Raw genomic sequence first — 455,274 nt, forward strand, 5'->3', positions numbered from 1 at the left:
GCGTTTCCTGGACTTCGCCGAGTTGTCGGGTGGGAGGACGGGCCGTTTGATTCCCCAGCAGATGCTGGTGCGGCGGTTGATCGGGTCGTTCGAGGAGGGGGGTGGGGATCTGCGGTTCGACGCGGCGGAGGTGGCGTTGCACGGGTTGGACGGGGATGCGCCGTGGGTGTCGTACCGGGACGCCGAGGGGGTGGTGCGGGAGATCGGGTGCGTGTATGTGGCGGGGTGTGATGGTCATCATGGGGTGAGCCGGGCGAGTGTGCCGGCGGGGGCGCTGACGACGTATTCGCATGATCATGGGATCGGCTGGTTGACGGTGCTGGCGGATGTGCCGCCGCCGCGTCGTCCGTTGATGGCGGTGGCGTCGGAGGGGTTCGCGGCGCATTTCCCGCGGGGGCCGATGGCGAGCCGGTTCTATTTGCAGTGTGCGCCGGAGGATGGGGTGGGGGATTGGGGTGAGGAGCGGATCTGGGCGCAGTTGCGGGCGCGTCTGGGGGATTCGGGGTTGCCGGCGGGGCGGATCACGGAGATGGCCGTGGTGGAGATGCGGAGTTTCGTGGTGGATCCGATGCGGTTCGGCAGGCTTTTTCTGGTGGGGGATGCGGCGCATATCGTCACGCCGATGGGGGGTAAGGGGATGAATCTCGCGATCGGTGACGCGGATGTGCTGGCGCGTGCGTTGCGGGCGGCGGTGCGTGAGGGGGATGGCGAGGGGTTGGCGGCGTATTCGGCGGTGTGTCTGCGGCGGGTGTGGAATTACCAGGAGTTCTCGCGGTGGTTGACGGAGATGACGCACGACGCGGGGGATGTGCGGGTGGCGGGTGAGTTCCGCCGTCAGTTGGCGAGGGCGCGCCTGGATCGGTTGTTCAGTTCGGGTGTGGCGGCGCGGGCGTTCGCCGACCTGGTGGCGGGCGGGTGAGGGAACGGCTCAGCGGTTGACGGCTTGGGCGGTGCCGGAGGTCGGCCGGGTGCGGCGGCGTCGTGGTCGGCGGTGACGCCGCGGGTGGGCTTGGCCAGGGACTGGACAGTGAATGGACTGGGGGGTGGATAGGCGGAGAGTCGACACTCGGTGGGTTGGTTCTGCGGGGAGCGAATGCCGCGTGGTTGGCGGTGTTGTCTTCGTGCCACTGAGGAAGGCTGATTTGTCGTGGCTGAACGTGTGCGGGTGGCTGTGTTGGGGGGTGGGCCGTCCGCTGAGCATGAGGTGTCGTTGCAGTCGGCGCGGGCTGTGGTCGACGCTCTGCCGAAGGATTTGTACGAGCCTGTGGCCGTCGTCATCGATCGGCGGGGCAGGTGGCCGGTGGAGCTGCGACGGGATTGGGCGGACGTGGTGTTCCCTGTGTTGCATGGGCCGTTCGGTGAGGACGGCGTCGTGCAGGGGTATCTGGAGACGCTGGGTATTCCGTACGTGGGCTGCGGTGTTCTGGCCTCTGCGGTGGCGATGAACAAGGTCGCGATGCGGCGTGCCTTTCTGGCGGAGGATCTTCCGGTCACGCCGCAGGTGTGGTTCACCGAGCATGAATGGCGCATTGCCATCGATCAGTGGGGTTTGGTGAAGTCGCTCGACTGGCCGATGTACGTAAAACCGGCCAATATGGGCTCCTCTATCGGCATCTCCCGTGTCACCTCCATGGAGGAGTTGCGCGCGGGTGTTGATCTGGCGCTGGCCTACGACCGGGTGGTCGTCGTGGAGCAGGGCGTGTCGGCGCGTGAGGTCATCTGTGGCGTGCTCGGCGGCTATGACGCTCCGGATGCTTCGGTGCCCGGTGAGCTGATCGTGCCGGGTGACTGGCTGGACTATGAGGCCAAGTACCTCAGTCAGGCTGAGATCGCCGTCATCCCCGCGGTGCTGCCGGAGCGGGTGGTCGAGGAGGTGCGCGAGCTGTCTCTGCGCGCTTTCCGGGCGGTCGGCGGCTACGGCTTGTCCCGTGTCGACTTCCTCTATGAGGAGGAGGCGGGACGGCTGTACGTGCTGGAGATCAACACCATGCCCGGGTTCACGTCCCGTTCCGTCTATGCCAGGGCCTGGGCCGCGAGCGGTGTCCCGTACCCGGTCCTGTTGCGCCGTTTGATCGACCTCGCGTTCGCCAGGAGTGGTTCATGATCTCTATGACGCTGGATGAGATCGCGCAGGTCGTCGGCGCGAGCCTGTATGGCGTGCGTGACCCGCGGGTGCTGGTGACGGCGCCGGCGGCGGTCGACTCGCGTGAGGTGGTGCCTGGTGGGCTGTTCGCCGCGACGGTGGGCGCCCGGGTCGACGGTCACGACTACGCGGCGGGTGCCGTCGCGGGTGGCGCCGTGGCCGTGCTGGCCTCGCGGCCGGTCGGGGTGCCCGCCCTGGTGGTCGGGGATGTTCAGCTCGCGCTCGGCCGGTTGGCCAGGCATGTGCTCGAACGCCTCAGCCCGACGGTGGTCGGCTTGACCGGTTCGGTGGGGAAGACCACGACCAAGGATCTGCTGGCGCAGGTGCTGGAGCGGCACGCCGCGACGGTGGCCACCGACAAGTCGTTCAACAACGAGCTGGGGTTGCCGCTCACCGTGCTGCGTGCCGATGCCGCCACCCGGTACCTGGTGCTGGAGATGGGTGCGGGCCGGAAGGGGGACCTGACGTACCTGACGGGGCTGGCGCCGCCCCAGGTCGGGCTGGTGCTCAATGTCGGCACCGCGCATGTGGAGCGTATGGGGGGCGGGCCGGCCGATGTGGCCGAGGCCAAGGGCGAGCTGGTCGCGGCACTCGGGGCGGATGGGTTCGCGGTGCTGAACGCCGATGATCCGTATGTCAGGGGCATGGCCGGTCGTACCAGGGCGCGGGTCGTGTTGTTCGGTGGGTCGGCGGAGGCGCAGGTGCGGGCCGAGGATGTGCGGGTGGACGGCCGGGCGCGGCCCGGGTTCGTGTTGGTGACGCCCTCCGGGCGGGCTCCGGTGGAGCTCGACCTCATCGGCGAGCATCAGGTGGGCAACGCCCTGGCCGCCGCGGCCGTCGCCGCCGTGCTCGGTCTGGGCGTCGCCGAGATCGCCGACGGGCTGAACGCCGCTCGGCGGCGCTCGGGGGGCCGGTTGGAGGTCGTTGAGCGGTCTGACGGCGTCACTGTCGTCGATGACGCCTACAACGCCAGTCCTGAATCGATGCGGGCCGGGTTGCGGGCGGTGAAGGCGCTGGCCGGTGCCCGTCGTACCGTCGCGGTGCTCGGCGCGATGGGGCAGCAGGCGGACGCTTCCCGCGCCCGGCACGCGGAGGTGGGCCGGCTCGTCGCCGGCCTCGGCTTCGACGTGCTGATCGCGGTGGGGGCGGGGGATCCGCTCGCGATGGTGGAGGCGGCGGAGTCCTCGAACGCGGGCGTGGCCGTCCACGTGGCCGAGGATGTGGCCGGGGCCGTCAGGCTGGCCGGCGCGCTTGTCGAACCGGGAGACGTGGTGTTCGTCAAGGCCTCCAGCGAGGTCGGGCTCGGCGCCTGTGCCCGTGCGCTGGCAGCGCCGCCGAGCTGAGCGAAGCGGAGGGCCCGCGCCGAACGGGGTTGCGGAGCCGTCGCGGAGCCGGTTTCACCGGCCGGCCGCCGGAGGGCCGGGACGGCTGGACGGCTTTTGGTCTGCTGAATGAGCAGGCGCTGCGTCTCGCCTGCCGGCACGAGCTGGGGAAACGGAGTTCCATGCGTACTATCGGTCTCATCGGCGGGTTGAGCTGGGAATCGACGGTGATCTACTACCAGATCATCAATCAGCGGGTCCGTGAGCGACTCGGCGGCAGCCATTCGGCCAACAGCCTCATCTGGTCGGTCGACTACACGACCGTCGAGGAGCTCATCTTCGCCGACCGCTGGGAGGAGGTGAGTAGGTTGCTGGCCGGTGCGGGCAGGAGACTGGAGGATCTCGGCGCCGATCTTCTGCTCATCTGCAGCAACACCTTCAACCGGGTCAGCGGCGATGTGGAGCGGGCGGTGAGCGTGCCCGTGTTGCACATCGCCGACGCTTTGGGCGCCGCGATCAAGGCCAGGGGGATGCGCAAGGTCGGTCTGCTGGGTACTCGCTTCACCATGGAGCAGCCGTTCTACCGGGAGCGGCTGGCCGCTCACGGGTTGGAGGTGGTCGTTCCGCGGCGTGAGCAGCGGGAACTGGTGCATCGTGTGATCTTCGATGAGCTGGTGCGCGGGGTGCTGCGGGAGTCGTCCAGGGACGCGTACGCGCGGATCATCGATGATCTGGCGGCCGAGGGCGCCGAGGGCGTCGTTCTCGGGTGTACGGAGATCGAGCTGTTGATCAGTGGGAAGGACAGCGCCGTCCCGGTGCTGCCGAGCGCTCGGCTGCACGCGGAGGCGGCGGCCGGCTTCGCGCTCGCCGACTGACGCGCCTTCGGTCGTGTTCGCCGCCGCCGCGCCGGCACGGGGTGGCGGGTCAGGTGGATCGGTGGGCCGGTGTGTTGGCGCCGTACAGCTCCCGGTGCCACAGGTCGGCGCAGACCCGTTCGATGCCGGCCGTCAGGTGGCGGCGGTAGGTGGTGAAAGGGAGGTCGAGTCGTTGCGCGGCCAGTTCCTGGGTGGGTGTGCCGTGGAGGAAGGTGATCGACAGCGCGCGGTGGAACTTGACCGAGCGTGGATCCTCGCGCAGGTCGTCGATCGCCTGGCGGAGCAGGTCGGCCAGTGCCGTGGCCGGGTTCTGCCCGGCCCGTTCGGCGATCAGCCTGGTGCGCGTCAGGGGGGAGGCGGCCAGCGCGTCGGGCCGCGGCATCTGGCGTAGCGCCTTGCGTACCGCTTCGGCGAATTTCGCCTGGGGCAGTACAGCGAGTTTCGCCGTCGCGGCACTCGGGCCGCCGGCGGGCGGCTGGTTCATCCGCTCCAGCCATGCCTGCGCCGGGACCGCGCGCCAGTCGTGAACGGCCAGGGTGTAGGCGTCGTCTCCCGGCTGCGGCTGTTCGGAGATGTCACGCATCCCGTGATGCCGTAAACGGTCGGTCCATGGGTGGTTCGGGTGCGGTATCTCGATGTATGACCATGCGATCCGCTCGGACCGTAGGCAGTTGGCGATCGCTCGCCACTGGATCAGGTCCATCACCGGCGCGTTTCCGCGATACGGCGGCGGTGCCCACAGCCGGCTGACGGCCAGGTGTTCGCCGGCGCGCAACGGTGTGGTGGCACGCGCGTGTGCCCACGCCTTGGCCACGAGGGGATCGGCCGTCAGCTCCTCCTCGTCGAGTTCCGCCAACCGTAACCACGCGGAGAAGGCCACGGGCTCGCCGGTTCCGGTCCGCCGGTACAGCCGGAACGCCTGCGGCCGGCGTTCCGCCCAGAAGGCGGCGCAGGCGGCGCCCTTCGTGCCCCCTGCCGCCGTCGCCATCCGCAGCAGCGTTCCGAGGTGCTCCTCCCGTAGCGGCTCCTCCTGGAACTGGTCCTGGCCGTGGATGTCGGCGGGCGCGTCGCGGTCGCGGTGCAGGTAGAGCAGTGCCGCCACCGCGCCGGGCACGTCCGTGTCGCTCGCCGTGCGCGCCTTCTCTACCAGGTGGGTGTGGATGTGGTCGTGCATCGCCGCGTACCGCTCGGGGTCCCGCCATCGCAGGTCCGCTTCCAGCACCTGCCGCACCAGGTCATGCGGAGACAGCCCGAGACTGCTCGGCTTCACGAACGGCAGCCGCCGCAACCACTGGAACAGGCTCCCGGCGTCCTCGGGCACGGTCGCGCGCAGCAGGTCTTCCGTCGTCCTGTACGCGTGCGCGCAGATCTCCAGCGCATGTCGATGCGCCGCCGTCGGCGGCTCGCCGACCAGTTGGTCCAGCAACGTGGCCACCACGTCCTGGTTCGGCGTCCACCGGCGGCCGGTCGCGCCGTCCTTCGCCGCCGCGGCCGCTCCCAGCAGCAGTGCCAGCGGATGACCGCCGGCGAAGGCCAGCAGCGGCTCGCGTGACTCGGCCGGCACCCCGCGGGAGTCCAGCAGGGCCCGCGCGTCCGCGGCCCGTAGGTCGTGCAGCGGCAGCACCTCCAGGACTCCCGCCCATCCCGGATCGGCGCGCCACCGCATGTCCGGCGGGTTTCGCCCCGCGATCACCACCAGCGCCCCCAGGGGTGCCCGCGGGAGGAACCGCTCGCGAAGCCAGTCCTCCGAGCTCTGCTCGAAGTTGTCGACCAGCAGCACCGCGTCCGCGTCGCGCAGCACCGGCTCGGCTTCGTACGCCGCCGGCGAGGGCTGCCACGTGCGCCCGTCGAGCATCGACGCCGGCCGCCCCGCCGCCGCGGCCGCGTGAGCGAACCGCCGTAGCAGGGTCGTCTTGCCGATGCCGCCGGGACCGTGCACGTACAGCACGCTGCGGCCGTCGCCGTATAACGCGGCGTTGAACACCGCGAGCTCTTCCTCCCGCCCCACGAAGGCCGTTTCGCGTGCTGCTCGCAGGCACCGTTCCAGCGATCCGGAATTGTCGTCGATCCTCGGTGACATACCCCTGGCCTCTCTCCGCGTCCGGTCGATTCCGCTCAGGCTGCGCCGGGGTGGGGTCGTCGTCGTGGTGGCCTGCCGCCGCTGTCCGGGCGGTGTTCGAAGTGCCACCACTCGTTGTCGTAGATGCGGTAGAGGTCGTAGCGGGCGCCGTGTTGTTCGAGCCAGCGCGCGCCTTCGTGGGGGCGTACGTCCAGTGCGATGCCTTTGACGTGGGGGGATTCCGTCGGCGGTAGCACGAGCATGCGTGCCAGGGCCGGGGAGCCGCGGCGGCGTACCTCCTGGTCGAACATCTGTTGCTGGACGATGGGGGCGCGGTATCCCGAGGTGAGGCCGATGAGCTGGCGGTGGCGCCAGAGCGCCTCGGTGCGTGCCGCGGTGAACGCCGCCAGGGCGCCGTCGGTGAGGCCGGTGAGATCTTCGGCGGGGAATCGGATGCGTAACGCCCAGCGGCAGGCCAGTTCGCGGGCGTGGCCGGGTCGGCGGGCGAGTGCCGCGGGCAGCAGGAGCACGGCGAGTACGAGGGTGGCCGCGGCGTACAGCCGGTCTCGGGGCCGCGGTGGGATGGTGCGTGGTTCGTTCATGCCGAACTACGATTGGCGCCGAATGTGCGCGCGTTGTCCGCCGTATGTCACCGTTCGTCGACGGCGGCCGCGGCCGGGGCGACCGTGACACAACCATGACATGGCGCGGACGGGGCGGGGACATGGCCGGTCGACAGTGGGTGGGGTTGACCGGTGGGCGAGTTACGGAGCGTGCTGTGAAGCTCGGCAGCGTGTCGCGGGTGTTGTTGATCGAGGATGATGCGGCCGTGCGGGAGGGGCTTGAGCTGGCGTTGACCATGCATGGGCATCGGGTGCGCGCGGTGGAGTCCGGTGAGCAGGGGCTGGAGCGGCTGCGCGTGGACCTTCCCGACGTCGTCGTGCTCGATCTGATGTTGCCTGGTATGGATGGGTTCGAGGTGTGCCGCCGTATCCGGGCCGCCCGGGAGGTGCCGATCATCATGCTGACCGCGCGCGGTGACGACATCGACGTGGTGGCGGGGTTGGAGGCGGGTGCCGACGACTACGTGGTCAAGCCGGTGCAGCCCCGGGTGCTTGAGGCGCGTATTCGCGCGGTGCTGCGGCGGATCGGGCGGGATCAGGCGGAGCTGGAGGGGCACGGGGATCTGACCATCGATCGGGCGGGGTTGGTGGTCGTCAAGCGCGGCGTGCCGGTCGGTCTCACCCCGACCGAGTTGCGCCTGCTGCTGGAGTTGTCCGGGACGCCGGGCCGGGTGCACAGCCGCCAGCAGTTGCTGGAGTCGGTGTGGGAGCACGGGTATTTCGGCGATTCGCGTCTGGTGGACGCGTGCGTGCAGCGGTTGCGCGCGAAGATCGAGGACGATTCGGCGGCGCCGGTCTACGTGCAGACGGTGCGTGGGTTCGGGTACCGGTTCGGGCCGGTGTGAGCCGCCGGTGACACCCCGGCCGAGCCTGGGGCTGCGTGCCCGGCTGTTGTTCGCGTTCGCGCTGCTGTGTGTGGTCACGGCGGCGGCGGTGGCCGGTTGGAGCTATACCCAGGCCCGTACCGCCATCCTGCAGCGGACCCAGGATGCCGCGGTGGAGGCGATGAGGAGCCGCTTGCAGGGGCTCTACCCCTTGCGGAATCCGGCGCCGGGCCCGGCCGAGCTTGAGGACATCGCCCGCGTGGTGGCCGACCAGTACAGTTCCGCGGTCGCCGTGTACCGTGAGGCGCACTCGCCGGTCAGGCGGGCGCCGGGGCATTGGCGGCCGGGCGGGGGCGCGCCGTATCTGCAACCCGGGATGATTCCCGAGGAGTTGCGGCGGAAGGTGGCCGGCGGCGGGATGGCCTGGCAGCGCGTGGTGTGGCAGGGCGAGCCCATCCTGGTCATCGGTACGCCGTTGCTGATCGTCGAGGGGGATCGGCCGGTGCGGGTGTCCGGTATCGAGGTCTACGTCGCGCGCGACCTGAGCCCCGAGCAGCACAGCATCGACGAGCTCGCCGTGTCCGCCTGGCTCATCGGCGGCGCGGCCCTGATGTTCGCGGTCGTCCTGGCGTCGCTGGCCACCCAAGGGGTGCTGCGCCCGGTGCGCGAGCTCGGGCGGGCGGCACGCCTGCTGGGCGAGGGTGAGATGCGGACCAGGGTCGCGGTCCGCGGCTCCGATGAGCTGGCCGAGGTGGCGCACACGTTCAACAACACCGCCGCGGAGCTGGAGCGGCACGTCGCGCAGCTGCGCGAGATGGAGGCCGACGCCCGCCGGTTCGTGGCCGATGTGTCGCATGAGCTGCGCACCCCGCTGGCCGCGCTCGCCGCGGTCGCCGACGTCCTGGACGAGGAGGCGGCCCGGCTGCCCGAGCCCGCCGGCAGGGCCGCCAGGCTGGTGAGCCAGGAGACGCTCAACCTCACCGGGCTGGTGAACGACCTCATCGAGATCAGCAGGTTCGACTCCGGCGTCGCGGCCCTGGCGCTGAACGACGTCGACGTGGCCGAGCTGGTGCGCGCGACCCTGCGTACGCGGGGCTGGTCGGAGCGGGTGCACACCGAGCTCGCGTCCGCGGTGACGGCACGGCTGGACCCGCGCCGCGTGGACGTCATCCTGGCGAACCTGGTCGGCAACGCCCTGCGGCACGGCGAGCCTCCGGTGTCGGTGCGGCTGGACGCCGACCCGCGGTGGATCGCCGTGGAGGTCCGCGACCACGGGCCGGGGCTGGAGGAGGCGGTGCTGCCGCACGTGTTCGACCGGTTCTACAAGGCCAGCGCGGCCAGGGCCAGGTCCGAGGGCAGCGGCCTCGGCCTGGCCATCGCGCGGGAGAACGCGCGCCTGCACCAAGGCGACCTCACCGTCACCAACGCCCCGGACGGCGGCGCCGTGTTCACGCTGCGCCTGCCACGCCGGGCACCTGATTCAGAGGGAGGTCCTGAGTGAGGATGGGGTTCGCCCGCCGGGTGCTGGCCGCGGGCCTTGTGTCGCTCGCCGCCGTGGCCGGCTGCGGCGTGCAGCCCAGCGGCGCCATCGAGGCCGGCGACCCGCCGAGCGGAGCCGTCGCGCTGGACATGGGCATCACCCTCTACCTGGTGAAGAGGGGCCGGGTCGGCGTGGTGACGCGGCCCAGTGGCCGGCCGGTGTTCCGGGAGGACATGCTCGCGCTGCTGGCGGCGGGGCCCTCGGTGATGGAACGGGAGCAGGGGTTCACCACCGAAGTGCCGTCCGAGGCCGGCCCGTTCTCGGTGACCGTCATGCCGGCCGGCCGCTTGGTGGTGACCGTGTCCCTTCCGGCCGGTGAGTTGTCCCCACTGGCCGTCGAGCAGATCGTGTGCACGGCCGCCGCCACCGCGCCGGAAGGCCCTGCCCAGGTCACCCTCGTCGGCGCCGGGCAGAGCCTCACCCCCCGGAAATGCCCAGGTCAGCGGCGTACGGCCCGCTGACAGGTTCCTGACGCTCATCCGCCTGGGCATAGGTTTGGGCGGCATGGCGCTGCGGCTCTTTTCAGGTGAATCTCGAGGCTCGGGACGACTCGGCCCTCGGGCGAGCGTAGGGTCGTCCGGGCGCGCGAGAAGGGGGCGGGTGGAGACCCGCCCCCTTCGTCACCGTGGTGTCACGGTGTCATGGTGTCGCAGTGGTGCCCGGCGGTCAGAAGCCGGCGGTGATCCGGGTGAACTCCCACTCGGCCTGCGGCACGCCGCCACCGTTGACCCGGTCGCGGTTGGTGGCCCAGAAGGAGAACCGGGTGAGGCCCTTGGCCTTGGCCCAGTCGCGGATCTGGGTCCACTGGGCCGGGGTGGTGGTCTCGCCCTGGTCGGACTTGCCGTTCATGCCCGAGATGCCCATGTGGGCGTAGGCCTCGGCGTCGCTCCAGCCGAACGCGCTCTTCAGGGAGCTCTTCAGGCCCTCGGAGGCGTTGACGGTGTCCTGGTACATGTCGGTGCCGCTGAAGTTGAACGGCATGATCGTGTAGTTGTCGATCGGCGTGCCCAGGGCCTTGGCCTGGTTGACCAGGCGGATGCCCGCGGCGCTCAGGCCGGACTTGAACGTCGGGATGGTGACGACGATCTTGACGTTCGGGTTGTTCTGGCGCACGATCTTCAGGCCGTTGAGGATGCGGTCCTGGACGGTGTAGTTCTCGAACTCGTCGGTGTTCTCGATGTCGAAGTCGACCACGGTCGGGCCGTGGGCGTTGATGACCTGCTGCACCGCCTGGGCGAAGGCCTGCGGGGTGGAGCAGTTCGGGCCGAGCTTGTTACCGCTCCAGCCACCGAAGGAGATCTCGACGCTGCCGCCCTTGGACTTGATCGTGTTGATCGCCGAGGCGTCGGTGCCGCCGGTCAGCGGGCGCTGGCCGTCCCAAGCCGGGGTGCAGCCGCCCTGCGCCAGGATGAAGGCCATCGTGAAGGACTTCACGCCGGTCGCGTCCATGACGGTGCCCGGGTTCGGCGGGTTGCCCCAGCCCATGTACAGGTACGGGGCGCCGGGGAGCTTGCTCGGGTTGGGGTTGGTGCAGCCGGTGGTGGTGGCGCTGACGTCGCGGCCCGCCGACTCGCCGACGGAGTTGTAGGCCTTGATCGTGTAGTTGTGGGCCTCGCAGGTGCCGAGGCCGGAGATGGTGGTGGTGGTCGTGGTGACCTGGGCGCGCTGGGTGGCGCCCTCGTAGACGCGGTAGCCGGTCACGGTGCCGCTGGCGGCGCCCCAGGTCAGCGTGATGCTGGTGTTGGTCGTGGTGGCGGAGGCGGCGCCGGGCTGGCCGGGGGCGCCGTTGCCGCCGCCGGTGGTGGCGGTGACCGGGGAACTGGCGGCCGAGCGGTTGCCGGCGGCGTCACGGGCGCGCACGGTGTAGGTGTAGCTGGTGGAGGCGGTCAGGCCCGAGTCGGTGTAGCTGGTGCCGGTCGCGGTGGTGACCAGGGTCGTGCCGCGGTAGACCTCGTAGCCGGTGACGCCGACGTTGTCGGTGGAGGCGTCCCACGCCAGCGAGACGCTGTTGGCGGTGGTGCCGGTGGCGCGCAGGTTGGCCGGGACCGAGGGCGGCGTGGTGTCGCCGGGGGTGCCGGTGGAGACCTTCCACAGAGCCGGCACGTTGGACGGCTCCCAGCCGGGCAGCGAGGTGTGGCTCTGCAGGCACTGGTAGTCGACGCCGTTGTAGCTGACGACGGTGCCGGCGGTGTAGGCGGTGTAGGGAGCCCATGCGGCCGCGGCGGCCTGGACGTTCGCCTGCCGTGCGGCGCCGGCCTGGGCCAGCGCCGGCACGCTCACGCCCGTCATGAAGACGGCGAGGAGCGCGAGGATGAGTACACGGAATCTCACGTGACACTTCCAGGGGGTGGGGGGTGGAGTGTGCCTATGGCTCGCCCGCGACCGTCCTGCTCGCAGGCGAGAGGGGGCCACGGGCCGGGTTGCATGCACCGTCGGGCGTTGCCGTGCCGTGTTCGGCACCGCGCGGCCTGCCGGTCGCACCGCGAGGCCGCCTCAGCGCGGGTGAGCGTGGTGGAGCGGCCTCACATAGGGTGAAGAGGCAGGGTGGCGCCCCTGTACCCAGCTTAATCTTTAGTAAACTTTACTAATAGTTTCGGATTGTAGCCTCCCCTGTCAGACGCTGCAAGGGCCCAAGTCGACATGCGCCCCGCGCGTCCGGCGCGCCGCGCCGGGGACCGGCCGTGCGGGGAGAACGGCTCTAGGATGTCCTGAATGGTGGTTCCTGTCGTTCCTGTTACTGATGAGATCGAGTTGCGTTCGCTGACGCAGGGCGACGCCGAGGCGTTGCGGCAGGCGTATGTGCGTAACCGGGAGCATCTGCGGCCCTGGGAGCCGCGGCGCGGCGAGGACTTCTTCACCCTGGAGGGCCAGCAGGCGTTCGTGGCGGACCGGCTGGCGCAGCGGGCCGCCGGCCGGGCGCTGCCGCTGGTGCTGGCCCGGGGCGAGCGGATCGTCGGCACCATGACCCTGGCCACCATCGTGCTCGGCCCCTTCCGCAGCGCCAGCCTGGGCTACTGGATCGACGCCGAGCACAACGGCCGCGGCCTGGCCACCACGGCGGTCCGCCTGGTGTGCCGGACCGCCGATGAATACCTGGGCCTGCACCGGCTGGAGGCCAGCACGCTGGTGGACAACGCCGCCTCCCAGCGCGTGCTCGGCAAGTGCGGCTTCTCGCGGATCGGCGCCGCCCCCGACTACCTGCACATCGACGGCGCCTGGCGTGACTGCCTGCTGTTCCAGCGCATCTTGAACCGGCGCCCCCCGATGCCGTAGCCGGGCCGCCCCTCAGGCGTCGCGCCGGCGCAGCAGCAGATAGGCCACCAGCAGGGCCGCGCCGCTCCAGCAGGCCAGCACGCCGAGCCCCGCCCAGGGGCCGAGCGGCAGGGTGTCCAGCCCCCGGGTGGCCTGGACGGCGAGCCCGGCGTTCATCGGGGTGAGGCTCCACAGCGTGCGCCGCAGGTCCTGGTCGGAGACCAGCGTGGCCGCCAGCGGCAGCAGGTAGAGCAGGCCGAGCACGACCCCGGCGGACAGGGCCGCCTCCCGCACCGCGGCGCCGACGCCGAGGGCGAGCAGCGCCACCAGCACCAGGTACAGCACCGTCCCGGCGGCCGCGCGCAGGGTGGCCCCGTCGGCCAGGGACAGGGCCGGGTACCCGCGTCCCGGCAGAAGCAGCCGCCCGGCCAGCGCGCAGCCGAGCACCGCGGCGGTCCCGGCGGCGAGCGTCAGCCCGGCCACCGGCAGGGCCTTGGCCGCCAGCAGGACGCCGCGGCGCGGCGTCGCGGCCAGCGTGGCGCGGATCATGCCGGTGCCGTACTCGCCGCAGACGGCCCCGACGGCGAGCAGGACGGCGAACACCTGGCCCGCCTGGACCCCGCCGAAAGTCAGCTTGACCGCGTCCTCGCCGCAGCGGCCGTAGGAACAGGTCACCGTCGCGGCCAGCACCGCGCCCACGGCGACGGTGAGCAGGGCCGCGGCGGCCGACAGCCACGCCGGGCCGGCCAGGGTGCGCAGCTTGGTCCACTCGCCGTGCAGGGCGCCCCTCACACGTCCCTCCGCCGCAGCGTAATGATCGCCAAGGCCAGCGCGAGCGCGGCGTACCCGCAGGTCACCGCGAGACCCGCCCACGGGGGCAGCGGGAAGTAGCCGCTCTGCGGCGCGTAGTAGCCGGTCACCTGCGCGTACTCGGGAATGCTCTGCTGGACGGCGAACCCTGCCGCGGGGGTCAGGCACAGCAGCCACCGCGCCAGGCCGAGCGGCAGCACCGAGGCGGTGGCCAGCACGTACGGCAGCACCAGCACGCCGATCACGGTGATGACGGCCGCGGCGCCGCGCCGCAGCAGGGCGCCCAGCGCCACGGCGAGCACCGCCGCGGCGGCGGCCAGCGCCGCCAGCCCGGCCGCCACGCGCAGCCCGGTGAGCGCCGGGACCGGCAGCACGAAGGTGCCGCCCGCCTCCAGCAGCCGCGCGGCCACCGGCAGCGTCACCGCGGCGGCGGCCAGCGTGACGGCGAAGGTCGCCGCGGCGGCCACCACGGCCTTGGCCGCCAGCACACGTCCCCGCCGCGGGTTCGCGGTCAGCGTGGTGCGGATCAGCCCGCGCCGGTACTCGGCGGTGACGAACAGCACCGCGACCACGATGGCCGGGACCAGCGCGGGCAGCGCGCCGGCCAGCGTCCGCTCGACCGGCAGGCCCTCGTCGCCGCCGAGCGGCGCGATGTCGCCGTTGCCGGTCACCGTGAACACCCCGCCGGTCTCGCGGGCCTCGCCCGGGTGATGGATGCCGCCGGGTCCCTCGCCGGGAGAGGCGCCGATGTCGGCACGCCGCCAGGCGCCGGGCGCCCCGGAGTGGGTGACGTGGTCGAACACGGCGGTGGCCGTGGCCAGCCGCGCCTGGGTGACCAGCCCGCCGAGCTCGCCGCGCTCCACCGTCAGGTCGCTGGGGGAGGTGACGAAGAACCCGGCCTGGACGGTGGCCGGCAGGCCCGGCAGGCGCGCGGTGCCCACGGTGGTCCAGGCGCGGCCGTCGGGCGACTCCTGGCCGGTGAGCGTGTCGCCCGAGCGGGTCAGCCGCAGCCAGCGCGGCGCGGCGGGGGAGACGCCGCCCGGCCGTCCGGCCACGTCGTGGAGGAAGTCGTACTGCATGCGGGTGCCATGGGCAGCGGTGACCATGACGGCGGCGTAGGAGGAGCCCGGCCGGGTGCCGTCCTTGACGATCACGCCGGCCTTGGCCCACGGCACCAGGCCGGGGACGATCTCGTCGTGGTCGGGCGGGGGGTAGGTGATGAGGCCGCTCATCGCGGTGACGCGGGCGGTGACGGAACCGTCGCCGGTCAGCGGGCGGTGCACCAGGTACAGCTTGTCGCGCACCGCTTCCCCGCCGGGTCCGCGCGGGGGGATGGGGCACGGCACCTCGACCGGCCCCTGGCTGCAGGAACTGCGGCTGCCCGCGGCGAACGTCAGGCCGAGCAGCGGGATGAGCACCGCCATGACGGCCAGGCCGAGCATCCAGCCGCGCACGGTGCGCAGCTTGGTGAACTCGGCGCGCAACAGGCGGCTGAAACGGTCGGCACGCGGACCGGCCGGTACGGGGACGGCCGGGCGCGCGGCAGAGGCCGCAGAAGGGGACGGAGGAGACGGAGGAGACGCAGAAGGGGGAACCACGGATGGAACGGAAGGGGGTGGGCCCAGGGGAGCGGAAGAGGGCGAGGCCGGGGTGTCAGAAGGGGACTGGGTAGGGGCGCCAGGGTTCGGAGGGACGGAAGGGGACGGGTTTGGGGGACCAGAAGGGGACTGGCTCGATGGACCAGGGCTCGGGGGGACGGAAGGGGTCATCGGGTCGGCTCCGGGTGGGGGGCGGCGCGGAACTCCACCGCGTCGCGGGTCAGCTCCATGTACGCCTCCTCCAGCGTCGCCCGGTGCGCGGCGACCTCCGAGAACGGCACCGCCGCCGTGCCGAGCAGCTCCACGACCCGCTCGGCCGCAAGGCCCGAGACGGTCAGGGCGTCGGGGCCGGTGGCGGCCACGGTGGCGCCCGCGGCGGCCAGCGCGGCCATCGCCTCCGGCCGTGCCGTGGTGCGCACGCCGACCCGGCCGCCGGAGGCCGCCGCGATGAGCTCGGCCACCCCGGCGTCGGCGACCACCCGGCCCGCGCCGGCCACCACCAGGTGCCCGGCGGTGTCCTCCAGTTCGCTCATCAGGTGGCTGGACACCAGCACCGCGCGGCCTTCGGCGGCCAGCGAGCGCAGCAGGCCGCGCATCCACACGATGCCCTCGGGGTCCAGGCCGTTGAACGGCTCGTCCAGCATGAGCACCGGCGGGTCGCCCAGCAGCGCGGCGGCGATGCCGAGCCGCTGCCGCATGCCCAGGGAGTAGCCGCCCGCCTTGCGCCGGGCCGCGGCGCCGAGCCCGACCAGTTCGATCACCTGGTCCACCCGGCCGGCGCCGAGCCCCTGGGAGTGCGCCAGCCACAGCAGGTGGTTGCGGCCGGTGCGGCCGGGCTGCAGCGCGTCGGCGTCCAGCAGCGCGCCGACGTGCGCGAGCGGGGTGGACAAGGTGGCGTAGGGGCGTCCGCCCACCAGCGCGGTGCCCTCGTCGGCGGCGTCCAGGCCGAGGATCACCCGCATCGTGGTGGACTTTCCCGCGCCGTTGGGGCCGACGAAGCCGGTGACCCGCCCGGGGGCCACGGTGAAGGTCATCCCGTCCAGCGCGAGGGTACGACCGAACCGCTTGCGCAGCCCGGTGACTTCGATGCTCGCTTCCATGCCCGGCAGGCTAGGCCGCGGCGGCACGCGGGGGCGTCACGGCGCCGAGCGATCTTCGCCGTCACGGGCCCGAGGGAGGGGCATCCCTCCCACGAGGGATGCCGGACGGCTGCGCGGTCCGGGACAATGACCTGCGTGGATCGACCGCACGCCCAGCCCACCGGACACCACGCGCCCCGCCCGCGCGCCGCGATGACCGCCCTGCGGCCGGCCCTCCGCATGCGCCACAGCCTTCGGCCGGATGCCCGCCCGCTCGCCGCGAAAGCCGCCCCACGACGGATGCCCGCGGGCCCGCCGCGATGACCGGCGCGAACGGCGGACGGCGCGCCGGACGGGTGCGGGCCGCCCTGGCACGGGTGCGGGCCGCCCTGGCACGGGTGCGGGCCGCCCTGGCACGGGTGCGGGTGGCCCCAGGACGGGTTCGGGTCCTGGCACGGGTCACGGCGGGGACGCCCGCGGTGGTCGCGGCCGGGGTGGTGTCGGCCGTACTCGCGCTCGCCGAGGCGGTCTTCCGCGCCCGTGGCGGGCTGCCGCGCTTCCACCACACCGTCAGCGTGCCCGCCGGCGGGCCGGTCCCGGTGATCGCGCCGCCGGCCGAGCCGCGTGATGTGTCGCTCCTGGTGGTGCTCTGCCTGCTCGCGCTGGCCACCACGCTGCCGGTCGCACTGCTGTGGGCGCAGCGGGCCGCGGCGGGCGTGGTGGTCACGGTGGCGGTCGTGCTGTCCTTGACCGCTTTCCACACGTTGACGGTGGCCGGCCTGGCCGCGCAGCTCGTGGCCGGGTACCGGCTCGGGTACGGCAGCCCGGACGGGCACGGCGGCCGAGGTAGACAAAGCGGCCGAGCCGGCCAGGGCGGCCGAGCCGGCCAGGGCGGCCGAGCCGGCCAGGGCGGCCGAGCCGGCCAGGGCGGCCGAGCCGGAAACGGCAGCCCGGGCGGGCGCGCCGGCCGGGGTAGGTGCGCCGGCCGGGGTGGGTACGGCCGAGGTGGGTACGGCGGCCGGGGTGGGCTCGCCCTGGCGCTGGCGGCGCCGTTCCCGCTGCTGGCCCTCGTGGGCACGCCGGACGGTGAGGCCGGCGTGCTGACGGTGCTGCTGGCCTCGCTGGCCCCGGCCGCGGCGCTGGCCGGGATCGCCCGGCGTGCGCACGGCCAGGCGCGGCGCGACACCGCCGCCCGGCAGGTCGCCGCCGAGAGTCTGCTGGAGCACACCGCACGCGGCGAGCGCGCCCGCATCGCCCGCGAGCTGCACGACGTGGTGGCCCACCACATCTCCATGGTGGCCGTACAGGCCGAGACCGCCCGGCTGACCACCCCTGGCATGCCCGCGGCCGGGGCCGAGCGGCTGTCGGCCATCGGCGACACGGCCCGGGCGGCGCTGACCGAGATGCGGCGCCTGCTCGGCGTGCTGCGCGAGGACGCCAAGGGCGACGCCGGCGGGGCTGAGCGGCGCCCTCAGCCGGGGCTTCGGCTGGGCGAACTCAACGAGCTCGTCGATAGCGCCCGCGCGGCGTCGGGGTCGGCGACGCGGCTCATCCTGCGCGGCCCGGCCATCCCGCTGGACCCCGGGGTCGAACTGGCGGCCTACCGCATCGTCCAGGAGGCCCTGACCAACGCCCGGCGACACGCGCCCGGCGCCGCCGTCGACGTCGACGTCGAACTGCACTACACCGCCCAAGACCTGCGGCTACGCGTCCGCGACAATGGCCCCGGCCCTTCGACGCCCGGGCCAGGGCACGGCCTTGCGGGCATGCGCGAACGCGCAGCGGCCGTAGGCGGCGACCTGCACGCCGGCCCCGCCACCGGCGGCGGCTTCCTGATCGAGGCCCGCCTCCCCGCGGACGGGGAGAACTGACCGATGAACGTCGAGTCCGCCGCGCGGAGCGGCGGAAGGATCCGGTGGACCTCCCGCACCCCGTCACAACACAGATGGACGGCCGATGGACGTGCCACTTGCCGCGCGGACCCCGGAAGGCCGCCGGTGAACGTCCACAGGCGCAGAACCCAGATGAACCTCATGAGCCTCCCGCACCTCGCCACACCAGGAGGGGTGACGGACGTCGCCTCCGCAGTGCGGATTCGGGACAGGGAGCCGGTGAACCTCTCACAGGGACTCCAAGCCTGGGAGGTGGGCCGATGAACGACGTCGGGTTCGCTGCGCCGATCCTGGGGGTGGGGGGATGAGCGTGTCGCGTGTCGTGCGGGTCGTGGTGGCCGATGACCATGCGGTGGTGCGTAGCGGGTTCGCTGGGCTGCTGGGCACCCAGGCGGACTTCGAGGTGGCGGGGACCGCTGCCGACGGCGCCGAGGCGGTGCGGGTGTGCGAGGAGGTGGCGCCGGACGTGGTGCTCATGGACGTGCGCATGCCGGTGATGGACGGCATCGAGGCCACCCGCCGTCTGGCCGCCGCGGGCGACGGCGGGCCGCGCGTGCTGATTCTGACCACCTTCGACCTGGACGAGTACGTCTACGACGCGCTGCGCGCCGGAGCCAGCGGCTTCCTGCTCAAGGACGTCACCGCCGAGCGGCTGTTCGACGCCGTGCGCGTCATCGCGGCAGGGGAGGCGCTGCTGGCCCCGGCGGTCACGCGCCGCCTGATCGGCGAGTTCGCCCGCCTGCGCCCCGGTACGGGTCCCTCGTCCCCGGGGGCGCTGTCGGCGCTGACCCCACGCGAGACCGAGGTGCTGCGACTGGTCGCCGAGGGCCTGTCCAACCCGGAGGTCGCCGCCCGGCTGACCGTCACCGAGGAGACCGTCAAGACGCACGTCAGCCGCGTCCTGGCCAAACTGGGCCTGCGCGACAGGACCCAGGCGGTGGTGGCCGCCTACGAGACCGGGCTGGTGGTGCCCCGCTCACGCGGCGACTGACCCCCGGCCTCACGTAACCGGCCGGGGCGTACCGCTCAGGCAGGGTGATCCGGGCGGCGTACCGGTCAGTGGCCGCGTACCGGATAGGCGGAGACATCCGGTCAGGCAGGGAGATATGGGCGGCGTACCGGTCAGGCGGGTATGTCCCACAGGTTGGTGGTGTGGGTGCCGACGAGCCGGGCGATGCGGGCGAGCATCTCCTCGCACGGCCGGGCGGGCAGGCGGCGGCCGTCGCGCAGGCGCAGGGCCACCTCCTCGCCCGCGGCCTCCCGCGGTCCGATCACCGCCTGGTAGGGCACCAGCCGCTCGCGCCGTACCCGTGCCGCGAGCCCGCCCCGATCCGGGCCGGAGATCCGCGCGCGCAGTCCCTGGTCCAGGCAGCGTTCCAGCAGCCGCCCGGCGGCTTCCCGTTCGGCGTCCGAGATGGGCAGCACGACGACCTGGGTGGGGGCGAGCCAGGCGGGGAAGGCGCCGCCGTGTGCCTCCAGCAGGTGGGCGACGGCACGCTCCAGGCTGCCGATGACGCTGCGGTGGACCATCACGGGCCGGTGCCGGGCGCCGTCGGGGCCGGTGTAGCGCAGGTCGAAGCGTTCGGGCTGGTGGAAGTCGGCCTGGACGGTGGACAGGGTGGCCTCGCGTCCGGCCGGGTCGGCGATCTGGACGTCGATCTTGGGGCCGTAGAAGGCGGCCTCCCCTTCGACGGCGTCGTAGGCCAGGCCGAGGCCGTCGAGCACCTCGGTCAGCACGGCCGCCGCCCGCCGCCACATCCCGGCCCCGGCCACGTACTTGCCGCCGGGCCCGGGAAGCGACAGCCGGTAGCGGGCGGGGCGGATGCCCATCGCGGCGTGGGCGTGGCCGATCAGCTCCAGTGCTCCGGCGGTCTCGGCGGCGACCTGGCCGGGGGTGCAGAAGATGTGCGCGTCGTTGAGCTGGATCGCCCGCACGCGGGTGAGCCCGCCGAGCACCCCCGACGGTTCGGCGCGGTACATGCCGCCCAGTTCGGCGATGCGCAGGGGCAGCTCGCGGTGGCCGCGGGCGCGTGAGCGGTAGATCAGGGCGTGGTGGGGGCACAGGCTCGGGCGCAGCACGACCTGTTCGCCGCCCATCGCCATCGGGGGGAACATGTCCTCGCCGTAGTGCGCCCAGTGGCCGGAGATCTCGTAAAGCTCGCGTTTGGCGAGGACGGGGGAGTACACGTGCCGGTATCCGGCGCGGCGTTCCAGGTCGCGGACGTACTCCTCCAGGGTGTGGCGGACGATGGCGCCGTCGGGCAGCCAGTACGGCAGCCCGGCGCCCATGAGCGGGTCGGTGTCGAACAGCTCCAGCTCGCGGCCGAGCCGGCGGTGGTCGTGCATGGCGGTCTCCTCGCGGACGGCGGGGCGAGCGACCGGACGCCAAAGCCCCGGGGCGCTCGCCCCGGGGCTTGGAAAGAACAGTGGTCAGCGCGCCGGGACACTCCTCGGCGTCGTCGTCACACAGGCACGCTTCATACCGCGGACGCTAGCAAAACGCCCCCCGCCCGCGCGCGCCCCTTTCCCGGCGGCCCGCGGTCCGTACCGGAACCGACGTGACCCCGCCGGGGACCGTCTCAGCCGGTGACGCAGGCGCGTACCGCCGCGACCAGGCGGGTGGCGCGGGGGTCGCCGTAGCCGATCATGCGGTTGGTGACGTAGGCGAAGCCGAGGCCGAACTCGTCGTCGCCGAAGGCGTACTGGCCGCCGGCGCCGTCGTTGCCGAAGCCGCGCGCGCCCGGCAGGGGGCGGAAGGCGCAGTCGAGCAGGAAGCCCGAGCCCCAGCGCTGGCCGGCGTCCATGCCCGACCAGGTCGTCCCGGAGGAGAGTTCGCGGAGCGCGCCGGTGAGGGTGTCGCGGGTGAGCAGCGGCGCCGTGCCATCGATGCCGGTGACGGCCGCGGCGTACACCCCGGCCAGGCCGGTCGCCGAGGCCACCGCGCCCGCCCCGGGAACCTCGGCGCCGAGCAGCGCCGGGTCGTTCCACCCGTGCGGCTCCTCAAGGCCGGGGAAGGCGAAGGCGCCGTTCATCGTCACCATGCGCATGATCAGCGACTCGGCGGGCGGCATCGGGGGGCGTCCCTCGGCCTCGGACAGCCGGGCCAGGTGTGCCGACTCCTCCGCCGGCAGGCCGATCCACGCCCGCAGCCCGAGCGCGTCGCCGAACGCCTGGCGGAAATAGGCGCCGGGGGTGAGCCCGGTGATCCGGCGGATCACCTCGCCGACCAGGAAGCCGAAGACGTGCGCGTGGTACTCGTAGGCCGTGCCCGGCTCCCACAGCGGGCGCTGCTCCTCGATGGCGCGCACCACGGGCGTCCAGGCCGGCACCTCCTCGAAGGACAGCGTGCGGTCCAGCACGGGCAGTCCGGCGCGGTGGCCGAGCACCATGCGCGTGGTGATCGCCTCCTTGCCCGCGGCGGCGAACTCCGGCCAGTAGCGGGCCACGGGGGCGTCCAGGTCCAGCCGTCCCTGCTGGGCGAGCAGGTGGGCGCAGACGCTCACGATGCCCTTGGCGCAGGAGAAGACCGGGACGATCGTGTCCTGCTCCCACGGGCGGCCGGTGCGCGCGTCGGCGACGCCGCCCCACAGCTCCACGACCTTGCGCCCGCCGGCGTAGACGGTGACGGCCGCGCCCAGCTCACCGGGGTCGGCGAAGCCGGCGGCGAACGCCTCCGCGACCGCTCCGAAGCCCTCGTCCACCCAGCCGTTGTGCTCCACGTCCCGATCTCCCTGCTCATGCCCGCGGCGGACCCCGCGCGGCACCTGACCGGCACTGCCACCGGCGTCACGACCCGCGACAGGCTACGCGGCGCGCGGTGACCCGCTCCAGCGATTTACCGGGCGGGGCCCCTTGCGGGACCGGCGCGTGCGGCCGCCCGGACGGGCCGTGGTCAGGCCGCCGACCGCGCGAGATCTCCCTCGGGGCAGGTGACGAGGATCTCGCCGGTGTCGCGGTCCGGGACGGCCGCGTAGCCGGCGCCGGTGAGGACGGTCAGCAGCGCCAGGTGGACCGCTTCCCGTACCAGCCGGTGGGCGGCGGGGTTGCGGGCGCGCAGGCGAGCGGCGGTCTGCCAGCTCACCACCACCCCGCGGACCGGGTCGTCATGGAGGCGTACGTCGCACTCGATCGCGCCGGTGGCCGCGCCGACGAGGTAGCCGGCGCGGGTGAGCTCGAGACGGATCGCGTCGATCGACGGGGCAGGTGCGGCCGGGCAGGGCATCACGACAGACTCCGCTTTGGCTGATCAGGCGGCCGGCACGTCCAGGCCGGGCAGACGGGCGGTGCGGGAGAAGAACGCGTTGATGTGCTGGACGGCGGCGGTCAGGCCGGTGAAGTCGACCGGTTTGGTGACGTAGGCGTTGGCGTGCAGCCGGTAGGAGGTGGCGATGTCCTCCTCCAAGCCGGAGGTGGTGAGGACGACCACGGGAATCGAGCGCAGGGAGGGGTCGGATTTCATGTGCCCGAGCACCGTGCGCCCGTCGCATTTGGGCAGGTTCAGATCGAGCAGGACCAGGTCGGGACGCGAGGCGTCGGCGTAGGCCGCGTTCCGATGCAGGTAGTCCAAGGCCTGCTCGCCGTCCGCCACCACGACGACCTGGATGGCGGCGGTCAGGGCGTGCTGGTCCAAGGCCTCGCGGATCAGCAGCTGATCGCCGGGGTCGTCCTCCACGACCAGCAGTACCAACGCCCGCCGGGACTGGTTCATCGGCTCAGGCCTTTCCGCGGTGGTGCGACGGGACGGAGTCCGTCGAGCGGACCTGGTCGTGGCTGGCGAACATCGCCAGAAGCCCGGCGACGCGATGGTCGGCCTCCGCCGGGTGGCGGAACGGACGGCTGGGGTCGACGCTGTAGTGGTTGCGCCGTCCGACCCGGGTGCGCGTCAGGTAGCCGGCCTCTTCCAGGTCGGTCACGATGGCCTGGGCGGCACGCTCGGTGATACCGATCCCGGCGGCGATGTCGCGCAGCCGCGCGTCCGGGGAGCGGGCGATCTCCACCAGCACCCGGGCGTGGTTGGTGAGGAAGGTCCAGCTCTTGTGCTCCGCTCCGTTCTCCGTCCCGTTGCGGATCATGTCCCCGGAAAGCTCCACGGCCTCCTCCTTCGCCCACGACTCGGTCGCCTGTGACCCGAACAGTAATGCACGAGACGCGACTACCGAATCATACTTCCTGAATCAGATCTCGTCACTACCTGTTCCTGTGACAGGGTCGCCGCTGAGCGACGACCCTCGGGGACGTCCGAACCGAACGGGTGCGCCACCCGGCTGGCGGGTGGCGCACCCTTCGGCTGTGCGGTCGCGGGGCTAGTCGAACGGGGCGTACCTGTTCCAGAAGCCGCAGTTGTGCTGCTTGGCGATCTCGGTGGTCATGACGCTGTCGCCCGCGGGCGCCAGGGACATCACGGCCGGGTTGGAACGGGTGTACTTCGACCAGTACGGCGTGCCGTCCACCGTCGGGTCGCCCGTGCGCGCGAACCCGGTCCACTGCGCGACGAGCTGGTTGCCGAGCGTCTGCTGGTTGGCGCTGGCGTTGGTCATGGCGGACTGCAGGAACTGGTTCTCGTTGACGTGGAAGGCGCCGTTGGGCTTGCTCTGGTCCACGAACGACGCCGGCGGCGCGTCGGCGTTGGCGTTGACGAACCCGAACACCGTGATGTGCCGGGACAGGCGCTCGTTGTTCAGCAGGGAGGGGCAGACGGAGTTGGAGTCGGCCAGGATGGTGCGGAAGGCCACGTACGGCGCCGGGGCGGGGAAGCGCTTGAGCGGGTAGCGTTCGAACACCTCACGCGCCAGCGGGCCGTACTGCTCCTTGACCAGCGCCTCGTACTCCTCGGGGGTCTCGGCCACCCGCATCTGGGTCTCGTCGCGGTCCACGCCGTGGATGAGGGTCACCTTGTTGACGCGTCCCTTCTCGAACGCCTCGGCGGGGGACATGGTGAGGATCTCGCCGTCGACGATCGGGCCGAGCGTGCCCTGGTCGGGGGCCATGCCGTTGCCGGCCTTGTCCAGCAGGGTCTTGGCGGGTATCCGCCGCAGGCACGCCGCCACCTGCCGGTCGGCGTCCCGGCCCTGCGCCTCGCAGCCGAGGGCCGCGGCGAAGCGCTCGCCGGCCTTGCCGGCCTCCTGCAGGGTGGGCAGCCTGGACTTGCAGTCCTGGGCCTGCCAGGTGGTGTTGACGCCGCGCAGCGAGTTGTACTCGCCGCTCATCGCGATGCCCTTCTGGAACAGGCCCTTGGCGACCGGGGATGCCGTCTGGGCGCACACGCTGGACCCGCCGGCCGAGGCGCCGTAGATGGTGATGTCGCCCGGGTCGCCGCCGAAGTGCCGGGGCGATCACCGGACCCGCGTCGGCGGCGAACGGTCGAATCGTCTCGACCGGCGGCCCGCTGTTCCGCCCACGCCCAGGCGTGCTCAGGCGTGCTCAGTCCGGCGGGTGTCCCGCGACGACGGCCCGGCCCGGCCGCCGCGGGGCGGGCGTCATGGCTCGATCAGGCCGGCGCGGATGGCGTGGCGGGTGAGCTCCAGACGGTCGCGCAGGCCGAGCTTGGCCAGGATGTTGGCGCGGTGCCGCTCCACCGTCTTGACGCTGATCACCAGCATGTCGGCGATCTGCTTGCTGGAGTGACCCTCGGCGATGAGCTTGACGATCTCCTCCTCGCGCGGGGTCAGCACGGTGTCGGGCGCCGGCTCGCCCTGCCGGTGGCGCAGCAGGTAGTCGCGGATCAGCGCGGTGACCGCGCCCGGGTAGAGGAACGGCTCGCCGCGCATGGCGGCCCGGCAGGCCTCCAGCAGGTCGCGGTCGGCGACCGACTTGAGCACGTATCCGCAGGCGCCCGCCTTGAGCGACTCGAACAGGTACTGCTCGTTGTCGTACATCGACAGCATGAGCAGGCGGATGCCGGGCGCCCGGCGGGAGATCTCGCGGGCGGCCTGGATGCCGGTCATGCGGGGCATGGCGATGTCCAGGATGGCCAGGTCGACGCCGGGGTCGGCGCCGGAGCGGGTGGCCAGCTCGACGGCCTCGGCGCCGTCGCCCGCCTCGGCCACCACGGTCAGGTCGGGCTCGGCGTCCAGGATCATCCGCAGCCCGTGCCGGACCAGCGCGTGGTCGTCGGCGAGCAGGATCCGGGTCGGGTGGCCGGGGGTCATGTCGCCTCCTGGACGGGCGGGGGGACGGCGTGCGGGGGGCCGCCGCCGGGCGGGGCGGGCACGGTGAGCCGCACCTCGGTGCCGCCGCGGGGCCGCTCGCCGATGGACAGGCCGGCGCCGATGAGCAGCGCGCGCTCGCGCATGCCGCGGATGCCGGTGCCCTCGCGGATCGGCCCGCCGCGCCCGTCGTCGGCGATGCGCAGCACCACCGCGCCCTCCTGTTCGGCCCGCAGGGAGACCTCCACGTGCGAGGCGCCGGCGTGGCGTGCCACGTTGGTCAGGCCCTCCTGGGCGATGCGGTAGATCACCAGCTCGGCCTCCCCGCCCATCCCGGGCAGCCGCGGGTCCAGCAGCCGGGTGACCGGCACACCGCTGACCTCGGAGAACTCGCTCATCAACGCGTTCATCGCGGCGGGAAGGCCGAGATCGTCCAGCACGCCGGGCCGCAGCCGGCGGGCGATGCGGCGCACCTCGTCCAGGCTCGCGCGGACGGTCTCCTGCACCGTGCGCAGGTCCTCGCGCAGGTCCTCCGGCGCGCGGTCCACGCCGCGCTTGAGGCCGAGCAGGACCACGGTCAGGCTCTGGCCGATCTCGTCGTGCAGCTCGCGGGCGATGCGCTGGCGTTCGGCCTCCTGGGCGGCCAGGGCGTGGGCGCTGCTGGCGCTGCGCTCGGCCTCCAGCCGGTCCAGCATGGCGTTGAACGTCCCGACCAGGGCGCCGAGCTCGCCACCGCCGCCGGGGCACCGCGCGGAGGGGCGCAGCAGGTCCACCCGTTCCATCAGCGCGGTCAGCGCGGCGAGCGGCGCCAGGCCGCGGCGCAGCAGCAGCGCGTTGGCGCCCAGCATCAGCGCGAGCCCGGCCGCCAGGACGGGCACCTCGGTGAGCAGCACGGGCGAGGAGATCGTCGCCGGTGACAGGGCCAGCACCGTCAGCCCGGCGGCGAACACCAGCCCGTTGATGAGCATGATCCGTCCGAGCAGCGCCGAGGCCATCGGGCGGGCGCGCCCGCGGGCGTCCCGGCCCGGCCCGGCGTGGCGGCTGGCTGCAGCGGTCATGCCTCCAGCCTGCCGGACCCGGGCGCGGGGCGTCCATCGGCGTCACCCCTCATCGGCGCGGCACGCCACCCGCGCGGACCGTCCCGGTCTACAGGGTCGCCACCAGGGAAAATGGGTGCCGGTACCGATGGCGGGGTCCCGGCGGCGGGCGAAAGACTGAACGACGGGGATCCCCACCAACGTGAAGCCGCCTGCGACGTCCCGGCGAGATGGGACGGCGCCGGCGGCGCGACGACCGGCCGTGACAGGACGGCGGGCCCGGACCGGCGGGCCGGCCTTCTAGTTACCAGGCACCATATATCGGCATATCGACGGAGGTTCTTTGGTGAACGCCCCACCGGCCGCCACGGTCACCGGCTCACCGCTGGCGACGGTCGCCAGAATCGTGCCCATCGTGGCCGTGGGCGTGCTGATCGGGGTGTGGGGACGCACGCTGCCCGTCGCCGTCGAGGTGGTCGTGGTCGCGCTGCTGGCCGCCTCGGTGCTGGCCGCGGTGCACCACGCCGAGGTGGTCGCGCACCGGGTGGGGGAGCCGTTCGGCTCGCTGATCCTGGCCGTGGCCGTCACCGTCATCGAGGTCGGCCTCATCATCACCCTGATGATCAGCGGCGGCCCGGCCACCGCGTCCCTGGCCAGGGACACCGTCTTCGCCGCCGTCATGATCACCTGTAACGGCATCGTGGGCCTGTCGCTGCTGCTCGCCGCCCTGCGCACCCGCACCGCCCGCTTCAACGCCGAGGGCACGGGCGCGGCGCTCACCACGGTCATCACGCTGGCGACGCTGAGCCTGGTGCTGCCCACCTTCACCACCAGCGCCCCGGGCCCGGAGTTCTCCCCTCCGCAGCTCGCCTTCGCCGCCTTCGCCTCCCTCATCCTGTACGCGCTGTTCGTCTTCGTGCAGAGCGTGCGCCACCGCTCCTACTTCCTCACCCCCGGCGCCGGCGAGGTCCGTGACGGGGAGGACGACGACGCCCACGCGGCCGGCCCGTCCAACCGCACCGCCCTGATCAGCCTCGCGCTGCTGCTGGCGGCCCTGGTCGCGGTCGTCGGCCTGGCCAAGGTCGAGTCCGGCACGATCGAGCACAGCGTCGCCGCGGCCGGGCTGCCGCAGTCGGTGGTCGGCGTGGTCATCGCCCTGCTGATCCTGCTGCCGGAGACCCTGGCCGCCGCGCGCAACGCCCGCCGCAACCGCACCCAGATCAGCCTCAACCTGGCACTCGGCTCGGCCATGGCCAGCATCGGCCTGACCATCCCCGCCATCGCCGTGGCCTCGATCTGGCTGTCGGGCCCGCTCGTGCTCGGCCTCGGGGCCCTGCAGATCGTGCTGCTGGCCCTCACCGCCGGGGTCGGCATCCTCACCGTCATGCCCGGCCGCTCCACCCTGCTCCAGGCCGCCGTCCACCTCGTGCTGTGCGCCGCCTACCTGTTCCTCGCCGCCAACCCGTGACCCCGCGCCACCGGAGGTATGCTCGGCCTCACCCGGGCGACCGCCTGTGACCGCTCCGAGGGAAGGGCCGCGAGGACACGCCATGGCCACCGCTCCGCCCGTGTCGTTCGACGACGTCCGCGCGGCCGCCGCCCGCCTGGAGGGCGTCGCGCACCGCACCCCCGTCCTCACCTCCCGCACCCTGAACGCCCTGGTCGGCGCCGAGGTGTTCATCAAGTGCGAGAACTTCCAGCGCGTCGGCGCCTTCAAGTTCCGCGGCGCCTACAACGCCGCCGCCCGGCTCGCGCACGAGCGGCCGGCCAAGGGCGTCGCCGCCTACTCCTCCGGCAACCACGCCCAGGCCGTCGCGCTGGCCGCCCGCGAGCTGGACGCCCGCGCCGTCATCCTGATGCCCGCCGACGCCCCCCGCTCCAAGGTGGCGGCCACCGCCGCCTACGGCGCCGAGATCGTCACCTACGACCGCTACACCGAGGACCGCGCCGCGCTCGGCCGAGCCCTGGCCGAGGAACGCGGCCTGGCCCTCATCCCGCCCTACGACCACTCCGACGTCATCGCCGGGCAGGGCACCGCCGCCCTGGAACTGCTCCAGGAGACCGGGGAACTCGGCGCCCTCGTCGTGCCGGTCGGCGGCGGCGGCCTCATGGCCGGCAGCGCCATCACGGCCACGGCGCTGCACCCGGCGATCCGGCTCATCGGCGTGGAACCGGAGAACGGCGACGACACCAAACGCTCCCTGGAGAGCGGCCGGCGCGTCACCATCCCCGTCCCCCGCACCATCGCCGACGGCCAGGCCCTGGCCACCCCCGGTGAGATCACCTTCGCCGTCAACCGGCGCCTGGTCGAGGCCATCGCCCTGGTCGGCGACGAGGAGATCGTCCACGCCATGCGCTTCGCCTTCGAACGCCTGAAGATCGTCCTAGAACCCAGCGGCGCCACCGCACTGGCCGCCCTCATGGCCGGCCACCTCACCCCCCTCCCACCCCGAATCGGCGTCATCGCCTCCGGCGGCAACATCGACACCCGCAGATTCCGCGAACTCGTCGGCGACTGACCCCGTCGTGACACATGGCGGCCGGGACACCTATCGTTGTGGATCACGGCCGGTGGGCAGGCGGCCGTGCCATCGGCCGGTGGTCCGGCGGTGGCCCGCGCGGGCAGCGTTCCAGAAGTCTGGAGTTCGAGGATGCCGACGCACTCCACGGCCGGCCGGGCCGGCCGGTGGGGCATGTCAGCCCGGTCCCACGCCACCATCGACGCGCTGGAACACCTCGTCGCCGGGGTGGCCACCGCCACCCTGGCGCTGGTCGCGCTGCTCGGGCTGGTGATGATCGCGCTGCTGTGCCTGGCCGGGGTGGGACTGCTCCTGGCGCCCGCCACGCTGGGCGTGCTGCACGCCGCCGCCGACCGGGAGCGCGGCCGGCTGACGCGCTGGGGGCCGGAGCTCATCGGCCCCGAACCCCCGCCGCGCGAACTGCGCGCCGCGCTGGCGAGCCCGACCGTGCGCAGGGAGGTGGGCTGGGCCGCCTGCCACGCGACCGCCGGCCTGGTGCTCGGCGTGATCGGCATGACGTTGCCGTTCGGCGCGGTGGTCGGGCTGACCTTCCCGCTGTGGTGGTGGGTGCTGCCGGACCAGGGCGGCATCGTCATCGGGCTGTGGACGTTGAGCGCCCAGGGCCTGCCGGACACGCTGGGCGTGGGCGCGACCGGCATGCTGTGGGTCGTGCTGTGCCTGCTCCTGGCCCCCGGCCTGGCCCGGCTGCAGGCCTGGCCGGGACGCCGGCTGCTGCCCGCCGCCCCCGGCACCGACCTGGCGCTGCGGGTCGCCCACCTCACCGCGACGCGGGCGGCGGCGCTGGACGCGCACGCCGCCGAGCTGCGGCGCATCGAACGCTCGCTGCACGACGGCACCCAGAACCGGCTCGTGGCGGTCACCGTCCTGCTCGGCGCCCTCCGCCGCGCCATGACCCGTGACCCCGCCACCGCAGAAGAGATCCTCGACCGCGCCCAAGGGGCGGCGGAACAGGCCCTGGCGGAACTGCGCGCGGTGGTGCGCACGATCCTGCCCCCGGTGCTGGAGAACCGGAGCCTGGCCGACGCGCTCACCGGGCTGGCCGCCGCCTGCCCGATCCCCTGCACGGTCACCGCCGACCTGCCGGGCAGGTGCGCCGTCTCGGTGGAGGCCACCGCCTACTTCGTGGCGGCCGAAGCCCTCACCAACATCGCCCGGCACAGCCGGGCCGCGCACGCCACCGTCACCGTCCACCGGGACGAGGACCGCCTGCGCCTGCGGGTCACCGACGACGGCCACGGCGGCGCCGACGAGCGCGCCGGGTCCGGCCTCTGTGGGATCCGCCGCCGGGCCGAGGCGCACGACGGCACCTTCACCCTGACCAGCCCGCCCGGAGGACCGACCGTCCTGACGGTGAGCCTGCCCTGCGGAGCGTGACCGCCGCCCGCGCGGCGGCGTGACCGGGCGGGGGCCCATAACACCCGGATATGAGAACTTGTTGCTATCCGTAACGGAGATCCGGTGTCAGCGTGAGGGGAGGCGGTGTGCGGCCCGGTCGCGCCGCGGAGGTGGGAGGGAGGCACATGACGTGAAGCGCTTGGTCCGCCTTTGCGCGGTGGTGCTGGCGGCGGTGATGGCCGGGAGCCTCGCCGACCCCGCCCTCGCCATCCCGCCCGAGCCCGACTACACCGTCGCGCTGACCGAGACCTCGGGCACCACCGACCAGGGGGGCGTGGCGAGCACCACGTTCACCAGCACGGTCATCACCGGAGGGACGAGCATCGCCCTGTCGGCGAGCGGCGTGCCCGAGGGGGTGACCGTGACCTTCGCCCCCGAGTACACTTACAGCGGCGGCGGCTCGGCCGTCGCGATCACCACCTCGCGTTCCACGCCGCCGGGCACCTACCCGATCGGCATCGACGCGCGGGCCGGCAAGAGCCACTCGGTGACGTACACGCTGACCGTCGTCCCGGCCGACCCGGCGAACGACTTCACCGTGGCGCTGAGCGACCCGGCGCCCACCGTGGACCGCGGGACCTCCGGCACCGTCACCCTGACCAGCGCCGCGGGCGGCGCGGCGCCGCAGAGCGTCGCGCTGTCGGCCGTGGTCGCCCACCAGGGCATCGGGGTGTCCATCGCGCCCGCGACGATCACCAGCGGCGAGAGCGGCGTGATCACGCTGTCCCCGGCGAACCTGCCGTTCGGCTCCTACAACGTCATCGTCTACGCGTCCGGCGCCGTCAGGCGGGCCGCGGCGCTGCGGCTGACCGTACGCGACGGGCGTCCCGACGACTTCTCCGTCCGGCTGCTGCCCGCCGCCGCGACGGTCGACGCCGGGCAGGGGTCGAGCACGACGGCGCTGCTGCAGACCACCCAGGGCCGCAGGCAGCGGGTCACCTTCTCCTCCTCCGGCGCGCCGGAGGGCGTGACCGTCACCGGGTGGCCCAGCCCCGCCGACAGCGACGCCTACGTCGCGGTGCGCGTGGTGGTGGGCCAGAAGGTGCCCGGGGGCACCTATCCGATCACCCTGGCCTTCACCGGCAGCGTCACCCACACCGCCACCTACACCCTGACGGTGCGGCCGCGGGTCATCCCGGCCTGGAAGCCCAACTACGTCTACTTCATCGGCGACCTGGCGGGCTACGACGGCGTGGTCTACCGGTGCACCTACCAGCACACCTCCATGCCCGGCTGGGAGCCGCCGCGCATGCCGAGCCTGTGGACCGTCTGGTGACAGGCGGGAAGGGGCGCGGCCCTCGGCCGGGTCCGCCCGGCGGCGGCTCGTGCCACCGGGGTACCCGGCGCGGCAGGTGGTGACCAGGGCGCCGGTCTCGGCGTAGCCGGCCGAGGACACCCCGGCCCGGCGGAGGACGCGGGTACCGGCCGCTGTCGTGGTGGTTCAGGCTCCCCTGCCGCCGCGGGGGCCGCTGGTGGTGAAGCCGGTGGTCGCGGCGGTGCCCGCCGTGATGCGCGTGCCCGCCCGGGCGGGCACGGCCAGGCCGGTCGGACGGGTGTGAATCCCCACCGTGGTCATGACCGCGGGGTTCCTTGTGGAGGCCATTTTCGGTTTCCTTTCGCGTGGGCCGGAATGCGCGGCCGGTCGGCGCCCCGGCGGCCGTCCCGTCTTTTCGGGAAAGCGGCGTGCGGCCGTTTTCCGAGCGGTCGGGCCGCCGTGGGCCTTTGACGGTTCCGAGCGTGCCGCCGGCCGCGCGAGTACGGCTTTCATGGCGCCTTAGTGGCTGGTCGGAAAGGTTCGGCGCCGATCGTTCCGCTCGTCTTCTTCTCGCGGGCTACCGTAGGTTCAGGGGCGGGGGTCCGAGGAGGTTGCGTGGGGGAGGCCCTGGGGACGATTCGGTTTTCGTTACTGGGTCCGCTGAAAGCGTGGCGGGACGAGGAGGAACTCGATCTGGGCTGGGCCCGGCAGCAGGCGGTTCTGGCGGTGCTGCTGCTGGAGATGAACAGGCCCGTATCCGTCACCGCGCTGGTCGACGCGGTCTGGGGTCACGATCCGCCGCGCAACGCGCGCAGCACCGTGCAGACGTACGTCAGCCGATTACGGCGCGTCCTGCAACCGGGTCTGCCCTCGAACGCGCCGGGGGCCGTCCTGGTCTCCACCGACGCCGGCTACCAGGTGCGCGGCGATCCGTCGGAGCTGGACGTCGCGGTCTTCGAGCGGCATCTGGCGGCGGCCCAGGACCATCGCGAGCGGGGCGACGCCGAGGCGGCGGTCCGGCGGGCGGCGGCGGCGCTGGCCCTGTGGCGGGGTGAGCCCTTGGGCGGTTTGCAGGGCCCCCGGATGGAGGCCGAGCGCAGCCGGCTGTCGGAGCGGCACGGCCTGGCCAGGGAACTGCGGGCGGCGGTCCGCGTGGAGCTCGGCCAGAGCACCGAGGCCATCGCCGAGCTGACCCGGCTGATCGGCGACTTCCCGCTGCAGGAGCGCCCGCGGGCGCTGCTGATGCTCGCGCTGTACCGCGCGGGCCGCCAGGCGGACGCCCTGGCGGCGTTCCAGGACGTCCGCCGGCTGCTCGCCGAGGAACTCGGGATCGACCCAGGACCGGAACTGCGCGACCTGCACGAGCGGATCCTGCGCGGCGAGGACGACCTGGCCGGACCCGCGCCGCGCCCCGCCGCCGCGCCGGACGACGGCGCGGAGGGCGGCGCCGCCCCCGGTCCCCACCATCGCCTCGACCGGGCGGCACGGGAACTGGCGCTGGCCGTCACCCAGCAGTGGACGGCCGAGGCCGCGCGGTCCCTGTACCGGCCGAAGCCGGTCCGCGTGCGCTGGTCCAGCACGGGGCGGCCCATCACCGCCACCGCCTCCGCGGTGCTGGGCGAGGCGCGGGCGGGGCGGGCCGAGCGCGTGGAGCTGCGCGGCGATCTGGAGGAGCTGGTCGCCGCCTTCCGGCGGCTCCCGGCGCGTCAGCTCGTGATCCTCGGCGAGCCCGGCGCGGGCAAGACGGTGCTGGCGACCCTGCTCACCCTCGGCCTGCTCGACGCCCCCGAGCCGGGCGAGCCGACGCCGGTGCTGGTGCCGCTGTCGTCCTGGAACCCCCGCCGCGATCACCTGCACACCTGGCTCGCCCGCAAGCTGGTCGAGGACTATCCGGGCCTGGCCAACCGGACGGCCTACGGCCCGGACGCCGCGGCGCGCCTGGTGAGCACCGGACGGGTCATGCCGGTCCTGGACGGCCTCGACGAGACCCCGCCGGGCCTGCACGCGCTGGCGATCGACGCGCTCGACCAGGCGATCGCCGGCGGCCGTCCGCTCGTGGTCACCTGCCGCAGCACCGAGTACGAGAAGGCGGTGCAGCACGGCGGCGCCATCCTGGCCAGGGCGGCCGTCGTCGAGATCGAACCGGTGGACGTCGACGACGCGATCACCTACCTCACCGCGCGCCGCCGCCTCGGCGACGACCGCTGGAACCCCGTCGCCGAGCATCTGCGGGCCCACCCGGAGGGGCCGCTGGCCGCCGCGCTGTCCACCTCTCTCATGGTGGACCTGACCCGCGGCGCCTACGCCGATCCCACCGGCGACCCCGCCGACCTGCTGGACGACGTCCGCTTCCCCGGCCAGGCCGAGATCGAGGAGCACCTTCTCGACGCGTTCCTGCCCGCCGCCTACCGGCCGCGTCCGCCCGCGCCGGGCGCCCCGCCGCAGCCTCCCTCGCGGTACCGGCCCGAGCAGGCCGAGCGGTGGCTGACCTTCCTGGCCGGTCACCTGCGGCGCCGGCACACACACGATCTCGCCTGGTGGGAGCTGGCCGACGGCCTTCCGCGCCGCACCAGGGGGCTGGTACTCGGACTGCCGCCCGCCCTGCTGTCCGCGCTCACCGGGTACCTGGCGGCGGGACCGGGGGCCGGGCTGGTCTACGGGGCCTCGTTCGCGCTGGCCGGCGTCATCGCCAACGGGCGGGGCAGGCGGGCGGGGCCGGTCCGGGTCGAGACCCGGTTTCGCGGCACCACGGGCCGTTTCCTCACCCGGTTCGCGATCGGCCTCACGGTCGGCGTCGGCCTCGGGCTCGGCTGGTCGCTTCCGCTGTCGGTGACGCTCATGCTGTGCGCGGTGTTCGGGCTCGCGACCGGCTCGCACGTCTGGCTGGACACCCCGGCCGACGCGACGCGGGCCTCCAGCCCTTCGGCCGTCCTGCGGCAGGACCGCGTCGCCACCCTGTCGCTCACGCTGTCCACCGTGCTGGCACTGGGCCTGTTCTACGCGACGGCCTACACCTTCAGCGGGGACGTGCGGCTGATCCCCGTGCTCGGCGGCGTCTTCGACCTCGAACTGGCCGTGCCCGCGGGCGTGGCGGCGGCCCTGCTCGGCCGTTCCCTGTTCGGCAGGGTCGGCGCGGTCACCTACGGGCTCGCGGGCGCCGCCGTCGGCGGCCAGGTGATGGCCACCACGAGCACCTTCGCCTTCGGACTCGTCGTCGGCCATCTTTTCGGGCTCGCGGTCGCTCTCGGCGTCACCTCGTCCCGGGCGTGGGGCGCGTTCACGGTCACCCGGGTCTGGCTGGCCCTGACGGGACGCGCGCCGCTGCGCCTGATCCGGTTCCTCGACGACGCCCACCGGCGCGGCGTGCTGCGCCAGACCGGCGGGGTGTACCAGTTCCGCCACGCCCGCCTGCAGGACCACCTCGCCAACGGCCGGTAGCCTCGCCGCTCGTCACGATCCCCGCGCGAGCGGGGGCCCGCCCGGTCAGGGGGAGAGCAGGTGGGTGCGCCGGCCGTCGTGGTCGAGGATGGCCAGGACCTCCGCGGGGCCGTCGTGGGAGCCGAACGCGTGGGGGATCATGGTGGAGAACTCCGCCGCCTCGCCGGCCTGGACGCGGATGGTGCGCTCGCCGAGCAGCAGCACCAGCGTTCCCGACAGGACGGTGAACCAGTCCCTGCCGGGGTGCACCTTCATCTCGTCCACGCCGCGCCGCACGGGTTTGGTGAAGCGGATCCTCGCCACGGTGAAGCCGTCGGGGCCGGACCTGCTGCTCAGCGTCCAGGACGTCCGGCCCCGCGCCTCGTCGTATCGCGGCTTGATCACCACGTCCTCGTCGCCGACCGGTTCGACGAGCTGGTCCAAGGTGGTGCCCAGGGCGCGGGCGATGGAGGTGAGCTGGTCCAGGCCGATGCGCCGGTGGCCGGTCTCGATGCGGCTCAGCGTGGAGGGGCTCATGTAGCAGCGCCCGGCCAGCTCGTCGAGCGACCAGCCCAGGGCCACCCGCATGCCCCTGATCCGCTGCCGCACCAGGACGTCCACGGAATCCTCTTGCGTCATACGCAAGATGGTATGCCGCACGAGCAAGCGGCTCGTAGGGTCGGACCATGACGAACCACACGCACCATCATGGCCACGCCGGCCATGCCGGTCACGGCCACCACCACGGCGCCGCGCACGACGACGCGGCCCTGGCGGAGATGCTGGACCTGGACGCCGAGATCCTGCACCCGATGGTGTCGGAGATGACCGCCTGGCTCGCGGAACTGGCCGGCGAGCCGGCTCCCCGGCGCATCCTCGACCTCGGCAGCGGGACCGGAAGCGGCGCCTTCGCGCTGCTGCGCCGGTTCGACGACGCCGAGGTGACCGCCGTGGACGCCTCGGACACCATGCGGGAGCGCCTGCTGCGCAACGCCCGCGAGCAGGGGCTCGCCGGCCGGATCCACGCCGTCCGTGCCGACCTGGACGAGGGATGGCCCGCCGTGGGCGCCGCCGACCTGGTGTGGGCGTCGGCGTCCCTGCACCACCTGGCCGACCCCGGCCGGGTGTTCGGCGAGGTGCTGGCCGCGCTGCGCCCCGGCGGGCTGTTCGCCGTGCTGGAGATGGAGTCCTTCCCGCGGATCCTGCCCGACGACCTCGGCGTGGGCCGTCCCGGGTTGGAGGCGCGCTGCCACGCCGCCCTGAAGGAGCGCCGCCGCCATGACATGCCGCTCATGGGCGCCGACTGGGGCGAGCTGCTGTCGGAGGCCGGCTTCGCCGTCGAGGCCCGGCGCGATCTCACCCTCACCCTGACCACCCCGCCGCCCGATCTCGCCGACCGCTACGCCCAGGTCATGCTGGAGCGCCTGCGCACCCACCTGCGCGACGACCTGGACGCCGAGGACCTGGCCACCCTGGACGCCCTCCTGGAGGCCGGCGGGCCCCACGACGTCCGGCACAGGACCGACCTGACGGTCCGCGCCACCAGACCGGCGTGGGTGGCCCGCCGGCCCTGAGCCGGCCTCGGCGGGTCACATCGCCATTCCCCCGTCCACGGGCAGCACCGCCCCGGTGATGTACCCGGCCTCCCGGGAGGCCAGGAACCCCACGGCCGCGCACATCTCCGCGGGGTCGGCGAACCGGCCCATGGGGATGGCGGCCGTCATCTCCTCCCGCTTGGCCTGCGGTATGGAGGCGATCATGCGGGTCTCGGCGTTCGGCGACACCGCGTTGACCGTGATCCCGAAGCGGGCCAGCTCCTTGGCCGCGGTCTTGGTGAACCCGACGATGCCCGCCTTGGCCGTGGAGTAGTTGGCCTGGCCGACGTTGCCGCGCAGGCCGGAGTAGGAGGTGACGTTGACGATCCGGCCGTAGCCGCGGGCCCGCAGGTGCGGCACGACGGCCCGGGTCATGCGGAAGGTGCCGCCGGCGTGGACGGCCATCACCCGCTCCCAGTCGTCGTCGGTGAGCTTCCACAGCACCGTGTCCCTGAGGATCCCCGCGTTGTTGACCAGCACGTCCAGCCGCCCGTGCCGGTCCACGACCGACGCGACGGCGGCGTCGGCCGAGGCGGTGTCGCTCACGTCGCAGCGCGACCATCGCGCGCCGATCTCGGCCGCCGTCGCGGCCACGCCGTCCCCGTCGAAGTCCAGCAGGTGGACCTCCGCCCCGGCGCCGGCGAAGAACCGGCCGACCGCGCGGCCGATTCCCCGGGCCCCGCCGGTGACCAGGACCACCTGCCCGGAGTAGTCGAACGACAGCGTGCTCACGACAGGCGCTCCAGGATCATCGCCATTCCCTGGCCGCCGCCCACGCACATGGTCTCCAGGCCGATCTGGCGGTCTCGCGCGCGCAGCGCGTTGATGAGCGTGGCGGTGATCCGGGCCCCCGTCATGCCGAACGGGTGCCCGAGGGCTATGGCCCCGCCGTTGACGTTGAGCTTGTCCTCGCCGACGCCGAGCGCCCGCGCCGAGGGGATCACCTGGGCGGCGAACGCCTCGTTGATCTCGACCAGGTCGACGTCGCCGATCGTCATGCCGGCGCGGGCGAGCGCCCGCCGGGAGGCGTCCACCGGGCCGAGGCCCATGATCTCCGGGGACAGGGCCGACACCGCGGTGGCGACGATCCGGGCCAGCGGGGTCAGGCCCAGCTCGGCGGCCTTGACGTCGCTCATGACGACCAGGGCCGCGGCGCCGTCGTTGAGCGGGCAGCAGTTGCCCGCCGTGACGGTGCCGCCGGGGCGGAAGACCGGCTTGAGCGCGCTCACCGCCTCCAGGGTGACGCCCGGGCGCGGGCCGTCGTCGGCGGTGACCACGGTGCCGCCGGGCAGCGTGACCGGGCTGATCTCGCGGGCGAAGAACCCGTCGGCGACGGCCTTCTCGGCGAGGTTCTGGCTGCGCACGGCGAAGGCGTCCTGGTCGCGCCGCGACACCTCGGCGTACTGGGCGACGTTCTCGGCGGTCTGGCCCATGGTGATGTAGAGGTCGGGCGCCGCGCCCGCCTCGCGGGGGTCGGTCCAGGGGTCCGCGGCGTCGACGCGGTCCCGGGTGCGGTGTTCGGCGGCGGCCAGGCGCGGGTTGTGCGTGCCGGGCAGGTCGTCGGCCACGCCCTGCCCGTAGCGGCTGACCGTCTCCACTCCCGCCGAGACGAACACCTCGCCTTCGCCGGCCTTGATGGCGTGGAAGGCCATACGGGTGGTCTGCAGGCTGGAGGAGCAGTAGCGGTTGACCGTCACGCCGGGCAGGTGGTCCATGCCGGCCAGCACCGCCACCGCGCGCGCCAGATTGTGGCCCGACTCGCCGGCCGGCTGGGCGCATCCCAGGATCAGGTCGTCGAGGTCGTGCCGGTCCAGCCCGGGCACCTTGGCCAGCGCCGCCTCGACCATCTGCGCGGCGAGGTCGTCGGGCCGCATCGCGGCCAGCGACCCCTTACGCGCGCGTCCGATCGGCGACCGCGCGGCCGCGACGATCACTGCTTCTGGCATGCGTGTTCTCCTCTGTGTGCCGCCGGACGGTGTCGCCCGGCTCGTGTCACGGGCTCCTGGCACCGTCCCGCTCATGGCGCCGGCCGCTCGATCGCCTGCCAGCGCGGGACCGGTGTCCTGCCGTTCGGGACGCGCAGCAGCCGGGGATAGCCGTACTCGCGCAGCGTCTCCAGGGTGTGCTCCCTGCCGTAGCCGCTGGCCTTCACGCCGCCGAAGGGGCTCCCGGTCAGCATGCGGTTGTAGTTGTTGACCAAGGTCATGCCGGTCTCCAGGCGGCCGCAGATCCCGATCGCCCGGGAGACGTCCGCGGAGAACACGCCCGCGATGAGGCCGTACTCGGTGTCGTTGGCGATCGCGACGGCCTCGTCGTCGCCGGCGAAGGTCATGACCGCCGTCACCGGCCCGAAGATCTCCTCGCGGGCGACGCGCATGTCGCGGGTCACCCCGTCGAAGACGGTGGGGGCGACGTAGTACCCGCCGGCGAGATCGGGGTCGGCGGGCAGGGGCGCCCGCGCGCGGACCGTCGCGCCCTCGGACGTGCCGATGCGGATGTGGTCCAGGATCCGGTCGCGCTGGGCGGCGGTGACCACCGGGCCGACGTGCGTGCCCGGGCCGGGCGCCCGGGCCGACGACCAGGCGCTCGGTCGCCTGCGCGAACAGGGACACGAACTCCTCGCGCACGGACTCCTGGACCAGGATCCGCGACGCGGCGGTGCAGGCCTCACCCTGGTTGAAGAAGGCTCCCTCGACGGCCCAGGCCACCGCCGAGGGCAGGTCGGCGTCCTCGCAGACGATCAGGCAGTTCTTTCCGCCGAGCTCCATCAGGGTCGGGGTGTGGTTGACCGCCGCCGCCTGGATGACGGCCCGGCCGGCGCCCGGCGAGCCGGTGAAGGCGACCTTCCTGACGCCGGGGTGGGTCACCAGGATCCGGCCCTGCTCCGGCCCGCCGTGCACCACCGACACCACCTCGTCGGGGAGCACCTCGGCGACGAGCTCGCAGATACGGGTCGGCGTCATCGGGGTCTGCTCGCCGGGCTTGAGCACGACGGCGTTGCCGGCCGCGAGGGCCGGCGCCAGCTTGCCGCCGGTGTGGATCGGCGGCCAGTTGAAGGGGATGATCGCGCCGACCACCCCGTACGGCACCAGCTCGGTGGTGTCGAGCGAGAACGGCGTGTGCCGTGCCTGGCCGTGCTCGGCGACGATGGCCCCGGCGAAGAAGTCGAACAGGCCGATGCAGGCGAACACGTCGCCGCGCGCCTGGTCCAGCGGCTTGCCGTTCTCCCGGGTCTCCATCCGGGCGATCTCCTCGGCGTGGGCCCGGAGGGTGTCGGCGACGGCGTTCAGCGCCCTGGCACGCTCGGCGGCAGGCCGGGCCGCCCAGACCGGCTGGGCCGCGGCCACGCGCGCGACCGCCGCGCCGATCTCCTCGCCGCTGTGCGGGCGAACCCAGGTGATCTCAGAGCCGTCGGCGGGATCGTTGACCACGAACGGGTCGAGATCGCTCTGGCCGGCCCATCGGTGCTGGTAGAGCTCCACTGGTCGCGTATCCGTTTCTGCTCGTCGGTGTTCGGGCGCGGGCGGGTTCACAGGCCCAGCACACGGCGGGCGTTGCCGTGGGCGACCTTCTCCTTGACCTCGTCGGACAGGCCGGCCTTCTCGACCGACGCCACCGCCGCCGCGGTGTCCTCGTAGGGGTAGTCGATGGAGAACATCACCGCGTCGGCGCCGGCGGTGAGCACCGCCGCCTCGACCGCCTCGGGGGCGAGCACGCCGCTGGTGGTCAGCAGGATGTTGGTGCCGATGTACTGCGACGGCATGCGGTTCAGCGGCGTGTCCACGCGCAGGGTCCGGTACCGGGAGTCCAGGCGGGAACGCTGGAAGGGCAGGAACTCGCCCAGGTGGCCGAGGATGAGCGTCGCCCGCGGATGCCGGTCGAACACCCCCGCGTAGATCAGGCGCATCGCGTGGCCGCCCGTCTCGGCCTGCCAGCTCCAGCTCGCCCCGTACATCTCGGGGCGGCCGCGCATGACGTGCCAGTCGTCGGCGGGCACCGAGCCCGGGTGCAGGTAGAGCGGCACCCCGAGCTCCTCCAGCGCGCTCCACACCTGCTCGTACGCCGGGTCGTCCAGGTACCGCCCCTGGGTGTGGTCGTTGACCAGGGCGCCCACGAAGCCGAGGTCGCGCACGCAGCGCTCCAGTTCGGCCACCGCGGCCGCGGGATCCTGCAGCGGCAGCGCGGCGAACCCGCGGAACCGGGAGGGGTGCCGGGCGACGGCCTCGGCGAGGAAGTCGTTGGCGAACGCGGCGTTGTCCACGGCCGTACGGGGATCGGTGTCGGCCTGGACGCCGGGCACCGTCAGCGACAGCACCTGGACGTCGATGCCGTGGGCGTCCATGTCGGGCAGGCGGTACTCCTCGAAGTCGGGGAGCAGCCGCCCGCACAGCTCGGCGTACTCGCCGGTCACGCGGATGCGCATCGGGGTGGCGGGCTGGCGCGCGGCCAGCTCGGGGATCGCGAACGCCTCTTCCAGGGCGATGTAACGCATGCCGTCCTCTCAGGTCGACGCCGTGCGGCGGCGGACGATGGTGGCCACGGAGACGGCGATGATGAGCGCGGTCCCGTAGAAGACGTTCTCGATCCACCCGGTGTAGCCGAGCATCTGGAGCCCGAGGATGCCGGTGGCGAGGAAGTAGATCGCCACCATCGTGCCGATCGGGTTGTGGCGGCCGGGCCGCACGACGGCGGTGCCGAGGAAGGTCGCCGCGAACGCCGGCAGCAGGTAGGTGGGGGAGACGGTGGAGTCGTAGCCGCCGACCGAGGCGACCAGCAGCACCCCGCCGATGCCCGCGAGCGTGCTGCCGACGACGAAGGAGCCGAGGCGGATGCGGTTCACCGCGACCCCGGCCAGCCGGGCGACCTCGCGGTTGGCGCCGACGAAGGTCATGTGCCGGCCGAGCGGGGTGAAGGTGAGCACGTAGCCGATCACCAGGGCCAGGGCCAGCCCGTAGAAGAAGCTGATCGGAAGCCCGGCCACCTCGTACAACGCGATGTCGGCGAAACCGGACGACAGGCCGGACACCGTGGTCTGGTGCGAGACCAGCGAGGCGATGCCGAGCATCAGCGTGGAGCTGCCCAGGGTCACGATCAGCGCGGGAACGCCGACCTTCACGACCAGGAACCCGTTGAGCAGCCCGCCGAGGGCCGCGGCGAGCACGGCGACCACGCAGGCCAGCGCCAGGTTCCAGCCGTGCAGGATGGCCAGCACCGGCACCAGCGTGGCCGACAGGCCGAGCGCCGAGGCGATCGACAGGTCGAACTCGCCGACGACGAACGTCATCATCGCGGCCATCGCCAGGAACACCAGCGCCTGCTGGGAGGCGAAGATGCTGCGGAACGTCGAGCCCTGCAGGAACGTGTCCGGCATCAGCACGGCGTAGAAGGCGCACATCAGGATCCAGATCCCGACGATGGCGTAGCGGCTGGTGAACTGCTGCCAGTCCGGGCCGCCCTCGCGCGGGCGGCGGCGGTCCGGCCGGGCGCCGGCCTCGCCGGGGGCCGGCCCGGGGGCCGGCGCGGCGACCCCGCCCTGGTGCTTCATCTGGGACATGGGTCGGCCTCCGAGTGCGGAGATGGTGAGGTGGCCGCGTACACCGCCTCGACGACGGCGTTCTCGGTGGGCGCGGTGATCTCGCCGTCCACGCGGCCCTCACGGAAGACCAGCACCCGGTCGCAGACCGCGGCCAGGTCGGTCGGCTGGATGGAGGCCACGACGACGGCCACGCCGCGCCGGGCGGTCTCGGAGATGGCCCGCAGGATGTCCTCGCGGGCGCCGACGTCGACGGCCTGGGTGGGCTCGTGCAGCACCAGCAGCTCCGGGCTGCCCGCGAGCCACTTGCCGAGCATCACCTTCTGCTGGTTGCCGCCGCTGAGCTGCCCGACGGGGATCTCGGCGCGGCGCGGCCGCACGTCCAGGGATCGCAGGATCGCGTCGATCTCCGAGCGCTGCCATCCGCGGCCGATGGTCCAGGGGCGGCCCCGCTGCCGGACGCGGGGCAGGGTGATGTTCTCGCCCACCGACATCGTCAGCGCCAGGCCGTCGTCTATGCGGTGCTCGGGCAGCAGGGCGATGCCGGCGGCGATGCAGTCGGCGCTGCGGGCGCGGGCCAGATCGAGGGTGGCGGCGCCGGTCGTGACCGAGCCGCGTGCCGGGCGGCGCGCCCCGGTCAGCAGGTACGGCACCTCGTCCCAGCCGGCCCCGGCGACGCCCGTGAGGCCGAGGACCTCGCCGGGCCGGACCTCGATCGTCACCTCGTCCACGACGCGGCCGGTGAGCCCGCGCACGACGATCGGGGGCGCCGGGCTCGGCGCCCGGCCGCGGGTGTGGACGCGCTGCTCCACGACGTGGCCCAGCATGCGGCGCGCGATGTCCTGCTCGGAGGTGGCCGCCGTCTCCAGGGTGCCGTCGACGACGGCGCCGTCCCGCAGCACGGTGACCCGGCCGGTGACCTCCCTGATCTCCTCCAGGTTGTGGGAGACCATCAGGGCGGCGCCGCCCTGGCCGGCCACGCTGCGCAGGACCCGGTAGAAGTCCTCCAGGCCGTCCTTCGGCAGCGCCCGCGTCGACTCGTCCAGCACGATCAGCCCTCGCCCGGCCGTTGCAGGCGCAGGGCGCGGGCGATCGCGACGATCGAGCGGTCGGCGGGGCCGAGCGCGCCCACCGGCCGTGCGGGGTCGATCCAGGTGACGTCGAGACGCTCCAGGATCTCGGCCGCGCGGCGCTGCTCGGCCCGCCAGTCCACCCGGCGTGTCCACCGGGTGGTGATGAAGGACCCGACGGCGATGTTCTCGGCGACCGACTTCTCCCGCACCAGGCCGAAGTCCTGGTGCACGATGGCGATCCCGGCCGCGCGCAGGTCCCGCGGTCTGATCGGCGTGGCCAGGTCCCGGCCGTCGACCAGGATCCTGCCGCCGCGGTCCGGCGGGTGGTAGCCGGCGAGGATCTTGATCAGCGTGGACTTGCCCGAGCCGTTCTGGCCGACCAGGCCGTGGATCTCACCCGGTCCGACCGTCAGGCCGACCTCGCGCAGGGCGCGGACCGTGCCGAAGGACTTGGACAGCCCGGCGAGCTCCAGGCGAGGCGGCGCGGAGGTCACCGCGCGCTCCACAGGCCTGTGAAGGCCTTCTGGAAGACCGACGGGTCGCCGAACCACTCGCCGCTGACCTCGGCCTGCGGGGTCAGCTTCATCTGGCCGATGTTGCCCTTGGTGATGGCCCGGGCCATCGAGGGGTACTCCGCCGGCGGGGCCTGGCCGGCCAGCATGCGCAGCGCCGAGTCGGCGATGGTCCAGGCCAGGTACGGCGGGTTGACGCCGACCACCGCGATGAGCCGGTCGTTGGTCTTCACCTGCTGCACCGCCGCCAGCGTCGCCCCGCTGGTGGCGATCTTCACGCTGCGGGCCTTGCCGCTGGACTGCAGGCCGGTGGTGACCGCCGCCAGATAGGTGTCGTACTGGGGGACCACGTAGCCGATGGACGGGTCGGTGATCAGCGCGCTGCTGACCAGCGACGGCACGTCCTTCATCCGGCTGAGGTTCACCTGCTTCTCGGTGATCTTGCACCCGGGGCAGGCCTGCTTGAGGTGTTCCAGGGCGCGCACGCCCGAGCGGCGGGTGCTGGAGCTGTCGGTCACCGACAGGAACAGGATGTTCGCCTTGGCGTCGGAGTCGGCGATGACCGCGTCGCCGAGGCCGTCCATCAGCACGAACCCCTGCGGGTCGGGGTCGCCGAACGCGAACGTCGCCGACTGCGGCGTCCCCTCGGGGGCGGCCGCGCCCGCGACGTACAGGGGGATGCCGCTCTTACGGACCCGCTCCAGGGCGGTGGGCACCATCTCGTAGGGGACGTAGTCGGTGATCACGGCCGCGGGCTTGGCGGCGATCGCCTGGTCGAGGCAGGCGCTGATCCCCGACGGGTTGCCCTGCCCGTCGCAGGGGTGGACCTTGACCCCGGCGCGGCCGAGCGCGTCGGTCAGGTTCTTCTCGATCAGCGGGAAGTGGCCCACCTTGAGCGCGATCGGCACGTAGTAGACCGTCTTGCCGGCCAGTGCGGAGGTGTCGATGGGCTTGCCCGGCTCGGCGATCTCGTCGGCGGGCTCGGCCCGCTTGGCGAGTGCCGCCTGGGCGGTCTTGCCGGCGTCCGACGCCGGTCCGGACGCGGCGGAGCCGCCGTTCCCGGAGGTCGCGGACGGGCTGTCGTTACCGTTGCCGCACGCGGCCAGGGTGACCGCGAGCGCAGCGGCCAGGCCGGCGGCCGCAAGGCGGGCCGCGGTGACGGAGAGGGCCGTTCGGGTGGGGACGGTGGTGTTCATGGCGGACTTCCAGAGGTTCAGCGGTGGGGCGAGGGGGCCAGCAGGACGGCCGTGGTGGCGACCGCCTTGCGGGCGAGCGCGGCGAACAGGGGCTCGCCGCCGGTGTCCGCGACGGTGGCCAGCAGGCGGCCGTGGTCGTCGAGGCAGCAGGCGATGGGAAAGCCGGGGGAGGTGTCGATCGACTCGGCGAGCTCGCCGTCGCGGACCCGGGCGACCACCTGCCCGGTGGTGGTGGCCACCCAGACGCCGTCGCCGGCGGGCCAGATGCCGTCCGGCCTGGCGTCGGGGCCGACCAGGCGCGCGATGTCGGCGTAGGTGCGCCGGTCGCGCAGGGTGCCGTCGGCGGCGACGCGGAAGGCGGTGAGCCGTTGCCGCGAGGTCTCGGCGACGACGAGGGTGGCACCGCCGTCGAGGAAGGCCAGCCCGTTGGGGAACTCGACGTCCTCGGCGGCGACCGCGGTGGTCCCGTCCGCGCGGACCAGGATGATCCGCCCGGGGCGCGGCGACTCGCCGCGGGCGGCGGCGAAGGCGACGTCGTCCACGTACAGGTTGCCCGCCGCGTCGCCGACGAGGTCGCCGAGCGGGCCGACCCCGAGCGGGGCCAGGTCGGCGTAGGTCTCCCAGCGGCCCCCGTCCCACACGCCGATCCGCTTCTCGTCCATCATCGCGCCGGTCAGGCGGCCGTCCGGCAGGAACCACAGGCCGTTGGACACCGACTCCAGCGGCGTCGCGGTCCAGGCGCCCCCGGCGTCGGTCCACAGCCGGCTCCCCTGGGTGTCGGACAGCCACAGCGCGCCGTCGTGCCAGCGTGGCCCTTCTCCCCAGGTCATCCCGGTCGCGTAGGTCCTCATGCCGCCGCCCGGGCGGGCAGGAGGCGCTCGCTCAGCGCGCGGGTGGCCTCGTCCAGCGCCGCGGCGCCGGCGAGGGCGGCCTGGGTGTACCGGTCCGGCCGGACGATCACCGCGTCGGCGCCGTGGGAGGCCAGCCAGGCGGCCAGCGCCGGGGGCGGCTCGTCGAGGACGACCGCGCCCAGCCGTCGCCACGCCGCACGGGTCTCCTCCGACACCCCGCCGATCGTCGCGCGGTCGCCGGCGACCAGGAAGCGGTAGCCGACCAGGTCGTCGAGCAGGACGCCCTCGGCGGTGCGCGGCTGCGGGCTGAGCTGCCCGACGATCCCGCCCGGCGCGGCGACCAGGCCGGGGCCGAGCAGCGGGCGGTAGCGCTCCAGCACCTGGGCCGGGCCGGGTTCGGGGCGCGCCGCGGGGTCGGCGAACGCCTCGATCATGTTGGACTGCCGCGCCGACTCCACGATGTAGGGGCGCACGTGGGGGGCGCGTTCGCTCTCGTAGGTGTCCAGCAGCGCGGCGTCCGCGCCGGACAGCACGGCGCTGAGCTTCCAGGCCAGGTTCATCGCGTCGCGAAGACCCGAGCACATGCCCTGGCCGAGCATCGGCGGCATCTCGTGGGCGGCGTCGCCGGCCAGCAGCACCCGTCCCTGGCGCCAGCCGCGCACCAGGCGGGCGTGCCACTCGTAGACGTCGGTGCGCAGGATCCGGTACGAGCCGGGGGCCAGCCACCGCGACAGCAGGTCGTAGGCGCGGGCGGGCCGCTCCAGGGCGTGGGCGTCGTCGCCGTCCTTCAGCATGAACTCGAACCGCAGCTTCGGCGGGAAGATCGGCACGTAGGTGACGGGCCGCTCGTCCTCGCAGTTGATGAAGCCGCTGGTGACGGGAAGGGCCGGCGGGTGCTCGAAGGGGTGGACGTCGATGATCAGCGAGCGCTGGGTGCCCTGGAGGTCCTCGACCTCGGCGCCGGTCCCGCGGCGGACGAAGGAGTTGGCGCCGTCGGCGCCGACCAGGTAGGCGGCCCGCAGGACGCGCTCCTCGCCGCCGCGCCGGTCGAGCACCCGCACGCTCACGGCGTCGCCGGTCTGGGTGAAGCCGGTCACCTCGGCGCCGAGCAGCAGATCCACGTGCCCGTCGACCAGCAGGCCCCGCAGCCGGGACTCGAAGTCGGGCTGGTGGAACTGGTAGTCGGTGAACCAGCCCTGGTCGGACTCCTGGGCGGGCATCTCGAAGGTCAGGAACACCGAGCCGTCGGCGCCGCGGAGCTGCCAGCCCTCCTGGCGCAGGAAGCGGGGTTCCAGGTCGGCGGCGCCGAGCGTCTGCAGGGTGCGCATCGTCTCGTCGTCCAGGTGGGTGGCACGCGGATGGTGGCAGACGACGCGGTTGGGGTCGACGAGGGCGACGCGGTGGCCGCGCATCGCCAGCAGCCGGGTGAGGGCCAGGCCGACGGGACCGGCGCCGGCCACGATGACGTCGTGGGTCGCGGTGGTGGGGTGGGTCATGGGGGTTCCTCCCGGCCGCTCAGGGCGCTCGGTGGGCGCCGGCCATCAACGCGGCGAGGTCGTCGGGTTCGATGAAGGACGGGGGAGGCGGCGGCCCCCAGCTGTAGAGGCTGTGCGCGGCGTCCCAGACCTCGGGCTTCCAGAGCGCGTCGTCCACGACGCAGTCCAGGTCGGAGTAGTACTCCGAGAAGGTGCCCGCGGGGTCCTTGAGGTACCAGAAGAAGTTGGAGCCGATGTGGTGCCTGCCCAGCCCCCACACGTGGCGTCCGGGGTTCTCGCGGAGCATCGCGGTGGCGCCGCGGCCGATCTCGTCGACGTCCTCCACCTGCCAGGAGGTGTGGTGCAGGAAGTTGACCGGCGCCTGGGAGACCAGGACGTTGTGGTGGTCGGTCGAGCAGCGCATGAACGCCGCCATGCCGGGCACCACGTCGCTGACCTTCAGGCCCACGCCCTCGGTGAAGAACCGCTCGGTGGCGGGCTGGTCGATCGAACCGATGACGACGTGGCCGAGCTTGCGGGGACGGACCGGCGTCTCGCGCAGGATCGCCGGGGCGCGGGTCGCTCCCCGGGCCGGGTCGCCGGGCGCGTTGTACGGCGGGGCGGGGAGGCTGGGCTGGTCCAGCCGGTCGGCGACCCGCGCCACCACCCGCACGCCGCTGATCGGCTCCCGCACCGACAGCCGGTCCTCTGCCGCGCTGACCTCCAGGTCCAGGGCCCGCAGGCTCCGGCTCATGCGGGCGACGTCGTCGGGGTCGTCCACTCCGATCTCCAGTTCGACCAGCCGGCGCGTCGGCGTCGTGACCAGGCGGAGCTGGCGGCCGCCGTCGGCGGTGGACAGCCAGCCGTCCGCCTCGGGGCGCAGGCCGAAGTCGCGGTAGTAGGCGATCGCCGGGGCGAGGTCGGGGACTCCCATGGTGAGGGAGGCGAGTCGGTGCAGTGCCATGGCTACTCCTGGGCGGAGACGAAGGTCTGGGTGAGCCGGCCGACGTTCTCCACGAAGGACACGAGGGTGTCCCCGGGTGCGAGGAATCGCGGCGGGTTCTGGGCGCCTCCGACTCCGGAGGGCGTGCCACTGAAGATGACGTCGCCGGGCAGCAGGGGGGCGACGGCCGACAGCTTGGCCAGGAGCACCGGCACCGAGAAGATCATGTGACGGGTGCGCGACTTCTGAACCGTCTCGCTGTTGACCGCGCAGCCGATGGCGAGGTCGTCCGGGTTGTCAAGCTCGTCGACGGTGACCAGGAACGGTCCGGTCGGGCCGAACCCAGGATAGGACTTCGCCAGACTGAACTGCGGCAACGGGCCGACATGCTGAAGCCTGCGCTCGGAGAGGTCCTGGCCGGCGGTCACGCCCGCGACGTGGTCCCAGGCCTGCTCCGGCGAGATGTTGCGGGCCTCGCGGCCGATGACGACCACGAGCTCGACCTCCCAGTCCACGTTGCCGTCGGGCAGGGTGACCTCGGTCACCGGCCCGGTCAGCGAGGTGGGGAACTTGGTGAACACCGCGGGCTCCTCGGGCACTCCGACGCCCGACTCGCCGGCGTGCTCGGCGTAGTTGAGCCCGATCGCGAAGACCTGCCGCGGTGAGGGCGCCGGGGCGCCGATCTGTTGCTCGGTGAAGTGGCGGACGCCGGCGTCCAGCGGCGCCCGCGCGGCCCAGGCGCGGAAGTCCGTCCAGCGGTCGTAGAGCGACTGCATGGACGGGCCGAAGGCGCCTTCGCTGGCGGTGGCGATGTCGATCCCGGTGTCGTCACCGGTGATGAGAAGCGCCCGTCCCCCGACGTTTCCGATGCGCATCGATGCTTCCTCTCTCAGGTGGGCAGGTCACACAAGATGCGGCACGACTTTCGCATGTGTCCAGAGAGTTTCGAATGTTGCCGGTAAGTTTCGTATCCGGCTAGGCTGCGCTGCATGCCCAAGCAGCAGCCCGCCCCGAAGAAGACGCGGACCGACCGGGTCTACGAGCAGATCCGGGCCGACATCTTCGCGGCGCGCCTCAAGCCCGGCGCCCGCCTGAAGTTCCCCGACCTCTGCGCGGCCTACGACACCAGCGTCGGCGTCGCCCGTGAGGCGCTCACCCGGCTCGCCGCCGAACGCCTGGTACGGCCACAGCCCCACCAGGGCTACACCGTCGCCGAGCTCTCGCAGGACCAGCTCACCGACCTCACCATGGCGCGGGTCGAGATCGAGGCGATGACCTTCCGCCAGGCCGTCGTGCACGGCGACATGGCCTGGGAGGGCGAGATCGTCGCCGCCCACCACGTCCTGTCCCGCATCGACCCCCACGTGTTCGCCGAGGCCGCCACCGACGCGCTGGAGGAGTGGTACGCCGCCCACGAGGTGTTCCACCGCGCGCTCCTGCGCGCCTGCCCCAGCCGGCGCATGGTCGACATCGCGCTCGCCCTGCGCGACGAGGCCGAGCTCTACCGCCGCTGGGCCGGGCCGCTCGGCAACGAGAAGGACCGGGACGTCGCCGGCGAGCACCGCGCCATCCTGGAGGCCGCCCTGGCCCGCGACGCCGACCTGGCCGCCCGGCTGCTGCGCGACCACATCGCCCACACCACGCAGGTACTGATCTCCGGCGTCGAGTCCGTCGACGCGCTCGCCCCCGAGTGACCGCCCCACCCGCCCGGGAAGGAGCCCTCGCCATGCCCCACGTCCTTCCGGACTGGACCCCGTCCGCGGACGCCGTCGCCGGCGCCCGCGTCACCGGCTTCGCCGCGTACGCCTCCGAACTGACCGGCCGCGACCTCACCACCGGCTACCCCGACCTGTGGCGGTGGTCGGTGGAGGACCTCGACGGCTTCTGGTCCGCCCTGTGGGACCACCTCGGGCTGCCGCCCCGCCCCGCCGGCGTCCCGGCCCTGGCCAGGGACGAGATGCCGGGGGCGGTGTGGTTCCCCGGCGCCGCGCTCAACTACACCCGCGAGGTGTTCCGCGACCGCCCCGATCACGAGGTCGCCGTCATCGCCGTCGAGGAGTCCGGGCGGACCCGGGAGGTCACCTGGACGGAGCTGCGCGCCCAGGTCGCCTCCCTCGCCGCCACCCTCACCGGCCTCGGCGTCCGCCCGGGGGACCGGGTCGCCGGCTACCTGCCCAACGGCGTCGAGGCGGTGGTCGCCTTCCTCGCCACGGCGAGCCTCGGCGCCGTGTGGGCCATGTGCGGGCTCGACTACGGCGTGTCGGCGGCCGTCGCGCGCCTGGCGCAGCTCCGGCCGGTCGTGCTGGTGGCCGCGGCCTCCTGCGTGTCGGCGGGACGGCGCGTCGACCGTGGCCGCGAGCTCGGCGAGCTGCGCGCCGGCCTGCCCGGCCTCGCCGCGACGGTGTTCGTGGGCGACACGCCGCCCCCCGGCACCCTGCCCTGGGCCGAGGCCGCCGGCCGGACCGGCGTCCCGCTCACCCCGCTCGACGTGCCGTTCGACCACCCCTTGTGGGTGCTGTTCTCCTCCGGCACCACCGGACGGCCCAAGGGCATCGTGCACGGCCACGGCGGCGTCGTGCTGGAGCACCTCAAGACCACCGCGCTACACTTCGACCTGCGCCCCGGCGACCGGATGTTCTGGTACACCAGCCCGAGCTGGATGATGTGGAACTACCTGGTCGGCGCGCTGCTGGCCGGCGTCTCCATCGTCTGCTACGACGGCAGCCCGGCCCACCCCGCGCCCGACCGGCTCTGGGACATCGCCGCGCGCACCGGTGTCCAGGTGCTCGGCACGAGCCCCGGCTACCTGGCGGCGTGCCAGAAGGCCGGGGTCGACCCCGGCGCCCACGACCTGGAGGCTCTGCGCTGCCTGGCGGTCACCGGCTCTACCTTCCCGGCCGACCTGCACCGCTGGGCCATCCGCGGCCTGGGCTCCCGGGTGCCGGTGGTCAGCACCAGCGGCGGCACCGACGTGGTCACCGCCTTCGCGGGCGGCGTGCCCACCGTGCCGGTGTGGGCCGGCGAGCTGTCCGCGCCGTGCCTCGGCGTGGCCCTGGCCGCCTACGACGCGCTCGGCGCGCCGATGGAGGACACCGTGGGGGAGCTGGTCGTCCGGCGGCCGATGCCGTCCATGCCGCTGCGATTCTGGGACGACCCCGGGGACGCGCGGCTGCGCGAGGCCTACTTCGAGACCTTTCCCGGCGTCTGGCGGCACGGCGACTGGGTCACGATCACCGGCCGCGGGTCGGTCGTCGTCCACGGGCGCTCCGACGCCACCTTGAACCGGCGCGGCGTCCGCATGGGCAGCGGTGACATCTACGCGCCCGTGGAGGACCTTCCCCAGGTCGCCGAAGCCCTGGTCATCGGCCTGGAAGAACCCGGCGGAGGTTACTGGATGCCGCTGTTCGTCACCACGGTCCCCGGCGTCGAGCTGGACGAGCCCCTGCGCGACGCGATCAGGGCCGCCATCAGGACCCACGCCTCGCCCCGGCACGTGCCCGACGACATCATCGCCGCGCCCGGCATCCCGCACACCCGCACGGGCAAGAAGCTGGAGGTTCCCGTCAAACGGATCCTGCGCGGCGACGACCTCACGAGCGTGGTGGACCCCGCCGGCATCGACCGGCCCGACCTTCTCACCTGGTACCAGCGAATCGGCGCCCACCGCCGCGCGACCATCGCCTAACCGTGGAGTCAGCATGGGCATTCTCGACAAGTTCCGCCTCGACGATCGCGTCGTCCTGGTGACCGGCGCCTCCTCCGGGCTGGGCGTCGGGTTCGCCCGCGCCTTCGCCGAGGCGGGCGCCGACGTCGCCCTGGCCGGACGGCGCGCCGACCGCCTGGAGCGGACGGCGGAGCTGGTGCGCGAGACCGGACGCCGCGCGCTGCCGGTCACCGCCGACGTGTCCGACCCCGATCAGGCGTACGCGCTCGTCGACACGGTCATGGCCGGGTTCGGCCGCGTCGACGTGCTGGTGAACAACGCCGGCGTCGCCAGCGCCCACCCGGCGCTCCGGGAGACCCCCGAGCAGTTCCGCCAGGTCATCGACACCAACCTCAACGGCTGCTACTGGGTCGCCCAGGGGTGCGGGCGGGTCATGCGGCCCGGCTCGTCCATCATCAACGTCTCCAGCGTCCTCGGCGTCGCCACCGCCGGGCTGCCGCAGGCGGCGTACTCGGCCAGCAAGGCCGCGCTGATCGGCCTGACCCGCGACCTGGCCCAGCAGTGGACCGGACGCAGGGGCATCCGGGTCAACGCCGTCGCGCCCGGCTTCTTCGCCTCGGAGATGACCGACCAGTACACCCCCGGCTACCTCGAACGCATGATGCCCCGGGTGCTGCTCGGCCGCATGGGCGACGTGGAGGAACTGGCCGCCACCCTCGTGTGGATGGCCTCCGACGCGGGCGGCTACCTGACCGGCCAGACCGTGATCGTGGACGGCGGCTACACCGTCACCTGACCCGCGCCGCCCGGCCGCGCGCCGTCAGCGGCGGCGCAGCGACGGGTCGAGCAGGGCGGGCGGGGTGTCGTGCTTCTCGTCCGGGGCGAGGTCGAGGCCAGGGGGAACGATCTCGTCGATGGCGTCGAGGACGTCGGCGGACAGCACGGTGTCGGCGGCGGCGAGCTGGGCGCGCAGGTGCTCCAGGGTGCGGGGGCCAAGGATCGCGCTGGTCACGGCCCGGTGCGCGGTCACGAAACCGAGCGCGAGCTGGATCATCGTCAGGCCGGCCTCGTCGGCGACCTTCGCCAGCCGCTCCACCGCGTCGAGCCGGGCGCGGTTGGCCGGGATCGTGGTGTCGAACCGCTGCGGCATGACCGCCGAGCGGTGGGTGGCGATCTCGCGGCCGGCGCGGACCGCGCCCGACAGCCAGCCCGAGGCCAGCGGGCTCCACGCCAGCACACCGAGCCCGTACTGCTCGGTCACGGGCAGGACGTGGGTCTCGATCCCGCGCTGCAGGATCGAGTAGCTGGGCTGCTCGGTGACGTAGCGACCCAGGTGGTTCTCGCGGGCGGCCCACTGGGCCTGCACGATGCGGTACGCCGGGAAGGTCGAGGAGCCGAAGTAGCGGATCTTCCCCGCGCGCTGCAGGTCGGTGAGAGCCGACAGCGTCTCCTCGTCGCCGGTCGCCGGGTCCCACCGGTGGATCTGGTACAGATCCACGTGGTCGACGCCGAGGCGGCGCAGGCTGTTGTCCAGCTCGGTGACCAGCCAGCGGCGTGAGGCGCCCCGGTGGTCGCGCCGGTCGCCCATCGGCATGCCCGCCTTCGTGGCCAGCACGATCTCGTCGCGGCGGCCGGCGATGGCCTTGCCGACGATGACCTCCGACTCGCCGTCGCTGTACCTGTCGGCGGTGTCGATGAGGGTGATCCCGGCGTCGAGGGCGGCGCCGACGATGGCGGTGGCCTCGTCCGGGGTGGTGCGTCCGATCGCGCCGAAGTTCATCGCGCCGAGCACGAGGGAGCTCACGGGCACGCCGGTGCGGCCCAAGGTGCGGTACTGCATGACTCCTCCATCTGCGGGTGAGGCGTGGGGGGACGCCTGGCTTGGTCTGCCGGCCGCCGCTCTGGCATCATGAGCAAGCGGAACCAGGTTCCGGTAACGATACGGAACCGTGTTCCGTTTGGCAAGCCCGGTAGCGGAGGGACGGCACGGTGAAGGACGGCGACGGACGGCCGGTGGGCCCGCGCAAGCGGGCCGACGCCCGGCGCAACGAGAGGACGCTGCTCGACGCCGCCGCGGCGGTCTTCGTGACCTCGGGCGTCGACGCGCCGGTGCGCGACATCGCCGCCAGGGCGGGCGTCGGAGTGGCCACGATCTACCGGCACTTCCCGACGCGGGCCGACCTCATCATCGCCGTCTACCGGCACCAGGTGGACGCGTGCGCCGAAGCCGGTCCGGCCCTGCTGGCGAGCGGCGCGAGCCCGCACGCCGCCCTCGGGCGATGGATCAACCTGTTCGTCGACTTCCTCGCCACCAAGCACGGGCTCGCCGCCGCGCTGCGATCCGACGACGCCGGCTTCGACGCGTTGCACGCCTACTTCATCGACCGGCTCGTGCCGGTATGCGCCCACCTGCTGCGGGCAGCAGCCGCCGAGGGGGAGGTCCGCTCCGACGTCGGCGCCTACGAACTCATGCGCGGCGTCGGCAACCTCTGCATCGGCGCGGACACCGACCCCCGCTACGACGCGCGCCGACTGGTAGAACTCCTCATCACGGGCCTGCGCCTCCCGCGCTGACCTCCCTCGCCGAGATGGGTGGCAGCGCTGTGACGCAGCGGGTGCAGGTCAAGCCCGGCGTACTTTTCGAGGTCCGAGGTAGGCCGGTCCCACGTCTCGCACCACGGATGCTCGGCCGCAAGGCCGCCGTCCTTCGCGACGGTCGAACGGCCCCCAGCGGTGCTGGGGGCCGTTCGACGCGTTCGAAGACCGGGAGGTCAGACGCCGAACGCCGCCGGGTAGCGGATGACGCCGCTCGGGACCGGCTGTTCAGGGTCGAGAGCGAGCGCCATCATGTACTTGTCCTCGACGTCGAAGGGCGGGCGGATGCCGAATCCGGAGGCCGGGGTGAAGCCGAAGCGCGGGTAGTACTCGGCGTGGCCGAGCACGAGCACCAGGTTCTCGCCCTGCTCGCGGGCGGCTTGCAGAGCGGCGCGGATGGCGGCGGAACCCGCGCCTCGCCGCTGATGGTCGGGCTTGACGGCGCACGGCCCCAAGGTGAGGGCGGGTGAGTCGCCGACGTGGCAGCGGGTGAGCAGCGCGTATCCGGCGAGCTCGCCGCCGGGGGCCTCGGCCAGCCAGGACAGGCCGGCCAGCCACGCCTGCGGATCGGCCCGCAGCGCCTCGACGAGGTCGGCCTCGAGCGGGGTGGGGAAGGCGGCAAGGTTGATGTCGCGGATGATGGCGACATCGCCGGCGCTCTCGGGACGGGTGGTGAGGGAAGAGGTCACGATCGGGTTCGTCTCCTTGTCCTTCTGCGGATGCAGGACATAGCCGGTGTACTGGTAGTCCGCGCCGTGCTCGCGGCGCATGGTGATCTCTTGCAGGGTGGCCGCGACCGCCTCGCGCATCCCGGGTACGGCCAGGTCGGCCGCGTGGGCGCGCTGTGACAGCGGCGTGTAGTACTCCTCGAACCAGTCGCGGTCGGGGAGTGTATGCAGTGCGGCGACGGCGTACCCTGCGGCGTGCGCCGTGGCGATGTTGTGCTCTCGTGTGCGTAACGGATACGCCTGATCCCAGAACGCGCGGGCTTCGGCGGATGGGGAGTCGGTGCTCCATTCGCATTCGGTGACGACCAGCCGGCCGCCTGGGGCGAGCAGCCGCCGCCAGGAGCGCAGCGCGGTGTCGAAGCCGATGAAGTACGCGGATCCTTCGGCCCAGATCAGGTCAAAGCTCTCGTCTGGGAAGGGCAGATCCGCCATCGACACTCGTACGGTGTGGACGGCGAGGCCGCGGTCGGCGGCGGTTCGTGCCAGTTCGTCGAGGTACGGCTGATGCAGGTCGACCGCGGTGACCTCGGCGCCGGCCTGGGCCAGCACCAGCGAGGAGCGGCCCGGCCCGCAGCCGATGTCCAGCACGCGCGGGCGCGGCGCCGGCGGTCCGGCCAGGGACAGCAGGTGGCGGGTGGTCGCGTCGGAGCCGGGGCCTTGACGTGCCAGGTTGTCGTGCAGGGTGAAGAACGCCGCCACTGTGGGGTCGCTGATCAGGTCGTGCGGGCTTTCGGGCATGGTGGTGCGGGCTTCTGGTGGATGATGAGCGGTCGGGGAGGTCGGTGGGATGCGGCCGGTCATGGCTGCTGGTCCCGGAACCTGTAGGTGGCGCGCAGGTGACTGGTGATGGCCTTCTGCTGGTTGACGCGCTCTTCGCGCAGCCGGGCATCGGTACGTGAGGCCGCCCAGGCGTTCTCCCGTTGCAGCTTGTGGTAGCTGCGCAGGCGACGTTCGGGCAGTTCACCCGCCTGGATGGCGGCCTGCACCGCACATCCTGGCTCGGTGTCGTGGGCGCAATCGCCGAAGCGGCAATGCGCGGCGAGTTCTTCGATCTCGGCGAAGACCTGCTCCAGGCCGTCGGCGGCGTCGTGCAGGCTGATCCCGCGCAGGCCGGGCGTGTCGATGAGGACCCCGCCGCCGGGCAGGGGAAGCAGCTCGCGGCGGACGGTGGTGTGGCGGCCCTTGCCGTCCTGCTCTCGTACCGTGCCGGTGGCCAGCAGTTCCTCGCCGAGCAGCGTGTTGCCGAGGGTGGACTTGCCCGCGCCCGAGGGGCCGAGCAGCACGGTGGTGCCGTGTATCAGCGCGGCCAGCACGTCGATGTTGTGACCGGTGGCGACGCTGGTGACCAGGATGTCCACGCCGGGTGCCAGCGCTTCGGCCTCGGCGTGGACGGCCTCGGGATCATCGGCCAGGTCCGCCTTGGTCAAGACGATCACCGGCTGTGCCCCGCTCTCCCAGGCCAGGGCGAGCAGCCGCTCCAGTTTGGCCGCGTCCAGGGGCGTGGCCAGGGACAGGGCGATGACGACCGTGTCGACGTTGGCGGCGAGCACCTGTCCGTGGGAGGACCTGGACGCCGACGAGCGCATGATCGCGCTGTGCCGCGGCAGGAGCGCCACCAGGTGCGGTTCGGCGCCCGGGCGCAGCGCGGCCCAGTCGCCGGTGCAGGGCGTCAGGAGCGGGTCGGGCGGGTGCGGCGCGGCGAACGTGGCCCGCGTCGGGCCCGACGTGGTGATCGCCGTGCACAGGCCGCGATCGACCCGGGAGATCCGGGCCGGTACGAGGCCCGCTTCGTAGTGCTCGGTGAAGGTTTGGTCGAGTGCGCCGGTCCACCCATACCGGGACAGGCCGGATGGATCGGTGTACGTGTATGGCAACGTGAGAGACCCTTGCGGAGAAGGGGCCCCGACGAGACGCGGACATCACCCCGCCTGGCGAGCCCGATGGCTCAAGGCTGGGGGAAGAAGTAGGTCAGACCGGGGCCCGGGACGTGAGGTTGGTCCGGGCGCTGCGCATAGCAGCGGTCTTCACCGCGGTCATCAAACCTCACCTCCCTCCCACGCCGATCCAATACTGAACGAACGGCAGCCTAGCACCCCCGACCAGGGTCAGTTGTACCGCTGCCGTTACCGCTCTTAGTAGCGGGCAGGCCATGAAGAGGGCGCACCCAGAGTCGGCCCCTGCGCGGATGAAGGCGTGGCGGCGCAGAAAGATGAGGTGGTGCCAGAACCGCTGTACCGGCCCGCTGGAGGTCCGCTCACGCCGCAGTGAGGTTGAGCCGGGTGTCCATGTCCAGCCGGAACCGGCCGTAGGGGTTTACATGAGCCCAGAACAGCGGGCTGAGCGCGCGCGATCCCTCTGGCCGGGTCATTCCTGCGATGTAGTCACCGCGACCGACGCCGTGCTTATGGGGCGTAAATGAGAATGCCTGGGTGGTGTCAACGTGGCTGGATCTCCTGTGCCCCGATCAGCGGCGTGCTCGCCCGTCCCGGCGGGCGCTCGTCGCCGACCTGCTGGTCGCCCTCGTCCTGGCCGGCCTCGCGGTGGCGGCTGCCGCCTCCATCGCGGACGATCCGTATCGGATCTCCCTGGCCGGGTCCTTGCGGCTGCCGCCCGTGGTCGAGCCGTCGGCCGAGGGGGCGTACCCGGTCGTGGCCACCTGGGAAACGCCGCAGGGCCCGTCCGCGCTACTGGTGATCGCGACCGCCCTGCCGCTGGCGGTGCGGCGGCTGAGCCCGCTCGGCGCCTTCTGGGTGGTGCTGCTCGCCGCGCTGGCCACGCACGACGACGCGACCTGGATCACCGTGGCGACCTGCGCCCTCGCCGCCTACAGCGCGATGGCCTACAGCCGGTACCGGGTCCTGGCGACGGGCGGGCTCGCGGTGGCGGCCGTGCTGGCGGGCGTGGCCTTCCAGAACTCCGTCGGCAGCCTGCCCGGCTGGCTGGGGCCGTTCACCGTCCTGCTGACCGCCGGGGTCGTGGCCGGCTCGGTCCGCCTGTGGCGCCGGCGGTCGGACGAGGCGAGCCGCGCGCAGGAGGAGGCCACGCGCCGGGCTGTGGAACTGGAGCGGTCGCGGATCGCGCGTGAGTTGCACGACGTCGTCACGCACAACGTGAACGTGATGCTGATCCAGGCGGGAGCGGCGCGCAAGGTGATGGACGCGGCACCGGAACGGTCGAAGCAGGCCATGCTCGCGGTCGAGGCCAGCGGCCGCGCGGCCATGGCCGAACTGCGCCACGTCATGGGCCTGCTCGCCGGCCCGGGCGACGAGGAGGCCGGCCTCCCGGCCGACGGCCTGGAGCCGCAACCCGGGCTCGACCAGCTGGAAGCGCTCATCGCGCGGATACGGGCGGCCGGCGTGACGGTCAGCGCCGACGTGGCGCGACCGCCCGGCCCGCTGCCGCCAGGGGTGGAGCTGGCCGCCTACCGGGTGGTGCAGGAGGCGCTGACCAACACCATGAAGCACGCCGACGGCGCGGCGGCGTCGGTCGCGATCCGGTACCACGGGGAGTGGATGGAGATCGAGGTCGCCGACACCGGCGGATCACACGTGGCACGGGCGGGGGACGGGCAGGGCCGGGGGCTGGCCGGACTGCGGGAACGGCTGGCGATCTACGGCGGTAGCCTGCGCGCGGGGCCTGCCGGCGCCGGTTACCGGGTCGAGGCGCGTCTGCCGTGGAGCACGGCGTGAGCGGGCCCCTGCGGGTGGTGGTCGCCGACGACCAGGCGCTGGTGCGCAGCGGATTCGGGATGATTCTCACCGCCGACGGCATCGAGGTCGTGGCCGAGGCGGCCAACGGCATGGAGGCCGTCGCCGCCGTCCGGCGGACCGCCCCCGACGTGGTCTTGATGGACATCCGCATGCCGGAAATGGGCGGGATCGAGGCCACCCGACGGATCGTCGCGGGCTCCGTCGGCGGCACCCGCGTCCTCATCCTGACCACCTACGATCTCGACCAGTACGTCTACGCCGCGCTGACCGCGGGAGCCAGCGGCTTCCTGCTCAAGGACGTCACCCCCGAGCACCTGGTGGCCGCGGTGCGGCTGGTGCGTTCCGGTGACGCCCTGCTCGCCCCGTCCATCACCCGCCGCCTGGTCGAGCGCTTCACCCGCCGCGACCAAGCGATCCACCGCGACCTTTCGGCCCTGACGCCCCGCGAACTGGAGGTGCTACGCCTGATGGCCACCGGATTGAGCAACGCCGAACTGGCCGACCGACTGATCCTCAGCCCCGCCACGGTGAAGACCCACGTAGCCCACATCCTGGCGAAACTTGCCCTCCGCGACCGCGTACAGGCGGTGGTACTCGCCTACGAAATCGGACTGGTCACTCCCGGCTCCTCCGCACACCCGACGACCGACCACACACTCGACCAGAACTGAGCCCGAGCGCCGACCGCCCGATCCGATTTCCTGCTACTAAGAGGCGCCGTATTGCTGACAGGAGCCCTCATATGGATCCACTTGGGAGATGCGCGCCACGGTAGACGGAATTACCGGACTTGGAAAACGTCTCTCCGGCGGGTCTCATCGGTGACCGAGCGCTGCTCCGTTATCTCACGGGAGACCCGTGGACGCCTTATGACGAGAATACGGTCGTAGTCGTTACAGCTCAGGACGTGGACATCGACACTGTGACGGTCATCTACGACTCCGGATCGCCCCCCAAGGAGGGGCCGCTCTCGCGGACGAGCATTCCCGCGACCGTCGCCAAGCCCGCCGGTCCCGACGTGGAAAGGGTGTTCATCCCGGCGAAGGTGGCGCGAGACCTGGGCCTTGACCTGGAGCCTGAGCAACTGATCATCGACCCTTCCCTCCATCGGACATCGGCGATCGAGCGGGCCCGGCTCGACCACCGGTTGGGTGACACCGCGACCACCTACGTCGAACGGGGATTCCAGGAACCGACCGGCTGGCGGCGGTTCGTCCTGGCGGCGGTTCGTCCTGGCGGCGCTCGTCGTCGCCCTCGGCTGCGCGCTCGCCGGGGCCGGGCGGTCCGGCGGCTCCCGATCGCGGCGTGTCCTGCTACGGGTCGCAGGCTCGACCACGATCCTGCGGTTGTTCGCCGCGTGCCGTATGGGGCTCGGCACGGCCTGCGGCACCGTTATCGGTGCGGCCGCCGGGTCTACCATCGGCCTTCTTCTGGCGTGGCCGATGACGACCTCGGTCGAATGGGAACCGGTGCCCTCCCGAGTCGGCTTCGATACCCCGTGGCCGTCGATCGCCGCCCTGGCCATCGGCTTGCCCGTTCTCACCGCCGCCCTCGCCGGTCTGTTCCCCGTGAGAACCACAGGGGTGCCGCCGAGCGGGTCCGTGGGAAAGGGGTAGAACGGTGGCCGCGTGGTACGAAGGCCGGCGGAGTCGGTGTGGGCGATGGGAGAACGTCGTGCCGCTGCCCCAGGTCCCGAGCGGCGGCCCGCGTGCGGTGGCGGTGTCGCACGCCGATCGCTAGCGGGGCGTTTCGTCGCGGTCGTTTCTTTGGGTGAGGCGTTGGAGTTGTCCTTCGTGTACGTCGCTCACCCATTCCCAGCCGGGCTTGGCCGATGGGCCGAGTCGTGGGTCGGCGGGGGCTTGGCCGTTCCGCAACGCGAGTACGTACGCCCGGTCCTGTTCGATCCGTGCCTGTACCTGGTCGGATGCGCCGACGGAACCGTGGCCCGGGACGACGACGTCAACGCCGCCCGCTACGCCCTCCAGCAGTCGCAGCGCGGTGAGGTAGTCCTCGATCGGGTTCGCGGTGCCGTCCAGGTCGAGCATCGGGATCAGGACGTCAGAAAGCATGTCGCCGGCGACGAGAACCCCGCGTTCCTCGATCAACAGTGCCGCGTGGCCCGGGGCATGCGCTTGGTGCTCGATGATCCGGACCCCGGGGCCGTCCCAGGGAATCTGCGCGGTTTCGGCGGGCAGGCCGGTAATGAGGCCGAGGAGGTCCAGCGGTACCTGCCCGGCGATCTCCGTCTCGAGCAGGTGGGCGGCGATGCGATCCTTCGTACCGGCGTCCGACAGTAGATCTCGGATAGTGGCCGCGCAGCGCGCCGTGCCGTAACGGGGCGCCTCGCCGAGCCGGGCGTGCCAGAGCAGGTGATCCCAGTCCGGATGCGTAGAAAACCCTGCCACGACGGGCTGACCCAACTCGCGGAGGTCGTTCGCGAGGCAGTCGATCTCGGAGCCGGTCACCCCGGGGTCGATGAGCAACACACCGGCCCGGCCCTGCACCGCAATGGCGTTGCTCTGCACGAACTCGCTTGCGTGGACCCACACACCCTCCGCGACCTGCCTCAGCACGAGGTCGCCTCCTTCGCGTCCCGGATGGCGTAGCGATGCATGGTGACGCCCTGCTCGAACGATCGCTGCTCCAGCAGGTCGAGATCGATCGGCAGGTCGTAGTCGTCGAACACGGGCCTGCCGAAGCCGAGGATCGCGGGATGGGTGAAGAGCAGCAACTCGTCAAGAAGCCCGGCCCGGAGCAGCTGCGTGGCGAGCGCCGCGCCGCCCACGCTGATGCTGCCGTCGGTCGCGGCCCGCAGGGCGGCGAGCTGCTCGATCGCGTCGTCTCCGCCGATGATCCGGGTGTTGTGATCGGCGCTGCGGCGCGTACGGGAGACGAGCACCTTGGGCTTGGCGGTCCAGATGTCGCCGTACTCGCGCATGACATCCGGCAGCGACGCGTCCTCGCGCGCCCGTGGCCAGTGCTCCTCCATGACCTCGTAGTAGACCCGGCCGTGGACCATGAGCGCGAGCGCCCGCGCCCACGCGTTGGCCTCGCGGTGCAGTTCCTCGCCGATGCGCAGCCACTCGCCGGCGCCGTTGTCCCCTGGAACTTGCTCGATGCGCAGGTCGAGGGATACCTGCATCGAGTAGACGAAGCGGCCCATCGGCTCCTCTTCCCCAAGTGCTTGCAATGTGCAACTACTATATTGAGGGCGAAATACCTGTCAAGGAGGCATCGTGGAACCACGGTCCGGGTGTCCGATCAACGCCGCCGTCGAGGTGCTCGGAGATCGCTGGTCGTTGCTCGTGCTGCGCGACGTCATCTTCGGCGACCGCCGCTACTTTCGGGCGCTGCTCACCGGGTCGATCGAGGGCATCGCCTCGAACATCCTCGCCGACCGCCTCGTGCGGCTCGTCGAGGCGGGGATCCTCACCCGCGGCACCGCCGCGCGGGGGCAGCGCGCTCGCTACAGCCTCACCGAAGCCGGCATCCAGACTCTTCCGATCATCTACGCTCTCGGAAACTGGGGCCTCGACTGGCGCACGGGCAGCGATGAGCTCCGCAGCCGGCAGCAGCTCATGCGCGATGAGGGTCCGGCGTTCGTCGAGGAGCTCATGGACGAGCTCCGCGTCCGCCACCTCGGCGCCCCGCCGAAGCCGCACGACGGTCCAGGCCCGCTCGAGCGCCTCGACGCCGCCTACGCCGCGGCCGCCGAGCGAGAACACGCCGATCAACGGTGACGGAACGTCCCCCGCCCTGACCTTCTCCCGCAGGGGCGCTCAGGGCCTGCGGCCGTGGAAGGTGCGGCGCAGGTCGTTCACCCAGGCGTCGGGGTTCTCCCAGGGGATGAAGTGGCCGCCGTGGTCGTGGGCGTTGACGTTGACGTGGTTGAACCAGTCGCCCTGCGGGCCGTTCTTGAACGCCTGGACGCGCTCGGTGGCGGTGTGGATGCCGGGCGGGTTCTCGTAGGTGACAAAGGTGAGGCCGACCGGGGCCTGCACGACCGGGGTGCGGTCGTGGGCGGGGGACCAGGGGTAGCGGTTGGCGTTGGCGTAGTAGCGCATCGACGTGGCGATGGAGTTGTTCACCCAGTAGATCGTGGCGTGGGTGAGCAGTTCGTCCCTGGTGAAGACGGACTCGACGTCACCGCCGTTGTCACTCCAGGCGTTCCAGCGCTCCAGCAGCCAGGCGAGCAGTCCGGCGGGCGAGTCGCTCAGCCCGTGGGCCAGGGTGGCGCCGTCGAGCATGTGCACGGCGAGGTGGCACGCCGAGCGGTGGTCCATCTCGATGATGCGGGCGCGGACGTCGGCGGGCTGGTCGTCGGTGAGGGGCCGATTCCGGGCGAAGTCCCAGGCGCGGGGGCCGGTGAAGAAGTCGAGCGGCAGCCCGGAGCCGATGTGGATGCCGTACAGCTCGTCGGCGTACTTGTGGCCGAGCTGGCTGGAGACGATCCCGCCGATGTCACAGCCCCCGGCGGCGTACTTCTCATACCCCAGGGTCTCGGTCATCAGGATGTGCCAGAGGTCGGAGACCTTCCAGAAGTTGACGTCAGGAAAGCCCCTGAGCGGGCCGGGGAAACCGAAGCCGGGCAGGGACGGCACGATGACGTCGAACGCGTCGGCGGGGTCACCGCCGGACGCGGCCGGGTCGGCGAGCGGGTCGATCACCTTCGACCAGTGCCAGAACGTCCACGGCCAGCCGTGGGTGAGGATCAACGGGATCGGACAGGGGCCACGGCCGGGCTTGCGCATGAAGTGCACCGGGACACCGGCGACGCTCACCTGGTAGTGCTCGTAGACGTTGATGGCGGCCTCGGCCTTGCGCCAGTCGTAGCCGTCCCGCCAGTAGGCGGCCAGCTCACGGAGATAGCCGTCCGGGACGCCGTAGGACCAGTCCCCATTCCCCTCGTCCAGCGGCGGACGGGTCAATGCGAGACGGGCGCGCAGGTCATCGAGGACCTCGTCGGACACGCGGATCGGGGTGGGCTCCAGGGGGAAGGCGTGCGGGGTGCTCATCGCATGGTTCCTTACTGGGGTGTGCCGTCGGCCTGTCGGGCGGCGAGCCGTGATGGCCTTCCGTCAGGAGTTCTCCGGCCGCCCGGCCCGTCGGCGAACGATCGAATGACGACAAGCACCGGAAGCGCCCAACGAGCCAGCCATTCCAGCGCGAAGGTGCGTCGCCAATCCAATCACGGCCGAGGGGATCACCGGTACAGCGATCAACGCCAAGCCTGCGTGCTGGAGCAGCCGGACCGCGCACTTCAGCGGCGGGACATCCGTGCGGGAGGTGCTTCAGTTAGCCGCCGGGGCTGTGCTGCGGCGAGTCATGGCGAGGGCGTTGCTCCAGGGGGCGCCCAGGACCGAATGATCGCGAGCTTCTTTCCACCTGGATGTGGCTGAGGGAGGGGTGGCGTCAGGGCGGCCGTCACTGGGCTGCCGGGCCGGAGGTGAAGAACGCGGTCATCTGCTCCAGGCCCCGCTCGCCGAACATCGTGTCCAGGGTGGCGGCGGACTTGGCGGCGGACGCCTCGCCGCGCGAGAAGAGGGCCTCCTCGTACGCGGCCAGGGCGGCCTCGGTGTCGCCGGGGTGGGCGGCGATGGCCAGGGCGAGTTCGGCGCCGTCGAACATGGCGAGGTTGGCGCCCTCCCCGGCGAAGGGGGACATCACGTGGGCGGCGTCACCGAGCAGCGTCATGCCCGGCACGCGGTCCCAGCGGTGCCCGACGGGCAGGGCGTGGATACGGCGCGGGATGATCGTCTCCGCGTCGGCGACCAGGCCGCGCAGGTCCTCGTCCCAGCCCTCGAAGTGGGCGAGGACCGCGGCCTTGGCGGCGGCTTGGTCGGTGAAGTCGATCGTGTCCAGCCAGCCTTCGTCGATCTTGAGTGCCGTGTAGACGTGGAGGCTACCGTCGGCCTCCCGGTGCGCGAGAACACCGCGTTCGTGCCCCAAGGCGATGAAGAACCCGCCGCCGATGACCGCGGCGCTGCGTGGGTGGCGGGTGTCGGCGTCGAACAGGTCGGTCTCGACGAAGGAGATGCCGGTGTAGGTGGGCTCGGCGTCCGAGGCCAGCGGCCTGATCCGGGACCAGGCGCCGTCCGCGCCGATCAGGAGATCGGTGGTGATGGTGGAGCCGTCGGCGAACGTCACCTCGTGGCGCCCGTCGCCCAGCGCCCGGGCACCGGTGGCCTTTCGGCCCCAGTGGATCGTGCCGTTGGGCAGAGAGTCGAGCAGCAGATCGCGCAGGTGGCCGCGGTCCACCTCCGGCCGGCCGCCGGTGCCGTCGTCCTCCTCGGCCACGTGCACCGTGCCGTCGGAGCCGAGCAGGCGCATGGCCTGCCCGCCCTCGTGGACGATCTTGAGGAAGTCGTCGTGGAGGCCGGCGGCGTGCAGCGCCTTCTGCCCGTTGTCCTCGTGGATGTCGAGCATCCCGCCCTGGGTACGGGCCGCCGCCGACGCATCCCGCTCGAAGATCGCCGACTCGATGCCCTTGACGTGCAGGACACGGGCGGCGGTCAGGCCGCCGAGGCCTCCGCCGATGATCGCGACAGGAAGATGACTGGTGCTCATGAGGCCTCCGGAAGAAGTAGGGACCACCTCTGTCCGCCGAGTGATCGCCGCCGGCGCCGCACGGCCCCTTCGGAGGGCGGTGTCCGCGACGGGGCGGCAAGCGATGCCTCGGCCACTCCCGTCATCGTAACGAACATGTTCGTGGCGAACAAGTTCGTCCAACGGAGCGCCAGTAGCGAGCGGCGAGAGATCTCCGCTCCCTACGCCCCTCCCGTCGGCAGGGCGGCCCGCCCCGCCCGAAGATCAGTCGACGGTGCCCGGGACCGGTGTGTGCGTGATGCCGTTGACGAGGACGTCGAAGCTCCAGCGGATCCTGTCCCGCGCCGAGCCACCGATCAGGGCGGGCATATGCGCGGTGATCGCCGGATGCGTGGTGGCGTCCAGGGCGTGCAGCGCACGCACGGTGGCGTTCCACTCGTCCTCGGAGGCGGGCTCGTGCTCGCGCGTCGAGTGCTCGGCGGCGGTGGCCGTCGCATCCTGGAGCAGTTTGTCCACCCCCCAGGCGACCTGCTCGCGGCCGGCGCCACTGCACGAAAGGAGAGCGAGGATGCGCTCCAGCAGGCGCAGGTAGTTCTCGCCGCTCGGGCGGGTGACGAGCGCGGCCCGCGCGAGCTGCGGGTGCTCGAACAGCACCAGGGTGTACGACGTCATGACGGCACGGAGCTGCTCGCGCCAGTCATCACCGCCGTCCCGTCCGGTCAGGTCGACCTCGCCGAGCAGAGAATCCAAAACGGCCGCGTGCAGCTCGGCGGTGTTGGCGACGTAGACGTACAGTGACGCCGGGCCGGTGTCCAACTCCTGCGCCAGGCGGCGCATCGTGACCTTCCCCAGCCCCTCCGCACGCATGATCCGCACGGCGGTGTCCACGATCCCGCGCCGGGACAGGGCAGGCTTCGCCGGACGCTCCCGGCGGCTGATCGGCTCTTTTCTCGCAGTCACAAGCCGATCGTAACGAACATGTTCGTAATACAGGATCCCTCGATTGGGGCGCCCCGAGTACGGGAGCCGCTCACCTGTGCGCGGCACTTCCGGCCACGACCGGACCATGATCAATCTCAGCGTTGACCGCTGTACCGCTGCTGCTCAAGCCCGGTGGACGCGGCGGCTGGATGCCCAGACCACGAAGGCGCAGGTTGCGAAGGCCGCGCCGAGGATGGCGGAGCCTGTCCATCCGGCGCCGGTGAACACCGTGGTCGTGGTGGTGGCGCCGAGGGCGGAGCCGAGGGAGTAGAAGATCATGTAGGTTCCGATGACGCTGCTGGTGCGGTGCGGGTGGGCCGTGGTGAGCAGGTGCTGGTTGCTCACATGCACGGCTTGGACGGCGAAATCGAGCACGACCACGCCGATGACGACGAGCCACAGCGACCACGACGCCTGCCCGATGGCCGGCCATGAGGCGGTGAGGAGGACGAGCGCTCCGCCGGTGACGGGGCTCGTGAACCCGGCGTCGGCCCAGCGTCCCGCCCGGGCTGCGCCGAGAGCGCCGGCCAGGCCGGCGATGCCGAACAGCCCGATCTGCGCCGTGCTCAGATGCCACGGGGCGGCCGCGAGGGGGAGTGCCAGGCCGCTCCACAGCGTGCCGAAGGAGGCGAACAGGAAGAACGCGATCAGCCCGCGCGAGATGAACAGGCGCTCGCTGAACAGGTCGCCGAGCGACGTCAGCACCTGTCGATACGTGGTGTGGCCGGCGCGCGTGTCCGGCGGCAGTGTTCTCAGGACGAGGCACGCCAGCGTCGCCAGCAGCATGGCGAGCGCGACGTACACACCGCGCCAGCCCCACACCGCGGCCAGCACGCCGGCCGCGACGCGTGCGCCGAGGATGCCGATGACGACACCGGAGGTCACCACGCCGAGGTCGCGGCCGCGTTCCTCGGGGGAGGACAGGGCGGCGGCGTAGGCGACCGTCGTCTGCACGACGACCGCGAACAGTCCCGCGACCACCAGTCCGACGAGCAGCACCCAGGTCCGGGTGGCCGTCGCGGCAAGGGCCGTGCCCGCCGCGGTCAGCAGAAGGTGCCCCGCCATGAGCTTGCGCCGGTCCATCATGTCGCCCAGCGGGACGAGAACGGCAAGTCCTGCCAGGTAGCCGAGCTGCCCGGCAGCGACGATCCATCCCAGGCGAGCCTGCGGGACGCCGAGATCGCTGCCGATCTGGGCGAGTACCGGTTGCGCGGCGTAGATGCTCGCGACGGCGACCGCGCAGACCGCGGCGAACAGCGTCCTTCGGCCAACGGTCAGGCCCATCCATGCCCCCGCATTTAGTAGCAGATTGCAACTGTTTCAAGGTAGGGCAGAATGGTTTCAATCAGCAACTCTTCGGGAGGCGCGATGGCTCAGGACGCGGTCAACGCCGAAAATGTGACCTGGACCGACCCGGCCTGCCCGGTGGCGCGGACCCTCGACCTGATCGGTGACCGCTGGAGCCTGGTCATCGTCCGCGACGCCATGGACGGCGCGCGCGCGTTCACCGACTTCCAGCAGCGCACCGGCATCGCCCGCAACATCCTCACCGACCGGCTCCGCCGGCTGGTCGAGCGCGGCGTCCTCGACCGGCAGACCGCGCCCTCGGGCAAACGGCGTCTCTACACGCTGACCTCCGCCGGGCGCGACCTGTTCACCGTCATCGTGGCCCTGCGCCAGTGGGGCGAACGCCACGCCTTCGCCCCCAGCGAGCCCCACTCCGTCCTCGTCGACGAACACGGCCTCCCACTTCCGGAGCTCCGCCCGGTCGGCTCAAACGGTGAACCCGCCGACGTCGACACGACCTCCGTGCGAAAGCACCGCTGACGGCAGTGTCGCGACGGCCGGACGGCCCGCGTCACGTCGGTGCGTGTGGTCGTCGTCGCTGTGGATTACTTGCGGGAACTCACGTTCCCGTTGGTTATCGTCTGCGAAGCGACACGCAACGGATCTTATTTTTCGGATTCGAATTTCTGGAAAATAGAAAATGCTAGGGTGCTCGGCATGACGGTGAAGGCGGGGGAGGACCCGGCGGGGGCGCACGACGGAGAGGTCGAGGCGGACGCGGCGGTTGGGGCGGCGGTGCGGCCGTGCCGGCACTGTGGGGCCGTGGTGGAGCAGCGCGGCGGGCGGGGGAGGCCGCGGGAGTACTGCGCGCAGGGCGACTGCCAGGCCGCCGCCAAGCGGGAACGTGAGCTGCGCCGGGCCACCCCCGGGCTGGAGGGCTCGCTGGCGCGGGCCGAAGAGCTGTACGAACGCATGGAGAAGGGGCTGGCCGCCGCGATCGCCCCGCTGGCCCAGGTCCTGGCCGACGAGCTCAGCCCGGCGGGCGTCGAAGCCAAGATCAGCGCGGTTCAGGCCGAGGCGCACACCCGCGTGGCCATCGCCCGCACCGAGCGCGAGCAGGCATTCGAGCAGGTACGGCTGGCACGCGAGGCCACCGAGCACGCCCGCAGGGAACGCGACGCGATGCGCCGCCAGACCGAGGAGGCCCTGGCCGAGCGCGACACCGCGCTCGCCGACGCCGAGACCGCGCGCGAGCAGGCCCTGGCCGCCCTGCGGGAGGCCGCCACCACCGAGCGGGTGGCAAAACAGGCGGCCGAGCAGGCCGCCCGGCGCGCCACCCGCGCCGAGGCCGCCCGCGACCAGGCGGTCCGCGAGATGCACGAGCGCGTCGAGGCCGCCACCAGCGAGACCGACCAGGCCCGCGCCGACGCCGAGCAGGCCCGCACCGCGGCGGCCCGTTCGGCACGGCAAGCGGAGAAGGCCCGCGCCGACCGCGACGCCGCACGTGCCGAGGCCGACCAGGCGCGCACCGCACGCGCCCAGGCCGAGCACTCCGCCGCGGCGGCCACCGCCCGCGCCGAGGCCGCCGAGGCCGAACGCGACCGCGCGCAATCCCGTGCCGACACCGCCGAACGCGCCCGTGCCAAGGCGACCGCCCAGGCCGCCCGTGCCGAGGCCGACGCCGACCTGGCGCGCCGGGACGCCTCCGAACGCATCGAGCAGGCCCGGCGGCAGGCCGAGACGGCCGAACGCGAGGCGACGGCCCGCGCCCGGGCCGCCGAGCAGGCGGCGACCACGGCCCGCGACCAGGAAGGCGCGGCCACCACCGAACGGGACCGGCTCGCCGCTCTGCTGGAGATCGAACGCGCCCGCGTGGAGGACCTCCGCGCCCAGGCCGAGTCCTTGCGCACCGAGGCGGCCCACCTGCGCGAACGCGCCGTGACCGCCGAACTCCACGCCACCCTCGGCACCAGGCCCCCTACCCGCGGCGGCACGGCCCCGGCCGGCGACTGACGGGGAACCCCTGAAGCGTCAGTGGTTACGCGTCCCAGGTGACCGGGAGGCTCTTCACCCCGTAGATGTCCGCGGTCTCCGGACGCAGGCTGACCTCCTCGGCGGGGACGGCGAGGCGCAGCGTGGGGAAGCGGTTGAACAGGGCGGGGAAGGCGACCCGCATCTCGACGCGGGCGAGCTGCTGGCCCAGGCACTGGTGGATGCCGTGGCCGAAGGCCAGGTGGCCGCCGTCCTGCCGGCGCAGGTCGAGCCTGTGGGGGTCGGGGAAACGTTCGGGGTCACGGTCGGCGGTGTTGAGGGACAGGATGACCGTCGTGCCGGCCTCGATGGTGTGGCCGCCCAGCTCGACGTCCTCCAGCGCGACCCGGTGGAACTGCTTGGCGATGCTCAGATAACGCAGCAGCTCCTCCACGGCCTGGTCGGCGAGCGCGGGGTCGGCGCGCAGCGCGGCCAGCTGCTCGGGGTTCCGCAGAAGGGCGAAGGTGCCCAGCGCCAGCATGTTCGCGGTGGTGTCGAACCCGGCCGACAGCAGGATCAGGGCCATGCCCTTCAGCTCCTCATCGGTCAGGTCGCTGTCGAGCAGGTCGCTGAGCACGTCGTCGGTGGGCTCGGCGCGCTTGGCGGCCACCAGCTCGGCGAGGTACTGCTGGGTCGCCAGGTAGGCCGCGAGCAGTTCCTCGTCGCCGGTTTCTCCGCCGAGGAACTTGTCGATGTTCTCCTGGAAGCGGCCCCGGTCCTCGTAGGGGACGCCCAGCAGCTCGCAGATCACGATGGCGGGGATGGGCTTGGCGAAAGCGGTGACCAGGTCGGCCGCCGGGCCGGCCTTCTCCATGGCGTCCAGGTGGTCGGCGGTGATCCGCTCGACGCGCTCGGTGAGCAGCCGCATCCGCCGGACGGTGAACCTGCCCACCAGGGGTTTGCGGTAGCGGCTGTGCCGCGGCTCGTCCATCAGCAGGAACTCGCCGGGCGGCGCGGGAGGGACCTCGATGTCGCCGTAGTCGATCAGCGGGTGGTGGCGCATGAGCTCCTTGCGGGAGCTGAAGCGCGAGTCGGCCAGGACCGACCTGACCAGGTCGTACCCGGTGACCAGCCAGCCCTGGTGGCCGCCGGGGAAGGGGAAGCGGCTGATCGGGCCGTGCTCGCGGGCCTGGATCAGCTCCGTGGGCGGGTCGAAGGGACAGCCGGGCTGACGCGCCGTCGGCATGGCCGTGAGGGTGTGGACGAAGTCGTTCATGACCCTTCCTTTCGATGGGCGGGCACGCGGCCCGCCTAGGAGATCCTGCGGCGGTAGGTCCTCATGGCGACGGCGTAGGCGACGACGAGGATGCCGACACACCAGGCGAGGGCGACCCAGATGTCGTTGCCGACCGGCAGCCCGGTGAACAGGGCGCGGATGGCGTTGACGATGGAGGTCACCGGCTGGTTCTCGGCGAAGGCGCGCACCGGGCCGGGCATGGTGGCGGTCGGCACGAACGCCGAGCTGAGGAAGGGCAGGAAGATGAGCGGGTAGGAGAACGCGCTCGCGCCTTCCATGGTCTTGGCCGACAGGCCGGGGATGACGGCGATCCAGGTCAACGCCAGGGTGAAGAGGACCAGGATGCCCGCCACCGACAGCCACGCCGACACTCCCGCCTCCGAGCGGAAGCCCATGAGCAGGGCCACGACCATCACGACCCCGAGCGAGACCAGGTTGGCGACCAGCGAGGTCAGCACGTGCGCCCACAGCACCGACGACCGCGCGGTCGGCATCGACTGGAATCGCTCGAAGATGCCGCCCTTCATGTCCATGAACAGCCGGTACGCGGTGTAGGCGATGCCCGAGGCGACCGTGATGAGCAGGATGCCGGGCAGCATGTAGTTCACATACGAGCCCGACCCTGTTCTGATCGCGCCGCCGAACACGTAGACGAACATCAGCATCATGGCGATCGGCATGATCGCGGTCGTGATGATGGTGTCCGGGCTGCGCGTTATGTGGCGCAGGGACCGTCCCAGCAGGACGGTGGTGTCGCCGAAGAAATGCTTGCTCATCGTTGTTCCTTATGACTTCGTGCCGACGAGGGTGAGGAAGACGTCCTCAAGGGTCGGCTGCTTCTCGACGTATTCGACCTTGGCGGGCGGGAGCAGTCGCTTGAGCTCGGCCAGGGTGCCGTTGACGATGATCCGGCCCTCGTGGAGGATCGCGATCCGGTCGGCGAGTTGTTCGGCCTCGTCCAGGTACTGCGTGGTGAGCAGCACCGTCGTGCCGTGCTCGGCGAGTTCCCTGACGGCCTGCCACACCTCGATGCGGGCCTGGGGGTCGAGCCCGGTCGTCGGCTCGTCGAGGAAGATGATCGGCGGACGGCCGATCAGGCTCATCGCGATATCGAGGCGGCGGCGCATGCCTCCCGAGTACGTCGCCGCCTTCCGCGCGCCCGCCTCGGTCAGCGAGAACCGCTCCAGCAGGTCGTCGGCGATCTTGCCTGGGTTCTTGAGGTGCCGCAGCCGGGCGACCAGCACCAGGTTCTCCCGCCCGCTGAGGATCTCGTCCACGGCGGCGAACTGCCCGGTGAGGCTGATCGACTCGCGCACGTTCGCGGCCTGCGTGGCGACGTCGAAGCCGTTCACGCGGGCCGTGCCCGCGTCGGCCCTGAGCAGCGTGGACAGGATCTTCACGGCGGTGGTCTTGCCCGCTCCGTTGGAGCCGAGCAGGGCGAAGATGCTGCCCTGCGCCACCTCGAAGTTCACGCCGCGCAGCACGCGCAGTTCCTTGTACGACTTCTCCAGGCCGTTCACCTGGATCGCCGGGGCTTGCTGGGTCGTCATCACGCGGTCCTGTCCTGTGGCGGGGTGGTGTCGCCGGCGGCGCGGGCGATGGCGCTGGTGAAGCGGTGGCGTTCGCGGGCCCGGTACTGGCCGAGGGGGTAGTTGGCCATGAACGCCTCGACGAACTCGATTGGGTCGTCGCCGAAGAGGTCGCGGATGGGGGTGGCGTCGGCCGCGCTCTGCTCGAACAGGTCGGCCAGGTCCTCGTACATCGACATCGCGCCGGCGCCGTCGGCCGGCCCGAAGTGCATCAGGTAGCGCTCCAAGGCTTCGACCGCGATGCGGTAGTTCTCGGGCAGCCGCTTGATGCGTGCCTTGTACTGCCGGTAGCGCTTCTTCTCCTCCAGCGACCCGGTGACGATCTCCAGGTACTGCAGGTAGCGGCTCTTCGGCTCGTTCGATCCTGTGGTCATGTCTACTTGCCTTCCTTGCGGAGCTGTTCGAGCCGGTCGGCCAGGAAGATCCAGGTCCGCCAGAACTCTTCGAGGTACTCCCGTCCCTGGTCGTTGAGGGAGTACACCTTGCGCGGGGGCCCCTTCTCCGACGGGACCTTCTGCACGTCGACCAGGCCGCGTTGCTCGATCCTGACCAGCAGCGCGTAGACGGTGCCCTCGGCGATGTCGGAGAAGCCCTGGTCCCGTAGCTGCGCCGTGATCTCGTAGCCGTACGCGGGCCGGCCGGACAGGATCGCCAGGACGATGCCCTCCAGCGTTCCCTTGAGCATCTCCGTCACGAGCTTGCCCATGGAGCGCCTCCCCTGTTTCAGCTACTCGGTGTCGCTGACTACCGGTACAAAGTAACACTGACTACTAGTACCTAGCAACACCGAATAGCTGAGGCGTAAGGCGAAAGCTTGAGCGTGTGGGTGCGGGGGGCGAGATGCCATTAGAGACGCGTCCGGAGACGATCGCGCCCGAGGTCTTACCGCTGGCCGGCCGCTGGACGTGCGGGCGGGTATCCGCCGGCCGAGCACCGCGGGCGACCACGGCGGCGGCTCCGGCGGAGAGGATCGGCGCGACTCGGGGCTTGAGCAGCAACCCTGCGGCCAGTGGCGTTAGCGAGCCGATGGGGCAGGGCTTACCGCCACTGACCGGTCCGATGCGGGTGCTGGTTCCGGATGCGGGCCTGCGTGGGATGGACCGGGCCGCTCAATCCCCAGGGTTCGGGAAGTCCTCGGGGTGGTGTTCCGTAAGGGGATCCCCCAACGGAACACCACCCCGCCTGGATCGCGACCCAGGTAGGGGTGTTCCGTAAAGGTGTTCCGGACTTTGTCCCGGTGATGGGGGGGGCTTACGGAACACTTGGGGCGTGGCCGAGACCCGTCGCGTCGGATACGCCCGCTGCAGCACCGATGAGCAAGACGTCCAGATTCAGGCCGAGCAACTCCGCGCGCTCGGCGTCCCAGAAGACCGCATCTACATCGACCGCGGCTTCTCCGGCACCACCCGCCGTAACCGGAACGGCCTCGACCAGGCCCTCGCTGCCGTCTGGGACAGCAGCGTGTTCACCGGGACGAAGTTCGACCGGTCCGCCCGCAACATGGCCGAGGCCAACGACATCCTGACGGGCCTGTCTGGCCGGGGCGTCCTGTTCGGCGTCGGCATGACCATCCACGACTGGAGCGACCCGTTCGGCCGACTGTTCCTTCAGACCCTCGCCATGGTCGCCGAGTTCGAGGCGAACATCGGGCACCAGCGCACCCGCGAAGGAATGGCGTTGGCGAAGAAAAACGGCAAGCTCAAGGGCAAACAGCCCAAACTCCCCGCACTGCCGGTAGTGAGCCCGGAACCCTCAGTGGCCAGGCGTTTTCGCAGGCTGGGATCACGAGACGTTAGGCGTCATCCCGCTTGTCCAGCCATTTGAGAATGGCCTGGTTTGTTTCTTCGGGTTTTTCCTGCTGGATCCAGTGGCCGCAGTCCAGACAGACCACTTCCACGTTGGGCACGAACTCTGCCAGGTTTTCCGACCTCGCGACCGGGTCCCGGTCGCCGTAGATCATGAGGGCGGGCTGGTGGATGATCGAGTCCACGTTCGCCAGGAGGCGCCAGTTGCGGTCGAGGTTCCTGTACCAGTTGATGCCGCCGGTGAATCCGGATGTTTCGAAGGCGGAGACGAGGACGGCCAGTTCGCTGTCGCTCATGATGGGTTCGCCGAGGGGTGTTCGCGCTCTGGCGAGGTTGATCAGTGCCATGCCCGGCTGAGGCTCCGGCGGCGGCTGGTTCTTCCGGTACAGGTTGCGGAGGAACCGGGCGGTGTTGTCTTCGAATACGGCGTCGGCGACGCCCGGCTGCCGGTTGAAGTGGACGAAGTAGAAGTCGCCGCCGAGCACGTCTTCCATGAACTCGATCCACGGCTTTTCCCCGCGCTCCTGGTAGGGCAAGCTCAGGTTGATCACCTTGTTCACACGGGTGGGGTGCAGCAGGGTCAGGCCCCAGACGACGAACGCGCCCCAGTCGTGGCCGATGAAGGTGGCGTCTTGGTATCCGTAGTGGTCCAGAAGCGCGACGAGGTCACCCGACAGGTGTTCGATGTCGTAGTCCGTCACCTCGGCCGGGCGGGAGGAGTTACCGTAACCGCGCTGGTTCGGGGCGATGACGTGGTAGCCGGCCGCGGCGAGGGCGGGCATCTGGTGGCGCCAGGTGAAGGCGTGCTCCGGCCAGCCGTGGCAGAGCACGATGGGCCTTCCCGCGTTCTCTCGGCCCGCTTCGAAGACTTCGAGTTCTACACCGTTGACCGGAATGAGGGTGGGCTTGGGGAAATCGGTTGAGGTCATGGCACCATCCTGACGCCGAAACCGGTCACCTTATGACCGGTTTGTGTGGGAGTCTTGTGGGCGTGCGAACCGACCGGCTGGTGGCCGTCCTCCTCATGCTGCAACGGCGCGAGCAGGTGACAGCGGCAGAGGTCGCCCGGGAGCTGGAGGTCTCCGAGCGCACCGCCCGCCGCGACCTCGACGCCCTGGCCATGGCCGGGGTGCCCGTGTACTCCACGCAAGGACGGGGCGGCGGCTGGCGCCTGATGGGCGGCGCCCGTACCGACCTGTCCGGGTTGACCGCGGGTGAGGCCCGCGCCCTGTTCCTGGTCGCCGGCCCGGCCTCGGCCGCGACCCCGGCCGTGAAAGCAGCCCTGCGCAAACTCGTCCAAGCCCTGCCGGAACCCTTCCGCGCCCAAGCCGAAGCAGCAGCATCATCCTTGGTCATGGACCCGCGACGATGGGGGGCGAGCCGGGTCGAGCACCGACCACCTCGCTTCCTCGACGACCTCCAGGACGCGGTGATCCGCGGCGTCCAGGTGCGGCTCGGCTATGTCGACAGCAAAGGCGCCGAGACCGAGAGGACCGTCCACCCGCTGGGCATCGTCGCCAAAGGCCCGGCGTGGTATCTCGTCTCCCACACCGAGACCGGCCGACGGACCTTCCGGATCGACCGCGTGACATCCGCCGACCCGACCGGCGATCACGTGCACCGGCCCGAGGACTTCGACCTCGCCGAGAGCTGGCGCGAGATCGCCGACGAGATCGACCGCAAACGAACACCTCTGGAGGTCCAGGCCGTCTGCGCGCCCCACGCCATAGGCATTCTCCGGATCGGGTTCGGCGACCGACTCGAAGTCGGAGGCACCACGACCAACGGACGCATCGACGTCGTGATCCGCGGCCACGACGACTACACCCTCGCCGGCGAACTCGCCGGGCTGGTCGAATGGCTCGACGTGACCGGCCCCCCGGGTGTGCGAGACCACCTGGCCTCGATCGGCAACGCGCTCGTCGAGCGATACAGCTGACGCCGGCACGGGCGCTCAGCCCACGTGCTGAGCATGCTCGACGAGCATGATTCGATCGCGGGAAGGTACCGCCGATCGCCTTTCCGTCATCTTCCTGCGATGCCTACGGTTCAGCGAAGCGCAGGTACGCCGACGCGACCTGCAGCTGTCGCACTCCTCGGACCGTGCACCAGCGGAGATCTTCACGCTTCTTGAAGCGGACAAGACGGAGTTTCGAGAGCACAGTTCTGGTGAACAACGTGGGTTCGTCTGTTCTGGCAGACATCCGGTCACGACGTCGGCGGGTCCGTCGGCCTGGCTCGCTGAGGGTGGATCGTCTCGTGCCGGGCCAGCATCGTCACGTACTCGGCGATCTTCCGGGTACGCGTCTCGGCCCGCTTGACGGCATTGACCCGGCTGATGAGAGCGAAGCGGTTGGTCTTGGTGAGCACCTCGAACATCGCCTGCGCCGCTGGGTCGGCGGCGATCGCGGCTCGCAGGTCGGCCGGGAGCTCCGCTTCCGACGGCGGTGCATAGGCGGCCGTCCACCGCCCGTCGGCCTTCGCGGCTTCCACCGCGGCACGGCCAGCGGGCAGCATCAGGCCGGCAGCCTCCAACCGGGCCACGTTGGCGACGTTGCGCTGGGACCAGACACTGCGGGACCGGCGCGGGGTGAACCGCCTCCAGGAACTCTCCTCGTCGCGCTTGCGGGCCTGCCCGTCGATCCAGCCGAAGCACAGTGCCTCATCGACCGCCTGCTGCCAGGTCAGCGTGGTGACGGAGCCGCCCTTCCTGGTCAGGGCGAGCCACACGCCAGGAGAGGCAGTGTGGTTGCCCAGCAGCCACGCGCGCAGCGCCGCGCTGTCAGCCACGATCAACTCGTCCAGTTCGGTTCCGGTCACCACCGCAGGCTAGTACCGCGACCCGGTGTTGCGACTGGTCCGAGTGGCTCGTTGAGCTGGCGCCGGCCTCGGCGATCGAGACCCCTTCACTCAGATCTCGTCATCATCCTCGGTGCCGTCGGGGTCCCGCAGGTCGCGAATGGCGCCGGGGGCGAGGCCGGGCAGGGCGAAGGTGTAGGTGCCGTGAACGCCTAGGTGGGAGTGGACGAACGGCGACAGGCGGGCCATGTCCTCGTCCTGGACGGGGTAGCTCTCGGGCTTTCAGCTGGGGGTCCTCCAGGAACGTACCGAGCCAGCGGACCGTCACCAGCTGAAGGGCGAACCCGAGCCGACCCACATCGGACCGGTCAGTGGCGGTAAGCCCTGCCCCATCGGCTCGCTAACGCCATTGGCCGCAGGGTTGCTGCTCAAGCCCCGACTCGGCGCGCGCGGCGGCAAGCAGGTCGTCGGCGGTCAGGGGCCGGATGTTCTCCTTCGGCTCACCCGTCGAAGAACGGCGCCGCCACCGGTCGACGGGCGTTACTTCCCGGCCGTGCCGGGGTTTTCGCTGATGGACTCCTGATAGATGTCCGCGTAGGTGCGCGAGTCCTTGAGCAGATCGTCGCAGAAGGCGGCGACGTCATCGCCGATGAGTCCCAGGACTCCCTTGCCGGCCGCGACGCCCTCCTCGAAGAAGTCGAGGATCCCTGAGAGCGGGTGCCCGTCAAGCAGATCGATCGGTCCGACCTTGAAGATGTACCTCTGAATCTCCTTGTAGACGATCTGATAGTCCGGCGGCAGCGCCTTGACCCGCGCCGTGTGCGCCCGCCACTGCTTCTTGCCCTCGATGATGTCCCGGACGCCCACGTCAGCCTCCTAGCCGGCCCAGTTTCCTCGCGACGTTCCTGTTCAACTGCTCGCGCCACCGGTCGCGATGGCTCCGGGCACCTTCTCCGCCGGCCAGCGCCGCGCAGAAGCCCGCGATGTCGTCGCCCAGCACCTCGTGAATGCTCTGCCCGTCGGACGCCGTCTCTTCGAGCAGTCCGAGAGCGTTGTCGAGAATCGGCATCAGGTTGCGACCCGTGAAGTCCCCGTAGGAAAAGAGATGAGCCTTGATCTGTTCCCACGCCGCCCGGTAGTCGGCCGGCAACGCCTCGGCCCGGGCTTCGAAGGCCTTCCAGTCCCTGGTGAGGTCGCTGCCTGTCATGGCCTCCCAGAACTTCATCTCCCGCCCTCCTTGAGCTTGTCGATCCGCGATGTGATGTACTCCCATTTCGCCCAGAACGTTGCGAGCTGTTCGCGCCCCGCGTCGTTGAGCGCATAGAACTTGCGCGGCGGGCCCATCCCGGACGGCCGCTTCGTCACCTGGACGAGCCCGTTCTTCTCCAGCCGCAGCAGGATGGTGTAAACCGTCCCCTCGACGACGTCGGCGAAGCCGAGTTCGTTCAGCCGCCGCGTGATGGCGTACCCGTAGGTCTCCTCGCTGCCGATGATCTCGAGCACGCACCCCTCAAGCGTGCCCTTCAACATCTCCGTCAGGTCGTCCATCGTGGCTCTCTTCACTCCTGGTACCTTGTAGTACCGAGTACCACTACATAGTAGCACAGAGTACTGAGCGGATACCCGGTGGGCGCAGTGACAGCGGCGAGCTCCGACGATTTCTGGAAATCGGCATGCCGCCGGTGTCGAGAACGCGGGGCCGGCTCCGTCCCAGGGGCACGAACGGCCACGACGGGCCGCGAGACGAAGGAGAACTACCATGAAGTACCTGCTGCTGAAGCACTACCGAGGCGGCCCGACCCCCACCGTCGCCTTCGAGCCGATGGACCGCTGGACGCCGGAGGAGGTCGACGCGCACGTGCAGTACATGCACGACTTCGCGGCACGCCTGGAGGAGACCGGCGAGTTCGTCGACGGGCAGGCGCTGGCCCCCGAGGGCACGTTCGTGCGGTATGACGGCGAGGGGCGCCCTCCGGTCACCGACGGCCCGTTCGCCGAGACCAAGGACCTCATCGCCGGCTGGATGGTCATCGACGTGGAGTCCTGGGATCGCGCGGTCCAGCTCGCCGGGGAGCTGTCCGCCGCGCCCGGCCCCGGCGGCAAGCCGATCTACGAGTGGCTCGAGGTGCGGCCGTTCCTCTCCGGGGCGCACACGGGCACCGAGTGAACGAGTCGCTGCTGCGGGAGCTCGTGCCCGCGGTGATCGGTGTCCTCGTCCGACGCGGCGCCGACTTCGCGTCGGCCGAGGACGCCGTGCAGGAGGCCCTGATCCGGGCGCTGCAGACCTGGCAGGAGGACCCGCCGCGCGATCCGAAGGCATGGCTGGTCACGGTCGCGTGGCACAGGTTCCTCGACGCCGCCCGCGCCGAGACGTCGCGGCGGGGCCGGGAACTGGCCGTGGAGGTCGAGCCTCCGGCCGGTCCTGCGACCGCCACGGACGACACGCTGCGGCTCTACTTCCTGTGCGCGCACCCCGCCCTGCCGCCGAGCTCGGCCGTCGCCTTGACGCTGCGCGCGGTCGGCGGTCTGACCACGCGGCAGATCGCGACCGCCTGCCTCGTCCCCGAGGCGACCATGGCGCAGCGGATCAGCCGGGCCAAGCGGCGGATCGCGGGGCTGCCGCTCGATCGGCCGGGCGATCTCGGGACGGTGCTGCGCGTGCTCTACCTCGTCTTCAACGAGGGGTACGGCGGGAACCTCGACCTGGCGGCCGAGGCCATCCGCCTCACCCGCCAGCTCGCCGCCTTGACCGACGAACCCGAGGTCGCCGGGCTGCTCGCGCTCATGCTCCTTCACCATGCGCGCCGCGCGTCCCGCACCGGCCCGGGAGGTCGCCTGGTGCCCCTCGCCGCGCAGGACCGATCCCGCTGGGACACCGCCCTGATCGCCGAAGGGGTGGCCATTCTGCAGGCCGCGCTCGCCCGCGACCGCCTGGGCGAATACCAGGCGCAGGCCGCCGTCGCCGCCCTGCACGCGGACGCCCGGAGCGCCTCCGAGACCGACTGGGTGCAGATCGTGGAGTGGTACGACGAACTGCTGCTCCTCACCGGCAGCCCGGTGGTGCGGCTCAACCGCGCGGTGGCGGTCGGCGAGGCCGACGGACCGCAGGCCGGTCTGGCGGCGCTGGCCGGCGTCCCCGCGGACCTGCCCCGTTACACCGCGGTGACGGCATACCTGCACGAACGCGCCGGCGACCTCACCCGCGCCGCCGACCTGTACGCCGAGGCGTCCCGCGCCGCCACCAGCGTGCCGGAACGCGACCACCTCACCCGGGAGGCCGCACGCGTACGGCAACTGCCGCGTCCGTGAGCCACGACATCGCGGTCTCCTGATCGGCGGCAGGCGGCGTCAGCCGAGGTGCCGGGCGAAGAACCGTAGCGTGCTGTCCAGCTCGAATGCCGGGACCTCCCCGTGCTCGCCCGGGTTGGCGTGCAGCGTCTTCTCCTTGGAGGCGAAGGCGTCGAACAGCGCCAAGCCCGCGGCCCGCGGCACCCGCTCGTCGTCCCATTGCAGCAGGAACTCCACCGGGACCGTGATCCTCGCGGCGGCCTCCGCCGATGGCGCCCCGCCGCCCAGGCCCAGCACCGCCGCGCGAACCCGGGGTTCTGCGGCGACGAACGGCACCCCGAGCCCGCACCCCAACGACACGCCCCAGTAGCCCACCGGACCGGCCCCGACGTGCTCCAGCCCCTGGAGCGCGTCCAGGACCGCCCGCCATTCCGGGACGGTCTGGCGGGCCACGAGCGCCTGGAAACCCGCGATGAGTGGGGCCGGCTCCTCCCCGGCCTCCACGCGGGCCTGGTTCTCGGTCGCGATCCGGTTGTACTCCTCTTCCATCGGCCGGTCCCCATGGCCGGGCACGTCGACCGCCACGACCGCGAACGCGCACTCGGCCACGAAGCGGCGCGCACGGGTCACGATGTCGGGGGCCTTCTTGTGCTGACCGCCGCCATGTCCCATGACGACAAGGGGACGAGTACCGGTGGCGGCTTCCGGCGTCCACAGCACGCCGGAAATCTCACCCAGCGTGAAGAGCCGTTCGGAGACACCGCCGGATGTGGTCTCAGAGGTGAAGCGCATGGCGTTCCAGCCTTTCGGGATGCCTGGGCGGGCAGGTCGACGGATCCGCCCGCCCCGGTCGGGGAGCTGTTCTCCACCATCCTGGCCGGTTTCGCCGGCAGGACATCTGGGTTCATCCCACTGCACATACGCCATGAGTTATTTGCGCAGGCAACTACTCCGCGATCCCCGCCCGTAGCGGCACCTGGCGCCGCTACGCTGCCATGTCATGCAAGGGACGCGGCTCGACACCGCTCGCATCCGGGCGGCTCGCCGGGTGATCGACCCGATGTTCCTCGACACTCCGCTGTACCGCTGCGAGGCGCTGGAGCCCGACCTCGGGTGCGCGGTGAGCATCAAGCTCGAAACGGCGAACCCGGTCCGCAGCTTCAAGGGACGCGGCACCGAGCTGGTCGCGAGCCTGCTCGCCGGCAACGGCTCGCGGGCCGTGGTGTGCGCCAGCGCGGGCAACCTCGGCCAAGCCCTCGCCTGGTCCGGCCGCGGCCGGGGGCTCGACGTCACCGTCGTGGCGTCCCGTTTCGCGCCCGCGGCCAAGCTCGACCGCATCCGCGCGTTGGACGCCAGGCTGGAGCTGGTGGACGGCGACTTCGACATGGCTCGCGAGCGGGCGGCGGCCCTCGCGCGGCGCGACGGCATCCGGCTGGTCGAGGACAGCCTGGACATCGAGACCTGCGAGGGCGCGGCGACCATCGGCCTGGAACTGGTGGACGCCGTGCCGTCGTTCGACACGGTCCTCATCGCCCTCGGCGGCGGGGCGCTGGCCACCGGTGTGGGTCATGTGCTGAAGGCGTTGGCGCCCGAAGTCGAGGTCATCTGCGTCCAGCCGCTGGGCGCGCCGGCGATGACACGCTCCTGGCGTCAACGGCGCGTCGTCACCACCGACACGACCGACACCATCGCCGACGGCGTCGCCGGCCGGTGCCCCATCCCGGCCGTCCTGGACGACCTCCTCCTGGTCGCCGACGACGCCGTCCTGGTCCAGGAGGCGTCGATCATGGCCGGTATGCGAATGCTCCTCCACCACGCCGGCCTCGTCGTCGAACCGTCGGCGGCGCTCGGCGTCGCGGCGATCCTCGAAGACCGTGACCGCTTCGCCGGCCGGCACGTGGCCACCATCGTGTGCGGCAGCAACGTCGACGTGGACGCCTATCACCGCTGGGTCGGCGCGGCTCCCGTCCGCGGATCCTGACGGTCGCGCCACGCCGCGGCCGGAGGGACGACCAGGCCGTCCGCGTCATCTTTCACAACAGGACACGACAGGCTTCGCGAATCACTCCGGTTCGACCGCGAGCCGGTCCCAGATGTGAGGTTCGCGGGCGCGCAGGTAGGCGTCCAGGTCGGCGGCGCCCTTGAGCATGGCGCGGCCACGGGCGGACAGGCGGCTCTGCCAGTCGCGCAGGGTCGACTCCAGCGGGGCGACGCCTCCGGCGGAGCGGACCTGGGCGATCAGCGGGGCGATCTGCTCCAGCAGGTAGCCGCCCCGCCTGAGCTGGTGGGCCAGCCGGACGTCCCGTACGTCGGCCGCGCCGTAGATCCGGTAGCCCGTCCGCGGATCACGGCGCGGCCGGACCAGCCCGGCGCTCTCCCATTTGCGCAGGGTGGCGGGGCGGAGGCCGAGCCGCCGGGCCAGCGGGCCGATGAACGTGTCGCCGCGTTCCTGCGGCACGGGCGCCAGGTCGCGGAGCGCGGCTTCGACGGCCTGGAGGGTGCGGCGGTCGCCGAGGAGCTGGCCGTGGCTCTCGTCGATGAGCCGCAGCGCATCCTCGGTGGCACCCCGGTTGACCGCCTGCATGATCGACGTGGCCGTCCGGTGGCCGTGCCCGGGCACGAGGGCGAGGAACGCGCGCAGGGCCTGCGCGTGCAGCGGCGTATAGGTGCGGTAGCCGTGGACGGTACGTCCGGCGGCGGGCAGGATGCCGGCGTCCTCGTAGTTCCTGATCGCCTGGGTGGACAGGCCGTGCTCGCGCGCCAGGTCCACTGGCCTCATGGATGCATCACCGATTGAAGGTCCGTCGCGACGAGATCTGGGATTTGTCTGCAAAAGTTTCCATCGAAGGTTCAACGATACCGTTGAAGGCATGGATCTCAAGGACACCGCCCGGCCGCTCGACGGTGCGGGGATCTCGGCCTTCGTCCGGTCGCTTCCCGCCAAGCCCCTGCTGCTCGGCCTGGGCGAGGCGAGGCACTTCGTGGGGGAGCTGGGTGACGTGCGCAACGAGGTCTTCCGGCATCTGGTCGAACACGAGGGTTACCGGTCGTTCGCCGTCGAGAGCGACTGTCTCATGGGTCTGGTGGTGGACGACTACATCACGACGGGCGCGGGCACGCTCGACGACGTCATGGAACGCGGCTTCAGCCACGGTTTCGGCGCCTCACCGGCCAGCCGCGAGCTCGTGCGCTGGATGCGGGCGTACAACGAGGAACATGAGGAGAAGCTCCGGTTCTTCGGGTTCGACGGCCCGCTGGAGTACTGGGCGGCGAGCCCGCGCCAGGCCCTCACCGCTCTCCACGACCTCCTCGACGGCCCGCTCCCTTGTACCAGGGAAACCCTCGGCACGCTGCTGGGCCCGGACGAGCGGTGGTCGAACGAGGCCGCGGCCATGGACCCGTCCCAGTCGATCGGCCGGTCGGCCGAGGCCCAGCGGCTGCGGCTGATCGCCGACGACCTGGTGGCGCTGCTCGACACGCAGGTGCCGCGGCTGAGCGCGGAGGACAGGGAGCGGGCGGCACTGTACGGGCGCACCGCCGTCGGCCTGCTCCGCTACCACCACGGGATGGCCGACGCGTCCCCGGCGCGGTGGGCCCGGCTGTCGGCCCTGCGGGACGCGATGATGGCCGCAAACCTCCGTGCCGTCGCCGGGCACGGCCCGGCCCTGGTCTTCGCGCACAACCTTCACCTGCAGCGGAACAGGACCCTCATGCCGTTCGGTGACCAACAGCTGGAGTGGTGGAGCGCGGGGGCGATCACCGCGGCGCACCTCGGCGACCGGTACGCCTTCCTCGCCTCGGCCCTCGGCACCGTCGGCGACGACACCCCGCCGCCGGACACCGTCGAGGGCATCCTGTCCACGCTCCCGTGGGACCGCTCTCTCGTCGACGCCCGCCACCTGGCCGAGGCCGTCACGAAGCCCGCCCCGCGCGTCTCCGACGACTTCCGCTACTTCCCCCTGGACCCGGCCCAGCTCGACATGATCGACGGCATCGTCTTCCTCAAACAGGCCGTCAGGCTGGATTGACAGGCACGTGCGTATCAGGCGGGCGTTCCGTGTCGCTGATCAGATCCGGTGGGGCGGCGAGAGTCGCCTCGTTGCCGAGTACGGGTGACCATTGACCTTGCGGGGGCACGGGCGACGCCCACGAACGGGCGCGTGCCCTTACCGGCGTCGTCCAGGCGCGGCCGTTCGGCCCGCCGTCTCGCCTGCCGGGCACGCGTATGACCGGGAACGGCGTCGCCTGAAGGGACGTTGCGATCAGGTCACGTTGAGCTGGCGTGCCGCCGCCTGGACCGTCTGGGCGAGCAGCACGGCGATGGTCATGGGGCCCACGCCACCGGGGACAGGGGTGATCAGGCTCGCCCGGTCCTTGGCCGTCTCGAAGTCGACGTCCCCGACGTTGCCCGGGTTGTAACCCGCGTCGATCACCACGGCGCCGGGCTTGATGTCCCGGCCGCCGATGAACCGCGGCCGGCCCACCGCGGCCAGCAGGACATCGGCCTGTCGCACGATCGACGGCAGGTCGGCGGTGCGCGAGTGGCAGTAGGTCACCGTGGCGTCCCGGCCGAGCAGGAGCATGCCCGCCGGCTTGCCGAGAATGGCGCTGCGGCCCACCACCACCGCGTGCTTGCCGGCCAGGTCGACCCCGTACTCGTCCAGCAGGCGCATGATCCCTGCCGGTGTGCAGGACGCGAAGCCCGGCAGGCCGAACCCCATCGCGGCGAAGGAGTGCATGGTGACGCCGTCGACGTCCTTCTCCGGGGCGATGGCTTCGAAGGCGGCGCGTTCGTCGATGTGCGGTCCCACCGGGTGTTGGAGCAGGATGCCGTGCACGCCCGGGTCCTGCGACAACTCGGTGATGGCCTGGACCAGATCACCGGTGCCGACCGAGGCGGGCAAGGCCACATGCCGGGACCGGATGCCCGCCTTCTCGCACCGGGCGCGCTTCATCCGGACGTATGTCACCGAAGCGGGGTCTTCTCCGACCAGCACGGTCGCCAGGCACGGGGCGGTTCCCGTGCGCCGCCGCACGTCCTCGGCGGCCGCGGAACTGGTCTCGATGATGCGGGCGGCGAGGCGGGTGCCGTCCATCAGGCGGGCTGTGCGCGTCTGGGCCATGTGCGACTCCTGAGGTCCGCGGTGGGTCGCCCAGGCGCACGGCATCGACGATTCGCCGGGCCGCTCCCCGGTGGTACTCCACCTCAGCGCCAGTCACGGCCCAACCCCACCCTAGCCAACCCCTACAGGGGTTGCCGCAGCATCCGCCGAACATCCAACAGATTGGACCCACCAGCACGTATAACAGTCCGATAACTGTCATCACACACCGTTTGTACACCCTGGCGTGGTCCATGCAGCCGGAGCGGGCTGCATGGCTTCAAGGGGGTTGAACTGGGCGGGTGAGGCGAGGTCCGCGACGAGTGCGCCCATCAGGTGGGTGCGTGTGCGCGGCCCCGGCGCGCGTGCCGGGAGGTGGTATTACGGCTCGGTCAGGCCCGGCGTGTAGGCGCCGGCGCCCGCGTAGGCGTGGACACGGTAGCGGTAGGTACCGGCAGGCCCCGCCTCCGCTGGCGTTCACGTGGAACGTTCACGGAAGCGGAGCCCGCAGGGGATCGGTTCAGGCGGTCGCCCACAGAGCGGGAGTGTTCGGCGGCTCCCAGCCCTGGAGGGCGGTGTGCGGCTGCACGCAGCGGTAGCGCGCGCCGTTGTAGGTCACGATGTCACCGGCCTTGTACGCCGTACCGGCCGCCCACGACCCACTGGGCGGGTCGGTGGGGCCGGAGGTGGGGCTGGGGCTGGGGCCGCTACCGGTGGTCTTCAGCGTCAGGCCGTAGACCGAGAGGATCTCGTTGACGGGCTGGAAGTAGGTCGTGCCGCCCGAGGAGCAGTTGCCCGACCCGCCGGAGGTCACGCCCTGCGCCTGGTTGCCGGAGATGAACGAACCACCGGAGTCACCGGGCTCGGCGCACACGTTGGTACGGGTGACCTCGTACACGGTGCCCTGGGAGTAGGTGACGCTGCTGTTGCGCTGCTGGACGCTGCCGCAGTGCCAGCCGGTGGTGGAGCCGGAGCGGCAGATCGAGGCGCCCTCGACCGCCACCGTCGAGCCGGCGACCTGCAGGTTGCCGCCGTTCTGGTTCACCCACGGCTGCGGGGTCCAGTTGCTGTTCGTCGCGATCCACGAGTAGTCGTTGGTCGGGAAGGACGAACCCTGGAAGGTGCCCTGGGCGACGCGGTTGGAGCCGGTGGTCGTGGCGCCGGTCGAGCCGCAGTGGCCGGCGCTGACGAAGCCGCCCTGGGTGCCGCGGGTGGCCGGGAAGCCGATCGAGCAGCGGCTGCCGCTGCCGATGTAGTAGGCGTCGCCGCCGCGCAGGTCGTAGTACGTCTGCGGAGTCTCGTTCGACACCTCGACGCGCACGGCGCTCCGGTCGGCGCCACTGGCCGCGATGAAGGCCTCGGCGTCGGCGGGCTTGGAGGTCTGCACGACGACGCTGTTGGTCCGCACGTCGACGTACCACACCGGCGCCGACCTCGTGGCGGTCTTGGCGCTGGCCCTGTCGAGGGCGTCCTTGGCGGCGTTCAGGGAGGCCAGGCTGTGCCTGACCACCTTGGCCTGGACGCCGGCGCCGCTCACCTGCGACGTCGCCGAAGCGTCGCTGGTGGCGACCGTGAGGGTGGAGGAGGTCGGGCCACTCAGCCAGGAGCCCGCGAAGTCCTCGCCGAGCTGCTTGCGGATCTTGGCCTCGACGTTCGTCAGGCGGGACTCGTTGAGCAGGCGCGACTCGGCCTGTGCGGCGGTGAGTCCGAGGTCCCGCTGGAGAGCCTGGACCATACCCGGAGGGGGCTTGATTGAGGAGTTTGCGGACTGGCCCGAAATTTCGGGTTCTGCACCGGCCGGAGAGACCAGCAGGGCCAGCGCGCCGACGGCGAGAGCGCATGCGGCGGTGACCGCGCGGCTTCGGAGCATGGGTACTCCTAGAAGGTTGGGGGATGCGCCGCCACCGTAGCCCGCTGACCCGTTGCAAGCGGAACTATCGTTTCGGTCCTATCGCGACATTATGGAACCGTCCCAAAATGGGGACTTCGGACTAGCCGTTCCGCGTAGGCCCGGCCGACGCGCCAGGGGCGCGCGCTGTAGTCGCGGTCTTCGCGTTCGCACCGCTGGGGGAACGCTTCTGCGGAGCAGCTGAAGAATTCCCCATCGCCGCTCCGGATGATCCAGTCGCCTACGCCGGCCGGCTGCGAACCCTCAAGCCTCGTAGAAGCCAGGGTTTCGGCTGTGGATGGCGCCGCCCGGCGTAGGGCCGGATTGGCTCCCGTAGCGGCCCCACCGCGCTGAGCCGGCCAGACGCCGTTCCAGGTGCCGGACCGGATCAGGATTCTGTCCGGCCAGCGCCCCGGCGCGGCCCGCCCGGTCAGCGGCAGGTTCGTTGGATTTTCCGCGACTACTACTGGGACCCCCTACAGGGGGGAGAGGCGAAGATCTTTGAGTTCGTCGAAAACCGACACGACCTGCGCTGCCTGGGCGGGTGATCAGGAGGCCGAATCGCGGGGGCGCAGGCCGCTGAGGGCGGTGGTGACGACGCTGTCGGCGTAGTCGGTGGTGAGAGGGGCGCTGCGCTGCAGCCAGCGGTTGAGCACCGGGCCCCACACCATGTCCACGGCCACGTCGAGGTCGAGGTCCCCGGCGAGCTGGCCGGCCTGCTGCGCGCTGCGCAGCCGCTGCTTCTTGACCTCCTTCATCGGGCCGTCCAGCCGTTCGGCGTAGGCGGCGGCCAGGACGGAGTCCTGCGCGATCGCCGTGTTGAGCGCCCGCATCGGCTCGTCGTAGCGCGGGTCGTTCAGTTCCTCGACCGTCGCGCGCAGGACCGTCTTCAGATCCGCTTCCAGATCGCCGGTGTCGGGCAGCGCCGCGGGCTCTCCGTCCTCACCCTCGTTGAGCATGAGGAACGCCTCGAAGAGCACCGTGCCCTTCGACGGCCACCAGCGGTAGATCGTCTGCTTGCCGACGCCGGCGCGCGCGGCGATCCCCTCGATGCTGAGCTTGGCGTAGCCGACCTCGTTCACCAGCTCAAGGGCCGCGGTGAGGATGGCCCGCCGGGAGGACTCGCTGCGCCGGGAGGCATTGTGGTGCGTCACCATGGCGTCATTCTAGACGAACCGGACCGTCTTGACTTGCGCGCGGAGAGGGATTACCGTCATCGCATGGCAAGACGAACCGTCTCGGTCCGTCTCTGCTCTTATGAATGTCCGATGCCGACGAACGGAGTTCTCTCGTGCGTACTTCCTCCGCTTCCTTCCGCACCTGGTTCATCACCGGCGCCAGCCGCGGCCTCGGACGTGCTTTCGCCCAAGCGGCGCTGGAGCGGGGCGACCGGGTGGTCGCCGCCGCCCGCAGTGTCACCCCGGCCGATTTCGATGAGCGGCACGCCGACCGGCTGCTCGCACTGCCGTTGGACGTGACCGATCGTGCGGCGGTGTTCGCCGCGGTCGCCCGCGCCGCCGAGCATTTCGGAGAGATGGACATCGTGGTCAACAACGCCGGGACCATGTCGTCCGGCATGGTCGAGGAGTTCACCGAGGCCGAGGCCCGCGCCCAGTTCGAGGTCAACTTCTTCGGCGCCTTGTGGGTCTCCCAGGCCGTCCTGCCCCATCTGCGCGCCCGCGGTGCCGGGCATATCGTGCAGATCTCCAGCATCGCGGCCCTGGGCGGCTTCCCGTCCACCGGGATGTACAGCGCGAGCAAGTTCGCGCTGGAGGGCATGAGCGAGGCGCTGGCCATGGAGGCGGCGACCTTCGGCGTCAAGCTCAGCATCGTCCAGCCCGGCGGCTACTGGACGGACCTCTACTCCCATATCTCCGCCACCGAGCCCATGGAGCCTTACGCACCGCTGCGCGTCGAACTGGAGAAGCAGTGGGCGGAGGGCTCCGTCGACAGTGAACCCCGCCTGGCCGCCGAAGCTCTCCTCAAGCTCGTCGACAGCGACGACCCGCCACTGCGCCTCCTGCTCGGCAGCATGGTCTACGACCTGGCCGCCGACATCTCCCGCCGACGCCTGGACACCTGGGCGGCCTGGGAAGAGGTCAGCCGCGCCGCCGAACACGCCGTTCCCGCTCCCGGCTCTCCGGCGTGAGCCACGGGCGGCCTGGCCGAGAGAACAGGATCAGCGGCGCAGGGTGGTCTCCCGCTCGACACGTGACAGCTTCTCGGGGTTGCGCACGGCGTACAGGCCGGTGATGAGGCCGGCGTCGATGCGCACCGCGATGACGGTGTCGATCTCGCCGTCGAGCCGGAGGATCAGTGCGGGATAGCCATTGACCTGTGCGGGCTGCAGCAATGCCGCGGCGCCGAACCTGCGCAGGCCAACGGCCAGGGGCGCCACTCGGCCGGCTCCCACGATGGGCGCCGGCGCGGCCTCCTTGATTCCGCCGCCGTCACCGAGGGCCCACATGGCCAACTGACCGGCAGGCCGATCCCGGCCCGGCCCAGGATCACCCGATCTGGGCCGGGGCCCGCGCATACGGCGCCGTCCGGTGCGTCGGCGTGTGTCTGGCCGGAAGTCAGGCGGACTCTTCGCCCGGCTCCTTGGCGAGGGACACGCCACGCAGGCTGAGCAGCACCAGGGCGGCGCATCCGCAGGTGAGGGCGATGTCGGCGACGTTGCCCACGAACACGCCGTAGTCGATGAAGTCCACGACGTGCCCGCGGGCGAAGCCGGGCTCGCGGAAGAGCCGGTCGCCCAGGTGGGACACCGCGCCGCCGAGGAGCAGGCCCAGCACCAGCGCCCAGCCGCGTGAGGCCAGCCGGCGTGCGGTGTAGAGGATGCCGACCACCGCGCCCGCCGCCGCAAGGGCGAACACCCATGTCGTGCCGGTGCCTATGGAGAACGCGGCACCGGGGTTGTACAGCAGCCGGAAATGGATCAGAGGGGGGATCACGGCGACGCGTTCACCGTCGGACAACGCGGAGACCGCCCAGAACTTGGTGAACTGGTCCAGGAGCACGACCACCGCGGTCAGCATGAGCATCATGCCGTACAGCCGGCTCGAACCCCGCTCCGATCGCATCATTCATGGCCTCCGTGCCGCAGTAATGTCCGAACGAAAATTTGCCTGAGACTACCGGGCGCCCTGTGAGGCATCCGTCAGTACCAGAGGCCGCGGCCGGAGTTGGGGCTTGGCTAGGCGCCCATATGAAGGTAGGGCACCCAGACGGAGGGGGAGTGCGGGTAGCGCGCGCGGAGGACCGGCCCGGGTCGTCGTCGCACACCTCGGCCAAGGCGCGTTCCGCGAGCTCGACCGCCTCGGGGATCGCCGTGCGCTCCCCGGCGAACAGCCGGAGCCGGGTCAGTCCGTACGCGAGCGCCGCGATCGTCTCCGGGGGACCGTCCTGCCGCCGATCGGCCGCCTGCAGCCGTCGCAGCGCCGACTCGTCCCGCACCGCGTCATATTCGTGGCGGGACGCCGGCAGGAGGTTCGCGACACGGTCGACACGGAAACGGTGCTCGCCCGGCGTGAGGGCGACGCCCCTGCGTCCGACGCGGAGGCAGGGGAAAGGAGCCCTCGTCGTTCAGGTAGAGGGGGAAGAGCAACGTCATGGCGTCCGACTGGTCCGCCGGGTTTCCGGTGGCGTTGTGCCGGGCGAGATGGAGATCACCGAGAACGAGCAGCGCACTCGGATGCGGTCAGGCCCCGCGATCTGCCGGGGGCGCGGGTCGGCAGTGTCTTACGCCACGAGGGCCGCTCCGCCGCGCGCGTGCTCGACGGCCGCCTCGTTGAACGCCCGGATTGCCGCGGTCTCCGCCGCCTTCACCCAGGCCAGGCCGAGCATGGAGGGAGGCAACCCCACGACGGGGACGAAAGTGATGTCCGGGCGCCTGTGGTGAAGCGCCGTGGGGGTGCAGAAGAGCATGCCGCCCCGGTTGAGCGCCACCTGGGTCAGTCCCTCTTGGGAGGTGGCCACCGTGCCGCCGCGGGGGACGGGGCGGCCGGACGGAGTGACGGACGGTGCGACGTACTCCCGCCACGCGCGCGGAGCGGGGTCGTCCAGGCCGATCAGGGACACGCCGGCCAGTTCCTCCGCGCTGATGCTCGAACGCGTGGCCAGCGGGTGGCGCGAGGAGACACCGAGCCGGTACGAGACCCGGTTCAGCGCTTCACCCGTCGCCAGATCGGACTCCTCCACCGGTAGCAGCGTGAACGTGATGTCCACCTGCCCGGCCCGCAACTTGCCGAAGGGGTCGGAGAGCGGGATCTCCACGAGCTCCGTCTCGCACCCCGGGTACCGGCGCTCGAAGGCGCGGACGCTGCCGGTGACGACGTCCGTGGGCGTGGCCAGGAAGCCGAGCCTGATCACGCCTGTCACCTCGCGGGCGGCGGCCTTGGCCCGGCGGATCGCGTTCGCGAGACCGTCGTAGGAGGGGCGCAGGTCGGCCAGGAATCGTTCGCCCAACGGCGTGAGGCTCACGTGCCTGCTGGTCCGGTGGAAGAGCCGGCCGCCGACCCTGGTCTCCAGCGAACGCATGAGCTGGCTCACCCGGCCGGGTGAGAGGTAGAGGCGCTCGGCCGTGCGGGCGAAGTGCAGTTCCTCGCTGAGCACGACGAAGCACTCCAGTTCCCTGAACTCCATCGCCGCCTCCAGGTGATCGCTTAATCCTCCTAAACCAAGCCTTCGAGCTTGGCGATTGTTCCCGCCCGTGGTCCGCAGAAGGCTGACGGGCATGACCATGACGGACGTTTCCCCCGTTACCCGGGCACGCTGGCTCGCCGTGTTCTCGGTCTCGGTGGGCACCTTCACCATCGTGACCAGCGAGATGCTGCCCGTCGGCCTGCTGACCTCGATCGCCGCCACCCTCGGCGTCTCCGACGGGACCGCCGGGCTGATGATGTCGGCGCCCGGGCTGGTCGCCGCCGCCTCCGCGCCCGTGCTGGCGTTCACCACCCGGCGGCTCGACCGGCGGGTCACGCTGATGGGGTTGATGGCGCTGCTGGCGGTGGCGGATCTGATGGGCGCGTTCGCGCCGAACTACCCTGTCATGCTCGCCGCCCGCGTGCTGACCGGGGTGAGCATCGGCGGGTTCTGGGCCTTCGCCGCCGGGCTCGGCGTGCGCCTGGTTCCCGAAGGGGCCGTCGGGCGGGCCACGTCGATCATCCTGGCCGGGGTGTCGGTGGCGTCGGTCCTGGGCGTGCCCGTGGGAGCGTTCATCTCGTCGTTCGCGGGGTGGCGGACCGCGTTCGTCGCCATGGGCGTGCTGGCCTTGGCCCTGGTCGGGCTGCTGGCCACCGCCCTGCCGCCCCTGCCCGGCGAACCTCGGGCCCGCGTGCCCGAGCCGTCGCCCCGGGCGACGCCCGTCCGCGGGCCGGCGTGGCTCTCCGGCCCGCTCAAGGTCGTCCTCGTCCTGACCGTCCTGATCGTGTCCGGCCACTTCGCGGCCTACACCTACGTCCGGCCGTTCCTGGAGCAGATCTCGCAGGCGGGTCCGGCGTTCGTCAGCGCCGCCCTGCTGCTGTACGGCGCGGCGGGCGTGGCCGGCAACTTCGCGGCGGGCGCGTGGGCGGCCAGGAACCCCAGGCCGGTCCTGGTCGTGCTGGCCGTGCTGATGGCGCTCGCCACGGCGGCGCTGCCCCTGATCGGCCTGCCCTTGGTCGTGCTGGTGGTGTGGGGCCTGGGCTACGGCGGGGTGGGGGTGACGTTGCAACTGTGGATCATGCGGTCGGGCGGCGGGGAGATGGGTACGGCGCTGTTCGTCGGCGCCTTCAACGTCTCCATCGCGCTCGGCTCGTTCGCCGGCGGCCGCGTCGTGGACGGCGCGTCGCTCTCCGCGGTGATGTGGGCGGGCGCCGTGCTCGCCGCGGTCGGCGCGGCCGTCGCCGCCTTCTCGGGCCGCACCTTCGGGAACGGCCGAAGGGGCCGCGCTCGCCGTTGACGCACGGCATTGCATTCTCATTATCGATAATGATAACGTCCGAAGGTGGGCATTTCGACTGAGCGGTGGGCCGAGCTGGCGCTTCATCCCGTGCGCATCCGGATCCTGGCCGCCGTGGCCGGGGATCGCCGCACGGCGTCCGAGCTGGCCGGCCTGCTGCCCGACGTGCCGCAAGCCACCCTCTACCGGCACATCGCCACGCTGGCCAAGGCCGGAATGCTGGAGGTGGTGGAGGAGCGGAAGGTCGGCGGCGCGACGGAACGGGTCCACGCCTTGCCCAAGGAGGGCCTGACGCCGTCCGCCGAGGCGCTGGCCTCGGCGTCGCCGGAGGAGCACGCGCGGTACTTCACCGCGTTCGTCTCCACCCTCCTGTCGGAGTTCTCGCGCTACCTGACCAAGGAGCACATCGACCTGGTGGCCGACGGCGTCGGCTACCACCAACTGGTGCTGCACCTGGACGAGGAGGAGCTCGCGCGCTTCGCGCAGGGCTTCGCCGAACTCGTGCGGCCCCTGCTCGCGAACGAACCGGGAGGGAACCGGACGCCTCGACTGCTGGCGACGATCCTCCTCCCGTTGACGAAAGGCTGAGACCCATGGCCACGGTCATGATCGCAGACGGTTCGATCACCATCGAGTTCGGCCCGTGGGAGCGGATCTTCACGGGCCGGTCCCGGCACACCATTCCCCTGCGTGCGGTACGACGGGCGGCCGTCGCCGACCGGCCGCTGCGCGTCGCACGCGGCGCGCGACGGGGACTCGCCGTGTCCGGGCACACCAAGATCGGCGTTTGGGGTCTGTTCGGCGGCCCTCGTCAGCTGGTCGCGGCCGGCCGTCACCGGCCCGGTGTGCACCTCATCCTGGATCGCGCGAGATCCGGCGGCGAGTTCGACGAGGTCGTCGTGTCGGTCCCCGACGCCGCCCGGCTCGTCGAGACCATCAGGCGCGTGGCCGCGTGACCGGCGTCGAGGTGCGCGACCTGACCAAGACCTTCGGCCGGGTCACCGCCGTGGACCACCTGACCTTCACCGTACGGCCGGGCGCCGTCACCGCGTTCCTCGGCCCCAACGGCGCCGGCAAGACCACCACGATGCGCATGATGATCGACCACGTGGCGCCCACCTCGGGCGGCGTGGCCATCGGCGGGCGCCGCTACCGGGAACTGCCGCAGCCGACCGCCGTGGTCGGAGCGGCCTTCGACACCGCCTCCTTTCACCCGCGCCACACGGCATGGGACCACTTGCGGATCTACGCCACGATGGGCGGACACCCCGTCGACCGGGTCCCGCGACTGCTCGATCTGGTCGGCCTGGCCGGAGTCGCCAGACGCAGGACGGGCGCCTTCTCCACCGGCATGCGCCAGCGGCTCAACCTGGCCACCGCCCTGCTGGGCGACCCCACCGTCCTGTTGCTGGACGAACCGGGCAACGGCCTGGACCCCGAAGGCATGACGTGGCTGCGTTCGTTCCTGCGCGGGCTGGCCGACGAGGGACGGACCGTCCTGGTCTCCAGCCACGCGCTCGGCGAGATGCAGCAGATCGCCGACGACGTGGTGGTCATCCGGCAGGGACGGCTGCTCGGCGCCGGACCTCTCCGCGAGCTGTCCGGCGCGGCGCCGGCCGTACTGGTGCGGACGCCGGACGGCGCGGCGCTGAGCCGGATCCTCGCACGGCAGGCGCGGGCGGTGGAGGCCGACGGGCCGGACGACCTGCGGGTCCACGGGCTGGAGGCCGCGGCCATCGCCGACCTCGCGGCCGCGCACGGCCTGCGCGTCCACGGCCTGACCAGCCACCGGCCCAGCCTCGAACAGCTCTTCCTCGACCTGACCGGCGAACGGACGAACGCATGACACCCCTGATCCACGCGGAGGTGCGCCGGCTGCTCGCGACCCGGATGTGGCTGGGCGCCCTGCTGGTGGCAGCCCTGCTCGGCGGCGGCCTGATCGGCCTGCTGACCGTCGTCGGGCCGGAGAACTTCCAGCCCCCGATGCCCGGACTGGACACCGAGGCCGGGGTCCGAGCCGTCCTGGGTTTCCTCGGCTTCACCGCCTTCGTCCCCGCCGCGATCGGCACCCTGGCCGTGACCTCCGAATACCGGCATCGGACCGTGAACTTCACGTTCCTGTTCGCGCCGGGCCGCTGGCGGGTGCTGGCCGCCAAGCTGGTCACGTACGGCGTCGCGGGCATGGTCTACGGGCTCGTCCTGTCGGGCACGGCCGCGCTGGCCCTGTTCGGCGCCGCCGCGGCCCGCGGCGTGAATCTGGGCCTGCCCGCCGGGACCGTCGTGGAACTGCTGGCCCGGCTGGCGGTCGCGATGGTCGCCTACACGGTGCTCGGCGTGGGCATGGGAGCCCTGATCCGTCACCAGGTCGCCGCCCTGTGCGTGGTGATCGGATACCTGTACGGCGCGGAGCTGCTCCTGATGACGATCCCGGGCGTCCGCCACCTGTATCCGTGGCTCCCCGGCGGCGCCACCTCGGCGCTGACCGACTTCACCGCCGTGGCCGACGCCCTGTCCCAGCAGCTGTCCAGCGAACCGGTCCGGCTGCTCTCCCCGCAGGCCGGCGCGCTGCTGCTGGTCGGATACACGGTGCTCGCGAGCGCCTTCGCGCTCCTCAAGCCGATGCGCCGCGACGTGACCTGACCACCCCGGCCGCTCGCCGGGGTCCGAGGCGCGGCCGGCTGTCGTGCTCATCCGGTGGATCGGCGTGCCCGTCGTACTTCGCGGTCGATCGCCCAGGCGTCCGCTACCGGGCCCACGTGCCGGAGCTTGTCGGGGTTGATCACCGAGCGGATCGTCTGGATCCGCCCGTCGAGCACATCGAGCGCCATGGTCTGCAGCACCTTGCCGTCCCGGTCACGGAAGATGGCGCCCGGCTGGCCGTTGACGTGGTGCGGCTCGACCAGCACGCCGATCCTGACCAGCCTGGAGTGGACCGAGGAGAGCAGCCGGGCCACTTTCGCGGCGCCGATGACGGCCCGGGCGAGCTGCGGGGCCTTGCCGCCGCCGTCGCCGACCATCGAGACGTCGGCGGCGAGCAGCTCCCGCAGGCCGGCGACGTCGCCTTCGCGCAGCGCGTCGAAGAACCGCGAGGCCAGTTCCTCCTGCTCCTGGCGGAGCGCTTCGAAGCGCGGCCGGCCGGCCGCCACGTGCCGCCGCGCCCGTACCAGCAACTGCCGGCACGCCGCCTCCGAGCGCCCCACCGTCGCGGCGATCTCGTCGAACCCGAAGCCGAAGACCTCGCGCAGCACGAACACGGCCCGTTCCAGCGGGCTGAGCCGCTCCAGCAGCAGCAGCGCCGCCATCGACACCGAGTCGGCCAGCTCCGCCGCCCGCGCCGGATCCTGGTACGGATCGCTCAGCAGCGGCTCGGGAAACCACGGGCCCACGTACTCCTCCCGCCGGGACCGCGCGGAGCGCAGCACGTCGATCGCGATGCGCGTCACCGTGGTCGCCAGGAACGCCTTGGTCGAGGCGGGCCGGGTCGCCGAGCCGGCGAAGCGCAGCCACGTCTCCTGCACCGCGTCCTCGGCCTCGCCCACACTGCCCAGGATTCGATAGGCGATGGAGAACAGCAGCGGCCGCAGCTCCTCGAACTCCTCGACCTCGCTCACGCCGGATCCCCTTCTTTGAAGCCCTCCCGCCTGGCCGTGCTCGCTGGAGCAGGCGCCATCTGGTGAACAGGCAGGCCAGGGTAGCGGCCCCGCACCCGCCGGCCCGCAGGCGGACCCGCGGGCCGGCGGCGGACGCCGTTCAGTGGAACCGGCCGGGCTCGTAGTCGCCGGCCGGCTGCCGGGTGATGATGTTCAGCCGGTTCGCCATGTTCATGAAGGAGATCAGCATCACCAGGGCGGTGAGCTGTTCGTCGTCGTAGTGCGCGGCGGCGCGCGCCCACACCTCGTCGCCGACGCCACCGGCCGCGTCCGCGACCCGGGTCCCTTCCTCCGCCAGTTCCAGCGCGGCGCGTTCGGCCTCGGTGAAGACGGTGGCCTCCCGCCACGCCGCGACCAGGTTCAGCCGCACGGAGGTCTCGCCGCCGGCGGCGGCGTCCTTGGTGTGCATGTCGACGCAGACGGCGCAGCCGTTGATCTGGCTGACGCGAAGTGCCACCAGCTCCTGGGCGGCGGCCGGCAGCGAGGATTCCTTGAGGGCCTTACCCGCCGGCATGAGGTGCTTGAGCGCCTTGCCGGCGGCCGGCGAGGCCAAGTAGTCCAGTCGCGCGTCCATGGAGTGCTCCTCTGTGGTCGTCCGTTGCTTCACCCGTTGAGACGAGGTGGCCCGGCGCCCTGTGACATGGACGAATGTGACGTGTCTCACCGGTCCTGCGGAGCAGCGCCCGCGGATGTGCGGTGATGCGCCGACCTGACATTTCACCCCGCTGTCTTGTCGAACCGGGTGAGAGCAGACGCTCTCACCCGATCACAGGATGGATGGGCAGATGACGACGCCACCGCTGAAGTTGCCGCTGCACATGCGGCGGAACGGGTTGGACCCGGTCGAGGAACTGGCCCGGGCCCGCGAGGACGAGGGTGTGGTGCCGATGGAGACGCCGTGCGGTCCACCCGAGTATCTGATCTGCCGCCATGAGGATGTCCGCCAGGTGCTGGCCGATCCGGGCCGGTTCAGCAGTGCCCTGGCGCCGTTACCGGGATTCGAATACGTGGACGCCGAAGAACTGGAGCGACTGCGGGCCGGGCAGTTGTTCAGGTCGGATCCGCCCGAGCACACGCGGCTGCGCCGGATGCTCACGCCCGAGTTCACGATGCGGCGGATGCGCGAGCTGGAGCCGCGGATCACGCAGATCGTCCACACGGCCCTGGACGATCTGGAGCGGGCCGGGAAGCCGGCCGATCTGGTGGAGCACTTCGCGCTGCCGGTGCCCTCACTGGTGATCTGCGAGCTGCTGGGCGTGCCCTACGCCGATCACGCCCGGTTCCAGCAGTGTGCCGTGCGCCTGCTGGACACCTCCTTGCCGATGGAGCAGCGCGTCGAGGCACAGCGGGAGAACCGCGCCTACATGGCCGGTCTGGTCGCCCGCGCCCAGGCCGGCCCGGGCCAGGACATGCTCGGCATGCTGGTACGCGAGCACGGCGACGACCTCAGCACCGACGAGCTGATCGGCATCGCGGAACTGCTGCTGCTCGCCGGGCACGAGACCACCTCCAACATGCTCGCCCTGGGCGCCCTGGCCCTGCTGCGGCACCCGGACCAGCTCGCCATGATCCGCCAGGACTTGGCCCAGGCCGAGCCCGCCGTCGAAGAGCTGTTGCGCTGGCTGTCCGTCGTGCACGCGGTGCCACCGCGCATGACCACGACGGAGGTGGAGATCGCCGGGCACGCCATTCCCTCGGGCTCGCTCGTGACCTGCTCCCTTCCCGCCGCCAACCGCGACCCCGCCCTGGTCCACGATCCCGAGACCCTCGACGTCACCCGCGCGGCGACCGGCCACCTCGCCTTCGGCCACGGGGTGCACCACTGCCTCGGGGCGCCGCTGGCGCGGATGGAGATGCGCATCGCCTTCCCGGCCCTGCTGCGGCGCTTCCCCGGTCTGGCCCTGGCGGATCCGAACGAACAGGCGGACTTCCGGGTCTCCACCCTCGTGTACGGCGTGAACGCCCTGCGAGTGACCTGGTGAACGGACGGCCGCCCCGCGTGGAACGGGCTCTCGGCTCCTGACGAGCCGAGAAATCCTTTGCGCGGAAGCGCGAAGCGTGGGCACAGTGACCGGATGAGCGACCGCATCGAACTCTTCTCACGCTCTTGGGCGGCGTTGCGCGCGGCGGTGGCCGAGACCCCGGACGAGGACTTCGGGCTCCCGTCCGGGTGTGCCGGCTGGCTCGTGCGGGACCTGGTGTGCCACCTGGTCATCGACGCCCAGGACGTGCTGATCACCCTGGTCACGCCCGCCGCGGCCGAGCCGACCGTGGACGCGGTCACCTACTGGAACCTCGTCGAGCCCCCCACCGGAGAGGACCCGCTCGACGCGCTGATTCCCCGGCTGGCCGCCGCGTACGGCGAGCCGGGGCTGCTCAAGTTCCACCTGGACGACGTAGGCTCCGCCGCGGGCCGTGCCGCCGGGCTCGCCGATCCTGCGGCCCGCGTCGGCACCCGCGACCAGGTGCTCACCGCCGGCGACTACCTGTCCGCGTACGTGCTCGAATGGGCCTTGCACCACCTCGACCTGATCGCGTACCGGCCGTCGGCCGCCGAGCCGCCCGCCGAGACCCTCGCGGCGGCACGCGGCTCCCTGGAGAAGATCGCCGGTGCCTCGTTCCCCGCGTCGTTCTCGGACAAGGACGCGCTGCTGGTCGGCACCGGGCGTCGTGCGCCGAGCGACAGGGAGACGGCCGCGCTGGGCGATCTGGCGGCGCGGCTCCCGTTCGTCCTCGGCTGAGCGGCGGGCTCGGCGGTGCGGGGCGGCCTCCCGTCCGGCACGACGAAGGGTCAGGGACGCAAGCGGTCAGGAATGGAGAAGCGCCGGTCAGCGGAGCGTGGCTAGCGTTGCCGACATACCGCGGCGACGTCCTCAAGCTGCGCCAGGACCGGTGGTCGCCGCGCGAAGAACCGGACTTATTCGTCTAATCTGGTCAGCCCCGGCCAGGCGATGTCGACAAGAGCCCGCCAACGCGGCCCGCCCGAAGAACAGATGGAGACACGATGAGCATGGCCCCGAGGACGGACACGCGCTCGCCTGCGCCGCACGTCGCCGACAGCCACGATCTGATCCGCGTGCACGGTGCGCGCGAGAACAACCTCAAGGACGTCAGCATCGAGATCCCCAAGCGTCGGCTGACGGTGTTCACCGGGGTCTCGGGCTCGGGCAAGAGCTCGCTGGTGTTCCGCACCATCGCGGCGGAGTCACAGCGGATGATCAACGAGACCTACAGCGCCTTCGTGCAGGGCTTCATGCCGACGCTGGCGCGGCCCGAGGTGGACGTCCTCGAAGGGCTGACGACCGCGATCATCGTCGACCAGCAGCGCATGGGCACCGACCCCCGCTCCACGGTCGGCACCGCCACCGACGCCAACGCGATGCTGCGCATCCTGTTCAGCCGGCTCGGGCAGCCGCACATCGGCTCGCCCAACGCGTTCGCCTTCAACGTCCCCTCGGTGCGGGCGAGCGGCGCCATCACGGTCGAGCGCGGCAACAAGAAGACGGTGCGGCAGACCTTCACCCTCACCGGCGGCATGTGCCAGCGCTGCGAGGGCCGGGGCACGGTGTCCGACATCGACCTCACCCAGCTCTACGACGACTCCAAGTCGATCGCCGAGGGCGCGTTCACGATCCCCGGCTGGAAGTCCGACAGCTTCTGGACGGTGCGGGTCTACGCCGAGTCGGGCCTTCTCGACCCGAACAAGCCGATCCGCAAGTTCACCAAGAAGGAGATGCAGGACTTCCTCTACGGGGAGCCGACCAAGGTGAAGGTCGAGGGCGTGAACCTCACCTACGAGGGGCTGATCCCGAAGATCCAGAAGTCCTTCCTGTCCAAGGACCGGGAGTCGCTGCAGCCGCACATCCGCGAGTTCGTGGACCGGGCGGTCACCTTCACCACCTGCCCCGAGTGCGGCGGCACCCGGCTCAGCGAGGCGGCCCGGTCGTCGCGGATCAAGGGCGTCAACATCGCCGAGGCGTGCGCGATGCAGATCAGCGACCTGGCCCGATGGATCGGTGGCCTCGACGAGCCGTCGGTGGCGCCGCTGCTCGCCACGCTGCGCCGCACCCTCGACTCGTTCGTGGAGATCGGGCTGGGCTACCTGTCCCTGGAGCGGCCCTCGGGCACCCTGTCGGGCGGCGAGGCGCAGCGCGTCAAGATGATCCGCCACCTCGGCTCCTCGCTCACCGACACCACCTACGTCTTCGACGAGCCCACCATCGGCCTGCACCCCCATGACATCCAGCGGATGAACGACCTGCTGCTGCGGCTGCGGGACAAGGGCAACACGGTGCTCGTCGTGGAGCACAAGCCGGAGACGATCGCGATCGCCGACCACGTCGTCGACCTCGGCCCCGGCGCCGGCACGGCGGGCGGCTCGGTCTGCTACGAGGGCACCGTCGAGGGGCTGCGGGGGAGCGGCACCATCACCGGCCGCCACCTCGGCGACCGGACCTCCCTGAAGGAGAAGGCGCGCACGCCCACCAGCGCGCTGGAGATCCGCGGCGCTACGGCGAACAACCTGCGCGACGTCGACGTGGACATCCCGCTCGGGGTGCTCACCGTCATCACCGGCGTCGCCGGCTCCGGTAAGAGCTCGCTGGTGCACGGGTCGATCCCCGCCGGCGCGGGCGTGGTGTCGATCGACCAGGGCGCGATCCGCGGCTCGCGCCGGAGCAACCCGGCGACCTACACCGGGCTGCTCGACCCGATCCGCAAGGCGTTCGCGAAGGCCAACGGCGTGAAACCGGCGCTGTTCAGCGCCAACTCCGAGGGCGCCTGCCCCACCTGTAACGGCGCCGGCGTCATCTACACCGACCTGGCGATGATGGCGGGCGTCGCCACCACCTGCGAGGAGTGCGACGGCAAGCGGTTCCAGGCCGCGGTGCTGGAACACCACCTCGGCGGGCGCGACATCAGCGAGGTGCTCGCGATGCCGGTGACCGAGGCCCGCGAGTTCTTCGGCGACGGCGAGGCGCGCACGCCGGCCGCGCACGCCATCCTCGGCCGGCTCGCCGACGTCGGGCTCGGCTACCTCAGCCTCGGCCAGCCGCTCACCACGCTGTCGGGCGGCGAGCGGCAGCGGCTGAAGCTGGCCACCCACATGGGCGACAAGGGCGGCGTCTACGTCCTGGACGAGCCGACCACCGGCCTGCACTTGGCCGACGTCGAGCAACTGCTCGGCCTGCTCGACCGGCTCGTCGACGCCGGCAAGTCCGTCATCGTCATCGAGCACCACCAGGCGGTCATGGCGCACGCCGACTGGATCATCGACCTCGGTCCCGGCGCCGGCCACGACGGCGGCCGGATCGTCTTCGAAGGCACCCCCGCCGACCTCGTCGCCGCCCGCTCCACCCTCACCGGCGAGCACCTCGCGACCTACGTCGGCGCCTGACGGAAGCCACCGGAGTCAGGGACCACCTGCCCCGCCGAATGAGCACCACGGCACCCGGGCGCCGCCGCGCGGTCACGTGCCGGCCGTCGCGGGGGGGCCTGGCCAGTTGCGCAGGGCGACGTCGAGGGCGTCGAGCATGCGCTCCCAGGACGGGTCGGCGCCGCGCGGGTGGTGGCGGAAGCCGCCCGCCCGTTCCAGGGTCACGAAGCCGTGGAAGGCGCTGCCCAGCAGCCGGACGGCGTCGGTCTGGTCCGGCTCGCCGAGGGCGTAGCCGCGCAGGATCGCGCGCATCATGTCCGAGTGCCGCCGCGCCGCGCTCGCCTCCGCCGTCTCGAGGTCGAGTTCGACCTGCGCGGCGGCGTACCTGCCCGGATGCTCCCTGGCGTAGTCGCGGTAGGCGGCGGCGAAGGCGACGAGCGCGTCCTTGCCCGCCCGCCCCGCCAGCGCGCCCGCCGCCCGGTCGGCCAGCTCGGCCAGGGCGAGCACGGCGACCCGCACCCGCAGCTCGTGAACGTTCCTGATGTGGGAGTACAGGCTGGCATCCTTCACGCCGAACCTGCGCGCGAGCGCCGCGAGCGTCACGTTCTCCAGCCCCACCTCGTCGGCGAGTTCCGCCGCCGCCTCCGCCAGCCGTTCGGCCGTCACCCCGGCACGTGCCATGCACCACGCTCCTTCCCTAGGGGTCCTAGGCTAGTGACTATTCAGTTGCGGCGCACGCTTACGGTGGATAGCTTCGTGGCTATGAGACCGCTCGCCGAGCCGGAGATCCGCGCCTCTTTCGTCAACTGCACCAAGGGCGAGGCCAAACGCCTGGCCGTGCCCAGGGACCTGAACACCCGGCCGTGGGACGACCTGGACTTCCTCGGCTGGCAGGACCTGGCGTCACCGGGCCGTGCCTACCTGGTCGCCGAGCACGGCGGGCGGCTGGTCGGGGTGGCGTTGCGCCGGGCCGCGCCGCATGCCGGGCACCTGCGGCGCAGCATGTGCTCGCTGTGCCTGACCACGCACACCGGGGACGGCGTCGCGCTGCTGACGGCGCGTCGTCCCGGCGGCGGCGGCGACTCCGTGGGCGCCTACATCTGCACCGACCTGGCCTGCTCGCTCTACTTGCGAGGGAAGAAGGACGTCGGCCCCGGCGGGCGCATGCACGAGTCGCTCACGCTCGACGAGAAGATCGGCAGAACCGCGGCGAACGTGGCCGACTTCCTGGAGAAGGTCACCCAGTGATCAGGTCCGGCCGGACGTGCCGCGGCCCTTGCGGTGCCGGCCGATCAGGGCGGCGGCGCAGCCCAGCGCGACCAGCCCGAACCCGGCTCCGATGAACCCGCTGAGGTCCGCCAGGTGGGCCACCATGCCGCCGACCGCGCTGAGCAGCAGCACCAGCCACAGCACCACGCGCGCCAGGCCGGGCTGGGCGCCGTCCGGTGGGGAGGAGTGAGGGTCGGCCATGGTGGGCTCCCGGTGCCGTGCGGAGTTCCGCGATGGGTGGACGAGGCACCAAGCTAGGCGCCGCCACCGCCGCCGCCGATCCCGTAGACGCGACCTGAACGGTAGAGCAGCCTGTACCACGCGGCTCCGGTGATCGAGCCACCTCCTGACGGTGCCGTACATCCGGTCACCGCCCGGCGGGGCGCGGGCGGTGCACGTCGATCCAGCGCGGGACGCCTCTCGGTCAGCGAGGCGACGTCGTGAGTTCCCGCCGGGCGAGTTCTCGCAGTTCGGCGGTGCACATCATGAATCTGCCCGTGGGGAGGTGCGCCACGTAGTGGTCCAGGTCGGCGCCGAGGGCGAAGACGTGGACCGGGGTGCCGGTGCCGGCGCCCGATTCGACCGCCTGGCGCAGGCCGGCCAGGACGGCGGGATGCCGGGTCTGGTAGGAGGGGGCGACCAGGTGGTTACCCCGGTCGGCGGCCAGGTAGAACTGGGTCAGATCCTTGGTCCCGACGAAAAGCTCGCTGGCTCCGGCGGCGCAGAACTCGGCCGCGGAATGGACCGCGGCGGGGGTCTCGACGAAGACCGAGAGAGGAAGGTCGCCGGGCAGGTCGAGGTGCAGGCGCAGGCGCAGGAACTCGTCCTGGTCGTTGATGAAGGGCACCGCGAAGCTCACCCGCGCCGCCGCGAGCCCGAGCCGTTCCCGCACGTGGGCGCGAAGCGCCCGGAACGCCCGCGGGTAGTGCTCCTCGTTGAGCAGTCCGCGCGCGCCGTGCAGGCCGAGTTCGGGGTTGGGTTCGTGGTCGACCTCGACCTCGGTGGTGATCCGCGCGGCGTCGTCGGAGCGGAGGTCGAGCAGTCGCATGACGATTCGCTGGCCGGGGAGCAGTTCCCTGACCAGCGCGCACAACTCCGCGGCGACCGCGGTTCCGTAGCGTTCGGCCTCGGCGGCGCCTGCCCGGAGCGCGTCCAGCGGGCTCAACCCCGCCGAAAGGCAGAGGAACTCCTCACGGATGAAGAAACTGTCCACCTGCTCGACGCGGGGGACGAGCGTGTTGATCGTCCGGATGTCGGTCGCGGCGGCGACGACCACGCAGATCGACCCGAGGTCGCCCGGAGTGACGACCGGGGACTCGGGAGCGTGCACGGAGGGCTCGGTATCGCCGAGCACGACGGACTGGCGGTCGGTCGAGACGGTGACGTAACCGCTGACCCGCGCCAGGTCGGACGGCGCGACGCGCAGGACCGGGATCCCCCGGGTGCGGCACAGGGACTGCATGTGGCCGGTCCGGCCGCCGCGGGAGCAGATCACGGCGGACGCGGCGATGACGGCCTTGTACAGTTCCGGGCCGAGCGTCTCGACGACCAGCACAGAGCCCTCGATCGGCTTCCCGGTGCGATTGCAGACGCCCCCAACGGTCGTCGACGGCGTACCGGCGAGCAGAACCCCTGGTATCTCGCGAGAACTCACGGTCGTCTCCCATGGCCACAGGTCGGTGACGACGACGAGAACGCCGGCGGGCGGGCGCCTCGGCGTCGTCATGGCTCCGCCGGAATCCGATGGAGCCATGACACGAGCCTCGCAGCCGTCCGTCCGGCCACGCGTCTTCTCGAATGCTGATCAGCCGTGCGGAGGGTCTGTGGTCTCGCCGGGAGCGGCGGTACTTCGGTGTCAGGTAGCCGGTTCCGCCGGTTCCGCGAGCCCGAGAAGGGAGCGGAGGTCCCGGGGCGTCACGGAGAGGTCCGTCATCTTCACCGTCGCGGCGGCGTTGACCGCGAAGCGCAGCGCGGGAGTCGTCGCGGGGGTGCCGCCGTTCCGCGTCGTGATCTCGCGGATCCTCTGGATGCTCTGTTCGAGGTGGCCCTCCAGTGCCTGGCGGTCGGCGCGCCGCCGGGTCGCCATCCGGCGCACGTCGAGCATGACCGCACGCCCGGCCGCTTCGCCGCCCTCCCGGTCGGTGGCGCCGGTCAGCGTCACGGCGTCGTCGCCGGCGCGTTCGTCGTAGCAGGATTCGAGCCGGTGCAGCACGGTGGCCGCGACCTGCACCGAGTGGTTCTTGATCGCGGCGAGGTTGAAGGCGAACGCCCCCGTCCGCCCGTAGCGCACGATCTCGTCGCCCTCGCGCGGGCCGCCCACCACGGAGATCGGGCCCGACGGGACGCCGTCCCGTCCCAGGAGGACGCCGCGCTCGTCCACCTCGACGCCCCGCCCGGTACGCCCGTGCGGCAGTGCGAGCCCCTTCCGCAGGAGGCTCGCCCAAAGCGCGGACTCGACGCGCTCGTAGTCGGACTCCCGCCCGAAGTTCGAGATCACCAGGTCGGCCTCGACGGTGCGGGTCGAAAGCCGTCCCGCGACCGACAGTACGAGTCCGCCCGCCTCGGTCTCGCCGATGTCCACGATTCTTCCGGTGGTGATGATGATCTGCCCGCCGGCGGCCATCGCGGCGTCGACCACTTCCGTCGTATACGCCACGGCGCCCACGCGCAGCACGGCCAGCAGGCTTCCGTAACCGTCAAGAAGCGCGCGGAGATCGGCGGACGGGACGCGCCGCAGAATCCGCGGCATATAAGGTTCCCAGGATTTGGCGACCCTTTCCGTTATCACCTCCGGCGGCACGTCGGGATACTCGCGGGCGACGGCGGCGCAGGCCCGTTCCCATTCTTCGGTGAGGCACCGGACGAATTCGTCGAGTCCTTCGTAGGCGTCGCGGTGCAGCCGGGGCGGGGGCAGGCGTAGCACCTGGTGCCGGTGGTCGGGGGGATATGTTCGCAGCGTCAGGCCGGAGCGGGAGATCATGTGAATCGTCCCCGTGTGGCCGCGGCGCAGCAGGAGCGCCGCCGAGTCGTAGGCGCTGAGCAGCGTGCCCACGATGGCCACGACGGCGTCCCGCCTGACGTCGAGGATCCGCGCGATCCCCGCCTCCGAGTACGGGTGCCGCACGAGCGCGGGATGGTCCATCACGCGGGCCGCGAAAGCCGGCCGTTTCCTTTCGAGGCCGGTGGCCAGCACGACGTGGTCGGCTTCGAGCACCGTGCGGCCGGATCCGCCGGCGTTCCCTGGCGCGGGGAAACCGTCGAGACCGTCGATGACGACGTGCACGTGGTCGCCGACGACGTCGAGGTCGACCACCTCGCCTCCCGCCTCGGTCAGGGTCACGCCCGTGGACGCCTCGCGCGCGGCTTCGGCCAGGCGGCTGGCGAGGTAGTCGGGGTAGATGCGCCGGGGCGCCGGGCCGGACTCGGTGAACTCGGTGTCCCGCCATTCCGCGGGCCAGCCGGTCCGGTCGGCCTCATGGTTGGCCCACAGCACGAAATCGTCGACGTCCTCGCGGAACATCGACATGCGGCCGGCCTGGATGTTGAAAACGTGGTGCCAGTGATTGCCGGCCCGGTGATACGCCACCCCGGCGCCCCGATATTCGGCGCGTCGTTCGAGTAACACGACCTGCAATGGTTCTCTGGCGAAACGAAGAATACGGATGGCGGTGGCGGTACCTGCCAGGCCCGCCCCGACAATGACGACCCTGCGAGTCCGGCCGGCGCGCGTCACCCTGCTTCTCTGTCCTTTCCGGCACGGCCGGTGAGAACCGGAGGACTCGACCGGGGTCGCGTCGTTCCCGTGCGTCGAATCGAGCTGCCAGTGGGCACGCTACCGTCGCCCCGCGCCGGGAAATAGCGGACCCCATAAAGGCCCCCAGAAGGATAGGGGTGGTTATGGGGTCAGTCGCTTTCAGGGCCGCTCCTATATCGGCGCGGCGCTCGCTTTCAACGGGGCCGAGCACCATTCCCGCCGCCCGGTCTCGCGGCGGAAGCAGAGCACGCAGCCGGCCTCGGACCGGCGGGTGTCGGCGCGACCGTCCCGCCGGCGGCCGTGCGGTTCCTCATCGAGCCCGCCACCCGCAGGCGGATGCGCGTCAACGGCCGGGCGCGCCGGCACGGCGGCGTCCCCCAGCGCTGGTCCTTCGGCGGCTACTTCCGCTTCAACCCCGCCTGACCACCTCCGGAGACGAGAGAGCCATGGTGTCCTAGGGCAGTTCGGCGAAACGCTCGACCCGGTCCGTAGGGCCGGAGACGATGACGACGTCGCCGTAGCGGAGTTCGGTCTCGGCGGTGGCGTAGGTGAATTCCTCTCCCGGGCTCTTGACGGCGACGATCGTGACGCCGTGCTTGCGGCGCAGGTTGGATCGGCCGAGCGGGACGCCGACGTAGTCCTTCGGCGGAAGCGTCTTGACCAACGCGAAGTTCTCGTCCACCTGCATGTAGTCGAGCATCCGGCCGCTGACCAGGTGGGCGACGCGCTCGCCCATGTCGTGCTCGGGGAACACCACATGATGGACGCCGATCCGGTCCAGGATCCGTCCGTGCTGCTTGCTGACCGCCTTGGCCCAGATGTGGTCGATCTCCAGCTCCACGAGCAGGGACGCGGTCAGGATGCTCGCTTCGATGTCGCTCCCGATCGCGACGACGGCACGGTAGAAGTCAGGCACGCCGAGCTGACGCAGGGTCGCCATGTCGGTGGCGTCCGCGGTGGCGATGTGGGTGATCTCTCCCGCCAGCCGCTGCACGTGTCTGGGGTCGTTGTCCAGGGCCAGTACCTCGGTGCCGCGCCGGGCCAGTTCGAGGGCCAGCGCGCTGCCGAACCGTCCCAGCCCGATCACCACGACCGGGTCGTTGTTCCTGTCAGCCAACGATGACATTCTCCTCGGGGAGTTGGTAGCGGCGGATGCGGTCCTTCAGCGCCAGAGCGGAGCCCAGGGTGAGCGGACCGGTCCTGCCGATGAACATGAGCAGCGTCAGCAGCACCTGCCCGGCGGGCGTGGTGTCGGCGGTGATGCCGGTGGACAGGCCGACGGTGGCGAAGGCCGAGACGACCTCGAACAGCACGTGGTCCAGGCCGTGCGATGTCAGAGCCAGCAGCAGGTACGTCGACACCGCGACCAGCGCCACGCTGATGAGGCCGATCGAGACGGCCTGACGCTGGGCCGCGTCCGTGAGCCGGCGATGGCCGATGTTGACCTCCCGCTCGCCGCGCAACTCGGCCCAGATCACGAAGGCCAGCAGGCCGAAGGTGGTGACCTTGATGCCGCCCGCGGTGCCGGCGCTGCCGCCGCCGATGAACATCAGCAGGTCGGTGGCCAGCCAGCTGGTGGGGTACATGCCGGAGAGGTCGAGGCTGTTGAATCCCCCGCTGCGGGGCATGACGGCGGTGAAGAACGCCGCCAGCAGCTTGCCGGAGCCGTCGAGCGCGCCGAGCGTCTTCGGGTTGCGCCATTCGGTGGCCAGGAACACCAGCGTGCCCCCGACCAACAGGACCGCGGTGACCCCGACGGTGATCCTGGTGAGGACCGACCAGCGGCTGGGCCGGCGCCAGCCGCGCGACAGCTCGAACATCACCGGGAAGCCGAGCCCGCCCACGATCACCGCGATCGCGATGGTCAGGCAGATCCACGGGTCGGTGACGTAGCGCGTCAAGCTGTCGGGCCACAGCGCGAACCCCGCGTTGTTGAACGCCGAGATCGCGTGAAAGACGCCCTGGTAGAGGGCGCGGCCGAACGGCTCCCCGTAGCCGAGCAGGAACCGGCCGGTCAGGACCAGCGCGGTGACGGCCTCGCAGGCCAGGCTGAAGACCACCACCTTGCGGACCACACGCCGGACGTCGGTCATGTTCAGGGTCTTGGTCTCGGCCTGCGCGAAGATCCTGGCGCGCAGACCGAGACGCCCGGCCACCAGGACGGTGAACAGCGTCGCCAGGGTCATGATCCCGATGCCGCCGACCTGGACCAGCCCGGCGACCACCCACTCGCCGAACATCGACCAGTGGGTGGCGGTGTCCACGACCACCAGCCCGGTGACGCACACCGCGGACGTCGCGGTGAACAGGGCCGTCAGCCAGCCCGCCGACTCGCCCGACTCGGTGGCGATCGGCAGCGCCAGCAAGGCGCTGCCGATCAGGGCCACCGCGGCGAACCCGGTGACGATCACCTGGGCCGGGTGCTGGAAACGGCCGAGGATTCCGGGGGGTCGTCTCATGGCGTCCGCTCGCGTCCGCGGAGGCGGCCGAACCAGGTGGGGACGTCGTGTTCATCGCCGAAGCCGCGGGCCACCACGATGTCGGTGGAGGAGTGCGGCAGGGATGGGGTGATGAGCGCGCCGAAATGCTCGAACGATGCGCGACGCCGAGGCCCGAAGGTCGCCACGGTGATCCCGGCGGCGAACGCGGCCGGGAACAGGTCGCCGTGCGTGGCCTTGCCCACGGCCAGGACGAGCAGGCCCGCGAAGGCGGTCAGCAGGCTGCCCATCACGCGGGCGGGGGAAAGGTGATCACGCGAGGCGGGTCTCCGGTCCGGTCGCCGTCGAATTCGTCGCCGACCAGACTTCCCGGCGCACCGGCGATTACCTTAACAGCGCCGTTGGCGGCACGCACCGAGAGGTTCTCGACCGCGGCCCATGGAGCGGGCGGCTGTCGCGATCTCGTCATGGGCGCCCTCGGAATGATGCCGTCTCGAAGCGAGAAGTATGGATGCCGACCCTGCCAGTAAACCGGCCGGGCGGGGCTGGGCAGTCACCTGCCGTGTACGGGCCTGCCGAGACCTTGACGGGTCCTGGTACGTTTTGTCCAGGTGCGCCGGGAAGTCTGGTCGGCAGGTCCTTGTCCCGTTGACGTAAGGATGTGCTGGTGCGCGCCCGAGACCTGCTCGCCGACTTCCCCGTGGTGGGGCTCGATTCCCCGGTGATCGACGTGGCCCGGCTGCTCGCCGACCAGGATCTGCCCGGCCTCATCGTCATCGGAGACGACGGCACGCCGTTCACGATCCTGCCCGGCACCCAGGTGCTGCGCCTGGCGGTGCCCGGCTACTGCGTTGACGATCCCGCGCTGGCCCGGGTGGTGGACGAGGCACATGCCGACGCCTTCCTGCGCGCACTGGACGGCCGCACCGTGCGCGACGCGCTGCCGGAGCAACCGCGCGAACTGCCGGTCACCGACCCCGGCGCCACCGTGCTGGAGCTCGCCGCGCTGATGGCACGCACCCGCAGCCCGCTGGTCGCCGTGGTGGACGACGGGCGATTGCTGGGCGCGGTGACGTTGCAGGCGCTGCTGGACCGGATGCTCGCCGCGTGAGCGTGCTCCCCTGGGCGAGCGTCGCGGTGTTCGTGGCCGCCTACGTGCTGATCGCCACCGAGAAGGTTCACCGGGTCGCGGCGGCGCTGGGCGGGGCGGGGCTCATGCTCCTCATCCATGCCACCGGCGCCAAGGCCGCGTTCTTCTCCGAGCACACCGGCATCGACTGGAACGTCATCTTCCTGCTGCTCGGCATGATGGTCATCGTCGGGGTGCTCAAGGAGACCGGCGTCTTCGAGTACCTGGCGATCTGGGCCGCCAAGCGCGCCCGGGGGCGGCCGTTCCGGTTGATGGTGCTGCTGGTGCTGATCACCGCCTCGGCCTCGGCGCTGCTGGACAACGTCACCACGGTGCTGCTGATCGCGCCCGTGACGTTCCTGGTGTGCGAGCGCCTGGCGGTGAGCCCGGTGCCGTTCCTGATCGCCGAGGCGATGGCCTCCAACATCGGCGGCGCCGCCACCCTGGTCGGCGACCCGCCCAACATCATCATCGCCAGCCGCGGCGCCTTGACCTTCAACGACTTCCTCGTCCACATGGCACCGATGATCATCATCCTCATGGCGGTGTTCGTCGCCCTGTGCTGGCTGCTGTTCGGCCGGTCGTTCCGCTACGACCCCGAGCGGGCAGAGCACATCATGGCGCTGGACGAGCGGGAGGCGATCGCCGACCGGTGGCTGCTGTGGCAGTCGCTGGCCGTACTGGCCCTGGTGATGGCCGGGTTCGTGCTGCACCCGGTGCTGCACTACGAGCCGTCGGTGGTCGCGCTGCTGGGCGCCGGCGTGCTGGTGGCCGCCACCAAGGTGCGCACCGAGCAGGCCATCGCCGAGGTGGAGTGGCCCACGCTGGTGTTCTTCGCCGGGCTGTTCGTCATGGTCGGCGCCCTCGTCGAGACCGGCGTCATCGGCCGGCTGTCCCAGGCCGCGGTCACGGCGACCGCCGGCCAGCCCGAGTTGACCGCCATGGGGCTGCTGGGCGGCTCGGCGGTGGTGTCGGCCATTGTGGACAACATCCCCTACGTCGCGACGATGAGCCCGATCGTGGAACAACTGGTGCAGGCCGAAGGCGGCAACGGGCCCGGCCAGGTGCTGTGGTGGGCGCTGGCCTTCGGCGCCGACCTCGGCGGCAACGCCACCGCCGTCGGCGCCGCCGCCAACGTCGTCGTGCTCGGCATCGCCGCCCGCAACGGCACTCCGATCAGTTTCTGGCAGTTCACCCGGTACGGCTTGATCGTCACCGCGGTGACCGTCACCCTGGTGGCCCCCTACTTGTGGCTGCGCTACCTGATGTGAGCGCACGGCCACACCCTGGGCGGGGTGGCGGCGCGGGGGCGGTCGAAGAGGTGGAAGGCGGCCCAGCACACCAGCAGGGCCAGGGCGAACGCCGGAAGCCAGGCCAGGCGGGCGGCCACCCAGGCGGGCGAGTCGGGCACGGTGTGCAGGCCGGGCAGGGCGGCGCCGGTGAGCATGCCCAGCGCGGTGATGGTGATCATGGCGGTCTGGTGCCACAGGAACAGCGTCATCGCCGACAGGTTGAGCAGCGCCACGGCCGCCCAGGCGGCGGGACGCCGTCCCAGCAGCCGCCGCAGCGGGCCGAGCAGCAGCGAGGCCGCCCCGCACTGGGCGAGACCGAAGGCGACCGCCGCCAAGGTGGGCGGGGCCTGGTTGGAGACGGGCGCGCCCGGCACGCCGACCATGGCCGCCGGATAGCCGCCCCACACGACCAGCGCGGCGGTCGCGGCGGCCCCGCCCGCCAGCAGCGCCCACCCGGTCGCCCGGCCGCGCGCCCGGCCGCGTGCCCAGGCCGCGCCGAGGCAGTACGGGACCATCCAGCCGGCCACCACGTTGACCCACGCGGGCCACTCGGGGCCGCCGACGCCGAACCTCACCAGGTCGGTGAGCGCGACGAGGGCCAGCGGCCACGCCGGGTTCAGCCGGGCGGCCAGCGGGGTGACCGCCGTCAACACCGCGAACACCGGCAGGAACCACAGCGGCCCCCACACCAGTTTGGCCAGCGCCCGCACGGTTTCCGGGTCGGCCCCCGCGGCGAGCGACCCGGCCGCCACCGCGATCCACACCGCGGCCACGGCCACCACCGGCCGTACCAGCCGCGCCGTGCGGACGCGCAGCCACCGGCCGTAAGTGGTGCCCGCGGCCCGGGCGCGGGCGTGACTCTGGGCGGCCATCTGCCCGCCCACCAGGAAGAACACCGCCATGGTCTGCAGCAGCCACGACGCGGGGGCCAGGCCGGGCATGTACTTGAGCGGGCTGGTGGTCCGCAGGGTGCCGCTGTCGGCGACCAGGGCCGTGACCAGCCAGTGGCCGAGCACCACGCCCAGGATGGCCAGCGCGCGCAGGGCGTCGGCGGCGCGGTCGCGGCCGGGCGGTGTCCGCGCGCCGATCCGGCTGACGAGGTCACCCATCGCGTCCCCCCGTGGACGGCGCCGGTGTGAGGGGCACGGGGGAGAGGGCGGATGGAGCCCTGAACCCCCAGCTCAAGCCTCTGCCACCACCTCCGACGATACCCGTCATGCCGTCCTGCGGCCCCGGCGGCACGGCGGCGCTGAAGGCGGTCACCGGGCAGGCCCCGGACTCCACGGCCGGGCCGCGGACGGGCCCGCGCATCGGAGAGGTGGCCGTGCCGCCGACCCGGCCGAGCGCGCCTGGTGACGCGTGATCGCACGCGGTGCGGACGGCCACAAGGGTGGGGGGCGCGGCGCGGGGATGACCGTGGGGGGACGGCCGGACTGCTGTTCGGATCACGGGGTAAGGGTGGCGGGTCACGGGGTGGAGCGGCATCGGACCGCCGGCCACTTCCGCGCGGGGCCGGGTCACCCGGAGGAGTACGTCCGCGGGCCGATGCCCGCTCGCGCGGGCGCTGGCTACGATCGACGCATGTCCGCCGCACCGCTCGCTCCTTCGCGCCACGTTAAGGTGGCGCGGTCGGCGCCGGCCTGGTGCGGGGCACTGGCGTTCCTGGCGGTGGTCGCCGCCGAGGCGAGGAACTGGCCCCGCGACCCACTGGCCCTGAGCCTGCTGCTCACGATGCTGGTCACGGTGATGCCGGCCTGGCTGCTGCGGCGCAGGCCACTGCCCGCCCTGGCGATCATCCTGGCCGGGACGTTCATCGCCGCGACGACCGACCACTCCTGGCTGATCACCTACCCGCTGGTCGCGGCGGGGGACGCCGCCGTCGCGTACATCGCGGCCACCCGCAGGCGTCCCGTCGCCATCTGCGGAGCGCTGATGGCGCTGGCCGCGCAGATCGCCTGCGCCCTCTACTTCACCAGCGGCGGGGACGTCTTCACCGCGACCGTCGCGCTGCTGGTCCTTGGGGTCTCCACGAGCTGGCTGGTCGGCCACTCGGTACGCGAGCGGCGCGAGCACGCCGTCGCGCTGCGCGAGCGGGCCACGGTCCAGGCGGTGACCGCCGAGCGGCTGCGCCTCGCCCGCGAGCTGCACGACATGATCGCCCACAGCATCGGCCTCATCGCCATCCAGGCCGGGGTGGGCAGCCGGGTCATGCACACCCAGCCCGCCGAGGCGCGCAACGCGCTCATGACCATCGAGGCCACCAGCCGCGAGACCCTGGCGGGGCTGCGGCGCACGCTGGTGGCGCTGCGGCACGGCGACCCCGGCCGCGGGTCCGGCGAGCCCGCACCGGGGCTGGGCGACGTCGAGCGGCTGGCCGCGGCCACCACCGACGCGGGGGTCCGCGTCCGGCTGGTGTGGCGCGGGCGGCGGCGCGCGCTTCCCCCGGACATCGAACTGGCCGCCTTCCGCATCGTCCAGGAATCCCTGACCAACGTCGTACGCCACTCCGGCGCCCGCGACGCCCAGGTGACCGTCGACTTCGGCGAGGGTCAGCTCACCATCGAGATCCTCGACAACGGCCGCGGCGACGGCGGCCGCGACGGGCACGCCGTCGGCTTCGGCCTCGTCGGCATGCGCGAACGAGTAGCCCTCCTGAACGGCCACCTCACCGCGACCCCGCGCCCCGAGGGCGGCTTCCGCGTGCGGGCCCGGCTACCCGTGCCCGCGGACATGGCGGAGGGCGCGGAAACGGCCGCACCGGCGGAGGTGACGGTGGGCGCGGGGAGCGAACGCGGTGACGGACACACGGACGGGCACGCCGGCAGGCCGAAGCTGGGCGCGGGGGCGGCGGGCGCGGAAGCAGAGGAGGGGTGGTGAGGGTCCGGGTCCTGTTGGCTGATGATCAGCCATTGGTGCGCGCGGGGTTGCGTGTGCTCATCACCGATACGCCGGACATCGAGGTGGCCGGCGAGGCCGGGACCGGGGCGGAGGCCGTACGGCTCGCCCGGGAGCTCGCGCCGGACGTGGTGCTGATGGACGTCCGCATGCCGGGCATGGACGGCATCGAGGCCACCCGCCGGATCATGACCGGCCCCGGGCACACCCACGTGCTGGTACTGACGACCTTCGACGACGACGAGTACGTCTACGGCGCCCTCCGCGCGGGCGCGAGCGGGTTCCTGGTCAAGGACATGGCGCTGGACGACATTCTGGCGGCCGTCCGCGTGGTCGCCGCCGGCGACGCCCTGATCGCCCCGAGCGTCACCCGCCGCCTGATCGCCCAGTTCACCGGCCGTTCGGACCCGGCGCCGCCCCGGCGCCTGCCCGCGGGCGTCACCGACCGGGAACGCGAGGTGCTGACGCTGGTCGCGCGGGGCCTGACCAACGGCGAGATCGCCACGCGGCTGTTCATCAGCGTGGCCACGGTCAAGGCGCACGTGGCACGCCTGCTGGCCAAGCTCGGCGCCCGCGACCGCGTCCAGCTCGTCATCGCCGCCTACGAAGCCGGCCTGGTGTCCCCTTCGGCGTGAGCGTCCCCGCCTTGGCGTGGTCCGCCGGCGCGTCAGGAAGGGCGGGCGGGCCGGTGGCCGGGGTGCTCGGTCCGGCGCGGACGTCGCAGGGGGCCGCGGCGGCCATCGTGCTGCCGGGCCTGGCCGCCGCGGGGGTTCTGCTGGTCAGGCGCGGTCGACGTACTCGCGCAGGTGGAGGGCGGTGAGAGAGGTGCCGGTGTCGACCAGGTCGGCCGGGGGGCCGGAGAAGACGACCTGGCCGCCGTCGTGGCCGGCGCCCGGGCCCAGGTCGATGATCCAGTCGGCGTGCGCCATCACGGCCTGGTGGTGCTCGATGACGATGACGGTGTTGCCGTCGTCGACGAGACGGTCGAGCAGTTCCAGCAACTGGTCGACGTCGGCCAGGTGCAGCCCGGTGGTCGGCTCGTCCAGGACGTAGGTCGTGCCGTTCTTGGCCATGTGGATGGCCAGCTTCAGGCGCTGGCGCTCGCCGCCGGACAGCGTGGTGAGCGGCTGGCCGAGGCCGAGGTAGCCGAGCCCCACGGCGGCCAGGCGGTCCAGGATCACGTGGGCCTGGCCGGTCGGGAAGAACTCGCGCGCCTCGGCGACCGGCATGGCCAGGACCTCGCTGATGTTCTTGCCGCGCAGCGTGTACGCCAGCACCTCGGGGGTGAAGCGCTTGCCTTCGCACTTCTCGCACACCGTGGCGACCCCGGCCATCATCACCAGGTCGGTGTAGATGACGCCCGCGCCCTTGCAGGCCGGGCAGGCGCCCTCGGAGTTGGCGCTGAACAGGCCGGCCTTGACGCCGTTGGCCTTGGCGAACGCGGTGCGGATCGGGTCCAGCACCCCGGTGTAGGTGGCGGGGTTGCTGCGGCGCGAGCCGCGGATCGGCGACTGGTCGGCCACCACCACGCCCTCGCGCCCGGCGACGTATCCGTGGATCAGCGAGCTCTTGCCCGACCCGGCCACGCCGGTGACGACGGTGAGCACGCCGAGGGGGATGTCGACGGCGACGTCCTTGAGGTTGTGCAGGGTGGCGCCGGTGATGGACAGGTGGCCGCTCGGCTGCCGCGGCTTCTCGCGCAGGCGGACGCGGTGGTCGAGGTAGCGGCCGGTCAGGGTGCCCGAGGCGCGCAGGCCCTCCAGGTCGCCGGCGTAGCACAGCCGCCCGCCGGCCGTGCCCGCGCCGGGGCCGAGGTCGACGACGTGGTCGGCGATGGCGATCGTCTCCGGCTTGTGCTCCACGACCAGGACGGTGTTGCCCGCGTCGCGCAGTTGCAGCAGCAGCCCGTTCATCCGCCGGATGTCGTGCGGGTGCAGCCCGGCGGTGGGCTCGTCGAAGACGTAGGTGACGTCGGAGAGGCTGGAGTTGAGGTGGCGGACCATCTTCACCCGCTGGGCCTCGCCGCCCGACAGCGTCGCCGACTCCCGGTCCAGGCTGAGGTAGCCGAGGCCGATGCCGACCAGGGAGTCCAGGGTGTCGCGCAGGTTGTCCAGCATCGGCCCGACCGAGGCGTCCTCGATCCCGCGCACGAACGCGGCCAGGTCGTCGATCTGCATGGCCGCGCATTCGGCGATGTTGCGGCCGCCGATCCTGGCCGACAGGGCGGCCTGGTTGAGCCGGGTGCCCTGGCAGGCCGGGCACCGGGAGAGCTTGAGGGCGCGGTCGGCGAAGGCGCGGGCCGCGGGCTGCATCGACTCGCGGTCCTTGGCCAGGTAGATCCGGCGGACCTTGACGGCCAGGCCCTCGTAGGTGAGGTTGTTGGACCCGACCTTGACCTTGGTGGCGGGCTTGTGGAGGAAGTCCTCCCACTGGGCGGGGGTGTAGTCCTTGAGCTTGACGGCGGGGTCGAAGAACCCGGAGTGGGCCATCACCTGCCAGTACCAGGTGTCCACGCCGAACCCGGGCACCTTGATGGCGCCCTCGTCCAGCGACAGGTCCCGGTCGACGAGCGCGTCGACGTCCATGTCGGAGACCTTGCCGAGCCCCTCGCATTCCGGGCACATGCCTTCGGCCAGGTTGAAGCTGAACGCGCCGGCCGAGCCGACGTAGGGGGTGGCGATCCGGCTGAACACGATGCGCAGCATGGTGTAGGCGTCGGTGGCGGTGCCCACGGTGGAGCGGGCGTTGGCGCCCATGCGCTCCTGGTCGACGATGATCGCCGCGCTCAGGTTGCGCAGCGCGTCGACGTCGGGGCGGCTGAGGCTCGGCATGAAGCCCTGGACGAACGCGGTGTAGGTCTCGTTGATCAGCCGCCGGGACTCGGCGGCGATGGTGTCGAAGACCAGGGAGGACTTGCCTGACCCCGAGACCCCGGTGAAGACGCTGAGGCGCCGTTTGGGGATGTCGAGGGAGACCCCGGTGAGGTTGTTCTCCCGGGCGCCACGGACCTCGATCGCGTCGTGGCCGTCGGCGGCCGCGTGGTCGGATCGGCGGCCGGTGTCGTATCCGGCGGTGTTACAGCCGGCGGTGTCATATCTGGCGGTGCTTGGCTGGTCGCTGGAGACCACGGAACCCTTCCATCGTCGATGGTCGATTCGAACGGCGACCACGGCCGCGGCCGTGGTCGCCGGGGGGAACCGCCCGCGCTCGCGGGCGTTGCGAAGGTGCTGCCGGCGTGGGGGAGGGGGATAGCCTACATCGGGCTACATCGGGCTACATCGGGCTACATCGGGCGCTGCATGGCCTTTTCCCGTTTCGCCGCCACGCTGGAACCGGACTCGCGGCGCGCCATCCGGCGCAGCACGATGGGCGCGAGCAGCAGCCCGGCCACGGCCCAGGCGCCGAGGACGCCGGCCGTCTCCAGGTGCCGCCAGGAGGCGCCGATCTCGGCCGCGGCCATCGCGTCCGGCAGCAGCGCCGAGCGCAGCCCGAGCCCCATCCAGTACAGGGGGAAGACCTGCGCGATGACCTGCACCCAGCCGGGCAGGGCGGTGATCGGGTAGAACACTCCCGAGACGGCCAGCAGCACCATGATGGGCAGGCTGACCACGCTCAGGCTCTGCGTGCTCGCCGTCAGCGAGCCGATGACCGCGCCGAGCGGCAGGACGGCGGCCAGGCCGAGGGCCAGCACCCACGCCACGGTCAGCCAGGACGACACCGAGGCCAGGTCCAGGCCGTCGAACAGCAGCGCGGCCGGGACCAGGGGGACCAGCACGCTCACCACGACCATGCCCGACCTGCCGGTCACCTTGCCGACCAGGTAGCCGAGCATGCCGCCCGGGATGGCCTTGGCGCGCAGCAACGTGCCGTCCTCGCGGTCCATGGTGAGCACCACCGCGACGGCGGTCAGCCCGTTGAACACGACGTTCATCGCCAGGATGCCGGGCACCGAGTGCGAGCCGACCGAGAAGCCGGTGCCCGGCACGGTGTTGCCCCGCAGCAGGAACATCACGACCAGCGCGATGAGGGGGAAGAACGCCGCGCCCCACAGGTCCTGGGCGCTGGTGACGCTCTGGCGGAACTCGATGCGCCCGCGCTCCAGCCCGGCGCGGACGGCGACGCCGGTGGGGTTCACGCGCCCACCCCCGTCAGCTCGCCGGGCGCCGTGGCGGGCCGTCCGGACTCGAACTCGCGCACCATGGCCAGGTAGACCTCCGCCAGGCTCGGCCGGCGTACCTCCAGGTCGCCGATCGCCGTGCCGTGCCGGGCGAACAGTTCGCGCACGTACCCGGTGGCGTCCTCGACCGAGACGCTGTGGTGCTCGCCGTCCTTGCTGAAGCGGACCTCGGCCTTGGCCGAGACCCGCGCGGCCAGCTCCGCCGCGCTTCCCTCGGCGACGATCCGGCCGCCGGCCAGCAGCGCGATGCGGTCGGCGAGCCGTTCGGCCTCGTCCAGGTCGTGGGTGGTGAGCAGGATCGTGGTGTCCTCCAGGTCCGACAGCCGGCGCACCAGGTCGTGGAAGTCCTGCCGGGCCACCGGGTCGAAGCCGACGGTGGGCTCGTCCAGGAACAGCAGGTCGGGCCGGCCGACCAGGCCGACGGCCACGTCGAGCCTGCGCCGCTGCCCGCCCGACAGCCGGGCGACCATCGTCTCGGCCTGCTCGGTCAGCCCGACCAGGCCCAGCAGCTCGCCGGTGTCGTAGGGGCGGGGACGGCCGGGCGTGCCGTAGGGGGTGTAGTAGCGGCCGAGGTGGGCCAGCAGCTCGCGCACGCGCCAGCGTCCGTGGTCTCGCCACGACTGCAGGACGATGCCCAGGCGGGCGCGCCACGCCTCGTCGCCGTGGTCGGGGTCGGCGCCGAGGACGCGCACCTCCCCGGCCGAGCGCCTGCGGAAGCCTTCGAGGATCTCGATGGTGGTCGTCTTGCCGGCCCCGTTCGGCCCGAGCAGGGCCAGCACCTCGCCGCGGTGGGCGCGCAGGTCCACCCCGTGCAGCACGTCGGTGGTGCCGTAGCGCATCCGCAGGCCGCGGATCTCGATGACGGGCTCCCCGGCGTGCTCGCCGTCCCTCTGGTCAGGGCGCGGGCCCGGTGATATGTGACGGAGGGGATCCGTCGTCGCGACGTCTGGTTCGCGGGAATCCATGCGTTCAAGTCTCTCATTGAAGCGCCCGTGGAGACTTTTTCCGGATAACCGCCTCTTGACGTGGCAATGCACCTTCATAACCTTCAACCGGCTTACGAACGCCTGCTATGAAGCGTCGCGGTGACCACAGGCGGACCGACGACGGCACGGGCGGGCATCAGGGCTGGACGTTCTCCAAGTCTTCAAGGAGGCCGGAGTACGTCGGCTGCCATCCGAGGGCGTTGCGGGTGCGGGCACTGGACGCCGGTCGGTCCATGGCGAAGATCGCACCGAACGGGCCGAAGCGCTCTGGGCCGGCTCGCTCGGGTGGTCTCGGCGGATCCGGCGGATTCTCCGCAGTGCGCCTGCTCAACGGCCTACGACCCGTCCGTCGAAACCCCGTGGCCGCAGACGCCATCGACGGATACCGCCACGCCGCCGCACCGCGACTCGAGCCACGTGGCTCAAGATGCGAGCTGGACGCGTTTTGACACTTCCTGCAGATAACCGCTATCTATTGGCTAACCGTTAGGGGATGCCGTGCAAGACGCAGTACTGGCGATGCTCGCCAAGGAGCCGTCACACGGGTACGGCCTGCGCGCCCGGCTGCGCCAGAGCCTGGGCCCGCTGGGCGAGTCGATGAACCCCGGCCAGATCTACGTGACCCTGTCCCGGTTGGAGAAGCTTGGGCTCGTCGTCTGCGAGCGGGAGGACGGACTGCCCGAGCGGCCCGACCGCAAGGTCTACGCGCTGACACCGGCCGGTCAGCAACGGGTGGCCGCGTGGCTGACCGAGGTGGGCTGGCCCAAGCCGGACCAGGCGGAGTTCCACCTCAAGCTCGTCGCGGCGGCCGCGGCCCGGCTCGCCGACCCGATCGAGCTGGTGGCGGCGCAGCGCCGCGAGCTGCTGCGCCGCCTGCGCGAGGCACAGCACACGATCATGGCCGAGCCGGTGGGCTCGAAGGCCGTGCTGCTGCTGGAGGGGGTCGTGCTGCGGCTGCAGGCGGACCTGCGGTGGCTGGAAGCCTGCGAGCGGACCTGGTCCAGGGCCGATGACAGAGTTGAGGGTGGCGCGTGAACGAGTCGGGTGCCGTGGTCCGGGTCCGTGACCTGGTGAAGGAGCACGGTCAAGGGGAGAGCCGGGTCCGGGCGGTCGACGAGGTCGGCCTGGAGGTGCCCGAGGGGCAGATGCTGGCGGTGATGGGGCCGAGCGGCTGCGGCAAGTCGACCCTGCTGCACATGCTCGGCGGCCTGGAGCGGCCCACCCGCGGGGAGGTGTGGCTGGCCGGGCAGCGCATCGACACCTTGAGCGAGCGTGCTCTGGCGCGTATGCGGCGCCGCTCGGTGGGGTTCGTCTTCCAGGCCTTCCACCTGGTGGAGGAGCTGTCGGCGACGGAGAACGTGGAGTTGCCCGCGCTGCTGGCCGGCCGTTCGCCGCGGCAGGCCAGGCGGTGCGCGAGCGCCCTGCTCGAACGGGTCGGGCTCACGGCGCGCGCCCGGCACCTGCCGTCCGAGCTGTCGGGCGGGCAGCGTCAGCGGGTCGCCATCGCCCGGGCGCTGGCCAACCAGCCGCTTGTCGTCCTGGCCGACGAGCCGACCGGCAACCTCGACAGCGCGGCCACCCTCGACATACTGCGGATCTTCGAGGAACTGCGTTCGGCGGGACAGACGCTGGTGATCGTCACGCATGACGAGCGCGTCGCCGCCAACGCGGACCGGCTGATCTCGATGCGCGACGGGATGTTCGTCGACGACACCAGCTTGGCCGGCTCCCACCCGCGCGGGCTCGGCGGCCTGATCGGGCTGGAGGGCTGAACGGCATGGGCTCCCTCGTGCTCGTCGTGCGCCTGGTGCTCGCCGACGTTCGCCGGCACCCGTCCCAGGTCGCGATGCTCTTGTTCGCGGTGACCGCCGCCAGCGCCACTCTGGCTCTGGGCCTGTCCCTGGGCGGGACGAGCCAGACGCTGTACGAGCAGACCCGCGCGGCCACCGCCGGGCCGGATGTGGTGGCGCTCTCCGGCGACACGGGCCCCGCCGTGACCTCGGCCCTGGCCGAGCTGGCGGACGCTCCCGACGTGGTCGGCCACCACGGCCCCTATCGCATCGTCTACGCCGACCTCACCACGCGCGACGCCACGGCGTCCCCGGTGGTGGTGCACGGCTTCGCCGAGAAGCTCGGCGCGCTCAACCGGCCGCTGGTGACTTCCGGGCGGTGGGTGCGTTCCGGCGGCACCGTCCTTGAGCGCGGCTTCGCCGCCGCGCTGGGCGTCGGCGTCGGCGACCGCGTGACCATCGCCGGCCGGTCGTACCCCGTCGTCGGGATCGCCGTCACCGCGGCCACCTCCATCTACCCCTGGGCGGCGCAGATCGGCCCGGGCGGCGGCCCGACCGACTACACCGGCCTGGCCTGGATGACCCGCTCCGACGCCCGCTCCCTGGCCTCCTCCCACGGTCTGCCGGTGACGACGGCCATGGACCTCAAGCTGCGCGACCCAGCCGCCACCGAGGCCTTCCGTCACGCCCACCGCGGCTCCGACGTCAGGATCAACTTCCACTCCTGGCAGCGCGAGGCCGACCAGGACGCCGTCATTCTCCGGGGCACCCAGCCGATCCTGGTCCTCGGAAGCTGGCTGCTCAGCTTCGTGGCCGTCACCGGGGTGGCGGCGCTGGCCGCGGGCCGCGTCGTCCGGCAGACCCGGCGGGCCGGGTTGCTCAAGGCCGTCGGCGCCACCCCCGGTCTGATCGCCGCCGTCCTGCTCACGGAGTATCTGGCCGTGGCGCTGCTGGCCGACGTGCTGGGGCTGGTGATCGCACGCCTGACCGTGCCCGTCATCGCCAGCCCCACCGCCAGCAGAATCGGCGACCTCGGCGGCCCGACCGGCTCCGTCATCGCCGCGACGACCGTCCTGGCCGTGGCGGTGGCGGTACTGTCGGCGCTGCGTCCCACGCTGCGGGCCCTGCGCACCGCGACCATCGCCGCTCTGGCCGACACCGTTCACCGGACCCGCCGCCGTCCCCTGCTGACCGCGCTATCCGCGCTGCTGCCCACGCCGTTCCTGCTCGGGCTGCGGCTGACCGCCCGCCGGCCGGGCCGGGTGATGCTGCAGGCGTGCTCGACCGCCACCACGCTGATCGCGCTCACCGGCCTGCTGTCCCTGTCCGTCGATTCGTCGAGGGGCTACGGCCTGAACGGCTCCACCGCCCTGCCGAACCTGCGGGCCGAGAACGCCGGCCACCTGCTGATCGCGGTCTCCGCCCTGCTGATCGCGCTGGCCGTGGTGAACACCATCGCGTTCACCTGGACCATGGCGATGGAAGCCCGGCCGAGCCTGGCCATCGCCCGTGCGCTCGGCGCCACCCCCGGACAGGTCTCCGCGGGGTTGTCCATCGCTCAGCTCCTGCCCTGCCTGCCCGGCGCCGTCATCGGCATCCCTCTGGGCATCGGCGTGTTCTCCGCCTTCAGCCCCAGGAACGCGATCCTCGCACCGGTCTCCTGGATGCTCATCGCCGCGCTCGCGACCCTCCTGGTGACGGTGACGCTCACCGCCCTGCCCGCCCGCTTGGCGGCCCGCCGTCCCGTGGTACCGGCCCTCAGCGCCGACACAGCGTGATCGACCGGCCGCGGCGGCCGCGAGCGCGCCGTCGGCCTCTTCCCGGCACCCCTACGCGCCTGCGCGCCCGCGCCCGCGGGGGCCCGAGTAGCAGGGTTTCACCGGTTTCGCCAGTCATCCCACGCACGGGCGCGAGGCCCCCACCTGCGACGATGGCCCGGAGTCACCATCTGGTCTTCATCGGGGGGGAATTGTGGCGTGGCTCCAGAACAAAGTAGTGATCATTACCGGTGCCGGGAGCGGCATCGGAAAGGCGGCGGCCGAGTTGATGAGCCGGGAGGCGGCGAGCGTCCTCGTGGCCGACCTCGACTCCGCCGCCGCGCGGGACGTGGCCGAAGGCATCGTGGCCGCGGGTGGTCGTGCCATATCGTGCGAGGTCGACGTGACCGTCGAGGCTTCCATCGCGGCCATGGTGGAGACGGCCGTGGCCGAGTTCGGACGGCTCGACGTCCTGTGCAACCACGTAGGGGGAACGGATCCGCGCCGGGATCTGGACCTGCTCCGGCTGGACATGGACGAGTTCGACAGGGCCGTGGTGCTCAACGTCCGCAGCGCCCTGCTCGCGACCAGGCACGCCCTGCCGCACCTGATCGAGGCCGGTGGCGGTTCCGTGGTCAACACCGTCTCGATCGGGGGCCTGCTGGGCGACTCCTTGCAGATCGCCTACGGCGCGGTGAAGGCGGCGTTGATCAACGTCACCAGATACATCGCCGTCCAGTACGGGCGGCAGCGGGTCCGCTGCAACGCCGTCGCCCCGGGGGCGGTGATGACTCCGGCACTGCGCGACAACATGCCGGTCGAGGCGATCGAGCGGCTCCAGAGTCACAACGCGCTGCCGTATCTGGGGGCTCCCGAAGACATCGGCAACACGATGCTCTTCCTCGCCTCCGACGAGTCGCGCTACATGACAGGGCAGACGCTCGTGGTGGACGGAGGCTGTACCAGCCAGTCCCCGGTCGCGCCGGATCGCAGGGCACTGCTTCCCGAGTGAAGCCCTGCCCGGCCGCCCCCCTTCGCTTCACGCCCGCCCCGGCCGGCGAGCTCCCCAGCGCACGATCGGCGGCGTGACGGCCGGGAGAACCGCCGCAGATGGGTCATGGAGACCGGCCCGGTGCGGCCAGGACATGAAGGACGGCCATACGGGCATCGGCCCTGCCGCCTCCCGGCGGCCTTTGTGCAACTCGGCTGCCCGTGCTCCCGATGAGGTCTGGCATGCCCGCCCGGCCGGTGCGTCGCACCGGGGGCAGGACACCCGGCGGCCCCAGTCCCGTTCGCGGGAGCGTTCGACATCCCCGCGCTCGCACTCTTCTTCGGATGCCTTCACGTGTGCGTGCCGGAACTCGCGGCCGATCCGCTCGGCCATCGTCCACCTGCTTCCCGGCCTCGTCCATCTGGCCGAGAACCTGTCTGTGACCATGCGGCGTTCTGACCACGTCAGTCAGTTCAGTATCAGAGGCCTGAACTGCCACTAAAGCGCCATGAATGCGCTGCTAACCCACCCGCCCACATGCTCGGCGAACGAGCCGCCAAGCCTGTCGCACGCGGAGGCGGCGGCAACAGCGTGACACGGGTGGAGCCAACGGTGACGTAGTCCGCCGTGAGCGCCCACCCCGAGACGACCGGTAGTGAACTACGACTCGCAAAGGACAGCGATGCAGCGATTAACCGCAGTACTCGCCCTCGCGGCCCTGACCGCGCTGAGCGTGCCGCCACCACCCGCCACCGCAGACACGGGCACGGGCACGACCGCCGGCCCGGCCACTAGCCCGGCCCCGGTACGGTCCGGCCCCGCACCGGCGCCCACGACCATCACCCTCATCACCGGCGACCGGGTCACCGTGCCGGGCACCTCCGGCGACCCGCAGGGATATCGCGTGACGCCCGGCGCCGGGCGCAAGGTCACCTTTTCCATCCAGACGGTCGCCGGGCACACCTACGTGCTGCCCTCCGACGCCAAGCCGCTCATCGACAGCGGCCTGATCGATCGGCGCCTGTTCAACGTGACCCAGCTGGTGGAGTGGGGCTACGACGACGCCCACACCACCGGCATCCCGGTCCTGACCAAGGGCGGCGGCACACCACGGCCCGCCCTGGCCGGACGCACGCTGGCCTCCATCGGCCTGAAGGCGGCCAAGGTGCCCAAAAGCCAGGCCGCCACCGTCTGGCAGCGGTTACGTCCCACCGCGGGCGCCAGGACGCTCGCGGCAGGGGTGTCCAAGCTGTGGCTGGACGGCGGCGTCTTCCCCACTCTGGACAGGAGCGTCCCGCAGGTCGGCGCCCCCGTGGCCTGGCAGAAGGGCCTGACCGGCAAGGGCGTCACGGTGGCCGTCGTCGACTCCGGTTACGACCCGAACCATCCCGACCTCAAGGGCGTGGTCACCCAGGCCGTCAACTTCACCGACGCGCCCGACACCATGGACGAGCTCAACCACGGCACCGGTGTGGCCTCCGCCGTCGCGGGCTCGGGCGCCGTCTCCGGCGGCAAGTACCGGGGTGTCGCCCCGGACGTCAAGATCGCCGTCGGCAAGGTGCTCAAGGGCAGAGGCAACAACCTGGTGTCCGACGTGGTCGCCGGCATGGAGTGGGCGGCCAGAGTGATCAAGGCGCCGGTGATCAATGTGAGCCTCGGCATGGCCGACGCGCCGGGCCTGGACCCGATGGAGGAGGCGGTGAACAGGCTCAGCGAGGAGACGGGAAGCCTGTTCGTCGTCGGGGCCGGCAACGAAATGTTCCCCGAGACCATCTACAGCCCTGGCAGCGCCGACGCCGCGCTGACGGTCGGCATGGTGGACCACGACGACAACGTGGCCAACAACTCCAGTCAGGGCCCGCGCGTCATCGACAAAGCCGTGAAACCGGACATCACCGCACCAGGCGTGGAGATCGTCGTGGCACGCAGCAACGCGGACGGCGCCGGCCTGGCGTACGAGGCGAGGATCGGCACCTCGCTGGCGGCTCCGCACGTGTCCGGCGCCGCCGCCATCCTCGCCCAGCAACACCCCGGCTGGAACCGCCACCAGCTCAAGGCCGCGCTGATCGGCACGGCCAAGCCGGCCACCGGCATGAGCCAGTACCGGCAGGGCGCCGGTCGCCTCGACGTGGCCCGCGCGGTCAGCCAGGGCGTGACAGCGGACACCGGCAACCTCTGGACCTACCTCTCCTGGCCCCACCACAACGAGGAGGTCACCGAGAAGGTCACCTACACCAACGCCACCCAGGAGCCGGTGACCCTCACCCTGACCGAGGACGGCCCCTACACGCTGTCCGCCGACCACCTCACCGTCCCAGCGGGCGGCGACGCCTCGGTGACGCTCACCTTCGACCGGAACCGGCAACCGGGCGTCTACACCGGGACACTCACCGCCACCGCGGGCGACCTCACCATCCGCAGCCTGACCGGCGCCTACATCGAACCCGAGGCCCACACCCTGGCGTTGACGATCATCGGCAGGGACGGCCTGCCCGCGACGGAGTTCGCCTTCCCCTCACTGATCAACCTCACGACCGGTGAGCGCGCCCCCGCGAGGTTCGTCGACGGTGTCCTCGAGCGGCGGCTGGCACCCGGCGAATGGAACTTCTACGCCGAAGTGCTCGGGAAGGACGGCGATTCGACCTTCATCGAGCGTGTGATCCGGATCGACTCCGGGGATCTGAGCCTGAGACTCGACGCCCGCCTGGCCCAGCGGATCAGCCTCACGGTGGACGACCCCGCGGCCAAGCCCTTCGGCAACCTCTCGGTCACTCTGGGCACCACGAGGGGCCAGGGCTTCGAGGCGACCCGTGCGATGTCTTCGGGGAAGGCCGCGTACGTGCTGCCCGACCGCCTGCCGGGCCTGAAATACGTGGCTTACCAGGCGCTGGCGGCGGGCGGCGCGACACCCAGCCGGTACGACCTGGTGGACCAGCGCACCGGCGAGATCCCCTTCGTCCCGGCCAAGCAGTTCAAGAAGGCCGACCTGGCCAAGGTCAGCATGACCTTCCGCGCGCAGAACGTGGACACCGAAGGCCGGTTCCACAGGTCCGTCCGCGTGGGCGACTCGAACTCCATCGGCGGCGACCCCATCCCCGTGACGGTTCCCGGCACGATCGACAACTACCTGACACCGGGACAGGACATGCGCTGGTCCGGCGCGTTCACGCAGCCCGGCTACTCCCTCGCCGACATCGGTGAACGCACCGTGCAGCGCGGGCAGTCCACCGAGGTGTGGAACACGGCGGTGACCGGGCCCGCCGCGCCGCGCATCACGCGCTACGGCGACGACCTCGACTACTCCATGGTGGGCCTGTTCAGCGACGGCGACCCCGGCCGCACCGGCTGGGACGGCAACCTCACCGGCACCGCGGCACTGCTGAAGGACGGCACCGTCCTTCAGCAGACCGATCTGCAGGACTGCGACAGCCCCGATGACTGCTCCCTGTCCGCGCAGGTCCCGGCCGCCGAGGGCGCCTACACCGTGAACGTCTCCGCCCGTCGCGACGTCGACTACGCCGCGCTCTCCACGGCGATCGACACCTCCTGGACGTTCACCTCGGCCCACACCGACGGGTCCACCCAACTCGCGGTGCCGTCCATCCGCTACGCCCCCCAGGGCCTGGACGTCCACAACCGGGCCAAGCCCGGTTCAGTGACCGAGATCCCGATCACGGCCCACGGAGGCAAGCTCACCACCCTCCGCCTTGAGGCCTCCTTCGACGACGGCACCACCTGGCAGGATCTCCAGGTCCGCCCGAACGGCGAGAGCTGGACCACCTCGGTCACCAACCCCACCACCGCCGGACACGTCACCCTGCGCGCCACGGCCACCGGCCCCGGCGGGGTGCAGGTGAAGCAGACCATCACCCGCGCCTACGCCGTCCAGAACTGACCACCTGACCCTGCGAGACGGCAGGACTGATCGAGCAGCCCTGCCGCGGGACGCCCGCCATCCGCCGATGGCGGGCGTCCTGGCATCCACGCGGCCGCGGCAAGGAACCGCGGCGGTGCCGTGCTGCTCGTGCTCTCGGTGTTCGCGGTCAGGAGGGCTGGACTTCGTCGAAGAGGGTGAGGGCTTCGGCGGGGTCCGGGCTTACGAGGCGTTCCAGGCCGGCCGCGGTGATCTTCGCCCATCTGCCGGCTCGTGCCCACATCTGTTCCTCGAAGGCGCGGACGGCCTCGTCCAGATCGTCAGGGCCGGGGGCGGCGGCGACGGACTCGGCGAGTTCGGCGCCTTCCAGCATCGCGAGGTTCGCGCCCAGCCCCAGTGGGGGCATCAGGTGGGCGGCGTCGCCCAGGAGCGTCACCCCGGGGACGTGGGCCCAGGTGTGCGACACGGGCAGGACGTGCAGGGGGCGGTGGACGAAAGCGGTGCCGTGGCGCAGGAGGTCGAGGACGGGAGGCGCCCAGCCGTCGAACAGGGCCAGCAGGCTTGATCGGACGGCCTCGGCGTCGGCCGGGTCCAGGCTCGCGCCGAGGCCGGTGCGCCGGTCCAGGTTCGTGTGCCAGTCCAGCGGTGCGCGGAACTGGGCGTAGACCTTGACGTGGCCGCCGCTGTTGCGCTGGGCGACCAGGGCGCGGTTCACGCCGTACACGGCCAGGGAGCCGTCGCCGATCAGCCGGGCGAGGCCGGGGTGGCGGGTGTCGACGTCGTCCAGGGAGGTCTCGACGAAGGTGACGCCGGTGTAGTGCGGCGTCGCGGACGAGACCGCCGGGCGGACGCGGGACCAGGCGCCGTCGGCGCCGACCACGAGGTCGAACGTCTCCTGCCGCCCGTCCGCGAAACGGACCAGCACGCCGTCTCGGGTCCCCGGCACCACCTCCGTCACGCCCCGGCCCCACTGGACGTCCAGGGATCCGAGCAGCAGGTCGCGGAGTTGCCCGCGGTCGATCTCGGGATTGGCTCGCTCGCCCGGACGGGGTCGCCAGTCGCGCAGGACGGTTCCGTCCGTGGCCAGGATGCGCATGGCCTGCCCTTCGGGACGGGACAGCGCCTGGAACCGCGCCAGCAGCCCCGCCTTGTCCAGCGCGAGCTGGCCCATCCCTTCGTGCAGGTCGAGCGTGCCGCCCGGGGGCCGGGCGTCGGGGGAGGGGTCGCGTTCGAGGACGGTGACGGGGTGATCGTGGCGGTGCAGGACGCGGGCGAAGGTGAGGCCGGCGGGGCCGCCCCCGATCACGGCGATACGACGTCTCATGTCGATACACTGTATTTAGGCAATACGGCGTATCGCAACAGTACGATGTAACCCATGACCGTGTGGGACCGGCCGGAGCCGCCGACTCGCCCAGCCCCGCTCGACCGCGAGCGAATCGTCGCCGCCGCCATCGCACTGGCCGACGAGGGCGGGCTGGAGGCGGTGTCATTGCGCAAGGTCGCCGCCCGGCTCGACGCCGGCCCGATGCGGCTGTACCGATACATCTCCACCAAGGAAGAGCTGTTCGATCTCATGGTGGACGAGGTCTACGCCGAGATCCTCCCCAAGGAGCGGCCCGGCGACTGGCGGGAGGCGCTGCGCGGCCACGCCCACCGCACCAGGCGAGCCGCCCTCCGTCACGAATGGCTGGCCGACCTGCTCGGCGGCCGCCCGAGCCTGGGCCCGAACGCTATGGCCGTGGCAGAGGGCACGCTGTCCGCCCTCGACGGCCTCGCCGACCTCGACACCGTCATGCGCGCCGTGGAGACCGTCAGCGCCTACATCACCGGCGCGATCAGGCGCGAGATCGCGAACCTGCGAGCCGAACGCGCCACGGGCCTGTCCAAGCTCGACTGGCAGCGCGCCTACGGCCCGCACGTGAGCAGGATGCTGGCCACGGGCCGCTTCCCCGCGCTGGCCAAGGCCGTGCACGACGGCACGGAGGTGGACGCCGAGACGTCCTTCACGACCGGCCTGGACTGGATCCTCGACGCCGTGGCCGCCAAACTCACCCGGCCGCCGACGTGAGGACACCTGTGACCAGCCGCTAAAGCGCCAGGTTCTCATGCCTGCTCCCTTATCGAGGCGTGAAATGGGCGGGATCCGGCTTCGGAGTGCCTACGCTCCGGAGCCGGACCGCGCGCGCACGCGGTCTATGACTCGTCCGGTTCCGTAAGGCCGCGCCTCGGCGCAGCGCCTCGATCCGTCAGCCCGCCCAAATGACCGAGTGCACGCGCGACCTCGGCCGTGGAGCGATCCATGTGCCGGGGTCGTGGAAAGCTGCGAGTATCGCCGGACCGATCGGGAGGGGAGTCGCGTGAGTGAGCCCGTGGTCCGGCCGAACGAGACGACGGTGCCGTTGATGCCGTGCGCGTCGGCGGAGGACACTCTGGCGTTCTACAAGGGGCTGGGGTTCGAGGTGGCCTACGAACAGCGCAGGCCTTATGTGTACCTGGCGCTGCGGTGGAGCGGATTCCAGTTGCACTTCGGGCCGGCGCCCAAGGATCTGGACCCGGCGCGGGAGCAGTCCGGCGCCTGCCTGGTCATGGTCGACGCCGTGGCGCCGTACCACGCGGCGTTCGTGGCGGCGATGCGCCGGGCCTATGGGAAGGTGCTGAGCTCCGGCCTCCCGCGGATCACCCGCTACCGGCCGGGCGCCTCTCGGTTCACCCTGATCGACCCGTCCGGCAACTCGATCGTTTTCATCCAGCGCGACGAGCCGGCCGAGCTGGAGTACGGCGGCTCCAAGCGGCTGGCGGGCCTGGCCAAGGCGCTGGACAACGCCCGGATCCTGCGCGAGTTCAGGAACGACGACCTGCAGGCGTTCCGCGCGCTGAAGTCCGCGATGCGCAGGCACGGCGCGGACGCCTCACCCGTCGAGCGGGCCATCGCCCTGGGCCACCTGGCCGACCTGGCCACGGTCCTGGGCGAGCCGGCCGAGCCGTGGGTCGCCGAACTGCGCGCCCTGGAACTCACCGCCGCCGACAGAGAGCGTGTGGAGTCGGAGCTCAGCCACCTGCCCGGTGTGGGGGAGTGGCTCAGCTGAGAAGGGTGGTACCCGTCGCCGCCGGGCGCGGCGGGACGGGGCTCCGCCGGCGCATGGCGCATGGGAGGGCGCGGCGCGGGTACAGGGTTATAAAAGTGCAAATCCCCTCAAACCATGACAGATGGGGGTGTAGACGTGCAGGTGCCCTCGCCGCGCGGTCCTCTCACCTGCCGCCTCGTGGATGAACTGGTCCGCGCCCCCCACGACCTGAGCCCCGGCCCGGTGCCGCATGAGACCTGCGCGCTGACCGACGAGGACCTCCAGCTCGCCTTGTACGTCTGCTACGAACTGCACTACGGCGGTTTCGACGAGGTCGACGACCGGTGGGAGTGGAACCCCTCGCTGCTGGCACTGCGGGCACGGCTGGAGGAACGGCACGCGGCGGACCTGGCCGCGGCCGTACCCGAAGCGCCGCGCGTGGCCGCCGAGGACATCGCCCAGGCGCTGGCCGAGCTCATCGCCTCCCAGGAGGAGGGCGCCGCCATGGCGATCTTCCTGCACCGCGCCGCGGACCCCGGCCAGTTCCGCGAGTTCCTGATCCACCGGTCGCTGTACCACCTCAAGGAGGCCGACCCGCACACCTGGGCGATCCCCCGGCTGCGCGGCCCGGCCAAGGCGGCGCTGGTGGAGATCCAGGCCGACGAGTACGGGGGCGGCCGCCCGCACCGGATGCACTCGGAGCTGTTCCGCGCCACCATGCGCGCGATGGGCCTGGACGACTCCTACGGCGCCTACGCCGACCGGGTGCCCGCGATCACGCTGGCGATCGGCAACACCATGTCGATGTTCGGCCTGCACCGGCGGCACCGGGGCGCGCTGCTGGGCCACCTGGCGGCCCTGGAGATGACCTCCTCGCTGCCCAACCACCGCTACAGCCAGGGCCTGCGCAGGCTCCGCGCAGGCGCGGCGGCGCGGCGCTTCTTCGACGAGCACGTCCAGGCCGACGCCGTCCACGAGCAGATCGCCGCCAACGACATGTGCGGCGCGTTCGTGGCCGAGCATCCCGGCCTGGCCGGGGACGTGCTGTACGGCGCGGCCTGCGCGGTGACGCTGGACCGGCTCTTCGGCGAGCACGTCATGCGCCACTGGTGCGCCGGAAGGACGTCCCTGCGCGACCACGCCACGGCACACCCGTGATCGACCTGGACTACGTGCTGCCGCTGCGCTGGGACGACGACGCCGATCCGGCGGAGCTGACCGGCTACCTGCGCCGCCTGGCCGGGCAGGTCCGCGTCATCGTGGTGGACGGCTCGCCGCCGCGGCAGTACCGGCGGCACGCCCGGGCGTGGCAGGGCATCGTTCGCCACGTGCCGCCGCGGGAGACGACCGCCAACGGCAAGGTCGGCGGGGTGCTCACCGGCGTGCGGCTGGCACGCTCGGACTACGTGGTCATCGCCGACGACGACGTCCGCTACGACGCGGCCGGGCTGGCGGCGCTGCGGGCCCTGCTGGAGAAGGCCGAGGTGGTCCGGCCGCAGAACTACTTCGACCCGCTGCCCTGGCACGCCCGCTGGGACACCGCCCGCACGCTGATCAACCGCGCGTTCGGCGCCGACCACCCCGGGACGCTCGGCGTGCGCAGGTCGTTCTTCCAACGCATGGGCGGCTATGACGGCGAGGTGCTGTTCGAGAACCTGGAACTGGTCCGCACGGTCCTGGCGCACGGCGGCCGCGCGCGCCACGCGCCCGGCCTGTACGTGCGCCGCCTGCCGCCCGGCGCGCGGCGGTTCTGGGCGCAGCGCGTCCGGCAGGCCTACGACGATCTCGCGCAGCCCGCGCGGATGGCGGTCTTCCTGGCGGTCGTCCCCGGACTGGTCTGCCTGCTGGCGCGCCGGCGCCTGGCGGGCGTGCTCGGGTACGCCGTGCTCACCGCCGGACTGGCCGAGGCCGGGCGGCGCAGGGCAGGCGGACGCGGGGTGTTCCCGGCGTCCTGCGTGCTGTTCGCCCCGGTCTGGGTGCTGGAACGCGGCGTGTGCAGCTGGCTGGCCCTGTACCGGCGCGGGCGCGGCGGCGTCCGCTACGCGGGCCGGACGATCCGGGTGGCGGCGCACTCGGCCCGCCGGCTCAGGGCCCGCCGTCAGGGCGGCGTCTCGGGCTCGCTGGACGCCCGGAAGCCGACGACCTTGTGGGAGCCGTCGCAGAACGGCTTGGTCGCCGACCGGCCGCAGCGGCACAGCGCCACCGTCGCCCGCCCGGGGTCGATGACGCGGCCGTCCTGAGTCGTGATGGTGAAACGGCCCCGGACCAGCAGGGGCCCGTCCCGGCACGGCGTCACGGTCACCCCGTCGTCCTGCTCCTCCATGCCGGCCCCTCCCCGTCGCGCCCCCCGTCAGGACCGATTGCCCTTCCGGCACCCCGCAAACCTGCGGCCTCCGCTTGCCGTCCTCGGCACTCAAGGACGGTTCGGCTGCCGCGCGAACCGCACGGTGATGGACAAGCCGCCTTGTGGGCGTGCGCCGGCGGTGAGGGTGGCGTGGTGGGCGCGCGCGACGGCATCGACGATGGCCAGGCCGAGGCCGTGGCCGCCGTGACGATCGGGCGCCAGTCTCTGGAAGGGGTGGAAGAGGCGCTGGATCTGATCGCCGGGGACGACCGGCCCGCTGTTGGTGACGGTGAGGACGGCCTGAGCACCGCAGGTCCGCGTGGTGATCTCTACGTGCCCGTCCGGGTGGTTGTGGCGGATGGCGTTGTCGAGGAGGTTGGCGACCAGGCTTTCGACCAGTCTCGCGTCTCCGGCCGTCACCACGGACGTTAAGCGCTCGGCCAGACCGATGCCTTTCCGCGTCGCCTGATCGCGGCGGGAGGCGAGCACCGTTTCGGCGACGTGGGCGAGGTCGAGGGCGTCCCATCGGGTCACGCCGCGCTCGCTGGTGGCCAGGGTGAGCAGCGCGTGGACGAGCCGCTCCTGATACCCGCCGAGAGCCAGGGCCTCCTGGCAGACCGAGCGCAGGGTGCCGGCGTCGGCGTCGGGATCGGCGAGGGCCACTTCGAGGAGGGTGCGCAGGCCGGCCAGCGGGGTGCGCAGTTCGTGGGAGGCGTTGGCGACGAAGTGGCGGTGGGCGTCGAAGGAGCCTTGAAGGCGGGCGAACAGGTCGTCGAGGGTGTGGCCGAGCGCGGTCAGCTCGTCGGTGGGCTCGCCGAGGTCCAGGCGCCGGTGCAGGTTCCCGGCGGAGATGTCCTGGGCGGTGGCGGTGATGGCGCGCAGCGGATGCAGGAACCGGCCGGCGACGAACCAGCCCAGAGCCAGGGCGACGGGAATCAGCAGGACCAGCGCGACGGCGGACCCGGTGAGGAGCTGGGGCAGGCCGACCCCGGTCCCGGTGATCGCACGCGAGGAGGGCCGGTCTACGGGGGTGGCCGCGTTGACACCGGCGAGCGGGACGGCGACGAACAGCAGCACCAGGACCCCGGCGGCGTAGATGCCCGCCGCGTAGGCGAGCGCGAGCCGCGTCCGCAGGGACCTTCTGGCGAGCTTCCGGGGGGTCATGGCGGTCCGATGCGGTAGCCGCCTTCGCGGATGGTCTCGATCACCGGCGGGTCGCCCAGCTTGGCCCGTAACCGGTGCATGGTGTGCTTGACGGCGCTGCTGAAGGGGTCGGCGGCCTCGTCCCAGACGCGTTCGAGCAGTTCCTCGGCGGAGATGACCAGGCCGGGCACGGCGAGCAGGCATTCGAGCAGCGCGAACTCCCTGGGGCTCAGGTCGAGGCGCCGGCCGGCCCGGGCCGCGGTACGGCGGGCCGGATCGAGGCTGATGTCGCCGCACGCCAGGGTGGGCGGCAGGGGTGGGGTGGCGCGGCGGGCCAGGGCACGGACGCGGGCGACCAGTTCGGCGAACGCGAACGGCTTGGGCAGGTAGTCGTCGGCGCCGAGGCCGAGCCCGTCGACCCGGTCCTCGATCGTGCCGGAGGCGGTGAGCATCAGGACGCGGGTCTCACAGCGGCCGTGCGCCAGTCGCCGGCAGATCTCGTCCCCGTGGACGCCGGGCAGGTCGCGGTCGAGGATCACCACGTCGTAGCGGGTGGCGGCCAGCCGGTCCAGGGCGGCGGTCCCGTCCATGACGACGTCGACGGCCATGCCCTCACGGCGCAGCCCGGTTCCGAGGGAGCGGGCGAGGATCTCGAAGTCCTCGACGACGAGGACCCTCACCGCCGCTCACCGCCGGTCGTCGTGCGGGCGCGGCGGCCGAACCGGCCGCCGGGTCGAGGTGCCATGGGTGAACGATGCCAGATTCCCGGTCGCAGCCGGGTCGCAGCCGCCGCGACCCGGCTGCGACCGGGTGCCGCGTACAACCGTCGGCATGAGTTCATCCACACCTCGCCCCTGCGGGCAGGATCGTTTCGCTCAGGTGGTGCGCGCGGAGTGGAGCAGGTTCCGCACCGCGCGCGGCCTGGTGCTCGCCATGGCGGCCTCCGTGCTGGTCACCGTGTCGCTCGGACTGCTGGTCGCCGGGGGCGCCCGCACCAGCTGCGTCACCGGGCGGGGGGAGGGCCCCTGCCCCGCGCCGCTGGTGGGACCCGAGGGCACGGCGGTGAAGGACAAGTACTACTTCGTGCACCAGCCGCTCACGGGGAACGGCACCATCACCGCCCGCGTGTCGGACATGACCGGGCAGATCCGGCTGCCGGACGTCGTACCCGGGGTGCGCAACGTCGCGAAGGGGGTGGTGCCGTGGGGGAAGGCCGGGCTGCTCGTCCGGCAGAGCCTCAAGCAGGGCACACCCTATGCCGCCGTCATGCTCACCGGCGCGCACGGCGTGCGGATGCAGTACAACTACATCCACGATGTGGCCGGCGGCCCTCACAACGGCCCCCAGTGGCTGCGGCTGAGCAGGTCGGGCGACACCATCACCGGCTACGAGTCGGACGACGGCGACAGGTGGGCCGAGGTCGGCACGGTGCGGCTGGCCGGGCTGCCGCAGACGGTCGAGATCGGGCTGTTCGCCACCTCACCAGGCGCGGTATGGGACATGGCGAAGGCGTTCGCCCAGGCCACCGCCACCTTCGACCAGATCACGCTGCAGGGCGCGAACGGCTCGTGGCGCCGCGACGACGTGGGCGTCTCGATGCTCTCCGACGGCAAGACCCCGCATCACCCCGGCGGGGTCGTCGAGTCCGGCGACAAGCTCATCGTGACCGGGGGCGGTGACATCGGGCCCGCCACGATGGAGGGCGGCATGCGCGCCGACCTCATGCTGATCGGCGGGGCCGTGGGGCTGATCCCGGTGCTCGTGGCGGCGGTCACGTTCTTCACGGCCGGACAGCGGCGCGGGCCGATCAGGACCGGCCCGCCGGTCGCGCCGCGTCCGGCGCCGGTGGCGGCCACGGCCATGGTGGCCGGCGCGGCCGCGTTCGCGGCGGGGCTGGTGACCTCGGGGATCGTGGTTCCCGCCGGCCTGGCGATGTTGCGCGCCAATCAGAACCCGGTTCAGCCGATCACGCCGGCGACCGAGGTGCGGGTGATCGTCGGCTACGCGGCGCTGACCGCGGCCGCCGCCGTGCTGGCCGTGGGCCTGGCCGCGCTGGTCAAGCGGGGCGTCGTCGCCATCGGGCTGGCCGTCGCGCTGGTCGTCGTGCCCTACCTGTCGGCGACCGCGGGCCTGGCGCCATGGCTGCTGGCGATCACCCCTGCCGCCGGGTTCGCGATCACGCAGAGCGTCCCCACGTTCGCGCACGTGGACGTGGACTCCTCACTGCTCGGCGGCTATTACCCGCTCCCGCCAGGGGCGGGTTTGACCGTGACCTGCGGATACGCCGCCCTCGCCCTCGGCGCGGCGGTGGCCGTCCACCGCGGCAAGGCCGCACGTCAGGCTCCGCTCGCCTGACGGCGCGTAACCCCGGCCGGCACGATCTGCGGTGGCGACCCCGGCGCCGAGACATCGCGTTCTGCCGTGACATCGCGCCGGCCGCACCGGTGCCGCGGTCATCCGGTCACGGCGCCGGCCAGGGCGAAGCCGAACGCTCCCGCGCCCAGGCCGCCCGCCACGCCGGCCGCGACGCTGGCCACGGCGGTGAAGCGGGCGCCGTCCTCGATCAGGCGCAGCGTCTCGTAGCTGAAGGTCGAATACGTGGTCAGCGCGCCGCAGAACCCGAGCCCCGCCCCGGTCATCACCACCTGGTCGGCCGGCAGGGCGGTCAGGAAGCCCAGCAGCGCCGACCCGGCCAGGTTCACCGTGAAGGTGCCCCACGGGAACACGGTGTCGTGGCGTGCCTGGACCAGGCGGTCGGTCAGGTAGCGCAGCGGCGCGCCGATCGCCGCGCCGGCCGCGACCAGCAGCACGGCCAGCGGGCCGGTGAGCGTGCCGCTCATCGCGGGCCGCCGGGGGAGCGGCCGGCGTAGCGGATCACTTCGACCTCGTCCAGGATGACCAGTCCTTCGCCGATCAGCTCGTCCAGTTGCGGGAGGAAGGCCCGGATCGGCGCGGGTTCGTCGATGATGACGATCGCCACCGGCAGGTCCTGCGACAGCGACAGGATGCGGGTGGTGTGGATGAGGCTGGAGGCGCCGTATCCCTCGACGCCGCGGAACACGCTGGCCCCGGCCAGCCCCGCCGCGTGCGCGCGGTGCACGATCTCGTGGTAAAGCGGCCGGTGATGCCACTGATCGGTCTCGCCGACCAGCACCGTCAGCCGCAGCGCGGCGCCGTGCGGCCTCATCGCCCGCGCCCTTCCCCGCGGGCGCCCACCTTCCGGGTGGCCGCGCTGCCGGCCCACACCCCCGCCAGCGCCAGCACCGGCGTGACCAGCAGGTACGCGACCGCCGCGCGGGCCTGCCCGCCGGCCAGCAGACGCCCGGTGTCCACCACGAAGGTGGAGAAGGTGGTGAATCCCCCGAGCACTCCGACGCCCAGCAGCGGCCGCACCCAGCCGGGCGCCGTCCACAGTTCGGTGATCGCGACCATCAGCACCCCGATCAGCAGGCTCCCGGCCGTGTTGATGGTCAGCGTGGTCCACGGGAAAGCCCCCGCCGGTTGCGGGAACGCCACGCCCAGGCCGTAACGGGCCAGGGTGCCGGTCACGCCGCCCGCGGCGATGACCCCCAGAGTGGACCACGGCGCCCGCCGCAGCTCGGCGCGCTGGGCGGGCACGTGAAGATCGACGTCGGAGTCGACGGGACGCCCGGGCTCATGACGCGACATGCGAATCCTCCTACCAGCAGCACGACTTCACCTCTGGTAGGGACCGTTGGCGAGCGACGGTCGCGGTTCCCTGCGCCCCCTTGGCGAGGTGCGAGGACGGCGGGCCCCACCGCCGCGGCCCCGTCCCGCGGGGCGTGCCCTCACCTTACCAACCGCCACCGATCGCCCGCCGCCGGGCCGTCTCGCCTCAGGTCCGCTCGTACACCGAGACGTGCTGCCGGCCGGCCGCGGTGAACGGGGCGCGGTCCCAGCCGGCGTACCGGTCGCGCAGCCGCATCCCGGCCAGCCGGGCCATCAGGTCCAGTTCGCTGGGCCAGCAGTAGCGCAGCCGCAAGGGGCGCAAGGTCGTGCGGCCCGCCGTGAAGGCGACCCGCTGGTAGGTGATGACCTGACGCACCGGGTCGTGCCGCTGGAGGTCCATGTCCACCGAGTCTTCGGTCATGGACCGGGTCGCGACGAGCTGGTCGTTCCGGAACCCGGTCAAATCCGGGACGAAGGCCTCGACGACGAACAGGCCGCCCGGGGCGAGGACCCTGGCCACGTTGCGGAAGCAGTCGACCTGCCGGTCCTGTGCGGTCAGGTTGAACAGCGTGTTGTACACCAGGTAGGCCAACTGGAAGGGGCCCTCCACGGGCACGTCGGCCATGTCGCCGGTGGCCACGGGGATGGCGGCCCCGCCGGGCTTGGCGCGCATCCGCTCGGTCATGGCCTCGGAGGCCTCGACGCCCTCGACGGCGAGGCCGCGCCGGGCGAGCGGCACGGCGACGCGGCCGGTGCCGCTGGCCAGCTCCAGCACCCGGCTCCCGCCGGGGACCAGGCCGGCCAGGAACTCCACGGCCGGGGCCGGGTCCAGGGGATGACGCTCGTCGTACTCGTGGGCGTAGCGCTCGCCGAAGAAGGCCGGGTCGTCGAATCCGCTCATGCGGCCCACCCAACCAAGCCGCCTCCGGGCGGCGCCATCGAATATCAGGGGGCCGGGGCGTCCAGGAGCGGCACCAGGTGTTCCTCCTCGTAGTCCAGGTGGGTCTCCAGCTCCGTGGTGAGCCGCTCGACCTGGTGCGCCAGGCGCGCGGGGTCGGCGTCGCCGGCGGACAGCACGGCCTTGAGCTCCTCCATCAGCGCCGCGATCGCCTCGTGCTCGCGGTTGAGCCGCTCCAGGACCGGGGCCAGGTGGGGGTGGCGCTCGCCGATGCGGGGAAAGAGCATGGTGTCCTCGCCGACGTGGTGGTGGTGCAGGCCCTGGCAGACGGTCAGGCAGTTGACGCGAAGCTGGGCGCCCAGCGCCGGGCCCGAGCGGGCGACGTCCTGGCGGATCAGGGCGAGCTCCCTGCGGAAGATCTGGTGGACCAGCTTGAGCGTCGCGCCGAACGATCCGGCCGCGGGCGGCCCGGCCATGATCTGGTACAGGGCGACCACGGGCAGCGTCCGCCCGGACTTGGCCTCGTAGTCGGCCCAGGCGGGGTCGGCCTCGGCGGCGCGGGCGAACAGGCGGTCGCGCTCCTCGCCCTCCAGGACGGCGGCGCGGGCCTTGACGGTGAACAGGCCGAACTCGACCGTTACCTCGGGGTTGGCGAGCACGTTGCGAAACCAGTCGGGGTGGCGGGGCGAGCCGCCGGCCGAGGCGACGACCAGGGTGCGCTCCAGGCCGTCGGGCAGGTAGGCGAGGGGGGTGGTGTGCGGGCGTCCTGACCGCGCTCCCGTGGTGGTCAGCAACAGCAGCCGTCCGCCTGCGAAAGGCCCGCCGACTTGTCCTTTCGTGGCGCGGAACTCCTCGATGACCTGCTGGTTGAAATCAATGGGCATTGTGGTGGTGTTCTCCGTTTCCTGGGCCGCCGCGAACCGTTCGCGGGCATGGCGAAGAACCGCCCGGCGGGCGGTCGGGATTAGACCACGGCGTCACGGTGTGCCGTAGGCCGGTAAATGCGGTCGCGCGCGGTAATTGCGTCCGGCGCGCGCGGGAATGCGCCTCCGAGCCGCGGCCGTCCCGTCGGCGTCGTGGCGGGGGAACCGCAGGTGGAAGCGGCGCCGACCGGCGACGAGGCGATGGCATACGCGGAGGGAAATGCGCTGATGATGGGGGAGGCGGGGCTCTGGCCCGCCCGGCGCTCACGTGGAGGCCGGGTGACTCTCTCGCTTTTGGCCCATGGCCGACCCGGCAGTCACGAGGAAAAGCCTAGTGCGCCCGCCACGCCGGGGCAACCGGCCTTTTCCGCGAAATGCCATGACTCACGATTAGCCGCCGCCCCGTCACCGTGTGCCGTTTTTCCGGAGGGAATACCGCCGTGGGCGCAATGGCCGTGCCGCCGGGTGGACGCCGGCGCGTCACCGGCTGGTCTGGCCGCCGGGCCGCTCCCGGGGGAGCAGGGCCGGGCCGGCGTCGGTGATGCGGGTGCGCAGCGGGCGGCGGTCCAGGGCGCGCAGGGTCTCCTCGATCAGGCGGCTGAGCGGGTAGGGCAGCTCGGCCTCCAACTCGGCCGCCGCGGCGGCGGTGGCGTCCCATTCGGCGCGCAGCAGGGGCAGCAGCTCCTCGGCCCTGGGGGTCAGGCCGGCGATGCGCTCGCGGGCGTCGGCGCCGGGGGTGAGCGTGACCAGGCCGTCCTTGGCCATCTGGGCGACGGTCTGGCTTGCCGCCGAGTGGGTCACCCCGGCCGCGCGGGCCAGGTCGCGGATGGAGGCGGGACCCGAGGCGGCCAGGGATCGCAGCATGGGGGTGTAGCGCGGGCGGAACCCGGCCAGGCCGAGGCCGGCGTAGACGGCGGCGACCTCGCCGTCCAGCAGGTCGATCAGGTGGCGCAGGCGGGTGCCGAGGAACGCGGGGCCGTGCGGGGCCGGGACGGGAGAGGACACCCCCATAATGTAACAGCGCTGTTGTATCGTGAGGAAGGAAACCCCCGCCATGACCGTGCTGTATCCCCCGGTGGAGCCCTACGCGCAGGGCATGCTCGACACCGGCGACGGCGACCGGATCTACTGGGAGACCTGCGGCGACCCCGGCGGCGGGCCCGCCCTGGTCGTGCACGGCGGCCCCGGCGGCGGCGCCGGGAGCGGCTACCGGCGTTACTTCGACCCCGCCCGCTACCGGACCGTGCTGTTCGACCAGCGCGGCTGCGGGCGCAGCACCCCGCACGTCGCCGACCCCGCCACCTCCCTGCGCCGCAACACCACCGACCACCTGATCGCCGACATGGAACTCCTGCGCGAGCACCTGGGCGTGGAGCGCTGGCTGCTGTTCGGCGGGTCGTGGGGCTCGACGCTGCTCCTGGCCTACGCCGAGCGCCACCCCGAGCGGGTCCGCGGGATCGTCGTCTACGACGTCACCACCACCCGCCGCTCGGAGATCGACTGGCTGTACCGGGGGGTCGGCAGGTTCTTCCCCGAGCAGTGGGAACGGTTCCGGGCAGGCTCCGGCCTGCCCGGGGACGGCGACCTGCTCGCCGCCTACGCCCGCCTGATGGAGGACCCCGACCCCGCGGTGCGGGCCCGCGCGGCGGCCGACTGGTGCGCCTGGGAGGACGCGGTGGTCTCCCTGGAGCCCGGCGCCCCGCCCGCCCCCTACGGCTCGATCCCCTCGGCCGACCGGCAGGCGCTGGCGCGCCTCGCCGCGCACTACTTCTCGCACGGCGCCTGGCTGGAGGAGGGGGTGCTGCTGCGCGAGGCGGGCAGGCTGGCCGGGATCCCCGGCGTGCTGATCCACGGCCGCCTGGACCTGAGCAGCCCCCTGGACACCGCCTGGCACCTGGCACGCGCCTGGCACGGCGCCCGGCTGATCGTCGTCGACGACGCCGGCCACATGGGCAGCGACACCATGCGCCGCGAAATCCGCACCGCCCTGGACGCCTTCGCCACCCCATGAACCCGGCGAGAACGCCCCCGCCCGGGTCAGCCCCGCCGCCGGTCGCCGGCCCTCTTCAGCGCAGGTCCCGGTTGGCCCACGCCAGCCCGGCCAGGACCAGCGGCAGCGCGGCCAGCCACCCGTAGTGGACGGCGTCCCAGGCGGCCTCCTGCGGATACAGCCACGGCCAGTACGTCCCGCGCAGGGCCAGGGTGACCGAGACGAACGCCACCAGGGCGCCGGTGCCGGCCAGGGCGGCGGCCCTGCCCTGGTGGAAGCGCCCGGCCACGGCCACCGCGAGCAGGCCCACCGCGACGCACACGGCGGCCTCCACGGCCATGCCCGGCACGCGCAGCTCCTGGCCCGCCGGCAGCCGGGCCACGGCGACCAGCAGGGCGGCCGTCCACCCCAGCGCCGCGGCCAGGTCGGCGAACGCGCAACGCAGCCATTGGCGCGCCCAGCGCGGCACCGGGGCCGCCGCCGTGCCGGCGTCCATCTCGTCGACCAGGCCGAATCCCGCGGCCGCGGCCAGCAGCACGCCGCCCATCCTGAGCAGCGTGAGGGCCATGCCCGCGCTCAGAGGGGACCCGGCGTCGACCGCCGCGACCATGAGCACGGTGGTCGCCCCGGTGACGGCCGGCGGCGCCCAGCCGAAGGCCCGCGCCAGCGGCCCGACCAGGTGGATCACTCGCACGGCCGTCCCCTGGCCGGTTCGGAGGAGAACTCCGCGCGCAGGCCGAGCAGCGGGAGGGCGCGGCCGAGCGGGGTGGCCGGGTCGACCAGGGTGTCCCAGTGCGCCCAGATCCGCTGTCTCGCCTGGGGCGTGGCGAGCAGCCTGCGCGCGTACCCCAGCTCGGCCGCCCCGTACCGCACGAAGCCCAGCGGGGAGCGGGTCGGTCTCATGGTGGACTGCCCGGTCCTGATCTCCCGGTCGGCGGCGGGCCCGGGCGCGACGACCTGGCCGAGCAGCCACAGCGCCACGAGAGTCCTGCTCCGCCCGCCTCCCTCGCAGCCCTGCGCCCCCGGCGCGCGCACCTTCAGCGCGCGGGAGATCACATCGGAGGCCAGCAGGCCGCGGTAGGCGGCCTCGGCTCCGGCGCGGCCCCACACCATGAAGGTCTCGACGACACGCTCGTCGTACTCCTGCGCCATCCACCAGGTGTCGGGAGACTGCCGGACCGACAGCCCGGCGGGGCGCCGCGCCGGGGGGATCGCCGCCACCACGGGGTCGACCGCGGCGATCCAGGACGGGATCCAGGCGGCGTAGTCGCGCAAAGCGCAGTAGATGACGGGCCCGTGCGCCCGGCACACCCGGGCGCCGGGGCCCAGGTAGAGGTCGCGGACCGCGGGGGGCAGCGCGCGCCTGGCCGCGGCCGGCCCGAGGTGGGCCAGGTCGAAACGGCCGTTCATCTCCTGCCCCGGCGCGGCGGCGCCGGCCGCGAGCGCCGAGGCCACGGCGACCGCCGCCGCGGCCGGCCCCGCGATCACGGAGGTCCGCGTGCGCTCGTGCCGCAGCCGGACCAGGACCGTGAGAAGGACGGTGGCCGCCAGAAGGTAGAGCACGTGCAGCGCCGAGGGACGCGGCGGCCAGTCGGGCGCGTCGAACAGGACGACCGGCAGGAACCAGCCCCCGTACCCGCCGCGCCAGCTGTTGAAGTACACCAGCGCCCCGATCGTCAGGGCCGCCACGGGCACCATGACCGGCCAGGGCGCCCACCGGGCCAGCGCCGCGCCCAGGGCGGCGGCGAACGGCACGACCAGCACGCCGCCCAGCGCCTCCCACGGATCGAACGCCCCCGCGACCGGGCCCATGAGCGTCCTGGCCAGCAGGTAGCCGCCCATCACCGCCAGCGCGATCAGGGTGCCGGCCGCCACGGCGGCCAGGGTCGCCGCCGTGGCGCGGGCGGCGGCCCGCACGGGCAGGGCCGCGAGGGTCTCCGGCATGCCGCCGCGGGTGTCGCGGGCTGCGGCGAGGTTGGCGGCGAGCATCATGGCCGCCGCCAGGACCAGCATGGCGCCGGAGGTGCCGGCCGGGTCCACGCGCATGTCCGGCAGCCACTCCCAGGTGGAGTAGAGCCGCAGCCCGAGGCACAGCGCCGCCCCGCCCCAGGGCAGCGGGCCGCGTACCAGCCTGCGCGTCTCGAAGGCGAACAACGCCGGCGTCGACGGCGGCGCCTGCGGCGGTGCGGGCGCGGGCGGCGTCATGCCGCCGCCCGCGCCGGTTCGCCGAGCAGCAGCAGGTAGCCGTCCTCGATGGTCGGATCGGCGGGTGTGCCGCCCCGCGGCCGGGGGCCCACGGTGCGGTAGCGGCCGTCGGCGGCCCGCCAGAACAGGGCCGACCCCTCCGGAGGGTCCTGGCAGATCCACACCTGCCCGGCGGCGGCGCCGGCGAGCTGCCCGGGAGACCCTTGGAACACCGCGCGCCCCTGGCTCAGCACGATCACGCGCTCGCACAACGCGGCCACGTCCTCGGTCTGGTGGGTGGACAGCAGGACGGTGCGGCTCTCCCCGAGGCGGGAGATCAGCGCGCGAAAGCGCAGCCGCTGCCCGGGGTCCAGGCCGGCCGTCGGCTCGTCCAGGATGAGCAGGTCCGGTTCGCCGATCAGTGCCTGGGCCAGGGCCAGCCGCCGCTTCATCCCGCCCGACAGCTTGCGCACCTTGGTCGTGGCGCGGTCGGACAGGCCGACCTCCTCCAGCACCCGGCGCACCTCCCGGTGCCGGGCCCGCCGGTCGGTCATCTCCTTCAAGATCGCCATGTAGTCGACGAGCTCGACGAGCGTGAAGTGGGGGTAGAAGCCGGGATCCTGCGGCAGGTAGCCCAGGCGGCGGCGCAGCCGGGTGCGCTGCTCGCGGTCGGCGGGGTCCAGCCCAAGGGCGCGCACCCGGCCCCGGTCGAAGGCCAGCGTGGTGGCCAGGCCGCGCAGCAGCGTGGTCTTGCCCGCGCCGTTGGGACCGAGCAGGCCGGTGACCCCGCGGCCGAAGTCCAGGTCCAGTCCGTCGAGCACGACGGTGCGGCCGTAGCGTTTGGTCAGGCCGCGGACGGTCACGCTCGGGTTCATACGGGCTCTCCCGGGTCGAGGCGGGCACGCCGCCGGTAGATGGGCGCGATCAGGATCAGCGCGGCCGCGCCGTAGAAGGTCTGGGCCGCGGGGGAGAAGACGGCCGGGCCGTCCCCGGACAGCCCGGCAGCCGCCACCGCGCCGAGCCAGGCCAGGGTCAGCCCGGTGGCCGCGACCGCGGGCGCGATCCAGGTGGACAGCGCCAGGGTGGCCGCGGCCAGGGCGAGGGCGGGCAGCAGCCACGCCGCCGCGGGCCCCGGCGGGCCGGGCAGCAACGGCGTCGCCGCGCCGGTCAGCGTGATGGCGGCCACCAGCACCGCCGGCGCCCGCCACAACAGGGCCCTGGCGCCGGCCATGGGCGTGGCGGCCTGCATCTCGTGCATAGGGTCGACCCGGGGGCCGTAGGCCAGGGCGATGCCCGCCAGGGGCAGCACGGGCGCCACCGCCAGGAACGGCAGCAGCCGGTCGAAAGAAGCAGGGGCGCCGGGGCCGGCCAGGTGGGCGGCCGCCACGGCGAACGCCGTCACCGCCGCGACCGCCACCAGCCATCCGCGGGCCAGGGCGGGGGTGGCCGCCAGGAACGTGGCCACGTGCTCGGGAACCCCCAGCCGGCACAGCAGCCGTGCCAGGGGCCGCGGCCGGGGGCGCACCACCCGGTCGGCGATCCGCTCCCAGCTCGCCTCCAGCCACCGCGGCGGGCAGGGCACCGCGGCGCGGCAGCGGGCGCACCGGTCCAGGTGGCTTTCCACCGACATCACCTGCACCGGCGCCAGGTCCCCCCGCGCGTAGCGCTCGACCAGCCCGGACGGCAGGTGCCATGGGTCGCTCACGCCAGATACCCCCGGAGACGGGCCTTGGCCCGCATGACGCGGGTCTTGACGGTTCCTTCGGGAACGCCCAGCAGCCGGGCGGCCTCCCGCGTGGTCAGGCCGTCCAGCACGGTGGCCTGGATGGCGGCGCGCAGGTCGGGGGAGAGCCTGGCCAGCGCGTCGCCGAGGTCGCCGTGCTCGACGCCGACCAGGACCGCCTCCTCGGCCGACCGCGTGATCAGGGGCCGCCCGTCGCCGGGCGCGGCCGCCGGCGGGGCTGCGCCGCGGCGGCGCAGCCCCGATATCAGGGTGCGGATCGCGATCGTCCAGATCCACGCCGCCACCTCGCCCCGGCCGGCACGGTAGCGGTGCGCGCCGCGCCACACGGCGACGAAGGTGTCCTGGATCGCGTCGTCGACCAGGTCGGCGTCGGCGCACCGGCGCGACAGCCGGGCCCGCAGCCACGGCGCGTGCCGCTCGTGCAGCAGCCGCAGCGCCTCGCCGCGCCTCTCGGCCACGGCCGCGAGCAGCTCGGCGTCGCCGCTGTCACGCCCGATCGGCGGTGGATCGCGATGGCGGGAGAAGAATGAGCGCACATCCGGTCTATCGCGCCAGGAGGCGCCTCCGGTTCCGTGGCGGGACGGCCTTTCGCCCGCCGCCGCTGGCGTCCCGGCGGGCGCGGTCGCCGGCGCGGTGCGCCGGGTGTTGTCTCAGCGGGTCAGGCGGGCGGCGCGGGAGGTCAGGTAGCGCTGTTCGGGGAGGCTGGTGGTGCGGCGGGCCGCGCTGCGGTAGGCCGCGCGGGCCTGTTCCAGGTCGCCGTTCATCTCCAGCAGGTGGGCGCGTACCGCGTCCAGCCGGTGGGAGGCCGCCATGCGCGCGTCGCCGTCGAGATCGGCCAGCAGGTCGAGCCCGGCCCGTGGGCCCTTGACCATGGCCAGGGCGACCGCGTGGTTGAGGGTGACCACCGGGTTGGGGTCGATCCGGCCCAGCAGCCCGTACAGCTCGACGATCTGCGCCCAGTCGGTCCGCGCGGCGTCGGCCGCCTCGGCGTGCACCGCGGCGATGGCCGCCTGGAGCTGGTAGGGGCCGAGCGGCGCGCGGGACAGCGCCTCGGTGATCAGCGCCACGCCCTCGGCGATGTGGCCGGGGTTCCACAGCGCGCGGTCCTGCTCGGCCAGGGGGACCAGCGCGCCGCCGGGGCCGGTGCGGGCCGGGCGGCGGGCCTCGGTGAGCAGCATCAGCGCCAGCAGCCCGGCGACCTCGCCGTCCTCGGGCAGCAGGCGGCGCACCGCCCGCGTCAGGCGCAGCGCCTCGCCGGTCAGCTCGGCCCGGTGCAGGTCGGGGCCCGAGCTGGCGGTGTACCCCTCGTTGAAGATCAGGTACAGCACGTGCAGGACGACGGCCAGCCGGGCGGCCCGCTCGGCGGCCGGAGGCGGGGCGAAGGGGATGCCGGCGGCCTTGACGCGCTGCTTGGCCCTGCTGATGCGCTGGGCCATGGTCGCCTCGGGCACCAGGAACGCTCCGGCGATCTGGGCGGTGGTCAGGCCGCCGACGGCGCGCAGGGTGAGCGCGATCTGCGAGGCGGGGGTCAGCGCCGGGTGGCAGCACAGGAACAGCAGGGTCAGGGTGTCGTCCTGGTCGGGCGTCCACTCGCCCGGCTCGGGCGTCAGGGCGTCGCGGTCCGGGGTCATGGCCGCCAGGGTGACCTCGCGGGCGCGGCGGGCGTGGTCGCTGCGCCACTGGTCGGTGAGCCTGCGGGAGGCGACGGTGATCAGCCACGCCTTGGGGCTGCCGGGCACGCCCTGGCCGGGCCACTGCAGGGCGGCGGCCAGCAGCGCCTCCTGGACGGCGTCCTCGGCGGTGTCGAAGTGGCCGTGGCGGCGGATCAGCGCGCCCAGGACCTGTGGCGCCAGCTCGCGCAGCAGCTCCTCCACGCCCGCGCCCGCCCGCGAGGTTCCCGCCATGCTCCCGATCGGCCCTTCCCCGCCCCCGCGACGGCCCGTGAGGTCCCCTTTTTCAGGACATCAGAATGTACCCCACGCCCGCGCCGCGGGAGCGCCGATCGGGGGGCGACGGCGGCGCGGTCAGCGCCAGCCGCCCTCCTCCACCCCGCCGGGCACGGGCGCGGAGGGGTCGTAGGGCCGGCGGGTGAAGATGAAGGTGTTGAGGTCCAGGTGGCTCGCCGTGCCGTCGGGGCGGCGCACCACGCGCAGCACCTCGCCGGCGTAGTAGCCGTCCAGGCCCAGCCAGGTGCCGTCGGGGCGGGCGGCGAACCGGGAGGCCCGGCTGTGGGGGCCGAGCGGGGTGAGCTGCAGGTCGCGGCCGGGCAGCAGCCGCAGCAGGTAGGCGGCCGGGCCCCAGTACCAGGGGCCGGTGAGCTCCAGCAGGTCCGGGTCGGCGGTCGCGGGCGACCACTCGGCGGGGATGGCCGGCTCATGGGTGTCCAGGATGTCCAGAAGGTCGGTGGCGACCGAGCCGCGCAGCCCCGAGGTGGTGTTGGCCATGCACACCACGCCGGTGCGGTCGGCGGGGTCGATCCACACCACCGCCAGGAACCCGGGCATCGAGCCGCCGTGCCCGGTCAGGCGCCGCCCCCGGTGACGCAGCAGTTGCACGCCGAGCCCGAAACCGGCGCTCCAGCCGTCGCCGTCCTCCACGACGGCGGCGGGCTCGCGCATCTCGGCGACGGTGGCGGCCGGCAGCACGCGCGCGTCGCCGGCGGCCAGGAACGCCGCCCAGCGGGCCAGGTCGGCCGTGGTGGACCACATCTGGCCCGCGGGGGCCATGGCCCCGGCGTCGTGCTCGGGCTCGGGCAGCAGCACGTCGGCGAAGGGGTGCACGGCGTAGCCGCGGGCGTGCGGTTCGCGCGGGCGGGGGGTGGTGTCGTTCATGCCGAGCGGGCGCAGGACCTCCTCGGTCACCGCCTGCGCCCAGCTCGTGCCGCGGTGGCGGGCGATCAGCTCGCCGAGCAGCGCGAAGCCGACGTTGGAGTAGTGGAACCTGCGGCCGGGGCGGTGGCGGGCGGTCTCGGCGTCCAGCGACCCGGTCAGCGCCTCGGCGGTCACGCCCGGGGTGCGCTCCCACCACGGGCCGGGCGGTTCGGCGGTCAGGCCGCCGGTGTGGGACAGCAGCTGGGCGACGGTGACCTCGCCGACCGGGGTCGCCGGCACGTGCTTGCCGATCGGGTCGTTGAGGTCCACGGCGCCCTCGTCGCGCAGGCGCATCACCATCGTGGCGACCATGGTCTTGGTGATGGAGCCGATGCGGTACTGGGTGCCGGCGGTGGGAGCTGCGCCTTCGACGGTGCCACGGGCGGCGAACCAGACCGGCGCCCCGTCGCGGATCACCGTGACGGCCAGCGAGGGCACGCGCGCCTCGGCCTGCTCGATCGCCACGCGCCGCAGCAGCGCCCGCGCCGTGACCTCCAGAACCGCCGTCATCGGGCCGCCTCCCCGTCATCCTCACGCCGCTCGCCGGCAACCCTGCCACCCTAGCGGGGATCTTCCCCCGCCCGGCCGCCGATCCCTCACCTCAGGCGGTAACCGCCGTGACCGCCGTGACCGACATGCGACCGGGTGCGCCGCCGGTGACCCACCTCATGGAGGCCCCATGTCCGGGGACGCGCCGCCCGTCCTCGACGGAACGCCGCGGCGAGCACGACGACGGCGAGAAGGCGCCGGGTCCGTGGCGCGTATTGAGAAGGGCGTTGTGGTGTGGCCCGGTAACGGTTTCCGGTACGGCTTGGCGGCCCCTCGGCGCCGATATCCGCGTCCACCTGGAGGACACGGACCGTACCCCACCCGCGAGAACGGGCGAGTCCGCTCCTCACCTCCGGCGAAGGCACCCGGTACCCGGCGGAGGGCGCTGTTTCCCCGGCCCGCGAATGCCGCGACGCCGGGACCGGAAATCAGCGGTGCGCCCAGGTCTCCGGAATACCACAGCCATCAACTTTCGCATTTCCGGCATTTCTCCGGCAAAGTCCGTCGAGACGGCATTCCCCGCCCCCTCAGGGACCGCGCTCCCGGCGCGCCGCACCGCCCACCGTCCGCCCACGGCCTGGAGGTTCTCGTGATCGACCTCGACCTGATCGTCATCTACACCGAACGGCTGGAGGAGGTCCGCGCCTTCTACGCCGGGCTGGGCCTGGAGTTCACCGAGGAACGGCACGGCCGGGGTCCCGCGCACCACGCCGCCGTGCTCGGCCCCACCGTCCTGGAGCTGTACCCGGCGGGCGAGCGCCCGCCCACCGGCCGGCTGCGCCTGGGCCTCACCCTCCCCGCGGGCCCGGCCTCCCTGCCCCCGGGACCTCACACGCTGACCGACCCCGACGGGCGGACCGTGGCCGTGACCGTGACGGCGTGAAAGCGGGTAGATCAGTGACCCCTTCCGGGAAGTTGCCGAGCCTCCATTTCACGTCTCTAATCATCGGAGATGGGGTGAACCGCCCCACTATCTCCGTGAAATGTCCATCGGTCACCGGCGCCTCCACATCTCGACAGAGGAGAACTCCCCATGTCAACGGACCCCCTGACCGGACGACAGCCGATCTCCGCACCGCCCGCGCGCGGCAGGCCGCGCAGGGCCGTCTCGGTGCTGGCCGGAACGCTCATCCTCCTGCTCGCCACGGCCGTCCCCGCCCGCGCGGGAATCGCGCGCACCCTTGACTGCCCTGCTCCTTCCTGGGTCAAGGTGGCGCAATCCAACAGCGCCGGACAGGTCAACCACAGCAACGCGGCCTATTCGGTCAGCCCGGGCGGCACCGTCGAGCTTCACTACAGCCAGCCCGCACTTCGTTATGTGAGCCATTTCGGCGACGTGCGCCCCAATACCCGGGCGACTTTCGACTTCTACGAAGTGAATTCGGGCACCCTTATCACCTCGCACACCACCTATCCGGCGCGCGGCAACGGCGTCATCCACCAGGAGCCCGAGGTGACCCCCGTCAGCGTTCCTCCCGGCGTGGTGCTGAGCATCCAGGCCACCTTCACCGATGAGTGCGGCGCCGGACTGGTCAGCCTTCACCTCGGCTACCTCAGCATGCTCGCCTGAACCCCTCCCGCGGGCGCGCGCCGGCCGGAACCGCGCCCGCGCCGGCGGATCGTCGGCGAACCCGGCGATCTCTCGGACGGCGGCCGCCTGCTCTACTCTTGGCGAAAGCGCCGGGGGGAGGGGGTTCCGTGACCACGACCGGATCAGAGGCTCCCCCTGGCGTGACGTTGCAAGGAGTCCTTGAGCGCATCACCTACGCCAACGAGGAGACCGGGTACACCATCGCCCGGGTGGCCCCCGAGCGGGGCGGCCCCGATCTGGTCACGGCGGTGGGCCCGCTGCTCGGCGCGCAGGTGGGCGAGAGCCTGCGGCTGCGTGGCCGGTGGGGCTCCCACCCCAAGTACGGCAAGCAGTTCGAGGTGTGGTCCTACACCACCGTGCTGCCCGCCACCATCCAGGGCATCCAGCGTTACCTGGGGTCGGGGCTGATCAAGGGCATCGGCCCGAAGATGGCCGAGCGCATCGTCGGCCACTTCGGCACCGACACCCTGGAGGTGATCGAGTCCTCGCCCGAGCGGCTGGTGGAGGTGCCGGGCCTGGGGCCCAAGCGCACCAAGATGATCGCGGCGGCCTGGGAGGAACAGAAGATCATCAAAGAGGTGATGATCTTCCTGCAGGGGGTCGGGGTGTCCACCTCGATCGCGGTGCGCATCTTCAAGCAGTACGGCGACTCCTCCATCACCGTGGTCAAGTCCGAGCCCTACCGGCTGGCCGACGACGTGTGGGGCATCGGCTTCAAGACCGCCGACACCATCGCCCAGGCCGTCGGCATCCCGCACGACAGCCCCGAGCGCGTCAAGGCCGGCCTGCGCTACACCCTGTCGCAGGGGGCCGACGCCGGCCACTGCTTCCTTCCGGCGCCCAACCTGGTCGGCGACGCGGTGAAGATCCTGGAGGTGCCCGCCGAGCTGGTGGCGAGCTGCCTTGAGGAGCTGGTGGCGTCCGAGGGCGTGGTGCGCGAGGAGGTCCCCGCCGCCGAGGGCCCGGTGCCGGCGGTCTACCTGCCGCCCTTCCACCGCGCCGAGCAGGCGCTGGCCGGGGGGCTGCGCCGCCTGCTGGACTGCGGGCACGACCGGCTGGCCGCGTTCGCCACGGTGGACTGGGAGGCGGCCTTCGGCTGGCTGCGCGGGCGCACCGGCGCCGACCTGGCCCCCGAGCAGGCCGACGCGGTGCGCCTGGCGCTGACCGCCAAGATGGCCGTGCTGACCGGCGGCCCCGGGTGCGGCAAGAGCTTCACCGTGCGCTCCATCGTCGCCCTGGCCCGCGCCAAGAAGGCCAAGGTGATCCTCGCCGCCCCCACCGGCAGGGCGGCCAAGCGCCTGGCCGAGCTGACCGGGCACGAGGCCACCACCGTGCACCGCCTGCTGCAGCTTCGCCCCGGCGGGGAGGCCACCTTCGACCGCGACAACCCCCTGGACGCCGACCTGCTGGTGGTCGACGAGGCCTCCATGCTGGACCTGCTGCTGGCCAACAAACTCGTCAAGGCCGTGCCCTCCGGGGCGCACCTGCTGTTCGTGGGGGACGTCGACCAGCTTCCCTCGGTCGGCGCCGGGGAGGTGCTGCGCGACCTGCTGGCCGCCGAGGCCGTCCCGAGGGTGCGGCTGACCCAGATCTTCCGCCAGGCCCAGCAGTCCGGCGTCGTGGTCAACGCCCACCGGGTCAACACCGGCCTGGGCCCGGTGCTGGAGGGGATGACCGACTTCTTCCTGTTCCCGTGCGAGGAGCCGGAGGAGATCGCGGCGCTGACCGTCGACGTGGTCGCCCGGCGCATCCCGCGCAGGTTCGGCCTGAACGCGCGCCGCGACGTGCAGGTGCTGGCGCCGATGCACCGGGGCCCGGCCGGGGCGGCCAACCTCAACACCGTCCTGCAGGAGGCGCTCACCCCCGCCCGGGACGGCCTGCCGGAGCGGCGCTCGGGCGGGCGGGTGTTCAGGATCGGCGACAAGGTCACCCAGCTGCGCAACAACTACGACAAGGGCGCGGCCGGGGTGTTCAACGGCACCGTCGGCGTGGTCACCGACCTGCGCCCGGAGGACGGCAAGCTCACCGTCCTGACCGACGAGGACGAGAGCGTGGAGTACGGCTTCGACGAGCTGGACGAGCTGGCCCACGCCTACGCGGTCTCCATCCACCGTTCCCAGGGCAGCGAGTACCCCGCCGTGGTGATCCCCCTGTCGACCAGCGCGTGGATGATGCTGCAGCGCAACCTGCTCTACACCGCCATCACCCGCGCCAAGAAGCTGGTGGTGCTGGTCGGCTCGCGCCGCGCGCTCGGGCAGGCGGTGCGCACGCGCGGCGCCGGGCGCCGTCACACCGGCCTGACCCACCGGCTGCGCCAGGACTGACCCCCGCCGGCGCCCGGCGGCGCCCGCGTAATGATCTTTAATGCCTCGCCGGAGAGGCGTTTCCTGACCGCGCGCGGAGATCTTCTTGACCGTGCGCCGTGGTCTTCAGAGCCGCATTCCCCGCCCACAGTGACCGAAATGTGATCTAACTCGCCCATAAGATGTGCGTCCAGGGATGAATCGCCATTAGGGTTTTTTAAAGGGACTTTGCCGCAATGGGGGAGAGGTCTGTGCGGGACTTTCGTCAGCGTCTGAGGGCTCCGCTCTCCGTGCTCGCCGTGGTGACGGCCGGCCTGCTGACCGCGTCATGTTCGGGCGGGTCACCGGGGCCGGGCTCCGGCTCCTCCGGCGGGGGCGCGTCGGCGACGCCCACACCGCTGCCCGTCATCCAGATCAGCCCCGCCAAGGGCGCCAGCAAGGTCCGGCCCGAGAAGAACGTCGTGGTCACCGCCAGCAACGGGGAGCTGGAGGAGGTCACCGTGCAGGCCGAGGGCGCCGGCGGCAAGGTGCTGGAGGGCGAGTTCGACGCCGGGCGCACCAAGTGGGTCTCCAAGGGCCCGCTCAAGCCCGCCAGCGACTACACCGTCTCCGCCCGCGCCACCGGCGAGGGCGGCCCGGCCACCGCCACCTCCAGCTTCACCACCCTCAAGCCCGCGCAGGAACTGCGCATCGCCGACATCACCCCCAACGTCAAGGGCGAGACCGTCGGCGTCGGCATGCCCATCATGGTGCGCTTCACCCAGCCGGTCGCCGACAAGAAGACCATCGAGAAGGCGCTGCGCGTCACCGCCCAAAAGCCCGTCCAGGGCGCCTGGCGCTGGATCGACGACAAGTTCGCCATCTACCGGCCCGCCAAGTTCTGGCCCGCCCACCAGAAGATCCGCTTCACCGCCGAGCTGGAGGGCGTGCGCGCCGGCAAGAACATGTACGGCGTGAAGAACTACGCCACCACCATGCGGGTGGGCGCCGCGTGGGTCAGCACCGTCGACACCCGCACCCACCAGATGGTGGTCCGCAAGGACGGCAAGGTCGTCCAGAAGATGGCGATCAGCGCGGGCAAGGCCACCACCCGCGAGTACACCACCACCAACGGCGTCCACCTGACCATGGAACGTGGCAGCCCGGTCACCATGATCTCGCCCGGCAAGAAGGAAGGCGACCCCGGCTACTACAAGGAGGTCGTCGACCACGCGGTGCGCATCTCCAACAGCGGCGAGTACGTCCACAGCGCCCCCTGGTCGGTCGGCTCCCAGGGCCGCGCCAACGTCAGCCACGGCTGCATCAACGCCCGCCCCGACCAGGCCAAGTGGTACTACGAGAACTTCCACCGCGGCGACGTCGTCAAGATCGTCGGCACGAACCGGGCGCTGGAGTGGAACAACGGCTGGGGCTACTGGCAGATGTCCTTCAAGCAGTGGCGCAAGGGCAGCGCCCTGAACGGCTGACCGCCTTCCTGAACCGCCTCCCTGACCGGCCCCGCGGGTCTCATGGCCCGGTGTGGACGTAGGAGGCCCACACGCTCGGCGCCGCGGGGTGCGCGGCGCGCAGCGCCCGCACGGCCCGGTGCAGCGCCACCGCCGGCGCCGCCCCCTCGGCCAGCGCCCCGTACACCGCGCGCGTGACCTCCACGCTCGGCAGGTCGTACACGCTCCACAGCGTGGCGATGACGTGCCGGAACCCGGCGATCTGCAGCGCCGAGGCCAGGTGGATGCCCTCGTCGGGCAGGTCGGCCCCGCCCGTGGCGGTCTGGCACGCCGACAGGAACGCCAGCTCCCCGCGCACGTCCAGACCGATCAGATCCCGCACCGCCAGCACCCCGTCGTACAGCACCAGCCCGCCCTTGGACGGCGCGGTCAGCTCCTGGGTGCCGTGCCCGCTGAAGTGCAGCGCCCCGCACCCGGGCAGCGCCGCCGCCAGGGCCGCGCGGGTGGCCTGCGCGCCGTGCAGCCGCACCGGCGGCGGGTCCAGCACGCGCCGCAGGAAGGCCGCGTCCTGGTAGGGGCCGGTCAGCGTGCGGACGCCCGGCGCGGCGGGCACGGTGACCACCAGGGCGGGCGCGCCGGTACGGGGCTCGGCCCGCCGCGCCCGGGCCAGCGCGCCCAGGGTCGGGGTGTAGGAGGACACCACCCGGTCAAGGACGCCGTCCCCGTCCCGGCCGGCGCCGGCGGCGTGCAGCGGCAGCAGGGTGAGGGCTCCGGTCGGGCACCACCACACCCGGGGCCAGGGCGCGCCCTCCGCCGGGGGGCGGGTGTGGCCCAGGTGGGCGAGCACGGGCTCGGCGACCGCCGTCCACAGCCAGGACAGCACGTCCGCCAGGAAGCCCTCGCTGCCCTGCAGCAGGCCCGCGCGCTGCTCGCCCTGCGGCATGGCGATAGGCACGGCCATGGAGCCGAGCACGTCCAGGTACATGGCGGCGCGGAAGGCGGCCTCGCGCGGGGTCAGGCCGGGCAGCGGGACGGTGGTGACGCCGCCGGAGGCGACCACCAGCGCGTCGCAGCGCCGGTCGGACAGGTTGACCACGACGACGGCGCCCTCCCGCGCGGCCTCGCGCAGCCGGGCGAAGGGCACCGGCCGCAGGAAGTCCTCCAACCCGGGCAGCCGCCTGACCTCGGCCAGCAGCCGGTCCCACTCCCGCGCGTCCTCCACGGCCCGCCCCGCCGCGGCGCGGTCCTGTTCACCGGCGGCGGCGTCCAGGCGGGCGCGGGTCTGCTGGAGCGCGCCGGCCAGGCCGGAAGCGGCCCCGGCCAGGGCGTCGAAGTCGCCGCGGCGGTGCAGCAGGCTCGACCACATGACCGCCCGGCCGCGTTCCACCAGCTCCACGGCCGTCTCCGGCTCCCCGGCCTCGATCGCGCACGCGCACGCGTCCACGCCCAGGCTCGTGAGCGACCTGCGGGTCTGGGTCTCCTGGTCGCTCCAGGTCAGCCCGTGCCAGGCGACCGTGGGCACCAGGTCGATCGCCAGCCGGTAGGCCCGCAGGGCCTCGGCGTGGTCGCCGTGATCGGCGGCCAGGTCCGCCCACAGCCGCGCGGCGGGCAGCCGGTGGGCCATCGTCCCGGTCTCGGACAGCGCCGCCTCCCGCGCGGCGGCCAGCGCGTCCCGGTGGTCGCGCTCGTCCCCGCGGTCGCGGTAGCGGGCCTCGGTGACCGAGGCCAGGTTCAGCAGGAACGTCGCGCGCAGGCCGTGCCCGGCCGGCACCGAGGCCAGCGCCGCGCGCAGCCCTGCCACGGCGGCGTCCGGGTCCTGCCCGGGCGCGCCGGCCGCCGCCCGCATCCGCGCGGCGACGGCGAGGTTGGACAGGTGGACGGCCCGGCGGGGATGCCCCTCGGGCGTGGCCCGCACCGCCCGCGTCAGCACCTCGAAGGCGGCGGCCAGGTCGCCGTCGTCCCGGCCGTGCTCGTAGCGGTGGACCAGCGCCATCCCGTAGGCGTTGAGCCGGGAGGCCTGGTCGGGGCCGGGGACCCGCGCGGCGGCGCGCAGCAGCGGCAGGGCCTCGGCGATGTCGCCGGCCGCCCCGCCGGCCCCGTACCGGATGGCCAGCGCCTCGCCCAGGCTGACCTGCGCCCCCTCGGCCTCGCGGTCGGCCGGCATCACCTCAAGGGCGCGGCGCAGCACGACGATCGCCTCGTCGATGTCGGCCGAGGCGCCCTGGAGGTGGTAGCGCAAACGCAGCGCGTTGCCCAGGTTCGCCGGCGCCCGCCACGATTCGCGCCCGGTGTGGCCGTGGGAGGCCGCCTCGCGCAGCACGGCGATGGCGGCGTCCAGGTCGGCCGGGTCGCCGAAGCGTTCGTAGCGCGTCCTGAGGGCGATCCCCTGGTTGGACAGGTAGCGGGGACGGTCGCGATCCCCCGGCGGCACGGCGGCCACGGCCTCGGCGTGCAGGACCAGCGCCGCCGCCAGGTCGGCGTCGTCCTGGGTGCGCTCGAACCGCGACTGGACGATCATGCCGAGGTTGGACAGGCGGGAGGCGCGGGCGGGGTCGGCGGGATCCATCACCTCCACCGCGGCGGTGTGCGCGGCGACCGCCGCGTCCAGGTCGGCCGGGTCCCCGGTCAGGTTGTGGCGGGCGTGCAGGGCGTTGCCCAGGTTGCCGTGCAGATCGGCCAGGTGCGCGCCGCGGCCGGCAGGGCCGGCGGGCGCCCGCGACAGCAGGTCCACCACGGCGGTGAAGCCCTCCGGGGTCCCGGTCAGCTCGGCGCGGGCGTGCAGCGCGGCCGAAAGGTTCACCAGGACGACCAGGTGCTCACGGCTCCCGGGCCGGGCCGTGGACAGGGCGTCCTGGAGCAGCGCGACGGCCCGCTCGACGTCGGCCGGGTCGCCGTCGCGTTCGAACCGGCGCAGCAGCGCGCCCGCCAGATCCTCCGGCGACGGCACGGCGCCCGCCTCCCGCCCCCCGCCGCCGTCCGTGGCGGCCCTGGAAGACTCCTCCAAGGGGGAAGAGTCGTTCGCCAGGGCGTCGGTGTGAGAGTCGTCCTTCGAGGCATCGTCCCGGGTCGTGGCCGGGTGCGGGCCTTCACCGTCCGAGGCCTCGACGCGCCTTCGCCGTCCGGCGGGCTCGGCGCCGCCGAGGACGGTGATGGCCTCGTCCAGGTCACGAGCCGGGCCGCCGTACCGGTAGCGGTCGGTCAGGGCCTGCCCGAGCGCCACCCGCGCCGGCTCACCGGCCTCGCGCAGCACGGCGATGGCCTCCTCCAGGTGCGCGGGCTCGCCGGTGTGCCCGGACCACGCCTGCAGAGTCAGGGCCAGCTCCATCAGCGCGGCCGGGCGGCCGGGGCCGTCCTGGCCGCTCAGGTCTCCCTCGGCCAGCACCTGCCGCCCCAGGGCCAGCGCCTCCTCAAGACCGGCCCCGTCACCGGTCCGCTCGCCGTGGATCCTGAGCATCGCCGCCAGGGCCAGCGCCGTCCCCGCGTCGTCGGCCCAGGCCTCGCGCACCTCGCGCTGCGCCCCGATCGCGGCCTGCAGCCCGGCCAGATCGCCGTCGAGCTCGAAACGCCTGGCCAGCAGCTCGGCCAGGAAGTACAGCACGGCCGTGCGGCCCTCGTCCACCACGACGGGAAAGCCCAGCGTGCGCCGCAGGCCCGCGATCGCGGCGTCCAGGTCGGCGGGGTCGCCGGTGAGCTGGTGGCGCCTGCGCCGCACCAGCGCGGCCCGGCCGATCACCGTGGCCCGCGCCTGCAGATCGCCGGGGTCCTGCAGGGGCAGGGTGTTGTCCAGCAGGTTCAGCGCGGCGTCCACGACCGCCAGGTCGCCGGTCCGCTCGGCCTCCTCGATCAGGGCGTGCGGGTCGTCGCGGACCACCACCCGGGGGTCGGCCTCCAGCATCGGCATGATCTCGTCGCCGACCAGGTGCGGCGCGGTGGAGCGCAACCGGGTGAACAGCGTGACCGCCTGCTCCAGGTCGGCCAGATCCTCGCCGAACGGCAGCACCTGGTAGCGGGCCAGGTGGGCGAACGCCAGCACCGCCAGGCTCTCGCCGGAGGGCTCGTCGCGGGAAAGCGCCTCCCGCATGGCCACGATGTCGGCGAACGCGTCCTGGCCGGACAACGCCGCGTGATCGCCTCCGGAGAATCGCCGCAGGCGTTCCCGGAGCCGTGATTCGGGATCGTTGCCCATCGGTGATTCCTTCCGTGGACGAATTCAACCCGATACTACGAGAATCATCTCCGCGCCGATTACCGGGGAAAGGGAGGCTTATATGGCGGACGAATGGGTGGACGCCGATTCCGGCAAGGCCCGCGGACACGATTCGGCCGCCGATTCGGCCGCCGATTTGATGACCGGCGATTTCGTGACAAAGACGCTGAGCGACCAGCTGCCTGCGGCCGGCTCCGACCCGGTCACGGTCGTGCTCGGCGAGGACGGCGCCGCCCGGTTCGTCATCGGGCCCGAAGGCCCCGGACCGGCGCTGATCGTCCCCGCGGCCACCCCGGTGACCGCGATCGCCGCCACCCCGCGCCTGGTCGCCGCCGCCTACGACGGCCTGCCCCTGCTCGTCCGCGCCCAGGACGGCACGATCGCCGGCATCATCACCCCCGACGCCCTGGCCGCCGTCCTGCTCTACACCGGCACCCGCGGCGGGCCGGACACCACCCTGCACGGCGACCCCGAGCCGGTCGCGGGCGCGATCGAGATCCGCTGCCGGTGCGGGCGCGTCAACCTCTACGACTTCTACCTGCCCGGCGACCAGGTGGCGTGCGCGGCCGGGCATCCCTTCGAGCCCGAGTGGGGCCGGTGATCTGAATGGGCGGGCTCCTGGAGACGGCCACGGGCCTGGTGGACCAGCGGCTGCTGCGCACCACGTGGGCGCCGGTGCTGGCCTTCGCCGGCGCCCTGCTGGCCCTGGCCGCCACCGGGGCGGGCTGGGCCCGGTCGTGGGCGTGGTGGGGCGGCCTGCCGGCCGACGTGCGCGCGCTGTCGGTGGCCGCGCTGGCCGCCGTGACGATCCTGCTCGCCCAGATCCTGGCCTCGGCGCGGGCCCGGCTGATGCGGCTGTACGAGGGGTACTGGGAGGGGCTGCCCTTCGGGGCGGCACTGGCCGGGCGGGGACGGGCCCGGCACGCGCGCCTCCAGGGGGAGCGGCGCGGCGCGGCGGACTACCCGCTGTCGCCGGCCCGCGTGATGCCCACCCGGGTCGGCAACATCCTGCGCGCGGCCGAGGAGCACGCCCGCCGCTACGGCATCGACGCGGTCACCGCCTGGCCCCGCCTGTACGTGGTGCTGCCCGAATCGTTCGTCCAGGCGTTCACCGCGGCGGCGGTGAACGTGGAGACGATGGTCGCCATCAGCGTCCTCGGCGCGGCGTTCGCGCTGGCAGGCGGGGTTCTGGCGCTGGCGTTGCTGCCGTGGTACGCGGTGGCGCTGTGCGTGTGGACGGGGGCGGCGGTCGCCTGGCTCGGCTACCGGGGCCTGGCCCGCACCGCACTGCCCTACGCCGAACTGATCCGCACGGCCTTCGACGTCCACCGCTGGCGTCTACTGGAGGCCATGGGCCTGGAACGCCCCTGCGACTTCGAGGCCGAACTGCGCCAGTGGGGACTGCTGGACAAACTATGGCGCCGCGGCGCCATCGACTCCGGCACCTCCCTGCACATGGGCTACCCCCAGCCATCGACCCCCGCCGAAGACCCCGCCCGGCCCCACCCCGCACACCAGGACCCCCCGCCCGCCCGCCAAGCCTCATCCCGTCCTCCCGCTCCCGCCGGCGTCGCCGGGGAATCTCCCCTCGCTCACCCGGTACGCCACGGGGATGGGCCTGATCCCCAAGGCCCCTCCGGGCCGCCCGCGCCTACCGGCGTCGCGGGGGAACCTCAGCTGGCTCACCCTGCGCGCCGCGATGACCCGTCCGATGTGCGAGACCCTGCTCGGCGGCACGTTGCCGCCGGTGTCACCGAGCAGACCCGTCCCGTTCGCCGGGTGCGCCGCGAGGACGTGCCGGACGCTCGCGGCCTCTCGGGGGCGCCGCCGGTCCCGGTGACGCCCCCTGCCGTGCCGGCGTCCGGCGAACCCCCGGTCGAGACAGCGGCACGGGCCGTGCCGGTGGAAGGGGGCACTCCTCCGGGGCCTTCCCTGGAGCCGTCTCCGGCGGGTTCCGGGGACGGCGCGGTGCGGGGGGCGTCGGTGACCGGGACGGTCACGGTGGCGGGGACGGACCGCGCGCGGGGCGGGGTGCGGGGGTGGTGGCGGGCGGCGTCGGTGCCGGTGGTCGCCGGGAGCGTCGTCGCGGCCACCGGGGTGGTGGCGGCCGTGCTGGCGCTGGCGCGGCCGGACGCGTCCGAGCCGGCGGCCACCCGGACGCTTCCGGCCTACCACGTGCTGACGGCCGCCGACCTGGCGCCCGCCGACGCGGCCCTGACCGGCCGCTACACCCTGCGCCCGCTGAAGGACCGCGAGGCCGCCGACCCCGAAGCCCTCGGCCCCAGGCTGCCCGCCGGGGCCCTGACCGGCCGTGCGGTCACGACGCTTTCCGCCCAGCCGGGCGCGGGCGCGCTGTTCGCGCGGGGCTCCCGCGTCGCGCTGGTGGCCACGCCGGGCAAGGGGGCGCAGGTCACCGCCCGCGACGTGCTCGTGCTCGACCACGGGCCCGGCGACCGGCTGGTGGTGGCCATCCTCCCGGCCGACCTGGCCCGCCTGCTGGCCGCCCGCGCCGCGATCTGGGCCTGGTCGGCCCCGGCCTGACCATCAGGCCACTGCTCTGACGTCAAGAAATCGGTCCGACGCCGGGACGCCCCGTCCGACGCCGGGACGCCCGGCCTGATGTCGAGACGCCCCGTCTGATGTCGAGACGCCCCGTCTGACCGTCCGGATACCTGCCGGCCGAGCAGGTCCCCGCGCCACGGGAGCCGAGCGCGCGAGGCCGGACGAGGTATGCCGACCGCGGGAACCTGCGGTGCGCGCCGGGACGACGGCGCGGTGGCGACATGGGCGAGGGTCCGCCGGTATGACCCGATAGAGCGTCCCGGGGTCACTCGGAGGCGGCGGTCAGACCGTCCAGCAGCCGCAGCGCCTCCTCCGAGGGGCTGCCGGGGCCGCCCCCAGTTGCTGTGCCGGGGCGCTGTTGACGGTCAGCGTCCCCGGCAGGGGTCAGAGCAGGGCGAGCTGGCGGTCGGCCAGGCGGCTGGGGCTCCAGGCGGCGCGGCGGGCGCCGATGCCGTACAGGCGCGCCAGCTCGGCCACCCGGGCGACGACGCGGCGCCGGTAGTCCTCCCCGGCCGGCGGCCCGCCGGCGTACAGCTCCTCGTACCGGGGGACCAGGCGGGGATGCTCCTCGGCCAGCCACCGCAGGTACCACTCGCGGGCGCCGGGCGGCAGGTGCAGCACCATGGGGGTGAGGCTGACGGCGCCCGCCTCGGCCACGCGGCGCACCACGGCCCGCAGCTGATCCTCCGAATCGGTCAGGCACGGCAGGATCGGCCCCATCAGCACCCCGCACGGCACGCCCCGCTCGCCGAGCTCCGCGCACAGCTCCAGCCGCTTTTGCGCGCTGGGGGCGGCGGGTTCGACGGCGCGGCGCAGCCGGTCGTCCACGAAGCCGATCGACACCCGCACCTCGACCTCGGCGACCTGGGCGGCCTCGGCCAGCAGCTCGGCGTCCCGCAGCACCAGCGCGCTCTTGGTCATCACGCGCAAGGGGTTGCCGGCGTCGCGCAGCGCGGCCACGATGCCGGGCATCAGCTGGTAGACCTCCTCGGCCTCCTGGTAGCAGTCGCCGTTGAAGCCGATGCCCACCGGCTCGCCCGCCCAGCGCGGCGCGGCCAGTTCGGCGCGCAGCCGCCGGGCGGCGTCGGTCTTCACCACGATCGCCGAGCCGAAGTCGCGTTCGCCGTCCAGGCCGAGCTGGCGGTGGCCGCCGCGGGCGGCGCAGTACAGGCAGGCGTGGGCGCAGCCGCGGTAGGGGCTGACCGCCCAGGACACTCCGAGGCCGGCGGTCTCGGGCACCCGTTCGATGATCGTGCGCGCCGGCACCTCGTAGAAGGTCGTGGACCCGGCGGCACGGCGCACCGCCCGCCGTTCGATCCGCGGACGCGCCGCGGGGGTGTCCTCGACGAGGGGAAGGGCGTCGAAACGCATGCCCAATAGTGGAACACGCATTCGATACCCGTGGCAAGCGGACCCGCGACCCCGGCCTGCCGCCGTCACATCCCCGCCCCCCTGCCGGGGCGGGCTCTGGCTGGTCCGCCGCCCGCTTGAAAGCGCACCTCATGACCGATGCGCGAACTTCGTGTAGTGGTACGGATGTGCCGGTAGCCGGAGCCGGCCTGACCATGGGAGGCCGGGGCCATGACCTGGGTGCTGCTCGCCGCCGCGATCGTCTCTGAGGTGCTCGCGACCACGGCGCTGAAGCTGAGCGACGGTTTCGCCCACAAGGGCTGGGCGGTCGTGGTGGTGATCGGCTACCTGGCCTCCTTCGCCCTGCTGGGCCGGGCGCTGAAGCTGCAGATGGAGATCGGCGTGGCGTACGCGGTGTGGTCGGGGGCGGGAACGGCGGCCATCGCCGCGATCGGAGCACTGTTCCTCGGCGAGACGCTCACCCTGCCCAAGGTGGGCGGAATCGTACTGATCATCGCCGGCGTCGTCCTGGTGAACCTGACAGGCTCCCATTGACCCCTCCCGCCCCGCCGAACCCCGTCCCTCGCGGCCCCGGCCGTCCCTGAGCTCCCGTTCCGGCGGAATCGCCCATCCCGAGGAAGCCGCCTATCGCCGGGACCCGGGGCCGCGGGCTGTTCGTGCGGACGGGGCCCGGTCCGCCTGTCCGGCACGCCGCCGGTCGGCCTTGGAATGGAACAGGCGGCCGAGGCCTGTCTCCACGCCGCGGGGAGGCCCCACAACCTCCTGCACATCTCCTGCGCCTCTCGCGTACCTCCCCCCGGCCATCGCGCCCAGTCCGCAGAGCGGCCGGGTGCGCGCCCTGGCGGCGCGCGAGCCTGTGGCCGTTCTCACGCTGCCCGGGTGGGGTGTCACCCGGGGACGAAGCAGTCTTTTCATATGCAGACACCCCATACCTGCCTTTTCATTGGCGTCACCCGCGCCGGCCACGGCACTGCATTCCGCGTCAGCTGGTTTCGTTGTTTATGGGACGGCGTCGGTGGCCATTTATTGCCGACCGATTCACCACTTCGTCGTGCCGCTCGTTCATCCCGCTCGGCCTGTCGGAACGTGACGGCCGGCGCGTGTGTTGACGAAGGGGGAATGGCGGCACCTGCAAATTGAAGCGTGCACAAAATATGCGGATGCAAAAGTTGATATATCAACTTCTGTGTGTGATTCTTGGGCGGTGACTCCGTTCCGATCCGTGGTCGCCTACGCCGGGCAGGAGGTCAGCGCCTTCGGCTTGGGTGTGATCAGTAAGGTCTTCGCCGACCGGACCCGCCTCGGCTTACCCTCGTTCTCCTTCCAGGTGTGCACCGACGAGCCGGGTCCGGTACGCACCGATCTCGGGCTGCGGCTGGAGGTTCCGCACGGGCTGGAGCTGATGGCCGGCGCCGACCTGGTGGTGCTGCTGCCCAACGAGCGGCGCCCGCCGGCGCCGTCGCGCCAGGTGGTGGCGGCCGTGCGCGCCGCCCACCGGGCCGGGGCGATCCTGGCGGGCTTCAGCACCGGCTCCTACCTGCTGGCGGCCACCGGCCTGCTGGACGGCCGCCGCGCCACCACGCACTGGAGCCTGGCCGGCGACCTCGCGGCCCGCTACCCGCACGTCACGGTCGTGCCCGAGGCCCTGTACGTCGACGAGGGCCGCCTGGTGACCGGCGCCGGGGACGCCGCGGGGATCGACATGTGCCTGCACCTGCTGCGCCGCGAGCACGGCGGGGCGGTGGCCGACGCGATCGCCCGCGAGACCGTGGCCGCCCCGCACCGCGACGGCGGCCAGGCCCGGTACATCCCCGCGCCGGTGCCGGCGGCGGGCGAGGACGAGCGGCTGACCGAGGTGCTGGAATGGGTGCGCGTCAACCTGAGCAAGCCGCTGTCGGTGAACGAACTGGCGGCCCAGGCGCTGATGAGCCCGCGCACCTTCGCCCGCCGTTTCAAGGCCGCCACCGGCACCACCCCGCAGGCGTGGATACGCGGCCAGCGGCTGCTGGTGGCCGAGGAACTGCTGGAGACCACCGACCTGCGGATCGAGGAGATCGCCCGGGACGTCGGGTTCGGCTCGGTCACCGTGCTGCGCGAGCAGATCGTCAAACGGCGCGGGGTCTCCCCGCGCGCCTACCGCCGCACGTTCAGCCGCCGGTGACCCCCCGCGCCCCCGATTCCCGCGCGCACCGCGGTGACCTACGCTGTCGCCGGTGACGATTCTTCATCTGGCGCTGGCCGATGACTGGACGGCCGCGGTCGAGGCGGGGGAGTACCGCGTGTCCACCCTCGGGCGGACGCTGGCGCAGGAGGGGTTCATCCACGCCTGCGCCGACCTGGAACAGCTTCGCGCAGTGGCCGGGCGCTACTACGGCCAGGTGTCCGGCCCGCTGGTGGTGCTGGCCATCGACGAGGGGCGGCTGGACTGCCCCGTGGTCCTGGAGGTGCCCGCCGGAGCGGGCGAGGCCTTCCCCCACATCTACGGGCCGCTGCCGGTGAGCGCCGTCATCCAGGTGACCCCCTTCACCCGCTGACCCCAGCCCCTCCCGGCCATCAGACCATGAGCGTGCGCTGCAGGCGGCGGGCGGCGAACAGCAGGCCCGCCGCCATCATGACGAGCAGATACAGGACGTGCGGCAGCAGGCCCCAGCCGGCCTCTCCGATGGCCGGGCCGCGCACCAGCTCGACCGCGTGGTACAGCGGGGTGAGCTGAACCAGGACCTGCAACGCGGCGGGGTAGTCGGTGACGGGGGAGAAGGTGCCCGAGAACAGGAACAGGGCGAACTGGCCGGTGGACATCAGGTCGAAGTCCTGCCAGCCGCGCATCAGCGTGCTGACGGCCATGCCGAGCGCGCCGAAGGCCAGCCCCACCAGCACCGTGGCGGGGAAGGCGGCCAGCGCGCCGAGGGGGGAGGTCAGCCCGAGCGCCACCATGACCACCAGGAACAGCGCGGTGTAGACCGAGCCGCGCACCATGGCCCAGCCGAGCTCCCCGAGGGCGACCTCCACGGGCCGCACCGGCGTGGCGAGCACGGCCTCGAAGGTCTTCATGTACTTCATCTTGAAGAAGAAGTTGTAGGTGGTCTCGGCCAGGGCGCCGGACATGGCGGACACCGCGAGCATGGCGGGGGCGACGAAGGTGGCGTAGTCGAGGCTGCGCCCGCCCACGGGCAGCTCGCCCACCAGGGCGCCGACCCCCACCCCGATCGACAGCAGGTACAACAGCGGCTCGAAGAAGCCCGACACCAGCACCAGCCAGTACGCCGGGCCCGAGCGCAGCGCCCCGAGGTTGCGGCCGAGCACCGCGCCGACCCGGCCGGGGGAGATCCGGGCGGCGATCCACGTGGTCACCATGTGTTCTCAGTCCTGGAGTCGTCGGCCGAAGGCGTGCAGGGCCCAGGCCAGGCCCGCCGCGGTGAACGCCAGCAGGTAGCCGAGGTGGGCGGCGACCGGCCAGGGCGGGGCGGCGCCGAGGGTGGCGGCGCGGTTCAGCTCCACGCCGTGCCACAGCGGGGACAGGTAGGCCAGCGGCCGCACCAGGCCGGGAAGCCGGTCGACGGGGAAGAACACCCCGGAGAACAGCGTGGCGGGGATCATCACGAAGCGGAACAGCAGCGCGAAGTAGCTGTCGTGGTCGATGGAGGCGGCGAAGGCCATGGTGGGTGCGGCCGCCGCCAGCGCCACCAGCCCGCACACCAGCGGGGTGACCAGCGCCCACGGCGAGTGCAGCGTGCCGAACAGGGCGGTGACGCCGAGGAAGACCACCACGGCGATCTGGACGCGGATCAGGATGTACAGCAGGTGGCCGCAGACCATGTCGCCGACCTCGACGGGGGTGGCGCGCATGGCGTGGAAGCCGCGCGTCCACTTGAAGTCGCCCAGGATGGGGTAGGTGCACTCGCCGACGGCCATCTGGAAGGCGGTGGAGGCCATGACCCCCGGGACGATCCACGCCAGGTAGGACACCCCGCCGACCTGGCCGATGTGGCCGCCGACCCCGATGCCGATGCTGATGAGGAACAGCACCGGCAGCACGAAGGACCCGAACAGCGAGGCCCGCCACAGCCGGCGGTACAAGGTGAGCCCGCGCTCCAGCACGGCCAACGTGGAGCGGACGCTGAGACCAAGGGCAGGCGCGGCCATCGGTCAGTCCACCAGGGTGCGGCCGGTGAGGTGCAGGAAGACGTCCTCCAGCGTGGAGCGGCGCACCAGCACGCTGGAGGGGGTCAGGCCGCGGCGGTGCACCTCGGCGGTGGCGGCGTCCCCGTCCTGGACGTACACCAGCAGCCGGTCGGGCAGCGGGTCGACGCGGCCGACGCCGACGAGCTTGCCGGCCAGGTCGGCGGGGTGTTCGTCGCCGAAGCGCAGCTCGACCACCTCGGGGGTGGAGTAGGTGGTGATCAGCTCGCGGGGGGAGCCCTCGGCGACGATGCGGCCGCCGTCCATGACCACCAGCCGGTCGCACAGCTGCTCGGCCTCGTCCATGTAGTGGGTGGTGAGCACCAGGGTGGTGCCGCGGCGCTTGAGCTGGAACAGCCGCTCCCACAGCAGGTGACGCGCCTGGGGGTCCAGGCCGGTGGTGGGCTCGTCCAGCAGCACCAGGTCGGGCTCGTTGACCATGGCCCGGGCGATGGTGAGCCGCCGCTTCATGCCACCCGACAGCGGCTCGACCTTGCTGCCGGCGCGGTCGGACAGCTGCACGAACTCCAGCAGCTCGTCGGCGCGGCGGCGCGCCTCGGCGCGCGGGATGCCGAAGTAGCGGGCGTAGGTGAGCAGGTTCTCGCGGACGTTGAGATCGACGTCGAGGTTGTCCAGCTGCGGGCACACCCCGAGCCGGGCCCGGATGCGGGGGCCGTCGCGCACCGGGTCCATGCCGAGGATGCGCAGCTCACCGGCCGTGGGCATGGACACGCAGCCGATCATGCGCATCGTGGAGGACTTACCGGCGCCGTTGGGGCCGAGGAAGCCGAACGCCTCCCCGGGGGCGACCGCCAGGTCGATGCCGTCCACCGCGGTGAAGTCGCCGAAGCGTTTGACCAGGCCACGCGCGTGGATGAGAGGTTGCTCGGACACGGAGGAAAACCCTAGCCAACAGGTCCGACATTTTCCCAGTGGGTTTGCCCCCGGCCCGCCCGCCGCCGGGGTGGCGGCCACGCCCACCCGGGGCCCGCCAGGGGCCGGGCGGACTCTTCGGGGGGCGGGCGGGCCGTCCGGTCTCCTGATTCCCGCACCGCCGCACGGCGTGACAGCGGCGGCCAAGGGGCCCCGCCCGGCCCCGGCTCCGGCCCCGCGGAGCGGCTAGGGGGGATCAGCCTGCTCACCGCCGCGCCGGGTCGTGAAGTGCCGGGCAGGCATAACCGCGCGCGAGTGGGAACGCTCGTAGACATGAGCGAGCTGGAACGCATCGACGCCTACTGGCGTGCGGCCAACTACCTGTCGGCCGGCCAGATCTACCTGCTGGACAACCCGCTGCTGCGCGAGCCTTTGCGCCCGGAGCACATCAAACCGCGGCTGCTCGGCCACTGGGGTACCACGCCGGGCCTGAACTTCTGCCTGGCCCACCTGGACCGGATCATCACCGAACGCGACCAGGACATGATCTTCGTGTGCGGGCCGGGGCACGGCGGCCCCGCGGTGGTGGCCAACGCCTGGCTGGAGGGCACCTACTCGCAGGTGTACCCCGACGTCTCCCAGGACGCCGAGGGCATGCGGCGGCTGTTCCGCCAGTTCTCCTTCCCCGGCGGCATCCCCAGCCACGCCGCCCCCGAGACGCCCGGGTCGATCAACGAGGGCGGCGAGCTCGGCTACTCCCTGGCCCACGCCTTCGGCGCCGCCTTCGACAACCCCGATCTGGTGGTGGCGTGCGTGATCGGGGACGGCGAGGCCGAGACCGGCCCCCTCGCCACAAGCTGGCACTCCAACAAGTTCCTCAACGCGGCGCGGGACGGCGCGGTGCTGCCCATCCTGCACCTCAACGGCTACAAGATCGCCAACCCGACGGTGCTGGCCCGCATCCCGCAACCCGAGCTGCTGCGCCTCATGGAAGGCTACGGCTACCGCCCGCACGTGGTCGCCGGCGAGGACCCCGCCGAGGTCCACGCGCTCATGGCCGCCACCCTGGACACGGTGTTCGACCAGATCGCCGAGGTCAAAGCGGGCTCCTGCGAACGGTGGCCCATGATCGTGCTGCGCACCCCCAAGGGGTGGACCGGGCCGCGCGAGGTGGACGGCCTGCCCGTGGAGGGCACCTGGCGCTCCCACCAGGTCCCGCTGTCGGCCGTCCGCGACAACCCCGAGCACCTGGCCGCCCTGCGGGCCTGGATGCTCTCCTACCGCCCCGAAGAACTGTTCGACGAGCGGGGCCGCCCGGTCCCGCCGGTACGGCAGGTGGCGCCGCGCGGGAACCGCCGCATGAGCGCCAACCCCCACGCCAACGGCGGCGAACTGCTGCGCCCGCTGCGCCTGCCCGACTTCCGCGACTACGCCACCGACGTCAAGGCCCCGGCCGCCGCCACCAGCGAACCCACCCGCGTCCTCGGCGGCTTCCTGCGCGAGGTGGTCGCCGCCAACCCCGAGACCTTCCGCCTGATGGGCCCCGACGAGATCGCCTCCAACCGGCTGTCGGCGGTGTTCGAGGTCACCGGCCGCGCCTGGGACGCCGGCCGCCTGCCCACCGACGAGGCCCTCTCACCCGAGGGCCGCGCCATGGAGGTGCTCAGCGAGCACCTGTGCCAGGGCTGGCTGGAGGGCTACCTGCTCACCGGCCGCCACGGCCTGTTCACCTCCTACGAGGCGTTCATCCACATCGTCGACTCGATGTTCAACCAGCACGCCAAATGGCTGGAGTCCTCCCGCAAGATCCCCTGGCGCCGCCCGGTCGCCTCGCTGAACTACCTGCTGTCCTCCCACGTGTGGCGTCAGGACCACAACGGCTTCAGCCACCAGGACCCCGGCTTCCTGGACGTGGTGGTCAACAAGAAGTCCACCGTGGTGCGGGTCTACCTGCCCCCGGACGCCAACTGCCTGCTGTCGGTGGCCGACCACTGCCTGCGCTCACGCGACTACGTCAACGTCGTCATCGCCGGCAAGCAGCCCGTGCTGGACCTGATGACCATGCCCGAGGCCGTCGCCCACTGCGCCCGGGGCCTCGGCGTGCTGCCGTGGGCCTGCACCGACGACGGCACCGAACCCGACGTGGTGCTGGCCTGCGCCGGCGACGTGCCCACCCTGGAGACCCTGGCCGCCGCCGCCCTGCTGCGCGAGCACCTGCCCGAGCTGAAGGTCCGCCTGATCAACGTGGTGGACCTGATGCGCCTGCAGCCGCCCAGCGAGCACCCCCACGGCATGTCCGACGCCGAGTACGACGCCCTGTTCACCACCACCCGCCCGGTCATCTTCAACTTCCACGGCTACCCGTGGCTCATCCACCGCCTCACCTACCGGCGCACCGGCCACGCCAACCTGCACGTGCGCGGCTACAAGGAGGAGGGCACCACCACCACCCCCTTCGACATGGCCATGCTCAACGACATCGACCGCTACCACCTGGTCATGGACGTCATCGACCGCGTGCCGGGCCTGGGGGAGCGCTGCGCGCTGCTGCGCCAGCGGATGGTGGACGCGCGCCTGGCCGCCCGCGCCCACACCCGCGAGCACGGCGAGGACCCGCCGCGGATCCGCGACTGGACCTGGCCCTACTGAGAACCCGGGCCGCGAGCGGGGCGGGGTCAGCCGCCGCTGCCGTAGGGCCGGGTGATGATCTCCAGGGCGTGCCCGTCGGGGTCGTCGAAGTACACCCCGCGCCCGCCGTCGTTGTGGTTGATCTCCCCGGGGCCGTGATGCAGGGGCCCGGCCCAGTAGGGCAGCCCGGCCGCGCGGACCCGGCCGAAGATCTCGTCGAACTCCCGCTCGCTCACCAGGAACGCGTAATGCTGGGGGACGATCGTGTCGGTGAGGGAGTCGGCGTAGTCCAGCGTCACCGCGTTGGAGGTCTGCACCGGCAGGAACGGCCCGTACGGCGGCCCCACCTCAAGACCCATGATGCGCGCCAGGAACTCCGCCGAGGCGCGCTTGTCGCGTGAGTGGACGATGGTGTGGTTGAGCTGCACGGACACGGCCACGAGCCCCTTCTGCGGCGCGCCCGCGCCCCCGGCGCGGGCCCGGGAACGGCGCGCGCGGGCGCCCCGTCCCCTTCGATGTGCTCTCCCTTCCGACTATAACCGCGCCGCCCGGGGGAGGGGCGGGCTAGATCTCCCGGCGCCCGCCGGCCTCGGCGGGCAGCCGCTGCAGCAGGTTGGCCAGGTCGTCGGCGTGGTCCTCCTCATCGGCCAGCAGCACCTCGAACAGCCGCCGGGTGGTGGGATCGCCGTCGCCCAGCCACTGGGCGATCTCGGTGTAGGAGGCGATGGCCACCCGCTCGGCGACCAGATCCTCCTTGATCATCTCGATGAGGTCCAGCGAGCCGTCGTAGTGGGTGTGCGCCCGGGTGCTCAGCCGCGCCGGGTCGAAGTCCGGCTCGCCGCCGAGCTGGGAGATACGGTCGGCCAGCAGGTCGGCGTGCCGCTGCTCGTCGGCGGCGTGCTCGGCGAACTCCGCCGCGACCGGCTCGGCGTGGATCCCGGTGGCGGTGTAGTAGTGCCGCTTGTAGCGCAGGACGCACACGATCTCGGTGGCCAGCGCCTCGTTGCACACCTGCACCACCCGGGGCAGGTCGGCGCCGTAGGCCTGGGTGACCGGGCCCTTGTCCATCTCGGCCCGGGCACGGTCGCGCAGGGTCTGGATGTCGGTGAGAAACTCCGCCATGCCGTCGGTGTACCCAAGCCGGACGCCGGAAATGCGCGGAATTGTCCGACTTCGGTCAGGCGCGGCGCGCCACCAGCGTGATCAACGGCTGCACCAGCCGCGCCGCCAACGGCCCGAACGCCGCCAGAATCAGCACATACCCCGCCGCCAGCGGCCCCAGATCCGGATGCGCCCCCGCCGCCACCGCCAGCCCCGCGATCACGATGTTGAACTCCCCGCGCGGAATCAACGCGATACCCGCCCGCGCCTGCCCCGCACGCGCCACCCCCGCGCGCCGCGCCGCGTACGCCCCCGTCGCCAGCTTGGTCACCATGCTCACCACCGCCAGCACCGCCGCGATCCCCGCCATCGGCAGGATCGACCCCGGATCGGTCTGCAACCCGAAGAACACGAAGAACACCGCCGCGAACAGATCACGCAGCGGCATCAGCAACGCCCGCGCCTCATGGGCCAGCTCACCCGACAGCGCGATCCCCACCAGGAAGGCCCCCACCGCCGCCGAGACCTGCAACTGCTGGGCCACCCCGGCCACCGCCAGCGCCAGCCCCACCACCTTCAGCAGCAGCACCTCCGAATTCGGGCTGGCCACGAACGCCTCGATGAACCGCCCGAACCGCAACGCCGCCACCAGCACCACGCTGACCGCCCCGAGCGCGATCGCCACCGTCACCGCCCCGCCCGCCAGGCTCACCCCCGCCAGGATCGCCGTCAGGATCGGCAGGTACATCGCCATCGTCAGGTCCTCGAACACCAGCAGCGACAGCACCACCGGCGTCTCCCGGTTGCCGATCCACCCCAGATCCGACAGCACCTTGGCCGTGATCCCCGAGGACGTCGCGTAGGTCACCCCCGCCATCGCCACCGCCGCCACCGGACCCCACCCGAGCAGCAACGCCACCACCGCCCCGGGCGCGGCGTTCAGCACCAGATCCACCAGCCCGCCGCGCGCGTTGCCCCGCAGGCTCGCCACCAGCTCATCGGCGTTGTACTCAAGACCGAGGGTCAAAAGCAGCAGCACCACCCCGAGCTCGGCGCCCACCGCCACGAAATCCTCGCTGGTGGCCAGCGGCAGGATCCCGCCCTTGCCGAACGCCAGCCCCGCCAGCAGGTACAACGGGATGGGGGAGATGCCCGCGCGCAGGGCGAGCGCCCCGAGCACGCCAAGAGCCAGAACGATGCCACCGAGTTCGATGAAGATTGTCGCAGTGTGCACGCCGGCTATCCGCGCACCAGGATGTCGGCGACCGCGGCCGTGCTCTCCGGACTGCCCACCACGACCACCACGTCCCCCGCCGCCAGACCGAAGTCGGGGGAGGGGCTGGCGTGCACCTGACCGGCGCGCACCACCGCCACGATCGAGGCGCCGGTCCTGGTCCGCGCCCGGGCCTGCCCCATCGGCCGCCCCGCGTACGGGGACCCCTCGCCGATCGGCAGCTGCACGCTCACCAGTCCCTCCACCTCACGGTGCAGGTCGTTGAGCCGCTGCACGATGCGCGGCGCGCCGAGCAACTCGGCCAGCGCGTCGGCCTCCTCGTCGTTGAGCTTGACCGTCTCACACGCACGGTCGGGATCGTGCCGGTCGTACACCACCACGTCCCGGCGGCCGGTGCGGTGGGACACCACCGCGATCCTGCGCCCGGACTGGGTGGTGAACTCGTGTTTCAGCCCGATCCCCGGCAGCGCGGTCTGCTCGATCTCCACCGGGACACGCCCCCTGCCGTCCGAATCTGCCCACGACCGCCCCGCATGACGGATAAATGGTCATATTCAGGGCGAATGTTTGTGAGGCTAGCACGTCCCCGCCTACACCACCGCCCCCAACCCCAGGACCAGCACCAGCCCCGCCACCGAGATCACCGACTCCATCACCGACCAGGTCCGCACCGTCTGCCCGACACTCACCCCCAAATACTCCTTCACCAACCAAAACCCCGCATCGTTCACATGAGAGAAGAACAACGACCCCGCACCCACCGCCAGCACCACCAACGACGTCTGCGCCGACCCCAGCCCCACCACCAACGGCGCCACGATCCCCGAAGCCGTCACCGTCGCCACCGTCGCCGACCCCGTCACCAACCGGATCGACACCGCCACCAACCAGGCCAGCACCACCACCGGCACCCCGCCCTCACGCGCCCACCCCGCCACCAGCGTCCCGATCCCGCTGTCCACCAGCGTCTGCTTGAACCCCCCACCCGCCGCCACGATCAACAACACCCCCGCCACCGGCCCCAGCGACCGCTCCAGACACCCCGCGATCCCCGCCCGGTCCAACCCCGCGCCCACCCCCAGCGTGAACACCGCCACCAGCACCGCGACCAGCAACGCCACCAACGGCGTCCCGGCGAAGTCCAGCACCACCCGCGCCGGCGCCCCCTGCGCCAGCGCCAGATCGGCCACCGCCTTACCCATCATCAACACCACCGGCAGCAGCACCGTCGCCAGCGTCACCACCAGCGACGGCCGCCGCACACCCTCCACCGCACCGACCCCGCCCCGCCGCGAAGCCGCCTCGGCCCCTCCGGACCCGGCGTCGCCGTCACGCCCCTGCGGACCACCGCCACCACCCGCGGCCGCGGCACCCGGGCCGTCCGCCCGCGCCCCGGCACCCTGAGCCGACCGCACCCGCGACCGGTCCACCTCAGCGCCCACCTCAGCGTCCACTTCCGGGGCCATCACCGGCACCCACCGCGCCGCGTACCGCGACAGCACCGGACCGGCCAGCACCACCACCGGCACCGCCACCACGACCCCAAGCCCCAGCGTCACCCCCAGATCCGCCTTCAACGCGTCCACCGCCACCAACGGCCCCGGATGCGGCGGCACCAGCCCATGCATCGCCGACAACCCCGCCAGCGCCGGAAGACCCACCCGCACCAGCGGCAGACCCGTCCGCCGCGCCACCAGGAACACCACCGGCATCAGCAGCACTAGGCCGATCTCGAAGAACATCGGCAGCCCGATCAGCGCCCCCACCCCGGCCATCGCCCACGGCAACGACCGCCTCCCCGGACGCGCCACGATCGCCGACACGATCGTCTCGGCCCCACCCGACCCCGCCAGCAACCCCCCGAACATCGCCCCGAGCGCGATCAGCGTCCCCACCCCGGCCGCGGTGTCCCCGAACCCCGAGGAAAAACTCTCGATCACCTTGCCCATCGGCAGCCCCGCCACCGCACCCGCCACCAGCGCCCCCAGCGCCAGGCTCACGAACGCGTGCAACCGCGCCCAGGTGATCGCCACCACGATCAGCACGACCCCGGCCAGCGCCGCCGCCACCAGCCGCCCCCCAGGCCCCGCCACCGGCGCCGCGACGGCCTGCGACACCAGCCCCAACACCCCGGCCTCCTGCCCGCTCACCACGGCCGGCCCGGCCTCCCGCACGAACCCCGCACCGGCGAACACCTCCAGCGGCCCCACGACGCCGCCGCCTCAGCGCTCGCCCCGCCCCGGCCGCCCCCCGCACGGCCCGCCCCGCGCCACCGCCGCCAGATACTCCTCCACCAGCTCCTCCACCCCATGCCCCAGATCCAGCACGACCCCCGGCTCATCGGCCTCCAGCGGCTCCAGCGTCGCCAGCTGCGACTCCACCAGCGACTCCGGCATGAAATGCCCCAGCCGCCCCGCCACCCGGCGCCGCACCTCCCGCGCGTCCCCGTCCAGGTGCACGAAACACACCCCCGGCGCCGCCTCCCGCAACACCTCACGATAGGAACGCTTCAGCGCCGAACAACTGGCCACCGCACCCCCCGCGGCATGCCCGGCCAGCCACGCCCCGATCGCCCGCAGCCACGGCATCCGATCACCGTCATCCAGCGGCACGCCCCGCGACATCTTGGCGATGCCCTCCGCGCTGTGAAAGTCGTCGGCGTCGGCGAACGGCACCCCCAGCCGCCGGCCGAGCGCCACCCCCACCGTCGTCTTCCCCGACCCGCTCACCCCCATGACCACCACCAGCGGCGCAGGACCTCTCCCCGCACCGCCCAGGGGAGCAGCGGACTCACCCCCGGCGGGCCCACCCGACTCCGGCCCGGAACCGCCGGAAGAAACCGAACCCAGGGGAGCGGCGGCGGCATGGCGATCGGCGCGGGTCATCGGCGATCCTCTCCAGCGACGACAAGTTCTCGCACATCATGACCCTGAATCGCCGCATTACTCCCAAATGATCAGGTCTTTCCGCCGGACAGATCACCCCACCGGGAACACCGCCTCCACCACGGTGCCACCCCCCTCCCCACCACGGACCGAACACCTGCCCCCCACCTCGGCCGCCCGCTCCCGCATCGTCGACAACCCCGAACCCGACCCCGACACCACCCCGACCCCCACCCCGTCGTCGGACACCACCACCCGCAGCCCACCCGCCCGCTCCAGCACCACCCTCACGACCCTCGCCCCCGAATGACGCCGGGCATTGGTCAACGCCTCCTGCACGATCCGGTACGCCGCCACCTCCACCACCGGCGGCAACCCCTCCAGACTCCCCACCACCGTGACCGCCACCTCCGGCGCCAGCATCCGGATCGACCGCTCCAGCCCCACCGCCTCCAGCGTGCCCGGCCGCAACCCCTGCACCAGCTCCCGCATCTCCCCGTTCACACTCTCCAACCCCACCCGCAGATCAGAAAGCAGCCGATACGCCACATCAGGGGAGTGCCCCAACGACCGCCGCGCCGCCTCCAGCGCGATCGCCATCCCCGTCAACCGGCTACCCAGCCCATCATGCAGATCCCGATGCAGCCGCCGCCGCTCCTCCTCCCGCGCCACCGCCGCCCGCTCCCACGACCGCCGCAGATCACCGGCCATTCGCAACGCATGCGCCGCATCCGCCACGATCGGCACCAGAACCGCCAGCATCCGCCGCTCATACGCCCGAGGGAAACGCCGCGCCCCCGGCGGCCCCAGAAGCAACGTCCCGGCCGGCTCGCCATGCCACACCAGAGGAATCCCACGCGGATCCTCCCCGAGCTCACCCACCACGACACGCTCCCCGCCCTGAACCGCAGCCCCCCGCACCGCAAGCCCGCCCGCCACCGCCCGCACCGCCGCCTCCAGCGCCTGCGCCGGACCCGCGTACTGGATCTGCCGCCGCAACGCCTCGGCATGCGCCCGCGGATCCCCGCTCCTGCCGTACAACAGCCGATCGAGCAGACGCTGCAGACGCCGCTGCACCGGCAGAAACGACAACCCCGCCACGATCGCCGCCGCCACCCCGAACAACTCCCCGTAATCAGCCAGGAAAAGCCCGGCCAGCGCACCGGCCGCCAGATACGCCGCGGCCACGCACCCCACCAGCGCGCCCCCCACCACCGCCCGGCTCACCAGCGTGTCGATCGCATACAACCGGTAACGCAGCACGGCCACCGCCACCGCCACCGGCACGGCCGCCTCCCCGACGGTGTCCAGCCACAGATACTCCCAGCCGAGGATCTCGGTGAACTCCAGGTTGTCGAACGCGACCACCGGGGCCAGCCAGGCGATCTGCCGCCGCACCTCCGGACCCGCACGCCAGAACCGCAGGCACAGCACCAGCAGGCTCACCCACAGCAATGGCCCGCACACCACCGCCGACACCTGAGAGAAGCCCGCCCACGGCCCCGCCGACTCGTGCGCCCGCGCGATCGCCACCCCCAGCAGCAGCACCTGCCACACGATCACCACCAGATAGACCCACCGCCACCGGGGCCGCAGCAACCCCGCGTCCGGATGCGCCAACGGAAGCATCAACGCCGCACACATGGTGATCGCGCTACGAAAGCACACAAGCCAGTACAACGACGGCGGAAGCGGCACCGCACCCCGCCCGAACACCTCATGCAACGAAATCGCCAGCGCCACCCAGCCATTGGCCGCCCCCACCAGCAACAACAACCACCCGGCGATCAACCACGGCCGGCGCAGCGCGATCAACACACCCAGCGGCGTACTGAGCAGCGCCTGCACCCGCGCGGTGTCACCCACACCCGGCGGCCGGGGATTCACCGCGACCTCGATCACCACATGCGCGCCCAACGCCGCCAGACCGAGCACACCCAGCGACACCGCCACGACCCGCGGCACCCAGCCCGCTTTCCACCTCATTGATCCCCCCAAGAGGGGATTGTGAGGCCAGCTCAGGTCTGTCAGCAAACTCTGACGACCAGGTCAGACCCCCAGTGACGATCCTCCCCACCCGGCACGGCGACGCCCACAGGCCAGGGGAGGGGCCATCGGCCGAAGCACCGCAGGCGGCGACGTGCGTGCTCCCGTCCGCACCGCCGAGCAGACACCCGCGACCGGCGGGCACCGGAGCACGACGGCGTGACGGCGTGAGCATCTCCGGGGGACCCGTGCGGGGGATTCAGCGATTTCCAGCGGCTTTGCGGGCCGACGAACCCCTTTCGCCGAACCTTTCCTATACCTAACAGAATTGAGCTTCTGTCTGGTATGGGACATCGGTACGCATAAGCACCGGCCGGACATCCCCATGAAGCACGTGCCGATCCGGCTACGACCGCTGCACGGCGGACCGCGCGGTCGGCGCGGGACGGACAGACTCGGGGGACGTATCCACAGCGGCTCCCGGCCATGATCGTCGCCCGACGATATGACGATATTCGGACATCCGCAGCGCGCGGGCGTAGCCAGGGGAGAAGTCCGAGGGGCCGCACGAACGGGCGGGGTTACACGGGCGGGGTTACGCCGAACACGTCGCCTGGTACCGCAGGCTGTACGACGCCGACGGCACGCCATTCACATCGGCGTCATCTCGAGGACCTGCCTCATGGAACTCCGGCGAACACACGGTCGTGTGACGCCCGGTGGCACACGCAGGCAGTCATGGCCGGCGCCGAGCTGTCGGCGGGTCGTTGCGTCGTCGTGACGCCCGCGAGCGCCACAGACCGGCCGTACGCAAACGCCACGCGGCCGCGCTGATCCTGTGGCGTGTCCGCCCACGGCCGCGCGGTGGCTCGGTCCGCGTGTGGAGGTCGTCACGATGGCGATCATGGCGTGCGCCAGGCAGATCTCCACAGGCGTGGGTGTTATCGCGGCCGATGGTGGGAGGTGTGCGGCCCCTGTCGGGGCCCCGCTCACCTGCATGTGATGCATAATCGCACTTATGCATCACATGCAGGACGCCTCCCCTCGCCGCTGAGAACCCCCTCGAATCCGGCTGGGGCGACGGCATGCAGGATTGCCGTTTCGCGGCGGACGGATCGCTGGGCCGCTCCATCGTCCGGTGCGGGGACCCGTGCGGCGCCAAACCGCCCGCACGAACGTGACGTTGCCGCGACGCCTACGCTGGCCGAGCCCCTCTCGCGTGCCCGAGCTTGTATGCCGGTCGTCGACCACGCCGGGGCGCGACCGTCGGTGAGGTGTTCGGCTTCTTCCGTCTCGGGGCGGAGTCGAGGCGTGATGCGCCGCATGAGCGCCACCCCGAGGCCGTGCTCTCCGGCGCGTAACGGCGGCGAGCTGCGCCTGCCCGACTTCGGGACCACGTCGCCGTGGTTTCAGGCCCCGGCTGCCACCGGCGGGCCCAGCGGGTGTCCGTATCCCGCGCCCTCCTCCTCTGCGATCTTCTCCTCCTCTCCCCCGGGCTGTCGTTCTGGCTGGCCGGTGTGATGGAGCGTGCCAATCCGGGTGAGGTCAGGGCTGGTGGGGGCCGGTTCGGGTGGGATGGGTTTTAGGCCTTGTAACGGGTCGGGGACAAAAGCTACGATCTCGGCAACTCTTAGGAAACTTTCCTAAAAGAAAGCGTGGCTGACACGCGCGCCCAAATCCCCCCAGGCCGAGGACTCCCATGCGCCCCAAACGAAATCCCATCGTCCTGCTCGCCACCCTCGTGCTCAGCACGGCGGCCGTGTCCCTCACGCCCGGGGCCGCCACCGCGGCCGCCCCCACCGCCATCGTCGCCAAGGCCTCCTCGACGGTGGCCGCCGCTGCCGCCGCCTGGGCGCCGAACACCGCGTACACCGCCGGCACGATCGTGAGTTACAACGGCAAGGACTACCGGTGCGTGCAGGCCCACACGTCGCTGAACGGGTGGGAGCCGCCGAACGTACCGGCGCTGTGGGCCCCGGCGGGCGACAGCGGAACCGACACCACCGCGCCGTCGGTCCCCGGCAACGTGCGCGTCACCGCCACCGGCTCCGACAGCGTGACGCTGGCCTGGAACGCCTCGACCGACAACGTCGGCGTGACCGGTTACGAGGTCTACCGGGGCACCACCCTGGTGACCACCGCGACCGGCACCACCTACACCGACTCCGGTCTCACCGCCCAGACCACCTACAGCTACACGATCCGCGCCCGTGACGCCGCAGGCAACCGCTCGGCCGCCAGCACCGCGGTCTCGGCGACCACCACCGGCGGCAACACCGGAACGCCCGGTCAGCCCGGCACCGTGACCGCGACCCCCGGCGCCTCCTCCATCGCCCTGTCCTGGGGCGCCTCCACGGGCACCGTGACCGGCTACCGCGTCTACGAGGGCACCACCGTACGCGCGACCGTCACCGGCACGACCGCCACCATCAGCTCCCTGGGCACCTGCGAGACCCACACCTACACGGTCAAGGCCTACAACGCCCAGGGCGAGTCCGCGGCCAGCGCCCCGGTGACCGCCTCCACCACCGGCTGCACCACCATCCCCGGCAAGCCCGGCAAGCCGACCGCGACCACCACCGACAACTCGATCACCCTGTCGTGGGGCGCCTCCACCACCGGCACCGTGAGCGGCTACCGCGTCTACGAGGGCAGCACGATCCGCACCTCCACCACCGGCGCCACCACCGCGACCATCAGCTCGCTCGGCACCTGCGAGACCCACACCTACACGGTCAAGGCCTACAACGCCCAGAGCGAGTCCCCCGCCAGCGACGCCGTCACCGCCACCACCACCGGGTGCACCACCGGCGGCCAGCTGCCCAAGCACTTCCTCACCGGCTACTGGCACAACTTCGTCAACCCCGCCGTGGAGATGAAGCTCGGCGCCACCCCCAACGAGTACGACCTGATCGCCGTCGCCTTCGCCGAGGCCACCTCCACCCCCGGCCAGCTGTCCTTCCAGCTCGACCCCGCTCTGGCCACCGCCGTCGGCGGCTACACCGAGGCCGAGTTCAAGGCCGACATCCAGTCCCTGCACGCCCGCGGCAAGAAGGTCATCCTCTCGGTCGGCGGCGAGGCCGGCCGCGTCCAGGTCGGCAGCTCCTCCGCCGCCACCGCCTTCGCCGACAGCGCCTGGGCCCTCATGCAGAGCTACGGCTTCGACGGCGTCGACATCGACCTGGAGAACGGCCTCAACGCCACCTACATGGCCGACGCCCTGCGCAAACTCCGCGCCAAGGCCGGCGCCGACCTGATCATCACGATGGCCCCGCAGACCATCGACATGCAGTCCACCGGGATGACCTACTTCCAGCTCGCCCTGGCCATCAAGGACATCCTCACCGTCGTGCACACCCAGTTCTACAACTCCGGGTCCATGCTCGGCTGTGACCAGGCCCAGGCCTACTCCCAGGGCACCGTCAACTTCATGACCGCCCTGGCCTGCATCCAGCTGGAGAACGGCCTGCGCCCCGACCAGGTCGCCCTCGGCCTGCCCGCCGGACCCGGCGCCGCCGGCGGCGGCATCGTCTCCCCCGCCCTGGTGAACCAGGCCCTGGACTGCCTGGCCAAGAAGACCAACTGCGGCACCTTCGTCCCGCCGCGCACCTACCCCGGCATCCGTGGCGCCATGACCTGGTCGATCAACTGGGACGCCTCCAACAACTGGAACTTCTCCCGCACGATCAAGCCCCACCTGGCGACCCTGCCGTAACCACCTCCTCACCGCACAGACCAGAGGCCGCACCCCAACTCCCCCCGGGGTGCGGCCTCGCCATGTCCGGCGGCCACGCACGTGGCCAGACCGAATACCGTCCGCACTCCCGGGTGCCGCACGTCCGCCCCGCTCTCGGCGGCATCGCCGGCCTCGGGTTCGAGCCCGGCGAACCGGTACGGCGCCGTACCCGACAGCCGCCGGGCCAGCGCCCCCCAGGCGGCCACGGTGCCGTCGTGACAGGTACGCTCGCCACGGCCCCCGCAGTACCGCACGCCGCTGTGACCAGGAGGAACGCCACGCAACGATCCCCTCTGTCACGGCTGGCACTGCCGTCGTGGAGGAGGGCTTTTTTGTCCTTTCTTGTTTGTAGTTCAACAACCCACGTCCTTTACAACGTAGATCTATAAAGCGATTGGGGTGGCGGGGGTTCCGCCCTGGGTTCCGCCCCTTCAAGCGGTGCCGCCGCGCGGCCGCTATCAAAGCGACGTCCTGCGCACGCCTGTCGGCCGATGTGCCCGCGTCGCCGGTGCCCCACAGTGGCGGGCATGCCTCATCCCGCCATCCGCGCATGGACGACGATCCCCGCCCTCCCCCGCCGCGGCATCTGGTTCCCCGGCCGGCTCATCGGCGGCTCGGCTCTGGTTCTCGGTCCTCTGGCCTGGACGGTCGCGCTGCTGCTGCGCCACCTGGCCCTGTACGCCGGTCCCTTCACCTCCACCCAGCTGACCTGGTTCGACCGCCAGGAGTTCGCCGCCCCCTCGCAGCTGGCCGCCTACCAGGCCAATCCCGTCCCGGCTCTGGCCGGGCAGGCCTGCTTCGTCGCCGGAGCCCTGCTGCTGTGCCTGGCCTACATCACCCTGGCCCGGCTCATCGCGCCGCGATGTCCTCACCTGGCCGCCTGGGGTGGCACACTCACCGTCCTTGGCCTGTTCGCCCGCCTGTACTTCGCCGGTGTCGACCAGACCGCCTTCCCGGGTCGTGGTCATATCCGGCCGGAAATTCCCGCTAAGCGGTTGCCGCGCTGGCTTTGAAGAGGCTGGCCTGGTGTAAGACGTGGTCCGTACGCTGACGTTGAGCACCACGCAGCGTCTTCCCAGAACTCAAGGACGGTTCCTGATGGGACAGCGCCTGGCAGACCGCGTCGTCGCCTCGCCCGAGCGTCGTGGCGAGGTGATGTTGCACCGATTGTCGGGGGCGACCGAGTTCGCGTGCCGCCGCTGTGGCGCGCGGCAGAGCAGCCGGTGGGGGGCCGTGCTCGCCGACGATTAGGCCAAGCTGCTGTGCAAGGGCTGTTTCCTGGCGCTGCCCGGGCCAAGCGTGCCGGGCTCGGACGGGACGTGAGTCGCGGGTGGCATCGCCCCGTTCAGCGCGGCGCGTCGCGGACGGTCCAGCCGTGTTTGGTGATGAGTCTGGTCAGAGCGTTTCGGAGCTGGTTGATGCGTTCTTGGGCGCCGGGACCTTGGATGCCGATGGTGAGGGCGGATGCCGCCGTAGTGGGCGTGCAGGACGCGGGCGGTGTCGGCGGCCATCCGGGCGGCTCCCCGTATGGTCGGCGGCAGGCTCTCGTTGTCCGGCAGCGGGGCGAGCGCGTCCTGCAGGACCGCCGCGAGGGTGATCATCGCCGCGGCGATGATGTCGACGTCGTCGGGGCTGGCGCCGAGCAGTTCCGCCTCGCCGCTGCGCGCCAGTGCGGCCAGGTCGGCGCCGCGGGTGCCCTGGGCGTAGCGGCGCCGTAGCTGCTCGCCGAGCACCTCGGTCAGCAGGGTGACGGCGCGCTCACAGTAATCGTCGCCCACGGCGAAGGCATCGCGGCGCGGGATCGCGTACTGGTCGAGCAGGCCGCTGACGAAACCGGCGAGCACGAAGCCGCGGCAGGCGTGCGCGAGGGTGACCGGGGCGAGCCGGTCGCCGGACTGGGTGGCGGCGCTGATGTCGGCGGCGAGCATCGTCAGGCGGGCGGCCAGGGGCTCGGCGCTCGCTGGGTGGCGCCGGGCCAGGAGCGGCGCGCGTCCAGCCAGTCGGTCAGGGGCCGGCGCAGCTGGGGGTGGATGGGCACCTCGCGGATCTTGCCGCCCTTGCCGTAGACGATCAGCAGGGCCTTGCGGGCCGACAGGCGCACGTCGGGCACGTCCAGGGCGACGGCGTCGCCGATGCGCAGCCCGGCGTAGAAGGGCAGCAGGGTCAGGGCGCGGTCGCGGGGGTGCGGCCAGTCCTCGATGGCGCGCAGCCAGCGGATCTGGGCCGGAGCGTTCATCGCCTTGGGCGCTGTCTTGGGGATGTCCTCGCGGCCGACGTCGGCCTTGCCCAGGCCGCGCCGGACGTGGAAGTCGTCCAGGGCGGCCAGGGCGTTGTTGACGTAGCGCACCGAGCGTTTGGGGTCGGCCTCGCGCAGCAGGTAGTGGCGGTAGTCGCGCACCGCCCAGTCGCGGGCGCGGCGGTCGGTGAGCGGATCACCGTTCCTGGTGGCGGGCCGTTCGGCGAGCCAGGCCAGGTACATCCGCACTCGGGAGGCGTAGGTGCGGCGGGTGTCGGCGGCCAGCGGCACCTGCTCCAGCGCGGTGATGTAGTCGGCGAGCGTCTGCTGGTAGGCGGCGGGCAGCGGGGTAGGGCGGGCGCCGTGCCGCTTCGGCTGGGCCGCGCCTGCTGCCGGCTCCGTGTTCTCGGAAGTTGTTCCGGGGGGTTGTGACCTGGGCGGGACCGGATTCTCGGAAGTCACCACCGGAGTGTTCTTCCGAGAAGCGTCGTTCTCAGAAGTTCGTGCGAGCAGGCCGCTCACTGTTCTCGGCGGTGTGCTGGAGCCAGGCGTGGATGGTCTGAACGGACTCGGGGGTCAGGTCTCTGTCGTGCGCGTCGGCCGGGTGGATCCAGCGGCAGGCGGTGTGCTCGCCGGACAGGGTGACGGTGCGGTCGGGTGTGCGGCGAAGCCGGCCTTGACCGGCTCCCCCGTCCGTGCGTATTTTCTTTACGTGCCAGTTCCGTTTCGTAAATGAGGAGTGGGTGTGTCAGGGGCGGGTGAGGCTTCGCCGATGCGGGGCCGGCCACGTGACAGCGGCCGTGACGTCGCCATACTCGACGCGACGCTGTGCTTGCTGGCCGAAGTCGGGTACGACCAGCTGTCCATCGAGGCGGTCGCGACCCGGGCCGGGGTCGGTAAGCCGACGGTCTACCGGCGCTACGCCGGCAAGGCCGCGCTGGTGGCCGCGGCGGTCGAGCGCCGCGCGGTGGACACTCCACCGGTCACCTGGTCAGGTGATCTTCGCGAGGTCTTGCTGGAGCTCGTGGGGTGGTTGGCGCGGCAGATCGGTGAACAGGAGGTCGGGCTGCTCGGCGCCCTGTTCGCGGGCATGCGCAGCGACCCGGAGCTCGCCGCGGCCATGCGGCGGATCCTGCGCCGCGATGGGGCGATGATGACCGAACAGCCGTTTCGCGGCGCGACCGAGAGCGGCGAACACCTGGTGCCCGGAGCGGCCGGGCTGTTCGCCGAGATCGCCCCGGCCCTCATCGTTCACCGGCTCATCTTCGCCGGCGAGCCATGCGACCAGCGATTCCTCGTCCACCTCGTCGACGACATCCTCCTGCCCCTGCTACGGCGCCGGTGAGCCGGCGCATCGCCGTCCTCGCCCCCGCGCGGATGGCCGCAGCCCGACCGGCTGTCCCCGCCCTTCGGCACACGTCCTGACGGCCACCGAACGCTTCGGCGCCCGACCACGGGTCCAGCGCGAACATCGACAGAAAGACGTGATCATGATCGTCGTCACCGGCGCGACCGGCGCCCTCAACGGCGCCACCGTCGAGCACCTGCTCAAGCGCATCCCCGCAGCCGAGATCGGCGTCAGCGTGCGCGACGTCGCCAAGGCACAGCACTTCGCCGACCGGGGCGTGCGCGTACGGCGTGGCTCCTACGACGACCCGGCCGCGTTGCGTGAGTCGTTCGAGGGCGCCGACCAAGTGCTGCTCGTGTCCCAGAACGACCCCCGCGGCGACGGGGTCGGCCTGCACCGCACGGCGGTCGAGGCCGCGGTCGCGGCGGGCGCCCGGCGCATCCTGTACACCAGCCACCAGAACGTGCGCGGCGACAGTCCGTTCGCCCCGGCGCGCGAACACGCCGCCACCGAGACGCTGCTCGCGCACTCGGGAATCGGCTGGACCTCCCTGCGCAACGGCTTCTACGCCCACAGCCTCGACTGGCTGCTCGGCCCCTGGCGGCAGACCGGAGTCATCGCCGCTCCGGCGGACGGCCCCGTCTCGTGGACGGACCGCGCCGACGAGGCCGAAGCCGCCGCGATCATCCTCGCCGGGCGGCGCCCGTTCGACGGTCCCGTCACGCTCACCGCCCGCCGCGCCGTCACCTTCGACGACATCGCCACGATCGCCACGGAAATCACCGGCCGCGACATCAAGCGGGTCGTCGTGGACGACGGGCAGTGGATTGCCGGCCAGGTCGCGGCCGGCATGCCGGAGTCCATGGCCCGCATGCTGCTGCCGTTCTTCGAGGCCGCGCGAAGTGGCCATTTCGCAGAAGCCGACCCGCTTCTGGCCGAACTCCTCGGCCGCGAACCACGGACGGTCGCCGACGTGCTCACCGACAGCGTCACCGCCTGAGTCAGCGCCGCAGGTCCCGACGCCGGCACGCCGGACGCGGCCACGACTCCGACGAGTGCCGCCTGCCCTCGGTGACCACCTCAGTATGCTCGGGGAGCGTGCGGGTCGATCTTGTCACTCTGGTCGTGGACGACTACGACCCGGCCATCGAGTTCTTCGTCGACGTGCTCGGCTTCGAACTGGTCGAGGACTCGCCATCCTCGACCAACGATGGCCGTCCGAAAACGGTGGGTCGTCGTACGGCCACCGGGAGCCGAGACCGGCATCCTGCTCGCGCGTGCGGACGGAGAGCGGCAGGCCACGGTGGTCGGAAACCAGGTCGCCGGCGACGCCGCCGGGATGCGCGAACTCACCGACGAAGCCGCCGCCATCGCCGCCCGCCTCACCACAGGGCCGCTGCTGCTACGCGATCACGGCGGCGGCTTCACCCCGGTCACCGTCCAGCTCCACCGCATCTCCGCCGAATACGTCACCGGTGACCTGGGCGCCGCGCTGGCCGCCGCCCGCAAGATCCGCCCGGCCGGCCTGCCCACCATCGAACGACGCGCCCACTACTACACCGACCTGGCCCGTGCCCACCACCTGGCCGGCGGCCGCGAGCAGTGCCCGGCCGCACTGCTGGCCGCCGAACGCCAGGCGCCGCAGGAAACCCACGCCCGCCCGGCCGTACGCGACCTCGTCCAATCACTGCTGATCTCCAGCCGGACCAGCCCTGCCGCTGCATGGTCCTGCCGTACGCTGCGGCATCACCTGACGGGCCTGCATCGAGCCGAGGTCCTCGCCTCGGGCGGCCCGCCCACCAGCATCATTCCTCCTCATCAGCGGTCGCGTTGGGATCACGCAGCTCGCGCAGGCGGCCGCCCAGTTCCGGGCGGTTGAACGGGTAGAACCCGTGAAAGTTGATGTGCTCGAACAGCAGAGGCGAAAGGCGGGCGCGGATCTCCGGCGTGACCTGGCCGCCCTTGATGCCCAGCTCGCCCCACCGACGCCACCAGCTCGCCGCCCCAGTCGGCGGTGATGTCGATCTCGGCCTGCTTGTCCACCAGCCGCGCCGACGCCGCGGCGATGCCCTCACCGTGGAAGTAGCCCTTCTCCACGCCGATCAGCCGGGCCGCGGTCAGCGCGGGCGCCCCGGCCTTGATCACCGGGATCAGGCCGACGTTGCACGAGCGGGCCACCGTCAGCGCGGCCAGGGTGATGTCGAGGTCGTCGCGGCGCACGTGCGAGCCGGTGATGTGGGTGAAGGAGTCGAACATGCCGGTGCGGGCGTGCACCTCCAGCAGCAGTTCGGGGTAGTCGATGCGGGGCAGCATCGCGGCCACCTTTCCCCCACCGTGACCAGGAGGGTGATCGACGCCTTCGCCGCGCGGGAGGCGGTGGACGTGCGGGCGGCGCGGGCGCGTCTGGCGGTCCTGACCGGGCGGGAGGGCCAGGTCGTCCGGGCCGTGGCCCGTGGGTTGTCCAACGGTGAGATCGCCCGCGAGCTCGTCATGAGCGAGACCACCGTCAAGGCCCACGTCAGCCGTGCCCTGACCAAGCTGGGTCTGACCGACCGGGTCCAGATCGCGCTCCTGGTCCGCGACGCCCGCCACGAAGAGACCGTCCTGCCTGGGCGTGGCATCGCTCCCTTGCCAGGCAGGACGGTCTCTTCGTGGCGGATGGTCTTGCTCTTTTAGGTCCGTTGATTTTTCATCGCTCCCTCCGCCTTTACTTTGTAGATTTACTAAGTGATCGGGGTGGCGCGCATCTGCTCGACCAGGGAGGTGGTGTGCTTGGCGTACCGGAACAGCGGGTGCGCCAGCACCTCGCGCAGGAACGCCACGTTCGTGCGCACCCCCTGCCCCCGGACGGTGCACTCCTCCAGTGCCCGGTCCGCCCGCGCCAGTGCCTGGGCGCGGGTCGGCGCCCACACCGACACCTTGGCCAGCAGCGGGTCGTAGTCGGCGGTGATCCGCGTCCCGGCCGCCGCGTGGGTGTCGACCCGGGTGAACGGGCCGCCCGGCGGGACGAACTCCTCCACCACCCCGGGCGTGGGCAGGAAGCCCCGCGCGGGGTCCTCGGCGTTGACCCGGCACTCGATCGCCGCGCCGCTCGCCGTGACGTCCTCCTGGCGCAGTGACAGCCGCCCGCCGGCCGCGACCAGGAGCTGCTCGCGCACCAGGTCGATGCCGGTGACCATCTCGGTGATCGGATGCTCCACCTGCAGCCGGCAGTTCACCTCGATGAAGTAGCAGGCGCCGTGCTCGTCCACGACGTACTCGAAGGTCCCCGCGCCGGTGTATCCGGCGGCGCGGGCGGCCCGGACGCTCAGCTCGCCCAGCCGTTCGACGGCGGCGGCCGGCAGCCCGGGCGGGGGCGTCTCCTCGATGAGCTTCTGCCGGCGCCGCTGCACCGAGCAGTCGCGCGCGCCCAGGTGCAGGACCTGGCCGTGGGCGTCGGCGAGGATCTGCACCTCCACGTGCCGGGCGGCGTCCAGGTACTTCTCGACGTAGACGCGCGGGTCGCCGAACAGGACCACCGCCTCGCGGCGGGTGGCGGCGTAGGCGCGGGCCAGGTCGCCCGGGTCGTGCACCACCGTCATCGCGCGGCCGCCGCCGCCCGCCGAGGCCTTGAGCACCACCGGGTACCCCACCCCGGCGGCCGTGCGGGCGGCCTCGCTCACCCCGGCGGCCGGGCCGTCGCCGCCGGGCAGCAGCGGCAGCCCCGCCTCGGCGGCGAACTCGCGCGCCGACACCTTGTCGCCCAGGCGGGCGATCACTCCGGGCGGGGGGCCGATGAGGGTGATGCCGTGCGCCTGGCAGATCTCGGCGAACTCCGGGCTCTCGGACAGGAAGCCGTAGCCGGGGTGGATGGCCTCGGCGCCGCTCTGCCGCGCCGCGGCGATGAGGGCGGCCGCGTTGAGGTAGCTGCGCCGGGGGGCGGCCGGGCCGATCTGGATGGACTCGTCCGCCAGGCGCACCGCCGGGGAGTCGCGGTCCACCGTCGAGTGGGCGACCACCGTGCGGACGCCCATCTCGCGGCACGTCCGAAGCACGCGCAGGGCGATCTCGCCCCGGTTGGCGATCAGAACTGTGGTGAACATCGCGCTCCAGCTTCCAAGCGTCCGGGTGTGCCCGGGTGAACGGTCAGTGGCTGTCGCAGGGCACCAGGGCCAGCAGCGGGTCCTCGTACTGCACGGGGGCGCCGTCCTCGGCGACGATCTCGCTGACCCGCCCGGCGCGCTCGGCCTGCACGGCGTTCATCAGCTTCATCGCCTCGATGACGCCGACCTGCTGGCCCGCCTCGACCAGGTCGCCGACCTGGACGAACGGGGGCGCCCCCGGTTCGCGGGCGCGGTAGAAGGTGCCGACCATGGGCGCGGTGACCAGCACCGCGCCCTCCCGGCCCCTGTCCTGCCGCTCGGCGGGGTGGTCCGCGGGGTGCTCCTCCCCCGCCGCGGGCGTCCCCGGCGGGCAGGACCATTGGACGTCGACGGCCAGGGTGGCGGTGGAGACGGTGATCCTGCGCAACGGGGCGCGGCCGGCCGAGCCGAGCCGGGCGGCCTGCCCGACCACCCAGTCCAGGACCTGGGCGCGCTCGTCGGGGGCCGGCGGCGGCGCGGAGGGAGCTGATGGCGTGGTGGTCTCGACGGTCATGGGCGTCCTCCTTCGAGGGTCGGGCGATTACCGGGATGCCGGGAGCGGGCCGGGCATGCCGCCGGAACGGGCGGGCGGGTCAGGCGGGCAGCCCGTAGCGGCGGAAGCGCGCCTTTCGGGCCCGGACCAGGCGTGCGGAGTCCTCGGGGATGAGGTCGTGCAGGGCGGCGGCGACGGCGCGTCCGACCGCGTGGGCGGTGCGCGCCGGGTCGCGGTGGGCGCCGCCCTCGGGTTCGGGGATCACCGCGTCCAGGATCCGGTGGCGCAGCAGGTCGCGGGCGCCCAGGCGCAGCGCGTCCGCAGCGGCGGGCGCGGCCGACGGGTCGCGCCACAGGATTGCCGCGCAGCCTTCGGGGCTGATCACCGAGTAGACGGCGTTGGACAGGGCCAGCACCCGGTCGGCCACCCCCAGCGCCAGGGCCCCGCCGCTGCCGCCCTCGCCGGTCACCACGGTGACGACCGGCACCGGCAGGTGTGACATCAGGCGCAGGCTCGCGGCGATGGCGTGCGCCTGGCCGCCCGCCTCGGCCTCGACCCCGGCGTAGGCGCCGGGGGTGTCGATCAGCGTGACCACCGGCAGGCCGAGCTTGCCCGCCAGCAGCATCGCGCGGGCCGCCTTGCGGAACCCGGCGGGGGTGCCCATGCCGAAGTTGCGGGCCACCAGCTCGCGGGTGTCGTGGCCCTTCTGGTGGCCGATCAGCATGACCGGCACCTGGTCCAGGCGGCCGACCCCGGCCACGATCGCCGGGCAGTCCCCCGAGGCGCGGTCGCCGCGCAGCTCGCAGAAGTCCTCCAGCAGGTGCGCGGCGTAGTCCAGGGTGGTGGGACGGCCGGGGTCGCGGGCCAGCGCCACGGCGGCCCACGCTTCGGGCCGCTCCTCGCCGGGCAGGTCGCCGGGATCGGTCACCAGGGGCGGGGCCTCGGCCCAGGCCTGCGGGACCGGGCGGCCCCGGCGGGTCCAGGACGCCGCCGCCAGCAGCCGGGCCAGGGCGGCCCGCAGCTCGGCGCGGCGCACGACGCCGTCCACCAGGCCACCGGCCAGCAGGGTCTCGGCGGTCTGGAAGCCCTCCGGCAGGGTCTGGCCGAGGGTTCCGGCGATCACGCGGGGGCCGGCGAAGCCCATGTGCGCTCCGGCCTCGGCGAGGATCACGTCGGCCAGGGTGGCGTAGGAGGCGGCCACTCCCCCGTAGGTGGGGTCGGTGACCACCGAGACCGTCAGCAGCCCGGCCTCGTCCAGATCGCCCAGGGCCTGGCTGGTCTTGGCCATCTGCATCAGCGCCAGCGCGCCCTCCTGCATGCGCGCCCCGCCGGAGGCGGTGACCAGTACCAGCGGGACGCCCGCGGCGAGGGCGTGCTCGGCGGCGGCGGTCACCCGCTCCCCCACCGCGCAGCCCAGGCTGCCGCCCATGAACGCGAAGTCCATGACGGCCACGACGGCGCGGTGCCCGCCGATGGCGGCCCGGCCGCACACCACCGCCTCCTCCAGGCCGGTGGCGCTGCGCGCCTGCTCCAGGCGGAGGGGGTAGGGGCGGGTGTCGGTGAAGCCCAGCGGGTCGCCCAGCGTGGGCGCGGCGGCCAGCGGGGTGAAGGATCCGGGGTCGACGAGGTGGTCCAGCCGCTCGGCGGCGCCGAGCCGGTCGTGGTGGGCGCAGGTGGGGCAGACCCGCAGGTCCCGCCGGAAGTGCTCGCCGTACACGGGGGCGGCGCATCCGGGGCACCGCACCCACAGCGGGCGCTCCTCCTGCGGTGACGGCTCGGCGGCCTTCCTCGCGGGTGGGGCGAGGGGTCCAGGAGCGATCACCACCGAAGCAGTCCTCGGAGGGGATGGCGCGGCAGCCGTCGGAAGGGACGTCAAAGCGGACACCGGCGCGGACGCCGGCGTGCGTCGTGAGGCCGGTTCCGCGGCGGGTGTGGCGGTCACGCGGCCCACCCCCGTACCGGCGGCCGCCGTCTCGCCGTAACGGCCTCGGGCACCGGCCCGGCCAGAACCCCGCTCCTCGGCCCGATCCCGGACTCGATCTCGGACATGAGCCCGGACTTCGTTTCAGCGTGGCCGCCGGCCCTGCCGGGGCGGCTTGCGGGGCCGGGTGCGGGGGTGGTCGCAGGCGTGGTCGTGGGTGTGATGCCCGCGTGTGGTCGCATGACTGTCCTCCCGTGACTGCCGCGGGGCGCGCCGGGCGAGCGGCGGGCCTCCTCCCGCACACCATCGCGCGGGACGCTGGTCGGCCGCTTGGGGGGTGATGGAGCCGTCCTGGACCGGGACGGCGGACCGCGGCACTCAGCGGCGGTTCCGGGCGGACCACGGGCAGGGCCGCGGCGGCGCCGTGAGGTCCGGACGACGCCGCGCCGTAGGTCACCTGAGGCCGTGCGCGGAGTCCTCGCCGCGCTCTTCCACGGGCTCGGCCACTTTATACCGGAATTATGCCCTATTTCATATCAAAACAGACGGCGCCGGAGCCGCGTTTCGACGCCGGGAGGTGGTGCGGCATCACCGGATAATCCCGGGCGAGGTCAAGAATAGAGGGGCAGACCAGGACTTTTTCGCAGTTTTTATGCTCATGAGCCATCTTTCCGGAAGTTCCGATAAGCGAGTTCATCTAAATTCGAGAGGTCCACCAGACGCCGGGCGTCCCCGGCGCCGCGGCCGGCACGACGTCGAGGATCATGCGGAGATCACATGGAATTCCGGGTGCTGGGTTCGCTGCAAGTCGTCGACGACGGCGCCGATCTGACGCCGAGCGCGGCCAAGGTGCGGGCGGTGCTGGCGATGCTGGTGCTGCGGCACAACCAGATCGTGTCCACCCGTGAGCTCATCGACGAGCTGTGGGGCGAGCGTCCCCCCGCGACCGCGCTGCCCACCTTGCACACCTACGTCTACAAGCTGCGCAAGATGCTCGGCGCCGGCGGCCCGGCCTCGGTGGTCACCCAGCCCTACGGGTACCTGCTGGCCACCACGCCCGAGACCATCGACGTGTTCCGCTTCGACCGGCTGGTGGCCGAGGGGTGGAACGGCCTGGAGCGGGGCGACCCCCAGCACGCCACCGACACCCTGTCCCAGGCGCTGGCGCTGTGGCGGGGGCCGGCGCTGGCCAACCTGGCCGCGGGAGAGCTGCTGTCGGCGCAGATCACCCGTCTGGAGGAGAGCAGGCTGCGGGCCCTGCAACTGCGCCTGGCGGCCGACCTGGGCCTGGGCAGGCACCGGGAGCTGATCAGCGAGCTGAAGGAGCTGATCGCGACCTACCCCCTCAACGAGGACTTCTACGCCAAGCTCATGACCGCGCTCTACCAGGTGGGGCGGCGCGGCGAGGCCCTTGAGGTGTTCCAGAACCTGCGGCAGGTGCTGGTCGGGCAGCTCGGCCTGGAACCCTCCCCGGCGCTGTGCCGGCTGCAGCAGCGCCTGCTGTCGGCCGATCCCGGCCTGGAGCAGCCGGGGCTGGACCAGCCGGGCCTGATGGACCGGCCGCCCTCCGCCGAGGTGCCCGCGCCGCCGCCCGCGCGCGCCGCGGAGGTCAAACCGGCGCAGCTTCCTCCCGACATCGGCGACTTCGTGGGGCGCGGCCCGGTGGTGGAGCGGATCGCGGCGGCGCTGGCCGGGACGGCGGAGGCGGGAACGGCGGTGCGGGTGATCTGCGTCAGCGGCATGCCGGGGGTGGGGCAGACGGCGCTGGCCGTGCACGCCGCCCACCGGGTGCGCGCCGCGTTCCCCTCCGGCCAGTTGTTCGCCGGGCTCGGCGGGGCGGTCCCGGCCGACCCCGGGGAGGTGCTGGCGGGATTTCTGCGGGCGGCGGGCGTGGCGCCGGGGGACGTGCCGGCCGACCGGGACGAGCGCAGCAAGCTGTTCCGTAGCTGGTGCAGCGACCGGCAGGTGCTGATCGTGCTGGACGACGCCGCCGGGGCCGCGCAGATCCAGCCGCTGCTGCCCGGTTCGCCGGGGTGCGCGGTGATCGTCACCAGCCGGTTCGGGATGCACGGGTTCGCCGGCGCGTGCATGGTGGAGCTGGACCCGCTCAGCCAGGAGGAGGGCCTGGAGCTGCTCGGCAAGATCGTGGGGCCGGCGCGGCTGAGCGCCGAGCGGCACGCGGCCGAGCGGATCGTGCGGCTGTGCGGGCGTCTGCCGCTCGCGCTGCGGTGCGCGGGGGCGCGGCTGGCCGCCGGGCAGGGCCTGACGCTCGGCGGGTTCGCCGACCGTCTTGAGGATCCCCGCACGCGGCTGGCCGACCTGGCGGTGGCCGACCTGGACGTGCGCACCGCCTTCCGCGGCACCTACGACCGGCTGGGCGGCCCGGAGCGCAGCCTGTTCCGCCTGCTCGGCCTGCTGCAGACTCCTGACATCACCACGCGGCAGACCGGCGCGCTGCTGGGCTGCGAGGTCGACCACGCCGAGCGGCTGCTGGCCCGGCTGGCCGACTGCCGGCTGCTGTCGGCCAGGCCCGGGCAGGGCGAGGTCCGCTACGGCGTCCACGAGCTGGTGCGGTTGTTCGCGCGCGAGTGCCTGGAGCGTGAGCTGGACGCCTTCGGCGCCCAGGAGGCCGGGACCCGCGCGGCCGAACCGGTGCCGGCCCCGGCCGAGCCGGGCACGGCGGAGGGATCCGTCCCCGCGCGGGCCGCGGCCGTCCCGGGGAGCCGCGGCGCCGAGCCGGTCGGCGAGCACTCCGCCGAACGGCCCCGGGAGCACGCCGACCGGACCGGGCCGGTCCTGGTGCCGCGCGCCCCGTGGGTCAACGGCGCCCCCGCCCACGTCCTGGGCCCGTGACCGGCGGACCAGGCGGGCTCTAGGCCGGCATCAGCGGCATTCCAGACGCTCCGGAAACCATTGCGGTCGAAGGATGAAAGGAGACGTCTGGTGCATCGGACGCTAATCGTGGCACGGATGGAGCCCTCCGAGACGGAGGCGGTCGCCAAGATCTTCGCCGACTCGGACGCCAGCGACCTGCCCCACCTGATCGGGGTGTCGCGGCGCACGCTCTTCCGTTTCCACGAGCTCTACTTCCACCTCGTCGAGGCCGACCAGGACATCACCCCCGACCTGTACAAGGCGCGCAGCCACCCGCTGTACGCGGAGATCAACCAGCGGCTGAGCGAGCACATCCGGCCCTACGACCCCGACTGGCGCGAGCCCAAGGACGCCATGGCCGAGCCGTTCTACACCTGGGAGGCCGAGGGCCGTGACTGAGATCCGCCTCACCAAGGTCGCCGCCGAGCAGGTCGCGCCCAACCGGCGCCGCGGCGGCGACATCCGCGTCATGCTCTCCCCCAAGACCGCCGGGGCCACCTCCGGCTTCATGGGCGTGGCCCATCTGCGCCCCGGCGAGCACTTCATCGAGCACTACCACCCCTACTCCGAGGAGTTCCTGTACCTGGTGCACGGCAGGGTGACGGTCCTCATCGAACGCGACCAGCAGATCGTGCTGGAGCCCGGCGAAGGACTGATGATCCCCAAGGGCGTACGGCACCGGGTCGCCAACGACGGCGCCGAGGACGCGCGCCTGGTGTTCCACCTGTCGCCGCTGGCGCCGCGCCCCGAGCTCGGGCACGTGGACACCGAGCACAACCCCTACACCGGCGCCCACCCCGACGTGGGAGCCGCGGCGGGCGCCGGGCAGGGCACGGCCGGCGTGCGGGCGGCGGGCGAGGCCCCGGCAGGGAGCCGGCGGTGAACCAGGCCGGGGCCACCACCGCCCGGCGCCGCACCCGCGCCCGCCCCGCGACGCGGCGGCCGCGCCGCCCGGGCGGGGACCGCCGGGTCGTCATCACCGGGATCGGCGTCACCGCGCCCGGCGGCATCGGCACCCGGGCGTTCTGGGACCTGCTCACCTCCGGGCGCACCGCCACCCGCGCCATCACCCTGTTCGACGCCACCGGGTTCCGCTCGCGCATCGCCGCCGAGTGCGACTTCGACCCCGCCGCCCACGGCCTGTCGCCGCAGGAGATCCGCCGCATGGACCGCGCCGCCCAGCTCGGCGTGGTCAGCGCACGCGAGGCGCTGGCCGACAGCGGCCTGACCTGCCAGGACGTGCCGCCCGAACGGCTCGGCGCGGCCGTCGGCAGCGCCGTCGGCTGCACCATGGGCCTGGAGGAGGAGTACGTCGTCCTCAGCGACGGCGGCCGCCAATGGCTGGTCGACCCCGCCTACGGGGTCCCCCAGCTGTACGGCTACATGGTCCCCAGCACCATCGCCACCGAGGTCGCCTGGGCCGGCGCCGCGGAAGGCCCGGTCGCGCTGATCTCCACCGGCTGCACCGCCGGCCTGGACTCGGTCGGCCACGGCTACCAGCTCGTCAGGGAGGGCAGCGCCGACGCCGTGCTGGCCGGAGCCGCCGACGCGCCGATCTCGCCCATCACCGTCGCCTGCTTCGACGCCATCAAGGCCACCACGCCCGACAACGACCGGCCCGCCACCGCCTCGCGCCCCTTCGACCGGGACCGCAACGGCTTCGTCCTCGGCGAGGGCGCCGCCATGTTCGTCCTTGAGGAACGCGCCGCGGCGCTGCGGCGCGGCGCCCGCGTCTACGCCGAGATCGTCGGATTCGCCGGCCGCAGCAACGCCTTCCACATGACCGGCCTCAAACCCGACGGCCGCGAGATGGCCGAGGCCATCCGCACCGCCATGCGCCAGGCGCGCCTGCGCCCCGACCAGATCGACTACATCAACGCCCACGGCTCGGGGACCCGCCAGAACGACCGCCACGAGACCGCCGCGTTCAAGGACGCGCTCGGCGAGCGGGCCTACCAGGTGCCGGTCAGCTCGATCAAGTCCATGATCGGGCACTCGCTCGGCGCGATCGGCTCCATCGAGGTGGCCGCCTGCGCCCTGGCCATCACCCACGACGTCGTCCCGCCCACCGCCAACCTGCGCACCGCCGACCCCGAGTGCGACCTGGACTACGTGCCGCTCACCGCGCGCGAGCACAAGGTCGAGGTGGTGCTCAGCGTGGGCAGCGGGTTCGGCGGATTCCAGACCGCGATGCTGCTGGCCCGCCACCGCGACGGGCTCGCCGGCACGAGAGGCGGCCCCGATGACTGACACCTCCCCGCGGCGCGCCCGCCGCGCCTCCCGCGACACCCGGCCGGTGTTCACCGGCATCGGCGTCGCCGCGCCCAACGGCCTCGGCACCGCCGCCTACTGGGCCGCCACGCTGGACGGCAAGAGCGGCCTCGGCCGCATCACCCGCTTCGACGCCGAGCGCTACCCGGTCCGCGTGGCCGGCGAGGTCTCGGAGTTCGACGACACCGAGCACGTGCCGAGCCGCCTGGCCGTCCAGACCGACCACTGGAGCCACCTGGGGCTGACCGCCGCCGACTGGGCGCTGCGCGACGCCGGCCTGGACCCGGCGACCCTGCCGGAGTACGAGATGGCCGTGGTCACCGCCAGCTCCTCGGGCGGCACCGAGTTCGGCCAGCGCGAGATCGAGAAACTGTGGTCCAAGGGCCCCGGATACGTCGGCGTCTACCAGTCCATCGCCTGGTTCTACGCCGCCACCACCGGCCAGATCTCCATCCGGTACGGCATGCGCGGCCCCTGCGGGGTCATCTGCGCCGAACAGGCCGGCGGCCTGGACGTGCTGGCCCAGGGCAGGCGCCTGCTGCGCGGGCAGGCCCGCGTCGTGGTCACCGGCGGCACCGACGCCTCCCTGTGCCCCTACGGCCTGGTCGCCCAGATCTCCACCGGCCTGCTCAGCACCCGCGACGACCCCGAACGCGCCTACCTGCCCTTCGACGCCGACGCCTGCGGCTACGTGCCCGGCGAGGGCGGCGCCATGCTCGTCATGGAGGACGCCGCCGCCGCGCGCGAACGCGGCGCACGCCCCTACGGCGCGCTGGCGGGCCACGGCGCCACCTTCGACCCGCGCCCGCGGCCCGGCCGGGAGGCGACGTCCAACCTGCGCCGCGCGATCATCTCGGCTCTGGAGGACGCCGGGGTCGAACCCGGCGAGGTGGACGTCGTCTTCGCCGACGCCCTGGGCGTCCCCGAACGCGACCGGCTGGAGGCCCAGGCCATCTCCGCGGTCTTCGGCCCCCACGGCGTGCCGGTGACCGCCCCCAAGACCATGACCGGCCGCCTGTACGCCGGCGGCGCCCCGCTGGACGTGGCCACGGCGCTGCTGGCCGTCCGCGACGGCGTCATCCCGCCCACCGTCGGCGTGCGCGCCGCCGCGCCGTCCTACGAGCTGGACCTGGTGCGCAGCACGGCCCGTGACGGCCCGGTCCGCAACGCCCTGGTGCTGGCCACCGGGCACGGCGGGTTCAACGCGGCGCTGCTGATCACCGCCACCGACCCGTCCTGACCGTCCCCCGCGCCACGCCCGCGGCACGCCGTCCCGGCGCCGCCGCCGTCCCGCACGCGCCCGGCGGCGGCCACGCCGGACCCGTCTCACCCACTCGACTCACCCAGGAGGAACCACCATGCCCGCATTCACCCTCGACGACATGAGGAGCATCATGGGCGGCTGCGCCGGCGTCCCCGAGAGCCTCGACCTCGGCGACGACATCGGCGAGATCTCCTTCGCCGAACTCGGCTACGACTCCCTGGCCGTGCTGGAGATGGCCGCCCGCATCCAGCAGCGGCTCGGCGTCCGCATCCCCGACGACGCCGTCGAGGAGATGCGCACCCCGCAGGCGGCCGTCGACTACGTCAACCGCCGCCTCGCGGCCTGACATCGGAGGGACCACATGGCAGGACACACCGACAACGAGATCATCATCGCCGGGCCGATGAACCTGGTCTGGAACATGACCAACGACGTGGAATCCTGGCCCACGCTGTTCAGCGAGTACGCCGCCACCGAGATCCTCGAACACCGCGGCCCGACCGTCCGCTTCCGGCTCACCATGCACCCCGACGCCGAGGGCAACCAGTGGAGCTGGGTCTCCGAACGCACCCCCGACCCCGCCACCAGGACCGTGCGCGCCCACCGCGTCGAACCGGGCTGGTTCAAGTACATGAACCTGTTCTGGGAGTACACCGAGGTGCCCGACGCGGTGCGCATGCGCTGGGTCCAGGACTTCGAGATGAAACCCGACGCCCCGCTCAGCGACAAGCAGATGACCAAGCGGCTCAACGACAACACCGTGATCCAGATGAACCGGATCCGCCAGCTCGTCGAAGAGGCCGCAGACTCCTCCCCCGCCCGCCTCTGAGACCTCCCGGTCACGGCCCCGACACCCCCATCCACACCAAGTCCGACGGAAAGAAGAGAGTGGGCATGAACGCCAAGGACTCAAGGACCCAGCAGGACGAGCGGCGCGACGGCCGCGTCCGGGCCGGCGCGACCCGCGCCAAGGCCGCGGCACGGCCCGCGGGCGAGGACACCGTGTACCGGGTCATGGTCAAGCTGCGCATCCACCCCGGCATGGAACGGGACTTCGAGAAGACCTGGCGCGAGATCGCCGCCACCATCTCCCGCCAGCCCGCCAACGTCGGCCAGTCGCTGGCCAAGAGCCCCGACGAGGACGGCGTCTACTACATCGTCAGCGACTGGGAGAACGAGGAGAAGTTCCGCCGGTTCGAGCACAGCGCCGAGCACGCCGCCAACCGCATGCGCCTGGACCCCTTCCGCGACCCGGCCGGCACCTCCATGACCCCGATGCTGGTCGCCTCCCGCCTGGGCGCCCAGCCCGCCCCCGGCCGCGTACGGGTCGCCCTCTACCTCAACGAGCCCGAGTCCGACAAGGGCTCGGTCGAGAACGCCTACCACCAGATCAGCACCACCCTGGCCGGCCGCCAGGGCCTGCGCGGCAACGAACTGCTGCGCTCCCTGCGCGACCCGCGCCGCTACGCCGTGCTCAGCGAATGGGACGACGTGCCCACCTACCGCGAGTGGGAGCGCAGCCCCGAGCACCTGCCCACCACCTCGCCGCTGGCCCGCTACCACGACAAGGGCCTGGGCATCTTCGGCTCCTACGAGGTCGTCGCCGCCTACTGACCGGCCACCGGGCCGCCCGCCCGGGCGGGCGACCCTCACCCGGGCGGGCGGCCACCACATCGGGCCGGCGCGCCCGCGCCCCACCACGACCGTCACCCACGACCATGGAGGTATCCCATGCCCTACGCCGCGCTCACCTTCCGCATCAAACCCGGACACGAGAACGAACTGGCCGAGGTCTTCACCAGCGGGCCGGCCCTGGAGTCGCCCGTCGTCACCGACGAGCACGGCCGCGAGACCGCCCGCCTGCTCGGCACCGCCGTCTTCGTCAAGGACGACGTGCTGGTCCGCTTCATCCACTACGAAGGCGACTTCTCCGGCATCGCCCGGCACCTGGCCTCCCAGCGGCACGTCCACACCATCGAGGACCGCGTCGTGCCCTACCTCGCCGACGCCCGCGACACCGCCACCGCCGACGGCTTCGCCGCGTTCTTCCGCGCCGCCTCGATGCGCTGTCTCACCCAGTCCTCGGCCGACACCCAGCCCGCCCGGACCTGACACCGGCCGCGAACCCGCCGCGACACCGGCGGAACGGCGGAGCGGCCACCTGCCGCTCCGCCGCACCCGGGCCCGCACGCCGAACCCGGCGCCGCGCCGCGAAGGGAGTCCACGACATGGCCCGCCACCCCACCCAGCCCCGGCACACCACCGCCACTCCGACCACCACGGGCCCCCGGTCCGCCCCGGACGGCACCCCGGACGGCACGGCGCGGCAGGACGGGGTCGCGCTGCTGGAGGCGGTCGAACGGGAGGCCGCCGGCCTGGCCGTGCAGAGCCGCCGCCTGGTGGAGGCCCTGGCCGCCCGCGTGGGCCTGCGCGCCGCCGACTTCCGCTGCCTGTGCGCCCTCACCCGCCACGGTCCCCTGACCACACGCCGCCTGGCCGCCCTGGCCGGCCTCACCACCGCGGCGGCCGAGCACGCCGTGGACCGGCTGGAGCGGCACGGCTGCGCCCTGCGCTCCGGCGCCCCCGGGCGTGTCCTGGTCCATCCCTGCCACCCCGCCTGCCGTACCCGCGCCGAACCCGCTCTGCGTGAGCTGCGCGAGTCCTGGCACCCCCTCACCCACCACGGAGCCGACGACCTGGCCCTGATCACCGCCCTCCTGGCCGACAGCCGCAGATTGTCGGGGTTGGTGGGCGTGATGCATGCACAATCCACTGCCTTTACAATGTAGATCACAAAGCGGTGAACGCCGCCCCAGGCGGCGCGCGGCCGGCCGCCGGGGGCTGCCCTAAGATCGAGGCGTGGACGTGCCCGCCCTACGCGACCCCGGCGCCGAGGCGATGGTGCGCGAGGGCGACCCCTACCACGCCTACCTGGACTCCCTCAGCGGCGCCGAGTCCCGCCGCACGATGCGCGGCTGCCTGGACCGCGTCGCCCGCCTCATCACCGGCGACGAGGCCGCGACCGGCGCCGGCCAGCCGTGGCACCTGCTGCGCTACGAGCACACCGTGCGCGTCCGGGCGATCCTCTCCGAGCAGGGCTGGTCCCCCGCCTACGTCAACAAGCACCTGGTCGCGCTGCGCCGGGTCATGCGCGAGGCCTGGCGCCTGGGCCGGATGACCGCCGAGGACTACCACCGCGCCGCCGACCTGCCCACCCTGCGCCACACCCGCCTGCCCGCCGGGCAGCACGTCCCCGCCGAGGTCGCCGGCGCCGTCCTGGCCGCCTGCGACGGGGACGACTCCCCCGCCGGGGCCCGCGACGGCGCCCTGCTGGCGGTGCTGTACTCCACCGGCTGCCGCCGCGCCGAGATCGCCGCGCTCTCCCTGGACGACTACGACCCCGCCGCCCGCTCCCTGCGCGTGCGCGGCAAACGCGACAAGGAGCGCCTGGTCTACCTCACCCGCGAGGCCGTGGCCCGCCTCGAGTGCTGGCTGGCGGTGCGGGGGACGGCGCCGGGCGCGCTGTTCACGCCGGTCAACAAGGCCGGGCGGCTGCGCGCCCCCGGCGGGCGGCCCGCCCCGATGAGCGGGCAGGCCATCGCCGGCATCCTGGCCAGGCGGCTCGCCGCCGCCGGAGCGGCCAAGCGCACCCCCCACGACTTCCGCCGCACCTTCATCGGCGAGCTGCTGGACGCCGGGGTGGACCTGGCCACCGCGCAGGCCCTGGTCGGGCACGCCTCCCCCGTCACCACCGCCCGCTACGACCGCCGCCCGGAGAACCGCCGCAGAGACGCCGTCGACCGCCTGGCGATGCCCACCGCCCGTCCCCTCAGGCCCGGCGGCCCCTGACCGTCTCACCCCCCGGGCAGCCACCAGGGCAGCGCGTCCACGAGGTCCTCGGGCGTCCGGCGGGGCGAGGCTGCGGCGCATCCGGCAGGCCTTCGGATATCGGTCAGGCAGGGGTCGTGGCGCGGTGGCGCGTCCAGTCGGCGGCGCGCAGCCGGTACAGGACGTGCGGGTGCAGCGGGCTGCCGGAGGGCACCGCGGGGTGCTCGAAGTCCTCGGCCGGGTCGCGGATCATGCCCAGGCGCCGCATCACCGCCTGGGAGCGCACGTTGGTCCCCGCGGTCATGGAGATCACCTCCGTCAGGCCCGCGGGGCCGAAGCCGTGGTCCAGCGCCGCGCCGGCCGCCTCGGTGGCGTACCCCCGGCCCCAGCACTCGGGGCGCAGCCGCCAGCCGACCTCGACCGCCGGGGTGAACGGCGCCGGGAAGGTCTGCCAGATCAGGCCGGTGAACCCGGCGAACTCGCCGGTCTCGCGCACCTCGACCGCCCACAGGCCGAACCCGTCCTCCTCCAGGCGCGCCCGCGCCCGCCCGGCCAGCGCGTCGCTCTGGTCGCGGGTCAGCGTGGCGGGGAAGTGCTCCATCACCCGGGGGTCGGCGTTCATCACGGCGAAGGGGGCCAGGTCCTCCTCGCGCCACTGGCGCAGGATCAGGCGGGGCGTCTGCAACATGCCCACATTTTCCCGAGAATCTCGGCGCACATGGCGATTGTGCCGTGGACGAGCGGGTTTGCCATGGCGTCCCCCGGTGTGAACCCGGTGGACATCCGGGGATCGCCGTTCCGGGCGGCAGGGGTGGAGGGACGACCCCCGCGGGTGGGCTACAGTCGGTAGTAGCCGATGTGGTTTGTGTCCCCCGGGCCGCAATTACCGCCTTCACGGAATACCGTTCGGCTGGAGCCGTGTTGTGCCTCTCGCCGAGGAGGCGACCGCCACATCGGCCACAACGAAGAGCCCCCGCGGGCGCGTCCCGCGGGGGCTCTTCGTTTCCCGCCACGCCGTCCCTCACCCCGGTCATAGGGGCGGCCTTCGGTCGTCTCACCACGCGTCGTGACAGTTTGTGCACACCCGTAACACTCCGTAACGCATCGTTGCCCTGGCGAGCCGTATGGTGGTCATTGCCGTTCGCACACCGGGAGAGCACGTGCTGTACCACATCATGAAGATCGCCAGCCGCCCCTTCCTTCGGCTGCTGTGGCGCCCCGAGGTCACCGGGGCCGAGCACGTCCCCGCCGCCGGCGCGGCGCTCCTGGCCTCCAACCACCTGTCCATCCTGGACTCGGTGTTCCTCCCCGCGATGCTGCCGCGCCAGGTCACCTTCGTCGCCAAGTCGGAGTACTTCACCGGAAACCGGCTGATGGCGATGGTCATGCGCGGCACCGGGCAGGTCGCCATCGACCGCGAGAGCGCCGCCGCGGCGCAGGCCATGCTGGACACCGCGCTGCGGGTGCTCGACAGCGGCGAGCTGTTCGGCATCTACCCCGAGGGCACCCGCTCCCCCGACGGGCGGCTGTACCGGGGGAAGATCGGCGTGGCGTGGCTGGCGCTGACCGCCGGGGTGCCGGTGATCCCGGTGGCCATGGTCAACACCGACCGCGTCCTGCCGCCGGGGGCCGCACTGCCGCGCATCGCGCGCATCGGCGTGCGCATCGGCGAGCCGCTCACCTTCACCGGCGACCCGGGCCGCGCGCAGGACCGCCGGGCGGTCACCGACGAGGTGATGAAGGCCATCCAGCGGCTGTCGGGCCAGCAGTACGTCCCCGCCTACGCCCGCAGGGAGGCGCCGCGGCGCGCCGCCTGAACGCCGCTCGCCCGCCGCCCGGGCGCGGTCCGTTCGCGGCCGGAGCGCCGCCGCTCACCGGGCGTGCGCGCCCGGCCCCGTGCCGTGCCGGCCGCGCGAAACGGGCCGCCGCCACGTGCGAAGATCCACCGGCGGGGCGGTGACCAGCCTCGATTCCCGGCGGGGGCCGGGCGGCCCGCGCTAAGCTCGGCAGGACGTCGAGACATCGGGGGTAACGTGCGGCGCGGCCGTATCATCGCGATCACGTCCGTCGCGGCCGTCGTGGTCGCGGGCGCCGCCGCCGGAGGCGCCTACTACGTCCTGCGCACCAAGGGAAGCGCGCAGGAGACCGCGCGCCACTTCGCCGCCGCCTGGGAGCGCGGCGACCTGGCCGCCATGAAGGCCGACCTGGCCGCGCCGGCGAGCGGCTTCGACGCCCTGTACGCCGAGGTGGCGAAGAATCTCGGGGTGTCGCGCACCGGCGTGCGCCTCGGCCGGGTCGCCCCGGCCGGGGACGACCGCGCGACCGCCGCCTACACCGCCACCCTGGCGTTGAAGGACACCGGCCGGTGGACCTACACCGGCGCGCTGGACCTGGTGGTGAAGGACCGCCAGTGGAAGGTCGCCTGGACGCCGGCCGCGGTGCACCCCGCGCTCACCGCCGCCACCCACCTGGACCTGAAGACCACCTGGCCCGAGCGCGCGCCGATCGCGGACTCCTCCGGCGCCCGCATCGACGGGCCCTCCGCGGGCGGCTCGGTGCAGCAGCTCGTCGGCTACCTGGACAAGGCCACCGCCAAGGACGTCGCCAAGCTCGGCGCGCCCTACCGGCCGGGCGACGCGATCGGCAGGGCGGGCCTGCAGCAGACCTTCCAGGAGCAGCTCGCCGGGACGCCCGCCACGCAGGTCGTGGTCACCGACGGCGCCAAGAAGGCTTCGCGGACGCTGACCACCATCGAAGGCTCCCCAGGGCGGCCGGTGCGCACCAGCCTGGACCCGCGGGCGCAGCGGGCCGCGGTCGCCGCGGTGCGCGACCTGCCCAAGCCCGCCTCCCTGGTGGCGATCCGGCCCTCCAGCGGCGAGATCCTGGCCGTGGTGAACAACCGCGGGGGCTTCAACCGCGCGCTCGACGGCCGCTACCCTCCCGGGTCGACGTTCAAGACCGTCACCGCGGCGGGGCTGATCGCCGCGGGCGTCACTCCGGGGCAGAAGGTCACCTGCCCCAAGAAGGTCAACGTGGGCGGGCTGGAGATCCGCAACTCCGACCACGAGGCGTTCGGCTCGCTGTCCTTCCTGGACTCCTACGCCCACTCCTGCAACACCACCTTCGCGCCGCTTGCGGCCCGCCACCTGGGCGAGGGCGGGCTGGAGCGCATCGCCGGGCGGCTGGGCTTCAACCAGCCGCTGGACATCGGCGTCCCGGCGACCCGGGGCAGCATGCCCGCGCCGACCGGCCTCGCCGACCTGGCGGCCGAGTCCTTCGGCCAGGGGCGCATCACCGCCAGCCCGCTGGTGATGGCCACCGTGGCCGCCGCGGTGGCCGACGGGTCCTGGCGCCCGCCCACGCTGGTGCCCGCGCTGCCGCAGAAGGCCGCGCCGCAGCCGCTGCCGCCGGGCGTGGCCGGGCATCTGCGCACGATGATGGCCGCGGTGGTCACCAAGGGGACGGCCAAGCGTGCGGGGCTGCCCGCGGGCACCGTCGGCAAGACCGGCACCGCCGAGTTCGGCACCGGGCCCAAGCTGGACTCCCACGCGTGGTTCATCGGTTTCCGCGGCGAGGTGGCCTTCGCGGTGGTGGTGGAGGCCGGAGGGATGGGCGGCGAGGTCGCCGCGCCGGTGGCGGCACGTTTCCTGCGCGGCCTCGGCCGCTGACCGGGGCGCGCCCCGGCGTCACATCGGCAGGGCCGCCGCCTCGTTGCGGAACACCATGATCAGCAACGTCGCGATGAGGGTGGCGATCAGGATCCAGCTCACCAGGATGATGATCGTCGACCTGCTCGGGCCCCTGCGCCGGCGGCCGGCGCCGGCGGCACGGGCGGCGCGGGCGGCGCGCTTGCGGTCGCCGGCCTCCTTGCGCACGACGCGCTCGTTGAACGACTCCAGGCGGGCGGCCAGCCGGGGGTCGTCATCGGTGAGATGACTCTCGATCTGGGCGAGCAAGCGCTCCTCGTCCTGCGACCAGGCCATGCCGAACCTCCCGGCGACGCAAGCGGTGTGAGCACGATCCTCCCCATGATGAAGATCTTTAGCCTTCCCGTGGTCCGCTTTTTGCCCGGCGTTTCGCTGAGTTGCGATCTCGCTCGAATGCCTGTTCTAATCAAGGTCATGCGCTGGGACAACTTGCGCCTGACCGATCCGCCGGAGCAGGCGGCGCCGACCGTGCCGCTGATCCCCCGCGGCGCGGTGGCCACCACCTTCGACACCCCCGAGTTCCGCGGCATGACCTTCTACGAGGTCCAGGCCCGCTCGATCATCAACCGCGTCCCGGCGGCCAGCCACGTCCCCTTCCAGTGGACGATCAACCCCTACCGCGGCTGCAGCCACGCCTGCGTGTACTGCTTCGCCCGCCGCAGCCACGAGTACCTCGAAATGGACTCCGGGCGCGACTTCGACTCCAAGATCGTGGTGAAGGTGAACGCGGCCGAACTGGCCCGCCGCGAGCTGGCCGCGCCGCGCTGGGGCGGCCACCCGATCGCCATGGGCACCAACGTCGACTGCTACCAGCGCGCCGAAGGCCGCTACCGGCTGATGCCGGGCGTCCTCGCCGCGCTGCGCGACTTCCGCAACCCCTTCTCCATCCTCACCAAGGGCGCGCTGATCCTGCGCGACCTGGAATTGCTGGCCGAGGCCGCCGAGGTCACCGACGTCGGCACCGCGGTGTCGGTGGGGTTCACCGACGACGAGCTGTGGCGGGCGGTCGAGCCCGGCACGCCCCGTCCGTCCCGCCGCCTGGAGGTCTGCGCCACCCTGGCGGCCCGGGGGCTGCGGTGCTCGGTGCTGATGGCGCCGATCCTGCCCTACCTGTCGGACTCCCCCGCCCGGCTGGCCCGCACGGTGCGGGCCATCGCCGAGGCCGGGGCCACCGGCGTCACCCCCATCGTGCTGCACCTGCGGCCGGGGGCGCGCGAGTGGTTCATGGCCTGGCTCGCCCGCGAGCATCCCGGCCTGGTGCCGCGCTACCAGGAGTTGTACGGCCGGGGCGCCTATGCGCCGAAGGCCTACCAGCAGCGCGTCGCCGGGCAGGTCCGCGAGCTGGCCGAGGCGTGCGGGCTCGGCGGCCGATCGTCCTCCTCCTCGCGGGGCGCCCCGCCCGGGCCGCCGGCCTCCGCCGGGCCGGAGCAGCTGACCCTGCTCTGACGGCCCGAAAGAAAGCGGCATATGGGTGGTTCACTCCGGCGATGGGTATTTAACGCGGCGATGCTGCCTATATGGCGCATTGTCAGCCAATAGCGACTCAGCCATACGGGGGAAACCATGGCCGGAACGCGGAAGAAGTCCACCAAGGCCACTGGAAAGGCCAAGAAGGCGTCCATCAAGGCCACGCGCGAGACCAGACAGGATAAACGCGAGGACGACGACAAGCGCGAGGTCCGGGCCGACGAGACCCGCTGACCTCCCCGGGCGCCGGCCCCCGGCCGCCACCCGAGGCCGGGACCGCGCGCCCGCCCCCCCCTGCTCGCTGCGGCGCCGGCGCACAGCCGCGGCACAGAAGGGACGGCGCACAACCGGGCCCGAGAGCGGCGCGCGGACGGAACGCGGCCCGGCGCGCGGCGTGACGCGGCGGAGGCGCCGCCCGGGCAGGGCCGTCCCGCGACCGCGCCCGCCCGGCCGGTCGCCCGGGGGTATTACTCTCTGACCTGGAATGACAGGTATTGCGAAGTACGCGGCTTTCTTTGACGGCGAACGGACGCGTTCACGTCTCGACGCGCGCGGCCCGGGTGCCTGATCATGGATACCCCCGTCCCCCCGAACGCGAGGATCGATGTCGGCATACGCGCGCTTCCCCACGATCTTCGGCGATGAGATCGTCTTCGCCGCAGAGGACGATCTGTGGATGGTCCCCGCCACCGGCGGGCGGGCCTTCCGCCTGACCGCCGGGGTCGCCGAGGCCGCCTATCCCCGCTTCTCCCCCGACGGCTCCCAGATCGCCTACGTCGGCCGTGAGGAAGGCCCGGAAGAGGTCTACGTCATGCCCTCCGAGGGCGGCGCCGCCACCCGGCTGACCTACGACGACGCCGTGTGCACGATCGCCGGGTGGGACTCCGGCGGCGCCGTGCTGTACGCCAGCGACGAGGGCCAGCCCATCGGCCGCCGCCGCTGGCTGCACCGCATCCGCCCCGGCGGCCGTGCCGAGCGCCTGCCCTACGGCCCGGCCAACACCATCTCCCACGGTCCCGGCGGCGGCGTGGTCATCGGCCGCAACACCGCCGACCCCGCGCGCTGGAAGCGCTACCGCGGCGGCACCGCCGGCGACCTGTGGGTGGACGCGAACGGCGACGGCGAGTTCGCCCGGCTCATCAGCCTGGCCGGGAACCTGGCCTCCCCTTGCTGGATCGGCGAGCGCGTCTACTTCCTGTCCGATCACGAGGGCGTGGGCAACGTCTACTCCTGCACCCCCGACGGCCGGGACCTGCGCCGCCACACCGACCACGCCGACTACTACGCCCGCAACCTCACCGGCGACGGCCGGCGTCTGGTCTACCACGCCGGCGCCGAGCTGTACGTCCTGGACGCGGCCGACGGCGAGACGCGCCGCGTGGAGGTCCGGCTGGGCAGCCCGCGCACCCAGCGCAACCGCCGGTTCGTCCCCGCCGCCCACTACCTCGACAGCGCCACCCTCTCCCCCGACGGCAGCGGCCTGGCCATCACCACGCGCGGCAAGGCCTACTCCTTCGGCGGCTGGGAGGGCCCGGTCCGCCAGCACGGCGAGGCCGACGGCGTCCGCTACCGCCTGCTGACCTGGTTGCGCGACGCCGAGCGGCTGGTGGCCGCCGCCAGCGACGAGGGCGACCGCGAGGTGCTGGTCGTGCTCGCCGCCGACGGCGCCACCCCCGCCCGGCGGCTGGACCACCTGGACACCGGCCGCGCCATCTCCCTGGCCGTCTGTCCCGGCGCCGACCGCGTCGCGATCGCCAACCACCGCAACGAACTGCTGATCATCGACCTGCCCGCCGACGGCGAGGCCGTCATGACCGTCGCCGACCGCAGCGGCTTCGGCCGCATCGAGGACCCGGTGTGGTCCAGAGACGGAGACTGGCTGGCCTACACCCGCCCGGAGTCCGCGCAGACCACCGCGATCCGGCTGTACGAGATGGCGACCGGCGAGTCGCGCGCGGCGACCCGGCCCGTGCTGCGCGACCGCGGGCCCGCCTTCGACCCCGAGGGCCGCTACCTGTACTTCATCGGCGAACGGGTCTTCAACCCCGTCTTCGACGAGCTGCAGTTCGACCTGGGCTTCCCCCTGGGCACCCGCCCGTACGCGGTGGCGCTGCGCGCCGACGTCGGCTCGCCGTTCGTCTCCGAGCCGCGACCCCTGACCGGCGATGCCGGCACCTCGGCCAAGGACGACCCCAAGGACGACCCCGACGAGGACTCCGGCGCGGACACCAGTGCGGACACCAGTGCGGACACCGCTCCCGACGGCGACACCGGCAGCGGCGACGACCCCGGCGAGCAGGGCGAGGAGGAGACCGGCGGGCTGACCATCGACTTCGACGGCATCGACCGCCGCGTCGTCGCCTTCCCCGTCCCCGAGGGCCGCTACGACCGCGTGGCCGCCACCAAGGACAAGGTCCTGTTCACCTCCTCCCCCGTCCAGGGCAGCCGCGGCGACGACTACGCCGACCCGCCCTCGGCCACCCTGCAGGCCTACGACCTGACCCGGCAGAAGCTGGAGACGCTGGTCTCGGGCGTCGCCGACTTCCAGATCGGCCCCGACGGCGCGACCCTGCTGTACCGCTCGCGCCGCCGCCTGCGCGTGGTCAAGGCCGGCGAGACCCCGCCCGAGGACGACTCGGCCACCCGCTCCGGCGGGTGGATCGACCTGGACCGGGTCAAGGTCTCGGTGAACCCCGCCGCCGAGTGGCGGCAGATGTTCCGCGAGGCCTGGCGGCTGCAGCGCGAGCACTTCTGGGACCAGGACATGGCCGGGGTGGACTGGGACGCCGTCTACGACCGCTACCTGCCCCTGGTCGACCGGGTCGGCACCCGCGGCGAGTTCTCCGACCTGCTGTGGGAGGTCCAGGGCGAGCTCGGCACCTCCCACGCCTACGAGAGCGGCGGGGAGTACCGCCCCCGGCCCCACTACTCCCAGGGCAAGCTCGGCGTCGACTGGTCCTACGCCGACGGCGTGCACACCATCGCCCGCGTCCTGCGCGGCGACCCCTGGGACCCGGAGTCCACCTCGCCGCTCAACCGGCCCGGCCTGGACGTACGGCCCGGCGACGCGGTGGTGGCGATCAACGGCCGTCCCGTCGAAGGCCCCGACGGCCCGGCGCGGCTGCTGGTCAACCAGGCCGACCAGGAGGTCGAGCTGACCATCAGGCGCGGCGACGCCAAGCCCCGCACGATCGTCGTCAAGGCCGCCTCCGACGAGCAGCCCGCCCGCTACCGCGACTGGGTGGAGTCCAACCGGCGGCGCACCCACGAACGCACCGGCGGCAGGATCGGCTACCTCCACATCCCCGACATGGGCGTGGGCGGCTACGCCGAGTTCCACCGCGGCTTCCTGGCCGAGTACGACCGCGAGGGGCTGGTGGTGGACGTCCGCTTCAACGGCGGCGGCTTCGTCTCCGGCCTGCTGATGCAGAAGCTCGCCCGGCGGCGGCTGGGCTACGACTTCCCGCGCTGGAGCGTCCCCGAGCCCTACCCCGCCGAGTCGCCGCGCGGCCCGATGGTGGCCATCACCAACGAGTTCGCCGGCTCCGACGGCGACATCTTCAGCCACACCTTCAAGCTGCTGCGCCTCGGCCCGCTGATCGGCAAGCGGACCTGGGGCGGGGTGATCGGCATCTGGCCGCGCCACCGGCTGGCCGACGGCACGGTCACCACCCAGCCGGAGTTCTCCTTCGCCTTCGACGACGTCGGCTGGCGGGTGGAGAACTACGGCACCGACCCCGACATCGAGGTCGACATCACCCCGCAGGACTACGCGCGCGGCGTGGACACCCAGCTCGAACGCGCCATCGACGTCGCCCTGGAGCAGCTGGCGGAAAACCCGCCCCACACCCCGCGCCCGGCCGACCGCCCCCACCTGGGCGCCCCACCCCTGCCGCCCCGCGCCTGATCACCCGCCCTCAGCCACCGACCGACCCGCCCGCCCTCGGGACGGTCACGGTCTGCGTAGAGCTCGATGGAGCGTGCTCACTTACTGCTGCTTTCGGCCGCCCGGGTGAGGACGATGTCCAGCAGGCCGGGGAAGCGGGACTCCAGTTCGCCGCGGCGCAGGGTGAGGTAGAGCTTGCGGCCCGCGCGGCGCTGGTGGATCACTCCGCTCTCGCGAAGGATCCGCCAGTGGCTGGTCATGCTCGACTTGGGCACGTCAGGAAGGATCTCGCCGCAGAACCGCTCTTCGCCGGAGGCCAGGGCCCGCGCGATGCCCAGCCGGACCGGATGCCCGAGCGCCGCGAGCACATCGACCAGCTCGATCTCCTCAGCGTCGGGATGGTGCAGTTCTGCCATGACTACCACTGTACGGGGTTTTCGTACATTTTCCTCTTTTGGCTTGACACCCCTCATCGGACCGTACGAACATCTCGTACCGTCCATCGTACGCGATTCACGTACAGTCGAGCCCTGAGGACCGCCATGGCCACGTCATCCAACGCCGCCCTGCAGAACGCCGCGCTCGCGGCGTCGCTGGAAGGAACCTTCTCCAGCCGTCACGCCGAGGTGAACGGAGTCCGCCTGCACTACGTCGAGGGCGGCAGCGGTGAGCCGCTGCTCCTGCTCGGCGGGTGGCCACAGACCTGGTGGCAATGGAACAAGGTCATGCCCGCACTGGCCCGCCGCCACCGGGTGATCGCCGTAGACCTGCGCGGCATGGGAGACTCGGGCAAACCCGCCGACGGCTACGACAAGAAGACCATGGCGGCCGACATCCACGCCCTCGTCCGCCACCTGGGCCTGTCGGCGGTCGGCATCGCCGGCCACGACATCGGCGCCATGGTCGCCTACGCCTTCGCGGCCAACCATCCCGAGGCGACCACGAAGATCGCGCTGCTGGACGTCCCCCACCCCGACAAGACGTGGTCGGCGTTCAGCCTGCTTCCCGAGCCCGACCAGCACGCCGACTCGGTCATCGAGGCCGGCGCCCGCTCCTACCTGTGGTGGTTCGCCTTCAACCAGGTTCGCGGCCTGCCCGAGCGACTGCTGGAAGGCCGCAGCCGCCTGCTGGTCGACTGGCTGTTCGACCGTCAGGCCAAGGACCCGGCCTCCATCGACGAGCGATCCCGGCAGGTGTACGCCCACGCCTACTCCACCGCCGACGCCGTACGCGCGGGCAACGGCTGGTACCAGACCCTCACCCGCGACATCGACGACGAGCAGACCTACGGACGGGTGAGCGCACCGGTCCTCGCCCTCGGCGGGGACGAGAGCAACTACGTCTACCTGCGCGAACTCATGCCGTCCAAGGGCACGGACGTCCAGGTGGTCGAGGTCGCCGACTGCGGCCACTACATTCCCGAGGAACAACCCCAGACCGTCATCGACGCCCTGACCGCCTTCCTCTGCTGACCACGCGATCCTCCTGGAACCGAGGGGAGGCCGGGGCCGCCGAACGGCGAGCCGTGGCCGTCCCGGGTGGTCAGCCCGCCGGGGCGGCGGGCTCGCGGGCGGCGTAGGCGCGCAGCCGTGCGGCCAGCGCGGCCACCTCCTGCCGCAGCGCGTCCGGGGCCAGCACCGTGAACGGCACGCCCAGGCTCGCCAGCATCCTGGCCATGCCGTCCAGCCGGTCGGCGCGGGAGGTCACCAGCACCCCGTCCTCGGTCTCGGCCAGTGTGGCCACCGAGCGCGGCAGCAGCCGTCCGGCCTCGGCCAGGGTCGTCTCCAGCACCACGCGCACCTCGTGCCGGTAGGGCACCGAGGACAGCGACTCCATGACCCGTGCCACCGGGTCGAAGTCCCCCGGGTCGGGGAAGACCGTCTCCAGCGGCTCGGCCGCGGCCACCCGGTCCAGCCGGAAGGTGCGCACCTCGCCCTTGAGATGATCAAAGCCGGTGACGTACCACCGGCCCGCGTGGAACACCAGGCCGTAGGAATCCAGCTCGCGCTCACTGGCCTCGCCACGCCAGGAGCGGTAGGCCAGCCGCACCCGCCTGCGCCGCCGGGCCGCCTCGGCCAGGGTGAGCAGCGTGCGCGCGGCCGGGCGCGGCGCCGTCGCCGCCCGCCCGGTGAGGTCCACGGCGCCCGCCACCGCCTCCACACGCTCCCGCGACGCCGCGGGCAGCACTCTGCTGACCTTGGCGAGTGCGCTCTCGGTCGCGCTCTCGCCCACCGCCAGCCCGGTGCGCCGGCCCGCCATCAGCCCCAGCACCACGGCGGCGGCCTCGTCCTCGGAGAACATCAGCGGCGGCAGCTTGTACCCGGGCAGCAGGCGGTACCCGCCGTACCGGCCGCGCCCGCCCTCCACCGGCACGCCGAGCTCGACCAGGCGCAGCACGTACCGGCGCACCGTGCGCTCGTCCACCTCCAGGCGGCGGGCCAGCTCGGCGCCGGTCAGCCCGGGGGCGGCCTGCAGCAACTCCAGCAGCGTCAGCACCCGCGTCACCGGATGGGGCATGTCGGAGAACTCCTGTCGTCATCCGGACGGGTTTCGCCCGGATTCGAGCCTACGGTGAAGCCGTCACCTCGGCATCCCACCGGCAAGGGAGAAATGGATATGAGCACTTTCGTACTGGTCCCCGGGTTCTGGCTCGGCGCGTGGGCCTGGCGGGAGGTCACCGAGCGGCTCCGGGCGGATGGGCACACCGCGTACCCGCTCACCCTCACCGGGCTCGCCGACCGCGAGCACCTGGGCGGCCCGGCCACCGGCCTGGACACCCATATCGACGACATCGTCAACACGATCGTGCACGAGGATCTGCGCGAGGTGGTGCTGGTCGCGCACAGCGGCGCCGGAGGCCCGGTCACCGGCGCGGCCGACCGTGTCCCCGGCCGGATCGCCAAGGTCGTCTACCTCGACAGCGGCCCGCTGGCCGACGGCCAGAGCCAGCTCGACTTCTACCCGCCCAAGGGCAGGGAGTTCGTCAGCTCCCGCCTGACCGACGGCTGGCGGTACGGCCCCCCGTCCTGGCAGGAGCAGGCGGCCCTCGGCGCGAGCCCGGCGGGCATCCCCGAGGACGCCAAACCCGGCATCGCCGCCCGCATGACACCCCAGCCGTACGGAACGCTCACCCAGCCGCTGCGCCTCTCAGGCACGGGCGCCGCGCCGCCCAAGGCCCTGGTGACCTGCTCCTTCCCACTGGACCAGGTCAAGGCCATGATCGCCACCGGCCATCCGCTCTTCGCCGCCCTGGCGGGCCCGGAATGGGAACTACACGCCCTGCCCACCGGCCACTGGCCGATGTTCTCCCGCCCGTCGGACACCGCGTGTCTGCTCGGTTCGTTGTAAGCACCGAACCACGGCCCTTTACATTGTAGATCACGAGGATGGCAGTCCTGGCCGGCCACGATCGGCCGGGGCGCGCGGCTTCCCGGTCGAACGGCCGACCGTGACCCGCCCCGACCGTTCGCGCCGTCCCGCTACCTGCCGGCGGCCGAGGCCTCGGGCGTGAGCGGCCCGGCCGCGTCCCAGGGGAAGCCGGTCTTGAACGTGGCGCGGGCCAGGGCCTTCTGGCCGTCGGCGTTGGGGTGGAAGTAGTCCCATCTGCTGATGTGGTCGAGGGTGAAGGGGTAGTCGAAGACCGCGCCGCCGTCGCTGCGGCAGCCCGGGGCGTAGGCGGCGCACGCGGCGGCCATCTCGGCGTTGTAGTCGCGCACCCGGTCACGGACCCGCTCCCTGCGGGCGCGGTCCTTCTTGGCGTCGGAGGAGGCGCGGGCCAGCATCGAGGGGCAGATGTGCCCGAGCGCCCAGAACGAGCGGGCCACCACCTTGTCCTTGCCCAGCCGCCACAACCGTTTGACGTCGGGGATGCTGGCCGCGAAGACCTTCGCGCCCGTGGGGGCCAGCACCGCCAGCGCCCGCTCCACGCGGGCCCGGTACACCGGCACGGGGGTCATCTTCGCCTCGTCGTCGACGCAGGCGTCCTGCGCGCCGATCAGGATCGTGACGTACCCGGCCTTGGCCGCCGCCGCCTTCTCGGCCTGGGCGGCCAGGTCGGCGCTGGCCGACCCCGGCACCGCGAAGTTCAGGTTGTGTCCCTTGACGCCCGGGGCCAGCGCCAGCAGGCGCAGGTAGTGGCTGTTGACCCCGGCGTCGTCACCGGACGACCAGGAACGCGAACTGCAGGAGACGTACCAGCCGCAGGCGTTGAAACCCGCGCTGATCGAGTCGCCGAGCGCCGCCATCACCGGGGGGACCGGATCGGCCGCCGCCGGGGCCGCCGCCACGGGCGTCCACATCACCGCGGCGGCCACAACGAACACGATCTTCGCGACCATGATCACCTCTATCCGGCACGATCGAGCGGGGCAGAAGAGCGGACACCAACGTAGGGATCACCGGCGGCGCTCTCTATGACCTGCGGGCGAGGCGTTGCTAGCGTTGACCGAGTTCCTATCCTTGCTTGACACGGCCTCCGACCTGTGTAGACGGCGTTGACAGGGGAACACGCGGACGGCATGGGTACGCCCATACCGGCACCCGATGTCGAACGCGTTCAGTTTCCGAATAAGGTGGGCAGAGTGAGTGTCGCGCTCGGGATAACCCGCCCCCCGCTGGTTCGTACCGTCCCCGTCCACCACCCCGAAGACCTGATCGCGCGACTGCCGCAGGCCCCGCCGTACGCCTGGGTCCACCAGGGCGAAGGGCTGGTGGCCTGGGGCGAGGCCGCCCGGGTCGCCGTCCCCCCCGGCGCGGGACGCTTCGACTGGGCGCGCCGCTGGCTGGGCACGGTGTTCGGCGAGGCCCACATCGACGACGACGTCCACGTGCCCGGCTCGGGGCCGGTCGCGTTCGGGTCCTTCACCTTCGACCCCGACGCCGCCGGGTCGGTGCTGGTCGTGCCGCGCGTCGTGCTCGGCCGCAGGAACGGCCGGGCGTGGCTGACCACCGTCGGCGAGGCCCCCATCGACCTCATGGCGCCCGCCACTCCCCCCGGCCGGGTGGTGTACGGCGACGGCACGCTGACCGCGCCGGAGTGGCAGCACGCGGTGGCCCGCGCGGTGAAGGAGATCCGGTCCGGGCGGCTGGAGAAGGTCGTGCTGGCCCGCGACCTGGTGGCCACCGCCGAGCGTGACATCGACCCGCGCGTGCTGCTGGACCGCCTGGCCCGCGCCTACCCCGACTGCTACACCTTCTCCTGCGCCGGGCTGGTCGGCGCCACCCCCGAGCTGCTGGTGCGGCACACCGGTGAGTCGATCGAGTCGCTGGTGCTGGCCGGCACCACCTACCGGGGCGCCACCCCGGCCGGTGACCGCGCCCAGGGGGCGGCGCTGTTCGCCTCGCCCAAGGACCGGCACGAGCACGCCTGCGCGGTCGCCTCGGTGCGCGAGGCGCTGACCCCGTTGTGCGCGACGTTGTCGGTGCCCGACGAGCCCGAGCTGCTGGTGCTGCCCAACGTCCAGCACCTGGCCAGCCGGGTGCGGGGGCGGCTGGCCGACGGCGCCTCGGTGCTGGACGTCGTGGCCGCCATGCATCCGACCGCGGCCGTCGGCGGCACGCCGACGGCGGTCGCGCTGGAGGTGATCCGCGAGCTGGAGGGCATGGACCGCGGCGGGTACGCGGGCCCGGTCGGCTGGATCGACGCCCGCGGCGACGGCGAGTGGGGCATCGCCCTGCGCTGCGCCCAGATCGAGGGCCGCCGGGCCCGGCTGTTCGCCGGCTGCGGCATCATGGGCGGCTCCGACCCCGAGTCCGAACTCACCGAAGCCCAGGCCAAGTTCCGCGTCATGCGCCAAGCCCTGGAGGGCTGACCTCCTCCTTGGGCGCTCCCCTTACGGACTCTTGCCGAGCCAGGAGCTCCCCGGACAACAAGGGGTGCGCATGAGCCCCAACCAGCGGTGCCGGACGACGTGGTCGAGCACGTGGCCAAGCAGGTTCAGGTTCCCGCCTCCGAGCTCGGCTTCTACGAGTGGTCCGGCTCCACGATCGAGTACCACCACAGTCAGATCCGCACGCACCCGCGTTTTTCGCACCCACACGACCGCGGTGGCGCACGTGCGGCCGCTGGTCGCCGAGCGAGACGCCCAGCGTCGGGAACTGCTCAGCGATCTTCAGCGCGGTGAGAGGGCACGGTGCTGCAGCTGTGTGACCAGGCGTTTGCGCGGGTGAAGTCGAGATCCGGTCAGCGGTGCTCCAGCCCGCCGAGTACGCCGTGCTGAGTCCGGAACGCGAGAACTACCTGCGGACGCGGATCGCGCACCGATTAGGTTTCCGCGCCGCGCCCGTCTGTACGTGTGAGATCGACTCACGAGAGGCTGCATGATGCGGAAACTGATCTTCGGCATGAACGTGACCCTGGACGGCTACATCGCCGCGACCGGCGACGACATCGGCTGGAGTGGAGGGGAGGGGCCGGACTCGTCGCTGAGCGCCGAGCTGTTCCAGTGGTGGTACGACCAGATGCGGGCGAGCGAGCTGTCGCTGTACGGGCGCAAGCTGTGGGAGACGATGAGCTCCCACTGGCCGACCGGCGACCAGCTGCCCAACGCCACCCCGGCGGAGATCGAGTTCGCGCGCCTCTGGCGGGACATGCCGAAGGTGGTGTTCTCATCGACGATCGACAAGGTCGACTGGAACACCCGCCTGGTCACCGGCGACGCGGTCGCCGAGATCGCCCGGCTCAGGGCCGAGGACGGCGGCCCGATGGACATCGGCGGCGCGACGCTCGCCGGGGCGGCCATGCGGGCCGGGCTGATCGACGAGTACGCGCTGGTCACCGTGCCGGTCCTGGTGGGCGGCGGCACGCCGTTCTTCACCGCGCTGGACAGCTGGGTGAACCTGAAGCTGGTCGAGACGCGGACATTTCCCGGCGGCGTGGTGCTGACCCGATACGAGAGGAGGCGATGAGCACGGGCCAGATGCTCGGCTCGTAAGGCCAGGCCGAAATCCTTCCTTGCGTGCTCACCGTGCCCCTCGGCGATGAGGGAACCTCTCCCGGCCCTTCCTTGCGTTCCGAGTGAGCTGTTGACCGGCTCGCCGAAGATGAGGACGACGGCGTCGTTGATCGTGACGATGTTCTTCGGGCATAGGAATGCCCCGCCGGCAACGCCGGCGGGGCGGTGGTGTTCGCGTCCCCGCGTTGGTGTTCAGCTGGTCGGGGTGCTCATTCCGCGGTGACTTCGGTGACGCCGGTCCGTGCGCCGGACTCGTCGATGATGGGGACTTGTCGGATCACAGCGTCGCGGGCAGGCTGAGCCATGGCTTGTCGGTGGCGTCGAATCCGGTGAGCTCGGCGATCTTCCCGTCGACGATGCGCAGGACCGCGATGGCGAACAAACGGTATTCCGGGTCGTCGGGAGTGCGGAGGTACAGCGCGGCGGCAGGCATGCGGTTGACCGTCGTGGCGATGCAGCGCCAGTCGTCGTGGCCGCGCTGGAAGAGCCCACCGGAGACCCAGCCGTCCACCGCGTCCTTGGCCGTGACGATCAAGGTGCCCGGATCGGGCAGCATCGCGAAGCGCAGGTCGTCGCGCAGCAGGGCCATCAGCCCGTCGAGGTCGTTGCGCTCATGGGCGTCGATATACGACTTCACCACGTCGCGCTCGTCATCCGACAGCTCGTGCGTGGCAGGGCGCCGCCAGTCGAGGCGGCGGTCGGGCAGCTGCTCGCGCATCGTCACGCGCGCCCGCTGCAGTGCGCTGGTCACCGATGCGACGGTCAGCTCGAGGGCGTCGGCGGCCTTCGGCGCAGGCCAGCCGAGGACGTCGCGCAGGATGAACACCGCCCGCTGCCGCGGCGGCAGGTGCTGGACGGCGACGATGAACGCCAGCTCGATCGTCTCCCGGGCCACCACCGATTCCTGCGGATCCTCCGGGAGCATCCGGTCCGGGTAGGGCTGCAGGTAGTGCACTTCCGAGCCCGCTCCCGGCAGCTCGGCGGGCACGGGAGTGCGGTCGTTGCGCTTCTCCAGGAAGTCGAGGCAGGCGTTCGTCGCGATCCGGTACAGCCAGGTCCGCAGCGCAGCGTGGCCCTTGAACGACTCCCGCTTGTTCCACACCCGCAGGAACGTCTCCTGCGTCATGTCCTGGGCGTCCTCGTAGTTCGCGAGCATCCGGTAGCAGTGCACCTGCAGCTCACGCCGGTAGGGCTCCGTGATGAGCGCGAACTGTGCCGCGTCATTCGAACGGGCCGCCGCGATGAACGCGGCCTTGTCGTCGCCTGGCAGTCTGGCGTCGGTCATGGTCGTCAATCCTTCCGCAGGTGGCGAGGGGCTACCAGAACTGACGACATGGTGGAGTATTTCTGAGCGGTGAAGCCGCTGACACCGGGCCGTTCGTCAGGCCGGATGGGTCGGGCCGGTCCAGGGGACGTGTTCAGGTCGGGCGCGCCTCGATGTCGAGGTGGGGGTCCCCGTGGTACGGGGGAAGGATCGGGCGGATATGGCTGCTCTGGTTGATCGCCCAGTGCAGCGGCCGATCCCTGCCAGCCAGCGGCAAGCCCCACGCGTCTTCGGCGTCCGGGTCACGCAACGGACAGCGACTGCCGCCGAGGTCGGGTAGGTGAAGCTGTAGGGCCCGTCGATGCCGGCGGTGTTTCATAGGTGTTCGCTTATGCAACGCAAGTCCCGCAAGACGATCAAGCTTGTTCGGGGCTCATGACACGTTTCTTACCGGCACCCAGCAAACAGGCCCGGCGAGATCACCTCACCGGGCCGGGGGAAGACCTGGTTTCTCAACTCAGCTTGCGCACGATACGGAGGATCTCGTCCAGCTTCCCACCGTGATCGTCGAGCTTGGCACTGTGCTCGTCCAGCTTCTTGGTGTGCCCATCGACCGTGGCCGTGAGCACGTCAAGCTTGGCACTGTGCTCGTCCAGCTTCCTGGTGTGCCCATCGACCGTGGCCGTGAGCACATCAAGCTTCTTGGTGTGCCCGTCCACCGTGGCCGTGAGCACATCAAGCTTCGCACTGTGCTCGTCCAGCTTCCTGGTGTGCCCATCGACCGTAGCCGTGAGCACATCAAGCTTCTTGGTGTGCCCGTCCACCGTGGCCGTGAGCACATCAAGCTTCGCACTGTGCTCGTCCAGCTTCCTGGTGTGCCCATCGACCGTAGCCGTGAGCACGTCAAGCTTGGCACTGTGCTCGTCCAGCTTCCTGGTGTGCCCATCGACCGTGGCCGTGAGCACGTCGAGCTTGGCACTGTGCTCGTCGAACTTCTTGGAGTGCTCCTCCAGGATTCTGGTGTGTCCGGCGACGGTGGTCGCGACGTGGTCCAGGATCTTGGTCTGGTGCTCGAAGAGCGACGTGTGGACTTTCTGCTGCTCCCGGATGCCCTTGATGTCCTTGACGATGAGCGTGTAGAACTCGCGCGCCGTCTCCGAGGTACGCTTCGCCTCGTCGGCCACATAGGTCATGGCCACGGTCTGGTTGTGCATCTCGTCGAGCCTGCCCTCGATTCGGGTAACGCGCTGTTCAAGATCGGCATATGACATTCTCATCTCCTTCCGCCACGAACACTACCGGTGGATCATGACCCTTCGCTTACGATCGGCGACTCTACGTGAGAATGTTTCATCGTGCGAGGAGGAGGGCGGGTCACAGACCCGTATGCCGTGGTCCGGCGCGGGACGCGTGAGCGGGACCGGATCACCGCAGGGCGGCGATGGCCTTGTCGGTGGTCTCGTAGAAGGAGAACAGGCGGTCCAGGCCCATGATCTGGAAGATGTGGGCGATGTCGGAGTCCAGTGCGGCCAGGCCCAGCGCGGCGCCGGCCTGCTGGGCGCGCTGGTGGGCGGCGATCAGGATCGAGATGCCGGTGGAGTCGCAGAAGGTCAGGGCCGACAGGTCGATGACCAGCGCGTCGCCGGCGGCCAGCGTCAGCTCGTCGAGGGCCGCCCGCAGGCGGCGGGTGGTGTGGTGATCCAGGTCCCCGGCCACTACCAGCACCTGCAGGCGAGGCGAGTACGGCTGAAGGGTGACGGTCAGAGCGTGGTCATGCGGCACCAAGGCTCCTGAGGGGCTGCGGTCGTCGAGCGGACGGGAACGGACAGGGCGAGCACCGCGGTGTCGTCCGAGACGCCCTCGCCCAGGGACCCGATCAGTTTATGCACCGCGGCGAGGAGGTCGTCGGCGTCGGCGGGCGCGGCGGGGGCGAGGTAGGCGGCGAGCCCCTCCTCGTCCAGCCGGGACCCGGCCTCGGTACGGGCCTCGGTGAGACCGTCGGTGTACAGCAGCATCGCGTCTCCGGGGCGGAGGCGCGTGCTCACCTGCACGAATCGGGGCTCGCGCAGGATGCCGATGAGCTGCCCGCCCTCGGTGCGCAGCGCCTCGACGCCGCCGCCGGCGCGTACGACCAGGGCGGGAGGGTGTCCCCCGCCCGCGAGCGTGACGAGGAACCCGTCCGCGGCCGGTTCCAGGACCCCGAAGACGGCGGTGCAGTACGGCGGCGCGGCGCCGCCGGCGTGCTCCTGCTGCAGCACGGCGTCCAGGTTGGCAAGGACCCGGCACGGGTCGGGGTCGTAGACGGCGGCGGCGCGCAGCGTGTACCGGACCAGGGAGGTCAGGACGGCGGCGCCGGCGCCCTTGCCGCAGACGTCCCCGAGGAAGAATCCCCAGCGGTTGCCGTCGAGGGGGAACAGGTCGTAGAAGTCCCCGCCGACCTCGTCGGCGGAGTAGGGGTGGTAGGCGGCGGCCGCGGAGAGGCCCGGCACCTGGGGCAGCGCCGGGGGCAGCAGCGTGCGCTGCAGGATGCGGGCCAGGCGTTCGGCGTCGGCGCGCATCTCGCGTTCGGCGGCGACCACGCGGGCGGCGGCCAGCCGCAGTTCCAGCTCGTTGGTCACCAGGGCGGCCAGATCCCGCAGCGCGCCGAGCTCCTCGGCGTCCGCCTGCCGGGGGCGGACGTCCATGACGTTGACGCTGCCCAGGCGGTGGCCGCCGGGGGTGACCATGGGGGCCGCGGCGTAGAAGCGGACGCCGGGCACGCCGCCGACCATCGGGTCGGCCGCGACGCGCGGGTCGGCGTCGGTGTCGGGGATGACCAGGACGCCGTCGTGGTCGGCGGCCGCGGCGCACAGGCTCACATCGCGTCTGCTCGGGCGGGTCTGCGCCGGGGTGCCGTGGGCGGCGCAGCAGCGGACCCACTGGTCGTCGACGAGGGTGACGGTGGCCATGGGGGCGCGGAATATGCGCGCGGCCAGCGAGGCGACCCGGTCCAGGACGTCGTCGCCGGGGGCGTCGGGGATCGCGTGGCGGCGCACGGCCGGCGACCGGCGGGCTTCGTCGGCGGTGCTGACGTCAGGCTCCCTTCCACCGAGCTCCTTGAGGCGGACACAGGGCCTAGAGCGATTTGCCCTATTCTACGTAACCGTTGAGCTGGTCCTCGCACGACCGGGCCGGGCCGGTCGGGGGCCGGTGCCCGCGGGACGGTGACCAGGTCGGCGACCGCGGCGAGGACCGTGGTGATAAGACCGCCTCGGGGGGCAGGGCTCGGCGTGAGCGAAGGGGTGTCAGGTGACGCACTGTGACGACGCCGAGGACCGGCCGGTGACGATGGACGGGGCCGACATCTTCACCGTCGAGGACGAGGTCGGCCGGGATCTGGCGATGGTGGACTGGGGGGCGACCCCGCTCGGGCCGCCGGACGGGTGGCCGCAGAGCCTGCGGACGGCGGTGAGCATCGTCCTGTCGTCGCGGTTCTCCATGTGGATGGCATGGGGGCCGCGGTTGACGTTCTTCTGCAACGCCGCCTACCGCCGCGACACCCTGGGCCGCAAGTACCCGTGGGCGCTGGGCCGGCCCGCGAGTGAGGTGTGGGCGGAGATCTGGGACGACATCGGCCCGCGCATCGACGCCGTGCTGGCCACGGGGGAGGCGACCTGGGACGAGGCGCTGCTGCTGTTCCTGGAGCGGGCCGGCTACCCCGAGGAGAGCTACCACACCTTCTCCTACAGTCCGCTGCGCGACGACTCCGGCGCGGTGGTCGGCATGCTGTGCGTCGTCAGCGAGGACACCGAGCGGGTGATCGGCGAGCGGCGGATGGCGACGCTGCGGGACCTCGGCTCCGATCCGAGCGTGGTCCGCACCGAGCAGGAGATGCTGTCCTTCGCCTGCCGGCAGCTCGGCCGCAACCTGCAGGACCTGCCGTTCACCCTGACCTACCTGCTCGACGAGGACGGCGGCGCGCGGCTGGCGGGGGCGACGGGGATCGGCGCCGGGCACCCGGCCGCCCCCGTCGCCCTGACGCTCGACGAGCCCGGCGGGGTGTGGCCCGCGGCGGCGCTGGCCCGGGGCGAGTCGGTGCTCGTGCCGCTCGACGGCCCCGCGTTCGCCGGTCTGCCGTCGGGTGACTGGCCGGAGCCGCCCGCGCAGGCGCTGGTGGTGCCGCTGCTGCGGCAGGGCGGCGCGCCGTACGGGTTCCTGGTGGCCGCGCTCAACCGGTACCGGCCGCTGGACGACTCCTACCGCGGGTTCGTCGAGCTGGCCGCCGGGCATGTCGCGGCGGGGGTCGCCAGCGCCCGCGGGTACGAGGCCCAGCAGCGGCGCGCGGAGGAGCTGGCCGAGCTGGACCGCGCCAAGACCGTCTTCTTCTCCAACATCAGCCACGAGTTCCGCACCCCCCTGACCCTGATCATGGGGCCGGTGCGTGAGCTGCGGAACACGCTGGCCGGCGCCGGGGAGGAGGTGCGCCAGGACCTGGAGCTGGTCCACCGCAACGGCCTGCGCCTGGGCAAGCTCGTCAACACCCTGCTCGACTTCTCCCGCATCGAGGCCGGGCGCATGCAGGCGCGCTACGAGCCGGTGGACCTGGCGGCGGTGACCGCCGAGCTGGCCAGCGTCTTCCGCTCCGCGATCGACAAGGCCGGCCTGACCTTCGCGGTGGACTGCCCTCCGATGGCCGAGCCGGTGTACATCGACAGGGGCATGTGGGAGAAGGTGGTGCTCAACCTGCTGAGCAACGCGCTGAAGTTCACCTTCGACGGCTCGGTCGGCGTCACGGTGCGCGAGGAGGACGCCCACGCGGTGGTGACGATCACCGACACCGGCATCGGCATCCCGCCGCAGGAGCTGCCGCGGCTGTTCGAGCGGTTCCACCGCATCGAGAGCGCCCGGTCGCGCTCCAACGAGGGCAGCGGCATCGGCCTGGCCCTCGTCCAGGAGCTGGTCGGCCTGCACGGCGGCACCATCACCGCCGACAGCGCCGAGGGCGAGGGCACGACCTTCACCATCCGGCTGCCGGTCGGGTCCGCCCACCTGCCGGCCGACAGCCTGGTCTCCCCCGGCGCGACGGAGGCGGTCTCGGGCACCGCCGGGCCGTTCGTCGAGGAGGCGTTGCGCTGGCTCCCCGGGGAGCAACCGGGCGCCGAGGACACCGCCGCCCCCGGCGTCTCCCCCGGCGTCCGCCCCGCCGGCGCCGATCCCGGCGCGCAGGTCCGGGTGCTGATCGCCGACGACAACGCCGACATGCGCGAGTACCTGTCCCGCCTTCTCAAGGGCGCCGGGTACCTGGTCGGCGCCGTCGGTGACGGGCTGCTGGCTTTGGACGTCGTGCGCGCGGAGATGCCCGATCTCGTGGTGAGCGACGTGATGATGCCCCGCCTCGACGGCCTGGCCCTGGTCGCGGCGCTGCGGTCCGATCCGCGTACCGCCGGGGTGCCGGTGCTGCTGCTGTCGGCCCGCGCCGGGCAGGAGGCCGCCATCGAGGGCCTGGAGGCGGGCGCGGACGACTACCTGGTCAAGCCGTTCTCCGCCGCGGAGCTCCTGGCGCGGGTCCGTGCCACGGTGGAGTTGTCCCGGATGCGCAACCACCACACCCGCTGGCGCAACGCGATGATCGACTCCCTGCAGGAGGCGTTCTTCGTCGCCGACGACACCGGCGCGGTGATCGAGATCAACGCGGCGTTCACCGACATCCTGGGCTACGGGGCCGACGGGCTGCCCTACACTCCCCTGCACCCCTGGTGGCCGGACGAGGACGACGACCCGCAGGCCTTCGCGATCACCGCCGAGGCGTTCGCCCGGATGGTCGGCGAGGGCCGGGGGAACTGCGTGATCCCCGTCACCCACCGGGACGGGCACCGGATCTGGGTCGCGGTCACCTACAACGACGTCATCGACCCCGACACCGGCCGGCGCCGGGTCGTGGGCACCCTGCGCGACGTCACCTCCGACCGTTACCTGGTGCAGCGGGAGAGCGCGCTGGCCGCGCTCAGCGTGCGCGTCTCCCAGGCCGACGACCTCGGCGACGCCCTGCGCGGGGGGCTGGAGGCGCTGCGGGAGGTCTGGCAGGCCCGGCAGATCCCGGCGGCGGTGTGGAACGACGACGCCCCGCCGGAGGTCTTCTGCGCGCCGCCGGGCGACGGCTGGCAGGACCTGCCGGACACGGTGCGCGAGCGGCTGACGGCCCTGCGCGAGCAGGCGCCACTGCGTCCGGTCGCCGCCGAGGCGGGCGGGGCCGGCATCACCCTGGAGCATCCCGAGGGCCTGCTGACCATCTGGGTCGACCTGGGCAGGAACCGGCCCTTCACCCGGGAGGACCAGACCCTGCTGGCGCTGCTGGCCGGGCACCTCGGCCAGGGCCTGCACCGCGTCCACCAGCTCGACCGGCAGCGCGCGGCGGCCGTGGCCCTCCAGCGCGCCATCCTCGGCCCGTCCCGGCTGCCGGCGGGCTTCGCCGTGCGCTACGAGCCGGCCGGCCGCCCTCTGGAGGTGGGCGGCGACTGGTACGACATCGTGCCGCTGGACGGCGAGCGCGTCGGGATCGTGGTCGGCGACTGCGTGGGGCACGGGCTGGAGGCCGCCGCCGTGATGGGGCAGTTGCGCAGCGCCTGCCGGGCCCTGCTGCTGCAGGACGCCGACCCCGCGCAGGTGTTCACCGCCCTCGACCGGTTCGCCGCCCTGGTCCCCGGCGCCAAGTGCACCACCGTCTTCTGCGGCATCCTGGACACCGCCACCGGCGACCTGGTGTACTCCAGCGCCGGGCATCCCCCGGGCATCCTCGCCCACTCCGACGGGACCACCCTGCTCCTGGAGGGCGGCCGCTCGACCCCGCTGGCCGTGCGGCCGGGCCATCCGCGGCCGGAGGCCCGGTGCACCATGCCGCCCCGGTCCACCCTGCTGCTGTACACCGACGGCCTGGTGGAGCGCCGCCGGCGTCCGCTGACCACCGGCATCGGTCAGGCGGGCCTGGCTCTGCAGGCGGGCCGGACCACGCCCATCGAGGACCTGGCGGCCGACGTGATGAACATTCTCGCGCCGGAGGGCGGCTTCAACGACGACGTCGCCCTGCTGCTGTACCGCCAGCCCGCCCCGCTGGAGGTCGCCTTCCCCGCCGAGTCCGGCCAGCTCGCCCCGGTGCGCACCGCGCTGCGGGACTGGCTGGCCCGCTGCCAGCTCACCCCCTCGATGATCCAGAACGTGCTGGTCGCGGCCGGGGAGGCCTGCGCCAACGCGATCGAGCACGGGCACCGCCACGCCCCCGGCCGCACGATCCGGCTGCGGGCGGTCGCCACCGTCGACGACCTGCATCTGACGGTCGCCGACTCCGGCCTCTGGAAGCCCCCGCGGCTGGAGGCCGACTCCCATCGCGGCCGCGGCGTCGCCCTCATGCGCGCCCTGATGCAGGAGGTCACCATCCACCCCGGCGCCGCCGGGACCACCGTCGACATGCATGCGAGGATCTCCTGATGACCACCCCCCTGACCGTGGTCGCCTCGGAGCGGCCCGACGGCACCCCGGTGCTCGCCGTCACCGGCGAGATCGACATGAGCAACGCCGGCGTCCTGGACGACGCGCTGACCACGTCGGCCGGCGACGACGCGCTGCTGGTCGACCTGAGCGCGGTGGAGTATCTCGACAGCGCGGGCCTGACGGTCCTGTTCTCCCACGCCGCGCGCATCCGGGTCCTCGCCAACCCGGTGATCGCGCCCGTCCTGACGATCTCCGGTTTCACGGAGGTCACCACCGTCGAGTGAGCCGCCCTCGGCGGGAGGGGCATGGCGGGTGACGTGCGATTCCGTTGCCTGATCAGTTCGAGGAGGTTTTTGTCCGGACATCTTTATGTCCGCTACCCTGATCAGTCAGCGATCGCACACGGAGCCGGGAGAAGGCATGGGCACGCCACTCGACATCGATCTCGATCGCTCCAGCCCCGTGCCGCTGTACTTCCAGGTCGCCGAGCAGATCGCCGAGGCCATCCGGCGGGGCGACCTCGCCCCGGGGGCGCGGCTCGACAACGAGATCCTGCTCGCCGACCGCCTGGGACTGTCACGCCCGACGATCCGCCAGGCCATCCAGTACCTCGTGGACAAGGGCCTGCTGGTGCGCAAGCGCGGCGTCGGCACCCAGGTCGTGCACGGGCAGGTCAAGCGCTCGGTGGAGCTGACCAGCCTGTACGACGACCTGCGCCGCGCCGGGCAGGACCCGACCACCCAGGTGCTGTCCCTCGGGCCGGTCGGCGCCGACGAAGAGATCGCCTCGGTCCTCGGCGTCCCGGCGGGCGCCGAGGTGCTGCGCCTGGAGCGGGTGCGCTACGCCGGCGGCGAGCCGCTGGCCCTGCTGCACAACTGGCTGCCCGCCGCGGCCGGGCTGACCTCCGAGGTGCTGTCGCGACGCGGCCTGTACGAGCTGCTACGGGCGGCCGGGGTGCGCATGCGGGTGGCCAACCAGCGCATCGGCGCGCGGGCGGCCACCCCCGCCGAGGCGCGCCTGCTGGACGAGCGCAGGGGCGCCCCGCTGCTGACCATGGTGCGCACCACCTACGACGACCAGGGCAGGGCCGTGGAGCACGGCTCGCACGTCTACCGCGCCTCGCACTACTCGCTGGAGGTCACGCTCATCGAGCGCTGATCGGCCGGCCCGGCCCCGGCGGCGGTCACGCGGGCGGCGCGGCGCTTGAGCAGCAGCGTCGTGCCCAGGCCGAACAGCAGGGCGACGACCAGCGCCACCCAGGAGAAGCCCTTGAGCCACCGGTCGGCCGCCATGCCGAGGTAGTAGATCACGGCGGTGGTGCCGCCCGCCCAGGTGATGCCGCCGAGCACGTTGGCCACCAGGAACCGCCAGTACGGCATGTGCAGGGCGCCCGCCAGCGGCCCGGCCAGGATGCGCAGCAGGGCGATGAAACGCCCGAAGAAGACCGCCCACATGCCCCACCGGTCGAACGCCTGCTGCGCCTTGGCGATGTGGGCGGGCCCGAAGTGCTTGGGGAACCGCCGGGCGAGGCGGTCGAACAGCGGCTGCCCGCCCCGGCGGCCGATGGCGTAGCCGATGGAGTCGCCGATGATGGCGCCCGCGCTGGCGCACACCCCCACCCACAGCGGGTCGACGACGTGCTGCGCGGACAGCAGCGCGGCGCTGACGAGGACGACCTCACCGGGCAAGGGGATGCCCAGGCTCTCCACGCCGATCACGCCGCCGACGATCACGTAGATCCAGATGGCCGGAATCGCCTGGAGCCACTCATCGACATGCATGGCTCACACCCTATGCCGTGCGATGGGCGTTCCCTCCCCTGCGGCGGGCCCCTAGGGGGGTTCCATACGGTGTCCTGCCGATACTGAAGGAAAGCGGGCACGACGGCCGCCTTGGGCGGTATGGCGGGAGGAGGTCACCGGATGGCGGACTGGCGCCGGTCGCGTCTGATCGCGAGGGTCTACGACTTCTGGATCACCCATGAACGGCTGGGCGCGCCCGGGGGCAGGCTCCTGTGGGGCGCCGACATGCGGCGCTTCTACCTCGACCTGCGGGACGCGGCCAGGCCGGGCGCGGGCGAGCGGGTGCTGGACGTGCCGTGCGGCGGAGGCACCGCCTTCACGGCGCTCACGCCGGAGGCGGGCGGCTACGTGGCGGTGGACGTCTCCGCGCTGATGCTGCGCCGGGCCCGCGACCGCGCGCGGCGCCGGGGGCTGCGCCTGGCCGGCCTGCTCCAGGCGGACGTGACCCGGTTGCCGCTGGCGGACGGCGCGTTCGACCGGTGCCTCAGCTCGCTGGGGCTGCACTGCTTCGCCGACCCGGCCGCGGCGCTGGCCGAGATGGCGCGGGTGCTGCGGCCGGGCGGGGCGCTGTGGGGCACGGTGGTCGTGCGCGGGACCGGGTGGCGGCGGGACGCGTTGATCCGCGTGCTGCGCCGCGCGGGCGCGTTCGGCGCCGTGATCACGGCCGAGGACCTGGCGCGCATGCTGGAGGCGGCCGGTTTCCATGACGCCGACGTGCGCCTCAACGGCGCGATCGCCCGCTTCTCGGCGCGCCGGACCTGACTTTCTCGGCCCGCCGGGCCTGACCGCGTTCGACACGCGGGTCCCGGGCCCGGCGCGGCGACCGGATCCGGGCGGGGCCGTGGTCAGGCGAGGGCGCGGACGGCGTGGTGGGCGGCGTCGCGCATGGCGGCGTGGACGCGGGCGTTGTCCTCGCGGCCGGTGCGGGCCTCCACCAGGCGCAGGCCCTCGCCGCGGATGGCCTTGGGCAGGTCGCCGATCGTGGCCAGCGGCGTGTAGGGGGTGCCGGTGGCGGCGGCGACGGCCGACAGGTCCACGCCGTGGGGGGTGCCGAAGACGCGCTCGAAGGAGTCGGGCAGGGCGGCCTGCGGCAGCAGGGAGAAGATGCCGCCGCCGTCGTTGTTGACCACGACCAGGCACAGGTCCGGACGCGGCTCGCGCGGCCCGAGGATCAGCCCGTTCTGGTCGTGCAGCAAGGTCAGGTCGCCGAGCAGGGCGTAGGAGGGCCCGTTGTGCGCCAGGGCCGCGCCGACGGCGGTGGACACCAGCCCGTCGATGCCCGAGGCGCCGCGGTTGGCCATCAGCCGCAGGCCCCTGCGCGGGCGCATCGCCTGGTCCAGGTCTCTGATCGGCATGGAGGAGCCGGTGAACAGCAGCGCGTTGTTGGGCAGCAGCTCGGCCAGGTCCCTGGCCAGGCGCGGCTCGCTGAGCCCGCTGTCGTCGAGCACCGCGTCCACGGCCCGCCGGGCGGCGGCCTCGGCCGTGCGCCAGGAGCGCAGCCAGCCGTCGTCGCCCGAGGCGGCGGCGATCTCGACGGCGGCGGCGACCTGGGTGGCCGAGCGGGTCGGGTCGGGCCAGCGCGTCAGGTCGGGGCTGACGACGATGTGCTCCTGGGCGTGTTTGAGCCACGACATCAGGGGCCGCGACAGGCTCGGACGGCCCAGCGTGACCACGACGTCGGGGCTGTGGGCGTCGGCGAACTCCGGGACGCCCAGCAGGAAGTGGTAGGTCGAGATGGCGTGGTCGCCGTAGCGGGCGCCGCCGCTGGGCTCCGACAGCACCGGCCAGCCGGCCATTCCCGCGGCGGCGACGTGGCGGCGCACGTTGACGGCGCCGTCACCGACCACCAGCACCCCGCGCCGGGTCGGGGTGACGTGCAGCCCGGCCGAGGGGGGCGCCACCCGGGCCCGCACCCAGGGGCCGTCGCCGCCCTCCAGGGGCTCGCACCAGGAGGTGTCGCCGTCGGGGATCAGCGGCTCGCGGAAGGCCAGGTTGAGGTGGACGGGGCCGGGGTCGCCGGGGCCGAGGGCGCGCTGGTAGGCGCGGCAGGCCAGCGAGCGCCAGTAGGCGACCTGGCCGGGACGCTCCTCGGGCACGCCGACCTCGGCGAACCAGCGGACCGACGGCCCGTACAACTTGAGCTGGTCGATGGTCTGGCTGGCGCCGGTGCCGCGCAGCTCGGGCGGGCGGTCGGCCGTCAGCAGCAGGAGCGGGACGCCGGACTCACTCGCCTCGATCACCGCGGGGTGGAAGTTGGCGGCGGCGCTGCCCGAGGTGCAGACGAGCGCGACCGGCCGCTCGGACCTGCGGGCCAGGCCGAGGGCGAGGAAGGAGGCCGACCGCTCGTCGATGCGCACGTGCAGCCGCAGCCGCGGGTCGCCGTGGGCGGCGACGGCGAGCGGCGCCGACCGGGATCCGGGGGCCAGCACGAGGTCGGTGAGCCCGCAGCGCACCAGCTCGTCGAGCAGCACGCCGCTCAGCGCCGTGGCCGGGTTCACCGGGCCTCCCCTACGCGGGCACGGCGACGCCTGACGGGCTGCGGGACGGGGTGGCGTGCCCTCATGGACGCGCGGAGGGACGACCGCAGGAGCGGGAACGGCACGGGGTCACGGCGCCGCGGACCCGATGGACACCGACCCGGCCGACACGGACGGACTCGATGGCGACCTGACCGACGCGAACCGAACAGCCGTAGACAGGCTCGACGCGGACGTGACCCACGCGGACGGGCTTCACGCGGACGATTTCGACGCGGACTTGGGCGACGCGGACCTGACCCACGCGAAGGGGCTCCACCGGAACGGCTTCGACACGGACCTGACCTACGCGGACGGGGTCCGTGCGGCCGGCTTCGACACGAACCCGGCCCACGCGGACAGGGTCCACCAGGACGACTTCGACGGGAGCGTGACCGATGCGGACTGGATTGGCGGGAACGGGATGGTGGTGCTCGACGGGCCGGTCGCAGTCGACGGTGCACACGGTCAGTCTCGCTCCTCACTCGGCCCGGCGCGGCCACGAGGCGCCCCGCGCGAGGGACGCCTCCCATCGGGACTAACCTTACGACCGTGGGTGAGCGTCCGGTGCACGCGGTACTCGGCACTCCCGGCCCGCTGGTTGTGGAGAAGATCCGCGAGGCGCTCCTCGGCGGCGGCCCGGCCGTGCTGCCGCTCGATCCTTCCCTGCCGGGCCCCGCGCTGCGGGCGACGCTGGCGGCCCTGCGCCCCACACACCTGGTCACGGACGAGGGCGTCGAGGCCCTGCCCGGCGGGGTCCCCGCGGACGGCGCGGTCGCGGCGATCATCGCCACCAGCGGGTCCACGGGCACGCCCAAGGGGGTGGAGCTGCCCGCCGCCGCGCTGGTCGCCTCGGCGTCCGCCTCGCTGGAGCGGATCGGCGCCCGCCCGGGCGAGCGCTGGCTGTGCTGCCTGCCCCCTTCGCACGTCTCCGGCCTGCAGGTGCTGGTCCGGGCCCTGCTCGGCGGCACCGAACCGGTGGTCCACGAACGGTTCTCCCCCGGCGCGGTGGCCGCCGCGGGCGCCGACCACGTCTCCCTGGTCCCCACCCAGCTCCGGCGCGTGATCGACGCCGGGGTGCCGCTGACGGGCCTGCGCACGGTCCTGCTCGGCGGCGCCGCGCCCCCGCCCGGCCTTCTGGAGGCCGCCCGGGGCGCGGGCGTGCGCGTGGTGACCACGTACGGCATGAGCGAGACGTGCGGGGGGTGCGTCTACGACGGCGTCCCGCTGGAGGGCGTGCGGGTGGCGGCCGGCGCGGACGGGCGGATCCGCCTCGGCGGGCCGGTGCTGTTCGCCGGGTACCGGCTGCGGCCCGACCTGACGGCGGCGGCCATGGACGGCGGCTGGTACGTGACCTCGGACCTGGGGACGGTCGAGGGGGGCCGGCTGCGGGTGCTGGGCCGCGCGGACGACGTGATCAACACCGGTGGGCGCAAGGTCGTCGCCGGGACGGTGGCCGGGGTGCTGGGCGCGCACCCGGGCGTGCGGGAGGCCGTCGTGCTCGGCCGGCCGCACCCGGAGTGGGGGCAGGAGGTCGTGGCGGTCGTCGTCCCGGCCGACCCCGCCGCTCCCCCGGCGCTGGCGGAGCTGCGCGCGCACGTCAAGACGCGCCTGCCCGGGTACGCGGCGCCGCGCGCGGTGCGGCTGGTGGACCGGCTGCCGCTGCTCCCGAACGGCAAGCATGACCTTGTCGCGATAAGAGAAGAGATTTCTAGGTTTGTTGGCACAAGAGATCTTTCTTGACCACAATGTCCCGGCAAGGGAACCGGAAGCAGTGTCCAGCGCGTCTTAAAGGACAGCTGGACCCAGGAAGGACGCCTTGATGAAGCCAACCCGCAAGATGTGGATCTCCGCCGCGGTGACCGGTGTGGTCCTCGCCGGGGGCATCTCCGTCGCGGCCGCCGCCGCGTCCGGCCGGGTGGAACAGGCCGACAAGGCCGGGTCGAAGACCTCCGAGACCTACGGCCCGGGCGAGGCTCCGGGACAGATCCCCGGCCCCGAGATCCCCCCGAACGCCGAGCCGACCCGCTCGCCGGAGACGTTCGTGGTCACCGACCCCGACGTCAACGGCGACCCCCGCAAGGTGGCGGAGTTCTGGACCGAGAAGCGCCTGGAGGACGCCGAGCCGCTGCCGATCCCGGTCCTCACGCCGGAGAAGACGCCCACCAAGAAGCCGGGCGGCTGACGGCGGGGCCGCGAGCCGGGGAAGGCGGGCGCCGGGACGGCGGCCCGCCTTCTTTCATGCCGGGAGCCCGCCGCGCGCGACGGCCGTGACCGGCCCCGGAGGTAGGGCCCCCACGCCCCCCGCACGGCGGGCGGTGTCGAAGGCCCGATCCGGGGCAGAGGGCATTCCACCAGGGACGACGAAGCCGAGGAACAGGAGTTGATCAACCACGGTCTTGTGGGCGGCGGGAACAAACCACGGCTTCCGGCGTTATTGATACTGGTGCGCCGAACGCGAAACGCCGCGCCATCCCATCGACTGAAACCGACGACTCCGTGACGGAGGAGGTGTGCTCATGCCCAGAACCACCGCGGCGGCCCCGGCCGAGAGCGAGGCGCCCGCGACGACCCTCGCCCGGATCATCGACCAAGGCCGGACGCAGGGTCACCTTTCCCTCGCGGAGCTCCGCGAGGCGTTCTCGTCGGCGGGGATCGGCCCGGCCAAGGGCCGTTCCATCCTGCGCGAGCTCACCGAGGCCGGCGTGAGCCTGGCGACCGAGAACGAAGCCGCCCCGCAGGTGGGCGCCCCGGCCGGGAAGACCCGTAAGAGCACCACAGTGAAGACCACCGTGAAGAGCGCAATGACCAGCACCACCACCTCCAAGCCCGCGCACACCGGCGTCCGGGCGGCCGGCGCGGAGACCGCCGAGGCCCGCCCCCGGCGCGGCCGGGCCGCCCACAAGACCGCCGCCCCTCCCGCCCCCGCGCGGCCCGCCCCCAAGGACGAGCCCGTCTCCGGCCCTGAGGACTCCTGGGAGGAGCCCGACGAGGCCGAACTGCAGAACGAGACCCTCGACCTGGACGACCAGTCCTCGGTCATGGGGGACTCGGTGCACACCTACCTCAAGTCCATCGGCCGCCGCACGCTGCTGACCGCGGCCGAGGAGGTCGAGCTGGCCAAGCGCATCGAGGCGGGCCTGTACGCCGAGCACAAGCTGGAGACCGGCTCTCCCGGCGAGCAGGAGCGCACCGAGCTGGGGTGGGTCGTCGAGGACGGCCGCCGCGCCAAGGACCACATGCTGGAGGCCAACCTCCGCCTGGTGGTGTCGGTCGCCAAGAAGTACACCGACCGCGGCATGGCCCTGCTGGACGTCGTGCAGGAGGGCAACCTCGGGCTGATCCGCGCGGTCGAGAAGTTCGACTACTCCAAGGGCTACAAGTTCTCCACCTACGCCATGTGGTGGATCCGCCAGGCGATCCAGCGCGGTTTCGCCGACTCGGCGCGCACGATCCGCCTGCCGGTGCACGTACTGGAGCTGCTGTCCAAGCTGTCGCGCGTCGAGCGCGACATGCACCAGCGGCTGGGCCGCGAGCCCACTCCCGAGGAGCTGGCGGTCGAGCTGGACAAGACCCCCGACCAGATCGAGGAGCTCCTGCGCACCAGCCGCCAGCCGATCAGCCTCAACGCGACGATCGGCGAGGACGGCGAGACCACGATCGGCGACCTGATCGAGGACGTCGACGCGCCCGAGGCCTCCGAGGTCGTGGACCGTCAGCTTCTCGGCGCCGAGCTGCGCGGCGTGCTGGACAACCTGACCCCGCGCGAGGCCAAGATCATGGCGCTGCGCTTCGGGCTGATCGACGGCAAGCCGCACACGCTGGACGAGATCGGCAAGCACCTGGGCCTGACCCGGGAGCGGATCCGCCAGCTGGAGAAGGAGTCCCTCTCCAAGCTCCGCCACCCGAGCAACACCCGACCCCTGCTCGACTGGGCGAGCTGACCCCCGCCTACCGTTCATCCCGGCCGGCTCGGTCCACCCGAGCCGGCCGGACCGTTTCCGGGGCCGTTCCTCTAGTGCGTGGGGGCGGTGCCGGCGCCGGAGGGGTAGGCGCGCGGGGCGCGGACGATGCCGGTGAGGCGGTTCTCCTCGCGCAGGGTGCGCAGGCGGTCGACCTCGGCGGTCCACTTGGCGCCCTCGGGGGTGGCGACCCCCTTGCGGCGGCGGATGCGGTCGTCGTAGGCGCGCACGCCGAGAGTCGCCCGGCGGGCCGCCTCAGCGGTGCGCAGCGCGTCGGTCAGCGCGCGGTCGAAGGCCAGGCCCGCGGCGCGCAGCTCGGCGGTGCCCGCGCCCTCGGCCTGCGCCCGGCGCAGCTCGCGCTCGGCCTCGCGCGCCTTGTGGAGCACCTGGGCGAAGCCCTTCCCGACCTCCTGGTCGGCGTGGTGCCTGACCTCCGCCTCCCGGCTCACCCTCGGACGGAAAAACGCCATCGCGCTGCCCTTTCTCGGCCTTTTCGCCGGTGATCCGGCGCTTGTCGCACGCCCTAGCGTACGCCGCTCCGGGAGCGGCCGGGTTCGCGGACCGGCGCGGCGGCCTTTACAAAGTAAGTCATATTGTGGATCATGGCGGCATGCCGGCGAAACGACCTCCCGTTCCCCTGTCCCGCGAGCGCATCATCGAGGCGGCGCTCCACATCGCCGACGGCCAGGGCCTGCGGCGGCTGACCATGCGGCGTCTCGGCGACGCGCTGCAGGTGGAGGCGATGGCCATCTACCACCACCTGCCGCGCGGCAAGGAGGCGCTGATGGACGCGCTGGCCGAGCACGTCACCACCGTCGCGGTCGAGCCGTCCGGCGCGGCGAGCTGGCAGGAGGTGGCCCGCGCGTGGGCCCGCGCCGCCAGGACGGCCCTGCTCGACCACCCCGGCGTGCTGGCCCTGGCACTGACCAAGCCTCCCCGGGGCACCGCGCTGACGGCGATCCGCGAGCAGACCCAGCAGCTCGCCGAGGCGGGCCTGGACGACGCGCCGCGCGCCGTGCGCACCCTGCGGGCCTTCGTGATGGGCAGCGTGGCGGTGGAGATCCAGCGCTCCGGCTGGGCCGCGGGCCCCGCGGACGACGACGAGGACGCCCTCCCCCACCCCGGCCCGGGTTCCGGGACGGCGGCCCTCGCGGGGCGGGAGGGCGCCGAACCGGCCGAGGAGGCCGTGGACGCCTTCGAGCGGGGCCTGGAGGCCGTGCTCAGGGGGCTCGCCCCGGCGTAACCATACGTTTATCCGTTCGGCGGCGAGTCGTATTGAGACCGTTATCTTGGCTGGGGCACGCTTGTGCCGCAGGTCACACCGCATGAGACCAGCCCTGCCGGCCCCCTTGACCCCCCTAATCGAAGGATCTAAACCGTCCTAATGGGCTATGTCGCCCGCGTGTGACCCGCAGCACACTTACTCTGTAAGTGTGTGCCAGCACACACATCGACAGCAAAGCGTTCGGCCCCGTCCGACGGGGGCGGGGGAATCGGAGCGGGCGAAGGCGCCCACGCCGAGAACCCCGGCCGGACACCAGACCGAGAGAGAGATCCGGAGGCACGCCGATGTGCCCGCATGAGCCGTCCTGTCCGAGCACCACCGCGCCGGACCGCGAAGCCGCCCGCACGATCGCGGCACACCCTGAGCAGGGGTGGAGCCTGTTGTGCAACGGCATCGTGCTTTTCGAGGACACCGGGGAGCTCCTGCCCGACGGCGCGATCATCGCCCCGCACCGCCCCACCGACCTCGCGATCAGCGCGGCCTGACACCCTCACGCGTAACGGGGGCCGAGCCACTCCGCGACCACCTCGCCCACCCGGGCGGGGTTTTTCTTGAACTCGTGCGCCTCACCCGGCAGCACGACCAGCTTGGCGGCGTCCGCGGCGTCGGGCACGCCGAAGGGATCGCGGTCGCCGTTCACCACGAGCACCTCCACGCCCGCCTCGCGCAGTTCACCGGCCCGTGAGCGGTCGGGCCTGCCCGGCGGGCGCAGCGGGAAGGCCAGCGCCACCACGGCCTCCGCCCCGGCGGCGCGCGCGGTCCTGCAGGCCACCCGTGCCCCGTTGCTCCGCCCTCCCTGCACGAGGGCCAGCCCGGGATACCGGCGCCGCAGCTCGGCCACCAGAGCCGTCCACGCCTCGTCCTGGCGGACGGCCGACCCTGGGGCCCGGGCCCCGGCCACCCGGAACGGCTGCAGCACCCGCGCCACCGTTCCGCCGACGCCGGTGACGGCGTCGCGCACCGCCAGCAGGTCGGGCGACTCCACGCCCCCGGCGGACCCGTGGGTGAGCACGAACAGGAACCGCGAACCGGGGGCCTCGTCGACCTCCACGATCGCCGGGCCGCTCGGCGTCACGATGCGCATGGCCCACACCGTACCTGCGGAGGACGCCGCTACTTCTCGCGGGGGATGTCCTCGGCCGGAGGTGCGTGACAGATTAGGGCGGTGCCGGATAATCCACGCGATGAGCTGCGGGCGACCGTCGAGGCCAGGCGCGATCTCGGGCCCGACTACGAGAACGCGCTGATCGAGTCGTTCCTCGACAAACTGGACACCACGCTCGATACCCGGGTGCGCGCGGCGGTGGCCGCCCAGAACGGGCATCCCGACGGCTACGCCCCGCCCTACGGCGGCCCGCAGCCCGCGCCGGGCAATCCCCCCTCGCAGCGGGTCGACCCCTCGCTGCCGATCGCGCTCGGATCGCTGGGCATCGGCGTCCCGCTCACGGCGATCGCCGCGGCCGGCGCCGGGCCCGGGGGGCTGTTCCTGGCCTGGACGGGCATCGTTCTCGTCAACATCGCCGCCGCCCTGGGCCGCCGCAAGGGCCGCTGACCCGGCGCGAGGGGCCCCCGGGCTGAACTCTGGTCCGGGAAGGGCCTCTGCGGGCGCCTGGGGCCGCTCAGCCGGTGGTGTGCCCGCCGCCCGGGGTCGCGCCGCCGGCCGCCGCGCCGTCCCCGGCCGTGTACCGCTCCCCCGCCTCGTCCTCGCCCTCGTCCGGTAAGTACTCGCCGTCCGGGGCGTCGTCGGCGAAGGCCGCGTCGTCGCGGGCCCGGCGCAGGCGCACCTGGGCCGCGACCTCCTCGTCGGGGTGGCCGAGGCCGTAGTCCCACACCGTGGCGGCGTCGGCGTCCCTGCCGCGCAGCGGGAGCACGCGGGCCAGCAGCTCGATCGCCAGCGCCGTGCCGTCGGGGTCGCCGGCCTCCTCGGCGGCGGAGGCGAACTCGCCGCACGCCAGGTCCAGGTGGGCCATGCCGAGCAGCACGCGCAGCCGCCCCTGCTCGGCGGCGTCCGGCACCTGCAGCGCCTCGGCGGCCACGTCGGCGGCCTCCCCCGCCGCGCCGTCCTCCAGCAGCCGCCCGGCCAGGAGCTGGGCGGCCCGGGAGCCCACCACGGGGTCGCCGGTGGCCAGCGCCGCCCGCAACGCCGCCTCGGCCGCCGATTCGTCGCCCTGCCGCTCGGCGATGCGCGCCAGCGCCATGTGGGCCGCGGGCAGGTAGGCCGGGGTCCCGAGGCCGATCACCGCCTGCCAGGCGGCGCGCGCCTGGTCGCCGAGGTCCTCCTCCTCGAACCCGCGGGCCAGCAGGCAGGCCGCCTGGGCGGCGTACTCCGGGTGGCCGGTGGCCAGGGCCGTGCGGGCCGCGGCCCTGGACCCGGCGACGTCGCCGCGCCGCTCCAGCACCACGGCCAGGCCGACGGCGGCCTGGGCGCGGTCGGCCCCGCCGTCGTCGGCGGCCAGTTCGGCGAAGATCTCGGCCGCCGCGTCCAGCTCGCCGTTCTCGGCGAGCCGCCGCGCGTCGTCGATCCGCCGGCCGGAGTCCACCTCGTGCGCCGCCATCAAGACCTCTTCTCCGCGTGGGGGGAGTGGGGGGAACCGCGGGTCTCGCGACGCGGAAGGCGCCGTCGCGCGCGACATATTATGCCGATCGGGACGGCCTCCGGGGCGGCGTACGTCAGTCCTCGTAGGCCTCCAGCGGGGGGCAGGAGCACACCAGGTTGCGGTCGCCGTAGGCCTGGTCGATGCGGCGGACCGGCGACCAGTACTTGCCCTCGCGCAGCGCCGGGACGGGGTAGGCCGCCTCGGTGCGCGTGTAGGGGTGCTTCCAGTCGTCGGCCACCAGGCAGTCGGCGGTGTGCGGGGCGCCCCGCAGGGGGTTGTCGGCGCGGTCGTAGGCGCCGGAGGCCACCTTGGCGATCTCGCACCTGATCGCGATCATGGCGTCGCAGAAGCGGTCCAGCTCGGCCAGGTCCTCGCTCTCGGTGGGCTCGATCATCAGGGTGCCCGCCACCGGGAAGGACATGGTCGGCGCGTGGAAGCCGTAGTCGATCAGGCGCTTGGCGACGTCGTCGACGGTGACGCCGGTCTCCTTGGTGATCTGGCGCAGGTCCACGATGCACTCGTGCGCCACCAGGCCCTCGCGGCCGGTGTAGAGCACCGGGTAATGGGGAGCGAGCCGGCGCGCCAGGTAGTTGGCCGACAGGATGGCCTGCTCTGTGGCCGCCGTGAGGCCCTCGCCGCCCATCATGCGCACGTAGGCCCACGAGATGGGCAGGATGCCCGCCGAGCCGTACGGCGCCGCCGAGACCGGCCCGACCGGCCCGCCGTCCCGCAGCGGGTGGCCGGGCAGGTAGGCCGCCAGGTGGGCGCGCACCGCGACCGGGCCGACGCCGGGGCCGCCGCCGCCGTGCGGGATGCAGAAGGTCTTGTGCAGGTTCAGGTGGGAGACGTCGGCGCCGAACTCGCCGGGCTTGGCCAGCCCGACCAGGGCGTTGAGGTTGGCCCCGTCGACGTAGACCTGGCCGCCGGCCTCGTGGACGCGCGCGCAGATCGCGGTGATCGTCTCCTCGTACACGCCGTGCGTGGAGGGGTAGGTCACCATGATCGCGGCGAGCCGGTCGCGGTGCTTGCCGATCTTGGCGTCGAGGTCGGCGAGGTCCACGTTGCCCTGGTCGTCGCAGGCCACCACGACCACCCGCATGCCGGCCATGACGGCGCTGGCGGCGTTGGTGCCGTGCGCCGAGGACGGGATGAGGCACACGTCGCGCTCGAGGTCGCCGTTGTCGCGGTGGTAGGCGCGGATGGCCAGCAGGCCGGCGAACTCGCCCTGGGAGCCGGCGTTGGGCTGCAGCGAGACCGCGTCGTAGCCGGTGACCTCGGCCAGCCAGCGCTCCAGGTCGCCGATGAGCGCGAGGTAGCCCTCGGTCTGGTCGGCGGGCGCGTAGGGGTGCAGGCCGGCCAGCTCGGGCCAGGTGATCGGCTCCATCTCGGTGGTGGCGTTGAGCTTCATCGTGCACGAGCCGAGCGGGATCATCGACCGGTCCAGCGCGATGTCCTTGTCCTGGAGCCGGCGCAGGTAGCGCAGCAGCGCGGTCTCGGAGCGGTGCGCGCGGAACACCGGGTGGGCCAGGTACTCGGTGGAGCGCAGCAGCTCGGCGGGCAGCGCGTCGGAGGCGGCGGTGTCCACGTCCTCCAGGACGACGCCCTCCAGGCCGAAGGCCTCCCAGACCGCGGCCAGGTGGCCGCCGGTGGTGGTCTCGTCGCAGGCGACGCCCACGTGGTCGGCGTCCATCTGGCGCAGGTTGATCCCGCGGGCGCGGGCGGCGGCCACTACCTCGCCGGCCCGGCCGGGCACCCGGGCCAGCACCGTGTCGAAGAACGCCTCGTGGACGACCTCGACGCCCGCGCCGCGCAGCCCGGCGGCCAGGACGGCCGCGTGCCGGTGGACGCGCTGGGCGATGCGCCTGAGCCCCTCGGGGCCGTGGTAGACGGCGTACATGCCGGCGATGACGGCGAGCAGGACCTGGGCGGTGCAGATGTTGCTGGTGGCCTTCTCCCGGCGGATGTGCTGCTCGCGGGTCTGCAGGGCCAGGCGGTAGGCGGGGCGGCCGTCGGCGTCCTGGGAGACCCCGACCAGGCGTCCGGGCATCTGCCGCTGCAGGCCCTCGCGGACGGACATGTAGGCGGCGTGCGGGCCGCCGAAGCCGAGCGGGACGCCGAAGCGCTGGGAGGAGCCCACGGCGATGTCGGCGCCGAGGAGGCCGGGCGACTCCACCAGGGTGAGGGCCAGCAGGTCGGCGGCGGCGACCACCAGCGCGCCGCGGGCGTGCGCCTCCGCGGCCAGGGCGCGGAAGTCCTTGAGCCGGCCGCTCGCGCCCGGGTACTGGACCAGGACGCCGAACAGCTCGCCCTCGGGCAGCCCCTCGGACAGGTCGGCCTCGGCCAGCTCGATGCCGAGAGGCTCGGCGCGGGTGGCGAGCACGGCCTTGGTCTGCGGGAGCGCGTCGGCGTCCACGACGAACACCGGGCTCTTGGCGCGGCCCGCGCGGCGGGCCAGCGTCATCGCCTCGGCGGCGGCGGTGGCCTCGTCCAGCAGGGAGGCGCCGGCGACGTCCAGGCCGGTGAGGTCGGCGATCACGGTCTGGAAGTTGAGCAGGGCCTCCAGGCGGCCCTGGGAGATCTCGGGCTGGTAGGGGGTGTAGGCGGTGTACCAGCCGGGGTTCTCCAGCAGGTTGCGCCGGATGACGGCCGGGGTGATCGTGTCGTGGTAGCCCAGGCCGATCATGGTGGTGAGCACGCGGTTGCGGGCGGCCAGGGCGCGCAGCTCGGCGATGGCCTCGGTCTCGCTCGCCGCCAGGGGCAGGTGCAGCGGGCCCTCGGCGCGGATCATGCCGGGCACGGCGACGGCGACCAGGTCGGCGACGGAGGCGTAGCCGACGGCCTGCAGCATGCGCGCCTGCTCGTCGTCGGAGGGGCCGATGTGCCGCGTGGCGAAGGGCGGTGCGGACAGGTCGCGAAGCGGTGACCGATCGGTCATGGGTGCCCTCCTGAAGGGGTAGAGACCGGGCGCGTGGCGCGCTCGTGTGCCGTCTCCCCCTCTGTCAGCGCGGCGGGTGCCACGACCTGAGAGCTTCACCCCCCGCGGGGGGCTTGCACCGTCGGTGAGGCACGCCTGGCGGGCATGCCTGCTTTCCAGAGTCGCCTCGTCCGCGCGGTACGTGGGCCTGAGAGATTCCGGGGAGGTTGCTCCTTCGGCGCCCGGGCCAGCGGGCCGGCGCCGCGGCCGCGGCGCCTGCTCGTGCCCTCGGGTCTCTCCCGCGCGGGGTCGTAAGCCTTGAACCAACTGTACCCGCCCGTCCCGGCCGGGAGGCTACCCCAGTACCGCCCCGCCACGCGGGCGCGCGCGGGCGCCGGGTTCGCCGTACGCGGCCCCACACCGCGACCCCGCGAACCCGGGGACCGTCCCTGCCGGTCGCCGCCGATCCCCCGCCGGTTCCGGCCGGGGGGACGGCAGCCGGTCAGCCCGTCCTGCGGGCCTTCCTGCGCCGAGCCAGCTCGTCACCCGGGTGGTCCTCCGCGGTGGCGGCCGGCTCCACGCGTTCCCCCGGCAGCTCCGCCAGGGTGCCCTCGACCTCGCGCCAGACGCCGCCGAGGGCGATGCCGAACACGCCCTGGCCGCCTTCCAGCAGGTCGATGACCTCGTCGGCCGAGGTGCACTCGTAGACGCTCACGCCGTCGCTCATCAGCGTGATCTGCGCCAGGTCGTTGACCCCGCGCTCGCGCAGGTGGTGGACCGCGGTGCGGATCTGCTGGAGCGACACCCCGGTGTCGAGGAGGCGCTTGACCACCTTGAGCACGAGGATGTCGCGGAAGCTGTAGAGCCGCTGCGAGCCCGAGCCATGGGCCGGCCGCACCGACGGCTCGACGAGCTGGGTCCTGGCCCAGTAGTCGAGCTGCCGGTAGGTGATGCCGGCCGCCGAGCAGGCCGTCGGGCCGCGGTATCCCACGTCGGCGGGCAGCGACGCCGGCCGCTCGTCGAACAGCAGGCCCTGCTCTCCCGCGCGTTCCCGCGCCGACCGGCGCTGGGCCGGATCGTGCTGGCCGGCCGTCTTTCCCTCGCCGCTGCTGACCGCCACTGCGGACCTCCGGCTTTCTCTCATCCCACGGCCTGATCTGGGGGTTCGTGAATTACAACCGTGGTTTCCCTTGCACCGTAGGACCGGTGCGATGCTCAGTCAACGATCCCACCCGGCGCGTCGTGAAGCGTAAATGCCCGATATGGCGCACTGGGCTAACCCGCACGGCCGAAGTCCTCCGGGGTGATCGTGTCCAGGAACTCGCGGAACTTCTCGACCTCGTCCTCCTGGTCGTCGGGGATGATGACGCCGGCCTCGCGCACCACGTCCTCGCTGGCGAAGATGCTCGTGCCGGTGCGCAGCGCGAGCGCGATCGAGTCCGAGGGGCGTGCGCTCACCTCGACCCCGTTGGAGAACACCAGGTCGGCGAAGAAGATCCCGTCGCGCAGCGCCACGATGTTGACCGCCTGCAACCGCACGCCGAGGGCTTCGATCACGTCCTTGAACAAGTCGTGGGTGAGCGGCCGCGGAGGCGGCTCCTCGGCCTGTGCCAACGCGATGGCCGTGGCCTCGGTCATGCCAATCCAGATCGGCAGATATCGCTCACCCTTCGCCTCCTTCAGAAGGACGATGGGCTGGTTGGTGGGCATCTCCACGCGGACCCCCACGACCTCCATCTGCAACACACGCGGCTCCGTCCCATTGGGTCACCGGCCCGCTCCGGGCCTGCTCCCTTACGGCTCTCAGCTCGCGGCGTGACCATCGCCGCAAAATTCAACGTAACATCCTCCCACCCCGAAATGTCCGGGCGGCTCCGTCACCGGCCGAGAATGCCCCGCAGACCGGTCCTCACCAGGGCGGTGCGCAGTTCCTGGAGCAGTCCGGAGATCTCGCGGGCGGTCTCCTCGGCCTGGCCGGCGGCGCCGGGGGCGCGGCGGCGCATGAGGGGCGCGACGGCCTGCTCGACGAGGCCGGCCTCGCGCTCGGCGGCGGCCCGCAGCGCCCGCAGGTGGCGGGGGTGCAGGCCGAAGCGGGCGAGCGCGCCGCAGGCCCTGGCGACGGTCAAAGCCTCGGCGTCGTACCAGCGGGCGACCGGGGTGACCAGCCCGTAGTCCTCCAACTCGGCGAGGGTCTCCTCGTCCAGGCCCGTGGCCTCCAGCAGGTCGGGGCGGGTCAGCCTGACCTCGGGCGCGGGAGGGTCGCCGACGGGGCGCGGGCCGCCGAGCGGCGCGTCCTGCGGGTCGGCGGTCATCAGATGGTCCTTGATGACGCGCAGCGGCAGGTAGCGGTCACGCTGGGCGGTGAGGATGTAGCGCAGGCGCTCGACGTCGGCGTGGGTGAACTTGCGGTACCCCGAGGGCGAGCGCTGGGGCTCGATGAGCCCCTCGCCCTCCAGAAAGCGGATCTTGGAGACGGTGACGTCGGGGAAGTCCGCCCGGAGGATCTCCAGGACCTCCCCGATGCTCATGAACGCCCGGGCGGCCTGCGCGCTCATCACCGTCCCACCTCACCCACGCGTGAGGAACACCAGCCGGAACTTGCCGATCTGGACTTCGTCACCGCCGGTCAGGGGGTGCTCCTCGATGCGCTCCCGGTTGACGTAGGTGCCGTTGAGGCTGCCGACGTCGCGGGCGGTGAAGTAGTCGCCGCGCCGGTAGAACTCGGCGTGACGGCGCGACACCGTCACGTCGTCGAGGAAGATGTCGCTCTCGGGGTGGCGGCCCGCGGTGGTGAGATCGCTGTCGAGGAGGAAGCGGCTCCCGGCGTTCGGCCCGCGCATCACGACCAGCAGCGCCGTGCCCGGAGGCAGCTGGTCGACGGCCGCGCGATCGGGTAGGAGCGTCTGCCCCGTCGTCTCCGAGTCCATCGCCTCGATCCCGCTGAGGGAGATCGTGGAGGTGGTGTCCCCCACCGGCGTGCTCTCGGGACGGCTCAGCGGCGACCCGCAGCGTGAGCAGAAACGGGCGTCCTCAGGGTTGGCATTGCCGCACTGCGTGCAGTAGACGCTCGGCATCGATCGGCTCGGCCTCCTACCGCGAAGTCGCGGCGACGGTGCTCTGGGCGGCGTGCCTCGGGTCTTCGCTTCTCATGGTGTCAGACTGCGAATGCCGCAACATACGCTGATGAGTCGCAAAGGTCAAGATGAGGGCATGCTCGCGGATTCGGACATACTAGTGGGGCTCGCTCGGGCTCTCGCTACGGGGGGCTGGCGGTGCTCCTGACGGCGCTCGCCGTGCGCGCCGCGTCCACGATGTTCCGCTTCGCCCCTTCCTCACTCCTGCCCGGCTCGCCACGCCGGTCCAAAGCTACCGCCCGCGCCGCCCTGTGGTCCATGCGCCGCGCCGTTCGAATGTGACCGGAAACGACGGTTTCGCGGCGGATCGCCCCCCGACCGCGGGGTCAGGTGCCGACCGCGTGCTCGACCACGCGGGCCCAGCGCTCCAGGAGGGCCTGGGCGACGTCCAGGTCGTCTCCCTCGGCCCACAGGTGGGTGACGGCCTCGGAGGGGTCGGGCAGGATGAGCGCCCACCCGCCGTCCTCCTCGATCACCCGCACGCCGTCGGTGGTGTCCAAGCGGTGGCCGTCGGCGGCCTCCACGACCGAGCGCATGACGGCCCCCTTGGCCGCCCACGGGGTCGGGACGGTGCGCTTGAGCATCTTGGCCTGGGGGATGCGCGCGTCGATCTGGCTGAGGGAGAGCCGCGTGCGGGCCACGAGGCCGAGCAGGCGCAGGAACGCGGCCAGGCCGTCCACGGTGGGGGCGAACTCCGGGACGATGAAGCCGCCGCGCCCGTCCGCGGCGAAGATCAGCTCGGGGTCGGCGGCGGCGGAGGTGAGGGCGTCCAGGGCCGTGGAGGTCCACTGCACCTGGGCGCCGTGGAAGCGGCACACCTGCTCGGCGACGCGCGTGGTGGTCACGGGCAGGGCCACCCGGCCGCCGCGCCGCTCGGCCGCCACCAGGTCCAGCACGACGAGCTGGGCGCGCTCCTCGCTGATGAGCTGGCCCATCTCGTCCACCAGGGAGATGCGCTCGCCGACCGGGTCGAAGCGGACCCCGAAGGCGGCCCGCGAGGAGCCGACGAGCTCGGCGAGCCGCTGCAGGTCCCTGCGCCGCTCGGCCAGGGTCTCGGTCGGCGAGAACTCGTCCAGGCGGTTGTTGACCGTGAGGACGTCCACCCCGACCCGGCCGAGCAGGCTGGGCAGCACCAGGGCGGAGGTGCCGCCGGCGCAGTCGACCACGACCTTCATCTCGGCGTCCCTGACGCCCGACATGTCCACCCAGCGCAGCAGTTCGCGGGTGTAGTCCTCCACGGCCCTGGCCGGGAAGCTCAGCTCGGCGATCTCGCCGGGGAAGGCGCGCCGGAACTCCTGGCGGGAGAAGACCCGCTCCAGTTTGCGCTGGGCGTTCTGCGACAGGTCGGCGCCGTTCTCGTCCATGAAGACGATGTCGACGCTCTGCGGGTCGCCCGGGGTGGTGCGCAGGGCGATGCCGCCCGAGGCGCTCTCGTTGGAGGTGTGGAAGCGCGCGACGGGCAGGGGCGCGGCCTCCAGGTCCAGCACGTTGATCGCCCCGGCGTTGAGCGCGCTGATCACGGCGCGCTTGAACGCGCGGGCGGCGCGGGAGGCGTCGCGCGAGGTGATGACCGAGGCGCCCTTCTTCAGGGTGGTGGCGTAGGCGCTGGCCAGGCGCACGCACAGCTCCGGGGTGATCTCGACGTTGACCAGGCCCGAGACCCCGCGCGGGCCGAACAGACTGCGCTGGCCGCGCGACTCCCAGATCACGCTGGTGTTGACGACCGCGCCCGCCTCGATGGTCTTGAACGGGTAGATCTTCACGCCGGAGGAGACGTACGCCTCGGCCTCGATCACGCACTCGTCGCCGACGACGGCGTTCTCCTCGATCCGGGCGCCGGTCATGATGTCGGTGTTCTTGCCGATGACGCAGCCGCGCAGGTGGGCGCTCGGGCCGATGTAGACGTTGTCGTGGACGACGGCGCGGTGCAGGAACGCCCCTTCCTTGACCACCACGTTGTCGCCGAGGACGGTGTACTCGCGCAGCTCGGCGCCGGCCTCCACCTTGGCGTACCCGCCGATGTACAGCGGGCCCTTGAGGATGGCGTCAGGGTCCACCGAGGCGCCCTCGGCCACCCACACGCCCGGCGACATCTCGAAGCCGTCGGCGTCCAGCCGCACCCGCCCGGACAGGGCGTCGGCCTGGGCCTTGAGGTAGCTCTCGTGGGTGCCGACGTCCTCCCAGTACCCGGCCGCGACGTAGCCGTACAGCGGCGCGCCGCGGGCCAGGAGCTTGGGGAAGACGTCGCCCGACCAGTCGACCGGCGTGCCGGCGGCGACCTCGTCCAGGACCTCGGGCTCCATGATGTAGACGCCGGTGTTGACGGTGTCGGAGAAGACCTGGCCCCAGGTGGGCTTCTCCAGGAAGCGCTGCACCCGGCCCTGCTCGTCCACGATGATGATGCCGAACTCCAGCGGGTTCGGCACCCGCTTGAGGCCGATGGTCACCAGGGCGCCGTTGCGCTCGTGGAACCTGATCATGTCGGTGAGGTCGATGTCGGTCAGGGCGTCGCCGGAGATCACCAGGAAGCGCTCGTCGCGCAGCTTGTCGGCGGCGTTCTTGACGCTGCCCGCGGTGCCGAGCGGGATCTCCTCGGTGGCGTAGTGCAGGCTCATGCCGAGCTCGTCGCCGTCGCCGAAGTAGTTGCGGACGAGCGCGGCCAGGAACTGCACGGTCACGACGGTCTCGGTGAACCCGTGCCGCTTGAGCAGGCGCAGCACGTGCTCCATGATCGGCCGGTTCACCACGGGAAGCAGGGGTTTGGGTTGGTTGGCGGTCATCGGCCGCAGCCGAGTCCCCTCTCCGCCCGCCATCACCACGGCCTTCACGAATCACCCTCCGGAGGTAGCGTCACGGTGGGCACGCGGCCGCGCCGACGCGGATGATCGCGGTGAGATGCCGCGCGGGCGGGCCACCCGGTGCGATCATGCCCGGCCCGCCTCCTCGATGAGCCGGCGTCCCTGAACCACGTACAGCGCCCCCGCCCACCAATACAGACCTGTTCCCCAGATGGCGAAGGCCCATCCCATGATCCGGGCGGCGTCGGCGTACCAGCCGGCGTGGGAGGCCAGGAACAGCAGCGGGAAGGCGTACAGCAGGCCGGCCGTCGCCGCCTTGCCGAGGAAGTGGACCGGCAGGGCCGAGCCCAGGCCGTGCCGGCGCAGGACGGGCACGCCGAGCAGCAGCACGAGGTCCCTGCCGAGCAGGAGCGCGGTCAGCCACCACGGGATGACCTCGCGCGCGGTCAGGCCGATCAGCGTGGCCAGGATGTAGAGCCGGTCGGCCAGCGGGTCGAGCAGCCGGCCGAGCCTGCTGGTCTGGTTGAAGGCGCGGGCGAGCTTGCCGTCGAGCCAGTCCGACAGGCCCGCCGCCATGAGCAGCGCCAGGGCCCAGCCGTCGGCCTTCGGCCCGAGCACGAGCCACAGGAACACCGGCACGCCGAGCAGCCGCAGCATGCTCAGCACGTTCGGAACCGTCCAGACGCGGTCCTCGGCCGATCTCACCGGTTAGCTCCCCTCCCGCCGAACCTGCTGCCGACCCTACCCGGGGCCGGGCGCGGGGTGGCGGGGCGGGGACGGCCCCTCCTTCCCAGGGGCGAGGCGGGACCCCCGACGAGATCGGCCGATCGGGGGAAGCGAGCACCCCCCGGGGTTCTCTAGGGTCGGAGGCATGGCCGATGACGTCGAGGACGCCAATGACACCGCCCTGTTCTTCCGGCAGTTCGTGCGCTCACCCACCACGACGGGCGCGGTGGCGCCGAGCTCCCTGCGCCTGGCGCGTGTGGTGTCGGCGCCGGTGCCCGAGCGCGGCGACCCGGTGATCGTCGAGCTCGGCCCGGGCACGGGCGTGTTCACCGGCGAGATCCAGCGCCGCCTGGCGGGACGGGGCCGCCATCTGGCCGTCGAGATCAACCCGTTGCTGGCCGCGCGGCTGGCCCGGCGCCACCCGGGGGCGACGGTCGTGGTCGCCGACGCGGCCGAACTGCCCCGGCTGCTGGCCGAGCACGGCCTGGACCACGCCGACGCGGTGGTCAGCGGGCTGCCGTGGGCGGCCTTCCCCGGCGCGCTGCAGGACCGGCTGCTCGGGGCGATCAGCGACGTGCTGGTGAAGGGCGGGGCGTTCACGACCTTCGCCTACGTGCACGCCCGCGCGCTGCCGCCGGCCGTGCGGTTCCGCCGCCGGCTGCTGGAGACGTTCGAGGAGGTCGTGGCGGGCCGCACGGTGTGGGGCAACCTGCCGCCCGCGTTCGTCTACCACGCCAGGCGGCCGCGCGGCTGACCCCTCGCCCGCGGGGCGGGCGCCGTTCTACCATGGCGCCCCCGACGGGTCCCAGGGGACCAGAGAGTTACGGAGAGATCGCCGTGGACTTCACGCTTCCGGACGGCGCCGAGGCGGTAAGGCGGGGCGTCGCGGCCGTGTGCGCGCGCTACGACATGGACTACTGGCAGCGGTGCGAGGCCGGGAAGCGCTGGCCCGAGGAGGTCTGGGCGGACCTGGCCAAGGGCGGCTGGCTGGGCCTGGCGGTGCCGGAGGAGTACGGCGGCGGCGGGCAGGGACTGCTGGAGCTGGCCGTGGCCACCGAGACGCTCGCGGCCTCGGGGGCGGCGGGCGGGTCGGCGTTCACCTACGTGCTCACCCCGGGGTTCGGCGCGCTGACCGTCGCGCGTCACGGCTCGGCCGCGCAGCGCGCCGCGCTGCTGCCGGGCATGGCGGACGGCGAGGTCGAGACGTGCTTCGCGCTCACCGAGCCCGACGCCGGGTCCAACTCGCTGGCGATCTCGACGTTCGCGCGGCGCGACGGCGGCGAGTTCGTGATCAACGGGCAGAAGGTCTGGATCACCGGGGTCCAGCGGGCCGCCTGGATGCTGCTGGTGGCCAGGACCGTCCCGGCGGCCGAGGCCAGGCCGCGCACCCACGGGCTCACCGTGTTCCTGGTGAACGTGCCCGACGCGGTGGCGCGCGGACACCTGACCTACCGGCCGATCCCGAAGATGGGCGCCAACACCACCCCGTCGAACATGGTCTTCCTCGACGACCTGCGGGTGCCGGAGCGTGACGTGCTCGGGGAGGTGGACCAGGGGGCGGCCGTGCTGTGGGACATCCTCAACCCCGAGCGGATCCTGCTCGGCGCGAGCGCGCTCGGCGGCGCGGAGGTGGCGCTGCGGGTCGCGGTGTCCTACGCCAAGGAGCGGGAGGTCTTCGGCCGCCCGATCGGCGCCAACCAGGCGATCGCCTTCCCGCTGGCGCGGGTGAAGGCCCAGATCGAGCTGGCGCGGCTGATGCTCTACAAGGCGGCCTGGCTGTTCGACCAGGGGCTGCCCTGCGCGACCGAGGCCAACATCGCCAAGCTCGCCGCCTCGCAGGCGGCCTGGGAGGCCGCCGACCACGCCTTCCAGACCCACGGCGGGATGGCGTTCTCGCTGGAGTACCCGGTGGCGCGGCTGCTCGCGGACGCCAGGATCGGCAAGGTGGCGCCGGTCACCGAGGAACTGCTCCTCAACTACCTGGCCACCCAGGTCCTGGGGCTGCCGCGCGGCTTCTGAGCGGCGGACGCCGCCCCGCCGTCAGGCGAGGGCGGCCTCCACCAGCGCGTTCACCAGGCGGTTGTCGTCGCCGCGCTCGGGGTGCCACTGGACGCCGACGCAGAACCGGTGGCCCTGCAGCTCCACGCCCTCGACGATCTGGTCGTCGGCCCAGGCGATGGCGATCAGCCCGGCGCCGAGCCGCCGCACGGCCTGGTGGTGGGGGGTGGCGACCTCGATGTGGTCGCCGATCGCCTTGCCGACCTTGCTGGACACGCTGACCTGGATGACGTGCGGCGCCGTCTGGCCGTGCCGGTCGTGGTGCACGGCCTCGGGCAGCCACCGGATCAGCGAGCCGCCGAGGGCGACGTTCAGCACGTGCATGCCGCGCGCCACGCCGAGGACCGGGACGCCGGCCTCGATGGCGGCGTTGGCCAGGGCCGTCTCGAACCGGTCGCGGCGCGGCTGCGGCTCCTCCACCCGCTCGTCCCACTGCTCGCCGTAGAGCGCGGGGTCGACCTCCACGCCGCCGGCCAGGATCAGCCCCTGCAGGCCGCGCACGTAGCCGTCGACGGCTCCGAGGCTCAGCGGGGGGATCAGCACGGGCGCGCCTCCCGCCTTGTCCACGGCCTTCGCGTAGGCGGGGGGCGAGATCGCGGCCTCGCGGACCCAGGTGCCCCAGCGGGCGGCGTCGAAATATGTGGTGATACCGATAAGCGGTCGGGGCATGCGTTCTCCAGGGGCTCGCGCACGGTAGTGCCGCCCTGCGGCGGCACCCAGCCCAGTAGCGGTGGCAGACCCCATCATGGCGCAGAACATTTCCGGTATGTCGCGTATCCCGGGTATCAGTCCCGTCTCACCGGCCTCAGCAGCCCCACCCGTCACATCACCATCACCGGTCCCCGCGCGCCCGGCGCGGCGCCGCCGCAGGAGCGGACGGACCAGAAACGGATTCACGATTTCTCACGACCGCGACGCGTGGCCGCGTGAATGGCCACGGCGAAGACGAATGCGACTCTCGTTTTCCCGGGCTGTTTTTTCGCCGTCCCGATCCGCCATTACGGAGAATCAATGCCCAATTACGAACAGTTCGCTTTCCCGTCACCTTGTGGTGAAACGGTTGTGACGCTCATGACGGAATGGAAGACTCCATTTCGAGCGATCGGCCGAGCCGGGGCCGCCGGACGCTCACCGACCCGGACCCGTCAGGAGGTGGCACGACAAGACCGGAGCGTGATTCCGGTCTATTAGGGTGGCGTCGATAGATGTCGTTGAATCCGCGTCTCGTCAAGGAAAGCTTCTCGGAGATCGAGCCCGTCATGGGCAAGGCCGTCGCGTACTTCTACGGACGGCTGTTCGCCGAGAGCCCCCATCTGCGGGGGCTCTTCCCGCCCGCCATGGACGTCCAGCGGGACCGCCTGTTCGGCGCGCTCACCCGCGTCGTCTGGAGCCTGGACAGCCTTGACGGCCTGCGCTGCTACCTCGGGCAACTCGGCAGGGACCACCGCAAGTACGGCGTGATCGCCGAACACTACACCGCCGTGGGCAACGCCCTGCTGGCCACGATCCGGCGCTTCGCCGGAGACGGCTTCACCCCCGAGGTCGAGGCCGCCTGGGCCGCCGCCTACACCGCCGCGGCCAACATGATGATCGAGGCCGCCGAGGCCGACGCCGGGACCTCCCCCGCCTGGTGGACGGCCGAGGTCGTCGACCACGAGACCCGCGCCCCCGGCGTGGCCGTCCTCACGCTGCGCCCCGGCGCGCCGTTCCCCTTCACCCCGGGCCAGTACGTCAACGTGCAGACCAGCCGCTGGCCGAGGGTCTGGCGCACCTACTCCATCGCCAACGCCCCCCGCCGCGACAACACCCTGCGGCTGCACGTGCGCGCCGTCCCCGGCGGCTGGGTCAGCACCACCCTGGTCTCGCGCACCCGCGTCGGCGACGCCCTCCTGCTCGGGCCGCCCGTCGGCACGATGGCGCCGCCCGGCGGCGACAACCCCCGTAACGTGCTGTGCGTGGCGGGCGGCACCGGCCTCGCCCCGCTCAAGGCCGTCATCGAGCACGTCATCGCCTCCGGCCGGCGCCCCAACATCCACCTGCTCTTCGGCGCCCGCACCGCCGCCGAGCTGTACGACCTCGGCGACCTCATCCGCATGGAGGCCGAGTACCCCTGGCTGCGGGTCGTGCCCGTGGTGTCGGCCGAGCCCGCCTACGACGGCATGCGCGGCACGCTCCCCGGCGCCGTGCGCCGGTTCCACTCCTGGACCGAGCACGAGGTGTACGTGTGCGGCCCGCCCGCCATGGTCAGCGAGACCGTGCGGCTGCTGGAGGACGACGGCGTGCCCCCCTCGCGCATCCACCGGGATCCGGTCCGCGACCCGTGAGCGCCGCCGGGGGCGGGCAACCAGATATCGGAGGACGATCCGGGCGATCTGCCTACCAAATCGCCGGGAGCCCGGCGGGAGCCCCGGCGACGTGACACGATGATGCCGATCCGCGCGCAGCGGCCGACATATCGGCCGGGCCGCGCCGCGCCGTGACGGGGGACGGCGACGACGCCACGCGGCCCGGCACCGCGAAAGGAAGGGCCATCATGCAGGGCATGCCCGCCGCCGACCCCAGGCGGCCCTCTCCCCCCGCCTTTCAGGCCCCCCTCGCCGCGCCGGCGGCGCGCTGACTCCCATGGCCAAGCCGGTCACGCTCGTGACGTTCGTGCTGCCCAGTGTGCTCGGCCACTGGGGCAGCGGGGCGACCGAGGTGCGCGTGTTCGCCGTGGCGGACTCCGACCAGGGCCACCCGACCCTCGGCGCCGCCCTGCACACCCTGCGCCGCACCCACCCCATGCTGGAGAAACGCCTGTGCGACGAGCACGGCGGCATCCGCCGCCACATCAGCATGTTCGTCTGCGGCGAGAACGCCCGGCGCCTCGGCGGGCTGGCCTGCGCCCTGCCCCCCGGGGCCGAGGTGTACGTGCTGCCGGCGCTGTGATCAGGGGGCGACCCGGCCCGAGGCGTTGAAGGCCGCGTGGGTGAGGGGCATCAGCCCCGCCCAGAGCGCCTCCATCTTCTCGGCGACCATCTCGATCTCGCGCTGCGGGAACGAGGGCACCGTGGCCCGCTCGTCCTTGGTGCGCAGCGACAGGAAGTGCATCAGCGAGCGGGCGTTGCAGGTGGCGTACATGGAGGAGAACAGGCCGACCGGCAGCACCGCGCGGGCCACCTCGCGGGCGACGCCGGCCTTCAGCATCTCCTGGTAGGCCTCGTAGGAGTGGCGGTAGGAGTCCTCCATGGCCTCGGTCACGAGCTTGTACTGCTCGTGGTCCCCCGCCACGAAGTCGTACCGCCCGGGCTTCCCCTGCTGCACGAGCTTCCGCTCCCGCCCCGGCACGTAGAAAACCGGCTGAAGCTCCCGATATCTACCGCTTTCCTCGTTGTAGGAGTTATGGACCACGATGCCGTCGGCGATGAAGTTGTGCCATGGACCGGGCATGGAGATGTCGTACGTCTCTTCCTCTCCGTCCGCCACGACCGACACGATCTTCTCGTCGCGGATGCCCAGCCTGGACGGCCGGCGCTCCACTTCCCACGCCTCCCGGCCGGACTTGACCTCGTGACACGAAGCGCAGATGGGAGCGAGATTGTCCTCGTCGAGCGCCAGCTTGAGCTGTCGGCTCACGGGGACCACATGATCCACCTCAAGGTCGGCGAAATCGAAGACACCACCGCATACGTGGCAGACGTCGATCGCACCAACGATCTGCGGCTTCATCCGTGTGGTCCAGAACTGGATCCCTTCGCGCAATCGGCGCGGCACACCGGTGAACTCGCCCACCGGCACGGTCGCTTGAGCCGAGATCAGATCGCCGGGCGCAAGGTCCTTCGCCTTGACCCACGTCCCTTGGGAGAGAAGCGCATGATCCGGCGAGCACCGCAGGACCTTCCCCTGAGCCGTCGTGAGCTTCAAGATCGGCTTCACCCCGCTCTTGAAGACATCGACCATCCGAGTCCATTCGACGAGACCCGTCTCCAAGTTGACGGTCCGCGTGCTCAGATACCGGCATGAGGGCAGCTTGCGCACACGCCCCACCGAGTCACGGACGCCCTCGTGCCAGTCCGCGTAGATGTCCTTGATCTTCTTGTTCACACCGTTCTTCAGCGTTCCGACGGGAATCCGCGCGTCCCCTGGCAGGCACCAGCCGACGCGGTGGCGGTGGAACTCGCGGAAGACGAGGATCGGGGCGCTGATGAAGAAGGTCATCGAGTTGTGCTCGAAGGGGCTGCCGTGGCGGTCGCGCATGAGGAAGTTGATCAAGCCCTTGGAGCGCTCGGGATCCTGGTGGAGGGCCTCCAGGGACTGCTCCCCCGCGGTGGAGACCCGGGCGGCCCACACCACGTCGGAGTCGGCGGCGCTGTGCCGGACCAGCTCCACGGTCACGTCGCTCACGAATTCCACGCCAAAGGCTCCCCTCGTCCGCCCGTCGATGGCCGCGGCCATCGTACTTGAGCCCGGTAGGGCGCGTTCAGAGGCGGTAGACGCGGCGGGCGTTGTCCGACCCGATCATGCGCGCGACGCGGGCGGCGCCGGCGGCGTCCCACTCCCCCCGCTCCAGCCGGGCGGCGAGCGCACGCGCGAGAGCGCGGCGGAAGTGGAGCGCGCCGAGGTGGCAGGTCTCGGCGAGACCGCGGCCGTGCGAGCCGAACAGCATCTTGTGGTACGGCACCAGGTCCAGCAGCTCGCCGACCGGGCAGGCCGGGCCGGCGGCGGGGCCGGGCGGGGCCAGGTCCAGGTAGACGTGGGGGAACACCGCGGTCAGGTGGGCGGCGTGCCGGTGGTAGGGGTGGCAGTTCAGCAGGACCAGCGGCACCCCGGCCGGGTGCAGCGCCTCGGCCAGGCCCGCCGCGAGCGCGGGGTCGCGTCCGCCGTACCCGGAGTCGCGACCCCGGTCCCCGGGGGCGCCGTAGCCGGTGTGGATCTGCAGGGGCAGGCCGTGCTCGCGGGCGACGGCCGCCGCGGTCCAGAGCAGGTGGCGCAGCAGGACGGGGTCGTCGAGGGGCTCCTTGGGGGCGGCGAGCCGCCTGCCCGCGGCGGCGACGACCGCGGCGCGGGCGGGGCGGGCGGGGTCGACGGCGAGGCCGCGGCGGCCGGGGACGGCGGACTTCAGTGCGACGGCGCCGCCGGCGCGGGCGGCGAGGCGCTCCTCCAGGAGGCGGGCGTACGCGGCGGCGGCCGGGTCCTCGCGGGCGACCTCCTCCTCGACGGTCTCCAGGCGGAGGATCTCGTCGGCGGCGGCCCCGCCGAGGCGTCCCATCTCGGCGGCGCTCAGGGTCTGGTCCGGCGTGTCCGCCCCGTCGGCGTCCACCAGGAACGCCACGACGCCGGCCGCGCGCAGGAGCCGCCTGTTGACCTCCTCGGCGCCGAGCTCGGCGCGGCGGGCGAGGTAGACGGCGGGCGGCGCGTGCGGCTCCAGGCCGAGCACGGGGGCGCACCAGCGGCGGACCGCGGTGCCGGCCGGGGTGTCGAAGTGGGTGGTGCCCGGGGCCGGCGGCGCGCCGGCCCCGGCGATGAGCCTCTCGTACGCCGCGCGGGACAGCGCGCCGCCGCGCACGCCGTGGCAGTGGTGGTCCACCAGGGGGGCCAGCAGGGCCTGCCTGACGGGGTCGGGAAGGGTGGACGGCACCGCGCCGGCCATGCCCGCCGGTTCCATCTGCCCTTCCCCCGTTCCCGGGCGCCCGCCCGCCGCGCGAGGACTCTACGGCCGCGCGGGGCCGCCGGGCGCGCCTTCTTCCCGGGCTTTACTCAACTCCGGGACAGCCGGAGCACGTTGGCGATGATCTTGGCGCCGGCGCCGCCCTCGACGGTGAGGATCGACTCGGGGTGGAACTGGACGGCGAAGCGGCGGGCGGCGGTGTCCTCCAGGGCCATGACGGCGCCGTCGGGGGTCTCGGCGGTGACGGTGAACCCCTTGACGCCGGGGCGCTTGGCGTGCAGGGAGTGGTAGCGGGCGGCGGTGAACTCCTCGGGCAGGCCCTCCAGCAGGACGCTGTCGCCCGTGCGGGCGACCCGGCCGCGCTTGCCGTGCTCGGGGTGGCCGAGCAGGGACAGCTCGCCGCCGGCGTGCTCGACCATGGCCTGCAGGCCGAGGCAGACGCCGAAGACGGGCAGCCGGCGCTCGTAGAGGGCGTCCAGCAGGGCCGTGGTGCCGAAGTCGCTGGGCCAGCCGGGGCCGGGCGAGAGCACGACCAGGCCGGGGCCGATCTCGTCGAGCATGGTGAGCGGGAAGCCGTGGCGCAGGGTGACGACGTCGGCGCCGTGGCGGCGGAAGTAGTCGGCCAGGGTGTTGACGAAGGAGTCCTCGTGGTCGACGAGCAGGACCTTGACGCCCTCGCCCGGACGTTCGGGGGCGGGGGCCGGGGCGGTCTCGTGCCGAGGGTCGCCCACGGCGGCGAGCGCGCCGAGCAGGGCGCTGGCCTTCAGCTCGGTCTCGCGCTCCTCGGCGGTGGGGTCGGAGTCGAACAGCAGGGTGGCGCCGGCCCTGACCACGGCCACGCCGTCGCGGACCTGGGCGGTGCGCAGGGTGAGCCCGGTGTTCATGGAGCCGTCGAAGCCGAGGTAGCCGACGGCGCCGCCGTACCAGCGGCGGGCGGTGGCCTCGTGGTCCTCGATGAACTGCATGGCCCAGGTCTTGGGGGCGCCGGTGACGGTGACGGCCCACATGTGGGTGAGGAAGGCGTCCAGGGCGTCGAAGCCGGGGCGCAGCCGGCCCTCGATGTGGTCGACGGTGTGGATGAGGCGGGAGTACAGCTCGATCTGGCGGCGTCCGATCACCTGCACCGTGCCGGGGACGCAGATCCGCGACTTGTCGTTGCGGTCGACGTCGGTGCACATGGTGAGCTCGGACTCTTCCTTGACCGAGCTGAGCAGGGTGCGGATGGCCTCGGCGTCCTCGACGGGGTCGGCGCCGCGCGCGATGGTGCCGGAGATGGGGCAGGTCTCGACACGGTCGCCCTGGACCCGGACGTACATCTCAGGCGAGGCGCCGACCAGGTGCTCGCCCTCGCCCAGGTTGAACAGGAACTCGTAGGGGGCGGGGTTGCTCTGGCGCAGGTGGCGGTAGAAGCCCGCGGGGTCGGCGCAGGGGGCGTGGAAGACCTGGCCGGGGACGACCTCGAACAGGTCGCCGCGGCGGAACTTCTGCTTGGCGGCCTCGACGACGACGGCGTACTCGCCGGGGACGGGGTCGGCGGGCAGCTCGGCGGGCGGAACGGGCAGCGGGACGGACTCGCCGTCGCGGCCGAGCCCGCGGGTGGAGACGCCGTCGACGGTGAACTCGTAGCGGTACTCGCGGCTGGTCTCGCGCTTGCGGTCGATGACGACGACGCGGTCGGGCAGGTGGAGGACCAGGTCGCGCTGGTCGGGGGCGCGTTCCAGCGACCGGCGGATGGGCTCGAACTGGAAGGCGAGGTCGTAGCCGAAGGCGCCGTACAGGCCGAGGTGCTCGTCCTGCCCGGCGAAGGCGGCGATGACCTCGCGGATGGCGGTGAACACGGTGGGCCTGCGGCTGCGCATCTCTTCGGGGAGGATGTCGGAGCTCTCGGCGATGTGGACCTCGACGTGGTCGGGCCCCGGCTCGGCGGTGGGCTTGCCCGCGGCCAGCAGGCAGGAGGTCACCGCGGGCATGACGACCCGGCCGCGGGCGTTGAGCGCGCGGGCGGAGATGGCGCGCCCGCGGGCGACGATCTCCAGCACGGGGTCGGCGTAGGCGAGGTGCCACCGGCTGTAGCGGCCGGGGTACTCCATGCCGGAGGAGAGCACGCCGCCGCGCCGCTCGCCGAGGGAGGAGACGACCTCCTCCAGCACCGACTCCGGAACGTCGGCGGCCGTCACCTCGACCTCGATGCCCCCGGCGGTGGTATATGCGCTCGTTTCCACCCTTGCCCCGCCCTTCTTGATCTTCGATTGGCCCCGGGCGGGCATGAAGAAGGCCGCCTCCCGGGGCGGCCTGTCCGTGGGTATGCGAAACACGCGCCGCCTATGCGGGGCGCCACCACTGAACGGAAGAGCTGTTTCGCATGGTCGAATGCTAGCGGCACGGGCGGGCCGCGCGCCACTTGTTCCGTGCGGTGCGCCGGGGCGAGCCACCTGCGGGAGTGACCTGCGTCACAGCGTCCAGCGCACAATAGCACTAGCATGTTACCAGCGAGTAACGCACGGCTCACATCGACCGGGGGTATGAATCCGCTAGAACGAGGAGCGCTCATGACTCGGTTCCCGCACAGGGTGGTCCTGCACAAGGACCTGCCGGTTCCCATGCCGGACGGCGTCGTGCTGCTGGCCGACCGCTACATCCCGATCGGCGTGAGCGCTCCCCCGGCCATCCTCATCCGCTCGCCGTACGGACGGCGCGGCCTGTTCGGGCTCGCCTACGGCCGGGCCTTCGCCCGCCACGGCTTCCAGGTGATCCTGCAGAGCTGCCGGGGCGGGTTCGGCTCCGGCGGCGAGCTCACGCCCCTGGACGAGCAGGACGACGGGTTGGCCACCGTCGAATGGATGCGCGCCCAGCCGTGGTACGGCGGAAGCTTCGCCATGCACGGCCCGAGCTACCTCGGCTACGCCCAGTGGGCCATCGCCCCCCACGCCGGCCCCGACCTCAAAGCCATGGCCACCCAGGTCACCGCCTCCCAGTTCCGCGACGCCGCCTACGTGGGCGGCTCGTTCGCGCTGGAGGCCACGCTGAGCTGGAGCACGCTGACCGCGATGATGTCCGGCCCGCTGGCCGGGGCCGCCGTCCTGTTCGCCCCGCGCCGCACCCAGCGGGCGGTGATGTCGGGCCGGCCCGTCGGCGAGTTCGACCTGCTGGCCGCCGGGCGCACGCTGCCGTTCTTCCAGGAGGTGCTCACCCACCACGCCGACCCCGCCGTGCCGTTCTGGAAGAAGCGCGACTTCTCGGCCACCGTCGGCGAGGTCGACGCCGCCGTCACCATGACCGGCGGCTGGTACGACGTGTTCCTGCCCTGGCAGCTCAAGGACTACGCGGCCATGCGGGCCGCCGGGCGGCGGCCCCACCTGACGATCGGGCCCTGGCACCACGCCGACGTGCGCCACGGCCGCCTGGCCAACCTGGACGCGCTGCACTGGTTCCGCGCCCACCTGCTCGGCGACGCCTCGGGCCTGCGCGCCAGCCCCGTGCGGCTGTACGTCACCGGGGCCGGCATGTGGCGCGACTACGAGGACTGGCCGGTGCCGGGGATGACGCGGCGGCGCTGGCACCTGCAGCCGGGCTTCGGCCTGGGCGAGGCCGGGCCCGCGAACTCCCCTCCGGACCGCTACCGTTACCATCCGGCCAGGCCCACCCCCGTCATCGGCGGCCCCACCCTGCTCGGCAACTCCGCGCCCCGCGACAACCGGCGCCTGGAGGCCCGCTCCGACGTGCTGGTCTACACCGGCGAGGCGCTGCGCGAGGACCTGGACCTGATCGGCCCGGTCACCGCCGAGATCTACCTGCGCTCCAGCACCCCCTACACCGACCTGGTCGTGCGCGTCTGCGACGTCCACGCGGACGGGACCTCGCTCAACGTGTGCGAGGGCGTGCGGCGGCTCCTCCCAGGCGTCCCGCCCACCGACGAGGAGGGGGTGCGGCGGGTGGATGTCGACCTGTGGCCGATCGCGCACCGCTTCCGCCGGGGGCACCGGGTGCGCGTCCAGGTGGCCAGCGGGGCCTACCCTCGGCTGGCGCGCAACCTCGGCACCGGCGAGCCCCTGGGCACGGGAAGCACGGCGGTCCCCGCCGACCAGGAGGTCTTCCACGACCCCGCCCGCCCCTCCGCGCTGTACCTCCCCCACGCCCGCGCCTGACGGGCCGCATGCCGGCGACCGACCGCCGTCCGGGCACCCCGGCCGCGGGAAGCCTCCGGCGGCCACGTACCGTAATGCCAGCCGACCTCCGCACCCTCCCCCGGCGGACGACGTCCCGGACCCCATCACAGGGGCTATCCCAGCGTCAGGACCGCTTGTCAATACCCGGACGGCCCATGGTCGCCGACCGGGCCCGGGTCGTCGCCGAGCGTGCGCTCCGGACCACGATGCGCATTCCTCCACACCCCTGACCTGCGACGACGTCCAGGGGACGCGGGTGGGCGCCCGTTCGTCGCGCCGACAGGCCCGCTCACCGATCGCGGCGGCCCCGGGCGCGCACGCGAAACTACGCTTCGGCTCGACCGGATCACCGGTCCCGCCAGGACCGGTGCCGCCTCTCTCTCGCGGAGGAGAGTGAGTTGACCACGCCACCCGGCGGCCGGCCCCCGGCCAAGGGCGACCGCAGCCCGTGGAACTGGCTGCTGCTCGCGCCCATCGTGATCCCCTTGATCACCCCGCTCTACAACGCGGACGAGCCCCGCCTGCTGGGCTTCCCGCTGTTCTACTGGCTGCAGCTCGCGTTCATCGCGCTGGGCGTCGCGGCCACCGCGGTCGTCTACCGCATGGGCGGGCGGAAGGGCCGCCGATGAACGAGAACCTCACCGAGATCATCGTCTTCGCCGTCCTGTTCCTGCTGGTCAGCGGCATGGGCTTCGTCGCGGCCCGCTGGCGTCGCCCCGGCGACCTGGCGAGCCTGGACGAATGGGGCCTCGGCGGGCGCAGGTTCGGCACGTGGATCACCTGGTTCCTCGTCGGCGGCGACCTCTACACCGCCTACACCTTCGTGGCGGTCCCGGCCCTGATGTTCGGCGCGGGGGCGACGGGCTTCTTCGCCCTGCCCTACACGATCGTCACGTACCCGCTGATCTTCCTGGTCGTGATCCGCCTCTGGTCGGTGTCGCACGTACACGGGCTGGTCACGCCCGCCGACTTCGTCCGGGTCCGGTTCGGCTCGCCGACGCTGGCCCTGGCGGTCGCGATCACCGGGCTGGTCGCGACGATGCCGTACATCGCGTTGCAGCTCGTGGGGATCGAGGCGGTGCTGAAGTCGATGGGCATCGGCGGCGAGCTGCCGCTGATCATCGCGTTCGCGATCCTCGCCGCCTACACCTACCAGTCGGGGCTGCGCGCGCCCGCGCTGATCGCCTTCGTCAAGGACACGCTGATCTACGTGGTGATCCTCGTGGCGATCATCTACATCCCGGCCCGGCTCGGCGGGTGGGGGTCGATCTTCGACGCCGCCCGCGCCAAGTTCGAGGCCACCCCCGCGCCCGGTGACGGGTACCTGCTCAACGCCGGCAATCAGCTCCAGTACGTCACACTGGCGCTGGGCTCGGCGATGGCGCTGTTCCTGTACCCGCACAGCGTGACCGGCGTGCTGGCCGCGCGCGACCGGGGCGTGATCAAGCGGAACATGTCGGCCCTGCCCGCCTACAGCCTGCTCCTCGGCCTGATCGCGCTGCTCGGCTACATGGCGATCGCGGCCGGGGTGAAGCCGGTCTCCTCCGGCGGCAAGGCCGACCCGAACACGGTGGTGCCGCAACTGTTCGACGCGATGTTCCCCGACTGGTTCACCGGCGTCGCCTACGCGGCCATCGGCATCGGCGCCCTGGTGCCCGCGGCCATCATGTCGATCGCGGCGGCCAACCTCTTCACCCGCAACATCTACAAGGAGTACATCAGGCGGGACGCCACCGACGCGCAGGAGGCGGCGGTCAGCAAGATCGCCTCGCTGGTGGTGAAGGTCGGCGCGGTGCTGGTGATCCTGCTGATCGACCCGCAGTTCTCCATCGACCTCCAGCTCATCGGCGGCGTGATCATCCTGCAGACGCTGCCCGCCGTCGCGCTCGGCCTGTACACGCGGTGGTTCCACCGCGCCGGGCTGATCGCGGGATGGGCGGCGGGCCTGACGACGGGCATGGTGCTGCTCTACAACATCGCCAACCCGGCCACCGACCACGCGCACTTCGGCGGCTCGGCCTTCCCGCTGGCGAAGCTGGGCCTGGACACCAAGGTCACCGTCTACGCCGGGTTCCTGGCCCTGATCGTCAACCTGGTGGTGGCCGTGGCGGGCACGCTCGTCGCCCGCGCCGCCGGGTCCCCCGAGGGCGAGGACGCCACCCGCCCCGCCGACTACTTCGCCGACGAAGGCGACCCGCGCGTCCACCCCGTCGAACTCACCGGCTCCCACTGATTCCTCTCTCCCGCCCCCGGCACGCCCGGCCTCCCACAAGGAGATCGCCGGGCGTGCCGCTTTCCCGGGGTGAACGCCCCTTCTCCCCCTCCGCGTCCCACCTCCGTCGTCGCGAACAACTGGGGAAATGGGGTCTATGCACTGATAGGGGGAGATCGTTCCGGTAGGGTGCGCTCGCGGGCCGGGAGAGAGGTGGCGGGTGAGCGAGCCTGGGGCGCCGGAGGTGCCGGGATACGAGGTGCTGGGCATTCTCGGGCAGGGCGGGTTCGGCGTGGTGTACCGGGCCCGGCAGCTCGCCGTGCGCCGCGAGGTCGCCCTGAAGATCGACAACCGCGTCCTCGCCTCCGAGCGGGACCGGCGGCGCTTCATCCGCGAGGTCAGCTCGGCGGGGGCGCTGTCGGGCCATCCGCACGTCGCCGACGTGTACGACGCGGGCGTGCTCGGCGACGGACGGCCGTACATGGTGCTGGAGCTGTGCCCCGGCGGGTCGCTCGCCGACCGGCTGCGCGCGCGCGGGCCGCTGAGCCCGGCCGAGGTACGCGACATCGGGGTGCGCATCGCCGACGCGCTCGCCGCCGCCCACGCCGCCGGGGTGCTCCACCGGGACGTGAAGCCGGCCAACATCCTGGTGAACGGGTACGGCATGGTGGCGCTCTCCGACTTCGGGCTCGCGGCGACCGGGCACGCCGACGGCGACATGTCGGTGACCCGCGAGTCGCTGACCCCGGCGTTCGGGCCGCCGGAGGCGTTCGAACTGGCCGAGCCGAGCCCGGCCGGGGACGTCTACTCGCTGTCGGCCACGCTGTACGCCCTGCTGAACGGGCGTCCCCCGCGCTTCCCCGAGAGCGGCGTGGTCAACGTGGCGATGATCATGGCGATGCACCGCAGGCCGATCCCGGAGATCCCCGGGGTCCCGCCGGAGCTGACCGCCGTGCTGCGCGCGGGCATGGCCTCCGACGTCCGCGAGCGGGTCCCGTCGGCCGCCGCGCTGCGCGACGCGCTGGCGGCCGTCCCCGCCGAGGTCCTCTCCGACCACCCGGGCCCGGGGCCCCACTCCGGCCCGCCGGGTCCCTCGGCCTACCCGGGAACAGGCGCGGGGCCGCACGCGGCGTCCGGCCCGGCACCCCACCCGGCGTCGCACGCGGCGTTCCCCTCCGGCCCGCAGGCGGCCCAGCCAGGGTCGTACGCGGGCCAGCCAGGGTCGTACGCGGGCCAATCAGGACCGTACGCCGCCCAGTCAGGGCCGTACGCGGCACCCCGTCCCGCGCCGCACTCCGGACCCCGCTCGGGGGCACGGCCCTCGCAGTCGGCGCAGGGGGCGTACGACGGTCCGCGGCGGCCGGGGCAGTCCGACGGTTCCAGGCCCGTACGCCCCGAGCACGGGCGGGGGCTCCGGGACGCGCCGACCGGGCCCGGGGCGCGCTCGGCGACCACCGTGCGGCCGCCCGCGCCGCGGCAGAACGCGAACGCGGGCGTGTACGTCGCGGTCGCCGGGGTGTTCGCCCTGCTGCTCGTGATCGGCACCGCCCTGGTGATCCACGAGCGCGGGACGCCCGGGACCGTCACCTCGACGGCTGAGGCCGGCGCGCCGTCCGCGACGCCGGCGGCCACGGGCGGGAACGGCGGCACCGGCGGCACGGAGAGCCCTCCCCCCGGGACCGTGCGGACGGTCACGGCCGGGTGCCCCGCGGCGGCGGTGGCCGGGGCCGAGGCCGCGTGCGGCCAGGAGGCGGAGTGCTGGGGCGGAATCGTCTCGATCTCGGGCTCGGTCACGGTCAAGCGGCGCGGCTGCGAGGAGGTCCACTCGTGGGAGACCTTCGCCGTGGCCCCGCTGCCGATGGACGCGATCACCTACGACATGCAGGACCTGGAAGCGCATCCCGTGGTCAAGAAGCTGTGCTCGATGCAGGTGCTGATCAAGTCCCGGTACGGCGCCGCCAAGGAGATCCCCCCGGCCAAGTGGATGGTCTCGGTACTGCCGCCGAGCCCCGAGGCGTTCGAGAAGGGCGTCCGCGTCTACCGCTGCGTCGGCGGAGTAATGGGCCGCGACCGCCCCGGAACCTACTTCCGCCCTTTGACCTGACTCCCGGACCCGGCGGACGGCCATAGGCGCCCAGAAACGAGCCCTGCCACCCGAAACGCGCACCACGACAACCCACGGAAACCAACGCCCCTGCACGACACCCCGTTGATGCCGAACCACAGGTATGCCGAAATCAGAGGCGCACCGAACCAGAGACCCATCGCACCAGAGAAGCGCCGGAATACCTTCTTTCCTAACCCCGGTCGTCCCTAAGCGTGCTCGTCTCGCAGTGCGGTCGTCTCTGACCTGACCGCCGAGGCGGAAGTGCGGTCGTGTCGAAGCGCGGTCGCGATGGAATGCGGTTGTCGCCTGTGCCTGGCGAAGTGGCGGCGCACCTGGGATCGACATGGCGTGGGACGACACGGGTGCGGGTGAATGCTGGAATTGTCTGGAACTTGTGGGAACTATTGATACTCTCCGTGCGTGAGTGAAAGGCTGGACGCGCTGGAGGAGCGGATCACCGTCCTGCGCGCGGAGGTCCGGCGGGCCGTGCGTGCGCGTGACGCCGCGCTGGCCAGGTCCCTGCGCGCGGAGCTGCGCGGGGCCGAGCGCGCCTGGGACCAGGCGCTCGCGGCCGACGGCGCGGCCCATGACGACCTCGGCGCCGATTCCGGCTCTCCCGGGGGCAGCCCCAGCGGCGGTTTCGGACCCGGTGCCGGCGAGGTGGACGCGCCGCTGGTGCCGGTGCGCGAGCAGGTCCACCAGGCCCTGGCGCTGCTGGGCGTCCCTGCCTCGGCGAAGATGATCGTGGCCGTGCACGGGGCGCTACGGGCGGGCTCACTGCGGGGCACGCAGCTCGCCAGCCTGCGCAGGGACGAGGAGCGCTCCTTCCGATCCTCCCCGTTCTCCCGGCCCTACTACCTGTGCGCGGCGCTCACCGACCGATTGTCGGCCTCGCGCGGGCTGCTCACGGTGAGCACCTGGCCGCTGGAACGGCGGGCGATCGGCCCGCTGAGCCCGCGCGTCGACTTCCTGACCACCGCCATCCGTGTCGCCGAGCACGTCGGCCGGCTGGAGGAGGCGGGCGAGCCACCGCTCCCCGCGGCGGGACGGCTGCTGGCGCGGCTCGCGCACAACGTCCCCGGCGTGCCGCCCGCAGGGCCGGGTACCTTCCCGGACCCGGCGCTCGTGGTCAAGGCGGCCCGCGCCGAGCTGGGGTTTCACGCCGAGGCCGACGCCGCGGCCCGCGCCGAGATCGCCGCCCGCGCCCGCGCCCGCCTGGCAGACGCCGAACGCCTCTTCGGCGGCACAACACTGAGGCCAATCCGCGAGCAAGCCTCATGACAACCTCCTCACGCCACGAACCCACCGAACGCGAACCGGAACGTCGCGGCCCAGCACCGCGCGAACCCGCGGAACACAGACCGGTTCCGTACAAACTTGCGCGACACGAACCGGCACAGCGCGGAGCAGCATGGCCTGGACTCACAGCAGGACAGGGACCGGCACGGCACGAACCCTCACGGCGCGGACCGGTACGGCCTGGAGCGGTGTGGCGGAAAGCTGGGCGGGGTGGAGTGGCGGGGTGTGGGTTTGTAGGGCAGAGAGAGGTGTGAGGTGGATCGGATCGATCGGTTGCGGGGGGCTGTGCCGGCGCGGGCGCATGATGCGCGGGGGATCGCGGCGTTGGCCGCGAATCCTGGGTGTGCGCGGCGGGCGGTGCTGGACGCGGCCGGGGTGGACAAGGACGCCACCGCCACGCATCTGGGGTTTCCCGCGCCGTTCGGCCAGTCGCCCTTCGCGATCACGCGGGGGAACGTCTTCGAGTCGCTGGTCAAGGACGCCGGGTGCGCGGAGCTGCTGCGGATGCTGCGCGAGCTGCTCGGCCTGCCGATCCCCCTGGCGTCCTACACCGATCTGGGCGACGTCGGCGGCAACCCGTCGGCGCACCTGCGGCACGCCCACACCCGGGCGCTGATCGACAGGGCGGCCCGCGACGACGACGGCGCGGGCACGCTGTACGACCACCCGCTGCTGCGGCTGGAGATCGCCGGACGGCACTCCTACCTGGAGCCGGACGTGGTGGCCTTCCGGCTGGCCGGCCGGTTCCACATCGTGGAGATCAAGTCGTTCGCCGTCGTGGACGGCCAGGCCGAGCCGGACAAGGTGGCCGCGGCGGCGCGCCAGGCCGCGGTGTACGTGCTGGCGCTGCGCACGATGCTGGAGGAGCTCGGCCACGACCCGGCCCGGGTCTCGCACGACGTCGTGCTGGTGTGCCCGGAGAACTTCGCCAACCGCCCGGTCGCGACGCTGCTGGACGTGCGCAGGGAGCTGGCCGTGCTCACCCGGCAGCTCTCGCGCATGACCAAGGTGGGCGCGCTCGTCGACTCCCTGCCGGACGATCTCACCTTCGACCTCGCGCCCGACGCCGACGGCGCGCCGACCCGCCCGGTGGCCGAGCTGCGCGCCGCGGTGGGCGCGGTGGACGCCCGGTACGCCCCCGAGTGCCTGTCGACGTGCGACCTGTGCTTCTTCTGCAGGGACGAGGCCACCGCCGCGGGCTCGACCGAGCAGCTCGGACGGCAGGTCCGCGACGCGCTCGGCGGGGTGGCGACCGTGGAGGAGGCGCTGGGCCTGGCCGACGGCTCGCTGCCGCCCGGCGAGGGCCAGGAGGAGATCGCCCGGCTGCTGCGCCTGGCCGCGCTCATGTCCGCCGAGATCTACGCGGAGGCGGGATGAGCACGCTCGCCGCGCTGGCCCGCCTGCGGGCCGTCCGCACCGGCACCGCGCAGCGGCTGGCCACCGTGCGGCACTGCCACCTGTCGGAGCGGCCGATGGTGTTCATCCCGCTGCGGCTCGCGGGCGAGGCCGCCGCGCCGCTGGCGGCGATGGCGGGCACCGATCCGGACCACCCGCGGCTGCTCGTGGTGCCGCAGCCCCGTGACCGCGACCTGCGGTTCGCCTTCGCCGCCGAGCTGGCCGAGATCGTGCTGCCGTACGTGGAGAGCCTGCAGAAGGACACCGAGACGGTGGAGCGGCGGGGCGCCGAGCCGTACGAGCGGTGCGCCGACGCGCCCCAGATCCTGGTGCCGAACCGCGGCGGGGTGGCGTTCACGCAGCTTCTCGGCCGCTCGACGCGGTTCCGCCGCGCGGAGGGGCCGCACGCCGTCCACCCCTCGGTGCCGATCCTCGGGCGGTGGCTGACGTTCTTCGCCCAGCGGGCGCGCCACCCGGGGTCGGCGCTGCTGCTGGCGGCCACCGAGGCGCTGTCGCTGCACTGGGCGACGGGGCAGAGCGCCCTGGAGGACGCCAACCTGGCGTCGCTGGCGGCGTGGATCGACCCGCCGCCCGGCATGAGCGGGGCGCGCGCCGCGCGCGAGGCGGAGGATCCTCTGGTGTGGCCGCCCGCCGGGCCCGCGACCGATCCGGGTTTCGACGCCGAGGTGCTGGCGCCGGCGATCCGCGCCTACGAGGAGGCGCCGGGCCCGCGGACGTCCGGGCGGGTGGCCGAGGCGGTGCGCACACAGCTCGAACCGACGTGGCGGCTGATGTGGCGGGCGGTGGAGCTGCTGCGCGCGCTGCCGGAGAGCAGGGGCGCGGTGACGCGCTGGGAGGGCGACCGGGGGGCGTTCACGGCGTTCGCCGAGCAGCTCGCCGAGGACGGCCCGCCGCAGCCGAGGCACGACGGCGCGGTGGCCGCGGCGTCCCGGCTCGCCCGCATGGAGCGCGCCCAGGCGTCCTACGACGCCCAGCGGGCCTACGACGATCCGCTGGTGATGGCGTCCTACCGCCTGACCGGCGAGGCGTTCACGGGGACGGTGACCGAGTCCGACCCGGCGCACGCCGAGGGCGAGGGCAGGGGGCGCAAGCTGCGGCCGCTGATCACGGTGTGGACGCAGGACCCGGTGCGGCTGGCGGCGGGCGCGAAGCTCGGCACGCCGGACCGGCGCGGCCAGCAGGCCGAGGTGGTCGCGGCCGGGGACGGGCTGGTCACGTTGAAGATCGTCAAAGGCATGGGGCGCGGGAAGACCGCGACCCCGGGCGCGGTTCCGGAGGTGGGCGAGAAGGTGTGCTACGCCGCGCTGAGCGAGGAGTTCCAGCCGCCCGCGAGCCTGCCCGCCCCCGAGGACACCCCGTGGACGCACGGCGGCCCGCCGCCGGAGTACGCGCCGAGCGCCGAGGACGACCAGGAGGAGTGGTCGTGAGCCGGCGTCTCGTGGCGGCCGGGCCCGTCACCCCGGGCGCGGAGGCGGCGGCGGTCGTGGACGCCGTGCTGGACGACCTGCCGCGGCACCGCGGCGTGGTGGTCGACTCGCCGCCGGGCGCGGGCAAGTCCACGCTGGTGGTGCGCGCGGCGGGGCACATCGCCGCGACCGGCGAGCCTCTGATGATCATCGCGCAGACCAACGAGCAGGTGGACGACCTGATCGTCCGGCTGGCCGAGGAGCACCCGCGGCTGGCGCTCGGGCGGCTGTCGGCGTCCGACTACGTCGTGCCCGCCCGGGTGATGGGCAAGGCCGCCGTGGGCACCAAGCTGCCCGACCTCGGCGACCCGGATGTGGTGGTCGCCACCGCCGACAAGTGGGCCTGGGCGGGCGACCGCGTCTGGCCGTGGGCGATCGTGGACGAGGCGTACCAGATGCGCTCGGACAAGCTGCTGCGGGTGGCGGGCATGTTCGAGCGGGCCCTGTTCGTGGGCGATCCCGGCCAGCTCGACCCGTTCTCGGTGGTGGACGGCGACCGCTGGGCGGGCCTGTCGTGGGATCCGCTGCAGAGCGCGGTGGCGGTGCTGCTGCGTCACAACCCCGGGCTGCCGGTGCACCGGCTGCCGGTGTCCTGGCGGCTGCCCGCCTCGGCCGCGCCGGTCGTCTCGCGGGCGTTCTACCCGTTCACGGGGTTCCGCGCCGGCACCGGGCCGGGCGAGCGCCGCCTGACGTTCACCGCGGGCGGCATGCGCACGGCCTACGACCGCGCGCTGGAGGAGGCCGCCGCGAGCGGCTGGGCCCTGTACGAGCTGCCGAGCCGTCACACGCTGCGGACCGACGCCGAGGCCGTCCAGGCGGTCGCCGTGCTGGCCACGCGGCTGGTGCAGCGGGCGCCGGTGGCGGCGTCGGAGCGGGGCGAGCGGCCGGTGACGGCCGAGCGGATCGCGATCGGGGCGGCGCACCGCGACCAGGTGGCGGCGATCCTGGCGGCCGGTCCCCCGCCGGGGGTGACCGTGGACACGGCCAACCGGTTGCAGGGCCGCGAGTACGACGTGACGATCGTGCTGCATCCCCTGTCGGGGCGCAGGGACGCGACGGCCTTCCATCTGGAGTCGGGACGGCTGTGCGTGCTCACCTCACGTCACAGGCACGCGTGCGTGGTCGTCGCCCGCGCCGGGATCCCCGAGCTGCTCGACGCCCATCCTTCCGCCGAGCCGGTCCGGTTGAACGTCCCGGTGAAGTTCCCCGACGGGTGGGAGGCCAACCAGGCCGTGCTGGCCCACCTGGCCGATCACCGCGTCGAGGCCGCGCCGCTCCGCTGAGCGGCCCGGCGCGGGCGCACGACCGGCATCACGGGACTCCGGGGTGGCCTTCCCTTCGCATGACGACGGCCCGGCCCCGCGCCATCAGCCCGTGCCCGTTTCCGCGTTCCCGTGGTTCCCTTGCGGGACGGGGACGGGGACGCGGCGCGGGCACGACCGGAGCGGGGGTGGGCGCCGTGGAAGGCTCCCCGCGCCGGGCCGCCGCGCCGAGGTCGGGCTCGGGGCTGGTGGTCGAGGCCATCAGGGCCAGAAGGATCAGCGCCACCACGGCGATCAGTATGAGGGCGAGTCCCGCGAGAATCAGGACGACCAGCACCGTCCAGGCCGTACCGATGATCTCCATCATCGCCCGATCCTCCCTGTTGTGTTGTGATTCGTGGAGACGTGCCCCGGGCGGGCACGCTCACACTTCTCCCCACCCAGGTGAAACTACTGATTCCCCGGGGACGACACGCGGGCGGGGTGCGCGGCGTTACCCAAGCGACGCCGGACGGCTCACGAGCCGGGCATGGCGTCCAGGCGGCGCAGGATCACTCCCTCGCGCAGCGCCCACGGGCAGATCTCCAGCTGGGTGAGCTCGAACAGGTCCATGGTGGCGTCGGCGACGACCGCGCCGGCGAGCAGTTGCGGGGCGCGCCCGGCCGAGACGCCGGGGAGCCCGGCGCGCTGGGCGTCGGTCATGCCGGCCAGCTTCTCGGTCCAGGCGGACAGGCTCTTGTGGGACAGCGTGCGCCGGACGTAGGCGCCCTCGCCGGAGGGCGCGGCGCCGGCGATGCGGGCGAGCTGCTTGAAGGTTTTGGAGGTGGCCACCGCGTGGTCGGCCCTGCCGTACTTGACGACGTCACCGACGATGCTGCCGATCTGCGCGCGGACCTGCCTGCGCATGTCGCGCACCTCGCCGGAGGGCGGGGGGTCGCCGGTGAACCAGCGCCGGGTCATGCGGCCCGCGCCGAGGGGCAGGGAGACCGCGACGTCGGGCGCCTCCTCGGCGCCGGAGGCGATCTCCAGGGAGCCGCCGCCGATGTCGAGCACCAGCAGCCTGCCGGAGGACCAGCCGAACCAGCGCCGCACGGCCAGGAAGGTCAGCGTGGCCTCCTCCTGTCCGGACAGCACCTGCAGGTCCACGCCGGTGGCCTCGCGCAGGCGGCGCAGGACCTCCTCGCCGTTGGACGCCTCGCGCACGGCCGAGGTGGCGAAGGCGATGATCTCCTCGACGCCCTTGTCCTCGGCGATGCGCAGGGACTCGCGGATGAAGCCGCGCAGCTCGCGCTCGCCGTCGGCGGACAGCGTGTCGCCGTTGTGCAGATGCTCGGCCAGCCGCATCTCGGCCTTGTGGGAGTAGGCCGGCAGCGGCTGCGCGCCCCGGTGGGCATCCACCACCAAGAGATGCACCGTGTTGGAACCGATGTCGAGGACGCCTAGTCGCATGAGCCGACGCTACTACCTGGGAGGAATCATGAACGAGATCACCCGGATGGTCAGGAGGCGGTAAGGATCGGAGAGAAGCCGGGCCGGGCGGTGGGGGTCAGGGGCCGAAGGCGGCCACGGCCGCCGAGACCACCAGGAAGACGACGCCGATGACCGCGAACACGACGCCGATGACGTTGCCGCCCGCCCAGAAGCCCTCCAGGCGGACCCGGGTCGGCCGTTCGGGGTCGTACAGCACCGTCACCCGGCCGCCGACCGGTGCCGCGGGCGGGTTGCTGCCGATGCGGGTCTCGGCCTCGACGTACCGGCCGTGCAGGGTGGTGAACCCGACGGTCGGGTAGTAGACGGTCCCGTCGCCGCCGTCGCTCGCGCGCAGCCGTACGACGTGGCCGGGCACGCGGTGGGCGATGCGGCGGAAGTCGCGGGCGGACATGAGCAGGGCGGTTCCGACGCCGCCGAAGATGAGGGCGACCAGGCCGAAGCCGAGCACCATGAGGGCTGTGGGGGACACCGTGGCTCCTTGTCGGGCGCGGAGACGACGCGGGCGTCGCCACGCGGTTTTCTCGCGGGGGCGCGCCCGACGTTAGGAGCACGGGCTTGCATGCTGCTTGCCGGGTGCCTGCGGCCGGCCGTCTCCGGCCGGCGGAGCCGCAGGGGTGTCAGTCGAAGGCGGCGACGGGCGCGGCGTCCTTGACCGCGCCGTCCTTCGGCGTCTCGGCGCCGTCTGCGGCGTCCCGCGCCTTGCCGTCCCCGTCCCCGTCGCCGCCGGAGCTGGCGGCAGGGGTTCCGGGGCCGGAGCGCAGGGGGATCTCCTTGATGAAGGCGGCCAGCAGGGGCACCAGCACCGCGAAGAAGATGGCCCACAGGAACACGCTGGAGATCGAGTCGGCGAGCGAGGTCAGGAAGCCCTCGCGTACCGGGGCGGGCAGCGCGGCCAGCGCGGTCGGGTCGAGGCGTCCGCCGCCTCCCCCCTCGGCCATGGCCGCCGCCTGCGGGCCGAGCCTGTCGGTCAGGTTGGCGCTGAGGTGGTGGTTGAAGACGGCGCCGAAGACCGACACGCCGAACGAGCCGCCGATGGAGCGGAAGAACGTGGAGGCGCTGCTGGCCACGCCGAGGTCCTTCTGCTCGACGCTGTTCTGCGCGATGAGCATCGTGGTCTGCATCAGGCCGCCCATGCCGAGGCCGAGCACGGCGATGAACACGCCGGTCTGCCAGGTGGTGGTGTTCACGTCCTGCAGGGAGAGCAGCCACATGGCGATCGCCATGAAGACGCCGCCGGCGATGGGCCAGATCTTGTACTTGCCGGTCTTGGTGATGGCCTGGCCGACGAACAGCGAGACCACCATCATGGCGGCCATCATCGGCAGGAGCAGCAGGCCGGAGTTGGTCGCCGAGGCGCCCTGGACGGTCTGCTGGAACAGCGGCAGGAAGTTGATCGCCCCGAACATCGCGAAGCCGAGCAGGAAGCCGATCAGGGAGACCAGCGTGAAGTTGCGGTCGCGGAAGACGTGCAGCGGCATGATCGGCTCGGCGACCCGGCGCTGCACCGGGATGAAGATCGCCAGCGTCACCACGGCGACGGCCGCGAGGCCGAGGATCTGCCAGGACGTCCAGTCGTACTCGGTGCCGCCCCAGGTGGTGATGAGGACCAGGGCCGTGATGCCCACGGCGAGCAGGCCGGCGCCCCACCAGTCGATGCGGTGCTCGGTGCGGTACTTCGGCAGGTGCAGGCGCAGCAGCAGCCAGACGAACGCGACGGCGCCGATGGGCAGGTTCACGTAGAAGGCCCAGCGCCAGTCGAGGTTGTCGGTGATGAAGCCGCCGACGAGGGGGCCCGCGACCATGGCCAGCGACATGATCGCGGCCATGATGCCCTGGTAGCGGCCGCGCTCGCGGGGCGGGACCAGGTCGCCGATGATGGCCATGGCGTTGACCATGAGGCCGCCCGCGCCGAGACCCTGGATCGCGCGGAAGCCGATGAGCTCGCCCATGCCGCCGTCGGTGCCGCCGAGCAGCTCCGACCCGGCCATGCCGCACAGCGCCGAGCCGATCATGAAGATGGCGATGGACGCCAGGAAGATGGTCTTGCGTCCGTACAGGTCGCCGATCTTGCCCCAGATCGGCGTCGAGACGGTGGTGCCGAGGACGTACGCCGTGACGACCCAGGAGAGGTGCGCCAGTCCCCCGAGCTCGCCGACGATGCGCGGCATCGCGGTGCCGACGATCATGTTGTCGAGCATGGCGAGCATGATGGCGAGCATCAGCCCTGGCAGGACGACCATGACCTCCCGCCGGCGGCCGGGAACCATCTCGGCCTCGGTCTCCGTCATTACTTTGAGCCCCCTTGGTAGTTGCTTTGTAATCGCATGCTTACTTGCCGACCGGCTAGTGACTATACTGCCAAGGTAGCACTTACTTGCCGGCCGTCAAGTTAATAAATGCGGACAGGAGCGATTCGAGAGTTATGAGGGAACATTCCGATACCCGGGCTCGTATCCAGGAGATCGCCCTCAGGCTCTTCACCGAGCAGGGGTACGAGGGCACCTCGCTGCGCGAGATCGCCGAGCAACTGGGCGTGACCAAGGCGGCGCTGTACTACCACTTCCGCACGAAGGACGACATCGTCGCCAGCCTCAGCGAGGACCGGCACGCCGAGATGGAGAACCTGATCAAGTGGGCCCAGGGCCGGCCGCGCGGCCCCGAGACCCGGCGCGAGTTCGTCCTGCGGTACGCCGACTCGCTCTACGACTCCAACCACCACGCGTTCATGCGGTTCATGGAGCGCAACCAGACGGCGCTGCGCGACAATCCCAAGGTCGCCCGCATGCGCGACCTGATGAAGGGCGTGATGGACATCCTGTGCGACGAGGGCGACTCGACGGCCGAGCGGCTCAGGAGGTCCATGGCGATCTTCACGCTGCACGCCGCCTGGTTCGTCCTCAAGGACGAGGAGGTCTCCGACGAGGAGCGCAAGGACGCGGCCGTCAAGGTGGCCCTCGACTACGTCGAACTGCCTCCCGCCGCCTGACCCGCCCGGTCCCTCAGGTCAGGGCGCCGTGGAGGAACACCTCCACGATCTCGGCGGGGTCGGCGGCGTGGCCGGCGGCCAGCCGGGGGCGGCTGAACAGCATGCCCAGGAAGATCGCGGCCAGGCGTTCGGGGGGCAGGCGCAGCGACGCGCGCTCCGGCTCGAACAGCTCGGCGACCGCCTCCACGGTCCGCGCCATCGACTCCTCACGGCCCGGCGCCGTCCCGGCCTCCGCGCCGCCGTCGCGCGCCTCCGCCCGCGGGTCGTGGCGCGGGTGGGCGCGGCCGCGCCGCAGGCCCGTGGCGTGCAGCGCGCCGAGCACCGCGCCCATGCGCGCGAAGTGGGCGCGCAGCGCCTCGGCGGCCTCGGTGAGCCGCGCGGCCAGGGGCTGGTCCAGCGGCACGGCGGCGATCTCCCCCAGCACGTGACCGGGGTCGAGGGCGGCCAGCACGCAGGCGTCCAGTAACTCCTCTTTGTCGGCGAAGACGCGGAAGATCGTCGCCTCGCCGATCGCGGCGGCCCTCGCCACCTGGGCGGTCGTCACGGCGGCGCCGTGCTCGGCCACCAGCGGCAGCGCCGCCTTCACGATCATGTCGCGGCGCTGCCCGGGGTTCATTCCCGGCGCCCTGCGCCGGCTCTGTGTGTCCGTCATGCCGCAACGGTACGGAGTGAGTACTCACTCCGTCCATTGATTATCTCCGGGCCCGCGCCGAGAACCCCGGGGGCCGGCCGCGAGGGGGCGGCGGTTCGTCCTCACGCCGCCCCCTGCCGCGTGAGCCCCCGCCCCCTGGACGGCGTCCGGGGTCAGGACAGGCCGCGCGCCTCGGCCGCGTGCAGGCGGCGGCGGTGCTCGGCGAACACCTCGTCGTTGGACTGCACCGTGGCGCCGGGCACCGTCGGCGAGACGAACGTCGGGATCTCGACGCCGCGCCGGGCGAGCACGGCGGCGGTGCGGGTCACGATCTCGTGGCTGACGACGCAGGCCACGACCGTGGAGGCGCCGCCGACCGGGCGGTCCCAGCCCTCGACGTCGACGATGGCGTCCTGCACCGGCACCCCGGTGTCCACGGTGACGTCGCAGATCTCGGCGATGCGGCGGCCGCTGGAGTGCTCGGCCGGGCGCTCCAGGTTGGCGACCGAGGTCACCGCGACCGTGAACAGCCCGTGCTTGGCGCCGTACATCGCGGCCTCGACGGGAGCGGCGTTGCGCCCGCCGTGGGAGTAGACGATGAGCACGTCACCGGAGCTCAGCGGCTCGTGGTCGAGGTACTGCTGGACATAGCCCTCGGTGCGCTCCAGCCAGAGCAGCTCGCGGACGCCCCCGGGGCCGAGGACGTTGTGCCACATCAGCCGGGGGTCGGTGAGCGGGTGCAGGCCCGCGAAGCTGCCGTACCGGGGGAAGGCGTCCATGGTCGGGATGACCGAGTGGCCGCTGCCGTACAGGTGGATCAGCCCGCCGTTCTGGACGGCGTCGGCGCACTTCTCGGCCACGGCGTTCAGGTTCTCGCCCTGGGTGGTGTCCAGCCGGTCGAGGATATCGAGGAGTGTGCGCGTGTACGTCACGGATGGTTCCTTTCAGTGGGTTCAGCAGGTGGTCAGTGGGGGTCGCGCAGCGCCAGCCGCACGCGGTAGCGGTCACCGCGCATGACGCTGCGCACGTATTCGAAGGGGCCCGCCGCGTCGAAGGTCAGACGTTCGACGTAGAAGGCGTGGGCGCCGGGGGCGACGCCGAGGGTGGGGGCGTCCTCGCCGAGCACCCCTCCGACGGTGAAGGTCTCGATCGCCTCGCGGGGGATGACGCCGAAGTTCTCGCGGAGGGTCTCGTAGAGGGACCGGTCGGTGAAGTCGACGTCGGCGAGGCCGGGGAAGCGGCCGATGGGGAGCAGGGCGGTCTGCACGCCGACCGGCCGGGAGCCGTCGGTCCTGAGCCTGCGCAGCCGCAGGAGGGGGTCGCGCGGTTCCACGCCCATCTCGGGGGGCAGGTCGGACTCGGCGGCGGTGACGACCACCTGTTCCAGGACGCGGGCCCCGGAGGTGTGGCCGAGGCCCCGCAGTTCGGCGCTGAAGGAGGTGACCCCGCGCGCCCCTGCGGTCAGGCTGGTGTCGCGGACGAAGGTGCCGCGGCCCTGCTCGCGCACGAGCGCGCCGCGGTCGACCAGCCGGGCCAGCGCCTGGCGGACGGTGACGCGGCTGACGCCGTAGACCTTGCCGAGCTCCCCTTCGGTGGGGAGCTTCTCCCCGGCCCGCCACTCCCCCGCGTCGATGCGGCGGCGCAGGCTGCGCTCGACCTGCATGTAGAGGGGGACGCCCGAGCTGGGGTCGAGCGGGGGCACGATCACCACTCCTCCCCGCGGCGCGCGGCCAGCAGGGCGCCGACCACTCCGGCGCGCGACCCGAGGGCCGCGGCGCGCACCGGGACGCGCCGCCCGTCCGGGGAGGCCCAGCGGGCGACGTGCGCGTCCAGCAGCGGCCCGAGGACGTCCATGGCGTCGGCCATGCCTCCGCCGACGAGCACGACGTCGGGGTCGAGCCCGCTGGCCAGCGCGGCGATCCCGCGCCCGAGGTGGCCCGCGTAGTCGTCCAGCATGGCGAGCGCGTCCCCGTCGCCGGACCTGGCGGCGGCGACGAGCGCGGGCCCTCCGGGCAGCGTCGAGCCGGCCGCGACGCGTTCGAACGGGCCCTGGTGCGGGTCCGGGGGCACGGGCGTGGGGAGCCAGCCCCACGAGCCGGCGCTGCCGTGCGCGCCGCGCCAGATGCGGCCGTTGACGAGCAGGGCCCCGCCGACGCCGGTGCCGACGGCGATCAGGACGGCCGAGCGCAGTCCCTTGGCGGCGCCCTCGGCGGCCTCGGCCAGCAGCGTGAGGTGGCCGTCCAGCGCCAGCGTGACCGGCGCGCCGGCCCGCGCGGCGAGGTCGCCGGCGAGCGGGCGGCCGGCCAGCCAGGGCAGGGCGGGCACGAACGCCGGGACGCCCGCGGCGGAGGTGCCGGGCAGGCCGACGGTGACGGCGCGCGGCCCCGCCGGGAGCAGGGCGGCGAGCTGGTCGAGGAACTCCTCGTACCCGGAGGCGACCGGCGCCGCGACCGGCTCGCCGCGGACGCCCGCGGTCTCGGTGAGGACCCGGACGGAGGTGCCGCCGACGTCGACGCCGGCGTAGAGGTGGCTCATCCCTTCACCCCCGTGCGCGAGACGCTCTGCACGAAGGCGCGCTGCGCCAGCAGGAACACCAGGATCGTCGGCACGCTGGCGATCAGGGCGCCCGCCATGACGACGTTCTGGTAGCGGACGCTGGTGCTGTAGGACAGCAGCTGGCTGAGCGCCAGCACCACCGGATACTTCCCGTCGTCCTGAAGGATCGACAGCGGCCACAGGAAGTTGTTCCAGTAGAAGACGAACGCGAACAGCGCCAGGCTGACCAGCGCCGGGCGCAGCAGCGGCGTGATCACCTTCCACAGGATGCGCATCTCGCCCGCGCCGTCGACGCGGGCGGCCTCGATGAGCTCGTCGGGGACGTCGGCGATGAACTGGCGCATCAGGAAGATGCCGAAGGCGTTGGCCAGCCAGGGAAGCATGACGCCGGCGTAGGAGTCGGCCAGGCCCATCGTCGAGACCAGCCAGTACAGGGGCACGAGCGTGACGATGGGGGGCAGGAACATGGTTGCCACGACAGCCCAGAAGATCACATCTCTGCCGCGGAAGCGGTACTTCGCGAAAACGTAGCCCGCCATCACGCTGGTGACCAGCACCGACAGCGTGGACACCCCGGCGATGAGCGCGCTGTTGAGGAAGGCGCGGCCGAACGGCACCACCGAGAAGACCTCGGAGAACGCGCCGAAGGTGATGTCGCCGGGGAACCAGGTGGGCGGCGTGGTGGCCAGCTCCTCGGGTCCCTTGAGGCTGGAGATGAGCATCCAGTACAGCGGGAACAGCGGCGGCAGCATGACCAGGGCGATGAGCAGCGAGACGGCGGCGCGCTTGAGCAGCCGTCCGGGGCGGGCCCGGCGCGCGGGCGCGACCGGCCCACCGGCGGCGTGCGCGGTCATGAGCGCCTCCTCATCGCCGCGAGGACCAGCCCCGCGACGGCCAGCAGCACGATGAGCAGGCTGAACGCCATCGCGCTCGCCTGTCCGGCCATGCCGTACTGGAACGCCTCGCGCTGGATGGAGAACGACACCACCGAGGTGCTCTCGGCCGGGCCGCCCTGGGTGAGGATGTAGACCGGGTCGAAGACCTGGATCGCGTTGATGATCGTGATGAGCGTCATGAAGAGCGTGGTGCGGCGCAGCAGCGGCAGCGTGACGCTGATCGTCTGGCGCCAGAAGCCCGCGCCGTCGATGCGCGCCGCCTCGTACAGGTCCGGCGGGATCTGCGTGAGCCCGGCGATGACGAGGATCGTGTAGTAGCCGATCATCTGCCAGACGTGGAAGATGACGAGCGAGACCAGGGCGGTGGACGGCTCGCTGAGCCAGGACGGCGCGCTCAGGCCGACGGCCTGGAACATCTGGGCGAAGGGCCCGTAGTCCGGGGCGTACAGGGCGCCCCACACGATGGCGGTGGCCACCGTCGGCACGACGTAGGTGGAGAACAGCACCGCGCGGGCCACGCCCTTGGCGGCGGACTTCGGGAAGTAGAGCAGCATTCCGAGGGCGACGGACAGCGGCAGCGTGATCACCACGACGAGCAGCACGTACATCAGGGTGTTGCGCAGGGCGACGAAGAAGTCCTTGTCCGACAGCAGTTCCTGGTAGTTGGCCAGGCCCCGCCACGCCATGTCGCCGAGCGGGGTGAACATCGACCATTCGTGGAGGCTGATCCAGAAGGTGAGGCCGATGGGCACCACCACGAACAGGACGATGACCGCCATGGCCGGGGAGAGGAACACCACCGCCGCGCCGCCCCTGCGCCGGGCGGCCCGCCGCCGGGCGGACGGAGCCCGCCCGGCGGTCGTGGTCGTCATGGACGGAGAGGTCATGCCCCGGCCTTGGACAGGATGCCGGCGACCTCCCGCTGCGCGGCGTCCATGGCGTCCTTGGCCGTCTCCTTGCCGAAGACGACGTTCTCGATGTGCTTCTGGACGGCCTGGCTCATCTCCTCGCCGCCGAGGACGGCGGGGAAGGGTTTGGCCTGCGGGAGCTGGTCGACGTAGGCGGTGAGGAACGGGTCCGACAGGTCGGCCTTGTGGGCGGACAGGTCGCTGGTGCGGCTGGGCAGGATGCCCATGGAGACGAGGATGTCGCCCATGGCCGAGGAGCCGTTCTTGCCACTGTCCGGGCCGTTGAGGAAGGTCAGGAACTTCCACGCGGCGTCCTGCTTGGCCTTGTCGGCCTTGCCGTTGACCATGGTCAGCCAGGAGTACGACACCGGCGCGGACGCCGTGCCGTCCGGGCCGACCGGCACCGGCGCGACGCCGACGTCGGAGTAGCGGTCGCCCATGGCCTCCTTGAGCGCGCTCTGCCACCAGTTGGCCATGATGATCATGCCGGTCTTGCCGTTGACGAAGTTGTCGAGGTAGGGCCCGGTGGTGTTGGCGTTGGCGTTGCTCATGGACGGCTGGGTGACGCCGTCCTTGACCAGCTTGGCGTACAGCTCGGTGGCGGCCTGGACCTTGGGGTCGTCCAGTTTCGGCGTGGAGCCGTCGACCAGGGCGCCGCCGTTGGAGTTCACCAGCGACAGCCACGGGTGGACCACGCCGGCGGCCCAGCTCGTGATGACGCCGAAGCCCTGCCGGGTGACCTTGCCGCCCTCGCGCTTGGTGAGCTTGGCGGCGGCGGAGGCGAGCTCGTCCCAGGTCTTGGGCGGCGCGGCGATCCCGGCCTCGGCGAACAGCTTCTTGTTGTAGTTCAGCGCGTACAGGTCGACCTCGTTGGGGTAGCCGCGCGGCTGCCCCTGCTTGGTGACGCCCTCGACGAGATTGGCGGGCCAGGCGCCGGTCAGGTCCTTGGCCGCGTCGGCGGGGGCAGGGGCGGCGAGCCCGTCGCGCACCAGCTCGGGCAGCCACAGGTCGTAGATGCCGGCCATGGTGGGGCCGTTCGGGCTGGCGCCCTGCGTGCGCAGCGTGGTGAGCAGGTTGGCGAAGGGCACGGCCCGGACGGTGACGGTGATGCCGGGGTTCTTCTTCTGGAACGCGGTGGCGGCGGCCTTCAGCGCCGTGACCTGCTCGGGGCCCCAGTGGGTGAGGAACGAGATGTTCTGCGACCCGCCTCCCCCGCCGGAACCGCCATCGTCCGTGCCGCCGCCGCACCCGGCGGCCGCGAGAGCCAGCGCGGCTCCCAGCGCGACGACCCCGGCCCGGCGGCCCCTGCTCGTGGTGATCCTCAAGACTCCTCCTCCCCGCCCGGCGCCCCCTTCGCGAGCGTCGTTACGTTGATAGGTTGTTATAACGAATTTGGCGTCCCTTGGGAACCCCTTTGACCGGGACTTTCCATAAAGTCCGCTTCGACGGACCGGCGGGGCGGCGAAAGGATCAGCGTGCGGCGGACGGCGAACGCGCTTCAGGGCGAGGTGCCGCACGGGCGCCGAGAGATCGGCGCCCCGCGGGCCCGGGTGCGGCGTCGCCTAGGATCGGAGGTATGTACCGGGGGATCGTGAGAGGCCTTTACCGCTGGCCGGTGAAGTCCATGCGCGGCGAGCGGGTGGAGTCGGCGCGCCTGGACGAGCGCGGCATGGCCGGCGACCGGGCCTACGCCCTGTTCGACGCACGGCCCGAGCGCGAGGGGAACCGGCTCACCGTCCGCCAGATGCCCGCCATGCTGACCTGGGAGGCCGCCTACCCCGCGACCTGCGACGCCTCCCCCGAACCCGCGGGCCCGCCGGTCCTGTACGCGGGCACGGCGGCGTGGGCGTGGGACGATCCCGATCTTCCCGCCGCCCTGGCGGAGTCGTACGGCATCCCCCTGGTCCTGCGCGCGCTGGAGGGGCAGCAGGACCGCGGGCCGACGGTGCACGTCACCTTCGAGGCCTCACGCCGTGCCCTTGAGGCGGAGATGGGGGCCGAGGTGGCGATCGAGCGGTTCCGCCCGAACGTCCACCTCGACCTGGACGCGCCCGCCTACGCCGAGGCGTCCTTCGGCCCGGGCACGACGATCACGGCCGGGGAGGTCACGCTCGCCGTCACGGGCGAGAACGCCGGGCCGTGCGTCCGCTGCGCGGTGCCGAGCTGGGACCCCGCCGGGCGCGAACGCTGGCCGGAGCTGCAGCGCCACCTGATCTCCGCGCGCGGCAACACGTTCGGCCTGATCATGCGGGCGGTGACGCCGGGCGTCACACGCGTGGGCGACGCCGTCACGCTGCTGGAGCACACCCGTCAGGCCGAGGCGTCCCACGCCTAGACCGGCCTCCCTGCCGGGCCGTCCGGCGCGAGACCGCTCGGCCCCGGACGCCGGCTTCAGGGACGTTCAGTCCAGGGACGCGGGCCTGCCGCCCGCGCCGAAGTGGGACTCGTGGTCCCACAGGTACGCGCAGCGCGGGCACTGCACGTGCAGCACGCTGCCGGTGTTGCTCAGCAGGTAGCGCCAGTGGTCGCGGCAGTTGCGGCCCGAGCCGCAGTCGGCGCAGCCGCGCTCGTCGCGGCATCGGGGGCAGGGGATCCAGGCGCGCCGGCCGAGGTCGGCGTGCGGGTCAATCGGCAGCACGGCCCGCCCCGCGCCGCGGGAGGACACCGGCCTCGACCAGCGTCTCGTACGTCCGCAGCTGCTGCTCGTCCAGGCCCGAGTACAGCAGGTCCAGGGCCTCCTCCTCGGCCCGGGCGACCGCGGGCGGGTCCCAGTGCGGGCCGAGGGCGGCGACCACCTCGGCGCGGCGGCGTGCCTCGTGCAGGGTGAGGTCCATCTCGAACACGCCGGGTTCGGCGCTTTCGTGGCTCATGACGCGACTTTCCGTGGTGTGAGTGGGGTGGCGGCGAGGGGGTGGGAGGGCGCCGTTCGGGAGGAACGGGGGTCCCGGCGCGCGCTCCGCCGCCGCAGGCCCGGCCCACGGCGAGAACAGAAGCGCCGGGTTACATCATCAATGTCCGCTTTTAAGCCTATGGATAACCCAACAGGTTGCCAAGAAAAGTGACACGGCTCACGCCAGGGCGAACGCCCCCCGCCACGGGGACACGGCGGACGCGTACACGAAGAGCAGCCGGTGAACGAGGCCGTCCGCCACGAACCCGGCTTCGTCTGTCACCGCCCTGTCCCTGGTGCTGATCGCGCTCGGCATGATCGCCGCCTACTCCTGACCGGCCGGGCGACGGGGCCCGGGCGAGGACACCCCATCGGTCATGCGACTGGCGGCGCGCTGCGGGCGCGGGCGGGGGCGGGGGCGTCCGCCGCCTAGCTCAGGGGTCGGGCATTCCGGCGTCGTGGGCCAGCAGGGCGATCTGCACGCGGTTGTTGAGGCCGAGCCGGGTCAGGATGCGCGAGACGTGCGTCTTGACCGTCGGCACGCTCATGTAGAGCTCGGCGGCGATCTCGGCGTTGGACTTGCCCCGCCCGACGGCCGCGGCGACCTCGCGCTCGCGGTCGTTCAGTTCGCCGAGCAGGGCCAGGGCCCGGGCGCGGCGGTGGCCCGGGGTGTTCGCGGCGACGTGGGCGATGAGCCGCCGGGTGACCGCCGACGACAGCACCGGGTCGCCGGCCGCCACGCGGCGCACCGCGGTCACGATCTCGGCGGGCGGGGTGTCCTTCAGCACGAAACCGGCCGCACCGGCCCGCAGCGCGCGCAGCACGTACTCGTCGGCGTTGAAGGTGGTCAGGATGATGACCTCGGGGGCGCGGGGCCGGCCCCGCAGCGCCTCGGTCGCGGCCAGCCCGTCCATCTCGGGCATCCGGACGTCCATGAGCACGACGTCGGGGGCGTGCCGGTCGGCGAGGGAGACGACCGCGGCGCCGTCGCCCGCCTCGGCGACGATCTCGATGTCGGGGGCGCCGCCGAGCATCAGCGACAGTCCCGCCCGCACCAGCGGGTCATCGTCGACGATCATGACACGGATCGGGGGGCTCATACCGGCCAGGGTAGCCAGGCCAGCACGCGGAACTCGCCGGAGGCGAGCGGGCCGCAGGCCAGGCGGCCCCCGGCCAGCGCGGCACGTTCGGCCAGCCCGATGAGGCCGCGCCCGGCACCGGGGATACCGGTCGCCGCGCCGCCGCGCGCGGGCAGGGGGTTGCGCAGTTCGACGGTGAGCCCGTCCCCGGGGCCGCCGGAGACGCGGACGACGACCTCCGTGCCGGGGGCGTGCTTGCGGGCGTTGGTCAGGCCCTCCTGCGCGACGCGGTAGGCGGTGCGGCCCAGGGCGGCGGGCGCGGCGCCCGGATCGCCGACCTCGTCCAGGAGCGTGACCCGCATGCCTGCCTGCCGGGACTCCTCGACGAGCCGGGGCAGCCCGGCCAGCGTGGGCTGAGGACGGTCCGGTCGCGCGGCGTCAGCGCCGGCGTGGACGCCGGTGGGAGCACTGGCGGGGGCGCCGGTGGAGGCGCCGCTGGGGACATCGGTGAGAGCCCTCGTCAGGACATCGGTGGAGGCGCTGATGGCGGCGTCGTCGGAGACACTGGTGGGGGCGCTGGTGGGAGCGCGCAGTACGCCGATGACCTCGCGTAGCTCTTGCAGGGCCTGGTGGGCGCTTTCGCGGATCACGGCAGCCGCCCGGGCCACCTGCTCGCGCGGGGCCTCGGGATTGAACTCCAGGGCGCCGGCGTGCACGCTGAGCAGCGACAGCCGGTGGCCGAGCACGTCGTGCATCTCACGGGCGATCTGCTCGCGCGCCTCGCGCTGCGCCTGCTCGGCGCGCAGCCGTCCCTGCTCGGCGCGCAGGCGCGCCTCGGTCTCGGCCCGGTCCACCCGTTCGCGCAGCGACAGCATGAGCCGGCGCTGGGCCCGCACGAACATGCCCCAGCCGACGGCGGCCGCGGCGACGGTGACGCCGAAGGCCACGACCACGGAGGCCGGCATGTCCGGCTCGGGCCGCAGGGCGGCGTAGCAGAAGGTCGTCGCCACGGCCAGCACGCCGACTCCGGCGACGACGCGCAGCGGGCGGTGGACGGCCACGGTGAACAGGGCCACGATCGTCGCGCCCGCGACGAACTCCGAGTAGGTCCCGGCCAGTGTCAGGGCCACGGCCAGGCCGACCGGCCACCTGCGGCGCAGCCACAGCGCCACGCAGCCCAGGGCGCCGGTGAGCTGGTCCAGGGCCAGCAGTTCCTCCGGTATCGCCGGCGAGCTCTCGACGCGCGTCGCCACCGTGAAGACGGCGAAGACGATGGCCAGCAGGAACGCCGCCACGTCGACGAGCCAGTCGCGCGTCGTGCGGCGGACGCGCCGCCCGGTGGCGGCCTCGGGTTCCCAGGCGTCGGCGACGGAGCCGGGCAGCAGCCAGCGCTGACGCGGGACGCCGTCCCGCCGCGCGGGCTCCAAGGGGGACATGCGCAGAATCTAACCCGCACGGCCGAGCGCGGCGCCCGCCCGCGCCCATCCGGCGACTTAAGTCGGCGGAACGCAGACCTTCGGCGCCACGGGCTCGCGGTGAGCGCGGAGTGGATGGTGGGGAGCGGGGCAGGGGTGGGAGGCGATCCGGGCTACAGGTTGATACTTGGACGTCCTACAATTTACTAGGACGTCCAAGTAACTTACTGAGGAGCGCCGGTGCACGTACCTGCAAACCCCGTGCGGGTGGTCACCGCGGCCGCCCTGTTCGACGGGCACGACGCCGCGATCAACATCATGCGGCGCATCTTGCAGTCTCAGGGCGCCGAGGTCATCCACCTCGGTCACGACCGCTCGGTGGACGAGGTCGTCACGGCCGCGATCCAGGAGGACGCCCAGGCCGTGGCGATCAGTTCCTACCAGGGCGGTCATGTCGAGTACTTCACCTACCTGGTCGACCTGCTGCGCGAGCGCGGCGCCGGGCACGTCAAGGTGTACGGCGGAGGCGGCGGCGTGATCGTCCCCGACGAGATCGCCGCGCTGGAGCGGCACGGCGTCGCCAAGATCTTCTCCCCCGAGGACGGCCACCGGCTGGGCCTGACGGGGATGATCAACACGATCATCGAGGCGTGCGACGTCGACCTGACCGAGGGCGCCGAGCCCCCGGCCGTCGAGACCGGCGACCAGCGGGCCGTGGCCAGGGCCGTCACCTTCGCCGAGTCCGGGCGGGCCGGCGCCCCGTACCTGGATGCGCTGCGGGCGGCGGCGGACGCGCGCCGCGTGCCCGTGCTCGGCATCACCGGCACGGGCGGCTCGGGCAAGTCCTCGCTCACCGACGAGCTGATCCGCAGGCTGCGCGTCGACTACGAGGACAAGGTGAGGGTCGCGGTCATCGCCGTGGACCCGACCCGGCGCAGGGGCGGCGGCGCGCTGCTCGGCGACCGGATCCGCATGAACAGCCTCGGCGGCGGCCAGGTGTTCTTCCGCTCGCTGGCCACGCGCGGCTCCCACGAGCTGCCCGAGCACCTCGCCGACGTGATCGCCGTGTGCAGGGCCGCCGGCAACGACCTGGTCATCGTCGAGACCCCGGGCATCGGGCAGGGCGACGCCGCGATCGTCCCCTTCAGCGACGTGTCCCTGTACGTCATGACGCCCGAGTTCGGGGCGAGCTCCCAGCTAGAGAAGATCGACATGCTGGACTTCGCCGACGTCGTGGCCATCAACAAGTTCGACCGGCGCGGCGCCGAGGACGCGCTGCGCGACGTGCGGCGCCAGCTCGTGCGCAACCGTGAGGCGTTCGGCACCGCCCCCGACCAGATGCCCGTCTACGGCACCGTGGCCTCCCGCTTCAACGACGACGGCGTCACCGCGCTGTACCACGCGCTGCGCGGCCTGCTGCGGGACAAGGGCCTGGCCGACGGGCCGGGGCTGCTGCCGGCCACCGATGTCAGGACCTCCAGCACCGGCGCCGCGATCGTGCCCCCCGCCCGAGTGCGCTACCTGGCGGAGATCGCCGACACCGTCCGCGGCTACCACCGGCGCACCGCGGAACTGGCCGAGACGGCGCGCCGCCGCCAGCGGCTGGCCGAGACCGGCGCGCTGCTCGCCGCCGAGGGCGCCGACACCGCCGCGGTGGACGCGCTGCGCGAGCGCGCCGAGGGCGACCTGCCCGCCGACGCGCGTGAGCTGCTCGACGCGTGGCCGGAGACCGCCGAGGCGTACGCGGCCGACGAGCTGGTGGTGACCGTCCGGGGCAAGGAGCTGCGCACGCCGCTGTGGCGCACCTCGCTGTCGGGCAGCCGCGTCCCCCGCGTGGCGCTGCCCCGGTTCTCCGACCACGGCGACCTGCTGCGGTTCCTGCGCGCGGAGAACCTGCCCGGCCGGTTCCCCTTCACCGCCGGGGTGTTCCCGTTCAAGCGCGCCGACGAGGACCCGACCCGCATGTTCGCCGGCGAGGGCGACCCGTTCCGCACCAACCGGCGCTTCAAGCTGCTGTCGGAGGGCCAGCCCGCCGTCCGCCTGTCCACCGCCTTCGACTCGGTCACCCTCTACGGCCACGACCCCGCCGAACGGCCCGACGTGTACGGCAAGGTGGGCACCTCGGGCGTGTCGATCGCCACGCTGGAGGACATGAAGGCGCTCTACGACGGCTTCGACCTCACCGCGCCGAGCACCTCGGTGTCGATGACGATCAACGGGCCCGCGCCGACGATCCTCGCCTACTTCCTGCACACCGCGATCGACCAGGCCCTGGACCGCTTCCGCGCCGGCAACGACCGCGAGCCGACCGCGGAGGAGGCGGCGGAGGTGCGCGCCCGCACGCTGGCGACCGTGCGCGGCACCGTGCAGGCCGACATCCTCAAGGAGGACCAGGGCCAGAACACCTGCATCTTCTCGACGGACTTCAGCCTGCGCATGATGGCCGACGTGCAGGAGTGGTTCATCCAGAACGGGGTGCGCAACTTCTACTCGGTGTCCATCTCCGGCTACCACATCGCCGAGGCCGGGGCCAACCCCATCACGCAGCTCGCGTTCACGCTGGCCAACGGCTTCACCTACGTCGAGGCGTACCTGGCGCGGGGCATGGCGATCGACGACTTCGCGCCGAACCTGTCGTTCTTCTTCTCCAACGGCATGGACCCCGAGTACAGCGTGCTCGGCCGGGTGGCCCGGCGGGTCTGGGCCGTCGCCATGCGCGACCGGTACGGCGCGGGCGAGCGGGCGCAGAAGCTGAAGTACCACATCCAGACCTCCGGGCGGTCGCTGCACGCCCAGGAGATGAGCTTCAACGACATCCGCACGACGCTGCAGGCGCTGATCGCCGTCTACGACAACTGCAACAGCCTGCACACCAACGCCTACGACGAGGCGGTCACCACGCCGAGCCCCGAGTCGGTGCGCCGCGCCGTGGCCATCCAGATGATCATCAACCGGGAGTGGGGCCTCGCCTACAACGAGAACCCGCTGCAGGGGTCGTTCGTCATCGACGACCTCACCGACCTGGTCGAGGAGGCGGTGCTCGCGGAGTTCGAGCGGATCTCCGACCGGGGCGGCGTGCTCGGCGCCATGGAGACCGGCTACCAGCGCGGCCGCATCCAGGACGAGTCGCTGCTGTACGAGACCCGCAAGCACGACGGGTCGCTGCCGATCGTCGGCGTGAACACCTTCCGCAACCCGGCGGGCACCACCGAGCACGGCTCGCTGGAGCTGGCCAGGGGCACGGAGGAGGAGAAGCGCGGGCAGCTCACCCGGGTGCGGGACTTCCAGGAGCGGCACGGGGCCGACGCGCCCGAGGCGCTGCGGCGGCTCAGGGAGGTGGCGATGTCCCGCGAGAACGCCTTCGGCGCCCTGATGGACGCGGCCCGCGTCTGCTCCCTCGGCCAGATCACCGACGCCCTGTTCGAAGCGGGAGGCCAGTACCGGCGCAACGTCTGACCCGCGCGCCGCCGGCCGGCACGAATGTCCGGCCGGCGCGGCGCCCGGCGGCGACGTCAAAGCGAGCGGCCCGCGAGGAACGCCATCCTCGCGGGCCGCTCGCCGTCATACGCCGGACCGCGCCCTTCTGGGCCGGGCCGGGTCAGGTGCGGCGCCAGCGGGCCTCGCAGAAGCAGTAGGCGGCGAACAGCACCACGCCGAGGGCGACCACGGCCAGCAGCCACGGGCCGAGCGGCGTGTCGGCGAACGACCGCAGGGTGGCGTCGATGCCCTTGGCCTTGTCGGGGTCGTAGACGATCGCGGCGCGGATGAAGAAGACACCGGCGGCGAGGGCGATCACGCCGCGGGCGCAGTAGCCCACCATGCCGAGCTTCTCCACGATGTTCCGCGTCCGCGGGGACATCTCGCCGGTGCGCAGGTGCTCCAGGAACTTCTTCTTGACGCCCTGGTAGATCCAGTAGGCGCCGAGCGCCATGATGCCGAGGCCGATCGCCCCGACGATGAGCCGGCCGCCCGGCCATTCCATGACGGTCGCCGTGAGGTCCTTGGACTGCTCGTCGGTGGACCGTCCGGCGGAGCCGCGCAGCAGCAAGCTCAGGATGCTGCCGACCACCAGGGCGTACACCACGGTACGGCTCGCGGCCTCGACCCGGTCCTTGGCGTCGAGGGCGGTGCCCATCACCGCCTCCGAGAGCTGCCAGAGGGCGAGCGCGACGAAGCCCACGGCCATCAGCCACAGCAGAGCGGTGCCGAACGGCTGCTCCGCCACGGTCCGCACGGCCCCGGTCTTGTCCGCCTCCTCTCCCCCGCCGCCGAAGGCGATCTGCAGTGCCAGGATGCCGATCAGCGCGTACAGGGCGCCCCGGCACGCCATCCCGAAACGTGCCAGCCGGTCGAATGTCCGGGTGTTCGTCACCTGCCGCGCGGTTCCCCGCGCCTGGTTCCCCGCTGAGGCCACGGAGTTCATGGCGGCTCCTTTCGAGTCGCCCCCTCTCTACACGAAAGCCGCAAAAGTAAACTTCCCTTCAAATTCCCCCACGTCAACGGCCGCGCCGTCATGAGGCGACGACGCCCGGGCGTGACAGCGTGAGGCGGACGATCGCGGGAATCGCGAAGATTCGGCAGCTCCCGGACGAGCGAGAAGCCGCCCCGCAGGGTCCGGAACGCGACCGCGTGTCGACCGGATCGGCGTGGCCGAATCGGATGACGGGGAGGAAAGCCGTCATGAAGGCATCGAGCACCTTCGCCGCGATGGCGGTCCTGCGGGGCAGGCGGCGCAGGCCCGCCGACCGGTCCGCCGGGGGACGCGCGGGCGGATCGGCCGTGCCGCTGCTGCCCGCGGCCCTGGCGCTGACGTTCCTCGCGCTGCCGCTCGCCGCGCTGCTCTCCCAGGCCCCGTGGCCGTCGCTGGCCGAGCCCGGCGTGCTCACGGCGCTGCGGTCGGCGCTGGTCACCGCGCTGCTGGCCACGCTGGTGTGCCTGCCGCTCGGCGTCCCGCTCGCGTGGACGCTCGCCCGCGCCGCCGTGCGGGGCGAGCGGGCCCTGCGCGCCCTGGTCGCCGTGCCGATCGTCATCCCGCCCGCCGTCGCCGTGGTCGCCGTGCCGCTCGCCATGGGGGGCACGGGCGGGCCGCAGGCAACGGGTCCCGGCACGGGGGCGCTGGTGGCGGCGGCGGCGTTCACCGGGTTGCCGTTCCTGGTCGCCGGTGTGGAGCGGGCGCTCAGGGCCGCCGACCCCGGGCTGGAGGAGGCGGCGGCCATGCTCGGTGGGTCCCGCTGGACGGTGTTCCGGCGGGTGACGCTGCCCGCGGCGGCTCCGGGCATCGCGGTGGGCGCCGTGCTGTGCTGGGCGCGGGCCCTCGGCGAGTACGGCGCGGCGGCGGCCCTGGAGGGCAACGCGCTGTGGGGCGCGCGGGTCATGCCACCGGAGGTCGCGCGCGTCCTGCACGCCGACCCGCCCGCCGCCCTGACCTTCAGCCTGGCCCTTCTCACCGCCTCGGCGGCCACCCTCGCCTGCCTCCGCCGCCACTGGACGACCGCCCCGTGATCGAGGCGCGGCTGGTGGGCGAGTGGCCGCGGTCGCGGCTGGACCTCACGGTGGTCCTGGCCGCCGGGGAGGTGGTGGGGCTGCTCGGTCCTGAGGGGGCGGGCAAGACGACGGTGCTGCGGGTGCTCGCGGGTCTCGCCCCCGCGGGCGGCGGATACGTCCTGGTGGACGGGGCCGCCGTGCACGCGAGGCCGCCCGGGCGCAGGTCCGTGGCCATGGCCGGGCGCGACCCGTCGCTGTTCCCGCGGCTGACCGTCCTGGACAACGTCGCCTTCGGGCCGCGCTGCCAGGGCGACTCCAAAGAGCAGGCGCGGCGCGCCGCCGCGGCGTGGCTGGACCGGATGGACCTCGCCGGCCACGCGCGGTCCCTGCCGCGCGAGCTGTCCCCGGGGCAGGCGCGGGCGGTGGCGCTGGCCCGCGCGCTGGCCGTCCGGCCTCGGCTGCTGCTGCTGGACGAGCCGCTCGCCGGGCTGGACACCGCCGAGGCGGACGCCGTGCGGACCCTGCTGCACGACCATCTGGCGGACTTCGCCGGAGCCTGCCTGATGGCGACGGGCGACCCGCTGGACGTCCTGGTCGCGGCCGACCGGCTGCTGGTGATCGAGGACGGCGCCCTGGCGCAGGAAGGGACCCCCGCCGAGGTGGCCCGCCGCCCGGGCACCCACCACGCCGCGCGCCTGGCCGGGCTCAACCTGTGCCGGGGCCACGCCACGGGCCGCTCGGTCGCGGTGGGCGGCGCCGGGCCGTTCACCGTACGGGAGGCGCTGCGGGGCCCGGTGTTCGTGGCGTTCCCGCCCGCGGCGGTCACCCTGTCCCGGTCCCGGCCGGCCGGGCCTCCCGGGAACCTCTGGCAGGGCGGCGTCGAGGGGGTCGAACGGCACGGCGACCGCGTGCGCGTCCGCCTCGGCGGCCCGTTCGCGGCCGTCGCGGAGCTGACGCCCGGCGTTCTCGCCGCGCTGGCGCCGTCCCTCGGCGAGCGGATGTGGGCCACCGTCCCGGCGAGCGAGACCATCGCCTACCCGGCCCCGCGTTCCGAGCCGTCCGGCCGCTCCCCCGCGCGGCGCGGCGTCAGCCCCGCCGTGACCCGCCGCCCGGACGCCGGCGAAGTCGCCCGGGGCTGATGGGAGCGATCGCGCTTGCCCGGCCGCTTCCGGGGCAGAGGTAAGGGATCGGGACCGCGACGGACCGAGGCCCGCGCACCCCCACGCCCGCGCACGGATCACGGAAGGAGCGATCGCCGATGGCGAGGCAGATCGCCGCGTACCAGCCCCCGTCCCCACTGGACCTGGAGGCCCGGGTCCAATCCCTTGAGATGCAGGTGGCCTCGTTGACCGAGGCCGTGCGAACGCTCAGCCGCCGCGTCGGCGACCCCGACGCCACCGGCTCCGACTGACCGCCCGCGCCCCGGTACGGCTCGCGACGGCGGAGCCGTCCCCTTCCGCGCCCCGTCCCCGCGCCGGTTCAGGAGGTGCGGCGAAGGGTCGAGGCGGGGAGGGGGATGGCCGGGAAGGGGTTGTCCGGGAGCAGGATCATGCGGCGGGGCTCGGTGGCGCGGCCGGCGGCGTCCAGGTGGAGCAGGGCCGCGCCGATGCCCGCCGCGCCGATCATGTACCCGGTGTCGGCGGTGACCTCCCAGGGACGCAGCCGCCGGTAGGCCTGGTACCAGCGGTAGCCCGCCTGGTCGTGGCCCGTGGCGCGGCCGATCAGGTTCTCGGCGAGCGTGCGCGCGAAGTCCAGGTGGCGGGTCTCGCCGGTGGCGGCCCACAGGCCGACGAACAGCTCCAGCAGGCCGGCCGCGCCGCAGCACTGGCAGGCGACGTTCCAGAAGCCGGCGGTCTGACGACGGGGCACGCCGCTGCAGACGATGCCGGCGGCGAGGCGTTCCACCCAGTCCAGGTCGCCCGCGTCGCCGGTGACCCGGTGCAGCTCGTAGAACAGGCGGGCGACCCCGGCCGAGCCGGAGCACAGCCCGAGGTAGTGCAGGCCGCGGCCCTGCGGGACGTGGTGCGGCACCAGGACGTGCCGGTCGGTGACGACGCTGACGGTGCGGACGAAGTCGGCGCCGCGGCGGGCGGCCTCCAGGAAGAGTTTGTCGCCGGTCACGCCGTACAGGCGGGCGAGCAGGAAGGCCGTGCCCGCCGTGCCGGACAGGAAGCCGGGGGTGACGGCGTCCACGGGCAGGTCGGGGCAGCCGTCCTCGCCGAACTTGTGCCCGGGGACGGCGCGCCCGGCGACGCTCGCGCCGGCCTCGACCGCGACCTGCTCGTACTCCGAGACGCCGAGGATGCCGGCGGCGTGCAGTAAGCCGAGGATGATGCCGCCGTCGCCGCGCTGGGCGGGGTCGCCGGTCCAGCCGACGCCGTCGCCGGTCCTGCGCAGGCTGCGCACGACGCGGTCGGCGGCGGACCTGGCGGCGGCGGACAGGCTCTCGTCCCCGGTGGCCCACCCGGCCTCGGCGAGCGCGAAGACCATGCCGGTGAGGCCGTGGTAGAGGGTGAGATCGGGTTCGTCCTGCCAGGTGGCGGCGAGGTAGCGGGCGCCGCGCCCGGCGTCGTCGAGGTAGGCCTCGTGCCCGGTGGCCGCGGCGAGCTCCAGGAAGAACAGCACGATGCCGGCCACGCCCGCGTACAGGGAGCCGGGCTGGCCGGAGCGCGCGGACTGGCGGCGGGGGTCGGGGTTGGCGACCCAGTGCCGGCCGCGTTCGTCGTCGACGGCGGCCGAGCGGATCCAGCGGCCTGCCATGATCGCCGTGGTGAGCGGGGTCTCGGCGCGCGGCCACGATGGATGGTGGATCCGCTCCTGGCTCATGTCGCCTCCTCCACGCGGCCAGTCTCCCACGCAACCTATGAATTTGGTAGGAAAACTAGGCAATGGCTCTGCATTCCGGCACAGTTCGTGGCGGGCTCCGTTACCCGCCGCATACCCGCCGTATCAGAACACTCTCACAAACAGCGCCCGCTCGGGGCCTTCCGCCCGCAACGTGACCGGCACAATCCCGTGCGTGACGGCTGCCCGGGCGGCGGGGGCCTCGAAGGCGGCCTCGTGGTGGATGACCTACAGCTTGCCGTGGACTCATGCCGATCGCGAAGTGTTGATCGGCGGCGGATCGTCGGAGCGGCGGCCATGAGCAGCAGCGCACGGGTCAGGACGACACGGGTCCGTTGGAAGAGGTGTTGGACGACGGATGTCAGGCGGTGAACAGGAGAGCCTGCGCGCCGGTCAGGACGACGCGGGGCCTTGGAAATGGTTTGGGACGACGGGCCGCGTGAGGCAGTGAACAGGAGTACCCGCGCGCGGGACAGAATGACGCGGCGTTGGAATCGGGGCGTGGCCATCGTGGCTGAGATGTCCGCGCCCGGTGTTCCGGGGTCGCCGCACGCGCTCGCCGGCCCCCGCGCACGCGCCGGGCCAGACATCCGGAAGCACGTGAAGAGGTTCGCCGGGCCATGGTCTTCTCGCGAGGGTTTGCGATGATTCTTGTGGCGCGCCGGGGACGACGGGCCCCGGCACCGGCGCCGCCGCCCGGGAGGGCGCGGCCGAGACGGAGGGGGTGGCCGGGTGGGCGTCAGCACGCCGGCACTGGCGGACTCTGTACGGATCACCGGCGACGGCGTGGACATCCTGGACCGCCGCGTCTACCCGTTCGCGCGCGAATGGGTGCACTGCGCGACCCTGGAGGACGTCGCCGTGGCCATCGAGCGCATGGTCACCCAGAGCTCGGGCCCGCTGTTCGCCACCACCGCCGGCATGACGCTGGCCGCCCGCGAGATCGCCGGGTACGGCCCCGAGGCCGCCGAGGAGCGGCTGCGCGCCGCCGGGCGGCGGCTCATCGCCACCCGCCCGACCAACAACCACATCCGCGACGCGGTCCACGCGATCCTGGCGGCCACCGTGGACGGCCCGCTCGCCGGGGCGCCCGGCGAGGAGCTGGCGCCCGCGGTGGCCAAGGCGGCTGCCGGGCACGACGCCGCCTACCGCGCGGGCGCCCGGGCACTCGGCCGGCACGCCGCCGCGCTGCTCCCGGACGGCGCGCGGGTGCTGACCCACTGCTGGGGCGACGCCTACCTGGTGGGAGCCGTCCAGGCCGCCCAGGAGTCGGGCAAGCGGCTGGAGTTCGTGTGCACCGAGACCCGCCCCTACCTGCAGGGGGCCCGGCTGACCGCCGCCACCCTGGTCGAGATGGGCTACCGGCCGACGGTGATCACCGACGGCATGGTCCCGTCCGCCCTGGCCGACGGGCTCGCCGACGTCGCGCTCACCGCCTCCGACCGGGTGACCATGGACGGCCACGTCGTCAACAAGGTCGGCACGCTGGCCGTCGCGCTGGCCGCCCAGGCGTTCGGCGCGCCGTTCTACGTGCTCTCCCACGCCCCCGACCCTCTCTCCCCCGGCATCGCGGACGTGGAGATCGAGCACCGCGACGGCGAGGAGGTGCTGCACGTGCTCGGCGCCCGCAGCGCCGCCGAGGGCACGCGCGGCTACTACCCGGCCTTCGACGCCACCCCGCCCCACCTGGTGACCCGCATCGTGACCGAGCGCGGCGCGTTCGAGCCGGCCCGGGTGTCCGACCACTTCGCGGCCGGCCCCGCCCCTGGTGGGCTCGGCGCGCCGTGAGCGGCCCGCGCCGCGTCGTCGTCGACACCGACATGGGGATCGACGACGCCTGCGCGCTGCTCTACCTGGCCGGGCGGCCGGAGGCGGAGGTCGTGGCGGTGACCTCGGTCGCGGGCAACTGCCCCGAGCCGCAGGCCGTGCGCAACATCGGGTACGTCACCCGGCTGCTCGGCCTGGAGGCGCCCGTGGCGCGCGGCGCGCGGGAACCCCTGCCCGGCGCCCCGCCCGCCTCCCGCACGGCGCACGGCGCGGACGGCCTGGGAGACGTCGTCGCGGGGGCGCGGCCCATGCCGGCGGTCACCGGGGAGAGCGCCGCCGCGCTGCTCGTCCGGCTGGCCGCGGAACGGCCGGGCGAGCTGGACCTGCTGGCGCTCGGCCCGCTGACCAACCTCGCGCTCGCCGCGCGCGCCGATCCAGAAGTCCTCACGAGGTTTCGCACGGTCGTGGTGATGGGCGGCTCCGGGCCGCGCGAGCGCCGGGCGTCCGACACCAACGTGGCCGGCGATCCGGCGGCGGCGCGCGCGGTGATGGCGGCGCCGCGCCGCGAGCTGGTGCTGGTGGGGGTGAACGTGACCGGCACGGCCCTGCTGCCGGACGCGGGGCTGGACGCGCTGCGCGCGGCGGGCACACCGGTGGCGGGCTTCGCCGCGGCGATCCTGGCCGCCTACCGCGACCTTCGGGAACGCCGGTCCGGCGCGCGTGACGTGCCGCTGCACGACCCGCTGGCGGCGGCGATCCTGCTGGACCCGGGCCTGACCACCGGCGCCCTGACGGCTCCGGTGGCCGTCCTGCGGGAAGACTCCTCCTGGCGGGCGCGCCCGGCGCACACGGCTCCCGGGCCCGTGGCCCGCGTGGTGACCGGGGTGGACGCGGCCGGGTTCGTCGCCCGCTTCGTCCGGACCCTGACCGGGCTGTGAACGGGAACGCGGGAGCGGGAGAAAAGGGGTGAGGGGATGACCGGGACGAGGCCCGCGTGGATCGTCCTCGACATCGAGGGGACCACGAGCTCGACGCGCTCGGTGCGCACGGGGCTGTACGAGTACGCGCGGCCGCGGCTCGGCCCGTGGATCGACGCCCACCCCGAGGACCCGGAGGTGCGGGACGCGGTCGCCCGGGTGCGGGCCGAGGCGGGGCTGGCCGCGGACGCCGGCACCGCCGACGTCGTCGTGGTGCTGCGCCGCTGGATGGACGGCGACGTCAAGGCCACGCCGCTGAAGACGCTGCAGGGGCAGGTGTGGGCCGCCGGGTTCGCCGGGGGCGAGCTGACGGCGCACTTCTTCCCCGACGTGCCGCCCGCGCTGCGCGCCTGGCACGCGGCGGGCACGCGGCTGGCGGTGTTCTCCTCCGGCTCGGCGCGTGCCCAGGAGTCGTGGTTCCGGCACACCGGGGCCGGGGACCTGGCGAGCCTCGTCGACGGGTTCTTCGACACGGTCAACGCCGGGGCCAAGCGGGAGGCGGCCTCCTACCGGCGCATCGCCGAGGCGCTCGGGGCGCCCGCCGGCGCGGTGCTGTTCCTGTCGGACGTGCCCGCCGAGCTGGACGCCGCGGCGGAGGCCGGGTGGCGCACGACCGGGGTGCGCCGCCCGGGCGAGCCGTTGGAGGAGGCCGGCTTCGGCCGCCACCGCGTGGTCGCCTCCTTCGGCGAGCTGGACTTCGGGGAGGCGGGCTTCAGGGAGCCGGACCTTGGGGAGCCGAGCTTCGGGGAGGTCCGGTGAATGCCAGGCTCACTCCCGGGCGCGTGCTCGCGTCCGGGGAGCGGCTGGCCGCCGAGTCCGCGCGGCTCGCCTCCTACGGCTGGATGCGCGGCACCTCGGGCAACCTGTCGGAGGTGGTGGGCCGGGACCCGCTGCGCCTGGCGGTGACCGCGAGCGGCCTGGACAAGGCCGACCTGGCGCCGTCCGACGTCGCGATCGTGGACGCCGGGGGCGCGCAGGTCGCCGTGGAGGGTGTGCACGCCGTGCGGCCCTCGGCGGAGGCGGGCCTGCACGCGCGGGTGGCCGCCGTGACCGGGGCGGGCGCCGTCGTGCACGTCCACGCGCTGAGCGCCGTCCTCGCGGGCCGCCGCTGGCCGGGCGGGGTGCGGGTGCGCGACGTCGAGATGCTCAAGGGCATCGGCCGCGCCGCCCGCGGCGACGAGGTCGTGTTCCCGGTGATCCCCAGCGGCCAGGACATGGGCGAGATGGGCGATCGCTTCGAGGCCGCGCGCGACCCCCGCGTCCCCGCCCTCCTCGTCGCCGGGCACGGCCTGTACGCCTGGGGCGAGGACCTGGTGCGCGCCCGGCACGTCACCGAGTGCGTGGAATGGCTGCTGGCCTACGCGCTGGCCGTCGCCTGAGAGGGGGTCACCCGGCCGAGCCGGCGGACAGGCGTCCGAACAGCTCCAGGGCGGCCTCCCGCACGCTGGCGGGCGTGATGCCGTCCAGGGCGGCCCGCGCCTCGCGGACGTCGCGGGTGGTCGCGCAGGTGATCGCCACCGATGTGGCGGCGGCGTGGTCCAGCGAGCCGGCCGGGGACCTGTCGGCCATCTCGCGGGCGGTCGTGGCGAGGTCGAGGTTGTCCATGTGCGGCGCGGCGGTCAATGCTTTCTCCTCGCGGTTGCGGATCGGCCCGGCGCGGGGCGCGGCCGTCGCCCCCGGCGGCCGGCCGGCGGGCGCCGGGTCCTGGTCTGGCCATCAATCCTGCTCCTTACGGAACGTTCATGCCACTCCGGGGGGTGGTGTCCGGCAGGACGGCGGGCCGCCCGCGGCGGGGAGGTGGCCGCGGCCCGGGTGCGCCTCACATGGTTTTCCGGCGTTTCCGGAATACCTGGGCGGCCGGCGCGGCTGCCGTTGCACGGGGATCTTTCACGGGGGCACGCCGGACGGCCGCGCCCCGTGGAGGCGTCCGCCGATGTGACAGCACGTGCCGGTACCCGTTCTCACCATACGAGGATGACCATGGAACTCGGTGTAGCGCTCCCGACCTCGGGGCCACTCGCGTCACCCGACGACATCGCCCGTTTCGCCCGTCACGCCGAGGATCTCGGCTACGACTCCTTGTGGACCTACGAGCGGCTGCTGCGGCCACTGGCCGCGATCACGCCGCCGGGCGGCGGCGAGGCGGCCACGCTCCCGGACATCTACCGGGTCACCTACGAGCCGCTGGAGACGCTGAGCTACGTCGCCGCGATCACCGAGCGGATCAAGCTCGGCACCAGCGTGATCGACGCGCTGTTCCACGCGCCGGTCGTGCTGGCGCGCCGGTTCGCCACGCTGGACCGGTTCAGCGGCGGGCGCGTGATCGCCGGGCTCGGCCAGGGGTGGGTCCCGCAGGAGTTCGAGACGGCCAACGTGCCGGTGAAGCGCATGGGCGCGGGCATGGACGAGGCCGTGGCCGCCATACGGGCGTGCTGGGGGCCCGACCCGGTGGAGTACCGGGGCCGCTTCTACACGATCGCGCCCTCGGAGGTGAACCCCAAGCCGGTGCAGGCGCGCATCCCGATCCTGCTGGGCTCGGTGACGCCCAAGGGCATCGAGCGCGCGGGACGCATCGCCGACGGGCTCAACCCGCTCGCGTTCTCGCCGGAGTCGCTGCGGGAGGCGGCGGCGTCGTTCCGGCGCGCCGCGCGGGAGGCGGGCCGCGAGGAGTCCGGGCTCACGGTGGTGGCCCGGGCGAACGTGCCGATCACCCGCGAGCCGATCACCGGGGACGCGCGGCCGTTCCTGGCCGGGTCGCCGTCCCAGATCGCCGAGGACGTCAAGCGGCTGGAGGGGGCGGGCGTGGACCACGTCCTGTTCGCCAACATGGCCTCCACCACCATCGAGGAGGAGCTGACCCTCCTGGAGGAGCTGAAGGCGGCGGTCGCCCTCTGAGCCCGCGACCGGGGTCTCCTTCCGGGGAGACCCCGTTTCCCCGCCGGTAGTGGGGGGTTTGTGGTTTCGGGACGGGCGGCGGACAATCGGAGCATGACCCACCTGACCGTCTACACCGACGGGGAGACGCCGCGGAGGCTGCTGGAGACCGAGGACGCCGGCGTCATCACCGCCACGCTCAAGGAGATCGACGTCCGCCTGCGCCGGTGGGAGGTCGTCGGGGCCCTCACCTCCGGAGGCACGCGGGAGGAGGTGCTCGCCGCCTACCGGCAGGAGGTGGCGCGCGTGGTCGCGGAGGAGGGCTACGCCTTCGTGGACGTGGCCCGGCTCCACCCCTCCGACGACCCCGGCTGGCCGGAACCGGCCCGCGCGGCGCGCGAGAAGTTCCTGGCCGAGCACACCCACGACGACGACGAGGTGCGCTTCTTCGCCGGCGGCACCGGCGTCTTCTACCTTCACGTGGGCGGCAGGGTGCACGCCGTGCTCTGCGAGGCGGGCGACCTGCTGAGCGTCCCCAAGAACACCACGCACTGGTTCGACATGGGCGCCCGGCCCGATTTCACCGCGATCCGGTTCTTCCACGACGACGACGGCTGGGTGGGGAACTTCACCGGCGACCCGGTGTCCACGCGCGTCCCCGGCCACGACGCCATCGTGGCCCGCCGGGCCGCCGGGAAGGCCCGCTAGCCTCCCGGCCCTTCGCTGTCCGAGGATGCGCGCGGCGCCGAACCCGGCGGCCGGCGTCGCGCCCGCGGCGAACCGGCCCGGCCGAAGGCCGCGAGCCGGGGTCGGCGGCCCCTCAGGCGGAGGGGACGTCCATGAGCAGCACCGGGGTGGTGGTCGGCCGCGGCGACCCGCCCGTGGGCTCGACGGTGACGCCGACCTGGGTGGCGTCGCCGGGAGCGCCGAGCACGATCGGCACCGTGCGCCCCGCGGCGTCGGGGACGGTCGTCGCGTCGGGCAGCGCGCCGGCCGGGCCGATCCTCCAGAGCTGGTAGGTGCGGCCGCCGGGCAGCGCGGGGAGGCCGTCGCACAGGAAGACCATCGCCTGCCGCGCGTGCGAGACGACGATCTTGGCGGTGGTCTCCCCGCCGCCGCGGCTCCTGGCCGTCCGGGCGTCGGGGGCGGCCAGCACGTCGGCGACCCTCTGCGCGTCTTCCCGCTGGCGGCCGAGCTCGGCCGCCAGCGCCCGCTCCTCCTGGCGCGCGCGGTCCAGGTCGCCCTGGGCCCGGACGGCGAGTACGCCGAGGGACGCGGCCACGGCCACGGCGGCGGCGGCCAGCGCGGTCGCGGCGTGCGGCCACCGCCCGCGCCGCGCCGCCGTGCGGGACGGCCGCGGGGCGACGGCCGGAGGGAGCTGGCGCACCACGCCGATCTCGGACATCACCCGGGCCCGCAGCGCGGCGGGGGGCGGGGCGGCGACCGCCGCGCCGAGGCGGGCGGTGGTCTCGCGAAGCTCGCGCTCCTCCTCGGCGCACTCCTCGCAGGCGCGCAGGTGCGCCTCGAAGGCGGCCCGCTCCTCCTCGCCGAGGGCGTGCATGGCGTACGCGCCGGCCAGCGTGTGCGGTTCGCGGCTCATTGCCCCACCCCCAGGCAGTCGCGCATGCGGATCAGGCCGTCGCGCATGCGGGTCTTCACCGTGGCCAGCGGCACCTTCAGCAGCTCGGCGACCTCACGGTAGGAGTACCCGCCGTAATAAGCGTAGGTGACCGATTCGCGCTGGAGCTGGGTGAGCATGTTCAGGCAGCGGCGCAGCCGCTCCCATTCGAGGGTGGTCTCCACCGACTCCACCACCGCGTCGTAGGGGCGCCGCACCTCCAGCCGCGCCGCGCGGGTCTCCCGGTCGGTGGCCGCCTGCGCGGTGCGGACCCGGTCCACGGCGCGGTGGTGGGCGATGGTCATGACCCACGACATCCCCGAGCCGCGCGACGCCTCGAAGCGGGCCGCGGCGCGCCACACTTCGACCAGGACCTCCTGGGCGACCTCCTCGGCCTGCGCCGGGTCGCGCAGCACGCGCAGGACCAGCCCGTACACGGCGGGGGCCACCCTGTCGTAGACCTGCTCGAAGGCCGGGCGGTCGCCCCGGGCGACCCGGGCGAGCAGTTGCTCCAGCCCCGGCCCGTCGTGCCGGCCGTCATCGAGTGGCAGGGCCCTTCTCGGCCTCATGCGCTCTCCCAACCGTCGGATCGTACGCGTGCGGACGCGCGTGACGTGTGCGGTGCGGACATGGCTGTTTCGCGCCATGGCGGGCTCCGGATGGCCCGCGGGCCGGGCGATTTTCCGCGCCCCCGCGATGAGGGCCCCGCATTTAGCACTCATCCGGTAGGAATTGCATAATTCATGGCGCGGAGTTATGGTCGGATCCGGGTCACGTGATCGGCGGCGAACCCCCGGCCCCGCCCGGCGACCCGTGGAACCCAAGGGACGCAGGAACCGAGGAACCCGAGGAACCAGCACTCTGAGGAAGGCCCCCGCATGCCGCCCGTTCCCCTCCACCTCAGCGTGGCTCTCGAAGGCGCCGGATGGCATCCGGCGGCGTGGCGCCACCACGACGCCCGCCCCCGCGAGCTGTTCTCCGCCGGCTACTGGACCGCCCTCGCCGCCGAGGCCGAGCGCGGCCTGCTGGACTTCGTGACGATCGAGGACTCCCTGGGACTGCAGTCCTCCCGCCACGAGGAGGCCGACGGCCGCACCGACCAGGTGCGCGGCAGGCTGGACGCCGTGCTGCTCGCCGCGCGGCTCGCCCCGGCCACCTCGCGGATCGGGCTGGTGCCCACCGCGACCGTCACCCACACCGAGCCGTTCCACGTCGCGATCGGCATCGCCACCGTCGACCACGTCAGCCACGGCCGGGCCGGGTGGCGCGCCCAGATCTCGCCGCGGCACGCCGAGGCCGGCCACTTCGGGCGCAGGACGTTCCCGGTGCTCACGGCGGACGGCTACGACGACCCCGCGCTCGCCGGGCACGTCGCCGGCCTGTTCGCCGAGGCCGAGGACGCCGTGGAGGTCGCCCGCCGCCTGTGGGACAGCTGGGAGGACGACGCGGTGATCCGCGACGTCCCCACCGGCCGCTACGTCGACCGCGACAAGCTCCACTCCATCGACTTCCAGGGCCGCTGGTTCGGCGTCAGGGGACCGTCGATCACGCCCAGGCCGCCGCAGGGCCGGCCGATCGTCGCGGCGCTCGCCCACGGCCCCGTCCCCTACGGGTTCGCCGCCCGCGCCGCCGACGTCGTCTTCGTCACCCCGCGCGACAAGGACGACGCCCGGTCCATCGTCGCCCAGGTCCGGGCCGCCGAGGGCGGCAGGGCCGAGGGCCCGCTGCGGATCTTCGCCGACCTGGAGGTCCACCTGGAGACCGGCGCGACGGCGGCGGCCGGCCGCAAGGCGCGGCTGGACGAGCTGGACGGCGCCGAGCACGTCCCGGACGTGACCGTCTTCACCGGCACCCCCGAGGGCCTGGCCGGCCTGCTGCTCGACTGGCGCGAGGCGGGCCTGGACGGCTTCCGGCTGCGCCCGGGCGTGCTGCCGTCCGACCTGGCCGCCGTCACCCGCGGCGTGGTGCCCGCGCTCCAGGCGGCGGGCGCGTTCCGCGGCGCGTACGAGGCGGCGACGCTGCGGGAGCTGCTCGGGCTCCCGCACCCGGCCAACCGCTACGCCGCGGCGCGGGGGTGACCCGCCCGCGGGCCGCCGCGCGGCGGGACGGTCCGAGACCCGACCATCCGAGCACGCGACGGGAGCCCGCATGAGATTCATCGCCATCACGCTGATCGTCCACGGGCCCCACCCCCTCACCGGCGAGGTCAAGACGACCACCGCGCGGCTGCGCGAGGTGGTGGACAACGCCGTCCTGGCCGAGGAGCTGGGCTTCGACGGCTTCGGGGTGGGCGAGCGGCACGAGCGTCCGTTCATCTCCTCCTCCCCGCCGGTGGTGCTGTCGCACATCGCGGCCAAGACCTCCAGGATCCGGCTGTTCACCGCGGTGACGACGCTGAGCCTGCTGGACCCGGTCCGGGCCTTCGAGGACTACTCCACGCTGGACCACCTGTCGGGCGGGCGCCTTGAGCTGATCATCGGCAAGGGGAACGGCGCGGCGCAGGCCAAGCTGTTCCACGTCACCGCCGAGGACCAGTGGGAGCGCAACCGCGAGGGGTATGAGCTGTTCCGGCGGCTGTGGCGCGAGGACTCGGTGACCTGGACGGGCCGGTTCCGCCCCGGGCTGCGCGAGGCCGAGGCGCTGCCGCGCCCGCTGCAGCGGCCGATCCGCGTGTGGCACGGCAGCGCGACGAGCAAGGACTCGGTGGAGCTCGCCGCCAAGTGGGGCGACCCGCTGTTCTCGGCCAACGTGACCAACCCCGTCGAGCCCTACGCCGAGCTGATCGACCACTACCGCGAGCGCTGGGCGTTCCACGGCCACGACCCGGCGGACGCGGTGGTGGGCGCGGGGTCGGCGGGCTACTACGCGGCCAGGACCTCCCAGGAGGCCGTCGAGACCTACCGGCCGATCTACGAGGCGCGGCTGGCGCTGTTCAGGAAGGCCGGGCTCGACCCGGTGTTCCCGACGCTGGAGGACGCCATCGAGCGCGGCTCGATCCTGGTGGGCAGCCCGCGGCAGATCGTCGACAAGGTGCACCGCTACCACGAGCGGTTCGGCCACGAGGTCATGCACATCGCCGCCGACGCCGACGGCCTCACCGACAAACAGCACAGGGCCGCGCTGGAGCTGTTCCAGAGCGAGATCGCCCCGGTGCTGCGCAGGGACATCCCCAGCAGGCCCTTCCCGGGACCGGCCGTCACGGCCTGACCGGTCCCCCGTCGAAAGGCAGAGATGGCCACCACGACGAACGCGGGCGGCGCCCCGCGGCCCCCTGTCCCTCTGTCGGTCCTCGACCTGGCGCCGGTCCGGTCCGGCGGCACCGTGGGCGACGCGCTGCGCGAGACCATCGACCTGGGGCGCCGGGCCGAGGAGTTCGGGTACCACCGGTACTGGCTGGCCGAGCACCACTTCGCCGCCGGGGTGGCGAGCTCGGCGCCGGCCGTGCTGATCGCCCTGGTGGCGGCGGCGACCGGCCGCATCCGGGTGGGCTCGGGCGCGGTGCAGCTCGGCCACCAGACCCCGGCCACGGTGGTGGAGCAGTTCGGCACGATCGACGCGCTGCACCCCGGCAGGATCGACCTCGGGCTCGGCCGGTCGGGGCAGAAGCACGCCGAGGTGCTTACCTCCGGCGCCGCGCCCCCGGCCGCGCCGCCCGTGCCGCCCGCGCCGGAGCCGCCGCGCGGGTCCGTCCCCGACGGCAAGGGCGGCCACCTCGTGGACGGCCTGCTGATCCCGCCGTCGTACTCGTTCGCCGCGCTGGCCCGGCTGCCCCGGTTCCGGCTGTACGCCTCGCTGCTGCGGCAGCCGGGGGCCGAGACGCCGGACTTCGCCGCGCAGGTGGACGAGATCCTCGCCCTGCTGGACGGCACCTACGTGTCGGCCGACGGCATCGACGCGCACGCCGTCCCCGGCGAGGGTGCCGAGCTGGCGGTGTGGGTGCTCGGCAGCAGCGGCGGCCAGAGCGCGCGGGTCGCGGGCGAGCGCGGGCTGCCGTTCGCGGCGAACTACCACGTCAGCCCGTCCAGCGTTCTGGAGGCGGTGGACGCCTACCGCGCGGCGTTCAAGCCCTCGGCGACGCTCGCCGCGCCGTACGTGCTGGTGTCGGCGGACGTGCTGGTGGCCCCCGACGACGGGACGGCCCGCGAGGTGGGCGCGCCGTTCGGCCACTGGGTGCGGTCGATCCGCTCGGGCCGGGGCGCGATGCCGTACCCCTCGCCCGAGGAGGCCGCGGCGGACCCGCTGAGCGAAGAGGACCGCCTGCTGGTGGCCGACCGGCTGGACACGCGGTTCGCCGGGTCGCCGGAGACGGTGGTGGAACGGCTGCGGGTCCTCAGGGACGTCACCGGGGCCGACGAGTTGCTCGTCACGACCATCGCCTACGACCACGCCGACCGGGTGCGCTCCTTGCGGCTGCTCGCCGAGGCGTGGGGCCTGGGTTAGCGCGGCCGGGAACCGCGCCCGGGGGCTCGTTCGTCCCACGGGAGAGCAGGTGCGCGGCCTGGGGCGGCGATGGCAGGATGACTCCCCAGTCACCCCGCGAAAGCGGAGGAAGGGGGAGGATGTCCAGCAATCCCGGTGAGGCGCGCGAGCTCGCGGCACGCTACCAGGAACGCGGCGACCCGCTCGGCTGGTTCGAGCCGCTGTACGCCTCGGCCGAACGCGGCGAAGGCGTGGTCCCCTGGGCGCACCGCGTGCCGAACTCCCTGCTCGTGGGCTGGGCCGAGGCCACGGGCGCGAGCGGCGAGGGCCGTACGGCGCTGGTCCCCGGCTGCGGGCTCGGCGACGACGCCGAGTACCTGGCGGGGCTCGGCTTCACGGTGACCGCCTTCGACATCGCCCCGACGGCCGTCGCGGCCGCCCGCCGCCGCTTCCCCGGCGGCTCCGTGCGCTACGCCACCGCCGACCTGCTGGACCCGCCCGCCGCGTGGCGGGGCGCCTTCGACCTGGTGGCCGAGGCGTACACGCTGCAGGTGCTGCGCGGGCCGCTGCGCGAGCACGCCGTGGCGTCCCTGGCCGGCCTGGTCGCGCCGGGCGGCACCCTGCTGGTCGTGGCCCGCGCCCGTGAGGAGCACGACCCGCCCGGCCACATGCCCTGGCCGCTCACCCGCGCCGAGGTCGGCTCCTTCGAGGCGCACGCGCTGACGGCGGTGCGCGTGGACCTGGTGCCCGGGGCGCCCGGCGGCGACCCTCCGGTGCGGTACTGGCGCGCGGAGTTCCGCGCGGCGTGACCGGCACGCCCACGACGGGGACCCGCGCACGCCGTCCCGTCCCCCAGCACCGACGACCGAGGAGCGGCACGTGACGAAGCGTCCCCTGGTACTTCTGGACGTGGACGGGGTGCTCAACCCGGCCAGGCGCCACTCCCTGCGGCTGCGCCGCCACGAGTGCGTGCTGGACGGCCGCTCCTACCGGATCCTGCTCGACGCCCGGCACGGCGCCAAGCTGGCGGCGCTGGCCCGCGACACCGGCGCCGAGCTGGCCTGGGCCACCACCTGGGAGGAGCACGCCAACGCCGAGATCGCCCCGCGCCTGCGCCTGCCCGCGCTGCCGGTCATCGCGGTGAACGGCGACCCGGGCACGCGCGCGGGCGAGCACTTCAAGACCCGGCACGTCGCCGAGTACGTCGCCAGGCGGCCGTTCGTCTGGTTCGACGACAGCCTCGGCGTCCCCGACTGGCAGTACCTGAAGGACCACCCCGGCGTGGGCGAGTTCCTGCTGGTCGACGTGGATCCCCGCACGGGGCTGACCGACGCGCACCTGGAGCGCGCCCGCGCCTGGCTGTCGGGCCGGGACGCCGAGGCCGTTGATCGTTAACCGTCCCGCCACCCCCGGTACAGGTGCGGCCGTTAGCGTGCCCCGCGGATCACGAGAGTGGGGTGTGCCCGGACATGAAGAAGTCGACGCTGGCGGTGCTCGCGGCCGGGGCGATGGTGGCCATCGCGTTTCCGCGGACCGCGACCGCCGGAGACCGTGACCACCACGGCGGCGAGCCCATCGTCATCGGCCACCGCGGTGCCAGTGCCATCCGGCCTGAGCACACGCTGTTGTCGTACGAGGCCGCGATCAAGCTGGGAGCCGACTACATCGAGCCTGACCTGGTGTCCACCAAGGACCACGTGCTGGTCGCCCGGCACGAGAACGAGATCGGCGGCACCACCGACGTCGAGAACCACCCCGAGTTCGCCGCGCGCAGGGCGACCAAGACCATCGACGGCGTGGCGGTGACCGGCTGGTTCACCGAGGACTTCACGCTGGCGGAGCTGCGCACGCTGCGCGCCGAGGAGCGCGTCCCCGACCTGCGCCCGGACAACACCGCGTTCAACGGGCTGGCGCTGATCCCGACCTTCGACGAGGTGCTCGACCTCGCGCGCGGGAACGGCGTGGGCGTCTACCCCGAGACCAAGCACCCGAGCCACTTCGACGCGATCGGGCTGTCGCTGGAGGAGCCGCTGCTGGCGACGCTGAAGCGCCACGGCCTCGACGGCTCGCGCGCGCCGGTGTTCATCCAGTCGTTCGAGACCGGGAACCTCAAGGCGCTGCGCCGGCTGACCCGCCTGCCGCTGATCCAGCTCGTCAACGGCAGCGGCGCCCCCTACGACTGGGTGGCGGCCGGCGACAGGCGCACCTACGCCGACATGGTGACCCCGGAGGGGCTGCGCGAGGTGGCCGGGTACGCCGACGGCGTGGGGGTGGCCACCACGCGGATCGTCCCGGCGGGCCCCGACGGCAGGCTGCTGCGGCCGACCACGCTGATCAAGGACGCGCACCGCCGTGGCCTGAAGGTGCACACCTGGACGATCCGCCCGGAGAACTCGCAGCTCCCGGTGGACTACCGGCTCGGCGACTCGGCGAGCCCGGCGTTCCCGCGCGCCACCGGCGACGTCACCGGCTGGCTGGAGCGGTTGTACGGCCTGGGCGTGGACGGGGTGTTCTCCGACGACCCGGGCGTCGCGGTGGCCACGCGGGCCCGCCTGTTCTAGGCGGGCCGGGACAAGGGGCGGCCGCCGGCGGGCCCGGTCCGCCGGCGGCCGCGGGGCGCCCCCGCGCGGGGACCGAAGGGAGGGTCCTCGTGCGAGGGCGCGGGAGGGGACGTCTCAGCTCGCGGCGGCGCAGATGGCGTAGACGCTGATGCCCACGTCGGCGTAGCGGTTCTGGCGGCCGAGGCCGATCCAGCCCCTGCCGTCCTCGGTGGGGAAGCTGCCGACGAGGATGGCGTCGTTGCCCTGCGCCTCGGCGCCGCCGCCGACCGCCCGCTTGCCGTTGGGGCAGTACACGGTGCGGCGCTGGAAGTTCGGCACGTTGGCGTTGGGCAGCTTGACGATCTGGTAGCCGGTGAAGTCGGCGGCCGGGCGCGCGGCGGCCGGGGCTGGGGCCGGGACGGTGGCCGCGCCGGAGGCGGGGGCGGCGGCGATCGTGGCGAGCCCCGCGCAGCAGGCGGCGGCGACCGCCCCGAGCGTCCAGAGCTTCTTGGGGTGCATGGCGTCTCTCCTTCGAATGGTTCCCCGCCCCGTCTCGCGCGGCCGGCGACGGGACGCACCGTCGCGTTCCCCGGGGCGTCGGGGGCTGGGGATCTTCGGTTCGTCACCGGAAGTATCCAGATCACCACGCAGCGTGTCCACGCCGCCGCCGAGCCGCCCGGGGCCTGCTGGGCGGCGCCCACTTTTGCCGCCGAAAACGCTTGACGCGGGCACCTCGCGGGCGACCTGCGCGTTCCCCGCACCACCCCGGGGCGAGCGCCATCCGGGGGACGCGCGTGTCGCGGCGCCGTACGGCCACAAGAGGACAGGCCGGAGCTCGACGGGCCGCCCCTTACATCCCCTTTATCAGACAAGATCCCCATATTGGGGAGATCATATGTTTTGCGGCACTAATCCTATTTAGTGCTTCAAATGGTGGAATGCCGGGTACGAGGTGATTAGTCGCCCGCCGGCGTCGCCAACGACCGGACGGACGCCTTGTTTCCACGCATCTGCCCGCCTCCGGCCGCCTTTTCCGACTTCTCCGCGCGTCTTCGGGACCCCTTCGCGACCTGTTCACGCTTTCGCACCGGTGTGCGCGTTTCCGGGGCCGCGCCGCGCCCCGCCCGCCACCCGCTTCCGTCGTTTCCGCCGTTTCCGCCGTTTCCGAAGGAGGTCTCCACGGCTCTGCCGACCGTCCACGCCTCGCCCTAGGAGGTTCCATGATCGGTACGGAGAACAGCGACGCGCGGGTCCGCGGCCTGGCGGACGTGGAGGAGTTCGCCCACAGGTGCTTCCAAGGCTCCCCCGGCGACCGGGTCGGGATCGAGCTGGAGTTCCTGGTCTTCGACCGCGCCGACCCCACGCGGCAGGTCGGCGTGTCCCGGATCATCGACGCCCTTCCCCCGCTGACGCGCGGCAGCGCCCTCAGCTTCGAGCCCGGCGGCCAGCTCGAACTGTCCGGCCCCCCGGCCCCGCTGGCCCGGGCGGTGCGCCAGGTGGCCGCCGACCTGGACACCGCGCGCCGCGCCCTCGGCGACGACGGCCTACTGCTGGCCGGGATCGGCCTGGACCCGATCCGGCCGCCCGTGCGCCAGCTCCGCGCGCCGCGCTACGAGGCGATGGCCGACCTGCTCGGCGTCCCCTACGGCCCGCTGATGATGTGCCTGTCGGCGTCCATCCAGGTCAACGTGGACCTCGGTCCCCGGCCGGTGGTCCGCTGGGAGCGCGCCTGCGCCCTCGGCCCCGTCCTGAACGCCGCCTTCGCCAACTCGCCGCTGACCGGTTCGCGGCCGTGCGGGTGGATGTCGGGACGCCAGGCCGTCTGGCTGCACCTGGACCCCACGCGCACCCGCCCGGTGGTGTGGGAGGACGACCCGGCCGCCGCCTGGGCGCGTTACCTCATGGACGCCCGGCTCATGCTCCTGCGTGAGAAGGGCGCCCGCCGCCCGCCCTCCCCCAGCCGGGCCACGTTCGCCGACTGGACGCGCTCGCCCCACCTCGCCGGGCACCCGCCCACGGCGCGCGACCTCGCCTACCACGCCACCACCGTGTTCCCGCCGGTACGCCCGCGCGGGTGGCTGGAGGTCCGCTACCTCGACGCGCTGCCGACGCGCTGGTGGCCCGTCTGCGTGGCCGTCACCGGCGCCCTGCTGCTGGACGACCGGGCCGCCGACGCGGCCCTGGCCGCCGCCGCGCCCCTGGCCGACCGCTGGTGGCACGCCGCGCGGGTCGGCCTCGGCGACCCGCGCGCGCGGCGCGCCGCCGAGGAGTGCTTCCGCGCCGCCGCCCTGGCCCTCCCCCGGCTCGGGGCCGAGCCGTGGCTGGTCGCCGACGTGGAGTGCTACGCCGAGCGGCACGTCGTCCCCGGGCGGTCCCCCGCCGCCGAGGCGCTGCGCCGCGCCCGCGAGCCGGGCGCGGGCCCGCTGGCCTGGCTGAGCGAGGAGGTCGTGGCGTGACCGCGGCGACGCGGCTGAAGGACCGCATCGCCGCCGGCCTGGAGGAGGGCCGCGGCCGCTCGCTGGCCTACACCGACATCGACGACGACCTGCTGGTGCGCCAGCACTCCCCGCTGATGTCCCCGCTGGTTTGGGACCTGGCGCACGTCGGCAACTACGAGGAGCTGTGGGTGCTGCGCGCGCTGGCCGGCGCCGAGCCGACCCGCCCGGAGATCGACACGCTGTACGACGCCTTCGCCCACCCGCGTAAGGAGCGCCCCCTCCTGCCTCTGCTCGGCCCCGCCGAGGCCCGCACCTACATCGCCGGGGTCCGCGGCCGGGTGCTGGACGTGCTGGACCTGATGCAGGACGGGGACCTGTACGGGCCCGATCCGCTGCGCGCCGGCGGCTTCGCCTTCGGGCTGGTGCTCCAGCACGAGCACCAGCACGACGAGACGATGCTGGCCACGCTGCAGTTGTCGGGCCGTCCCGGGCTCGTGCGCGACGGCGCGCTGCCGCCGGGACGGCCCGGCGGCCCGGACGAGGTGCTCGTCCCCGCCGGCCCGTTCCGCATGGGCGCGGGCGCCGACCCCTGGGCCTACGACAACGAGCGGCCCGCCCACGAGGTGGACCTGCCCGCGTACTGGATCGACCGCCTGCCGGTGACGTGCGGCGCCTTCGCGGCGTTCGCCGAGGACGGCGGGTACGACGACTCCCGCTGGTGGGATCCGCGCGGATGGCGCTGGCGCGTGCGCCAGGGCGTGACGGCCCCGCTGTACTGGACCCGCGAGCCGGGCGGCGCGTGGTGGCGCTCCCGGTTCGGCCGGATGGAGCCGGTGCCGCCGGAGGAGCCCGTGCAGCACGTGAGCTGGTACGAGGCCGACGCCTACGCCCGCTGGGCGGGCAGGAGGCTGCCCACCGAGGCCGAGTGGGAGAAGGCCTGCGCCTGGGATCCCCGCGCCGGCCGCGCCCGCGCCTACCCGTGGGGCGACGCCGTGCCCGGGCCCGGGCACGCCAACCTGGGGCACCGCGCGTCGCGGCCGGCCCCGGCGGGCGCGTTCCCCGCGGGCGCGAGCCGCTACGGGGCCGAGCAGATGATCGGAGACGTCTGGGAGTGGACGGGGTCGTGGTTCCTGCCCTATCCCGGGTTCAGCGCGTTCCCTTACCGGGAGTACAGCGAGGTGTTCTTCGGCCGCGACCACCGGGTGCTGCGCGGCGGCTCGTGGGCCACCCATGCCCTGGCCGTGCGCGCCGCCTTCCGCAACTGGGACCTGCCGATCCGGCGGCAGATCTTCGCGGGGTTCCGCTGCGCGCGCCCGGCCTCGCCCGAGGAGGCGTAGGTGTGCCGGCACGCGGCGTGGCTCGGCGCCCCCCGCGCGCTCGCCTCGCTGCTCCAGGACCCCGCCCACGGGCTGTGCCGGCAGGCGTACGCGCCGCGGATGCAGCGGTGCGGCACGGTGAACGCCGACGGCTTCGGGGTGGGCTGGTACGACCCGGCCGCGGGACCCGAGCCGGTGCGCTACCGGCGCGGCGTCCCGATCTGGGCCGACGCCAACCTGCCCGGCCTGGCCCGGGCCGCGCGCTCAGGCTGCCTGATGGCCGCCGTGCGCTCGGCCAGCCCCGGCATGCCGATCGAGGAGTCGGCCACCGCGCCGTTCGCCGAGGGGCGCTGGCTGCTCAGCCACAACGGGCGGGTGGACCGCGCGGCGGTGCGCCCGCTGGCCGGGGACCGCTCCCCCGAGAGCCCGTGCGACTCGGCATGGCTGGCCGCGGCGGTGTTCGCGCGGCTCGGCGCGGGCGCGCGGCCCGGCGCGGCGGCGGCCGAGGTGGTCGGGCTGGCGGGGCGCGCCGACCCCGCCGCCCGGCTGAACCTGCTGGTCTGCGACGGCGCCACGATCGCGGCCACGGCCTGGAACGAGACCCTGTTCCTGCACCTGGGCCAGGGGGTGCTGCTCGCCAGCGAGCCCTTGGACGACCGGCCGGGCTGGGAGCCCGTGCCCGACCGGCATATCGTCCTCGCCACGCCCGACGGGGCGCGCGTCCAGCCGCTGTGACGCGCCCCGGCCCGGGGCGTCCCGCGGTTCACCGGCCCGTCGCCACCTGTTCACCGGTCACCTCAGGAGGTTCGCGTGTCCGTCACCCAGATTCCGCTGCCGTTCCTGTACACCGTCGACCACATCGGGCCCGGGCACGCCCGCGAGGCCCTCGCGCGGGACGTCCTGGCCGGGCTGACCGCCTGCCCCAAGTGGCTGCCGCCCAAGTGGTTCTACGACGCCACGGGGAGCGCGCTGTTCGAGCGGATCACCCGGCTGCCCGAGTACTACCCCTTCCGCCGGGAGCTCGGCCTGCTGCGCGAGCACGCGCCCGAGATCGCCCGGCTGACCGGGGCCGAGAACCTGGTGGAGCTGGGCTCAGGCACCAGCGAGAAGACCGCGCTGCTGCTGGAGGCCCTGCGCGAGGCGGGCACGCTCAGGACCTACACGCCGGTGGACGTGGACGGCGAGACGCTGGAGGCGGCGGCGCGGCGGGTGTCGGCCGCGCACCCGGGCCTGGCGGTGTGGGCGGTGCGCGCCGACTTCGAACGGCACCTGGCGCTGCTGCCCCGGATCGGCAGGCGCCTGGTGGCCTTCCTGGGCGGGACGCTCGGCAACCTGGAGGAGGAGGCGCGGGCGTCGTTCCTGGCCGCGCTGCGCGAGACGCTCGTCCCCGGCGACTGCCTGCTGCTCGGCGCCGACCTGGTCAAGGACACCGGGCGGCTCGTCGCCGCCTACGACGACGCCGCCGGGGTGACCGCGGCGTTCAACCGCAACGTGCTCGCGGTGCTGAACCGCGAGCTCGGCGCCGACTTCGCGCCCGAGGCGTTCGCGCACGTGGCGTTGTACGACGCGCGGCGGCACCGGATCGAGATGCGCCTGCGCGCGACGCGGACGATGCGGGTGCGCTTCCGCGTGCCGTCCCTGGAGGTGGGGTTCCGGGCGGGCGAGGAGATGCGCACGGAGATCAGCGCCAAGTTCTACCGCTACCTGCTGGAGCGCGAGCTGGCGCGGGCCGGGTACGTGCCGGTGCGCTGGTACACCGACCCCGGGCAGGACTTCGCGCTGGCGCTGGCGGAGGTCCCGGGCGCGCCCGCCGCCCGTCCGGACGGCGACCCGGCCCGGCCGCGCCGGGGCAGGCGTCAGGGCGGCGCCTGAGACGCCCGGGGAAGGGCCTCAGGCGTCCTCCCAGAGGATCTGGCGCGGGGCGCGGGGCAGGCGCACGGCGCCGCTGCGGTCGGCCAGCGCCACCGCCTTGAGGAGCAGGGGATTGCCGTCCCCGAGCGCGGGGCGGCCGTGGGCGAGCGGCTCGCGGTCCAGCAGCGGCGCCAGCAGCTCGTCCAGGCCGTCGAACCGGCCGGTCTCGAAGCGGCGCGCCGCCTCGTCGTAGCGGCCTTCGAGCAGCAGGGGGTGGCGGGGGTCGAGCCCGGCCGACGCCAGGCCCGCGAGGGCCGCGCGGTGCCGGGAGGCGGCCTTGTCGTCGCCGCGCGCGTCCTCGCAGCGCGCCGCGAGCAGCAGCGTCCTGGCCCGCGCCGGCGGGTCGGCCGCGCCGGACTCGACGGCCTGGACGGTCCGCAGCACGCCGAGCGCCTCCTCGGGCTCGCCGCTGCCCAGCAGGGTCTCGGCGAGCGCGCGGCGCACCGACAGCAGCAGGGCGTCGGAGCCGGCGGGGGCGAGCAGGGCGGCCAGCTCGCCGAGCGCGGTCACCGCGGCGCCGCGCTCCTCGCCGAGCGCCCGCGCCCGCGCGTGCAGGACGCGGGCCTGCGCCCACAGCCGGAAGGAGACCTGCGCGGCGAACCAGTCGTCCAGGACGGGCGCGCGCTCCAGCAGCCGCAGCACGGTGCCGGGGTCGCGCAGCACCAGCTCGGCCTGGGCGACGCGGACGATGTCGTGGTTGGGCCAGTACGCCGTCGGCTGGAGCAGGTCGGCGCGCTGCCGCCCGGCCTCCTGGAGCAGGTGGCGCGCCTCGATGGGCTGGCCGGCCTCCAGCAGCGCCTCCCCCAGCGAGACGCGGGCGGCGACCACGTTGATGTCGCCCAGGTCGCCCAGGCGGGCCTGCCGGTCGGTGACCACGGCCTCGGCCTCGCGCAGGCCCTCCACGACCCGTCCCGCTCGCACGGCGGCGAGCGCGGCGGCCTGGGCGGTCAGCGTGAGCCGCCGCCACGCCTGGGACGCGGCGCCCGGCTCCTCGCCTCCGCCGGTCCGGTCGTCCTCGCCCGCCGCGCGGGCCTGCTCGACGCTGGCGGTGCGGGCCTGCTCGATCAGCCGCCGTCCCTCCACCGGGCGCCCGGCCTCGACCAGCGTCTCACCGAGATGGTGGCGGGCGCGGGCGGCGTAGGCGGCGGTCTCCTCGGGGGCCAGGCCCTTCTCCTCCTCGGCGATCTCCAGCGAGTACTCGAAGCCCGCCTGGGCGGCCTCCAGGTCGCCGTACCGCAGCAGCGCGAGGCCCCGCCGGTTCTGCACGTCGCACCGGCTGCGCAGGCCCGCCCCGCCCGCCGGCGCCGGGCCCGCGCCGGGGGCGGGCAGCAGCCCGGACAGCTCCCCGGCCTCGCGGGCCGCGCGTTTCAGCAGGATGCCGGTGTCGAGCAGCGAGCGCAGCACGCCGGCCTGGGCGTCGGCCTCGGCGGGGGTGCCGGGCGCGGACCTGCGGGCCACGTCCCTGGCGCGCTCGGCGACGTCCAGGTCGTTGATCCACGTGCCGGCCAGCGGCACCAGGTGCCGTTCGTACCAGTGCGCGCCGAGCGCCGCGGCCTGCCGGTCGACCGGGCCGTCGGGGTCGTCGGTGAGCGCGTCGAACGCCAGGTCCGACAGCTTCTCCGCGCACGCCCGCGCCCAGCCGGGCGGCGGCAGGCAGACCGCGCGGGCCGCGGCGGCGATCACGGGGGCCAGGTGGTCGGCGTAGGCGACGACCCGGCCCGACCAGCCGGCGGAGGCGGCGCGGCCGAGGGCGCTGTCGGGCCAGCCCGGGGGCTCCTGGGGCGCGGACTGGCGCTTCTCCGAGGTGGCGATGTCGCCGATGCCGAGCTGGACCTGCTGGGTGAGGAACGCCTCGGCCCGGTGGAAGCGCGCCACCAGCAGCAGCGCCTGGGTGAGCAGGTCGCGCGCCTCGACGAGCGCGCAGGGCGTGTCGAGCCGTTCCCGGGGGCCGGCGCGCTCGGCGAACTCCACGAAGGCGTGCCGCAGGGCGAGCGCCACCAGGACGCGCCTGCTCTTGACCTCGTTGTAGAGCCAGACGGCGCTGCGCCGCCCGCTGTGCCCCTCCCGCGAGAGCCGCACGGCCGCCGCGACGTCCTCGGCCCTGACCAGGTGGTAGTCGGTGTGGCGGAGGACCTCTGCCGCGGCCTCCCCGATCGCCGAGAGCCGTCTTTCCTGCGCCGACACCCTTGAAGCCCTCCTTGGTCGGTGGTGCGGTTGGCGTGTGGCAGTGGATATCAACGGCCAAAAGCCATATTGATCTCCAAAGCATATACTTCGGGCAAGTCCAAGGCTCCATGGGTTCGCCAGAGAGGTCCGCCTTCTGACGCGGGGGAATCGGTTCTCATCTTTCCAACGTTGCCTGGAAAGTGTCGATCGCGCGACCGGCAAACGGCCGGAAGAATAGGCTTGAACGGTAATAACCGGATATATCGCTCCGATAACTGGGCTCCGCGGCCCCGCCAGGGGTCACTCCCGGCCGGACAGGGTCTCCCTGAGGCCGCACACGGCGCGGTTCACCCGTTCCAGCGGCCCCTCGGTGGCCGGGCCGGGGCCGTGCACCGGCCTGCCCTCCCGCACCGCGCCGGCGATCCCCTCCAGGGACCGCGCCGCCTCCCGCACCGACTCCGGCGACGGCGGCGGCGCGCCGTGCTCGGTGCGCGCGACCGTGGCGGCGGTGGCGTCCGCGACCTGCTCCAGCGCGGTCATCGGGGCCATCCACGTGGTCACGCGCCGGCTCACCACGGGCGGTTCCGTCACCGCCCGCTGGAAGACCGTGCGCAGGTCGGCCAGCGCGTCGAACGCCTCCCGCCGCAGCGTGGCACGGCCCGGGTGGGCGGGGTCGAAGGCGTGGCGCACGTAGCGGGCGATCGCCGCGACCGCGTCGGCGAACCGGGGCCGCACGGGCGCGTGCCAGCTCGCCGGCCAGGGCAGGTAGCCGAGCAGCAGCACGATGCCGCACCCGGCCAGCGTGTCCACCAGCCGGATCTCCGCCAGCCGCGGCCCCCCTCCGGTCAGCAGGTCGACCAGCAGCACCACCAGCGGCACCTGGAACGTCGACATCAGCCCCCAGTTGCGCTGCCGTCCGTACGGCAGCAGCGCGGCGAAGACGGCGATCGGGGCCAGGATGGCCGGGCCGTAGGGGACGGCCCACAGGATCACGGTGCCGATGACGGCCCCGGCGACCGTGCCGAGCCCCCGCTGTACCGCCCGCGCGAACACCGAGCCGAAGTCGGGCTTGAGCACCAGCGCGACGGTCAGCGTGGTCCAGTACGACCGCTCCAGCCAGTGCAGCTCGTTGAGCGCCGCCGCCGCGCCCATGCACAGCGTGAGGCGGGCGGTGTAGACGCGGGTGAGGGGGCCCGACCACACCCGCCGCCAGATCGCCGCCAGCCGCGCCGCCCGTCCCACCGGCTCGTAGGGCATCTCCGCGGCGTCCAGGTCGCCGCGCGCCTCGGCGCACACCAGGTCGGTGGCCCCGTTCACCGCCGAGCACAGCGCGGACAGCGCGGGCGAGGACGGCTCCAGGCGCAGGCCCGGAGGGTGGCGGCCGCGCTCCACGGCCTCGGCGAGCGCGCGGACCGCGTCCACGACCTCAGGAGGAGGGTCGCGGCCCTCCTGGGTCAGCGAGACCAGCGCGTGGCGGATCTGCGCGGCCTGGTTGAGCAGGGCCACCAGGTGGGTGCGCTCGGCGTCGGGGCCCGAGGCCCCCGAGCGCGCCCCGAACACCACCTCGTACGCCCGCTTGATCGCGTCGTCGAACGCCGCCAGCGGCCCGCCGGGCGCGCCGGGATCCTCGGCGAGACGGGCCAGCGCGCGGTAGACCCCCGCCACCGCGGCCGCCTCCGCCGCGCGCGGCCGGAAGGGCCAGCCCGCCAGGGACAGGATCAGCGCCCACAGCGCCCCGGAGAAGTAGGCCAGGGCGCCGTACGCCCCGGCCTCGCGGAACGGCACCCCCTGGGCGATCACCGTCATCACCAGGAGCTGCAGCGAGCCGATCGACCCGGCGTCCCCGGCCGTGCTGACCAGCGCCGCCACCACCGCGACCAGGGCCACGCCCGCGACCGCCCACCAGCCCGCCCCCCGCATGGCGTGCCCGACCACGTAGCCGGTCGCGCCGCCCACCCCCGCCGAGGCCACCCGGATCAGCCGCGCCCTGTAGGACCCGCCGCGGTCGGCCAGCCCCGCCGCCATGCCGCCCATCGCGGGCAGCAGCCCCCGGACGAGCTGCCCGGTGAGCAGGGCCACCACCAGCGGGACGACGACGGAGGCCGCCATGCGCAGCATGGGCCCCCACTCGGGGCGGGCCGACGCCGGGCGCACGGCCTCCACCAGCCAGCCGGGCGCGACGTCGGCGAGCCGGTCCGGGCGCGACAGCCGGGGCACCGCGCCTCAGCGCACCAGGCGGTCCAGGCGGATGGGCAGGTCGCGGACCCGCACGCCGGTCGCGTGGTGGACGGCGTTGGCCACCGCGGCCGCGGTGCCCACGATGCCGATCTCGCCGATGCCCTTCGCCCCCATCGGGTTGAGGTGCGGGTCGTCCTCCTCCACCCAGTACGCCCGCACGTCCGGCACGTCGGCGTGGGCGGCGATGTGGTACTGGGCCAGGTCGTGGTTCAGGTAGTCGCCGAACCGGTCGTCCATGACGCTCTCCTCCATCAGCGCCATCGACAGGCCCATCGTCATGCCCCCGACGAACTGCGAGCGTGCCGTCTTGGGGTTGACGATCCGCCCGGCGGCGAACACCCCGAGCAGGCGGGTCACCCGCGTCTCGCCGGTGGCGGCGTCCACGGCGACCTCGGCGAACTGCGCGCCGAAGGCGTGCCGCGCGTACTTCTCCTGCTCCTTGATCTCCTGGGCGGTGGCGGCCGACGCCTCGGCGCCGCCGGGCGGCACCCGGCCGCCCGACTCCTCCAGCTCGCGCGTCAGCGCCTCGCAGGCCCGCACGACCGCGGTGCCCCACGAGGCGGTGCCCATCGACCCGCCCGCCACCGGGGCCTGCGGCAGCGCGCTGTCGCCGATCTCCACCCGCACCAGCGCGACCGGGGCGCGCAGGGCGTCGGCCGCGATCTGGGTCAGGACCGTCTTGGCGCCGGTGCCGATGTCGGCGGCGGCGATCCGCACGGTGTAGGAGCCGTCCGGCTCGGCGCGCGCGGTGGCCTGGGCAGGCGCGCGGTAGGCCGGGTAGGTCGAGGAGGCCACGCCGGTGCCGTACAGCAGCCCGCCGCGCCGCCGCACCCCCGGGCGCGGGTCCCGGTCCTCCCAGCCGAACCGCCCGGCCCCCTCGCGCAGGCAGGCCAGCAGGTTGCGTGAGCTGAACGGCAGCCCGGTGTCGGGGTCCGCGGCGGGCTCGTTGCGCGCCCGCAACTCGATCGGGTCCACACCGCAGGCCACGGCCAGCTCGTCCATCGCCGACTCCAGCGCGAACATGCCCGGGGTCTCGCCCGGCGCGCGCATCCACGACGGGGTGGGGACGTCCAGCCTGACCAGCCGGTGGGTGGTGCGCCGGTGCGGCGCGGCGTACATCATGCGGGTGACGACGGCGGTCTGCTCGGCGAACTCCGCGAGCGTCGAGGTCTGCTCCCACACCTCGTGGACGATCGCGCCCAGCCTGCCGTCGGCCTCGGCGCCGAGCCGCACCCGCTGGATCGTCGGGGTGCGGTAGCCGGTGACCGCGAACATCTCGCGCCGCGTCACCGCCAGCTTGACCGGACGGCCGACCTGTTTGGCCGCCAGCGCCGCGAGCACCACGTACGGGTGTGCCCGGCCCTTGGACCCGAAGCCGCCGCCGACGTACGGCGCGATGACCCGCACCTGCTCGGGCGGCATGCCGAACAGCGGCGCGAGCTGGCCGCGCAGCCCCGACGGCTGCTGGGTGGAGTCGTGGACCGTCAGCCCGCCCGCGTCCCACTCGGCGATCGCGGCGTGCGGCTCCATCGGGTTGTTGTGCTCGGCGGGGGTGGTGTAGGTGGCGTCCACGACGACCGGGGACGAGGCCAGGGCCGCGTCGGGGTCGCCGCGCTCGTCGTCGGCGGGGTAGCGCGGGTTGACGTGCTCGGGCCGGTACAAGCGGGGATGGTCGGCGCGCAGCTCGACGTCGTGCCCTTCCTCGGCGTACTCCGGGCGCAGCAGCGCGGCGGCCTCCTGGGCGGCCTCCAGCGTCTCGGCGACCACGACCGCGACGTACTGGCCCCGGTAGGCGACGCGCGGCGACTGCAGCACCGACAGCTCGGCGGCGTCGCTCGGCGCGAGGCGCGGCGCGTTGCCGTGCCAGATCACCGCGATCACCCCGGGCACCTTGAGCGCGGCGCCGGCGTCCAGGCCCTTGATCTCGCCCCTGGCGATCGTGGCCTGCACGGGCGCGGCGTAGGTCAGGTCGCGGGGGCGGTACTCGAAGGCGAAGCGGGCGGCGCCGGTGACCTTCTCCACGCCGTCCACCCGGTCCAGGGCCGATCCGACGTACCTGACGTCCGTGGTGGTCATGGCATCTCCGCGAGGTCGGCGAGCACGCGTACGAGCAGGTTGCGGGCGAGCGGCACCTTGAAGCCGTTGCGGGGCAGCGGCCGGGCGGCGGCGAGCTCGGCGTCGGCGGCCCGCGCGAACGCGGCCTCGGTGGCCGGGGCGCCGCGCAGCGCGGCCTCGGCCGCCTCGGCCCGCCAGGGCGCGTGCGCGACGGCGCCGAGGGCGATGCGGCAGTCGCGCACCACGCCGCCGTCCACCTCCAGCGCCGCGGCGACCGACAGGACCGCGAAGGAGAACGAGGCGCGGTCGCGGGCCTTGCGGTAGCGGGAGCGCGCGGCGAGCGGCAGCGCGGGCAGCTCGACCGCCGTGATCAGGTCGCCCGGTTCCAGCACGGTGTCGCGGCTCGGGTCGTCGCCGGGCAGGCGGTGCAGGCCCGGCATGGGGACGGCGCGCGCGCCGCCGGGGCCCTCCACGCGCACCAGCGCGCCGAGCGCGACCAGCGCGACCGCCATGTCGGAGGGGTGGGTGGCCACGCAGCTCTCGGAGTGGCCGAGGATCGCCAGGTTGCGGTGGTCGCCGGTGCGCGCCGGGCAGCCCGAGCCCGGCTCGCGCTTGTTGCACGGCTTGGTGACGTCCTGGAAGTAGGCGCAGCGGGTGCGCTGCAGCAGGTTGCCGCCCACGGTGGCCATGTTGCGGAGCTGGCCGGAGGCGCCCGACAGCAGCGCCTGGGCGAGCATCGGGTAGCGGCGCCGCACCAGCGGGTGGGCGGCCAGGTCGCCGTTGCGCACGCCCGCGCCGACCAGCAGGCCCCCGCCGGGGGTCTCCTCGATCACGTCGGCGGCGAGGCGGCTGACGTCGACCAGCGTGCCGGGCGTGACCACGCCGAGCCGCATCAGGTCGACGAGGTTGGTGCCGCCGCCGAGGTAGACCGCGCCGTCGCCGAGCGCGGCCACGGCCGAGCGCGCGTCGGCGGGACGCGCGTAGGCGAAGGGCCTCATCGCGACACCTCCGCGATCGCCGCGACGATACCGGGGTAGGCGCCGCAGCGGCACAGGTTGCCGCTCATGCGCTCGCGGATCTCCTCCTCGTCCAGGACCGGACGGTCGGCGGCGACGTCGGCGGTGACCGCGCTCGGCCAGCCCCGGTCCGCCTCCTCCAGCATCCCGGCCGCCGAGCAGAGCTGCCCGGGGGTGCAGTAGCCGCACTGGAAGGCGTCGTGCTCGATGAACGCCTTCTGCAGCGGGTGCAGGCCGCCGGGGCCCTCCAGCCCCTCGACGGTCGTGATCGGACGGTCGTCGACGGTCACCGTGAGCGTCAGGCACGCGGTGACGCGCCTGCCGTCCACCAGGACCGTGCACGCCCCGCACTGGCCGTGGTCGCAGCCCTTCTTGGCGCCGGCGAGGCCGAGGCGTTCGCGGAGGGTGTCGAGCAGGGTCTCCCGCGTGTCAACGGAAAGGGGATATGGCCGTCCGTTTACGGACAGTTCGAGGTCGACGGTCATCGGTACCGGGGCGGAGTCGCCCCGCGGTTCGTTCGCTCGGGCCTTCACCCGCGCTTCCCTACCCCCGGCGGCGCCAGGGATACCCCATGAGTTCTCCATGGTGAGGGGCCGAAGGCGGACGGCCGGTCATCGCGCGGTCACGGGAACGCCCCGCCGGGCCCCCGCGCCGGGCGGGCACGGGTTGGCACGCGCCAGGCGGTTGTTGTGAAATATCGTGCGGCGAGGTATGCGACGCGGAGGGGGAGTTTCGGGTGGGCATGTCGGAGCACCGGAGCCGCGACGCCGGTGACGACCACGCGGAGGCCGTGGGCGCCCGGATGCGCCGCTTCCGCAAGGAACGCGGCATGACGCTGCGCGGCCTTTCCACGCGCTCCGGGCTGTCGATCGGCTTCCTGTCCCAGGTCGAGCGGGGTATCTCCTCCATCGGCCTGACCGCGCTGAACGGCGTCGCCGCGGCGCTGGACCGCAGCGTGGCCGACTTCTTCGACGGCGACCCGCCGTCCGGCGACGAGGACAAGGTGACGCGGCTGCCATTCCACTTCACCCTCACCCGCAGGGCGGAGGCGGCCACCGAGTACGTCTCCGGGCAGCAGACCTACCGCATGCTGTCCTCCCGGGGGCCGCACCTGGTGCTGGAGCCGCTGCTCGTGCGGATCGCCCCGGGCGGCCGGCGCGAGGACGCCTACGGGCACGCCGGGGAGGAGTTCGCGTTCGTCCTGGAGGGCGAGCTGCTGTACGAGGTCGAGGGCGTGGAGCACCGGCTGTTCCCCGGGGACAGCGTCCACCTGCGTTCGACGGTGCCGCACAGCATGTACAACGACACCGACCAGGTGACGACGGTGGTGTCGGTGGTCACGCCACGTCTGTACTGAGCCCATAAGCGGCCTATCTGGCGCGTGTTCAGCAGGACGTGAACGGCGTGAACATCCGGCCCCGTCACATGGCCGTGCGCGCCGACCACAGTTCGGGGAACACGTCCCGCCGCAGGCTGCGCTCCAGCCACGTCAGGCCGCTCGACCCGCCCGACCCGGGCTTGGCGCCCATGGAGCGGCGCACGGCCATCAGGTGGCGGTAGCGCCAGTCGGAGAACCGCTCCGACAGGTCGGTGAGCGTCTCGGCGAGCGTCCACAGGTCCTCGCCGGGGCCGCCCTCGGCGTAGACCTTCACCCAGGCGGCCTCGACCTGAGGGCTCGGGACGTACTCGGCGGCCGGGTCGGCGGCGGGCGGGAGGTCGAACCCGCGCCGGGCGAGCAGGGCGAGCACGCTGTCGTACAGGCTCGGCGCGCGCAGCGCGGCCACCAGTTCCTGGTACACGCGGGGGTTGCGCCGGTGCGGGCGGGTGAGCGGCTCGGACTTGTTGCCGAGCAGGAACTCCAGGTGGCGGTACATGGCGGACTGGAATCCCGACGCCTCGCCGAGCGCGTCGCGGAAGGAGTTGAACTGCGCGGGGGTCAGCCACGACAGCGCCGCCCAGGAGGCGTTGAGCGCCTCGAAGTAGCGCACGCTCCTGGCCAGGACGGCGGTCGCCGCGACGATGTCGTCGGCGTCCAGCAGCCGCTGCGCCAGCCGCCACTCGGCGCGGATCAGCCCGAAGTAGAGCTCCATCACCTGGGTGGTGACGAGGAACGCGCGCTCCTCGGGCAGGTCGGTGACGGGCCGTTGCAGCCCGTGCAGCGCCTCGGCCGCCACGTAGTCGTCGTACGGCGTCCCGGAGGTGAACTCCAGTTTGGGCGCACCGTGATCGGCCACGGCCCGGGAGGGGCGCCGCCGCGCGCCCGCCAGGCCGATCCGCCTTCTCGTCGTCATGTCCGCCTCCCCGTTTCACCTCCATGTTCACTTAGGAAGAATTTTAGTGAAATACTGGGCCAGCAGCGATTCTGCCGTCCGGCTTTCTGGATGAAAGGTGCAAATCGGATTCCGGTTTGCGGATGACGGAGCGTGACCGTGGACGCGATGGACTGGGCCCTGCTGGCCGAACTGCAGGCGGACGCGAGGCTGTCCTACAGTGAGCTCTCCCGCCGGGTGCACCTCTCGGCGCCGGCCGTGGCCGAGCGGGTGCGGCGGCTGGAGGAGTCCGGCGTGATCGCCGGCTACCACGCCCGCGTCGACCTGGCCCGCGCGGGACGCAAGGTCGGCGCGCTGATCCGCATGTCCTGCTACGGCGTGCGGTGCGTGCTGCGCGACCCCCAGGCGCTGGCCTGGCCCGAGATCGTGGAGGTCCACCGGGTCACCGGCGACACGTGCTGCCTGCTGCGCGTCGCCACCACCTCGATGCCCGCCTTCGAGGAGCTCATCGACCGCCTGGCGCCCTACGGCCAGCCCTCCAGCATGATGATGCTCTCCAGCCCGCTCCCCTGGCGCGCCCTCTCCCCTATCGAGGACTGAGGCGGGCCGCCAGCTCGCGGGCCGTGAGCAGCCAGATCGGGGAATGAGGGTCGATGACCGCCCAGTGGTCTCCGGGGCGTTCCAGGTAGGACGCCTCCTCCCCCGCCTCGCGCGCGTACCTGCGGGAGATGTCCACGAGGTCCAGGTCGTCGGTGGCGCCCTGCACGACCAGCTGCGGCACGCCGAGCGGGAGCCGCTCCATGGGGCCGGCCGCGGCGTAGACCTCCGGGATCCGCTCAGGCGGTCCCCCGAGCGCGTCGGACACGCCGCCGGAGCTGAGGCGGCGCCGCTCCCCCTCGACCAGATCCAGAATCCCGGCCAGCGAGACGGCCAGCGCCACCCGCACGCGCCCGGACGCCGGCCCCACCGCGGAACCCGCTACGGCGCCCGGCGCCGCGCCGCGCGTGTCGGCCGCCATGTCGGCCGCGGCGCGCAGCGCGAGCTGGCCGCCCGCGGAGTGCCCGATGAGGGCGACCCGGTCCAGGTCCAGCGGGGCGTCCACGGACGCGAGGGCCGCCACGCCGACCGCCACGTCGGCGGTGGTCGCCTGCCAGCCGTGCAGGTCGGGGCGGCGGTATTCGAGGTTCCACGACGCGAACCCGCGCCGGGCGAGGTCGATGGCCAGCGCGTCCATCAGGTCCGCGCCCCAGATCGTCCGCCAGAACCCACCGTGGACCAGCACCGCGACCGGCGCCCGCCCTTCCGGAGGGCGCCGCGAGCCGCCGCGCGCGCCGGAGGCGTACCGCTCCCCGGCGTCGGTGTCCTCGTGCGCGGGGTTGGCGTCCTTGAGCGTGGAGTTGTCCCAGGAGGCCGCCTTTACAAAGTATCGTTCCGGGCCGTCGCCGGGTAGGCGCAGCTCGGCCCACTGGTCGGCGTGCGGCCCGTACGGGATCCGGTGCGGCGGCCACCTCAGGCGGTGGACGGCGTGCCGGATCGCCCAGATCAGCCCGGCGACGCCGCGCCCCTGGTGGTGGGCCGCGCCCCCGGCCGCCGCGATCGGCCCGACCCGGTCCAGGTCCAGCCACACCGTGCGCGGCGAGTGGTCCTCCACCAGGCCGATGAGCCGCCGCGCCTCCGGGAGCGGGCCGGGCATGACCACGAGCGCCTGCCCCTCCCCCGCCGCGCCGAGCGCCGCGCGCAGCTCCGCGACCCCGGAGACGGCCGTGAACCGCCCGGGCACCCCGAGCGCGGCCAGCTCGGCCCCGGCCACCTCCTCCAGCAACCGCGGGTCCGCCACCAGCCCGGGACCCGCCACGACCGAAACGCCCACACCGGCACCTCCGTCCACGGCCCCTACCCCGCGGCCGTGCGGCGGAGCATGGGCAGGACGGCCCCGCCGAGCAGTTCGACGCCGCGGTCGTCGGTGAGGCCGTGCGGCGTGCCGAACTCCACCCGGCTCACCCCCGCGTCGATGAGGGCCTGCGCCTGGGCGGCCACCTGCTCGGGGGTGCCGGAGAAGGCGAACAGGTCGAGCACGTCGCCGGGGATCAGCGCGCCCGCCTCCTCGTCCCGGCCCGCGGCGACCAGTTCCTTCACCCGGGCCACCAGGTCGGCGGGCACCCGGGCGACCGGGTCCAGGTCGGCCACGACGGCCAGGTACATGGCGACCTCGGCGCGGGCCCGGGCGCGGGCGGCGGCTCCGTCGGCGTCCACGACGGTCACCGCGCCGAACACCAGGCCCACCGCGTCCGGGTCCCGCCCGGCGGGACCGGTCCCGGCGCGCACCCGGTCGCGCGCCACCGGCACCATGGCCGGGTTGGCGCTGCCGCCCACCTTGATCTCGTCGGCGATCCGCCCGGCCAGCGCCGCGCCCCGCGGCCCCCAGGCGCCGATCAGCAGCGGCGGGCGCCGGCGGCGCACGGCGTAACGCAGGCGCGTCCCCGGCGCGAGGCGGAACACCTCGCCCTCGAAGCCGGCGTCGTCGCCCGCCAGCAGCCGGCGGACGACCTCGGCGGCCTCGGCGAGCGCGGTCAGCGGGCGGGGCTGGGCGACGCCGACCTCGCCGAGCCAGGTGCCGCGGGCCAACCCCAGGTACGCGCGGCCGTCCGAGGCGAGGTCCAGTGCCGCGACCTGGCCCGCGATCTCGTACGGGGCCATCGAGTAGGGGTTGAGGCAGGCGGGGCCGAGCCGGACGCGCTCGGTGGCCGCGGCCATCTCCAGCAGCGGGAAGATCGGCGGCTGGTACATCAGGTCGCCGAAGACGCTGATCACGTCGAACCCGTGGTCCTCCGCGCGGCGCGCCAGCCGGGCGTAGTCCCCGGGCCTCTTGTCGCTCTGCAACCCGAGCCCGATCTCGACATCCCTCATGCCGACTCCTCCGCTTCCTCCGCCATGGATTCGTCCCCCCTCTTCTCCCCCGTCCGGCACGCCGTGAGCGACCGGCGCGGGGTCGCGGGGGCCCGCCGGTCCGCAGGCGACGGCTAGGTGAGGTCGGAGGAGTTCATCCGGCGGCGGCGAGTGCGTTCGACGCGCATGATCAGCCGCTCCTCCGGGTCCGGGCAGGCGAACAGGGCGTCCTGCGCGAGCCAGTCGCCCGAGGCCAGGTCGCGCTGCTTGGCCGCCAGGAACGGCAGCACGGCGGCCAGCGCGTACACGCAGAAATGCCTGCCGTCAGGCAGCCGCAGGTGGGCGCTGCGCTCCAGGGTGAAGCAGTCGCCGACCGCCATCCCGCACACGGACCTGCCCTCGATGCGATCGACGACCACCCGCAGGTCGAACAGCTCCATGTCCCCATGGTCGTGCTGGTCGTGCTCCTGGCCGCCGGTCGGCCCGGTCCCGTGCCGCCGCGCGTCCCCCCTCCCGTCCCCGGGCTCCGCGGCTCCGGCGTTATGGTCGCGGGCGGTCACGGGCGGCCCGCCGTGTCGTCGCGGACGATCTCTCCGCCCTTCATCACCCAGCGGACGCCGCGGAAGGCCGAGGCGGAGGCGAGGGGGTCGTCGTCCATGGCGACGAGGTCGGCGTACCTGCCGGGCTCGACGGCGCCGATGTCGGCCTCGGCGCCGAGCCAGCGGGCGGGGCCGAGCGTCGCGGCGCGCAGCGCGCCGGCCGGGCCGAGCCCGGCCTCGGCCATGTGCTCCAGCTCGCGCACCGTGGCGTTGGTGCCCTCGAAGGACCAGAACGGCGGCATGTCGCTGCCGAGCAGCACCGTGACGCCCTCGGCCAGCGCCATGGCGTAGCTCTCCAGGTGCCTCGGCCCCGCGCCGAGCGAGCGCTCCCGCATCCACGCGGGCACGCCCAGCTCGTCGAAGAACGCCCCGCAGCGCGTGACGACGAGCGTCGGGACGAGCGCGGTGCCCTGCCGGGCCATCGCGGCGGCGACGTCGGGGGTGAGCTGGTAGCCGTGCTCGACGCAGTCCAGGCCGAGCTTCACGGCCTCGGCGATGACGGGCGCGGGCCCGGCGTGCGCGGTGACCTTGCGCCCCCAGGCGTGCGCCGTCTCAATGACGGCGGCCATCTCGTCGGTGAAGAGCTGCGGGGTGTCGATGCGCTCGTGCTCACCCGCGATGCCGCCGGAGATCATGACCTTGATGAGGTCGGCGCCCGCCTTGATCTGGGCGCGGACGCCCCGCCGGAACTCCTCGGGGCCGTCGCACTCCAGGGTGTCGGTGCCCTCGTGGCCGTGCCCGCCGGTGCAGACGAGCGCACGCCCGGCGGTGTGGATCCGCGGCCCGGGGACGCGGCCGGCGTCGATCGCGCGCCGCAGCGCGAAGTCGGCGTGGTCCTTCTCGGCCACGCACCGCACGGTGGTCACCCCGCAGTGCAGCGTGCGCCGGGCGCCGTCGGCCATGTAGAGGGCCAGGTCGTGCGGGCCGAGCGCCTTGACGCCCTCCCCGCCGGGCCCGGGCAGCGACAGCGACAGGTGGGTGTGCATGTTGACCAGCCCCGGCGTGAGATACCCCCCACCGAGATCGACCCGCACGGCCCCGGGCGCCCGGGCCACCACCTCGGCGCGGGCCCCGACGGCGGCGATCCGCTCCCCCCGCACGAGGACGGCCGCGTCCCGGACCGGCTCCGCGCCCTCGGCCGCCCTGCCGTCGACCACCGTGCAGTTGACGATGACCCTCTCGACGGCCTGCCCGCCCTCGTCGCCCATCCCCGCTCCCCTGTGACGCCGGATGTTCATGAACAAACGCGCGGGGCGTCCCCGCGCGATTCAGCCGTTCAGCGACTATATCCAGAGGAATGCCCGGCGGGTCAGACCGGGATGTTCATGAAATTTCACGGCGACGCCCGCCGTGGGGCGAGGACGGCGGGCCGGGCCCGGCGCCCTCGCCGGGCGCGCCGGCGTCAGCCGCAGCCCTCGAACTGGGGCACGGTGAAGGTCAGGGCCAGGCCCGAGCGTGCGAACCAGCGTTCCAGCAGGCGTTTGGCGGTGCCGTCCTGGTACATCTCGGTGATGGCCTTGTTGACCGCCTCGCAGCCGTCGACGTCACCGTTGCGGATGCCCACGCCGTAGCGCTCGTCGCTGAACGGCGCGTTGACGATGGTGGTGCCCGGCGTGGCGAACCCGGCCAGAATCAGGTCGTCGGTCGAGACGGCGTCCACCTTGCCCGCGCGCAGGTCCGACACACACTCGCTGTAGGAGGCCGAGGGCACGAGCACGACCGGGATCTTGCGCTCCTCCTTCACCCGCTTCCAGGAGTTGGAGCCGGTGACCTGGCACAGCTTGCGGTCGCGCAGGTCGCGGACGTTGTCGATCGCGGCCTGGCCGGTGCGGACCAGCGTGTCCTGGTGGGCGACGTAGTACGGGCCGCCGAAGGCCACCTTGGTCTTGCGCTCGGGCGTGATCGAATAGGTGGCGAAGATCAGGTCCACCGCGCCGTCCATGAGCAGCCTCTCGCGCTGGGACGAGGGCGCGTCGACGAACCGGACCGGCTTGCCGAGCTTGCGGGCGACGTAGGTGGCGACGTCGATGTCGAACCCCCGGTACTTGCCGGGCGACACCTTCACGCCGAGACCGGGCTGGTCGGGCTTGACGCCGATGACCAGCGCGTCCTTGTCCAGGACCGAGGTGCCGGCGGCGCAGGACGCGGCCAGCGGCAGGACCGCCGCGACCGCGAGCGCCACGGCCGCGGCGCGGCGTGCCCGCCGGCCGGGTGAGCCGCGCCGCGCGCCGCGGATGAGCGTGGTGCGCGTGAACAGCGTGATCAACGTGACGTTCCCTTCAGCGGTACTCGGCGAGCCGGGGCCTGACACCGATGAGGACCAGCAGGATCGCGGCCAGCGCCGCCGCGGGCGGCAGCACGTTCCACCCGCCGAGCGCCCGGTCGCCCCCGGCCACGGCGTCGTCGAACGCCGTGCGGTGCAGCGTGGTGAGGCGCACGAGCGCGTCGTCGTAGGAGCCGAAGGAGGGGCCCATGACCTTGCCGACGGCCTCGCGCCGCGACCCGCCCGTGGCCAGCCGGCGGATCTGCTGGTCGTTGCGCTGGAACGCCTGGTACAGGCGCAGCACCCGCGCGACCGCCGGCTGCTGCCCGGACACGCCGCCCGCCGACGCCTCGGTGCCGTAGAACCCGAGGAAGGTCACCTTGCCGGGGTAGGCGGACACGGCCGCGTCCAGGGCGGTGTAGTACTTGTCGAGGTTGCCGCCGGGCACGTAGAGGACGCTCTGCGACTTGTCGAGGTAGACCTGCTCGTAGGTGTCGGCCCGCTCGGGGTCGAGCAGGTATCTGATCTCGTCGCCGCGCAGCGTGTTGCCGATGGCGCGGGCGCGCGACAGCGCGAGCACCGAGTTGAAGCCGTCCTCCTTGGCGGAGGTGAGGGCGTTGCCCTCGTGCTGCAGCACGAGGACCCCGGCGACGGTGAGCGCGCCGACGACGACCGAGGCGAGCAGCAGCGGCAGGTTGAGCGTGCGCCGGAAGCCGCGGCTGAGGTAGACCTGGAGCCCGATGAGCGCCAGCAGCGCGAGCAGGCCGGTGAGCCCCACCCACAGCCGCCCGGTCTGCACGGCCGACAGCTCGGCCAGGTAGGCGTGGCGGACGATGGTGCCGCTGTCGAGGGTGAGGTTGTAGGCCTTCGGCAGCAGGTCCAGCCGCATCAGGTCGGTGGCCTGGCGGTACACGTCCAGGACGGCCTGCGGGGGCGGTCCGGCCGCGTGGCCGGACTGCTCGTCGAGCAGCAGGGCGCGGGCGGCGAGCCGCTCGTAGCGGCCGAGCCCGTCGAGCAGGGAGCGCACCGTGTTCTGCTCGGTGGCGTCCTCGCTGGCCAGGTCGGCGGCCTGCAGGACGGCGCGGTCGGCCTGCGAGCGGCGCTCGTCGTAGCGGTCCAGCATGGCCTGGCGGCCGGCCTGCAGCCCGGTCTCCTTGCCCATGAGCAGGACGGCGGCGACCTGGGCGTCCATGTCGCTGAGGGCGAAGTACAGGTCGGCGGTGGCGACGACCTGCGGGCCCGCGGTGTGGCCGATGACGCGCAGGCCGTCCCTGGCGTGCCCGACGGCCAGGGTGACCGCGCCGAAGGCCAGCAGGACGGTGGCCACCGACAGGCCCGAGAGCAGGCGGATCCACCCCGGGACGGTGCGCACGCGGGTGAGGCGGCGCAGGGCCGGGGTGCCCGCGACCGCGCCGGGCGGCGGCGGCACGGCGACGGGGCCGCCGGGCGGCGCGGGGTCGGGGGGCGCGGCGGCCGCGGGAGCGGGGGCCGCGGGGCGACCGGCGATCGTCATGTCAGGCCTTCCGCACGGTGAGCAGGGTCCAGGCGCCGACGTGCACGCGGTCGCCGTCCTCCAGCGGGACGGGCACGTTGACCTCGATGAGCTTGCCGTTCACCAGGGTGCCGTTGGCCGAGCCCGGATCGACGACGTGCCAGCCGCCGTCGGGCTGGGCGAGCAGCACGGCGTGCAGGTGGGAGACGCCGGGGTCCTCGGGGGGCTCGGACAGGTCGATCTCGGGGATCATGGGCCGGGAGTGGCGGCGCCTGCCGATCCGCGTCTCCGGGCCGCGCAGGGGGACGCGCCGCTCGGGGCAGTACGGCGGGAACGCGACCCGGGCGGCGTCGGGGCCACCCTGCGCGATCATGGCGTCGTAGTGCGCCCGGTCGGCGGTGATCACGGCGACCCAGCCGCCCTGCGGAGGCGGCGCGGGGGGCGCGGGGGGCGCGGAGGGCCGCCACGGCTGCGAGGGCTGCGCGGGCTGCCAGGACGGGGCGTTGCCGCCGCCGACCGGCTGCGCGGGCTGCCACGACCCGGTCGACGGTGGTCCTGCGGGCGGGGCCGCGGGGCGTGCCGAGGAGGACGGCCCGACCCCGGAGCCGCCGAGCACGAAGTCGTACCCGCAGTTCTCGCAGAACCGCCCGGTGCGCGGCGCCCCGCAGTCGGGGCAGGCGTCGCCGGGGTCGCCCGCGGCGGGGGCGGGCGGCGCCTGGGGCGCGCCGCCGGCGGTGGGGCCCGTCATGCGGGCGCCGCAGGTGTCGCAGTACTCCTCGTCGGAGCTTTCGTGCCCTTGTGGGCAGATCGCCATCGCTCAGCTCTCCGGGTCCTTGCGCATGCGGACGGTGCGGACGGAGCGGGTGTCGAGCGCGATCTCGTCCGCCTTGTCGACGACGCGCTTGAGGCGTGCGGTGCCCGTCGCGGGATCGACGTCGATGACCTTGTCGAGCAGCTTCGCGGTCTCGTCGTTGCCGGCGCGTTCGGCGATGCCGCGTGCCTTGCCGAGCCGCGCCGTGGCCGTCTCCACGTCGCCGTCGTTGCGGGCCTGCAGGCCCTCCTGGATGAGGGAGGCCAGCTCCTGCTGGCCGGTGTAGTGGGCGACCCGGGGGTTGATCCGCGTGGACTGGGCGGGGTCGTCGCTCCACTGGGCGAGGATGTTGCCGCCGGCCAGCACCTCGCCGGTGGCGGGCTGGACGAGCTTGACCAGCGCGGCGCGCATCTCCTGGCCGACGTTGCCCGACGGCACGCTGACGCTGATGTGGTACTCGCGGGTCTCGCCGCCCCACGCTCCGGTGGGGTAGTCGCCGGTGAGCGCGTCGACGTCGGCGCGGCGCCCGGTCAGGTCCTCCAGCGCGGGCGAGACCTGCTTGACGAAGTTGAGCGTGGCCGAGCGGGGCACCCACACGCGCAGGGCGATGTCGGCGACGGTCTTGCCCATGGCGGCCTCGGTCATGGCCCGGAAGTCGGCCTCCAGTTCCTCGGGCTTGCGGACGTCCATGACGCTGCCGAGCAGGGTGGAGGCGATCCTGCGGACCTCGGCGACGACCCAGTCGGTGCCGACGCCGCGGCAGTCGCAGACGAACTTGCCCGCGGCGTAGGCGAGGTTGGCGTCGAACTCGGGGGCGGGCTCGTGCTCGTTCTTGCCGTCGGTCAGCAAGATGGCGTGCCGGATGGCGTTGGGCCGGACGGCCTGGTGGGCGCTGAACAGGTCGGCGGCGCGGCGCAGCCAGCGGCCCATGGCGGTGCCGCCCTCGGCGCGCAGGCGGGCGATGGCGTCCTTGGCGGCGCGCCTGCTGCCGGCGTCGGCGGGGACGAGCCCCCCGCCGCCCGGGAAGATCACCTCGGCCTGGTGGTCGCCCGAGATGACGGCGAAGTGCACGCCGTCGCGCAGGGTGTCCACGGCGGCCTGCGCGGCCTTGCGGGCGTCGGCGATCTTGCCGTAGGACATGGAGCCCGACGTGTCGATGATGATGACCTCGGCCGCCTCGGCGGCGGGGCCGGTCTGCACCGGTCCGCTCGCCTCGACCGTGACGATGCCGTGGACCTCCTGGCTCCCCGCGGGCAGGTACTTGTTCTGGTCCACGCGGATGGTGAAGTCAGTCACTTCTCTCCTTCGGGAATGCCACCGTGGTCTGCGTCCGGTCCCCCTGGCCGAACGGGATGACGGCCACGGTGATGTTGTCGTGTCCGCCCGCCTCGATGGCCATGCGGACGAGCCGCCGGGCCGCCGTGAGGGGGGTGTCGCCGAGGGCCGTGGCGGCCAGCGCCTCCGGCTCGGGGTAGTAGTTCCACAGCCCGTCGCTGCACAGGAGCACCGCGCCGGGGCCGTCGGTGGTGAACGTGCGCACGCGGGGCACGACCTCGCCGGCGTCGGCGCCGAGCCACGCGGTGAGCATGTGCGTGCCGGGGGTCGCGTCGTCCTCGGTGAGCAGGGCCGACTGCGCGCCGAGCCAGTAGGCGCGGCTGTCGCCGACCCAGCCCACCGTGACGTGCCGCCCGGACACGACGGCGGAGACGTAGGTGCAGGCCGGGGAGTCCTCGCCGGGGCGCGCGGCGGAGGCGACCGCGTCGGCGGCCAGCCGAACGCCCTCGCGGGTGGCCGCCTCGGGGTCGTCGCCGTCGGCGAGCCGCTTGACGATGGCCGCCGCGGCGACGTCCGCCGCCGCCTGGGAGGCCTCGTCGGGGCGGGGCGAGCTGGACACGCCGTCGCACACGACCGCGACGACCGCGCCCTGCCCCGCCGGCGACTCCGCCGGCCCCAGGGACAGCAGGGCCATGGCGTCCTCGTTGCGGCTGTGGCGCAGGCCGCGGTCGCTGACGGCGGCCGCGCCCGCGGCCTCGGTCTCGACGTGGTCGCGGCCGGTGGGCTGGAGCATGCCGCAGTTCTCGCAGTAGCCGTCGGCGCCCACGGCGGCGGCGCCGCAGGCCGTGCAGGGGGCGGGGGGCACGCTGGACAGGTCGTGGCCGCAGTTCTCGCAGAACGCCTCGCCCGCCATGACTCCGGTGCCGCACACCGGGCAGGCGCCGCTCACCACAGCGTCCTCGGCCGCACGGCGTTGGCCCGCCCGATGAGGGCGTGCCGGTCCTCGGTGGTGGCGGCCGCCCGGGCCAGCGCGCGGTACACGCGTTCCAGCTCGCCGCGCAGGCCGCGCTCGTTCAGCGGCGTGCCGAGGACGCTGCCGCCGCTCGCGGCGGACTGGCCGGTGACCATGCGGGCCAGCGCGCTCTCCAGCACCTCGGAGGCGAGGCCGTCGCGGTCGCGCGAGTCGAGCTTGAGCACCCGCAGCCGCTCCCCCGCCGCCACCAGCTCGGCCTCGGCGGGCGCCTGGCCGCGCACGGTGACGGCCACGGCGGCGACCTGGGCGGCGGTGCGGTGGATGGAGGTGGGAGGCACCTCGTCGAGCGCGCGGGTGGCCCCGGCGCGGTCGTCGTGGTCCAGGGCGATGCGGGCCAGGCCGAAGCAGGCGCTGACGTAGGAGCGGTCGGTGCGCCAGATGGCGGCGTGGTGGCGGGCGGCCTCACCGCCCGCGCCCGCGGCCTCCATGGCGAAGGCCAGCGCCAGCCGGGGCGCCGCCTCGCCGGGGAACCAGGAGTAGAGGCCGTCGAAGAACCGGGCGGCCATGCCCGCGTCCCCGGCGGCGAGCTCGGCGACGCCCCGGTACCACCACAGGCGCCAGTCGCCGGGCAGGTCCTTGGCCGCGCTCTCGTACAGGCTGTCGGGGACCTCGCGGCCGAGCTCGCTCATGACGCGGATCAGCGCGAGCTTGGTCTCGGGGGTGGGCGGCGCGGACTCCAGGACGGCGATGAGCTCGTCGGGGCTGCCGGAGGTGAGGCCGGCGAGGAACCCGGCGGCGGGGTCGGCCGGGTCCACCAGGGGGACGGGCAGGGAGGAGGCGGCGTCCAGCCGGTCGAGCGTGCCGAAGACGCGGCCGGTGGTGGCGGGGGCCAGTTCGGTGCCGACGGCGCCGCGCTCGGGGCCGAAGACGCCCGACTGCGCGGGGTGCGGCCTGCCCTCCTCCTCGGCCCTGGTCTCGCGGAGCACGCCGACGAGCTGCTCGCTCATCTCGGCGGCGCTCTCGAACCTGCGGCCGGGGTCGGGGTCGGTGGCGCGGCGCAGCAGGCGCATGAACGACTCGCGGCCGGGGCCCATGTCGGGCAGGGGCGTGGCCGCGCCGCCGCTCGCGGGGCTGAACGGGTGGCTCAGCACGGCGAGGGTGCGGCCGACGGTGTAGAGGTCGGAGGCGATCGAGGGGCCGGTGGAGGCGATCTCGGGTGCCTGGTAGCCGATGGTGCCGTAGATGGCGCTGTCGGCGTCGTCCAGGCGGCGGACGGCGCCGAGGTCGATGAGCTTGAGCTGCTCCTCGACCTGGATGACGTTGGCGGGCTTGAGGTCGCAGTAGAGCATGCCCCGGTCGTGGAGGTAGCCGAACGCGCGCAGGATCTCCAGGCCGTAGGCGATGACCTGCGACAGCGGCAGGGCCGCGGCGTTGCCGCTGTCTCTGAGCCGCTTGCGCAGCAGGTCCTGCAGGGACTCGCCGCCGACGTACTCCATGACGATGTAGCCGACCAGCGTGCCGGTGCCGGGGTCGGGGTGGCTCACGAAGTTGAAGATCTTGACGATGTTCGGGTGGTCCATCGCGGTCAGGTGGCGCCGCTCGGCCTCGGCGGCGGCCAGGGCCTCCAGGTCGCCGGTGTCGAGCAGGCCCTTCATGACCACCCAGCGGCCGTCGAGGTTGCGGTCGGCGGCCAGGTAGATCCAGCCGAGGCCGCCGTGCGCCAGGCAGCCCTTCACCTCGTACTGCCCGGCCACCAGGTCGCCGCCGCGGAGCTTGGGGGTGAAGGAGAAGCGCTGGCCGCAGTGCGGGCAGTACCCCTCGGGGCGGCCGGGGCGGCCGTCCCTCTGCCGGCCGACGGGCTTGCCGCAGTCGGGGTTGCCGCAGAAGCGGCGGTCCTCGGGCACGACCGGGTCGGCGAGGACGACGGCGGAGGGGTCGCGGTAGGGGACGGGGGGCACCTCGACCAGGCCCATGCCGAGCATGCCGCGGCGGGATCTGGTGCTGCCGCGCCGGGAGCCGCGGGTGCTCGGGGCGGTGCCGGCCGCGCCGGTGGCGAGGGACCCGCCGATGGAGGGCATGGTCAGCGGGGCGGACGGCGGCGCCGCGGCGGCGGAGGCGGGCGCGGACGGCCAGGCGACCCCCGGGCCGCCCGGCGCGGGCGCCGAGGGCCAGGCGACGCCCGGCGAGGGCGCCGGAGGGTAGGCCGCGCCGGGCGCCGGGGGGAAGCCCGTGCCGGGCGCGGGGCCGGGCGGCCAGGCGCCGGCGGGCGGTGGCCCGCCGGAGGACCCGGGCGGGGCTCCGGACCGGGACGCGGGCGCCGGTTCGGGGGCGGGGGCCATGCCACAGGTGTCGCAGTAGCCGTCCACCACCGTCCCGGCGCACCCGGGCTGCGTGCATTCGGTCATCCGGCCGCTCCGATCCGCGTGATGGCCCGCTGGTATTCGGCGACCGCGACGGTGGCCCGCCGCAGGTCGCACGGCGCGCTCCAGAGCACGTCGCGCGCCGCGCCGTAGAGTTCGGTGAGGGTGACGTCCTCGGCATGCCCGAGGCGCACCGCCTTGGCCTGGTAGGCCGACAGCCGCCCGCGCAGCTCGTCGCGGCGGCCGATGAGCCCGGCGATGGACTCGGTGACGCTTTCGGCCTGGGCGAGGGCCTCGTCGGTGGCGCGCTCCATGGCGGTGAGGCGCTCGGCCAGTTCCAGCCAGCGCCCGGTGAGCGTGCGCAGGGCGCCGAGCCGGTCGCGCAGGGCGGGGGCCTGGTCGGGCATGGCGGGCAGCGCCGGGGCGGCGATCTTGACGAGCACCAGGTCGCGGACGCGCAGCACCTCGCGCTCGGCCTCGGCGACGCGGGCGATGCGCTCCTCCAGGCGGCGGGCGCGCTCGGCGAACTCCTCGCGCGCGAGGACGGCGCGTTCGAGGGCGGCCTTGCGCGCGGCGCAGGCGGAGGCCAGGGCGTCCAGCTCGTCGCCGCGGCCCGCGCGGCCCAGCGGGTCGGTGGTGACGGAGGCGCGCAGGGCGGCGGCGCGCTCGTCGAGGCGGTCCAGGTCGGGGTCCTGGACGCCGAGGTCGCGCGCCAGGCCGCGGGCGGCGGCGCGCGCGGCGTCGGCCTCGTCCAGCCGGGGCAGCAGCGCGGCCCAGGCGGCGTCCACGTCGGCGACGGTCCCGGCGACCTCGCGGTAGGCCGCGTCCATGCGGGCCAGCAGGACGTCCAGCGTGACGCGCTCGCCGGCGGCCTGGAGCAGGGAGCGCTTCTCGACGGGGACGTCGCCGGGCTCCAGCGCGACGGAGGGGCCGGTGAGCAGCGCGGTGAGCGCGGCGAGGTCGGGCCGTCCGGCGGCCCTGAGCTCCTGCGCCCGGTCGAGGGCGCGGCGGTAGGCGTCGAACAGCCACCACAGCGTGATGGAGCGGGCCTGGGCGGCCTGCCAGCGGCGGCCGGTCTCGCCGGTGGGCGTCATGCCCGTGAGCAGGCGGTGACCGGGGTGGTCGTCCAGGTCGAGCAGATCGCCGGCGACGCGGTCGCGCTCCTCGGCGCGGCGGCGCAGGACATCGTCGACCTCGGCGAGGCCCATCACTGGACCGGGCATGACCAACGCTCCCTGCCTCCCCCCGGTGCGGGACGACCACCGACTACATACACATTCTTTACCTAAACCCGGGGAACGCGTGCCGCCGCCCACCACCGGCGAGCCAGGATTCGATCACATACCGGTTACGCGGCCGTCACGGGAGGGATGACGGCGGGCGTCCGTCAGGAGATGCGTGAGCGGGGCGTCAGTGGCCGACCAGCCAGTTCCAGACGTGCCTGACCACGTCGAACCCGGCCTCGGCCGCCCGGCCGAGCACGCGGGTCACGGCGCGGCCCGCCAGGTGCTCGATGGCCGTCTCGTCGCGGTTCTGCACCGCGTCGTCCAGCCGCGCGACGTACTCGGCGTCCCGCCGGCGCCCGGCGTCCACGGCGCGGGAGATGTCGTCGTCCTCGATCATGTCGTTTCCTCGTGTCCTGCGGCGGCGCGGGCCGTGGCGGTCTTCCGGGGCGGCGTGCCGCGGTCAGATCGGGAGCCGGCCGAGGTCGAAGGCGCGCGCGCCGCGGATGCCGTCCCAGACCAGGAAGTTGCCGTACTCCCGCATGGCGGCGACGGGCACCCCGGCCAGTTCGGCCACGTCGTCCAGGACCCGCTGGAAGCGGAAGATCGCGGTGGGCCCCAGCTTGTTCACCACGTTGACCATGAGCGCGGCCAGGTTGAAGCGGAACAGCGCCGAGCAGGGCAGGACCCGGTGGTTGTCGCGCAGCCGGGAGAAGACCTCGGCGTGCTCGGGGTGGGCGGCGGTGTAGCGCTCGCAGACCTCGCGCGAGAAGTGGCCCCGGTAGGTGACGGTCTGCCGGTCGAAGTCGAGTCGCTCGTCGCGCAGCGCGAAGTCGCCGGCGTTGTAGGTGGCGGCGCCGAGCAGGTCGCCCCACGGCTCGACGACCATCTGCTCGACGTGGGCGGCCTTGAGCTCCATGCGGCCGGCGAGGGCGAGGCTCGGGACGAAGGCGCCGCGGTCGCCGCGCATGTCGAAGATCCACGGCGGCGGGGTGAGCAGGTCGGCCTTGGTGAGGACGTAGGTCAGCTTGGCGACGATGCGCCGTCCCTCCTCGGGGGCCGCGTCGTCCAGGAGTCGGTTCAGGCAGCGTGCCTCGTGGTCGGTGCAGCGGCTGTCGGCGTGCATGGCCCAGATGACGACGTCGCACTCGGCGAGTTTCTCCAAGTACATGGCCCGATAATCGGCATCGGCCTCCACCGAATCCCCTAATCCCGGCATATCCCAGAAAGTCAATGTATGACCAGAATTACTGGGCACGGAGATGGCCTGGGGACGGTGAGTGGCGGGCTTGACGTCGCCCACCGGGAATCGCGTGCCGAACAGGACGTTGAGCAATGAGGACTTTCCGACACCGGTATGGCCCATGATTGCTACACTCAGGGCTTTATTGGCCTCGATGTCGCGTTCGCGTCGTACGCTCTGTCTGACTTCTTCGAGTTGATGCTCCTCCAGGGCGTCAACCGAGATTCGGTCGATCCTTGCCACGGGCTCACCTCGGGTCATAGCGTTGACAGCGTCCACGGCGTTCATGGCGCCCCTGGCGTCCATGGATCCACGATTCCCTTTGCCACCGGCCCCATCGTGGCCAATGATCCTTGCGATGACCTTGCGGGGAAGGCCGTCGATTGAGAATCGCAAACCGATCCCGGCGGTGAACGTGGCGGAATTCGACATCAGAGTGCTCGGCGAGGTCGCGATCCTGGTGGACGGAGCGCCGAGAAAGCTGCTCCCTCAGACGGCCAAGGCCCTGGCCATGCTGCTGGCCTCCAGGAATCCCATCCCGCAGGACACTCTGGCCGCCGCGCTCGGCCAGAGTCCGGGCGTCCCGGTCCCCGACGTCGCGCCCCCGCTGTCGCGGCTGCGCCAGGCGCTGTCGGGCGCCGGCCTGGACATCCCGCCCGCCAAGTGGTCCCACGCCTACGCGCTGGTGGAGAAGCGGCCGGGCGTGCTGGCCGCCGCGCTGGACTCCTCCCGGTTCGAGGCGCGGCTGCGCGAGGGCCGCGCGCGGTACGAGACCGGCGACCTGGACGGCGCGCTGGAGAGCCTGCGCGCCGCGGCCGGCGAGTGGCGCGGCGCGCCGTTCGCCTCGCTGTCGGCCGGGTGGACGCTGCCGTGGGTCTGCGAGACCCACCGCGCCCGGCTGGAGGAGCAGCGCAAGGAACTCGTGCGCCTGGTCGCCAGGACCGCCCTGCGGCTCGGCCGCCACGAGGACGCCCGCTTCCTCACCGAAGGGCCGGTGGGCGAGGGCCACGAGGACACCACCGCGATGTGGCTGCTGCGCTTCCTGACCACCCTCCGCGAGGACGGCGGGGCCGCCGCCCGCCGCCTGGTCCGCGCGCGCCTCGCCCACTCCCCCGGCGACGACGCGGGCCGCCGCGCCGAGGACCTGCTCGCCCTGCACGAGCACGGCGTCGACGTCGGCGCGCCGCTCGGCGCCGCCCCCGCCGCGCCCGCGGGACCGGACGGCGCGCAGGTCCCGGTGGGCCGCGAGCGCGAACTGCGCGAGCTCGCGCGCCTGGTGGCGCGGCTGGGCGGCGCGGACGCCGCCCTCGCCCTGTGCGGCCCCGGCGGCATCGGCAAGAGCCGCCTGCTGGCCGAGGCGGCGGGCCTGGCGGCGCGGGCGGGCGCGCGGGCGGTCACCGTGATGTGCCGCGAGGTCGACGGTCTGCAGCCCTGGCGCGAGCTGGCGGGCACGTTGTGGGGGCACCTGCGCCGCGACCTGACCGCCCCCGCCGACCCGATCAGCGTCCAGGAACGTGACACGCTCGCCAAGCTCATGTCGGCCGCCGAGCTCGACTCCCCCGCCCGGCCCGGCCACGAGCGCGACCCGCGCGAGCTGACCTTCCTGCTGACCGGCCTGCTGCGCCGCGCCGCCGGCGCCGGGCTGCTGGTGGCCTTCGACAACGCCCACCTGCTCGCCGGCTACGCCGCCGACCTGCTCCACCACGTGCGCAGGAGCCTCGGCGCCGCGCCCGTGGGCTTCCTGCTGGCCACCCGCGACCCCGCCCCGCGCTGGCGGGACGTCATGGGCGCCCTCACCCTGTGCCCCCTCACCGTGGAGGAGGTCGCCGAGTGGCTCGGCAGGGCGTGGGGCCGCGAGCCCACCGAGCAGGAGGTCAAGGAGGCCGCCCGCGTCACCCACGGCGTGCCGCTGGAGCTGCACAACCTCACCGAGTACGGCGAGCCGCGCCCGGCCCCCACCGGCCCCGGCGCCGCCCCGGCCTTCCGCTGGCTCGCCGCCGCCGCGATCACCGCCACGGGGCTGGACATCGACGCCGCGCTCGTCGGCCGCATGCTGGGCCTGCGCCCCGAGGAGGCCGACCGCGACCAGGCGCTGGCGGCGGCGGGCAACGCCATCCTCGGACACGACCGGGTGTGCTTCCCCCACGACCGCTCGCGCGAGACCGTGCTGGAGGGCCTCGAACGCGACCCCGCCCTGGCCAGGGACCTGCACCGCCGGGCCTTCGAGGCGCTGAGCGCGCGCATGGAGGCCGGAGGCTGGGTTGACCCGGCGCTGCCCGTGCGCGTCGCCCGGCACGCCCGCGCCGCAGGGGCCGACCTGCCGCAGGAGCGCGTCGCCGCCGCCTGCCTGGACGCCGCGCGCGCCGAGCAGCGCGGCTTCGGCGTGGGCAGCGCCGTCGAGTGGGCGCAGGCCGGGCTGCGGCTGCGGTCCGCCCCGGCCACCCGGGTCGGGCTGCTCATCACCCTCGGGGACGCGCTCGGCGACGCGGGCGACATGGACGAGGCCGGGCACCGCTACCTGGCCGCCCACGAGGCCGCCGAAGGGCTGCCCGAGTTGGCCGCCGCCGCGGCGATCCGCCTGGCCCGGCGCTGGTCGGCCCCGGGCCAGGCCGACCGGCAGGTCATCCACCTGCTGCGCCGCGCGCTCGCCGCCCTCGGCGACGCCGGGGGCCCGCAGGCCGCCGAGCTGCGGCTCCAGCTTCGCGCCCACCTGTGCAAGAAGCAGACGATGGCCGTGAGCCCGAGCGCCGGCGCCGCGCCGTCCGAGACCCGCGAGGCGGTGGAGCTCGCCCGGGCCACCCTGCGCGAGCTGCCCGAGGACGGCGACCCGCTGGTGCGCTGCGACGTGCTCACCGAATGCCGCTGGGCCCTGTTCGACCACACCTACCCGGCCGAGCTGGTCGGCATCTCCACGCGGCTGCACGAGGCCGGCATCGGCGCGGGCTCGGCCTACTTCCAGGGCGAGGGCCTGGTGGCGCTGGCCGTCGACCAGCTCAGGCTCGGCCTGCTGCCGGACGCCCTCGCCACCGTCAACGACCACCGCAGGCACGTCACCCGCAACCCCCGCGCGCTCGGCCCCTGGGTTCAGGGGGCGTTCGACACCGTGATGGACCTGTGGAGCGGCGACTTCCGGCGCGCCCACGACCGTCTCATGGGCGAGTCGCTGGCCATCGTCCAGGAGGCCGCCAAGGGCCAGGCCGTGCCCGCCGAGACCCTCCAGCAGACCTGGATGGGCCAGTACCTCTGGCTGCTGCGCGAGCAGGGGCGCATGGCCGAGCTGTTCGACTCGGGCCTGGCGTCCCAGATCGAGCAGCACGGCTACTTCCCGATCTGGCGGGCCGCGCAGGTGCTGGCGCTGTGCGAGACCGAGCGGCACGACGAGGCCGCCGACCACCTGGCCGCCGTGGTCCGCGACACCGCGGGGCTGGCCGCGCTGCCCGCGCACGGCTGGGCGGTGCCGACGCTGGCGGTGCTCGGCGAGGCGTGCGCGCTCATCTCCGAGGCGGGCGCGGACGGCCCGGAGACCGAGGGGCACGTCCGCCTGCTGCGCGAACGCCTGGCCGCCTACCCCGGCGAGATCGGGCTGGCCGGGTGGCCGACCGTGCTGATCGGCCCGGTGGCCCGCTTCCGCGGCCTGCTGGCCGCGACGGCCGGGGACGCCGAGGAGGCGCTGCGCCGCTTCGACGAGGCCAAGCGCCTGGTGTCGGGCGCACCGCCGCACATGGCGAGGATCCAGCTCGACCGCGCCAAGGCGCTGCGCCTGCTCGACCCCTCCGACGCCTCCGGCGAAGCCACCCGCCTGCTGCACCGCTCCCTGCGCCTGGCCGTCCGCCTCGGCATGGACCGCCTGGCCTCCGAGGCACGCCGCCTGCTCGCCGACTGAGGCACGGGCCCCGGGGACCGGCCAAAGCCGCCGAGGCGCGCCGACTGAGGCGAAGCGCTCCGGGGATGGACCATAATCGACGCATGGCCACGCCGCTGCCGAGCCGCTACGCCGACATCGCCGACCGCGTTCCCGGCGCGCTGTCGGACCTGCGCGGCCCGGCCACGGGAGAGGTCGCGCTGCCCCTGCACCTGTGCTGGTCGGGGGCCCGCGTATTCGACGTCGCCGATCCGGCCGTCCGCCTGGCCCTGTACCAGATCGTGATCACCGAGGGGCTGCGCGCCGACGTCGAGGCGTATCTTGAGGCGCGCCTGCTGGAGGAGGTCTGGCCGCGCCTGCGCCGGCTGCTCAACGGCGCCGCGCGCGCCGCGTGGGAGTCGCGTTTCCCCGGGCTGGCCGAGGCCGCGCGCCGGCGCGAGGGCGAGGTGCGGGCTGAGCTACTGCGGGCCCGCGTGGCCGTGCGCGCCCGGGCGGTGCCGTGATGGACATGCCGCCCTTCCACCGCCGCATCCTGGAGGCGGCGGTGCTGGTGTGCGACGCGCATGGCCTGGTCCTGGCGGGCGGGTACGCCATGCGGGCGCACGGGCTGGTGGACCGGCCGAGCCAGGATCTGGACCTGGCGACGGTCGCGTGCACCCCGCTGGAGGAGATCACCGGCGACCTGACGCGGGCCCTGGAGCGCCAGGGGCTGGCGGTGGAGCACCGGCGCGGCGGCCCGCGCCTGGCCCGGCTGACGGTCAGCGACCCGGTCACCGAGCAGGCGGCGGCCGTCGACCTGATGAAGGAGCCTCTGCAGCGTCCCGCGGTCGACATGGAGATCGGCCCGGTCGCCGGCATCGACGACGTCGTGGGCATGAAGGTCGGCGCCCTGTGCGGCCGGGCGCTCCCCCGCGACTTCATCGACGTCGTATCGGCCGGCGACCGCTACGGCTTCCCCGACCTGGAGCGCCTCGGCGCCCTGTTCGAGGACGGCTTCACGCCCGAGGAGCTGGCCTTCAAGCTGGAGGCGGGCCTGGCCTTCGACGACGCGGTGTTCGCCCAGTACGGCCTGGACGACGATGAGATCGCCCGCGTGCGGTCGTTCATCCTGGCCTGGTACGAGGACCTGTCCCTGCGCCTGGCCGAGGAAGGCGAGATCGACCCCGACCTGTGATCACACCCGACCTCCGATCACCTCTGTGACCACGCTGATCTGTGATCACCTCTGTCCACCCTGACCTGTGACCACCCCGGGGTGCCGGCCGCCGAGAACCCGGCCGCGCCCGCCGTGTCCAGGCCGAGGACGACCACGTTCCCGGTCATGGCGGCAGGACGAGAAATCGTGCGCCGAGCAGGGGTGAAGCCGCCGCGTCCGGCCCTCGGGCGGGGTCTTGACGGCATGCGACCCGCAGGTATCTTTCGCTTAGGAAACTTTCCTAAGAGAACGGCTGGTCGGCGCCCCCGGCGCCCCTTCTCCGCCGGAGGAAAGCACACGTGAGATCCCCGGCGACGGGAAGCCCGCAGAACCACTGGGTCGACGAACGCTGACCCGCGGCCACACCACCTCCCGCGGGTCCGGCCCGCGGGGGGCACCCGCAACCCCCCACATAAGGAGCGGCTCGTGAACATCAGGAAGTGTGCCTCCCTCGTCGGCGCGGCGCTCGCCTCCGCCGCGATCGTCGCCGGCACGGCCACGCCCGCGCAGGCCGTCCCCGACACCTGCTCGATCACCCCCTCCCCAGTCGGCTACCTCAGCAGCTACTGCACGACCGGCACGGGGTACCACGCGCTACGCGTGACGTACCGGTTCGTCAACCCGCAACTGGGTGGCTACACCGAGACGGTCACGGGGCCTTGGGCCGCCGTCGGCTCCCTTTCGAGCGTGAGGATCCCCGGTGCGGACGTCCTCAGCAGCGTCATCCTGAAGAGCGACTGAGCCGTCCCGCGAGCACTTCCTGATCAAGGGAACCGACGTCATCCTTCCGGATCAGGAGCCGGGCGACGTGCGCCCCTCCCCGTCCGCCGTGGCCGATCGGCCCGGCGGGCGTGGTCCGCGCGGGCACGGTCACCGTCCGTAACGGTAGTGCGACGACGTGGGCTGGGACGCGGCGGCGCGCCCGCCCTGCGCGCCCCGGCCGGTGGGCCGGAGCGTCCCCGCGGGACCGCCTCGTGGGCCGGGTCCCCGGGAGTGAGGGCCTCCAGGAAGGCCCCGGGCTGGTCATGGTCCGTGCGGCGTCCGCGCCGGTGGCTTCTGGCGGGGCCCCGGCATGCTCAGCGGGTCCGGGCTGGGGTCAGGCGGGCATGATGGTGCCGAGCTGGAGGGTGGAGGGGAGTTCCGCGCGGCTGGTGATGTCGAGTTTGCGGTAGGTCCTGGTCAGGTGCTGCTCGACCGTGCTCACGGTGACGTACAGCTTGTCGGCGATCTCCCGGTTGGTGTACCCGGCGGCGGCCAGCACCGCGACGCGCCGTTCGGCGTCGCTGAGGATCGCCGTCACGTCCGGGGCCTCCGTGGCGGCGCCCGCGGCGGCGGTGGCGGCCCCCGCCTCGCCCTCCCTGGCCAGGGAGCGGTGCAGCGGGTCGGCGTGGCACTCCTGGGCGACCGCGCGGGCCCGCCCGCCGATCATCCCGGCCCTGCGGTACTCGCCGAGCGCGTGGAACGCCTCGGTGAGGTCGGCGAGGACGCGGGCCAGCTCGTACCGGTCACCGCCGGACTGCAGCAGGTCGCCGGCCTGCCGGAGCAGCATGGGACGGTGGCGCGGCTCGCTGGTGGCGGCGAGCAGCCGCATGGCGATGCCGTGGACGCGGGGCGCGCCGGCGCCGCACCGTCTGATCTGCTCCTCGGCCAGCCGCCTGGCCTGGTCGGGACGCCCGAGGCGCAGGCACGCCTCGGCGACCTCGGCCCGCCAGGGGATCAGCCAGGGCACGTCCAGGTCCCACTTGCCCATGAGCTCGCCGCACCGCTGGAAGTCCCGCAGCGCGAGCTGGGGGTGGTCGGTGGCGAGGCTGTAGCGCCCGCGGGCGTGCAGGTAGTGCAGGCCCCAGCGGGTCTGGAACATCGCCTCGGGCACGGGCTGGTCGAGCAGCTCGTTGACCGCCTCGTACTTGCCCATCGCCGTGGAGGCGATGACGAGGCTGGACAGCGGCCCGCCGAGGGCGACGCCCCAGCCGCTGGCCGGGATGGTGTCCAGGGCGAGGCGGCCGTGGAACTCGGCGCCGAGCATGTCGCCCTGGCGCAGCGCGATCTCGGCGCGGATGGCCGAGAGCCGGGCCTGCCGGCTCGGGGCGCGACGCGAGGACGCCTCGTCGATGAACAGGTCGCACCAGGGCGCCGCCTTGTCGGGCCGCCCGCCGTAGGTGAGCGCGAGCAGGGCGCTCTCCACGGTGTCCATGGACATCTCGTCCAGGCGCGTGCTGCGCAGGATGCGCTCCACGCCCGAGACGATTTCCTCGCGCGGACCGCGGGTGAGCACGGCGGCCAGCGTGACCGAGGACTCCAGGCGGCGGTAGGCGGCGACCGTGAGGATCGCGGCGCGGGACTGCTCGCTGGTCACCTGGGGCAGGTGGGCCAGGAACGGAGCGTAGGAGCAGCGCAGCCACGGGCGGGCGACCACCAGCTCGGTGATGGCGTCGGCGTCGAGCTTCTCCCCCGACTCCCCGAGGTGTTTCAGCACGTCCTCGGCGTCCTGGAGCCTGCCGTGCCACAGCAGGGCCTTGGCCAGGACGACGGCGTCGCCGCCGCGCAGCCGGCCGCGGCGCAGCGCGTCGGTCAGCTCGGGGAAGTGCCCGGTGGGCGTGCTGGGGTTGATGCGCCACTCCGCGCGCATGAGCGCGGTGGTGATCCGGTAGCGGTGCCGGTCGTCGGCGCAGGTCCGGGAGGCCAGGCGCAGGTACTCGACGGCGGCCTCCACGCGGCCGTCGCGCAGGGCGTGGCGCGCGGCGTCCTCCAGGACCTCGACGGCCCAGGGGTCGTCAACGCCTCCCGCGCTGATCAGGTGGTCGGCGACGGCTGTGGTGGAGCCTCCGCCGTCGTAGTCGAGGCGGGCGGCGCGGCGGTGCAGGTCGGCGCGCTCGCCGGCGTCCAGTTCCGCGAGCACGGCGGCGCGGGCGGCCTCGTGGCGGAACGTTCCGCCGGCCAGCAGGCCGGCGGCCTCCAGGGTGTTCAGCTCGCGGGTGATGTACTCCTGGCTCACGCCGAGCAGCCGGGCCAGGGAGTCGGGCCTGCCGAGCACGCCGAGCCCCCAGGCCACCGGGAGCATCTTGGCGTCGGCCCGGTGCAGGCAGGCCAGGACGGCCTGGCCGTACGCCTCGCCGGGCACGAGCGCGGCCGGTGGCTCGCCGGCGTGCGCCGCGGCCTGGTAGTCGTCCATGAGCCCCGCCGCCAGCAGGGGGTTGCCGCCGGTGAGGGCGTGCCACTCGCCGCCGAACCGCTCGGCCGCGCCGGGGCCGAGGCGCTCGGCGACCATGCCGAGCACACCCGCCCGGGTGAGGGGGGCGAGCTGGACGCGGTGGGAGTGCGGCTGGCGCATCAGCTCGGTGGGGAAGGAGGTCTCGGCGTACCGGCCGTGGGTGGAGTGGCTGAACACCACGATGATCGAGGCGAACCGCACCCGGCGGCACAGGTAGGCCAGGCACAGCAGCGAGGCCCGGTCGGCGTGGTGGACGTCGTCCACCACGATCATGAGCGGGCAGCGCTCGGAGAGTTCGAGCAGGACGGTGCACAGGGCGTGCACGATCTGGGCGTCGACCTGCTTGAGCGGGTCGGCGTCCGGGCCGGAGGAGGCGAAGGCCCGCGCCCCTTCCTGCAGGAGCGCCATGGCGCGCTCGCGTTCGGCGAGCACCAGTGGCGCGTCGTGGACGAGCTGGCCGAGCACGCCGAACGGCATGTCCCGCTCGGCGAGCGATCCGGTGGCGGTGATGGGCAGGGCCCCGAGCTCGGCGGCGTGCTCGGCGAACGCGTGCAGCAGTTCGCTCTTGCCGGTCGCCACGGCGCCGCTTACCAGGGCCACCCGGCCCTTTCCCTTGATGGCGCTGGTGAGTGATCCCTCCAAGGAGGCCAACGCCTCCTGTCGTTCGATCAGGCTCATGACGAGCCTCCCTTTGTCCCGACGAAAGTCACGTCCCCGCCGTCCATCGGAGGCCGGGTGCGCGGCCTCCCCCCGTGTGCGGGTTCAGTGCGTCGCATCCCCGTCCGCCCTTTCCGTGCGGTGCCATAGCACGAATTGGCTTTGTCCGATTGTCCGTTCATGTCCGATTTCGGCGTCTGTGGCCACGTTAAGTTGCCGCACCTTTCAGGCCTTATCGCGCGGCTATCCCCCGACGGCCGCCGCGACGGCGTGCGAGGCACGCGGCGCGGGTATCCCGAGCGGCACCCCGTTCACCTCCTGCTCCCGCGGCGGCGCGGCCGGCAGAACCGGCGGGGCCGCGGCGGCCCGCAGCCGCGCCCGGGTGGCCGCCGCCCGCACCGCCGACAGCGCCGCCTTCGCCACGTCCGCGTCCACGCCGGCGCCCCACAGCGTTCCGCCGGGCAGCAGGCACTCGGCGTAGACGGTCACCTCCTCGCCGGTGTGCGCCGCCCCCACGGTGCGGTGCACGGCCCGGACCTCCACGCCCCACCCGGCGAGGGCGGCCCGCAGCCGCGAGGCCGCGTCCGCCCACGCGCCGGGCGTCTCGCCGTCCACGTGGAGCTCGGCGGTGACGGGCTCGCCGGTGAAGACCAGCGGCAGCGGCAGGGCCGCGTACTCCAGGTACTCGCGGTCGAACAGGTCGAGCATCTCCTCGGGCATGATCTCCCCGCCCCGCGCGTCCGCCCTGGCCTGGACGACACGGGAGAAGTCGGCCTGCAACGCCCGCGGCAGGTTCAGCCCGTGGCGGGAGCTCATCACGTACGCCACGCCGCCCTTGCCGGACTGGCTGGTGATCCGCACCACGGTCTCGTGGGCGCGGCCGACGTCGCGCGGGTCCAGGGGCAGGTAGGGCACCTCCCACGGCGGGTCGGCGTCCGCCGCGGCGGCGCGGTCCCGGGCGTCCAGGCCCTTCTTGATGGCGTCCTGGTGCGATCCGGAGAACGCCGTGTAGACCAGGTCGCCGCCGTAGGGGTGGCGCGCGTGCACCGGGATGCCGGTGCACGCCTCCACGACGCGCCGGACCTCGGGCAGGTCGGAGAAGTCGATGCCCGGGTCCACGCCCTGGGTGAGCAGGTTGAGCCCGAGCGTGACCAGGCAGACGTTGCCGGCGCGCTCCCCGTTGCCGAACAGGCAGCCCTCGACCCGCTGCGCTCCCGCCAGCATGGCCATCTCGGCCGCCGCCACCCCCGTGCCGCGGTCGTTGTGGGGGTGGACCGACAGGCAGACGTGCTCGCGCCGGGACAGGTTGCGGTCCAGCCACTCCACCTGGTCGGCGAACCGGTTGGGCAGGGCGCGCTCGACGGTGGCGGGGAGGTTGAGGATGATCTCACGCCCCGGCCCGGGCCGCCAGACGTCCATCACCGCCTCGCAGACCTCCAGCGCGAACTCCGGCTCGGTGTCGCCGAAGAGCTCGGGCGAGTACTCGAACCCGAGGTCGCAGCCGGCGAGCAGCTTGTCGGCGTACTTCATCACCAGCCGGGTGCCCTGGACGGCCAGGTCCTTGCACTCGTCCCTGGTCATGCCGAACACCACGCGCCGGAACTGCGGGGAGGTCGCGTTGTAGAGGTGGATCGTGGCGCACCGGACGCCCTCCAGGCTCTCGACCGTGCGCCGGATCAGCTCGTCGCGGGCCGGGACGAGCACCGAGACGCGCACGCCGTCGGGGATCAGGTCCTGTTCGATGAGCGTGCGCAGGAAGGCGTGGTCGTCCTGGCCGGCGACGGGGAAGCCCGCCTCGATCTCGGTGTAGCCCATGCGCGTGAGCAGGCCGAACATGGCCAGCTTGCGCTCGGGGGACATGGGCACGGCCAGGGCCTGGTTGCCGTCGCGCAGGTCGGTGGACAGCCAGCGCGGCGCCGAGGTGATCGTGTTGTCCGGCCAGGAGCGGCCGTCCAGCGCGACGGGCGTGAACGGGCGGTAGCGTGCCGCGGGCGGCCGGGCCGGCCCGCCGCCACCGGCCGCCACCTTGATGATCTTTCCTGTGCTCACCGTGGTGGTTCCCTTCTCCGCCTGGGCCCGGTCCTCCCGAGCGGTCGGCAGGGAGCCGGCCGCAACGCGACCCGCGCGGCTCACGTGATCCGGAAATGCGTCGAATACGAGTACGGCGACAACATCACCTGGATCAGATAGGCGTCGGTCTCGTCCTGCATCCGGAAAGTGACGATTATCTCGGGATAGGCGGCGGTCAGGCCCAACCCGACGAAGTAATAGTCGCTATCGAAAACAATGCGATAGAGCCCGCGTTCCAGCTTCTTGTCGCGCCACTCGCTTATACAGCCCTCGCTGTCGGTCTCGGCGTCGGCCACGTCCTCCCAGCACCCGAGACGGTCATGTTCGAGCCGCGCCCGCACGCCGGCCGCCGACCGGCCGTAAACGCCGTCCAACGCCTGCGCCGTAATGCTCATCCCGAGAGCTCCATCTGCCGGGTCCGCCATGACGGACAGCTCGACCACCACTGCGATCGCGCGCCGGTCGCCATGGCGCCCTGGGCGCCGCACGCACGTGAGCTGCCGGACGACGTACCGCAGTCCGGTTTCGCCGGCCCCGACCCGACGCGCATGGATCCGGAGGAAAAGATGCTGATGGCACCCAGTCAGTTCCGGCCTGTGGCTAGCCTGCCGAATCTCGCTATCGATTCACTTTCGTCCGGCTATTTTGCGGCATCATCCGCCGTGCCCCGCCGGGCCGCCTCCCCTGCGTGCGGCGCTTTCGGTCGCCGGGAGCTCCACACTTCTCCCCGAAGCCCAGAAAAACGTCCTTAAAGGCCGAAAAGGCCTGAATAGTGCGCTGAGCAGGACCAATGGCAGGCGAGAAGAGAACCGATAATGACCGAATGGCGGCGGTTTCTACGTTGACGGTGTTCCCAAGGCTCGACCGCGCACCCGCGGACCGCGACACGAGAAGAGGTCAGCACGATGAGCGCACACACCCGCCCCGCCTTCCGCGTCGCCGGGGTCGCCGGGGTCGCCTGGGTCGCCGGGATCACTGAGACCGCCGGGATCGCCGCACGCGACGGCGCCCGCGCCGCCCGTGCCGGAGCCGCCGGCGGCAACACCCCCTGGGGCTGAGCCCTCGGGCGACGGAGGCCGCATCCGCTCCCGGCCCGCGCCGGGGCGCCGGCCGTCCGCCCTCACGTACAACCAGGAAATAAAGTACTCACAAGCGGACATTTCACCGTAGCGGCATCGCCTGACAGTGGCCGTTCGGTTGCATGCGCAAACAAGTATACGAGGCCAGAAAGTACACGTAGACTCTCTATAGATCTGAACCTCGTATAGGAGTACGATCCAGACATAAGTGACATCGCTATACGTGACCAGCTCGCGCCTGGCAGTATCAATGCGCAAGAGTGGCACGAACCGGCCACAGGTCGATGTTTACTACGGGGCGGATCTCCTGGAATCAGGCACCTGTTACCTCTCGCATCGGAGGGTGAGCAAAGTTCCGGATGGGCCGCGGGCTTTCTTGCGAGGAGATGCTGGTGGAATTCGGGATTCTAGGGGCTCTCGAAGCTTCCGTCGCGGGCCGTCGGCTTGATCTCGGGGGGATCAGGCAGCAGATCGTGCTGAGCGTCCTCCTGCTCGACGCCAACCGGGTCGTCACGATCGGCCGGCTCATGGAGGCCATCTACGGCGACGAGCCCCCGACGACCGCCCGCGCCCAGGTCCAGATCTGCATCTCCTCGCTGCGGCGGCTGTTCGCCGCCAACGGCAGCCCCGACATCATCGCCACGCAGTCGCTCGGCTACGCCATCCGCGCCACCGCCGACGAGATCGACGCCCAGCGCTTCGAGAGCCTCGTCCAGCGGGCCCGGCGCGCCCGCGAGGGCCGCAACCTCAACGAGGCCATCCGCCACTTCCGCGACGCGCTGTCGCTGTGGCGGGGGCCGGCGCTCGACGGCATCGACAGCAGGCTCGTGCAGTCGGCGGCCAGCAGGCTCGCCGAAGACCGCATCACCGCCAACGAGGACTGCATCCAGCTCGAACTCGACCTCGGCCGCCACCACGAGCTGGTCGGCGAGCTGACCGAGCTGACCGAGGAGCACCCGCTGCGCGAGCGCCTGCGCGGCCAGCTCATGACGGCGCTGTACCGCTCGGGCCGCCAGGCCGAGGCCCTCCAGGTGTACCGCAACGCCAGGCGCACCATGATCGAGGAGCTGGGCATCGAGCCCAACGAGCGCCTCCAGCAGCTCGAACACGCGATCCTCACCTCCGACGAGAGCCTGGACCCGCCGTCCCCGCAGGACAGGGTGGAGGTCCAGGCCGCGCCGGCCGTCCCGAACGTCCCGGGCATGCTGCCGACCGACATCGCCGACTTCACCGGGCGCACCAAGCAGATCGAGGACATCCGCCAGCGCCTGATGCTCGCCTCCGAGGACCGCTCGCGGTTCGCCGTCCCGATCATCGTGATCGTCGGCAAGCCCGGGGTCGGCAAGACCACGGTCGCCGTGCACGCCTCCCACAGCGTGGGCGACCGCTTCCCCCACGGCCAGCTCTTCGCCGACCTGCACGGCGCGGCCCCGAGGCCCGCGAGCCCCATGCAGGTGCTGGAGCGCTTCCTGCGCGTGCTCGGCGTGTCCGGCACCGCGATCCCCGACGGCCTGGAGGAGCGCGCCGAGATGTACCGCGCGCTGCTCGCCGACCGCCGCATGCTCATCGTCCTCGACGACGCGGGCAGCGAGAGCCAGGTGCTGCCCCTGCTGCCCGGCAACCCCGCCTCCGCCGTCATCATCACCAGCCGCAGCCGCCTGGCGGGGCTGGCGGGCGCCGTCCACGTCGACGTGGACATCTTCGAGTCCGACCAGTCGGTGAACCTGCTGTCGCGCATCGCGGGCATCGAACGAGTGCAGTCGGAGATCGAGGCGGCCGAGGCGCTGGCCGAGCTGTGCGGGCACCTGCCGCTCGCGCTGCGCATCGCCGGCGCCCGGCTGTCGGCACGCCCGCACTGGAGCATCGAGCAGCTCGTGAGCCGCCTGGAGGACGAGACCCGCAGGCTCGACGAGCTCAAACACGGCGAGATGGGCATCCGGGCCAGCATCTCGCTCACCTACGACAGCATCAGCGAGGACGCCCGCCGCCTGTTCCGCCGCCTGACCATCCTGGACGCGCAGATCTTCTCGGCCTGGGTGAGCGCGGCCCTGCTCGACCAGCCCCTCCACGACGCCCAGGACCTGCTGGACGACCTGGCCGACGCCCAGCTCATCGAGACCACCGGCGTGGGGTACGGCGTGCACAGCCAGTACCGCTTCCACGACCTGCTGCGCGTGTTCGCCCGCGAGCGCCTGGCCGCCGAGGAGACCCCGGCCGAGCGCGGCGCCGCGCTGGCCCGCGTCCTCGGCGGGCTGCTGTTCCTGGCCGAGGCCGCCCACCGCCGCGAGTACGGCGGCGACTACGTCCAGATCCACAGCGGCGCCGTCCGCTGGCCGCTGCCCGCCAAGCTGGTCGACCAGCTCGTCGCCGCTCCCCTGCAGTGGTACGAGCGCGAGCGCAGCATGCTGGTGTCCGGCATACGCCAGGCCGCGCAGGCGGGGCTCGTGGAGCTGTGCTGGGACCTCGCGATCAGCTCGGTGACGCTGTTCGAGTCGCGGGTCTACCTCGACGACTGGCGTGAGACCCACCAGATCGCGCTGGCCGCCGCCCGGCAGGCCCAGGACAAGCGCGGCCAGGCCGCCATGCACTACTCGCGGGGCTCGCTCTACATCACCGAGCAGCGGTTCGGCGACGCCCGCTGCGACTTCCAGGCCGCCGTCCAGCTCTTCGAGGAGGTCGGCGACCGGCAGGGCACGGCCCTGGTCATCAGGAACATCGGGTTCCTGGACCGGCTGAGCGGGCGGTTCTCCGACGCCGAGGCCCACTACAAACGGGCCCTGGACATCTTCCGCGGCACCGGGGACCAGGTCGCGTCGGCGTACGTGCTGCACAACCTGGCGCAGCTCCGGCTGGAGTTCGACGACCTGCCCGGGGCGCAGCGCCTGCTGGCCGAGGCGCTGGAGCTGAGCCGCACCAGCGGCAGCAGGCGGGTGGAGGCCCAGGTGCTGCACCGCATCGGCCATACCTACCTCCAGTCCGACCAGCCCGCGCTGGCGGCGGAGGTCTTCAACGAGGCGCTGACCGTGGTCCGCAACATCGGCGACCCCACCGGCGAGGCGTACGCGCTGCACGGTCTCGGCATCGCCCGGCTCCGGCGAGGGGAGCTGGCCGAGGCCGCGAGCGCGCTGCACCGGTCGCTGATGCTGGCGAGCACGTCCAGCGAGCAGCTCGTGGAGGCGCGGGTGCAGCTCGGCCTCGGCGAGCTGTCCATGGCGCAGGACGACGCCACGCAGGCCGTGCTGCACCTGGAGCAGGCGCTGTCGCTGTTCCGCTCGATGCACATGCCGTTGCTGGAGGCCCGCACGCTGGTCTCGCTCAGCGAGGCGCAGCGGCGGGCCGGCGACGACGAGGCGGCACGGGACTCGCTCGGCCGGGCGCTGGCCCTGACCGACAAGATGGACGCCCCGGTGGCCCAGCAGATGCGCGCCCAGCTCGACCAGATCATCGGCGAGGCCGCCCCGCGGGACTGAGTCCCGCGGGGCGCCTTCTCACCGTGCGCCGGGCCCCTAGGGGACGTCGTAGCCGAGCGTGTAGGGTCCGGACCCCGAGCCGGCCACGATGCGGTAGCGGTAGTAACCCGCCGTGCCGCTGTACGTCAGGGTCTCGTCGCCGCCGATGGTGGCGGCGGTGGCCACGGTGCCCCAGGCCGAGCCGCTCCACTTCTCCAGGTACAGGTCGAAGTTGGCGGCGTCCGGTCCGTCCAGGCATCCCCGGTGCGTCCCGGAGGCGCCGGTGTAGTACCAGTTGCCGTCGGGCTGGTAGGCGGTGGCGCCGGAGGCCAGCGTGCCGGTGCGCCGCTGTCCGAGGGCGTCGCACGGGCCCGGCGGAGTGCCGCCCGCCTTCGCGGCGATCGCCCGGTCCATCACGTCCAGGCCGACCAGGTTGAAGGGACGGCCGAGCACCCGCATCAGCGAGTTCTCCGACGGCCGGTAGATGCCGTACTCGTACTGGCTGCCGCCCTGGTAGGCGCCGATCACTCCCCCGTCCGGGGTGGCCCGCCCGATGTAGGACGCCCACTTCGCGCCGGACGCCGAGGTGGTGACGTTGGGCTCGCCCGGCTCGCCACCCGGGTAGGTGGTGCCCGCCGTGTAGTACTCGTCGGCGAGCCCGCCGATCGAGTGGCCGAACTCGTGGATGGCGATCTGGCCCGACTGGGCGTTGCCGCCGGAGGCGGTGGAGATGCCGCTGTAACCCGCGCCGCCGTAGGTCGTGCTGTTGCCCAGCGCCAGGATCACGTCCACCTGGGGCGCCGCCGCGGCGTACGCCTGGGCCTTGGCCGTGTCCAGGCACAGCAGCCGGGCCGTGCCGGCGCAGTAGAAGGTCATGTCCAGCGCCGTGTCACGGGTCGTGCCATAGGGGTCGTTGTCCACGCCGGACTGGTTGGACACCACGTTGACCAGCCACACGTTGAAAGAGTTCTTGTACTTCTTGAACGGCTCGACCGCCGCCACCTCGGCCCACTTGGACTCGGCGTGCTGGCGCAGCAGTCCCATCTGCGCGGCGGTGTAGCCGTCGCCGATGATGACCAGGTCGAAGCGCTGCGCGGACGGCCCCGTCTCCTGCAGGGGGATCACCTCGGCCGCGGCGGCCTTCTGGACCAGCTCGCGGCTGAGGGCGGCGGGTTTGCGCGCGGGGACCAGGACGCGGCTTATGGTGCCGTCGGGCGAGAACACCTCCCGCCATTCCTTCTCGGCGACCGGCCCGGCGTGGGCGGGGGCCGCCGGGAGGGTCGGGGATAAAAGGGCCGCGGCGGTCAGTGCCACCGCGGCCAGGCGTGTGAATCGTCCGGGCATGTCGGCGCCTCCTCGGGAGAGAAAGGGGGACGGCGCCGCCCCTTCCAACCGGGGCGGGCGGGATGCCTTCCAACCTCTCCCGCTCCCGCGCGCCTGGGAAATCCCGAACGGCCATAGCTTCGGAGTGATGACCGGCCCGCGTCGTGCCGGGCCGGAACTGTCGGTGGGCGCCGCTAGGGTCGCTGACGATCGATGGCCCGAGGTCCTGGATGGAGCACAACCATGCGCAAGATCATCGTTTCGACGTTCGCCACGCTCGACGGGTTCATCGACGACCCGCACCTGTGGTCGCTGCAGTACGCCGACGAAGAGAGCGGGAACTACGGGCTCGATCTCGCCCTGAGCGCGGACGCGCTGCTGCTCGGGCGCGTCACCTGGGAGGGCATGGCGCAGGCATGGCCCGGCATGGGCGGCAACCCGTACGGCGACCATGTGAACGCGGTCACCAAGTACGTCGTCGCGTCCCAGCCCGTGGACACCTCGGCCTGGAACCCCACGGTCGTCATCCCCGGCGACGACCTGATCCCCGAGGTCACCAAGCTCAAGCAGCAGGACGGCGGCAACATTCTCATCTGGGGTAACGGCCGCCTGACCGACGCCCTCGCCGCCGCCGGCCTGCTCGACGAGTACCACGTGTGGGTGTATCCGGTCATCAAGGGCGAGGGCGAGCCCCTGTTCCGCAAGGAGAGCGCCGGCACCCTCGAACTCCTCGGCACCACCACCTTCTCCACCGGCGCCCTCGTCCTCACCTACCGGCCGCTCACCTCGCCGCCGGCCTAAGGGCTCAGTTCTCCAGCCGGCCCAATGGCTCAGATTCCAGCCGGCCTGGGCCGCGACGTCAGCGGAAGGCGGCGACGTGGCGGCGCAGCCAGTCGGAGAACGGGCGGGCGGGGCGGCCGAGGATCTCCGGGACGGCCGGGCTGACGCTCCGTTCGGCGTCGGTCGGCTCTCCGATGATGGCGAGCGTGCCGTCGGCGACGGGCTCGGGCATGAACGTCACCATCTGGGCACGGGCCTCCTCGCGGGTCTGCTCGGCGAAGCGCACCGGCTCGCCGAGCGCCCGCCCGATCTGCTCGGCCCGCTCCCGGGGCGTGCTGAGCTCCGGACCGGTCAGCACGTACACGCGCCCCGCGTGGCCGTCCTCGCGCAGCGCCGCGGCGGCCACCTCGGCGATGTCGGCGGGGTCGACCAGCGGCAGGCCCACGTCCCCGAACGGCGCCGCCACCGTCCGCCGGGCGCGCACCGTCTCCGCCCAGGCGTACGCGTTCGAGTGGAAGCCTCCCGGGCGGAGGATCACCCATTCCAGGCCCGAGTCCCGGACGGCCTCCTCCAGCACGCGCAGCGGCGCGTGCGAAGGAGAGTCCGGCCGCGTCCCCGCGGCCTGCGAAGACAACAGCACGACCCGCCGCACTCCCCCCGCCCTGGCCACGTCGAGCACCGCCCGCCCGTCCACGTGCGCACCGGCCCCACTGACGAGCAGAAACAACGCGTCCGCCCCGTCGACCACGGCCCGCAGGCTCTCCGCGTCCGCCACATCCGCCCGCCGATACCGCACCCCGTCCGGTACACCTCCCCCGGGGACGTCCGCCCCAGGGGCACCCCCGCCAGGGGCACCCACCCCGGGCGCACCCCCGCCAGGGGCAGCTACCCCGGGAACGCCCGGCCTGCCAACGCCCGAGACACCGCGCGAGACCGCCGTCACCTCCTCCCCCGCCCTCGCGAGCGCCCGCACCAGCGGCCGCCCCACATTGCCCGTCGCCCCCGTCACCACGATCATGCGTTCTCTCCCGTCTCGACATGGTTCACCCGCATCCGAAAGAAGGCGGGATGGCCGCGGGAACGGCGTCCCACCGCGACCGGCCCGACGCTAACACCGCCCTCCCAGTACTCACCTAGAGGAAAGCGCCCCTGCCGACGACAACCACGAGCAACGTTCGAGGCTCCGCCGAGAAATGGGCCTCGCCTCCGGCTCGGACTGCGTTTCCCAGGCGCTGACGCGCATCCCCCTCGCATCGCGCACCGCAGAAGGCCGGCCAGTTGGACACCGTTGTGGACGCCGGACTCCGCCGACCTGCATCCCGCCGACCCGGCGCCAAGAAGAGCACGCACCAGGAACGACATGAGCACACCAGAGCTGAGGGCGGAGTGAACGCTGGGTTCGGGACCATGACGCGGAAGTGGGCACGGGGCTACAGGAGAAATGCGCCCGGGGGCTGCGCCGGGGATGAGGAAAACACCGACCTTCGAGAGAAGCGACATGCGGGGCTCCGCCGAGAAATGGGCCTCGCCTCCGGCTCGGACTGTGTTTCCCAGGCGCTGACGCGCATTCCTCTCGTATCGCGTTCCGCAGAAGCTCAGCTGGCCGCCGTCGTAGGCGCCGGGCTGCACCGACCTGCGTCCCGCCAACGCGGCGCCAAGGAAAGCATGCATCAGGAACGGGGAGAGAGCGTGTCAAAGCTGGGGGAAGTGAACGCTGGGTTCGGGACCATGAAGCGGTAGTCGACACGGGGCTACAGGACAGCTGTGCCCCCGGTCGCACCGGGCATGAGAGGAACGCCGACCTCGGGAGAAGCGACATGCGGGGCTGCGCCGGGGATGGGCCTCGCCTGCGGCTCGGGCTGTGCTTCCCAGGCGCTGACGCGCATTCTTCTCGCACCGTGCACCGTGCACCGCGCACCGCAGAAGGGCTCCGTTGTGGGCGCCGGGATTCGCGGGGCTGCGTCCCGCCGACGCGGTGTGGGAGGTGAAGAGCATGCGGGAGGAGGTGGGATCTACTCGCGATGGTCGGGGTGTGCGTCTGGGCGGCTTTGTGACGGAGCGCCTCCCCACTGGCAGCCCCTCCCCCACGAATAGCCACAACGAACACGATCAAGCGCGAGGAAGGGCTGGGATGCACGCCAGTGACCTTTCAACCGTCGCGCGCAGGCACCACAAGGTCTGACCGCACACGGTCCTCCCGCCGTCTGACCGCACACGGTCCTCGCGCGGTCCTCGCACGGTCTCGCCCCTCACAGAGCTCACGCGGTCTCGCCGCGGGCGGTCCCGCGCGGCTCGCTGTGCGCGCTGTTATGGGTGGGATCGCGGCGCCCGGCCGCGATGGCGCCGCACGGGTGGGGTCAACACACCTCAACCGTCCCAGTAACACCTCTCAGCCCGCGTCCCAGGAGCGGCCACGGCGAATGTCGGCTCCGGCTGAATACTGACCCTGTGGTTCCGCGTGAATGTTGACCCACCCCGTGATGATCATGAGGTGTTGAGCGTGGAGGACTGGGCAGAGATCCGCCGGTTGCACCGGGGTGAGGGGATGGCGATCCGTGCGATCGCTCGCCGGTTGGGGATCTCGAAGAACACGGTGAAGAAGGCGCTGGGCTGTCATCAGCCGCCGCGGTATGAGCGGGTGGCCAGGGGTTCGATTGTGGATGCGGTGGAACCGCAGATCAGGGTGCTTTTGGCGGAGTTCCCGGCGATGCCATCGACAGTGATCATGGAGCGGGTGGGGTGGACGCGCGGCAGATCGGTGATCTTTGATCGCATCGCGCAGCTCAGACCGTTGTTCCAGCCGGTCGATCCAGCGTCGCGCACGGAGTATCAGCCGGGTGAGCTGGCGCAATGCGATCTGTGGTTTCCCGCGGTGCAGGTGCCGCTGGGCTTTGGGCAGGCCGGTCGCCCGCCGGTGCTGGTCATGGTGAGCGGCTACTCGCGCATCATCGCCGCGCGGATGCTGCCCTCGCGGCAGAGCCCTGATCTTCTTGCCGGGCATTGGGCGCTGATCAGTGAGTGGGGGCGGGCGCCCAAGGCGCTGGTGTGGGACAACGAGGCAGCGGTCGGGCAGTGGCGTGGCGGCAAGCCGCAGCTGACCGAGACGATGAACGCGTTCCGGAGGACACTGGGCCTGAAGGTGATCCAGTGCAGGCCTGCCGATCCCGAGGCCAAGGGCCTGGTCGAGCGGGCCAACGGCTATCTGGAGACCTCGTTTCTGCCCGGCCGCAGCTTCACCGGCCCGCATGATTTCAACACCCAGCTCGCCCAGTGGCTGGTGCGTGCCAACCAGCGCATCCACCGCAGGCTGCACTGCCGGCCCGCCGATCGCTGGCAGGCAGACCACCAAGCGATGCTGGAGCTGCCGCCGGTGCCTCCGGTCACCGGATGGCGTCACACCACCCGGCTGCCCAGAGACCATTACGTGCGGCTGGACTCCAACGACTACTCCGTCCATCCAGGGGTGATCGGCCGCAGAATCGAGGTGGTGGCCGACCTGGAGCACATCACCGTCACCTGCCAGGGACAGCCGGTCGCCCGGCATGAGCGGTGCTGGGCCGATCACCAGACCATCACCGACCCCGCCCACGCCGCCGCAGCGGCCCAGCTGCGCAAGACTCACCGCGCACCGGCCTCCTGCCCGGCCGAACTGCAGGTCGAGCAGCGCGCGCTGACCGACTACGACCGGATGTTCGGCCTGATCGGCGACGACCGGGAAGGGGCCGCCTGATGACCGGCCACAACGCCACCAGCCGCAACACCACCGGCGCCAGCCGCAATCTGGCCGGCGAGATCGCCTACCTCACCCGGGCGTTGAAGGCCCCCTCGCTGGCGGGCGCGGTGGAACGCCTGGCCGAACGAGCCCGCGATCAAGGCTGGTCACACGAGGAGTTCCTGGCCGCCTGCCTGCAACGCGAGGTCGCAGCACGCGAATCCCACGGCGGCGAGGGACGCATCCGCGCGGCGCGGTTCCCCGCCCGCAAATCGCTGGAGGAGTTCGACTTCGATCACCAGCGCTCCCTCAAACGAGACACCATCACCCACCTGGGCACCCTGGACTTCATCACCGGCAAGGAGAACATGGTGTTCCTCGGCCCGCCCGGCACCGGCAAAACCCACCTGTCCATCGGCATCGGGCTACGAGCCTGCCAGGCCGGACACCGCGTCGCCTTCGCCACCGCCGCCGAATGGGTCGCCCGCCTGGCCGACGCCCACCACGCCGGCCGCCTGCAAGACGAACTCATCAAGCTGGGCCGCATCCCGCTGCTCATCATCGACGAAGTCGGCTACATCCCCTTCGAGGCCGAAGCCGCCAACCTGTTCTTCCAGCTGGTCTCCTCCCGCTACGAACGGGCCAGCCTGATCGTCACCAGCAACAAACCCTTCGGCCGCTGGGGCGAGGTCTTCGGCGACGACGTCGTGGCCGCGGCCATGATCGACCGCCTGGTCCACCACGCCGAAGTGATCAGCATGAAAGGAGACAGCTACCGCCTCAAAGACCGAGACCTCGGCCGTGTCCCCCCGGCCGGCAAGACCAACGACTAGAACAACCCGGGTGGGTCAACATTCACCCGGAACAGGTGGGTCACAATTCGACCGGTGTTGACAGCGAACGCCGGCCAAAGCGCAAGGAACGACCGGGAATCGAAAAGGAGTCAGCGCGGGCGTCTTCGAGTCCGGTCGAGCGCCGGTGCGCGATCTAACAGCTCTTATAGAAGAACTTATATAAGAGGTGACATGTTTCCTTAGGGTCCCCCTGGCCACGTGCGAAGAACCATCGCAGGGACACTGTGAGAGAGGCCGTCCCCGAAGATGGACGGCACTCGGACGCCTACCGAAGGGACCAGGGACGCCGATGAGCGCCGATGTGGCATGGACGCCGCCCGAGCCGGCCGACGCCGAGCAGGCGTGCCCGATCGGTCCGGCCGTGGAGGTGGTGTTCAGCCGCTGGACCACGCCGATCCTGTGGACCCTGGACCGCCACGGCCGTCAGCGTTTCGTCGAGTTGCAGGGACGCCTGCCGTCCATCACCCCGAAGGTCCTGACCGACACCCTGCGCCGCATGGAACGTGACGGCGTCATCACCCGCACCTACCACCCAGAGGTCCCGCCACGCGTCGAGTACGAGATCAGCGACCTCGGCCGCACTCTAGCTCCCTTGTTCGCCCACCTGAACCAGTGGGCCACGGCCAACATGTCCAAGGTCGATCAGTCCCGCCACGCCTACGACACCCGACCGCCCCGCTGAAAGCCCACCCAGTCGCCCCCACCACCCCTCACGGCGTGACCTCGAACCACACCGTCCGCCCCCCGCCACCGTCCGCCCACCCCCACGCCGAGGACAGCTCCCGCACGAGCCACAGACCGCGCCCGCCTTCACTCAGCGGATCCACCTGCACCGGAACCGGCGGAATCGCACCGGGCGCCCCTTCATCGATCACCTCGACCCGAACAGACTTCCCGTCGTCGTACACCTTGAGGCTCACCACCCCACCGGGCCTGCGCCCCGAGGCCGAGTGCGCCACGGCGTTCGCGACGAGCTCGCCGACCAGAAGCTCGACGTCGTCCATGCCGGTACGCCCGGCCGCCATGAGCAGCCCCCGCACGTAAACCCGCGCGAGCGACACCGACCCGGCCCGCCCGAGAAGTTCGACGGCGCCCAGCAGATCGCGCACTTTCACAGAGATTCCTCCGGATCCTCGTCGGGTTGAGAGATCGGCATGTCTCTGCTCAAACGCGGACTGGGCATCACAGCGTCTCTCACCGCATGTTATTCGGCCCTCCAATCGTGCGGTCATCCGATAGTTTTGATGATGCAAATAGGCCCACTGTCCCACCACATTCATGGTGAGACAGGCGCTGTATTTGTAAGACCAGGTGAGACCACGGAGAAAAGCGACATGCCCAACCCAATCCAAATCAATCCGGACGAGTCACCACAAGCGCGTTTCGCCTATGAATTGCGGCGGCATCGACTCCAAGCAGGGTGGACGCAGTTGCACCTGTCGCAGATGCTGACCGTGTCGGTCAGCATGGTCGGAATGCTCGAAACGTCCAGGCGGCGACCTGACAGAAGGTTCGCGGAAGCGTGCGACAAGATATTCAGATTGGACGGAGTATTCGTCGAGCTATGGAAACAGACCAGATGGGAGAGCGCGCCCGAGCACTTCCGGGACTTCGCCGCGGCGGAGGCTCAGGCGTCCGTGCTCCAGGTCTGGGATCCTCTTCTGATTCCAGGACTCTTCCAAGTCGAGCCGTACGCCCGGCGAATCTTCGAGGACGAGCCAGGGATCGCCGCCGAGACGGTCGATCAACGGGTGGCCAACCGCCTTCAACGTCAGGCCATGCTCACCAGTAAGAAGGCCCCCATGGTGTACAGCCTCATAGACGAAGGAGTACTCCACCGGCCTTTGGGCGGTGCGGACATCATGAGTGAGCAACTGGCATGGCTGCTGAAGATGGCGGAGCTTCCGCGAGTCACCATCCAGATCGTCCCGTATACCTCCTGGTCCACACTCGGCCTCCAGGCATCCTTCACCGTCGCCGAACAACGTGGTACCCCGCACAGCGCGTACGTCGAGAGTGCGCCCCGAGGACTGACGATAGAAAACCGTGAGACCATAGCGGCATTAGTAGGGCGTTTCGACGCCTTACGAGCAGCGGCCCTCCCACAGAACCTGTCCCTCGACATCATCAAGGATGTGATGGCGCAATGGATCTGACCGGAGCGAAGTGGCGTAAGTCCTCATGGTCCAGCGGCGACGGCGGAACCTGCGTGGAGGTGGCCGCCAACCTGCCAGGGCTCGTCGCCGTGCGGGACAGCAAGAACCCCTTGGGCCCCGCCCTTACCTTCTCCCATATCGAATGGCACGCCTTCTTGCACGCGGCGAAGGCCGGGGACGTCTGACGGAATCAGGCTCTGGTGGGTGACAGGGTCACCCACCAGGTTTCCAGGTCGTCGTAGGGCTCGTGGTCGAGGGAGAGGCCGCCGGTTCGGTGGGCTATGGAGCGTAGTTCGGTGACGGCGGGGTCGGTTTCCAGGTCTTCCGGGTCCAGGGGGTTGCTCAGGAGCATGTGGGGGCCCAGGGAGTACCAGTCGGCGATCAGTTCGTGGTCGGATCGGGCTTCGGCGGCGCGAGCGACGGCGGCGACGGCTTCCACCAGGGGTACGCGGCGGGGTGCGGCGGCGTCGTCACCGGTGAGGAGTCCCGCGTCGGACATGCGACGCCACAGATCGGTGCCGGCGTCGCAGTAGAGGTACGGGGGATCGACGTACCCGTCCTCCAGCCAGGTCTCGTAGCCGTCGAAGTCGTCGTCGTCCTCGTCGAAGTCCCGCAGCGCGGTGAACTCGTCCAGGGCGTCGAAGTACCCTCGCCGCTCGGCGTAGTCGGGGTGCCGTTCCAGGGGGAACCGGTAGGTGTAGCCGCGCCGGAGCAGGATGTCCATGACCCGGAAGTGCGTGAACGAGCAGTCGTACCGATCCTGGAAGCGGTACAGCGCGGCAACCTGGTCGCGGACGCGCGGGTCGGGGTCAGGGCAGTGGGCGTCCAGGACGCGGATCGAATCCGCGACCAGATCCTCGATCAGGTGCATCGACATCTCTGGACTCCCGGTCGACGCTGTGGCTTGGCGTTGCGAATCTACTGGATGCGTCCGCTTCGTCCCCGGGTGATCTCGTGGCCCTGCCGGGCGATGACGGCAGGCGGACAAGGTCTCTTCCCTGGTCATGAGCGATCGCCGGTCGGGGAGCCGGGTCGGCCGGGATCCGGCGTTGACAACATGCAGGTAAATACCTGCATAATGGCCGCGTGAGCCTCGAAGCGAGAGCGATGGACGCGGTCTTCAAAGCGCTGGCCGATCCCACCCGGCGACTCCTGCTCGACCGTCTGCGTGAGCACAACGGCCAGACGCTGAGCGAGCTGTGCGAACGCCTGAACATGGCGCGCCAGTCGGCGACGCAGCACCTCGACGTCCTTCAGCGGGCCAACCTCGTGACCGTCGTGCGACGCGGACGGGAACGGCTCCATTACCTCAATCCGGCACCCATCCACGAGATCGAGGAGCGCTGGATCTCGGAGTTCGACAGGCCCCGCCTGCGAGCGATCAGCGCCATCAAGAACCAGGCAGAGGAGTACGCCATGACCAGCGGAACCACGACCGTGCCGTCCTACGTCTACGTCACCTACATCCGCGCCGGCGCGGAGCAGGTCTGGCAGGCCCTGACGGACGCCGACCTCACGGCTCGCTACTGGGCACACGCCAACGTCTCGGACTGGCAGGCCGGCTCGACCTGGGAGCACCGCCGCGTCGACGGCTCAGGCGTCGTCGACGTCGTCGGCAAGGTGATCACGACCGAGCCTCCGACGCGCCTGGTCATCACCTTCGAGGACTCCCCCGACCTGGAATCGCCGAGAGAGCCGTCGGTCGTCACCTTCCTCATCGAACCGCACGAGGACATCGTCCGCCTGACCGTGACCCACGAAAGGCTCCCCAACCAGGACATGTACCGCGGCATCTCGGCCGGGTGGCCGGCGGTGCTGGCGAACCTGAAGTCACTGCTCGAAACCGGCGAGGTCCTTCCGCAGGCGCCCTGGGAGATGTCGAGCGCGCACGTCTGAGGAGCCTCAGCCGTAAAGCCCCCGAACTCATTGAAAAGGGAACCCTCGGCCGGATCGGTTGGAATGCCAGATGTTCTGGCATGGCGTGCCGAGGGGACCGATGTCCCTTCGATGTCGAGACTTTCCGTGGTCATGTCATGACCCGGCGTGTCCCGACCGTCGGCCTGCCCGTGTCCCACGCGCCACGCGTGAGGGGCGGGACGGCGGCCGGGTGTGCCGTCCCCCACGGTTCGTCTCACACGGAGGACTTCAATGACGACCATCGACCGCCGAGGGTTCGCCCGGCTCGCCGGGCTCGGCGCCGTCGGATCACTCGTGGGCGCGGTTCCCCCGGCGCCCGCCTCTGCATCCCCCGTCTCGCCCGCGCGCGGGCTCGCCGCGCCGAGCCTGGACACCTGTCTGGAGGTCGCCCGCGATCTGCTGCTCGTGGACGAGCGCGACCGGGACCTGAAGCTGAAGTACCTGCGGGTGCTCATCGACGAGGGCCTGCCGAAGACGCGCTCGCCCAAGAAGGTGCTGGTGGTCGGGGCGGGCATCGCCGGCCTGGTGGCGGCCACGCTGCTCAAGCGGGCCGGCCACCAGGTCACGGTGATCGAGGCCAACGGCAACAGGATCGGCGGCCGCATCAAGACCTTCAGGAGCGGTTTCGCCGACCCGGCCCAGTACGCCGAGGCGGGCGCGATGCGCATCCCGGACTTCCACCCGCTGACGCTGGCCCTGGTCGACAAGCTGGGCATCCCGCGCCGCCCGTTCTACAACGTGGACGTGCGCCCGGGCGCGGTCGCGACCGGTCCCGTCCCGCCGGTCGTCTACACCGCGCGGGACGGCCACGTGTGGCGGTCGGGCCCGGTCAAGGGCAGGTTCGAGGCGCCGAAGCGGCTGAACCACACCTGGATCCGGGTGAACGGCATCATCCAGCGGCGCGACGAGTACGCGGCCGACCCGCGAAAGATCAACGCCTCGTTCGGCCTGAAGGACCGCAGGACCACCGCGCAGATCCTGGACGAGGCGCTGGACCCGGTCCGCGACCACATCTCGGTCGTCCGGGGCTCGGAGCGGGTGGACAAGCCGCTCCCGGAGCTGATCAAGGGCTGGGCGCGGGTGCTGCGCGAGTTCGACGGCTACTCGATGTACAACTTCCTGTCCGGGCACGCCAAGCTGAGCGACGCGGCCATCGACGCGATCGGCACGGTCGAGAACCTGACCTCGCGCCTGCCGCTGGCGTTCATGCACACGTTCCTGACGCGCAGCCTGGTGAACCCGGCGGCCACGTACTGGGAGCTGGCGGGCGGCAGCCGCCTGCTGCCGTACCGGCTGGAGCCGGGCCTGCGCGGGGAGATCCGCATGGACCGCCGCGCCGTGCGCATCACGACGTCCAAGAGCGGTGTGCGCATCGACACCGTGAGCGAGAAGGGCAGCGACGAGTCGTCCTCGGCGCCGCAGCGGCCCGCCGAGTCCTTCCACGGCGATGTCGCGATCATCACGATCCCCTTCCCGGCGCTGCGGCACGTCGAGATCGCCCCGGCGCTGTCGTACGCCAAGCGCCGCGCGATCATCGAGTTGCACTACGACTCGGCGACCAAGGTGCTGCTGGAGTTCAGCAAGCGGTGGTGGGAGTTCGACGAGGAGGACTGGAAGCGCGAGCTCGGCCCCCGCTACCGTCCGGGGCGGGCCACGCACGTGATGGGCGGCGGGTCGGTGGCCGACAACGCCAACCGGTTCACCTACTACCCCTCCCACCGGGTGCCGGGCAGCGAGGGCGGCGTCGTGCTGGCCAGTTACGTGTGGGCGGACGACGCGGCGCGCTGGGACTCGATGGACGACCGGGAGCGGTACTCCTACGCGCTGCGCAACCTGCGCGAGGTCCACGGCGACCGGGTCGCCGAGTTCTACACCGGGCACGGCCAGACGCAGAGCTGGCTGCGCAACCGGTACGCCTTCGGGGAGGCCGCGGTGTTCACGCCCGGCCAGATGACCGAGATCCACCCGGCCATCCCGGTCCCGGAGGGACGGCTGCACTTCGCGGGCGAGCACACCTCGCTCAAGCACGCCTGGATCGAGGGATCCCTGGAGTCGGCGGTCCGCGCGGCCCTGGAGGTCAACGCCTGACCGTCGCGCCGCTCCCCTTCCGTGGCCCCGGCACACCCGCGGGCCACGGCGGGGAGAGGGCGGATGGACATGTCCCCATCTGGTGATCGTCCTGACACCCCCCGACCACCCGCTGTCTGACCGCGGCTGTCATCATTCAGCAATGAGCATTCGGGTCGTCGTCCTCGGTAACGGGATCGTCGGGGCGAGCACCGCCTACCACCTGGCCGTCCGGGGCGCGTCGGTCACCGTGATCGACCGTCCGAGGCTGGGCCGGGCCACCGACGCCGGGGCCGGCATCGTCTGCCCGTGGGTGGACCACGACGGCGACGACGCCTGGTACCGGCTGGCGCTGGAGGGCTCCCGCTACTACACGACCCTGGCCGGGCTGCTCGCCGAGGACGGCGAAACCGACATCAGCCACGCCCGGGTGGGCGCGCTGCTGGTGGCCGAGGACCCCGCCGAACTGGCCACGACAGAGGCGCTGCTGCGCGGCCGCGCGGCGGCGGCCCCCGACATGGGCAGGGTCGGCGCGGTGGACCGCCCCGCCGGCCTGTTCCCGCCGCTGGCCCCCTCTCTCACGGCGCTGTTCGTCCCGGGCGCGGCCCGCGTGGACGGCCGGGTCGTCCGGGACGCCCTGGAGCGGGCGGCGGTGCGGCGGGGCGCCCGGGTGCGCGGCGGCGCGGCGGCGCTGACCCCGGCCGGGGCGCCGCTGCTCGACGGCACGGCGCTGGACGCGGACGCCGTGGTCGTGGCCGCGGGGGCGTGGGCGGGCGAGGTGTGCGCGCCGATCGGGCTGCCGGTCGCGGTGGGCCCGCGGCGCGGGCAGATCGTGCACGCCGAGTTGCCGGGGCTCAGGACGGAGGGCTGGCCGATCGTCCTGCCCCGGCGCGGGCCGTACCTGCTGGGGTTCCCGGGGTCGCGTGTGGTGCTGGGCGCGACGGTGGAGGACGCCGGGTTCGACCCGCGCGCGACCGTGGGCGGGGTGGCCGAGGTGCTGTCGGGCGGGGCGCGGCTGGCGCCCGGCCTGAAGGAGGCGACGATCGTCGAGACGCGCTCGGGGCTGCGGCCGGTGACCGGGGACGGGCGGCCGCTGCTGGGCGCGCTCGGCGGGCACGCCGCCAACGTCGTGGTCGCGACGGGGCTCGGCGCCTACGGTCTGACGGCGGGTCCCTACATGGGCATGATCGCGGCCTGCCTGGCCCTGGGCGAGAGGCCGCCGCTGGACGTCACCCCGTTCTCGGCCGACCCGGCGGAGCGCGAACGGGACACTCTTCTCGAAGCCGGCTGATCGTCGGCGGCCCCGGACGCCCGGCGGGTGTCGCGGTGGCCCGGGACGCCGGGGCACAGGGATGCCTAGAGGGCGTATAGGGAGGTTCTCGCGCGAGACGGGGGAACTCACAGGCTCGCGGGCCGAGGTCCAAGTGTGTTCAAGCTTTGCCCCAAGGGACTTCGGACGCCCTTGCCCGCCTGACCTGCGATGATAACTTGAGGTTTTCCAGATGGTTTCGTCGTTTCACGGCGATTTCGGAGCGAAGCCCGGTCCGGCGAACGGGGGCTCGCCACGGCGTTCCGGGGGGACGCCCGGGCGTCTCGCCGCCGCCGCCGGGCGGGACCTGGCGGCGCCCGGCGGGCGCCTTTGACGATCTCGCCGAAAAACCGAAGATTCGCTGGTTCAACGGGTGGTAAGCGCTTTCCCAACCAGACGGCGCGCCGCCCACGACCTCGTGCCGAGGGTTTCCCGGCCGCCGCCCGCGCGCGGCGGACCTCGGGAGGCCCGGCGGGCGCCAGGGGCCTGCCGCCCCGACTCCGCCTCGACCCACCGTTGGGATCCTGAAGATGCTCGCAGAGGACCGAAAGACCGAGACGCTCCCGCCGCGGCGCGCGAAGTCCTTCTCACCCGTGATCCGGAGCCCGCTGTTGCTGCCGGTCTGCCTCCTCGCGGCGCTGCTGTTCCTGCCTTCGGGCACGACGCTCGGCATCATCCTGGCAGTGGTGCTCATCGTGCTGGCCGTCGCGGCCACCTGGTGGTTCTCCGGCCACCGGACGCACTCCGTGGAGGACATCCGCACCGAACTCGCGAAGATCGACGATCTGAGCGGCCGCGTGCCGCAGCCTTCCGGCGACGGCCAGGTCGCCCGGCTCGCCCGGACCATCAACAGCACGCTCTCCCGCCTGGAAGGAGCGAAGACGGAGATGGACCAGGCACTCGAACGGCAGCGACGGTTCGCCGCCGACGCCTCGCACGAGCTGCGCACCCCCCTCGCGGGCCTGCGGGCGAACCTGGAGGAGGCGCAGCTCCACCCCGACGACACCGACCTGGACGAGCTGCTCCGTCGCTCGCTGCGCGACGTCGACCGGCTTCAGGCGATCATCGCCGACCTCCTCCTGCTGGCGAGTGTCCGCGCCGACAACCACAAACTCCGCGAGGAGACGGACCTGTCGGAGATCGTCCGCGAGGAGGTGGCGCGGGGGGCGCACCGCGTCGAGGTCCGGCACCACCTGGACCCGTTCGTGCCGGTCGAGGGCATACGCGGCCAGATCGGCCGCATGGTGACCAACCTGCTGGAGAACGCCGAGCGCCACGCCCGCCACACCGTGGAGGTGGAGGTCCGCAGGTCCGGCGACGCCGCCGACTTCTTCATCGACGACGACGGGGCCGGCATCGCCCCGGACGACCGTGAGCGCGTGTTCGAGCGGTTCACCCGCCTCGACGCGGCCCGCAGCCGGGACCGGGGCGGCACGGGCCTCGGCCTGGCGATCGCCCGTGACATCGTCCTGGCCCACGACGGCACCATCGAGACGTCCGCCTCGCCGCTGGGCGGCGCCCGGTTCCACGTCCGGCTCCCTTTGGCGGGACCGCCGTCACGGTGGACGCGCGACGCCGCCGACGCGCGGACGCCGTGACCGCCGGGCGCCCGGTTCAGAAGCGGTAGCGGGTCTGCGCGTACGGCCCCTTGGCGAAGGCGAAGGCCGTGACCGGGGCGACCCGGTACACCAGGGCCCGGCCGCCCTCGCCGTGGAAGGCGCCGTCGCGCACCGCGAACCGCCAGCCCTCGCCGTACTTGCGCACGTACGCCTCGGCGACCCGCCCCAGCAGCGTCTCGTCTGTCGCGGGCTCGGCGCGCCCTTCCAGGACGAGGTCGACGCCCTCCCGCAGGGCGTTGGCCCCGGTGGTGAGCGCGCAGCAGGGGTTGTCCGCGAGGTTCGCGGCCTTGCGCTCGCCGACGCCGGTGCAGAAGTACAGGGCGCCCTCCGCCCAGACGGCGATCAGCGGCGTGACGTGCGGCCGCCCGTCGCCGCGCACGGTGGACAGCCAGTACACCTCCGCCTCGGCGAGCCCGGCACGCGCCTCCGCCCACGGCGTCGGGGCGGCGTCCTCGGCGCTGTAGCGCCTGTCCAGCTCGGTCACGGGCTCCTGGCCGGTCATGTCCTCATCTCCTCGTGATCCCTCGGCGATCGCCCCGGGTGTCCGGGGCACGGAGATGTAGACAGGCCCGGCGCGCGGAACTCATCGGCCGCCGCGGTCCGGGTTCAGGGTGTCACCAGGCGGTGGCGCCGAGGGCGGCGGGGACGGGGACCGACAGGTGGCGCAGCAGCAGCGCGAGCTTGTGGTCCAGTTCGGCGCCGACGGCGGTGATGGCGTCGTCGCCGAAGCTGCCGAACCCGTCGGCGGGGCGGTCGAAGCAGAACCGGGTCATCCCGTCGGCGCCCTCGGTGACGGCGGTGCGCAGCGGCGCGTACAGCAGGATGGCCGGGTTGTGGCGGAACATGCGCTCGGCGATGACGTGGTTGCCCATCAGGTACTCCGAGCAGCGGAAGTAGTCGCCCGCGAGGCCCATGATCGGCCCGGCGTCGTACTTCCAGTAGATCATGAAGTGGTGGGGCGCGACACGGCCCGCCAGCGCGCGCACCTCGTCCCACCGGGCTCCGCGTTCCACGAGCCGGCCGAACTCCTCCGCCGGGTAGGGGGGTACCGCCCGCTCGTACCGGTCGAGGAACTCGTCGAAGTCCTGGCCGACCTCGATCTCGTACCGCGTGACAGGGCGGCTGACCGCCGCGATCCGCTCCCGCTCCATAGACGCCCCCCACGTCCCGGCCATCCCCACGGTTGTACGTGCCCCCGAACCCGCGGCCGCACGCCGCTCCCGGCCGCGGCGCGATCTCCGGGGGCCGCGGGCTAGCCCAGGTCGGGGTGGGGGAAGTAGCGGTCGAGGCGGAGGATGCCGGGGTCGGAGGCCATCAGAGTGTCCAGGTCGTCGATCTCCCAGCCGGTGTCCAGCAGGCGGGGCAGGAGGGGGTGGACGCCGGGGACCGCCACCTGGACCTCCTCGACGGCCGGGTGCGCGGCGACCGCGGCGGACAGGGCCGCGGCGCAGTCCTCCGGCGTCTCCCCGCCGACCGGGCCCACCTCCAGGTCGCCCTCGGTCGTCCGGGCGAACGCGTACCCCGAGCCGGTGAGGTGCAGCGTCACCCCGGGCAGGTCCGCGTACCAGGACAGGGTGCCGGTCCGCTCGCCGCCGGAGGCCCGCGCGTCCATCGCCCCGGCCTCGCGCACCCGGTAGCCGTTCCCGGCTTTTGCTCCGTTCACGCTGTTCGCGCCGTTCCGTGCGTCGGTGCCGCCCTCCGCCGCCCGCACCCCGGACGGCCCCGGGGACGTGGCGGCGTCCGGGGTGAAGGTGAGGTACATCAGCGGGCAGACAGGGCGCATTCCCTGGCGGATGTACAGGCCGAGGGCTCTGGAGTCGTCGGAGGAGAACGTGACCCGGGGCGTGCCGGACGGCAGAGCGAAGCCGAGGATGCCGCTCCCTACACCGGACGACTGGTACTCGGGCAGGACGTACAGATCGCTGAGGTGGGAGATCTGCCCGCGGCGCAGCACCCCGCCGATGCCCACGATCCGCTCGTCCACCTCGCCCACCACCAGCGTCCCGAACGCCCGCTCGGCGTCGAGGAAGTCCGGCATGTCCGTCCAGCCGTCCAGCGCCTCGTAGTGGGCGGCCACCTCCCGCACGCCGGGCATGTCGGCGTCCTCCGCCACCCGCACGATCGTCTCCCCCATCGGCCCCCCAGCCACGCTTCTTCCCCACCCGTCCGGCCGTTCGCACCGGCCCCTCCCCTGTCTTTCCCCGCCGGGGTCGGCTGCCACCCCGGCGCGGCCTCGGGCGGCCATCCGAACTTTTATCCCGTTGTGACTTCCTTGCCCTATGCTTTTGTCTGGTTTGCACCCTTTTGGGGTGTCTGCTAGAGTCGCTTTTGCCCTGACGGGTCCCCCTGTGCACGGGACCGCCCACCTTCCGTGCGGCGCCGCTCACCCGGCGTGCCCCGTCCGCCGCCCCCGCGCCCCGCAGGGGTCCGCCTCCGGCGCCACGCCGGACGGCTTCCCCACCCGTGGATGCCCTCGCTCCCCCCTCGACGGACGACTGCCGTCCCGCGCCGACGCGGGGCTCCGACCGGAGACAGCGGCGGGGACCGTAAAGAACCCAAAAGACCGATAAAGGTGGACACAGCGTGAGGAGGACCCGCGTGCGGCGCAGACCCCCGGATTCATCGCGCCCGCGATGGCGCGACCTCCGCCCGTGGCGTTTCCGGACCATCCGCGGGCGCGTCACCGCCCTGGTCGCCGTCATCGCCATGCTCCTGCTGGTCCCGGCCGGGCTGCTGGCCGGCACGCTCGCGCGCCAGCAGCTCACCGAGGCCGGCTGGGCCGACGCGCGGTACGCGGCCGGAGCCGTCGCCGCCGCCGACCGGGTGGGACGGCTGGTCGGTCCGGGCATCATGACCGCCTTCCCCAGCATCGACCTCATCCAGGTCGTGGACTCCGACGGCCGGGTCCTCGCCGCCACGCCCGAGGCCAGCGGCCTGCCCGCCCTGTCGGACGTGCGCCCGCCCGCCTCCGACCCGCGCGCGGACCTGAAGACCTGCGCGCACCGGAACCTCGGCTGCCTGCGGCTGACGGCGCTGCGCGTCAACTCGTCGCCGGACTCCCACGTCGTCTACGCCGCCGGCGCCGACCGCGGCGGCATGTCGGTGGCGGCGTTCGACCTGATGTTCACCATCCAGGTCGCGGTGCTGATCTCCCTGGCGGTCGGCGCGGCCTGGAAGATCACCGGGCGCACGCTGAAGCCCGTCGACGCCATCCGCGCCGAGCTGGCGGCCACCAACCTCAGCGACCTGAGCAGCCGGGTGCCCGAACCCCCGGGCGACGACGAGATCGCCCGCCTCGCCCGTACCGTGAACAGCACGCTCACGCGGCTGGAGATCGCCCGCGGGCGGATGGAGGACGCGCTGGCCCGGCAGCGGCGGTTCGCCTCCGACGCCTCCCACGAGCTGCGCACGCCCGTCGCGGGGCTGCGCGTGCGGCTGGAGGAGGCGCGCATGCACCCCGAGGAGACCGATCTGCCCGAGCTGATGGACCGCGCGCTCGGTGACGTGGACCGACTCCAGGCGATCATCTCCGACCTGCTCCTGCTCGCCAGGATCGGCGGGGACGCGCCCGGCGCGCTGAAGGACGTGGACCTCGCCGAGATCGTCCACATGGAGGTCTCACGCCGCGCCGACCGGCTGCCCGTGCGCCTGCGGCTGACGCCCGGCGTCGTCGTCAAGGCGATGGACACGCAGATCGCCCGCGTGCTGACCAACCTGCTCGACAACGCCCAGCGGCACGCCAAGCGCGTGGTCGTGGTCGAGGTGCGGGCCGCGGACGGCCACGCCGAGCTGATCGTGTGCGACGACGGGGACGGCATCGCCGTGGAGGACCGGGAGCGGATCTTCGACCGGTTCACCCGGCTGGACGCCTCGCGGTGCCGGGACAAGGGCGGCACCGGTCTTGGCCTCGCGATCGTCCGCGACATCGCCCACGCGCACGGCGGCACGATCGAGGTCGGCGACGCACCCGAGGGCGGCGCGTGTTTCGTGCTGCGGATCCCCCTGCCCGTGTCCGAGGCGCCGCGACTGCACGTCACCGGCGCGGCGCTCACCCTGGCGTCCTCCACGCACCGATAGGACGCCCGCCGGTCGGCATTCCCGTCGCCGGGACGAGGGCTGGGAAACGAGTTTTGCCAGTCCGTGAGATTTGACCTGGGATGTCCAGGAAATCGTGAGGGACAGGCGGATCTCTCGGTGCGCGATAAGCGACGGTCACGACGCTGTTGTCCTGCTCATTCTTGAGGCCGCGGAACACTCGAAGGCACCGTCGCTTATCGGAAGGTGTATGGCGTGGCTAGCGTGGATACCAGCAGGAACAATCGCCAGTCGGATAAAACCGTCCCGACCGCGGTCGCCCAGGCAGGCGCGGGAAAGGTGGTGAGCGGCGCCAGGAAAGCGGTCGCCGGCGACCACCTCGCGGGCGAGTGGGAGGAGCGCGTCCGCGACATCCTGCGCGTGGGCGGGCTGCGCAGGCGCGGCGTGCAGGCCCCGTCCTATGACGAACTGCGGCCGTTCGGGCACCGGGAAACGGCCGGATTCCCGGTCTACAAGAATCTGGAGCGGCGGCTTCTCACCGCCACCGAGCACCCGGACCCGGAAATCGCGCACGTGCTCGCGACGTGCGCCGCGTACTCGTACTCCGACCCCGAGACGCTTTCCATGATCATGGCGAGAATGGGTCTTGAGGACAATCACTGTCAGATCATCCAGTCCTCGGCCGACGCCATGCTCATTTCCTCGACGGCGTTCCTCATTCTCAGCAGGAGCGGCCGGGTCGGGATCCTCTGTTACCGCGGCACCCAGCCGCTGAACTTCATCAACTGGCTGAGCAACCTGGACGTCGAGCCGGAGCGCATCGGCTACCAGATCAGCGACCCGTGCGCCACCGTGCACGCCGGGCTGTACCGCAACGTGCGGGCCACCCGCTACGAGATCATGAACGCGCTGCGCCACGCCATCGGCGACCACCAGGGCGCCGGCGTCTCCCGCGCGGACGGCCCCGCCCGCTCCGGCGAGCACTACTCCGCGCCCGAGGGCCAGTTGGAAGCGCTCTACATCACCGGGCACAGCCAGGGCGGCGCGATGGCCGCGCTCCTGGCCGTCATGATCCGGCACGAGCGCAAGTACCGCGACGTGCTCGCCGACCGCCTGCGCGCCGTCTACACCTTCGGCCAGCCGATGATCGGCGACCCGGCCTTCGCCGAGGCGTGCCAGAGCGACCCGTTCCTGCGCCAGAACGTGATCCGGTACGTGTACGACGGCGACGTGGTGCCGCACCTGCCCTCCACCGCCTCCGGGCCGTTCCGGCACTTCGGCCGCGAGTACCACTACCGGGTGCCGCACCTGGTCGGGGGCCTGACCTCGGTGATCTCCGCGGCGCGCTGCCCGTCGCGCATCCGCAAGGGCCGCTGGGAGGCCAGGAGGCGCGCGACCGGCCAGATGCCGGGCCTGTTCGGCATCCCGCTGTCGGCGATCGCCTACGTGGCCCGCAGGTTCGAGGCCACCCGCGCGCTGCCCGCGGTGTACTCGATCGACGACCACCTGCCGCAGCACTACATCTCCGCTCTGACCCCGCCCGGGGTCCAGAACGAGTTCGGCGACTGACACCCGCCCGCGATCACGTCCCCGGGGAGGCCATCCGGCCACCGGTTCTCAGCCCGGCACCAGGCTTTCCGCCCGGTGCCGGGCTTCCGTTCGTCACGGGAAATCGCCCCAGAGAAGCGGTCGCACGCTCTGTAAGGCGGTCTCGCCGGATTCCGGGGATTCCCTCTGCCGGGGCAGCAACGGAAGGGCCGCCGGCCTGTACTCGTACGCCACCTGAAACCACACCGTCCGGCCGGCGAGATCCTGGCGTACGCCCCAGGAAGAGGCGAGCGCCTGGACGATGTGAAGCCCGCGCCCGCCCTCCCCCGATTCGTCTTCACGCACCCGCGGAGCCTCTTCGCCGCCCGCGTCCACGACGTCGACGTGCACGAAGTCGTGGCAGTCGGCGAGCGCCACCGTGACTTTTCCGCCGTTCCTGGAATTCGAGTGGACCACTGAATTGGTGACCACCTCGGAGACCAGAAGTACGACGGAGTCCACCACCGGATGACCGTCCCCCAGTTTATCCCGCGCGAACTCACGGGCCATTCCGGCCGACCTCGGCTCACCGGCCAGCTCGATGACGCCCAGCAATCTTCCCATCCGCATGCGCACGCCTTTCGTCCGACGCGGGAAACGCGCTTCTTGGAGACTTCGCCCTCTCAGAGTGGCGACGGCGGGCTACGATCGGGGAGCGATTGGCTATTACGAGCGTTTACATTTTGGTGAGGAGTAAGTGAGCACAGCAATATCCATAAAATTAAGCCAGAAAGGACCGATTTGCCCCCCATGAAGGAAACAGGATCGACCGAATCCCCACGTGCCTTCTTCGCGGCCGAGCTGCGCCGGTACCGGGAGGCCGCAAGGCTCTCCCAGCGGGCACTCGCCTCCCGCATAGGCTTCTCGGAGTCGCTGGTCGCCATGGTCGAAACCCTCCGTCGCCCCCCGACCGACGACTTCGCCAAGGCCTGCGACAGGGCTCTCGCCCTGGACGGCGTCATGAGCCGGCTCTACGTCGCCATGGCGTGGGACAAGGCCGTAGAACACCTCAGGCCCTGGCTTGAAGAGGAAGAGGACGCCGAATCGCTCCGAAGTTGGGAGCCCACCCTGATCCCAGGTCTCCTCCAGACCGAGGCGTACGCACGCGCGATGTTCTCAACAGCCCCCGCCATCACTCCCGAGGAGGTCGAGGATCGGCTGGTGAACCGCATGCGGCGGCAGTCGATCCTGCACAAATACAAGCCACCGATGGTCACCTTCCTCATGGACGAAGCGGTGATCCGGCGTCGTGTAGGGAGCGCGGACATCATGCACGAGCAGATGAAGCTCCTCCTGGAGATGGCCGAGCGTCCCAACGTGACCATCCAGATCGTGCCTTACGACACCGGAGAGCACTGCGGCCTGGCAGGCGGTTTCATCATCGCCGAACGGAACGGAGCCGCCTACGCCGCCTATACGGACGCGCAACCGAATGGGCGGACGATCCAGCACCGCCAGATCATCGCCGAACTCAGCGCCAGGTATGACACCATCCGCGCCGAAGTTCTACCGTTTAGGCAGTCACTCCGACTCATAGAGGAAGTGGTGAATCAAAGTGGGTGACCTCCAAGGCGCACGCTGGCGCAAGAGCACCTACAGCACCGACAACGGTAACTGTGTCGAGGTCGCGTCCAACCTCCCCGGCCTCATCGCGGTCAGAGACAGCAAGACACCGACCACCCCGACCCTGCTCCTTACACCGGCCGAGTGGTCCGCGTTCCTGACCCACCTCAAGAACGGCACGATCACCGGTGGGTGACCTGCAGAAGGCCTGGTGGCGTAAGAGCTCCTACAGCACCCACAACGGCGAATGTGTCGAGGTGGCATCCAACCTCCCCGGCCTCGTCGCGGTCAGAGACAGCAAGACACCGACCAGCCCGGCCCTGCTTCTCACCCCGGCCGAGTGGTCCGCGTTTCTGACCCACCTCAAGAACGGCGCCTGATCTCCCGCCCAGTAGCACCAGAACGCGAGAGCCCTCACTCAAGAGCAGCCGAGGAGGGCTCTCGCGTTTCCGCTTCTCAACGCGGCGCGGAACGCCACACGTAGGCCGCCAGCACGGCGACTCCCCAAAGGGCCTGCGCGGCGAGGTAGCCCCCGAGGTGGGCGGGCCGGTCGAGTGCCGCCTGTAGGGCGGGAAGCGCGCCGAGCAGTGCGATGTCCACGCCGGTCAGCGCCCAGAGCACCGGGCCGGAGGGGATGGTCCCCATCCCGGTGTCGATGAGTGGCATGGAGTGGTCGACGGGATGCCTGCGCGCCATCCGGAGCGCCCCGGCGGCCGCGGCGGGGGCGCACAGCACGCCCAGGAGGAGCCAGGGGCCGGTCATGTCCAGGCACGTCAGAGCGAGGGTGGTCCAGGCGGCGGCCAGCAGGACAGGCGGGAGGGCCCTGGCCGCCAGCGCCTGGCGGGAGCCCACGCCCAGCAGCCGGGCGAGGGTGGGGTCACCGGCGTCGCGCCGGGCTCCCGAGGTGACGGACATGGCGGCGGCCAGGCCGCCCGCGGCCACCAGGAGAAGCGTGGGCGCCGAGAACCCGGCGCGCGAGGCGACCATGGGCAGCAGAGTGGCCAGAAGCAGGAGGGCCTGCGGGCCGGGGCGGCGGGCCAGCCGGCACACCTCGGTCCACGCGAGCGACAGGGGAACGGGGAGCCGTCTCGGCCAGGAACGGGACCGCAGATCGCGGGCACGCCAGTGGGCGTCCTCGGCGATCCAGGCCAGCCCGCTCGGATCCAGGTTCGTCGTGGCCCTGGCCAGGTCGCCGGTCCGGGTGGAGGCGGCCAGGAGTATCCGTGCGGGCATCCGGGCGAGGGCCGACCATGCCCGCCGCAGGAGCAGTGCCGCCGCGGCGGCGCACGCGACGGCGACGGGTCCGATGGGCACGGAGGGCAGCAGGTGCGGCGCGACGGCACAGAGAACGGCGACGAGCACCAGCGCCGCCAGCGTGACCTGGAGCCAGGCGTCCCAGGCGGCGGAGGACTGCGCGAGCACGGCCCAGGCCATGCCGCCGGTGGCGGCCGCCACGCCGAGGACCAGCGCCGCGACCAAGTGCCCGGGGGCCGCGGTCACGACCGGCAGGGCGAGGCCCAGCGCCAGACCGGCGGTGATCGAGACCGCGAGCAGGACCGGAACGGTCCTGCTCAGCACCGAACGCCGGGGCAGCGGCGTCAGGACGAGCCAGGCGGCGTCGGCGGGCGGCACCACCACGGGTCCGAGGGCGCGGGACAGGGCGAGGAAGGCCGCGTACCCGGCCACGATCAGCGCCGATCCGGCGCCGACCTGCGCGGGGGTGGCCTGCCTCGCAGCCGTGGTGAGCGCGGAGCCGACGGGCTTGGCGGCGACCACGGCCGCGACGAGCAGAGCGAAGACGGTGACGTAATGGTCGGCCCACCTCTTCGCGGGCCGGCCCGACCGGATGAGGGCCCGGATCTCCTTCACAGGTCGACCCGCCTAGCACCGGGGACCCGGGTGAGCCGGATGAGAGCCTGGATCTCCTTCACAGGTCGACCCTCCTGGCGCCGGGGACCTGGGCGAGCCGGAGGTCGTGGGTGGCCATCACCACGGTGCCGCCCGCCGCCGCGTACTCGCTCAAGATCTCGCCCAGCCGCACGCGGAACTCCGCGTCCAGACCTCGCTCGGGCTCGTCCAGCAAGAGGATCCGGCTGGGGCGCACCAGGGCCATCGCGAGCGAGAGGCGTTGCCGCTGGCCGGTGGACAGCCGCAGTGGCGCCATGTCGGCGCGCCCGGCCAGGTCGAACAGTTCCAGCGCCCGCTCCGGGGCCAGGCGTGGCGGGCGGTGCACGGCGGCCATGAGGTCCAGGTGTTCCCGCACGGTCAGCCCGGGATACCAGGCGGGCTCGTCGGCGACCAGGGCGACATCTCGCCAGAAACCCGGCTCGTCCGACGGCGGGCCGTCGATGACCGTCAGCTCTCCGGCAGCGGGAGAAAGCAGTCCGGCCAGGCATCGCAGCAGGGTCGACTTGCCCACGCCGTTCTGCCCGGTGATGGCCACGATCTCGCCCGGGGCGGCGGTGAGGTCCAGATCACTCAAGATCGGATTACCGCCGAGCTCCACGGCCAGCCCAACGGCGTTGATCACTTGGGACATGCTTCAGACACTATGCGCCGTGCGCGCACACCTGCCGATGATCGCCCCGATCCCGAGTCCCTCTCTGTTCATCTCGCGTGCCCGCCACGCCGGACGAGCAGGGCGAGCAGCGCGCTCGCCGTGGCCGCCCCGGCGCCGACCCACATCGCCGTGTGCAGGCCCGTCATGAACGCCTGCGCCGAGGCGTCGGCGACCGCCGCGGCGACCTGGCCGTGCACGCCGGGAACGATCGGCGGGAGTCCCTGGCCGACCGTGCCCGGAGAGGCGGCCACGCGGGCGGCGACCTCGCCGGGCACCCCAGCGCCGGCGAGCGCGTCCGGCAGCGCGCCGGCGACGGCGCCGGCGACCACTGATCCGAACACGGTGGTGCCGAGGACGCCGCCGAGCTGGTTCGCCGTCGTCTGGAGGCCGCCGGCGACGCCCCCGAACTCGACGGGCGCGTTCGCGACGATGGCCTCGGTCGAGGCGACGATCACCAGCCCCATGCCGAGCCCCAGGGTCACCAGGTACGGCCACTGCCCGCCGTAGGGCGAGCCGGCCTCCAGGCCGGTGAGTCCGTAGAAGGTGCCGGCGAGCAGGAGCATGCCCCCGAACAGCGGCCAGCGAGGGCCGAGCCTTCCGGTGAGGAAGCCGCCGAGCGGCGCGCTGACCGCGAAGACCGCGGTCAGCGGCAGCATCCGCAGCCCCGTCTCAAAGGGGCTGTAGTGGTGCACGTTCTGCAGGTAGAGACCAATGAAGAACAGCACGCCGTACAGCGCGAAGTTCCCGGAGGTCACCAGCGCGACGCCCAGTGACAGCGAGCGGGACCGGAACAGCGACAACGGCAGCAGCGGGTCGGCCGCACGGTGCTCGCGCATGATGAACAGGCCGAGGACGGCCAGGCCGGCGAGGCCGGGAAGGAGCACGGACGAGGAGCCCCAGCCGTGCCGCTGCGTCAGGATCAGGGACCAGACGACCAGGAACAGGCCGCCGGACAGCAGGGCCGCTCCGGACAGGTCCATGCCTCCCGCGCGCGTGCTCGCGCGCGACTCCGGCACGCGGCGGACGGTGAGGAGGACGGCGGCCAGGCCGAGGGGGAGGTTCAGCACGAAGATCGCCTGCCAGGAGACGTACTCGACGAGCAGGCCGCCGACGATGGGGCCGGAGGCCGCGGCGAGCGCGGAGGCGCCTCCCCAGGCGCCGATCGCGCGGTCGAGTTCGGCCGGGGGGAAGGCCGCGCGCAGGAGCGCCAGCGTGTTGGGCACCAGCATCGCCCCGGCGAGGCCCTGGAGCACGCGGAACGCGACCAGGACCTCGGTCGAGGGCGACAGGGCGCAGCCGAGCGAGGTGAGCGCGAAGCCCGCGACGCCGATCAGGAAGACGCGCCGCCGGCCGAAGCGGTCGCCGCACTTGCCGCCGAGGACGAGTGCGACGGCCAGGGCGAGGAGGTAGCCGTTCGTCACCCACTGCAGGCCGGCCAGGGACGCGCCGAGGTCTCTGCCGATGGTGGGGTTGGCGACGTGGACGATGGTGCCGTCGAGGCTGACCATCATGACGCCGAGGGCGACTGCGGCGAGCGTGAGCCGGCGCCGTCGCGGCGACGGGTAGGCGGCCTCCGTCGCGGTGGGGGCGGCGGGTGGGTGGAGATCAGAGGTGCTCATGGCGAGGAACTCCATCGGGGACATGGACGAGCGAAGTGGTACAGGACAGTACCACTTGGTACTCCGCTGTTCCACTTTTCGCGTGGCACCGGCAGAGTTCTCCTATGAGCAGCAAGAACCTTCGCTCCGACGCCAGGCGGAACCGGGACGCCGTGCTGGCCACCGCGATGCGCGTGCTCGGCCAGAAGCCCGACGCGAGCATCCAGGAGATCGCCGACGCCTCCGGAGTCGGCCGCACCACCGTCTACCGGAACTTCCCGGCGCGCGAGGACCTGGTCCGCGCCCTGTTCGCGGTGGTGGTCGAAGAGCAGCGCGCGATCGTCGCCGCGGCCGTCGCCCAGGGCGGGACCTCCGCGGAGATCCTTCGCCGGCTCGGACCCGAGATCCTCGCGGTCGGCGAGCGCTACCGCTTCCTCGACGTGCACCGCGACCTCGTCACCGAGGATCCGCACGAGCGCCCCGGCCCGGAGGACCCCTTGCTGACCTGGCTCACGGCCGCGCACGAGTCCGGCGCGATCCGCGCCGGACTGCCGCCGCACTGGGCGTACGCGATGGTCCGCGCGCTCGCCGTCGGCGCGAACGAGGAGGTCGCCGCCGGCCGCGTGAGCCCGGCGGAAGCGGGCCGCCTGCTCGGCGAGACGCTGGTGCGGACCTTCGCGACCTAGCCGCCGGTCGCGGCCCGCCGGTCGCCCGGCACATCGCCGCCTTCAACCCCGACAAGGGCGAGAAGGACGGCCCGGCGTGCGGTTCGAACGCCGGCTCGCCGCGCCGATCCCCGAGGCGTGGACCGCGCTCGGCGGCGCCCCGGACAGCGGGCCGGAGGGCGATGCGGACCTCGTCACGAACGACGGCGCGGAAGGTTGGCCTGGGGCGCAGACGAACGACGGCGCGGAAAGTGGCGCGGGGCCTCGACACGAACGACGGCGCGGAGGGTCGCGCGAACCTCGGCACGAACGGCGGTGCGGGCCGTGGGGTGGCGCCGGAGGGGTTCACGATGCCGGGCTTTCCAGCGATCGGGGTCATCGAGGTCAAGTCGCCGCACGTACTGGAGTGCGACACGCCGTCGGGTGGTGCGCTGGAGCTCGGTCAGGGCATCGGGCACGGCCCACGGCTCGCGCTCGCGCCTGCCTACCCGCCCGGGGAACGCACGACGGCGCGGGCCGCGTGGCGTACGTACCTCGGACGCCTGGCGGAGCGCCTCCGTGAACGGCTCGGGTGACCGGACCGGCTCGGGGTGAGCGGCTCGGGCGGGTCGGGTCGGGCGGGGCAGGACGGGCGGGGCGGGACGGCTTGGGCGGTCTGGCCGGTGATCGGGTTGGGCGGGTCGGCTCAGGCGGGGCGGGCGGGGCGGCTGGGGTGAGCGGGTCGGGCGGGGCGGGGCGGGGCGGCTTGGGCGGTCTGGCAGGTGATCGGGTTGGGCGATGCGGTTAAGTGATCTGATGGGGTGATCGGGTAGGTGATCAGATCGTTACTCTCGGTTACGATGGGGGTGCTGAAGATCGACGGCCGAGGAGAAAGCCATGCGACGTACCCTGACCACCCTCAGCGTGCTGCTCGCCGCCGCGCCCCTGCCTTTGATGGCCCTGTGCCCCGCGTCGGCGGCCGGGTGGGGGAACGGCGACGCGGACGGCGACATCGTGGTGGAGACCTCCAGCCTGCCGCGCACCAGGTTCTCCCACCCCGCGCCCGGGTGCTACTCGCTCCCCAAGTTCCCGCTGCTGAGCACCGTCACGGTCACCAACGGCAGCAACACCGACGTGATCATCTACTCCGGTGAGCAGTGCAAGCCCGGCTTCCTGCGCCCGGCGACCCGGGTGCGCGCGGGCACCTCCTCCCGGCACACCCTCACCGGCGCCTACAGCCTCATGGTCGACAACCCCTGACCGACCCAGCCCCCGGCGGGGCCTGACACGACCCCACCGGCTTCGGTGTCGCCCCGCAGCGTTCACCCGGGCTGAACCGGGATGGACGACCAGCGAACACCGGCAGACTGCCGGTGTTCGCTGCGCCTGCGCTAAGCGACGGAACCCGGGAAGCCCAAGCCGCGGCGCGGTGGTGGGCCGACCGGCTCACCACCACACACCCCGCGGACACCGGCGACGCTCAGGGCCCGCACCTCACGCGCACCCAGGCCGACCTGAAACAGTTCTCCCGACCCGCGAGCAGGTCGACATCTTTTCCATGGCGTCGGAAAAGATGTTCCACCCTCGTGGCGTCGGCGCGACTGGCATATGGGGATCAGCCATGACGATCGCTCACCTTACGTGCCGGAGGCGCGCCCGCGGGGCCAGGCGACATCGTCGAGCGCGAGGAACGGCGAGACCACCAGCGCGGCCGGTGTCATCCCGGCGAAGGTCATGGCGTCCCTGTGGAGGTGGGACTGGTCGGTGTAGCCGCATTCCGCCGCTACCAAGGCGGTGCTGTGGCCGGCGGCGAGACGGTGGGCCGCGTGGTCGAAGCGGATGAGCCGGGCCGCGCGCTTGGGGGTGAGACCGGCCTGGGCGCGGAACCGGGACCACAGGCGCTTGCGGCTCCACCCGGTCTCGGCGGCCAGTCGTTCGACGCGTATCCGCCCTTGGCTGGCCACCATCTGCCGCCAGCAGAAGGCGACTTCCGGATCGACAGCTCGGCCTGCGCCGTCCCGCCGGGCCAGCGCGGCCTGAGCGATCGCGAAGCGCTCCTCCCACGACCGGGCCGCACGCAATCGCTCGTGGATTCGTACGGCCTCTCGTCCCCACAAATCATCGAGGGTGGCCACCGTCCCGCCCAGATCCGAAGAGGCGCCCAAGACCGCGTGTGCCACGATCGGCGAAAGCCGCACCTGCAGGCACTCAGAACTCCTGGCCAGCCCCCGTCCTCGAGCCCTGTTGGGCGCGAGCCCGGCGACGACGCGTTCGCGCTGCCGCGAACCACAACCGTCTTCGACGACGAAGGGCTGGTCACCGAGATCGAACAGCAGCGTGACCGCGGGGTGTGAGATCAGCGCGACGTCGTGGAACTCGTTCGCGTGATCGCCGAACCCCGCCATCACGACCCCCGGCAGCCGACCGGGACGACGCGACGGGAGCGTGATGTCCCATCGTGGTGCGCCGGCGCTGACCGGCTTGGCTGACCGCACGCCGACATCGTAGGAGTCCCTTCGCGGCGGCCACAACGCGGCGATGTCAAACACGGCTCGGACGCGAGACACGGCGCGACCGCGCGTCAGCGTCGGCCGGCCCACACCTCGCGTTCGGCGCCGCCGGGGTCGTTGACGACGGTGATCTGCTGGTCGATCAGCGCGGTGGACCGTTCGGCCAGGTTGTATCGGGGCCAGCCCGGCTCACCGTCGGTGACGAATCGGACCCACGCGCCGTGGGCCGTATCGGCGACGGCCTGGCATGGCTCGTCGCCGATGAGGGCGTGGCTGGACTCCTCGTCCAGGAGATCGAACACGTACGGGATCTCCACCGCGTGGGCGGCGCCGAGGCGTCCGGCGAAGCTCGGCGTCTCGTGGTCGAAGCGGTACATCCAGGTGCCGGCCTCGCCCGTCTCGCCGGCCTCAAGGCGTGCCTCGGCGACCCGGATCCCCGGAATCCGGACGAAGCAGTCGGTGGTCACGGCAGCGAGCAGGTCACCGTCGCTCGCCGCCGGCCGGGCCGCCCGATACAGTTCGACCGTCCCGCCGGGCGCGCCGAGGGCGCCCACGACCGCGGAGAGGATGGGCTCGTCGACGATGTCGATCAGGCCGGTGGGGACGAGGCCGAATCGGGAGTCGTCCCGGTTCCACCCGGCCAGGAGCCGTACGCCGCCGCCGGCGCCCCTTCTCAACGCGTCGAGCGGGTGGGCGGGCAGGGTGTCGCCGTCGACGACCGGGGCGAAGGGGAGGCTGTCCCACGAGGCGGGGTTCGTGGTGGTCTGGACTTCCTTGAGGAGGGCGGAGGCCGCCCGTGTGAGCCGTTCGACCGGCACCTCGCCGAAGGCTTCGCGGGTCGGAACGACCCCGAGCGACCCAGCCAGCCTTGAGGCGACGCCCTCGGCGGCCTCAGCCGTGAGTGTCTGGGCAGCGGCCCCGCTTTGGGCGATCGCCTGATGGAACAGGCCTCGGGCGCGGGGCATGGCCATGAGGGTGATGATGCTCGCGGCACCGGCGGACTGGCCGGCGACGGTCACCTTCCCCGGATCACCGCCGAAGGCGGCGATGTTGCTCTGAACCCACTCGAGCGCGGCGATCTGGTCCAGCAGTCCCAGGTTGGCGGTGCCGTCATCGAGGTAGAGAAAGCCCTCGGCACCGAGCCGGTAGTTGATCGTGACGCACACGACCCCGTCGCGGGCGAAGGAGACGCCTCGGTAGCCGGCGACGGATCCGGACCCCTTCGTGAACATGCCGCCGTGAATCCAGACCAGTACCGGCAAGTTGGCCGCGCGGGGGTCGGGAGTCCACACGTTGAGGTTGAGGCATTCCTCGCCAGGGATCGCGACCTCCGGGAACAGCATCGCGCTCTCCAGGCCGTCGTTGTCCTTGGGGCAGGTCGGTCCATAATCAAGCGCGCTGCGCTCGCCCTCCCACCGCAGGGGCGGCTCGGGAGGCCGCATGCGGCGTGCCCCGAACGGCGGGGCGGCGTACGGGATCCCCAGGAACGCCGCCACTCCCTGATCTCTCCGGCCTCGCAGCCGACCACCCGTCACCCGCACCACAGGCGAGCTGTTCACGGTCCTCGTCATCACCTTGTCCTGTCGCTTGGAGCTCCGCGGCCTTGTCGCACGCGAAGTCCTGCCAAACACGAGATCGAGCATCGCAAGCTCAGGGCCAGGGCGTCTTGCACAAATGTTCCGTTCTGTAGTCAGCACCAGGGGCACCGGCAGCGGGCGAGACTTCCCCCGTTCCGGGACGCGCCGCCTGCCCCGGGACCTGCCGTACCAGCCGGCCACGGTCGCCGTGTACGGCGACGACGGCCGCCGCCGACTGCTGGTGTGCGACTTCGACGTCGCGCGCGCCCGCGCGGCGGGCGCCGCCGTCCCGGCCGAGCAGGCCGCAGAGCCGGCCGCGCTGCTTGGTCGTCTCGGCACCCGCGCTATGAGCGACGTGTCGCCCTCCGAGGGGCGGCACTGCCGGCCTCACCGCTGCCGTGGACGGAACTGCGGGATCCGGCGCGGGCGCTCTCGGTGCGTTACTCCACGTTGGACGCCGCACCGTAGCGTTCGGCCGCGTTCTCCCTCAGAGGTCAGCCGCGTTCACCGTCCTCGTCCAGCGCTGCAATGAGCCGGGCGGGGGTGCGGGCCCGGAACAGTGCGCGGATCGTGACGCCGGGGCCGAGTACGGCCGCCGCTCGTGCGACCAGGCGCATGGCGAGCATCGAGTCGCCGCCGAGGGCGAAGAAGTCGTCGGCGGGGGCGACACGCGGCACGTCCAGCACCTCGGCGAACAGCTCGCACACGACCTCCTCGCGCGAGGTGCGGGGCGCGCCGGCGGGCGCGGGGCCGGGGACGGGTAGCGCGGCGCGGTCCACCCGGCCGTTCGCGGCCACCGGCAGCGTGTCCACCACCACGAAGTGGCTCGGGATCATGTACGCGGGCAGGAGCGCGCCGACGTGCGCGCGCACCGCCTCCACGTCCACGCCGGACCCGCCGTTGAGCACCCGCACGCCGCGCACGGTGTACGGGACCGTGACGCGGTGAGGTACGCCCGCGCCGTTGCCCCGGCCGTTATACCCGCGCCGGTCATGACCGTTGGACTCGTGCCGGTCACGGCCATTGGATTCGTACCGGTTCACACCGTTGGACCCAGCCCGGTCCCAGCCATTGGCCTCGTCCCGGTCCCGGTCCCGGTCCTGCCCCCTATCCCTGTCCCTGTCCTGGTCCTGGCTCCAGGCCCTGTCCCGGTCCCGGTCCCTGTCCTGGTCTTTGTTCCTATCCCAATCCCGGTCGTCGGGGCGGTGGCCGCCGGGTGTGCGGCCGTTGGCCCGGGACACGCGGGAGGGTCCCTCCCCGTCGCCCGTGCCGAGTGCGCCGAGTTCGGGTGGCTCCACGTAGGCGATCAGCCGCTTCTCGCCCGGCCTGTCCTCCCGGACGACGACCGCGGCCCGGCCCACCGACGGGGCCGCCTCCACCGCCGCCTGGACCTCCCGCGGCTCGACGCGCAGGCCGTCGATCTTCACCTGGGCGTCGATCCGTCCGGCGAGCTCCAGCTCCCCGTGGGCGTTCCAGCGGGCCCGCTCGCCCGTCCTGACCATGCGCTCCCCCGGCGCGCCGTAGGGGTCGGCCAGGAAGCGTTCTGCGCCGGCCGCCGGGTGGACGGAGTACCCGCGCGCCACGCGCGGCCCCGCGATGTACAGCTCGCCGACCACGCCCGGCGGGACGAGCCTGAGCGAGGCGTCCAGCACGTAGGCCCGCACGGACGCCAGGGGACGGCCGATCGGGACCAGGCCGGGCACCGGGCCGTCGTCCGGCAGGGGGTGACGCGTGGCGAACGACGCCGTCTCGGGCGACCCGTAGGCGTTGACCACGCGGGTGCCCGGATACCGGTCCCGCAGGCGGCGCACGAGCGGCGCGGGCAGGGCGTCGCCGCACACCCAGACCTCGCGCAGGGCGCCGAGCGCCTCGGGGGCGTCGGCGGCCAGCCGCGTGAACAGCGAGGTCGTCATGAACGCCGCCCCGGCCCCGCGCCCGGTGAGCGTGCGAGCCGCCGCGACGGCTCCGTGCCCCGCGAGTGTGCGGGCCACCGCGACGGCCTCAGGCTCGCCGGACGGCGCGATCACACACCGGCCGCCGTTCAGCAGCGGGATCCAGATCTCGTACGCGGAGGCGTCGAACGCCTGCGCCGCGTGCACGAGCACCCGTTCGTACGCCGGACCTGCGAACGCGGGGTCGCGGGCCAGGGCCGTCACCCCGGCGTGCGTGACCGCCACGCCCTTCGGCCCCGCGTCCGTCCCGGAGGTGTAGGTGACGTAGGCGAGGCCGCCCGGAGGGATGGCCGGCCGCGGCGCCTCGTCGCGCGCGGCGGCGGGCGCGGGCTCGGCGCCGACGACGATCACCCACGCCGGGTGGTCGAACCGCACCGTGCGCGACGCCTCGTCCAGCAGCAGCACCTTGGCCCGGGTCTCGGCGACGATCGCGCTCAGCCGGGACGGCGGGTCGCGGCGGTCCAGCGGCACGTAGGCGCCGCCGGCCTTCAGCACGGCCAGCAGGGACACGACCAGTTCGGGCGAGCGTTCCATCAGGACCGCGACGGTGACCTCCGGGCCCACCTCCAGCTCGGCGAGCCGGCGCGCCAGCCTGGCCGCCCGCGCGTCGAGCTCGGCGTAGCTCATGGTCTCGTCCCCGTACTCCAGGGCGACGGCGCGGGGCGCGCGCCACACCTGCTCCGCGAACAGCTCCGGCACGGTCTCCCACGGGTCCGGGGCCTGGTCGTCGCCGGTGGTGTCGCCGGCGTTGCCGTCGGCCAGGACGCGGCGGCGCTCGCCGGGTGTGAGCAGCTCCACCTCGCCGAGCCGCAGCTCCGGGCGCGCGGTGACCTGCTCCAGCACCAGCAGCAGGCACGCGATCAGGCGGGCCACGGTCTCGCGGTCGAACAGGTCGGTGGCGTACTCGGCGACCCCGGCGAGACCGCGCGGCCGGCCGTCGCCACCGGCCTCGCGCAGGTGAAGGCCCAGGTCGAACGACGCGACGAGCCGGGGCACGTCCTGGAAGGCCGCGCCGGGAAAGGGCGGGTCGCCGCCGTGCGGGGTGAAGGTCAGCGCCACCTGGAACAGCGGGTTCCAGGCGAGGGACCGCTCGGGGGCCAGCTCGCGGACCACCCGGTCGAAGGGGACGTCCTGGTGGGCGTGGGCGGCGAGCCCCGCGGCGCGGACCCGGTCCAGCAGCGTGCGGAAGGCCGGGTCGCCCGAGGTGTCGGCGCGCACCACGATCGGGTTGAGGAAGGAGCCGACCAGGTCGTCCAAGCCCGAGCGTCCGGGGACCGGCGTGCCGATCGGGATGTCCTCTCCCGCGCCGCAGCGGGTCAGGACGGTGGCGAGCGCCGCCTGCAGCACCATGGACACGGTGGTCGCCGTCCCGCGGGACAGCGCGACCAGGCGGCGGTGCAGCTCCTCCCCCACGGTGAACTCGACCGTGGCGCCGCGGTGGGAGGGGACGGCGGGGCGGGGGCGGTCGGCCGGAAGCACGGGACGCGCCGGGAGGCCGTCCAGGGCGCGCCGCCAGAACGCCAGCCGCGCCGCGACCTCGGGGGCGTCCTCGTCGTCGAGCGTCTCGTGCTGCCACAGGCTGTAGTCGGCGTACGTCGCGGGCAGGGGCGTGAACTCCGGGGCCGCGCCGTCGCCGCGCGCCCGGTACGCCAGCGCGAGGTCGCGCAGCAGCGGGCGCACCGACCAGTCGTCGGCCGCGAAGCGGTGCAGCAGCACCAGCAGGACGTGCTCGGGCTCGGGGGCGTCCTCGACGGTGAACAGCCACACCCGCAGCGGCGGGCCGGCGGCGATGTCGACGAGCTCCCGGGCCGCCTCGGCGAGCGTGCCCTCCAGGGTGGCGGCGCGTACGGCCATCCGGCGGAGGCGGGGGCGCGCCGTGTCGAGCACCTTCTGGTACGGGAGGCCGTCGAGCTGGGGGTACACCGTGCGCAGCGGCTCGTGCCTGGCCACCACGTCGCCGAGCGCCGCCTCCAGCGCCGCCGCGTCGACCTCGCCGCGCAGGCACAGCGCCACCGGCATGGTGTGCCGCGGGCTCGGCCCCTCGGCCTGGGCCAGGAAGCACAGCCGCCGCTGGCCGGACGACAACGGCACGCGCGCCGGGCGGGGCAGGACGACCGGAACGGGCCCGCGCACGCCGGGACCCTCGTCGGCCAGCGCCCGCGCGACACCCGCCACGCTGGGGCCGCGGAACAGGACGCGGGCGCGGGCGCGGGCGCCGAACACCGCCCGGATGCGGCCGATCAGCCGGACCGCCAGCCGCGAGTCGCCGCCCAGCGCGAAGAAGTCGTCATCGACGCCTACCCTCGGCACGTCCAGGACCTCGGCGAAAAGACCGCAGAGGATCTCCTGCTCAGGGGTGCGGGGCACGTGGCCGGGGAAGAGCGACGAGAACACGGGATTCCCTTCGTTCGGACGGGTCGGGGGGACGGGGCGGCGCCTTCCCGCGATGCGAGGACGGCGCCGCCGTCGTGCGGGGCGTCCGCGTCCGGGCACGGCCGGGCACGGACGGGTACGGCGGCGAGGAGCCGGGAAGAAGGTCACGCGGGACGCGACGGGCGCCGTCGACCTCCCGCCCGTGACGGAGCACGGACTCCGGTGCCACGCCGTCTCGCCCGGCCCCGGCGACACGTCACGCTCATGTGCGAGTACGTGGCCGGACGCGTCGGGGCGCCCGGTGGGGCCTTGAAGACCGTCCCGGCCGAGGGACCGGCGGCCGGGACGGCCGGCGTGAAAGGTCAGACGTCCGTCAGGGTGATCGGATCGACCGGTCCTGTAACGATCCAACCCCTGACGGCATTCTCGGCGCGGTGTACGCCGAAACGTGCCCCCTTCACGGCTCCACCGTCTCGCACGGTGCGCCGGGAAGGCGGGAAATCTCGTGGTTCACCGGCACGGGACAGGCACCGGCCGGAGCGTTCTCGAACTGGGTGCGCCGCCATCTGTGCGTCCAATTGATGTCGCCGCCCCCGAGATGGCACACGGTCACGATCTCGGCCACGAAACCTCTGTTCCCCGGTTACCGATTCGATTCGGTCTGGTGGCAACCATAGGGCCGTCAAAGCACTCGACGCAAGGGCCCCCGCCATATCAGGATCGTCTTCGTCGACTTTCCGCCATCACATTCTCACTATCCAACTGCGATTATGCGAATGAGCAGCTCAGTCCGCACGCCGGTTGCGGGCGCCCGGTTTTCCCGGCACCATTGGACCGCTCCCGTTATGGACGCCCGCAAACGGTTTGCCGAGAGTGACACGGGTCCGTAACCCGGCGTGGCCGAACATGTTTCCCGCGTGGGGCTCATCACCGGGGGCCGGGCGCCCGGCCCGTTGCCGCATTCGCGATAGTACGTTTCGACGTCGCGCGGCGGAGCACCGGCGCGCACGGCGCCACTAAAACACCCCCTCGACCTTTCCGAGTGATATTCGGTAATGCTTCCTGCCGGATCGGCCGTTGTCTCGCATTCCGGGACGCACGCGATATCGGATGGCGCGATTCACCGGTTCGCGAATGCTTTCACACGCCGCGCGGCGCCGCGGCCCTGTGGTCACGGGGGCTCACGCCGCGTACGCGCTTGAACGCGGCGCTGAGGGCGAACGCGCTGCCGTACCCGACCTGCCGGGCCACGGCCTCGATGGTCGCGTCCGTCTCGCGCAGCAGGTCGGCGGCCAGGTCCAGCCGCCAGCCCGTCAGGTACGCCATGGGCGGCTCGCCGACGAGCTCGGCGAACCGCCGGGCGAGGGCCGCGCGCGAGACCCCGGACCGGGACGCCAGCTCGGCGACCGTCCAGGGATGCTCAGGGGCGTTGTGGACGAGACGCAGCGCCGTGCCGACCACCGGGTCGCCGTACGCCCGGTACCAGGCGGGGGCGCCGCCGTCCGCGCGGGCGAACCAGGCGCGCAGCACGGCGATGAGCAGCAGGTCGAGCAGGCGGTCCAGCACGGCCTCCTGGCCCGGCTCGTCCTTGACCATCTCGCCGGCCAGCAGCGGGATGAGAGGGCTGTCCCAGGCGTCGCCCGCCAGGACCACCAGCACGGGCAGCGCGGCCAGCAGGCGCCCGCTGATCTCGCCGCGCATCTGGTAGGTGCAGGTGAGCATCATGACCGGCCCGTCGGGGCTGTCGCCCCAGGTGCGGACGCCGAGGTCCATGACGCCGTCCAGGGGCCGGCCGTCCGGGGTCGCGCAGCGCTGCCCCGGATGGATGACGATCTTCGGCGGCGTGTCCGGGTCGTCCGCCATCGTGTACGGCTCCGGGCCGCGGACCACGGCGGTGTCCCCCGGCCGCAGCAGCACCGGATCGCCGGTCTCGGGGACCAGCCACGCCTCGCCGCGCACCATGGCCACCAGCGTCAGCGGCGCGCCGTCCCGGACGCGGAGCGACCACGGCGGCGTGAAGATCGAGCGCAGGAAGAAGGCTCCCCTGGCCCTCGGCCCGTCCAGCAGCCTCGCGAGCGCGTCCATGGCCCCACCGTAGACGCCCGGACATGCGGACGCGCTTCTCGGCCATGGACCGTCTTCCCGCCCAGCGCTTCACTGGCAACGCACGGCGACGCGACGGGCGCGCCGAACGGTGAGGAGGCGGAAGGTGGAAGCGTTCCGGCAGGCGGCGCTGGTCGCGGCGACGGTCGCCACGGGGCTGGTGGCGGGGCTCTTCTACGCCTACGCCTGCTCGGTCATGCCCGCGCTGAGACGGACCGACGATCGCACGTTCATCCTGGTGATGCGGCGGATCAACGTCGCCATCCTGAACGGCTGGTTCGCGGCGGGCTTCGCCGGGGCGCCGCTGCTGACGGCGGCGGCCCTCGTGCTGCACCTGGGCGAGGAACACCGCGGCACGCTGCCGTGGATCGTGGCGGCGCTTCTCGTGTACGGCGTGATGCTGGCCGTCACGTTCGGCGTCAACATCCCGCTCAACAACGAACTGGAGGCGGCCGGGGAACCGGACGGGATCGCCGACCCCGCCGCGGTCCGCGCTCGGTTCGAGTCCCGGTGGGTGCGCTGGAACGTCGTGCGCGCGCTGACCTCCACCGCCGCGCTCGGCCTGCTGGCCTGGGCACTGATCATGCACGGGCCGGCCGGGGCCTCGTAATGGGCCTCCGGCCGACCCGGCGTGGGCGTCGTGCCCTGGACGGCCGGTCGCGGCGCGGGGGCCTGCGACCGGCCGGGTCAGACGTTGAAGTATTTGGCTTCGGGGTGGTGAACGATCATCGCGGAGGTCGCCTGTTCGGGGTGCAGCTGGAACTCCTCCGACAGCGACACCCCGATCCGCTGCGGGTCCAGCAGCTGGAACAACTGCCGCTGGTCCTCCAGGTTCGGGCACGCCGGATAGCCGAACGAGTACCGGCAGCCGGTGAAGTTGACCTTCAGCATGTCCTCCAGCGTCTCCCCGCCGCCGATGCCCAGCTCGGCGCGGACCCGGGCGTGCCAGTACTCGGCCAGCGCCTCGGTCAGCTGCACCGACAACCCGTGCAGTTCCAGGTAGTCGCGGTAGGCGTCCTTGGCGAACAGCTCGGCGGTGGCCTGGGAGATCCGCTCGCCCATGGTGACCACCTGGAAGGCCACCACGTCCACCTCACCGGAGCCGGCCGGGCGGAAGAAGTCCGACAGGCACAGATGCCGGTCCCGGCGCTGACGCGGGAAGGAGAACCGGGTCCGCTCCCGCCCCGCCTCGTCCAGGATGATCAGGTCCTCGCCGGCCGACACGCACGGGAAGTACCCGTACACCACCGCGGCCTGCAGCAGGTTCTCGGTCTGCAACCGCTCCAGCCACATCCGCAACCTGGGCCGCCCCTCAACCTCGACCAGCTCCTCATACGAGGGCCCCGAACCGCCCGTGCCGGTGCCGCCGCGGGCGGGTTTGAGGCCCCACTGGCCCATGAACGTGGCCCGCTCGTCCAGGAACGCGGCGTAGTCGGCCAGCGCGATCCCCTTCACCAGCCGGTCCCCGGAGAACGGCGCGACCGGCAGCGGGTTGTCGGCGGCCACATCAGAGCGGGCGGGCAGGGCCTGCTCAGGAGTGCGGGTCAAGGTGGCGCCGGTCTTGACGCGGCGTTCCCGAAGCGGCGGCAGGGCGGCGCCGGGGGTGCCGTGTTTGACGGCCATGAAGGCGTCCATCAGCCGCAGCCCCTCAAAGGCGTCGCGGGCGTAGCGGACCTCGCCCTGGAAGGTGTCGGCCAGGTCCTGTTCCACGAACGCCCGGGTCAAAGCGGCGCCGCCGAGCAGGACGGGGAAGCGGGTGGAGATGCCGCGGGAGTTCATCTCCTGCAGGTTCTCCTTCATGATGACGGTGGATTTGACCAGCAGGCCGGACATGCCGATCACGTCGGCGTCCTTTTCCACCGCGGCCTCCAAGATGGCCGACACCGGCTGCTTGATGCCCAGGTTGATGACCTCATAGCCGTTGTTGGACAAGATGATGTCCACCAGGTTCTTACCGATGTCGTGCACATCGCCCTTGACGGTGGCCAGCACGATCCGGCCCTTGGACCGGCCCTCCACCCGGTCCATGTGCGGCTCCAGATACGCCACCGCCGCCTTCATCACCTCGGCCGACTGCAACACGAACGGCAACTGCATCTGGCCCGAGCCGAACAGCTCCCCGACCGTCTTCATGCCCTCCAGCAACACCTCATTGATGATCTCCAGAGCGGGCCGGGTGACCAGCGCCTCCTCCAGGTCCGCTTCCAGGCCCTTGCGCTCCCCGTCCACGATGCGGGCCTTGAGCCGCTCGGTCAGCGGCATCGCCGCCAGCTCCGCCGCCCGGTCGGCGCGCACCGCCGCCGCGTCGACTCCCTCGAACAACTGCATGAACCGGGCCAGCGGGTCATAACCCTCACGCCGCCGGTCATACACCATGTCCAACGCCACCTGGCGCTGCTCATCGGGGATACGCGCCATCGGCACGATCTTGGAGGCGTGCACGATCGCCGAGTCCAGCCCCGCGTTGACACACTCGTTGAGGAACACCGAGTTCAACACGATCCGTGCCGCCGGATTCAATCCGAACGAGATGTTCGACAGGCCGAGGGTGGTCTGCACCTGAGGGTAAAGGCGCTTGATCTCGCGGATCGCCTCGATGGTCTCGATGCCGTCCCGGCGGGTCTCCTCCTGACCGGTGGCGATCGGGAAGGTGAGGGAATCGATGATGATGTCCTCGACCCGCATACCCCAATTACCGGTCAGGTCCTCGATGAGGCGGGAGGCCACCCGCACCTTCCAGTCGGCGGTGCGCGCCTGCCCCTCCTCATCGATGGTCAAAGCCACCACGGCCGCGCCGTGCTCCTTGACCAAGTGCATGATCTTGGTGAACCGGGAATCCGGGCCGTCGCCGTCCTCGTAGTTCACCGAGTTGATGATCGCCCGCCCGCCCAGCATCTCCAACCCGGCCCGCAACACCGCAGGCTCAGTGGAGTCCAGCACGATCGGCAACGTGGAGGCGGTAGCGAACCGGAACGCCAGCTCCCGCATGTCGGCCACCCCATCCCGGCCGACATAATCCACACACAAGTCCAGCATGTGCGCCCCGTCACGCACCTGGCCTCGCGCTATGTCGACACATTCCTCCCAGTTTTCGGCGAGCATCGCCTCGCGGAAGGCCTTGGAGCCGTTGGCGTTGGTGCGCTCCCCGATCGCCAGATACGAGGTGTCCTGGCGGAACGGCACGTGCTGGTACAACGACGCCGCGCCCGGCTCGACGCGGGGCTGCCGTTCCACCGGCTGCCGGCCCGCCACCGCTTCGACGACGCGTGCCAGGTGTTCGGGGGTGGTGCCGCAGCAGCCGCCGACCAATCCCAGGCCGTACTCGCTGGTGAACTGCACATGCGCCGCCGCCAACTCCTGCGGCGACAGCGGATACCGCGCCCCGTCGGCGGTCAGCTCCGGCAACCCCGCATTGGGCATGCACGACAACGGCAGCCGGGCATGACGGGCCAGATAGCGCAGATGCTCGCTCATCTCGGCCGGACCGGTCGCGCAGTTCAACCCCAGCACATCCACACCCAGCGGCTCGATCGCCGACAGCGCCGCCCCGATCTCCGACCCCAAAAGCATCGCCCCGTTGGTCTCGATCGTCACCTGCGCGATCACCGGCACATCACGCCCCGCCGCCGCAACCGCCCGACGCGCCCCCACCACCGCCGCCTTGACCTGCAACAAATCCTGACACGTCTCCACGATCAACGCATCAGCCCCACCCGCGATCAACCCCGCCGCGTTCGCCTCATACGCATCCCGCAACGCCCCGAACGCCACATGCCCCAACGTCGGCAGCTTCGTCCCCGGCCCCATCGACCCCAAAACGAACCGCGGCCGCACAGCGGTGGAGAACCCATCCGCCACCTCCCGCGCCAGCGCCGCCCCCGCCCGCGACAACTCGAACACCCGATCAGCGATCCCGTACTCCCCCAGCGCCGCCAGATTCGCCCCGAAGGTATTGGTCTCCACACAATCCACACCCACCGCGAAGTAGGCCTCATGCACCCCACGCACGATGTCCGGACGCGTGACGTTCAACACCTCGTTACACCCCTCATGACCATCGAAGTCATCCAGCGAGGGGTCATAGGCCTGCAACATGGTGCCCATCGCACCATCGGCCACCAGGACGCGCTGGGTCATGTGCTCGCGGAAGGTGCTCACGATGTACTCCCTGGACGGGCGGCGGAGAGGGGCGGACGGGGCGGAAGTCTAGACGGCCCGGCGGAGCGCGTCGGCGCGGTCGGTGGACTCCCAGGGGAAGTCGTCGCGGCCGAAGTGGCCGTAGGCGGCGGTCTGAGAGTAGATCGGCCGCAGCAGGTCCAGATCACGGATGATCGCCGCCGGACGCAGGTCGAACACCCGCGAGATCGCCTCCTGGATCCGCGGCACCTCCACCTTCTCGGTGCCGAACGTCTCCACGAACACCCCCACCGGCTGCGCCTTGCCGATCGCGTAGGCCACCTGCACCTCCACCCGATCCGCCAGACCCGCCGCCACCACGTTCTTGGCCACCCACCGCATCGCGTAGGCCGCCGAACGGTCCACCTTGGACGGGTCCTTGCCCGAGAACGCCCCACCACCATGACGGGCCATCCCGCCATAGGTGTCCACGATGATCTTCCGGCCCGTCAGCCCCGCGTCACCCATCGGGCCGCCGATCTCGAACCGGCCCGTCGGGTTCACCAGCAGCCGGTACCCCTCGACGTCGATGTCGAGGTCCGCGAGGACGGGGGCGACGACGTGCTCCCTGATGTCCGGGGTGAGGAGGTCGGCGAGGTCCACGCCGGGGGCGTGCTGGGTGGAGACGACCACCGTGTCCAGCCGCACCGGCCGGTCGCCGTCGTACTCGATCGTCACCTGCGTCTTGCCGTCCGGACGCAGATACGGCACCGTGCCGTTCTTACGCACCTCCGACAACCGGCGCGCCATCCGATGCGCCAGCGTGATCGGCAACGGCATCAGCTCCGGCGTCTCCCGGCAGGCGTACCCGAACATCAACCCCTGGTCGCCGGCCCCCTGACGGTCCAGATCATCGGAGCCCTCACCCTCACGGACCTCATAGGCGTCGTCCACGCCCTGGGCGATGTCGGGCGACTGCGCCCCGATCGACACCGACACACCACACGAGGCACCGTCGAAGCCCTTGTGCGACGCGTCGTACCCGATCTCCAGGATCTTCTCCCGGATCAGGCCGGGGATGTCGACGTAGGTTCCGGTGGTGACCTCACCGGCGACGTGGACCTGGCCGGTGGTGATGAGGGTCTCGACGGCGACCCGGCTCTTGGCGTCGCCCTTGAGCATGGCGTCGAGAACGGCGTCGCTGATCTGGTCGGCGATCTTGTCCGGGTGGCCTTCTGTGACCGACTCGGAAGTGAAAAGACGGCGGGACATATTCACTCCTCGGGTTGCTGACGGAAAAGCGAGCGCGTACTCAAGAGGGTTTCCGATTTTCTTGGAAAATGCGCCGTGCGAGGCCGCCGCGGCCGGGCGGAAGGGGTATTTCCAGGTCGGCCCGCGTCCATGTCGACTTCTGGTTGTGCGTGACGGCGGCCTCGCATCGGCGATGAGTTCGCGCGGGCGGGTTCGCGACGTTAAAAGCAAGGCCACCGCGCGAGTGGCGTTCACGCGATGGCCCTTGCGGGCGTGGTGACCCGCCGCGCGGAAGAACACCGGCCAGGCACATCACCTCATCGTCCCGGATAAAATCCACGCAAGCTCGATCGATTCGATGCTAGGCAGGTGCGCGACGGCGCAGAAACCCCAGCGTGACCCCTAGCGGTTACGGCGGCCGAATGCGCGGTGACGGGACGGCGCGGAAGGGCCGTGGCGCTTTCCGGCCAGCACAAAGTCCGTGCGGCCCGGCGCCGCGCGGGACGGCCTGGGGTCCGCGATCGCCGCCGGGCCCCGGATTTCCGCGCGGGACTTGACAGACGGGCGACGCGTCACCCTTAGGCCCCGGCATGGCATCTGGTAAGACCACGGAGCGCTTCCGGGCCGACGCGAGACGCGATCGTGTGGACGCCGGCGACTTCACCACCTGCGGGTCTTACGCTATGCACCCGTGATTACCCACAACGCTACGTAAAGTAGCGCTTTCCCAGGTTTAACAGAGCATCACAGACGGGATATCTAGGACGTAAATCCTCACCCGGTTGCTGTAACCACAAACTTGTAGTATATGGGATAAGCGGAAGAAGTACGAAGGAGAAGAGTAGCGCTACATCCTGCGCGCCTCACCAGGCGGGTCCCCGCCCTGGGCCTGCGCCCTGTCCCCGCCTGAGGTGGCGTACCTGATACTTGCCCCGGCAAAGTCTTGAGAGCGTGAAGACTTCGGGATGGTCCTAGGGTTTTCTGGCGAGGAGTAGGCAGGTGGAGTTCCGCATACTGGGACCACTTGAAGTGCTGGCGGGCACGGAACGGCTCGACATCGGGGGGACGCGGCAGAGGATCACCCTGGCCAACCTCCTGCTGGACGCCAACCGGGTGGTGACCGTGGACCGCCTGGCCGAGGCCATCTACGGCGACCACCTGCCGCCGACCTCACGGGCCCAGGTCCAGATCTGTATCTCGTCCCTGCGCAGGTTGTTCTCCGCACACGGCGACCCCGACGTCATCTCCACCCAGTCGCGGGGCTACATCATCCGCGTCGCGGACGACGCGATGGACGCCCGGCGCTTCGAGGCGCTGACCTCCCTGGCCCGCCGCGCCCGCGAGGCCGGGCACCTGGACGAGGCCGTCTCCCGCTACCGCGAGGCCCTGGCCCTGTGGCGCGGGGAGGCCCTGGAGGGCATCGACGGCAGGCCCGTGCAGGCCGCGGCGAGCAGGCTGAACGAGGAGCGCATCCTCACCAACGAGGACTGCGTGCAGCTCGAACTCGACCTCGGACGCCACCAGCAGCTCGTCGGCGAGCTCAACCGGCTCGTGGAGCAGTACCCGCTGCGCGAGCGCCTGCGCGGCCAGCTCATGCTCGCCCTGTACCGCTCCGGGCGCAGGGCCGAGGCGCTGCGGGTGTACCGCCTCGCCCGCGAGACGATGATCGAAGAGCTCGGCATCGAGCCCAACGAGCAGCTCCAGCGGCTGGAACAGGCCATCCTCACCGCGGACGACAGCCTGGACGCGCCCCCCGAGGCCCCGATCCCCGCCGAGCCGCCTCCGGCGCCCGCCTTCCCCGTGCCGGGGCTGCTGCCGAACGCCATCGCCGACTTCACCGGGCGGGGCAAACAGGTCGACGCGATCGAGCGCGAGCTGGCCCTGGCGTTCGAGGACGCGGGCCGGTTCGCCGTCCCCGTCATCGTCATCACGGGCAAGGCGGGGATCGGCAAGACGACGGTCGCCGTGCACGCGGCGCACACCGTCGCGCAGCAGTTCCCGTTCGGTCAGCTCTTCGCCGACCTGCACGGCGGCGGCGCGTCCCGGCAGGTCAGCGCGATGCAGGTGCTGGAGCGCTTCCTGCGCGCGCTCGGTGTGCCGGGCAACTCCATCCCCGACGGCCTGGAGGAGCGCGCGGAGATGTACCGGGCGCTGCTCGCCGACCGCAGGACCCTGGTCGTCCTGGACGACGCGGCGGGCGAGAGCCACGTGCTGCCCCTGCTGCCGGGCACGCGCAGCTCCGCCGTGATCATCACCAGCCGCAGCCGCCTCGCCGGGCTGGCGGGAGCGATCCACATCGACATGGACATCTTCGACGCCGACCAGTCCATCGAGCTGCTCGGGCGCATCGCCGGGGTGGCGCGCGTGCGCTCGGAGCCCGACGCCGCCAGGGCGCTCGCCGAGCTGTGCGGGCAGCTCCCTCTGGCGCTGCGCATCGCCGGGGCCCGCCTGTCGGCACGCCCGCACTGGCGGGTCGAGCAGCTCGTGAGCCGGTTGGAGGACGAGACGCGCCGGCTGGACGAGCTCAACCACGGGGAGATGGGCATCCGGGCGAGCATCTCGCTGACGTACGAGAGCGTCGGGGAGGAGGCCAGGCGCCTGTTCCGGCGGCTGGCGATCCCCGACACCGGGATGTTCTCGGTCTGGATCGGCGCCGCGCTGCTGGACCGCTCGTTCGAGCACGCCTCCGACCTGTTCGACGAGCTCGCCGACGCCCAGCTCATCGAGGCGGCGGGCGGCGGCGCCCACGCCCTGTACCGCTTCCACGACCTGATCCGGGTGTTCGCCCGCGAGCGCCTGGCCGCCGAGGAGACCCCGGCCGAGCGCAAGGCGGCCCTGGAGCGCGTGCTGCGGGCGCTGCTGTTCCTGGCCGAGGCCGCGCACCGGCGCGAGTACGGCGGCGACTACGTCCAGATCCACAGCGACGCCCCGCGCCGCCCGCTGCCGGCGCGGCTGGTCGCCGAGCTGGTCGCCCAGCCGCTGCCCTGGTACGAGCGCGAGCGCCCGCTGCTGGTCTCGGGCATCCGTCAGGCCGCGCAGGCCGGGTTCACCGACCTGTGCTGGGACCTGGCCATCAGCGCCGTGACGCTGTTCGAGTCGCGCGCCTACCTGGACGACTGGCGCGAGACGCACGAGATCGCGCTGGCCGCCTGCCGTCACGCGGGCGACGTGCGCGGCCAGGCGGCGATGCTGTACTCGCGCGGGTCCCTGCACATCACCGAGAAGCGGTTTCCGGAGGCGCGGCGCGACTTCGAGCAGGCGATCCGCCTGTTCACCGACATCGGGGACGACCAGGGCACCGCGCTCGTGCTGCGCAACATCGCGTTCCTGGAGCGGATGAGCGGGCGGTACGAGGACGCCGCGGCCCACTACGAACGCGCGCTCGCCATGTTCACCGCCGACGGCGACCAGGTGGGCGCGGCGTACGTGCTGCACAACCTGGCGCAGCTCCGCCTGGAGACCGGCGACCCAGAGGGGGCGAGCAGCCTGCTGTCGGAGGCGCTGGCGCTGAGCAGGGAGGGCGGCAGCCGCCGGGTGGAGTCGCAGGTGCTGCACCGGATGGGCGACACCTACCTCGCCTGGGGCGAGCCCGCCCTGGCGGCGGAGATCTTCGACACCGCGCTGGCCATGGTGCGGGCCATCGGCGACCCGGTCGGCGAGGCGTACATCCTCAACGGGCTCGGGCTCGCGCGGCTGCGGCGCGGCGAGACCGGGCGGGCGGACGAGGCGCTGCGCCACGCGGTCGGGCTCGCGCTGTCGACCGGCGACCGGCTGGCCGAGGGGCGCGCGCTGCTCGGGCTGGGCGAGCTGGCCCTGGCCCGCGACGACGCCGGGCACGCGGTGGCGCATCTGGAGCGGGCGCTCGGCATCTTCCGCTGCATCCGCACGCCGACGTACGAGGCCCGCGCGCTCACCATGCTCGACGGCGCCCAAGCCGCGCTACGGCGTCAGACCCTGCGGGACGTCGGTCCGGAGGAGACGTCCGGCGCGCTCGGCCGCGGCGACCACCTGGGCGAACCGGGCGAACTCGTCGGCTGACCGGGACGGCCCCGGCTGCACGGCGAGGGCACGGCGGTGGCACGGCGAGGGCACGGCGGCGCCATGGCGGTTCGGCACGGCGAGGGCATCGTGGCGCGGTGGTGGAACGGTGGTCGTGCGGCGGTGTCTTGGTGATGGCTTACGGGTGTCGCGGCGGTGTCGCGGGGTTCGTTCTCCGTGCATCCGCGACATGCAGCACGCTTTCCGGACAAGGCGGGCGGGACGGGCGGGCGGCGCGATAGGATACCGGCACGCCGGAGGAACGCGTCCGGCGATTCGCGCGCCGCGTTATCACCCGGGCGGCCCGCGCCGCGCGCGACGCTTCTTCCCGCGCGGCGGCGACGCCGAATAGGCCCGATTTCGCGGCAGGCCTTATGTTCCAGGAATACCTGATATACGATGCGCACGCATCTCGCAAAGAGCCCTTTCCCGCGAGCGCCGAATGCCGGTCCGCCCCGGCGAAGGGACGGCCCGGGAAACCGCGCAGGTCGTGGGCACGATGAGCGGGAAAGCGAAACGGCCGCGACGCCGCTCCGGTCCGTCTAAATAGCGCCGCACATCCCCTGCGAGAACCCTTACCCGCGGACGCCGCCGCCCGGGCGGCACACGATCTACCACCCCAAGAAACCCCCGTATTGATTTCCACGGGAACTTCGGCGTCGATACGCTGGGAACGTGACCGTTACCCATGTGAGCATTGAAAGGCCCCGCGGGGACGCCCTTTCGCCTTTACGCGTTTCCCCGGGCCCGCGCCGTCGCGGGAGGCCCTCGCCCCGGCGGGGCGGCATGGGCGCCGGTGACGTGTCCTGGCGGTTCCTCACGGGGTGCGCGGTACCATGATCAAATCAATTCTCCCGGACAGCGTGGTGGCCGTCGAGGTTTTCACCGACCCGCCGGATCCGATGCTCTTCCCCGAGGAAGAGATGTCGATCGCCCACGCCGACGACGTCCGGCGCAAGGAGTTCACCACCGTGCGGGTGTGCGCGCACGACGCGCTGCGCAAGCTCGGCATGCGGCCGAGCCCCGTGCTGCCCGGCCTGCGCGGCGAGCCCCTGTGGCCGCCGGGCGTCGTGGGCAGCATGACGCACTGCACCGGCTACCGGGCGGCCGTCGTCGGGGCCTCGGCCAAGGTGTCCACCATCGGGATCGACGCCGAGCCCAACGAGCCGCTGGTGGGCGGCGTCCTGCCGGCCATCTCGCTGCCCGAGGAGCGTGACACGCTCGCCAAGCTCGCCGCCCGCCATCCCCGCATCCATTGGGACCGCCTGCTGTTCTGCGCCAAGGAGGCCGTGTACAAGGCGTGGTTCCCGCTGACGAAGCGGTGGCTGGACTTCGAGGACATCATGATCAACATCGATCCGCTGCACGGGAACTTCTCCGCGTGGCTGCGGGTGACCGGTCCCCGGGTGCGCGGCCAGCGGCTGTCGGCGTTCAACGGCCGATGGTCGGCCGAGGGGGGCCTCATCATGACGGCGATCGTGGTGCCGAGCCCCGGCAGGTCCCTCGCCCCCCGGCACGCCGTCGAGCGCCCGGCGGCCCATCCGCGCCGCGCGCACGCCGTGGCCGCCCCGCGGCGCTGACGCGGGGCGGCCGGGCCCGGCGCCGCGGCGTCCGGCCCGGCTCCGGGTGGGCCACCCGCCTCTCCCCGCACGGCGCGGGCCCGATCGAATACGTGTTTGAATAGGTGCCGTATGCTGGGCTTATGACCGCACCGTTCCAGGCCTCGCTGCTGGACTCGTGCGAGCGGGCCGGGCCCGGCCCGCTGGGTTCCACGGTGAGGCGCACGCTGCTCGGCCACGGCGCGTGGATCGACCTGCGCCCCGGCTGGATCTCCGGCGCCGACGACCTGTTCGAGCGGCTCGCGCGCGCCGTGCCGTGGCACGCCGAGCGCCGCCACATGTACGACCGACTGGTGGACGTCCCCCGGCTGCTCAAGTTCTACGACGAGGACGAGCCCCTGCCCGATCCCCTGCTGGAGCAGGCCAGGGACGCGCTCAACGCGCACTACGCCCGCGAGCTGGGCGAGCCGTTCCGCACCGCCGGGCTGTGCCTGTACCGTGACGGGCGCGACAGCGTGGCCTGGCACGGCGACCGCATCGGCCGGGGGTCCACCGAGGACACGATGGTGGCGATCATCTCGGTGGGCGCGCCGCGCGCCCTGCTGCTGCGCCCGAACGGCGGCGGCCCGGCGCTGCGCCACGAGCTGGGCCACGGCGACCTGATCGTGATGGGCGGCAGCTGCCAGCGCACCTGGGAGCACGCCGTCCCGAAGTCGGCCCGCGCCACCGGCCCCCGCGTCAGCGTCCAGTTCCGCCCGCGCGGCGTCCGCTGACCCTCTCCGCCGCAGAACCGCCGATCACCCGGCGTCGACGACGGCGGCGCCGATGTCCACCGCCATGGCCCGGCTCCCGGCCAGCAGGCCGCCGTCCACGGGCAGGTCGATCCCGGTGATCCACGAGGCCCGGTCGCCCGCCAGGAACGCGACGGCCTCGGCGACGTCGTCCACGGTGCCGACCCGTCCCATCGGGTACCACGGGACCGCCCGGTCCAGGGCGTGCGGGTCGGCCGCGAGCCGCTCGTCCCAGACCGGGGTGGCGATCGTGCCGGGCGACACCGCGTTGACGCGCACGCCGTACGGGCCGTACTGGACGGCCAGCCCGCGGGTGAGGTTGATCAGCCCGGCCTTCGCCGCGCCGTAGGCGTCGTTGCCGAAGTACCGGTGGCCGTTGACCGACGCCACGTTGACCACGGCTCCCCGCCCGGCCTCGCGCATGCCCGGCAGGACCGCCTGGCACAGGCGGATCGCCCCGCCGAGAACGACGTCCAGGTCGCCCGACCAGACCGGCTCGGGCGTCGACTCGAACGCGATGTTGCCGCAGACGGCGGCGTTGTTGACGAGGACGTCCAAGGGTCCGTGGCGCGCGGTGATCGCGCCGATCGCCGCCCGGACGGACGTCTCGGAGCGCACGTCGAGGTGGACGGCCTCGGCGCCCTCGATGCCGTCGGCGACCGCGCGCGCCGCGTCCAGGTCGACGTCGGTGACGATCACCGCGGCGCCGCCGGCGTGCAGGGTGCGGGCGATGGCCGCCCCGATGCCTCCGCCGGCGCCGGTGATCAGCGCGCGGCGCGGCGCGGCCGTGTCCCGGGGACCAGATGACATGGATCTCCCATTCCCGTCTGCGGCTCAGCCCTTGAGCGCGCCGGCCGTCAGGCCCTTGGTGATGTGCTTCTGGAGGAGGGCGAATCCGAGCAGTACGGGCGTGACCGTGATCATCATCCCGGCGAACAGCGTGGCCCAGTTGGTGCCGTAGTCGGCGGCCTGGCCCAGTTGGAACAACCCGAGCGGCAGGGGCATCTTCTCCGGCGTGTGGATCAGCAGCAGCGCGTAGAAGAACTCGTTCCAGTTCTGCAGGAAGCTGATGATGGCGACCGACGCCAGCCCGGGCCCCATGAGGGGGAGGATCACCGAGAGGAACGTGCGGGTCGGGCCCGCCCCGTCCATCGCCGCCGCCTCCTCCAGCTCGTACGGCAGGGTCTTCATGAAGCCGACCAGGACGAAGACGTTGAACGGCAGGTTGTAGGTGGCGTAGACGAGGACCAGCCCGATCCGGCTGTCCAGAAGGCCGAGATCCTGCATGATCAGGTAGAGCGGCGCGAAGGTGACCATCCACGGGATCATCAGGCCGAGCAGGAACGCGCCGAGCACCAGGCCGCTGAACCTGAAGGTGATCCGGGCCAGGGGGTAGGCGGCGAACACGGCCAGGACGACGCCGATCGCGGTCGAGGCGACGCTGACGACCACGCTGTTGCCGAAGAACAGCCCGATGTTCGCGCGGTCCCAGGCGTTGGCGTAGTTCTCCCAGCGCCACCCGTCGGCGACCTGCCAGGGCGGCGAGGAGATGAACTCGGCGTTGGTCTTCATCGACACGTTGAAGACCCAGGCGTAGGCGCTGACCGAGGACAGCGCCACCACGCCGAGCAGCAGGTAGAAGAAGAGGTGGTGCGGGCGGAAGGGCGCGCGGGGCCGGGGTGAGGCGCCTCTGCGCGGCGGGGCGGGGACGGGCGGGGAGGGGGCGTCGACGGGGCCGGCGGGCGCGGGCTGGGCGGCCAGGTCAGTACTGGAGGTCATCGCGCTTCATCACCTTGTCGAGGATCTTGGCCGCCGCCAGCATGACCGCCACGAGCACGACGCCGATGGCCGCGGCGTAACCGAAGTCGGCCCGGTCGAAGGCGATGCGGTACATCAGGGTGCCGACGGTGTCGGTCGAGCCGAAGGGACCGCCTCCGGTCAGGATGTAGACGAAGGCGAAGCTCTGCAGGCTCTGCACCACCCACAAGATGGCGAGCATGCGCAGGAGGTCGCGCATCATCGGCAGCATGATGCTCCGGAACACCCGCCACTCCCCCGCCCCGTCGATGCGCGCGGCCTGGAGGACGTCGGTGGGCAGGCGTTCGAAGCCGGCGCACAGCAGGACGATCCAGATGCCGATGCCGTGCCACACGGACACGAACGTCACGGCGGCCAGCGCGGTGGCGGGGTCGCCGAGCCAGGTCTTGGCCAGGGCGCCCAGTCCCATGGACTTCAGCGCGGGATTGATCAGGCCGAGGGTGGGGTGGTACAGGAACTTCCACATCAGCGAGACGACGGCGACCGACAGGACGACCGGGGCGAACACCACGAACCTGAAGAAGCGTTCGCCGTGGATCCGTTGCGACAGGGCCCAGGCGATCGCCATGGCGGGCGGGAACAGCATGCCGCTGCCGATGAGGGTGATCAGGAACGTGTTCTTGAGCGAGTTGAAGAAGTCGGGGTCACCTGCCAGCAGGCGATACTGGTCGAGCCCGACGAACCGCATCGTTCCCGTACGGGAGAACTCGTTCAACGACAGGTCCACCGTCTTGACCAACGGGTAGAGGAAGAAGACCCCCAGCAGCGCCAGCGCGGGAATCAGGAATGGGATGATGATGCGCCGCTGTGCCGCCTTGTGCATGCGACCTCCCGGGGTTCTCGTCCGCCACGGGGCTCCGGCGCGGGCAGGAGCCCCGTGGCGGGTTCGGTTGAGGGGGTTCAGTTGCCGTGGACGCGGCGCAGTCCCTTGTCCAGGCTGTCGAGTGTCTGCCGGGCGTCCTGCTTGCCGAACAGGAGCTTGGCGATCTCGGGATAGACGACGTCCTTCGCCTTGGACGACAGCAGGCCGTAGTAGCTCGCCTGGAGCCGGTCGGCCTTGGCGACGACGTCGGAGATGCCCGGCAGGCCGGGAGGGCTGGACACCCCCTTGACCGCGGAGACCTCGCCGATCTCGCCGGCCCTGCGGGTCTGGGTCTCCACGCTGGTGACCCGGCGGATCCACTCCAGTGAGAGCGGGATGTTCGCGCTCTTGGCGGACACCGACATCAGCTGGGCGGTGGCGAGCATGCTCGCCTGGTCGCCGGTCCCGCCGGTCACGGCCGGGAACTGCAGGACGCCCAGCTCGAAGTCCTTCGGGATCACGTCGGCCATCTCGCTGACGAGCCAGCTGCCCATGAGGATCATGCCGGCCTTGCCCTGGAAGAACTGGGCCTGGGCCGCGGTGAAGTCGGTGCCCTCGAACCCCTTGAGGAAGGCGTTCTTGTCCCGGAGGCCCTGGAGCATCTCAAGACCCTTGAGGAAGCCGGGGTCGTCGGTGATGTTCCCCTTGCCCTCGGTGAGGACGTCGTGGACCTTGTCGTATCCGACGGTGCGCAGCCAGATGTTGTCGCTCCACATGCCCATGTAGGGCTCGAACAGCCCGGTGACCGCGATCGGGTCCACTCCTGCGGCCTTGAACCGGTCGGCGGCCGCGGTGAGGTCGTCCCAGGTGGCGGGCGGGGTGATGCCGTGCTTCTTGAAGAGCCCCGCGTTGTAGAACAGCACCTGCAGGGACAGTTCGGAGGGCACGCCGTAGATCTTCTTGGTCGACGGGTGCTGCATGAACTGCAGGACCGCGGGGCTGAACTGGTCCAGCCAGGGCTTGCCCGTGGTCGTGTCGACCTGGTCCAGGTAGGGCTTGAGGTCCAGCAGCGCGCCGCTGTCGGCCCACTCCAGCAGCGCCTCGTTGGTGCCGTCGAACATCGTGTAGTCGACGTCGAGCCCGTCGCCGGCGCGCCACCTCTGCTCCAGGGCCGGACGCGCCTTGGTGTTGGCGAAGGTCATCTTGAGGTCGGCGCCGGGGTGGTCCTTCTCGATCCCGGCGGCGACCTCCTCCAGGAACTTCAGAGAACGGGTGCCGGCGGCGGGAAGCACGCCGACCTCGATCGGGCCGCCCTTGACGTCCTGCTGCCAGCTCTTGGCGTCGGGTGGCTTCGCGGCGGACTCGCCGCTTCCACCGCCTCCACCGCACGCGGCCAGAGCCAGGGAGAGGACGACGACCGAACCGGCCAGTAACGTGCGGGTGATCTTCACTAGAGAACCTCCATTATTAGTGATATCGGGGTTAGTGTCCGTGTTTCTAGATGCTCGTCCGATTACTCAGTGCCGCCGCGAGAGATCGGGCAGGAGATCCGCGAACTCCTGGAGGAAGACCTCGATCCGGCGAAGCTCCTCGGCGTCGAGCACGTGGGCGGGCCTGCGGCAGTAGGGGCTGTCGATGAGACCCCGGCGGAAGGAGATCTGCTTCTCGGCGGCGATGATGAGCTCGGTGTCGAGCATCCAGTACGAGATGTAGGGCAGCAGCCGCCGGTGCAGGTCCTCGCCGCCCGCCTCGTCGCCCGAGGTGAGCCGGCGCCAGATCTCGACGTAGATCTCGGTGAACGAGCATCCGGGCTGGCTGCCGACCGCGCCGCGCCGCCAGGCGTCGGGCAGTTGCACGCCGGCGTAGCCCTCCAGCGAGGTGACCGGCGGGTCGAGGGCGGCCAGTTCGCCGATGAGCCGTCCGGGCGGGCTGGACTCCACCTTGATCAGCCGGAGGTTCGGGTGGGTGCGCACCAGGTCGGCGATGGTGGCCGCGTCGAGGCTGGTCCCCGTCTCGGCCGGGGCGTACTGCAGCACGACCGGGGTCGGGGCGACCGCGTCCAGGACCGCCGCCACGTGCTCGACCTGGGAGCGGCGCGAGGGGTTGAGAAAGTGCGGCGCCAGCAGGTTGATCAGGTCCGCTCCGGCGGCCACGACGTCGAGCGCCCTGGCGACGGCCATGCGGGTGGTGTGGTCCTGCACCGCGACGATCGCCGCGAAGTCCTCCCGGGGGGCGGTGCGTCGCAGGAGGATGCCGGTCAGCTCGTGGCGCTCCTCCTCGGTGAGCTTGTAGAACTCCGAGGCGAAGCCGGGGAACATCACGCTCGTCACGCCCGTGCCGAGGACGTGGTCGACCACCCGGCCGAACCCCTCGAAGTCGACGTCCCCGGAGTCGGTGAACGGGACTTCGAGAACGGGCGAGATCCCCCGGACCAGATCCGAGGCGTCCCCGTAACCGCCGCGGAGGGGAGCCGCCGTGGGAGAGGCACTCGTCTGGATGTTCATTCGCACTCCTACCTCGATGAGGATTGTTTCGAAATATCAGAAATATTTTTCTGATGATGGGCAGTAGATCCCCATGGCTACGACAAGAGGCGTGCCGGGGGGAGGAAGCGGGTGTCAGCCGAGAGAACGGCTCAGAAGGCGCATGATCGTACCGCCGAGCACGTCACGTCGCGCCTCGTCGTCGATCGGCCAGTCCAGTACGCGGCGCAGCTCGGAGCGCGGCACCGTGTAGGGCGCGTCGGTGGAGAAGACGAGCCGCGACGGGCCGATCTCCGCGTCCCTGCCCAGCTCGACCAGGACGGTGTCCCACGGCGCGTAGCTGGTGTCGCCGTAGAGGTTCGGCGCGTAGCGCAGCGCCGGCGCCGCGTCGATCCAGAAGTCGGTGGCGCCGCTGCGGCCCATCACGAACGGCGTCTCCGGCCAGCGCCTGGCCAGGCTGGCCAGGGGCAGCGGCAACGCGCTCGGAGGGGTGCCGGTACGGACGTAGACCGGCCACGCCGCCTCGGCCGCGAACTCCAGCAGCGGATCGAGGAGCCCGTCGAGAAGGTCGAAGCCCTGGAGCACGCTGTCCACGTTGAGGGCGCGGGCGCCGGCGTCCCTGGCGCGTTCCAGCTCGTCCAGGGCCGCCCGTCCGCGCCACGGATTGGCGACCGCGTACGGGATCAGCCGCCCCCGCGAGGCGGCCGCCGCCGCGGCGACATGCTCGTTGCCGGCCCGGTTGTCGTAGGCGATGCAGCGTTCGTCCGGTGCCACCAGCGCCACGTCGACGCCCAGCGCGTCCATCGTCGCGATCAACTCATCGGCCTGGAGGACGACCTCGCGTCCCCGCCCCAGCCGCACATGCGCGTCGACGATCAACGGGCACCCCCCACGGTCAGGCCCAGTGCGGTGAGCGCGTCGGCGTGGATGATCCGCTCGATGAGTTCGGACGGCACGCGCGGCAGCGCCGTGCCCTCCAGGATCTTGTTGACGCCCCGCAGGCCCGCCATCGCCTCGCCGGTGTTGGCGATCGGGAAGTCCGAACCGAGCAGGAGCTTGTCCGTACACCCCCATTCGACCGCGGCGAGCAGCGACTCGTAGCAGACCCACGGTCGCAGATAGATGGAGGAGACGTCGGCGTAGACGTGGGGGTGCTTGCGGATCGTCGCCACGGTCTCCTTGCCCCAGGGATGGCCCATGTGGGCCATGACGATGCGCAGTTCGGGGAAGCGCAGCGCGACCTCGTCGGTCACCAGGGGGTAGGTGTAGCGCAGCGGCGCCGTGCGGATCGGCGACGCCCCCTGGTGGAAGAGGATGGGGAGCGCGTTCCTCTCGCAGTAGGCGTAGAACGCCAGCGCGGGCTCGCCGAGCGGGTCGAAGTTCTGGTAGTTGGGGCCGAGCTTGACGCCGGCGAGCCCCATCTCGCGACAGCGCTCGGCCTCCTCCAGGCAGTCGGGGGACGTGGGATCGACGGACATGAACCCGATACGGCGGGCGGGGTCGTTCGCCACGAACTCCGCGGTCGCGTCGTTGGTACGTTCCGGGTCGTGCGGAATGCCGGTCGTGGTCGCCGGGTCGGCCACCGCGATGTTGAACACGATCGCGACGTCCGCCGCGGACATGGCGCTGTCGAAGTCGGCCCAGGTGTTGGTGGTGACGACGGGACGATCGGTGCGCCAGGAGGTGAAGACGCACGCCTCCTCGGGCGGCACCACGTCACGGTGGGTGGGAGTGTGGGCGTGGACATCGACGATCATCGGAATTCCCTCATCAGGTCTGCTCGTGGCCGGACGCCCAGTCCGGGTGAGTCGCCGAGCCGGACGCGACGGCCGTCGCTGTCCAGCGGCTCGTCAAGGATGTCCTCGGCGTAGTAGTGCGCGCCGATGATGTCGGAGGGGAACTCCCGCGACAGCGCCGGCAGCGCGCAGGCGACGTGGAGCTGCGCGGCGGCGCCGATGCCGAGCTCGCCGTTGGAGCCGAGGATCGTGTCGATCCCGAAGGCCGAGGCGAGCCTCCCCATCGCCACGGCGCGCCCGGGGCCGCCGCTCTTGCCGACATAGAGGCTGACGCAGTCGGCGGCCTCCGCCCGTACGAGCGCGGCGAGGTCGGCCTCGCCGAAGACGGACTCGTCGGCGACCACCGGCAGGCCGAGGTTGCGCAGGTGCCGCATGCCGTCCAGGTCGGCCGGCGCGACCGGTTGCTCGACGAACGAGACGCCCTGCTCGGCCAGCGCGGGGATCGCCCGGGCCGCCTGGCTGCGCGTCCACCCTCCGTTGGCGTCGGCCCCGAGGAAGGCCGCCGGTCCGGCGAGCCCGCGGGCGCGGGCCACCCGGGCGACGTCATCGGCGACGCCGAGCCCGACCTTCACCTTGAAGGCCTGGAACCCGGCAGCCGTCGCGGCCAGGAAGACCGAGTCCAGCGCCGGCCCGTCGCCGGACAGGGAGAGCTTGATCGGGACCTCGTCGCGGTAGGGGCCGCCGAGCGCCACGGCGAGCGGGACGCCGAGGGTCCTGGCGAAGGCGTCCCACAGCGCGATGGACACGCCCGCCTTGGTGAACGGGTTGCCCGCGAGCAGCCGGTCCATCAGGAGCTCCAGGCCGCCGACCGGTGTGAGCGGCCGGCCCACCAGGGCGGGGGCCAGGATCTCGCGGATGAAATGCGCCGCGCTGGCGGCGTCCTCACCGCTCCACAGCGGCGTCGCGCTGACCTCGCCGTACCCTTCGACGCCGGTACCGGTCACCACGCGGACCAGCAGGAAGTCCGAACGGGCGTGGGTTCCCCTGGCCCCGGTGACGACCAGGTCCGGCCGCGCGTCCAGGCTGACGGCCGCGGTGTGGACCGCGGCGACGGCCGGCCTCACCGTCCCGCCGCCAGCAGGGCGCGGGGGTTGTCGACCAGCATCGCCCGGCGCTGCTCGTCGGTGATCCCCCATCCGTCGATCTCGGCCACCCGGGCGACCGCGTAGTCCTGGCTCTTGCGGTCCGACAGGCCGGCGTCGGTGCCGAACAGCACCTTGTGGGAGGGCGCCCGGGAGAGGATCTCGCGCGCCGCGTAGGGCGGGGTGCCGCAGATGCAGATGTAGAGGTTGGGGGTCTCGATGGTGAGGGCGAGCGACTCCCGCCAGGTGTCGTGGAGGCCACCGTGTCCGAGGACGACCGGGAGCGAGGGGTGCCGGCGGGCCAGGGCCGCGATCTGGCCGCCGGTGGAGTACGGCGGTGTCCCGTCGTGGCTCAGCAGGATGCCGCCGCTCTGGGCGAGAACCTCGCAGATCGGATCGAGCGCCAGTTCGTGCATGCTGAAGCCCTGCAGCCACGGATGCAGCTTGAGGCCGCGCAGCCCGAGCCGGTTGAGCATCCGGTCGACCTCTTCGGGGGCGTCCGCGCGGCGCGGGTGCACGGTCCCGAAGCCGGCGAGCCGCCGCGGGTACCGCCCGACGAACGCGGCGAGGTCGTCGTTGGCCTCGGGAGTGGCGTCGAAGAGGCCGTCGTGGCTCAGGACCAGCGCCTGTTCGATGCCGGCCGCGTCCATGAAGGCGACGAACTCGTCCGCGCCGAACTGGACGCCGCCCAGCCAGCCGGCGGTGCGCCACGCGGGGGTGTGGGTGTGGAAGTCGATCATAGAACGCTCGCAAGCTCTACCAGGCGGTCCGCCGCCCGGCCGACGATGTCCCCGAGCCGGCGTTCGCCGGCGTCGGCCGTGGCCAGCTCGGGACGGTCGGTGTACCCGTCGATCCGGCGCCACACGGCCGCGGAGTGCAACTCCATTCCCGGGACGGCCGGGACCTCCGGCGCCTGTGCCCGGGGTTCGCACGGGCCCGCCAGGTCGGGCCGGAGGGCCATGACCATCGAGGTCTCGAACTCCCCGGCGTGTCCCGGCACGGGCGGCTCGCCCTCGGCGCCGGCGAGCCGCCAGTAGTCCAGGTGCGCGACGGACAGGTCGTACCGGGTCGAGCCGGCGGCGGCCGCCGCGTGGCAGACACCGACGTTGCCGCCGTGCCCGTTGAGCAGGACCACCCGCCGCCCGCCCTGCGCCGCGACCGAGCGGAGCAGGTCGCAGAGCACGGCGAGCAGCGTCTCCGGTGACAGGGAGAGCGTGCCGCCGTACGGCAGGTGGTGGTCCGACGCGCCCCAGGCGATCGTGGGGGCGACGATCAGCGGCCTGCCGCTGCGGCCCGCCGCCGCCGTCGCCGCGCCGTCGGCGACCGCGCCGGCGATGAGGGCGTCCGTCGAGGTCGGCAGGTGCGGCCCGTGCTGCTCGGTCGCGCCGACGGGGAAGATGACGACGGCCTCGGGCAGGTGCCGCCTCAGCTGGTCGCGATCCGTTTCGGACCATCGCAGAGCTACCGACCCCATCCAACATCCTTCGAGATATCGTATTTATTTCCGATTGCTCGAATCTTAGGGTTCGGCAAGCTCCGATGGCAATGCCCCGGTCCGGCATCCGAGTCGCTGGGAGATCACGACGCCGAGCCGGACGACCCCGGCCAGAGCGGCGGCGCGCTTGTCCCCGACGAGGTCACGGGCGAAGCCGGTCACCCCGACCGACCCGGCGACCCGGCCCTCCGCGTCGAAGAACGGCGCGGCCACGCAGGAGATCTCGGCCTGCTCCTCCTCGTCCTCGATGGCGTAGCCGTCGGCGCGCACCCTCTCCAGCAGCTCCTTGAACGCCTTCGGGCTCGACCCCCGCGCCCGCGGCCCCTGCCCCGTCCTGAGCTGCGGCAGCAGGACGGCGAGTTCGCCGTCGGACAGGTGGGCCGCGATGGCCCGGCCGAGGGCGGTCAGGTCGAACGGCGCGACCTTGCCCGGGTAGGTGTCGAACTGGATGAAACCCGGCGTCGCGGCCTTGGCCACGTAGACCACCGAGGCGCCGTCCAGCACCCCGATGTGGACGGGCATGCCCAGCTCTTCGCCGAGAGCCCGCATCTCGACGGTCGCGATCTGCGACAGGTCGACCTTGCGCACCAGCCGGCTGGCCAGGCTGTAGAGCCGCAGCGTGGGGCGCCAGAAGTGGCTTCGCCCGATCACCCGGCGGGTGGCGTACCCGCGGTGCTCCAGGGTGTAGACGATGCTCGCGCAGGTCGCCAGCGGTATCCGGGTCACCTTGGCCAGCGCCGTCAGCGTGAGGTCCTCCTCGGCCGTCACCAGCTGTTCGAGAACGGTCAGCGTACGGTCCACCCCCGTTGACGCCGGGCGCTCCCCACCGCTGCCACCATCAGACATCGACCGGTCCTCCCTTTCTGCTCGTCCTTGCCTCGCACCTGCACCGGTGTCGGTGGCCGCCCATCGGAACGTGACCCCAGCCCTCAGGCCCGATACTCTGAAATTCCGATAATAGTTTCACTATATCGAAACGATGGGACCTGTGAGCGCTGAACAAGGGAACCCGGGAGCGACCGTTTCCGGCGTTGTAGCCATCATCCGCCTGCGTGAGAGTGAACCCGACGACGCCATCGCGACCGCCCTGCTGGACGGCGGTGTCCACGTCATGGAAGTGACCCTGCCCACCCCCGGCTCCCTGGGCGCCATCCGCCGGTGGAGCACGCACGGCGACCTCCTCGTCGGGGCCGGGACCGTGCGCACCGTCGCCGACGCCGACGCGGCGATCGCCGCGGGGGCCCGGTTCCTGGTGACCCCCACGACCGTGCCGGACGTCCTCGCCGCCGCCCGGGCCGCGGGCGTCCCCGTGGTGTGCGGCGCGCTCACCCCGACCGAGATCGACCTGGCCTGGCACCGCGGCGCCACCGCCGTCAAGGTCTTCCCCGTCTCCGCCGTCGGCGGCGCCGGCTACCTGCGGGCCGTCCGCGAACCGCTCGGCGACGTGCCCCTGCTGCCCACCGGCGGGGTGAGCCTGGCGGACCTCGCCTCCTACGCCCGCATGGGATGCGCCGGCGCCGGCGTCGGCGGCGCGCTCGTCTCCGCCGACCTCGTCGCGAGCCGCCGCTGGGCGGCGCTGACCGAGCGCGCGGGCGCCTTCACCGCGGCGTGGAACGAAGGGCGGGTGCGGCGGGATGCCTGACGTCCTGACACTCGGCGAGGTCATGGCCTGCCTGCGCGCCGACGGCCAGGTCAAGCTCGGCGGAACCGCCCGGATGAGCGTCGCGGGCGCCGAGGCCAACGTCGCCATCGGCCTGACCCGGCTCGGGCACGACGTCGCGTTCGTCGGCGCCGTCGGGCCCGACCAGTTCGGCGAGCTCGTCCGGCGCACGCTGCGCGCGGAAGGCGTCGGCGTCCACGCGCTCAGGACGGACCCGGCGCCGACCGGCATCGTGGTCTTCGAACAGCGCGTCGCCGGGGTGACCCGGGTGGACTACCACCGGCAGGGCTCGGCCGGCGGCAGGCTCTCGGTCGCCGACGTGGAGAACGCGTTCGCGGCACTCCCGGCGCCGCCGCGGATCCTGCACATCACCGGGGTGACCCCGGCCCTCGGCGAGGGACCGGCGCTGGCCGTGCGCGCCGCGGTGCGGCTGGCCAAGGCCGCCGGGGCGCGGGTCTGCCTGGACGTGAACCACCGCGGCCGCCTCTGGCCCGAGGACCGGGCCCGCCGGGTGCTGACCGAGCTGTCCGCCGAGGCGGACCTCGTCGTCGCCTCCGAGGACGAACTCGCGCTCGCCTCGGCCGGAGACGACGAGCCGGGCCGGGTGCGGTCGCTGCTCGCCGGGGCGGCGACCGAGGTCGTCGTCAAGCGCGGGGCGGCCGGCGCCACGGCGTTCACCGCCGACGGGGCGCTGAGCCGTCCGGCCAGGCCCGTCACCGCCGTCGACACGATCGGCGCCGGGGACGCCTTCGTCGCCGGATACCTTTCCGGTCTGCTGGACGGCCTGCCGCCGGCCGAGCGGCTGGCGCGGGCGGTCACGACGGGGGCCTTCGCGGTCGCCGGTCACGGAGACTGGGAGGGGCTGCCGACCCGCGCGGAGCTGCCCATGCTCGACCTGCCGGACGGAACGGCGGTCCGCTGACCTCCTCCCACGGCCGAGGGCGGGGATTCCCGCCCTCACGTGGCAGGTCTCCCTCTCCCGGACGGCTGACACTGCCAGGCGTGAGTTTCCTACCGTCCGTCTGACAAGTCCGGCAACAAGCGAATTGTCGCTTCCCGCGCCGTACCCCCTTGCCTTTCCCCAGTGCCGATGTCACAGTGTCCAATCATCGACACCTCGAATATATTTCCAAGATATCGAAACTACTCTCTTCCCCTCTGTCGTCACATCCGGCACCGAGCGCTACGCGCGTGCCGCTTGAGGAGGCCGTCCACGTGAGAGACCCGTCCAGGCGCCGAATGCTCCTGATCACCGGCGGAACCGTCGCCGGAGGCGCATTGGCCGCCGTCACCCCCCTGACCGCGCAGCAGAGCGCGCACGCCGACACGTTCGTCCCCACGCCACTGGCGTCGTCCGACCCCGAACCCAATATCGAACGCGCCAAGCGCTGGTGGCTCCCGCAGCGCAACGTGTGGACGCCGATCGGCTGGAAGGGCCACCTGTTCCGCTTCAACTGCGTCTACAACGGGGCCCTCATCTGCGACCCGAGCTGGGTCATCGCGGCCAAGCCCAACACCGAGCCGTACCGCGGGAAGAACTTCCAGACCACCGTCGTGATGCCCCTGCGAGGCGGAGGCTTCCGGGACTTCCCGGCCACCGCGCGCGAGGTCTGGGACGACGACCTCGGCTACGGCAGGCAGGGCTGGGTGGAGGACAGCGACGCGCCCGTCCTGTGGACCGAGCACCGCCGCCACGAGGGCCTCGTCATCAGGCAGACCGTGTTCGCCCACGTCCCCGGCGGCGGCCCCGTCCAGACGGCCGTCGAACCGATCTACGCGTGGACCCGCTTCGAGGTCGTCTACGTCGATCCGCTGAACGCTCCCAAGGATTTCACGTTCCAGCTCTGGCTCAGCGGCTCCTACATGAAGCCCTCGGGCCCCTACCAGGACGAGAACGGCGTACCGCTCACCGTGTTCCCCGAGACCGCCCCGATCGCCGGCGGGCTCACGATGCAACGGGTGTACAACCCCACCGGCAAACCCATCACGGTGCCGATCACCGACGCCGCCGGCAACGCCCGCCTCCTGGTCACCACCGCGGACAAGGGCACCATCGCCATGACCGAGAACCCCAAGGTCAAAGGCGTCTACGACCTGCGGCTCGGCCTGCCCGTGGCGACCGGCGCCCACATCGACGTGCTGATCCCGATGCTGCCCCAGCCGCTCGCCGACGCCAAGGCCGAGATGGCGAAGGGCCGCGAGGCGGCGCTCGCCGAGTGCCAGGCGTTCTGGAAGGAGAGCGCGACCACCGTCGCCACGATCGACACGCCGGAGAACTACGTCAACCAGGTCGTGCGCCGCGGTCCGCAGCTCGCCCAGGTGGTCGCCGAGAAGAGCCCCGACACCGGGATGTTCACCTTCCTGTCCGGGTCGTACGCCTACGACGTCCTCTGGAGCACGCCGACCTCCATGGTCAGCCACATGTTCCTGGACCGGCTCGGCCACCACGACGTCGTCGAGAAGCACATCGAGATCTACAAGGTCACCCAGGGGACGCGGACCCCGCCCGGGGCCGTCTTCGCCGGCGGCTCCTATCCCGGCTACCTGTCCACGCCGAAGACGCTGCAGGCCATCGACTGGATGAGCGACCACGGCGCGATCCTGGAGATCCTGTCGGTCCACGCCCTGCTGACGAACCGGCAGGCCTTCATCGACAAGTGGCTCGACGTCATCGTGAAGGCCTGCGACTTCGTCGTCCAGGCCTGCGGGCTCACCGGCCACAACGGCGTCAAGGGCCTGATGCCCCCCGGGCACTCCACCGACGAGGGCGTCGAGACCCAGGGCTTCATCAGCCAGTGCTTCACCTACAAAGGATTCGCCTCGGCCGTCGAACTCCTGCGGCGCCTCAAGCACCCCCGGGCGGCCGAGTTCGCCGCGTTCGCCGACACCTTCCGCGCGACCTTCGCCCAGGCCGTGCGGGACCTGGCCGACAGGTCGCAGAAGTGGACCGACGCCCAGGGCAAGCAGTGGCCGGTCTTCAGGCCGCAGTTCGCGGGCGAGGGCGTCTGGGACGCCTTCACGATGCTCGACACCGGCGCGCTGATGTCGGTCTGGGCCGGGCTGATGCCGGCGTCGGACCCGTTGATGAAGTCGTTCGTCGAGTTCTTCCGCGTCGGCCCGAACCAGCGGCTCTTCGACCCGGCGCACCACAACGCGCTGTACCGCGCCGTCCTCGACCACGAGCAGTCCTCCAGCGAGCCCTGCTACAGCTGGAACATGTTCCACAGCTGGCGGCTCGGGGACAGGGCGCACTTCATCGAGGGCCTGTACGGCCTGCTCACGGGCGGTCTCTCCCAGGACACCTACATCTCCAGCGAGCACCGGAACGCGATCTACGGCAACCTCTTCTCCCACCCCATCATCACCTGGTCGCTCGTCCACGCGGTCATCGACGACAGCCTCGTCGCCGACCAGCTCCGGCTGCTCCGGCTGTGCCCGCTGGAGTGGCTCTCCTCCGAGAAGGAGACCCGGTTCGAGAAGGTCCCGACCAAGTTCGGCCCGGTGACGCTGCGCATGAAGCTGGATCAGCGGCGCGACACCCTCAAGGTCGACTTCCAGGGCGACTGGCACCACGAACCCAAGCGCGTCGCGGTCGACACCCCGCCGCTGCCCGACCTGAAGTGGATCACCGTGAACGGCAGGAAGCACCGCGCCGGCCGGGAGGTAGTGCTCTGATGACGACATCGACCCGCGCGACCACGGTCGTCACCACCCTGGCCATGGCCGTCCTCACCGTCCTCGCCGTCGCCCCGGCGGCACAGGCGGCGCCGGGCGACGAGCGCGCCCGCGCCACGCCCGGCCCCGCCCGGCCCGGAAAACCCACCTCGCCCCCGGGCAGGATGAAGTCCAAGAAGTGGGACGTGAGCGGCATCAGGTCCAAGAAGGCCGCCAAGAGTCCCGCCCCGAGCTCCCGCACCGCGGCGTCCACGCCGGCGGCCGGCGACGTCACCGGCGACGGCCGCGCCGACCTGGTCGCCCATCTGTCCAACCCCGACGCCGGATCGCTGCGCGTCCACGCCGACAACGGGGCGACCACGTCCAACCCGTGGGAGTCGACCTACGTGGCGACCTCCCCGAAGTGGGTGTTCGCCGACATCCTGCTGCTGGCCGACGTGACCGGCGACGGTCGCGCCGACGTCATCGCGCGGGACCCCGCCGCGAGCGCCGGCGCCCTGTGGGTCTACCCCAACGACGGGTCGGGCTCGGCCGACCCCTGGCCGAACCGGTTCGGCGCCGGCACCGGATGGAACACCGTCAACAAGATCCTGGTGGCCGACGTCACCGGCGACGGCCGTCCCGACCTGCTGGCGCGGAACCCGTCCTCCGACGGCGGCACCCTCCTGGTCTACCCGAACAACGGCTCGGTGACGTCGAACCCGTGGACGCGGTCGCCGATCTGGTCGGGCAGCGGCTGGAACCTCGCCCAGGCGATGATGCTCGGCGACGTCACCGGCGACGGGCGTCCCGAGATCGTCGCGCGCGACGGCAACGGCGCCATCCTCGTCTACCCCCACAACGGCGCGACGTCGACGAACTTCTGGACCTCGATCGTCTACGGGAGCAGAGGCGGGTGGAACGCCTCCGACCGGCTGTCCATGGCCGACGTCACCGCCGACGGGCACCCGGACCTGATCGCGCGCGACACCTCCGGCGCGCTGTGGATCCACCCCTGGCAGAGCTCCACGGCGGGCGCCATGTGGTCCGCGACGACACGCTTCCCGGCGGGCCAGGGCTTCGCGTACGCCACCGAGGTCGTGCCCGGCGACGTCGACGGCGACGGCAGACCGGAGCTGGTGGCCCAGGTCGCCCGCAGCGGCGACCTCTGGCTGCTGCCCAACACCAAGGCGGCCACCGGCAACCCGTGGCCCTCCCGGGTCAGCGCCGGCGCCGGCTGGGGCTTCGCCTCCCAGGTCCTCCTCGGTGACGTCAACGGCGACCACCTCCAGGACCTGCTCGTGGTCGACAAGAACGTCTCCAACGGCACCCTGTGGATCTATCCCAACAACGGCGCCGCGACAGGCCCGCGCTGGACCTCACGGTACTTCGGCGGGACCGGCTGGAACATCTTCGACCACCTGATGGTCGGGGACGTCACCGGCGACGGCCTCACCGACGTCGTCGGACGCGACGACACCGGCGACCTGTACGCCTACCCCGGCAACGGATCCGCCACCGCCTTCCCGTGGACGCCGCGCGCCTGGGTCGGGAGCAACTGGCAGACCGCCACCCGGCTCGCCCTCGGTGACGTGGACCACGACGGCATCGCCGACCTCGTCGACCTGGAGAACGACGGATCCCTCTGGGTCTTCCCGACCGGCGCGTCGACGGACCCGATCGCGATCCCGGGCGCCTGGGCCGGAACGCGGTCCATCAACCTCGGGTACGTGACCGGGGGCCCGGGACCGGACCTCGTCACGGCCGACGCCTCCGGCAGGCTGTCGATCTACGCCGCCAACGGCGCGACCTCGGGCGTCCCGTGGTCCGGCACTCCCAGATCGGGCGGCGACGGTTTCCAGGACGCGATCTCCCTGGTGCTCTAGTGACGGCCCATCGAAAGGACTCGGACATGACGGATCACACCAAGGAGGGCATCCACACCGACCAGGCCCCGCCCCCGCGGGGGGCCTACTCCCAGGCGGTCGTCGTCGGAGACCTCGTCTACACCGCGGGCTTCGGGCCGGTCGACCCGGTGACCCGGGCGATCGTCGGCGACGACGTCGCCGAGCAGACCCGCCGGACGCTGCGCAACGTCGCGGCCGCGCTGGAGGCCGCGGGCTCGGACCTGCAGGACGTCGTCAAGGTGACCGCGCACCTGGCCGACATCGACAACGACTGGGACGGCTTCGACACGGCCTACCGCGAGTTCTTCGACGAACCACGCCCGGCCCGCACGACCGCCGGATCCGCCCTGGGCGGAATCCTCGTGGAGATCGACGTCGTCGCGATCAAGGGCTGCCGCCGACGGTCCTGAATCCGCACGCCACCGCACGCCGGGGGTCTCGCCGGCGGTGGGTGCCGTGTCCTCACAAGGGGCACGGCCCCCACCGCCGTGACCCGAGCCCGCGCCGATCCGCGTGCCCCCGTAACCGCCGAACGCGCGTCGTGCGTTCCTGGCCCCCGGATCACGTGAGACCAGGTCAGATCAGGGCGGCCAGCTCGCGCCACTCCCGGAGCGGGAGGGTGGCGGGGTCGGCGGTGATCACCTGGAGGCACACGTGGTCGGCTCCCGCGTCGAGATGTTCCTTCACCCGCCCGGCGATCACCGGCAGGTCGCCGTGGGCGACGATCCCGTCCGTGAGGCGATCGCTCCCCCCGTCCGAGATCTCCGCCTCGGTGAAGCCGAGCCTGCGCAGGTTCGCCCTCTGGTGCGGGGCGTGCGCCGCGTACCGGCCGGCGTGCCCCCGGGCGACCTCGCGGGCGCGGGCGCGGTCGGTGTCCAGGACCACCGCGAGCTCGACCGCGAGCAGCGCGTCCGGCCCCATGATCTCGCGGGCGCGGTGGGTGTGCTCGACGGTCACGAAGTAGGGATGGGCGCCGAGCGTGCGCTCGGCGGCGAGCTCCAGCATCTTGGGGCCGAGCGCGGCGAGGACCCGCCGGGGCGGCTCGGGCGCGGCGACGGCGGTCAGCGGGACGGAGTCCATCGCGTCCAGGTAGGCCGTCATGGACCGCACGGCCTTGCCGACGCCCGGGACGCGGTACCCGTTCCACTCCAGGGGCGTCTCGTCCACGCGGTGCCCGCCGAGGCCGAGCAGGTAGCGGCCCGGATGGGCCTCGTTGAGCGCCCGTTCCGCCGCGGCCATGGCGACCGGGTCGCGGGCGCCGATGTTCGCGATGCCCGCGGCCACGGTGACGCGCCGGGTGGCCGACAGCAGCAGCCACGCCTGGCTGATGCTGTCGCGCCCGAACGCCTCGCCGTACCAGATGGCCCCGTAGCCGAGTTCCTCGATCTCGGCGGCGGCCTCGCGCACCCGGGTGGCGGGGTGCCCGTCCAGGGCGAAGGTCCACAGGCCCAGCCGCCCGAGCCCGAACCGTCCGTCGTCGGTCAATGCGACCCCCCTCGTCGACTATCCGGAGAGGTTCTCCGGATATCTGGACCCTACAATACGGAGAAGTTCTCCGCTTGACCTTCCGGGGGTTCCCATGGCACCGCGGCCGCTGCGAGCCGACGCGCGGCGCAACCGCGACCAGATCGTGGCCGCCGCCAGGGAGGTCGTCGCCGAGGAAGGACCGGACGCCTCGCTCAACGAGATCGCCCGGCGCGCGGGCGTCGGCCCCGGCACCCTCTACCGCCACTTCCCCACGCGCCAGGACCTCCTGGTGGCCGTGTTCCGCGACCGCATCGAGACCCTGTGCGCGACCGCGGACGACCTGGCCGCCACGCGCCCGCCCGGCGAGGCGCTCACGGCCTGGCTGGACGCCGTCCTCGTCCACGCCCTGACCAACAAGGGGCTCGCGACCACGACAGGGGACGGCGGGACCGCCGGCGGCTTCGACTGTGTGGGCATGATGCGCGCGGCCGGGGAACGCCTGCTCACCGCCGCCAGGCGCGCCGGGGCCGTGCGCGCCGATCTGGAAGTCGGCGAGCTGTTCGGGCTGGTCACCGGCATCGCCCTCGCCGCCGCGGACCCGGCCAGGGCCGCCCGCCTGCTGTCCCTCACCCTGGACGGCGTGCGCGGCCCGGCGTACCGAACGGACACGCGGGCGGACTGACGGCTTCATCGGGCCTTTCCCCGAGGCTCGTCCGCGGTGCCGGCGGCGGTGGCTTCGACCTCCCCAGGCGCCACCCGGGGCCGCGTCCCCGGCGACCCCGGAACCGGACGCGCCGCCTGTCCCGGCGGCGGGGACGCTCATATCCTCGATCTGGTCCGCTCACGGTGAGCGCCCCGCCGAGCTGCGAGGAGCACGCACATGGCACCCCTCGGATACGACCGCTACTGCGACGAGATCCTCGACCAGAGCGGCCTGCTCCGCTACCTCGTCAAGGGCGCGGACCCGTCGGCCCCCGTGCCGACCTGCCCCGGCTGGACGTTCGCGGCGCTGGTCCGGCACATCGGCGGCAACCTGCGGACGGTCGAGACCGCCGTGCGCGCCGGGACGCCGGTGAGCGACCCGGCGACGCAGGTGACCGGGCTGTCGGGCCCGCGGGACGACGACCCGGCCGAACTGGACGCGTGGTTGTCCGACGCCGCAGAGAAGTACACCGCCACGCTGCGCCAGGCGGGGGCGGACGGCGAGGCGACGGTGTGGGGCTTCCAGGGGAGCACGCCGTTCTGGGTGCGGCGGGCGGTCCACGACATCGTCGTGCACCGCGCCGACGCCGCGCTCGCCCTCGGCGAGGAGTACGCCGTGGCGCCGGACCTGGCGGCGGACGCGGTCGACGAGCTGCTGGAGCTGTTCGCGGGCCAGCAGGCGGGCGGGCTGCCCACGCTGGCCGAGCTGCGCGGCGCCGGCGAGACGATCCGCCTCTCGGCCGCCGACACGGGCGCGGCGTGGCTGATCGCGCTGGGCCCGGACGGCTTCACCTGGCGCCGCGACGACACCGGGAGCGAGGACGCCACGGTGACCGTGCGCGGCTTCCTCACCGACGTGCTGCTGACCTTCTACCGCCGCCTGCCCGCCACCGGCGGACGGGTGGAGGTGCGCGGCGACGCCGGCCTGCTGGACTTCTGGCTGGCCCGCGCCTCCCTCTCCTGACCTCGCGGTCGCTCACGCGTTCGTCATCCTCCACCTGTACGGCGGGCGCGTCGTCGTGACGGCGGGGGCGGGGCGGGTGTGCCGGTCGGGGCCGTCCCGCCGTCGCGTGCCCGGGGTGCGCGGCCGGCGTCGTTACGGTGGGGGCATGACGTCTCGCGCCCTGTTCGCCGGGCTGTGCACGCTCGACCTCGTGCAGGCGGTGGAGCGGCCTCCGGCGGCGAACGAGAAGGTGACCGCGCTGCGGCAGACGGTCGCGGCGGGCGGGCCCGCGGCCAACGCGGCGGTGACGTTCGCGCACCTGGGCGGGGCGGCGACGCTGGTCAGCGCCGTGGGCGGGCATCCGCTGGCGGCGGGGGTCCGCGCCGACCTGACCGAGCACGGCGTGCGGCTCGCCGACCTGACGCCGGACGCCACCGCTCCCCCGGCCGTGTCGACCATCATGGTGAGCCGCGGCGGCGACCGCGCGGTGGTGTCGGTCAACGCCGCCGGGCTGGACGTGCGGCCGCCGCCCGGCCTGGACGAACTGGTGGAGGCGAGCGTGGTGGTCCACCTGGACGGCCACCACCCCGCGCTCGCTTTGGAGGCGGCGCGGCTGGCCCGGCGGCGGGAACGCCTCGTCCTGCTCGACGGGGGAAGCTGGAAGCCGGGCACGGCCGGGCTGCTGCCGTACGTGGACGTGGCGGTGGTGTCGGCCGACTTCCGCCCGCCGGGCGCGGGCGGCCCCGAGGACGTCCTCGCGCGGCTGCGCGCGGCGGGCGTGCCGTGGACGGCGGTCACGCGGGGCGCCGCGCCGGTGCTGTGGCGCGGGAAGGGACCGGTGCGGGCGCTGCCCGTGCCCGAGGTCGAGGTGGTGGACACCCTGGGCGCGGGCGACGTCCTGCACGGCGCGCTGACCTTCGCGCTGTGCCGCGCGCTCGGCGGGCCGGGACGGGCCCGGGACCTGGGCGAGGAGGCGTTCGCCGCCGCGCTGGAGTTCGCCGTCCCGGTGGCGGCGGCGTCGTGCGAGTCGTTCGGCACCCGCGCGTGGCTGCGGCGCCGCACCCGCTGACGGCATTGGCACACCCGGGTCAGGTGGTCGGCGGGGTGTTTCTCTCGGTGTCGTAGTGGGCGCGGGATGTCATGACCTCGGGCATCTCGCCCTCCAGCCATTCGATGAGCCCGGACAGGCGGCGCGCCGCCTCGCGGCCGAGCGGGGTGAGGCTGTACTCGACCTTGGGCGGGATGGTGGGCTGGGCGGCGCGGTGGACCATGCCGTCACGTTCCAGGGCCTGCAGGGTCTGGGCGAGCATCTTCTCGCTGACGCCGTCGACGCGGCGGCGCAGGGCGTTGAAGCGGTAGGTGCCGTCGGCGAGCGCGGCCAGGGCGAGGATGCCCCAGCGGCCGGTGATGTGCTCCATGGTCTCGCGTGAAGGGCAACCGCGCGCGAACACGTCGAAGACGACCTCGTCGTGCTCGTCGCGCGCGCACGCGTCCCGCCCGTCCGCCACGACCGGCTCCCGCCCGGCGCGCGTGTGCGACGCCCGCGCCCGCCGCGCCTTCGTGCCCTGCTTTTCCATAACACCAGCTTACGGTCTCCGTGCTATACCCGGGAGAGCACTTACCGATCCTCTGGCACTATCTCACAGTTAGTACTAGCCTACGCTCGAACCCCGACTCACAGGAGATCGAACCCATGATCGTCGTCACCGCCGCGACCGGTCACCTTGGCCGGCTCGTCATGGAAGGCCTGCTGGCCACCGTGCCCGCCGACCAGCTCGTCGCCGCCGTTCGGAACCCCGGCAAGGCCGCCGACCTCGCGGAACGGGGAGTCCAGGTCCGGGAGGCGGACTACGACCGGCCGGAGACCCTGGCGAACGTCTTCTCCGCGGGCGACCGCGTGCTGCTGATCTCCGGTCCCGACCTCGGCACGCGGGTCGCCCAGCACAAGGCCGTCGTGGACGCCGCCGCCGCGGCCGGCGTGGCCCTGCTCGCCTACACCAGCGTGCTGCAGGCCGACACCAGCCCGCTCGCCGTCGCCCCGGACCACCGGGCCACGGAGGAGTACATCCGCGCCTCGGGCGTCCCGTACAGCTTCCTGCGCAACGGCTGGTACAGCGAGAACTACAACGCGGCGATCATCAACGGCGCCGAGCACGGCGTGATCGCGGGCAGCGCGGGCGACGGGCTCATCGCCAGCGCCGCGCGCGCCGACTACGCCGCCGCCGCCGTGGCCGTGCTGATCGGCGCGGGCCCCGGCGAGGTCGAGAACCACGACAACACCGTCTACGAGCTGTCGGGCGACATCGGCTGGACCATGCGCGAGCTCGCCATCGAGGTCGGCGCCGCCACCCCCCGCGAGGTCGTCTACCAGAACCTGCCCCCCGAGGAGTACACGCGCGTCCTGGTCGCCGCGGGCATGCCCGAGCCGGTCGCCGAGGTGTACGCCGCGATGGACGTGGACATCTCCCAGGGCGCCCTCTCCGCGACCCCGGGCGACCTGCACAAACTCATCGGCCACCCCACCACCCACATCCGCGAGACCGTCGCGGCCCTCTTCCCGCGCCCCTGACGGTGCACTCGGCGCCGGGGCGTCGATCCGGGCCCCGCGCGGCCCCGGCGCCCCGGGCCGCCCGCTCCGCTCGGCGCCCAGTCTCGGTTGAACGGTTCAGTCGAGGGCGCCCAGGGTGATGCCCTCGATGATGTGGCGTTGGGCGGTGACGGCGAGGAGGAGGACGGGGGTGATGGCGATCAGGGAAGCGGCCATGATCAGGTTGTAGTCGGTGGTGAACTGGCTGCGGAAGACCGACAGGCCCTGGGAGAGGACGGCCATGTCGGTGGTGTTCACGACGATGAGCGGGAACAGGAAGTTGTTCCAGTTCTGGAGGAACAGGATGATCGCCAGAGCCGCGGTCACCGGGCGGGCCAAGGGGGCGTAGACGCGGAGGAAGACGCGCAGCTCGGAGGCTCCGTCGAGGCGGGCGGCCTCGCCGAGTTCGCGGGGCGTGCCGAGGAAGAACTGGCGGAACAGGAACGCGCCCAGGCCCGAGGCGATGTTCGGCACGATCAGGCCCTGGTAGGTGTTCAACCAGCCGAGGCCGCCGAGAAGCTCCGACATGGGGACGATGATGGCGCTGAAGGGCACCATCAGGCCGCTCAGGGCGAGGACGAACAGCACGCGCCTGCCGGGGAAGTCGAGCAGGGCGAAGGCGTACCCGGCGAGGAGCCCGGTGGTGAGCTGTCCCGCCGTGGCGGCGACGCCGAAGATCGCGGTGTTGAGGTACCAGCGGCCGAAGGGGGCCTGGGAGAGCGCTTCGCCGATGTTGGACCACCGGGGCACGGCGGGCCACGGCGGCGCGGCCGGGTTGATCACCTCGGCGTTGGTCTTCAGGGCGCTCAGCGTCATCCAGACGAGCGGGAACGCCACGATCGCGACGGCCAGGCCGAGCGCCAGGTAGACCGCCGCGCGGCGGGCGAAAAGGCTAGCGGGCACGGCCGGACCGCCCCACCAGCCAGAGCTGCGCGAGCGTGACCAGCAGGGACAACAGGAAGAGGGCGACCCCCATGGCGTTGGCCCTGCCGGTGTCGAACTGGACGAACCCCTGGTCGTAGACGTAGTAGAGGGCGGTGGAGGTGGCGCCGTCCGGTCCGCCCTGGGTGAGGACGTAGATCTGGGTGAAGGTCTGCAGGCCGGTGAGGGTGGTGACGACCCAGATGAGCAGCGTGTGGCGGCGGGTCAGCGGCCACTGCACGTGCCGGAACCTGCGCCAGGCTCCCGCGCCGTCCACGGCCGCCGCGTCCAGCACGTCCCGGGGGACGGACTTCAGCGCGGCGACGTAGAGGATGACGTTCTGCCCGAAGAACTGCCACGCGCCGAAGGTCAGCACGGCAAGCAGCGCGGGCCCCGGCGCGGACAGGATGTCGGCCTGCGGCAGGCCCAGGGCCGCGAGCACCCTGTTGACGACGCCGAACCGCGGCGCGAACATGTTCGCCCAGATCAGCGCGGTGGCGACCACGGGCACGACCAACGGGACGACGAACGGGGCGCGCAGCCGCGCCACCCCCGGCGCGCGCGAGTTGAGCAGCAGCGCCAGCCCCAGGCCCGCGCCCATCGTCAGCACGACGAAGCCGGTGGTGTAGACGGCGGTGACGCCGAGGGCGTGGCCGCCGCCCTCGGCGAGCATCGCGGTGTAGTTGTCCAGGCCCACGAACCGGGGCGCCAGGTCGAACACCCCGCCGCCGTGCAGGCTGCGCCACAGCAACATCCCCAGCGGGACCAGGGAGAACGCGACGGTGAGCAGCACGGTCGGCGCCACGAACGCGTAGGCGAGCGCGCGGGTCCTCCGCCCGCTCCCGGCCCGCCGGGCGCGGGCGAGCGGGGCGGCCGAGATCAACTCCCCCACCCCCGCCCGGAGGGTCCTGCCGCGCACGTCCGGCCGTGGCGGCGGAACCCACGCGCCCTGGCGGTGCCGGACACCGGGACGGCGACGGCCGGGACGGTGGTCATCCGAGCTTCTTCAGGGCCGCGTCGCCCTCCTTGGCGGCCTGGGCGAGGGCCTCCTGCGGGGTCTTCCTGCCCTGCAGGGCGGCGTTGATCTGGGTCCACAGGCTCTGGGAGATCGCGTTGTAGGCGGGGGTGATCGGGCGGACCTTGCCGGTCTTCTCGGCCTCGGCGAACACCTCGTACGCCGGGTCCTTGGCGATGTGCTCCTTGAGCAGGGGCTGCTCCAGCTGTTCGGGGGCGGAGGGCAGGCCGCCGCTCTGGACGGCGAGGTAGGCGCCCTGGGCGGGGCTCGCCAGGAACTTCAGGAACGCCAGGCCCGCCTTCTCGGCGGCGGGGTCGGTCTTCAGCAGGGCGGCCACGCCGATGCCCAGGCTGGTCGCGGTCCCGGCGTCGCCCCGGGGCATGGGGGCGACGCCGAAGTCGATCCCGGCGTCACGGAAGGTGCTCACGGCCCACTGGCCGTTGACGATCATCGCCACCGCGCCGCCGGCGAAGGCGGGGGCGCCGTCGAAGCTGCCGGCCTGGGCGTAGCTGGTGCTCGGCGCGGCCTTGCTCCGCAGCAGGTCCACCCACGTGGTGAGCGCCTTGACGCCCTGCGGGCTGTTGAAGGCGGTGGCGGTGCCGTCCGGGGTCAGGAAGGACCCGCCTTCGGCGTACAGCAGGGGCGCCCAGGCGAAGCTGATCCATTCGGCCTCGCCGAGCGGCACGTAGAAGCCGTACTTCCCTTTGGCCGGGTCCGACAGCTTCTTGGCGTCGGCGGCCAGCTCGGCCCAGGTCGCGGGCGGGCCGTCGATGCCGGCCGCGGCGAACGCCTTCTTGTTGTAGAAGAGCACGACGTCGCCCACGCCGCCGAGGGCGATGCCGAGCTGGCGACCTTTGTGGAACAGCGACTCCTTGATGCCGGGGTACAGGGCGTCGGTCTCGGCGGTCAGCTTGCCGTCCAGGGGGATCAGCTTGCCGCTCTGCGCCACCACGGGCAGGTCGGAGGGGTTCTGGGTGAGCAGGACGGTGGGCTGGGTGCCGTTCTTCAGCGCGGCGATGACCTTGGGCAGGTACTGGTCGGAGCTGGCGATGTACTCGCCCTTGGCGCGCATGCCGGGGTGGGCCTTGGCGAACGCGGCGTCGACGGCGGCGATCTGGTCGGGCTTCCAGCCGCTGGTCCAGTACGTGAACGTGCCCCCGGCCGCGCTCCCCTGCCCGCCGGAACCGCCCGAGCCCCCCGAGCCGTCGCAGGCGGCCGCGGCGAGGACGAGGCCGAGCGCGGCGGCTCCGGCGGCGAGACTTCTCCTGATCATCAGCATCCCCGTTCGTTCGCGTCCTGCGGTACGGCGTGCCTCCCGGCAGGCGGCGGCGTACCCCGTCGCCGGCGGTGCCGGGTTCCGATCTTGACCGCCATGATAACCAAGTTGAAAGGTAGGTAAATGGCCGTGACGGACCGTCCTTCCGTCCAGGTTTCTCCGGTGGAGACCGGGTACGCGACAAAGGAGGCACCCACGCGGCGAGGGCGTGGGCCGAAGGGGATCGAGGGAGGACCGATGGGCAACCGGCAGCGGGTCGTCATCGCCGGCGGGGGTTTCGCGGGCTTCAGCGCCGCGCGCCGCCTGTCCCGGCTGGCCAAGGGCGCGATCGAGATCGTGCTGGTCAACCCGACCGACTACTTCCTGTACCTGCCGCTGCTGCCGGAGGTCGCGGCGGGGATCCTCGACCCGCGCAAGGTGGCGGTCCCGCTGGCCGGGAACCTGCCGGGCGTGCGCCACCTGCTGGCGAGCGTCGACTCGGTGGACGTCGAGGCGCGCCGCGTCATGTGCACCGACGCCGAGGGCGCCCGGCGCGAGCTGCGCTACGACCGCCTGGTGATCGCCGTGGGCAGCGTCAACAAGCTGCTGCCCGTCCCGGGCGTGGTGGAGCACGCCCACGGCTTCCGCAGCATCGCCGAGGCCCTGTACCTGCGCGACCACCTGATCCGCCAGATCGAGCTGGCCGACGCCGAGGACGACCCCAAGGAGCGCGACGCGCGGTGCACGTTCGTCGTCGTGGGCGCGGGCTACACCGGCACCGAGGTCGCCGCCCAGGGCCAGCTCCTCACCGCCGACACCAAGAAGCGGCGGCCGGGCCTGGCGGACCGGCCGCTGCGCTGGCTGCTCGTGGACAAGGCCCCGCGCATCCTGCCCGAGCTGGACGAGCGGCTCTCGCGCACCGCGCACGCCACGCTCGTGAGTCGCGGCATCGACATTCGCCCCGGCACGACGGTGGAGGAGGCGACCGGCGACGGCGTCCGGCTGTCCGACGGGGAGTTCGTCCCGACGCGCTCGCTGATCTGGTGCGTGGGCGTACGCCCCGACCCGCTGGTGGAGTCGCTCGGCCTGCCCACGGCGAAGGGCCGCCTGGAGGTGGACGAGTACCTGAACGCGCCGGGCCACCCGGAGATCTTCGCGATCGGCGACGCGGCCGCCGTGCCCGACCTCACCCGGCCGGGCGAGCACACGGCGATGACCGCCCAGCACGCCACCCGCCAGGGCAAGCGGGCCGCCGACAACATCGCCGCCTCCTACGGCCACGGCGAACGCCGCCCGTACGAGCACCACGACCTCGGTTTCGTGGTGGACCTCGGCGGGGTGAAGGCCGCGGCCAACCCGCTCGGCGTCCCGCTGTCGGGGGTTCCCGCCAAGGTGGTGGCCCGCGGCTACCACCTGCTGGCGGTTCCCGGCGGCCGCACCCGCATCGCGGGCAACTGGCTGCTGGACACGATCCTCCCCCGCCAGACCGTCCAGCTCGACCTCGTCCGCGCCGCCGCCGTCCCCCTCGACCAGGGCACCCCCGACCGTCCCCACGACGGCGTCTCCTGACCCGCGCCGCCACGCGGAGGTTTGGCCGGAGGTGTGGTGGTAGAGGGGCGGGATGCCCGATGTCGATCATCGTGAGAGCGGCCGCAAGGGGATTCTGGTCGGCACCGCGTCGTGGACGGACAAGAGCCTGCTGGCGTCCGGGTGGTATCCGGCGGACGCCACGACGCCGGCGGCGCGGCTCGCCCACTACGCCTCGCGGTTCCCGCTGGTGGAGGTGGACGCCACCTACTACTCGCCGCCGTCCTCACGCACCGTCCAGGCGTGGCTCGCGCGCACCCCGCCGGGCTTCACGTTCAACATCAAGGCGTTCTCGCTGCTCACCGGCCACCCCACCCCGGTGCGCACCCTCTACAAGGACCTGCGGGAGCGGCTCGGCACCACCAAGGCCAGCGTCTACCCCCGGGACGTGCCGGCGCCGGTCGCCGAGGAGGTCTGGGAGCGGTTCCTCGGCACGATCAGGCCCCTGCACGAGGCCGGCCGGCTCGGCGCCGTGCTGTTCCAGTTCCCGCCCTGGTTCGCGCCGGGCGAGCGCGCCCGGCGAACCGTCCTGGACGCCGTGCGGCGCTGCGCCCCGATGACCGCGTGCGTGGAGTTCCGCAACGCCGCGTGGATGTCGCAGGACGCGCGGGACGCGACGCTGGGCTTCCTCGCCGAGCACGGCGTCCCGTACGTGAGCGTGGACATGCCGCAGGGGCATCCGTCGTCGATCCCGCCGGTGCTCGCGGCGACCGCCGAGCCGGCGGTGGTCCGCTTCCACGGGCACTCGCGGCTGTGGGCGAGCAAGGTGATCGAGGAACGGTTCGGCTACCTGTACTCCGAGGAGGAGCTGGCGCGCTGGGCGGGCGAGATCGCGGAGCTGGCGGCCCGCACGCCGCTCGTCCACGTGCTGATGAACAACTGCTGCGCCGACAACGCCCAGCGCAACGCCGCGAGGCTCGCCGAGCTCCTCGGCGTGTGAGACGCCGCGCCACGGCTCAGACGTCCACGGGGCCGCCGCTGCGCCAGTAGACGTTGTTCTCCCTGGCGAGCAGGCCCTCGTCGATGAGGTAGCGGCGCAGGGCCGCGTAGTCGTCGTGGAAGGCCCGCAGGGCGACGTTGACGTCCTTCTCGGGGTAGCGCACGCCGGGCTCGAAGACCCGGGCGATGTAGCCGAGCACGGCGAGGCGCTTCTCGCGCCGGGTGGGGATGGCGCGCAGGCGGCCCTCGACCAGGAAGGTCTGGAGCACCCGGCTCTCGGCGTCGGGCGCGGGGGCGGGCGGCGGGGCGGTGGCGTGCAGCAGTTCGCGGAACCGCTCGCGCCGGGCGTGCCAGCCGTCCGGGCCGCGGGCGACGAGGCCGCCGCGTTCGAGGCGGTCCAGCGCCCGCCGCTCGGCGTCGGGGGCGAGTCCGCAGTCCCCCGTGGTGCCGTGCAGGACGAGGGCGGAGAAGACCCGCAGCGTGTCGTCCTGGGAGAGCAGGCCGAGCACCCGCCTGATGTGATCTTCGCTCATGACTTCCCGATGCCCTCGTCGACGCGGCCGCCCGCGCCGGCCGCGTCCGTGGTGACGGTCCTCGCTCATTCTGGCGCATGACCGGCCCGCTCCGTCCGGTCCGCGCCGCAGGCCGATGTCCAGAATGCCACGAAGCTCCTCTTGCTAAGCGGCCAACGCTGGGCAATTATTTTCATCTGATCACCCCTTAATGAAAGGAATAATTTTGGACATCAGTGCCGGCGCCTACGTCCGGGAGGTCGAGATGCTGGTGCGCGAGGTCGCCACGGGGCGGGCGGAGGCCGTGCGGGAGGCCGCGGCGCTGCTCACCGCCGCGCTGCGCGCCGGCGGGGTGATCCAGGCGTTCGGCTCCGGCCACTCCGAGGCCATCGCGATGGAGATCGCGGGCCGCGCGGGCGGCCTGGTCCCCACCAACCGGCTGGCCCTGCGCGATCTCGTCCTGTACGGCGGGGAGCCGGCGTCCCTGCTGGGCTCGCCCGAGCTGGAACGCGACCCGGCGGTGGCCCGTCGCGTCTACGAGCTGGCGCCGGTCCGGCCGGGGGACGCGTTCGTGCTGATCTCCAGCTCCGGGGTCAACGGCTCGGTGGTGGAGCTGGCGTCCCTCGTCAAGGAGCGCGGCCACCCCCTGGTCGCGCTGACCTCGGTGCGCCACAGCGCCGCGATGGCCTCACGGCACCCCTCCGGGCTGAAGCTGATGGACCTCGCCGACGTGGTGCTCGACAACGGCGCCCCCTACGGCGACGCGGTGCTGCGGCTGCCCGGGGGCGGCACGTTCGGGGCGGTGTCCACGATCACCTCGGCGCTGCTGGCGCAGATGGTGGTCGCCGAAGTGGTGCGGGCGCTGACGGAGGCGGGCGAGGAGCCCCCGATCTACCGCTCGGCCAACGTCGTCGGCGGCGACGAGCACAACCGCGCCCTGGAGGCCCGGTACGCGGGGCGCATCCGCCGCGGCGGCTGAAGTTCCCCTCTCCTCTCCACCCCCAGGAGGACCAATGGCGGACAACTCCTTCACCCGGCGCGAGCTGCTGCGCGCGGCGGCCCTCGCGGGCGTCCTGCTCCCCGGGGGCGCGCTCGCGGCCTGCGCGTCCCCCGGAGGTGGGTCCGGCGGCCCCGCCCCGGCGGCCACCGGCGCCACGTCGGCGGCCAACCCGCTCGGCATCGCCGAGACGTCCCCCTTCGAGGTGGTGATCTTCGACGGCGGCTTCGGCGACGCCTACGCCCGCGAGGTGCACGAGCCTTTGTTCGCCGCCGAGCACCCGAAGGCGACGATCAAGCACACGGCGACCAAGGAGATCGCCAAGACGCTCCAGCCCCGTTTCGCCGGGGGGAACCCGCCGGAGTTCGTCAACAACTCCGGCGACAACGCGATGGACTTCGGCGCGCTGGCGCAGGACGGCCAGCTCCAGGACCTCGGCGCGCTGCTGGACGCCCCGAGCTGGGACGACCCCGCCGTGAAGGTGCGGGACACGATCCTGCCCTCGGCCGTCGAGCTCGGCACCTACGACGGCACCTACTGCGTGCTCAACTACGCCAGCACGGTCTGGGGCATCTGGTACTCCACCAAGCTGTTCGGCGACAACGGCTGGGAGCCGCCCGAGACGTGGGACGAGTTCACCGCGCTCTGCGAGAAGATCAAGAAGTCGGGGACGTGCGCGCCGTTCACCTACGCGGGCAAGCACCCGTTCTACATCTACGAGACGATCCTCACGCTCGCCGCGAAGATCGGCGGCGTCGCGGTGCTGAAGAACATCGACAACCTGGCCGAGGGCGCGTGGAAGGCCGAGCCGGTCGCCACCGCCGCCACCGCCTTCGCCGACGTCGGCGCGAAGTACCTGCTGCGCGGCACCGAGGGCCTGGACCACATCCAGACCCAGACCGCGCACGACAAGTACCAGGTGGCCATGCTGCCGTGCGGGTCGTGGCTGGAGAACGAGCAGAAGGACACCACTCCCCCCGGCTTCGGGTACGCCATGTTCCCGCTGCCGTCGTTCAGCTCCGCCGACGCCCTGCCGTACGGCACGCTGCACTCCCGCCCGGGTGAGGAGTTCTTCGTCTCCGCCCGGTCGGCGAACCCGCGCGCGGGCATGGAGTACATGCGCGCGATGCTCTCCAAGGAGGGCGCGGGAAGGTTCAGCGAGATGGTGAGCACGCTGACCGTGGTGAAGGGGGCCGCCGAGGGCCGCACGCTGAAGCCGGGGCTGCGCAGCGCGGCGGCGCGGCTGAAGCAGGCGGGCGAGAACACCACCTACTTCCGGTTCCGCCAGTGGTACAAGGAGCTGCACGACGAGGCCGCCGCCGCGACGGGCCAGCTCATGGCGGGCCGCCTGCCGGTGGCCGCGTGGGCGGACCGGATCCAGCGCAAGTCCGACGAGATCAGGAACGACTCCTCGGTGAAGAAGTACACCCGAAGCTGACCAGCGGTCTCCCGCCGGGCCCGCGCGGCCCGGCGCGGACCCCGGGCCCCACCGACGACCCGGCCGACAGCGAGGCGGCCGTACAGCGGCGACAGGGAGAACAGCGTGGCCGATCGCACGAAAAGGTCCTTCCTCGGCAACCGTGCCGCCCTCACCCGGGCGCGGTTCATCGCCGGGTTCCTCGCGGCCCCGGTGCTGCTCTACCTCGTCTACGTGATCTCCCCCTACGCCCAGGCGTTCTCCATCGCGATGACCGACTGGCGCGGCGTGAGCGCCCACCCCGGCTTCGTGGGCCTGGCCAACTTCGAACGGCTGCTCGGGGACGGCGTGTTCTGGACCGCCGTGCGCCACAACGGCCTGCTGCTGGTCCTGATGCCGATCGGCACGCTGGTCATCGCGCTGTTCTTCGCGTTCCTGCTCAACGCGGGCGGCGCCACGGCGGCCTCGGGGGTGTTCGGCGCCCGGTTCTACCGCGTGGTGTTCTTCTTCCCCCAGGGGCTGGCCGTCGCGATCGTCGCCGTGCTGTTCCAGCAGGTGTTCCGGCCGGACGGGAGCGGCATGCTGAACGCCCCGCTGATCGCCCTCGGCCTGGAGCCGGTCGGGTTCCTGTCCGACCCCGGCGTGGCGCTGTGGTCGATCCTCGGCGTGCTGGTCTGGCAGGCGGTCGGCTTCTACGTCGTGCTGTTCTCCGCGGGCATGGCGTCCATCCCGCGCGAGCTGTACGAGGCGGCGGAGATCGACGGGGCGGGGCGCGGGCGGCTGTTCTTCCGCGTCACCCTGCCCCTGCTGTGGGACACCGTGCAGGTGGGGTGGATCTATCTCGGCATCGCCGCCCTGGACGTCTTCGCGATCGTGTGGGTGATGACCGCCGAGCACGGCGGCCCCGACCACGCGACGACGGTCATGGCCGCCGAGATCTACCGCAACGCCTTCCAGTACTTCAAGTTCGGCTACGCCTCGGCGATGGGCGTGGTGCTGTTCTTCTTCACGGTCGCCTTCGCGGCGGTGGCCCTGCGCCTGTCGCGCCGCGAGCGGGTCGAGTTCTGAGTCGAGTGGTGAGAGGGGCGGAGACGTGGCGTCTCAGGCGGGATCCCAGCCGGTCGCGCTCGCCAGGAGCGCGGCCCGCGAGCGGCGGCGGCGTGTGCTCGGCCCCCTGGCCGGGCTGTCGCACGGGGCGCTGCTGGTGTGGACGGCGCTGGTCGTGGTCCCGATCGTGTGGACGTTCCTGGCCTCGGTGAAGACCGAGGACGAGATCTTCGGCAGCGCCTGGTCGCTGCCCGCCGTCCCGCGGTGGGACAACTGGGCGCGCGCCTGGGAGCAGGCGCACGTCGGCAGGTACATGCTCAACAGCGTCGTGGTGGTGAGCCTCGGCACGGCCGGCACGATGCTGCTCGGCTCGATGGCGGCCTACGTGCTCGCGCGCTACCGGTTCCGCGGCGGCCGGGCCGTCTACCTGCTGTTCGTCTCGGGCCTGGCCTTCCCGGTGTACCTGGCGCTGACGCCGCTGTTCTTCGTCGTGCGCAACATGGGGAGCCTGCCGCTGATCGGCCCGCTGATCGGGCTGGACAGCTACGGCGGGCTGGTGCTCGTGTACATCGCCTACTCGCTGCCGTTCACCGTGTTCTTCCTGTCGGCGTTCTTCCGCACGCTGCCCGGGGCGGTGGCCGAGGCGGCGTTCGTGGACGGCGCCTCGCACGCGCGGGTGTTCTTCCAGATCATGCTGCCGCTTGCCAGGCCGGGCATCGTGAGCATCACGATCTTCAACGTCCTGGGGCAGTGGAACCAGTACCAGATTCCGCTGGTGCTGCTCAGCGGCCAGTCGAAGGACAAGTGGGTGCTCACGCAGGGCATCGCCGACATCTCCACGGCCGCGGGCTACGACGCGGACTGGGCGGCGCTGTTCGCGGCGCTCAGCATGGCGATCCTGCCCATGCTGGTGGTCTACACGATCTTCCAGCGGCAGATCCAGGCCGGGCTGACGGCGGGCGCGCTCAAGTGAGCCGCCCGCTCACCTCTGCAGGCGCCGTTTCATCTCGGCCTCGTAGATGTGGCGCCTGCCCTTGGCCAGGTCGTTCCTGACCCGCTCCTCGGTCTCGGCGAAACAGCGGTGGTAGCCGTCGTCGTACTCCTCGACCACCTGGAACGTCCACCGGCCCGGCAGCACGTCGCGGCCGAGCAGCTCCGTGGTCACCGCGTCGGCGTGCGCGGTGTGCCCGGCCTCGCGCAGCAGCGACACGGCCTCCTCCAGTTGCAGGTGGGCGTGCCCGGTGAGCTGGTGGAAGGCGTAGAGGTGGCCGCGGGCGCGCTCCACGGTCTCCAGGGCCTCGGACAGTTTGCCGAGGGCCTCGACGGTGGTGTCGTCCAGCCCGGAGGGCCGCCGGTGGCCCGGGTCGGGAAGGTCGTCGCTCATGATCCCTCCCTACCCGCCTCTTCTCTTCCCATCTATCCGACCCGCACGCGCCGGTCCTGGGAGCGCCGGGCGCTCGCCCGGCGCTCGTCGGGGTCGGTGCCGCCCCAGATGCCGTGTTCCTGGCCGGTGCGCAGGGCGTAGTCCAGGCAGGGCACGCGCACGGGGCAGCGGCGGCAGACCGCCTTGGCGCGCTCGTGCTGCAGGTGCCCCGGCCCCTTCGCCGATATCGGGAAGAACAGCTCCGGGTCCTCGCCACGGCAGGCGGCGCGGCGCAGCCACGAGACGGCGGGGAGGATCGTGTTCTGGGTGATCATGGCATTCCAATGCGAGTGAGCGCGGAGTCCTCAGGCTGCCGGTTCAGCCGTGGAGTCGCGTGCCCGCTGTCGATCCCTTGACACCTGTTTGCGGGTAAATCAGGGCACCGATGTGAATATCGAGTGCCGCGTATTACTTCCGCTTTGATGCCTAGCGTCCACTCTTGTCCGGTTCTTGATCCCCGGCACGATCGCCGCCGGACCCGCGGGACGCCCGCCTGAGCGGCCGGACCGGCGTCATGTCCCCGTGACCCGTTGGTCGGGGTTGATTGTTCGATTCCACGGCCCGGAAACCAAACAACCTTCGCGGACTACACAAAAGTCGCAAGGCGCGGCACCGCATGCCGTGCCTCTCCTACGGCCGGCGCGTCCCGCCGGTCGTCCGAGTGCCGACAAGGAGACCGATGTCCGCATCAGCAGCACTGGCCGCGTCACCCGGGTCGTCCAGGCTGAGACGCCTGACGGCCGTGATCGCCGGCGTGGCGTCCGCCGCGATCATGCTGACCGGCCTGACCGGGACGCCCGCCCACGCCGCCCGCACCGCTCCCGCGGCCGCCGCCGACGGCTGCTGGGGCAGCGGGCCCGTCGTGGTCGATCCGCGCGGCGCCCGCTGGCAGACCACCTACTGCCGCACCTACCGGGCCGGCGACGTCTACAACTACGTCAACGGGAGCTGGCAGCCGATCGGCCGGCTGAACGCGGGCGACAACTGGTTCGCCTGCCAGTCCCACGGCCCCGAGAACCCGCCGGTCGGCGACTGGGCCAACGACATCTGGCTGTACACCGAGGCCGACACGTTCTGGGAGACCGGCGGCTGGGGCGGCTTCCCCGCCACGCACGTCACCGGCGGCGAGAACTACGGCCCGATCCCCAACCTCGCCTGGTGCCCCTGGGAGAACACCCTGGCGGCCCACGGCGCCCCGACAAGCAGCGGGAAGTGACACATGCCCCTTTTATCCCCTAGGGACGGGCGCGCCGGCGTCCGCGTGACCCGGTACCTGACCACCTTGGCGGCCCTCGCCGTCGCCGTCCTCGGCCTCCTGGCCCCCGCGACGGCCGCCGCCGCGGCCCCGTCGCCCTCCCCGTCCGCCTTCCTGCCCGTCTCCCCCGTCTCCCCGTCGGTGTCCGGCCGCCTGCCCGACCCCAAGGAGGCCGGCGAGCGCGCGCTGCGCCAGGCCATGCGGCTCGGCGACAACTCCTACTACGACGCCGACAAGGTGCCGGAGCACGGCCTCACCGCGCAGGGCAGGCTGGCCACGCTGGCGGCCTTCCCCACCGAACCCCCGCAGCCGGGCACCGGCGAGTGCATGCGGAAGCCCGAGGCTTTGCGCCTGGAGGGCTGGACCCACAACCGCCTGCTGTGGTGCCAGAACGTCGGCTACCGCGCCCGCTACGGGCTGTACGACCGCAACGGCGTCTGGACCTACAAGGGCAGCAACCAGCTCCTGTTCGAGATGGTCGCGGTGGGCAGCAACACCCAGCGCGCCGTCCGCGTGTACTGGCGGCCCGTCGCGGGCTCGGTCGAGTACAAGGACTGGTCCCTGACCGACACGCCGAGCCTTCTGCAGCTCGGCGTGCGCGCCGAATGCGTCCAGCAGTCCACGGGAGCCTGCTCGACGGACCAGGGCAAGGTCACGCGCGCCTGGGGCGCCTGGAACACCACCACGGAGTGGTCGTACTGGGACGTCCAGGGCCCGGCGCGGGCCAACGACAGCAGCCGGGAGAAGGTGTCGGCGTTCGACTGGTACCTGATCACCGACGGCACCTCCCCCGGCTATCCCCTCAAGGAGACCCCGGGCCACACCCTGGCGCAGCCGTTCCGCTGTGACTCGGCCGACTACTTCAGCCGCTTCGGCCAGCCGTTCGACCGGGCCTGCGTGTTCACCGCGGTGGTGCCGCACCTGCAGTACAACCTGTCCAGCAAGAAGCACGGGGCCGTGGCGCGGCACATCTACGACGCCCAGCTCAGCCCGGACACCTCCTACCCGATCGAGAACCACAGGAAGGTGTTCCCGGGCTGGTGGGGCAACCCTCCGGCGCACGAGCCGCTGCACCGGGTGGAGGGCAGCGGCACGATCGCCACGTCCAACGAGCTGTGGAAGAACCACGCCTGCAACCGCACCGGGCCGTACGCGACCACGGGCCTGCCGCCGCGGACGCCGCAGCAGGCGGCCGAGGGCTGGGAGTGCGACGAGTACCCCTTCCACGCGACCGCCGAGGGCGCGAGCAGCGGCACCTGGGACTTCTCGGTCCGCTGGGTGCCGAAGACGCAGAACGCCTCCGCGGGCGGCTCGCTCATCTCCTACTTCTTCGACGACCGCATCCTGTTCGTCAACGATCCGTTCTGGGTGAAGATCAACCCGTGATCGGGCGCGCGCGCCCCGGCCCCCCGCGCGGGGTGCCGGGGCGCGCGGCGTCTCAGGGGCAGGGCGGCCGGTAGGGCAGGCCGGGAAGGTACCGGTCCCACTCGGCGCGGGTGATGCGCGGGCGGGCCAGCTCGCACACCCGGACCGCGACCGCGCCGGTCGCCGTGGGCCACAGCCGCGCCGTGCGGTCCTCGCCGGCGCTGAGCAGCGCGCGCCCGTCGCGGCTGTAGGCCACCGCGTACACGCGGTCGGTGTGCCCGGTGAGCACCACGGCGGGACCCGCGGCGCGCGGGCCCGCCACGTCCCACAGCCGCACGGTCCTGTCCAAGCTCGCGGTGGCGAGGGTGCGGCCGCCGGGCGCGAACGCGGCGGAGGTCACGGCGCCGGTGTGCCCGGTGAGGACGGCCAGCGGGCGGGGGCGGCCAGGGTCGGCCACGTCCCACAGCCGCACGGTCCTGTCCAGGCCGGCGGTGGCCAGCCTGCGCCCGTCCGCGGAGAACGCCACGGCCTGGACGGCGCCGGCGTGCCCCGCGACGGACGACAGCCGCCGGGGACGGCGCGGGTCGGCCACGTCCCACAGGACGGCGCCCGCGGCGAGCGCGGTGGCGAGCACGCGCCCGCCGGGGCGGAAGGCCAGCGCGGGCGTGCCTCCGGCCTGGGCGGGGAGCGCCCCCGCCGGTCCCGGCCTGGCAGGGTCGGCCACGTCCCACAGCCGGACCACGGCGTCGCCGGGCCCCGCCGAGGCCAGCAGGCCGCCGCGCTCGTCGAACGCCACCGCGCGGACGCCGCCGGCGTGGGCGCCCAGAACGGCCGGGGGCGCGTGGCCGTCCACCGGCCACAGGCGCACGGTGCCGTCGGTGCTCCCGGTGGCGAGGTAGGCGCCGCCGGGGTGGAAGGCCACCGCCCTGACCTGGCCGGTGTGGCCGGTCAGCACCCGGCCCGGCACGGGGTGCGCGGGGTCGGAGACGTCCCAGAGCGCGGCGGTGGAGTCCTCGGCCCCGACGGCGGCGGTCCCGCCGTCCGGGGAGAACGCGCCCGCCGAGACCGCGGCGGCGCCCGTGCCCATGACCGGGCCGGGCAGGGCGGTGAGCAGGGCGGTGTGGTCGGAGCTCGCCGAGGCGAGGGTGCGGCCGTCGGGGCTGAAGGCCAGCGACCGCACGGTGTCGGCGTGCGCGCCGAGCGTGGCGACCGGGAGCGGCAGGCCGGGGTCGGAGACGTTCCACACGCGGGTGGTGTGGTCCCGGCCCGCGGTGGCGAGGGTGCGGCCGTCCGGGGCGAAGGTCACCGCCTGCAGCGGCCCGGTGTGCCCGGCCAGGCGGCCGGCGGGCCGGGGGTGGCGCGGGTCGCGCACGTCCCACAGCCGGGCGAGGTGGTCCCGGCCCGCGGTCGCGACCAGGCGCCCGCCGGGGCCGAAGGCCACCGAGGTGACGCCGCCCTCGCCGTGCGGCAGGCGGGCCAGGCGGCGGGGACGGCGCGGGTCGGCCACGTCCCACAGGCCCGCCACGCCGCCCGCGGTGACCAGCACCTTCCCGGCCGGGTCGAACGCGACCGCGCCGACGGGCAGCGGGCCGGCGGGGACGGCGGACAGGCGGCGCGGGGCGCGCGGGTCGGCGACGTCCCATAATCGCACCACGCCGTCGTCGCCTCCCGTGGCCAGCAGGCGGCCCGACGGGTGGAAGGCCAGCCCGGACAGCGGGGCGCGGCCGGTGCCGGCGGTGGCCAGGCGGCGCGGCGCGCGGCGGTCGGAGACGTCCCACAGGCACAGGGTGCCGTCGTGGGCGACGCCGGCCAGCACGCGCCCGTCGCCGCGGAAGCGCAGGGCCGCCACGCCGTCGCTCTGGCCGGGCAGGGCGGCGGTGAGCGCCGGGCGGTGCCGGACGGCGAGGTCCCACAGCCGCACCACGCGGTCGTCGCCGCCCGTGGCGACGACCCGTCCGTCCGGGGTGAAGGCCACGGTGTCGATCTCGTGGTCCAGACGGGTGGTGAACGGGACCGTGAACGCGCCGAGCAGGCCGCCGCGCGCCTCCGCGGTCGGCTCCAGGCGGTACGCGGCCAGGCTGAGCTGCGCGGCCAGCGGAGGGTTCACCGGGCGCAGCGCCACGGCCTGGTCGGCGACCCGCTGCGACAGCGCGACGTCGCGCTGCTCGGTCACGGCCTCCTGCGCGTTCAGGGCGTAGGCGGTCGCGGTGGCCGCGACGACCAGCAGGGCGCTCAGCAGCGCGACGAGTCGCCTCAGCACGCGGGTGCCCCGGCGGACCGCCGCCTCCTCGCGCTCCCGCGCGGCGAGGCTCGCCCGCAGGAAGTCGCGTTCCCTGACGCTCAGCGCGCCGCCGTCCCGGTCCGACCACTCCCGGGCGACGTCCAGCCGCACGCCCCGGTACAGGGCGCCGGGGTCGTGCCCGAGCGACTCCCACGCCTCGGTGGCCTCGGCGAGCAGGTGGTGGGTGCGCAGGCCCTCCCGGTCGTCGGCGAGCCAGTCGCGCAGGCGCGGCCAGGAGTGGATGAGCGCCTCGTGCCCGATCTCGACGCTGTCCTGGTCCACGGTGAGCAGCCGCGCCCGGGTGAGGTGCTCCAGGACCTCCGCGGTGCCCGGGTCGTCGTCCAGGGTGTCGCGGCGCACGCGGCGCTTGGTGTCCTGCGTGCCCTCGCCGAGCGCGGTGAGCCGCAGGAACAGCCGCCTGGCCAGCCGCCTGCCCTCGCGGCCGAGCTGGGTGTAGGCGCGCTCGGCGGTCTTGGCGACCGCGCCGTCCAGCCCGCCCGCCGCCTCGTACCCGGCCAGGGTGAGGGTGGAGCCGCGCCGCCTGCGCCAGGTCTCCAGCAGCGCGTGGGAGACCAGCGGCAGCGCGCCCGGCTGCCCGGCGGCGTCCCCGACGACGCGGGACACGAGCGCGCCCTCGACCATGAGCCCGGCGTGCGCTGCGGGCCGGACGACGGCGTCGCGCAGCTCGTCGGCGGTCATGGGGCCGATGGCGACCTGCGCCTCGCAGAGCACCTCCAGCAGGCGCGGGTGCGTGGTGCAGTGGGCGTAGAAGTCGGCGCGCACGCCCGCCACCACGCGGCAGCGGGTGCCCTCGGCGCGGGCCGCGGTGACGAGCAGGTCGACGAACAGGGCGCGTTCCCGCTCGTCCCGGCAGAGGGTGAAGACCTCCTCGAACTGGTCCACGACGAACAGGACCTCGGCCTCGGGAGGCCGCGTGACCAGGGCCTGGCGCACCAGGCGGTGCAGCGCGCGCGGGTCGCCCCCGGACAGCTCCTCGTGCAGCGCGCCCGGGGTGGCGCCGGTCAGGGACGCGAGCTGGATCGCGCACTCCTCCAGCGGCCGGGCGCCCGGCGTGAACAGCAGCGGCGCGCACGGCCCCCCGGCGGCGCGCACCCGGGCCAGCAGGCCCGCGCGCAGCAGCGACGACTTGCCCGCCCCCGAGGCGCCGACCAGCACGACGACGCGCTGGTCGGCCGAGCGCGCCAGCAGTTCGTCCACCAGGCGGTCGCGCCCGAAGAACCTCGGCGCGTCCTCGGCCTGCAAGGCGGCCAGGCCCACGTACGGCGAGTGCGCCTCCCCCTCGCCCGTCGCCTCGGCCGCGCCGCCCGGCGGCGTGCCCGCGCTGAGCTCGCGCCAGCGTTCCTCCCACTCGCCGGCGTCGCCGCCGCAGGCGCCCACGTAGGCCAGCGTGACCGCCAGCGTGGGCAGCCGCCGCCCCGAGGCGGCCTCCGACAAGGTGGCCGCCGAGTAGTGCGCGCGGCGGGCGAGCTGCCGGTAGGTCGGATCGCCCGCCTTCTTCCGTAACAATCGCAGGTCCGCCGCGAATCGCAGCAGCTCACTGTCCCCCGCGTCCAGCGGACGCTCGCGCCGAGGCATCGGCCTCTCCCCCGTTCCGCACGGCGGCACGACGTCCCGCCGTGATCCGGGCGCGGACCCCCGTCCGCGCGCCCCGGCGCCCACCCTAGACAATTCCCCACGGAAACGATCAGAGGGTGTCAGATGATCTGACACTCGGGAGTGTCGAACGCCGGCCGGGGGTCAGCTCGCGGGGGTCTCCCAGTCCCAGGTGATGCCGAGCACGCCGGCGGCGACGTTCGAGGCGACCAGGTGGACGGCGTGGTGGGGGTTCAGCGTGAGCACGCCGGTGCGGTGCGGCGGGCCGAGCAGCCCGCGCCGCGCGTAGGAGTAGCAGGCGGCCGGCAGGCGCTCGGGGTGGAAGCGCACCTCCAGCAGGTACTGCGACACCATGTAGCGGAAGCCGTGGCCGTACTCGGTGTCCGGCTGGTCGGCGTGGTCCTCGTACTGGTGCTCGAAGACCCAGGTCTCGCCCGCCTGCAGCTTGCTGCCGAACAGGTACTCGGCGACCAGCACCGGCTGGGTGGGGTGCCGTTCGACCCGGGCGAGCGTGCAGTTGTCGATGGGGTTGAGCTGCACGTTCTCGATGACGCTGCCGGGGCCGCCGAAGAACCGCAGGAAGTAGCGGTCGACGCCGTCGCGGCGGGCCCGGATGAGCGTCCGGTTCCACACCTTGCTGGCGGCGCCGTACTTGTTGACGGTCACCTTCTGCTGCTGGCTGAGGATGGTCGCGTCCCGGTCGCGCGAACCGGGCAGCCGGTCGAGCAGCTCGCCGATGGCGCCGCCGCGCTCGTCGTGGACGACCGACTCGTGGTCGAGCAGGTCGCGCAGCGAGGAGGGGGGGAGCCCGAGTATCTGCTCCAGCACCGCGACCACCCGCATCGACCTCTCGGTGCCGGGACGGCGGTTGCCCTGCTGCCAGTCGCTCAGCGTCGACAGCGCGACGGGCACACCGGCCTGGACGATCCTCCGGCGCAGGCGCTCCAGCGTGAGCGAACGCTCCTGGATCGCGACGCGTAGCGCCTGGTGGAAAGGGCCGACGAGCAGCAGGTCGGCGAGATCGCCGTGCTCCTCTCGGGACTCGCGGGTCATGGCGGCACTCCTGGATCACCGAACTTCCTGGACCATGCAATCCGCCGGCGGGCGCATCCGGGCCCTGGCGGTTCCCTCCTTGCTCCCCTTCCGCGCGACCTGCCTGCCTCCCCGCCTTGCCGGGGTCTCACGTGCCGTGCCTTCGGCCGGCTTCCCTGAACCGGCCCGTGCCGTCGAGGACCCGGCGCGCGTGCCCGCGTTCGCGCGGCGGCGGCCACGCGCGACGGTGTCGCGCGGGCTTTCCGCCGGAGCCTGGCCCTCGAAGGTCAACGGTAGCGAAACTAGGCCCCAAAGCGCGAAATTTCGGTACTTGAAGCTCATGAAACAGCCGACGCCCGGGGGCCGTCGGACGGACCGGGCTCGCGCGGCCCGTCGGCGCGCGGGATGATGCCTGGTGGCACGGTCCCCCGACGGCCGACCCCGGGAGCAGAGTCCATGACGGACGCCTTCCACGGCCCACGGGGACGGCGGAGCCTGTTCCGCCGTCCCCGCCCGCCGAAGGAACCCGACGACGAGCTGATCGTCTCCGAGCTGTACCGCGAGTACCACCGGCCGTTGCTGGCCTTCGCGGCCCGGCTCACCGGAGGAGACCTCCAGTGGGCCGAGGACGTCGTCCAGGAGACCATGATCCGGGCCTGGCGCAGCGCCGGCGAGCTGCGGCCGGAGGCCGCCTCCCTGATGCCGTGGCTGGCCACGGTGGCGCGGCGCGTCGTCATCGACGACGTGCGCCGCCGGGACGCCCGGCCCCAGGAGGCGGGTGACGTGCCGCTCGGGCACGCCCTCGTCCCCGACCTCACCGACGACCTGCTGCGCCAGGTGGTGGTGGAGGACGCGCTGCGGTCCCTGTCCCGCGCGCACCGCGAGATCCTGAACGAGACGATCCTGCGGGACCGGTCGGTGAACGAGGCCGCGTCGGTGCTGGGCATCCCGCTCGGGACGGTGAAGTCCCGGGTGTACTACGCCCTGCGCGCGCTGCGCGTGGCCCTGGAGGAAAGGGGCGTGACCGCGTGACCGCCGAACACACCGACGTGGGGGCCTACGCCCTGGGCCTGCTGGAGGAGCCGGACCGCCTGGCCTTCGCCGCGCACCTGACGGGCTGCGCCGCGTGCCGGGCCGAGCTGGCCGAGCTGTCCGGACCGGCGGGCGCGCTCGCCGGCGTCCCTCCCCTGGAGGACGACGGCGACGACCACGCCCCCGAGCGGCTGCTCCGGCTCGTGCGGCGCGACCGGGCCGCGGGCCGGCGCGCCGGGCTCACCCGGTACGCCGGGGGCCTGGCCGCCGCGGCGGCGCTGGTCCTCGGCGGGGTCGCGGCCGGCGCGACCGTCGCCGGCGGGCCGTCCTTCGGGCCCGGCCACTCCCCGCACGGTCCCGCCGAGGCGTACTACAAGGCGGGCGTCCCCATCCCGGGACGGCCCGGCGGCGTCCCCGGCGTGTCGGGCGGCCTGGTGCTGGAGGGCAAGGACTGGGGCACGCACGTGGCCCTGGAACTGCGCGGCCTGAAGGGCCCCTTGGAATGCACGCTGGTCGCCGTCACCGGGAAAGGCGAAAGGCGCGTCGTCACCGGGTGGGCGGTCCCGGAAAAGGGATACGGAATTCCGGGCTCGCCGGAACCGCTTTATGTGCATGGCGGGAGCGCGGTGCCGCCCGACCGGATCGACCGTTTCGAAGTGACCGCCTCCACCGGGGCGACACTTCTCACGGTAAATGTCTGACCTGGCAGCTTAACCGTTCCCGCCGCGTGGGTTCCAGGCCGTGTTCTGTGGAGTTTTACCGGTCCGCGAATTGAACCTCTTTCACACCCGGCCCCGTACTAAGGCCGGATACACCGGACAGCACCTTCGACGCGGAAAACAAGAGGTTCATCATGGCCAAGCGCACCCTCACCCTTCCCTTCACCGGTCTCGCCGCCGCGGCTCTCCTCGCCACCGCCCTCGCGCCGGCCGCGAACGCCGCCGCGCACGACCCCTCCCACGGTCCCTCGCACGGGGCCTCGCACGCCGGTCACGGCGCCGCACCGGCCTCCGCCGATGGCGCCGCGCAGACGTCCACGTCGGCCGGGACCACCCCCGTGTATTTCGCCGCGCGGCTCAGCGGCCGGGAGGAGGTGCCCGTCAGGGGCGGCCCGGCCGTGGGCGACAAGGACGGCGGCGCCTACGCCGTCGTGCGCATCAGCGGCGACCGGGTCTCCTACGCCGTGCGGTGGAAGGGCATCGAGGTCCCGACGGCGTTCCACATCCATCAGGGCAAGGCCGGGACCAACGGCGACGTGAAGATCGGCTTCTTCGCCGAGGCGCTGCCCGGCAGTGCGAGCGCCGTGGCGGGACGGCTCACGGTCGGCGACCGCGGCCTGCTCGCCAGGATCACGAAGAACCCGGGCAACTGGTACCTCAACCTGCACACCGGAGAGTTCCCCGGCGGCGCCGTGCGCGCCCAGCTCCACCGGCTGCCCCGCGGCGCCGACCTGGCCGCGCTGCTGGCCGACGGCACGCGCGCCTCCTTCGGCGTCCGCGCCGACGGCAGGCAGGAGGTGCCCGCTCCCCCGAAGAGGACCGGCGACCGCGACGGGCGCGCCGAGTGGTTGTTCGGCCTCCGCGGGTCGAAGATCTACTACGCCACGGTCTGGGACCGCGTCGACCCGGTGACCAACGGCCATGTTCACCGCGGCAAGAAGGGCCGCAACGGCGAGGTGGTGGCCGACCTGTTCGCCGACGCCGACGGGCTGCCCGCGTCCGTCTACGGCATCGCCGGCGCCGCGCCCGTCAAGGCCGAGATCGCCGATGGCATCAGGAGGAACCCGAAGAACTGGTACGCCAACCTGCACACGACCGTGTTCGACGGCGGCGCCGTCCGCGGCCAGCTTCTCAGGACCCGCCACGGCTCCTGGTAACCCCGGCCGGGAGCCTTCCCCCGCCCCGCCGGCCCGGACCACCCCGGGCCGGCGGGGCCTTCGAGCGGCGCCCGCCGTACCGGCCGTGACCCGGTGCGGCGGGCGCCTTGGCTTCCGGCGGATTTCGCTCTCGCCGGGCGGCCCCGGCACCGCCAAGGATCCACCCCGCACAGTGAGCAGTTCGTAACGTTCGCGAACATTGACCGGTCGGTCAATCAGGGTGACGGTCGAAGGCACGACACCTATCTCTTCGCCGGAGGCACGGATGGACCTCTCCAAATCCTGGGCCGACGTCGTCGCGTTCCTCGCGGGCGCGGCGGCGGTCCTCGCGCCGTTCCTGTGGGCGGACGGCACCCGCGCGGCCGCCCAGCCGCTGCTGCTGGTCGGCGGCCTTCTGCTCATCTCCGCGCTCTGGTCGCTGCTCGGCGCGGGCGGCGCCAGCTCCTGGGTGACGGCGGCGTTCGGGGCGCTGCTGTTCCTGTCCCCCTTCGCGTTCGGCTTCGACGGCGACGGCGCCGCCGCGTGGACGGCGTGGATCGCCGGGGGCGTGACGGTTATCGTCGGGCTGTGGACGGCCCTTCAGACCCGCACCGGCACCCGGGCGCCGACGCACGCGTGATCGATCCGTGGTCCCGGGCCGCCCGGCGGCGGTCCGGGGCCGGCGAGGCATGGCCGGACGCCCGCACCCGCATCCTGGACGCCGCGGAGGAGCTGTTCGCCGGCGGCGGCTACGACGCCACCGCCACCGCCCAGATCGCCAGACGGGCCGAGGTGCCCAAGGGGCTCGTCTTCCACTACTTCCCCCGCAAGATCGACGTGCTCGTCACGCTCGTCGGGGAGCGCACGCGCGTCGACGACATGGGCGACGAGCCCGTCGAGGAGGTCCCCGGCGACCCGGCGGGCGCGCTCGCCCGCCTGGCCCGCCGCGTGCCGCTGCGCGCGTCCCCGGCGATGCGCCGCATCCTGTTCCGCGAGGCCGACACCCACGGCTCGGTGCGCGAACGGCTGCGCAACCTGAACGCCGAGATCATCCGCCGCGCGAGCTTCGTCCTGGAGCTGACCCTGCCCGGCGGGCGCGGCGACGCGGCGCGCCTGGAGGCCGCCGCTGCCACCTTCGCCGCCGTGCTGCTTTACCAGGAGAGCCTGTGCACGCTGACAGGCCACCACATCGACCCTGACGTGGTGGCCGATCTGATCGTCAAAGCTCTCACCTGAGATCGGCGGATCGTTCCATTTCACGGGCTGTACGGCCCTGTCCTGGGGTTCCTGACACACGGGTAAAAATTCTGTCATCAATGCATTTACCGTTAGGAAAGTTTCCTACAAAATAGGAGCACCCCCAGCACAGAAGGAGCATCACATGCGAAGAATGATCACGCTGTCCGCCGCCGCCGTGATGGCCATCGGTGCCACGGTGTTCGTGGCCTCCCCCGCCAACGCCCACGGCTATATCTCCTCGCCGCCGAGCCGGCAGGCCAACTGCGCCCGCGGCGCCGTCTCCAACTGCGGCGACATCGTCTGGGAGCCGCAGAGCGTCGAGGGCCCGAAGGGCCTGCGCAACTGCCACGGCAACGTCGGCAGGTTCGCCCAGCTCAGCGACGAGAGCAAGGCGTGGCCCGCCGCCCGCGTGGGCAGGACGGTCACCTTCACCTGGACGCTCACCGCCCGGCACCGGACCAGCACCTGGGACTACTACGTCGGCGGCACCCGCGTCGCGTCGATCAACGACGCCGGCAGGCAGCCCGGCTCCACCGTGTCCCACACGGTGAACCTCGGCAACGTCACCGGCCGGACCAAGGTGCTGGCGGTCTGGAACGTCTACGACACCGCGAACGCCTTCTACAACTGCGTGGACCTTCAGGTCGGCTGACCATCCCGGAGGGCCGGACGCCCGGCGCCGCCGCCGCCACGGCGGGGCCGGGCACGCGTCCGGACCCAGTGGTCCCGCCGCGGGCGCGCCGACGTCCGCGTCCGCGGCGGGACCGTGGACGGATCCGATCCCGTTCGCTACGTTCCCCCCATGCCCCCCAAAAAGTGGCGAACCGGCCTCGGCCTCGCGGCGGCCGTCGCGATCCTGGCGGCCACGGCCCCGGCGCACGCCGAGACGGAACCCTCCGGCCCCGCCCGCGACCTTCCCTCCGCCCTGGACTCCGGCCCCGCCCCCGGCCTCCCGTCCGCCTCGGACGCCGCTCCCGCCGGCGCGCCCGGCGTGGACGAGTTCGCGCGCCGCCTCACCTGGCGGCTCACCCCGACCGGCAGCACCGCGCGCCTGCGCGGGCTGTCGCCCGTGAACGGGCGGGTCGCGTGGGCGTCCGGCTCGCTCGGCACCGTGCTGCGCACCGGCGACGGCGGCGGGCACTGGACGGCGTCCGGCCCGCCCGGCACCGCCGACCTGGAGTTCCGGGACATCGAGGCCTTCGACGCGCGCACCGCCGTGGTGCTGTCCATCGGCGAGGGCGAGGCGTCCCGCGTCTACCGCACCGAGGACGGCGGGCGCACCTGGGCCGAGACCTTCCGCAACGACGAGCCGCGCGCCTTCTACGACTGCATGGCCTTCTTCGACCGCAGGCACGGCCTCGCCATGAGCGACCCCGTCGACGGCAGGTTCCGCGTCCTGTCCACCGACGACGGCGGGCGGAGCTGGCGCGTGCTGTCCGCGGGCATGCCGGAGGCGCTTCCCGGCGAGGCCGGGTTCGCCGCGAGTGGCCAGTGCCTGGTGACGGCCGGCGACCGGGACGTGTGGCTGGCCTCGGGCGGCGGGGCGCGCTCGCGCGTCTTCCACTCGCGCGACCGGGGCCGCACCTGGAAGGTGTCCGACACCCCGATCCCCGCGGGCGACCCGGCGCGCGGCGTGTTCGCGCTGGCGTTCCGCGACCCGAGGCACGGCATCGCGGTGGGCGGGGACTACCGCGCCGGCCAGGCGTCGCCGAGCGCCGCCGCGGTGACCGAGGACGGCGGCGCCACCTGGAGGCCGGCCGCCGAGCCTCCCGCGGCCTACCGCTCGGGGGTGACCTGGCTCCCCTGGGCCCCGTTCGCCGCCGTCGCGGTCGGGCCGGCCGGCAGCGACGTGACGCTCTCCGCCGGGGCGCGGTGGCGCGCCTTCGACGGCGGGTCCTTCGACACCGTCGCGTGCACCCCGGACCTGAGCTGCTGGGCGTCCGGCGAGCAGGGCCGCGTCGCCCGCCTGGCGTTCGGCGGGCGGTGACCCGGCGACCGGCGGGCCACGCGCCCGCCGGTCCCGCTATCCGACCCGGCCGACCCCGCACAGGAAGTAGGCGCCGATCCTGTCCAGCTCGGGGGCGACCACGGGGCTGTCGGAGCGCCACTGGTGCAGGTTCACGATGCCCGGCTCGACCAGTTCCAGCCCGTCGAAGAACGGCTCGATCTCGCGCGACATCCGCGCCACGAACGGGGCGGAGGCGCCGCTGTAGACGCGCTCGACGCCCGGGGCGGCCTGGGGGCGCTCGTCCACGGCCACGTGCGAGATGGCCATGTAGCTGCCGGGCGGGAGCGCGCCGCGGATCTTGGCGATGACGCCGGCCGGGTCCTCGGAGTCCCTGATGAAGTGGACGATCGCCAGCAGGAGCACGGCGACGGGTTCGCCGAGGTCCAGGTGGCGGCGCAGCGCCGGGTCGGCGAGGATCTCGTCCGGGCGCCGCAGGTCGCCCTCGACGACCAGCACCTGCGGGCTGTCCTGCAGCAGCGCGCGGGCGTGCACGAGCACCTGCGGGTCGTTGTCGACGTAGACGGTGCGGGAGCCGGGGGCGTGCTCGGCGGCCACCTGGTGGACGTTGCGCTGGGTGGGGAGCCCGGCGCCGATGTCGAGGAACTGCCGGATGCCCTGCTCGGCGAGGAACCGTACCGCGCGGATGAGAAAGGCGCGATTTTCGCGGATACCTATGGGGATTTCCGGTACGAACTTGAGCACCTTGTCCGCCGCGTCGCGGTCGGCGGGCAAATTGTCCTTACCACCCAGAAAGTAGTCGTACATGCGCGCCGCGTTCGGAGTGTTGGGGTCGAAACCCGGGCCGAACGAGGACGGGTTCATCGAAGTCCCCCACTGATCCGCTTCACACCGGCGATCTTAACAAGTACCGACGAATATGAGCATATGTAGAAAAAACCCCAGTCCCGGTGCCATGATCCTCTCATGGCCGCAGCCTCCCCACGCCGTGTGCTGGGCGCGCAGTTAGCCGACGGCATCACCAAGGGCAACATGTGGGCGCTGCTGTCCCTGGCCACGGCCGGCACCGCCGTGATCTCCTTCCTGCCCGCGGCGCAGCCGCACGTGCTGACGACGATCCTCGGCGTGCCGGAGTCCTCGCAGGGCACCACGGTCGGCCTGCTCGGGTTCGCCGCCGAGCTGGCGATGGTGCTCAGCCTGGCCTGGTACGGCGCGCTCGCCGACCGGTTCGGGCGCAGGCTGGTCGTGGTCGCCGGGCTGCTGCTGTGCGCGGCCGGCGCGGCGCTGTTCCCCTTCGCCGCGAACACGGCCGTCCTGGTCGCGCTGCGCGTGGTCTTCGGCCTCGGCGTCGCGGCGCTGAACACCATGCTCTCCACCATCGCCATCGACTACGTGCGCACCCGCTCGCGCGGCAAGTCCTACGGGCTGATCGGCGTGTTCGGCGGCCTCGGCGCGGTGCTCGCCGTGCTGGCGCTGGTCCGGCTGCCGCGCGCGCTGGAGGCGGCCGGGCTCACGCCGGTCGCCGCCACCCGGCTGGCGTTCCTGCTCATCGCCGCGGGCGTGCTGGCCACCGCCGGGCTGCTGTGGCTCACACTGTCCCCCGTCAGGGTGAGCGACACCGCCGCGCGCGTCCCGCTGCCGCGCCTGGTGCGCGAGGGGGTGGCGCTGGCCCGCGACCCCGGCGTGGCGCTGTCGTACGCCGCGTCGTTCGTCGCGCGGGCGGACCTGGCCATCGTCGTCGGCTTCATGACGCTGTGGATCGCCGACCACGCCACCTCCGCGCGCGGGATGTCCAGCGCGGAGGCGCTGGCCAGGGCCGGGGCCGTGGTGGGCGTCTCACAGACGGTCGCGCTGCTGTGCGCGCCGCTGTTCGGCTGGCTCGGCGACCGGATGCGCCGTCAGGACCTGGTCGTCCTCGCCCAGGCGTTCGCCGCCGCGGCGTACCTGTCGACGCTGCTGGTGGAGGACCCGCTCGGCGGCGGCATGATGGCCGTCGCGGTGCTCGTCGGCGTGGGAGAGATCGCCGTGATCACCACCGCGGGCCCGCTGCTGGCCCAGCAGGCGCCCGCCGCGGTGCGCGGGTCGGCGTTCGGCGTCCACACGCTCTGCGGCGCCGCGGGCATCATGGTCATCTCGGCGCTGGGCGGGTGGCTGTACGACACGTGGCGGCCGGCCGGGCCGTTCGTGGTCTCCGGCGTCGCGGGGCTGCTGGTGACGGCCTTCGGCCTGGCGGTGCGGCGCGCGGTCAGGCCGCGCGGCGAGGCGGACCAGGCGCGCGAGGCGATGCCCACCGGGTAGCCCGACGGTGCCGACGGCCGGCACGGACGGGCGGCGCTGACGGCCCGGGGGGACGGCCAGAACGCGGCTTGTAAGACGGCCGGAGTCCGGCGGGCGGGACTCCGGCGGCACGGCCGGCGTGCCGGTGCTCCGCCGCACCAACGGGCACCGGCACGCCGGGATCACCCGGCTCCCGTCACGCGGACGCCGAGTCGTGGCACGGGCCTGCGGGGCTCACACCGGGGCGGCCCCGGCCCGTGGCGTCAGGGCCACCAGGCGAGCCCGAGGAGGAACGACCTCCCGGACCCGCGCCCTTCCTGGCCGGCGTCGGGCGCGTCCGGGTCCGGCGCGCCCAGGGCGTCGCCGGGCGGCGTGGTGGCGGCGCCGCTCGCGTGCGTCTCCATGTCCGTCACGTCGTCCTTCCCGTCGTCGGTGGCTTCCCTGTCGGTGCGCCGGTCATCGGCGGTGTGTCCGGCGTCTGTCTCTCGCATTCCTCGGTGACCTTCTATGGCGATGGCCGCGCCTCCGCCCGCCGTACGGCGACTGCGGCGTCCGTCATCGGGAGTCGTCCGGCTCGAACAGGGCGACGAGCCAGCCGAGCCACACGCGCTCGTTGTCCGCCGGGTCGACGCTGTCGGAGAAGATGTGGTGGCCGATCACGACCGTGGACTTGGAGCCTTCGATGAACCGGTAGAGCCCGTCGCCGGTGCGCACGCCGAGGAAGTGGGGGGCCACGTAGTCGGCGACGCCTTCGATCGGGTCGAGGCCCTCGGGCGCCAGGCGCACCCGGTCGCCCCTGACCACCGGTCCGTTGAGCCCGAGGCCGCGCTCCAGCACGCTCCAGAGGGGCTCATCCCGGATGCGCCGCGCGGGTGGCGTGTAGACCACGAGCGCGAACCGCCCGGGGAAGCGGGTGAGGTACTGGTCGAGGGTGTGCAGATACATGTCCCAGCCTCTGCTCACCACCGTTACCCCGTCCGCTCGGCACCGCGGGTTCTGGTGGTGGGTCGGCCGGGGAACGTCCCGCCGTGGGCTGGTCGGCCGGGCGGCCCCGGCCTGCCGGTGCGTCCGGTGAAGATCCCCTCTCGCGCGGGATCGGCCCGCTGCTCGGACCCCTCGCCTGACGCGAACGGGTGGGTCATCTCGCACCTCCTTGGTCGCGATCTCGGATGCCGCGGTTGTCGCGCGACGGCCGGAAAGCCGGAGTCCGCCGAGGCCGGGACACACGACCGGGCGAAGCCCGGCAGTCGGAAGCACCCGCGGCCCTGGCCCGTCCTCGACGTGCGCGCGCCTTCCCGAAGCGGTGCCACTCGGCACTCCCGTGTAACACTCTGCGGGAAGCGCCGCCCCGGGACCATGCGGATCGGTGGCAGCAAGTTGCAGGAGCCTGGCAACTTCCTGCCATCCGGGGGCCGGGCGCCCGCGTCCCGTGGGGACGGCTCGCGCGGTCCCCGTCGCAGGCCGGGGTCGAGACACCTCACGCCCTCCGGTTCCGTCCGAGATACGCCCTACCCCGTCCGCCCCGTCCAAACGGGCGACCGGAGGCGCCGGATCGCTCCCGCCACCTTCCCGCACGGCGACATCCGTGCTCAAGCGAGCACGGGACGACGGTCCATTTAACGTAAAGTCGCGGAACCCGAACGGCGCCGCGGGCCCCGGCGCGGCCGTCCCCCGGCCGGCGAGGCGAAAGACGCGGCGCGCTTTCTCCGGGGCGGAAACGCGTGTCCGGCGCGCGGGCCGGACGCCCGGTGACCGCGGCCATAGCGTCCCGGAAGCGCGCGGATAGGGGTCGGATAGCGGCCGCGAATACTTTGGCGATGCGAGCAGGGAAGCGGCAGGACGCGAAGCCGCGCAGACGAGGGGGACCGCTGCAATGAGGGATCACGTGAGAAGACTCACCACC

406 protein-coding genes, 5 pseudogenes and 2 riboswitches (2 of these 413 only partly in view) are annotated in these 455,274 nt (G+C 72.8%); of the genes and pseudogenes, 195 read left to right on the plus strand and 216 right to left on the minus strand.

Translation table 11 applies throughout. The features are described 5' to 3' along the window. The 4 genes from BJ982_RS26495 to BJ982_RS26510 all read left to right on the plus strand — a co-directional run. A protein-coding gene (locus tag BJ982_RS26495) for a 4-hydroxybenzoate 3-monooxygenase (protein ID WP_184884413.1) crosses the window boundary here: on the plus strand, positions 1–919 show its 3' portion. It extends 263 nt beyond the left edge of the window; 919 of the gene's 1,182 nt are visible here — the last part of the coding sequence; the start codon falls outside the window, past its left edge; it ends in the stop codon at positions 917–919. A 228-nt stretch (positions 920–1,147) separates the two neighbouring features. Continuing rightward, the gene (locus tag BJ982_RS26500; protein ID WP_184884415.1) at positions 1,148–2,104 is read left to right on the plus strand and encodes a D-alanine--D-alanine ligase family protein; all 957 of its coding nucleotides are present in this window, start codon (positions 1,148–1,150) and stop codon (positions 2,102–2,104) included. Next, the gene (locus BJ982_RS26505) at positions 2,101–3,486 is read left to right on the plus strand and encodes a UDP-N-acetylmuramoyl-tripeptide--D-alanyl-D-alanine ligase (RefSeq protein WP_184884418.1); all 1,386 of its coding nucleotides are present in this window, start codon (positions 2,101–2,103) and stop codon (positions 3,484–3,486) included. Before BJ982_RS26500 ends, BJ982_RS26505 begins: the two co-directional genes overlap by 4 nt. A gap of 161 nt (positions 3,487–3,647) precedes the next feature. Then, positions 3,648–4,340, plus strand: coding sequence for an aspartate/glutamate racemase family protein (locus tag BJ982_RS26510; RefSeq protein WP_184884420.1), 693 nt, complete (start codon positions 3,648–3,650; stop codon positions 4,338–4,340). 49 nt (positions 4,341–4,389) lie between these two features. Here the strand turns inward: BJ982_RS26510 and BJ982_RS26515 are convergent, their stop codons facing one another. Then, a complete protein-coding gene (locus BJ982_RS26515; RefSeq protein ID WP_184884422.1) occupies positions 4,390–6,348 on the minus strand; it encodes a MalT transcriptional regulator family protein in 1,959 nt (652 codons plus the stop codon). Between the two features lie 107 nt (positions 6,349–6,455). Continuing rightward, positions 6,456–7,001 carry a D,D-peptidase/D,D-carboxypeptidase VanY-N gene (gene vanY-N, locus BJ982_RS26520; RefSeq protein ID WP_184884424.1) on the minus strand — a complete coding sequence of 182 codons (546 nt, stop codon included), beginning with the start codon at positions 6,999–7,001 and terminating at the stop codon, positions 6,456–6,458. Positions 7,002–7,192: 191 nt separating this feature from the next. Between vanY-N and BJ982_RS26525 the strand changes: the two genes are divergently transcribed. Genes BJ982_RS26525 through BJ982_RS26535 form a run of 3 tightly spaced genes read left to right on the plus strand, consistent with a single transcriptional unit; the run spans position 7,193 to position 9,847 of the window. Next, a complete protein-coding gene (locus tag BJ982_RS26525; RefSeq protein WP_184889352.1) occupies positions 7,193–7,867 on the plus strand; it encodes a response regulator in 675 nt (224 codons plus the stop codon). A gap of 7 nt (positions 7,868–7,874) precedes the next feature. Beyond that, positions 7,875–9,347 (plus strand): ATP-binding protein, encoded by a 1,473-nt coding sequence (locus BJ982_RS26530; protein ID WP_184884426.1) that lies wholly within the window; start codon positions 7,875–7,877, stop codon positions 9,345–9,347. Beyond that, positions 9,344–9,847 carry a hypothetical protein gene (locus BJ982_RS26535; RefSeq protein WP_203958796.1) on the plus strand — a complete coding sequence of 168 codons (504 nt, stop codon included), beginning with the start codon at positions 9,344–9,346 and terminating at the stop codon, positions 9,845–9,847. Before BJ982_RS26530 ends, BJ982_RS26535 begins: the two co-directional genes overlap by 4 nt. A gap of 205 nt (positions 9,848–10,052) precedes the next feature. Here BJ982_RS26535 and BJ982_RS26540 read toward each other — a convergent pair whose 3' ends face one another. After that, positions 10,053–11,717 carry a carbohydrate-binding protein gene (locus tag BJ982_RS26540; RefSeq protein WP_239122624.1) on the minus strand — a complete coding sequence of 555 codons (1,665 nt, stop codon included), beginning with the start codon at positions 11,715–11,717 and terminating at the stop codon, positions 10,053–10,055. 381 nt (positions 11,718–12,098) lie between these two features. Between BJ982_RS26540 and BJ982_RS26545 the strand changes: the two genes are divergently transcribed. Further along, the gene (locus BJ982_RS26545; RefSeq protein WP_184884428.1) at positions 12,099–12,659 is read left to right on the plus strand and encodes a GNAT family N-acetyltransferase; all 561 of its coding nucleotides are present in this window, start codon (positions 12,099–12,101) and stop codon (positions 12,657–12,659) included. 12 nt (positions 12,660–12,671) lie between these two features. Here BJ982_RS26545 and BJ982_RS26550 read toward each other — a convergent pair whose 3' ends face one another. The 3 genes from BJ982_RS26550 to BJ982_RS26560 form a co-directional block, all read right to left on the minus strand. Next, positions 12,672–13,430 (minus strand): ABC transporter permease subunit, encoded by a 759-nt coding sequence (locus tag BJ982_RS26550; protein ID WP_184884431.1) that lies wholly within the window; start codon positions 13,428–13,430, stop codon positions 12,672–12,674. After that, a complete protein-coding gene (locus BJ982_RS26555) occupies positions 13,427–14,932 on the minus strand; it encodes an ABC transporter permease subunit (RefSeq protein ID WP_239122625.1) in 1,506 nt (501 codons plus the stop codon). The genes BJ982_RS26550 and BJ982_RS26555 overlap by 4 nt, the downstream gene beginning before the upstream one ends. 281 nt (positions 14,933–15,213) lie before the next feature. Beyond that, positions 15,214–16,146, minus strand: a complete 933-nt coding sequence (locus tag BJ982_RS26560) for an ABC transporter ATP-binding protein (protein ID WP_184884433.1) — start codon at positions 16,144–16,146, stop codon at positions 15,214–15,216. Positions 16,147–16,445: 299 nt separating this feature from the next. On the opposite strand from BJ982_RS26560, the gene BJ982_RS26565 reads away from it, so the two are divergent. Continuing rightward, entirely contained in the window at positions 16,446–17,996 is a 1,551-nt protein-coding gene (locus BJ982_RS26565; RefSeq protein WP_239122626.1) for a sensor histidine kinase, read from the plus strand. Positions 17,997–18,321: 325 nt separating this feature from the next. After that, positions 18,322–19,008, plus strand: a complete 687-nt coding sequence (locus BJ982_RS26570; RefSeq protein ID WP_184884435.1) for a response regulator — start codon at positions 18,322–18,324, stop codon at positions 19,006–19,008. Positions 19,009–19,139: 131 nt separating this feature from the next. Here the strand turns inward: BJ982_RS26570 and thrS are convergent, their stop codons facing one another. From thrS to BJ982_RS26610, 8 genes and pseudogenes are all read right to left on the minus strand, one after another. Next, positions 19,140–20,444 carry a threonine--tRNA ligase gene (gene thrS / locus BJ982_RS26575; RefSeq protein WP_275411657.1) on the minus strand — a complete coding sequence of 435 codons (1,305 nt, stop codon included), beginning with the start codon at positions 20,442–20,444 and terminating at the stop codon, positions 19,140–19,142. Positions 20,445–20,596: 152 nt separating this feature from the next. Beyond that, a complete protein-coding gene (locus BJ982_RS26580) occupies positions 20,597–21,736 on the minus strand; it encodes a serine hydrolase domain-containing protein (RefSeq protein WP_184884439.1) in 1,140 nt (379 codons plus the stop codon). 173 nt (positions 21,737–21,909) lie between these two features. Beyond that, positions 21,910–22,242 carry a hypothetical protein gene (locus BJ982_RS26585; RefSeq protein ID WP_184884441.1) on the minus strand — a complete coding sequence of 111 codons (333 nt, stop codon included), beginning with the start codon at positions 22,240–22,242 and terminating at the stop codon, positions 21,910–21,912. Between the two features lie 21 nt (positions 22,243–22,263). Next, a complete protein-coding gene (locus tag BJ982_RS26590; RefSeq protein WP_184884443.1) occupies positions 22,264–22,725 on the minus strand; it encodes a response regulator in 462 nt (153 codons plus the stop codon). A gap of 4 nt (positions 22,726–22,729) precedes the next feature. Beyond that, positions 22,730–23,107, minus strand: coding sequence for a helix-turn-helix transcriptional regulator (locus BJ982_RS26595; protein ID WP_239122627.1), 378 nt, complete (start codon positions 23,105–23,107; stop codon positions 22,730–22,732). 213 nt (positions 23,108–23,320) lie between these two features. Beyond that, positions 23,321–24,328: pseudogene (locus tag BJ982_RS26600) on the minus strand (carboxylesterase family protein); the annotation flags it as partial. Between the two features lie 165 nt (positions 24,329–24,493). Further along, entirely contained in the window at positions 24,494–25,165 is a 672-nt protein-coding gene (locus BJ982_RS26605) for a response regulator (protein WP_184884445.1), read from the minus strand. Then, positions 25,162–26,220 (minus strand): sensor histidine kinase, encoded by a 1,059-nt coding sequence (locus tag BJ982_RS26610; RefSeq protein WP_184884446.1) that lies wholly within the window; start codon positions 26,218–26,220, stop codon positions 25,162–25,164. Before BJ982_RS26610 ends, BJ982_RS26605 begins: the two co-directional genes overlap by 4 nt. Before the next feature lie 325 nt (positions 26,221–26,545). Between BJ982_RS26610 and BJ982_RS26615 the strand changes: the two genes are divergently transcribed. The 4 genes from BJ982_RS26615 to BJ982_RS26630 all read left to right on the plus strand — a co-directional run bounded on the left by BJ982_RS26615 (position 26,546) and on the right by BJ982_RS26630 (position 31,410). Further along, positions 26,546–27,667: a calcium:cation antiporter gene (locus BJ982_RS26615; protein WP_203958797.1), complete on the plus strand. Its 1,122-nt coding sequence runs from the start codon at positions 26,546–26,548 to the stop codon at positions 27,665–27,667. 82 nt (positions 27,668–27,749) lie between these two features. Then, the gene (locus BJ982_RS26620) at positions 27,750–28,718 is read left to right on the plus strand and encodes a pyridoxal-phosphate dependent enzyme (protein WP_184884448.1); all 969 of its coding nucleotides are present in this window, start codon (positions 27,750–27,752) and stop codon (positions 28,716–28,718) included. Positions 28,719–28,892: 174 nt separating this feature from the next. Beyond that, a complete protein-coding gene (locus tag BJ982_RS26625) occupies positions 28,893–30,113 on the plus strand; it encodes a sensor histidine kinase (RefSeq protein WP_239122629.1) in 1,221 nt (406 codons plus the stop codon). A gap of 151 nt (positions 30,114–30,264) precedes the next feature. After that, on the plus strand, positions 30,265–31,410 hold the full coding sequence (locus BJ982_RS26630) for a carbohydrate-binding protein (RefSeq protein ID WP_184884452.1): 1,146 nt from the start codon (positions 30,265–30,267) through the stop codon (positions 31,408–31,410). A 165-nt stretch (positions 31,411–31,575) separates the two neighbouring features. Here the strand turns inward: BJ982_RS26630 and BJ982_RS26635 are convergent, their stop codons facing one another. Next, on the minus strand, positions 31,576–31,737 hold the full coding sequence (locus BJ982_RS26635; RefSeq protein ID WP_184884454.1) for a hypothetical protein: 162 nt from the start codon (positions 31,735–31,737) through the stop codon (positions 31,576–31,578). 267 nt (positions 31,738–32,004) lie between these two features. Here BJ982_RS26635 and BJ982_RS26640 point away from each other — a divergent pair, with 267 nt between their 5' ends. After that, the gene (locus BJ982_RS26640; protein WP_203958798.1) at positions 32,005–34,827 is read left to right on the plus strand and encodes a BTAD domain-containing putative transcriptional regulator; all 2,823 of its coding nucleotides are present in this window, start codon (positions 32,005–32,007) and stop codon (positions 34,825–34,827) included. Between the two features lie 45 nt (positions 34,828–34,872). Here the strand turns inward: BJ982_RS26640 and BJ982_RS26645 are convergent, their stop codons facing one another. Beyond that, complete coding sequence (locus tag BJ982_RS26645; protein WP_184884457.1) at positions 34,873–35,445, minus strand: helix-turn-helix domain-containing protein; 573 nt, start codon at positions 35,443–35,445, stop codon at positions 34,873–34,875. Positions 35,446–35,492: 47 nt separating this feature from the next. Here BJ982_RS26645 and BJ982_RS26650 point away from each other — a divergent pair, with 47 nt between their 5' ends. Beyond that, positions 35,493–36,380, plus strand: coding sequence for a class I SAM-dependent methyltransferase (locus tag BJ982_RS26650; protein ID WP_184884459.1), 888 nt, complete (start codon positions 35,493–35,495; stop codon positions 36,378–36,380). 15 nt (positions 36,381–36,395) lie between these two features. On the opposite strand, the gene BJ982_RS26655 is transcribed toward BJ982_RS26650, so the two are convergent. The 13 genes and pseudogenes from BJ982_RS26655 to BJ982_RS26710 form a co-directional block, all read right to left on the minus strand. Further along, entirely contained in the window at positions 36,396–37,133 is a 738-nt protein-coding gene (locus tag BJ982_RS26655; protein WP_184884461.1) for an SDR family oxidoreductase, read from the minus strand. Next, positions 37,130–38,347 (minus strand): acetyl-CoA C-acetyltransferase, encoded by a 1,218-nt coding sequence (locus BJ982_RS39685; RefSeq protein ID WP_184884462.1) that lies wholly within the window; start codon positions 38,345–38,347, stop codon positions 37,130–37,132. The genes BJ982_RS26655 and BJ982_RS39685 overlap by 4 nt, the downstream gene beginning before the upstream one ends. A 71-nt stretch (positions 38,348–38,418) precedes the next feature. Continuing rightward, the gene (locus BJ982_RS39690; protein WP_239122630.1) at positions 38,419–38,937 is read right to left on the minus strand and encodes an aldehyde dehydrogenase family protein; all 519 of its coding nucleotides are present in this window, start codon (positions 38,935–38,937) and stop codon (positions 38,419–38,421) included. A gap of 79 nt (positions 38,938–39,016) precedes the next feature. After that, positions 39,017–39,934 (minus strand): annotated as a pseudogene (locus tag BJ982_RS40990) (aldehyde dehydrogenase family protein); the annotation flags it as partial. Continuing rightward, on the minus strand, positions 39,931–40,893 hold the full coding sequence (locus BJ982_RS26670; RefSeq protein WP_184884465.1) for an amidohydrolase family protein: 963 nt from the start codon (positions 40,891–40,893) through the stop codon (positions 39,931–39,933). The pseudogene BJ982_RS40990 and the gene BJ982_RS26670, both read right to left, overlap by 4 nt. Positions 40,894–40,902: 9 nt before the next feature. After that, positions 40,903–41,955 carry an ABC transporter permease gene (locus BJ982_RS26675; protein WP_184884467.1) on the minus strand — a complete coding sequence of 351 codons (1,053 nt, stop codon included), beginning with the start codon at positions 41,953–41,955 and terminating at the stop codon, positions 40,903–40,905. Then, positions 41,943–42,983: an ATP-binding cassette domain-containing protein gene (locus tag BJ982_RS26680; RefSeq protein ID WP_184884469.1), complete on the minus strand. Its 1,041-nt coding sequence runs from the start codon at positions 42,981–42,983 to the stop codon at positions 41,943–41,945. The genes BJ982_RS26675 and BJ982_RS26680 overlap by 13 nt, the downstream gene beginning before the upstream one ends. Before the next feature lie 2 nt (positions 42,984–42,985). Further along, the gene (locus BJ982_RS26685) at positions 42,986–43,501 is read right to left on the minus strand and encodes an ATP-binding cassette domain-containing protein (RefSeq protein WP_184884471.1); all 516 of its coding nucleotides are present in this window, start codon (positions 43,499–43,501) and stop codon (positions 42,986–42,988) included. Next, on the minus strand, positions 43,498–44,715 hold the full coding sequence (locus tag BJ982_RS26690) for a sugar ABC transporter substrate-binding protein (RefSeq protein ID WP_184884473.1): 1,218 nt from the start codon (positions 44,713–44,715) through the stop codon (positions 43,498–43,500). Before BJ982_RS26690 ends, BJ982_RS26685 begins: the two co-directional genes overlap by 4 nt. Positions 44,716–44,732: 17 nt before the next feature. Then, positions 44,733–45,566 (minus strand): SMP-30/gluconolactonase/LRE family protein, encoded by an 834-nt coding sequence (locus BJ982_RS26695; protein WP_184884475.1) that lies wholly within the window; start codon positions 45,564–45,566, stop codon positions 44,733–44,735. Further along, positions 45,563–47,062, minus strand: coding sequence for a bifunctional 3-(3-hydroxy-phenyl)propionate/3-hydroxycinnamic acid hydroxylase (locus BJ982_RS26700; RefSeq protein WP_184884477.1), 1,500 nt, complete (start codon positions 47,060–47,062; stop codon positions 45,563–45,565). Before BJ982_RS26700 ends, BJ982_RS26695 begins: the two co-directional genes overlap by 4 nt. Positions 47,063–47,081: 19 nt before the next feature. Beyond that, positions 47,082–48,005 (minus strand): VOC family protein, encoded by a 924-nt coding sequence (locus tag BJ982_RS26705; RefSeq protein WP_184884479.1) that lies wholly within the window; start codon positions 48,003–48,005, stop codon positions 47,082–47,084. Between the two features lie 2 nt (positions 48,006–48,007). After that, positions 48,008–48,859 (minus strand): fumarylacetoacetate hydrolase family protein, encoded by an 852-nt coding sequence (locus BJ982_RS26710; protein ID WP_184884481.1) that lies wholly within the window; start codon positions 48,857–48,859, stop codon positions 48,008–48,010. Positions 48,860–48,973: 114 nt separating this feature from the next. On the opposite strand from BJ982_RS26710, the gene BJ982_RS26715 reads away from it, so the two are divergent. Genes BJ982_RS26715 through BJ982_RS26725 form a run of 3 tightly spaced genes read left to right on the plus strand, consistent with a single transcriptional unit; the run spans position 48,974 to position 52,444 of the window. Then, positions 48,974–49,678 (plus strand): GntR family transcriptional regulator, encoded by a 705-nt coding sequence (locus tag BJ982_RS26715; RefSeq protein WP_184884483.1) that lies wholly within the window; start codon positions 48,974–48,976, stop codon positions 49,676–49,678. Positions 49,679–49,710: 32 nt separating this feature from the next. Next, entirely contained in the window at positions 49,711–51,669 is a 1,959-nt protein-coding gene (locus BJ982_RS26720; protein ID WP_184884485.1) for an acetoacetate--CoA ligase, read from the plus strand. A 13-nt stretch (positions 51,670–51,682) separates the two neighbouring features. Then, positions 51,683–52,444, plus strand: a complete 762-nt coding sequence (locus BJ982_RS26725; protein WP_184884487.1) for an SDR family NAD(P)-dependent oxidoreductase — start codon at positions 51,683–51,685, stop codon at positions 52,442–52,444. A 24-nt stretch (positions 52,445–52,468) separates the two neighbouring features. Here the strand turns inward: BJ982_RS26725 and BJ982_RS26730 are convergent, their stop codons facing one another. Then, positions 52,469–53,488, minus strand: a complete 1,020-nt coding sequence (locus tag BJ982_RS26730; RefSeq protein WP_184884489.1) for an aldo/keto reductase — start codon at positions 53,486–53,488, stop codon at positions 52,469–52,471. Positions 53,489–53,637: 149 nt separating this feature from the next. Between BJ982_RS26730 and BJ982_RS26735 the strand changes: the two genes are divergently transcribed. Further along, complete coding sequence (locus BJ982_RS26735; protein WP_184884491.1) at positions 53,638–54,222, plus strand: TetR/AcrR family transcriptional regulator; 585 nt, start codon at positions 53,638–53,640, stop codon at positions 54,220–54,222. A 197-nt stretch (positions 54,223–54,419) separates the two neighbouring features. On the opposite strand, the gene BJ982_RS39700 is transcribed toward BJ982_RS26735, so the two are convergent. The 3 genes and pseudogenes from BJ982_RS39700 to rsgA all read right to left on the minus strand — a co-directional run bounded on the left by BJ982_RS39700 (position 54,420) and on the right by rsgA (position 56,845). Continuing rightward, positions 54,420–55,013 (minus strand): GNAT family N-acetyltransferase, encoded by a 594-nt coding sequence (locus BJ982_RS39700; RefSeq protein WP_239122653.1) that lies wholly within the window; start codon positions 55,011–55,013, stop codon positions 54,420–54,422. 216 nt (positions 55,014–55,229) lie between these two features. Next, positions 55,230–55,772: pseudogene (locus BJ982_RS39705) on the minus strand (class I SAM-dependent methyltransferase); the annotation flags it as partial. Continuing rightward, a complete protein-coding gene (gene rsgA, locus BJ982_RS26745) occupies positions 55,769–56,845 on the minus strand; it encodes a ribosome small subunit-dependent GTPase A (protein ID WP_184884495.1) in 1,077 nt (358 codons plus the stop codon). The pseudogene BJ982_RS39705 and the gene rsgA, both read right to left, overlap by 4 nt. Positions 56,846–57,400: 555 nt before the next feature. Between rsgA and BJ982_RS26750 the strand changes: the two genes are divergently transcribed. After that, complete coding sequence (locus tag BJ982_RS26750) at positions 57,401–58,660, plus strand: sensor histidine kinase (RefSeq protein WP_184884498.1); 1,260 nt, start codon at positions 57,401–57,403, stop codon at positions 58,658–58,660. Continuing rightward, on the plus strand, positions 58,657–59,352 hold the full coding sequence (locus BJ982_RS26755) for a response regulator (RefSeq protein WP_184884500.1): 696 nt from the start codon (positions 58,657–58,659) through the stop codon (positions 59,350–59,352). The genes BJ982_RS26750 and BJ982_RS26755 overlap by 4 nt, the downstream gene beginning before the upstream one ends. Positions 59,353–60,417: 1,065 nt before the next feature. Here BJ982_RS26755 and BJ982_RS26760 read toward each other — a convergent pair. Both BJ982_RS26760 and BJ982_RS26765 read right to left on the minus strand, forming a co-directional pair. Beyond that, positions 60,418–61,254: an MBL fold metallo-hydrolase gene (locus BJ982_RS26760; RefSeq protein ID WP_184884502.1), complete on the minus strand. Its 837-nt coding sequence runs from the start codon at positions 61,252–61,254 to the stop codon at positions 60,418–60,420. Beyond that, positions 61,248–61,844, minus strand: coding sequence for a dihydrofolate reductase family protein (locus BJ982_RS26765; protein WP_184884504.1), 597 nt, complete (start codon positions 61,842–61,844; stop codon positions 61,248–61,250). The genes BJ982_RS26760 and BJ982_RS26765 overlap by 7 nt, the downstream gene beginning before the upstream one ends. A gap of 73 nt (positions 61,845–61,917) precedes the next feature. Between BJ982_RS26765 and BJ982_RS26770 the strand changes: the two genes are divergently transcribed. Further along, positions 61,918–62,421, plus strand: coding sequence for a winged helix-turn-helix transcriptional regulator (locus BJ982_RS26770; RefSeq protein WP_184884505.1), 504 nt, complete (start codon positions 61,918–61,920; stop codon positions 62,419–62,421). A 39-nt stretch (positions 62,422–62,460) separates the two neighbouring features. Here the strand turns inward: BJ982_RS26770 and BJ982_RS26775 are convergent, their stop codons facing one another. The 4 genes from BJ982_RS26775 to BJ982_RS26790 form a co-directional block, all read right to left on the minus strand. Next, positions 62,461–63,696 (minus strand): epoxide hydrolase family protein, encoded by a 1,236-nt coding sequence (locus BJ982_RS26775; RefSeq protein ID WP_184884507.1) that lies wholly within the window; start codon positions 63,694–63,696, stop codon positions 62,461–62,463. Between the two features lie 409 nt (positions 63,697–64,105). Next, positions 64,106–65,248 carry an FAD-dependent oxidoreductase gene (locus tag BJ982_RS26780; RefSeq protein WP_184884509.1) on the minus strand — a complete coding sequence of 381 codons (1,143 nt, stop codon included), beginning with the start codon at positions 65,246–65,248 and terminating at the stop codon, positions 64,106–64,108. Between the two features lie 243 nt (positions 65,249–65,491). Continuing rightward, positions 65,492–66,187, minus strand: coding sequence for a TetR/AcrR family transcriptional regulator (locus BJ982_RS26785; RefSeq protein ID WP_203958800.1), 696 nt, complete (start codon positions 66,185–66,187; stop codon positions 65,492–65,494). A 144-nt stretch (positions 66,188–66,331) separates the two neighbouring features. Further along, the gene (locus BJ982_RS26790; protein WP_184884513.1) at positions 66,332–67,492 is read right to left on the minus strand and encodes an MFS transporter; all 1,161 of its coding nucleotides are present in this window, start codon (positions 67,490–67,492) and stop codon (positions 66,332–66,334) included. 84 nt (positions 67,493–67,576) lie between these two features. Here BJ982_RS26790 and BJ982_RS26795 point away from each other — a divergent pair, with 84 nt between their 5' ends. Continuing rightward, positions 67,577–68,035: a winged helix-turn-helix transcriptional regulator gene (locus tag BJ982_RS26795; protein ID WP_184884515.1), complete on the plus strand. Its 459-nt coding sequence runs from the start codon at positions 67,577–67,579 to the stop codon at positions 68,033–68,035. A gap of 177 nt (positions 68,036–68,212) precedes the next feature. After that, positions 68,213–69,508 (plus strand): coiled-coil domain-containing protein, encoded by a 1,296-nt coding sequence (locus BJ982_RS26800; RefSeq protein ID WP_239122632.1) that lies wholly within the window; start codon positions 68,213–68,215, stop codon positions 69,506–69,508. 25 nt (positions 69,509–69,533) lie between these two features. Here the strand turns inward: BJ982_RS26800 and BJ982_RS26805 are convergent, their stop codons facing one another. The 5 genes from BJ982_RS26805 to BJ982_RS26825 are packed head-to-tail and all read right to left on the minus strand — an operon-like array spanning position 69,534 to position 73,058. Further along, positions 69,534–70,742 (minus strand): cytochrome P450, encoded by a 1,209-nt coding sequence (locus BJ982_RS26805; RefSeq protein ID WP_184884517.1) that lies wholly within the window; start codon positions 70,740–70,742, stop codon positions 69,534–69,536. A gap of 35 nt (positions 70,743–70,777) precedes the next feature. Then, positions 70,778–71,539: an ABC transporter permease gene (locus BJ982_RS26810; protein ID WP_184884519.1), complete on the minus strand. Its 762-nt coding sequence runs from the start codon at positions 71,537–71,539 to the stop codon at positions 70,778–70,780. A 9-nt stretch (positions 71,540–71,548) separates the two neighbouring features. Beyond that, complete coding sequence (locus BJ982_RS26815; RefSeq protein ID WP_184884521.1) at positions 71,549–72,313, minus strand: ABC transporter ATP-binding protein; 765 nt, start codon at positions 72,311–72,313, stop codon at positions 71,549–71,551. Continuing rightward, positions 72,313–72,726, minus strand: coding sequence for a DUF1048 domain-containing protein (locus BJ982_RS26820; RefSeq protein WP_184884523.1), 414 nt, complete (start codon positions 72,724–72,726; stop codon positions 72,313–72,315). Before BJ982_RS26820 ends, BJ982_RS26815 begins: the two co-directional genes overlap by 1 nt. A 2-nt stretch (positions 72,727–72,728) precedes the next feature. Further along, positions 72,729–73,058 carry a PadR family transcriptional regulator gene (locus BJ982_RS26825; RefSeq protein WP_184884525.1) on the minus strand — a complete coding sequence of 110 codons (330 nt, stop codon included), beginning with the start codon at positions 73,056–73,058 and terminating at the stop codon, positions 72,729–72,731. Between the two features lie 563 nt (positions 73,059–73,621). Between BJ982_RS26825 and BJ982_RS26830 the strand changes: the two genes are divergently transcribed. Next, positions 73,622–74,176, plus strand: coding sequence for a recombinase family protein (locus tag BJ982_RS26830; protein ID WP_184884527.1), 555 nt, complete (start codon positions 73,622–73,624; stop codon positions 74,174–74,176). On the opposite strand, the gene BJ982_RS26835 is transcribed toward BJ982_RS26830, so the two are convergent. Further along, positions 74,145–75,086 (minus strand): alpha/beta fold hydrolase, encoded by a 942-nt coding sequence (locus BJ982_RS26835; RefSeq protein ID WP_184884529.1) that lies wholly within the window; start codon positions 75,084–75,086, stop codon positions 74,145–74,147. The genes BJ982_RS26830 and BJ982_RS26835 overlap by 32 nt on opposite strands. Positions 75,087–75,148: 62 nt before the next feature. Here BJ982_RS26835 and BJ982_RS26840 point away from each other — a divergent pair, with 62 nt between their 5' ends. Next, positions 75,149–76,096: a helix-turn-helix transcriptional regulator gene (locus BJ982_RS26840; protein WP_203958802.1), complete on the plus strand. Its 948-nt coding sequence runs from the start codon at positions 75,149–75,151 to the stop codon at positions 76,094–76,096. 269 nt (positions 76,097–76,365) lie between these two features. Here the strand turns inward: BJ982_RS26840 and BJ982_RS40600 are convergent, their stop codons facing one another. The 5 genes from BJ982_RS40600 to BJ982_RS26865 form a co-directional block, all read right to left on the minus strand. After that, positions 76,366–76,977, minus strand: coding sequence for a YdeI/OmpD-associated family protein (locus BJ982_RS40600; protein ID WP_184884533.1), 612 nt, complete (start codon positions 76,975–76,977; stop codon positions 76,366–76,368). Positions 76,978–77,067: 90 nt separating this feature from the next. After that, on the minus strand, positions 77,068–77,205 hold the full coding sequence (locus tag BJ982_RS26850; RefSeq protein ID WP_184884535.1) for a hypothetical protein: 138 nt from the start codon (positions 77,203–77,205) through the stop codon (positions 77,068–77,070). Positions 77,206–77,496: 291 nt separating this feature from the next. Next, complete coding sequence (locus BJ982_RS26855; RefSeq protein ID WP_184884538.1) at positions 77,497–77,823, minus strand: DUF1048 domain-containing protein; 327 nt, start codon at positions 77,821–77,823, stop codon at positions 77,497–77,499. A gap of 1 nt (position 77,824) precedes the next feature. Beyond that, the gene (locus tag BJ982_RS26860) at positions 77,825–78,181 is read right to left on the minus strand and encodes a DUF1048 domain-containing protein (protein WP_184884540.1); all 357 of its coding nucleotides are present in this window, start codon (positions 78,179–78,181) and stop codon (positions 77,825–77,827) included. Then, a complete protein-coding gene (locus BJ982_RS26865) occupies positions 78,178–78,504 on the minus strand; it encodes a PadR family transcriptional regulator (RefSeq protein WP_184884542.1) in 327 nt (108 codons plus the stop codon). Before BJ982_RS26865 ends, BJ982_RS26860 begins: the two co-directional genes overlap by 4 nt. A 211-nt stretch (positions 78,505–78,715) precedes the next feature. Between BJ982_RS26865 and BJ982_RS26870 the strand changes: the two genes are divergently transcribed. Continuing rightward, positions 78,716–79,123, plus strand: a complete 408-nt coding sequence (locus tag BJ982_RS26870; protein WP_184884544.1) for a YciI family protein — start codon at positions 78,716–78,718, stop codon at positions 79,121–79,123. After that, on the plus strand, positions 79,120–80,265 hold the full coding sequence (locus BJ982_RS26875) for an RNA polymerase sigma factor (protein ID WP_184884546.1): 1,146 nt from the start codon (positions 79,120–79,122) through the stop codon (positions 80,263–80,265). The genes BJ982_RS26870 and BJ982_RS26875 overlap by 4 nt, the downstream gene beginning before the upstream one ends. Positions 80,266–80,304: 39 nt before the next feature. On the opposite strand, the gene BJ982_RS26880 is transcribed toward BJ982_RS26875, so the two are convergent. Further along, positions 80,305–81,036: a dienelactone hydrolase family protein gene (locus tag BJ982_RS26880; protein WP_184884548.1), complete on the minus strand. Its 732-nt coding sequence runs from the start codon at positions 81,034–81,036 to the stop codon at positions 80,305–80,307. A gap of 208 nt (positions 81,037–81,244) precedes the next feature. On the opposite strand from BJ982_RS26880, the gene BJ982_RS26885 reads away from it, so the two are divergent. Next, positions 81,245–82,225, plus strand: a complete 981-nt coding sequence (locus BJ982_RS26885) for a threonine ammonia-lyase (protein WP_184884550.1) — start codon at positions 81,245–81,247, stop codon at positions 82,223–82,225. Between the two features lie 81 nt (positions 82,226–82,306). Here the strand turns inward: BJ982_RS26885 and BJ982_RS26890 are convergent, their stop codons facing one another. After that, positions 82,307–83,023 (minus strand): TioE family transcriptional regulator, encoded by a 717-nt coding sequence (locus BJ982_RS26890; protein ID WP_184884552.1) that lies wholly within the window; start codon positions 83,021–83,023, stop codon positions 82,307–82,309. Positions 83,024–83,114: 91 nt separating this feature from the next. Between BJ982_RS26890 and BJ982_RS26895 the strand changes: the two genes are divergently transcribed. Continuing rightward, positions 83,115–84,272 carry an erythromycin esterase family protein gene (locus BJ982_RS26895; RefSeq protein WP_184884554.1) on the plus strand — a complete coding sequence of 386 codons (1,158 nt, stop codon included), beginning with the start codon at positions 83,115–83,117 and terminating at the stop codon, positions 84,270–84,272. A gap of 234 nt (positions 84,273–84,506) precedes the next feature. On the opposite strand, the gene BJ982_RS26900 is transcribed toward BJ982_RS26895, so the two are convergent. The 3 genes from BJ982_RS26900 to BJ982_RS26910 form a co-directional block, all read right to left on the minus strand. Beyond that, positions 84,507–85,367 (minus strand): bifunctional 5,10-methylenetetrahydrofolate dehydrogenase/5,10-methenyltetrahydrofolate cyclohydrolase, encoded by an 861-nt coding sequence (locus BJ982_RS26900; RefSeq protein WP_184884556.1) that lies wholly within the window; start codon positions 85,365–85,367, stop codon positions 84,507–84,509. A 21-nt stretch (positions 85,368–85,388) separates the two neighbouring features. Next, positions 85,389–85,474, minus strand: a riboswitch (ZMP/ZTP riboswitch). A gap of 392 nt (positions 85,475–85,866) precedes the next feature. Further along, positions 85,867–87,081 carry a carbohydrate-binding protein gene (locus tag BJ982_RS26905; RefSeq protein ID WP_239122633.1) on the minus strand — a complete coding sequence of 405 codons (1,215 nt, stop codon included), beginning with the start codon at positions 87,079–87,081 and terminating at the stop codon, positions 85,867–85,869. 701 nt (positions 87,082–87,782) lie between these two features. Continuing rightward, positions 87,783–88,391 carry a TetR/AcrR family transcriptional regulator gene (locus tag BJ982_RS26910; protein WP_184884561.1) on the minus strand — a complete coding sequence of 203 codons (609 nt, stop codon included), beginning with the start codon at positions 88,389–88,391 and terminating at the stop codon, positions 87,783–87,785. A 134-nt stretch (positions 88,392–88,525) separates the two neighbouring features. Here BJ982_RS26910 and BJ982_RS26915 point away from each other — a divergent pair, with 134 nt between their 5' ends. After that, a complete protein-coding gene (locus BJ982_RS26915; protein WP_239122634.1) occupies positions 88,526–89,383 on the plus strand; it encodes an SDR family oxidoreductase in 858 nt (285 codons plus the stop codon). Between the two features lie 30 nt (positions 89,384–89,413). On the opposite strand, the gene BJ982_RS26920 is transcribed toward BJ982_RS26915, so the two are convergent. The 3 genes from BJ982_RS26920 to BJ982_RS26930 all read right to left on the minus strand — a co-directional run bounded on the left by BJ982_RS26920 (position 89,414) and on the right by BJ982_RS26930 (position 91,878). Further along, positions 89,414–89,632, minus strand: a complete 219-nt coding sequence (locus BJ982_RS26920) for a hypothetical protein (RefSeq protein ID WP_203958803.1) — start codon at positions 89,630–89,632, stop codon at positions 89,414–89,416. A gap of 178 nt (positions 89,633–89,810) precedes the next feature. Then, a complete protein-coding gene (locus BJ982_RS26925; RefSeq protein ID WP_184884565.1) occupies positions 89,811–90,320 on the minus strand; it encodes a signal peptidase II in 510 nt (169 codons plus the stop codon). A 655-nt stretch (positions 90,321–90,975) separates the two neighbouring features. After that, the gene (locus tag BJ982_RS26930) at positions 90,976–91,878 is read right to left on the minus strand and encodes a LysR family transcriptional regulator (protein WP_184884568.1); all 903 of its coding nucleotides are present in this window, start codon (positions 91,876–91,878) and stop codon (positions 90,976–90,978) included. 91 nt (positions 91,879–91,969) lie between these two features. Here BJ982_RS26930 and BJ982_RS26935 point away from each other — a divergent pair, with 91 nt between their 5' ends. From BJ982_RS26935 to BJ982_RS26955, 5 genes are read left to right on the plus strand one after another with little or no spacing between them, the layout of a single operon-like run. Next, entirely contained in the window at positions 91,970–93,175 is a 1,206-nt protein-coding gene (locus BJ982_RS26935; RefSeq protein ID WP_184884569.1) for an MFS transporter, read from the plus strand. A gap of 45 nt (positions 93,176–93,220) precedes the next feature. Further along, positions 93,221–93,763: a helix-turn-helix domain-containing protein gene (locus BJ982_RS26940; protein WP_184884570.1), complete on the plus strand. Its 543-nt coding sequence runs from the start codon at positions 93,221–93,223 to the stop codon at positions 93,761–93,763. Positions 93,764–93,768: 5 nt separating this feature from the next. Continuing rightward, the gene (locus BJ982_RS26945; protein ID WP_184884571.1) at positions 93,769–94,131 is read left to right on the plus strand and encodes a hypothetical protein; all 363 of its coding nucleotides are present in this window, start codon (positions 93,769–93,771) and stop codon (positions 94,129–94,131) included. Continuing rightward, on the plus strand, positions 94,128–95,021 hold the full coding sequence (locus tag BJ982_RS26950; RefSeq protein WP_184884572.1) for an ABC transporter ATP-binding protein: 894 nt from the start codon (positions 94,128–94,130) through the stop codon (positions 95,019–95,021). The genes BJ982_RS26945 and BJ982_RS26950 overlap by 4 nt, the downstream gene beginning before the upstream one ends. Continuing rightward, a complete protein-coding gene (locus tag BJ982_RS26955) occupies positions 95,018–95,815 on the plus strand; it encodes an ABC transporter permease (RefSeq protein WP_184884573.1) in 798 nt (265 codons plus the stop codon). Before BJ982_RS26950 ends, BJ982_RS26955 begins: the two co-directional genes overlap by 4 nt. Before the next feature lie 47 nt (positions 95,816–95,862). Here the strand turns inward: BJ982_RS26955 and BJ982_RS26960 are convergent, their stop codons facing one another. After that, the gene (locus BJ982_RS26960) at positions 95,863–96,786 is read right to left on the minus strand and encodes an RNA polymerase sigma-70 factor (protein ID WP_184884575.1); all 924 of its coding nucleotides are present in this window, start codon (positions 96,784–96,786) and stop codon (positions 95,863–95,865) included. A 139-nt stretch (positions 96,787–96,925) separates the two neighbouring features. Beyond that, on the minus strand, positions 96,926–97,399 hold the full coding sequence (locus BJ982_RS26965; protein WP_184884577.1) for a carboxymuconolactone decarboxylase family protein: 474 nt from the start codon (positions 97,397–97,399) through the stop codon (positions 96,926–96,928). Between the two features lie 211 nt (positions 97,400–97,610). Here BJ982_RS26965 and BJ982_RS26970 point away from each other — a divergent pair, with 211 nt between their 5' ends. The 3 genes from BJ982_RS26970 to BJ982_RS26980 all read left to right on the plus strand — a co-directional run bounded on the left by BJ982_RS26970 (position 97,611) and on the right by BJ982_RS26980 (position 102,220). Continuing rightward, positions 97,611–98,807 carry a cytochrome P450 gene (locus BJ982_RS26970; RefSeq protein WP_239122635.1) on the plus strand — a complete coding sequence of 399 codons (1,197 nt, stop codon included), beginning with the start codon at positions 97,611–97,613 and terminating at the stop codon, positions 98,805–98,807. Positions 98,808–98,912: 105 nt separating this feature from the next. Beyond that, positions 98,913–99,566 carry a maleylpyruvate isomerase N-terminal domain-containing protein gene (locus BJ982_RS26975; protein WP_184889374.1) on the plus strand — a complete coding sequence of 218 codons (654 nt, stop codon included), beginning with the start codon at positions 98,913–98,915 and terminating at the stop codon, positions 99,564–99,566. 263 nt (positions 99,567–99,829) lie between these two features. Continuing rightward, positions 99,830–102,220, plus strand: a complete 2,391-nt coding sequence (locus tag BJ982_RS26980; protein WP_184884579.1) for an ATP-binding cassette domain-containing protein — start codon at positions 99,830–99,832, stop codon at positions 102,218–102,220. 72 nt (positions 102,221–102,292) lie between these two features. Here the strand turns inward: BJ982_RS26980 and BJ982_RS26985 are convergent, their stop codons facing one another. Continuing rightward, complete coding sequence (locus tag BJ982_RS26985) at positions 102,293–102,880, minus strand: TetR-like C-terminal domain-containing protein (RefSeq protein ID WP_184884581.1); 588 nt, start codon at positions 102,878–102,880, stop codon at positions 102,293–102,295. Between the two features lie 81 nt (positions 102,881–102,961). Between BJ982_RS26985 and BJ982_RS26990 the strand changes: the two genes are divergently transcribed. Continuing rightward, positions 102,962–103,447 carry an FBP domain-containing protein gene (locus BJ982_RS26990; RefSeq protein WP_184884583.1) on the plus strand — a complete coding sequence of 162 codons (486 nt, stop codon included), beginning with the start codon at positions 102,962–102,964 and terminating at the stop codon, positions 103,445–103,447. Here BJ982_RS26990 and BJ982_RS26995 read toward each other — a convergent pair whose 3' ends face one another. From BJ982_RS26995 to BJ982_RS27005, 3 genes are all read right to left on the minus strand, one after another. After that, positions 103,448–103,669, minus strand: coding sequence for a hypothetical protein (locus BJ982_RS26995; protein ID WP_184884585.1), 222 nt, complete (start codon positions 103,667–103,669; stop codon positions 103,448–103,450). Positions 103,670–103,892: 223 nt separating this feature from the next. Then, complete coding sequence (locus BJ982_RS27000) at positions 103,893–105,194, minus strand: putative PEP-binding protein (RefSeq protein ID WP_184884588.1); 1,302 nt, start codon at positions 105,192–105,194, stop codon at positions 103,893–103,895. A 129-nt stretch (positions 105,195–105,323) separates the two neighbouring features. Continuing rightward, complete coding sequence (locus BJ982_RS27005; protein WP_184884590.1) at positions 105,324–107,201, minus strand: FAD/NAD(P)-binding protein; 1,878 nt, start codon at positions 107,199–107,201, stop codon at positions 105,324–105,326. A 321-nt stretch (positions 107,202–107,522) separates the two neighbouring features. Here BJ982_RS27005 and BJ982_RS39715 point away from each other — a divergent pair, with 321 nt between their 5' ends. Then, positions 107,523–107,645 (plus strand): hypothetical protein, encoded by a 123-nt coding sequence (locus BJ982_RS39715; protein WP_260413857.1) that lies wholly within the window; start codon positions 107,523–107,525, stop codon positions 107,643–107,645. Positions 107,646–107,676: 31 nt separating this feature from the next. Here the strand turns inward: BJ982_RS39715 and BJ982_RS27010 are convergent, their stop codons facing one another. The 3 genes from BJ982_RS27010 to BJ982_RS27020 are packed head-to-tail and all read right to left on the minus strand — an operon-like array spanning position 107,677 to position 109,953. After that, positions 107,677–108,348, minus strand: coding sequence for a potassium channel family protein (locus tag BJ982_RS27010; protein ID WP_184884592.1), 672 nt, complete (start codon positions 108,346–108,348; stop codon positions 107,677–107,679). Further along, complete coding sequence (locus BJ982_RS27015; RefSeq protein ID WP_184884594.1) at positions 108,332–109,681, minus strand: TrkH family potassium uptake protein; 1,350 nt, start codon at positions 109,679–109,681, stop codon at positions 108,332–108,334. Before BJ982_RS27015 ends, BJ982_RS27010 begins: the two co-directional genes overlap by 17 nt. After that, entirely contained in the window at positions 109,678–109,953 is a 276-nt protein-coding gene (locus BJ982_RS27020) for a hypothetical protein (RefSeq protein WP_203958804.1), read from the minus strand. The genes BJ982_RS27015 and BJ982_RS27020 overlap by 4 nt, the downstream gene beginning before the upstream one ends. Before the next feature lie 374 nt (positions 109,954–110,327). Between BJ982_RS27020 and BJ982_RS27025 the strand changes: the two genes are divergently transcribed. Together BJ982_RS27025 and BJ982_RS27030 are read left to right on the plus strand one after the other, a co-directional pair. Next, complete coding sequence (locus BJ982_RS27025) at positions 110,328–110,771, plus strand: CBS domain-containing protein (RefSeq protein WP_184884596.1); 444 nt, start codon at positions 110,328–110,330, stop codon at positions 110,769–110,771. Further along, entirely contained in the window at positions 110,768–112,060 is a 1,293-nt protein-coding gene (locus tag BJ982_RS27030) for an ArsB/NhaD family transporter (protein ID WP_184884598.1), read from the plus strand. Before BJ982_RS27025 ends, BJ982_RS27030 begins: the two co-directional genes overlap by 4 nt. On the opposite strand, the gene BJ982_RS27035 is transcribed toward BJ982_RS27030, so the two are convergent. After that, positions 112,048–113,190, minus strand: a complete 1,143-nt coding sequence (locus BJ982_RS27035; protein ID WP_184884600.1) for an acyltransferase family protein — start codon at positions 113,188–113,190, stop codon at positions 112,048–112,050. The two genes, BJ982_RS27030 and BJ982_RS27035, sit on opposite strands and share 13 nt — an antisense overlap. A gap of 107 nt (positions 113,191–113,297) precedes the next feature. Between BJ982_RS27035 and BJ982_RS27040 the strand changes: the two genes are divergently transcribed. The 3 genes from BJ982_RS27040 (at position 113,298) to BJ982_RS27050 (ending at position 115,611) form a co-directional block, all read left to right on the plus strand. Then, on the plus strand, positions 113,298–113,444 hold the full coding sequence (locus BJ982_RS27040; RefSeq protein WP_184884602.1) for a hypothetical protein: 147 nt from the start codon (positions 113,298–113,300) through the stop codon (positions 113,442–113,444). 218 nt (positions 113,445–113,662) lie between these two features. Then, positions 113,663–114,958: a sensor histidine kinase gene (locus tag BJ982_RS27045; protein WP_184884604.1), complete on the plus strand. Its 1,296-nt coding sequence runs from the start codon at positions 113,663–113,665 to the stop codon at positions 114,956–114,958. A 53-nt stretch (positions 114,959–115,011) separates the two neighbouring features. Continuing rightward, positions 115,012–115,611, plus strand: a complete 600-nt coding sequence (locus tag BJ982_RS27050; protein WP_239122637.1) for a response regulator — start codon at positions 115,012–115,014, stop codon at positions 115,609–115,611. Between the two features lie 144 nt (positions 115,612–115,755). Here BJ982_RS27050 and BJ982_RS27055 read toward each other — a convergent pair whose 3' ends face one another. From BJ982_RS27055 to BJ982_RS27065, 3 genes are all read right to left on the minus strand, one after another. Then, on the minus strand, positions 115,756–117,990 hold the full coding sequence (locus BJ982_RS27055; protein ID WP_239122654.1) for an ATP-binding cassette domain-containing protein: 2,235 nt from the start codon (positions 117,988–117,990) through the stop codon (positions 115,756–115,758). Positions 117,991–118,259: 269 nt separating this feature from the next. Then, complete coding sequence (locus BJ982_RS27060) at positions 118,260–119,111, minus strand: ABC transporter permease (protein WP_184884610.1); 852 nt, start codon at positions 119,109–119,111, stop codon at positions 118,260–118,262. Next, entirely contained in the window at positions 119,108–119,992 is an 885-nt protein-coding gene (locus tag BJ982_RS27065; RefSeq protein WP_239122655.1) for an ABC transporter ATP-binding protein, read from the minus strand. The genes BJ982_RS27060 and BJ982_RS27065 overlap by 4 nt, the downstream gene beginning before the upstream one ends. Positions 119,993–120,637: 645 nt before the next feature. Between BJ982_RS27065 and BJ982_RS27070 the strand changes: the two genes are divergently transcribed. The 4 genes from BJ982_RS27070 to BJ982_RS27085 all read left to right on the plus strand — a co-directional run bounded on the left by BJ982_RS27070 (position 120,638) and on the right by BJ982_RS27085 (position 124,698). Then, on the plus strand, positions 120,638–121,174 hold the full coding sequence (locus tag BJ982_RS27070) for a PadR family transcriptional regulator (RefSeq protein ID WP_184884614.1): 537 nt from the start codon (positions 120,638–120,640) through the stop codon (positions 121,172–121,174). Continuing rightward, positions 121,171–121,911: an ABC transporter ATP-binding protein gene (locus BJ982_RS27075; protein WP_184884616.1), complete on the plus strand. Its 741-nt coding sequence runs from the start codon at positions 121,171–121,173 to the stop codon at positions 121,909–121,911. The genes BJ982_RS27070 and BJ982_RS27075 overlap by 4 nt, the downstream gene beginning before the upstream one ends. Before the next feature lie 5 nt (positions 121,912–121,916). Further along, the gene (locus BJ982_RS27080; protein WP_184884618.1) at positions 121,917–123,707 is read left to right on the plus strand and encodes an ABC transporter permease; all 1,791 of its coding nucleotides are present in this window, start codon (positions 121,917–121,919) and stop codon (positions 123,705–123,707) included. A gap of 193 nt (positions 123,708–123,900) precedes the next feature. Further along, positions 123,901–124,698 carry an SDR family NAD(P)-dependent oxidoreductase gene (locus BJ982_RS27085; RefSeq protein WP_184884620.1) on the plus strand — a complete coding sequence of 266 codons (798 nt, stop codon included), beginning with the start codon at positions 123,901–123,903 and terminating at the stop codon, positions 124,696–124,698. Between the two features lie 27 nt (positions 124,699–124,725). Here BJ982_RS27085 and BJ982_RS41095 read toward each other — a convergent pair whose 3' ends face one another. Then, the gene (locus BJ982_RS41095; protein ID WP_445009391.1) at positions 124,726–125,124 is read right to left on the minus strand and encodes a zinc finger domain-containing protein; all 399 of its coding nucleotides are present in this window, start codon (positions 125,122–125,124) and stop codon (positions 124,726–124,728) included. Positions 125,125–125,359: 235 nt separating this feature from the next. On the opposite strand from BJ982_RS41095, the gene BJ982_RS27090 reads away from it, so the two are divergent. Continuing rightward, positions 125,360–128,572, plus strand: a complete 3,213-nt coding sequence (locus tag BJ982_RS27090; RefSeq protein WP_184884622.1) for a S8 family serine peptidase — start codon at positions 125,360–125,362, stop codon at positions 128,570–128,572. Between the two features lie 148 nt (positions 128,573–128,720). Here the strand turns inward: BJ982_RS27090 and BJ982_RS27095 are convergent, their stop codons facing one another. Next, a complete protein-coding gene (locus tag BJ982_RS27095) occupies positions 128,721–129,875 on the minus strand; it encodes an FAD-dependent oxidoreductase (RefSeq protein WP_184884624.1) in 1,155 nt (384 codons plus the stop codon). A 54-nt stretch (positions 129,876–129,929) separates the two neighbouring features. Between BJ982_RS27095 and BJ982_RS27100 the strand changes: the two genes are divergently transcribed. The 4 genes from BJ982_RS27100 (at position 129,930) to BJ982_RS27115 (ending at position 133,859) form a co-directional block, all read left to right on the plus strand. Next, positions 129,930–130,622 carry a TetR/AcrR family transcriptional regulator gene (locus BJ982_RS27100; protein ID WP_184884626.1) on the plus strand — a complete coding sequence of 231 codons (693 nt, stop codon included), beginning with the start codon at positions 129,930–129,932 and terminating at the stop codon, positions 130,620–130,622. Positions 130,623–130,911: 289 nt separating this feature from the next. Further along, on the plus strand, positions 130,912–131,640 hold the full coding sequence (locus BJ982_RS27105) for a DUF8817 family protein (protein ID WP_184884627.1): 729 nt from the start codon (positions 130,912–130,914) through the stop codon (positions 131,638–131,640). Between the two features lie 177 nt (positions 131,641–131,817). Beyond that, positions 131,818–132,777 carry an iron-containing redox enzyme family protein gene (locus BJ982_RS27110; RefSeq protein WP_239122639.1) on the plus strand — a complete coding sequence of 320 codons (960 nt, stop codon included), beginning with the start codon at positions 131,818–131,820 and terminating at the stop codon, positions 132,775–132,777. Next, on the plus strand, positions 132,774–133,859 hold the full coding sequence (locus BJ982_RS27115; RefSeq protein ID WP_184884629.1) for a glycosyltransferase family 2 protein: 1,086 nt from the start codon (positions 132,774–132,776) through the stop codon (positions 133,857–133,859). Before BJ982_RS27110 ends, BJ982_RS27115 begins: the two co-directional genes overlap by 4 nt. On the opposite strand, the pseudogene BJ982_RS39720 reads toward BJ982_RS27115, so the two are convergent. From BJ982_RS39720 to BJ982_RS27125, 3 genes and pseudogenes are all read right to left on the minus strand, one after another. Then, positions 133,823–133,942: pseudogene (locus tag BJ982_RS39720) on the minus strand (hypothetical protein); the annotation flags it as partial. The gene BJ982_RS27115 and the pseudogene BJ982_RS39720 overlap by 37 nt on opposite strands. A 90-nt stretch (positions 133,943–134,032) precedes the next feature. Then, entirely contained in the window at positions 134,033–135,127 is a 1,095-nt protein-coding gene (locus BJ982_RS27120) for a sensor histidine kinase (RefSeq protein WP_184884630.1), read from the minus strand. After that, entirely contained in the window at positions 135,124–135,786 is a 663-nt protein-coding gene (locus BJ982_RS27125) for a response regulator transcription factor (protein ID WP_184884631.1), read from the minus strand. The genes BJ982_RS27120 and BJ982_RS27125 overlap by 4 nt, the downstream gene beginning before the upstream one ends. Before the next feature lie 151 nt (positions 135,787–135,937). Here BJ982_RS27125 and BJ982_RS27130 point away from each other — a divergent pair, with 151 nt between their 5' ends. Further along, the gene (locus BJ982_RS27130; RefSeq protein ID WP_184884633.1) at positions 135,938–137,461 is read left to right on the plus strand and encodes a DUF1349 domain-containing protein; all 1,524 of its coding nucleotides are present in this window, start codon (positions 135,938–135,940) and stop codon (positions 137,459–137,461) included. A 98-nt stretch (positions 137,462–137,559) separates the two neighbouring features. Here BJ982_RS27130 and BJ982_RS27135 read toward each other — a convergent pair whose 3' ends face one another. From BJ982_RS27135 to BJ982_RS27160, 6 genes are all read right to left on the minus strand, one after another. Beyond that, positions 137,560–137,946 carry a fluoride efflux transporter FluC gene (locus tag BJ982_RS27135; RefSeq protein WP_373869587.1) on the minus strand — a complete coding sequence of 129 codons (387 nt, stop codon included), beginning with the start codon at positions 137,944–137,946 and terminating at the stop codon, positions 137,560–137,562. After that, positions 137,943–138,293 (minus strand): DUF190 domain-containing protein, encoded by a 351-nt coding sequence (locus BJ982_RS27140; RefSeq protein ID WP_184884635.1) that lies wholly within the window; start codon positions 138,291–138,293, stop codon positions 137,943–137,945. The genes BJ982_RS27135 and BJ982_RS27140 overlap by 4 nt, the downstream gene beginning before the upstream one ends. After that, complete coding sequence (locus BJ982_RS27145; protein ID WP_184884637.1) at positions 138,290–138,775, minus strand: fluoride efflux transporter FluC; 486 nt, start codon at positions 138,773–138,775, stop codon at positions 138,290–138,292. The genes BJ982_RS27140 and BJ982_RS27145 overlap by 4 nt, the downstream gene beginning before the upstream one ends. 187 nt (positions 138,776–138,962) lie before the next feature. Beyond that, on the minus strand, positions 138,963–139,697 hold the full coding sequence (locus BJ982_RS27150; RefSeq protein ID WP_184884639.1) for a class I SAM-dependent methyltransferase: 735 nt from the start codon (positions 139,695–139,697) through the stop codon (positions 138,963–138,965). Positions 139,698–139,741: 44 nt separating this feature from the next. Next, positions 139,742–140,578: a nitroreductase/quinone reductase family protein gene (locus tag BJ982_RS27155; protein ID WP_184884646.1), complete on the minus strand. Its 837-nt coding sequence runs from the start codon at positions 140,576–140,578 to the stop codon at positions 139,742–139,744. A gap of 519 nt (positions 140,579–141,097) precedes the next feature. Then, complete coding sequence (locus BJ982_RS27160) at positions 141,098–141,622, minus strand: MarR family winged helix-turn-helix transcriptional regulator (RefSeq protein WP_239122640.1); 525 nt, start codon at positions 141,620–141,622, stop codon at positions 141,098–141,100. 49 nt (positions 141,623–141,671) lie between these two features. On the opposite strand from BJ982_RS27160, the gene pip reads away from it, so the two are divergent. Next, positions 141,672–142,628 (plus strand): prolyl aminopeptidase, encoded by a 957-nt coding sequence (pip, locus tag BJ982_RS27165; RefSeq protein WP_184884651.1) that lies wholly within the window; start codon positions 141,672–141,674, stop codon positions 142,626–142,628. 55 nt (positions 142,629–142,683) lie between these two features. Here pip and BJ982_RS27170 read toward each other — a convergent pair whose 3' ends face one another. From BJ982_RS27170 to BJ982_RS27200, 7 genes are all read right to left on the minus strand, one after another. Next, complete coding sequence (locus BJ982_RS27170; RefSeq protein ID WP_184884653.1) at positions 142,684–143,301, minus strand: hypothetical protein; 618 nt, start codon at positions 143,299–143,301, stop codon at positions 142,684–142,686. Further along, positions 143,292–144,812 (minus strand): hypothetical protein, encoded by a 1,521-nt coding sequence (locus BJ982_RS27175; RefSeq protein ID WP_184884655.1) that lies wholly within the window; start codon positions 144,810–144,812, stop codon positions 143,292–143,294. The genes BJ982_RS27170 and BJ982_RS27175 overlap by 10 nt, the downstream gene beginning before the upstream one ends. Further along, positions 144,809–145,666 (minus strand): ATP-binding cassette domain-containing protein, encoded by an 858-nt coding sequence (locus tag BJ982_RS27180; protein WP_184884657.1) that lies wholly within the window; start codon positions 145,664–145,666, stop codon positions 144,809–144,811. Before BJ982_RS27180 ends, BJ982_RS27175 begins: the two co-directional genes overlap by 4 nt. Then, entirely contained in the window at positions 145,663–146,496 is an 834-nt protein-coding gene (locus BJ982_RS27185; protein ID WP_239122641.1) for a zf-HC2 domain-containing protein, read from the minus strand. The genes BJ982_RS27180 and BJ982_RS27185 overlap by 4 nt, the downstream gene beginning before the upstream one ends. Continuing rightward, on the minus strand, positions 146,493–147,071 hold the full coding sequence (locus BJ982_RS27190; RefSeq protein ID WP_203958805.1) for an RNA polymerase sigma factor: 579 nt from the start codon (positions 147,069–147,071) through the stop codon (positions 146,493–146,495). The genes BJ982_RS27185 and BJ982_RS27190 overlap by 4 nt, the downstream gene beginning before the upstream one ends. Before the next feature lie 114 nt (positions 147,072–147,185). Further along, positions 147,186–148,439 (minus strand): RNA polymerase sigma factor, encoded by a 1,254-nt coding sequence (locus BJ982_RS27195; protein WP_184884659.1) that lies wholly within the window; start codon positions 148,437–148,439, stop codon positions 147,186–147,188. Positions 148,440–148,559: 120 nt separating this feature from the next. Continuing rightward, positions 148,560–149,915, minus strand: a complete 1,356-nt coding sequence (locus BJ982_RS27200) for a serine hydrolase domain-containing protein (RefSeq protein ID WP_184884661.1) — start codon at positions 149,913–149,915, stop codon at positions 148,560–148,562. A gap of 628 nt (positions 149,916–150,543) precedes the next feature. On the opposite strand from BJ982_RS27200, the gene BJ982_RS27205 reads away from it, so the two are divergent. The 4 genes from BJ982_RS27205 to BJ982_RS27220 all read left to right on the plus strand — a co-directional run bounded on the left by BJ982_RS27205 (position 150,544) and on the right by BJ982_RS27220 (position 155,314). Then, on the plus strand, positions 150,544–150,837 hold the full coding sequence (locus BJ982_RS27205) for a glyoxalase/bleomycin resistance/dioxygenase family protein (RefSeq protein ID WP_307784612.1): 294 nt from the start codon (positions 150,544–150,546) through the stop codon (positions 150,835–150,837). A gap of 150 nt (positions 150,838–150,987) precedes the next feature. Then, a complete protein-coding gene (locus BJ982_RS27210; protein WP_184884663.1) occupies positions 150,988–151,524 on the plus strand; it encodes a hypothetical protein in 537 nt (178 codons plus the stop codon). Between the two features lie 128 nt (positions 151,525–151,652). After that, complete coding sequence (gene recD2, locus BJ982_RS27215; protein ID WP_184884665.1) at positions 151,653–153,869, plus strand: SF1B family DNA helicase RecD2; 2,217 nt, start codon at positions 151,653–151,655, stop codon at positions 153,867–153,869. A gap of 230 nt (positions 153,870–154,099) precedes the next feature. Then, positions 154,100–155,314, plus strand: a complete 1,215-nt coding sequence (locus BJ982_RS27220) for a L,D-transpeptidase (protein WP_239122642.1) — start codon at positions 154,100–154,102, stop codon at positions 155,312–155,314. A gap of 40 nt (positions 155,315–155,354) precedes the next feature. On the opposite strand, the gene BJ982_RS40605 is transcribed toward BJ982_RS27220, so the two are convergent. Beyond that, a complete protein-coding gene (locus tag BJ982_RS40605; protein WP_184884669.1) occupies positions 155,355–159,479 on the minus strand; it encodes a CHAT domain-containing protein in 4,125 nt (1,374 codons plus the stop codon). An 82-nt stretch (positions 159,480–159,561) separates the two neighbouring features. Between BJ982_RS40605 and BJ982_RS27230 the strand changes: the two genes are divergently transcribed. Together BJ982_RS27230 and BJ982_RS27235 are read left to right on the plus strand one after the other, a co-directional pair. Beyond that, positions 159,562–160,101, plus strand: coding sequence for a hypothetical protein (locus BJ982_RS27230; RefSeq protein ID WP_184884671.1), 540 nt, complete (start codon positions 159,562–159,564; stop codon positions 160,099–160,101). A 5-nt stretch (positions 160,102–160,106) separates the two neighbouring features. Beyond that, positions 160,107–162,041 (plus strand): hypothetical protein, encoded by a 1,935-nt coding sequence (locus tag BJ982_RS27235; RefSeq protein WP_184884673.1) that lies wholly within the window; start codon positions 160,107–160,109, stop codon positions 162,039–162,041. Positions 162,042–162,446: 405 nt separating this feature from the next. On the opposite strand, the gene BJ982_RS27240 is transcribed toward BJ982_RS27235, so the two are convergent. Beyond that, a complete protein-coding gene (locus BJ982_RS27240; RefSeq protein WP_184884675.1) occupies positions 162,447–163,433 on the minus strand; it encodes a radical SAM protein in 987 nt (328 codons plus the stop codon). 210 nt (positions 163,434–163,643) lie between these two features. On the opposite strand from BJ982_RS27240, the gene BJ982_RS27245 reads away from it, so the two are divergent. The 3 genes from BJ982_RS27245 (at position 163,644) to BJ982_RS27255 (ending at position 165,967) form a co-directional block, all read left to right on the plus strand. Next, positions 163,644–163,967 carry a DMT family transporter gene (locus BJ982_RS27245; RefSeq protein ID WP_184884677.1) on the plus strand — a complete coding sequence of 108 codons (324 nt, stop codon included), beginning with the start codon at positions 163,644–163,646 and terminating at the stop codon, positions 163,965–163,967. 670 nt (positions 163,968–164,637) lie between these two features. Continuing rightward, the gene (locus tag BJ982_RS27250) at positions 164,638–165,594 is read left to right on the plus strand and encodes a GlxA family transcriptional regulator (RefSeq protein ID WP_184884679.1); all 957 of its coding nucleotides are present in this window, start codon (positions 164,638–164,640) and stop codon (positions 165,592–165,594) included. A 52-nt stretch (positions 165,595–165,646) separates the two neighbouring features. Beyond that, positions 165,647–165,967: a DUF952 domain-containing protein gene (locus tag BJ982_RS27255; RefSeq protein WP_184884681.1), complete on the plus strand. Its 321-nt coding sequence runs from the start codon at positions 165,647–165,649 to the stop codon at positions 165,965–165,967. A gap of 19 nt (positions 165,968–165,986) precedes the next feature. Here BJ982_RS27255 and BJ982_RS27260 read toward each other — a convergent pair whose 3' ends face one another. The 3 genes from BJ982_RS27260 to BJ982_RS27270 are packed head-to-tail and all read right to left on the minus strand — an operon-like array spanning position 165,987 to position 168,506. Continuing rightward, complete coding sequence (locus BJ982_RS27260) at positions 165,987–166,787, minus strand: ABC transporter permease (RefSeq protein ID WP_184884683.1); 801 nt, start codon at positions 166,785–166,787, stop codon at positions 165,987–165,989. Positions 166,788–166,793: 6 nt separating this feature from the next. After that, positions 166,794–167,576 (minus strand): ABC transporter permease, encoded by a 783-nt coding sequence (locus BJ982_RS27265; RefSeq protein WP_184884686.1) that lies wholly within the window; start codon positions 167,574–167,576, stop codon positions 166,794–166,796. 3 nt (positions 167,577–167,579) lie between these two features. After that, positions 167,580–168,506, minus strand: a complete 927-nt coding sequence (locus BJ982_RS27270) for an ABC transporter ATP-binding protein (protein WP_184884688.1) — start codon at positions 168,504–168,506, stop codon at positions 167,580–167,582. 294 nt (positions 168,507–168,800) lie between these two features. On the opposite strand from BJ982_RS27270, the gene BJ982_RS27275 reads away from it, so the two are divergent. Further along, entirely contained in the window at positions 168,801–171,134 is a 2,334-nt protein-coding gene (locus BJ982_RS27275) for a phosphoketolase family protein (RefSeq protein ID WP_275411656.1), read from the plus strand. A 26-nt stretch (positions 171,135–171,160) separates the two neighbouring features. On the opposite strand, the gene BJ982_RS27280 is transcribed toward BJ982_RS27275, so the two are convergent. From BJ982_RS27280 to BJ982_RS40610, 7 genes are all read right to left on the minus strand, one after another. After that, a complete protein-coding gene (locus tag BJ982_RS27280) occupies positions 171,161–171,553 on the minus strand; it encodes a VOC family protein (RefSeq protein WP_307784613.1) in 393 nt (130 codons plus the stop codon). A gap of 124 nt (positions 171,554–171,677) precedes the next feature. Then, positions 171,678–172,235, minus strand: a complete 558-nt coding sequence (locus BJ982_RS27285; protein ID WP_184884692.1) for a ferritin-like domain-containing protein — start codon at positions 172,233–172,235, stop codon at positions 171,678–171,680. Positions 172,236–172,290: 55 nt separating this feature from the next. Further along, complete coding sequence (locus BJ982_RS27290; protein WP_184884694.1) at positions 172,291–173,448, minus strand: cation:proton antiporter; 1,158 nt, start codon at positions 173,446–173,448, stop codon at positions 172,291–172,293. A gap of 5 nt (positions 173,449–173,453) precedes the next feature. After that, positions 173,454–173,936: a cation:proton antiporter regulatory subunit gene (locus tag BJ982_RS27295; protein WP_184884696.1), complete on the minus strand. Its 483-nt coding sequence runs from the start codon at positions 173,934–173,936 to the stop codon at positions 173,454–173,456. Between the two features lie 102 nt (positions 173,937–174,038). Continuing rightward, positions 174,039–175,658, minus strand: a complete 1,620-nt coding sequence (locus tag BJ982_RS27300) for a GntP family permease (protein WP_203958806.1) — start codon at positions 175,656–175,658, stop codon at positions 174,039–174,041. Positions 175,659–175,670: 12 nt separating this feature from the next. Beyond that, entirely contained in the window at positions 175,671–176,183 is a 513-nt protein-coding gene (locus BJ982_RS27305) for a gluconokinase (RefSeq protein ID WP_184884698.1), read from the minus strand. 243 nt (positions 176,184–176,426) lie between these two features. After that, positions 176,427–178,286 carry a sensor histidine kinase gene (locus tag BJ982_RS40610; protein WP_184884700.1) on the minus strand — a complete coding sequence of 620 codons (1,860 nt, stop codon included), beginning with the start codon at positions 178,284–178,286 and terminating at the stop codon, positions 176,427–176,429. Between the two features lie 1,732 nt (positions 178,287–180,018). On the opposite strand from BJ982_RS40610, the gene BJ982_RS40615 reads away from it, so the two are divergent. Continuing rightward, the gene (locus BJ982_RS40615) at positions 180,019–182,034 is read left to right on the plus strand and encodes a fibronectin type III domain-containing protein (protein ID WP_184884702.1); all 2,016 of its coding nucleotides are present in this window, start codon (positions 180,019–180,021) and stop codon (positions 182,032–182,034) included. Between the two features lie 548 nt (positions 182,035–182,582). Continuing rightward, complete coding sequence (locus BJ982_RS27320; protein WP_184884704.1) at positions 182,583–183,068, plus strand: hypothetical protein; 486 nt, start codon at positions 182,583–182,585, stop codon at positions 183,066–183,068. A gap of 234 nt (positions 183,069–183,302) precedes the next feature. On the opposite strand, the gene BJ982_RS27325 is transcribed toward BJ982_RS27320, so the two are convergent. Both BJ982_RS27325 and BJ982_RS40620 read right to left on the minus strand, forming a co-directional pair. Continuing rightward, positions 183,303–183,983, minus strand: coding sequence for a hypothetical protein (locus BJ982_RS27325; protein ID WP_184884706.1), 681 nt, complete (start codon positions 183,981–183,983; stop codon positions 183,303–183,305). 2 nt (positions 183,984–183,985) lie between these two features. Beyond that, the gene (locus tag BJ982_RS40620) at positions 183,986–184,753 is read right to left on the minus strand and encodes a tyrosine-type recombinase/integrase (protein WP_184884707.1); all 768 of its coding nucleotides are present in this window, start codon (positions 184,751–184,753) and stop codon (positions 183,986–183,988) included. A 310-nt stretch (positions 184,754–185,063) separates the two neighbouring features. Here BJ982_RS40620 and BJ982_RS27335 point away from each other — a divergent pair, with 310 nt between their 5' ends. From BJ982_RS27335 to BJ982_RS39755, 4 genes and pseudogenes are all read left to right on the plus strand, one after another. Then, the gene (locus BJ982_RS27335) at positions 185,064–185,636 is read left to right on the plus strand and encodes a TetR/AcrR family transcriptional regulator (protein WP_184884710.1); all 573 of its coding nucleotides are present in this window, start codon (positions 185,064–185,066) and stop codon (positions 185,634–185,636) included. A 145-nt stretch (positions 185,637–185,781) separates the two neighbouring features. Next, positions 185,782–186,639, plus strand: a complete 858-nt coding sequence (locus BJ982_RS27340) for an NmrA family NAD(P)-binding protein (RefSeq protein ID WP_184884712.1) — start codon at positions 185,782–185,784, stop codon at positions 186,637–186,639. Positions 186,640–186,764: 125 nt separating this feature from the next. Beyond that, positions 186,765–186,812: pseudogene (locus BJ982_RS40995) on the plus strand (hypothetical protein); the annotation flags it as partial. A 37-nt stretch (positions 186,813–186,849) separates the two neighbouring features. After that, positions 186,850–187,518, plus strand: a complete 669-nt coding sequence (locus tag BJ982_RS39755; RefSeq protein ID WP_239122643.1) for a hypothetical protein — start codon at positions 186,850–186,852, stop codon at positions 187,516–187,518. Here BJ982_RS39755 and BJ982_RS38635 read toward each other — a convergent pair. Further along, on the minus strand, positions 187,476–187,952 hold the full coding sequence (locus BJ982_RS38635) for a Tn3 family transposase (RefSeq protein ID WP_221482379.1): 477 nt from the start codon (positions 187,950–187,952) through the stop codon (positions 187,476–187,478). The genes BJ982_RS39755 and BJ982_RS38635 overlap by 43 nt on opposite strands. Positions 187,953–187,973: 21 nt before the next feature. Between BJ982_RS38635 and BJ982_RS38640 the strand changes: the two genes are divergently transcribed. Next, positions 187,974–188,315, plus strand: coding sequence for a response regulator transcription factor (locus BJ982_RS38640; protein ID WP_239122644.1), 342 nt, complete (start codon positions 187,974–187,976; stop codon positions 188,313–188,315). A 47-nt stretch (positions 188,316–188,362) separates the two neighbouring features. Here BJ982_RS38640 and BJ982_RS27355 read toward each other — a convergent pair whose 3' ends face one another. From BJ982_RS27355 to accA, 3 genes are all read right to left on the minus strand, one after another. Further along, positions 188,363–189,721, minus strand: a complete 1,359-nt coding sequence (locus BJ982_RS27355; RefSeq protein WP_184884716.1) for an acetyl-CoA carboxylase biotin carboxylase subunit — start codon at positions 189,719–189,721, stop codon at positions 188,363–188,365. Positions 189,722–189,764: 43 nt separating this feature from the next. Continuing rightward, positions 189,765–190,274, minus strand: a complete 510-nt coding sequence (locus BJ982_RS27360) for an acetyl-CoA carboxylase biotin carboxyl carrier protein (RefSeq protein ID WP_184884719.1) — start codon at positions 190,272–190,274, stop codon at positions 189,765–189,767. Positions 190,275–190,353: 79 nt separating this feature from the next. Then, positions 190,354–192,075 (minus strand): acetyl-CoA carboxylase carboxyl transferase subunit alpha, encoded by a 1,722-nt coding sequence (accA, locus tag BJ982_RS27365; RefSeq protein WP_239122645.1) that lies wholly within the window; start codon positions 192,073–192,075, stop codon positions 190,354–190,356. 876 nt (positions 192,076–192,951) lie between these two features. Between accA and BJ982_RS27370 the strand changes: the two genes are divergently transcribed. The 11 genes from BJ982_RS27370 (at position 192,952) to BJ982_RS27420 (ending at position 202,432) form a co-directional block, all read left to right on the plus strand. Next, positions 192,952–195,027, plus strand: a complete 2,076-nt coding sequence (locus BJ982_RS27370; RefSeq protein ID WP_184884721.1) for an AfsR/SARP family transcriptional regulator — start codon at positions 192,952–192,954, stop codon at positions 195,025–195,027. Between the two features lie 90 nt (positions 195,028–195,117). Next, on the plus strand, positions 195,118–195,447 hold the full coding sequence (locus BJ982_RS27375) for a TcmI family type II polyketide cyclase (RefSeq protein WP_184884723.1): 330 nt from the start codon (positions 195,118–195,120) through the stop codon (positions 195,445–195,447). Continuing rightward, entirely contained in the window at positions 195,440–195,931 is a 492-nt protein-coding gene (locus tag BJ982_RS27380; RefSeq protein WP_239122646.1) for a cupin domain-containing protein, read from the plus strand. The genes BJ982_RS27375 and BJ982_RS27380 overlap by 8 nt, the downstream gene beginning before the upstream one ends. Then, positions 195,928–197,298, plus strand: coding sequence for a beta-ketoacyl-[acyl-carrier-protein] synthase family protein (locus BJ982_RS27385; RefSeq protein WP_184884725.1), 1,371 nt, complete (start codon positions 195,928–195,930; stop codon positions 197,296–197,298). The genes BJ982_RS27380 and BJ982_RS27385 overlap by 4 nt, the downstream gene beginning before the upstream one ends. After that, positions 197,291–198,559 carry a ketosynthase chain-length factor gene (locus BJ982_RS27390; protein ID WP_184884727.1) on the plus strand — a complete coding sequence of 423 codons (1,269 nt, stop codon included), beginning with the start codon at positions 197,291–197,293 and terminating at the stop codon, positions 198,557–198,559. Before BJ982_RS27385 ends, BJ982_RS27390 begins: the two co-directional genes overlap by 8 nt. 118 nt (positions 198,560–198,677) lie before the next feature. Beyond that, positions 198,678–198,929, plus strand: a complete 252-nt coding sequence (locus BJ982_RS27395) for an acyl carrier protein (protein WP_184884729.1) — start codon at positions 198,678–198,680, stop codon at positions 198,927–198,929. A gap of 15 nt (positions 198,930–198,944) precedes the next feature. Then, positions 198,945–199,412, plus strand: coding sequence for an SRPBCC family protein (locus BJ982_RS27400; RefSeq protein WP_184884731.1), 468 nt, complete (start codon positions 198,945–198,947; stop codon positions 199,410–199,412). 65 nt (positions 199,413–199,477) lie between these two features. Continuing rightward, the gene (locus BJ982_RS38645) at positions 199,478–200,197 is read left to right on the plus strand and encodes an antibiotic biosynthesis monooxygenase family protein (protein WP_203958809.1); all 720 of its coding nucleotides are present in this window, start codon (positions 199,478–199,480) and stop codon (positions 200,195–200,197) included. Positions 200,198–200,314: 117 nt separating this feature from the next. Further along, the gene (locus BJ982_RS27410) at positions 200,315–200,695 is read left to right on the plus strand and encodes a SchA/CurD-like domain-containing protein (RefSeq protein WP_184884733.1); all 381 of its coding nucleotides are present in this window, start codon (positions 200,315–200,317) and stop codon (positions 200,693–200,695) included. Between the two features lie 116 nt (positions 200,696–200,811). Beyond that, on the plus strand, positions 200,812–201,372 hold the full coding sequence (locus BJ982_RS27415; protein ID WP_184884735.1) for a MarR family transcriptional regulator: 561 nt from the start codon (positions 200,812–200,814) through the stop codon (positions 201,370–201,372). Between the two features lie 70 nt (positions 201,373–201,442). Beyond that, positions 201,443–202,432 carry a tyrosine-type recombinase/integrase gene (locus BJ982_RS27420; RefSeq protein ID WP_239122647.1) on the plus strand — a complete coding sequence of 330 codons (990 nt, stop codon included), beginning with the start codon at positions 201,443–201,445 and terminating at the stop codon, positions 202,430–202,432. A gap of 103 nt (positions 202,433–202,535) precedes the next feature. On the opposite strand, the gene BJ982_RS27425 is transcribed toward BJ982_RS27420, so the two are convergent. Beyond that, positions 202,536–203,099 carry a GNAT family N-acetyltransferase gene (locus BJ982_RS27425; protein WP_184884737.1) on the minus strand — a complete coding sequence of 188 codons (564 nt, stop codon included), beginning with the start codon at positions 203,097–203,099 and terminating at the stop codon, positions 202,536–202,538. Between the two features lie 472 nt (positions 203,100–203,571). Between BJ982_RS27425 and BJ982_RS27430 the strand changes: the two genes are divergently transcribed. Both BJ982_RS27430 and BJ982_RS27435 read left to right on the plus strand, forming a co-directional pair. Continuing rightward, on the plus strand, positions 203,572–204,228 hold the full coding sequence (locus BJ982_RS27430; protein ID WP_239122648.1) for a lysophospholipid acyltransferase family protein: 657 nt from the start codon (positions 203,572–203,574) through the stop codon (positions 204,226–204,228). A gap of 216 nt (positions 204,229–204,444) precedes the next feature. Next, positions 204,445–206,079, plus strand: coding sequence for a penicillin-binding transpeptidase domain-containing protein (locus tag BJ982_RS27435; protein ID WP_184884741.1), 1,635 nt, complete (start codon positions 204,445–204,447; stop codon positions 206,077–206,079). 18 nt (positions 206,080–206,097) lie between these two features. Here the strand turns inward: BJ982_RS27435 and BJ982_RS27440 are convergent, their stop codons facing one another. Further along, a complete protein-coding gene (locus BJ982_RS27440; RefSeq protein WP_184884743.1) occupies positions 206,098–206,394 on the minus strand; it encodes a DUF3040 domain-containing protein in 297 nt (98 codons plus the stop codon). A gap of 138 nt (positions 206,395–206,532) precedes the next feature. On the opposite strand from BJ982_RS27440, the gene BJ982_RS27445 reads away from it, so the two are divergent. From BJ982_RS27445 to BJ982_RS27455, 3 genes are all read left to right on the plus strand, one after another. Next, positions 206,533–207,564, plus strand: a complete 1,032-nt coding sequence (locus BJ982_RS27445) for an Rv2578c family radical SAM protein (protein ID WP_184884745.1) — start codon at positions 206,533–206,535, stop codon at positions 207,562–207,564. A gap of 117 nt (positions 207,565–207,681) precedes the next feature. After that, positions 207,682–207,819 (plus strand): hypothetical protein, encoded by a 138-nt coding sequence (locus BJ982_RS27450; RefSeq protein ID WP_184884747.1) that lies wholly within the window; start codon positions 207,682–207,684, stop codon positions 207,817–207,819. A gap of 370 nt (positions 207,820–208,189) precedes the next feature. Beyond that, positions 208,190–211,492 (plus strand): S41 family peptidase, encoded by a 3,303-nt coding sequence (locus tag BJ982_RS27455; protein WP_184884749.1) that lies wholly within the window; start codon positions 208,190–208,192, stop codon positions 211,490–211,492. Between the two features lie 77 nt (positions 211,493–211,569). On the opposite strand, the gene BJ982_RS27460 is transcribed toward BJ982_RS27455, so the two are convergent. Next, the gene (locus tag BJ982_RS27460; RefSeq protein ID WP_184884751.1) at positions 211,570–211,887 is read right to left on the minus strand and encodes an ArsR/SmtB family transcription factor; all 318 of its coding nucleotides are present in this window, start codon (positions 211,885–211,887) and stop codon (positions 211,570–211,572) included. A 126-nt stretch (positions 211,888–212,013) separates the two neighbouring features. On the opposite strand from BJ982_RS27460, the gene BJ982_RS27465 reads away from it, so the two are divergent. Then, positions 212,014–212,943 carry an alpha/beta fold hydrolase gene (locus BJ982_RS27465; protein ID WP_184884753.1) on the plus strand — a complete coding sequence of 310 codons (930 nt, stop codon included), beginning with the start codon at positions 212,014–212,016 and terminating at the stop codon, positions 212,941–212,943. Between the two features lie 70 nt (positions 212,944–213,013). Here BJ982_RS27465 and BJ982_RS27470 read toward each other — a convergent pair whose 3' ends face one another. Then, complete coding sequence (locus BJ982_RS27470; protein ID WP_184884755.1) at positions 213,014–213,988, minus strand: helix-turn-helix transcriptional regulator; 975 nt, start codon at positions 213,986–213,988, stop codon at positions 213,014–213,016. Positions 213,989–214,087: 99 nt separating this feature from the next. Here BJ982_RS27470 and BJ982_RS27475 point away from each other — a divergent pair, with 99 nt between their 5' ends. Continuing rightward, the gene (locus BJ982_RS27475; RefSeq protein WP_184884757.1) at positions 214,088–214,819 is read left to right on the plus strand and encodes an alpha/beta fold hydrolase; all 732 of its coding nucleotides are present in this window, start codon (positions 214,088–214,090) and stop codon (positions 214,817–214,819) included. A 131-nt stretch (positions 214,820–214,950) separates the two neighbouring features. Here BJ982_RS27475 and BJ982_RS27480 read toward each other — a convergent pair whose 3' ends face one another. After that, positions 214,951–215,808 carry a GDSL-type esterase/lipase family protein gene (locus tag BJ982_RS27480; RefSeq protein ID WP_184884760.1) on the minus strand — a complete coding sequence of 286 codons (858 nt, stop codon included), beginning with the start codon at positions 215,806–215,808 and terminating at the stop codon, positions 214,951–214,953. A 243-nt stretch (positions 215,809–216,051) separates the two neighbouring features. Between BJ982_RS27480 and BJ982_RS27485 the strand changes: the two genes are divergently transcribed. Further along, positions 216,052–217,281, plus strand: a complete 1,230-nt coding sequence (locus tag BJ982_RS27485; protein ID WP_239122649.1) for an isochorismate synthase — start codon at positions 216,052–216,054, stop codon at positions 217,279–217,281. Between the two features lie 511 nt (positions 217,282–217,792). Continuing rightward, positions 217,793–218,377, plus strand: coding sequence for a dihydrofolate reductase family protein (locus BJ982_RS27490; protein WP_184889389.1), 585 nt, complete (start codon positions 217,793–217,795; stop codon positions 218,375–218,377). Positions 218,378–218,701: 324 nt separating this feature from the next. On the opposite strand, the gene BJ982_RS27495 is transcribed toward BJ982_RS27490, so the two are convergent. From BJ982_RS27495 to BJ982_RS27510, 4 genes are all read right to left on the minus strand, one after another. Further along, the gene (locus BJ982_RS27495) at positions 218,702–219,709 is read right to left on the minus strand and encodes an RNA polymerase subunit sigma-70 (RefSeq protein ID WP_184884764.1); all 1,008 of its coding nucleotides are present in this window, start codon (positions 219,707–219,709) and stop codon (positions 218,702–218,704) included. 491 nt (positions 219,710–220,200) lie between these two features. Next, positions 220,201–220,959, minus strand: a complete 759-nt coding sequence (locus tag BJ982_RS27500) for a hypothetical protein (RefSeq protein WP_184884766.1) — start codon at positions 220,957–220,959, stop codon at positions 220,201–220,203. 154 nt (positions 220,960–221,113) lie between these two features. After that, positions 221,114–221,470 (minus strand): STAS domain-containing protein, encoded by a 357-nt coding sequence (locus BJ982_RS27505; protein WP_239122660.1) that lies wholly within the window; start codon positions 221,468–221,470, stop codon positions 221,114–221,116. Then, positions 221,449–222,723, minus strand: coding sequence for a PP2C family protein-serine/threonine phosphatase (locus BJ982_RS27510; protein ID WP_184884768.1), 1,275 nt, complete (start codon positions 222,721–222,723; stop codon positions 221,449–221,451). Before BJ982_RS27510 ends, BJ982_RS27505 begins: the two co-directional genes overlap by 22 nt. Before the next feature lie 253 nt (positions 222,724–222,976). Between BJ982_RS27510 and BJ982_RS27515 the strand changes: the two genes are divergently transcribed. From BJ982_RS27515 to BJ982_RS27525, 3 genes are all read left to right on the plus strand, one after another. After that, on the plus strand, positions 222,977–227,149 hold the full coding sequence (locus tag BJ982_RS27515) for a SpoIIE family protein phosphatase (protein ID WP_239122661.1): 4,173 nt from the start codon (positions 222,977–222,979) through the stop codon (positions 227,147–227,149). Further along, positions 227,149–227,436 carry an STAS domain-containing protein gene (locus BJ982_RS27520; protein ID WP_184884770.1) on the plus strand — a complete coding sequence of 96 codons (288 nt, stop codon included), beginning with the start codon at positions 227,149–227,151 and terminating at the stop codon, positions 227,434–227,436. The genes BJ982_RS27515 and BJ982_RS27520 overlap by 1 nt, the downstream gene beginning before the upstream one ends. A gap of 136 nt (positions 227,437–227,572) precedes the next feature. Further along, entirely contained in the window at positions 227,573–228,310 is a 738-nt protein-coding gene (locus tag BJ982_RS27525; protein ID WP_184884772.1) for a GntR family transcriptional regulator, read from the plus strand. Here the strand turns inward: BJ982_RS27525 and BJ982_RS27530 are convergent. Then, entirely contained in the window at positions 228,277–228,933 is a 657-nt protein-coding gene (locus BJ982_RS27530; protein WP_184884774.1) for a DedA family protein, read from the minus strand. The genes BJ982_RS27525 and BJ982_RS27530 overlap by 34 nt on opposite strands. 141 nt (positions 228,934–229,074) lie before the next feature. On the opposite strand from BJ982_RS27530, the gene BJ982_RS27535 reads away from it, so the two are divergent. Further along, the gene (locus BJ982_RS27535; protein WP_184884776.1) at positions 229,075–229,716 is read left to right on the plus strand and encodes a class I SAM-dependent methyltransferase; all 642 of its coding nucleotides are present in this window, start codon (positions 229,075–229,077) and stop codon (positions 229,714–229,716) included. A gap of 83 nt (positions 229,717–229,799) precedes the next feature. Here BJ982_RS27535 and menD read toward each other — a convergent pair whose 3' ends face one another. Continuing rightward, complete coding sequence (gene menD, locus BJ982_RS27540) at positions 229,800–231,452, minus strand: 2-succinyl-5-enolpyruvyl-6-hydroxy-3-cyclohexene-1-carboxylic-acid synthase (RefSeq protein ID WP_184884777.1); 1,653 nt, start codon at positions 231,450–231,452, stop codon at positions 229,800–229,802. Between the two features lie 570 nt (positions 231,453–232,022). Between menD and BJ982_RS27545 the strand changes: the two genes are divergently transcribed. From BJ982_RS27545 to BJ982_RS39760, 3 genes are all read left to right on the plus strand, one after another. Next, positions 232,023–233,213, plus strand: a complete 1,191-nt coding sequence (locus BJ982_RS27545) for an AMP-binding protein (RefSeq protein ID WP_239122662.1) — start codon at positions 232,023–232,025, stop codon at positions 233,211–233,213. 79 nt (positions 233,214–233,292) lie between these two features. Further along, entirely contained in the window at positions 233,293–233,655 is a 363-nt protein-coding gene (locus BJ982_RS27550) for a hypothetical protein (RefSeq protein WP_184884781.1), read from the plus strand. Positions 233,656–233,989: 334 nt separating this feature from the next. Next, positions 233,990–235,414, plus strand: coding sequence for an RNA polymerase sigma factor (locus tag BJ982_RS39760; protein WP_239122663.1), 1,425 nt, complete (start codon positions 233,990–233,992; stop codon positions 235,412–235,414). Positions 235,415–235,485: 71 nt separating this feature from the next. On the opposite strand, the gene BJ982_RS27560 is transcribed toward BJ982_RS39760, so the two are convergent. Continuing rightward, entirely contained in the window at positions 235,486–235,881 is a 396-nt protein-coding gene (locus BJ982_RS27560) for a hypothetical protein (RefSeq protein WP_239122664.1), read from the minus strand. Positions 235,882–236,042: 161 nt separating this feature from the next. Here BJ982_RS27560 and BJ982_RS27565 point away from each other — a divergent pair, with 161 nt between their 5' ends. After that, positions 236,043–236,675, plus strand: coding sequence for a TetR/AcrR family transcriptional regulator C-terminal domain-containing protein (locus BJ982_RS27565; protein WP_184884784.1), 633 nt, complete (start codon positions 236,043–236,045; stop codon positions 236,673–236,675). Positions 236,676–237,001: 326 nt separating this feature from the next. Continuing rightward, a complete protein-coding gene (locus BJ982_RS27570) occupies positions 237,002–237,202 on the plus strand; it encodes a DUF5999 family protein (RefSeq protein ID WP_184884786.1) in 201 nt (66 codons plus the stop codon). Between the two features lie 5 nt (positions 237,203–237,207). Here the strand turns inward: BJ982_RS27570 and BJ982_RS27575 are convergent, their stop codons facing one another. Continuing rightward, positions 237,208–237,801, minus strand: a complete 594-nt coding sequence (locus tag BJ982_RS27575) for an alpha/beta hydrolase family protein (protein WP_184884788.1) — start codon at positions 237,799–237,801, stop codon at positions 237,208–237,210. Between the two features lie 81 nt (positions 237,802–237,882). Between BJ982_RS27575 and BJ982_RS27580 the strand changes: the two genes are divergently transcribed. Continuing rightward, on the plus strand, positions 237,883–238,269 hold the full coding sequence (locus BJ982_RS27580; RefSeq protein ID WP_184884790.1) for a hypothetical protein: 387 nt from the start codon (positions 237,883–237,885) through the stop codon (positions 238,267–238,269). Between the two features lie 67 nt (positions 238,270–238,336). On the opposite strand, the gene BJ982_RS27585 is transcribed toward BJ982_RS27580, so the two are convergent. From BJ982_RS27585 to clsA, 8 genes are all read right to left on the minus strand, one after another. Continuing rightward, positions 238,337–239,272, minus strand: coding sequence for a hypothetical protein (locus BJ982_RS27585; RefSeq protein ID WP_184884792.1), 936 nt, complete (start codon positions 239,270–239,272; stop codon positions 238,337–238,339). Between the two features lie 115 nt (positions 239,273–239,387). After that, the gene (gene gcvP, locus BJ982_RS27590; protein ID WP_184884794.1) at positions 239,388–242,249 is read right to left on the minus strand and encodes an aminomethyl-transferring glycine dehydrogenase; all 2,862 of its coding nucleotides are present in this window, start codon (positions 242,247–242,249) and stop codon (positions 239,388–239,390) included. Positions 242,250–242,414: 165 nt separating this feature from the next. Beyond that, positions 242,415–242,540, minus strand: a riboswitch (glycine riboswitch). A 190-nt stretch (positions 242,541–242,730) separates the two neighbouring features. Further along, positions 242,731–243,348 carry a MerR family transcriptional regulator gene (locus BJ982_RS27595; protein ID WP_184884796.1) on the minus strand — a complete coding sequence of 206 codons (618 nt, stop codon included), beginning with the start codon at positions 243,346–243,348 and terminating at the stop codon, positions 242,731–242,733. Positions 243,349–243,503: 155 nt separating this feature from the next. Beyond that, on the minus strand, positions 243,504–243,974 hold the full coding sequence (locus BJ982_RS27600) for a bifunctional nuclease family protein (protein WP_184617838.1): 471 nt from the start codon (positions 243,972–243,974) through the stop codon (positions 243,504–243,506). Between the two features lie 131 nt (positions 243,975–244,105). Continuing rightward, positions 244,106–244,783: a transcriptional regulator FtsR gene (ftsR, locus tag BJ982_RS27605; RefSeq protein ID WP_184884798.1), complete on the minus strand. Its 678-nt coding sequence runs from the start codon at positions 244,781–244,783 to the stop codon at positions 244,106–244,108. Between the two features lie 12 nt (positions 244,784–244,795). Continuing rightward, positions 244,796–245,302 (minus strand): FHA domain-containing protein, encoded by a 507-nt coding sequence (locus tag BJ982_RS27610; protein WP_184884800.1) that lies wholly within the window; start codon positions 245,300–245,302, stop codon positions 244,796–244,798. A gap of 386 nt (positions 245,303–245,688) precedes the next feature. Beyond that, on the minus strand, positions 245,689–248,190 hold the full coding sequence (locus BJ982_RS27615; RefSeq protein ID WP_184884802.1) for a mannose-1-phosphate guanyltransferase: 2,502 nt from the start codon (positions 248,188–248,190) through the stop codon (positions 245,689–245,691). 96 nt (positions 248,191–248,286) lie between these two features. Further along, complete coding sequence (clsA, locus tag BJ982_RS27620; protein WP_239122665.1) at positions 248,287–248,865, minus strand: cardiolipin synthase ClsA; 579 nt, start codon at positions 248,863–248,865, stop codon at positions 248,287–248,289. 166 nt (positions 248,866–249,031) lie between these two features. Here clsA and BJ982_RS27625 point away from each other — a divergent pair, with 166 nt between their 5' ends. Both BJ982_RS27625 and BJ982_RS27630 read left to right on the plus strand, forming a co-directional pair. Next, a complete protein-coding gene (locus BJ982_RS27625; protein WP_184884805.1) occupies positions 249,032–249,640 on the plus strand; it encodes a class I SAM-dependent methyltransferase in 609 nt (202 codons plus the stop codon). Between the two features lie 83 nt (positions 249,641–249,723). Continuing rightward, positions 249,724–250,905 carry an acyl-CoA dehydrogenase family protein gene (locus BJ982_RS27630; RefSeq protein WP_184884807.1) on the plus strand — a complete coding sequence of 394 codons (1,182 nt, stop codon included), beginning with the start codon at positions 249,724–249,726 and terminating at the stop codon, positions 250,903–250,905. Between the two features lie 21 nt (positions 250,906–250,926). Here BJ982_RS27630 and BJ982_RS27635 read toward each other — a convergent pair whose 3' ends face one another. Then, on the minus strand, positions 250,927–251,613 hold the full coding sequence (locus tag BJ982_RS27635) for a gamma-glutamyl-gamma-aminobutyrate hydrolase family protein (RefSeq protein WP_184884809.1): 687 nt from the start codon (positions 251,611–251,613) through the stop codon (positions 250,927–250,929). A 536-nt stretch (positions 251,614–252,149) separates the two neighbouring features. Here BJ982_RS27635 and BJ982_RS27640 point away from each other — a divergent pair. Together BJ982_RS27640 and BJ982_RS27645 are read left to right on the plus strand one after the other, a co-directional pair. Beyond that, positions 252,150–253,268 (plus strand): globin domain-containing protein, encoded by a 1,119-nt coding sequence (locus BJ982_RS27640; RefSeq protein ID WP_184884811.1) that lies wholly within the window; start codon positions 252,150–252,152, stop codon positions 253,266–253,268. Between the two features lie 298 nt (positions 253,269–253,566). Next, positions 253,567–253,872 carry a ubiquitin family protein gene (locus tag BJ982_RS27645; RefSeq protein WP_184617830.1) on the plus strand — a complete coding sequence of 102 codons (306 nt, stop codon included), beginning with the start codon at positions 253,567–253,569 and terminating at the stop codon, positions 253,870–253,872. Here BJ982_RS27645 and thyX read toward each other — a convergent pair whose 3' ends face one another. The 3 genes from thyX to BJ982_RS27660 form a co-directional block, all read right to left on the minus strand. Next, positions 253,873–255,336 (minus strand): FAD-dependent thymidylate synthase, encoded by a 1,464-nt coding sequence (thyX, locus tag BJ982_RS27650; RefSeq protein WP_203958834.1) that lies wholly within the window; start codon positions 255,334–255,336, stop codon positions 253,873–253,875. It abuts the gene before it with no gap. Positions 255,337–255,403: 67 nt separating this feature from the next. Beyond that, positions 255,404–256,588: an amidohydrolase family protein gene (locus BJ982_RS27655; RefSeq protein WP_239122666.1), complete on the minus strand. Its 1,185-nt coding sequence runs from the start codon at positions 256,586–256,588 to the stop codon at positions 255,404–255,406. A 92-nt stretch (positions 256,589–256,680) separates the two neighbouring features. Further along, the gene (locus tag BJ982_RS27660; protein ID WP_184884815.1) at positions 256,681–258,813 is read right to left on the minus strand and encodes an anthranilate synthase component I; all 2,133 of its coding nucleotides are present in this window, start codon (positions 258,811–258,813) and stop codon (positions 256,681–256,683) included. A 327-nt stretch (positions 258,814–259,140) separates the two neighbouring features. Here BJ982_RS27660 and BJ982_RS27665 point away from each other — a divergent pair, with 327 nt between their 5' ends. The 8 genes from BJ982_RS27665 to BJ982_RS27700 all read left to right on the plus strand — a co-directional run bounded on the left by BJ982_RS27665 (position 259,141) and on the right by BJ982_RS27700 (position 270,540). Continuing rightward, positions 259,141–260,736 (plus strand): CocE/NonD family hydrolase, encoded by a 1,596-nt coding sequence (locus BJ982_RS27665; RefSeq protein WP_239122667.1) that lies wholly within the window; start codon positions 259,141–259,143, stop codon positions 260,734–260,736. A gap of 419 nt (positions 260,737–261,155) precedes the next feature. Further along, positions 261,156–261,386, plus strand: coding sequence for a DUF3311 domain-containing protein (locus BJ982_RS27670; RefSeq protein WP_184884819.1), 231 nt, complete (start codon positions 261,156–261,158; stop codon positions 261,384–261,386). Next, positions 261,383–262,990 carry a monocarboxylate uptake permease MctP gene (gene mctP, locus BJ982_RS27675; protein ID WP_184884822.1) on the plus strand — a complete coding sequence of 536 codons (1,608 nt, stop codon included), beginning with the start codon at positions 261,383–261,385 and terminating at the stop codon, positions 262,988–262,990. Before BJ982_RS27670 ends, mctP begins: the two co-directional genes overlap by 4 nt. 199 nt (positions 262,991–263,189) lie before the next feature. Then, positions 263,190–265,073 carry a serine/threonine-protein kinase gene (locus BJ982_RS38650; RefSeq protein WP_203958835.1) on the plus strand — a complete coding sequence of 628 codons (1,884 nt, stop codon included), beginning with the start codon at positions 263,190–263,192 and terminating at the stop codon, positions 265,071–265,073. Between the two features lie 423 nt (positions 265,074–265,496). After that, positions 265,497–266,357 carry a hypothetical protein gene (locus BJ982_RS27685; RefSeq protein ID WP_184884824.1) on the plus strand — a complete coding sequence of 287 codons (861 nt, stop codon included), beginning with the start codon at positions 265,497–265,499 and terminating at the stop codon, positions 266,355–266,357. A 342-nt stretch (positions 266,358–266,699) separates the two neighbouring features. After that, positions 266,700–267,752 (plus strand): hypothetical protein, encoded by a 1,053-nt coding sequence (locus BJ982_RS27690; protein WP_239122668.1) that lies wholly within the window; start codon positions 266,700–266,702, stop codon positions 267,750–267,752. Further along, positions 267,749–269,218, plus strand: coding sequence for a hypothetical protein (locus BJ982_RS27695; RefSeq protein WP_184884828.1), 1,470 nt, complete (start codon positions 267,749–267,751; stop codon positions 269,216–269,218). The genes BJ982_RS27690 and BJ982_RS27695 overlap by 4 nt, the downstream gene beginning before the upstream one ends. Then, the gene (locus BJ982_RS27700) at positions 269,215–270,540 is read left to right on the plus strand and encodes a DEAD/DEAH box helicase family protein (RefSeq protein ID WP_239122669.1); all 1,326 of its coding nucleotides are present in this window, start codon (positions 269,215–269,217) and stop codon (positions 270,538–270,540) included. Before BJ982_RS27695 ends, BJ982_RS27700 begins: the two co-directional genes overlap by 4 nt. Before the next feature lie 28 nt (positions 270,541–270,568). Here BJ982_RS27700 and BJ982_RS27705 read toward each other — a convergent pair whose 3' ends face one another. From BJ982_RS27705 to BJ982_RS27720, 4 genes are all read right to left on the minus strand, one after another. After that, entirely contained in the window at positions 270,569–270,886 is a 318-nt protein-coding gene (locus BJ982_RS27705) for a hypothetical protein (protein ID WP_184884830.1), read from the minus strand. Between the two features lie 149 nt (positions 270,887–271,035). Then, entirely contained in the window at positions 271,036–271,968 is a 933-nt protein-coding gene (locus BJ982_RS27710; protein WP_184884832.1) for a Ppx/GppA family phosphatase, read from the minus strand. Positions 271,969–272,065: 97 nt separating this feature from the next. Continuing rightward, positions 272,066–272,479 carry a DUF3592 domain-containing protein gene (locus tag BJ982_RS27715; protein ID WP_184884834.1) on the minus strand — a complete coding sequence of 138 codons (414 nt, stop codon included), beginning with the start codon at positions 272,477–272,479 and terminating at the stop codon, positions 272,066–272,068. Positions 272,480–272,627: 148 nt separating this feature from the next. Continuing rightward, positions 272,628–274,298, minus strand: a complete 1,671-nt coding sequence (locus tag BJ982_RS27720; RefSeq protein WP_184884836.1) for an MDR family MFS transporter — start codon at positions 274,296–274,298, stop codon at positions 272,628–272,630. A 134-nt stretch (positions 274,299–274,432) separates the two neighbouring features. Here BJ982_RS27720 and BJ982_RS27725 point away from each other — a divergent pair, with 134 nt between their 5' ends. Then, entirely contained in the window at positions 274,433–274,996 is a 564-nt protein-coding gene (locus BJ982_RS27725) for a TetR/AcrR family transcriptional regulator (RefSeq protein ID WP_184884838.1), read from the plus strand. A gap of 13 nt (positions 274,997–275,009) precedes the next feature. Here BJ982_RS27725 and BJ982_RS27730 read toward each other — a convergent pair whose 3' ends face one another. From BJ982_RS27730 to BJ982_RS27760, 7 genes are all read right to left on the minus strand, one after another. Further along, a complete protein-coding gene (locus tag BJ982_RS27730; RefSeq protein WP_184884840.1) occupies positions 275,010–275,648 on the minus strand; it encodes a TetR/AcrR family transcriptional regulator in 639 nt (212 codons plus the stop codon). A 152-nt stretch (positions 275,649–275,800) separates the two neighbouring features. Beyond that, positions 275,801–276,559, minus strand: a complete 759-nt coding sequence (locus BJ982_RS27735) for a sugar isomerase domain-containing protein (protein WP_184884842.1) — start codon at positions 276,557–276,559, stop codon at positions 275,801–275,803. Positions 276,560–276,591: 32 nt separating this feature from the next. Beyond that, on the minus strand, positions 276,592–277,335 hold the full coding sequence (locus BJ982_RS27740) for a GntR family transcriptional regulator (protein ID WP_184884844.1): 744 nt from the start codon (positions 277,333–277,335) through the stop codon (positions 276,592–276,594). Then, a complete protein-coding gene (locus BJ982_RS27745) occupies positions 277,332–278,162 on the minus strand; it encodes an ROK family protein (RefSeq protein ID WP_184884846.1) in 831 nt (276 codons plus the stop codon). Before BJ982_RS27745 ends, BJ982_RS27740 begins: the two co-directional genes overlap by 4 nt. Further along, complete coding sequence (locus tag BJ982_RS27750) at positions 278,159–279,037, minus strand: carbohydrate ABC transporter permease (RefSeq protein WP_184884848.1); 879 nt, start codon at positions 279,035–279,037, stop codon at positions 278,159–278,161. Before BJ982_RS27750 ends, BJ982_RS27745 begins: the two co-directional genes overlap by 4 nt. Beyond that, positions 279,034–279,951 carry a carbohydrate ABC transporter permease gene (locus tag BJ982_RS27755; protein WP_184884850.1) on the minus strand — a complete coding sequence of 306 codons (918 nt, stop codon included), beginning with the start codon at positions 279,949–279,951 and terminating at the stop codon, positions 279,034–279,036. Before BJ982_RS27755 ends, BJ982_RS27750 begins: the two co-directional genes overlap by 4 nt. Positions 279,952–279,962: 11 nt before the next feature. Beyond that, positions 279,963–281,312, minus strand: a complete 1,350-nt coding sequence (locus BJ982_RS27760) for an ABC transporter substrate-binding protein (RefSeq protein ID WP_203958836.1) — start codon at positions 281,310–281,312, stop codon at positions 279,963–279,965. Between the two features lie 266 nt (positions 281,313–281,578). Between BJ982_RS27760 and BJ982_RS27765 the strand changes: the two genes are divergently transcribed. After that, entirely contained in the window at positions 281,579–282,322 is a 744-nt protein-coding gene (locus BJ982_RS27765; RefSeq protein ID WP_239122670.1) for an MOSC domain-containing protein, read from the plus strand. A gap of 66 nt (positions 282,323–282,388) precedes the next feature. Here the strand turns inward: BJ982_RS27765 and BJ982_RS27770 are convergent, their stop codons facing one another. From BJ982_RS27770 to BJ982_RS40625, 4 genes are all read right to left on the minus strand, one after another. Further along, positions 282,389–282,625, minus strand: a complete 237-nt coding sequence (locus BJ982_RS27770; protein ID WP_184884854.1) for a hypothetical protein — start codon at positions 282,623–282,625, stop codon at positions 282,389–282,391. Continuing rightward, a complete protein-coding gene (locus BJ982_RS27775; protein ID WP_184884856.1) occupies positions 282,612–282,857 on the minus strand; it encodes a DUF6400 family protein in 246 nt (81 codons plus the stop codon). Before BJ982_RS27775 ends, BJ982_RS27770 begins: the two co-directional genes overlap by 14 nt. A 454-nt stretch (positions 282,858–283,311) precedes the next feature. Then, positions 283,312–283,977 (minus strand): response regulator, encoded by a 666-nt coding sequence (locus tag BJ982_RS27780; protein WP_184884858.1) that lies wholly within the window; start codon positions 283,975–283,977, stop codon positions 283,312–283,314. Beyond that, the gene (locus BJ982_RS40625; RefSeq protein ID WP_184884860.1) at positions 283,974–285,392 is read right to left on the minus strand and encodes a sensor histidine kinase; all 1,419 of its coding nucleotides are present in this window, start codon (positions 285,390–285,392) and stop codon (positions 283,974–283,976) included. Before BJ982_RS40625 ends, BJ982_RS27780 begins: the two co-directional genes overlap by 4 nt. 219 nt (positions 285,393–285,611) lie before the next feature. On the opposite strand from BJ982_RS40625, the gene icmF reads away from it, so the two are divergent. Beyond that, entirely contained in the window at positions 285,612–288,827 is a 3,216-nt protein-coding gene (icmF, locus tag BJ982_RS27790) for a fused isobutyryl-CoA mutase/GTPase IcmF (RefSeq protein ID WP_184884862.1), read from the plus strand. Between the two features lie 142 nt (positions 288,828–288,969). Here icmF and BJ982_RS27795 read toward each other — a convergent pair whose 3' ends face one another. Further along, on the minus strand, positions 288,970–289,794 hold the full coding sequence (locus tag BJ982_RS27795; RefSeq protein WP_184884864.1) for a DUF1206 domain-containing protein: 825 nt from the start codon (positions 289,792–289,794) through the stop codon (positions 288,970–288,972). Positions 289,795–290,051: 257 nt separating this feature from the next. Here BJ982_RS27795 and BJ982_RS27800 point away from each other — a divergent pair, with 257 nt between their 5' ends. The 3 genes from BJ982_RS27800 to BJ982_RS27810 all read left to right on the plus strand — a co-directional run bounded on the left by BJ982_RS27800 (position 290,052) and on the right by BJ982_RS27810 (position 292,266). Beyond that, entirely contained in the window at positions 290,052–290,873 is an 822-nt protein-coding gene (locus tag BJ982_RS27800; protein WP_239122671.1) for an ABC transporter permease subunit, read from the plus strand. After that, positions 290,870–291,994, plus strand: coding sequence for an ABC transporter ATP-binding protein (locus BJ982_RS27805; RefSeq protein ID WP_203958837.1), 1,125 nt, complete (start codon positions 290,870–290,872; stop codon positions 291,992–291,994). The genes BJ982_RS27800 and BJ982_RS27805 overlap by 4 nt, the downstream gene beginning before the upstream one ends. Positions 291,995–292,113: 119 nt before the next feature. After that, positions 292,114–292,266, plus strand: a complete 153-nt coding sequence (locus BJ982_RS27810; protein WP_184884866.1) for a hypothetical protein — start codon at positions 292,114–292,116, stop codon at positions 292,264–292,266. 68 nt (positions 292,267–292,334) lie between these two features. Here the strand turns inward: BJ982_RS27810 and BJ982_RS27815 are convergent, their stop codons facing one another. Continuing rightward, on the minus strand, positions 292,335–293,681 hold the full coding sequence (locus tag BJ982_RS27815; RefSeq protein WP_184884868.1) for a lanthionine synthetase LanC family protein: 1,347 nt from the start codon (positions 293,679–293,681) through the stop codon (positions 292,335–292,337). 750 nt (positions 293,682–294,431) lie between these two features. Here BJ982_RS27815 and BJ982_RS27820 point away from each other — a divergent pair. The 4 genes from BJ982_RS27820 to mtnB are packed head-to-tail and all read left to right on the plus strand — an operon-like array spanning position 294,432 to position 297,822. Further along, entirely contained in the window at positions 294,432–295,487 is a 1,056-nt protein-coding gene (locus BJ982_RS27820) for a translation initiation factor eIF-2B alpha/beta/delta subunit family protein (RefSeq protein ID WP_184884870.1), read from the plus strand. Next, positions 295,484–296,404: a nucleoside hydrolase gene (locus BJ982_RS27825; RefSeq protein WP_184884872.1), complete on the plus strand. Its 921-nt coding sequence runs from the start codon at positions 295,484–295,486 to the stop codon at positions 296,402–296,404. Before BJ982_RS27820 ends, BJ982_RS27825 begins: the two co-directional genes overlap by 4 nt. Positions 296,405–296,440: 36 nt before the next feature. Continuing rightward, complete coding sequence (gene mtnC / locus BJ982_RS27830; RefSeq protein WP_184884874.1) at positions 296,441–297,202, plus strand: acireductone synthase; 762 nt, start codon at positions 296,441–296,443, stop codon at positions 297,200–297,202. Next, positions 297,199–297,822, plus strand: a complete 624-nt coding sequence (mtnB, locus tag BJ982_RS27835; RefSeq protein WP_184884876.1) for a methylthioribulose 1-phosphate dehydratase — start codon at positions 297,199–297,201, stop codon at positions 297,820–297,822. The genes mtnC and mtnB overlap by 4 nt, the downstream gene beginning before the upstream one ends. A gap of 7 nt (positions 297,823–297,829) precedes the next feature. On the opposite strand, the gene BJ982_RS27840 is transcribed toward mtnB, so the two are convergent. After that, complete coding sequence (locus tag BJ982_RS27840; RefSeq protein ID WP_184884878.1) at positions 297,830–298,066, minus strand: hypothetical protein; 237 nt, start codon at positions 298,064–298,066, stop codon at positions 297,830–297,832. Between the two features lie 357 nt (positions 298,067–298,423). Between BJ982_RS27840 and BJ982_RS27845 the strand changes: the two genes are divergently transcribed. Together BJ982_RS27845 and BJ982_RS27850 are read left to right on the plus strand one after the other, a co-directional pair. Further along, positions 298,424–299,338 carry a TIGR03619 family F420-dependent LLM class oxidoreductase gene (locus tag BJ982_RS27845; protein ID WP_184884880.1) on the plus strand — a complete coding sequence of 305 codons (915 nt, stop codon included), beginning with the start codon at positions 298,424–298,426 and terminating at the stop codon, positions 299,336–299,338. 93 nt (positions 299,339–299,431) lie between these two features. Then, positions 299,432–300,025: a 1,2-dihydroxy-3-keto-5-methylthiopentene dioxygenase gene (locus tag BJ982_RS27850; protein WP_184884882.1), complete on the plus strand. Its 594-nt coding sequence runs from the start codon at positions 299,432–299,434 to the stop codon at positions 300,023–300,025. 112 nt (positions 300,026–300,137) lie between these two features. Here BJ982_RS27850 and BJ982_RS27855 read toward each other — a convergent pair whose 3' ends face one another. Beyond that, on the minus strand, positions 300,138–300,917 hold the full coding sequence (locus tag BJ982_RS27855) for an anti-sigma factor (RefSeq protein ID WP_184884884.1): 780 nt from the start codon (positions 300,915–300,917) through the stop codon (positions 300,138–300,140). Next, entirely contained in the window at positions 300,914–301,504 is a 591-nt protein-coding gene (sigK, locus tag BJ982_RS27860) for an ECF RNA polymerase sigma factor SigK (protein ID WP_184884885.1), read from the minus strand. The genes BJ982_RS27855 and sigK overlap by 4 nt, the downstream gene beginning before the upstream one ends. A gap of 309 nt (positions 301,505–301,813) precedes the next feature. On the opposite strand from sigK, the gene BJ982_RS27865 reads away from it, so the two are divergent. From BJ982_RS27865 to BJ982_RS27890, 6 genes are all read left to right on the plus strand, one after another. Continuing rightward, a complete protein-coding gene (locus BJ982_RS27865; RefSeq protein WP_184884887.1) occupies positions 301,814–303,013 on the plus strand; it encodes an LLM class flavin-dependent oxidoreductase in 1,200 nt (399 codons plus the stop codon). A 70-nt stretch (positions 303,014–303,083) separates the two neighbouring features. Continuing rightward, complete coding sequence (locus BJ982_RS27870) at positions 303,084–304,142, plus strand: LLM class flavin-dependent oxidoreductase (RefSeq protein WP_184884889.1); 1,059 nt, start codon at positions 303,084–303,086, stop codon at positions 304,140–304,142. Positions 304,143–304,166: 24 nt separating this feature from the next. Further along, positions 304,167–305,375, plus strand: a complete 1,209-nt coding sequence (locus BJ982_RS27875; RefSeq protein WP_184884891.1) for an LLM class flavin-dependent oxidoreductase — start codon at positions 304,167–304,169, stop codon at positions 305,373–305,375. Positions 305,376–305,494: 119 nt separating this feature from the next. Beyond that, complete coding sequence (locus BJ982_RS27880) at positions 305,495–306,163, plus strand: class I SAM-dependent methyltransferase (protein WP_184884893.1); 669 nt, start codon at positions 305,495–305,497, stop codon at positions 306,161–306,163. Positions 306,164–306,233: 70 nt separating this feature from the next. Next, the gene (locus BJ982_RS27885) at positions 306,234–306,749 is read left to right on the plus strand and encodes an HAD domain-containing protein (protein ID WP_184884894.1); all 516 of its coding nucleotides are present in this window, start codon (positions 306,234–306,236) and stop codon (positions 306,747–306,749) included. A 74-nt stretch (positions 306,750–306,823) separates the two neighbouring features. Further along, the gene (locus tag BJ982_RS27890) at positions 306,824–307,915 is read left to right on the plus strand and encodes a glycerophosphodiester phosphodiesterase (RefSeq protein ID WP_184884896.1); all 1,092 of its coding nucleotides are present in this window, start codon (positions 306,824–306,826) and stop codon (positions 307,913–307,915) included. Positions 307,916–308,029: 114 nt separating this feature from the next. Here BJ982_RS27890 and BJ982_RS27895 read toward each other — a convergent pair whose 3' ends face one another. Next, positions 308,030–308,413, minus strand: coding sequence for a hypothetical protein (locus BJ982_RS27895; RefSeq protein WP_184884898.1), 384 nt, complete (start codon positions 308,411–308,413; stop codon positions 308,030–308,032). Between the two features lie 701 nt (positions 308,414–309,114). On the opposite strand from BJ982_RS27895, the gene BJ982_RS27900 reads away from it, so the two are divergent. From BJ982_RS27900 to egtD, 4 genes are all read left to right on the plus strand, one after another. Beyond that, entirely contained in the window at positions 309,115–310,350 is a 1,236-nt protein-coding gene (locus BJ982_RS27900) for a glutamate-cysteine ligase family protein (protein WP_184884900.1), read from the plus strand. Then, positions 310,347–311,669, plus strand: a complete 1,323-nt coding sequence (gene egtB / locus BJ982_RS27905; RefSeq protein ID WP_203958838.1) for an ergothioneine biosynthesis protein EgtB — start codon at positions 310,347–310,349, stop codon at positions 311,667–311,669. Before BJ982_RS27900 ends, egtB begins: the two co-directional genes overlap by 4 nt. Then, the gene (egtC, locus tag BJ982_RS27910; RefSeq protein ID WP_184884902.1) at positions 311,670–312,383 is read left to right on the plus strand and encodes an ergothioneine biosynthesis protein EgtC; all 714 of its coding nucleotides are present in this window, start codon (positions 311,670–311,672) and stop codon (positions 312,381–312,383) included. Between the two features lie 105 nt (positions 312,384–312,488). Further along, positions 312,489–313,520, plus strand: coding sequence for an L-histidine N(alpha)-methyltransferase (egtD, locus tag BJ982_RS27915; protein WP_221483017.1), 1,032 nt, complete (start codon positions 312,489–312,491; stop codon positions 313,518–313,520). 18 nt (positions 313,521–313,538) lie between these two features. Here the strand turns inward: egtD and BJ982_RS27920 are convergent, their stop codons facing one another. The 5 genes from BJ982_RS27920 to BJ982_RS27940 form a co-directional block, all read right to left on the minus strand. Further along, positions 313,539–315,743 (minus strand): hypothetical protein, encoded by a 2,205-nt coding sequence (locus BJ982_RS27920; RefSeq protein ID WP_184884906.1) that lies wholly within the window; start codon positions 315,741–315,743, stop codon positions 313,539–313,541. Between the two features lie 282 nt (positions 315,744–316,025). Next, positions 316,026–317,942, minus strand: a complete 1,917-nt coding sequence (locus BJ982_RS27925) for an FUSC family protein (protein WP_184884908.1) — start codon at positions 317,940–317,942, stop codon at positions 316,026–316,028. Between the two features lie 6 nt (positions 317,943–317,948). Beyond that, positions 317,949–320,039: a xanthine dehydrogenase family protein molybdopterin-binding subunit gene (locus BJ982_RS27930; RefSeq protein ID WP_184884910.1), complete on the minus strand. Its 2,091-nt coding sequence runs from the start codon at positions 320,037–320,039 to the stop codon at positions 317,949–317,951. Continuing rightward, positions 320,036–321,016, minus strand: coding sequence for an FAD binding domain-containing protein (locus BJ982_RS27935; RefSeq protein WP_184884912.1), 981 nt, complete (start codon positions 321,014–321,016; stop codon positions 320,036–320,038). The genes BJ982_RS27930 and BJ982_RS27935 overlap by 4 nt, the downstream gene beginning before the upstream one ends. Beyond that, on the minus strand, positions 321,013–321,519 hold the full coding sequence (locus tag BJ982_RS27940; protein WP_184889428.1) for a (2Fe-2S)-binding protein: 507 nt from the start codon (positions 321,517–321,519) through the stop codon (positions 321,013–321,015). The genes BJ982_RS27935 and BJ982_RS27940 overlap by 4 nt, the downstream gene beginning before the upstream one ends. Positions 321,520–321,776: 257 nt before the next feature. On the opposite strand from BJ982_RS27940, the gene BJ982_RS27945 reads away from it, so the two are divergent. Then, positions 321,777–322,391 (plus strand): cupin domain-containing protein, encoded by a 615-nt coding sequence (locus tag BJ982_RS27945; RefSeq protein WP_184884914.1) that lies wholly within the window; start codon positions 321,777–321,779, stop codon positions 322,389–322,391. 64 nt (positions 322,392–322,455) lie between these two features. Here the strand turns inward: BJ982_RS27945 and BJ982_RS27950 are convergent, their stop codons facing one another. Next, the gene (locus tag BJ982_RS27950; protein WP_184884916.1) at positions 322,456–323,325 is read right to left on the minus strand and encodes a tryptophan 2,3-dioxygenase; all 870 of its coding nucleotides are present in this window, start codon (positions 323,323–323,325) and stop codon (positions 322,456–322,458) included. Positions 323,326–323,472: 147 nt separating this feature from the next. On the opposite strand from BJ982_RS27950, the gene BJ982_RS27955 reads away from it, so the two are divergent. Next, positions 323,473–323,904: an Lrp/AsnC family transcriptional regulator gene (locus BJ982_RS27955; protein ID WP_203958842.1), complete on the plus strand. Its 432-nt coding sequence runs from the start codon at positions 323,473–323,475 to the stop codon at positions 323,902–323,904. On the opposite strand, the gene BJ982_RS27960 is transcribed toward BJ982_RS27955, so the two are convergent. From BJ982_RS27960 to BJ982_RS28020, 13 genes are all read right to left on the minus strand, one after another. Further along, positions 323,891–325,174, minus strand: coding sequence for an alpha/beta hydrolase family protein (locus tag BJ982_RS27960; protein ID WP_239122672.1), 1,284 nt, complete (start codon positions 325,172–325,174; stop codon positions 323,891–323,893). The genes BJ982_RS27955 and BJ982_RS27960 overlap by 14 nt on opposite strands. Positions 325,175–325,197: 23 nt before the next feature. Beyond that, on the minus strand, positions 325,198–326,211 hold the full coding sequence (locus tag BJ982_RS27965; RefSeq protein ID WP_184884918.1) for an LLM class flavin-dependent oxidoreductase: 1,014 nt from the start codon (positions 326,209–326,211) through the stop codon (positions 325,198–325,200). A 113-nt stretch (positions 326,212–326,324) separates the two neighbouring features. Beyond that, positions 326,325–326,630, minus strand: coding sequence for a TIGR04076 family protein (locus BJ982_RS27970; protein ID WP_184884920.1), 306 nt, complete (start codon positions 326,628–326,630; stop codon positions 326,325–326,327). A gap of 116 nt (positions 326,631–326,746) precedes the next feature. Then, positions 326,747–327,997, minus strand: a complete 1,251-nt coding sequence (locus BJ982_RS27975; protein WP_184884922.1) for an amidohydrolase family protein — start codon at positions 327,995–327,997, stop codon at positions 326,747–326,749. 194 nt (positions 327,998–328,191) lie between these two features. Next, the gene (locus tag BJ982_RS27980) at positions 328,192–329,025 is read right to left on the minus strand and encodes a glutamate ABC transporter substrate-binding protein (RefSeq protein WP_184889434.1); all 834 of its coding nucleotides are present in this window, start codon (positions 329,023–329,025) and stop codon (positions 328,192–328,194) included. Positions 329,026–329,068: 43 nt separating this feature from the next. After that, positions 329,069–330,565: a GlnX family signal transduction membrane protein gene (locus BJ982_RS27985; RefSeq protein WP_239122673.1), complete on the minus strand. Its 1,497-nt coding sequence runs from the start codon at positions 330,563–330,565 to the stop codon at positions 329,069–329,071. Position 330,566: 1 nt separating this feature from the next. Continuing rightward, on the minus strand, positions 330,567–331,358 hold the full coding sequence (locus BJ982_RS27990; protein WP_184884924.1) for an FHA domain-containing protein: 792 nt from the start codon (positions 331,356–331,358) through the stop codon (positions 330,567–330,569). Between the two features lie 3 nt (positions 331,359–331,361). Further along, a complete protein-coding gene (locus tag BJ982_RS27995) occupies positions 331,362–332,651 on the minus strand; it encodes a VWA domain-containing protein (protein WP_184884926.1) in 1,290 nt (429 codons plus the stop codon). After that, positions 332,644–333,579 (minus strand): protein phosphatase 2C domain-containing protein, encoded by a 936-nt coding sequence (locus tag BJ982_RS28000; RefSeq protein ID WP_239122674.1) that lies wholly within the window; start codon positions 333,577–333,579, stop codon positions 332,644–332,646. The genes BJ982_RS27995 and BJ982_RS28000 overlap by 8 nt, the downstream gene beginning before the upstream one ends. Next, positions 333,576–336,008 (minus strand): serine/threonine-protein kinase, encoded by a 2,433-nt coding sequence (locus BJ982_RS28005; RefSeq protein WP_184884928.1) that lies wholly within the window; start codon positions 336,006–336,008, stop codon positions 333,576–333,578. The genes BJ982_RS28000 and BJ982_RS28005 overlap by 4 nt, the downstream gene beginning before the upstream one ends. Continuing rightward, the gene (locus tag BJ982_RS28010; protein ID WP_184884930.1) at positions 336,005–337,186 is read right to left on the minus strand and encodes a hypothetical protein; all 1,182 of its coding nucleotides are present in this window, start codon (positions 337,184–337,186) and stop codon (positions 336,005–336,007) included. The genes BJ982_RS28005 and BJ982_RS28010 overlap by 4 nt, the downstream gene beginning before the upstream one ends. A gap of 187 nt (positions 337,187–337,373) precedes the next feature. Continuing rightward, the gene (locus BJ982_RS28015; RefSeq protein ID WP_184884931.1) at positions 337,374–337,586 is read right to left on the minus strand and encodes a hypothetical protein; all 213 of its coding nucleotides are present in this window, start codon (positions 337,584–337,586) and stop codon (positions 337,374–337,376) included. Between the two features lie 63 nt (positions 337,587–337,649). Continuing rightward, positions 337,650–338,861 (minus strand): GTPase family protein, encoded by a 1,212-nt coding sequence (locus BJ982_RS28020; protein ID WP_307784615.1) that lies wholly within the window; start codon positions 338,859–338,861, stop codon positions 337,650–337,652. Between BJ982_RS28020 and BJ982_RS28025 the strand changes: the two genes are divergently transcribed. From BJ982_RS28025 to BJ982_RS28040, 4 genes are all read left to right on the plus strand, one after another. Next, positions 338,839–342,312, plus strand: coding sequence for an ATP-binding protein (locus BJ982_RS28025; protein ID WP_184884933.1), 3,474 nt, complete (start codon positions 338,839–338,841; stop codon positions 342,310–342,312). The two genes, BJ982_RS28020 and BJ982_RS28025, sit on opposite strands and share 23 nt — an antisense overlap. An 83-nt stretch (positions 342,313–342,395) precedes the next feature. Next, positions 342,396–342,794, plus strand: a complete 399-nt coding sequence (locus BJ982_RS28030) for a hypothetical protein (protein WP_184884934.1) — start codon at positions 342,396–342,398, stop codon at positions 342,792–342,794. Further along, the gene (locus BJ982_RS28035; RefSeq protein WP_184884935.1) at positions 342,794–343,465 is read left to right on the plus strand and encodes a nucleotidyl transferase AbiEii/AbiGii toxin family protein; all 672 of its coding nucleotides are present in this window, start codon (positions 342,794–342,796) and stop codon (positions 343,463–343,465) included. The genes BJ982_RS28030 and BJ982_RS28035 overlap by 1 nt, the downstream gene beginning before the upstream one ends. 447 nt (positions 343,466–343,912) lie before the next feature. After that, complete coding sequence (locus tag BJ982_RS28040; RefSeq protein ID WP_184884936.1) at positions 343,913–344,227, plus strand: hypothetical protein; 315 nt, start codon at positions 343,913–343,915, stop codon at positions 344,225–344,227. A 355-nt stretch (positions 344,228–344,582) separates the two neighbouring features. Here BJ982_RS28040 and BJ982_RS28045 read toward each other — a convergent pair whose 3' ends face one another. From BJ982_RS28045 to BJ982_RS28055, 3 genes are all read right to left on the minus strand, one after another. Continuing rightward, positions 344,583–347,375 carry a helix-turn-helix transcriptional regulator gene (locus tag BJ982_RS28045; RefSeq protein WP_184884937.1) on the minus strand — a complete coding sequence of 931 codons (2,793 nt, stop codon included), beginning with the start codon at positions 347,373–347,375 and terminating at the stop codon, positions 344,583–344,585. A 222-nt stretch (positions 347,376–347,597) separates the two neighbouring features. After that, positions 347,598–349,403: a 2-isopropylmalate synthase gene (locus BJ982_RS28050; RefSeq protein WP_373869590.1), complete on the minus strand. Its 1,806-nt coding sequence runs from the start codon at positions 349,401–349,403 to the stop codon at positions 347,598–347,600. A gap of 80 nt (positions 349,404–349,483) precedes the next feature. Further along, positions 349,484–349,867, minus strand: coding sequence for a hydroxyisourate hydrolase (locus tag BJ982_RS28055; RefSeq protein ID WP_184884939.1), 384 nt, complete (start codon positions 349,865–349,867; stop codon positions 349,484–349,486). Positions 349,868–350,329: 462 nt separating this feature from the next. On the opposite strand from BJ982_RS28055, the gene BJ982_RS28060 reads away from it, so the two are divergent. Continuing rightward, positions 350,330–350,482 (plus strand): hypothetical protein, encoded by a 153-nt coding sequence (locus BJ982_RS28060; RefSeq protein WP_184884941.1) that lies wholly within the window; start codon positions 350,330–350,332, stop codon positions 350,480–350,482. A gap of 494 nt (positions 350,483–350,976) precedes the next feature. Further along, positions 350,977–353,973, plus strand: a complete 2,997-nt coding sequence (locus BJ982_RS28065; protein ID WP_239122675.1) for an AfsR/SARP family transcriptional regulator — start codon at positions 350,977–350,979, stop codon at positions 353,971–353,973. 36 nt (positions 353,974–354,009) lie between these two features. Here the strand turns inward: BJ982_RS28065 and BJ982_RS28070 are convergent, their stop codons facing one another. Beyond that, the gene (locus BJ982_RS28070) at positions 354,010–355,296 is read right to left on the minus strand and encodes a M64 family metallopeptidase (RefSeq protein ID WP_184884944.1); all 1,287 of its coding nucleotides are present in this window, start codon (positions 355,294–355,296) and stop codon (positions 354,010–354,012) included. Positions 355,297–355,518: 222 nt separating this feature from the next. Between BJ982_RS28070 and BJ982_RS28075 the strand changes: the two genes are divergently transcribed. Next, positions 355,519–356,076, plus strand: coding sequence for a dihydrofolate reductase family protein (locus tag BJ982_RS28075; RefSeq protein ID WP_184884946.1), 558 nt, complete (start codon positions 355,519–355,521; stop codon positions 356,074–356,076). Positions 356,077–356,134: 58 nt separating this feature from the next. On the opposite strand, the gene BJ982_RS28080 is transcribed toward BJ982_RS28075, so the two are convergent. Next, positions 356,135–357,073, minus strand: a complete 939-nt coding sequence (locus tag BJ982_RS28080) for an NAD(P)H-binding protein (RefSeq protein WP_184884948.1) — start codon at positions 357,071–357,073, stop codon at positions 356,135–356,137. Between the two features lie 1,473 nt (positions 357,074–358,546). Here BJ982_RS28080 and istA point away from each other — a divergent pair. From istA to BJ982_RS28095, 3 genes are all read left to right on the plus strand, one after another. Next, positions 358,547–359,785 carry an IS21 family transposase gene (istA, locus tag BJ982_RS28085; protein ID WP_184884950.1) on the plus strand — a complete coding sequence of 413 codons (1,239 nt, stop codon included), beginning with the start codon at positions 358,547–358,549 and terminating at the stop codon, positions 359,783–359,785. Continuing rightward, complete coding sequence (gene istB, locus BJ982_RS28090; RefSeq protein ID WP_184884952.1) at positions 359,785–360,600, plus strand: IS21-like element helper ATPase IstB; 816 nt, start codon at positions 359,785–359,787, stop codon at positions 360,598–360,600. Before istA ends, istB begins: the two co-directional genes overlap by 1 nt. 310 nt (positions 360,601–360,910) lie before the next feature. Beyond that, the gene (locus BJ982_RS28095) at positions 360,911–361,303 is read left to right on the plus strand and encodes a winged helix-turn-helix transcriptional regulator (protein ID WP_184884954.1); all 393 of its coding nucleotides are present in this window, start codon (positions 360,911–360,913) and stop codon (positions 361,301–361,303) included. A 28-nt stretch (positions 361,304–361,331) separates the two neighbouring features. Here the strand turns inward: BJ982_RS28095 and BJ982_RS28100 are convergent, their stop codons facing one another. Next, positions 361,332–361,730 carry an ATP-binding protein gene (locus BJ982_RS28100; RefSeq protein WP_184884957.1) on the minus strand — a complete coding sequence of 133 codons (399 nt, stop codon included), beginning with the start codon at positions 361,728–361,730 and terminating at the stop codon, positions 361,332–361,334. Between the two features lie 225 nt (positions 361,731–361,955). Here BJ982_RS28100 and BJ982_RS28105 point away from each other — a divergent pair, with 225 nt between their 5' ends. Beyond that, positions 361,956–362,777 (plus strand): helix-turn-helix domain-containing protein, encoded by an 822-nt coding sequence (locus BJ982_RS28105; RefSeq protein WP_184884959.1) that lies wholly within the window; start codon positions 361,956–361,958, stop codon positions 362,775–362,777. Continuing rightward, positions 362,768–362,962: a DUF397 domain-containing protein gene (locus BJ982_RS28110; RefSeq protein WP_184884961.1), complete on the plus strand. Its 195-nt coding sequence runs from the start codon at positions 362,768–362,770 to the stop codon at positions 362,960–362,962. The genes BJ982_RS28105 and BJ982_RS28110 overlap by 10 nt, the downstream gene beginning before the upstream one ends. Before the next feature lie 5 nt (positions 362,963–362,967). Here BJ982_RS28110 and BJ982_RS28115 read toward each other — a convergent pair whose 3' ends face one another. Further along, the gene (locus BJ982_RS28115; protein ID WP_184884963.1) at positions 362,968–363,654 is read right to left on the minus strand and encodes a hypothetical protein; all 687 of its coding nucleotides are present in this window, start codon (positions 363,652–363,654) and stop codon (positions 362,968–362,970) included. A gap of 209 nt (positions 363,655–363,863) precedes the next feature. On the opposite strand from BJ982_RS28115, the gene BJ982_RS28120 reads away from it, so the two are divergent. The 4 genes from BJ982_RS28120 (at position 363,864) to BJ982_RS28135 (ending at position 369,668) form a co-directional block, all read left to right on the plus strand. Beyond that, positions 363,864–364,673: an ArsR/SmtB family transcription factor gene (locus BJ982_RS28120; RefSeq protein WP_239122676.1), complete on the plus strand. Its 810-nt coding sequence runs from the start codon at positions 363,864–363,866 to the stop codon at positions 364,671–364,673. A 252-nt stretch (positions 364,674–364,925) separates the two neighbouring features. Beyond that, the gene (locus BJ982_RS28125) at positions 364,926–366,782 is read left to right on the plus strand and encodes a flavin monoamine oxidase family protein (protein ID WP_184884965.1); all 1,857 of its coding nucleotides are present in this window, start codon (positions 364,926–364,928) and stop codon (positions 366,780–366,782) included. Between the two features lie 142 nt (positions 366,783–366,924). Then, positions 366,925–368,052 (plus strand): NAD(P)/FAD-dependent oxidoreductase, encoded by a 1,128-nt coding sequence (locus tag BJ982_RS28130; protein ID WP_203958839.1) that lies wholly within the window; start codon positions 366,925–366,927, stop codon positions 368,050–368,052. A gap of 548 nt (positions 368,053–368,600) precedes the next feature. Beyond that, complete coding sequence (locus BJ982_RS28135) at positions 368,601–369,668, plus strand: sensor histidine kinase (protein WP_184884967.1); 1,068 nt, start codon at positions 368,601–368,603, stop codon at positions 369,666–369,668. A 16-nt stretch (positions 369,669–369,684) separates the two neighbouring features. On the opposite strand, the gene BJ982_RS28140 is transcribed toward BJ982_RS28135, so the two are convergent. The 3 genes from BJ982_RS28140 to BJ982_RS28150 all read right to left on the minus strand — a co-directional run bounded on the left by BJ982_RS28140 (position 369,685) and on the right by BJ982_RS28150 (position 371,838). Then, positions 369,685–370,191 (minus strand): pyridoxamine 5'-phosphate oxidase family protein, encoded by a 507-nt coding sequence (locus BJ982_RS28140; protein ID WP_184884969.1) that lies wholly within the window; start codon positions 370,189–370,191, stop codon positions 369,685–369,687. 112 nt (positions 370,192–370,303) lie between these two features. Next, a complete protein-coding gene (locus BJ982_RS28145; RefSeq protein ID WP_184884971.1) occupies positions 370,304–370,840 on the minus strand; it encodes a DUF302 domain-containing protein in 537 nt (178 codons plus the stop codon). Between the two features lie 101 nt (positions 370,841–370,941). Then, positions 370,942–371,838: a GNAT family N-acetyltransferase gene (locus tag BJ982_RS28150; RefSeq protein ID WP_184884973.1), complete on the minus strand. Its 897-nt coding sequence runs from the start codon at positions 371,836–371,838 to the stop codon at positions 370,942–370,944. A 449-nt stretch (positions 371,839–372,287) separates the two neighbouring features. Between BJ982_RS28150 and BJ982_RS40630 the strand changes: the two genes are divergently transcribed. After that, on the plus strand, positions 372,288–373,766 hold the full coding sequence (locus BJ982_RS40630) for a sensor histidine kinase (protein ID WP_184884975.1): 1,479 nt from the start codon (positions 372,288–372,290) through the stop codon (positions 373,764–373,766). 213 nt (positions 373,767–373,979) lie between these two features. Next, positions 373,980–375,293 carry a lipase family protein gene (locus BJ982_RS28160; RefSeq protein ID WP_184884976.1) on the plus strand — a complete coding sequence of 438 codons (1,314 nt, stop codon included), beginning with the start codon at positions 373,980–373,982 and terminating at the stop codon, positions 375,291–375,293. Between the two features lie 93 nt (positions 375,294–375,386). On the opposite strand, the gene BJ982_RS28165 is transcribed toward BJ982_RS28160, so the two are convergent. Next, the gene (locus BJ982_RS28165; protein ID WP_184884978.1) at positions 375,387–375,875 is read right to left on the minus strand and encodes an ATP-binding protein; all 489 of its coding nucleotides are present in this window, start codon (positions 375,873–375,875) and stop codon (positions 375,387–375,389) included. A 186-nt stretch (positions 375,876–376,061) separates the two neighbouring features. Between BJ982_RS28165 and BJ982_RS28170 the strand changes: the two genes are divergently transcribed. Genes BJ982_RS28170 through BJ982_RS28180 form a run of 3 tightly spaced genes read left to right on the plus strand, consistent with a single transcriptional unit; the run spans position 376,062 to position 377,254 of the window. Further along, positions 376,062–376,874 (plus strand): helix-turn-helix domain-containing protein, encoded by an 813-nt coding sequence (locus BJ982_RS28170; RefSeq protein ID WP_184884980.1) that lies wholly within the window; start codon positions 376,062–376,064, stop codon positions 376,872–376,874. Further along, a complete protein-coding gene (locus BJ982_RS28175) occupies positions 376,867–377,070 on the plus strand; it encodes a DUF397 domain-containing protein (RefSeq protein WP_184884982.1) in 204 nt (67 codons plus the stop codon). Before BJ982_RS28170 ends, BJ982_RS28175 begins: the two co-directional genes overlap by 8 nt. Continuing rightward, complete coding sequence (locus BJ982_RS28180; RefSeq protein ID WP_184884984.1) at positions 377,063–377,254, plus strand: DUF397 domain-containing protein; 192 nt, start codon at positions 377,063–377,065, stop codon at positions 377,252–377,254. The genes BJ982_RS28175 and BJ982_RS28180 overlap by 8 nt, the downstream gene beginning before the upstream one ends. Before the next feature lie 76 nt (positions 377,255–377,330). Here the strand turns inward: BJ982_RS28180 and BJ982_RS28185 are convergent, their stop codons facing one another. The 3 genes from BJ982_RS28185 to BJ982_RS28195 all read right to left on the minus strand — a co-directional run bounded on the left by BJ982_RS28185 (position 377,331) and on the right by BJ982_RS28195 (position 381,053). Then, a complete protein-coding gene (locus tag BJ982_RS28185) occupies positions 377,331–378,743 on the minus strand; it encodes a DUF6297 family protein (RefSeq protein WP_184884986.1) in 1,413 nt (470 codons plus the stop codon). Between the two features lie 58 nt (positions 378,744–378,801). Beyond that, positions 378,802–379,413, minus strand: a complete 612-nt coding sequence (gene ccmA, locus BJ982_RS28190) for a heme ABC exporter ATP-binding protein CcmA (RefSeq protein ID WP_184884987.1) — start codon at positions 379,411–379,413, stop codon at positions 378,802–378,804. Between the two features lie 68 nt (positions 379,414–379,481). Then, positions 379,482–381,053, minus strand: coding sequence for an MFS transporter (locus tag BJ982_RS28195; protein WP_184884989.1), 1,572 nt, complete (start codon positions 381,051–381,053; stop codon positions 379,482–379,484). A 104-nt stretch (positions 381,054–381,157) separates the two neighbouring features. Between BJ982_RS28195 and BJ982_RS28200 the strand changes: the two genes are divergently transcribed. The 3 genes from BJ982_RS28200 to BJ982_RS28210 all read left to right on the plus strand — a co-directional run bounded on the left by BJ982_RS28200 (position 381,158) and on the right by BJ982_RS28210 (position 382,936). Continuing rightward, on the plus strand, positions 381,158–381,718 hold the full coding sequence (locus tag BJ982_RS28200) for a TetR/AcrR family transcriptional regulator (RefSeq protein ID WP_184884991.1): 561 nt from the start codon (positions 381,158–381,160) through the stop codon (positions 381,716–381,718). 329 nt (positions 381,719–382,047) lie between these two features. After that, a complete protein-coding gene (locus BJ982_RS28205; protein WP_184884993.1) occupies positions 382,048–382,272 on the plus strand; it encodes a hypothetical protein in 225 nt (74 codons plus the stop codon). Positions 382,273–382,573: 301 nt separating this feature from the next. Next, complete coding sequence (locus BJ982_RS28210) at positions 382,574–382,936, plus strand: hypothetical protein (RefSeq protein ID WP_184884995.1); 363 nt, start codon at positions 382,574–382,576, stop codon at positions 382,934–382,936. A 377-nt stretch (positions 382,937–383,313) separates the two neighbouring features. Here BJ982_RS28210 and BJ982_RS28215 read toward each other — a convergent pair whose 3' ends face one another. The 4 genes from BJ982_RS28215 to BJ982_RS28230 form a co-directional block, all read right to left on the minus strand. Further along, positions 383,314–384,171: an AraC family transcriptional regulator gene (locus tag BJ982_RS28215; protein ID WP_239122677.1), complete on the minus strand. Its 858-nt coding sequence runs from the start codon at positions 384,169–384,171 to the stop codon at positions 383,314–383,316. Between the two features lie 86 nt (positions 384,172–384,257). Further along, entirely contained in the window at positions 384,258–385,757 is a 1,500-nt protein-coding gene (locus BJ982_RS28220; RefSeq protein ID WP_184884997.1) for a carboxylesterase/lipase family protein, read from the minus strand. Positions 385,758–386,257: 500 nt separating this feature from the next. Next, the gene (locus BJ982_RS28225) at positions 386,258–390,109 is read right to left on the minus strand and encodes a non-ribosomal peptide synthetase (RefSeq protein ID WP_184884999.1); all 3,852 of its coding nucleotides are present in this window, start codon (positions 390,107–390,109) and stop codon (positions 386,258–386,260) included. A gap of 1,119 nt (positions 390,110–391,228) precedes the next feature. Further along, positions 391,229–392,173, minus strand: a complete 945-nt coding sequence (locus BJ982_RS28230; protein ID WP_184885001.1) for an AraC family transcriptional regulator — start codon at positions 392,171–392,173, stop codon at positions 391,229–391,231. A gap of 124 nt (positions 392,174–392,297) precedes the next feature. On the opposite strand from BJ982_RS28230, the gene BJ982_RS28235 reads away from it, so the two are divergent. Then, positions 392,298–392,801, plus strand: coding sequence for an anthrone oxygenase family protein (locus BJ982_RS28235; RefSeq protein ID WP_184885003.1), 504 nt, complete (start codon positions 392,298–392,300; stop codon positions 392,799–392,801). Positions 392,802–392,878: 77 nt separating this feature from the next. On the opposite strand, the gene metH is transcribed toward BJ982_RS28235, so the two are convergent. Then, positions 392,879–396,328 (minus strand): methionine synthase, encoded by a 3,450-nt coding sequence (gene metH, locus BJ982_RS28240; protein WP_184889448.1) that lies wholly within the window; start codon positions 396,326–396,328, stop codon positions 392,879–392,881. 69 nt (positions 396,329–396,397) lie between these two features. Then, positions 396,398–397,579, minus strand: a complete 1,182-nt coding sequence (gene metK, locus BJ982_RS28245) for a methionine adenosyltransferase (protein ID WP_184885005.1) — start codon at positions 397,577–397,579, stop codon at positions 396,398–396,400. 978 nt (positions 397,580–398,557) lie between these two features. Between metK and BJ982_RS28250 the strand changes: the two genes are divergently transcribed. The 3 genes from BJ982_RS28250 (at position 398,558) to BJ982_RS28260 (ending at position 403,928) form a co-directional block, all read left to right on the plus strand. Further along, positions 398,558–401,596, plus strand: a complete 3,039-nt coding sequence (locus BJ982_RS28250) for an AfsR/SARP family transcriptional regulator (RefSeq protein ID WP_184885007.1) — start codon at positions 398,558–398,560, stop codon at positions 401,594–401,596. Between the two features lie 836 nt (positions 401,597–402,432). Further along, complete coding sequence (locus BJ982_RS28255; protein ID WP_184885009.1) at positions 402,433–403,176, plus strand: 4'-phosphopantetheinyl transferase family protein; 744 nt, start codon at positions 402,433–402,435, stop codon at positions 403,174–403,176. A gap of 122 nt (positions 403,177–403,298) precedes the next feature. Beyond that, a complete protein-coding gene (locus BJ982_RS28260; RefSeq protein WP_184885010.1) occupies positions 403,299–403,928 on the plus strand; it encodes an alpha-ketoglutarate-dependent dioxygenase AlkB in 630 nt (209 codons plus the stop codon). A gap of 24 nt (positions 403,929–403,952) precedes the next feature. Here BJ982_RS28260 and BJ982_RS28265 read toward each other — a convergent pair whose 3' ends face one another. The 11 genes from BJ982_RS28265 to BJ982_RS28315 form a co-directional block, all read right to left on the minus strand. Next, positions 403,953–404,756, minus strand: coding sequence for an SDR family NAD(P)-dependent oxidoreductase (locus tag BJ982_RS28265; protein ID WP_184885012.1), 804 nt, complete (start codon positions 404,754–404,756; stop codon positions 403,953–403,955). Between the two features lie 24 nt (positions 404,757–404,780). Next, on the minus strand, positions 404,781–405,725 hold the full coding sequence (locus BJ982_RS28270) for a carbohydrate ABC transporter permease (RefSeq protein ID WP_184885014.1): 945 nt from the start codon (positions 405,723–405,725) through the stop codon (positions 404,781–404,783). Further along, positions 405,709–406,587 (minus strand): carbohydrate ABC transporter permease, encoded by an 879-nt coding sequence (locus BJ982_RS28275; RefSeq protein WP_184885016.1) that lies wholly within the window; start codon positions 406,585–406,587, stop codon positions 405,709–405,711. The genes BJ982_RS28270 and BJ982_RS28275 overlap by 17 nt, the downstream gene beginning before the upstream one ends. A 77-nt stretch (positions 406,588–406,664) precedes the next feature. Beyond that, positions 406,665–408,017, minus strand: a complete 1,353-nt coding sequence (locus tag BJ982_RS28280) for an ABC transporter substrate-binding protein (RefSeq protein ID WP_184885018.1) — start codon at positions 408,015–408,017, stop codon at positions 406,665–406,667. Between the two features lie 66 nt (positions 408,018–408,083). Then, positions 408,084–409,070, minus strand: a complete 987-nt coding sequence (locus tag BJ982_RS28285; protein ID WP_184885020.1) for a dihydrodipicolinate synthase family protein — start codon at positions 409,068–409,070, stop codon at positions 408,084–408,086. 114 nt (positions 409,071–409,184) lie between these two features. Beyond that, positions 409,185–409,928, minus strand: a complete 744-nt coding sequence (locus BJ982_RS28290; protein WP_203959087.1) for an amidohydrolase family protein — start codon at positions 409,926–409,928, stop codon at positions 409,185–409,187. Then, positions 409,925–410,806: an amidohydrolase family protein gene (locus BJ982_RS28295; RefSeq protein ID WP_184885022.1), complete on the minus strand. Its 882-nt coding sequence runs from the start codon at positions 410,804–410,806 to the stop codon at positions 409,925–409,927. The genes BJ982_RS28290 and BJ982_RS28295 overlap by 4 nt, the downstream gene beginning before the upstream one ends. Further along, entirely contained in the window at positions 410,803–411,909 is a 1,107-nt protein-coding gene (locus tag BJ982_RS28300; protein WP_203959086.1) for a mandelate racemase/muconate lactonizing enzyme family protein, read from the minus strand. Before BJ982_RS28300 ends, BJ982_RS28295 begins: the two co-directional genes overlap by 4 nt. Further along, positions 411,906–412,667 (minus strand): amidohydrolase family protein, encoded by a 762-nt coding sequence (locus BJ982_RS28305; RefSeq protein WP_184885026.1) that lies wholly within the window; start codon positions 412,665–412,667, stop codon positions 411,906–411,908. Before BJ982_RS28305 ends, BJ982_RS28300 begins: the two co-directional genes overlap by 4 nt. Beyond that, positions 412,664–413,401: a creatininase family protein gene (locus BJ982_RS28310; RefSeq protein ID WP_184885028.1), complete on the minus strand. Its 738-nt coding sequence runs from the start codon at positions 413,399–413,401 to the stop codon at positions 412,664–412,666. The genes BJ982_RS28305 and BJ982_RS28310 overlap by 4 nt, the downstream gene beginning before the upstream one ends. Positions 413,402–413,446: 45 nt before the next feature. After that, positions 413,447–414,268 carry an IclR family transcriptional regulator gene (locus tag BJ982_RS28315; protein ID WP_184885030.1) on the minus strand — a complete coding sequence of 274 codons (822 nt, stop codon included), beginning with the start codon at positions 414,266–414,268 and terminating at the stop codon, positions 413,447–413,449. Positions 414,269–414,410: 142 nt separating this feature from the next. On the opposite strand from BJ982_RS28315, the gene BJ982_RS28320 reads away from it, so the two are divergent. The 5 genes from BJ982_RS28320 to BJ982_RS28340 all read left to right on the plus strand — a co-directional run bounded on the left by BJ982_RS28320 (position 414,411) and on the right by BJ982_RS28340 (position 421,053). Further along, on the plus strand, positions 414,411–415,064 hold the full coding sequence (locus BJ982_RS28320) for a bifunctional 4-hydroxy-2-oxoglutarate aldolase/2-dehydro-3-deoxy-phosphogluconate aldolase (RefSeq protein WP_203959085.1): 654 nt from the start codon (positions 414,411–414,413) through the stop codon (positions 415,062–415,064). Beyond that, positions 415,057–416,004: a sugar kinase gene (locus BJ982_RS28325; protein WP_184885033.1), complete on the plus strand. Its 948-nt coding sequence runs from the start codon at positions 415,057–415,059 to the stop codon at positions 416,002–416,004. The genes BJ982_RS28320 and BJ982_RS28325 overlap by 8 nt, the downstream gene beginning before the upstream one ends. Before the next feature lie 293 nt (positions 416,005–416,297). Beyond that, on the plus strand, positions 416,298–418,757 hold the full coding sequence (locus BJ982_RS28330; protein ID WP_184885035.1) for a hypothetical protein: 2,460 nt from the start codon (positions 416,298–416,300) through the stop codon (positions 418,755–418,757). Next, positions 418,757–420,622: an FG-GAP repeat domain-containing protein gene (locus BJ982_RS28335; RefSeq protein WP_184885037.1), complete on the plus strand. Its 1,866-nt coding sequence runs from the start codon at positions 418,757–418,759 to the stop codon at positions 420,620–420,622. The genes BJ982_RS28330 and BJ982_RS28335 overlap by 1 nt, the downstream gene beginning before the upstream one ends. Before the next feature lie 26 nt (positions 420,623–420,648). Beyond that, positions 420,649–421,053 carry a RidA family protein gene (locus BJ982_RS28340; protein ID WP_184885040.1) on the plus strand — a complete coding sequence of 135 codons (405 nt, stop codon included), beginning with the start codon at positions 420,649–420,651 and terminating at the stop codon, positions 421,051–421,053. A gap of 166 nt (positions 421,054–421,219) precedes the next feature. On the opposite strand, the gene BJ982_RS28345 is transcribed toward BJ982_RS28340, so the two are convergent. Continuing rightward, complete coding sequence (locus tag BJ982_RS28345; protein ID WP_184885042.1) at positions 421,220–422,128, minus strand: TIGR03620 family F420-dependent LLM class oxidoreductase; 909 nt, start codon at positions 422,126–422,128, stop codon at positions 421,220–421,222. Between the two features lie 94 nt (positions 422,129–422,222). Between BJ982_RS28345 and BJ982_RS28350 the strand changes: the two genes are divergently transcribed. From BJ982_RS28350 to BJ982_RS28360, 3 genes are all read left to right on the plus strand, one after another. Continuing rightward, complete coding sequence (locus BJ982_RS28350; RefSeq protein ID WP_203959084.1) at positions 422,223–422,792, plus strand: TetR/AcrR family transcriptional regulator; 570 nt, start codon at positions 422,223–422,225, stop codon at positions 422,790–422,792. Positions 422,793–422,990: 198 nt separating this feature from the next. Continuing rightward, complete coding sequence (locus BJ982_RS28355) at positions 422,991–423,776, plus strand: maleylpyruvate isomerase family mycothiol-dependent enzyme (RefSeq protein WP_184885043.1); 786 nt, start codon at positions 422,991–422,993, stop codon at positions 423,774–423,776. A 145-nt stretch (positions 423,777–423,921) separates the two neighbouring features. Continuing rightward, complete coding sequence (locus BJ982_RS28360; RefSeq protein WP_184885044.1) at positions 423,922–424,824, plus strand: PfkB family carbohydrate kinase; 903 nt, start codon at positions 423,922–423,924, stop codon at positions 424,822–424,824. Between the two features lie 19 nt (positions 424,825–424,843). On the opposite strand, the gene BJ982_RS28365 is transcribed toward BJ982_RS28360, so the two are convergent. Continuing rightward, complete coding sequence (locus BJ982_RS28365; protein WP_184885045.1) at positions 424,844–425,332, minus strand: winged helix-turn-helix transcriptional regulator; 489 nt, start codon at positions 425,330–425,332, stop codon at positions 424,844–424,846. 116 nt (positions 425,333–425,448) lie between these two features. On the opposite strand from BJ982_RS28365, the gene BJ982_RS28370 reads away from it, so the two are divergent. After that, positions 425,449–426,324: an NAD(P)H-binding protein gene (locus BJ982_RS28370; RefSeq protein ID WP_184885046.1), complete on the plus strand. Its 876-nt coding sequence runs from the start codon at positions 425,449–425,451 to the stop codon at positions 426,322–426,324. Between the two features lie 96 nt (positions 426,325–426,420). Here the strand turns inward: BJ982_RS28370 and BJ982_RS28375 are convergent, their stop codons facing one another. From BJ982_RS28375 to BJ982_RS28385, 3 genes are all read right to left on the minus strand, one after another. After that, entirely contained in the window at positions 426,421–427,245 is an 825-nt protein-coding gene (locus tag BJ982_RS28375) for a carbohydrate ABC transporter permease (RefSeq protein WP_184885047.1), read from the minus strand. Next, positions 427,235–428,155 (minus strand): carbohydrate ABC transporter permease, encoded by a 921-nt coding sequence (locus BJ982_RS28380; RefSeq protein ID WP_184885048.1) that lies wholly within the window; start codon positions 428,153–428,155, stop codon positions 427,235–427,237. The genes BJ982_RS28375 and BJ982_RS28380 overlap by 11 nt, the downstream gene beginning before the upstream one ends. Positions 428,156–428,255: 100 nt before the next feature. Then, positions 428,256–429,551, minus strand: a complete 1,296-nt coding sequence (locus BJ982_RS28385) for an ABC transporter substrate-binding protein (RefSeq protein WP_184885049.1) — start codon at positions 429,549–429,551, stop codon at positions 428,256–428,258. Positions 429,552–429,791: 240 nt separating this feature from the next. Here BJ982_RS28385 and BJ982_RS28390 point away from each other — a divergent pair, with 240 nt between their 5' ends. Together BJ982_RS28390 and BJ982_RS28395 are read left to right on the plus strand one after the other, a co-directional pair. Continuing rightward, positions 429,792–431,102 carry an NAD(P)/FAD-dependent oxidoreductase gene (locus BJ982_RS28390; RefSeq protein WP_184885050.1) on the plus strand — a complete coding sequence of 437 codons (1,311 nt, stop codon included), beginning with the start codon at positions 429,792–429,794 and terminating at the stop codon, positions 431,100–431,102. Between the two features lie 52 nt (positions 431,103–431,154). Next, positions 431,155–432,060 carry a DUF72 domain-containing protein gene (locus BJ982_RS28395; protein ID WP_184885052.1) on the plus strand — a complete coding sequence of 302 codons (906 nt, stop codon included), beginning with the start codon at positions 431,155–431,157 and terminating at the stop codon, positions 432,058–432,060. A 16-nt stretch (positions 432,061–432,076) separates the two neighbouring features. Here BJ982_RS28395 and BJ982_RS28400 read toward each other — a convergent pair whose 3' ends face one another. Beyond that, a complete protein-coding gene (locus BJ982_RS28400; RefSeq protein WP_184885053.1) occupies positions 432,077–432,592 on the minus strand; it encodes a DUF2087 domain-containing protein in 516 nt (171 codons plus the stop codon). Positions 432,593–432,797: 205 nt separating this feature from the next. Between BJ982_RS28400 and BJ982_RS28405 the strand changes: the two genes are divergently transcribed. The 4 genes from BJ982_RS28405 (at position 432,798) to BJ982_RS28420 (ending at position 437,005) form a co-directional block, all read left to right on the plus strand. Then, on the plus strand, positions 432,798–433,550 hold the full coding sequence (locus BJ982_RS28405) for a sugar isomerase domain-containing protein (RefSeq protein WP_203959083.1): 753 nt from the start codon (positions 432,798–432,800) through the stop codon (positions 433,548–433,550). Positions 433,551–433,584: 34 nt separating this feature from the next. Next, positions 433,585–435,006 (plus strand): N-acetylglucosamine/diacetylchitobiose ABC transporter substrate-binding protein, encoded by a 1,422-nt coding sequence (gene ngcE, locus BJ982_RS28410; RefSeq protein ID WP_184885057.1) that lies wholly within the window; start codon positions 433,585–433,587, stop codon positions 435,004–435,006. 105 nt (positions 435,007–435,111) lie between these two features. Beyond that, on the plus strand, positions 435,112–436,053 hold the full coding sequence (locus tag BJ982_RS28415; protein ID WP_184885059.1) for a carbohydrate ABC transporter permease: 942 nt from the start codon (positions 435,112–435,114) through the stop codon (positions 436,051–436,053). A 25-nt stretch (positions 436,054–436,078) separates the two neighbouring features. Further along, positions 436,079–437,005, plus strand: coding sequence for a carbohydrate ABC transporter permease (locus BJ982_RS28420; RefSeq protein ID WP_184885061.1), 927 nt, complete (start codon positions 436,079–436,081; stop codon positions 437,003–437,005). A 9-nt stretch (positions 437,006–437,014) separates the two neighbouring features. On the opposite strand, the gene BJ982_RS28425 is transcribed toward BJ982_RS28420, so the two are convergent. After that, complete coding sequence (locus tag BJ982_RS28425; protein ID WP_184885063.1) at positions 437,015–437,416, minus strand: hypothetical protein; 402 nt, start codon at positions 437,414–437,416, stop codon at positions 437,015–437,017. Positions 437,417–437,448: 32 nt separating this feature from the next. Next, positions 437,449–437,730 (minus strand): WhiB family transcriptional regulator, encoded by a 282-nt coding sequence (locus BJ982_RS28430; RefSeq protein WP_184885065.1) that lies wholly within the window; start codon positions 437,728–437,730, stop codon positions 437,449–437,451. Between the two features lie 404 nt (positions 437,731–438,134). Here BJ982_RS28430 and BJ982_RS28435 point away from each other — a divergent pair, with 404 nt between their 5' ends. Both BJ982_RS28435 and BJ982_RS28440 read left to right on the plus strand, forming a co-directional pair. Then, positions 438,135–438,671 (plus strand): hypothetical protein, encoded by a 537-nt coding sequence (locus tag BJ982_RS28435; protein ID WP_184885067.1) that lies wholly within the window; start codon positions 438,135–438,137, stop codon positions 438,669–438,671. 3 nt (positions 438,672–438,674) lie between these two features. Beyond that, the gene (locus BJ982_RS28440) at positions 438,675–440,096 is read left to right on the plus strand and encodes a NucA/NucB deoxyribonuclease domain-containing protein (protein ID WP_184885069.1); all 1,422 of its coding nucleotides are present in this window, start codon (positions 438,675–438,677) and stop codon (positions 440,094–440,096) included. Positions 440,097–440,148: 52 nt separating this feature from the next. On the opposite strand, the gene BJ982_RS28445 is transcribed toward BJ982_RS28440, so the two are convergent. Together BJ982_RS28445 and BJ982_RS28450 are read right to left on the minus strand one after the other, a co-directional pair. After that, a complete protein-coding gene (locus BJ982_RS28445; RefSeq protein ID WP_184885071.1) occupies positions 440,149–443,952 on the minus strand; it encodes an nSTAND1 domain-containing NTPase in 3,804 nt (1,267 codons plus the stop codon). Between the two features lie 162 nt (positions 443,953–444,114). Further along, on the minus strand, positions 444,115–445,023 hold the full coding sequence (locus tag BJ982_RS28450) for a hypothetical protein (protein WP_184885073.1): 909 nt from the start codon (positions 445,021–445,023) through the stop codon (positions 444,115–444,117). Between the two features lie 435 nt (positions 445,024–445,458). Here BJ982_RS28450 and BJ982_RS28455 point away from each other — a divergent pair, with 435 nt between their 5' ends. The 7 genes from BJ982_RS28455 (at position 445,459) to BJ982_RS28485 (ending at position 451,115) form a co-directional block, all read left to right on the plus strand. Beyond that, positions 445,459–446,034 carry a sigma-70 family RNA polymerase sigma factor gene (locus BJ982_RS28455; RefSeq protein WP_184885075.1) on the plus strand — a complete coding sequence of 192 codons (576 nt, stop codon included), beginning with the start codon at positions 445,459–445,461 and terminating at the stop codon, positions 446,032–446,034. Further along, the gene (locus BJ982_RS28460) at positions 446,031–446,735 is read left to right on the plus strand and encodes an anti-sigma factor family protein (RefSeq protein WP_184885077.1); all 705 of its coding nucleotides are present in this window, start codon (positions 446,031–446,033) and stop codon (positions 446,733–446,735) included. Before BJ982_RS28455 ends, BJ982_RS28460 begins: the two co-directional genes overlap by 4 nt. A gap of 152 nt (positions 446,736–446,887) precedes the next feature. After that, the gene (locus BJ982_RS28465; protein ID WP_184885079.1) at positions 446,888–447,910 is read left to right on the plus strand and encodes a CHRD domain-containing protein; all 1,023 of its coding nucleotides are present in this window, start codon (positions 446,888–446,890) and stop codon (positions 447,908–447,910) included. Between the two features lie 265 nt (positions 447,911–448,175). Then, positions 448,176–448,529, plus strand: a complete 354-nt coding sequence (locus BJ982_RS28470) for an SPW repeat protein (RefSeq protein WP_184885081.1) — start codon at positions 448,176–448,178, stop codon at positions 448,527–448,529. Then, positions 448,478–449,125, plus strand: a complete 648-nt coding sequence (locus BJ982_RS28475) for a TetR/AcrR family transcriptional regulator (protein ID WP_239123008.1) — start codon at positions 448,478–448,480, stop codon at positions 449,123–449,125. The genes BJ982_RS28470 and BJ982_RS28475 overlap by 52 nt, the downstream gene beginning before the upstream one ends. Positions 449,126–449,270: 145 nt before the next feature. Then, the gene (locus BJ982_RS28480; RefSeq protein WP_184885083.1) at positions 449,271–449,780 is read left to right on the plus strand and encodes a lytic polysaccharide monooxygenase auxiliary activity family 9 protein; all 510 of its coding nucleotides are present in this window, start codon (positions 449,271–449,273) and stop codon (positions 449,778–449,780) included. A 150-nt stretch (positions 449,781–449,930) separates the two neighbouring features. Continuing rightward, complete coding sequence (locus BJ982_RS28485) at positions 449,931–451,115, plus strand: beta propeller repeat protein (protein WP_239123007.1); 1,185 nt, start codon at positions 449,931–449,933, stop codon at positions 451,113–451,115. Positions 451,116–451,151: 36 nt separating this feature from the next. Here BJ982_RS28485 and BJ982_RS28490 read toward each other — a convergent pair whose 3' ends face one another. Beyond that, positions 451,152–451,958 carry an SAM-dependent methyltransferase gene (locus BJ982_RS28490; protein WP_184885086.1) on the minus strand — a complete coding sequence of 269 codons (807 nt, stop codon included), beginning with the start codon at positions 451,956–451,958 and terminating at the stop codon, positions 451,152–451,154. Positions 451,959–452,060: 102 nt separating this feature from the next. Between BJ982_RS28490 and BJ982_RS28495 the strand changes: the two genes are divergently transcribed. Further along, positions 452,061–453,392 carry an MFS transporter gene (locus BJ982_RS28495; protein ID WP_184885088.1) on the plus strand — a complete coding sequence of 444 codons (1,332 nt, stop codon included), beginning with the start codon at positions 452,061–452,063 and terminating at the stop codon, positions 453,390–453,392. 242 nt (positions 453,393–453,634) lie between these two features. Here the strand turns inward: BJ982_RS28495 and BJ982_RS28500 are convergent, their stop codons facing one another. Beyond that, entirely contained in the window at positions 453,635–453,862 is a 228-nt protein-coding gene (locus tag BJ982_RS28500) for a hypothetical protein (RefSeq protein WP_184885090.1), read from the minus strand. A 64-nt stretch (positions 453,863–453,926) separates the two neighbouring features. Next, the gene (locus tag BJ982_RS28505) at positions 453,927–454,334 is read right to left on the minus strand and encodes a hypothetical protein (RefSeq protein WP_184885092.1); all 408 of its coding nucleotides are present in this window, start codon (positions 454,332–454,334) and stop codon (positions 453,927–453,929) included. A 922-nt stretch (positions 454,335–455,256) separates the two neighbouring features. On the opposite strand from BJ982_RS28505, the gene BJ982_RS28510 reads away from it, so the two are divergent. After that, on the plus strand, positions 455,257–455,274 hold the 5' end (the start) of the coding sequence (locus tag BJ982_RS28510) for a hypothetical protein (protein ID WP_184885094.1). The gene runs 156 nt beyond the window's last position; 18 of the gene's 174 nt are visible here — the first part of the coding sequence; the start codon lies at positions 455,257–455,259; its stop codon lies beyond the right edge, outside the window.

Origin of the sequence: Sphaerisporangium siamense, from assembly GCF_014205275.1 — a bacterium.
In the GTDB taxonomy this organism is placed as follows: Bacteria; Actinomycetota; Actinomycetes; order Streptosporangiales; family Streptosporangiaceae; genus Sphaerisporangium; species Sphaerisporangium siamense.

Excerpts from the sequence above, each read along its gene's own strand:
- BJ982_RS26505 (WP_184884418.1), top strand. The coding sequence starts at position 2,101 with ATGATCTCTATGACGCTGGATGAGATCGCGCAGGTCGTCGGCGCGAGC.
- BJ982_RS26510 (WP_184884420.1), top strand. The coding sequence starts at position 3,648 with ATGCGTACTATCGGTCTCATCGGCGGGTTGAGCTGGGAATCGACGGTG.
- vanY-N (WP_184884424.1), bottom strand. The coding sequence starts at position 7,001 with ATGAACGAACCACGCACCATCCCACCGCGGCCCCGAGACCGGCTGTAC.
- BJ982_RS26545 (WP_184884428.1), top strand. The coding sequence starts at position 12,099 with ATGGTGGTTCCTGTCGTTCCTGTTACTGATGAGATCGAGTTGCGTTCG.
- BJ982_RS26560 (WP_184884433.1), bottom strand. The coding sequence starts at position 16,146 with ATGGAAGCGAGCATCGAAGTCACCGGGCTGCGCAAGCGGTTCGGTCGT.
- BJ982_RS26565 (WP_239122626.1), top strand. The coding sequence starts at position 16,446 with ATGACCGGCGCGAACGGCGGACGGCGCGCCGGACGGGTGCGGGCCGCC.
- BJ982_RS26570 (WP_184884435.1), top strand. The coding sequence starts at position 18,322 with ATGAGCGTGTCGCGTGTCGTGCGGGTCGTGGTGGCCGATGACCATGCG.
- BJ982_RS26590 (WP_184884443.1), bottom strand. The coding sequence starts at position 22,725 with ATGAACCAGTCCCGGCGGGCGTTGGTACTGCTGGTCGTGGAGGACGAC.
- BJ982_RS26605 (WP_184884445.1), bottom strand. The coding sequence starts at position 25,165 with ATGACCCCCGGCCACCCGACCCGGATCCTGCTCGCCGACGACCACGCG.
- BJ982_RS26610 (WP_184884446.1), bottom strand. The coding sequence starts at position 26,220 with ATGACCGCTGCAGCCAGCCGCCACGCCGGGCCGGGCCGGGACGCCCGC.
- BJ982_RS26620 (WP_184884448.1), top strand. The coding sequence starts at position 27,750 with ATGGCCACCGCTCCGCCCGTGTCGTTCGACGACGTCCGCGCGGCCGCC.
- BJ982_RS26625 (WP_239122629.1), top strand. The coding sequence starts at position 28,893 with ATGTCAGCCCGGTCCCACGCCACCATCGACGCGCTGGAACACCTCGTC.
- BJ982_RS26635 (WP_184884454.1), bottom strand. The coding sequence starts at position 31,737 with ATGGCCTCCACAAGGAACCCCGCGGTCATGACCACGGTGGGGATTCAC.
- BJ982_RS26645 (WP_184884457.1), bottom strand. The coding sequence starts at position 35,445 with ATGACGCAAGAGGATTCCGTGGACGTCCTGGTGCGGCAGCGGATCAGG.
- BJ982_RS26650 (WP_184884459.1), top strand. The coding sequence starts at position 35,493 with ATGACGAACCACACGCACCATCATGGCCACGCCGGCCATGCCGGTCAC.
- BJ982_RS39685 (WP_184884462.1), bottom strand. The coding sequence starts at position 38,347 with ATGCCAGAAGCAGTGATCGTCGCGGCCGCGCGGTCGCCGATCGGACGC.
- BJ982_RS26670 (WP_184884465.1), bottom strand. The coding sequence starts at position 40,893 with ATGCGTTACATCGCCCTGGAAGAGGCGTTCGCGATCCCCGAGCTGGCC.
- BJ982_RS26675 (WP_184884467.1), bottom strand. The coding sequence starts at position 41,955 with ATGTCCCAGATGAAGCACCAGGGCGGGGTCGCCGCGCCGGCCCCCGGG.
- BJ982_RS26690 (WP_184884473.1), bottom strand. The coding sequence starts at position 44,715 with ATGAACACCACCGTCCCCACCCGAACGGCCCTCTCCGTCACCGCGGCC.
- BJ982_RS26695 (WP_184884475.1), bottom strand. The coding sequence starts at position 45,566 with ATGAGGACCTACGCGACCGGGATGACCTGGGGAGAAGGGCCACGCTGG.
- BJ982_RS26700 (WP_184884477.1), bottom strand. The coding sequence starts at position 47,062 with ATGACCCACCCCACCACCGCGACCCACGACGTCATCGTGGCCGGCGCC.
- BJ982_RS26705 (WP_184884479.1), bottom strand. The coding sequence starts at position 48,005 with ATGGCACTGCACCGACTCGCCTCCCTCACCATGGGAGTCCCCGACCTC.
- BJ982_RS26710 (WP_184884481.1), bottom strand. The coding sequence starts at position 48,859 with ATGCGCATCGGAAACGTCGGGGGACGGGCGCTTCTCATCACCGGTGAC.
- BJ982_RS26715 (WP_184884483.1), top strand. The coding sequence starts at position 48,974 with ATGCCCAAGCAGCAGCCCGCCCCGAAGAAGACGCGGACCGACCGGGTC.
- BJ982_RS26720 (WP_184884485.1), top strand. The coding sequence starts at position 49,711 with ATGCCCCACGTCCTTCCGGACTGGACCCCGTCCGCGGACGCCGTCGCC.
- BJ982_RS26725 (WP_184884487.1), top strand. The coding sequence starts at position 51,683 with ATGGGCATTCTCGACAAGTTCCGCCTCGACGATCGCGTCGTCCTGGTG.
- BJ982_RS26730 (WP_184884489.1), bottom strand. The coding sequence starts at position 53,488 with ATGCAGTACCGCACCTTGGGCCGCACCGGCGTGCCCGTGAGCTCCCTC.
- BJ982_RS39700 (WP_239122653.1), bottom strand. The coding sequence starts at position 55,013 with ATGCGCCGCGAGCACGGCGCGGACTACCAGTACACCGGCTATGTCCTG.
- BJ982_RS26765 (WP_184884504.1), bottom strand. The coding sequence starts at position 61,844 with ATGGGCCGCTTCGTCTACTCGATGCAGGTATCCCTCGACCTGCGCATC.
- BJ982_RS26775 (WP_184884507.1), bottom strand. The coding sequence starts at position 63,696 with ATGAGCACCCCGCACGCCTTCCCCCTGGAGCCCACCCCGATCCGCGTG.
- BJ982_RS26780 (WP_184884509.1), bottom strand. The coding sequence starts at position 65,248 with ATGAGCACCAGTCATCTTCCTGTCGCGATCATCGGCGGAGGCCTCGGC.
- BJ982_RS26790 (WP_184884513.1), bottom strand. The coding sequence starts at position 67,492 with ATGGGCCTGACCGTTGGCCGAAGGACGCTGTTCGCCGCGGTCTGCGCG.
- BJ982_RS26795 (WP_184884515.1), top strand. The coding sequence starts at position 67,577 with ATGGCTCAGGACGCGGTCAACGCCGAAAATGTGACCTGGACCGACCCG.
- BJ982_RS26800 (WP_239122632.1), top strand. The coding sequence starts at position 68,213 with ATGACGGTGAAGGCGGGGGAGGACCCGGCGGGGGCGCACGACGGAGAG.
- BJ982_RS26805 (WP_184884517.1), bottom strand. The coding sequence starts at position 70,742 with ATGAACGACTTCGTCCACACCCTCACGGCCATGCCGACGGCGCGTCAG.
- BJ982_RS26810 (WP_184884519.1), bottom strand. The coding sequence starts at position 71,539 with ATGAGCAAGCATTTCTTCGGCGACACCACCGTCCTGCTGGGACGGTCC.
- BJ982_RS26815 (WP_184884521.1), bottom strand. The coding sequence starts at position 72,313 with ATGACGACCCAGCAAGCCCCGGCGATCCAGGTGAACGGCCTGGAGAAG.
- BJ982_RS26820 (WP_184884523.1), bottom strand. The coding sequence starts at position 72,726 with ATGACCACAGGATCGAACGAGCCGAAGAGCCGCTACCTGCAGTACCTG.
- BJ982_RS26825 (WP_184884525.1), bottom strand. The coding sequence starts at position 73,058 with ATGGGCAAGCTCGTGACGGAGATGCTCAAGGGAACGCTGGAGGGCATC.
- BJ982_RS26835 (WP_184884529.1), bottom strand. The coding sequence starts at position 75,086 with ATGACCTCAACCGATTTCCCCAAGCCCACCCTCATTCCGGTCAACGGT.
- BJ982_RS26850 (WP_184884535.1), bottom strand. The coding sequence starts at position 77,205 with ATGGCCCGCCTGTCGCCGTTCGTCCACTCCCACCTAGGCGTTCACGGC.
- BJ982_RS26860 (WP_184884540.1), bottom strand. The coding sequence starts at position 78,181 with ATGAAGTTCTGGGAGGCCATGACAGGCAGCGACCTCACCAGGGACTGG.
- BJ982_RS26865 (WP_184884542.1), bottom strand. The coding sequence starts at position 78,504 with ATGGACGACCTGACGGAGATGTTGAAGGGCACGCTTGAGGGGTGCGTG.
- BJ982_RS26870 (WP_184884544.1), top strand. The coding sequence starts at position 78,716 with ATGAAGTACCTGCTGCTGAAGCACTACCGAGGCGGCCCGACCCCCACC.
- BJ982_RS26880 (WP_184884548.1), bottom strand. The coding sequence starts at position 81,036 with ATGCGCTTCACCTCTGAGACCACATCCGGCGGTGTCTCCGAACGGCTC.
- BJ982_RS26885 (WP_184884550.1), top strand. The coding sequence starts at position 81,245 with ATGCAAGGGACGCGGCTCGACACCGCTCGCATCCGGGCGGCTCGCCGG.
- BJ982_RS26890 (WP_184884552.1), bottom strand. The coding sequence starts at position 83,023 with ATGAGGCCAGTGGACCTGGCGCGCGAGCACGGCCTGTCCACCCAGGCG.
- BJ982_RS26895 (WP_184884554.1), top strand. The coding sequence starts at position 83,115 with ATGGATCTCAAGGACACCGCCCGGCCGCTCGACGGTGCGGGGATCTCG.
- BJ982_RS26900 (WP_184884556.1), bottom strand. The coding sequence starts at position 85,367 with ATGGCCCAGACGCGCACAGCCCGCCTGATGGACGGCACCCGCCTCGCC.
- BJ982_RS26905 (WP_239122633.1), bottom strand. The coding sequence starts at position 87,081 with ATGGTCCAGGCTCTCCAGCGGGACCTCGGACTCACCGCCGCACAGGCC.
- BJ982_RS26910 (WP_184884561.1), bottom strand. The coding sequence starts at position 88,391 with ATGGTGACGCACCACAATGCCTCCCGGCGCAGCGAGTCCTCCCGGCGG.
- BJ982_RS26925 (WP_184884565.1), bottom strand. The coding sequence starts at position 90,320 with ATGATGCGATCGGAGCGGGGTTCGAGCCGGCTGTACGGCATGATGCTC.
- BJ982_RS26930 (WP_184884568.1), bottom strand. The coding sequence starts at position 91,878 with ATGGAGTTCAGGGAACTGGAGTGCTTCGTCGTGCTCAGCGAGGAACTG.
- BJ982_RS26935 (WP_184884569.1), top strand. The coding sequence starts at position 91,970 with ATGACCATGACGGACGTTTCCCCCGTTACCCGGGCACGCTGGCTCGCC.
- BJ982_RS26945 (WP_184884571.1), top strand. The coding sequence starts at position 93,769 with ATGGCCACGGTCATGATCGCAGACGGTTCGATCACCATCGAGTTCGGC.
- BJ982_RS26955 (WP_184884573.1), top strand. The coding sequence starts at position 95,018 with ATGACACCCCTGATCCACGCGGAGGTGCGCCGGCTGCTCGCGACCCGG.
- BJ982_RS26965 (WP_184884577.1), bottom strand. The coding sequence starts at position 97,399 with ATGGACGCGCGACTGGACTACTTGGCCTCGCCGGCCGCCGGCAAGGCG.
- BJ982_RS26970 (WP_239122635.1), top strand. The coding sequence starts at position 97,611 with ATGACGACGCCACCGCTGAAGTTGCCGCTGCACATGCGGCGGAACGGG.
- BJ982_RS26980 (WP_184884579.1), top strand. The coding sequence starts at position 99,830 with ATGAGCATGGCCCCGAGGACGGACACGCGCTCGCCTGCGCCGCACGTC.
- BJ982_RS26985 (WP_184884581.1), bottom strand. The coding sequence starts at position 102,880 with ATGGCACGTGCCGGGGTGACGGCCGAACGGCTGGCGGAGGCGGCGGCG.
- BJ982_RS26990 (WP_184884583.1), top strand. The coding sequence starts at position 102,962 with ATGAGACCGCTCGCCGAGCCGGAGATCCGCGCCTCTTTCGTCAACTGC.
- BJ982_RS26995 (WP_184884585.1), bottom strand. The coding sequence starts at position 103,669 with ATGGCCGACCCTCACTCCTCCCCACCGGACGGCGCCCAGCCCGGCCTG.
- BJ982_RS27000 (WP_184884588.1), bottom strand. The coding sequence starts at position 105,194 with ATGACGACGCCGAGGCGCCCGCCCGCCGGCGTTCTCGTCGTCGTCACC.
- BJ982_RS27010 (WP_184884592.1), bottom strand. The coding sequence starts at position 108,348 with ATGTCATCGTTGGCTGACAGGAACAACGACCCGGTCGTGGTGATCGGG.
- BJ982_RS27015 (WP_184884594.1), bottom strand. The coding sequence starts at position 109,681 with ATGAGACGACCCCCCGGAATCCTCGGCCGTTTCCAGCACCCGGCCCAG.
- BJ982_RS27035 (WP_184884600.1), bottom strand. The coding sequence starts at position 113,190 with ATGGGTGACCTCGTCAGCCGGATCGGCGCGCGGACACCGCCCGGCCGC.
- BJ982_RS27040 (WP_184884602.1), top strand. The coding sequence starts at position 113,298 with ATGCCGTCCTGCGGCCCCGGCGGCACGGCGGCGCTGAAGGCGGTCACC.
- BJ982_RS27045 (WP_184884604.1), top strand. The coding sequence starts at position 113,663 with ATGTCCGCCGCACCGCTCGCTCCTTCGCGCCACGTTAAGGTGGCGCGG.
- BJ982_RS27065 (WP_239122655.1), bottom strand. The coding sequence starts at position 119,992 with ATGCGCTACGGCACCACCGACGTGCTGCACGGGGTGGACCTGCGCGCC.
- BJ982_RS27080 (WP_184884618.1), top strand. The coding sequence starts at position 121,917 with ATGGGCTCCCTCGTGCTCGTCGTGCGCCTGGTGCTCGCCGACGTTCGC.
- BJ982_RS41095 (WP_445009391.1), bottom strand. The coding sequence starts at position 125,124 with ATGGTCACAGACAGGTTCTCGGCCAGATGGACGAGGCCGGGAAGCAGG.
- BJ982_RS27090 (WP_184884622.1), top strand. The coding sequence starts at position 125,360 with ATGCAGCGATTAACCGCAGTACTCGCCCTCGCGGCCCTGACCGCGCTG.
- BJ982_RS27095 (WP_184884624.1), bottom strand. The coding sequence starts at position 129,875 with ATGAGACGTCGTATCGCCGTGATCGGGGGCGGCCCCGCCGGCCTCACC.
- BJ982_RS27100 (WP_184884626.1), top strand. The coding sequence starts at position 129,930 with ATGACCGTGTGGGACCGGCCGGAGCCGCCGACTCGCCCAGCCCCGCTC.
- BJ982_RS27120 (WP_184884630.1), bottom strand. The coding sequence starts at position 135,127 with ATGACCCCCCGGAAGCTCGCCAGAAGGTCCCTGCGGACGCGGCTCGCG.
- BJ982_RS27130 (WP_184884633.1), top strand. The coding sequence starts at position 135,938 with ATGAGTTCATCCACACCTCGCCCCTGCGGGCAGGATCGTTTCGCTCAG.
- BJ982_RS27135 (WP_373869587.1), bottom strand. The coding sequence starts at position 137,946 with ATGAGCGGCACGCTCACCGGCCCGCTGGCCGTGCTGCTGGTCGCGGCC.
- BJ982_RS27140 (WP_184884635.1), bottom strand. The coding sequence starts at position 138,293 with ATGAGGCCGCACGGCGCCGCGCTGCGGCTGACGGTGCTGGTCGGCGAG.
- BJ982_RS27145 (WP_184884637.1), bottom strand. The coding sequence starts at position 138,775 with ATGTCGCGTCATGAGCCCGGGCGTCCCGTCGACTCCGACGTCGATCTT.
- BJ982_RS27150 (WP_184884639.1), bottom strand. The coding sequence starts at position 139,697 with ATGAGCGGATTCGACGACCCGGCCTTCTTCGGCGAGCGCTACGCCCAC.
- BJ982_RS27155 (WP_184884646.1), bottom strand. The coding sequence starts at position 140,578 with ATGCCCATTGATTTCAACCAGCAGGTCATCGAGGAGTTCCGCGCCACG.
- pip (WP_184884651.1), top strand. The coding sequence starts at position 141,672 with ATGACCGTGCTGTATCCCCCGGTGGAGCCCTACGCGCAGGGCATGCTC.
- BJ982_RS27175 (WP_184884655.1), bottom strand. The coding sequence starts at position 144,812 with ATGACGCCGCCCGCGCCCGCACCGCCGCAGGCGCCGCCGTCGACGCCG.
- BJ982_RS27180 (WP_184884657.1), bottom strand. The coding sequence starts at position 145,666 with ATGAACCCGAGCGTGACCGTCCGCGGCCTGACCAAACGCTACGGCCGC.
- BJ982_RS27195 (WP_184884659.1), bottom strand. The coding sequence starts at position 148,439 with ATGGCGGGAACCTCGCGGGCGGGCGCGGGCGTGGAGGAGCTGCTGCGC.
- BJ982_RS27200 (WP_184884661.1), bottom strand. The coding sequence starts at position 149,915 with ATGACGGCGGTTCTGGAGGTCACGGCGCGGGCGCTGCTGCGGCGCGTG.
- BJ982_RS27210 (WP_184884663.1), top strand. The coding sequence starts at position 150,988 with ATGTCAACGGACCCCCTGACCGGACGACAGCCGATCTCCGCACCGCCC.
- BJ982_RS40605 (WP_184884669.1), bottom strand. The coding sequence starts at position 159,479 with ATGGGCAACGATCCCGAATCACGGCTCCGGGAACGCCTGCGGCGATTC.
- BJ982_RS27230 (WP_184884671.1), top strand. The coding sequence starts at position 159,562 with ATGGCGGACGAATGGGTGGACGCCGATTCCGGCAAGGCCCGCGGACAC.
- BJ982_RS27235 (WP_184884673.1), top strand. The coding sequence starts at position 160,107 with ATGGGCGGGCTCCTGGAGACGGCCACGGGCCTGGTGGACCAGCGGCTG.
- BJ982_RS27240 (WP_184884675.1), bottom strand. The coding sequence starts at position 163,433 with ATGCGTTTCGACGCCCTTCCCCTCGTCGAGGACACCCCCGCGGCGCGT.
- BJ982_RS27245 (WP_184884677.1), top strand. The coding sequence starts at position 163,644 with ATGACCTGGGTGCTGCTCGCCGCCGCGATCGTCTCTGAGGTGCTCGCG.
- BJ982_RS27260 (WP_184884683.1), bottom strand. The coding sequence starts at position 166,787 with ATGGTGACCACGTGGATCGCCGCCCGGATCTCCCCCGGCCGGGTCGGC.
- BJ982_RS27265 (WP_184884686.1), bottom strand. The coding sequence starts at position 167,576 with ATGGCCGCGCCTGCCCTTGGTCTCAGCGTCCGCTCCACGTTGGCCGTG.
- BJ982_RS27285 (WP_184884692.1), bottom strand. The coding sequence starts at position 172,235 with ATGGCGGAGTTTCTCACCGACATCCAGACCCTGCGCGACCGTGCCCGG.
- BJ982_RS27305 (WP_184884698.1), bottom strand. The coding sequence starts at position 176,183 with ATGGGGGTGAGCGGGTCGGGGAAGACGACGGTGGGGGTGGCGCTCGGC.
- BJ982_RS40615 (WP_184884702.1), top strand. The coding sequence starts at position 180,019 with ATGCGCCCCAAACGAAATCCCATCGTCCTGCTCGCCACCCTCGTGCTC.
- BJ982_RS27320 (WP_184884704.1), top strand. The coding sequence starts at position 182,583 with ATGCCTCATCCCGCCATCCGCGCATGGACGACGATCCCCGCCCTCCCC.
- BJ982_RS27325 (WP_184884706.1), bottom strand. The coding sequence starts at position 183,983 with ATGCTCGCCGCCGACATCAGCGCCGCCACCCAGTCCGGCGACCGGCTC.
- BJ982_RS27335 (WP_184884710.1), top strand. The coding sequence starts at position 185,064 with ATGCGGGGCCGGCCACGTGACAGCGGCCGTGACGTCGCCATACTCGAC.
- BJ982_RS27340 (WP_184884712.1), top strand. The coding sequence starts at position 185,782 with ATGATCGTCGTCACCGGCGCGACCGGCGCCCTCAACGGCGCCACCGTC.
- BJ982_RS39755 (WP_239122643.1), top strand. The coding sequence starts at position 186,850 with ATGGCCGTCCGAAAACGGTGGGTCGTCGTACGGCCACCGGGAGCCGAG.
- BJ982_RS38635 (WP_221482379.1), bottom strand. The coding sequence starts at position 187,952 with ATGCTGCCCCGCATCGACTACCCCGAACTGCTGCTGGAGGTGCACGCC.
- BJ982_RS27355 (WP_184884716.1), bottom strand. The coding sequence starts at position 189,721 with ATGTTCACCACAGTTCTGATCGCCAACCGGGGCGAGATCGCCCTGCGC.
- BJ982_RS27360 (WP_184884719.1), bottom strand. The coding sequence starts at position 190,274 with ATGACCGTCGAGACCACCACGCCATCAGCTCCCTCCGCGCCGCCGCCG.
- BJ982_RS27370 (WP_184884721.1), top strand. The coding sequence starts at position 192,952 with ATGGAATTCCGGGTGCTGGGTTCGCTGCAAGTCGTCGACGACGGCGCC.
- BJ982_RS27390 (WP_184884727.1), top strand. The coding sequence starts at position 197,291 with ATGACTGACACCTCCCCGCGGCGCGCCCGCCGCGCCTCCCGCGACACC.
- BJ982_RS27395 (WP_184884729.1), top strand. The coding sequence starts at position 198,678 with ATGCCCGCATTCACCCTCGACGACATGAGGAGCATCATGGGCGGCTGC.
- BJ982_RS27400 (WP_184884731.1), top strand. The coding sequence starts at position 198,945 with ATGGCAGGACACACCGACAACGAGATCATCATCGCCGGGCCGATGAAC.
- BJ982_RS38645 (WP_203958809.1), top strand. The coding sequence starts at position 199,478 with ATGAACGCCAAGGACTCAAGGACCCAGCAGGACGAGCGGCGCGACGGC.
- BJ982_RS27410 (WP_184884733.1), top strand. The coding sequence starts at position 200,315 with ATGCCCTACGCCGCGCTCACCTTCCGCATCAAACCCGGACACGAGAAC.
- BJ982_RS27415 (WP_184884735.1), top strand. The coding sequence starts at position 200,812 with ATGGCCCGCCACCCCACCCAGCCCCGGCACACCACCGCCACTCCGACC.
- BJ982_RS27425 (WP_184884737.1), bottom strand. The coding sequence starts at position 203,099 with ATGTTGCAGACGCCCCGCCTGATCCTGCGCCAGTGGCGCGAGGAGGAC.
- BJ982_RS27440 (WP_184884743.1), bottom strand. The coding sequence starts at position 206,394 with ATGGCCTGGTCGCAGGACGAGGAGCGCTTGCTCGCCCAGATCGAGAGT.
- BJ982_RS27445 (WP_184884745.1), top strand. The coding sequence starts at position 206,533 with ATGCGCTGGGACAACTTGCGCCTGACCGATCCGCCGGAGCAGGCGGCG.
- BJ982_RS27450 (WP_184884747.1), top strand. The coding sequence starts at position 207,682 with ATGGCCGGAACGCGGAAGAAGTCCACCAAGGCCACTGGAAAGGCCAAG.
- BJ982_RS27455 (WP_184884749.1), top strand. The coding sequence starts at position 208,190 with ATGTCGGCATACGCGCGCTTCCCCACGATCTTCGGCGATGAGATCGTC.
- BJ982_RS27460 (WP_184884751.1), bottom strand. The coding sequence starts at position 211,887 with ATGGCAGAACTGCACCATCCCGACGCTGAGGAGATCGAGCTGGTCGAT.
- BJ982_RS27465 (WP_184884753.1), top strand. The coding sequence starts at position 212,014 with ATGGCCACGTCATCCAACGCCGCCCTGCAGAACGCCGCGCTCGCGGCG.
- BJ982_RS27470 (WP_184884755.1), bottom strand. The coding sequence starts at position 213,988 with ATGCCCCATCCGGTGACGCGGGTGCTGACGCTGCTGGAGTTGCTGCAG.
- BJ982_RS27475 (WP_184884757.1), top strand. The coding sequence starts at position 214,088 with ATGAGCACTTTCGTACTGGTCCCCGGGTTCTGGCTCGGCGCGTGGGCC.
- BJ982_RS27480 (WP_184884760.1), bottom strand. The coding sequence starts at position 215,808 with ATGGTCGCGAAGATCGTGTTCGTTGTGGCCGCCGCGGTGATGTGGACG.
- BJ982_RS27490 (WP_184889389.1), top strand. The coding sequence starts at position 217,793 with ATGCGGAAACTGATCTTCGGCATGAACGTGACCCTGGACGGCTACATC.
- BJ982_RS27495 (WP_184884764.1), bottom strand. The coding sequence starts at position 219,709 with ATGACCGACGCCAGACTGCCAGGCGACGACAAGGCCGCGTTCATCGCG.
- BJ982_RS27500 (WP_184884766.1), bottom strand. The coding sequence starts at position 220,959 with ATGTCATATGCCGATCTTGAACAGCGCGTTACCCGAATCGAGGGCAGG.
- BJ982_RS27520 (WP_184884770.1), top strand. The coding sequence starts at position 227,149 with ATGACCACCCCCCTGACCGTGGTCGCCTCGGAGCGGCCCGACGGCACC.
- BJ982_RS27525 (WP_184884772.1), top strand. The coding sequence starts at position 227,573 with ATGGGCACGCCACTCGACATCGATCTCGATCGCTCCAGCCCCGTGCCG.
- BJ982_RS27530 (WP_184884774.1), bottom strand. The coding sequence starts at position 228,933 with ATGCATGTCGATGAGTGGCTCCAGGCGATTCCGGCCATCTGGATCTAC.
- BJ982_RS27535 (WP_184884776.1), top strand. The coding sequence starts at position 229,075 with ATGGCGGACTGGCGCCGGTCGCGTCTGATCGCGAGGGTCTACGACTTC.
- BJ982_RS27550 (WP_184884781.1), top strand. The coding sequence starts at position 233,293 with ATGAAGCCAACCCGCAAGATGTGGATCTCCGCCGCGGTGACCGGTGTG.
- BJ982_RS39760 (WP_239122663.1), top strand. The coding sequence starts at position 233,990 with ATGCCCAGAACCACCGCGGCGGCCCCGGCCGAGAGCGAGGCGCCCGCG.
- BJ982_RS27565 (WP_184884784.1), top strand. The coding sequence starts at position 236,043 with ATGCCGGCGAAACGACCTCCCGTTCCCCTGTCCCGCGAGCGCATCATC.
- BJ982_RS27570 (WP_184884786.1), top strand. The coding sequence starts at position 237,002 with ATGTGCCCGCATGAGCCGTCCTGTCCGAGCACCACCGCGCCGGACCGC.
- BJ982_RS27575 (WP_184884788.1), bottom strand. The coding sequence starts at position 237,801 with ATGCGCATCGTGACGCCGAGCGGCCCGGCGATCGTGGAGGTCGACGAG.
- BJ982_RS27585 (WP_184884792.1), bottom strand. The coding sequence starts at position 239,272 with ATGGCGGCGCACGAGGTGGACTCCGGCCGGCGGATCGACGACGCGCGG.
- gcvP (WP_184884794.1), bottom strand. The coding sequence starts at position 242,249 with ATGACCGATCGGTCACCGCTTCGCGACCTGTCCGCACCGCCCTTCGCC.
- ftsR (WP_184884798.1), bottom strand. The coding sequence starts at position 244,783 with ATGAGCGCGCAGGCCGCCCGGGCGTTCATGAGCATCGGGGAGGTCCTG.
- BJ982_RS27610 (WP_184884800.1), bottom strand. The coding sequence starts at position 245,302 with ATGCCGAGCGTCTACTGCACGCAGTGCGGCAATGCCAACCCTGAGGAC.
- BJ982_RS27625 (WP_184884805.1), top strand. The coding sequence starts at position 249,032 with ATGGCCGATGACGTCGAGGACGCCAATGACACCGCCCTGTTCTTCCGG.
- BJ982_RS27635 (WP_184884809.1), bottom strand. The coding sequence starts at position 251,613 with ATGCCCCGACCGCTTATCGGTATCACCACATATTTCGACGCCGCCCGC.
- BJ982_RS27640 (WP_184884811.1), top strand. The coding sequence starts at position 252,150 with ATGTCGTTGAATCCGCGTCTCGTCAAGGAAAGCTTCTCGGAGATCGAG.
- BJ982_RS27645 (WP_184617830.1), top strand. The coding sequence starts at position 253,567 with ATGGCCAAGCCGGTCACGCTCGTGACGTTCGTGCTGCCCAGTGTGCTC.
- BJ982_RS27655 (WP_239122666.1), bottom strand. The coding sequence starts at position 256,588 with ATGGAACCGGCGGGCATGGCCGGCGCGGTGCCGTCCACCCTTCCCGAC.
- BJ982_RS27665 (WP_239122667.1), top strand. The coding sequence starts at position 259,141 with ATGACTCGGTTCCCGCACAGGGTGGTCCTGCACAAGGACCTGCCGGTT.
- mctP (WP_184884822.1), top strand. The coding sequence starts at position 261,383 with ATGAACGAGAACCTCACCGAGATCATCGTCTTCGCCGTCCTGTTCCTG.
- BJ982_RS27695 (WP_184884828.1), top strand. The coding sequence starts at position 267,749 with ATGAGCACGCTCGCCGCGCTGGCCCGCCTGCGGGCCGTCCGCACCGGC.
- BJ982_RS27705 (WP_184884830.1), bottom strand. The coding sequence starts at position 270,886 with ATGATGGAGATCATCGGTACGGCCTGGACGGTGCTGGTCGTCCTGATT.
- BJ982_RS27710 (WP_184884832.1), bottom strand. The coding sequence starts at position 271,968 with ATGCGACTAGGCGTCCTCGACATCGGTTCCAACACGGTGCATCTCTTG.
- BJ982_RS27720 (WP_184884836.1), bottom strand. The coding sequence starts at position 274,298 with ATGACGGAGACCGAGGCCGAGATGGTTCCCGGCCGCCGGCGGGAGGTC.
- BJ982_RS27725 (WP_184884838.1), top strand. The coding sequence starts at position 274,433 with ATGAGGGAACATTCCGATACCCGGGCTCGTATCCAGGAGATCGCCCTC.
- BJ982_RS27730 (WP_184884840.1), bottom strand. The coding sequence starts at position 275,648 with ATGACGGACACACAGAGCCGGCGCAGGGCGCCGGGAATGAACCCCGGG.
- BJ982_RS27745 (WP_184884846.1), bottom strand. The coding sequence starts at position 278,162 with ATGAGCCACCTCTACGCCGGCGTCGACGTCGGCGGCACCTCCGTCCGG.
- BJ982_RS27750 (WP_184884848.1), bottom strand. The coding sequence starts at position 279,037 with ATGACCGCGCACGCCGCCGGTGGGCCGGTCGCGCCCGCGCGCCGGGCC.
- BJ982_RS27755 (WP_184884850.1), bottom strand. The coding sequence starts at position 279,951 with ATGACGACCACGACCGCCGGGCGGGCTCCGTCCGCCCGGCGGCGGGCC.
- BJ982_RS27775 (WP_184884856.1), bottom strand. The coding sequence starts at position 282,857 with ATGAGCCACGAAAGCGCCGAACCCGGCGTGTTCGAGATGGACCTCACC.
- BJ982_RS27780 (WP_184884858.1), bottom strand. The coding sequence starts at position 283,977 with ATGAGCCCCCCGATCCGTGTCATGATCGTCGACGATGACCCGCTGGTG.
- BJ982_RS40625 (WP_184884860.1), bottom strand. The coding sequence starts at position 285,392 with ATGTCCCCCTTGGAGCCCGCGCGGCGGGACGGCGTCCCGCGTCAGCGC.
- BJ982_RS27795 (WP_184884864.1), bottom strand. The coding sequence starts at position 289,794 with ATGAACTCCGTGGCCTCAGCGGGGAACCAGGCGCGGGGAACCGCGCGG.
- BJ982_RS27800 (WP_239122671.1), top strand. The coding sequence starts at position 290,052 with ATGAAGGCATCGAGCACCTTCGCCGCGATGGCGGTCCTGCGGGGCAGG.
- BJ982_RS27810 (WP_184884866.1), top strand. The coding sequence starts at position 292,114 with ATGGCGAGGCAGATCGCCGCGTACCAGCCCCCGTCCCCACTGGACCTG.
- BJ982_RS27815 (WP_184884868.1), bottom strand. The coding sequence starts at position 293,681 with ATGAGCCAGGAGCGGATCCACCATCCATCGTGGCCGCGCGCCGAGACC.
- mtnC (WP_184884874.1), top strand. The coding sequence starts at position 296,441 with ATGACCGGGACGAGGCCCGCGTGGATCGTCCTCGACATCGAGGGGACC.
- BJ982_RS27845 (WP_184884880.1), top strand. The coding sequence starts at position 298,424 with ATGGAACTCGGTGTAGCGCTCCCGACCTCGGGGCCACTCGCGTCACCC.
- BJ982_RS27850 (WP_184884882.1), top strand. The coding sequence starts at position 299,432 with ATGACCCACCTGACCGTCTACACCGACGGGGAGACGCCGCGGAGGCTG.
- BJ982_RS27855 (WP_184884884.1), bottom strand. The coding sequence starts at position 300,917 with ATGAGCCGCGAACCGCACACGCTGGCCGGCGCGTACGCCATGCACGCC.
- sigK (WP_184884885.1), bottom strand. The coding sequence starts at position 301,504 with ATGAGGCCGAGAAGGGCCCTGCCACTCGATGACGGCCGGCACGACGGG.
- BJ982_RS27865 (WP_184884887.1), top strand. The coding sequence starts at position 301,814 with ATGCCGCCCGTTCCCCTCCACCTCAGCGTGGCTCTCGAAGGCGCCGGA.
- BJ982_RS27870 (WP_184884889.1), top strand. The coding sequence starts at position 303,084 with ATGAGATTCATCGCCATCACGCTGATCGTCCACGGGCCCCACCCCCTC.
- BJ982_RS27875 (WP_184884891.1), top strand. The coding sequence starts at position 304,167 with ATGGCCACCACGACGAACGCGGGCGGCGCCCCGCGGCCCCCTGTCCCT.
- BJ982_RS27880 (WP_184884893.1), top strand. The coding sequence starts at position 305,495 with ATGTCCAGCAATCCCGGTGAGGCGCGCGAGCTCGCGGCACGCTACCAG.
- BJ982_RS27890 (WP_184884896.1), top strand. The coding sequence starts at position 306,824 with ATGAAGAAGTCGACGCTGGCGGTGCTCGCGGCCGGGGCGATGGTGGCC.
- BJ982_RS27895 (WP_184884898.1), bottom strand. The coding sequence starts at position 308,413 with ATGCACCCCAAGAAGCTCTGGACGCTCGGGGCGGTCGCCGCCGCCTGC.
- BJ982_RS27900 (WP_184884900.1), top strand. The coding sequence starts at position 309,115 with ATGATCGGTACGGAGAACAGCGACGCGCGGGTCCGCGGCCTGGCGGAC.
- BJ982_RS27930 (WP_184884910.1), bottom strand. The coding sequence starts at position 320,039 with ATGACCACCACGGACGTCAGGTACGTCGGATCGGCCCTGGACCGGGTG.
- BJ982_RS27935 (WP_184884912.1), bottom strand. The coding sequence starts at position 321,016 with ATGAGGCCCTTCGCCTACGCGCGTCCCGCCGACGCGCGCTCGGCCGTG.
- BJ982_RS27940 (WP_184889428.1), bottom strand. The coding sequence starts at position 321,519 with ATGACCGTCGACCTCGAACTGTCCGTAAACGGACGGCCATATCCCCTT.
- BJ982_RS27945 (WP_184884914.1), top strand. The coding sequence starts at position 321,777 with ATGTCGGAGCACCGGAGCCGCGACGCCGGTGACGACCACGCGGAGGCC.
- BJ982_RS27950 (WP_184884916.1), bottom strand. The coding sequence starts at position 323,325 with ATGACGACGAGAAGGCGGATCGGCCTGGCGGGCGCGCGGCGGCGCCCC.
- BJ982_RS27955 (WP_203958842.1), top strand. The coding sequence starts at position 323,473 with ATGGACTGGGCCCTGCTGGCCGAACTGCAGGCGGACGCGAGGCTGTCC.
- BJ982_RS27965 (WP_184884918.1), bottom strand. The coding sequence starts at position 326,211 with ATGAGGGATGTCGAGATCGGGCTCGGGTTGCAGAGCGACAAGAGGCCC.
- BJ982_RS27970 (WP_184884920.1), bottom strand. The coding sequence starts at position 326,630 with ATGGAGCTGTTCGACCTGCGGGTGGTCGTCGATCGCATCGAGGGCAGG.
- BJ982_RS27975 (WP_184884922.1), bottom strand. The coding sequence starts at position 327,997 with ATGGGCGACGAGGGCGGGCAGGCCGTCGAGAGGGTCATCGTCAACTGC.
- BJ982_RS27985 (WP_239122673.1), bottom strand. The coding sequence starts at position 330,565 with ATGACGATCGCCGGTCGCCCCGCGGCCCCCGCTCCCGCGGCCGCCGCG.
- BJ982_RS27990 (WP_184884924.1), bottom strand. The coding sequence starts at position 331,358 with ATGGCGATCTGCCCACAAGGGCACGAAAGCTCCGACGAGGAGTACTGC.
- BJ982_RS28005 (WP_184884928.1), bottom strand. The coding sequence starts at position 336,008 with ATGACCGAATGCACGCAGCCCGGGTGCGCCGGGACGGTGGTGGACGGC.
- BJ982_RS28010 (WP_184884930.1), bottom strand. The coding sequence starts at position 337,186 with ATGCCCGGTCCAGTGATGGGCCTCGCCGAGGTCGACGATGTCCTGCGC.
- BJ982_RS28015 (WP_184884931.1), bottom strand. The coding sequence starts at position 337,586 with ATGATCGAGGACGACGACATCTCCCGCGCCGTGGACGCCGGGCGCCGG.
- BJ982_RS28020 (WP_307784615.1), bottom strand. The coding sequence starts at position 338,861 with ATGTCGAATTCCGCCACGTTCACCGCCGGGATCGGTTTGCGATTCTCA.
- BJ982_RS28030 (WP_184884934.1), top strand. The coding sequence starts at position 342,396 with ATGGCCACGCCGCTGCCGAGCCGCTACGCCGACATCGCCGACCGCGTT.
- BJ982_RS28035 (WP_184884935.1), top strand. The coding sequence starts at position 342,794 with ATGGACATGCCGCCCTTCCACCGCCGCATCCTGGAGGCGGCGGTGCTG.
- BJ982_RS28045 (WP_184884937.1), bottom strand. The coding sequence starts at position 347,375 with ATGAGCCTGATCGAACGACAGGAGGCGTTGGCCTCCTTGGAGGGATCA.
- BJ982_RS28060 (WP_184884941.1), top strand. The coding sequence starts at position 350,330 with ATGAGCGCACACACCCGCCCCGCCTTCCGCGTCGCCGGGGTCGCCGGG.
- BJ982_RS28070 (WP_184884944.1), bottom strand. The coding sequence starts at position 355,296 with ATGCCCGGACGATTCACACGCCTGGCCGCGGTGGCACTGACCGCCGCG.
- BJ982_RS28075 (WP_184884946.1), top strand. The coding sequence starts at position 355,519 with ATGCGCAAGATCATCGTTTCGACGTTCGCCACGCTCGACGGGTTCATC.
- BJ982_RS28080 (WP_184884948.1), bottom strand. The coding sequence starts at position 357,073 with ATGATCGTGGTGACGGGGGCGACGGGCAATGTGGGGCGGCCGCTGGTG.
- istB (WP_184884952.1), top strand. The coding sequence starts at position 359,785 with ATGACCGGCCACAACGCCACCAGCCGCAACACCACCGGCGCCAGCCGC.
- BJ982_RS28095 (WP_184884954.1), top strand. The coding sequence starts at position 360,911 with ATGAGCGCCGATGTGGCATGGACGCCGCCCGAGCCGGCCGACGCCGAG.
- BJ982_RS28105 (WP_184884959.1), top strand. The coding sequence starts at position 361,956 with ATGCCCAACCCAATCCAAATCAATCCGGACGAGTCACCACAAGCGCGT.
- BJ982_RS28110 (WP_184884961.1), top strand. The coding sequence starts at position 362,768 with ATGGATCTGACCGGAGCGAAGTGGCGTAAGTCCTCATGGTCCAGCGGC.
- BJ982_RS28115 (WP_184884963.1), bottom strand. The coding sequence starts at position 363,654 with ATGTCGATGCACCTGATCGAGGATCTGGTCGCGGATTCGATCCGCGTC.
- BJ982_RS28125 (WP_184884965.1), top strand. The coding sequence starts at position 364,926 with ATGACGACCATCGACCGCCGAGGGTTCGCCCGGCTCGCCGGGCTCGGC.
- BJ982_RS28130 (WP_203958839.1), top strand. The coding sequence starts at position 366,925 with ATGAGCATTCGGGTCGTCGTCCTCGGTAACGGGATCGTCGGGGCGAGC.
- BJ982_RS28135 (WP_184884967.1), top strand. The coding sequence starts at position 368,601 with ATGCTCGCAGAGGACCGAAAGACCGAGACGCTCCCGCCGCGGCGCGCG.
- BJ982_RS28140 (WP_184884969.1), bottom strand. The coding sequence starts at position 370,191 with ATGACCGGCCAGGAGCCCGTGACCGAGCTGGACAGGCGCTACAGCGCC.
- BJ982_RS28145 (WP_184884971.1), bottom strand. The coding sequence starts at position 370,840 with ATGGAGCGGGAGCGGATCGCGGCGGTCAGCCGCCCTGTCACGCGGTAC.
- BJ982_RS28165 (WP_184884978.1), bottom strand. The coding sequence starts at position 375,875 with ATGGGAAGATTGCTGGGCGTCATCGAGCTGGCCGGTGAGCCGAGGTCG.
- BJ982_RS28170 (WP_184884980.1), top strand. The coding sequence starts at position 376,062 with ATGAAGGAAACAGGATCGACCGAATCCCCACGTGCCTTCTTCGCGGCC.
- ccmA (WP_184884987.1), bottom strand. The coding sequence starts at position 379,413 with ATGTCCCAAGTGATCAACGCCGTTGGGCTGGCCGTGGAGCTCGGCGGT.
- BJ982_RS28195 (WP_184884989.1), bottom strand. The coding sequence starts at position 381,053 with ATGAGCACCTCTGATCTCCACCCACCCGCCGCCCCCACCGCGACGGAG.
- BJ982_RS28200 (WP_184884991.1), top strand. The coding sequence starts at position 381,158 with ATGAGCAGCAAGAACCTTCGCTCCGACGCCAGGCGGAACCGGGACGCC.
- BJ982_RS28205 (WP_184884993.1), top strand. The coding sequence starts at position 382,048 with ATGCCGGGCTTTCCAGCGATCGGGGTCATCGAGGTCAAGTCGCCGCAC.
- BJ982_RS28210 (WP_184884995.1), top strand. The coding sequence starts at position 382,574 with ATGCGACGTACCCTGACCACCCTCAGCGTGCTGCTCGCCGCCGCGCCC.
- BJ982_RS28220 (WP_184884997.1), bottom strand. The coding sequence starts at position 385,757 with ATGACGAGGACCGTGAACAGCTCGCCTGTGGTGCGGGTGACGGGTGGT.
- BJ982_RS28230 (WP_184885001.1), bottom strand. The coding sequence starts at position 392,173 with ATGGACGCGCTCGCGAGGCTGCTGGACGGGCCGAGGGCCAGGGGAGCC.
- metH (WP_184889448.1), bottom strand. The coding sequence starts at position 396,328 with ATGACCCAGCGCGTCCTGGTGGCCGATGGTGCGATGGGCACCATGTTG.
- metK (WP_184885005.1), bottom strand. The coding sequence starts at position 397,579 with ATGTCCCGCCGTCTTTTCACTTCCGAGTCGGTCACAGAAGGCCACCCG.
- BJ982_RS28255 (WP_184885009.1), top strand. The coding sequence starts at position 402,433 with ATGATCAAATCAATTCTCCCGGACAGCGTGGTGGCCGTCGAGGTTTTC.
- BJ982_RS28260 (WP_184885010.1), top strand. The coding sequence starts at position 403,299 with ATGACCGCACCGTTCCAGGCCTCGCTGCTGGACTCGTGCGAGCGGGCC.
- BJ982_RS28265 (WP_184885012.1), bottom strand. The coding sequence starts at position 404,756 with ATGTCATCTGGTCCCCGGGACACGGCCGCGCCGCGCCGCGCGCTGATC.
- BJ982_RS28270 (WP_184885014.1), bottom strand. The coding sequence starts at position 405,725 with ATGACCTCCAGTACTGACCTGGCCGCCCAGCCCGCGCCCGCCGGCCCC.
- BJ982_RS28275 (WP_184885016.1), bottom strand. The coding sequence starts at position 406,587 with ATGCACAAGGCGGCACAGCGGCGCATCATCATCCCATTCCTGATTCCC.
- BJ982_RS28285 (WP_184885020.1), bottom strand. The coding sequence starts at position 409,070 with ATGAACATCCAGACGAGTGCCTCTCCCACGGCGGCTCCCCTCCGCGGC.
- BJ982_RS28295 (WP_184885022.1), bottom strand. The coding sequence starts at position 410,806 with ATGATCGTCGATGTCCACGCCCACACTCCCACCCACCGTGACGTGGTG.
- BJ982_RS28305 (WP_184885026.1), bottom strand. The coding sequence starts at position 412,667 with ATGATCGACTTCCACACCCACACCCCCGCGTGGCGCACCGCCGGCTGG.
- BJ982_RS28310 (WP_184885028.1), bottom strand. The coding sequence starts at position 413,401 with ATGGGGTCGGTAGCTCTGCGATGGTCCGAAACGGATCGCGACCAGCTG.
- BJ982_RS28315 (WP_184885030.1), bottom strand. The coding sequence starts at position 414,268 with ATGTCTGATGGTGGCAGCGGTGGGGAGCGCCCGGCGTCAACGGGGGTG.
- BJ982_RS28325 (WP_184885033.1), top strand. The coding sequence starts at position 415,057 with ATGCCTGACGTCCTGACACTCGGCGAGGTCATGGCCTGCCTGCGCGCC.
- BJ982_RS28335 (WP_184885037.1), top strand. The coding sequence starts at position 418,757 with ATGACGACATCGACCCGCGCGACCACGGTCGTCACCACCCTGGCCATG.
- BJ982_RS28340 (WP_184885040.1), top strand. The coding sequence starts at position 420,649 with ATGACGGATCACACCAAGGAGGGCATCCACACCGACCAGGCCCCGCCC.
- BJ982_RS28350 (WP_203959084.1), top strand. The coding sequence starts at position 422,223 with ATGGCACCGCGGCCGCTGCGAGCCGACGCGCGGCGCAACCGCGACCAG.
- BJ982_RS28355 (WP_184885043.1), top strand. The coding sequence starts at position 422,991 with ATGGCACCCCTCGGATACGACCGCTACTGCGACGAGATCCTCGACCAG.
- BJ982_RS28360 (WP_184885044.1), top strand. The coding sequence starts at position 423,922 with ATGACGTCTCGCGCCCTGTTCGCCGGGCTGTGCACGCTCGACCTCGTG.
- BJ982_RS28365 (WP_184885045.1), bottom strand. The coding sequence starts at position 425,332 with ATGGAAAAGCAGGGCACGAAGGCGCGGCGGGCGCGGGCGTCGCACACG.
- BJ982_RS28370 (WP_184885046.1), top strand. The coding sequence starts at position 425,449 with ATGATCGTCGTCACCGCCGCGACCGGTCACCTTGGCCGGCTCGTCATG.
- BJ982_RS28385 (WP_184885049.1), bottom strand. The coding sequence starts at position 429,551 with ATGATCAGGAGAAGTCTCGCCGCCGGAGCCGCCGCGCTCGGCCTCGTC.
- BJ982_RS28390 (WP_184885050.1), top strand. The coding sequence starts at position 429,792 with ATGGGCAACCGGCAGCGGGTCGTCATCGCCGGCGGGGGTTTCGCGGGC.
- BJ982_RS28395 (WP_184885052.1), top strand. The coding sequence starts at position 431,155 with ATGCCCGATGTCGATCATCGTGAGAGCGGCCGCAAGGGGATTCTGGTC.
- BJ982_RS28400 (WP_184885053.1), bottom strand. The coding sequence starts at position 432,592 with ATGAGCGAAGATCACATCAGGCGGGTGCTCGGCCTGCTCTCCCAGGAC.
- ngcE (WP_184885057.1), top strand. The coding sequence starts at position 433,585 with ATGGCGGACAACTCCTTCACCCGGCGCGAGCTGCTGCGCGCGGCGGCC.
- BJ982_RS28425 (WP_184885063.1), bottom strand. The coding sequence starts at position 437,416 with ATGAGCGACGACCTTCCCGACCCGGGCCACCGGCGGCCCTCCGGGCTG.
- BJ982_RS28430 (WP_184885065.1), bottom strand. The coding sequence starts at position 437,730 with ATGATCACCCAGAACACGATCCTCCCCGCCGTCTCGTGGCTGCGCCGC.
- BJ982_RS28435 (WP_184885067.1), top strand. The coding sequence starts at position 438,135 with ATGTCCGCATCAGCAGCACTGGCCGCGTCACCCGGGTCGTCCAGGCTG.
- BJ982_RS28440 (WP_184885069.1), top strand. The coding sequence starts at position 438,675 with ATGCCCCTTTTATCCCCTAGGGACGGGCGCGCCGGCGTCCGCGTGACC.
- BJ982_RS28445 (WP_184885071.1), bottom strand. The coding sequence starts at position 443,952 with ATGCCTCGGCGCGAGCGTCCGCTGGACGCGGGGGACAGTGAGCTGCTG.
- BJ982_RS28450 (WP_184885073.1), bottom strand. The coding sequence starts at position 445,023 with ATGACCCGCGAGTCCCGAGAGGAGCACGGCGATCTCGCCGACCTGCTG.
- BJ982_RS28455 (WP_184885075.1), top strand. The coding sequence starts at position 445,459 with ATGACGGACGCCTTCCACGGCCCACGGGGACGGCGGAGCCTGTTCCGC.
- BJ982_RS28465 (WP_184885079.1), top strand. The coding sequence starts at position 446,888 with ATGGCCAAGCGCACCCTCACCCTTCCCTTCACCGGTCTCGCCGCCGCG.
- BJ982_RS28470 (WP_184885081.1), top strand. The coding sequence starts at position 448,176 with ATGGACCTCTCCAAATCCTGGGCCGACGTCGTCGCGTTCCTCGCGGGC.
- BJ982_RS28480 (WP_184885083.1), top strand. The coding sequence starts at position 449,271 with ATGCGAAGAATGATCACGCTGTCCGCCGCCGCCGTGATGGCCATCGGT.
- BJ982_RS28485 (WP_239123007.1), top strand. The coding sequence starts at position 449,931 with ATGCCCCCCAAAAAGTGGCGAACCGGCCTCGGCCTCGCGGCGGCCGTC.
- BJ982_RS28490 (WP_184885086.1), bottom strand. The coding sequence starts at position 451,958 with ATGAACCCGTCCTCGTTCGGCCCGGGTTTCGACCCCAACACTCCGAAC.
- BJ982_RS28495 (WP_184885088.1), top strand. The coding sequence starts at position 452,061 with ATGGCCGCAGCCTCCCCACGCCGTGTGCTGGGCGCGCAGTTAGCCGAC.
- BJ982_RS28500 (WP_184885090.1), bottom strand. The coding sequence starts at position 453,862 with ATGCGAGAGACAGACGCCGGACACACCGCCGATGACCGGCGCACCGAC.